A 461,373-nucleotide genomic window follows, 5' to 3' on the forward strand; every position below is an offset into this window, starting at 1 on the left:
CGCTGGCCGCGCTGGCGGCGGCCGATCCGCGTCCCAATGCCAGCATCCGGGCGATCGCCGAAACCTTCGACCAGGCTCCCGGCTGGATCGTCACGGCCACAGCGCCTTTCAAGTCGGCCACCAAATGGAGCGGCGTATCCTACGCCGACCACGGCAACTGGGTGATCGGCGCGCCGGACGTGCTGCTCGACCCAGCCTCGGCGGCCGCCGCGCAGGCCGAACAGATCGGTGCGCAGGGTCTGCGAGTGCTGCTACTCGGCGCCGCCGACGTCGCCGTGGATCAGCCGAGTGCACCGGGCCGGGTCGAACCCGTCGCGCTGGTGGTGCTGGAGCAGAAGATACGCCCGGACGCCCGTGAAACCGTGGAGTACTTTGCCGCCCAGGATGTTTCGGTCAAGGTAATCTCCGGCGACAACGCGGTATCGGTCGGCGCGGTGGCGGCCAAACTCGGGCTGCATGGCGAGGCGCTGGATGCGCGGCAGTTGCCCACGGAACCGAGCGAATTGGCCGACACTCTGGACGTCTACACCACCTTCGGCCGGGTGCGGCCCGACCAGAAGCGGGCCATCGTGCACGCGCTGCAAGCGCACGGGCACACCGTCGCGATGACCGGCGACGGCGTCAACGACGTGCTTGCCCTCAAGGACGCCGACATCGGGGTGGCGATGGGCGCCGGTAGCCCGGCGTCGCGGGCGGTGGCGCAGATCGTGTTGCTGGACAACAGGTTCGCAACGCTTCCCTACGTCGTCGGGGAGGGCCGGCGGGTGATCGGCAACATCGAGCGGGTCGCCAACCTGTTCCTGACGAAAACGGTGTACTCGGTAATGCTGGCGCTGTTCGTGGGTATCGAATGCCTGCTGTCCAAACCGCTCAAAGCCGATCCGCTGCTCTACCCGTTTCAGCCGATCCACGTCACCATCGCCGCGTGGTTCACCATCGGCATTCCGTCGTTCATCCTGTCGCTGGCCCCCAACAACGAGCGCGCCTATCCCGGCTTCGTGTCGCGCGTGCTGACATCGGCGCTGCCGTCCGGATTGATCGTCGGCACCGCGACTTTCGTCTCCTATCTGGTGGCCTACCAGGGCCGGCACGCCACTTTCACCGAACAGGACCAGGCGTCGACCGCCGCGCTGATCACGCTGTTGGTGGCCGCGCTGTGGGTGCTGGCCGTGGTGGCGCGTCCCTACCAGTGGTGGCGGGTCGCGCTGGTCGCCGCGTGTGGCCTGGCTTATGTCGCGATTTTCAGCATCCCGCTGGCGCAGCAGAAGTTTCTGCTCGACCCGTCGAATCCGGTCGTGACGTCCACCGCGCTGGGGATCGGCGTGCTGGGCGCGGCGGCGATAGAGGCGACGTGGTGGATCAGGGCCAGGATGCTTGGCATCGAGCCGCGGTTGTGGCGGGCCTGCCAGACCAACTAGCCGACCAGGGCGATGCGGATAGCCCGCACTCCGGCCAGTAGGGTTCTACCTGCAAAGTAAGGATCCCCGGCGGCCCCGGGGATCCGCGGGGAAGGGACGGCGCATGGGATTCCTGGACAAGGCAAAGGACCTGTTGGCGCAGAACGCCGACAAGGTCGAGACCGCGATTGACAAGGCCGGCGAGTTCGTCGACGACAAGACGCAGGGGAAGTACTCCGACACCATCCACAAGGTGCAGGAAGAGGCCAAGAAGGCCGCTGGCTCTCAGGCTCAGGGCAACCAGCAGGGCTAGCACATGGCGAAACTTTCCGGAGCCATCGACGTACCGCTGTCGCCCGAGCAGGCCTGGACGCATGCCTCCGATCTGTCCCGCTACAAGGACTGGCTGAGCATCCACCGGGTGTGGCGCAGCCAGCTGCCCGACAACCTGGAAAAGGGCACCGTGATCGAATCGATCGTCGAGGTCAAGGGCATGCTCAACCGGATCAAATGGACGATCGTGCACTACAAGCCGCCGGAAGCCATGACGCTCAACGGTGTCGGCGTCGGCGGGGTCAAGGTCAAACTGATCGCGAAGGTCAAGCCGAACGACGCCGGATCGATCGTCAGCTTCGACGTTCACCTCGGTGGCCCAGCGTTGTTCGGCCCGATCGGCATGATCGTTGCGGCGGCATTGCGAAGTGACATCGACGAGTCCCTGGAAAGATTCGTCACGGTGTTCACCGCTCCCGATCCCGGTCGCAACGGACATGGGATTACCGGTCGCTGACCGTTTGGCGCAGGAGTGCCGCGGTGGTCCATCTTCTTTTCGGCGCGAAGGCCACCCACAAAACGCCACAGGTGATCGCCGGGAACGGCGGAGCCGTGCTGCGGGGAGCCGAGGACACGCCGTATGGGCGGCTGGCCGCGGCGACCGATCCCACCAGCGTCACCAACCTGTCCTCGCTGCAGGCGTGACGATCGCAAGCGCGGCGTAGCGGGGCCCTGGAGGCACCTCCCGCTTGCGGGGGAGGGTCGCCAGACGAGCCCCCGTACGCTTCCAGACGCGCATAGCGTGGCGCGCGGGCGGCCGGTCGGGCGCCCTATTAAGGTCGCACCCATGACCCGCCGCCTGCGCCCCGGATGGCTGGTGGCGTTGTTTGCCCTGGTCGTTTCGGCCAGTGCCTGGTTGCCGTGGCTGACGACGTCGGTCGGCGGCGGCGGTTGGGCCAGCGCGATCGGCGGCAAACACGGCAGCCTGCAGCTTCCGCCGGGATTCGGCCCGGGCCAGCTGATTGTGCTGCTGTCTTCGGTGTTGCTGGTGGTCGGGGCGCTGGTGGGTCGCGGCCTGTCGGCGCGCATCGCTTCGATTGTGGCGCTGGTGATTTCGCTGCTCATCGTGGGGCTCGTGGCGTGGTACTACAAGCTCAACGTCAATCCGCCGGTGTCCGCGGAGTACGGGCTCTATGTCGGCGGGGGCGCTGCGGTCGGCGCGGTGGTGTGTTCGGTTGCTTCGCTGATCGCCGCCCTTGTTGCCGGTCGCACGGGCCGCTAGGACCTCAGCCCGTCGGGAACTCGTGTTTGCCTGAGATGGAGCTGTCGCCGGGCTCGTTGACTCCGAACACAAAGGGCGCGAACACGACCTCGCGACCGTCGGGGTCGCGGAAGGTCACCGCACCCGTTGCCGCCCAGTACGGGTGCTGCCGTACTTCTTCGGCCGCCGCTTCCCGCAGCCGCGCGATCGCGGCCCGCTGCGACTGCTCGTCCGGGAAGTACAGGCAGAGCTGCTCGTGCTGATCGACCGCGACGTCGCGGTCGGGGGCCTGGACGATCTCCATCGTCAGGTTCCAGCTGGGCAGGCCGAAAATGGCGCCGTTGCTGCCGTAGCTGGCCTCGAACGTCTCGAATAGCGGCAGGCCCACCAGCTCACGGTAAAACCGCACGGTCTCTTCGAAGTTCGACGAGCGGCGAGCGAAGCGGATGGCGCCGATGGAGGCCAACTGGATGGGCCAGTGTGTGGTCCGGCGGGACTTTTCGGAGTTCATTGCCATTTCATGATGACGTTTCGCCGAGTCGCGGGGTTCACAGGGCCACGGCCGCTGCCGCCGACTCGGTGGTGGCCCAGCGCCGCAACTGGGCACCGGGTGCCCAGGTCGCATGTGTGCCGCTCGAAATGCGTTCCGGCAGCTGAAGTTTGCACACCGGCCCGTCGGCGACGCGAGCAGCGTCGAACACCACGCAGTAGGAGGCGTCCGTGTTCATGTCGGTGGTCAGCGTGACCAGATAGCCGTCGTCCTCGCCGGCGGCTCCCACCCGCGGCGCCATCGCGGTCTCACTGCCGTAGACGCCGTCGCCGAACGAGATACCTTCCTGGCTTCCGGTGAGCACGTCGTGTTTGACCAGCCCGTCGAACAGGAACCAGCCCGGCTTACCGGTGGCCGCGTAGGTATAGCGGTAGTTGCCGCCCGCGTAGTCGGGGTTGATCGTTCCGAACTCCGTGATCGAATCCGACAATCGCTCCTCTTTCACCGCGCCGGTGACCAGGTTGAAACGCCACCGGTGTAGCCGGGCCTGCAGGCGGTCCAGCGCGAGGAAGCGAAACAGCTTGTCCCACTTGGTCCCTCCGGTGTCGATCGGCTGGGGATCGCCTTCGAAGAAGCCGTCCAGCACGATCTCGTCGCCGTCCTCGTAGGCGTTGGTGAAGTGCAGTACGAACGTGGGGTCGGCTTCGAACCACTTGATGTCTGCCGTCGATCCGCGGCGCGGGATGACCGCGAAGCGCGACGGTATGTCGGGGTAGAAGCGGGGCAGGTGCACATCGTGTTCGAGCAGCCGCGGATCCCAGAACAACGGGAAATCGTTGAGGATGGCGTAGTTTTCGGTGAACGCCATGTCATGGGGAAGGCGCGGTCCGGGCAGCGGAATGTCGACGTAGTGGGCCAGCTCGTTGTCGTCGTCGACGACGCCGTAGCGCATGTACGGATCCTGCTTGCTGTAGTTGAAGAACAGCAGTTCGCCGGTTCTGTTGTCGACCTTCGGATGTGCGGACACACCCCAGTCGAGCGGGAAGCGCCCGTTCCAGCTTTCCTTGCCCAGGGTGTTGGCCGAATACGGGTCGATCCGGTACAGATCCCCGCACTGGTAGAAGCTGGTGAGCGCGATGCCGCGGTGCACGATGACGTCGGTGCTCGACGCGTCCTTCATGCGCGTGCGTGCGCCCCAGCCCTCGTCGCGCTGGGCCAGCTGTACCGGTTCAGCCAGCCCCGGCCACAGCGGCTCGCCGGCGTCGTTCTCGGCCAGAAAGCCGTCGGTGCGAATAAAGCGGTTGCGGTAGAAGGCTTTTCCATCGCGAAAGCCCACCACGTGCACCATGCCGTCACCGTCGAACGGGTGATAGGTCTTGAACGCCGGATGTAGCGGGTTCTCGGTGTTACGCAGGTAAATGCCGTCGAGGTCGTGGGGGATTTCGCCCTCCACCGCGACCAGATCGTTGGCGTCCCACTCGGTGGTCTGTGGTCGCCACGGACCGGTCCGGTAGGGGTGGTCGTCGTCTTCGGGCAGGGTCGACAGGAACTTGCCGACGATCTCGACGTCCATGTCATGCGCCTTCGGTCGCGCCGACGACGAAACTGAGTGTGGTGGCGGTGCTGCCACCGAAGTTGAGTGTTCCGAACGTCTTTGCGCCCTCGATCTGATAGTCGCCGGCCCCGTCGCTGACCTGTTTGGCGGCGTCGAGCAGCATCCGCACGCCGGAGGCGCCGACCGGGTGCCCACCGCCGATCAGCCCGCCGCTGGGGTTGATCGGGAGCCGGCCGCCGATCTCGATCTCCCCGTTTTCGATGGCCTTCCACGATTCGCCCGGGCCGGTCAGCCCGATGTGGTCGATCGCCAGGTACTCGCTGGGCGTGAAGCAGTCGTGCACCTCGAACCCGTCGATGTCGTCGAGGGTCAGCTGCGCGCGGCGCAGGGCGTCGAGCACCGCCGAGCGCACATGGGGGAGTACGTAGGGGTCGTCTGCGGCCCGGTCCAGTTTCTGCTGCAGACCCAGCCCGACGGTGCGATGGCCCCAGCCCTCGATGCGGCCGATCGGCTGGGCGTCGGGATGGTCGCGCAGGTAGGCGTCGTTGACCAGGACCAAACCCGCACCGCCGTCGGTCATTTGGCTGCAGTCGTACCGGCGCAGCCGGCCCTCGGTGATCGGGTTGCTCGCGTCGTCAGCCGTGATCGGATCCGGGACGGTCCAGCCGCGGGTCTGGGCGTTGGGGTTGCGCCGCGCATTGGCGAAGTTCACTTGAGCGATCGCCCGCAAATGGGTGTCGTCCAAGCCGTAACGTCGGTCGTACTCGTCGGCAACCTGCGCGAACATCGACGGCCAAAGATACTTCGCGTCGGCTCCCTCGTGTCCGGTCCACGCCGCGGCCCCGAGATACATTGCGGCGATGTCACCGGGCACGGGCTTCTCCAACTCGAGCCCGACCACCAGCGCGGTGTCATAAGCGCCGGAACGCAAATCGGCGATCGCCGACAGCGCCGCCACACTGCCGGATGCGCAGGCGGCCTCGTGCCGGGACGCCGGAATGTCCCAGAGCCCGTCGCACACCGTCGCCGGCATAGCGCCGAGGTGACCCTGGCTGGCGAACATCTCGCCGAAGGCATTCGCGACATGGACCACGCCGATGTCCGCGGCGTCCACCTTGGCCGCGGCGAGGGTGCCGTCGACAACCTCGCCGGTCAACGCCGCGAAATCGCGGTCTTCCTTCGTCAAGTTGCGAGCGAAATCGCTTTGATAACCGCCGAGAATCCACACGTTCGCCGATCCGTCCATACCAGCGCACGGTACTCCTGGATGAACCCGAAAATAGCGGACCCGTCGGCTCTCGGGCTGAACCGACGGGACCTAGATGGACGCGTAGGCCGGCCGACGCGCACACCCTGTTGGGGCATTACCATCCCCGGGCCCGGGCAAACATGGCAATTAACTAGTGTCAAGCATCGCTGACACCGCTCCGACCTGCGCGAACGAGGCATTTCCCCAGCTCAGCAGCGGAGCGGCGGGCTAGACGGTGCCCCCGACGAGCTCGGTCGGTTCGGGTCCATCCGGACGTCGGGTGGACCGGTCCGTTCCCGCATCTTGGGAGTCGGCGAGATCGACGTCGGCCAGGTCGATGCCCTTCGTCTCGCGGGCGGCCAGGGCCGCGACGGCGCTGACCGCTGCGGCGCCCGCCAAGTACCACGCGATGGGTACCGCCGATTTGTAGGTCTCGAGCAATCGAACGGCGATGATCGGCGCCAGCGACCCGGCCACGATCGAAGTGACCTGGTAGCCGAGCGACACGCCCGAATATCGCATCCGGGTCGGAAACATCTCGGCCATCGCGGACGGCTGAACCGCATACATCACCCCGTGAAACACCAGACCGATGACGACCGCGGACATGATGATCGCATTGCGGCCGCTGTCCATCATCAGGAAGGCAAAGAAGCCCCAGGTGGCCGTCGCGATCGCACCGGCGAAATAGACTGGGCGCCTGCCGAATCGGTCGCTGAGATGCCTGAAAAAGGGAATGACCGCGAAATGCGCGGCGTGCGCGACCAACAGCCACCACAGGATCGCTTTGGTGTTCGCGTGCACATGCACCTTGAGATACGTGATCGAGAACGTGACTACCAGGTAGTACATGATGTTCTCGCCAACCCGCAGCCCCATCGAAGTGAAAATGCCACCCGGGTAACGCTTTATCACTTTGAGCACGCCGGCCCGCGTCGATTTGGCCAGGTCCGCCTCTCGCTGCGCTTCGAGGAAGATCGGGGCATCGGTGACCTTGGTCCGGATGTAATAGCCGATCAGGACGACGACCGCGGACAGCCAGAACGCCACACGCCAGCCCCAGCTGAGGAACTCCGCGTCCGACAGCGTGGAGGTGAGCACCAGCAGCACCGCCGTGGCCAGCATGTTCCCGCCCGGCACGCCGGCCTGCGGCCAGCTTGCCCAGAAGCCGCGGCTCGCGTTCGGGCTGTGTTCGGCGACGAGCAGCACCGCGCCGCCCCACTCACCGCCGACGGCAAAGCCCTGGACGAACCGCAGCGTCACCAGCAGCGCCGGGGCCCAGTAGTCGATCTGAGCGAGCGTCGGCAGACAACCCATCAGGAAGGTCGAGATGCCCACCAACAGCAGGCTCAGCTGGAGCAGCTTCTTGCGTCCGTGGCGGTCCCCGAGCTGCCCGAAGACGATTCCCCCCAGGGGGCGTGCGGCGAACCCGACGGCGTAGGTCACGAAGGCGGCGAAAATCGCTTCGAGGTCGTTGCCTCCCTTGGCAAAGAAGACCTTGCCGAACACCAGGGTTGCCGCGGTGCCGTAGAGGAAGAATTCGTACCACTCGACGACGGTGCCGGCCATCGAGGCGGCGACCACTCGGTTGAGGTATGCCCGTCCAGCTCCGAATCGTTTGGGCTGCAACTCATTACCCATACTCATCGCTCGCCCTCCTTGGCGGACCGCCCACCCGAGATTGTGTGCTGCGGATGGGAGCGTACCCGCTCTGGCCTGGCAACGCGGGTTGTCCGTGGTGTTTGCGTGGCGCGTCAGAATTCGAGGTGCCCCAGAGGGTTTCGGTGTGCCGTTGCGCCCTGGCGTGACGGACGTGCGCGTGACGGACGCGGCGGCAGAGCCGGACGACGGCAATGGTGGCGCGGAAGATGGCGGCGGGGGCGGCTTGGGGGTGAGCGCGAACAACGGGACCAAGCGCATTCCGCGCACTGTTCAAAGCGCTTCGAAGTGCGTTGGCGCGGCAGCAACCCCCGGGCAGTGGCGACGGCGTGGAAACACGCCTCTAGCAAATCCACCTGGGAATGGTTTGAAACCAGGGTTTCGACCCGGTCACGGATGCATACCTATTAGCTGATCGATGGTCACATAAGCCCCTTAAGTCACTATCGTCACATGAGCCAACTGCGTACGTCAATGTGGCGTCTCGCTCCTGGAAGGGTGTGACTTTGTCGGGGATTTTTCGGACCACGTCGCTGGCTCTGGTGCCTGTGGCCGCTATCGCATACATCGTTGCGGCGGGCCCGGCACCGTCAGCAAACGCTACGCCCTGTGGTGCGCCCGAGGCGAACATCGAGCCTCCCGCTGCCCAGCCGGCCATGCCGGCGCCTCAGCCGGTCGTCCAACCGCCGACCGGGCGACGGCCCTCTCACGCGAATGACCAGGCGCCGCTGCCCAAGCTGGGTCCGCTAATCGCCTCGTTGATCAAGCCGCCCACCGGCGGCGGTCAGCGCTACTCGGCCCCGATGGTTCCGCAGGCGGGGGTCGTCCCGCCGCCGGCTCCGAACCCGCCCGTGCCGGGGCTGCCCCAGTCGCCGAACGCCGCGCCGTTGCACCCGAACGCGGCCCAGCCGGCCCCGCCGGCCGCAGCACCGCAGCCGGCGCCCGACGCCGCGGCCCCGCCCGCTCAGATCGCGGGAGCGCCGACGTCGCTGGTCGACTGGGTGACCGGACCGAACGGCCCGAACAAGACCTTGCAACGCTTCGGTATCTCCGGGACGGACCTCGGAATCATTTGGGACAACGGTGATCCCGCCAACCGCCAGGCCCTGATGGCCTTCGGTGACACCTTCGGCTATTGCAAGGTCCGCGGCCAGCAATGGCGGTACAACGTGCTGTTCCGCAGTAACGACCATGATCTGTCGCAGGGCATCCACATCTCCGACGGTGTGCCCAACAACAACTACTCCGGCTCCCCGGTGTGGACCAACGGTCTGTCCAAGCAGGTCGTCAACACCATCCACAAGGCGAGACACGAAACAGGCATCATTCCGACGTCGGCCATGTCGCTGGGCCGGACGCAGTACATGAGCTACATGTCGATTCGGCAGTGGGGCCGCGACGGCGAATGGTCGACGAACTATTCGGCCATCGCGAGGTCCAACGACAACGGCCAGAACTGGGGAATCTTCCCCGGCTCGATCCGTACGTCCGCGCCCGACACCGTGCCGGGCGCCGGCTACACCCCGGGCAATGAGAACTTCCAAATGGGTGCCTTCATGAAGGGGCAGGACGGCTACATCTACAACTTCGGGACGCCTTCGGGACGTGGCGGTGCCGCGTACCTGTCTCGGGTTCCTCCGAGTGCGCTGCCCGATCTGTCCAAGTACCAGTACTGGAACGGCGACAACGGTGGCCACTGGGTCCCGGCCAACCCGGGGGCGGCGACGCCGCTGTGGCCCGGACCGGTTGGCGAGATGTCGGCCCAGTACAACAGCTACCTGAAGCAGTACCTGGTGCTCTACACCAACGGCGGCAGCAACGACGTGGTGGCGCGCACGGCGCCGACGCCGCAGGGACCGTGGAGCGGGGAGCAACCACTGGTGTCGTCATTCCAGATGCCCGGCGGCATCTATGCGCCGATGATCCACCCCTGGTCGTCGGGGCGGGACCTGTACTTCAACCTCTCGCTGTGGTCGGCGTACGACGTGATGTTGATGCACACGGTGCTGCCGTAGGCCCGGCGGCGCGCGGGCGGGGTCAGGTGTCGTTTCGCCAGGCCTTTCGGATTGCCCCCCACAGGGGAGTGTCCTTGTCGGCCTTGCTGAGGAGGTCCAGCGAGTCGTTGCTGACGAACAACATCTCGTCGCCGGCTTCGAGCACATGGTCGGGCTGAGGCACGATCACGTTGTCACCCCGAAGCAGCGTGACCAACACGTGATCCCCGGGCAATATCAATTCGCTCACTTGTTGTCCCACGAGCGGATTGCCTTCGGGCAGAGTTAGTTTCGTCAGCGCCGCCCGCCCTTGGTGCAGCGCCATCAGGCGCACCAGGTGGCCAACGTCGATGGCGCCCTCGATCCCGGCAACCATGGCGTCCGGCGTGGAGACGGCCACATCGATACCCCAACTCTGGGTGAACAGCCAGTCGTTGCGGACGTCGTTGATCCGTGCCACCACCCTGGGCACTCCGAACTCGACCTTGGCCAGCAAACCCACCACCAGGTTGGATTTGTCATCTCCGGTTGCGGCAATCACGACATCGCACGTCTGCAGGCCCGCATCTTGCAATGCGGTCAGCTCGCAGGCGTCGGCATGCAGCCAATCCGCGCCGGGGACCGTGGCTGGTTCGAAGTTGCTGCGTTCGCGCTCGATCAACAAAATCTTGTGGCCGTTTTCCAGCAGCTCGCCCGCGACGGAACGGCCGACCTTTCCCGCGCCAGCAATCCCGATTCGCAATTTCCGTATCGCCACTCAGCCATCTTGGCCGATCGAGCGCGACCGCGTCCGGCACTTCCCAGCCGCACCGAGCGCGGCGCGACCGGGTGCTGATTTACTAGCAGGACACCAAAGGTGGCGCTCTCGCGAAGATGAGTGCCCGTCCGGCACCCGCTGCCGGGATCCGGTCTGAACGGGAATGTCATGAGCTTGCAGCAGCTGTATTTGGCGTTGCTGATCGGCGGCCTCGTGCTGCTGGCCAGCATCGTCGGTACGCGAGTGGCAAGCCGTATCGGGTTTCCCAGCCTGCTGTTCTTCCTGCTGGTCGGGGTCGTGCTCGGCGAGGACGTGCTCGGTCTCCAGTTCGACGACGTGCAACTGGCCAGGAATGTCGGCACCGCCGCGCTGGCCGTAATCCTCATCGAAGGCGGGCTGACAACCCGGTTCGCCGACATCCGCAAGGTGCTGGCGCCCGCGGCCGTGTTGGCCACCGTCGGCGTCGTCATCAGCACGGCGGTTACCGCCGTCGTGGTCCACCTACTGCTGGGCATCGACTGGCAGCTCGCGCTCTTGCTCGGAGCCATCGTTTCCTCGACCGATGCCGCCGCCGTGTTCTCGGTCCTGCGGGTCCTGCCGTTGCCCCGCCGAGTCGCCGGGCTGCTCGAGGCCGAATCCGGCTTCAACGATGCGCCCGGTGTGATTCTGGTGCTGATGTTCAGCGTGACGCCGTTTGCATTGAAGCCGGGAGGCGCGCTCGCCGACCTCCTCGGTGAACTCTTGGGCGGTGTCGCGGCCGGGGTGGCCATTGGTTACCTGGGTGCTCTCGGGCTCCGACGCATCGCGTTGCCCGCCTCCGGGCTGTACCCGATCGCGACCTTCGGGTTGGGGCTCGTCGCGTTCGCCGCCGCCGGCGAGGCCCACGCCAGCGGATTCATCGCCGCGTACCTGTCCGCCGTGGTCCTGGCCAACTCGGGGCTGCCCCACAGGTCGGCGACCCGGTCTTTCGCCGAAGGAGTCGGCTGGCTGGCGCAGATCGGATTGTTCGTGCTGCTCGGCCTCTTGGTGAACCCCAGCGACCTGGCGGGTGACCTGGTCACCGCGGTCGTCGTCGGACTCGTCCTGCTGCTCGTTGCCCGGCCGCTCTCCGTCGTCGGTTCGCTCGCGTGGTTTCGAGTTCCTTGGCGCGAACAGCTTTTCCTCTCGTGGGCAGGTTTGCGGGGCGCGGTCCCGATCGTGTTGGCGACCTTTCCGGTCGTCTCCGGCGTCGCCGGCAGCTATCGCTTGCTGAACATCGTGTTCGTGCTCGTGGTGATATTCACCTTGGTGCAGGGTCCCAGCCTGCACCCGGTGGCCAACTGGTTGCGCCTGATATCCCGCGAATCCACCCGGGAAATCCAGGTCGAGGCGGCGCCACTGGACATCCTCGACGCGGAACTGCTGACCATGACCGTTCAGGCTCCCTCGCGGCTGCACAACGTCACGATCGTCGAACTCCGGCTACCCGACCCCGCCGTGATCACGCTGATCATTCGTGACGGGCATACTTTTGTCCCGGTTCCCGACACGCGTATTGAGACCGGCGACGAACTGCTGATCGTCACGACCAGCAAAACGCGGGCCGCGGCCGAGTCCAGACTGCGCGCCGTCAGCCGGCGGGGCAAACTCGCATATTGGTTCGATGAGTATGGCGAAGTCGAATGAGGCCGCCCACTACCGGCGTTATGACGGCGCGATGATGCGGTGTTCGTAGGCGAAGACGATCGCGGCGGCGCGGTCTCGCAATCCGAGCTTGGTGAAGATGCGACCGACATGCGTCTTGACCGTCAACCCCGAGATGAACAGCTCGTCGGCGATCTCAGCGTTGGTGTGCCCCTTGGCGATCAGGCCGAGCACGTCGCGCTCCCGCGGAGTGAGCTCGTCGATCGAGACGGCAGGCAGCGCGGTCGCCGTGGTGGTGCTGCGGTACGTGCTCAACACCCGCGCGGTGACGGCGGGGTCGAGATAGCTGTTGCCGCTGCCGACCGCGCGGACGGCCCGGATGAGTTCCTCGGCCGGCGACTCCTTGAGCACGAAACCCGCTGCACCGGCATGCAATACAGCGGACAGTAGTTCGTCGTCGTTGAAGGTGGTCAGCGCGAGCACCGGCGGTCCGCCGGATTCGGTCAGACGCCGGGTCGCCTCGATTCCGTCCACACGTTTCATGCGCAGATCCATGACCACGACGTCGGGTTGGTGCCGTGCAACCGCATTGGGAACCTCGTCGCCGTCCGAACATTCGCCGACGACGACGATGCCGTGCTTGGCGCGCAGGATCAGCGACAGGCCCGACCTGACCAACTCCTGGTCATCGACGATCAGGGCATTCACCAGATGCTTGTCGCCGTTCACGATGCCGGTATCCGGTCCGGTGGGTCGGATTCGTGCGCGCCCGACGGTACGCTGGCATGCACCGACCACCCATCTGGGCTGGGGCCGAAAGTGATTGTGCCACCTAGTAATTCGATACGCTGCATCATGCCGTGCAATCCGCGCCCGGGTGTGACGGTTCGATCGCCGTCCACGCCGGGGAGCTCATTGACGACGTTGAGTAATCCGACGGTGCGTCGGATGTCGGCCATTGCTTGTCGCCCTAGGTGTTCGGCGCGTTGCAGGGCGCGAACAGTATCCTCGTCGACACCGTCGTGCTCGAGCGCGTGGCGTGCCCCGGTCAGGTGGAGCAACGTGACGCTGAGCGAATGCGCGATGACGTCGTGCACTTCCCGCGCGATGCGCCGGCGTTCGTCGGCCGCGGCGTGCCGGGCCAACTGGTCCTGCATCTGGCTCTGCTTGGTGAGTAGATCCTGCTGAGTGCGCATCAGATACCCGACGAGCCAGCCAATTGCGACGAAAGCCAGGTACAGCGCCGGGGTGTTGAGCCGGTGCATCGCCCCCGCGTATATCAGCAGGGCGGCCGCGGAGGCCGCGGCCAGCGCGCCACCCCGTGCCGAGGTGATGGCGCTGACCATGCCGACGGCCAGGGTCAGCATCAGCGGAGCGAAATCGCCGGTAATCGCAGTGGGAGTGGCGAACAGCAGAATCGCGGTGCCTACCATGAACGCCGCCCACAGCGTGGGTCCCTCGTGTCTGTTCATGATGCCGCTGAGATCGAAAGCGAAGAACACGATCTCGGGACTGAACGCGATCACCATCGCGACGACCACGATGGGCCACTCGGAATCGGGACGCGGCAGGGCCGCGATGCTGCCCACCACCAGCATCATCGCGTCGAAACCCGCCACGACGGTCATGCTGAAACCCGAGGGCAGCAACTGCTCTTTGCGTCGTGCCCAGGCTTGCACGCGGAGCTTCAGCGCGTCCGGCATGGCCTGATCGTAGAGCGCGCGAGCATCGGTGACATCATCCCGGGGCAGGCATCGATGTCCTACCCCGGTAGGACATTTCGACTCGTCACAGTCTGTGCATCTCGCGCGACATCGCCGCATCCTCGATGAAGGCCTCGCGATGCGGGTGTTGGTAGCGCTGCTTGGGTTCGCCGCGCGGCGCCCGGGTCCGAAACGCACTGCGGACCGCCTCGGCGCTGCCGGCGACCAAGTCCGCGAATAGTCGACCAATGCTGTTGCGCGGCAAAGGGAACGATCCGACGCCGACCCGGGCGGAGTCTGCCGCGAGGACAACCCCGGCAAACCAGCCGGTAACCAACGCGCGCTCGACGGGTGCCGAACTCCGCCACACTGCGCCGACGTCAGCCATCGGATCGCACTTCGTGTTTCGTCATGAGTCGACGCTACGAATTTCAGCTGTCGCTACACATCGTGCTGGGGGTCGATCTTGATCTGCGACCGTGGTAGTAGCCCGCCCGCCGTCTGGTACTGCAGATCGGAATCTCCAGGTCTGGCAAACGGATGGCAGTTGGGTTAAACATGTGGTGGGGGAGACCTGGTACGTGTTGTCTCGCCGTATTGCCGCGGCTGATCGAGGGGAGGCGATCCGGATGCAGGCCAACACGCACTCGGCACGGATCGTCGCCACCAGGATTCAGCCGCCGACCTACGTCGGCAAGCTTGTCGCCCGCGACCGCCTGATCGATCTGCTGCGCGCCAACCGCAGCAAGCGCTTGGCGTTGATCCATGCGCCGGCCGGATTCGGCAAGACGACCCTGGCGATGCAATGGCAGCGCGAATTGCGCGCCGACGGCGTTCCAACCGGATGGATCAGTCTCGACCGTGACGACAACGACGTCTTTTCGTTTCTGCGGTGTCTGGTCGAGGCGGCCCGACGCGTCGAGCCCACTGTGGGCGCGGAGCTGGCCGATCTGCTCGAACAACACTCCCGCGACGCGCAGCGTTATGTGCTGGCCGAGTTGATCAACCAAGTCGCCGAATACCGTCTGCCCGTGGCGATCGTGCTCGACGACTGGCATCTGATCGAGGATCCCGAGACGATCGGCGCGCTGGAATTTCTGCTCGACGTCGGCCCGGACAACCTGCACCTGATTGTGACCAGCCGAACCCGAACACCGGCGATCGGCAAGCTCAAGGTGCGTGACCAGGTCAGCGAAATCGACGCCACCCATTTGCGATTCGACCAAAGCGAATCCGCGGCTTTTCTGCTCGACCTCAAGGCGCTGGAGCTCGACGGCGACGACGTGCTACGGCTGTGGTGCAGCACCGACGGCTGGATCGCCGCGCTGCAACTGGCCACCCTGTCGTTGCGCAACACCAAGGACCCGGCGGCGCTCATCAGCGGCTTCTCCGGCCGTCACCACTCGATTGGCGACTATCTGGCCGAGAACGTCCTGGACGCTCTGCCCGGTGAGTTGCTCGACTTTCTGCTGACCACCTCGATCTGCGATCGGCTATGCGGCGGCCTCGCGGCGGCTGTCAGCGGACAGCCGCGCGGACAGGCCGTTCTCGAAGAACTCGAACGCCGCGACATGTTCCTGATGCCCCTCGACGACAACCGCGAATGGTTTCGTTACCACCACCTCTTCGGTGGATACCTACGCCAGCGTCTGGAACGCGACCATGCCGACCGGATCGTGGAGCTGCACCGGACCGCTTCGGCGTGGTTCTGCGAGCAGGGACTGCTCAGCGAGGCTGTCACGCACGCGCTGGCCGCCGGTGACGACACCGAGGCCGTCGATCTGGTGGAACGCGAGGCCATGAACCTCGTCGAGCACAGCCGGATGGCCAGCCTGCTCGGGCTGGTGAACAAACTCCCGAAGGACCTCGTACCCCGCAGGCCGGCCCTGCAGATCGCGGTCGCGTGGGCGAACTGTCTGCTGCAGCGCGCCGAAGACGCGCAGACCGCGCTGGATCACGTCCGTGCCGCCCTGGCCGAGGCGACCGATGCCGCGGCCGCGGACATCCTGGGCGAAGCCGACGTCGTACAGGCGTGTACCGACGTCTACCGCGACCGCATCGACCGCGCTGCCGTCCTGGTCGCTCCCTGCATCGTCGAGAAGCCGAGTTGCCGGCCGTTCCTGGTGGCGGTCTCGGCCAACATCTGCACGTTCGTCGACATCCACACCTTCGCCTACGACACGGCGCTGGCGCGCCAACAGTGGGCCAAGCCATTTCACGCACTGGCCAGTGGCCCCTTTGCCTGCGTGTACGGACGATGCTTCGCGGGGCTGGCGGCGTTTGCCCAACTGGATCTGGATACCGCCCAACACCGTTTCGTCGAGGCCCGCGATCTGGCGCAGAGCATGGCCGGCGAGCATTCACACGCCGCGCGCCTGGCGGGCGCGCTGGTGGGTCGGCTGTACTACGAGCGCGGCGAAATCGAAGCGGCTGAAACGCTTCTAGAAGAGTGCCACGAGCTCGGGGCCGAAAGTGGTGTCCCCGACTTCATGATCGCGACCTACTGCACGCTGGCCCGCATCAAAGTCCTGCGTGGCGACATCGATGACGCATTCTCGCTGCTTGACGAGGGAAGTCGTGCGGCGCAAAGATTTTCGCTGCCCCGGTTATCCGCCGCCATCGACTGTGTGCGCCTCGGTCTGCACCTGGCCTCGGGTGACGTCGACCGTGCAGAGGATGTTCTCGCTCGCCAGAGCGGCGAAATTCCGTTGGGAGTCAATGGAATCCAACTGGCTGTCCGTCACTACCGCCTCAACATGCAGGCACAGATCCTGGGCGCGCACGGTGATCACAACGCCGCGACGGCGCTGCTGTCCAAGGTGCCGCAGGAATGCCAGTTCGCGGGAGCACGGTACGGCGAAATCGCAAGCACTATCGCACTCGCGAGGGCGTTTTCGCTGGCCGGCAACGCCGACGCCGCAGCGGAGGTGCTGGTGCCCGCACTGGTCTCGGGGTCGGGCTGCGGTCTGCTGCGCACCGTCGTCGATGCCGGGCCAGAGCTGATGAAAGTTGTTGTCGGACTTCGCGAAGCGAGCCGAACCGGTCGCTGGGCCTCGGACTTGCCCGAGGTGCCGGCCGAGTATCTGTCGTTGCTGCTGACCACCGCGCACAACGACGCCCAGAAGGCGGCCATTCCGGTGATCGGCCGCGCCGGCGAGCGCAGCTCGCTGCCCGAGGAAGAGCTCAACGGCCGTGAAGTCGAAATCCTGCGCCTGCTGGAACGTGGTCTCACCAACAAGCAGATAGCCCGCAACCTCGGCGTCACGATCAACACGGTCAAGTGGTATCTGAAGAACATCTACGTCAAGCTCGGTGTCGCACGACGTCTCGAATCAATCGCCGAGGCACGTCGACGCCAGATCCTGCCTTGATGGACTCAATGGAGCCGGTCGAGCAAGTTTCGCGCCGCTGCGGTGACGCGCTCCCGGTCGAAGGTGATTGACATTTCGTAGCGCCGGTCTCCGTCGCCGTCGGGCCCGCATGCGGGGAACGTTCGCTCGCGTGCGATCAGTGCCGCGGCAGTGTCGGGGCCAAGCACCAAGACGCTCGACTCGCGCGTCAGCGGATCGTCGTCATCCAGCCGCACCTGCCGCACCTGGGGTCCCAGCTCCGCCGGCAGGTGCTTACCGAAAACTGCTACCATCGGCGATCTTTCGGCGGCTATAGACAGGTTTCGGCTGGATATCCCCTGAACGTCGTCGGCGTCTTGCAGCGTGAAGAGAATCATCGGAGGGGTTTCGGCGGTGATGGCTATCCGACCGAGGTGCCGCGCGAGTTCGGTGACCGTCTGCTTGCGGACGATCCGTGTCGTGGGAACGGCCGCTGCCAGACCGAGGGTCGACGGCTCGACCTTCGTCGGAAGCCGCGCTTTTCGCACCGGCCACTTGAACGCCCGTGGCGTGGTCGGCAGTTCTCCGGGGCTGCCGAACCGCATTCCCTGACCCAGCGCGGCGCCGAACGCCAACGCTTGTTCGAGATGGTCGTCGGTTTCGATTCCTTCCGCGCAGATCACGGCGCCGGTCCGTTCGTGGTGCGCGGTGATGGCCGCGATGGTCCGGGCCTGCATGCGATTCGGCTGGTTGTGTATCAAGCCCATGTCGAGTTTCAGGATTTCGGGAGACAGCACGTCGAGCAGAACCAGCGAATCGGGATGTGAGCCGATGTCGTCGAGCGCGATCGCGAATCCCAGCGAGCGAAGTGCGGCGACCTTGCGCAGAAGTGCGCGCGGATTGGTCAACAAGCCGCGCTCGGTGACCTCGAACGTCAGTCGGAAGCGAGTCGCGGCGTGCATGACATCGTCGTCCTCGACCGGGTCGACGTGCGTCGTCGCGGGTTCGCAATTGATCAGCAGCAACATCCCGGGAGTCGACGTACCCAGTAGCGCTCCCCGGGCCGCCGCCCGAATGCACGCCCGATCCAGCGTGTCCAACCGGCCGGTCTGCTCGGCGCGGGTGAACACGTCGATCGGCGACGGATTGTTCAGTTGCGGCCAGCGCGCGAACGCCTCGTAGCCGATCACCGTTTCGCTCGGCAAAGCCACGACCTGCTGAAATGCCGAGACCAGCCCGGTACCCGTGACCGCGTCATCGAGCGCGTCAGTCATAGTCGGGTTCGAGGTTATCGCAGGGCTAATTGCGCCAAGGGCCAGTGGTCATGAATTCAACGCTAACGCCGAACACCGTGTTTGACCGCGTGACCACCCAATTTCCCCCGATTGGCCACCCCAACGGGTGGCAGCTATCTTAGACGTCCGTAGAATAGCGGCGTTATTTGTCACGGCCTGCGGGCCCCGGATGGGCATGTCGATGGTGAAACAATCGGATCATTACGACCTGCTCAGCGCCTATCTAAAGAACCGCGGCCTGCAAAGCATGTGGCAACGATCAAATTTCATTGTTATCGCCGCACAGTCTGCGCTGCCGGCAATCATGCTGTGGAGTCCCAGCGGACCGACCCAGCCGGTTGGGCGGGCGGTATCGGCTGCGATATCGGTGCTGGGGCTGATCGGCGCGACGCTGTGGTTGGTTCGTTGGCCCACCCGCCGAGAATCGATCCTCTTCGCGTTTTCGGCGATGGCCGCCATTAGCATCGCGTCCCTGTTTTTATCCAACCCCTACACCGGTCTGATGGGTTGCACGATTTTCGCCATTCTCGGCGGCTTCATCGCGTACTTCCATTCAGTTCGCTTGGTGCTCACCAACTTTGTCGTCGCCGCGATTTGCGCGTCGATCCTGGTGCATCGTTACATCGTTGCGACCGGCGACATCGCCCTGATCAGCGCCGGGCTGATTACCGTTGCGGTGCTCAATATCGGTGTGCCCTTTGGGATTCTGTCACTGATGCATACGCTGCGGAACGATCTTCGAAGCACCGACCGTGATTCGCTGACCGGCCTGCACAACCGGCGCTCGTTCTACAACGCGGTGTCTGAGCTGATGGCGCTGCACGGTCGGTCCGCGGGAAGCTATCTGGTAACCGCGGTGATCGACCTGGACAACTTCAAGCAGATCAACGACACCCAGGGGCACGCCGTCGGGGACCAGGCGTTGGTTGCCGTCGGCTCGGCTCTCGAGCAGAACTGCCGGCCCGCGGCGGTGATCGCGCGCGTTGGCGGTGAGGAATTCGTCGTCGTGGACACCGCCTCCACACCGCAGCACGCGACGATGACCGAACGGCTCCGCCAGGCGGTCGCCGACATTCCGTTCCCGATCACCGCCAGCATCGGGACCGCTGCCATTGCACTCGACGAGCTTCCGACGATAGCCGACATGGAAGTCGTCGACGACTTGATCGGCACCGCCGACGCCGCGATGTATGAGGCCAAGCGCGCCGGCGGCAATCGGGTGTGGCACTGCCCGGAGTTGTTATCGCGTGCCGCACGTCAGCCCGTGTCCGGCTCCTAGTTCCTGGCTCTCCCGAACGGCTTCATCCGAAAAGTGTTCGGCCGGAACCAAATTTCCGTGCGTAAATCGGGAACTACGTTGCACCCAACGGGTCCGCGCCGCCTCCGGGTAAGCGGTCTACCGGGAGGTCAGCTTGCGGCGGGGCAATCCTTCGGATGATGCGGCATCAGACGCATGTGATGTTCGCAATTCCGTTGCGGTACACCGTGCACCCGCGCCTCGCTCGGGGTCAGGCCGAAGTGTTGCTTGAACACGGTGTTGAAGGTGCTTCTGGAGCGAAAGCCGCTGGCGATCGCGATGCTGTCGATCGAGGTGTTCGACGGCGACTGGCGAAGCAGCTCGGCCGCGCGGGTGAGTCGTGTGGTGCGGATCAGATCGGCGGTCGTGGTGCCGGCGCGCTGCAGGGCCAGCTGAATCTGCCGGACCGACCAGCCCAGCGAGTGGGCGACACCGGTCGGCGTGAGGTCGGGATTGCTCGCATAACGCGCCACGTGTTCGCGCACCGCCTGCTCGACCGAACGGAGTGTGTCGGGAGCACCGCCGCGACCGGTCATGCAGGCGAGCAGCAGGTCGTTGATGGTGGCGCACGAACGCGAGAACTCGTAATCGTCGAGGGTTTCGTACTGGGTGCTTACGGTCGAGATCATCGCGCTGACCACCGAGCCGAGTCCGCGCCGGAAGTCCATCACGACTGGGCCTTCCGGCAAGTTGAGCGGACGGCGGGCGTTCGCGACATCGTACGTCCAGCCCCGGGCCCAGGAGCTGTGACGAATCTGAAGCGCGCGCGACTTGCTCAGGAGCAGAGCCTGACCCGGTTGTAGCTGTATCTGGCGGTGGTCTTGCTCAAAGTCGAGAACGCCGCTGCGGATGACGAAGAGCATGCTCCCGAGGTCTCCGTCGGCGCGCACGTCGGCGTCCGTCTTCGCATAGTGCAGGCCCTCTGACCAGAAATCGACCACGCGGTGATCCCCGTTGCGCTGAACGATGCTGCCGGCCCGGAATTTCGCGGTGTCGGGAAAGAGGAAGTGCAGCGAACCGTGATTTGCACAGACATGGTCTACCCAGTAGCCGGCCGGATCGTCCAGTGCGGTGCGCGTGTCGCTGCGCTCGGTGACGTAGTTACTCACCACGCGTGGGCGCCGAGCCCTGGCGCTGAATTGGTGCCCTCTATTCATGGGAGCTCGAAATCGCCTCTTCCGTCTCACTAAATGACCATCAAGTCTGCCCGTCTAGTAGACCCGGGCTCCTGGACGTGCGCGCCCCGGCGCATTGCGTGCGCAAATCACCGATCGTTGGATGGATCTACCTCTCACCAGCGCCGTCGGGCCGGCAAATATTTCCGATCGCCGATGTCATCCCCAGTCGCGGGGGGTCAACCGCTCGAGTGTGTGCAGGAAGATCCGCCGCTCCTCGGTGCTGAGTTCGCCGAGCCAGCGCTCTTCGCCGCGCTGGATCTCGCCCTGAACTGCGTCTTTGACGCGCCGGCCCGCCTCGGTGATGGCGAGTAACCGCACTCTGCGATCGTCCGGATCGGGCCGGCGTTCGATGTAGCCGTCGTCTTGCAGATCGTCGAGGGTGCGAATGATCCGAGTCTTGTCCGCGCCGATCGCCGCGGCCAGCGCGGCCTGGGTGCGCATCGAGGACCTGTCCAGCGCTAGCAGGACGACGTAGCCCCACATCGTCACGCCATGCGCTTCGAGGATCGGCTCCTCCGCCGCGACCAACTCGCGCAGCAGCGGCGCGAGCATCGCGGCCAGGTCGGGGCGCCGTTCCGGCGACTTCGCACCCACCGCGCCATGATAGGCATTGCGGTATCGTATGCGGATGCCTATCGTAATCGTATGCGTACTAACTCGCCTGACATCCGGCCACTGCACCGCATAGCGGTGCTGCACTCGATCGACATCGTCAACACCGTGACGCGCGACGACGTCGGTAGGCCGACGCCCTGCGGAGGCTGGTCACTTCTTGACCTGCTCGCCCACATGACCGTCCAGCATCGCGGATTCGCTGCGGCGGCAAGAGGTGCCGGCGCGGATCTCGAGAACTGGAATGTGGATACCGTCGTCGATGCGGTGCGGGCCGATCACGTGCGTGCTTACGCCGATGCCGCACTCGACGTGATCGATGCATTCGCCGCCGATGGCACACCCGAGGCGCTGTTCGGATTACCCGAATTCGGTGCGGGCGCGGCGGTTCCGGGTGCGATGGCGATGGGCTTTCATTTGGTGGACTATGCCGTCCACGGCTGGGATGTCGCCGCATCGATGGGCCTGCGCTATGAGCTGCCCGCCGACGTCATCGCCGCCGCCCTGCCGCTGGTGCTGGTCGTCCCCGACGGCGAGTTCCGAAACGCCGGCGGTGCGCCGTTCGGTCCCGCTATCGAGCCGGCAGGGGGTGACGAGTTCGACCGCATCCTGCGTCACCTCGGCCGCAGTCCGGACTGGGCGCCACGATATTCGTCGGCCAGCGGCGAGTGATCCGGGACGGTGGGGGGCAGCGAATACCTTTGTGCTGCAGCAGATTTGAGTAGTATCCGGTGAATATATCTGCCTCTCAATGCATTTGCTGATGGTCGAGCCGGAAGTCGAGCAAGATAAACCGGCGAAGAGCCTCGGTGTGTATTGCCACTTTGTCTGCACGTTAGGGTGCTTTGGTGGCCTCAGTGGCCATCCGAATTGAACAGGTGGGGAAACTCATGACCGCAGCAGCAGACTCGTCGACGCTCGAATCGCGGGTCGGCCACTACTACCGTGTCGACGACACGTACCAGGTCGGCCGCGAGAAGCTGCGCGAGTTCGCCCGTGCCGTGCAGGACTATCACCCCGCGCACTGGAAACTCGCCGCCGCCGCGGAGCTTGGCTATTCGGACCTGGTGGCGCCGCTGACGTTCACGTCGGCCCCGGCCATGGCGGCCAATCGGCACCTGTTCGAATCGGTGGTCATCGGTTATGAGATGTACCTGCAGACCGAAGAGGTCTTCGAGCAGCACCGACCGATCGTGGCCGGCGACGAGCTGCACATCGACGTGGAACTTTCCTCGGTGCGCAGGATCGCGGGTCGAGACTTGATCACCGTCACCAACACCTTCACCGACACTGCCGGCGAACGGGTACATACCCTGCACACCACGGTGGTCGGCGTCACGGCCGAGGACGTCGATCCGGCGATCAGGGCGACCGCCCAGCAGGTCATGATGCACGACGTGAACCTCGCCGGAATCGAGTACTCCGATGTGGGCTATGAAAAGACGGTGCGCCCCGCGGACGAGGTGAGGATCGCCAACTACACCACCCGCACCCTGGGGACGCCGTCCTTCGACGAGGTGAACGTTGGCGATGAGTTACCGGTGCACCACGCCCGACTGTCCCGCGGCGATCTGGTCAACTACGCCGGGGTGGCCTGCGATGCCAACCCGCTGCACTGGGACGAGAACCTCGCCAAAATGGCGGGACAGCCCGACGTGATCGCCCACGGAATGCTCACCATGGGTTTGGGTGCCGGGTTCGCCTCCACCTGGTCCGGCGATCCCGGTGCGGTCACTCGCTACGCGATCCGGCTGTCCCAGCCCGTGATCGTGTCGGCCGCCGAAGGCGCGGACATCGAGTACAGCGGCCGAATCAAGTCGCTAGAACCGGCGACCCGCACCGGTGTCGTCATCGTCGGCGCGAAGTCAGGTGGCCGCAAGATCTTCGGCCTGGCGACGGTGAACGTCCGCTTTAGCTAATCGCCACACTGTGCCCCCGGCAGTGTGGTGTTTCAGGACATGCGAATGGGGTGTCTCAAGACATCGGAATAGCTTGTCGGCCAGTTTCAGCTGGTGTCGAAGGCTCGTCTGGTCATTACCGCCGTCCTTGTCGAAGGCCGTTCGCAGTCGCAGGTCGCCCGTGACTATGGGGTTTCCCAAGGATGGGTATCGCGGCTGCTCAAGCGCTACACGCTCGAAGGCGAGGCCGCATTCGAGCCCAAATCACGACGGCCCCACACCAGCCCGACACGACTTGCGCAGACCACGATCGAGCTGATCATCGATATCCGACGCACCCTGGTCGGCAAAGGACTCGACGCCGGACCACACACCATCGCCTGGCACCTCGAACACCACCACCGGTTACGAGTTTCGGTGGCCTCCATCAGCCGGCCACCTCACCGCAGCCGGCCTGGTCACACCCAGCCCCCACAAACGCCCGAAAGCGTCCTACATCCGCTTTGCCGCCGAACAACCCAACCAACGCTGGCAAGCCGACTTCACCCACTGGTCCCTCGGCCACGGCATCCACACCGAAATCCTGTGCTGGATCGACGATCACTCCCGCTACGCACTCTCAGTCACCGCCCACCGCCGCATCACCGGACCCATCGTCGTCAACGAATTCACCAAAGCCGTTGCTCAACACGGCATCCCATACTCAACCTTGACCGACAACGGCATGGTCTTCACCACCCGATTCGCCGGCGGCAAATGCGGACGCAACCACTACGAAGCCGAACTCCACCGCCTCGGCGTACGCCAAATCAACTCTACCCCCAACCACCCCACCACCTGCGGCAAAGTCGAAAGATTCCACCAAACCCTCAAACGCTGGCTCACCGGCCAACCCCGCCCCACCACCCTGGCCCAACTGCAAACCCACCTCGACGCTTTCGTCGACGAATACAACCACCGCCGCCCCCACCGATCGCTGCCGCATCGCGCCACCCCAGCCACCGTCTATACCAGCAGACCCAAGGCCGACCCAGCAACCCGCATCGACACCCACAACCGAGTACGCACAGACCGCGTCGACCAAGCCGGATCAGTCACCATGCGCGTCAACGGACGCCGGTACCACATCGGCGTCGGCCGCATCCACTACCGAACCCGCGTCTTAGTCCTAGCCCACGACCTCAACATCAAAATCATCAACGCCGCCACCGGAGAACTACTGCGCGACTTCACCCTCGACCCCACCAGGGACTACCAACCCACCGGCGCCCCCAAAGGCCCCACACGGAAAAAACCCCAAACCTAACGCAGGTTCAGGGCTATTCCGATGTCTTGCGACATCACACTGTGCCCCCGGCAGGATTCGAACCTGCGACACCGGCTTTAGGAGAGCCGTGCTCTATCCCCTGAGCTACGAGGGCGGACGGGCCTGAGCTTACCGTGACGGCAGGCTCAGGCCCGTTGGCCGCGGCGGCGGTCAGCGCAATTCCGCGATGACCTTCGAGAAGTTGGCGATGTTGTTGTCCTGCACGGTGACAGACGACACACCGTACTTCTCTCGGTAGGCGAGCAATGTGTCGGCGATCTCGCGGGGCGAGCCGCTGAGCACGGAGGGCTGGGACAGGATCTGTTCATCGGTGAGATCCGGCGCGTAGCTCCGGGTCAGTTTCAGGTCGGGCTCGGTCTCGCCTTCACGCGGCATCGCGGTGATCGCCAGATTCAGCTCGAGTTAGTCGAACCGGTCGCCGGCGGCCTTGCGCACAAAGTTGACACGTTCGGCGAACGGGTCCTCGACGTCGCGCACCTTGGAGCCGGTCAACCCGATGATGTCGGCGTTGCGCGCCGCGATGGTGAGCACGCGGTCACCGTTACCGGCGATGATCAGCGGTGTCGACGGGTGATGCTCCTTGAGATATTTCGTCATGTGCTCGAGGTAGTCCACCCGCGCACCGGCGCTGGGATACGGGATCTCCGCTGCCTCGAACTCTTCGCGGACGTAGCCGGTGCCGAGCCCGATCTCGAGGCGGCCGTTGCTGAGCAAATCCAGGCCTTGCATGTCACGGCTGAGCAGGGCCGGCTTGTAGAAGGCGGAGTTCAGCACATACATGCTCAGCCGCAGCGTGGTGGTGACCATCGCGACTGCGGTCAGGGTCGGAAAGGGTGCGGCGGCGCCCAAATGGTCCGGCACGCAAAGAATGTCGAAATCGGAGTCTTCGGCACGCTTGGCCTTGTCGAGTAGGGCCTCGCGCGATTTGAAGAACCGCATACTCATGCCAAATCGAAAATCCTTGGCCACCAACAACCTCCGTTAAATGAGTTAGGAACAATTACCAGGAGCGGGCCGCGGTCGCCAAGCCCCGCACCAAGGCGGAGGTGACCGACGACAGGCCATCAGATCCCGGCAGCGGACTGCGCGGGCTGAGACCCCTGACGCGGACGGACAATTCGAGTTGTGTCCCGCCGTCGCGTACCCGGTTTACCGGGTTGTCAGGATGTAACCCCCGTAGTTCGAGCGGGATATCGTCGAGGTCGGTGACGACCTGATATCCGCTCAGCTGAATGTGTCTGGCGAGGTGGCGGCCAGCGCGCGATTGCGGCCTCCGGCAAGCAGTTGCGTACTGCGCCCGATGCGGCCGTACCCGTGCAGCGAGACCGCGACGTCGACATGGTCGAGAAACTCTGCCAGCGTTGGTGACTCAGCGGGGTCGAACCGCGCTGACGGCAGGTGGTGCGGGTAGCGGTCGGGATGGCGCACTAGATACACCGACGCGCCGGCGGCCCGGCCGCACGTTCGGCAACCACGTCCGTCATCTCTTCCAGGCCGCCGCCGTGAATGGCAAGGAAGCCGAATCGGGACCGCAGCCGGCTTGTCTCGAGCACCCCAGGCGCGCTGAGCAGCTCCGAAAGTGACTGTGGCCCAGGCTCGGAAGCCGATCTCGCGGAGGCGGGACGTGGCCAGCGCGCGGGATCCCAGCGCCGCAAGTAGTCGATCCAGCGTTGCGGAAGTCCGTGGTGGACGGCGCCGTCGATGATCTTCGGCAGGTAGCCGGGTCGGGGCGGCCCCGGCGTCACCCGCTGGTCGATGTAAACCCAGGCCGGTGCCGGACCGTCGTCGGTGTGCACGGTCAACTCGTCGCGCTGGTAGCGCACCGGAACGCCTTCGGCACTGTCCAGGGTGGCCAGGTCGTGGTCGGAGAGTTGCCAAAGCACACCGTGCACCTGGTTGCCGGCGAACGGTTCGACGGTCGCCACGCCGCGCTCATTGATCAGCCAATCGTGATCGGACAGCACCGCCGGCCGTGGATCGGTGGCATCGGGACAGCGCCGCGCCATCTGTCTGATGCACAGGTTGGAGCCATATGCGAAGTACGGGTGCCGGCGCGCGTGCATTCAGCGGCTCACCGTCAGACAAATCGGCACCAGGTGAGCCTATGTGCTTCGTATAGCTATGTAAAACATGCCCGCATGACGGCCCCCCTACGCGCGGCCCGACTTCGCCTGCCGGGAAGATACTTCCGTGCGGAGAAGGCTCACTGCGGTTGCCGGGGTCGCGGTCACGCTCGCGGGGTGCGGCGGACCGAGCCGTCCGGCCGCGACCGTCACGTCCACCGTGCCGCCGGTGACTCAAACGGTGACGGTGACCGAGGCGTCGCCGACACCACCGGGTCCGAAAACGATCATGACCGCCAATGGGACTTTCTTGGTCAACACCGACGTCGCGCCGGGCACCTATCGCACCGCCGGTGGCGAGTCCTGCTATTGGGCGCGGCTGCGGAGCCTAGACACCAACGACGCGATCGACAACAACGTCGGCGACGGTCAGCAGGTGGTCCGAATATTGCCGACGGACACGGCGTTCGTCACGCGCGGTTGCGGAACCTGGACAAAGATCGGCTGACCGTGCCCCTACGGGCAGTACGTCGATACCGCGAGGTTCACCATGGACGTGACGTCGCCGAAGTTGATCCCGCGCGGGCCCAAGGTGTTGTGGACGTCGTCTGCAATCTGCTGTGACGACCAGCCGTTCCACCGATCGGCACAGATGTGGTGTGCCATAAAAAGGATGTCGCCGTCCTCATTCGGCGGCCATGTGAATCCGAGGGCACGCATCTGGGTCAGGAACGAAGCGTCAACGGTGTCCGCCGCGGCGACCGAAGCGGTGGACACCAGGGCGGCGCCCACGATCAGCGGAGCGGAAAGTCTGGCCAGCCTGCGAGGTGACGGCACTGATGCTGTTCCTTCTTTCTCCGCGTTCGCGGTCGCGTAAGTGTGCGAGTCCAAAGCGGCGCAAACGTGAAGAATAGAGAAAACTTAGACAACGCACATGGAACGGCTAAACAAGTAAACGACCGGTTGTCGGTATACCTCTACGGCTTTGGCGTTGGGGCCGCCGCACCTCCATACAGGCAGTCATGAAGTTCCTGAGTGCCCGGGGCGAAGTCGAATCCGCAGTTGCACTCGCGAGCGTCCTTGGGCGAGAGGCCATTGCAATAGTCGGTGCCAGCCGAGGCCGATGGTGTGGTCCACAGAACACCGGCGGCCAAGGCTGCCGCGGCCCCGATCGTGGCCAGCAATACTCTCGTCTTCATGCTCGGATTCCTTTTCTCTGGATACGTTCCAGAGAAGCTTCTCATTGGAATCGACTTGGTGCAGCACTACTTCCGTTCAGTGCGCGTGTGACTTCTCCTACTGTCCCGCCTCGCGTTAGGGCATGGAATAACCCTGGACCAAGGTCACGCCGTCGGTGTCGAGCTTGCCGGTCTGCGTGTCCTAAACGGTTCCGTTGGCGCTGAGTTGGCAAGACGCGGGCTTGCCTTTGGTGCTTGCGGTCACCGAAAGCATCTGAGAAGCGTTCTTGACCGTGAAGGTTAAGGGCGGCCCCGGCACCGGGTGCGGTTAACAGTGAAGTTCCCACTGACAGCGCAGCGGCTACAGCAAAGTAGCCTCTCATCGGCTGACTTAGGCCTGGGCGCTCGCCAACACGCGCCGTTTTTAGTTGCCTTTCAAAGTCAGATAGATCAGCACCACGTTCAGCACGCTCACCAGTGCTGCGACGGCCCAGCCGATAGTGGTCGTGATGGGGTGGTTGGTGTCGTCGCCCATCAGCGCCCGGTTGCTGGTGAGTCTGACCAGCGGCAGCACAGCGAACGGAATTCCGAACGACAGCACGACCTGAGAGATGACCAGGGAGCGGGTCGGGTCGAGGCCGATCGCCAGCAGCGCGACGGCCGGGCACAACGTGACCAAGCGGCGCACGATCATCGGGATCGATCGATGTAGCAGACCCTGCATGATCATCGCGCCGGCGTAGGCGCCCACCGACGACGACGCCAGGCCGGAAGCGAGCAGTCCGATCGCGAAGAGCACCGCGATCGTCGGGCCCAAAGTGGTGTGGATCGCGGTGTAAGCGCCGTCGATGGACGCTACATCGTCGTGGCCCTGCAGGTTGATCGCGGCGACAAGCAGCATCGCCGCGTTCACGGTCCCGGCGACGGCCATTGCCAGCACCACGTCCACGCGAGTGACCCGCAGCAGCCAGCGGCGCTCCGGGCCCGGCCCGGGATGCCCATGCCGATCCAGCACCAGTCCCGAATGCATGTACACCGCGTGCGGCATCACTGTGGCGCCCAGGATGGCGGCGGCCAACAGCACGCTTTCGGCGCCGTGGAATCGCGGCAACAGCCCACCGAGCACCGCGTCGGACGGCGGCGTGGCGACGAAGAAGCTGGCAGCGAAGCCGACCGCAATGATCATTAGCAAGGCCGTGATGACGCGCTCGAAAAGGATCTGGCCGCGCCGGTCTTTGATCGCGAGCAGCAGCAACGAGATGACGCCGGTGATCACCCCGCCGAGCGGCAACGGCAGGCCGAACAGGATCTGCAGGGCTATTGCCCCACCGATGACTTCGGCGATATCGGTTGCAATCGCAACGATTTCAGCCTGTGCCCAGAACGTCAGCCGCAGCGGACGGCTCATCTCCTTGCCGATCGCCGAGGGCAACGAGCGCCCGGTCACCAGCCCGAGTTTGGCCGAAAGGTACTGCACCAGGCCCGCCATTACATTGGCGGCGACGATCACCCACAGCAACAGGTAGCCGAATTGCGTGCCGGAGCTGACATTGGCCGCGACGTTGCCCGGATCGACGTAGGCGATCGCGGCGACGAATGCCGGCCCCAGCAGATACCAGCTCGTTTTGAATGAGGCTTTGGTGTCCTGCGCCAACTGACCGACCCGACCTTTGATGAGAGTTAGCGAATAAAAAAGTTAGGCTACCCGACATCCGCTCAGCGCCTAACCATCGCCCGCCCGATCAAGTGGCGCCGATGCTTCCGCCGCCGTCGACCCGAACGATCTGGCCCGTGATGTAGCCGGCGTCCTCGTGCAGCAACATGCAGATCACGTGCGCGATCTCGGTGGGGGTGCCGACCCGCCGCATCGGGATGTCCTTGAGAACAAGAGCTTCGCGCGCCGACCCGACGGGGCTGCGCTCGCGGTACATCTCGGTCTCGATCGGCCCCGGGGCCACCGCGTTCACGGTGATGCCCGACGACGCAAGCTCGCCGGCCCAAATCCGGGTCGCGGTCTCCAATGCGCCCTTCGTAGCGGCATAGGGAGTGCGCTCGTCGACGCCGGTCGTCGTGAGGCTGCTGAGGTTGACAATGCGGCCCCACCCCGCCTCGACCATGCCGGGCAACACGGCCTGCACCACCTGCACCGCGGTGCGCACATTCATGTCGTAGGTGAGAAATAGGTCGTCCAGGTCGATCGACCCGATGTGGCCGAACCGGGCCAGGCCGACGTTGTTGACCACGGCGTCGACCCGGCCCTCCGCGACGATCGAGTCGAGGGCCGCCGCGGTCGCCTCCCGGTCGCTCAGGTCGACCGCGACGAACCGGCCCGGAAAATCTGGCGGCGCGCTGCGCGCCAGTCCAATCACCTCGTAGCCGTCGGCGGCGAGGCGGTCTACGACCGCGCGGCCGATCCCCTTTTACGCCCCGGTGACGAGCACTCGCCGCTTCGACATCGCCTTCCTCTTTCGCGCTCGCGGATGCGACCGATCAGGGGAACGCCGAAATGCCCGGGTTTCATGCCGTGCGTTCGATCACCCGGGCAGGTAAAGGCCCTTGCCGGTGACCAATGGCAGGTCGAGAGTCGTGACGATCCCCGGCGCGGCGGCCACCACTGCCGGGATCGCGTTGACCACCCGCATCGCGGTGGCCACCAGACCGGCGTGGTTGTGATCCCCATTGGGGCTGCCCAGGCAGACGTCCATCCCGTAGGACGGCTCGCCGGTGATCTCGATGCGGTACGAACCGCCCTCCTGGGCCGGCTGCGGCCACTCCGGGCACAGGTCTTCGCGCAACCGGGTGACGTGCTCCAGGACGATCGCGGGCTTGCCGTCGACGATCCCGAACACCTCGAAGCGCAGCGCCGCGGCGGTGCCCTTGGCAATGTGACCCGACGCGATCTCGAAGTCCTCGGGTGCGGGAATCCGGACGTACTCCTGCGTGACGGCATCGAGCGTGATGCCCAGGCCCGCGGCAATCTGGCGGATCACCGATCCCCAGGCCAGGCTCAACACACCGGGCTGCAGCAGCATCGGGATGTCGTCCATCGGCCTGCCAAAGCCCATCACGTCGAACATGACCGCGGCGCTGTCGTAGGTCGCGTAGTCGACGATCTCCATGCACCGAATCTGCTGGATGCTCTGACAGGTGCCGGCCAGCGCCAGGGGAAGGAGGTCGTTGGCGAATCCCGGATCGATACCGTTGACGTAGACGCTCGAATTGCCTTCTCGTGCAGCATCTTCGATTGGCTTGATGAGCTCTTCCGGGATGACCTGCCACGGGTACTGCAGGAAGACCGGGCCGCTGCCGACGACGTTGATGCCGGCCGCCAGCACGCGCCGGTAGTCCTCGAGCGCCTCGGGCAGCCGGTTGTCGGCCAGTGCGTTGTATACCGCGCACTGGGGCCGGGTGGCCAGCACGGCATCGAGGTCGGTGGTGGCCAGCACACCGGTCGAATCCGCAAGTCCGGCAAGCTCTGCCGCGTCTTTGCCGGCCTTGGAGTCTGAGGACACCCAGACCCCGGTGAGCTCGAATTCGGGATTGGTGATAAGCGCTCTCAGTGCGTGAATACCGACATTGCCGGTGCCCAGTTGAACGACGGGGATGGGCATGACTGGCTCCTTAGTGGTGGGGAGATCACAGGTCCGGGACCGGGATGTCGAGGTTGGGGAAGGTGAGGCCTCCGTCGACCTCCAGGGTCTTGCCGGTCAGGAAGTTGCCGGCCGGCGACGCCAAATATACTGCTGCAGCGGCAATGCCGACCGGGCCGCCGAGCCGGCGCATGGGTGTCACCTTCTCCATCGGCTTGCGCAGATCCTCGTTGGAGGCCACCACGTCGAGTGCGGAGGTCAGGATCGAGCCGGGTGCGATCGCGTTGACCCTGATGCGTGGGCACAGGTCCAGCGCCGCCGACCGGGTGTAGTGAGACAGCGCGGCCTTGGCGGTGGCGTAGGCCGCGAAGCCCCGCCCGGCCAGCCGGCCCATGGTCGAGGTGATGTTAATGATGCTGCCTTCACCCGAGTGCTCGAGCATCAACGGCACCGAGGCCAGGGTGAGCGCGTGTGCGGTGGCGACGTTGAACGTGAATGCGTCCCTGAGGTCCTTCACCGACGTGGTGAGCAGCGTGTTGGGCATGGTGCCACCGACGTTGTTGACGACGATGTCCAGCCGCCCGAAGGCTTCGACGGCCTGGCCGGCCAGCGCTGCGGTGGCATCGGGATGAGCCAGGTCGGCGGTGACGGTGTGGGCTTTGCGGCCCACCGCGCGGACCTGTTCGGCGACGGCCTCTAGTTCGGATTCCGTGCGCGAGGAGACGAGGACATCAGCGCCGGCTTCGGCGAACGCCACCGCTATGGCCGCCCCGAGACCACGGCCGCCACCAGTGATGACGGCGACTTTATCGTCGAGACGGAACCTGTCAAGGATCATTACGGCCTCTCTTCGTTGAGCTGTCGGCCGAAACGGAAGCAAGACTGACCGTCTCGGATCGCGGTATTTCTGGAACAGGTTCTAGTTTGGCATACGGTAGTGGCGACGTGGCGTCCGCATACCGCATGGCCGCTGCCGGTGCCAATCGCGGCGGCAATTGCAAACGCGCGCGATGGCCTGCGACGATGGCTGACGAATTCGCCCAACACCGTCTCGTTCGTACCGTCGAAGGATTGAATTGAGAATCAACCGATTTGGCGCCACCCTCTGCATTCTGGCCGCTGCACTGGTGTTGTCGGGGTGTGGCGATGACGACAACGCAATCGGTGAAAAGACGGCGACACCGCCACCGCCGGTGCGGGTAGTCTGCGGCGGCAAGCCGAAGCTCAAGACAAGTGGGTCCACCGCCCAAGCGAATGCGATGACGCGGTTCGTCAAGGCGTACGAGCAGGCGTGCCCGGGTCACACGGTGAACTACACACCCAATGGTTCGGGCGCGGGAATCAGCGAATTCACCGGCAATCAAACCGATTTCGCCGGTACGGACTCGACTTTGACGCCCGGCGAGCACGACGCCGCGCAGCGGCGCTGCGGTTCGCCGGCGTGGCAACTGCCGGTGGTGGTCGGCCCGATCGCGATCACCTACAACGTCGACGGCCTGACGTCGCTGACTCTCGACGGCCAGACCGCGGCCAAGATCTTCAACGGCGGCGTCACCAAGTGGAACGACCTCGCGATCCAGGAGCTCAACCCGGGCGTAAGTCTGCCCGCCGAACCGATTCAAGTCGTGTTCCGCAGTGACGAGTCGGGGACAACGGACAATTTCCAGAAGTATCTCGACGCCGCTTCCAAGGGTGCGTGGGGCAGGGGCGCCGGCAAGAAGTTCAACGGCGGTGTCGGTGAGGGCGCCAAGGGCAACGACGGGACCAGCGCGGCCGCCAAGGCCAACGACGGGTCGATCTCTTACAACGAGTGGTCGTTTGCGCAGGCGCAACGCCTGGGCACGGCCAAGATCGTCACGTCGGCGGGTCCGGACCCGGTGGCGATCAGCGCCGACTCGGTGGGCAAGACGATCGCAGGCGCCCCGATCGTCGGGCAGGGCAACGACTTGGCTCTCGACACGGTTTCGTTCTATCGCCCCAAACAGCCTGCCGCGTACCCGATAGTGTTGGCGACATATGAGGTGGTGTGCTCGAAGTATCCCGATCCCGAAGTCGGCGCGGCGGTGAAGGCGTTCCTGCAGAGCACCATCGGTGCTGGCCAGAATGGCTTGGCGGACAACGGATATGTTCGAGTTCCGGATACGTTCATCTTCCGGTTGTCAGTTGCCGTCAATGCGATCTCGTGATTGTAAGCTCTTGGCATCCTGAGGTGGTGAGGGGGGTCGCATCATCGCGCCGAAAGGCGATGGGAGGGACAAATTTCGTCGAAAGTTAACCTGTTCTTACTGTAGCTTCACGGTCGCAAGGATGACGGTTGGTTTTGTAAGCTGCGGCTAGGGCTGCGGCGTTCAATCGTAAAGGTGAGGAACTGATTTGAAACTCAACCGGTTTGGCGGCTTGGTCGGGGTGCTGGCAGCTGGAACGTTCGTTATGTCGGGATGTGGCAGCGACAACAATGCGACCGGAGGTAGCACGACGACGGTGGCGCCGTCGAGCAAAGTGACCTGCGGTGGCACCAAGACGCTGAAGGCAAGCGGTTCGACGGCGCAGGCGAACGCGATGACGCGTTTCGTCAAGGCTTTCGAGCAGGCTTGCCCGGGTCAGACTTTGAACTACACACCCAACGGCTCGGGCGCCGGAATCCACGAATTCACCGGTGGCCAAACCGATTTCGGCGGATCGGACTCTCCGCTGGGTCACGATGAGTACGCGGCCGCCCAAACACGCTGCGGCGGTGCGCCGGCGTGGAACTTGCCCACGGTGTTCGGCCCGATCGCGGTCACCTTCAACATCAACGGGGTGACTTCGCTAAGCCTCGACGGTCCGACCCTGGCGAAGATCTTCAACGGTGGCATCACCGCGTGGAACGACCCCGCGATCCAAGCCATCAACTCCGGTGCGACTTTGCCGGGCGAGCCGATTCACGTCGTATTCCGCAGCGACGAGTCAGGCACGACGGACAACTTCCAGAAGTATCTCGATGCGGCTTCTAACGGCGGATGGGGCAAGGGCGCCGGCAAGAAGTTCAACGGCGGTGTCGGCGAGGGCGCCAAGGGCAACGACGGCACCAGCGCGGCCGTCAAGAGCACCGAGGGGTCCATCACCTACAACGAATGGTCGTTCGCCCAGGCGCAACACCTGAACATGGTCAAGGTCGTCACGTCGGCGGGTCCGGATCCGGTCGCGATCACCAGCGACACGGTGGGCAAGACGATCTCCGGAGCCTCGATCGTCGGGCAGGGCAACGACCTGGTCCTCGACACGATTTCGTTCTACCGGCCGAAACAGGCGGGCGCTTACCCGATCGTGCTGGCGACGTATGAGGTTGTCTGCTCGAAGTACCCCGATTCGCAGGTCGGCTCGGCGGTGAAGGCATTCCTGCAGAGCACCATCGGTCCCGGACAAAATGGCTTGGGGGACAACGGATACATCCCCATTCCGGATGCGTTCGGGTCGAGGTTGTCGGCTGCGGTCAACGCGATCTCGTGACATGAGGTTGTGGTGTCCGAAGGATCGCGCGTGAGTCTGTCCGAGACAAAGCCTGCACCGGGTGCGACAAAGCCCGCTCTGAAGGCGATTAACCCGCGCGCGGTGCGGCGGGGCGATCGAATATTCTCCTCGGTCGCAACCGCCGCCGGATCCACGATTGTGATCGCGATCGCGTTGATTGCGGTATTTCTGCTGATTCGGGCCGCCCCGTCGCTGCGGGCAAACCACGCGAACTTCGTTACCAGTAACGAATTCGACACCGGCGGCGCCGAGAAGCTGGCCTTCGGTATCCACGACTTGCTGATGGTCACGTTGCTGAGTTCGATCAGCGCACTGGTGTTGGCCGTGCCGGTCGCGGTCGGGATCGCGGTGTTCCTCACCCAATATGCCCCGGCCCGGCTGGCTCGCCCATTCGCCGCGATGGTCGATCTACTGGCCGCGGTCCCGTCGATCATCTTCGGCCTGTGGGGCATCTTCGTGCTGGCGCCCAACCTGGAGCCGGTGGCCCAGTTTCTGAATCGCAACCTGGGGTGGATCTTTCTGTTCAAGCAAGGCAACGTGTCGCTGGCCGGCGGTGGCACCATCTTCACCGCCGGGATCGTGCTGTCGGTGATGATCCTGCCGATCATCACCTCGGTGGCGCGCGAAGCGTTTCGCCAGACCCCGCGGATTCAGATGGAGGCGGCCCAGGCGCTCGGCGCCACTCGGTGGGAGGTGGTGCGGATGACCGTGTTGCCGTACGGGCGCAGCGGTGTGGTCGCCGCCTCGATGCTGGGATTGGGCCGCGCTCTGGGCGAAACGGTTGCGGTGCTGATCATCTTGCGGGCGGCGGCGCGCCCGGGTAATTGGTCGCTGTTCGACGGCGGCTATACATTCGCCTCGAAAATCGCCTCCGCGGCATCCGAATTCAGCGAACCGTTGCCGACCGGGGCGTATATCTCGGCGGGATTCGCCTTGTTTGTGATCACGTTCTTGGTCAACGCGGCTGCCCGCGCGATCGCGGGCGGGAAGGTCAACGCATGAGTGTCGAAGCATTGCGAGGGCCACTCAAAGTCTCGGTGGTCCAACAGCTCAGCTGGCGGCGCAGGATCACCAACCACATCGCGACAGGCCTTTTCTTCGCGTCCTTCGGTGTCGCCCTGGTACCGCTCGTCTGGGTGCTGTGGGTGGTGATCGACCGCGGTGGCTATGCGGTCACCCGGCCAAGCTGGTGGACGCATTCGCTGCGCGGAGTACTGCCCGAGGAGTTCGCCGGCGGTGTCTATCACGCGCTGTACGGCACGCTGATGCAAGCCGGCGTGGCTTCCGCGCTGGCCGTGCCGCTGGGCTTGATGACGGCGGTGTTCCTGGTGGAATACGGCTCGGGACGGCTGGCCCGGGTCACCACGTTCATGGTCGATGTGCTCGCCGGGGTTCCCTCTATCGTGGCGGCGTTGTTCATTTTCAGCCTGTGGATCGCCACTTTGGGGTTCCAGCAGAGTGCCTTCGCCGTGGCGCTGGCGCTGGTCCTGCTGATGCTGCCGGTCGTGGTGCGCTCTACCGAGGAGATGCTGCGGCTGGTGCCCGACGAACTGCGCGAGGCCAGTTACGCGTTGGGCGTTCCCAAGTGGAAAACGATTGTGCGGATTGTCTTTCCGATCGCGATGCCGGGCATCATATCGGGCGTGCTGCTGTCCCTCGCGCGCGTGATCGGCGAAACCGCGCCGGTGCTGGTCCTGGTCGGGTACAGCCGCTCCATCAACCTCGACATCTTCCACGGCAACATGGCCTCGCTGCCGCTGCTGATCTACACCGAACTCACCAACCCGGAACATGCGGGATTTCTGCGGGTCTGGGGCGCCGCGCTGACCTTGATCATCATCGTCGCGGCCATCAATCTGATGGCCGCGGCCTCCCGTTTCCTGAACAGCCGCCCGCGTGGGGAGCGTTTCACCCGGGCGTGAAGCTCATGTCCATGGTCAGGATCGTGACGCGGCTTTCGCGGGAGACTTCTTGGCCGACGCCTTCTTTGCCGCGGCCTTCTTGGCGGGTGCCTTCTTGGTGGCGGTCTTCTTCGCCGGTGCCTTTCCGTCGCCGGAGCGCGCCTTCACGCTGGCCTCCAGCTTGGCGAGCAAGTCGGAGACATCTTCGGTCTCGTCCAGCTCTTTCGGCTTCTCCTCGGCGGTAAACGCTTCTCCACCTTCGAGTTTCGCATCAACGAGCTCCTGCAGCTGCTCCTGATAGGTGTCGTGATAGCGGTCTGGGTTGAAGTCCTCGGCCATCGACTCCACCACCTGCCCAGCCATCTTCAGCTCCGCGGGCTTGATCTCGACCTTCTTGTCCAGCACTGGGAAGTCGGGGTCGCGGATCTCGTCCGGCCACAACAAGGTGTGCACCACCATTACGTCACTCTTGCCAAAGTCCGTGACCCGCAACGCCGCAAGCCGGGTCTTGTTGCGCAGCGTGAAATGAACGATGGCCATCCGGTCGGTCTCAGCGAGCGTCTTGGCCAGCAGGACATACGATTTGGACGACTTCGAGTCCGGCTCCAGGAAATAGCTGCGATCGAACATCATCGGGTCGACGTCGCTGGCAGGGACGAACTCCAGTACTTCGATTTCGCGACTGCGTTCTTCGGGCAGGGTGGAGATGTCGTCGTCGGTGATCACTACCATCTGCCCGTCGTCGGATTCGTAGGCGCGGGCGATGTCCCGATATTCGACGACCTCGCCGTCGAGCTCGCACACCCGCTGGTAGCGAATGCGGCCGTTGTCCTTGGCATGCACCTGATGGAACTTGATGTCGTGGTCTTCGGTGGCGCTTTACACCTTGACCGGCACGTTGACGAGCCCGAACGCAATCGAACCCTTCCAGATGGAGCGCATGGTGTCAGTATGCCCATACCATCGCCGGCAAAACAGCCCGACGGGCCCGTGAGCTGCGATTGAGCGGTTTACAGCCGCATCGTCGGTGCAGCATAATTCGGGTGGTGCAGCGCTGGTTCCGCCGCGAACGAACAGCGAAACCCGTTGACGGTCAATCAAACCAGGGGTGAGTCCCCGGAATAGTGGCGAACCTGATTGCCGCCGGCGCGTTTGGCTTCGTACATGGCGGCGTCCGACGTCCTGATCAGTTCGTCGATGAGTTCCACGCCCGCGGCGGCCGGGCCGGTAGCAAGCAAGGCGCTGGAGGTGCCGATGCTCGCCGTGATCTCGAAGGGCAGCGCGGCGACCGCCGCGCACATTCGTTCGGCCATCCGCGCGGGGTCGGGCGTGGTTTTGATATCGGCGACGACGAATTCCTCCCCGCCCGCCCGGCCGATCACGGCCGTGGCACGACTGCTCTGCTGCAGCGCGGCGGCGACGGCGACCAGCGCTCGATCGCCCGCGGCGTGGCCGTGCGTGTCGTTGAGCTGTTTGAATTCGTCGAGATCGATGACCGCGACCACCAGATAGCAGCCCGGTGTGTTGCGATGAACCCTGATCAATTCGTACGCGGAGTTGTTGAAGGAGCGCCGGTTGTGCAGGCCGGTGAGGGGATCGCGGCCGGAGCTCTGCAGATCGGTTCGCAGCGTATGCACCAGCGACTGCATACCCAAGGGCACTCCGATGTTGAGGCCTATCACCACGATCAGGGAGGCCGCGGTCAGCGCTGCGTCTCCGGTGCTCGCGATGATGCGATACGACAGGACCAGTGCGCATGTCGCGGCCACACCGAGGTTGACGAAGACGTAGGGCAGGGCGTGGAAGTAGGCGATGTAACCACCCAGTGCCGCGAAAGTCGTGCATCCCATCAAGCCCACGTAGGGGCTCGACAGGGATAGCAGCGCCGCCGCGATGCCCGCCATTGCGACGATCAGCCAGCTGTTCGACTGGCGTCGGGTCGGCCAGCGCTTCAACCGCAGGGTCGCACCGGCGATTCCGCAGGCCGATGCCACGATGGTCACCCCCCGCGTCGCGTGATCCGCGGGCCCCGCCGGACTCCAGAGCATGATCAGCGGGAAAGCCGCGAATGACGCGATGAACACGGCCGATATCCTGCGCCACGGTGTCAGAAGGCCGTGACCGTCCAGGTAGGCACTGATCCAGTCGAACTGGTCTGGCTGCTTTGCCACGGAACTCGCCCATACCTCCTGGTCGGTAGCGCCGTCGAGCGCCGTCGAACCAGGGCACGCCCGAACTCGGGCAACCCCGGCCACCGAGGTACTGGGTGAAACTGCCGGGGCTAGAAGGCGATTGAGCGCAGGGCGGCGCGATCGGGCAGATCTGCACCGGCGCGTCCGACGGTCAGTGCCGACACCAGCCCCGCCGCCTCCAGCGCCGCGGTCAGTTCGTCGAGCTGGATCCTGGCCAGGGCGGCCCTCCGGTCACCGCCCAGCAGGTCCATTCCCCAGAGCGCGTCGAGCAGGCCGACCATGAACGCATCGCCGGCGCCGATGGTGTCGACCACCCGGACCTGCTTCGGGGCCACCTGTGCCTCGCCCGCCGCGCAAAACGCCCGCGAACCGTGTCCGCCCATCGTCACGGCGACGATCGCGGGTCCCAGCGCCAGCCAGGCCCGGGCCGTCTGCTCCGGCTCGTGGTCGGGTTCGATCCAGCGCAGATCCTCGTCGCTGACCTTGACGATGTCGCTGCGCTCGATCAGATGGGTGATGCGTTGCCGCGCCAGAGCCCGGTTCTCGATCAGCGACGAGCGCACATTGGGGTCCAGGGTGACCGTCGCCGACAGCCGGTAGGCGTCGAGTAACGCCGCCACCGCCAAGCACCCCGGCTCGAGCACGGTCGCGATGGATCCGGTGTGCACCACCAACGGCGGGGCAACCTCGGGTGTGCCGGCCAGCTGCCAGTCCAGATCAAAGGCGTAGGAGGCGGACCCGTCGTCGGTGATCGTCGCCGCCGCGGTCGGTGTGCGAGCGGCGGTCACACTTCCCGGAACAAGATGTACGCCAGAGGCTTTGACGTAATCCGCGATCCGCCGGCCATACGGGTCGTCGGCGATGTGAGTCAGGAAGTCGACATCACGACCCAGCCGGCCGAGTCCGACGGCAACGTTGAGTGGACTGCCGCCGACATGTTCGTCGCGCCCGACGATATCGATCAGCGCCTCGCCGATCACCAGACCGCGGCTCATCGCACCAATGCGTCCAGCGTCGCGCGAGCTCCCTTGCTGTGCAATGAGTCCAGCGCCCAGCGGTAAGCCTCGACGAACCGATGCTGGTGGGACAGGTCAGCGAATACCGCGGTGATCTCGATGAAGGCGCATGCGTTGTCGCGCTGCGACCGGGCGATCGGAATGAGTGAATCCGCCAGCTGGTCCACCACCTCGTACGGCTCGCCCCACTCGTCAACGCCTTCGGCGTAGCGGGCCCAACTGGCCACGGCCGCTGATGCCATCTGAACCGGCCCGTCGCTGGCCAGGTTGTCGCAGATGACGGGGAACAGCCATTTCGGAATGCGGTCCGACGAGTACGCACACAGCCGCGCGACGGTGTCGCGCACGGCCGGATTGGCGAACCGCTGAACCAGCGTGCGGCCGAATTCATGGAGGTCGATCCCGGGCACAGGGGGCAGTGTCGGGATGGCCTCGGTGTCGAAGTAGGCGAGCAAGAACTTGGCGAACAACGGATCCTGTGCGGCTTCGTGCACCAAACGGTAGCCGCACAGATGCGCGAAGTAGGCCAGGCACTGATGCCCCGCGTTGAGCATTCGCAACTTCATCAACTCGTACGGGCGGACGTCGTCGACCAGCAGCACGCCCGCCCGCTCCAGCGGTGGCCGCCCGTCGGCGAAGTCGTCCTCGAGCACCCAGGCGGTGAACGGCTCGGCCACCACCGGCCACCGGTCGTTGACGCCGAAGTCGCGGCGCACTTCTGCCGCCATCTCCAAAGTCGTTGCGGGAGTTATGCGGTCAACCATCGAACTCGGGAAACGGGCGTGCTGCGCGACCCATTCGGCCAGTTCGGGATCGAGGCGCTCGGCGCTTGCCAGCACGGTACGCCGGGCGACCTCGCCGTTGTTCTCGATGTTGTCGCAGGACGCGATCGTCGGCGCGGGGATTCCACGGTCGCGTCGCCTGGCCAGCGCTTGGGTGATCAACGTGAACGCGGGACCATCGGGATCGCGGTACCCGCCCTCGGTGATGGTCAGCGAAATGATCCGCGTCGACGGCGCGGCAAGTACCTCCAGAGCCGATTCCGGATCATCCGGCGCGTAGCGGTAGTCAACGATTGAGCCGATCACTTGGGCGTCCCGGCTGCCGTCGGGATTCTCCAGTATCAGCGTGTAGAGACCGTCCTGACCGTTCAGAACGTCGCGCATGGTCCAGTCGGCGGGCATTACCCCGATCCCGCAGATGCCCCACTCGTGCGCCAGGCCCTGTTGCAGCAACAGGTTGATATACGCGGCCTGATGCGCCCGGTGAAAGTGACCGGCGCCGATGTGTGCGATGCCGACGCTGACGGTGTCGCGGTCATACTTCGGCGCGTCGATCGGCAGCTTGGGGAGCGACGCATTGTTCAGATCGATCGCGTTGGCCATCGTTGGCCACCTCCTCCCCGGGCCCGAGCCCGGATCGCTACTGCCCGTGGCCGATGCCCTACATGAGTGAGGAACCTCGAGCCGGCACGGCCGACAACCGCAGGAAATCAGCGAGAGCACGCCATGAATCAGTGATCGCTACCGCACCGGCATCAATCAGTTCTGCACGGCGGCAATCGCGTTCGTCGGGCAGTAAGAACATCAGATTACCGACGGTGGCGTAGCCGGCCGCGACCGCGGAAGACACCCCCGCCACCGAGTCTTCGATTGCTAGCCCCTGTTCGGGCGTGACGCCCAGCACTTGACCCGCATGCAGGTATACCGCCGGATCGGGCTTGCTGGTCGGCACCGGAAGCGAATCCTCCGCGCTGAACGTCACCGATTCCGATATCAGCGCGTCCAGGCCGGTGGCGGCGAAGCACGCACGCAGCCGTCTGGTCGCGCTGGAGCTGACGGCCGCCAGCGCGTAATGCGCCGCGAGGTCTCGTAACGGTTCCAGCACCTGCGGATCGGGTGTCAGGGTGACCGCCAGATGGGCGGTGACCCGTTCGCGCTCCTCACGCACCCACTGTTCGAGCTCGTCGGCTGACAACGCGATGCCGCTGGCCAGGTCGCCGGCCGAGGCGACCGCCGCCGCGGGACGGCTCGGGATCAGCGCCGGATCGAACGGCACCCCGCATTGCACCGCCAAGTCGAGGGCGGTGTTGCGAAAGTTCTTCCCGACGGCGCGCTTACGCAACTCCTCCGAGCTGAGCGGAGCCGTCACGCCGAACCTGGCCAGGAAACGGTTCGTCACCTCGGTCGACGCGTCGAACGCCGGCCGCTCCGAGGCGAACAGGCTGTCGTCGGCGTCCAGGAGCAAGGTGGTGACCGGCGTTGGGTCGAATTCGCGCACGAAGGTCAGGCCCACGGTCATCGTGCCACCAACTCCCGCTCGTCGTTGCGCAGCGCGCTATGCAGCGTGGGCACCACACCTCGCTCGTCGATCTCGGCGATCATGTCGCCCAGGCGCTCGGCAAAACCGGGAACCGCGCGCACCTGGGCGAACATCTCATGCCCCAGTAGCGGATCAGGGTTGGTGCTCGCCATGTTGGCCAACTTAACGACCGGAATGGCCTGCGAGTCCTCGAGGTTGATCTTGCGTCCCTTCAGGTCATGGCCGCGCATGTAGCGGGACCATCCGGCGACCGCCAGCATCAGCAGCGTGTGCGGCCTGCCCTGCGCGATCGCCCCCTCCAGCGACGGCAGCACGAACGACGCGATCTTGCTCGTTCCCCGTCGGGCCAGCCGCGACAGTTGGTCGCTCATCCGGGGATTGCCGAGCCGATTGAGCAGGGTGCCGCGGTACTCGGGGGTGTTCATCCCGGGAACGGCGGGCAGCAGCGGCTGAATCTCGTCGCGCAGCAAGGTCTCGACGTAGTCGAAGATCACCCGGTCTCGCATCGCCTCGTCGGTGCGCTGGTAGCCGGCCAGGGTGGCCAAACAGCCCAGCGCGATATGGGCTCCGTTGAGCAGACGGGTCTTGATCAGCTTGTGGTCGCGGACGTCGGCAACGAATTCGGCACCGACCAGGTCGAGCGGCGGACGCCAGTTGCAGAAGGAATCCTCGATCACCCACTGGCGATACGGCTCGGTCACGACCGGATATTTGTCGGCCACGCCGAAGGTCTGCTCGACGAATTTGCACTCTGACTTCGAGGTTTGCGGGGTGATGCGATCGACCATGGTCGACGGGAACGCGACGTACGTATCGATCCAGCGTGCCAGCGCGGGATCCTTCAATGCCGCGAACGACACCAGCGCGGTCCGCGCCGGCTGGGTGTCACCCGGGATGTTGTCGCAGCAGAGCACGGTGAACGGCGCGATGCCCGCGCGTCGCCGGCGGTCGAGAGCTTCGGTCAGATATCCCCACGCGGTGGCATAGCCGCCGTTCGCGACCAGGTCGGCACGCACGTCGGGGTGCTCGGCGTCGAACTCGTCGGTGACGGGGTTCAGGAAGTATCCGTTGTTGGTGATGGTCAGGCTGACGATGCGGGTTTGGGGGTCTGCCAGGGCGGCGCGGACCGCGGCGCCATCATTCGGCGCGTAGTGAACGGAGCCGATCGAGCCGACCACGCGGGCGGTTTGGCGGTCGTGACCGCGCTGCACGACGGTGTACAGCCCATCCTGTGCCGACAGCAGGTCTTTGGCGTTTGGGGAGTTCAGGCTAACGCCGGTGACTCCCCACCGGTCTGAAATGCCGGAGCGGGCAAGGTCGTCGAAGTAGACGGCCTGGTGTGCGCGGTGAAAGTTGCCCGCACCGATGTGAACGACACCACGCCCGAGGGCCGACCTGTCGTAGGTGGGCACGTCAACTCGCTGCGAATGAAGGGGAAGTGTCGCGTCGGTCAGGGGGACGCCGCCTTTTGGACGCCAAGGGGGAAGACATCAGCCATTGTCCTCCTGTGCCCCAAGGAGGCCGCGGGTCTAACCCATCCGTGGGGCATGTCACAGATTAAATTGACGCGACGGGCCATTTTCGGAGGTCAAAGCAGTTAACGCCGCCGAAACGCGTAGGTTGGCACCATGGCACCGCGGGTGAAGCTGACCAACCCCGACAAGGTGCTCTACCCTGCGACCGGCACCACTAAGTCCGATGTCTTCGCCTACTACACCGGCATCGCGGAGGTGATGGTGCCGCACATCGCCGGGCGCCCGGCTACTCGTAAACGTTGGCCGAATGGCGTTGAGCAGTCATCTTTTTTCGAGAAGCAGTTGGCTTCCTCGGCGCCGGAGTGGTTGCCGCGCGCCAGTATTTCGCACCGGTCCGGGACGACGACGTATCCGATCATCGACAGCGCCGACGGCCTGGCCTGGATCGCGCAGCAGGCTGCGCTCGAGGTGCACGTGCCGCAGTGGAGGTTCGTCGCGCAATGGACTCGCAGGAGAGCCGAAGAACTCAAGCCCGGGCCGGCGACACGATTGGTGTTCGACCTTGACCCGGGCGAGGGCGTCACGATGGCGCAGCTGGCCGAGGTTGCCCGCGCGGTACGCGATCTGATCGGCGATATCGGCTTGACGACCTTCCCGCTCACCAGCGGCAGCAAGGGGCTGCATCTCTACGCGCCGCTGGACGAGCCGGTGAGTAGCAACGGTGCCACCGTGCTGGCGAAACGTATTGCGCAGCAACTGGAAACTTCGATGCCCACGTTGGTCACCTCGACGATGACCAAGAGCGTGCGGGCCGGTAAGGTGTTCCTGGACTGGAGCCAGAACAGCGGATCCAAGACCACGATCGCGCCCTACTCGCTCCGCGGGCGGGAGCGCCCGACCGTCGCGGCGCCGCGCAGCTGGGAAGAACTCGACGATCCGGCGCTGACCCAGCTGCGCTACGACGAGGTGCTGGCCCGGGTGGCCCGCGACGGCGATCTGCTGGCGCCACTGGATGCGGACGCTCCCGTCGCGGATCGGCTGACCACCTACCGCAGCATGCGCGACGCGGCGAAGACGCCCGAACCCGTTCCCCGGGCTAAACCTGTAGCGGGCCAAGGTAATACATTCGTCATCCAGGAGCATCATGCCCGTCGGCTGCACTACGACTTCCGGCTGGAACGAGACGGTGTGCTGGTGTCCTGGGCGGTGCCGAAGAACCTGCCAGAGACGACATCGGTGAACCATCTCGCGGTGCACACCGAAGACCATCCGCTCGAATACGGCACGTTCGAGGGCGACATCCCCAAAGGGGAATACGGTGCCGGCAAGGTGGTCATCTGGGATTCCGGAACCTATGACGCCGAGAAGTTCCGCGAGGACGAGGTGATCGTGAATCTGCACGGGAGCCGAATCTCCGGGCGCTACGCCCTGATTCAAACCAAGGGTGACCAATGGCTGGCGCATCGGATGAAGGACCAGAAGGTCCTCGAGTTCGACGAGCTCGCCCCGATGCTCGCCACACATGGGTCGGTGGCGGCGTTGAAGGCAAGCCAGTGGGCGTTCGAGGGGAAGTGGGACGGCTACCGGCTGCTGATCGAGGCGGATCGTGGCGGTCTGCGGCTGCGGTCCCGAAGCGGTCGCGACGTCACCAAGGAATACCCGCAATTTGGTTCGCTGGCAGCGGATCTTGCCGACCATCACGTAGTGCTCGACGGCGAGATCGTGGCGTTGGACAAGTCGGGCGTGCCCAGCTTCAACGAGATGCAGAGCCGCAACCGCGCAACCCGCATCGAGTTCTGGGCGTTCGATTTGCTGTACCTGGACGGTCGCTCGCTGCTGCGGGCAAAATACTCCGATCGCCGCAAACTCCTCGAAACGCTGGGTAGCGCACGCAGTCTGATCGTTCCGGGTTTGGTGCCCGGCGAGGACGGTGCGCAAGCGCTTGAGTATTCCCGTGCACACGGCTGGGAGGGCGTGGTTGCCAAGAAGCGCGACTCCACCTACCAGCCGGGCCGTCGCTCGGCGTCCTGGGTCAAGGACAAGCATTGGAGCACACAGGAAGTCGTGATCGGCGGCTGGAAGGCCGGAGAGGGTGGGCGCACCAGCGGCATCGGTTCGCTGATGGTGGGGATACCCGGCAGCCGGGGCTGCGCTTCGTCGGCAGGGTCGGCACCGGCTTCACCGAGCGCGACCTGGCCAACCTGAAAAAGACGCTGGCGCCGCTGCACACCGACGAGTCCCCGTTCGACGCCCGGCTGCCCACGCGCGACGCCAAGGGTGTGACGTTTGTCGAGCCGGTTCTGGTCGGCGAGGTGCGCTACAGCGAGCGGACCCCGGATGATCGCTTGCGCCAACCGAGTTGGCGAGGATTGCGGCCGGATAAGAAGCCAAGTGAGGTGGTGCGCGAATGAAATGGGTGACCTTTCGAGAAGGCGGCGCCGAGCGGACCGGGGTGCTCTCCGGTGACGCGATCCACCCGATGCCGCCGGGGGTGACGCTGCTCGATCTGGTCGGGCGTGGTGCCGAGGGGCTGCGCCAAGCCGGTGACCAAGCGCTGGGGTCCGACCCGGTGCTTCTGGATGAGGTGACGCTGATGGCGCCCATCCCGCGGCCGCCGTCGATCCGGGACTCGCTGTGCTTCCTGGACCACATGCGCAACTGCCAGGCCGCGTTGGGCGGCGGACGGGTGCTCAGCGATACCTGGTATCGCATCCCGGCGTTCTACTTCGCTTGTCCGGCAACCGTTCTGGGGCCTTACGACGATGCGCCGACGGCACCCGGAAGTGCTTGGCAGGACTTCGAATTGGAGATCGCCGCGATCATCGGAGTCCGAGGCAAGGATCTCACAGTGCAACAGGCCGAGCAGGCCATCATCGGCTACACGATCTTCAACGACTGGTCCGCCCGAGACTTACAGCAGCTGGAAGGCCAACTGTCGATCGGGCAGGCCAAGGGTAAAGACAGCGGAGTCACGCTGGGCCCCTGGTTGGTGACGCCCGATGAGCTCGAGCCGTATCGCCACCCCTCGTTTCCCGGCAAGCTCGACCTGCACGTCACTGCGTTGGTCAACGATCACATGATCGGATCGGGCTCGACGGCCCAAATGGATTGGAGCTTCGGCGAAGTCATCTCCTACATGTCGCGCGGTGTGCAACTCACGCCCGGCGACGTCGTCGGCTCCGGCACGGTGCCCACCTGCACGCTGGTCGAGCACCTCGATCCGACGTCGCTCGAATCGTTTCCCGGGTGGCTGCGCGACGGCGACGTCGTCACGCTGCGGGTGCAGGGTTTGGGGGAGACTCGGCAAACCGTTCGTGCGAGCAGCCCGCCGCACCGGCTGGCGCCCCGGTCCAATCCGGAGGCCGCGCCCGCGCCGCACCGGGTCAACCGGGCGCCTGCGCGGGTCCCCTACACCCGCGGGCTGCACGAGGTCGGTGACCGGGTGTGGGCGTGGACGTTGCCGGACGGGGGCTATGGCTGGAGCAACGCCGGTCTGGTCAGCGGCGACGGTGCCTCGCTACTGGTCGACACCCTGTTCGACCTGGCGCTGACCCGCGAAATGCTCACCGCTATGGGATCTATCACCGGGCGGGCGCCGATCACCGACGCGCTGATCACCCATTCCAACGGCGACCACACCCACGGCAACCAACTGCTCGACGCGTCGGTGCGCATCCTCGCCGCCCAGGGCACCGCCGACGAGATCGGGCACGGGATGGCGCCCGAAATGTTGGCCATGGTGCAGAACGCCGATCTCGGGCCGGTCGCAACGACGTATACCCGAGACAGGTTCGGGCCCTTCGACTTCAGTGGCATCCGGCTCCGCAACGCCGACCAGACGTTCGGCCGCGAGTTGACCATCGAGGTGGGCGGTCGGCGGATCGAGCTGCTGAACCTCGGCCCCGCGCACACCGCCGCGGACTCGGTGGTGCACGTGCCGGACGCGGGGGTGCTCTTCGGTGGCGACCTGCTGTTCATCGGCTGCACCCCGATCGTGTGGGCCGGCCCCATCGCCAACTGGATCGCGGCGTGTGACGCGATGCTCGCGCTGGACGCCCCGACGGTGGTGCCCGGGCACGGCCCGATCACCGATCCGGACGGAATCCGCGCGGTCCGTGGCTATCTCGCGCACGTCGCCGAGCAAGCCAAGGTCGCGCACGACAAGGGGTTGTCGTGGGCCGAGGCCGCCGACACCATCGACCTCGGCGAGTACGCCACCTGGCTGGACGCCGAGCGGGTGGTGGTCAACGTCTATCAGCGCTATCGCGAACTCGATCCGGACACACCGCAATTGGAGACGATGGCGTTGCTGGTAATGCAGGCCGAGTGGCTTGCCAAACGTGGCTGAGGCTGCGCTACTTCAGGATGGCAGTCACAAAGCCGATGTTGGTCGCGGGACCCTCCCGATCGGCCGACTCCAGTTCCGGCAGACCCGCGGCGGTCAACAGATCGTGCAGTCGGTATCGGATCACCCGCCACCCGCGGTCGCGCAGGTGTGCGGCGACATCGGTGTGCTCCCCGGGGTAGATCAACTCGCCGTAATCCAAGTCGAATCCATGCCGCGCCAGGGCGTCCGTGATCTTCTGCGCCCGTTCCTGGGAGTCCGCCGCCGATCCGATGACCGATCCATGGTCGGCAGCCAGGCGGCTGCCTCTGGCGCTCAGCGCAATAACGTCGTCCAACAGTTGAACCTCGGCCTGCGGTGACAGGAAGCCGATGAGCACTCCCTCGGCGAGCCATGCGGTGGGCTGGGCGTCGTCGAAACCCGCGGCTCGCAGTGCGCCCGGCCAATCCTCGCGAAGGTCGATGCCGACGCTGCGGTACTCCGTGGTGGGCTTCGCCCCGATCTTCGACAGCGTGGTGGTCTTGAACTCGATCACCTTCGTCTGGTCGATTTCGTACACGGTCGTCCCGGCCGGCCAGGAAAGCCGGTAGGAGCGGCTGTCCAGCCCGGCCGCAACAATCACGACCTGGCGAATGCCGGCATCGGCGACTTGCACGAAGTACTCGTCGTAAAACCGCGCCCAGGCAGCGAACGTGTCCGTCATCCGCGGGATGCCCAATGCGCTGTCATCGCCGTCGAATTCGCCGCTGGCCACCCGGTTGAACAGGTCGATACCGACGGCGCGCACCAGCGGCTCGGCGAACGGATCGCTGATGACCGCCTGCGGCCGTCTCGTCGCGGCCGCGCGAGCGGCGGCGACCAGGGTAGCCGTGGCACCTACGCTGTTGGCCAGGTCCCAGGTGTCATCGTCGGGCCGTGCCATGGGTTCACCTCGCATGTCCAGTCGAAAACCGCGGGATGCCTCATCGGTAAACAACGACGTCGCATACGGTTTCGATATGCCTGCAGTGGAATTGGAAACCCTCGAGGACAACATCGCCTGTATCACCCTGAACCGCCCCGAGCGTCTCAATGCGATCGACGGTTCGTTGATCGACGGCGTGGACGCCGCCCTGGACGTGCTCAGCGCCGGTCAGCACCGCGTCGCGATCATCACCGGTGCCGGCCGCGGATTCTGTGCCGGCGCCGATCTGAGCGGCACCGGCCAGGCCTGGACCCAGCCGGCCAGCCCCGACACCCCGGCGTTCAAGGTCAACTACGACGCTCAGGTACGGCTGGCCAACCTCTTCACCCGGATCTACGAACTGGACATCCCGGTGATCGCGGCGGTCAACGGCGTCGCCGTCGGGGGCGGCCTGGCGTTCACACTGGTCAGCGACATCCGGGTGGCTTCCGGTGCGGCCCGGTTCGGCTCGGTGTTCATCAAGGCCGGCTTCTCGTCGATGGACATGGGCACCAGTTACCTGCTGCCGAAAATCGTCGGCTCCGGCGTAGCCCGCGAGCTGATGCTCACTGGCCGCATCATCGACGCCGACGAGGCCTACCGCATCAGGCTGGTGCACGAGGTGGTCGCGCCGGACGACCTAATGCCGGCCGCCGTGCGCAAGGCCCGCGAGATCGCCGAGAACAACGCTTACGGCGTGTGGCAGACCAAGATTGGCCTCAACGCCGCACTCGACGCGCCCAGTTTGCGGCATGCCATCGAAATCGAGAACCGCACTCAGATCCTCAGCGGTTTCACCAACAACCCGGTCGAGGCAGCCAAGGCGCACATGGAGAAGCGCGCGCCCGAGTGGGATCCGCTGTGAACGTCTCGATGGCGTCGGCCCGCTGCGCCCGGCTGACGCCGCGCTTGCGACCGCCGCTAAATCTTCGCGATGACGTTCTCGGCGAACATCTCGAGATTGCGGATCTTGGTGTCCAGCGCCTCGGTGTCCTTGCCCATGATGTAGGGGATCCGGAAGCCGACGATGACGTCGGTCACGCCCTTGTCCTCCAGGCGTTTGATGCCGTCCGGGGTATAGGCGTCCACCGAGATGACGTGAATCTCGAACGGGCCGGTCTTGCCGGCTTCCTCGCGATACTTCTGCAGCTTGTCAATGAGCCCGTCGAGTTCCGCCGGGTCGCCGCCGCCGTGCATCCAGCCGTCGAGCCGGGCGGCCCGCTTCAGCGCGGCGTCGGCATGGCCGCCGATCAGGATCGGGATCGGCTGGGTCGGGGCCGGCGTCATCTTCGTCTTGGGAATGTCGTAGAACTCGCCGTGGAATTCGAAGTAGTCGCCGCTGGTGAGTCCCTGGATAATCTCGATGCATTCGTCCATACGCTTACCTCGCTTGGCGAACGGGACACCGAGCAGCTCGTAGTCCTCGGGCCACGGGCTGGTGCCGACCCCGAAGCCCACTCGGTTGTTCGTCAGCGCGGCCAGCGATCCGATTTGCTTGGCCACCAGCGCCGGTGGGCGGATGGGCAGCTTGAGGACGAAGAAGTTGAAGTGCAGCTTCGTTGTCACCGCGCCCAACGCCGCTGTCAGCACGAAGGTTTCGATGAACTCCTTGCCGTCCAGGAATTCCCGATTGCCGTCCGGCGTGTACGGATACTTCGAGTCGGATTCGAAGGGGTAAGCGATGCTGTCGGCGATCGTCATCGCGTGATACCCGGCCGCCTCGGCGGCTTGGGCCAACGGGATGTAGTACCGATGGTCGGTCATCGCCTCTGCGTAAGTGAACCGCACGTCATCCGCCTTCCATGTGGGGGCCGTCACACGACACTAGAACGTGTTCTAGTTTGGCTTGCGGGCGGGTCCCGCACAACGGGAAGAAGGGGCCCGGCTACAGCTGGTTTTCGGGGCCGATCACGGCCCAGACCGTCTTGCCGGACGCGGTCGGCGTGCTGCCCCACGCCCGGGAGAGTGCCTCGACAATCGCCAACCCCGACACGTCGATGCCCTTGTCCGGCGACGGCAGGCGCACGGCGGCCGACGTGCTCTCGTCGGATACCGCGATGGTCGCCGTTTCGCCGTCGGTCTCGATCCGCATCTTCGGGACGCTGCCGGTGTGCTCGAGCACGTTCTCCACGAACACATTGACGACCACCAGTGCGACCGGGATGAGCCCGGATTGCTTCCATTCGGTGAGCCACTCGCGGACCAGCCGGCGGGATTCGCGCAGGCTGGTCAGTGTTGCGGGCAGTTCCGCGTCGGCCCGCTGCGTGGTCTGGCGGGTGAGCTTGCCGAGTGCTTTCATGGCCCCTTTTTCGGTCGAGTAGACCGGCATAAAGCGCGTGACCTCGCTGCGGGTGATCGCCTCGCGGGTGGTGCGATGGGCACTGACCAGCACAATCGGAACCTTGGTCTGGGTGCCGAGCTGCAAGTGGGCGCTGATGAAAGCCGACCACGCCGATTCCGCCGGCACCTTGAGCTCGCTGATGTTGACGATGACGGCCGTCGGCCCCTGCAGGGTCGCCTTGGAGATACTGTCGCGCAGCGCCCCCGAGTTGCTGGCGTCAAGCACACCGCCGACGGTCAGGATGGCGACCGAGTCGTCCGTCCGCGTCGCAACGGCCAGCGAGCTGTGCGACTCAGCTACCGCACTCACGCTAGGGACTCCTTTCCGTCTAGTACATTATCCCTGCTTATCGCGCTTTGCGATGCAGCGGCTTGTGGGCGCGTGTCCTAATTGCGGTTAGGGCACACGAATCCTAGCGCGGTCGGAAAGCAGCCCGGCGTATCGATCAGGCGTTCCATTCCTGCTCCTCGAATTCCCATCCGGCAAACCAAATAAGGAACCGCCCCCCCGGCGGCAGAGACTTCTCACGTTAGTTCAGTGGCACCGATGCCACCAGATCAGAGAATTTGGGGCGGCTCAGGATTCGTCGTCGCGTACGGGGGAGCGCCCACGCCGGCGACCGCGTGAGTGCCCCACGGCGTCTGTTCGACGATGCGGGCCGCCGCGCTGTGTTCACCCACCGTCAGCGTCGCCGTTCGGATCTGCTTGAAGATGTCGTCCGGTAGGGGCTGGGCGGGGAAGCTAAAAAGCGTTCCCTGCCAGTGGTAGCGGCCGTCGATGGGATCGAGGCGCCCGGCCAGCCGCACGCGTACCGGATGGGACGTGCCGGCGATGGTCAGCGTCGCGGCGCCGTCATAGATCTCGTTGTCGTCGGGAGACGACAGGTCGAACGCGTTGGACATCCGGGTCACCCGAAATGCCGGAGCGGCTTGGAAATGGGCGCGCTCGTTGAAGACCTGTTGGCTGCTGCGCAGCACCTCGATTCGGGTGCTGCCGCTGCGTGTCAGCAGCCCGAGGCATTCGACGATATAACGAGTTTGCGCGACGACATCGGGCCCGGTGATCGAGAAGTAGTTGGGGAAACCGTGAATCGCGATGCCCAGGAAGGGCTCGATGCCGTCGACCCAGGCTTGTTCGAGCGTCAATCCGCCACTGCCGATCAACTCTGCGGCCCGATCGGCAATCGTGAACCCCGTGCCGTAGATGATGGCGTCGGCTCGGTGGCCGACACCGTCGCCGGTGCGGATGCCCGACGCGATGATGGCGGCGATCGGCGATGCCACCAGGGTGGGACGAGAAGCCGTGCGGCCCAGCGCCGCTCGGGTCTGACGCTGCAGCCAGCGCTTGACACGGGTTGGCGGCAAAGGCAATTCCGCGACGATCCGGCGCGGTGCGTGCGCGAAAACGGTGACCGAGGCCGCCGCCGCGCTAAGCTGGGGTAGATAGTGACCGGCGGTGGAGTCGGTGCCGATGACCGCGACGTGCTTGCCGGTCGGATCGAAATCATCGTTCCACGCTGCCGCGTGAAACGATTCACCGCGAAAGTCGTTGCGCCCATCCAGCTCCGGCGTCCAAGCTGCGAGCATCGGTTGATGGGCAGCGACGACCGTCCGGCCGTGAACGGTCTCGCCCGCAGCGGTGCGCAACTCCCAGGTGTGGGTGCCGTCGTCGAACCGCGCGCTGATCACAGGTGATTTGTCGACAACAACGACGTCGGTGATGCCCGCCGAGAGCAGTTCGGTTGTGACGCCCCGGGCCCGGACTCCCGCGCCGATGACGATGACCTGCGTCGGGCTCACAGAAAGTTGGTGCGCTTCCAGGTGCGGCGCGCGATCGGGCCGAGCAGGCCAATTTCGGTCAAAAACGCTGCGAGCGGGGCGAATCCGGCGATCTGTATGTTGTGGCGGTGCGGGCTGTTGCGCGCGATCGCCCGCGCACGTTTGGGGTCTAGTCCGGTCCGCGCGTAAGGGATCGGATTGCTGAACAGGAAACGGAAGAAGTACCCGCCGAGCCCGTTGAAGTTGGCCATAAACAGTCTGTTGAACCGCGGCATCGTCTGCGCTCGCTTACGGGCGCCGTCGCGCGCGAACTGGATGTGGCGAGCCTCCTCGGTAACGTGAATCCGCATGAGCCGCTGAATGATTGGCTGCAATTCTGGATCGTCCATCATCTGCCGCTGCAGCGAATCGAAAATCTCCTCGCCGATCAGGGCGGCGATCCACAGCATCGAGCCGTGCTGGAAAACCAGCGGAAGCAAGTTGATGATGTAGCGGTGCAACCGCCGCGGCTGTACCGGTTTGGCGCCGATGCGCTCGATAGCTTTGCCCAACATCACCATGTGCCGGGTTTCGTCGCCCAGTTCGGTCAGCTTGTAATGCGTCGACCGGCTCGTCGGGTCCTCGTGCAGGATCGTGCGCAGCAGCGACTGGTTCAGCATGTTCTCGAACCAGATGCCGGCCGACAAGGTGTTGACCAGTTCCTGGCGGGACAGCTCGATTTGTTGCTGTCGGGTCATCTCGTCCCACATCGGCGTGCCGTACAGCGAGACCAGCCGGGGGGGCAGATAGAACTTGTCCGGGTCCAGCGGGGCATCCCAGTCGATGTCGACGATCGGTTCGTAGGACTTTTTGACCGAGCCCTTCAGCAAGCGCTCCGAGAACTCTTCACGACTCGGCCCGCCCGGTCTCACCGCCGAGGTCATAGCGCCGCTCCTGCTCATCGCTTCGCTCTGCATCGTCTCAGCGCGAGTCATCGCTGGTGTCCCTTCATTGGGTCCTTCAGTCGGTACCCATGGTACTGGGTACTTGAGGCCCCGACTAGGTGTTCGAGGTTGCGATTCGGCAATGTGACGGGGAACCAGGCATGAGGAGGTTGCGGGTGAGTCGGCACATCCACGTGATCGGTATCGGCGCCGGGGATCCCGGCTACGTGACCGTGCAGGCGATCGAGGCGCTCAACGACACTCAGGTGTTCTTCGCGATGGACAAGGGCGAGACCAAAACCGACCTGGTGGCGCTGCGGCGCGAGATCTGCGCGCGGTTCATCCGGGAGCCCGGCTATCGCTTCGTGGAGTTGCCCGACCCGAAGCGCGCGAACCCGGGCGAGCGACAAGGCGATTACCGGGAAGTGGTATCCGACTGGCATGCCGCCCGGACCCGGATCTGGGCGCGGGCCATCGCCACGGAGCTCGGCCCCGACGGCGTCGGAGCCTTCCTGGCCTGGGGCGACCCGTCCCTGTACGACAGCACGCTGCGGATTCTCGCTGCGGTCGCGGCCGAGGTCGACTTCACGTTCGACGTCATCCCCGGCATCACGGCGGTCCAGGCGCTGACCGCCCGGCACCGAATCCCCCTCAACGACGTCGGCGAACCGGTGCTGATCACCACCGGGCGCCAACTGCGCGCGCACGGGATGGAGGGCTCGGGCCCCTCAGTCATAGTGATGCTCGACGCCGACTGTTCGTTTGCCGCCTGCCCCGCCGATACTCGGATCTGGTGGGGCGCCTACCTGGGAACAAAGGACGAGCTGTTGGTGGCAGGCACCGTCGGCGAGGTGGGCAGGCGGATCGCGGCGTTGCGTTCGCAGGCCCGCGACCGGCACGGCTGGATCATGGACACCTATTTATTGCGGGTGCCGTGAGCCGATCGGCAAACTGGACAGGTGCCCGAACTGCCCGAGATCGAAGCGCTGGTCGACCACCTGCGGCGGCACGCCGTGGGGTCGACGATCGGTCGCGTCGACGTCGGGGCGCTGTCGGTGCTCAAAACCTTCGATCCGCCGATCAGCGCGCTGCACGGCCTGACTGTCACCGGGGCCAACCGGTGGGGTAAGTACCTGGGGTTGCAGGCCGGGCACCTGCTGTTGATTGCCCACCTGTCGCGGGCGGGCTGGTTGCGCTGGTCGGACAAGCTGGCCGCGGCACCGCTGCGACCGGGCAAAGGGCCCATCGCGCTGCGCGTGCACCTGGGCGTTCCGGGTAGCGCGCCGGGGTTCGACCTCACCGAGGCCGGCACCCAGAAGCGGTTGGCGGTGTGGCTGGTCGACGACCCGGAGCTGGTGCCGGGGATCGCCGCGCTGGGCCCCGACGCCCTGGATCTCAGCGCCGACGACCTGGCCGGTGTGCTGGCCGGCAACACCGGGCGGATCAAGACCGTCATCACCGACCAGAAGGTGATCGCCGGAATCGGCAACGCCTACAGCGACGAAATCCTGCACGTTGCCAAGATCTCCCCGTTCGCCACGGCGGGGAAGCTGACGCGCGAACAGCTCGCCACCCTGCACGACGCGATGATCTCGGTGCTGACCGACGCGGTGAACCGCTCCGTCGGCCAGGGCGCCGCGATGCTCAAGGGGGAGAAGCGCTCCGGGTTGCGCGTGCACGCGCGCACCGGGCTGCCCTGTCCGGTGTGCGGGGACACTGTGCGCGAAGTATCGTTCGCGGACAAGTCTTTTCAGTACTGCCCGACATGCCAGACCGGCGGCAAGGTGCTCGCCGATCGTCGCATGTCACGGCTGCTCAAATAATCTTTCGGCCGAACGTCGACTTGTTGTGGTGAATCAAGCCGATAACGCCCGTCAACTCGACGTTCGCGGATGCCCCGGCCGATCGGCCGGCAATTGACACCTGTCGTTATGCTGCTCGGGTGACTCGCCAGAAGATCCTCATCACCGGCGCCAGTTCCGGCCTGGGTGCCGGCATGGCGCGTAACTTCGCCGCCAAAGGGCGCGACCTGGCGCTGTGCGCTCGTCGCACCGACCGGCTCGACGAACTCAAAGCCGAGCTCTCGCAGCAGTATCCCGCGATCAAGATCGCGGTGGCCGCGCTGGACGTCAACGATCACGAGCAGGTGCCGAAGGTTTTCGCCGAACTCCGCGACGAACTCGACGGCCTCGACCGCGTCATCGTCAACGCCGGCATCGGCAAGGGCGCCAAGCTGGGCTCCGGCAAGCTGTGGGCCAACAAGGCGACCATCGAGACCAACCTGGTGGCCGCGCTGGTGCAGATCGAATCCGCGCTGGAAATATTCACCAAGACCGGCTCCGGGCATCTGGTACTGATCTCCTCGGTGCTCGGCAACACCGGGGTGCCGGGCGTCAAGGCCGCCTACTGCGCCAGCAAGGCGGGACTGAAATCGCTGGGCGAGTCGCTGCGCGCCGAGTACGCCAAGGGGCCGATCAGGGTCTCGACTATCGAGCCGGGTTACATCGAATCGGAGATGACCGCCAAGTCGGCGAGCACAATGCTGATGGTAGACAACGAAACTGGTGTCCGGGCACTGGTCGACGCCATCGAACGTGAGCCCGGCCGGGCCGTAGTTCCGCGCTGGCCGTGGGCTCCGCTGGTGCAGCTGATGCGGGTGCTGCCGCCGCCGCTGACCAAGCCGTTCGCCTAAAGTGAGTGCGGGACCGACGTGTAATGCGCTGCTTCGGAAGCGAATTCGGGCTTGTCGTAGGTCGCTAGCATCGGCATGCCGTAGATCGCGACGTCGAATTGCTGCGCACCAATCCGCACGTACACGATCCCGAATATGAGCGTCTAGCTGACCCGTCCTCGTTCGGTCCGGTAGCGACGGACCAGGGCATCGGTCGAGCTGTCCGACTGCGGCGCGGGGGAGCTGTCGCTGGTGAGCACCGGAAGCAGCGCCTTGGCCTGCGTCTTGCCCAGCTCGACGCCCCACTGATCGAACGAGTCGATTCCCCACACCACGCCCTCGGTGAACACCTGATGCTCGTAGAGCGCGATCAGCTGTCCCACCACCGACGGCGTAAGCCGTTCGGCCAGAATCGAAGTCGACGGCCGGTTGCCCGGCATCACCTTGTGCGGCACCACCTCGGCGGGAGTGCCCTCGGCGGCGATTTCCTCGGCGGTCTTGCCGAACGCCAGCACCTGAGTCTGCGCGAAAAAGTTGCTCATCAACAGGTCGTGCATGCTGCCGGTGCCGTCGGCGGTGGGCAGGTCGTCGGTGGGCTGGCTGAAGCCGAGGAAGTCGGCGGGCACGATGCGGGTGCCCTGGTGCAGCAGTTGGTAGAAGGCGTGCTGGCCGTTGGTTCCCGGCTCGCCCCAGAAGATTTCGCCGGTGTCGGTGGTGACCGGCGTGCCGTCGGCGCGGGTGGACTTGCCGTTGGATTCCATCGTGAGCTGCTGTAGGTACGCCGCGAAGCGGGCCAGGTCGTTGGAGTAGGGCAGCACCGCACGCGCCTGCGCGTCGAAGAAGTTGGAGTACCACAGCCCGATCAGGCCGAGCAGCGCCGGCGCGTTGGACTCCAGCGGGGCGGTCTTGAAGTGCTCGTCGACGATGTGGAATCCGGACAGGAAGTCGGCGAAGGCCTCGCGGCCGATCACGGCCATCACCGACAGCCCGATCGCCGAGTCGACCGAGTAGCGACCGCCGACCCAGTCCCAGAAACCGAACATGTTGTCGGTGTTGATGCCGAATTCGTCGACCAGGCGCTTGTTGGTCGAGACTGCCACGAAGTGCTTCGACACCGCGGCGTCGCCGAGCGTGTCGGTGAGCCAGCGGCGTGCGGCCGTCGCGTTGGTCAGTGTTTCCAGCGTCGAGAACGTCTTCGATGCGACGATGAAAAGCGTTGTGGCAGGCTCTAAGTCGGCGAGGGTAGCGACCAGATCGGCCGGGTCGACGTTGGACACGAAGCGGGCGGAGATTCCCGCATCGGCGTAGTGGCGCAGCGCCTGGTAGACCATCACCGGCCCCAGGTCCGAACCGCCGATGCCGATGTTGACGACCGTCCTGATCCGTTCCCCGGTGGCCCCGGTCCATTCGCCGGTGCGCAGGCGATCGGTGAAATCACCCATCGCGTCCAGCACGCTGTGGACGTCCTCGACGATGTTTTGACCGTCGACAACCAGCTTGGCATCCCGGGGCAGCCGCAGCGCGGTGTGCAGGACCGCGCGATCCTCCGAGGTGTTGATGTGCACGCCGGAGAACATCTGATCCCGGCGCTCTTCGAGATTGGCCGCCCGGGCCAGGTCAATCAGCAAGCCCAAGGTCTCGCGGGTGACGCGGTGCTTGCTGTAGTCGATGTACAGGTCGCCGACCGTCACCGTCAGCTCGCGACCGCGATCGGGGTCGTCGTCGAAGAACTTGCGGAGGTGGGTTTCGCCGATTTGCTCGTGATGCCTACGCAGGGCGTCCCACGCCGGAGTGGCGGTGATGTCGGGGATGGTGAGCACGGAGGTCATGGTTCGACCCTAGTGCCGACTCACGGGCCACAGCCACCGCTAGCGGGCAGCGCAATCCGCCATAGGAATACAGAAATTGGCGGTACAGAATCCTCGAAATTGAGGATTGTCAGTGGCCGAGCCGGCCCCGGCCCAAGCGCAGCAGCAGCATCGCGAGGTCCTTACCCTCCGGACCGAGCGCACTGTAACGCTGGATGACCTTCATTTCGCGGCTATGAACCAGTCGAGTACCACCGGATGCCATCCGGGCCCGGCCGATCTCGCGAGAAACTTCGGCACGCCGCTGGACGGCGGCCAGTATCTCGGCATCGAGCCGGTCGATCTCAAGGCGCAATTCTTCAATGTTCGCCATCTGTTCAATGTCGATCATCTCGACGCTCATCCCTACACCCCCGTGTTGTTTTGATGTTGTTCTTTTGGTCTTGTTCACTATTCGGCTGAAAAACGTTTCTCGCTCTGGAAAAAGTTCGAGCCCTGAATCCGGGAGGCGGACCGCAGGGCTGTAGCAATCACAGCTAGACCGTGGGCACCGCTGGCCGGTATCCACAGTAAAATCGGCGACGCCACTCGAGGATCGAGAGGCGGCGATGGAGATGCGTATTGTCCATGTAACGAGTGTGCCACACGCTCGGACCCCCCGAAGCAAAACGACAAGTTCGACAACCTCCCCTTGCTGGGGGCCGTGGCCTGGGACTTTGTCGTCGGTGGGTAGCGGTAAATTTAGGCAGACATGACTGCGCACGCAACTGATGACAAGCTCGCCGTCGAGATAAACGAGCTGCTCGCCGGCCTCAATCCGCAACAGCGCCAAGCCGTGGTACACCAGGGTTCGCCCCTGCTGATCGTGGCGGGCGCCGGCTCCGGAAAGACCGCCGTTCTCACGCGACGTGTGGCGTATCTCATTGCCGCCCGAGGCGTCGGGGTCGGTCAGATCCTGGCCATCACCTTCACCAACAAAGCCGCCGCTGAGATGCGTGAACGGGTGGTGCGCCTGGTCGGCAACCGCGCTCGCGCGATGTGGGTGTCCACCTTCCACTCGACCTGCGTGCGCATCCTGCGCAATCAGGCCTCCCTGATTAAGGGCCTCAATTCCAACTTCTCGATTTACGATGCCGACGACTCGCGTCGCCTGCTGCAGATGATCGGGCGCGACATGAGCCTGGACATCAAGCGGTACTCGCCGAGGCTGCTGTCGGTGGCTATCTCCAACCTCAAGAACGAGCTGATCGATCCTGATCAGGCTGTGTCCAACCTCACGGACGAATCCGATGACTTGGCTCACACCGTGGCTTCTGTATACGGCGAATACCAACGGCGGCTGCGCGCGGCCAACGCGCTGGACTTCGACGACCTGATCGGCGAGACGGTCGCGGTGTTGCAGACCTTCCCGCAGATCGCCCAGTACTACCGGCGCCGGTTCCGCCACGTCCTGGTCGACGAATACCAGGACACCAACCACGCCCAGTATGTTCTAGTGCGCGAATTGGTCGGGCGCGACGACGGCAATTCCTCCGACGATGACGTGCCGCCTGCGGAGTTATGTGTAGTCGGCGACGCCGATCAGTCGATCTACGCGTTCCGGGGTGCCACCATTCGTAATATCGAGGAGTTTGAACGCGACTACCCCGACGCCACCACCATTCTGCTGGAGCAGAATTACCGCTCTACGCAGAACATTCTTTCGGCGGCCAATTCGGTGATCGCGCGCAACTCCGGGCGCCGGGAGAAGCGGCTATGGACCGACGCCGGTGAAGGGGAGTTGATCGTCGGCTATGTCGCCGACAATGAGCACGACGAGGCCAGGTTCGTCGCCCAAGAAATTGACGCGCTCGCCGAGCAGGGCGAAATTACCTATAACGATGTAGCGGTCTTCTATCGCACCAACAATTCGTCGCGGTCGTTGGAAGAGGTGTTCATCCGCGCCGGCATCCCCTACAAGGTCGTCGGGGGAGTGCGGTTCTACGAGCGCAAGGAAATCCGCGACATCGTCGCCTATTTGCGGGTGCTGGACAACCCCGGTGACGCGGTCAGCATGCGGCGCATTCTCAACACCCCGCGCCGGGGCATCGGCGACCGCGCCGAGGCGTGTGTGGCGGTCTATGCCGAGAACACCGGCGCCAGCTTCGCCGACGCGTTGGTGGCCGCCGCCGAAGGCAAAGTCCCGATGCTCAATTCTCGTGCGGAGAAGGCGATTTCAGGATTTGTCGAGCTGCTCGACGAGCTGCGGGGCCACCTCGACGACGACCTCGGCGATCTGGTCGAGGCGGTGCTGGAGCGCACCGGATACCGCCGGGAGCTGGAGTCCTCGACCGATCCGCAGGAGTTGGCCCGGCTGGACAACCTCAACGAACTCGTCAGCGTCGCACACGAATTCAGCATCGATGCGGCCTTGGATGCCGGGGAAGCCCCGGAGGACGAAGACGTGCCCGAAACCGGGGTGCTGGCTTCGTTTTTGGAGCGGGTGTCGCTGGTTGCCGATACCGACGAGATTCCCGAGCACGCCGCCGGCCTGGTGACGCTGATGACGTTGCACACCGCCAAGGGTCTGGAGTTTCCGGTGGTGTTTGTCACCGGCTGGGAGGACGGGATGTTCCCGCACATGCGGGCGCTCGACGATCCGATGGAGCTCTCGGAGGAGCGCCGGCTGGCCTACGTGGGCATCACCCGCGCGCGGCAACGTCTGTACGTGAGCCGGGCCATCGTCCGCTCCTCCTGGGGGCAGCCGATGCTCAACCCGGAATCGCGTTTCCTGCAAGAGATTCCGCAAGAGCTGATGGACTGGAGGCGCACCGCGCCGGCTCCTTCGTACAGCGCGCCGGTCAGCGGCGCCGGAAGGTTCGGGACGCCGCGCGCCGCGCCGGCGCGCTCCGCGGCAAGCAAGCGTCCCCTGCTGGTGTTGGCTCCTGGCGATCGCGTGACGCACGACAAGTACGGGCTGGGCCGCGTCGAGGAGGTCTCCGGCGTCGGTGAATCGGCGATGTCGCTAATCGACTTCGGCAGCGCAGGGCGGGTCAAGCTGATGCACAACCACGCCCCGGTCAGCAAGCTCTGAGTTGGCGAGCCGTTCGGCGCAAGGGAGTTACTCCTGCAGCCAGCGTTTGGTCCGCGGGTGCATCGCCAACACCGCGCTGGCGATCGGCAGCAGCGGGAAGGCGTGCACGATCCACGCGACCCGCGCGCCCGCGATGAAAACACCGCCATAGGTCAGCACCGCGACCACCGCGCCCGCCGTGATCAGGTAGCGGCCCAGCGGGCGACGCTGCAGCAGCAGGATCACGCCTGCGACGGTGGTGGTCGCAAAGACCAGGGCGAGGAACGCGATCGCGATGCAGAACAGGCGGTCGGTCCGCCACCAGCCGGTGATCAAGTCCGTGGCCACCACCGAGGTGGCCCATCCGCTGATGATGCTGACCGCCGCCGCGGCGAGGACGGTCCGGGGAGTCGGGTCAGCGGGCGGTCGGTCCGGCGGCGGCGCGCTGCGCGCGGCTGCGCGAGTGGCGCCCTGACCCGGTGAGGCCTGCAGCGGCAAGTGCGTCGTCGGGGTTTCCGGGATCGAGGGCATCGGCCCGCTCGGGGCACGCCGGATGATCCGTGTTCGAGATTCGGGAGGCGGCTCGGAAGGCTCGGGGTCGTTCGGCGCGGTCACCTCAACCAGCGTAATTGCCGACGAAAATTCCTCGCTTGGCCAGCCACGGCACCGGGTCGATTCGTTCATTGCCGCCTTGGAGCACCTCGAAGTGCAGGTGCGGACCGGTGGAATTGCCCCGGTTGCCCATGGTGGCGATCTGGTCGCCGGCCATCACACGCTGGCCGACGCTGACCAACGCGGTGTTGATGTGGCCGTACAGGGTGACGGTGCCATCGGCGTGGAGCAACTTCACCCACATTCCGTAACCGGCCGTCGGGCCGGCGTCGATCACGACGCCGTCGGACACCGCGACGATCGGCGTGCCGATCGCGTTGGCGAGGTCGATGCCGGCGTGCAGCACGCCCCACCGGTAACCGAAGTTCGACGTGAAGATCCCGTGAGTGGGCATGACGTACAGCGGCTGCTGCAGGCGCGCCTCGCGTTGCGCGCGGTCGTTGGCGAAGGCGACGCCCTTGGCGAACTCCTGGTTGTGCAGGGCGCTCGCCGCGGGTTCGACCGCGATCACCTGCGCGCCGCGGGTGGAGTTGCCGCTCGACCCGCCGGTCAGTGCCGACGCGTTGGCGGTCAGCACCGTCTCGGCCTTCGTGACTTCGGTTTGGCTGGTCGCGGTGTGCGCCGCCGCGGCCGCCGCGCCGGCAGCCATCGAGGCGATCAGCACCCGGCCCTTGGCCGCGCTGGTCGGCTGCTTGCGGTGCTGCCCGCCGCGGCGGGCAATGCTGATCACGTCCGCGTCGTACGAACTGGGTTCGGCGCCGAGCTTGAGGGCGAGCTGAGGCAGTGCTTCGTTGGAGGCCATGGGGGTGGGGGCCGCCAGCAGCATCGGCGCCAGATCGTCGACCGCATCGAGGTCGTCGAGCTCGGGTGCGAGCAATACCCGCGCTTCGTAATCGAATGTGGAGTCGTTGCTCAGGTCCAGATCGTCGAGCTCGACCGAATCCGCGAAGTCCAAATCGTCGAAGTCGAAGCCGTCCAGCGGAAGGATCTCGGTGACTTCGTTGAGGTGCGATTGCGCCCAGCTTTCGCGGTGGTGGCGGCCCGCTCCTGACAACGCAGGAGATCGCGCAAGACGGTGTTGGGACAAGCTGGAATGTCCTCGTATCGTGACCATAACGTTATCTGGACTTAAGGACGGTATCCGTTTGGTGATCCAACTGGCAACCTCGGGGCCGGATTGTGAACTGGATCACGTTTAGCTTCTGCAGGCGTGTCGTGACGTGTGCCACATGGGTGGATGCGGCGGTAGCGGCCATTTGGAGTGTGGATACAGTTCCACCGTGCGAGTTGCCGATTCCGGCACCGCCGAGCTGTAGGCCTTGCAAATAACTCGAGCGAAGACAGTGAGTTCATGGACCTTTTCGAGTATCAAGCGAAAGAACTGTTCGTTAAGCACAACGTACCTACTACGCCCGGTCGTGTAACCGACACCGCCGAGGGCGCGAAGGAAATCGCGACCGAGGTGGGCGCGCCGGTGATGGTCAAGGCGCAGGTCAAGGTCGGCGGCCGAGGCAAAGCCGGCGGCGTGAAATTCGCCGCGACACCCGACGACGCCTTCGAGCACGCCAAGAACATCCTCGGCCTGGACATCAAGGGCCACATCGTGAAGAAGCTGTTGGTCGCCGAGGCCAGCGACATCGCCGAGGAGTACTACATCTCGTTCCTGCTCGACCGCGCCAACCGCACCTACCTGGCGATGTGCTCGGTCGAGGGCGGCATGGAGATCGAAGAGGTGGCCGCCACCAAGCCCGATCGGCTGGCGAAGGTGCCCGTCGACGCCGTCAAGGGTGTCGACCTGGCCACCGCGCGGTCCATCGCCGAGCAGGGCCACCTGCCGGCCGAGGTGCTGGACGCGGCGGCGATCACGATCCAGAAGCTCTGGGAGGTCTTCGTCGGCGAGGACGCCACCCTGGTTGAGGTCAACCCGCTGGTGCGCACTCCCGACGACAAGATCCTGGCGCTGGACGGCAAGGTCACCCTGGACGCCAACGCCGACTTCCGTCAGCCCGGCCACGCCGAGTTCGAGGACCGCGACGCGACCGACCCACTGGAGCTCAAGGCCAAGGAGCACGACCTCAACTACGTCAAGCTCGATGGCGCCGTCGGCATCATCGGTAACGGCGCGGGTCTGGTGATGTCGACGCTCGACGTCGTCGCCTACGCCGGTGAGAAGCACGGCGGGGTCAAGCCGGCCAACTTCCTCGACATCGGCGGTGGCGCCTCGGCCGAGGTGATGGCCGCGGGCCTCGACGTCATCCTGAACGACAAGCAGGTCAAGAGCGTGTTCGTGAACGTGTTCGGTGGCATTACGTCTTGCGACGCCGTCGCGAACGGCATCGTGACCGCCTTGAACATGCTCGGCGACGAGGCCAACAAGCCGCTGGTGGTCCGGCTCGACGGCAACAACGTCGACGAAGGCCGCAAGATCCTCGCCGACGCCAACCACCCGCTGGTGATCGAGGCCGAGACCATGGATGCGGGCGCCGACAAAGCCGCCGAGCTGGCGAACAAGTAAGGGAGTCAAGAAAATGTCTATCTTCCTGAACAAGGACTCCAAGATCATCGTGCAGGGCATCACCGGCGGTGAGGGCACCAAGCACACCGCGCTGATGCTCAAGGCCGGCACCCAGGTAGTAGGTGGGGTGAACGCCAAGAAGGCGGGCACCACCGTGTCGCACGTCGACCCGAAAGGCAAGGACGTCGAACTGCCGGTGTTCGGCAGCGTCGCCGAGGCGATGAAGGAGACCGGTGCCAACGTGTCGGTCGTCTTCGTGCCACCGAAGTTCGCCAAGGACGCCATCATCGAGGCCATCGACGCCGAGATCCCCCTGCTGGTGGTCATCACCGAGGGAATTCCGGTGCAGGACAGCGCATATGCGTGGGCCTACAACGTCGACAAAGGCCAGAAGACGCGGATCATCGGGCCGAACTGTCCCGGCATCATCACCCCGGGCGAGGCGCTGGCCGGCATCACGCCGGCCAACATCAGCGGCCCCGGCCCCGTCGGGCTGGTGTCCAAGTCGGGCACGCTGACTTACCAGATGATGTACGAGCTGCGCGATTTCGGCTTCTCCACCTCGATCGGCATCGGTGGTGACCCGGTGATCGGCACCACCCACATCGACGCCATCGAGGCGTTCGAGAAGGACCCCGACACCAAGGTCATTGTGATGATCGGTGAGATCGGCGGTGACGCCGAGGAGCGGGCGGCCGACTACATCAAGGCGAACGTGTCCAAGCCGGTCGTCGGCTACGTCGCGGGATTCACTGCGCCGGAAGGCAAGACGATGGGCCACGCGGGCGCGATCGTGTCCGGATCGTCGGGCACCGCGGCCGCGAAGAAGGAAGCCCTGGAGGCCGCCGGAGTCAAGGTCGGCAAGACGCCGTCGGAGACCGCGGCGCTGGCCCGGGAGATCCTGAAGAGCCTGTAGTTCGTTACCGAGACCGCGGCCAGTCGCGATTCCACCGAAGAATCCGCGAGCTGGCCGCGGTTTCGTTTTGGGTCCGGCGATCGGTTAGCCTGACGAACTAACTGTTGCCAGGAGGTTTGTCATGCCGGTCGATCCGCGTACCCCGGTGCTCGTCGGGGTCGGCCAGTTCACCGAGCGCATCGACGACCCCGACTACCGGGGCATGTCCGCGGTCGACCTCGCGACGGCAGCTGTGCGGGAAGCTCTCGCCGACACCGGCGCCAACGGCGTCGCGAAGGCCGTCGACACGGTCTTCGCGCTACGGCAGTTCGAGATCTCCGGACCGATGCCGGCAAAGCTCGGTAAGTCGAGCAACTATCCGCGTTCGGTGATGAACCGTCTCGGCGGCGACCCGGCCCGCGTGGTCCTTGAACCGGTCGGTGGGCAGGGTCCGCAGAAGCTCGTCACCGAGGCGGGTAACACCATCGTGGCGGGTGAGGCCGACGTCGTTCTGATCGTGGGCTCGGAGCCGGGTTCGACGGCCCGCTACTTCGCGAACCGTGACGACAAGCCGAACTTCCACGAACACGTCGAGGGTCAACTCGAGGATCGCGGCCATCAGATCTACAGCTACATCGACGAATACACGATCCAGCACGGCCTGACCGGGGCGCCCGTGCAGTACGGGCTGCTGGAGAACGCCCGGCGCGCTCGACTCGGGCGCAGTGTCGCCGACTATCGGCGCGACATGGCCGAGCTGTTCGTCCCGATGTCGAAAGTGGCTGCCAAGAACCCGCTTTCGTCATCGCCGATCGAACGATCGGTCGACGAGATCGTCACCGTCACCGACGACAACCGGATGATCTGCGATCCGTACCCCCGGCTGCTCGTAGCCCGCGATCAGGTCAACCAGGGCGCGGCGGCGGTGCTGATGTCGGTGGAGGCCGCGTCGCGGCTCGGCGTGGCCGAGGACAAGTGGGTCTATCTGCACGGCCACTCGGACATGATCGAGCAGGCGATGCTCGACCGCGTCGATCTCGGCGCTAGCCCGGCGGCCGTCCATGCGGCCCGAGAAGCGTTGCGAGTGGCCGGGATCGGCATCGACGACGTCGCCACCTTCGATCTGTACAGCTGCTTCCCGTTTCCTGTGTTCGTCATCTGCGAAGCCCTGGGCATCGGCGGCGACGACCCGCGCGGCCTGACCCTGACCGGCGGGCTGTCGTACTTCGGCGGCCCCGGCAACAGCTATTCGCTGCACGGTATCGCCGAGACGGTCGCTCAGATGCGGGACAGGCCAGGACAATTCGGTCTCGTCGGCGCCAACGGCGGCATCATGAGCAAGTACTCGGTCGGCATCTACTCGACGACTCCGGTGGATTGGCGCGCCGACAACTGCGCGGCGCTGAACAAGGAGATCGACGCGCTGCCGAAGGTCGATGTCACCAAAACGCCCGACGGCGCAGCCACCATCGAGACGTACTCCGTGCGCTACGACTGGCCGATCCGTACCGGCATCATCGTCGGCAGGCTCGCCGCGGACAACCTGCGATTCATGGCCACCACCGATGACGACGACCTCGTCGCCTTGATGTCCGACGGCGATGCACTCGGCGCGGAGATCTCGGTGTGGACGACCGACAACGGCAACCGGGCTTCGCTGGGATAGCGGCATCCTGAACTGACGCTTCGCGACACTTAAACCACGCACGACACGCCGGCACGCGTCGCAATGGTTTAAGTCTCGAAGGACGCGCGGGCTGGCGAAGCGCGGGCCGCCCGCTTAGACCAGCGACGAGAGCTTGCCCGCCAGCCGCTCGACGTAGGCGGCGACCTCGTCCTCGGACTTGTCCGGCAGACCGAACAGCACCTCGGTCACCCCGAGCTCGGACCAGTGCGCCAGCTTTTCGGGCACCGGCTTGAAGTCCAGCGCCACGATTTGCGGGGCACCGTCGCGCCCGGCGGCCGCCCAGGTGTCCTGCAGCAGTTTCACCGGTTCGTCGATGTTGAAATCACGCGGCGTGGTGATCCAGCCATCGGCGCTGCGGGCGATCCACTTGAAGTTCTTCTCGTTGCCCGCGGCACCCACCAGCACCGGGATATGCGGCTGCACCGGCTTGGGCCAGGCCCAGCTGGGGCCGAATTTGACGAACTCACCGTCGTAGGAGGCTTCCTCTTGTGTCCACAGCGCGCGCATGGCTTCGAGGTACTCGCGCAGGCAGGTGCGGCGGCGTCCGGCCGGCACGCCATGGTCAGCCAGTTCGTCGGTGTTCCAACCGAATCCGACGCCGAGGCTGACCCGGCCGCCGGACAGGTGGTCCAGGGTGGCGATGCTTTTCGCCAACGTGATCGGGTCGTGCTCGACGGGCAGTGCCACCGCGGTGGACAGCCGCACCCGCGACGTCACCGCGCAGGCGGCGCCTAGGCTCACCCACGGGTCCAGCGTGCGCATGTACCGGTCATCCGGCAGCGACTCGTCACCCGTGGTCGGGTGCGCCGCTTCCCGCTTGACCGGGATGTGGGTGTGTTCCGGCACGTAGAAGGTCTTGAAGCCGTGGTCGTCGGCGAGTTTGGCGGCGGCCGCCGGAGAGATGCCCCGGTCACTGGTGAAAAGCACTAGCCCGTAATCCATGCACAGAATTAGAACGTGTTCTACCTGTGCCGGGCAACCCGCCCTCCGCGGAGCGGCTGGAAGACGGGGTGGGACGACGATCCGCCCTGGTCGCGCGCGGGGGCCGGTCGCTCCGGCGCTGTCGCCCGAACGTGCGCTAGCGTGGTTGATCGATCGCGCGCAACGCAGGCGCGGGCACGTCTTGGCGTTGAGAACGGCGGGCCCTGGAAGCACAGCGTCGCACCGCAATGGTGGGGTGGCGCCTGTCGAGGTCTTGAAGGCACTGCAAGCAACAGGAGGAGTCATGACCTACTCGCCCGGGAGTCCCGGCTATCCGCAAGCGCAGCCGGGCGGCTCCTACCCCGGTGCCACACCGTCGTTCGCGAAGACCGACGACGCCGAGAGTAAGTTGCCGCTGTACGTCAACATCGCGGTGGTCGCGCTCGGCCTGGCGGTGTACCTGCTGAACTTCGGGCCGACCTTCGTCCTCAGCGCCGACCTCGGTCCGGCCGCCGGCGGCCGCGCCGGTGACGCTGGCACCGCGGTGCTCGTCGCCGTACTGGCCACGCTGCTCGCCGGGCTGAGTTTCGTGCCCAAGGCCAAGAACTACGCGGGTGTGGTCGCGGCGGTCGCCGTCCTGGGCGCGCTGCTGGCGATCGCGGAGGTGATCAACACCCCGGCCGGCTTCGCGGTGGGCTGGGCCATGTGGCCGCTGGTGGCGGCCAGCGTGCTGCAGGCCGTCGCCGCTGTCGTCGTGCTACTGCTGGACGCCGGCGTCATCACCCCGCCGCCGCCGCGGCCCAAGTACGATCCCTACGCCCAGCAGTACGGGCAATACGGCCAGTACGGGCAGTACGGCGCTCAGCAGCACGGCGGCTACTACGGTCAGCCGGGCCCGCAGCAGCACAACCCGCAGTCCGGTTACGGATCGCAGTATGGCGGCTACCCCTCGAGCCAGGCCCCGACCCAGAGCGCGATCCCGACCGGTGGTTTCGGTGCCCAGTCCCCGCAGTCCGGACCGCAGTCGGCGGCGCAGCAGGGCCCGTCGACGCCGCCCACCGGCTTCCCGAGCTTCAGCCCGCCACCGTCGGTCGGGGGTGCGGGTGCCTCCGAACAGCCCGGCGACCAGCCGCCCTCTGGACCGGCCCCGGCCTAACCGCGGGCTCTCGCGCCTCGACGGGCACGTGCGCCAACAGTGACAAGGGTGTCAGCAAGCGGGGACAACCGGGCAGCGGGCGCTCGCCAGGCGCGTGACCTCGTTCGGGTCGCATTCGGCCCGGCTGTGCTCGCCCTCGTCATCATCGCCGCGGTCACGCTGCTTCAGCTGCTGATCGCCAACAGCGACATGACCGGCGCGCTCGGGGCGATCGCCAGCATCTGGCTGGGCGTGCACCGGGTGCCGATTTCGATCGGTGGCCGCGAGTTGGGCGTATTGCCGCTGCTGCCGATCCTGTTCATGGTGTGGGCGACGGCGCGCACCACGGCGCGGGCCACGACCCGGTATTCGTCTTGGCTGGTGGTTCGCTGGGTCGTCGCATCGGCGCTGGGTGGGCCGCTGCTGATCGCGGCGATCGCGCTGGCCGTCATCCACGACGCGTCCACGGTGCTCACCGAGCTGCAGACACCCAGTGCCCTGCGCGCATTCGCCAGCGTCGCGGTGGTGCACGCCATCGGCGCCGTGATCGGGGTCGGGTCCCGGGTCGGCCGGCGGGCGCTGACGGCGGTGTCCTTGCCGTTCTGGGTGGGCGATTCCCTGCGCGCCGCGGCCGCCGGCGTGCTGGCGCTGGTCGGACTCTCCGGCTTCGTGACGGCGGGATCGCTGATCCTGCACTGGGCGACGATGCAGGAGCTCTACGGGATCACCGATTCGATCTTCGGTGAGTTCAGCCTCACCGTGCTTTCCATGCTCTACGCACCGAACGTCATCGTCGGCACCTCGGCGGTCGCGGCGGGGTCCAGTGCGCACATCGGTTTTGCGACGTTTAGTTCGTTCACCGTTTTCGGCGGTGATATCCCGGCACTGCCCGTGCTGGCAGCAGTTCCGACGCCACCGCTCGGGCCAGCGTGGGTGGCGCTGCTGATCGTCGGCGCATCGTCGGGTGTGGCGGTCGGCCAGCAATGCGCACGTCGTCCGCTGCCGCTGCTTCCGGCATTGGCCAAGCTTGCAGTCGCCGCGGTGGTTGGGGCACTGGTGATGTCGCTGCTGGCATTCGGCAGCAGCGGCCGGCTGGGCAACTTCGGCGACGTCGGGGTGGATCAGGGTGCCCTGTGGATCGGCACCTTGTTCTGGTTCGCGGTCATCGGCTGGGTGACGGTGGTGATGACGGGCGGGATCAGGCCGATCAGATTCACAAGGCCTCGGCGGCCCAAGCAGAAGCGCGCACCCGCGCCGACGCCGGCCCAAGAACCGAAGGACTTCGCGGACACCTTCGCCGCGCCTGTCGAGCACGACCTGCTGCTCGACGACGAGGCGTTCACCGGGCCACCGTCCGACGAGCCCCTGCTTGAGCCCCTGTCCGACGAGCCTTTGCCCGGCGAGCCGGCGTTTGACCAGCCCGATGACGAAGCGCGGCAGCCCGAGGCCGGGTCCGACGAATCCGGGCACAGCGCGACCGAGCACGATTCCGGGGACTAGCGGCACTGCCCGCCTGCGGTGTTCGGCCGGTCGTCTCGTCACCCGGCCGTTGTCGTTAGTAGGCTCGCGATGTGCTCGAACCGCTGCGCGTGCCTCCGAGTGCACCGGCGCGATTGGTGGTGCTGGCGTCGGGCACCGGCTCGCTACTGAATTCGCTGCTGGCCGCCGCCGTCGACGACTTCCCGGCTCGGGTGGTCGCGGTCGGCGTGGATCGCGACTGCCGGGCCACCGAGATCGCCGCGGCCGCATCGGTGCCGACGTTCACGGTCCGGCTCGGCGATCACCCCAGCCGCGAAGCCTGGGACGCCGCCATCACCGAGGCTACCGCCGCGCACTCGCCCGATCTCATCGTCTCGGCCGGATTCATGAAAATCCTTGGACCACAATTCCTTTCGAGATTCTGCGGACGCACGCTGAACACCCATCCGGCGCTGCTGCCGGCGTTCCCGGGAGCGCACGCGGTTCCCGAAGCGCTGGATTACGGTGTGAAGGTTACTGGCTGTACGGTGCACCTGGTGGATGCCGGCATGGACACCGGGCCGATATTGGCGCAGGAGTCCATTCCGGTCCTCGACGGCGACACCGAAGAGACACTGCACGAACGCATCAAAGTCATCGAACGGCGACTGCTGGTGGACGTGGTGGCCGCGATCGCGACTCGCGGCGTGACCTGGATCGGACGAAAGGCGACCCTGGGATGAGCACAGCATGAGCACCGACGAGTCAAGAAGAGCGATTCGCCGCGCCCTGATCAGCGTCTACGACAAGACCGGGTTGATTGAACTCGCCCAGGGCCTCACTGCGGCCGGCGTCGAGATCGTCTCGACCGGTTCGACCGCGAAAACCATTGCGGACAACGGCATTCCGGTGACCCCCGTGGAGCAGCTGACCGGCTTTCCCGAAGTGCTCGACGGCCGGGTCAAGACATTGCACCCGCGCGTGCACGCCGGACTGCTCGCCGATCTGCGCAAGCCCGAGCACGCCGCGGCGCTCGAGGAGCTCGGGATCGCGGCCTTCGAACTGGTGGTGGTGAACCTCTATCCGTTCAGCCAGACCGTCGACTCCGGCGCGGGCCTGGACGAATGCGTCGAGCAGATCGACATCGGCGGGCCGTCGATGGTTCGGGCGGCCGCGAAAAACCATCCGAGCGTGGCGGTGGTCGTCGACCCGCTCGGCTACGACGGGGTGCTCGCCGCGACGCGTAACGGCGGATTCACCCTCGCCGAGCGCAAGAAGCTGGCGTCGTTGGCCTTTCAGCACACCGCGGAGTACGACATCGCGGTGGCGAGCTGGATGGAATGCACCGTGGCGCCCGAGCATCCCGAAACGGCGTTCCCGCGGTGGTACGGCCACAGCTGGCGCCGCTCGGCGATGCTGCGCTACGGCGAGAACCCGCACCAGCAGGCCGCGCTATACGTCGATCCGGCAGCCTGGCCGGGCCTTGCGCAGGCCGAGCAGCTGCACGGAAAAGAGATGTCCTACAACAACTTCACCGACGCGGACGCGGCCTGGCGGGCCGCGTTCGACCACGAAGAAATCTGTGTGGCCATCATCAAGCACGCCAACCCGTGTGGGATCGCGATCTCGTCGATCTCGGTCGCCGACGCCCATCGCAAGGCCCACGAGTGCGATCCGCTGAGCGCCTTCGGGGGCGTCATCGCCACGAATACCGAAGTCAGCCTTGAGATGGCGGAGTACGTCGGCACCATCTTCACCGAGGTGATCGTGGCCCCCGCATACGCGCCGGATGCCCTCGATGCCTTGACACGCAAGAAGAACATCCGGGTGCTGGTGGCTTCCGAGCCGCTGGCCGGTGGCGCCGAGCTGAGGCCGGTCAGCGGGGGATTGCTGATGCAGCAGCGTGACCAGCTCGACGCGCACGGTGACAACCCGGCCAACTGGACGCTGGCGACGGGAGCACCGGCGGACTCGGCGACGTTAAGCGACCTCGTCTTTGCGTGGCGCACCTGTCGCGCGGTCAAGTCGAACGCGATCGTGATCGCCGCCGGCGGCGCCACGATCGGCGTCGGCATGGGTCAGGTCAACCGGGTCGACGCGGCCCGGCTGGCCATCGAAAGAGGGAATGCGCGCGGCGGCGACCGCGTCCGCGGCTCGGTGGCGGCCTCCGATGCGTTCTTTCCCTTCCCGGACGGGCTGGAAACGCTGGCGCGCGCGGGAGTCAAAGCGATCGTGCACCCCGGCGGCTCGGTGCGCGACGACGAAGTGACCGCGGCGGCCACCGCGGCCGGCGTCACCTTGTACCTCACCGGTGCGCGCCACTTCGCTCACTAGGGCGCACTGAAATCAGTGCGCGGGCACAGTTAAGGTCCCTAAACCCGGTGCACATGACGCACATATGTCGCGCGACGTAACTTGGAGTGGTGACATCACCGAGCAATCTGCCCCGAACCGTCGGCGAGCTGCGTGCGTCCGGCCATCGTGAACGGGGAGTCAAGCAGGAAATCCGCGAGAATCTGCTGACGGCGCTGGCCGAGGGTGACGATATCTGGCCGGGCATCCTGGGATTCGAGGACACCGTATTGCCCCAGCTGGAGCGGGCGCTGATCGCGGGTCACGACTTCGTTCTGCTCGGCGAGCGCGGCCAGGGTAAAACTCGACTGCTGCGCGCGCTGGTCGGCTTGCTCGATGAATGGACACCGGTGATCGGGGGCGCCGAGCTCGGCGAGCACCCTTACACACCGATCACTCCGGAGTCGATCCGGCGGGCCGCCACCCTCGGCGACGACCTGCCGGTGGAGTGGCGACACCGCAGCGAGCGCTACACCGAGAAGCTGGCCACGCCCGACACCAGCGTCGCCGACCTGGTCGGTGACATCGACCCGATCAAGGTAGCCGAGGGCCGCAGCCTCGGGGACCCGGAGACCATCGCCTACGGCCTGATCCCGCGGGCGCACCGCGGCGTCGTGGCGGTCAACGAACTGCCCGACCTCGCCGAGCGGATTCAGGTGTCGATGCTCAACGTGATGGAGGAGCGCGACATCCAGGTCCGCGGCTACACGCTGCGCCTGCCGCTGGACGTGTTGGTGGTCGCCAGTGCCAACCCCGAGGACTACACCAACCGCGGCCGCATCATCACCCCGCTCAAGGACCGGTTCGGCGCCGAGATCCGCACCCACTACCCGCTGGAGCTGGACGCGGAGGTCGGCGTCATCGTCCAGGAAGCACACCTGAGCGCGCAGGTGCCCGATTACCTGACGCAGGTGATCGCGCGGTTCGCCCGCTACCTGCGCGAGTCGAACTCGGTCGACCAGCGATCCGGCGTCTCTGCGCGGTTCGCGATCGCGGCGGCCGAGACCGTCGCCGCCTCCGCGCGGCACCGGGATGCGATCCTCGGCGAGACCGACCCGGTGGCCCGAGTTGTGGACCTGGGCACCGTGATCGACGTGCTGCGCGGCAAGTTGGAGTTCGAATCCGGTGAGGAGGGCCGCGAGCAGGCGGTGCTCGAGCACCTATTGCGCCGCGCCACCGCCGACACCGCGTCTCGGACGCTCGGTGGCATCGACGTTGCCCCACTGGTCTCCGCGGTGGAAGCCGGTTCGGCGGTGACGACGGGCGAGCGGATCTCGGCCAAGGACGTGCTGGCCGCGGTTCCGGGCCTGCCGGTCGTGGAGGAGATCGCCGATCGGCTGCAAGCGGAATCCGAGGGCGAACGCGCTGCGGCGCTGGAGCTGGCACTGGAAGCGCTGTATCTGGCCAAGCGCATCGACAAGGTGTCCGGGGAGGGCCAAACCGTCTATGGCTAAGCCTTTTTCGCAAGGGCACTCCTCACGTTACTCGGCATACACCGGCGGGCCCGATCCGCTGGCCCCGCCGGTGGATCTGCGCGAGGCACTCGAGCAGATCGGGCAGGATGTCATGGGCGGGACCTCCCCGCGCCGGGCGCTGTCCGAGCTACTGCGGCGCGGCACCGAGAACATGCGTGGCGCGGACCGGTTGGCCGCAGAAGCCAACCGGCGCCGACGGGATCTTTTGCGCCGCAACAATCTAGACGGAACCCTGCAGGACATCAAGAAGCTGCTTGACGAGGCCGTGCTGGCCGAGCGCAAGGAGCTGGCCCGCGCGCTCGACGACGACGCCCGGTTCGGCGAACTGCAGCTCGACGCGCTGCCGTCCTCGCCGGCCAAGGCCGTCCAAGAGCTGTCCGAGTACAACTGGCGCAGCCAGGAGGCGCGCGAAAAGTACGACCAGATCAAGGATTTACTTGGCCGCGAGATGCTCGACCAGCGTTTCGCCGGCATGAAGGAAGCCCTGGAGGGCGCCACCGACGAGGATCGCCAGCGCGTCACCGACATGGTCAACGACCTCAACGAGTTGCTGGACAAGCATGCCCGCGGTGCGGACACGAGTGCGGACTTCGACGAGTTCATGGACAAGCACGGCGAGTTCTTCCCGGAGAACCCGCGCAATGTCGACGAGCTGCTGGACTCACTGGCCAAGCGCGCCGCCGCCGCGCAGCGTTTCCGCAACAGCCTGAGCCCGGATCAGCGCGCCGAGCTGGATGCTTTGGCGCAGCAGGCATTTGGCTCGCCTTCTTTGATGCAGGCGTTGAACCGTCTCGACTCTCATTTGCAGGCCGCACGGCCGGGCGAGGATTGGATGGGTTCCGAGCAGTTTTCCGGCGACAACCCGTTCGGCATGGGTGAAGGCACCCAGGCGTTGGCCGACGTCGCCGAACTGGAGCAGCTGGCCGACCAGCTTTCGCAGAGCTATCCCGGCGCCACGATGGACGACGTTGACCTCGACGCGCTGGCACGCCAGCTCGGCGACCAGGCCGCCGTCGACGCGCGCACCCTGTCCGAATTGGAACGGGCACTCGTCAATCAGGGCTTTTTGGATCGTGGTTCCGATGGCCAGTGGCGGCTGTCGCCCAAGGCGATGCGCCGACTCGGCGAGACGGCATTACGCGATGTGGCACAACAGCTTTCGAGCCGACGTGGCGACCGTGAGCTGCGGCGGGCCGGTGCAGCCGGCGAGCTGACGGGCGCGACCCGGCCGTGGCAGTTCGGTGACACCGAACCGTGGAACATCCCCCGCACGTTGACCAACGCGGTGCTGCGGCAGGCCGGAACGGCGACGCTCGACGGCCCGGACGCGCGGTTGAAGATCACCGTCGAGGACGTCGAGGTGTCCGAGACGGAGACGCGCACTCAGGCCGCGGTGGCGCTGCTGGTCGATACCTCGTTTTCGATGGTGATGGAGAATCGCTGGCTGCCGATGAAGCAGACGGCGCTAGCGCTCAACCACCTGGTGTGCACCCGGTTCCGCTCGGATGCCTTGCAGATCATCGCCTTTGGCCGTTACGCCCGGACCGTGACCGCGGCCGAACTCACCGGCTTGGAGGGGGTCTACGAGCAGGGCACCAACCTGCATCACGCGCTGGCGCTGGCGGGCCGTCATCTGCGCCGCCATCCCAACGCGCAGCCCGTCGTGCTGGTGGTGACCGACGGTGAGCCGACCGCGCACCTCGAGGATGTCGGTGGCGACGGGTCGTCGGTGTTTTTTGATTACCCGCCCCATCCGCGCACCATCGCCCACACCGTGCGCGGGTTCGACGACATGGCGCGGCTGGGCGCGCAGATCACCATCTTCCGGCTGGGCAGCGATCCCGGCCTGGCGCGGTTCATCGACCAGGTCGCGCGACGGGTCGAGGGACGCGTCGTGGTGCCCGATCTCGACGGCCTGGGTGCGGCGGTGGTCGGCGACTATCTCCGGTCTCGGCGCCGCCGCTAACGCGACGCCGGACTGGGGGCGTGCCAGCCCGCTCTGGCGGTCAGCGAAAACTCGCTCAGCGCGCTCGAAATATGCTGTTCCAGATCGGCATTCGAATTGTCGCGGCCGAGCTCGTAGGCGAGGAACGACACGAAGAGCCGACCGTTCACCCGTCCCGACAGCAACGCCAGCGCGCCGTTGGTGCGGTACATCGTCGCGTCGGTGACGCCCGGGTACACCGACTTCATCGCGAAGTAGTCGGCGTCCGTACCGTCCGGCCGGTTCGCCGCCGGGTCGATCGCGCCGAGGTTGGACGACACGACAGTCGTCGCGCTGCCGGTGACCACGCTGATCAGCCTGCGAAAGATGGGTTTTGGGATCAGCGGGATCAGTGGCAGCAATGCCCACCGCTCGTCGGGTGCATCCTGGCTGCGGACCAGCGCCTGCTTGATCGCGGCGCGGATCTCGCCCAGTCCCGCCGTCGCGGCCGCCGGTTTGACCGTGACGTCGACGTTGATCACGGCGTTGGCGCGGGTGTCGCCCGGGGCGCGCTGGTTGAGCGGCATCCCCACGTTGACCGAGCCGTCCGCCGCGACCCGCCCCACGCGCTGGGCGAGGTAGGTCGCCAATCCCGCGAGCAGCGCGTTGCTGGTTCCGCCGAGCGCCTGCGCGCGGGCGTCCCACTCGTCGGCGTCGAAGAAGAGCATCGCCATCGGCAGCGCGATGCTTCGGTCCGGGCCGCTGGGTGGTGCGGGCCGCCGCTTCGCTGCCGGGGCGGCGTTGTTGCTTTGCCGGGCCATGCGTGCCGCCGCGACGACGGCGCGACCCAGATCCGCGGTGTTGCAGGCGGTTTGGCGTGCATCCTCGCGCAGCGCCTGCCACCGTCGCCGCGATGCCGCGGCCGGCCAGGTGATCGCATCGTCGCGCCCGCAAGCCGCAGCGGCCACCGCCTCGCAGAGCCCGACGCCATCGGTGAGGCAATGCGTGACAACGAAACTCACCACGGCACCGCCGTCGGTCAGCGGCAGCATGGCAAGATGCCACCCGGGTCCGTGTTCGGCATCCGGCCGGAAGCCGGCCTGCGTTTCGAGCCAGGAGTCGATCTCGTCACGCGGCCGCGGCGTTGCCGCGATCTCGAGGCTGGGCCGATCGCTGGGCGATACCCAGCGGTGACGGCCGAACGGCAGCGGAGATCGTTCGATGCGGCGGGACAACCGGCCCCGGCTCAGATGCTGGTGGAATCGTCGCAAGCCCTCGATGTCGAGGCCCCGATCGTACACCCAGATGCATTGCAACACACTGGTGGTCGCTGTCGCTCGCTCTCCGAGAAAGAGTGTCTGGTCGGCCAGATCCAGCACGTTGCTCATCTAACTAAGCCGCCTCGTCGTCGTCTTTCGTCGGGGCAAGGGCGTACAGTCCATCCGTATTCACTTCAACGGCAACGATGCTGGACTGCTCCAGAGCCTTACCCGCGATGCGGGCGAAAATCCGGAGCAGGGTCTCGACGTATTGATGCACCGACTCGCGGGCTATCTCATTGTCCGGGAAGGAGATCGTGACCGTCGTTCTTTCGGCGTGCCGGTTGATCCACACGTTGATCCCGCCGTGAGACAGGTTGTCGCCGTAGGTGCCGAAGTTCGTCTCTGCCCACAGGCCGGCCAGTGGAATCTTGCGAAAGTCGAGGAAGGACAGCATCATCGGCAGCTGCGATGGCAGCTTGATGCCCAGTTCATCCGGTGTCGCGAGCTCCAACAGCCGCTCGACCGGCACGTGGGCAAGGTCCTTGCCTGCGTCGAAAGATTTCTGAGCGGCCCGGGCGGCCTCGGGGAACGAACCGCCAGCGGTCGGCACGACGACCGGAACCATGCTGGCGAACCAGCCCACCGTCATCGTGTCGATGCCCTGTGTCCGGGTGTCCCTTGCGGTGAACCCGCGATGAACCTCGTTGCCGGTCAATATGTATTCGGCCAGCGCGGTGCGCGCCAAGACGCCTCCGATGAACCGGGCGCCGGCCGCGATGCAGGCGGAATCGAACGCCTCCGTCCCGGCGGCATCCAACAACTCGACGGTCATCAAATCACCCGCGCTGCTGGTCCAGGTATCGCCCAGCGGCAGCGGAAAGCTCGGCCAGTCGCCATCGGCGTCGCGCGCGAAGTCGATCCAGTCTTTGATCTCGGGCGACGACAGGGTCAGGTCCGCAACCCTCTGGCGTTGCCGCGCCGTGTAGTCGCGGTAGCTCCTGAGCTGGACAGCCGTGGCGGGCTGGCGCGGATCAGCGCCTTGGGTCAGTTGTTGATACGTCAGGTGGATGTCGAAGAAGATGACGCCGGCGGACAGCCCGTCGATGTGCAGATGATCGACGCTGGCGTAGAAGGTGAAGTAGTCGGTGTGCTGGACGATACCGAAGCTGAAGCAACCCCATTCGAGCGTTTCGCGGCTCGTCGTCAGCACATGGGTGCGAACTTGCGCGGGCGTCATGTGGCCCCACGGCACGGGCGCCAAGTCGATGGCTTCCGGGTCCTCGATGGTGCGGCGCACGATGACGCCGTCCTCGAATTCGAACCAGTTGTGGTAGGTGTCGTGCCGACGGACATGGGTATTGACCGCCGTTGTCATTGCGGCAATGTCGCAGTTGCCGGCGATGTCCCAGGCGACGATCATCAGCCGCGGCAGCCGCCTGTTCATCGCCTTGCCGTGGTAGGCGGCCCAGAGGTGTTGTGCCTGCTGGTAACTCGGAGCAAGATCGCTTCGGGGCGCGGTGCGGGTCGCCTCATATGCCGTCGGTACGGCGGTCCACATGGTGAGCGGACCGTGTGGCGGTTGCCATTCGCTAATGTTGCCGAGTGCCACCATTTCCAGCCCTTTCTTCGCGTGCTGCCGACATTCCATGGCGGCACCGGAGCAGCGAAAGGCCAGCTGCGCATAGTCTTTCGCGCAGCCTTAATAGACCCTTTGCGCTGGATTCTTGCGACGCACTTCCGTTACTTAGGGGCCTGTCCCTGTGGCGTCGCTTGCACCCCCTGAGCCGCTGGTGTGGACGCTAGTCGACGGATGCGGCAATTTCGGGTTTTTGCGAAGATACGCAATCCCTCGCATTTGCGCCGCCGTGCCAGTAGCCTCTAGGTCTCGATCGAGCCGGACGGGGATCCGCGCCGCACTAGCCGACGGCGGATCAAATCAATATCAAGCCGGCTGACGTTCGCCGGGTTATCAGTGGGGCCTGCGCGCTTTGCGCTTGATGCCCACACCGCCCCATAGCGAGAAGCCGTGGATGTTCACTCGCGGCGCACCGGGCGTGCCTTGGCCCGCGATATCGCGGTCGAAGCCACCCATTACCCCGCGGCCGCGGATCTCGACATTGACTTCGGGCGGCAACACGATGTTCTGCGCACCCATGATCGAGACCACATGGATATCGACTTCGGTCGACGTGAAGTCCGCGTAGCGCAGATCAACCACACCGCTGCCCCACAGCGTGAACGTCGTCAGCTTCTTCGGCACGTTCCAGCGTCCGCGGCGCTCGAATCCGCTCAACAAGGCGAGCAGCAGGGTGGACGGCGCCGGATTCTGCTTTCCGCCGCGCCGGGGGCTTAACGGCGCGCCCGGCAAATCTGCCCGGAGCTGATCGAGTTCTTCGTACGTCGTCGCCGCATATGCTCTGGTCAGACGATCTTCGTAGTCCTTGAGCTGCAGGCGTCCCTGCTCAGCCGCATACGCGAGTAACTGTGCAATTTGGATGCGGTCGGTATCGGCCGCTCGCGAGAAGTCCTCGCGGGCGGCCTTCGCATCCCGTTGCGCCGAATCGCTCATCAACCACGAGCGTACGACGTACAACTTTTGCTGCAAGAGGGTTGGCTAAATCGCAACCATCCTCCTACGCACGCCTAATTGCGGTCGGCGTCGTCGGCGGCCGTGGGCGGGGCCCAACTGGGGCGTCGTTTGTGCAGGAATGCCAGCATGCCTTCGCGTGCTTCGTCGGAGACGAACAGCCGGGCGGATTCCTCGGTAAGCCGCTGCGCGTCGCGGTCGAACCCTTCGAGCACGGCGGCCGTCGTCAGCGCCTTCGATGCCGCCAGGCCCCGCGGCGACCCGCGGCCGATATCGGCGACCAGTTCGGCCACCGCGACGTCGACATCGTCGGCCGCGATCGTGACCAACCCGATCTCCGCGGCGACGGCGGCATCGAACGTCTCGCCGGTGAGGTAGTAGCGGGCCGCCGCCCGCGGCGACAGCTTGGGCAGCAGCGTCAGCGAGATGATCGACGGGGCGACCCCGATGCGCGCCTCGGTCAGCGCGAAGGTGCTGCGCGGCCCCGCCACCGCGATGTCGCAGGCGCCGACCAAGCCGAATCCGCCCGCCCGGACATGACCGTCGACGGCGGCGATGACCGGCAGCGGTGACGAGACGATCGCGCGCAGCACTGCGGTCATCTCCTGGGCCCGCGCCGCGGCCATGTCGTAAGCCGATGGTGGCGACCCGCTTCGCCCGGCTGCGCCGCCCTCGCGATCGTCACGCGGGTTACCGCTGCCGGCCTCGCTGAGGTCGGCGCCGGCACAGAACGTGCCGCCGGTGTGCCCGAGCACCACCACCCGCACGGCGGGGTCGGCCGCCGCGTCGCGCAGGCCCTGGTGCAATTGCCTGACCAGAGTGGTCGATAGCGCGTTGCGGTTGTGCGGCGAGTTCAGCGTCAGCCGGGCGTACGGCCCCGTGACGGCGTATTCGACAAAGGTATCCATCAGTAGCTGCGCGGCAGGCCCAGCGATGTTTGCGCGACGAAGTTCAGCACCATCTCCCGGCTGACCGGCGCGATTCGGCCCAGCCGGGCCGAGGCGAGCATCGCCGCGACGCCGTATTCCTTGGTCAGTCCATTGCCGCCCATCGACTGCACGGCCTGATCCACCGAGCGGGTAGCAGCTTCGGCCGCGGCGTATTTGGCCATGTTCGCGGCCTCGGCCGCGCCCGCGTCGTTGCCGCTGTCGTAGAGTGTGGCGGCCTTCTGCATCATCAGCTTGGCGAGTTCGACCTCGATGTGGCACTGCGCCAACGGATGCGACAGGCCCTGGTGCGAGCCGATCGGCGCTCCCCACACCTGACGGGTCTTGACGTAGTCGGCCGCCTTCTCCAGCGCGAACCGGCCCATGCCCACCGAACTGGCCGCGCCCATGATCCGCTCGGGGTTCAGGCCCGCGAAAAGCTGTGCGATAGCGGCATCTTCGGCCCCGACGAGCGCATCGGCGGGCAGCCGGACGTCGTCCAGGAAGACCTGGAATTGACGCTCGGGGCTGATCAGCTCCATCTCGATGGGGGTGTAGCTGAAGCCGGGGGAGTCGGTGGGCACCACGAACAGCGCCGGGCGCAGCTTGCCGGTCTTGGCTTCCTCGCTGCGGGCCACCACCAGCACCGCCTGGGCCTGGTCGATACCGGAGATATAAACCTTCTGGCCCTTGAGGATCCAGTCACTGCCGTCGCGGCGCGCGGTGGTGGTGATCTTGTGCGAGTTGGATCCGGCGTCGGGCTCGGTGATGGCGAACGCCATCGTCAGCGTGCCGTCGGCGATCGAGGGGATCCAGCGCTTCTTCTGCTCGTCGGTGCCGAACTTGCTGATGATCGTGCCGTTGATGGCCGGCGAGACCACCATCAGCAGCAGCGCACTGCCCGCGGCGGCCATTTCCTCCATGACCAAGGACAGCTCGTACATTCCCGCGCCGCCGCCGCCGTATTCCTCCGGCAGGTTGACGCCGAGAAAGCCGAGCTTGCCTGCCTCGGACCACAATTCATCGGTGTGCTCCTGCACGCGGGCCTTACGCAGGTAGTACTCGCTGCCGTAGTTGGATGCCCACGCGGACACCGACTTGCGCAGCGCCTGACGCTCCTCGCTTTCGATGAAGCTGGTATCGATCATTACGAATCTCCTTCTGCTTCTGGCGCATCCACGCGCGCGGTATCTGGATGGTCGTGACCCGCTGCGCCCGGCTGCGCCGCGCTTGCGATCACTCCCAGCACTGCGCCGACCTCGACTTGCTGGCCGGTGGTGACGTTGAGTTCGGCGAGCACACCGTCGCTGGGTGCGCTGATGGTGTGTTCCATCTTCATCGCTTCTAGCCAGATCAACGGCTGTCCGGTCGTGACACGCTCACCAACCTGCGCGCCGAGCCGGATGACGTTGCCGGGCATCGGTGCCACCAGCGATCCCTTGGCAACGGCTGAGCCCGGCTCGGGGAACCGGGGTACCGCGTCCAAATGGACGGGCCCTCGGGTCGAGTCGACGTAGACGTCGCGGCCGTGGCGGGCAACCGTGAAGCGGCACGCTACGCCGTTGGCGTCGGCCAGCACCACCTCGCCTGGCGCTGACGAGACCAGCTGCACCGGTTCGTCGCCAGCCAGCACCAAACCCGTTCTGGTGAAGCGGTATTCGACTCGGTGCTCATTGTCCTCGTCGTCGGTGTAGGACTTGACCTGATAGCCCGAGGTCAGGTTGCGCCAGCCACTGGGAAGCGAGCCGTATACCGCGGCCGACGCGCGATTGTGAGCGGCCTCGGCCAGTGCCGCGGCGATCGCCGACAAACGCACGACGGCTGCATCGGCCAGCGGTGCCGACAGCTGCGCCAGGCCGTGTGTGTCGAAGAACGCGGTGTCGGTCGCGCCGTCGAGGAATGCCGGATGCCGCAGCACGTTCACCAACAGCTCGCGGTTGGTGCGCAGCCCGTGCAGCCGCGTCCTGGCCAACGCGTCGGCCAGCACCAGCGCGGATTGCCGTCGGGTCGGCGCGTACGAGATGACCTTGGCCAGCATCGGGTCGTAGTGAATCGAGACGACCGACCCGTCGACAATGCCGGAGTCCAGCCGGATCCCGGTGCGCTGCCGCAGCGAGTCGAACTGTGCCCTGGTACCGGGCACGTCGAAGGTGTGCACCGGGCCCGCCTGGGGTTGCCAGCCGCGCGCGGGGCCTTCGGCATACAGCCGGGCCTCGATCGAATGACCATGGGCGACAGGAGGTTCGACGTCGAGACGGTCACCGTCGGCCACCGCGAGCTGCAGCTCGACGAGGTCGAGTCCGGCGGTCTCCTCGGTAACCGGGTGTTCGACCTGCAGCCTGGTGTTCATCTCGAGGAAGAAGAACTCACCGTCTTGAGAGTTCGGGTCGGCGAGAAACTCCACCGTCCCGGCGCCGGCGTAGCCGATCGCGCTGGCGGCCAGCCGGGCGGCGTCGAAAAGCTTGGCCCGCATGCCCGGAATGCGTTCCACCAACGGCGACGGAGCCTCTTCGATGATCTTCTGGTGGCGGCGCTGAATCGAGCATTCCCGTTCCCCGACCGCCCACACCGTGCCGTGGGTGTCGGCCAGGACCTGAACTTCCACGTGGTGGCCGGTCGGCAGGTAGCGCTCGCAGAACACGGTCGGATCACCGAACGCTGACTGCGCTTCGCGCTGAGCGGCGGCGACTTCACCCGCCAACGCCGACAATTCGTGGACCACTCTCATCCCGCGGCCACCGCCGCCGGCGGAGGCCTTGACCAGCACCGGCAGCTGGGCTTGCGTGATCGAGTCGGGGTCGAGTTCGTCGAGGACCGGCACTCCGGCCGACGCCATCAGTTTCTTGGACTCGATCTTGGAACCCATCGCTCGCACCGCGTCCACCGGCGGACCGACCCAGGTCAAGCCCGCGGCCTGGACGGCTGCCGCGAATTCGGCGTTCTCCGAGAGGAATCCGTAGCCGGGGTGCACCGCATCGGCGCCCGCTGCGCGTGCGGCGGCGATGATGGCCTCGGCATTCAAATAGTCATTGGTCTTCGCCAGCCGCACCGCGGCATCGGCCTCGGCGACGTGCGGGGCCGCGGCGTCCGGCTCGGTGTAGACCGCGACGGTGCCTAGGCCGAGGCGCCGGCAGCTGGCGAAGACTCGGCGGGCGATTTCGCCGCGGTTGGCAACCAGAACTCGGGTGATTCCCATGGGGCTCACATCCGGAAGACGCCGAAGTTCGACGTCCCCTTGATCGGGCCATTCGCGATGGCGGACAGACACATTCCCAGTACCGTGCGGGTATCGCGGGGGTCGATCACCCCGTCGTCGTAGAGCATTCCCGACAGGACCATCGGCAGCGACTCGGCCTCGATCTGGCCCTCGACAGCGGCCCGCATCGCGGCGTCGGCGTCCTCGTCGACCTGCTGACCGCGGGCCTCGGCGGCCGCACGGCTGACGATCGACAGCACGCCGGCCAGCTGGACACCGCCCATCACGGCGGATTTGGCGCTGGGCCAGGCGAACAGGAATCGGGGGTCGTAGGCGCGCCCGCACATGCCGTAGTGACCGGCGCCGTAGGACGCGCCGATCAGCAGCGAGATGTGCGGGACGGTCGAGTTGGACACGGCGTTGATCATCATCGAGCCGTGTTTGATCATGCCGCCTTCTTCGTAGTCCTTGCCGACCATGTATCCGGTGGTGTTGTGCAAGAACAACAGTGGCGTGTCGTAGCGGTTGGCCAGTTGGATGAATTGGGTGGCCTTCTGCGATTCCTCGCTGAACAGCACGCCGCGGTGGTTGGCCAGAATGCCGATCGGGTAGCCGCACAGCGTCGCCCAGCCCGTGACCAGCGACGAGCCGTACATCGGCTTGAACTCGTCGAATTCGGAGCCGTCGACGGTGCGCGCGATCACGTCGCGCGGGTCGAACGGGATGCGCAGATCCGACGACACGATGCCGATCAGCTCCTCGGCGTCGAACAGCGGCTCGATCACCGGCCGCGGCACCGGCCCGAGCTTGCGCCAGTTCAGCCGGGCCACCACGCGGCGCCCGATGCGGATCGCATCGAGCTCGTCGATGGCGAAGTAGTCGGCCAGACCCGAAGTGCGGGCATGCATTTCGGCGCCACCGAGCGACTCGTCGTCGGATTCCTCACCCGTGGCCATCTTCACCAGCGGGGGACCGGCCAGGAACACCTTCGAGCGCTCCTTGATCATCACGACATGGTCGGACATGCCGGGGATGTAGGCGCCGCCGGCCGTGGAGTTTCCGAAGACCAGCGCGATGGTCGGAATGCCGGCCGCCGACAGCCGGGTCAGGTCGCGGAACATCTGCCCACCGGGGACGAAGATCTCCTTCTGGGTGGGCAGGTCCGCGCCACCGGATTCGACGAGCGACACCACCGGCAGCCGGTTCTGCAGCGCAATCTGGTTGGCGCGCAAGATCTTCTTCAGCGTCCAGGGATTGCTGGTGCCGCCCTTGACGGTCGGGTCATTGGCGACGATCAGGCACTCCACGCCCTCGACGGCACCGATGCCCACCACCACGCTGGCGCCTAGGGTGAAGGAACTGCCGTAGGCGGCCAGCGGGCTCAGCTCGAGGAACGGCGAATCCGGGTCCAGCAGCAGTTCGATACGCTCGCGGGCGGTGAGCTTGCCGCGGGCGTGGTGGCGCTCGGTGTATTTCACTCCACCACCGGCAAGGGCCTTGCCGTGCTCGACGTCGATCTCGGCGAGCTTGGCGATCATGGTTTCGGCCGCGTCGGCGTAGCTGGAAGCCTTCGGGTCGAGGGTGGACTGCAATACCGTCACGATTGATACCCCAGGATTTTGGCGGACAGTGCGGTCAGGATTTCGGTGGTACCGCCGCCGATGCCCAGGATTCGCATGTCCCGATATTGGCGCTCGACTTCGGATTCGGCCATGTAACCCATCCCGCCGAAAAGCTGAACGGCTTGGTTGGCCACCCACTCGCCGGCTTCGACGGCGGTGTTCTTGGCGAAGCAGACCTGCGGGATCAGATTCGTCTCGCCGGCGAGCTGGCGTTCCACCACGTTGCGCGAGTAGACCCGGGCGACGTCGATGCGCCGGGCCATTTCGGCCAGCGTGTTCTGCACCGACTGGCGCGAAATCAGCGGGCGGCCGAACGTCTCGCGGTCGCGACACCAAGCCACGGTGATGTCCAGGCACCGTTGTGCGCTCGAATATGCTTGCGCGGCAAGTCCGATCCGCTCGGATACGAACGCCTGCGCGATCTGGGCGAACCCGGTGTTCTCGGCGCCGACCAGGTTGTCCACCGGCACCCGGGCGTCGACGTAGGACAGCTCGGCGGTGTCGGAGGAGCGCCAGCCCATCTTGTCCAGCTTGCGGCTCACCTCGAAGCCGGGCGTGCCCTTCTCCACCGCCAGCAGCGAAACTCCTGCCGCGCCGGGGCCTCCGGTACGCACCGCGGTGACGACATAGTCGGCACGCACGCCGGAGGTGATGTAGGTCTTGGCGCCGTTGACCACGTAATGGTCACCGTCTAAAACCGCGCTGGTGCGCAGATGCCCGACGTCCGAACCGCCGCCGGGCTCGGTGATGGCCAACGATCCGATCTTCTCGCCGGCCAGCGTCGGTCGCACGAACTCCTCGATCAGCCGTTGATCACCCGAGGCGATCATGTGTGGCACCGCGATGCCGCAGGTGAACAGCGACGCGAAGACGCCGCCCGGTCCGCCGGCCTGGTGGAACTCCTCGCAGATGAGCACCGCGTCGGCGCCGTCGCCGCCACCGCCGCCGACCGCTTCGGGCAGCCCCGCACCCAGCAGGCCGGCCGCCCCGGCGCGCCGATGCAACTCGCGTGGCAATTCGCCGGTGCGTTCCCACTCGTCGATGTGGGGTAGGACTTCGCGTTCGGTGAACGCTCGCACCGTCTTTCGCAGCTGTTCGCGCTCCGGGGTGGTCCAAATACTCATAGCAGGCTTTCCGGGATGTCGACGTGGCGGCTGCGCAGCCATTCGCCCAGCCCCTTGGCCTGGGGGTCGAACCGCGCCTGATAGGCGACGCCTTGACCGAGGATGCCCTCGATCACGAAGTTCACCGAGCGCAGGTTGGGAAACACGTGGCGGGTGACGTCGCAGTCCGACGCCTCGGGCAGCAGCTCCTTGAGCAGCCCGACCGTCAATATGTTGGCCAGCCAACGCCATTGGTTCTCGGTACGCACCCAGACCCCGACGTTGGCCGAACCGCCCTTGTCGCCGCTGCGGGCGCCGGCGATGCGGCCCAGCGGCGCGCGCCGGGTCGGACCCTTGGGCAACGGTTCCGGCAACGCCGGCTCGGTGGCGGGCTCGAGTATCAAAGTATCTGTGGTGCAATGGATATCGACGCGAGTTCCGTCGGCGTGGACCGCGATGTGCGGCACGACGGTGGCGTCGACGTAGCCCGCGGTGAAGACGCCATAGACCTGGCCTTCCCCCGGCGGGGCGGTGACGTGAAAACCTGGATAGCTGGCGAGCGCCAATTCGACTGCTGCCGAGGAGAACTGGCGACCGACATTGGCCGGGTCGGGGTCGCGGACCACGCAACGCAGCAGCGCGCTGGCGGCTTCCTCGGTGTCGGCGTCGGCGTGATCGGTGCGGGCCAGCGTCCATTCCAGCTCGGCCGGCTTGACCGTCAAACCGGCTTCGAGTTGCCGGCGCACCAACTCGGCCTTGGCCTCGATGTCCAGCCCGGTCAGCACGAACGTCATCGCGTTGCGGAATCCGCCGATGCTGTTCAGCGAGACCTTCAGCGTCGGCGGCGGCGGCTCGCCCACCACGCCGCTGATGCGGACCCGGTCGGGGCCGTCGGCCGTCAGCTGCACCGAGTCCATCCGCGCCGTGACGTCCGGGTTGGCGTAGCGGGCGCCGGTGATCTCGTAGAGCAGTTGCGCGGTGACGGTGTCGACGCTGACCAACCCGCCGGTGCCGGCGTGCTTGGTGATCACCGAGGAGCCGTCGGCGCTGACCTCGGCCAGCGGGAAGCCGGCGTGAAAAAGGCTGGTCAGGTCGGGCACTTCGGTGAAGAACGCGTAGTTGCCGCCGGTGGCCTGCACGCCGCATTCGATGACGTGTCCGGCGACCACCGCGCCGGCGAGTTCGTTGTAGTCGGTGCGGCCCCAGCCGAAGTGTGCGGCCGCCGCCCCGACGATCACCGAGGCGTCGGTGACCCGGCCGGTGACGACGACGTCGGCGCCGTCGCCGAGGCAGTCGACGATGCCCCACGCCCCCAGGTAGGCGTTGGCCGTCAGCGGCGTGCCCAGCCCGAGTTCGGCCGCGCGCGGCCCCAGGTTGTCGCCCTCGACGTGGGCGACCCGGGCGGGGATGCCCAGGCGCTCGGCCAGGGCGCGGATCGCGTCGGCCAGCCCGGCGGGATTGAGGCCGCCGGCGTTGGCAACGATGCGCACCCCGCGGTCACGGGCCTCGCCCAGGCAGTCCTCGAGCTGGGTCAGGAACGTCTTGGCGTAGCCGCGCTCCGGGTGTTTCATCCGGTCGCGGCCCAGGATCAGCATGGTGAGCTCGGCCAGGTAGTCGCCGGTGAGGTAGTCGATGTCGCCGCCGGTCAGCATCTCGCGCATTGCAGCGAGCCGGTCGCCGTAGAACCCCGAACAGTTCGCGATCCGCACGGCACCGGACCGGCCAGAAGCAGAGGCCATTGGCGTCCTCCATTCAGGAATTACCGGTGCTCAACCAACCAACCACCCGGTAGGTTAGCGGGTACCGCCGGTGTCACGTCAAGGATGCCCGGCTTGCCGTCGCTGTCATAGCTGCCCAGGCCGCACGGCCCATTTTGGCCACCAGCAGGTCACCGACTATTCTTGATGCCAATCGTCGCCGTCGGCCGTAGAGGCCCATGCCGCGCGGCGCACGACCGAAACCCCAGACCGAGGAGTAAGGCCCGACCATGGCCACACCCAAGCGCAGGATGTCGCGCTCGAATACCCGTAGCCGCCGCTCGCAGTGGAAGGCCGAAAAAACCGAGCTCGTCGGTGTGACAGTGGCCGGCCAGAAGCACAAGGTTCCGCGTCGACTGCTCAAGGCCGCTCGCCTTGGCCTGATCGATCTAGACCGACGCTAGCTCGATTGCCCGACTCCTCAGCCGGCCCTGCGGGCCCGTATCGTCATCGAGCAGACATCTCGGGGAATACGCGGCGCGCCTCTCAGGCCGCTCTCAGGGCCTAGGACGAAACTAGTGGCCGTGCGCATTCTTGTCGTCGATGACGATCGCGCGGTCCGCGAATCGCTGCGCAGATCGCTTTCCTTCAACGGCTACTCGGTCGAGTTGGCCAATGACGGTGTCGAGGCGCTGGAGATCATCTCCAGCGACCGGCCCGACGCGGTCGTGCTCGACGTGATGATGCCGCGGCTAGACGGTCTCGAAGTGTGCCGTCACCTCCGCAGCACCGGCGACGACCTGCCGATCCTGGTGCTGACCGCCCGCGATTCGGTGTCCGAGCGGGTCGCCGGCCTGGACGCCGGTGCGGACGACTACCTGCCGAAGCCGTTCGCCCTCGAAGAGCTGCTGGCCCGGATGCGGGCGCTGCTGCGCCGCACCAAGCCCGAGGACGCCGAGTCGGTCGCCCTGACGTTCGGCGACCTGGCGCTGGACCCGGTGACCCGTGAGGTCACCCGCGGGCATCGCCGGATCAGCCTGACCCGTACCGAGTTCGCGCTGCTGGAGATGTTGATCGCCAATCCGCGCCGGGTGCTCACCCGAAGCCGCATTCTCGAAGAGGTGTGGGGATTCGACTTTCCCACCTCGGGCAACGCGCTGGAGGTGTACGTCGGGTACCTGCGCCGCAAAACGGAAGCCGACGGTGAGCCGCGCCTGATCCACACCGTGCGCGGCGTCGGCTACGTCCTTCGGGAGACGCCGCCCTGATGATCCGGTTCCAACGACGTCGGCGCGCACCACTACGAGCCCCCAGTTCGTTGTCGCTGCGGTGGCGGGTGATGTTGCTGGCGATGTCGATGGTGGCGATGGTTGTCGTGCTGATGGCATTCGCCGTCTATGCGGTGATCGCGGCGGCGCTCTACAGCGACATCGACAACCAGCTGGACAGCCGCGCTCAGCTGCTGATCGCCAGCGGTTCGCTGGCCGCCGACCCGGCCAAGGCCATCGAGGGCACGGCGTATTCGGACGTGAACGCGATGCTGGTGAACCCGGGCCATTCGATTTACACCGCCCAACAGCCGGGCCAGACCCTGCCGGTCGACGCGCCGGAGAAGGCGGTCATTCGCGGCGACCTGTTCATGTCCCGACGCACCGCTGCCGACCAGCGCATCCTGGCGATTCACCTGCCCAACGGCAGTTCGCTGCTGATCTCCAAGAGCCTGCGGCCGACCGAGGCGGTGATGACCAAGCTGCGCTGGGTGCTGCTGATCGTCGGCGGTGTCGGTGTCGCGGTCGCCGCGGTGGCCGGCGGCATGGTCACCCGGGCGGGGCTGCGGCCGGTCGCCCGGTTGACCGAAGCGGCCGAGCGGGTGGCTCGCACCGACGACCTGCGGCCGATCCCGGTGTTCGGAAGCGACGAATTAGCAAGGCTCACTGAGGCATTCAACTTAATGCTGCGAGCGCTCGCCGAGTCCCGGGAGCGGCAGGCTCGGCTGGTCACCGACGCCGGACATGAATTGCGCACCCCGCTAACGTCGCTGCGGACCAATGTCGAACTGTTGATGGCGTCCATGGAACCGGGAGCGCCGCGGCTGCCCGAGCAGGAGATGGTCGACCTGCGTGCCGATGTGCTGGCGCAGATCGAGGAATTGTCCACTCTGGTAGGCGATTTGGTGGACCTCACCCGAGACGACGCCGGCCAGGTGGTGCACGAGCCGGTCGACATGTCCGAGGTCATCGACCGCAGCCTGGAGCGAGTCAGGCGGCGGCGCAACGACATTCACTTCGATGTCGACGTGATTCCGTGGCAGGTCTACGGCGACGCGGCCGGACTGTCGCGGGCGGCGCTGAACTTGATGGACAACGCCGCCAAGTGGAGTCCGCCGGGTGCCCAGGTCGGTGTCAGGATGCGACAGCTCGACCCGTCGCATGCCGAGCTGATCGTCTCGGACTTCGGCCCGGGGATCCCGCCGCACGAGCGGCGCCTGGTGTTCGAGCGGTTCTACCGCTCGACGACGGCGCGGGCCCTGCCGGGTTCGGGGCTGGGGTTGGCCATCGTCAAGCAGGTGGTGCTCAACCACGGCGGACTGCTGCGCGTCGAAGACACCGTTTCGGGAGGACACCCGCCGGGAACATCGATTTACGTGCTGCTTCCCGGCCGGCCGCTGCCGATTTCGACGTATCGGACGGCCGGGACCGAGAGTGGGGGCGGCGCCGGCAGCGACGCCACGACCGACCCCGCCGTTCCGATGGACGGCGACGCAGCGAACTCTCGTGAATCGACGAACGTTATCTCAGTTGACTCTCAGTCCGCGCGCGCAAGGTAGATGCAGATAGTGTTGGAAATCGAGCCAAGTTGAGCTCGATAGCACCCCCATTTAGAGGAAGAGCGACTTAGCGACATGACGAATGACCCAAGGTATTCGCCACCGCCGCAGCAGCCGGGATACCGCACCGGGCCTAACCAGCCCTTTGAGCCAGGTGTAGTTCCCGCGTATGCCCCAGGGCCTCACCAACCGTACAACCAGCCTTACGACTGGCGGTACCACCAGGGGCAGCCGTCACAACCGTCGCCGACGTCGCCATACCGTCGGCCCTACGAGCCGTTCGGGGACACCGGGGCGGGTTCGATACCCAGCGGCACCGGGCCAGGCCGGATCCCCGGTGGCACCGGCGCGGGCCCGATCCCCGGCGGCACCGGCGCCGGTCCGATTCCCGGGGGCGCCGGGTCGGGTCCCATCCCCGGCATGCTGCCGCCGATGGGGCCGCCGCGGCCGGAGAAGCGATCGCGGGCCGGCCTGCTGGTGGCGGGCGCGCTGGCGGTCGCGGTGGTATCGGCGGGCATTGGTGGCGCCGCGGCAACGGTCGTCGAACTCGGCACGCACTCCACGGGCTCCAGCCGCATCGGCGGACCGTCGGGGGCCACGCCGGGCGTTCCGGCGGCCAACATGCCGCCCGGCACCGTCGAACAGGTCGCCGCGAAGGTAGTGCCCAGCGTCGTGATGCTGGAGACCGACCTCGGTCGCGCGTCCGAAGAGGGCTCCGGTGTGATCCTGTCGTCCGACGGGCTGATTCTGACCAACAACCACGTCATCGCTGCGGCCGCCGGCCCTCCGAAAGGTCCGAGCGCGCCGGGTACGCCGACACCGGGCAGCCCGACCCCGGGCAGCCCGCCGCCGGGCGGGCCGGCACCGAAGACCACGGTGACCTTCTCCGACGGCCGCACCGCGCCGTTCACGGTGGTGGGTGCCGATCCCACCAGTGACATCGCCGTCATCCGCGTGCAGGGGGTGTCCGGGCTGACTCCGATCGCGTTGGGCTCCTCGTCGGATGTGCGGGTCGGCCAGCCGGTGATCGCGATCGGTTCGCCGCTGGGGTTGTCAGGCACGGTGACCACCGGCATCATCAGCGCCTTGAACCGGCCGGTGTCGACAACCGGTGAGTCCGGCAACCAGAACACGGTGCTGGACGCGATCCAGACCGATGCCGCGATCAACCCGGGTAACTCCGGCGGTGCGCTGGTCAACTTGCAGGGGCAGCTGGTCGGCATCAACTCGGCGATCGCCACTCTGGGGTCGGATTCGCCTGACGCGCAAAGCGGTTCGATCGGGCTCGGCTTCGCGATCCCGGTCGACCAGGCCAAGCGCATCGCCGACGAGTTGATCAGCACCGGCAAGGCGTCGCATGCGTCGCTGGGCGTGCAGGTGACCAGTGACAAGGGCACGCCGGGTGCCAAGGTCGTCGAAGTCGTGCAGGGCGGCGCCGCGGCGAACGCGGGAGTGCCCAAGAACGTGGTCGTCACCAAGGTCGACGACCGTCCGATCAGCAGCGCCGACGCGTTGGTCGCCGCGGTGCGGTCCAAGGCGCCCGGCGATAAGGTAACGCTGACGTTCCAGGACCCCGGCGGTGGCAGCCGGACCGTGCAGGTCACCCTCGGCAAGGCGGATCAGTAATGAGAGTCGATGAGTCCATGTCCGAGCTCGGATATACGGTTGCACCCATGGAAACGGGTGCGGAATTGGTAGTCGGCCGGGCGCTGGTTGTGGTGGTCGACGATCGCACCGCCCACGGGGACGAAGAAGATCACAGCGGGCCGCTGGTCACCGAGCTGCTGACCGAAGCGGGATTCGTCGTCGACGGTGTGATCGCGGTCGCGGCCGACGAGGTCGAGATTCGCAACGCGCTCAACACCGCGGTGATTGGCGGGGTGGATCTGGTGGTGTCGGTCGGCGGGACCGGCGTGACCCCGCGCGATGTCACTCCGGAGGCCACCGTGGAGATTCTGGACCGCGAAATCCTCGGCATCGCCGAGGCCGTCCGCGCCTCCGGGTTGTCCGCCGGCATCATCGACGCGGGGCTGTCGCGGGGTCTGGCCGGTGTGTCCGGCAGCACGCTGGTGGTCAACCTCGCCGGTTCCCGGTACGCGGTGCGCGACGGGATGGCGACGCTGAATCCGCTCGCGGCACAGATCATCGGACAGTTATCGAGCCTCGAGATCTAGAGTCGCGCGGCCAAGTCCCGCACTAACCGCTATTGCGACTCGACGTCTGCGCGCGGGCCGTGCTCGGGTGGCGGCGTGGTCCCGCCGTGCCTGCCCGACGAGGAATTCCCGTCGGTCTGCGCCAGCAGGTCGCGGATCTCGGTCAGCAAGACGATCTGGGCGTCGTCGGCCTGCTCGACCTCGCCACGCTTGCGGAAAGTGTTGTAGGGCAGCACGACCAGGAAGTACACCACCGCGGCGACCAGGAAGAAGTTGATCGCGGCGGATACCAGAACGTTCAGGTCGATGGTCTGGCCGCCGCCGATGCTGATCTTCAGGATGCCGATATCCGACTGCTGTTTGACGCCGATCCGGTTGATCAGCGGCGTGATGATGCTGTCGGTGAATTTGGTGACCAGCGCGGTGAACGCCGTACCGATGACCACCGCGACCGATAGGTCGACGATGTTGCCCCGCGAGAGAAACTCCTTGAACCCCTTGAGCATTCCGACGTCCTTTCTGGGCTGGACACACGTTGCTGCGGGTTCTGTGGCGAGCGCCAGTCAGGTACTCAGTGCAGGGTGAGGGTCACTGCCTGCCCTAGCACCGAGCCTGCCACCGTGTTCGCCACGCGCGCCGGCAGCGCAACTAACACTACGCGGTCACCGTCCGCGGCCTGGACTTTCTGCTTCGGCGACACGAGCACGACGACGGCGTCGGTGGCCACCAACTTGCTGATCGCCTGCGTGCCCGGCTGCGAATCGGTGGGCGGCGCGGCCAGCACGTCGACGACGTCACCGGCGCGAACCAGGTCGATCAGCGCGCTGTCGGCAAGATGCAGCGGCACGATGCGCGCGCCCGGCCCGGCCGTTAACTCGGCCAGCCGGCTGCCCAGCAAGCGGACATCGGTGAGCACCTCACCGCGCCGCGTCGGACCGGCCAGCATCGAACCGACCACCGCGGCAACGTCAGCTTGTGAACCGTCGGGAAGTGTTGTCGGCGAACGCTTTTCGACTCGAACATCGTCGGGCGTCAAAGCGGCGCCGGGAGTCAGGTCACGCGTGGCTACCACCACGTCGACGCGGTCGCCGTCCGGATTCGAACCCAGCGCCGCGACGCCGGCCAACACGACCAGCCCACCCGCGACCACCCGGCGGGCCAGCACGGTCCGGGCCCAATCCGGGCGCAGCGACGCCGATATCCGCTGCAGCAGCGCTGGATTCAGCGACGGTTCGCCCACGCCCGCAACCGTAGGCGCCGTGCGCCGCCGAAGTTTCCGTCCCGGAAACGGTCTGTGGATAACCCGCTAGCTGGAAGCGGCCGCGGTCGACGAGGCCGAACTCGTCGACTTATCGCTCGAGCTGGACTTGTCGCTCGAACCCGACTTCTCGCCCGAACCGGAGCTCTCGCTGGAGCCGTTGGTCGAGGAGCCGTTGCTCGAACTCGACGATTTCTTGCCCGACTCGCGGCTGTCGGTGCGGTAGAAGCCGCTGCCTTTGAACACGACGCCGACGGAGTTGAACAGTTTGCGCAGTCGACCCGAGCACTTCTCGCAGGTGGTCAGCGCGTCATCGGTGAAGGCCTGCACAACGTCAAAGCGGTTGTCGCACTCGGTGCACGCGTAGCTGTAGGTCGGCACTCAAAACCTCCGTTAGATAAGATTGTTAGCACTCTACAGTGCCTGAGTGCTAAAACAGTCATGAAATCCGTCTCATTCCCGGGGCCCATCGGCCGCGCGCAGGCTCACCAGCCCGCGCCCCGGGGTGATCACGTGGGTCATCGGCACGTCGTGCGGCTCGGCCGGCAGCTCGTCGACGAACTCGTCGTCGCGCACCATTGCGACCAGGCGGGCCAGCGGGTTCCTGGCGTCCAGCGAGCGGTCGTAGTAGCCACGGCCCCGGCCCAAACGCGCGCCCCGACGGTCGACGGCCAAGGCCGGCACCACCACCATTTCGGCCTCGGCCAGGGCGGCCTCCGGCAGCCATGGCTCGCGCGGCTCGAGCAGGCCCCACCGGCCGCGGACGAGTTCACCCGGCCGGTACTCGGCCCAGCGCAGCCGCATCGGGCTGCCGTCCGCGGCCGTGCGCGCGACCGGCAACAGCACCCTCCGGGAAAGCTGCAGCAGCGCGTCCAGCATCGCCACCGAGCCCGGCTCGGTACCGACCGGAACGTAGGCGCAGACGGTGCTGCCGCCGCTCGCGGCGAGCGCGAGTTGTTCGGTGAGTATCCGCGCCTCAGCGGCGCGAACGTCGTCGGCAACCAGACCTCGGGCCGCCAGCAGTTGCTCACGCAATGCGGCCTTGGTCAAAGTTGTCATGTATCAACGATGACAGGGCGGGTATTCGGCCTGCCATGCAGCGGCGGCAACCCCCCTGAGGGCTATGGTGTGTGAACGATGTCACGGCCAGATGAAGTCCCGATCCCGTACACGGCGATCGTCCCCGCAGCCGGTCTGGGCACCCGTTTCCTGCCGGCCACCAAGACGGTGCCCAAAGAGTTGCTGCCCGTCGTCGACACGCCCGGTATCGAGCTGGTAGCGGAGGAAGCGGCCGCGGCCGGTGCCGAGCGGCTGGTCATCATCACCTCCGAGGGCAAGGACGGCGTCGTCGCCCACTTCGTCGAGGACCTGGTGCTGGAAGGCACGCTCGAAGCCCGGGGCAAGAAGGCGATGCTCGCCAAGGTGCGTCGCGCCCCGGCACTGATCAAGGTCGAGTCGGTGGTGCAGGCCGAGCCGCTCGGATTGGGACATGCCATCGGTTGCGTGGAGCCCACGCTGACGCCCGACGAGGACGCCGTGATGGTGCTGCTGCCCGACGACCTGGTGCTGCCGACCGGCGTGCTGGAGACCATGTCGAAGGTACGCGCCGAGCACGGCGGCACGGTGTTGTGCGCCATCGAGGTCACGCCGGAAGAGATCAGCGCCTACGGTGTTTTCGACGTCGAGGCCATCCCCGGAGCCGGCAATTCCGACGTGCTCAAGGTCAAGGGCATGGTGGAAAAACCCAAGGCCTCCGACGCCCCATCGCTGTATGCGGCGGCCGGCCGGTACGTGCTGGACCGCGCCATCTTCGATGCCCTGCGCCGCATCGACCACGGGGCCGGCGGCGAACTCCAGCTCACCGACGCGATCGCGCTGCTGATCAAGGAGGGCCACCCGGTTCATGTCGTCGTCCACCGCGGATCTCGACACGACTTGGGAAATCCTGGCGGCTACCTCAAGGCTGCGGTTGACTTTGCATTGGATCGTGACGACTACGGACCGGAATTGCGGCGGTGGTTGGTGGCGCGATTGGGCCTGAACGAGCAGTAGCCGCCCGTCAGGGGTGACGGCAGAGAGGCGGCGGCGAGTGCGTTCGGTTGAGGAGCAGCAGGCCCGGATCGCGGCGGCGGCGGTAGCCCCGCGCCCGATACGTGTCGCCATCGCGGAGGCGCAGGGATTGTTGTGCGCCGAAGAAGTGGTGACCGAGCGGCCGCTGCCCGGCTTCGACCAGGCCGCGATCGACGGCTACGCCGTGCGTAGCGTCGACGTACTCGGCATCGGTGAAGTGGGCGGCGACCTGTCCCTCGACGAAACCGGCGAGCCAATGGCCGACGAGGACACCCCCGGCGGGCTGGTCCTGCCGGTGATGGGGACCATCGAGGCCGGTGCGCGCACGCCGAGCCGCTTACAGCCGCGGCAGGCCGCGCGGGTGCAGACCGGGGCGCCGCTGCCCACGCTGGCCGACGCGGTGCTGCCGTTGCGCTGGACCGATGGCGGCACGTCGAAGGTGCGGATTCTGCGCGGGGCGCCGTCGGGCGCCTACGTGCGTCGCGCCGGCGACGATGTCCAGCCCGGCGACGTCGCGGTGCGTGCCGGGACGATCATCGGTGCGGCTCAGGTGGGCCTGCTCGCGGCGGTTGGCCGGGAACGGGTGCTGGTGCATCCGCGTCCGCGGGTGTCGGTGATGGCGGTGGGCGGCGAGTTGGTCGACATCGCGCGCACGCCGAGCAACGGTCAGGTCTACGACGTCAACTCCTATGCACTGGCGGCCGCCGCCCGCGATGCCGGCGCCGAGGTCAACCGGGTCGGCATCGTGCCCAACAACCCCCACGAGCTGGGCGAAATCGTGCAGGGTCAGATCAATCGCGCCGAAGTCGTGGTGATCGCCGGCGGGGTGGGCGGCGCGGCGGCCGAGGCGGTGCGGGTGGTGCTGTCCGAGCTCGGCGAGATGGAGGTCGTCCGCGTCGCCATGCACCCGGGCTCGGTGCAGGGCTTCGGGCAGCTGGGCCGCGACGGGGTGCCGGTCTTCCTGTTGCCGGCCAACCCGGTCAGCGCGTTGGTGGTCTTCGAGGTGATGGTGCGCCCGTTGATCCGGCTTTCGCTGGGCAAGCGCCAGCCGATGCGCCGGGTGGTGCAGGCTCGCACGCTGTCGCCGATCACCTCGGTGGCCGGGCGCAAGGGTTACCTGCGCGGGCAGCTGATGCGCGACCAGGACAGCGGTGAGTATTTGGTGCAGGCGCTGGGCGGGGCGCCGGGGTCGTCGCATTTGCTCGCGACGCTGGCTGAGGCAAACTGTCTAGTTATGGTTCCCAGTGGGGCCGAGCAGATTCGTACCGGTGAGATCGTCGACGTCGCGTTCCTGGCCCAGCGCGGCTGACTCACACGATTGCGCGCGCCGGTGAACCTCTTGCGTTCCAACGCCCGTCATCCCGGGTGGCCCTCGTCGGTCGGGCCGCTGCGGGTCGCGGCCGGCGTCGTGCGGCTGCGCGCGGTGCGGATGCGCGATGGCGCCCAGTGGAGCCGCCATCGGTTGGCCGATCGCGCGCATCTCGAGCCGTGGGAGCCGACGTCCGACGGCGACTGGGCGCTGCGGCACACCGTCGCGGCCTGGCCGGCGTTGTGTTCGGGCCTGCGTGCCGAGGCCCGCAGTGGCCGCATGCTGCCGTATGTGATCGAGCTCGACGGGCAGTTCTGCGGGCAGCTGACCATCGGCAACGTGACTCACGGCGCGCTGCGGTCGGCATGGATCGGCTACTGGGTGCCCAGCTCGGCGACCGGCGGCGGCGTGGCCACCGGCGCACTGGCGCTGGGCCTGGACCACTGCTTCGGACCGGTCATGCTGCATCGGGTGGAGGCCACCGTGCGTCCGGAGAACGTCGCCAGCCGGGCGGTGTTGGCCAAGGTCGGATTCCGCGAGGAGGGCCTGCTGCGGCGCTACCTCGAGGTTGACCGGGCCTGGCGCGACCATCTCCTGATGGCCATCACGGCCGAGGAGGTCTACGGGTCGGTGGCGTCGACGCTGGTCCGTGCCGGATACGCGCGCTGGGCGTGATTTAGCGGCTCGCTGCTTGGGCGTGCCGCGGTGGCCGCCTTTTCGCTTTCGAGACAGTGATTTCGACGCCCGACGACCCGCCGCCGTAGAGAAATCGCAATAAATTTGTGGCTAGCGTGATATATGTGGCGTGTGATGCTTGATTGAGGCAAATTACAGGTGTGTAATTGTGCTGGTCACAGGTCCCGGCAGCGCAGGCCAACGATCGGCCCCGCGGGGGATCCCGACCAGAAAGAGCAGGTCATCATGCCAAGCATCCCGCAGTCGTTGTTGTGGATCTCGCTCGTGGTGCTCTGGCTGTTCGTGCTGGTACCGATGCTGATCAGCAAGCGTGACGCCGTGCGACGCACCAGCGACGTGGCGCTGGCCACCCGGGTGCTCAACGGTGGCGCGGGTTCCCGGCTGCTTCGGCGCAACGGTCCGGCCGCGGGTCACCGCAGCGACCCGGACTGGAAGCCGGAAGACTCGGCCGGCGACGAGCTCGCGGAGACCGACGACGAAGCCGAGACCGAGGAGCTGCGCCCCGCCGGTGTGGTCGTGATGCGGATGGCGGCCGCCGAGCCGGCCGAGCCCGACTACCTGGACGTCGACGTCGTCGAAGACTCCGGCGCCCTGCCGGCCGGGGTCAGCGCCGTGGCCACCGAGCCCGAGCTGGCTCCGGTCGACGAAGACGAGGGCGCCGAAGAGAAGCACGCCGAGGACGAAGACGGAGCCGACGACGATCACCTCGACGACGAGTACGAGTACGTCGAGGATTCATCCGGTTTGGAGCCCGAGGCGGACGACGAGGACCCGGGCGTGCGCGAGCGCGTGGTCCCGGCGAGCGCACAACGCCGGCGCCGTTTCGACACCAAGACCGCGGCCGCCGTCACCGCCCGCAAGTACGCCTTCCGCAAGAAGGTGCTGATGGTGATGGCCGTTGTCTTGGTCGGCACGGCGACGGCTGCCTTCGAGATCACCCCGGGCGCCTGGTGGGTCTGCGGGACCGCCACCGCGATCACACTGCTCTACCTGGGTTATCTGCGCCGCCAGACCAAAATCGAGGAGAAGGTCCGCCGACGCCGCACGCAGCGGATGGCCCGCACCCGCTTTGGCATGGAGAACGCCCGCAATCGCGACTACGACGTGGTCCCGTCGCGGCTGCGCCGCCCCGGTGCGGTGGTGCTGGAGATCGATGACGAGGACCCGATCTTCGAGCACCTGGACTACGCGATGCCGCAGCAGAACTACGGCTGGCCCCGGGACCTGCCGCGCGCCGTCGGCCAGTAGTGCCGTTGGTGCTGGCGCCGTTGCAGAACTGGTAGCCTCTAGCGGTCAAGGGGCTATAGCGCAGTTGGTAGCGCGTCTCGTTCGCATCGAGAAGGTCAGGGGTTCGATTCCCCTTAGCTCCACAAAGTTTGAGCAGGTCAAGGATTCAATCGCTGACAGTTTGGCCGGTCGCCTCGAACACGACGCGCCGCCCGATCTCCACCGCATGGTCGGCAGACCGTTCATAGAAGCGGCCCAACAGCGTGACATCGACAGCCGCCGTGACGCCGTCCTCCCACTCCTCGTCCAAGACGGCGCTGAACAGTCGTTGGTGCAGATCGTTCATCGCATCGTCTTCGTCGCTGATCCGCGCGGCTTGGTCCGGATCATGGGATAGCACTACGTCGCGAGCGCTGTTGCCGAGCTCGACGGCTATGCGCCCCATCTCCGCGAAGTACCCGTGGACCTTGTCCGGCAGGGTGTAGCTGGGATGGCGGCGGCGCGCGATCTTCGCGACGTGTAGCGCTAGTCCGCCCATCCGTTCGGCGTTCGCCACGTTCTGCAGGGAGCCGACGACGAGCCGCAGGTCCCCGGCGACGGGCGCTTGCAGCGCGAGCAGGGCGAACGCGGCCTCTTCTGCGCGGGTTTGCATCTCGGTGAGCTGATCGTGATCGGTGATCACTTGCTCGGACATGGCCAGATCGGCTTTAAGTAGCGCTTGTGTCGCTCGCTCCATCGCCAGACCGGCCAGGCCGCACATGCTGCTCAGCAATTCGGTCAGCGATTCCAGTTGTCCATGAAACGCCGTACGCATTTCACCAGCTTAAAAGGACCCGGCCCCGGCGCGACGGCAACGTTGGACGCATGATTAACAAACGATTTCCGATGGGTGAAGTGGCTTCCCTACAAGTGGTTGGAAAGGCGAGGGTTGTTTACCGAAGCATGCGAGGTGGGGAGACGATGGCGCTGTCGGACGTGGTGATGAGGGTACTCGGCTTCTTGCGCGCCGGCTACCCCGAAGGTATCCCCACACATGACTATGTCCCGCTGCTGGCGTTGCTGCGGCGCCGTCTTTCCGACGATGAAGTCGTCGCTGTTGCCGCGCAGGTGATCTCGCGCGGAAACAGGCCGATCGACGCGGCGGATGTGCGGGTCGCGATCACCAAGCTCACCGACGAAATGCCCTCGCCGGACGACACCGAGCGGGTGAAACAGAGGCTGGCGCACGTCGGCTGGCCGGTTGACGACGCCTTCGGAACTTCGCACTAGGGGCGAATCATGGCAGCACGTGAGAGTCGTCGAAGGTCAGGCACTCGCGCGGGCGACGAAGTCGCATCCCCCGATCGTGCTCAAGCCGAGCAGTTCGCCAAGATCCTGCGTCGCGAACTCGCCGAACTCAGCGAGAACCTTGTCGCAGCAGAAGTCGAACGGCACCTTCGATGCGAGTCTGAGGGCTACGTCGATCCACCCAAGCGTCTTATCGCAGCCCAGGATCGCATTGCGGATATTCGAAGAATGCTCAACACACTGACCGCGCGGTTCCCTGGCACCTAGGCGGCAGGTGGTCACGCCTTGGTATTGCCGAACCCGACATGGCTGCGGATCAGTGGCAGGGTCGCCGCGGTGGCGAAGCCGGCCGGGGCTGCACAGATCGCCGGCACGGCATTGAGCACCTGCATGCCGGTGGCCACGCTTGCCGAACGGACGTGTTCTTCCATGCTCGCGGCGCGGGTAAAGCTCGCCAGGCAGAAGAAGTGTGTCCGCATCGAGGGTTCGCCCTCGATCGTCAGCGTCCAACCGTCCTGGGGTTTGGGCCAATGACCCGGGTATTCGCCGCCCACGGTCCACAGCGTCTCGATCTCGACGAGCACCTCGCCGTTACGCCGTCCCGACGACGTCCAGCGTTGCCCCGCAGTGGTTCCCGCGCGCAGCACGCGGTCGAAGATCTGATGATCCTCTCGTGCGGGCACCGCCTCCACCGTTGCGGTGACCTCGTCGATGTCGGCGTTCAGCGCGTCCGCGAGAAGCCAGACCTGTTCGGTGAAGATCCCGCTGTTGAAGGCCAAGAACTCGCTGGCTTCGGTGCTGATGTCTTCGACCGGTTGTCCAAAGCGCATGTTGTCGAACGTGATCGACGTGCTTTCGTAGACCGACCAGTCGGCGCGTTCCTGCAGGGTGATCTTGTCGATGGTGCGGCACATGCCGGACAGGGGCAGTGGCAGCGCGCCGGAGAGGTTCCCGGGGTTCAGGCCGCTGCCATGCACCGTGGTGCCGCCGGCCTGACAGGCTTCGAGGACACGGTCGCGGTCGGCCGGATCGATACGGCGCGGATGGAACAGAAATGCCGTCGTGGCAACGTTTTTCCCGCTGGCGAGCAGGGCGCATACCTCGTCGAGGTTGGTGTTGCGCGGCGTGTAGAGCACGCAATCCGCATCCAGTGCGACGATCTTGTCGACGTCGGTGGTCGCGGTGACGCCGATCGGCTCTCGGCCGACTAACGTGCCGACGTCGACTCCGTTCTTCGAGTCGGAATACACTCGGGCGCCGACGATCTCGATGTCGGGCCGGTGGTCGATGATGGTCGTGACCATCTCGGCGCCGACCGTGCCGGTGCCCCAGGGGATGACGCGGAGCCGCGTTGGATCACGATCTGTCGTCACTGCTTCCTCCTGACACCGGTGGCTGAGGCGGCCTTCATTGTGACCGACCCGTTGCCCTGTCTTGCAGCTAGGTGTCGCAGGCGATGGGGACAATCGACGACATTCCCGACGTGGTCAGCGCCTGTACCAGGGTGGCCGTCCAGGCGTGTTGGCCGCTCGGCAGCACGAGGTCCGGCGCGCCTACGATCGCTATATGAGCAGAGCTTTCGTCGTCACATTCGCGGCCGGATTGCTCGTCGCAATATTCGGTCTGATCTGGGCGCTGCAGGGATTCGGGGTGCTTGGTGGCAGCCCGATGAGCAACACCACCACCTGGTCCGTCATCGGTCCGATCACGGTGGTGATCGGCACCGCAATCGCGGTATTCAGCTGGCGGAAAATCTCGTCGAAATAGTCCGTCAGGTCTGTGCCACGGTGAATCCCACCGTGTGCCATCCGGTGGCGCCATCGGGCACGCTGCCAACCTGATCCGCGGTTTGGATAGCCCCGGTGTTGTCGGTGGCGCGCACCGTGATGGTGTGTTTCCCAGGGGTTTTCGCCTGCCAGGGGAAGCTCCACAATCGCCACGTCGCCCCGGAATAACTCGCGCCCAGTTCGGCGGGCTGCCACCCGCCATCGTCGATACGGACCTCCACCGCCCGCACCCCGCGATTCTGTGCCCACGCGACACCGCCGAACACGACCGGTCCCCCCGGTAGTTCCTGACCATCTTTCGGCACGTCAATGCGCGACTCGGTCTTGATGGGCGCTTGCGCCGCCCAGCCGAACCGCGTCCAGTACGCCTTTGCCTTGTCGAAACGAGTCAGCTCCAGGTCGACGACCCATTTGGTCGCGGACACATACCCGTAGAGCCCCGGCACCACCAGCCGGGCCGGGTAGCCGTGCTCGATCGGCAGCGGCTGACCGTTGAGGCCCACCGCCAGCAGCGCCTCGCGGCCATCGGTCAGCGCCGCCACCGGCGTGCCCGCCGTGAATCCGTCTATCGAGGTGGAGAGCACCATGTCGGAGTCCGCATGCACACCGGCCGCCGCCAGCAGGTCGGCTACCCGGTATCCCGTCCATATCCCCGTCGAAAGCAATTTCCCCCCAACGGGATTCGAGACACAGGTCAACGTCGCCACCGTCTCGACGACCTCGAAGTGGGCGAGATCGTCGAAGCCGTATGTGGCATCGCGATTCACCATGCCGTGGATGCGTAGCCGCCAGTCGCCGTGGCTGAGTTGGGGCACGCTTAGTGCGGTGTCCACCCGGTAGAAGTCGGCGCTCGGGGTGATAAAGCTAGTAAGGGCACGGCCTTTCGGTTGCACGTCAACGGGCACCGGCGGCGCCGGTGATCGCGGCCGGGGGAGCGCGAAGGTGTTGCGGTCGCCGGCGACCGAATGCGCCAGTCGCGTGACGACCGCACCCACCACACTGCTCACTACGCCGAAACCGAGCAATCCGTACACGATCAGCATGCGCCGGCGCGCGTCCGGCGCGTCCTCGGCGCCGCCGGCAGGATCTCTCGGCCACAACCGCAGGGTGAGCAAACGCAGAGCCACCACGCCGCAGACCGCGCCCACAACGGTGGGAATCGTGTCGGGCAACGTCGCGCCCTGCCGCGACAGCACTGCGACGCATCCGAGGACACCCGCCGTGGCGATCGCGGCGCTGCCGACCGGGCGGCGCCGAGTTTCGGAACTCCCGGCTATCGCCGCGATCGTAGCGATCACCGCGAGCACGACGATCGCCAAGAAGATTTTGTCGAGGGAGCCCAGCGTCTGAATCGCCCACTCTTTGACGGGCCCCGGAGTCAGGTCGACTACCAGCGACCCGATCGCGGCACGCGCATTGGCCCGCGCGCCGAACGGGATACCCACCAGCTCAGCGACTCCGAGCGAGACCGCCGCGGCGGAGACCCCGGCGATCATCCGCTCATTCGAGGGGGCGTCAGCCATCGGAGTTACTGTACTCGCGTTGACCGGCAATACTGCAAACATCTTGCCGTGCAGGCGAACCGGTGAATGAACCCGAGAACGAGCGAAGTTGCCTATGCGTCAGAGGCGCGTTCGGCTGCGAAGATCCGTGCTGCGTCGTGACTTCGCGGCAAACGAACATGAAATTGGTCGACGTCGCGCGCCGGCTGGTCACCGAACCCAAATCCGAGCTCGAAGGCCAGTCCGGCGCAGACCGCTATGCTGCGTTCGGGTTCTCCAGCACGACGGACACACCTTGGCCCGACCCGATGCATACTCCGATGACGCCCTAGCGTGCGCCGCGCTCACGCAATTCGGTGGCCAAGGTGAGTACGTAGCGGGTTCCGGTGGCGCCGAAGGGATGTCCGATCGCGACGGCGCCGCCATTGGGTGTCAGCTTGTCATCCGGAATCACGAAACCGCCTAGCTGGTTGGGGAGTTCACGCAAGACGCCGAGCGCCTGAGCGCTGAATGCCTCATGGATTTCCCAGATATCGATCTGCTCGGGCGCCAGACCGGCCCGGCGAATCGCCATCGGAATGGCCCACGCCGGCGCGAGTCCCATGATGAGGGGATCGATGCCGTACACCGCGCTGGACACCACCCGCGCCAACGGTTCCACACCGAGTTCGGCCGCCCTCTCACCGGAGGCGACGACGACCGCGCTCGCACCGTCGGTCAGGGGGGTGGAGTTGGCCGCCGTCATCTGCGTGGTACCAGGTTGGACCGGCAAGGCCGCGAGTGTTTCGGCCGTCGTGTCGTCGCGGATGAATTCGTCGTGCTCGGCCAGCCGCGCCGGGGTCTTCTTCGTCGCGGGAATGGGCACGCTCATGATCTCCTTGGCGAACCGGCCCCGGTCGCGCGCGGTCTTGGCATGCTGTTGGGACCGCAGCGCGAAAGCATCGATCTCCTCGCGGCTCAACGAGTACCGGTCGGCAAGATTTTGGGCGGTCTCGATCATGCTGATGTAGGCGTTGCGGACGAGCAGGGCCGGGTTGGGTGGACCGCCCGCGCCCGACCACATGGTGTCGAGCATCAGGACGGGGCCTCGGGGGCTAAACGGTGCTTCGCCCTTCATCAGTGCCCACCCCGACCGCGACATCGATTCGACGCCGCCGGCGATCCCGACGCCCAAGTCGCCGGCCTTGATGGCGTGACTGACACTGACCAGTGCACTCAGTGACGATCCGCAGTATCGATTGAGCGTCGCCCCCGCGACGCTGTCGGGGAATCCGACCGCGAGCGCGGCCCAACGAGCGATGTCGCCCATTCCCTCGTGCGCGGGGTTCACGCAACCGGCCACGATGTCTTCCACGGCGTCCAGCGGCACACCGACGCGCTCGCACGCGCCTTTCATGGTCATGCCCAGTAGCTCGTCGGTGCGGATGCCCGACAAGGTGCCGCCGTAACGGGTGAACGGCGTGCGCACCCCACCTAGGACGTATGCCTCAGTCATCGTTGACCTTTCAGATACTCGTCAGGACTGGGTGACGCTGGAGAAGTTCAGGCTGATCCGCGCCCCAGCCGGGGTCTTCTGCTTGGGCACGCAATGCTGCCAGTCCCGTTGGCAGCGCCCTTGCATGATGATCAGGTCTCCGCCCGCAGGAGTAAAGACCGTGCTGGGTCCTCCGCCGATTGGGCGGAGCAGGAACCGGCGCGGCGGACCGAGACTGAGCACGGGCACGATCGCCGTCGGTACCTGGTTCGCCGGACGGTCGGCATGCCAGCCGGTGCCGTCGTGGTGGTCTCGGTACCAGTTCATCCAGATCCGGTCGTACGGCACCCCGAGCCGCTCGCCAAGCGTGGCGGCCAGCCCTGCCAGCAGTGCGGGCGCGGCGGTCAGGTCGGCGTATTCGCCGGTGAGCCTAGGTTCGTCGACCATGCGGTCGTACATCCAGCGCTGGCGTTGTTCCCACACGTCGAGGGTGGCCAGCTCGTCGACCAGCCGCATATGACCAGTGAGGAAACCCGGCACATGGGTGATCCACGACTGCTCGTCAAGCCGGTGCTCGGTGGCGTTCTCAAAAGCAGCGATATCGACTGCGGAAGTCAGGGTTTCGTCGTCGTCGAACAACGTCGCCTGATAGGCACGCGTCATCGGCGCCTCCTTGTCACCCGTCGCGGGTCTTCTAGACAACCTAGAAAGCCGACGAAATAATCCGGGGCGCTGCGGCGAGTGCCTCAGTGGTGGTGACTGTGTGACGCGGTGCTATCGCGATGTTCCTGGGCCGCGTTGGTGCCGCCGGCCGGATAGGCGTGAATCATCGCGGTGGTCAGCTTGGGCACGGCGTGAATCAGGTCGTGTTCGGATTCGTGCGCGATCTGATGTGCCGCGGCCAGACTCAGCGCGGGGTCGATGTCGAGTTCGGCGTCGGCGTGCAGCCGGTGCCCGATCCAGCGCATCCGCACGCTGCGCACCGCACGCACGCCCGGCCGCGCGGCGAGCGCGGTTTCGGCGGTATCGATGAACGTCGGATCGACGCCGTCCATCAGCCGGCGGAACACATCTCGCACCGCGGTGCGCAGCACGGCCAGGATGGCCACCGTGATCACCAGTCCGACGATCGGATCGGCCAGCGGGAAGCCCAGAGCCACGCCGGCGGCGCCTATCAGCACCGCCAGGGAGGTAAAGCCATCGGTGCGGGCGTGCAGGCCGTCGGCGACCAGCGCGGCCGAGCCGATGCGGCGTCCGATCCGGATGCGGTAGAGAGCCACCCATTCGTTTCCGATGAACCCGAGGACTGCGGCCACTGCGACCCAGCCGACGTGCTCGATGGGCCGCGGGGTGATCAGCCGCTCGATGGCCTCGTAGCCGGCGATGATCGCAGACAGCGTGATCATCGCGACCACGAACAGCCCCGCCAGGTCTTCCACCCGGCCGAAGCCATAGGTGTAGCGGCGGGTTGCGGCCTTGGTGCTCAACGCAAACGCGATCCACAGTGGCACGGCGGTGAGGGCGTCGGAGAAGTTGTGGATGGTGTCGGCGGCCAGCGCGATGGAGCCGGAGAGCACGACGACGACGATCTGCGCGATGGCAGTCGCGCCCAGGACCAGCAGGCTGATCTTGACCGCGCGGATGCCGTCGGCGCTGGATTCCAGCTCGCTGTCGAAACTGTCGGCGGCGTCGTGGGAATGCGGCACGAAAATCTCCTTGATCGCGCCCCGCAAACCCTTCGGATGATCATGCCCGTGTGGGTGCTCGTGTCCGTGGGAGTGGTCGTGCTCGTGATCGTGCCCGTGATCGTGCCCGTGATCGCTCATCGCGCACTGGCCTTTCGTGGGCGGCGGTCGGTCGTGATACCCCGCACGTCGGGGTCGTCGCGGTGGTGGGACGGCACGCCGGGACCGGCGTGTTCGGCGTTGAAGACCGCATCGGTGACCAGCTGGCGGACGTGTTCGTTCTCCAGGCTGTAGAAGATCGTGGTGCCGGACCGGCGGGTGCGCACCAGCCGGGCCATCCGCAGCTTGGCCAGGTGCTGGGACACCGATGGCGCGGGCTTGTCCACCTTTTCGGCGAGGTCGTTGACCGACGACTCGCCCTCGGTCAGCGCCCACAACACGCGAATACGTGTGTGGTCGGCCAACATTCGGAAGACCTCGACGATCAGGCTGACCTGATCTTCGGCGAGCGGCACTGCAGTGTTATCTGCATTCATGCGTAGATAGTAGCGCAAAGCCTGGTCCGACGCCTCGATGGTCCGCGCAGGGTACTCGTGTGACGGGCGAGGCCCGTCAGAACTTCGCGACTGCCCCCGCGTCGACCGGCAACGCCGCCCCGGTGATGTACTGCGCCTCGTCGGAAGCGAGGAACAGCACCGCATTGCTGACCGCGCGCGCCTCGATCACCGGCACCGGCATCATGTGGAAGTGGCCGAGCACCGCGGCCGTGTCGTCCATGGTGGGGTTGGGCAGGTCCGGCCGCAGCGTGCGGTGGAACTGCTCGTTGTCGATCATCGGCGTCCGAATATTGCCGGGATGGATCGAATTGACCCGAATCAACTGCGGTGCAAGCTCATTCGCGAGCGAGTTCATCAGGCCGACGACGCCGTGCTTGGCCGAGGCATAGTGCGCCATATACCCGCCGCCGCGCAGACCCAACATGGAACTCACCAGGATGATGGAGCCGCCGCGGCCGTCGGACATGTGTGGCACCGCCACCTTGACGGTGTGCCAGACCCCGGTGAGGTTGATGTCGAGCATGGTCTGCCAGGCGGCTTCTTCGATCATCGCGGCGGGCGCGGGACTGCCGCTGATGCCGGCATTGGCGATCACCACATCGGGTCGGCCCAACTCGTCGATGCCCTGCTGCAACGCGGCGCCAAGGCTCGCAACGTCTCGGACATCGGCCTTGGCGGTTACGATGCGACGTCCCGACTTCTCGACCAGCGCCGCGGTTTCGTCGAGATCGGCCTCGGTCGCCAACGGATAGGCGACGCTCTCCACGTCACCGCACATGTCCACGGCGATGATGTCGGCGCCTTCCTCGGCGAGGCGGACGGCGTGTTCGCGGCCTTGGCCGCGCGCAGCACCCGTGATGAATGCGACCTTGCCGGCCATTCTGCCAACGGCGTTTGTCATGGCGGACACGATATCGCTGCCCTAGACGACGGCCACTTTCGGCCAGGCGCGCGCGCTCAGCAGTCGCAACCCGTTGAGTGCGACGATGATTGTCGAACCTTCGTGGCCGGCCACGCCCAGCGGCAGCGGCAGGTGGCCGAGTAGGTCCCAGACGACGAGTGCGGTGATGAAGGTCGCGGCGATGGCCAAATTGGCGATGACGATCCGGCGCGCCCGACGCGCGAGCGCGACGACGGCCGGGATGGTGGCGAGTTCGTCTCGGACGGTGACGGCGTCGGCGGTTTCCAGGGTGAGGTCGGCTCCGGTGCGGCCCATGGCGATCGACGAGTGCGCGGCGGCCATGGCGGGTGCGTCGTTGATGCCGTCGCCGACAAACAACACCCGGCCGCCGTCGGCCTCGAGCTGACGCACGGCGGCGACCTTGTCGTCGGGCAGCAGGTCGGCCCGGACATCGGTGATCCCGACCTGTGCAGCCAGATGCGCTGCGGCTGGCCGGGTATCGCCGGTCAGCAGCGTCGCGGCCTCATCGTGAGCGCGGCGATGGCGGCAACGACCACATCGGTTCCCTCGCGCACGGTGTCGTCCAGACCGAGAACCCCCACCGCCGAGGCGTCCACGACGACGAGCACGGCGGTCGTGCCCGGGCGTTCGAGGTTGCTCGCGACGGTCGGATCGCCGTGAAACGCGCGCGGGCTGAGCACTTCGATCGTCCGGTCCGCGACACGCGCGCGCACGCCACGACCGGGCAGGGCCGCGAAATCGGTGGCTCCGGCAAACGCGAGGCCCCGTGCGCGGGCGGCCGCCACGACCGCACGCCCGAGGGGATGTTCGCTGAATTGCTCTGCGCTGGCAGCTATCCGCAGCACGTCGCCGTCGCAGTAGCGATCGTCGATCACCTCGATGCTGCTCAGTCGCGGTGTGCCGGTCGTCAGGGTGCCGGTCTTATCGATCGTGACCGCAGTGGTATCCGCGAGGTGCTCCATCGCGACCGCCGACTTGACCAGCACACCGTGGCGTCCGGCGTTGGCTATCGCCGAGAGCAGCGGAGGCATCGTCGCCAGCACCACCGCGCACGGTGACGCCACGATCATGAACGTCATTGCCCGAAGCAGCGTCGACTGTAGTTGCGCCCCGAGCAGCAGGGGTACCGCGAACAGGGCGAGGGTCGCCACCACAACGCCCACCGAATAGTGCTGCTCGACCTTCTCGATGAACAGCTGCGTCCTGGCTTTGGTCGCCGACGCCTCGGCGACCAGGGCAACGATGCGGGCGACGACGGTGTCCGACGGGTCTTTGGTGACGCGAATACGAAGTGCCCCAGCACCATTGAGCGTGCCGGCGAATACCTCTGCGTCGGTGGCCTTGGCGACCGGCATCGGCTCCCCGGTCACCGACGATTGGTCGACGTCGGACGCGCCGTCGACGACGACACCGTCGGCCGAGACGCGGTCACCGGGGCGCACACTGACCAAGTCACCCACCCGCAGGTCGGCCGCGTTGACCGATTCTTCGATTCCGTCGGTATCGATGCGGACCGCGCGATCCGGTGCGAGGTCCAGCAATCCGTTGACCGAATCCTCGGTGCGTTTGGTCGCCGCGTCTTCCAACGCGCCCGACGTGGCAAAGATGACGATCAGCAGGGCGCCGTCGAAGATTTGGCCGATGCTCGCGGCGCCGATGGCGGCAATCACCATTAGCAGGTCGACATCGAGCGTGCGAGAACGTAACGCCTGCAAGCCTTCCCAGGCCGGTGACCAGCCACCGGTGAGGTAGCAGGCCAGGTAGCAGACCCACCAACTCCACGAAGGAGCATCAACCAACTGGGCCACCAGCCCGGCCACAAACAGGACGAGCGCGACGGTCGCCCACCGGACCGACGCGACCGACCACAGGCCCCCCAGGCTCGATCGCCCTGCCTCTGGTGCGAGCGTCGGCTGCACCGTCGTGCACGTCATTGAAGTCCCTCTCTCGCCAATATGTCAGCTACATGTATACATATATAGCTCTACATATATCATATCGATTGATCGTGCGTGCTTCAATTGAGAGATGGGACATGGAGTCGAGGGCAGGGTGCCGCCACCCGCTCCTCTCGACCTGGCATCGGCAGGCAGGATCGCCGAGACGCTGCAGGCCTTGGCGTCACCCAACCGGCTGATGATCCTGACCCGGCTGCGGCAATCCCCATGCTCTGTCGGCGATCTGTCGGCTGCGGTCGGGATGGAACAGCCGGCGGTTTCTCACCAGTTGCGCCTACTTCGCGCGCTCGGACTGGTTGCCGGCGACCGCAATGGACGAAACATCGTCTACCGCCTCTACGACAACCATGTCGCGCAATTGCTCGACGAGGCGGTGTACCACATCGATCACTTACGCCTCGGCGCGAGCGAACCTAGCGCCTGACGTTCGGCCCCGGATCCAGGTCGGGGCGTTGTTGAAAATCATTGTCGACAAGGTCGCCGGGAATCGGTAGCCTCAACTCTGCGTTAATGAAAACGATTATCGATAGATGCTGAGGGGGCTACGGATGAAACCCGACATCCATCCCGATTACCACCCCGTGGTCTTCCAGGACGCAACGACCGGCGCGACCTTTCTCACCCGATCGACGATGACAACTTCACGCACGATTGAGTGGCCGACGGCGCAGGGCGTGCGGACGTACCCACTTGTCGTTGTCGAGGTCACCTCGGATTCACACCCGTTCTGGACCGGGGGGCGTCGAATCCTCGACACCGCGGGGCAGGTGGAAAAGTTCCGTCGCCGCTATGGCAATCGGCGTTGACGACTCGGGCGTTCAGCAACTCGGGTCAGGCGCTGCGTGTGGGCTGTCGCTGAATCTCGTTGTCCATCAATGGGTGTGGACGGCGCTCCACGACGGAAGCGGGTCGGGATAGGCGACCCATCGTCGCGGGCCTTGGGCTAGTTCGGTGTCGGTCAACAGCGCCGATGTCATCAGGCTCAGTACCCGGTCGCGGTCAAGCTTGAGCCCGATGAACACGATTTCCTGGCCGGGGCGAATGTCGGAGGTCGTCCAGTATTGCGCCGGCTCGATCACCAGGTTCGGTCCGGCCTGCGACCAGATCGCCGCGACGTCGGGACGGCTGGCGATCCAGCAGAATCCTTTGCTGCGCAACAACCCTTGCAATTGTTCGAGTGCTTCATGCAGGCGCTGGGGATGCAAGGGCCGCCGCGCGCGGAACGTGACGCTGCCGATGCCGTATTCCTCGGTCTCGGGCGTGTGACCGCCGCTGATCTCTTGATCCCAGCCCGGTGATTCGGCGGCGAGATCGGGGTCGAACAAGCCGGTGCCCAGCACTTCCGCGAGCGGCACCCGGCCGTGGTCGGTGGGCACGATGCGCGCCGACGGATTCAGGCGCCTCAACATCGCGGCTGTTCTCGCGCCGGACTCCTCGGTGACCAGATCGGTCTTGTTGAGCAAGATGACATCGGCGAATTCGACTTGATCGACCAGCAGGTCGGCGATGGTGCGGCTGTCGGCGTCGCTGACGGCGAGATCGCGAGCCGCCAGCGCGTCGCCGCGCGCGAGCTCACGCAGAAACGTCGACGCGTCGACCACCGTGACCATGGTGTCGAGTTTCGCGACGCGACTGAGGCTGAAGCCGTCTTCGAATTCCCAGCTGAAGCTTGCGGCGACCGGCATGGGTTTGGAGATGCCCGTCGATTCGATCAGGAGGTAATCGAAGCGGCCCGTCGCTGCCAGGCGTCCCACCGACTCGATGAGGTCCTCGCGCAACGTGCAGCAGATACAGCCGTTGGTCAGTTCGACCAGCTTCTCTTCGGTGCGGTCCAGATACCCCGTTCCGGCGATCAACGCGGCGTCGATGTTGACTTCGCTCATGTCGTTGACGATCACCGCGACCCGTCCGCCTTCGCGGTTCGCCAGCACGTGATTCAGCAGCGTCGTTTTTCCGGCTCCGAGAAAGCCGGACAAGACGGTCACCGGGAGTAGGTCAGGGCGCTGCGAAGGCATGCTTAATGATAATCATTTTCATTAAGCGCACAACAGGAGCTCAGCTTCCCTGGCGCGGAGTCGTCACGGTTACCGGCGCTCGTCTTCGAGGCGGGGGTAAGCGACTCAGTGGGGACCCATCATGCCGGGGCCCATCATGCCGGGGCCCATCATTCCCCGCATCATTGGCGGCATTCCGTCGCGGATGAATCCGGTGACTTCTAGGGCGTGTGCCCGAATGGCTTGGGTGAGAGCAGGATCGTCGGCGGTTTCTTCGGCGACGACACCGTTTGGGGTGAAGGTCAATTGACGACGGTAGCCGTTCGCGTGTCGAAACAGGGTGGGCAGACTGCTGCTCATACACATGACTTCGGCGCTCTGGTCGAGGTGGGCGTACATGCTCGATACGTGGGCTTGCAGCTGGGCCGCAAGGTCCGGCGAATTCGATTGGGTGGTGGTCCGTACGCCCCCGGGGATTTCCTCGACCGTGCGGGTTATTTCGTTGTGCCGGTTGAACATTTCCATGTAGCGGCTCATGTCGGCGGGATCGACACCCATGCCGTGGTCGACCAGTCGCAAGCCCGGCGGCGACCATCTAACGTCCCGGAGCAGGCATCCCAGCGCGAGCGCGCCGCCGCCGGCGACGAGTGCTGCACGCCTGGTTAACCTCGCCATCCCACGCCCCGCCGCTACGCTCGAGGAGTGGGCGAGGCTGTGGGTGACCCTGGCCCCATCATCCCGCCGGGACCCATCGTCGTGCCGGGCATCATCTGACCCGGTTTCATCGGACGGCCGGGCTCCATCATTGCGCCCTGGGCCATGTGGTCGCCGGGTTTCATCTGGCTGCAGCAGTCCATCTTGTCCGGCCCGGCGTGCCGACCGCCGCCGATGCCCCAATTGAGGAAGAAACCGGAGAAGAAGATGGCTGCGACGACGAACAGGCCACCGGCGACAATGCCCACCCAGGCCAGGGCTTGATTGAGCCGACTCGGCCGGCGACCCGCCGCTGCTTCGACAGCGGGCTCGGTCTTGGCGGACCCGGTTGTTGCATCCGTCGGACTTGTCATGACGTGAACCTCCTGTGGTGGGTAGATCAAGTGCACGCCATGTTACTCCTCCCGGGGAGGGGTGGGGTATCATGGCTGTTGATGCAGCTCAAGCATGCTGTGGGGATGGAGACGAAGATGACCCAGGAGCTGACGGCGAAAAAGCGCGCGGCACTCAATCGCTTGAAGACCGTTCGCGGTCATCTGGACGCGATAATCCGGATGCTCGAAACCGACGCGTATTGCGTGGATGTCATGAAGCAGATATCCGCGACGCAGTCGGCGCTGGAACGCACGAACCGGGTCATGCTGCACAACCATCTGGAGACCTGCTTCTCCGAGGCGGTGCTGGACGGGCGCGGCGCAAGGGCCATCGACGAACTCGTCGATGCGCTCAAGTTCAGTCCCGCGTTGACCGGTCCGGACGCGTGCCTCAACGGCACGGCTGCCGACGAGGCGGTGCACGCCGACAGGTCATGACCGGCTGCGATCTCGTGTGGTCGGGAAAATTTGGCTGAACATTTGATAAGACTGTGTTTCGGCGCGCGATTAGATACGGTCTCGGCTCTAATGTGATGGGGATGAGTATCGAGTACTACCTGCAGAAGGTTCCGGTCGAATCCGTTGAGCCGGGCTTCTCGCTGGCGATCGGCGAGGACGGCGACTATCGGCTGTTCCAGGTCGAATGCACGCAGATGTCGCACCGGGCCGGCTTGCCCGTCATGTTCACGCTTACCTCCGAGCCCGTCGACGGCGGCGAGCCCTGGGTACTTGAGTGCGAAGAGGGCACGCCGGTTGTCCGGCTCCTCGGTGTCGTCAAGGCCGCGTCTTAACTCAGCCAGGCTTTGCGGCGACGACGAACTGCACCGCACGCTGCGTCTGCTGTTCGATGTCGATGAGCCCGGCCGATGAGAACAGGTCGACGAAGGCGCGCCGGTCGAACACCGTGAGCCCGATGCTGCGCGCGATCACGGTCATCGCATGCCGCACCGCGGCCGGTTCGGGTGCATAACTGGTCAGGATCGCGATCCGACCGCCGGGCCGCAGCACCCGCATCATCTCGCCGGCCACCCGGAACGGCTCCGGCATCAGGTACAAGGCACCGAAACAGCAAACGGCGTCGAAGGTTTCGTCTTCGAACGGCAACATGCGGGCATCGCCGCGGACATAGCAGGTGTGCGGCCCGCTATTGTCGGCGACGGCGCGGGTCAGCATCGACTCGGAGATATCGAAACCGACCGCCAGGCCGTCATCCGGCAGCTCAGCGGCCAGGGGAGCCGTGAAATTGCCTGGGCCACAAGCGACATCGAGCAGCCGGTGCGCACCGGTCAGATGCAGGGCCGACGCCGCGCGGCGCTGTTCGGCCCGGTGTGTGAGGCCGCTGGCGGCGTAGAAGGCCGTCGGGCGCCACAGTCGTTCGTACACGGTTGCGACGAAAGGGCTGTTCATCGCGCGCTGTGCGACGGTCGGAACCGGCGCGGCCGTCGACTCGCCCAGCACGTCAAGAAAGCCGTGTCGCAGCTCGGCGGTCTGGCTTATCAGACCGCGGGTCAGTTCGACTGGATCCTGGCTCATTGTGTTGCAGGCTAGTCGACATGCCGGTGGCCCGGGTGCGGCCGCCGGGCCCATCACAGTGATAATCATTTTCATCAATGGTCATGAGAGTTCAGGCCGGGTGCGTTAGATGAGGGCCGAGCGCCGATCGCGGTTCGGGTCCATGGAAGTCCTGGTCTTCGGTTTGGTGGGGTTCGCGATCGCGGGTACGTGGCTGCGCGCCATCGTCGCCAGCAGTGACGCCTTGGCCACCGCGGGCACCGTGTTCTGTGGCGTCTTCGTCCAGGCCCTGCCCTTCCTGGGCCTCGGCGTGGTGGTCAGCGGGCTGATCGCGGTGTTCGTGCCGCCCGAGCGGCTGGTGCGCTGGCTGCCGCGCCGGCCCGCGGCGGCGGTGCTGGCCGCCGGTGTCGCCGGCGCCGCGCTGCCCGGCTGTGAATGCGGGTCGGTGCCGGTGGCGCGCCGGCTGTTCGGTGACGGCGGGGCGGCCGGAGCGGCGGCGTTGACGTTCATGCTCGCCGCACCCGCCATCAACCCCGTCGTGGTGGTCGCGACCGCCGTCGCCTTTCCCGGTCAGCCGAAGATGGTCATCGCGAGGGTAGCGGCGTCGCTGCTGACCGCGGTGGTGATGGGCGGGGCGTGGTCGCGGTGGGGGCGCACCGAGTGGATCACCCGGCGGCTGCCGCCGCACGAGTCGCACAGCCCCGGGGCGCAGTCGAAGTGGCTGGTGTTCTGCGAAGTGGCCCGGCACGACTTCCTGCAGGCGGCGGCCTACCTTGTGGTCGGAGCCGCCGCCGCGGCGGCACTGCACGTTCTGGTGCCGCCCTGGATCTTCGAAAACGTCGGCGCGCATTTGGTTCTCGGCGTCGTCGTGATGGCCGCGCTGGCCGTCACCCTGGCCGTCTGCTCGGAAGCCGACGCGTTCGTGGCGTCGAGCCTGACGATGGTTCCCCTGGTTCCGCGGCTGGTGTTCCTGGTGGTCGGGCCCGCCGTCGACGTCAAGCTGCTGGCGATGCAGTCCGGCATGTTCGGCCGGGCATTCGCCACCCGCTTCGCCCCCGCGACACTGGTCGTGGCCACCGCGGTGGCCACCGGAGTCGGCGTGCTGCTGCTGGGCGGTGCCCGATGAAACGCGAAACCGAGAACACGATCCTGCTGCTGGTCGGTCTGAGCGTCGCGCTGATCCTGGCCACCGGCGTGTTCACCCGCTACGTCAAGCCCACGCTGATGCCGTGGCTGGTGCTCACCGCCGCGTTGCTGATCGGGCTCGCGCTGGTGGCCATCGTCGGCGACGTCCGTCGCGGCGGCCGCGATCCCGACGACGGCCATGCCCACCGCGGCGGTGTGGTGTGGCTGCTCGCCGTGCCCGTCGTGGTGCTGTGCTTTGTGACGCCGCCGGCATTGCGGCCCCAGGCCGCCACCGGGTCGGTGACCAACGTCTCCAATGATGTTCTGCGCGTGGCATTTCCGCCATTGCCGGCGGGACCGGCGCCCGAGGTCTCGCTGGCCGAGGCGGTGGTACGGGCGGCCAACGACAGCACCGGGTCGCTGAACAACCGGCTGATCACCGTCACCGGGTTCGCGCTCAACGAACCCGGCGGCGTCGACCTGGCCCGCATCGTCATCATCTGTTGTGCCGCCGACGCCCAACTGGCTCGCATCCATCTGCGCGATCACGACGGCGCCAGCAGTTTCGCATTCCCCGACAACACCTGGCTGCGGGTGGAAGGCGTGGTGACGCCCGCCGAGCGTCAACCCCACACGCCGCCGATCCCGACCCTGCGGGCCGTCTCGGTCACGCCCGTCGCCGCGCCCGCCAACCCCTACGCGTAGGCCCGAAAGAACGACAAAACCGCTGGTAAGCCTGTTAGGCTCGCGTCGGCTCAGCGCAGCGAATCACGTCGGAAGAGACCTTGGATGACACGCCCACGAATCCGCGCCCGTGCGCCGCTGCGGATATCGTTCGCCGGCGGCGGCACCGACGTCCCACCCTTCCCGGCGCTCGAGGGCGGCTGTGTGCTGTCGGCGACCATCGACCGCTACGCCTACGGCTCGCTGACCCCGCGTACCGATCGCAAGGTCACCATCGAGTCGGTGGACTTCAAGACCACCCATGAGATGACGCTCGACAGCGAGATCCTCTATGACGGCAGCCTCGACCTGATCAAGGCCGCGGTGCGACGGTTCGGCCGCGACGGCACGGATGGCTACGACCTGGTGCTGCGATCGAGCGCTCCGCCCGGATCCGGACTCGGTTCGTCGTCGACGATGATGGTCGCGCTCACCGGCTTGCTTGCCGAGCACTACCGGGCGCCGATGGGCGAGTACGAGACCGCCCAGCTGGCCTGCGCCATCGAACGCGACGACCTCGGCATCGCCGGCGGCATGCAGGACATGTACGCGGCGACGTTCGGCGGATTCAATTTCATCGAGTTCTCCGACCGGGTGATCGTCAACCCGCTGCGGGTACGCGACCAGGTCGCCTTCGAGCTCGAGCTCAGCCTGCTGCTGTGCTACACCGGCATCACGCGCGACTCCGGGCGAGTGATCGAAGACCAAACCCGCCGCGCGACCACGGGTGCCGACGACACCCTCGCCGGACTCCGGGCCCAGAAGGAACTGGCGGTCGCGATGAAGGCCGCACTGCTGACCGGCAAGCTGAACGACTTCGGTGCCCTGCTGGGCGAGGCATGGACTCAGAAGAAGCGGATGTCGCCCTACATCACCAACGCGCGCATCGACGAGCTGTACGACCTGGCGTTGCGGACCGGCGCGCTCGGCGGCAAGATCACCGGCGCCGGCGGTGGTGGCTACATCCTGTTGTTCTGCGACTTCACCAAGAAGCATCGCGTCATCGAGGCCCTCGAGGGGGCGGGGGCCGCCGTCACCGAATTCGCGTTCGAGAGCAAGGGATTGACCACATGGCAGGCATGAGCACGTCGGATGTCGTCACGCCCAGTGTGGAGACGGTCCAGGCCAGGCTCGCGGACACGATCGCCGTCAAGCAGCAAATGCAGTCGGGAGAATTCGCGACGCAGACCGTCGAGGTGGCACGGGTGATCATCGACGCGCTGCGCGCCGGCGGGAAGGTGATCTTCTTCGGAAACGGCGGCTCCGCCCAGGACGCGGGACATCTGGCCGCCGAGCTGATGGGCCGCTTCGCGTTCGACCGTCCGGGCCTGGCAGCGCTGAGCCTGCCCGACGCCACCGCGGCGATGACCGCGATCGGCAATGACTACTCCTACGACGAGGTCTTCGCCCGCCAGGTGCTGGCCGCCGGCCGGGCCGGCGATGTCGTGGTCGGGCTGACCACGTCGGGCAACTCACCCAATGTGGTGCGCGCACTGGAGGCGGCCGGCCAGGCCGGGATGAAGACCGTGACGCTTACCGGCGCCCGCGGCGGCAAGGTCGCCGACGTCGCCGAGATCTGCATCCGGGTGCCCAGCGCGGACACCGGCCGGATTCAGGAAGCGTGTCTGCACCTGGGCCACACCATTTGCGAAATGGTCGAAGCCGCCCTGTTCCCCCGACCGTTCTGACGATGGGCGTTGGGAACGTCCGCACCGTTTTCCTGGACCGCGACGGCACCATCAACGTCAAGGCTGCCGAGGGTGAATACATCCGATCACCCGCGGAATTGTTCCTGCTGCCCGGCGCGGCCGAGGCGATCGCCGCGCTCAACGCGGCGGGCCTGCGCACGGTGCTGGTGACCAATCAGCGCTGGCTGTCCGAACCGTCGGCTGACCCGGCACATTTCGACGTGATCCAGGAGCGGCTGTCACAACTGCTCGCCGAGCAGGGCGCCCGTCTCGACGCGGTGTATCACTGCCCGCACGCGGCGAACAGCTGTGATTGTCGTAAACCGTTGGCCGGCATGTTGATTCGTGCGGCGGCAGAGCACGGTTTCGACCTGGCCGAGTCGGTGATGATCGGCGACAGCGACGCCGACGTCGCGGCGGGCCGGGCGGCCGGTGCGACGACCGTGCTGCTGCGTGCCGACGGGGCAGGGGATGCCGACGTTGTCGTGGACGACCTCGCCGCCGCCGTGCGGCTCATCCTCGCCTGAAACGCGACACGATCGACCGCGTCACCAGGGCGAGCGCAAACGGCACGCCCAAGTTGTTGCTGCAGCCACCGCCGACGCCATAACCTGAGCCAATCGGACCGCAAGATGGGCCGCCGTGGCAGGATTGATCGGTGCGCGGTCGGAAGAACTCGCCGCGATGGACATCTTCGAAGGATGCGCCATCGACGACTTGGAGCCGTTGGCGGCCACCCTGCAGCCGCTGCGCGCCGTGGCCGGACAGGTCCTGATGCAGCAGGGTGAGCAGGCCGTGTCGTTTCTGCTCATCTCCTCGGGTACCGCCGAGATCAGACACGTCGGTGTCGACGGCGCGGTTTCCATCGGCGAGACGCGCGCCGGCGCGATCATCGGGGAGATCGCCCTGCTGCGCGACAGCCCCCGGATCGCGACCGTCACCACGACCGAACCGTTGACCGGCTGGATCGGCGACAACGACGCGTTCGCCCAGCTGGTGCACATCCCGGGCATCATGCCCCGCCTGCTGCGGACGGTGCGCCAGCGCCTGGCCGCGTTCGTGACGCCCATCCCGATCCGGATGCGCGACGGCACCCATCTGCTGCTGCGCCCGGTGCTGCCAGGTGACGACGTGCGCACCGTGCACGGTCATATCCAGTTCTCCAGCGAGACGCTGTATCGGCGGTTCATGACGGCACGGCTGCCGTCGCCGGCGTTGATGCACTACCTGGCCGAGGTCGACTACGTCGATCACTTCGTCTGGGTGGTGACCGACGGCGAGGACCCGGTGGCCGACGGGCGGTTCGTGCGCGACGAACACGATCCGACCGTCGCCGAGATCGCGTTCACCGTCGCCGACGCCTACCAGGGCCGGGGGATCGGGAGCTTCCTGATCGGTGCGCTGTCGATCGCCGCCGAGGTCGACGGTGTCGAAAGATTTTCCGCACGAATGCTTTCCGACAATCTGCCGATGCGCGCGATCATGGACCGCTACGGCGCGGTGTGGCAGCGCGAAGACATCGGGGTGGTCACCACCGTCATCGATGTGCCGCGCCGGCGCGACCTGGGCATCAAGCGTGAGCTGGCCGACGAGATAAGACGCACGGCTCGTCAGGTGATCGAGGCGCTGGGCTGAGCCGCTCGGCCGGGCTGGTGCATACGCGCGACAAGGTTCTCGTCTCCTAAGATGAATGGGCATGCGGCCGTTCTGGTTTGGCGCGGTGCTCATGGTGTTGCCGGTCGCATGCTCAGGCGCCCCGGCGCACCGGCCGTCGGCCACGCCGTCACCGTCGGCGCATGGCACCGTCGTCAACCCCGCCAGCATCAAGCGAGTCGTTCGCGACCTGCCGCCGGGCTACGAGGCCACCCCTGGCATCGCGAGCGCGACCTCGCCCCGGGTGATCTGGGGTCTTGACCCCGACGTGACCTCCAAGCCCGCGTCATGCGCCGCACTCGCCGACCCCGGCAAGGGGCACGACGAATCGGCGCAGGGCCTATCGGCCTCGGGCCCGGGCGGCATCATCAACGTGTCGGTGGTGGCATTGCCAGACATCGACCTCGACCAGAACGTCATCGATACCTGCGGCCAGTGGGCCATGACAACCGCGCATACCACCGCCAGCGTCCGGCTCACCGACCCTCCGCGTATCGACGCTGCGCAGACCGTCGGGATGATTGCGGACCTCAAGTCCGCCGTCGAGGCGGGCACCGAAATCGATTCGCGGGCATACACGTTCATCGCGTATCTGGGCGGCTTCTACGCCTTCACCACGGTGACCACCGACCCAGGATCGGCGCAGCCGGCATTGCCGCCGCAATTCGCCGCCGATCTGCTCGTCAAAACGGTGTCCACGTTGCGCAGCTGAGGGCCGGGTCTTGGGTAGATTAGCCACGGTGTCCAAGCTGGTGTGCGCGATCGCGGCCGTCTGCGTGCTCGCCGGTTGCTCATCGAATGCCCCCGTGTCGACCAATGCCGACATTGCCAAGGTCGTCGAGGTGAAGTCGAATTTCGGGCCGGAGTTCAAGGTCACCGACATCTCGGAACGAGCGATCGATCCCAAGCTGCTGGCCGCCCGCAAGCTGCCCGAGGGGCTGAAGTTCGACCCCGCCAACTGCGCGAAGTTGGCGGCGGGACCCGACATGCCGCCGGACGTGCAGGGCAACATGGCCGCGGTGTCCGCCGAGGGTAACGGCGGCCGGTACGTCGTCATCGCGGTGGAGACGTCCAAACCGCTGCCCGTCAACGACCCGGGCAAGGACTGCACCAAGGTCGCGTTCTCCGGGACCGGGGTGCGCGGCGGGCTCGAGGTCATCGACGCGCCGACGATCGACGGGACGCACACATTCGGCGTGCGCCGCGTCCTGCAGGCGGTGATCGCCGGGGGTCCCCGCACCGGCGAGCTGTACGACTACTCCGCGCAGTTCGGCGACTACCAGGTGATCGTGATTGCCAACCCGCTCGTCGTCCCGGACCAGCCGGTCGCCAAGGTCGACACGCAGCGGGCCCGCGACCTGCTCGTCAAAGCGGTGGCCGCGATCCGCACGTCCTAGCGCACGTCGCGCGGGCGGAACTGGATGCTGACCCGCGGGCCCGTGCGAATCGCCGTCTTCGGGACCGCATGCTCCCAGGTGCGTTGGCAGGATCCGCCCATCACCAGCAGGTCACCGTGTGCCTGTGGCAGCCGCAGCGACGGCCCGCCGCCGCGCCGCCGCAGCGCGAACGTTCGCGTGGCACCGAGGCTGAGGATCGCGACCATGGTGTCCTCGGTGCTGCTGCGGCCGATCGTGTCGCCGTGCCAGGCGACGCTGTCGGCGCCGTCGCGATAACAGCACAACCCGATCGTGGTGAACGGCTCGCCGAGCTCGCCGGCGTAGATGTCGTTGAGCCGCCGGCGCAGCCGCGCCAGCAGCGGGTGGGGTGGCTCCTCGACGGTCAGGTCGTGAAAGCTCACCAGCCGCGGCACGTCGACCACTCGGTCGTACATCTGGCGGCGCTCGGCCCGCCACGGGACCGTGGACAGCAACGCGTCGAGCAGGTCTTGCGCGCCGGGAGGATCGTCGCCGAGCCACCCGGCGCGCATCTCGACGAAGGCACCGTCGCCGAGGTGCCGTCGCTCGGTGTGCTCGAACAGCGAGCCCTGTACGCCTGATGCCCGGGTTCCCACGCCGTCCAGACTATCGCACATTCGTTCGATTGATCCGGACTCGCCGGGCACCAGCGTGCCTCGGGCGTGACGCGACGGTTGTGTTTCGCGCGGTTACGGTTTAGGGGTGGGTGTGATCGAGCTGGGCACCAATTCCGAGGTCGGCGCGCTGCGGATGGCGATCCTACACCGTCCCGGCCCCGAGTTGCGGCGACTCAATCCGCGCAACAACGACCAGTTGCTGTTCGACGGGCTGCCGTGGGTGGACCGCGCGCAGGACGAGCACGACGAGTTCAGCGCCCTGCTGCGGGCCCGCGGCGTGGACGTGCTGTTGCTGTCCGACCTGCTGACCGAGGCACTGCAACACAGCGGCGCCGCCCGGATGCAAGGGGCGGCGGCGGCGGTGGACGCGCGCCGGTTCGGAGTGCCGCTGGCGCAAGAGCTTTCGGCCTATCTGCGGGGCCTGGACCCGGCCCGGCTGGCACACGTCCTGATGGCCGGCATGACGTTCAACGAGCTGCCGGCCGATACCCGGACCGACGTCTCGCTGGTGCTTCGCATGCACCACGGCGGAGATTTCGTGATCGACCCGCTGCCGAATCTGGTGTTCACCCGGGACTCGTCGATCTGGATCGGGCAGCGGGTGGTGATCCCGTCGCTGGCGCTGCGGGCCCGCGTGCGCGAGACGTCGCTGACCGACCTGATCTATGCCCACCACCCACGGTTCACCGGGGTGCGCAAGGCCTACGAATCGCGATCCGCTCCCGTCGAGGGCGGGGACGTGCTGTTGCTGTCCCCCGGAGTGGTCGCGGTCGGCGTCGGCGAGCGGACTACGCCGGCCGGCGCGGAAGCGTTGGCGCGCAGCCTCTTTGACGACGAACTTGCCCATGCCGTGCTGGCCGTTCCGATCGCGCAACAGCGCGCGCAGATGCACCTGGACACGGTGTGCACGATGGTCGACACCGACACGGTAGTGATGTACGCGAACGTCGTCGACAACCTGTCGGCGTTCACGATCCAGCGCGGGGCCGACGGCGTGAACATCAGCGATGAAGCGCCATTCTTGGAGGCGGCGGCCAAGGCGATGGGAATCGACAAGTTGCGCGTCATCGACACCGGTCGGGATCCCGTTGTCGCCGAACGCGAACAGTGGGACGACGGCAACAACACGTTGGCGCTGGCGCCCGGCGTCGTCGTCGCCTACGAGCGCAGCGTGCAGACCAACGCGCGCTTGCAGGAAGCGGGCATCGAGGTGTTGACGATCGCGGGCTCCGAATTGGGCACCGGCCGCGGCGGCCCGCGGTGCATGTCCTGCCCCGTCGCGCGCGAAGCGCTTTAGTTTTCGCCGAGATTGCGTCCAGAGTCGTGGTCGGCCAGAGATCACAGCCCCCGCGGCAATCTCGACGCCGTCCGGCGTACCAGCGCATCGCGGGTGCGCTCGACGATCACCGTCGGCCGGTCCTCGTTGATCACCCTGATCACCTGCCAGCCTGCTCGTTCCACCATCTCTGCTCGGCGGATGTCTTTGACGTACTGCCGCCGGTCGCTGCGATGGTGGTCGCCGTCGTATTCGAGCGCGACCTTCGGCTTGTCCCAACCCATATCGAGGTAGGCGACAAGCCGGCCATCGCTGACTTTCAGTTGGGTGACAGGCCTCGGTAGGCCGGCGTCGATGAGGACGAGTCGCAGCCAGCTCTCTTTGGGCGATTGCGCGCCGCCGTCCATCAAAGACAGCGCCAGCGTGCACTTGCGTACACCCCTCGCTCCCGGGTAGCGGCCGATCGACGCCGTCGCGTCGGACGCGGCTACACCCGTCGCGGCCGACAGCGCGTCGAGATGCGTGACCGCCACATCACGCGGCAGATGCCGGGCAGATCGAAAGCCGTCCGCGCGAGGCCAGTTACCCGCAGGGCGCCCACTTCCACGATCTCGTCCAACTCGACCCGTTCGCGTCGAACGATGATCCCTGGCGGTGGATGGTTGAACGGCCCGAGGAGCTCAACGGGTGTGAAATCGTCGACCCATTTGGCTCCGTGGAGCGCGGCCGCAGCACGGCCGGCAATGATCCCCTTCCGCCCCGACCACAGCCATGCCGCGTAGATGTTGTCCCACAGTGATCTCGGCGCATCCTTCGCCAGATACACACCGCGATGGATTTGCCGGTAGTTCCAACGCAATTGACCGCGGGTCAGCGCGCCGCGCGCTACCGCTTCGCTTCCAAGAAAGACCCCCACCACGCGCTCATGATGCAAGCACCGACCGACATGTCAGCGAGATTGCCGCCAGCGTTGTGGTTGGCGGAGATTCGCAGCCATAGCGGCAATCTCGACGTGGACCAGCGCTTAGCGCCAGCTGGGCAGCCAGATCTCCATGTCCCACGTCTGCTGTGAGATCGGCAGACCGGTGAGCACCGGGAACAACCAGGCGAAGTTGGTCACCACCAAGGCGACGTAGCTGGACACTGCGATGAGTCCCAGCGTGCGGCGCTCCGCGGTCTGGTTTGAAGGGAGGCGATAGAGAATGTCGCCGCAGATCAGCGCGATGCCCATCACCAGAAACGGCGCCATCGTCGCGGCGTAGAAGAAGTACATCTGCCGGTCGATGTCGGCGAACCACGGCAGCCACCCGGCGCAGTAGCCGACGAGAACGACCGCGTAGCGCCAGTCCCTGCGGATGACCGATCGCCATAAGGCGTACAGCAGCACCGGCACCGCCAGCCACCACATCGCGGGCGTGCCGACCAGCATCTCCGCCTTCACGCACGACTGCGCGCCGCAGCCGGTGACGTTTTGCTGATCGATCGCGTACAGCACCGGCCGCAACGACATCGGCCAGCTCCACGGCTTGGATTCCCACGGGTGGTAGTTGCCCGCCGAATTGGTCAGTCCCGCATGGAATTGCAGCGCCTTCGCGCTGTAGCGCCACAGCGAACGCAACGCGTCGGGCACCGGGAAGTCGCTTTGCGGGCCGATCGTCTGGCCCACCTCGTGCCGGTCGATCGCGGTCTCGGACGCGAACCACGGCGCATAGCTGGCCAAGTACACCGCGATCGGGATGATGCCGAGCGCGTATGCCGCGGGGATCAGATCGCGGCCCAGCGTGCCGAGCCACGGCCGGTTCACCTGATACTGCCGCCGCGCGGCCACGTCGAACGCCAATGACATCGCGCCGAAGAACACCACGAAGTACAGGCCCGACCACTTTGTCCCGCAAGCCAATCCGAGCATGACCCCGGCCAGGAACCGCCACCAGCGCACCCCCAGCCGCGGGCCCCACTCGGTGGCCGTGTTGCGGCCTTCGAGCAACGCGACGTGCAGGCGCCGGCGCACCTCGTCGCGGTCGACGATCAGCGCTCCGAATGCCGCGACCACGAAGAAGACGAGGATGCCGTCGAGCAGCGCGGTGCGGGAGGCGACGAAGCTGACACCGTCGCAGATGCACAGCACTCCGGCTATCGCGCCCACCAGCGTCGAGCGGCTGATTCGCCGTACGATCCGCATCACCAGCAGCACCATCACCGTGCCGAGCAGCGCGCCGGTGAAGCGCCAGCCCACCCCGTCGTAGCCGAAGATCGCCTCGCCGATCGCGATCAGCTGCTTACCGACCGGCGGATGGACCACCAAACCGAAGCCGGGGTTGTCCTCCACCCCGTGGTTGTGCAGCGCCTGCCAGGCCTGTGGCGCGTAATGCTTCTCGTCGAAGATCGGCGTGCCGGCGTCGGTCGGCGAGCCCAGGTTGACGAATCTTGTGATCGCCGCGAGCAGCGTGATGATGCCGGTGACCACCCAGCCGCGGATGTGGTCGACCGGTCCGAAATCCGCCACCGGAACCAGCGGCCCCGGGCTGACCATGGGCACGACGCGTTCCTGGACCGTCGCGGAGGCTTCGCTGGGCGGGGCAGACATTGGTGTCGATCGTAGGCTGTTCGTCATGTCCCACGGTCGCCTGTTGCTCGGTGCGACCCCGCTGGGCCAGCCGTCGGATGCCTCACCGCGGCTGATCAGGGCGCTGGCCGACGCCGACGTGGTGGCCGCCGAGGACACCCGGCGGGTGCGCACGCTGGCCAAGGCGCTCGACGTCCGGATCGGCGGCCGGGTGGTCAGCATGTTCGATTCTGTCGAGGCCAGCCGGGTGCCGGCGCTGGTCGACGAGATCAAAGCCGGTGCGACGGTGCTGGTGGTCAGCGACGCCGGAATGCCGCTGATCAGCGACCCCGGCTACCGGATGGTCGCGGCGTGTGTCGAAGCCGGCGTCCCGGTGACATGCCTGCCGGGGCCCTCCGCGGTGACGACCGCGCTGGCCGTCTCCGGTCTGCCCTCGGAGCGGTTCTGCTTCGAGGGTTTCGCGCCGCGCAAGAGCGGAGCGCGCAAGACCTGGCTGGCCTCGCTGGCCGACGAGCGGCGCACCTGCGTGTTCTTCGAGTCGCCGCGCCGGCTGGCGGCGTGCCTGGCCGACGCGGTCGAGCAGCTCGGCGGCGCCCGCCGGGCGGCGATCTGCCGGGAGCTGACCAAGGTGCACGAGGAAGTGGTGCGCGGAACGCTGGAGGAGCTGGCGGCCTGGGCCGCCGACGGTGTGCTCGGCGAGATCACCGTCGTGCTGGCCGGCGCGACGCCGCCCGCCGACGTGCCGTCGCTGGTGGCCCGGGTGAAAGAGCTCGTCGCCCAGGGAGTTCGCGTCAAGGACGCCTGCACCGAGGTGGCCGCGGCCCATCCTGGCGTGCGCTCACGGCAGCTGTACGACGAGGTGCTGGCCGCGCGGGGCGAGGACTAACCTGCCGCGGCCGCGTTGCACGGCACCCCGACGACAGGGGCGGCCTTGTGTAGGCATTCCGCCCATTCGGCGTCGGTGTTCGAGTCGGCGGTGATTCCGCCGCCGACGCCCAGCACCGCGGTGCCGGCGGCGTCGAACTCCACGGTGCGGATCGCGACGTTCAGCTCGCATCCGGCGATTGGGGATGCTAAACCGACTGTGCCGCAATATATTCCGCGTCTATGCGATTCCCACTGCGAAATCAATTGGCGGGCACGGTGTTTCGGGGTACCGGTGACCGAGGCCGGCGGGAAAGCCGCGTCCAGCAGTGCCGAGGTGGGCAGCTCGACGGGCACCTGCGCCGACACCGTCGACACCAGATGCCACACCCCGGGCGCACGCCGCACCACCAGCAGCTCGGGCACTTTGACCGTCCCGGTGACCGCCACCCGGCCCAGGTCGTTGCGGACCAGGTCGACGATCATGATGTTCTCGGCCACCTCTTTCGGCGAGGCGCGCAGCGCCGACGGCCAGGCGTCCAGGGGCAGTGTGCCCTTGATCGGGCTCGACGTCACGACCTCGCCGTGGCGGCTCAGAAACAGCTCGGGCGACAGCGATGCGACCGCACCCCACCGGCCGGCGAGGTAGGCCGCGCGGGCCGGCGTGGTGCGCGCGATGCCGTCGATGAAGAAGTCCAGCGCGGACCCGGTGACCGTCCCGGTGAACCGGGTGCACACGCACGCCTGGTAGACCTCGCCCGCGCGGATCGCCTCCAGGCAGGCCAGCACCGCGCCGCGGTGCGCCTCCCGCTCGGCCCCGTCCCACTCGATCCGGCAGGCGCGCGCCGGCCCCGGCGTCGCGGCCAGCGCGGCGGTCAGCCAACCCGGCATCGCCACCCCGGACAGGCTCTCGTACCACCACTGCCCGTCCCGGTCGCGGCGCAGCACGCAGTCGGTCCAGCCGCCGGCGGCCTCGGGGATGCGATGCGGCCGACCGTCGGCACCGGCGTCCGGATAGGACAGGTAGCCGAACCAGCCGCCACCGACCACGGATGGATGGGACTGCGAGCTCTGCGGGACGGCGAATGCATCCGTGGGATCCCCCGGACGCACCGCCAGGCTCGGCGCGATGACGGCCAGCGCCCCGAACCATTCGCCGGTCAGCGCCGCGGGCGGTGGCAGCCCGAGCCGGCGGGCGGCATCACCGACCGCGCGCAGCACGCCGGGTGCGTCGCCGAGGTTGCCGAGCCGGTCAATTCGCACTGCCCTAGCTTGACAGAACGGCGAACATCCGCACCCCAGGCCTCGTCGCTTAGCCGCGGCTGATGGCGCGCGCGGTCGCCAGGGCGACCAGCTTGTCCGGGTTGCGCATCACATAGAAGTTGGTGATCAAGTCGTCGACGATCTCCAGCGTGATGACACCCTTGAGCTGATCGCCGAGGTAGAGCAGCACCGCCGGGGCGTTGTTGCAGTTCACCATCTCCACGCGCAACTCGGCCATGCCGGCGGCCCTGCGCATCAGCCCAGCGATCGCCCGGGCCACCTTGTCGGCACCCACGACCGGCCGCCGCGCCGCGGACACCTTGCCGCCGCTGTCGGCCATCCAGGTGGCGTCCGGGGCCAGCATCGCCATCAGGCCTTCCACGTCGCCGCTGGCCGCGGTGGCCAGGAACTGCGCGGTGATCGCGGCGTTGCGCTGCGGGTCGACGTTGTCGAAGCGCTTGCGGCGTGCCCGGACATGCTCGCGGGCGCGGTGCGCGACTTGGCGGACCGTCGCCGCCGGTTTGCCCACCGCGTCGGCGATCTCGGCGTAGTCGAAACCGAACACCTCGCGCAGCACGAACACCGCCCGCTCGTCGGGACTCAGCGTTTCCAGCAGCACCAGCATGGCCATCGAAACCGATTCCGCCAGAACGACATCGGCCGACGGGTCCTGCTCGTCGAGCAGCAGCGGTTCGGGCAGCCAGGGCCCGACGTACTCCTCGCGGCGGCGGGCCCCGGCCCGCCGGGCGTTGAGCGCCTGGCGGGTCACCAGCTGGGCCAGATACGACTTGGTGTCGTGCACCGTCGACAGGTCGACGTCCGCCCAGCGCAGATAGCTGTCCTGCAATACGTCGTCGGACTCGGTGGCCGAGCCGAGGATCTCGTAGGCGATGGTGAACAGCAGGGGGCGCAGCAGCGTGAACCGCTCCGCGTGTTCGCCGGTCGCGATCATTTGATCGCGACCTGCTCGTCGGCCGTTTGTGACGGCCGGCTGCCGCTACCGCCCTTGATCCAGAAGTACGAGCCCGGTTTGGCCGCCTCGCGCCGGATCGCCCACAGCGTGCCCCGGCAGATTCCTTCCTTGATCGCGGCGGTGGTTCGACCGCCGAGCGCCACGTTCACCGGGGTGTCGTCGGTGCGGGCGAACTGCAGCGTGCCGCCGCTGCGGCCGATGCTGATGCACTGGCCGACGAACGCCTGGTTGAGCGCCGCGGGAGTCCGTCCGGCGATCCGGGCGAGCACGCTCTCGGCGGCCTGGGCGCCCAACGGCCCGGCGGCCTGGCAGCTCATCCGCAACGGCCGGCCCGACGGGGCGGCGCAGTCACCGGCGGCGACGATGCGATCGTCGTCGACGGCGGTCAGCGTCTCGTCGGTGAGCAGCCGGCCCAGCTCGTCGGTGCGCAGCCCACTGCGGGCGGCCAGATCCGGCACCGCGAACCCGGCCGTCCACACCGTCGCCGAGCTGGGCAGCACCGCGCCGTCGCTGAGCACCACGCTGTCCCAGCGGACCTCGCTCACGGCGACAGTTTCGGCGATGGTGACCTCGAGCCGGCGCAGTTGTTTGGCCACCGAACGCCGGCCCCGCTTGCTCAGCGACGCGCCGAGCGCGCCGCCGCACACCAGGGTTACCGGGCGGCCCTGCTCGGCCAGCTCGGAGGCGGTTTCGATGCCGGTCAACCCGCCGCCGACGACGGTGACGGGTGCGCCCAGCGGCAGGTCGGCGAGCGCGTAGCGCAGCCGCTGCGCGCTTTCCAGATCGCAGATCGCATGGGCGAACTCCGCGGCACCGGGCACGGACGCCTGGGCGGGCACCGCGCCGGTGCTGCCGACCGCATAGATCAGGTAGTCGTAGTCCAGCGCGGCGCCGGAGGTCAGCTCGAGACGACGGGCAACGGAGTCGATCCGCTCGACGGCGTCGACGACCAGCCGGACTCCGTCGCCCAGCAGCGTGCCGTAATCGGCGGTCGCGGTGCCGGTGTCGGCGACCATTTGGTGCAAGCGGATTCGTTCGACGAAGACCGGGCGGGGATTCACCAGTGTGATTTCCAGGTCCGGCCGCTGCCGCAGGCGATTGGCCGCCAGAGTGCCGGCGTAGCCACCGCCGACGACGACGACACGAGTGCTGTTGCTCATTGCTGTCTCCTATTCTCTTTCGGGCTTGTGCCCTTGAGACACCGCAGCGCCGTCAGCCGTGACAATGCGCCCGACGATTGTGAGTTGTATCACCAAGTCGGGGTCGCGCAGCGGAGCCACCGCTCACCCGGGGGCGCGGTTCCGCTTACGAGCCCTTGGGAAAGAAAGTGAAGTTGTTGACGTAGGTGCCGCGGGCCGCCCAGCCGTTCTCGCGGCTGCCGACGTTCGCGGGGTTCTGATGACGTGCCGGGTCGAACTCTTCTATCGGCCGCCGAGCGTCATCCAGGTCGAAGAAGCCCGCGTAGCCCAGCCCGATCATCAGCCTGGTGATCTCGGCCACCGCGTTGGGGTGGTGGCGTTCCTCGGCTTCCACCACGACCGTTGGCTGGCTGCGGGTGAGGGTGTCCGTGGCGCCGCGCAGCACGGCCAGTTCGTGGCCTTCCACGTCGATCTTGATCAGGCCGACGTCGTCCAAGTGCAGATCATCGAGCCGTTTGACGGGCACGTCGATGCTCTGAATTTCGCCGCCGTCCACGTCGCCAAGGCTGTTGTCGGTGTCGATCGTGCTGCGGCCGGGCTCGGCTTCGACCACCCGCATCGGCAGCACGCCGGGTTGGTCCGATAGCGCCACCGCTTCCACCCGGACCGCGGCGCCGACCGCGGCGAACATCGACGCGAGAGCGCGGGCCTGGGCCGGCCGGGGTTCGAATGCGATCACCGCCCGCGACGCCGCCAACATCGCGATCGTGAACTCGCCGACGTCCGCCCCGATATCCAGCGAGACCCGGTTGGGATCGCACAACGACGCCGTCAGCTGCACGTCCGCGCGAGATTGGCCCAGCTGTTGCATGGCGCGATACTTCCGCCGCCAGAACAGTTGTGGCGCGATCGTCTTTGCCACGGGCACCAGCCAATGTTTGGCCGAGCGTGCGACGGGCATCTGTGGGGTCTCCAGTGGCGGCCTTCTGGCGGTCGCAAGCTCGACGGGGACCGGCCGGGCTGCGGGTCGCCAGCAATTTGTCAGCCGTCAGCCTAGTCGAAGCGCCGGTACCCCAAACGTTTGCGCGTACCGCTGACAATCCGGCCGTCGAATGTGGGCTGTATCACTGATCCGGGTGGCTGTGGCGGAGCCGCCGCTCACCCGGGGGCGCGAATCCCTCTAGCATCGCAACGATGGTCCGGACACTGAGGCGAGGCGCGGCGGCCGTTGGCGCCTGCGCGGCGCTCGTGTTGAGCGGCTGTGGGAGCCACGTCGACCCCGGGCCGCTGTCGGCCATGATCACCCCGGTCATCCCGCCCAGCGTCGCTGACATCTCCAATCCACTGCGCGGCCAGTACGAAGACCTGATGAATCCGCTTTTCCCGCAAGGCAATCCCGCGCAGCAGCGCTACCCGGCGTGGCCGGCGTCCTATGACGCCAGCATGGGGATCTCGTGGCGTCAGCTACAGCCCACCGATCCGGCCACCCTGCCTGCCGACGCGCCCGACGATCGCAAGTTCGACTTCAGCGCGATCGACGACGCGCTGAACAAGCTGGCCAGCCGCAACATGCGGCTGGCCCTGCGCGTATACCCCTACAGCGCCGACCCGAACGGCACCGGCATCGCCGTTCCCGAATGGGCGCGTCCGCTGACCACCAGCTTTCCCCCGCCGCCGAACAGTGCCGGGGTGCCGCAGGTGGTGCCGAACTGGGATGACCCGCACTACCTCGACGCGTTCGGCCAGCTGCTCGCGGCGCTGGGCCGTCGCTACGACGGCGACGAGCGGCTCAGCGTTTTCGAGTTCTCCGGATACACCCAGTTTCGCGACCAGAGCATCAGCGCCGCGTCGATCCGGCAGCTGGTCGCGGCGAACGTCGGCGCCTTCGGCCACACCCAATTAGTGGTGGCGCCGCAGAACCCGGAGATCGTGCGCGAGCTGTTCTCCGACGACACCAGCAAGAAGCTGTCCGCCCCGGTCGGCATCCGCTCGGATTGCCTCGGCCTGCAGTCGCCGTTGCCCGGTTGGGCCGAATCCGGTGACTCGCAGTACGTCCGGAACAACGATGCGATCGTCAACGGGATCAAGCAGCGACTGCGCTCGGCTCCGGTGATCACCGAATGGTGCTCCCTGCCCGGCGGGGCCGATCCGAAGGGCTACTACGAAAAGGGCCTGCACGACGTCGTCAAATACCACGTGTCGATGACGTCGAGCGCGAACTTCCCGGACCGGGATTCGACATCGGCGATGGACCCCAAGCTCTATGCGTTGTGGGCGCAGGCCAATGCGGCTGCCGGATACCGGTATTCGGTCGACGCGAAGCCGGGATCGCAGTCCATCCAGGGCAAGGTCGCGGCGATCTCGGTGGAGTGGACGAACTACGGCGCCGCGGCAACCACCGAGCAGTGGGCGCCCAACTACAAGCTGGTGGATTCCACCGGCGCGGTGGTGCGCACGCTGCCGGCCACGGTCAACCTCAAGACGTTGGTGCATGACGATTCCAGCCCGTCGCGCGAGGAGGCGGTCCCGGCGTCGTCCGCCGAGACCGTGCACGTCGACCTTTCCGGGTTGGCGCCGGGGCATTACACGCTGCGCGCGTCGGTGGATTGGCAACAGCACAAACCGGGCGCCTCGCACGTGGTGAACTACGGCCCGATGGCACTGGCTCGGGACGGGCGCGATGCGTCTGGGCTGTACCCGATTGCCACCCTTGACATCCCGCGCGACTACCCGAACTCAACCAGCGGTTGACACAGCCGGCCGACGCGTTCCTTCGCCCGGAGAAAACGCGTGGTGCATGATACGGTTCTCTCACTAATACATCTGTGACCTGCTCAAATCTGGCCGCCCGGCCGGGACTTGCGCCCCATATCGGAGGACTCCATGCCGCGCAGCCTGGACCTGGTCGTGACCTCCGTTGCCGCGCAACTGGTGGACGCGACAGCGTCCACCGCGATCGAGGTGAGTCAGAAGGTCCTCGCGCAGCTCGTCGAACAATTCGAAGTGGACGCCGCCTTCTTGCGGCACCGCGACGAGCTTTCCCGCGCCTCGGTGCTGGTCGCGGAGTGGCCACCGCGCGTCGAGGTTCCGGATTCGGACCCGGCCGGCGTCGTTCCCTACACCGGCGCCGACCCGCTGCTGTCCCAGGTCGAACAGAACCGCAAACCGGTGGTGGTGTCGGCCGGTCCGCCCCGGGGTTCGCGGTGGCGCCGGCTGGCGGGCCCCAAGCAACCGAACGTTCCGTCGGTGGTGGCGCCGCCGCTGGTTTCGGGCGACACGACGACCGGCGTGCTCGGCTTCGTCAGGTTCGGCGCCCGCAAATGGAAGCAAGCCGAGCTCAACGTGCTCGAGGCGGTCGCCACCCTGTTCGCGCAACTGCAAGCGCGGATCGCGGCCGAGGAGAAGCTGCGCTACCTGGCCGAGCACGACGACCTGACCGGCCTGTACAACCGCCGGGCACTGGTCGCGCATCTGTCCGAACGGCTCGCCGCCGGAAAGCCGGGGCCCGTCGCGGTGCTCTACCTCGACCTCGATCGGTTGAAGCCGATCAACGACTATCTGGGCCACACCGCGGGGGATTGGTTCATCCGGGTCTTCGCCCAGCGCATTCAGGTCTGCGCCGGCAGCCAGGCGATGATCGCCCGGCTGGGCGGCGACGAGTTCGTCGTGGTGCCCGAGCAGTCGATGTCGCCGGAGACCGCGGAGTCGTTCGCCCGCCGGTTGTCGAAAATGCTCTGCGAGCGGCTGGCCATCGGCGGGCACATGATCAGCCGCACCGTCAGCATCGGGCTGGCGGTCGGCATGCCGGAGCGCGACAACTGCACCGCGCTGTTGCGCCGCGCCGACGAGGCGGTGCTCACCGCGAAGCGTGCCGGCGGCAACCAGATCGCGGTGTTCACCGACGACATGTCGTTGAAGAGCGCCTTCCGCAACGACATTGAGCTGCATCTGCAGGGCGATATCGGCAGCGAGGCGCTGCTGCTGCACTATCTGCCCGAGGTCGACTTGTGGACCGGCGCGGTGGTGGCGGCCGAGGCGCTGGTCCGCTGGCGGCACCCGATCTGGGGACTGCTGTTGCCAAACGCGTTCATCGGCGTGGCCGAATCGACCAACCTGGCCGGCGAGCTGGGCCGCTGGGTGATGCGCACCGCCTGCGCCGAGTTCAGCCGGTGGCGTGCCAACGGTGTGGGGCAGGGCGCGGTCCTGCGTGTCAATGTGTCGCCGGTACAGCTGATCACCCGCGGCTTCGTGCGCAGCGTCGCCGAGACGATCGAGGAGTTCGGCATCGACGCCGCGTCGTTATGCCTGGAGATCACCGAGCGCGCCGTCGTGCACGACATCGAGACCACCCGCAATACCCTCGCCGAACTCAAAGAGGTCGGTGTGCAGCTGGCGATCGACGATTTCGGTACTGGCTACGCCGTGCTGTCACATCTGAAGTCGCTGCCGGTCGACATGCTGAAGATCGACGCCGGATTCGTGCGCGATCTGGGGAACAACGCCGGAGACCTGGCCATCGTGCGCGCCATCATCGGGCTGGCCGAGGCGTTCGGTCTGCAAGTCGTCGCCGAGGGAGTCGAGACACCCGCTGCCGCACTGACTTTGATGCAGCACGGGTGTCACCGTGCGCAAGGATTCCTGTTGTCCAGGCCCGTCCCCGGCGACGCGATGGAGGCATTACTGTCCGCACGCTGGATGCCGATGCCGTTCCTCGCCGATCGTGAGGCTTTGTCACAGGGCGCCATCTAGCATCGCACTGTGATCCGACGAGTGAGCAAATGCACGGCGGCCGTTGCGGTGTGCGCGGCGCTGGTTCTCAGCGGGTGTGGCAAATCGAATGGCCCCGAGCCGCTGAGCGCGATTGCCAGCCCGGCCATCCCGCTGACCGTGCAGGAGGTGCCCAATCCGCTGCGCGGCCAGTACGAAGACCTGCTGATGCCACTTTTCCCGCAAGGCAGTCCCGCCCAACACCAGTACCCGGCGTGGCCGGCGTCCTACGACGCCAGCTTGCGTGTCACCTGGCGGCAGCTGCAGCCGGTCGATCCGGCCAGGCTGCCTCCCGATGCACCCGACGATCGCAAGTTCGACTTCAGCGTGATCGACGACGCGCTAGCAAAACTCGCCGGCGCAAACATGCGGCTGACCCTTCGCGTGGTCGCCTACAACTCCTGTTGCAACTCCTGGTACCCGAACAACACGAACATCGCGATTCCCGACTTCATGTGGCCGCTGGCTGCCAACTATACTGGGCCGCAACGTTATTGGTGGACTGCCGGGGTGACGCACGTCGTTCCGAAATGGAATGACCCTCAGTACCTGGACGCGTTCTCTGCGCTGCTCGCCGCGCTGGGTCGCCGTTACGACGGCGACGAGCGGCTGAGCGTCTTCGAGTTCTCCGGCTACGGAGACTTCAGCGAGAACCACATCTCCTATCAGCGTGACACGCTGGGCGCGCCGGGCCCGGCCCCCGACGAAAGCGTGGCAAAGCTCGGCTATTACAGCCAATTTCGTGACCAAGACATCACCGCCGCATCCATTCGGCAGCTCGTTGCCGCGCATGTCAGCGCCTTCCCTCATACCCAATTGGTGACGACGGCGCTGAACCCGGAGATCGTGCGGGAGCTGCTCGCCGACGACGTCACGAAGAAATTGTCCGCGCCGGTCGGTATCCGCGCGGATTGCCTCGGCGTCCAGGCGCCCTTGCCCGCCTGGGCCGAGCGGGAAGGCTCGCACTATTTGCAGGTGAAGGATCCGGTCGTCGGTCAGCTGAAAGACCGGATGGCCGCGGCGCTGGTGATTACCGAATGGTGCCAGTTGCCCGACGGAACCGATCCGAAGTCCTATTACGAAAAGGGCGTGCGCGACGTCGTCAAGTACCACGTATCGATGACGTCGAGTTACAACTTCCCGGCGGTGGACTCGAGTAGTCCGATGGACCCGGCGTTGTACCTGCTGTGGGCGCGAGCCAACGTGGTTGCCGGTTATCGGTATACGGCCGAAGCGCAGGCGGGATCGCAAACGTTCCGCGAGGGGGTGGCGACGATCGGGGTCACCTGGACCAACCACGGCTCCGCCGGCCTCAGCGAGAAATGGGTCCCCGGCTACCGGCTGGTGGATTTCACGGGCGCGGTGATCCGCGAGATGCCCGTGACCGTGAACCTCAAGACCCTGGTCCACGGCGACAACTCGGGTACCGAACCCGCCCCGGCGTCGGCCAACAAAACCGTGACCGTCGACATCGGGAGCCTGCCGCCCGGGAACTACACCCTGCAGGCGGCGGCCACCTGGCAACAGCACAAACCCGATGCCTCCCACGTCGTGAACTACCCCCCGATGCGGCTGGCCCGTGACGGGCGCGACGGAACCGGGTGGTATCCCATCGCAACGGTCGACATACCGCGCGACGTGGTCACCTCCACGCCACGACAGTGAATGGCGCGTAGGGTGCCTCGGCAAAACAACGCAAAAGTCCGCTGCTGCCTGGGCGGACGGCCGGATCCTGATTTGACGACGCTGCATAATGAGCGTTGGGTTTGCGCAGAGCGTCCATAGGAGACCGAATGTATGCTCTTACCCGCTAGGCCGTTAGAAGGGTATTCGCGGGATGGATTTCCGTACTTTTGTCCGGATTATCGCGGCGCACTGGAAGCTCGCCGTGACCGCGCTGCTGATGTGTACCCTGGGCGCCGCGTTCGTTACGGCGGTGCAGAACAAGCACTACCAATCGTCGGCCACCGTCCTGATCTCGTTCACCGGTGCTACCGACCTCAACGAGGTGTACAGCGGCACGATGGCCGCTCAAGAGCGGCTGTCGTCGTATGCGCAGATCGCCGGTGGACGCAGCGTCGCAGAGCGCGCGGTCACTCAGCTGCAACTATCCATCAGTCCCGATGAAGTGCTGAGCCAAACCCAAGTCAAATACACCGCTAAATCGTTGCTGTTCACGATCAGCGTCAAGGACACCGATCCGTCCCGCGCCGCCGCGCTGGCCGGTGCGATGGCGGATCAGTTCAGCGCCCTCGTCCCGACACTGGCCGGCAACCCGCGCCCGGCCGACACCATCGCTACGCCGACCGACGCTCCGGGAGGCCCCGGACCGCTGGGACCGCTGGGGCCGACGAACAAGCCATTCCCGATCGCCCACGCGAAGGTGGTGGAGTCGCCCCGGATATCGCGCGTTCCGGTCTCGCCAGTGCCGGCGCGCAACATGGCGATCGGCTTTATCGCCGGTGTGCTGCTGGCCATCGCGGTGGCGCTGACCCGCGAGGCCAGTGACCGCACCGTGCGCACCCGCGAAAAACTGGAGGAGCTTTCGGGTTTGCCGACCCTGGCCGAGCTCCCCGGCAAGCGCGGCACGGCCCCGAAGTTCGGCACCGACGCCGCATTCGACGACGCGGTGCGCGGCCTGGCCGCCCGCCTGCGCAGGGCGATGGGGACCGGGAGCCGCCGCGTGCTCCTCACCGCGCCCTTCGGGGGCGAGGGAACCACCACGACCGCGCTGAACGTGTCGCACGTCTTCGCCCAGCTCGGCGAGGACGTGCTCTTGGTCGAGGGCGATACTCGCCGGCCCGTGATCGCCGGCCTGCTGAACGTCGAGTCGGGGGAGGGGTTGGCCAACGCGCTGGCCAACCCCGGTATCGCCGCCGACGCGGTGCGGCCGACGGTGATCTCCAGACTGTTCGTATTGGCGTCGCGGTCATTCCGCCGCGAGACCCCCTCGGCCAGCTCGTACCAACCGGAAGTGATCGACGCCGTGCTGGCAGACCTGTCCTCGCGCTTTGACCGGGTGGTGGTCGATGGGCCGCCCGTGTTGGCGACGGTCGACACCGGCCTGCTGGTCGGCGCGGTTCAAGCCACGGTGTTGGTGGTGCGGGCAAGGCGCACCACCGCCGACGAAATCACAGACGCGTTGACGGCGTTGCGCGCGGTCAACGCGGAGGTCATCGGAACCGTGCTGACCGACGCCCGACCGTCAATGCGAACCAGCGCCGCGGGACGGAACTACCGGGCAAAGGCCAGAGGGTCGGCGTGATCCACTACCTGCAGAGTCGCCATCGCATGGCGGTAACTGCAGCCCTGCTGGCGATGTTCGCGTTCGGGTGCTTCGTGTTCGGCGTGCTTGCGGTGCGCCGAACCACCGAGGGTGTGGTGCTCACCGCCGTGTTGTTCTGCGTGGTCGTCTACTGGGTGAAACCCGAGGGGATGGTAGCGGTCACGCTGTTTGGGGCGTTCGCCGCGCTGCCCGAAGACTTGCACGTCGGCAAAGTCCTTGGCCCGGTAACGATTTACGCCTACCAACTGGCCGCGGTGCTCGCCATCTGCTACCTGATCCCGGTCGTGAAACCGCGGTTCTCGGATTTCCGATTGCCCGGGATCCTGGTGCTCGTGGTGGTGGTCTCCACCATCGCCGGACTCGCGACGGGACAACTCCCCCTGGTGGTGATGCGCGAAGCGTCGACGATGCTCGAATTGGTGGTTGGGTTCGTGCTGGCCGTGTGTGTCGTCTACGGCGGCTACCTGGCATTTTCGCTGCGCGTGATGATCGTGGTTTTGTGGTTTTCGGCGGCCATGGCGGTGGTCAGTTCCTTGCATGCGATCCGGCTGGCCGGCCGTGCGGAAAGCCTGGAAGACACCACGGGCGCGGGCCAGGCCCTGCGCATCATCGTGTCCACCCAAACGCCGGCCACCGCCGTGCTGAGCGGACTCGTCGCCGCCGCGGTCGTCGGCCGGGTTAAACCCGCGGTGTACTTCGCGGTCGGGCCCCCGGCGTTGCTCATTTCGCTGCTGTCCTTCTCCCGCAACACACTGATCGCCATGGCGGTAGCCGGCGGCATCGCCCTGCTGGGCAGTTTGAGCTGGGCGGCCCTGCGCCGTATAGTCGCTGCTCTCGCCGTCGCCGGGGCCGCCATCGCGATGGCGGTGCCGGGGTCGCTGTTTTTGCTGCAACGCTCCAAGAGCGGGGCATGGCTCGCCGATCAGTTCGCCGCGTTCAATCAACGGGTGCTGGGCGAAGTTACGGAAAGCGCGCTCGCCGTAGATGATTCGGCGCTGGAGCGACTGCGGGAAATCAATCTGCTCAAGGAGACCATTGCCGCGGCCCCGGTGTTCGGCCACGGCCTGGGCTACCCCTATCAACCGCCGACCGGGAACGACGAGTTCCATATGACGCTCTACCCCGCCTATTCCCACAACTTCTACCTGTGGTGGTTGGCCAAGGCCGGGGCCGTGGGTATGGCGGTATTCGCGTTGTTCGCGCTCACGCCGGTGATCCTGGCGCTGCGTTGTGCGTCCGCGCCGGCGAAGATCAGTGCGGCGGTCAGCGCCGGACTCCTGGCGATATCCGCGGTGTGGCCGTTGCCGGAGATGCCGATGGACGCCCTCGGGCTGGGTCTGGCCCTGGGGACCGCGATGGGATACGCCGGCTTGCGGCGCAGGGCCCAGGCTGCCGGCCAGCCAGTCGAGCACGCGCCGGCCCTGACCGCGACGCCCAGCTGAAATTGCGCGAGCGTCACCCGGTTGGTTGCCGACCTGGTTTATCTTGACCGTATGCCCGGTTTGCTGGGGGACTTGCGTGCGTACACCCGTCAGCCGCGCTGGCGCGCGCGTGGCGGAAAATGATCGCAGTCACTCACGTAGGGCCCGACATGTACAGCATCGGTGGGACGCAGTCGGTGATCCGCGTCATCCGTGACAACAAGATTGGCGCGGACGACATGAGCGTTCTTTCGACATGGAGCGGCCGCAACCAGGTGAGGAACCTGCTTCTGATGGCGCGTGCGGCGGTTGCGCTTGCCACCGCGCCCCGCGCGACCATCGTGCATTTCCACATCTCCAATGGAGGAGCCTGGCTGCGCGATGGACCGTTGATCCGCCTGGCCAGCGCTCGGGGCCGACGGATTATCGTCACGATCCACGGCCCCGACTTTCCCGAGTTCGCCAGATCACGTCCCCGCTTCGTGGGGGGCACGTTGCAGCATGCCGACCATGTGATCGTCCTATCGGAGGAAGCGCGCGGTTCGGTGGCCGAGGTGGCGCCCGCGGTGTCAACCTCCGTGGTGGCGAACCCGATCGTGATTGATCGAGACGCGCCCCGCGCCAGCTCGACGCCACCGGTGGTGCTTTTTGCGGGCACCATCGGGCACCGCAAAGGTGTGGACAGGCTTGTCGAGGCCTGGCGGCTGCTTCTCGCCGAGGGCATTGAGGGGCGTTGCCGAATAGTCGGACCCGTCGACGACTACGCTCCGCCGCCGACCGAGCGCCTCTCCGTTGATGGGCCGATTTCCCCGGATGGTGTCCGTGAGCTGCTCCGGACGGTTCGAGTGGTTGCGCTTCCGTCATTCGCTGAAGGGATGCCGATGATCCTCACCGAGGCCCTCGCCAGCGCGCGGCCGTTCGTGGCGACCCCGGTGGGCGGTACAGCACAGATCGCGTCCGACCCCGGCATGCTCGTACCGGTTGGTGACGTGCCCGCCCTGGCGGCGGCGATCGGCCGCTACCTGCGCGATCCCTACTTGGCCGAACGTGATGGTCTCCGAGGTCAGGCGCACATCGCGGCGACCCGCAGCCCCGAAGTCATCGGAACGCAGCTTCGCCGGATATACGAGGGATGTGGCATTGAAACGAGTTGAACTTCCGGGACCGCAGCTGACGGTGAGTACTGTCGGCTTCGGATGCGGCAGCCTGATGCAGTGGCCGTTCCGCAAGGAGCGGATGGCGGTACTCGCCAGCGCGGTCGACAGCGGGATCACCCACTTCGACACCGCGCGGATGTACGGCTTGGGGATGGCCGAGGCGGAATTGGGGAGGTTCTTGCGCACGGTGGATCGTGATGCCGTGACCATCGCTACCAAGTTCGGCATCGACGTCGGCGGCGCGGTTGGCCGTCTTGCCCGATTTCAGGGTCCGGCGCGGGCGCTACTACGAAAGGCGCCGGCGCTTCGGCGTGCCGCCAAGCGGCAGCAGGAACCGACGACGACCCCCGGCTCTACGATCCCGCCGTCGCGGCACGCAGCCTTGACCAGAGTCTCGGGGCGCTGCGTGTCGACCACGTCGACATCTTGTTCGTTCATGCCCCGCGGCCCGGGGACACGGTGGCCAGCGACCAACTGCGTGAATTTTTCGAGCGTGCCCGCCAGCAGGGCAAGATTCGCGCCTGGGGCGTTTCTCAAGAGGAGGGGCTCGAAGCAGATTTTGCCCGCGCGTTCGCACCCGAGGGAGTGAGTCAACTTCGCGGTGACGTGCTCGACCCTGCGCCGCGGCCCGCCGACGTGGCGTTCGGCGTACTGAACGCGCCACATGCGAGGCTCGCCCAGGCGTTGTCTACGAACGCGCAATTGGCCAGACATTGGCGCGACACTCTCGAAATCGACCCGCAGGCGCCGGGCATGCTCGCGAAGTTGATCCTCGGGTCTTCGCTTACCGCAACGGGATGCCGCGCGATCCTGTACAGCACGACCAAACCGCAACGGGTCACCGATGCGGCCAGCGCGGTCTGCGCACCACCGGACCCGGAGATCGTGACGCGGTTCCTCGGTCTGGTTGAGGAGTTTCGAGCGGGTGCTTGCGCGTGATTCGTGGCCCCGGGGAGTTCGGCGATGGCACGACGATCCAGACCGATGTGGTGGTCGTCGGGGCCGGTCCGATCGGCATCGCGACGGCGCTGGAACTCGCGAGATCGGGCGTCCAGGTGGCGCTGATCGAAAGCGGTCGCGAGCATGCCCAGCACGCGACGCAGGATTTGGCGGCTTTCGATTCGCGGCAGGACGACTACTTCCATTCGCGTAGTGAGCTCGCGGTCAGTCGGCAGGTGGGGGGAACTACCGCCCTCTGGGGTGGGCGCTGCGTCAAGTTCGACCCCATCGACTTCGAGGATCGGCCGATCACCGCGCAGGCGCCCTGGCCGATCGGGTACCGCGACGTCGAGCCGTACCTACAGCGGGCCTGTGATTGGGCGGCGTGCGGTCAGGCGGCATTCAATGCGCACGACATCCCCGAGCTTGCGCATCGGGACATGATCGTGGGGCTTCCCGACGGTGTCGTGCGCACGACCGATCTCGAGCGCTGGGTGTTGCCAACGCGTTTCGGCCGCGAATATCGCCGTGCGTTGCGCGCCACCCCGGGTCTGACCGTGTGGACCGGCCTCACGTGCACCGAAATCGTGACGACCGAAGCCGGTGACGCCGTCGACCACCTCGTGGTCAAGACGCTCGACGGCCGCCAGGGAACATTCGTGGCGGCGGACTACGTCATCGCGACCGGTGGTTTGGAGGCAACACGTTTGCTGCTGGTGTCCGACAGCCGTCATCCCGGTGGGCTGGGAAATGCGGGCGGGCACCTCGGACGGTGGTACATGGGTCACGTCGAGGCCCGGGTCGCGCGCGTGCATTTCACCACGGGCGAGGTCATCTACGGACACGAGCGGGACAACGGCGGGGTGTACGTTCGCCGCCGCTTTACCATCGATCCCGAACGACAGCGTGAATCCGGGATGCCGAACTCCGCCGTCTGGCTGGTGAACCCCGCGGTCAGCGATCCCGATCATCGAAGTGGGATTCTGTCGGGTGTCTATCTCACCCTGATATCTCCGGTCGGCCGGTTCCTGCTCGCGGAGGCGATTCGGGAGGCGCACACCAAAACCGACGCCACGCCACAGATTCGCGCGCACCTGCGAAATATCTTGCGAGACCTGTTCCCATCCATCGCGTTTGCGGTCGCGTTTTGCTATGCCCGGTTCCTCCGCAGGGGCCGCAAGGCGCCGGGCTTTTTCGTGAAGAGCGCCGACAATCGATATCCGCTCCACTACCACGGCGAGCATGTCGGCCACTGGGAGAGTCGAGTCGAGCTCGCCGACGAACGAGACGCCCTGGGCATGCGCCGGATTCGCACCCACATGCACTTTTCCGACACCGACTACCAGAGCGTGCGCAAGGCCATCGTCGCGATCGATGAGCACCTTCGCCGCCACGGTGTCGGATACGTCGAGTGGCTCACCGACGACGTCGAGGGTTCGGTACGTGCCTACATGGCGCAACGGGCCGGTTTCCACCAGTCCGGAACCACTCGGATGTCGGCGACCCCGGAAGGGGGCGTCGTGGACTCACAGCTGCAGGTCCACGGCGTGCGCGGACTCTACGTCGCGAGCACGTCCGTCCTGCCGACATCCAGCCAGGCCAACCCGACACTGCTCGGCATCGCGCTGGGCGTCCGGCTTGCGGACCGCCTCGCAAACGCTCGAAAGGGTTGCGGACCTTCGGATTAAAGATGACCGCTGATACGCGTGGATCGGGGAATCATGTCGGCGCCCGCCAGAGCTCGTCGATCAGGGACTTGGTCTCCCGGATATTCGTGCGGCTGGATGCGCCAAAGACGATCGAGTGGATCTGCGGCTGGCTGCAGACGTAGTGGATCGCCTCGCGTGGCGAGATCGCACCCGAGGCGAGGACCGACATCGCGATCACCCGGCAGCGGCGTTCACGGATCGTCTTCTCGTAAAGCTCTATGCCCCCACACATCCGGAAACCGATCTTGTTGAAATTGGTGCAGATTATCGGGTTCTCGATTCCCTGCTTCTCCAGCACATCGAGGAGGCGCGGCAGGTTCATCGTGATGAAGCCCGGCTCGGCGTTGTACTTCAGCTTGACATGGTCGGCGAAGAGTCGGAAGGTCTCGTCCATTCCGAGCCCGAGAAGTAGGTCCGTGACGACGTTCTGAAGGAAGATGACGGGTGTCGACAGTCCGGCGAACATCTTCATCTCGGCATCGACCAGCAGCTGCATCAGCGGCTCCACGTCCTTGCTGGCGAGAGCAACGCCGCCCTTGAACATCGACCGGACGGCCCCGGTGTCCGGCAAAAACTTCCGGAGCGCCTCCATCATTCCGAACTCCGTCACGGCATTCGCATACTTGTGCGCATACGGCATGCATGGGTAAAAGACGTAGTCTGGGTATTCAATCTCGTTGGCGCGGAAATGATCACAGATTTCGCCAACGCGATCGTGGGTCGTGCAGACGAACGTGCGGATGCCTTCCCGGTAGGCGTCGTCGAGCGTCGCGAGCACGGCCGGGAGGTGCTGGAAACGCATCGCCTGTGCGCGCGCCTTTTCCTCGGACATATGGTTGACGCCGAAAAATTGATTGTCTCCGAACAGCACACGGTCCATGGTCACGATGCCTTCGAGGCGGCGCGTCTCCTGACGCGCGCAAGGAGCTTGCGGTGGAAGGTCACCGGCGCGGGACGCGCGTTGAGTGCGGCGCCGGTGATCATGTCGACCACACGATCGACGTCGAGTGCAGAACGAAATGTGTTCTCGCCGTCTAGCCGGTTCTTGGTCACACTCTTGGCGAAATAGTCGATCTGCGCCGAATACTCCTCGCCGCGAAGGTAATACCAGACGTCCTCGGTGAGATCTGTGGTGTACCGGATCGTCCACCCCGGTGCGAATTCGGGGAGTGCGGCGTGTGCCTCGCGCAGATAGATCTGACACTCCTGCCGGTCGGCGATCAGGCGGCCGTTTGTCCCCCATACCGACACCTTGGTCGACATCTTGCGGAAGCTCTCGTCACTCCAGTTCACGCACAGCTGGCCACTTGCGCCGCCCGCGTAGTGCATCGTGCAGTACACCTCGTCGTCGACGTCGCGGGAGAAAACACTATGACGCACGACTCCGTCGACCGAATGGGGAACGCCGACAATGAAATTCATCAAGTCGATGGCGTGGCACGCGTAATCGTAAAGGGCGCCACCGCCTTCGGCCTTCACCCCGCGCCACGTGCTCCCCTTTTCGCGCAGGACGACCGGGCCGTACGCCTCGGCGCGCACGTGGTGTACGCGCCCGAGCGCGCCCGACGCGACGATCCGTGCCGCCTCTTGGAACGCACCGACAAAGCGGTAGTGGTACCCGACCTGAGTTACGAGTTGACTGTTCTCCGCCAGAGCCACCAAGCGTTCGCCATCCCGCACATCGAGGACGAACGGTTTCTCACAGAACACATGCGCCCCGCTCCTGAGTGCCTTCTCGACGGTCGGCGCGTGCAGCCTCGACGGGACGGCAACGACCACCGCTTCGGGCTTGCACTCCGCCAGCATCCGATCGAAGTCGTCGTAGCACCGCAGACCGGTGTACTTGCCGAGGACATTGCGCACATAGCCGGCCGAATCACAGATGCCAACCACGTCGAGGTCCGGATGCGGACGAAGTATCGCCAGGTGCGACAACCCCATCTTCCCCAGGCCGACTATGGCCGTCCGAATCATCGTCTGCGCCTCTCAGTCATATTTCGAGTCCCGCATTGACGATGTATGCGGCTCCGTCGTCGAGCCAGGGGTAGGAGATCAGTGGTGATGCGTTGGACTCGACGCCGATCAAGACCGCTCTGCCTGGCATCCCTGTCCTTGTACATGATCGCTGTTTTGGCGAGCCCAGCTAACAACGAGGACGCTAGCATCCGGTCGGTCGCCGCTCTCGACGATCTGATCGATCTGTTTTCCGCAACGGGCGTTAGTCTTCTCGTCTAGCAGCGCGACGCCGGAGGTGACGGGAGACATGGGCCGCCTGCTGCTGATCGCATCGTCCGGTGGACACATCTACGAGATGTTCTGTCTGCGGGAGTTCTGGCAGGACAAGGATCGGTATTGGGTCAGTTTCGGCACGGCCGATGCCCGCTACCTGCTGCGCGACGAGCATGAGGTCTATTGGGCGGCACATCCCACCGTTCGCAACGTGCCCAACCTGCTGCGCAATCTGGTGCTGGCCCTGCGTCTCCTGATCCGCCACCGCCCCGCGATGATCCTGACTACCGGTTCAGGCGTGGCCGCGCCCTTCCTGTGGCTGGCGTGGTTCCTGCGGATCCCGACCGTCTTCGTCGAATCCATCACCCGCATCACCGGCTTGTCTCTGACCGCGCGGATGGTGAAGCCCTTCGCCTCCCGATTCCTGGTGCAGTGGCCCGAATTGGTCGACCAGATTCCCCGCACGGAATATCACGGGAGGGTGGTGTGATCTTCGTGATCATGGGGATGGAGGTGCATCCCTTCGACCGGCTGGCGCACGCGGTCGACGAACTGGCCCGCACCGGCGCGGTAGAGGACGATTTTTTCGTGCAGCTCGGCACGTGTAAGTACGAGCCGCGCTACGCCCGGTTCGAGCGCTTCCTCTCCTTCGGAGACCTCTGCGAACAGATCCGGCGCGCCTCCGTGGTCGTCACGCACGCCGGCGCCGGATCGGCGCTGTCGTGCATCGAGCAGGGCAAGCACCCGGTGATCGTTCCCCGTCGCTCGTCGCTGGGCGAGCACGTCGACGAGCACCAGCTGCCGTTCGCCGAGAAGCTGGAAGCAGGCGGACTCGCGACCGTGGCCCGAGAGATGGAGGAGCTGCCCGCGGCGATCGACGCGACGCGCTCGATGTCGGCACCGCCGGACGCGCTCGGCCGGGCCCGTGAGCTGACCGAGTGGCTAGAGACGTACTGGCAAGGGCTTGGCGCGGGGCGCAGCAAGGGTCGGCGCGGCCTTCGCGCACTCAGCCCGCGCCATCGTTGACAGAACTCAGCGCCGAGGGGCTATCACGTCGGCGATGACGTCCAGGAAGCGCTGCGCGACGATGTCGACGGCGCAGTGCCGCGCGTAGTAACGCGCCGCCTGCGCTCCGAGCTGGGCGGCGATGGCGGGGTCGGCCAGCAGGTCGAAGGCGGCGGCGAGCCCGGCAACGTCGTCGGCACCGATGGGGTCGCAGCCCGGCGGCTGGTATTCGGGCAGCGCTCCGGCCGTCGAAACGATCGGCATGACGCCCAGCTGCATGGAGAGCACCTGCACCCCGCTCTGGGACGCACGCCGGTAGTGGGAGACCGAACCCTTCGCGGCGGCCAGGGTCGGGATGACGTCGGCGTAGCGGAAGCTGCCCGTGCGCCAGCGCACGTGTCCGGGGAGCGCGGCGGCGTCCAGCGGCCCGTTGCCGATCAGGACCAGATTGTCTCCGCGCCAACCGCCCCCGTCGACGTGGCGCTGCCACGCGGCGAGCACGACGTCGACGTTCTTGTAGGGGTTGAGCCGGCCGAACAGGACGAAGTCGCGACGCCCTTCGGGCCCGACGAAGGGGGGGGATCCGGGACAGGTCGACGTCGCTGGGGAGCGGCACCACGTGTACCGGCGTGCCGGCGACGTCGCGCCGGGTGGCGACGGCACCTGCGACGTAGTCGCTGTAGGTGATGGTGGCCGCCGATCGGGCGCCCCAGCGGTCGAATACGGCACGTTCGTAGGCCGGCATCAGTTCGTCGGGATCGTGCGGCCGGTCGTCGTGCACCACCTGAATGCGTGGGGTCCGGCCGGCCAGCACGATCCAGCGTGGGTCGCGGACGAGTTCGGCGAGCACTACGTCGGGCCGGAACGCCCGGATTTGTTGCCAGGCTTTCAGGGTCGGCAGCCATGTCGCGGCGGTCTTGAACCGCGGATCGAGCACCAACTCGTAGTCGCGGGCGGCGTCCGACTCCGGATGTTGGTCGGAGGTCACCAACAATACGTCGGCGCCTCGCCGCTGTAGTGCTTCGGCCTGCACGCGTACCGCTGGCCGCGTCCACGGCGAAAGCCACAGTACCCGAGGCGAATTCACAATACTGCCCCGATCGCGTCGAGGTAGGAGTCGGTCATCGCTTCCACGGTATAGTGCTTTCGCATCCGCGCGTAGCCGCGTTGTCCGATCGATGACAGCGCGCCGGGGTCCGCCAGGATCCGGGCCAGCTGTTCTCGCCACCCCGACACGGATACGGGCTCGACGAGATAGCCCGCCTCGCCGAAATCCAGCATTTCCGGTACGGCGCAGATCGCCGACGCCGCAACGGGTATCGCCCGGGACATCGCCTCGAGAATCACCAGCGGGAACGCCTCGGAGCGGCTCGGAACACACAACAGATCCGCGTCGGCCAGTGCGGGCCCGGGGCCCGGCGACCATCCGCGCCAGCGCACCCGATCGCGCAATTCGGGGGGCGTGCGCGCCTGCAGCCGTTCCCGATCGGGGCCGTCGCCGAAAATCGACAGCCGCCAAGGCATATCGGCGAGCCCGCTGAGCGCCTCGACGAGCACATGCGGGTTCTTGTGCTCGAGGATGCGCGACAGCATCACCAGGTGCACCGGTTCGCCATCGGCCCGGATCCGCCTGCGTGGTTCACCCGGTGCGACCACGCCGTTGGGTGCGATGAACCGCCGCCCAGAAAGCCGATGCTGCGCGGCCAGTATGTGCCAATGACGTTGTGCCAGAACGATAATGCCGTCGGCGCGGCGGATGGCCGCGGTCAGTGGCCGTGAGTAGATGGGCCGGTCCTCCTCGGGAGGAACGTGCGGCGCGACCAACCAGCGCCGACGGGGTGAGGCCGCCCGCCACAACGTGGCGAATCCCGTCTCGGTGTTGGTGTCGCCGGAGATCAGCACCGCCGGACCCTTCGCAATATCGACGGCCGTCGCCCACCAAGGCTGGCGCACCACCCGGACGGACGGTGGAATCTCGGAGATCAACGGGCCGAACCGCTGCATGCAGACGATCGTGACCGAGTAGCCGCGGCGATCCAATTCCGCTGCCAGCAAAGCCGTTTGCCGTTCGGCCCCGCCGTAGACCAGCCGGTTGGTGGTGATCACGATCGCCGGCAGCTCGGTGTGCCCGCGCTTCGGCCGCCGCAATCGCTGCAACAGCGCAGTGCCGGCCAGATATGCGTCCGCGTGGTGAACTCCGTGTCGATGCTCGATGAGCAGCGCGGTGTTGGCACGCACCAGGTCGCGAGTGCGTTCGATGCCCGCTGCGGCAGCGGGAGTGACGCGATCGAAGCCGAACTCGTCGGCCGGCAGGACGCGCCAGCCCGCCGCGTGAGCACGGGCCTGCCAATCGGCCGCCTCACCGTAACCGAAGAACTCTTCGTCGAGGCCGCCGATGCTGTTCCAGGCCGCCCGGTTGATTGCCAGGCAGTCGATACCCAAATACCTTTTGACGCTTCGTGATTCGCAGGGCGCGGGCGCGTCGTCGTCACGTATCTTCGGCGACACCGCCGCCACCAAAGGCTGGCTAAGCAGCTCTTTGGTGCGGATCAACGGCCCCAGTAGACGGGTGCCGGAAGTGAGCAACAGCAGGTCGGTGTCGGCCGGCGCGTGCTCGGCCAGTGTGTTGAAGGCGGTGGCAAGGCCAACGTTGGCCGGGCCCGTCACCCAGTGCACCGCCGGGTAGCGCGCCGCCAGTTCCTCTCCGCCGTTGTCGTTGTCGTAGACGTAGACCGGTAGCTCGGGTAGCTGCTCGGCGACGCTGCCGAGGCAGGCATCGAGCGTGTGGTGACCGGTATTGGCCACGATCATCACCGCAAGGGACCGCGTGGACGGCAGGGCGGCGGAGGTGTCGGCCGGGGGCTTGAGGTATGCCCGCTCCGCTTTACGGCTCATCTCTTTCGCCGCTCCAAACGCGAGGAGGCTACCGGCGGCCAGGTGAGCGGGCCCGCGGCCGCCGCGATGAAGACCACCAGCTAGTCCCCCGTGTGTGAGCGACGGTCGTTGACGATCCGGGCCGGGTATCCAGCTACGTCGACGTCGTCGGGCACCGGTTTGGTGACAACGGCGCCGGGGCGGATGCTGACGCGGTTACCGACGTCGGCACCCAACACCAAGGCCATGGGCGAGATGAACAGGTCGTCGCCGACGGTCGGGTAGTGGCCGGGACGCCCTTCCCCGATCGTCACTCCGTGATGAATCCGGCAATTCGCGCCGACGCGGGCTTTGTAGTGCACGACCACCAAGCCGGCGTGAGCGATCGACAGACCCGGACCAAAGACATTGCGAGGAATGTCGAATCCGAGCCTTTCACCCAAAAGCTTGGTGCGCAGCCTCAGATAGGCAGCGATGACGTGCCCGGCCGGCGTCCGGGCCGTGTTGGTCCAATATTCGGATTTGCGAAGCAGGCGCTGAAAATAAGCCGGGCGTTCCAAGATCCGGTGGCGCAGTTGCCAACGTTGCAGGCCGTAGGCTTTCAAGTCCGCCGCCAAGTACGCACGCAGGTCCTCGCGAGTCCTGATCACCGGCACACCGTGCTTTCATCGCCCGGCGAATTGAGGTATGCGGAATCCCCGTGACGTGTCATGTCGTCAGTTGATTCTCGCGCAACGACGCCAATGCCGACCACTTCAGCGGCCCGACCGCCGCGCTGGTGGCGAGGTAAACAGTAGCGGCAGCCACTAGGATGAAAACCACGTGATAGCCCGAGAGTAGCAGTGTCACAACGACACTCGCTGCCGTCGGCACCAGCAACCGCAGCAAGAACAGCACCGGTGAAGAGTAACCGCACTTGCGGCGCAGCCACCAGCTGGAAATCGCCATGTTGAACAACTCCGTGCACACCAGAGCGACGGCGGGTCCGACGGCACCGAATCGTCCGGCCAGCAGGAGATTGAGGGTGATGTTGAGTGCGAGAGTGGCGACCGTCAACCACAGCAAGACCTGCTGATAGTGGGCGGCGACCAAGCCCTGGCCAAGGGTGCCGCCCACGAATCGCAGGGCCGCCGCGATGAACAGCAACGCCAGCGTCGGCGTCCCGCGCTCGACGAACGCCTTATCGCCGAAGAGTTCGATCAATGGTCCGGCCAGCAACGCGCCGACAACCGCGACGGGGACTGCCACGAAGCACATCAGCTCGACGCTGCGGCGCAAAAAGCGGGCGAAGGCGGCGACGTCACGCGAAAACAGCTCGGTGGCCGTCGATAGCGTCGACTTGAGGAATACCAGTGACACCACGATGGTGTTGAAGGCGATCGTAAAGGCCAGGCCATAGACGCCCACCTCGGAGTGGCTACTGAGCAGGGACAGGATCACGCCGTCGGCGCGGCAGTACAGGTACCCGACCACCAAGAATCCAGCGAGCGGCAGGCTTTCCCGCAACAGGTCGGCGGCCTCGCGGGGCGCGAAGATCGGGCGCACCGAGATGTGGCGCATCGCCGCCGAACCCTGAATCAGCAGTTGCACGGCGGGTGGGATGAGTTGTGCAACAGCGAACCACACGACGTCGGATCGCTGCGCGACCAGGAAGGTGACCATGCCCAGCGCGCCGAGCCGGCCGAGGACGTCGGAGATGGCCACCGCCGAAAACCGCACGGTGGCAAGGAGCACCGGCTCGAATCGTGTCACCATCGTCTGCATCAGCAGTGCCCCGGACAACACGACGAGCATCACCTGCACGTCGGAGTCGTGATAGATCAGCAGGCCCGACCCGGCCGCCAGCAGTGCCAGCGGAACGCAGTAGACCAGGGCCATACCGCTGTTGACGCGGACCAGGCGCTCGAGATCACCGTGGCCGGAGGTCACCCGGCGCACGATCACGGTGGCGATCCCAAGATCGGCCAGGCTGGTCCACATCGCGATGAAGAGCATCGCGATGGAGAGCAGGCCGTAGCGCCCGGGTCCCAGGTAGCGGGCGGTCATCGCCACCGACGCCACCGAGGCGATCATCCCCAGCGCTCGGCAGATCAGCTGGATGGAGAACGCGTGAGCCATCCGCCGCAGCGGCACTGACGGTACGACCGCACCTGGTGCCGTCGGCTCGGTCATGACTCCCTAGTATGCGCCGTGGCTGGTGAGAACGGCCTTCACGGTCTTGGCGATAATCATCAGGTCGCCCGCCATCGACCAGTTGTCGACATAGGACAGATCCAGCCGGACCGACTGCTCCCAGGAAAGATTCGAGCGGCCGCTCACCTGCCACAGGCCGCTGACGCCCGGCTTGACCAGCAGCCGGCGTGCGACGTCGCCGTCGTAGTTCTCGACTTCCCGGCGTAGCGGCGGCCGCGGCCCGACGACGCTCATGTCGCCCTTGATCACGTTGATGAACTGCGGCAGCTCGTCGATGCTGAATCGGCGCAGTATCCGGCCGACGGGCGTGACCCGGGGGTCGTTGCGCATCTTGAACAACATGCCGCCGGCGCTCTCGTTATGCGCCAGCAGGTGGTCGATCTGCTTGTCGGCACCGTCGGTCATGGTGCGAAACTTCGGCATGGTGAAGGGGTTTCCGTCCATGCCGATGCGCTCGGACGGGTAGAAGACGGGGCCCCGGCTGGTCAGCTTGACGGCGATCGCCGCGATGATCAACAGTGGCGCGGTCGCGATCAGGGCGGCCAGGGAGAAGCAGAAGTCGAAGGCCTGCTTCTGAAAGCGCTGTGTCCCTTCGTATTGCGGCTTCTCGACGTGGAGCAGGGGCAAGCCGGCGGTGAGCTGCAGGGTCAGTCTCGCCTCGGCGACGTCCATCACGCCGGGGGAGACCACCAGGTCGACGTCCTTGGTCTCCAACTGCCACATCAGCTCTCGGATGCCGCGCACACCGAAGTGCTCGGTCCGGGTGACCGCCACGGTGTCGGCGCCGCAGCCGTCGATGGCTGCCACGGCATGGCTTTCGTCGCCCAGGATCGGGACCTCGCGGCCGTCGACCACCAGCGTGTTGCCGCGCGACGGGCCGTATCCGGGAATGCAGACCCCGACCACGATGCAGCCCGCCCGGGGATTGCGGGCCAGCTCGTGGGCGAGGTGTGCGACCGCCTGCCGGTCACCGACCGCCAGCACCTTGGTCTGGCACTGGCCGCGAGCACGCAGGCTGCCGAGGTGCTGGCGCCACAGGCTGCGGCTGGCCAGCAATCCGAGGGTGCCGGCGGGCAGGGCGATCGCCAGGTACCCGCGGGCCAGGTCGACCTTGGCGAGCAGGGTGACCATCGCGATGATGCCGAAGGTCCAAAAGGACGCGCTGCCGATGCGGCGGTACTCGTCGATGCCGGCTCCGATAATGCGCGGTGACCTCGTCTGGAATACCGCGAGCGCCGACAGCCACAGCGCCGCGAACAGGATCGAGAACAGCGTCATGACCGGGCCCGAGTGGCCCGAGGTGCGGGCGGGGGATTCCCCGAACCGGACGTATTGCGCGAGCATGACCGATCCGAAGACGATCACCGAGTCGGTGATGCGCAGTCGCTGCGAATACTGGAATTGCCAGCGCCGCACGGCATTACCGCGGGGTGCCGCCACCGACCGGATGGCCAATGCCGAACCAGGAAGTCGACCACCCGGCAACGAGATCATCCCTGCTGGCTTTCGCTTATGCGGTGGCTGATTGGGGCGGAACGCCGTCGCGGACGGTGCCGGAGCCATTGGCATGATCATCGCGCGGCGTCCTTATATCGCACATGATGGGTAGGTCACCTGAAGAACCGGCGCGGTGGCGGCGCCCCTCAGCATGAGGCTGCGCTCACAATCGGCGTGGGTCGCGGCGCATATGCGGGCCAGCTCGCGTCCTCCTCGGAGATCACGGTGACTGGCAGTGGCCATTCGATTCCGAATTCCGCGTCGTCCCAGCGCAATCCCCGCTCGTCGGCCAGCTCGCGGTGGCTGCTGATCTGGTAGTTGACCTCGGTGTTGGCGGTCAGGGTCTGAAAGCCGTACGCGATGTAGGGCGGCAGGAACAGCGCCCGGTGATTGTCGGCGTTGAGCTCGACCATCATGTGGTCGCCGAAAGTCTGTGCCTCGGGCCGGATGTCGACGACGGCGGCGGCAATCGCACCTCGAGTGCAGCGCACCAACCTGGATTCGGTGTGTGGCGGCACCTGAAAGTGCAGCCCCCGCACGGTACCCCGGGTGTAGTTGAAGAACACGTCGGTCTGGGTGACCTTGAAAGTCAGGCCGTAACGCTCGAATTCGCCTGCGGAGAACGAACGTGACGAGAAGCCGCGGTGGTCCCGTTGCGGTTCGAGGTCGACGATCGTCACGCCGGCGACCTTTGTTGGCGTGTACTTCACATACCGCTCCTTCCGTATGGGGCGTGCATAGGAGGGCTGCTTTCTTATCCGGCGGCGAACGGGCGAGCCATCGCGGTGGGGATGAGCCCGTAGCGAGGAACCGGAGGGGTGCGCGGAGCGGTGCCCCGCGCCATCGGCAGTCCGCCCAGCATGTTCGGCATCGAGCTGCCGTTGAGGGCGATGTTCGGCAGCGCCGAGGCGGCCATCGGGGCGTTCGGAATCACACTGGTCCAGGCCGTCGGCACCGACATCGGGCCCAGGTGGGCCGCCGTGCCGAGGCTGCCTATCACGCCCGATCCGATGTTCGGCAACGCGGAGGCCGCACTCGCCGCACCCGAGGCCGCGCCTTGCGCGGCGGCTGCAGCGCTCTCGGCCGCGGTTCGCGCCATGCCCTGCGCGGTCTGGGCCATCGAGAGCACGGAGGACATCCCGTAAAGCGGGGTGGCGCCCGCGTTGAGGTAGTTCGGCAGCCAGTTGGGCACTTGCGCCGCGAGGTTGGTCAGCGTGTCCGACACGGCGGTGCTGGTACCTGTCGAAACCGTGCTGGTAGCGGGCGTGGTGAGCGACTGCATCGTGGTGGGCACCTGGGAGACCAGGTTCGCGAGGTCTGCGTGCTGCAATCCGGTGGCTGCCGCGGCCTGGCTGACCGCATTGCTCTGGGCGACCAACCCACTGTCGTCGGTGACCTTTGGCGGAATGTTGAACTGGGAGACGTCGCAGACGGCCACCGAGTTTCCGGCGTACTGGTACATCGCCGCGGCGTCCTGCGCCCACATCTCGCCGTATTCGGCCTCGTTCGCCGCGATCGCGGCCGAGTTCTGGCCGAAGAAGTTGGTGGACATCAGCGTCGCGAGCTGGATGCGGTTGGCCGTCACTACTGGCGGCGGGACGGTCATCGCGAAGGCGGCTTCATAGATCTCGACGGCGAGCGTGGCGTGGCTGGCGGCTTCCTCGGCCCGCGCGGCCGCCCCCGACATCCACGCGACATAGGGGCCGAAGGCGGAAGCCATGGTCAGCGACGTGGGGCCGAGCCACCGTCCGGTGGTCAATCCCGCGATCAGTGAGCGGTAAGAACCTGCGGCAGAGTGCAGCTCGGTGGCCAGGTTGGTCCAGGCGACCGCGGCCATCGTCAGCGACGCCGGCCCGGGGCCGGCGTACATCCGTGCGGAGTTGATCTCCGGGGGCAAAGCACCAAAGTCCATCGTGAATCCCTAGGTGTCAGCGGACCGCGGAGGCCGCTGCGGCCTTGGCGATCGGCTGAGTGGTGACGATCAACATGTGCTTTCCATCCCCGAGAGGTTCATGGCAACAAACTGACGAGTTGATAATAGCTCAAAACACATACTAATGGTCAATGATATGTCGGTGAGCCTGACGACAAGTATCGAGACTGGCATGAACACAACCATGAATTCGTGACCAGTGCTGCTAACCTTCTAGTCAGTTCAAATGTGGTCCGGAGGACTGCGGCGCGTGTTTGCGCGAACCGCGTTGAAGAGGCGAGGTGTGTGCCCTGCTCAGGAAGGCATCATCAACGTGAAGGCAATCAACCCAGGTCAGGGCCCTGTTTGCCTAGTGGGGGGCCCTGCGGGTGGTGCAGGGTCCGGCGTTGGCGCCGGGTTGTCGTTGCCGACCAGCGTTGATCGAGGATCCCCCCGTGCCGGAGAGCTGAGATGTCGGTTTCGATGACAAGTCACTCAACCGATGGGCGGGCCGATGCGACCCGCCGACACATCCTGCGTGCCGCATCGCACCAGTTCGCACGGCGTGCCTACCACGAGGTCGGTCTCGACGACATCCTCGCCGAGGCGGAACTGACCAAAGGCGCGATGTACTTCCACTTCCGGTCCAAGCACGCCCTGGCGGTCGCGATCATCGACAAGCAGACCGAAGCCGGCACCACCGCCGTCCAGGACCTGGTCACGCGGGGACTTTCGGGCCTGGAGACGCTGATCGACTTCTCGTATCTGATCGCGATCCAGGACATCAAGACCGACCATGTCAGGGCCGGGCTGAACCTGATCGAGTCGGTCGGGCGTTCGGAGGGCCTGCAGGAGCGGCTGCTGGAGCAGTGGGTCAAGGCGCTGGCCGACGTCGTCGCGCAGGCGATCGCTGAGGGCGACGTCGACGAGCGGTGTGAGCCGATGGACGTGGGACGCATGATGGTGTCCCTGCACATGGGGCTGCGCAAGACCAGCAATCTCGACGATCCGGAGCGGTTCTTGCTGGACCTGGAGAAGTGCTGGGGCCTGCTGTTGGCCGGCATTCTGCAACCCGACCGGGGTGACTACTTCCGGCAGTTCCTGCGGCGACGTGCCGCCCTGGCGATCAACACCAGCTCACCCCCCACCGATTCGTCGTAACCAGGCCGAACGCCACAGCCGGATTTGCGACTGCTGTTAATCTTGATTCTGTTGCGGCGCAATGTGAGACGAGATCCCGAATCTGCGCACTCGATGAAACTCCGGAGGAACAGGGGCAATGGCGCGCCAGGTTCGGTCTGAGGTTACCCGGCGAAAGATCCTCAAAGCCGCCATCGACGTCTTCGGCGAGGTCGGGTATGCGGCCGCCGGTTGGGGCACGATCATCGACCGCACCGGGATGACCAAGGGCGCCCTCTACCACCACTTCGACTCGAAAGAGTCGTTGGCGTCGGCCATCATCGAGGAGGGCGCCGAGACGCTGCTCAACGGGTTCCGCAACGTGTGCGGAAACGCGTCACCTGGCCTGGAGAACCTGCTGCACGGCACGTTCACCATCATCGGGATGCTGGGCTCGGACGAGACCGCCCGCGCCGCCGAGCAGCTGACCTGCACGTTGCGCGGCTTCAACGAAGCGGCGGGGCAGTTCTGCGCAGCGATGGTCGAGCAGCTGGCCGGTGAGGCCCGGCGGGCGATCGCCGAGGGTGACCTGCGGCCGGACCTCGATCCGGGCGAGGTCAGCGAGTCGATCTTCGGCGCCATGTTCGGGACGCGGGCGCTGGCCGATGCGATCGCCGGCCTGGGTCCGCGGGCCGAGGCCGGCGCCACCGGTGACGTCGAGCGCCTGATCCGGGTGTGGGAACTGCTGCTCCCCGGCATCGTCTCGGAGGCGTCCCTGCCGTACTTCCGCCAGTTCCTTTCCCGCGAAGCCATGCGCCATTCCCGGCCGGTGGCGCCGCGCCGCGACGTCACCCCGGTGTCGGAAACAGGGTGAACCTGAGCAAACGCCCGGCGTTGGCCTCGGTCCAACGCCTCAACTGCGCGCCGTTTCGACAACGTACCGAAAGAATGCATACTGTTCCGGCGGTGTACCGAAAGTATGTAGCCAGACTTGCTGCTCTGGTCGGGGTGATTGGGTTCCTGGTCTTGAGCGCCCCACCGTCGGGGGCCGCGCCTTCGGATGCGGGTACGACGACGGACTCGCTGACCCTGTCGCTGGCCGACCTCGGTTCCGCGCCCAGCTTGGAGTTCTGGGGCCTGAGCAGCTCGCAGGTGCTGACCGTGCCGGTGTTGCGCGGCCTGACGCCGAGCGCGCTGAACGCCACCGTCGAGCTGCCGATCAATCTGCGGACGGGCACGCTTACCGTGAGCCAGGACCAGCGCACCATCGCGAAGATAAACCTGCCCACCGCAGACCAGACGCCGCTCGTCATCCCGCTGGCCGGTGCGGAGGTTGTCGACAACTGGCTGACGGTGACAGTGCGTACCTACCTGGTGCCGCTGGACGGATATTGCTTGTACCAGGAAAGCCCGCTACGCCTGTCCAGCCCGACGATCAGCTACACCGGCGCGGAACTGCCGCCCACCACAGTGGCGCACTTCTTGCCGCCGGTGTTGAAGAAGCTGAGCATCTACCTGCCGCAATCCCCGTCGACGTCGGAGTCCGACACGGCGATTCAACTGGCCGCCTCGGCCGCCTCGCGCTACGGCCGGCAGAACCCCGAGATCGTCGTCGTCCCACTGCCCGAAGGGCAGGTTGCGCCGCCGGCACCGCCACAATCGCTGGAACGCCAGATCGTCGTCAAAGAGGGATCGGACAACGGGCTGGCCCTGCAGGGTTCCGGCGCCGCGACGTGGATGCTGATGTCGGGACCGCTCGGGGAAGCCGACGAATCCGACACCGCTGTGCTCTTCAACGACCTGTCCCAGCTGGCGGTTTCGTCCAAGGCCGTCGCCGACGAACTGAAGCCCCGCCCGCAGCAACCCGGCGACACCACGACGATGCGTGACCTGGGGCAGCCAGTCGCCAACTCGACCCAGCTGCAACCGCGGGTGTCCATTGGGTTGGACCAGACCCGGTACGGCAGATCCATCCGCGGAGTGCGCGTACATCTGCTGGGCTCCTACACCCCGACCCCGTCCAACATCGGCGGTCAGGTCACCGTCAACATCGGCGCGGAGACCATCGACCACTTCCCGACCGACGGCCATGGCACCATCGACCGCTGGGTGGATGTGCCCGACCGGTTGCTGCAGCGCGATACCAGTCTCGACGTGGTGCTCGATGTGGCCGGCAACATCGGCCACTGCGGAGACTTCTACACCGCCGGGCCCGGCAACCAGCTACTGACGCTGAACATCAGCGGCGACACCACGATTGAAAGCAGGCAAGCCGCACCGCCGGTGCCCGATGGCTTCCAGTCGCTTCCGCAAGCGCTGATGCCGCGGGTCCAGGTAGGCATCGAGGCGCACTCGCTGCCGGACACCGTGCGCGCCATCAACTTGGTGGTCGGACTGCAACGCATCAGCTCGACGCCGATCTATACCCGCGTGACGAGCGTGCAGCAGGCCATCGATTCGTCGAATCCCGCGATCCTGATTTCGGCCGACGGGTGGAACCACTCCAATGTCGTGCTCCCGGTGTCGGCAGGGCCCAGCGGCCCGATCACCGTCAATGCCTACACGGCCGATGGCAAGCCGACCACGCTCTCCCTGGACCCGACGATGAAATTCGGTTCTCTCCAAACGGTTTTCAATAAGGGCCGGTCACTGCTGGTAGCGACGTCCAATGGCACGTCCGCTCAGGTCGACGACCTGATCAGGTGGGTCGGCAGCGACAACAAGCACTGGCAGCGGCTCAAGGGTGTCGCGGTGGTGGCGGTGGCCGGACAAGAACCGGTGACCATCGAACGTTCGCCGACGGCCGGTCCGGTTGCCGCGGCCGAGGAGCCGCACTCGGACTTGGGGTGGCTCTGGTGGTTGGGCGGTGCCTGGCTCGCGGTGACCGTCATCGGTGCCGCAGTGGTGTTGCTCCGCGCCCGGCGCGTAACAAAACGCTAGCGCTCGTCGTCCCACAACTGCTCGGTCAAATCCTGGAACGTCGCCAGGGCGAATCGGTCGTCGGCCCGCATTCCGACCGATTTGCTCATCAGCGCGCGTACGACCGAGCCGTCTTTGTGGGCCAGTTCGACTACTTCGTTCGCCAACGCATGAACGACCGACAGCAGTGAGGATTCCGAGTCGGGGGCCCGGAAGAAAACCTCACCGAAGCGCAACGCCAATACCTCTTCCGACTCGTAGCCCACCATTTCCGCGAATGCGGTGTTGGTGAACAAGATCGCGCCGTCGTCGCCGACCGCCAGCACCGGAACCGGAATCCGCTCCAGCACCACCAGGGCGGGCAGTTGCTTCAAGGTGGTCATCGGCGATTGATTGTGCTGGTGCCGATTCTGTCGTCGCTCCACAGGCCGATTATGGTCTATGCCAGAGGTCATGTTGGGCATATTTCCTCATGCATGAGCTGAGGCCGCTTCGCTGCACTTGTTTCGCCTTTCGGTTATCTGTCTTCGGATTCTGGCTGATATCGCGGGAATACGCCCGTGGGCGCCGGCAATATCGAGCCGCTGGTTAGCCGCGTACCGATCGCGGTAAACGTCCGCTGGTCGCTGCCCTGCCCCAGCAGATCCAACAGCTTGCCGGCCGACTCCGGCATGACCGGCTGCACCAGCAGTGCCGCAATGCGGACCGCCTCGCAGGTCGTGTACAGGACGGTGCGGAAGCGCACCTGATCCGCCTCGGATTCGCTCTTGCGCAACACCCACGGCTGCTGGGCCGAGAAGTACTTGTTGGCCTCGCCCAGCATCAGCCAGATCGCCTCGAGCGCCAAGTGCATTGCCTGCTCGTCGAAATGGGCGCGCACCCGCGCCAGTAACGCGTCGGCGGCCTTGAGCAGCTCGGCGTCGGCGGCGGTGAACTCGCCGGGTTCGGGCATCACCCCGTCGAGGTTCTTGGCGATCATCGACAGCGACCGCTGCGCCAGGTTTCCCAACTCGTTGGCCAGATCGGTGTTGATCCGGTTGACGATGGCTTCTTCGCTATAGCTGCCGTCCTGGCCGAACGGCACCTCGCGCAGCAGGAAGTAGCGCAGCTGGTCCACGCCGAACGCGTCTGCCAAGGCCACCGGGTCGATGGTGTTGCCCACCGACTTGCTCATCTTCTGGCCGCGGTTGTGTAAGAATCCGTGCGCGAAAACCCTTCGCGGTAGCTCGATTCCGGCCGACATGAGAAACGCCGGCCAATATACGGCGTGGAACCTGATGATGTCCTTGCCGATCATGTGCAGATCGGCGGGCCAGTAGCGCCGGAACACTGGCGAGTCGGTGTCGGGGAACCCCGCGCCGGTGAGGTAGTTGGTCAGCGCGTCGACCCAGACGTACATCACGTGGTCGGGGTGCTCGGGGACCTGCACGCCCCAGTCGAATGTGGTGCGCGAGATCGAGAAATCGGTCAGCCCACCGGAGACGAAGCTGACGACCTCGTTGCGGCGCACCTCGGGACCGATGAAATCGGGGTTGGCCTCGTAGTGGGCCAGCAGCTTGTCGGCGTACGCGGAGAGCCGGAAGAAGAACGTTTGCTCCTTCTCGCTCCAGGTCACCGGCGCGCCCGTCTCGGTGGCGATGCGGGTGCCGTCGACCACCTCGGTCTCCGAGTCGCTGAAGTAGCGCTCGTCGCGCACCGAGTACCACCCCGAATAGGTGGCCAGATAGATGTCACCGGCGGCCTGCATGCGCCGCCAGATCTCCTTGGACGCCTCATGGTGGTCGGCGTCGGTGGTGCGAATGAAGCGATCGAACGAGATGTTCAGCGCTTCCTGCATGCGTTGGAACACATCGGAATTGCGCCGGGCCAGCTCGGCGGTCGGCACCCCGGCGGCCGTCGCGGTCTCGGCGACCTTCTGGCCGTGCTCGTCGGTACCGGTCAGGAAGCGCACGTCGAAACCGTCGAGCCGCTTGAAGCGGGCGATCGCGTCGGTCGCGATGTATTCATAGGCGTGACCGACATGCGGCGCACCGTTTGGATACGCGATCGCAGTGGTGACGTAATAAGGCCTCATCGAGATTCACCCTATTGTGTGCGCGTGAGCTCCAGCCGACCTGGTAAACGAGAAGCGCCGCCCGCCCCGGAGCCGTTGGCGCCCCTGATCGATGCGCACACCCACCTCGACGCGTGCGGTGCCGAGGACGCCGACGGTGTGCGAGCCATCCTCGACCGTGCCGCGGCGGTCGGAGTGGGCGCCGTCGTCACGATCGCCGACGATCTGGACTCGGCGCGCTGGGTGACCCGGGCGGCCGGTTGGGACCCGCGGGTGTACGCCGCCGTGGCGCTGCACCCGACGCGCGCCAACGCCCTCGACGACGACGCGCGCGCCGAGATCGAGCGGCTGGCGGCCGACCTCCGCGTGGTGGCCGTCGGGGAGACGGGCATGGATCTGTACTGGCCCGGTCGGCTGGACGGCTGCGCCGCTCCCGAGGTGCAGCGGGAGGCCTTCGCGTGGCACATCGACCTGGCCAAGCGGAGCGGCAAGCCGCTGATGATTCACAACCGGGACGCCGACGCCGCGGTGCTCGACGTGCTGGACGCCGAGGGCGCGCCCGACGTCGTGATCTTTCACTGCTTTTCCTCCGACGCCGTGATGGCCCGCCGCTGCGCCGACGCCGGATGGTTCATCAGCCTGTCCGGGACGGTGAGCTTCCGTAATGCGCATGCGTTGCGCGAAGCCGTGCCGTTGATTCCGGCCGACCAGCTGCTGGTGGAAACGGACGCGCCCTTTTTGACACCGCATCCTTATCGTGGCGCACCCAATGAGCCGTACTGCCTTCCTTATACTGTTCGTGCGGTCGCGGAACTGCTCGATCGCCCGGCAGCGGAACTAGCCCGAATCACCACGAGCAATGCCCGACGGGTCTACGGACTCGTCGAATCGGGCGGGTGATCTGCACAACACATTCGTGCCGGAGTTGCTCCAGGTTGACCGGTTCGTTACCGTCTTGTGGTCGAATCGTTGGTTTATTGCACTGTTGTCTAATGCTGCTGGGTAGGTCGCTAAGTGGTTGCTGAGCTCGGGGTAGACGCGCGTTTGTCGGTATTGGCAAGGCTTCATCAGACCCCGTCGGCGCTGCTGCGCCTGGTCGTCGGAGGACTGCTTGTCGTACTCGCCTTAGCCGGCGGCTTCGCGGTCTCGGTGTCCAAGACGGTGACATTGACCGTCGACGGCATCGCGATGCGGGTGACGACGATGAAGTCGAAAGTGATCGACATCGTCGAAGAGAACGGCTACGTCGTCGACCAGCGCGACGATCTGTACCCCGCCGCCGATGTCCAGATCCACAACGCCGACAAGATCACGCTGCGCCGCAGCCGGCCGTTGCAGATCTCGCTGGACGGCCGCGACACCAAGCAGGTGTGGACGACGGCGTCCACGGTCGACGAGGCGCTGGCCCAACTCGCGATGACCGATACCGCCCCCGCCGCCGCCTCGCGCGCCAGCCGGGTCCCGCTGGCCGGCATGGCCCTGCCGGTCGTCAGCGCCAAGACCGTCCAGATCAACGACGGCGGCACGATCCGGATGGTGCATCTTCCGGCGCCGAACGTCGCGGGTTTGCTCAACGCCGCCGGCGTCCCGCTGCAGGACAGCGACCAGGTAACGCCCGCCGCGACCGCGCCGATCGTCGACGGCATGCAGATCCAGGTGACGCGCAACCGCATCGAGAGGATCACCGAGCGAGTCCCGTTGCCGCCCAACGCGCGCCGCGTCGAAGACCCCGACATGAACATGAGCCGCCAGGTCGTCGAGGACCCGGGTAGCCCGGGCACGCAGGATGTGACCTACGCGGTGGCCACGGTCAACGGCGTGGAGACCGGCCGGCTGCCGATCGCCAACATCGTGATCGCGCCCGCCCGCGACTCCGTGGTGCGGGTGGGCACCAAGCCCGGAACCGAGGTGCCTCCGGTGACCGACGGGTCCATCTGGGATGCCATCGCCAGCTGCGAGGCCGGCGGAAACTGGGCGATCAACACCGGCAACGGCTACTACGGCGGCGTCCAGTTCGACCAGAGCACCTGGGAGCGTAACGGCGGGTTGCGGTTCGCCGCCCGCGCCGATCTCGCCAGCCGGGACGAGCAGATTACCGTCGCCGAGGTGACCAGGGAGCGCCAGGGGTGGGGTGCCTGGCCGGTGTGCAGCGGACGAGCTGGTGCGCGCTGACGATCCAGCTGCTCGGACGCACCGATATCAGGCGGCTGGCCAAAGAACTTGAGTTTCGGCCACGAAAATCGTTGGGGCAGAACTTTGTCCACGATGCCAATACGGTCCGGCGGATAGTTTCGACGTCCGGAATCGGTCGGGCCGATCACGTCCTGGAAGTCGGCCCGGGTCTCGGTTCGCTCACGCTGGCGCTGCTCGACCGCGGCGCCACCGTCACCGCCATCGAAATCGACCCGGTGCTGGCCGAGCGGCTGCCGCGGACCGTCGCCGAGCACTCGCACAGCGAGATCCAGCGGCTGACCGTGCTCAACCGCGACGTGCTGAACCTGCGCCGCGACGAGCTGGCCCCGGAGCCGTCGGGCCCAACAGCCTTAGTCGCCAACCTGCCCTACAACGTCGCGGTGCCGGCGCTGCTGCATCTGCTGGCCGAATTTCCGTCTTTGGCGACCGTGACCGTGATGGTGCAAGCGGAGGTCGCCGAGCGACTGGCCGCCGAGCCGGGCGGCAAGGAGTACGGCGTACCCAGCGTGAAGGTGCGCTTCTTCGGACGGGTCCGCAGGTGCGGCATGGTTTCGCCGAACGTGTTCTGGCCGGTGCCCCGGGTGTATTCGGGGCTGGTCCGCATCGACCGCTACGACACCGCGCCGTGGCCCACCGACGAAACCTTCCGGCGCCAGGTGTTCGAACTGGTCGACATCGCCTTCGCCCAGCGGCGCAAGACGTCGCGCAACGCGTTCTCCGAGTGGGCGGGCTCGGGCAGCGAATCGGCAAATCGGTTGCTGGCGGCCAGCATTGATCCCGCCCGCCGCGGCGAGACGCTGTCCATCGACGACTTCGTGCGGCTGCTGCGACGGTCCGGCGACCCGGCACAGCCGCAGGCCTTCGGCGGCTGAGCCCGGCGCCGTTGCGTGTGGTTGGCGGCGCGCAGCGATAGTCTGCTGCGGTGTCCGAGTTCGGCGGCAACACCGCTGCGCAGTGGGTTCCCACCGGGTCTGTCACTGTTCGGGTGCCCGGAAAGGTCAACCTGTACCTCGAGGTTGGCGATCGTCGCGACGACGGCTATCACGAGCTGACGACGGTCTTTCAGGCCGTCTCGCTGCTCGACGAGCTCACGGTGCGCAATGCCGACGTGTTGTCGCTCCAGCTGGTCGGCGAGGGCGCCGACAAGCTGCCCACCGACGAACGCAACCTGGCCTGGCAGGCCGCCGAGCTGATGGCCGAACACGTCGGTCGCGCGCCCGACGTCTCGATCATGATCGACAAATCCATCCCGGTGGCCGGCGGCATGGCGGGCGGCAGCGCCGACGCTGCGGCGGTGCTGGTCGCGATGAACTCGCTGTGGGAACTCAACGTGCCGCGCCGCGATCTGCGCATGCTGGCCGCGCGGCTGGGCAGCGATGTGCCGTTCGCGCTGCACGGCGGCACGGCGCTGGGCACCGGGCGGGGCGAGGAGCTGGCCACCGTGCTGTCCCGGAACACCTTTCACTGGGTGCTGGCTTTCGCCTACGGCGAGCTGCAAACCCCGGCGGTGTTCGGCGAACTCGACCGGCTCCGGGAATCGGCCGACACACCGCGACTCGCCGAGCCCGGGCCGGTGCTGGGGGCGCTGGCCGCCGGTGATCCCGAGCAGCTGGCGCCGCTGCTGGGCAATGAATTGCAGGCGGCGGCGGTCAGCCTGAATCCGGGGTTGCGGCGGACGCTGCGGGCCGGCGAAGAGGCGGGTGCGCTGGCCGGCATCGTGTCCGGTTCGGGCCCCACGTGCGCATTTCTGTGCACGTCAGCGAGCTCGGCGGTCGATGTCGGCACGCAGCTGTCGGGGGCCGGTGTGTGCCGCACGGTGCGGGTCGCCAGCGGTCCGGTGCCGGGCGCCCGCGTGGTCCCGACACCGATGACCGACGACTGAACAAGCTGTGAAATCCGACTCAAATCGCTGAAATGGTGGGTTGTTACTTAAGAGGAGTTTAAGATGACTCGCGGTGACGACTATCGATCAGCTCGAGCATTCGGTCTGGCCGTCCGCCGGAAGTCGCGGTGGACGGCCGATTGATCGATGCTGGCCGGACTTCGCGGGCCGGGGTCGTCGTGCCGATCAGGCAACCGGACACCGGGTTGCTGGCCAATCATTATTTCGAGATCTAACCGCTTCCCAACTGTGCTCGCGCGCCTGCTGCAAAGTCTTGCCTCGCGAGCGGAACATGAAAATCCGGATCTTGCGGATAGCGCCGGAACCGAGGAGGTTTGCGTGAGCAGGTTTACCGAGAAGATGGTCCACAATGCCCACATTTCGAAGAAGGGCATGGTCACCGGCGAACCCCACGAGCCTGTTCGCCACACCTGGGGTGAGGTCCACGAGCGCGCCCGCCGTATCGCGGGCGGTCTGGCCGCCGCGGGCATCGGACTCGGCGACACCGTCGGCGTGCTCGCCGGCTTCCCGGTAGAGATCGCTCCGACTGCGCAGGGCCTCTGGCTGCGCGGAGCCAGCCTGACCATGCTCCACCAGCCCACTCCGCGTACGGACCTGGCCGTGTGGGCCGAGGACACGATGAACGTCATCGGCATGATCGAGGCGAAGGTCGTCATCGTCTCCGAGCCGTTCCTGGTGGCGATTCCGGTGCTGGAGGAGAAGGGCATCAAAGTCCTGACCGTCACCGACCTGCTGGCCTCGGACCCGATCGACCCGATCGAGGTCGGCGAGGGCGATCTGGCGCTGATGCAGCTGACGTCGGGTTCGACCGGCTCGCCGAAGGCCGTCCAGATCACCCACCGCAACATCTACTCCAATGCCGAGGCGATGTTCATCGGCGCGCAGTACGACATCGACAACGACGTGATGGTCAGCTGGCTCCCGTGCTTCCACGACATGGGCATGGTCGGGTTCCTCACCATCCCGATGTACTTCGGCGCGGAGCTGGTCAAGGTCACGCCGATGGATTTTCTGCGCGACGCGCTGCTGTGGGCCAAGCTGATCGACAAGTACAAGGGCACCATGACCGCGGCGCCCAACTTCGCCTACGCGCTGCTGGCCAAGCGGCTGCGCCGCAACGCCAAGCCGGGTGACTTCGACCTGTCGACGCTGCGCTTCGCCCTGTCCGGCGCCGAGCCCGTGGAGCCCGCCGACGTCGAGGACCTGCTGGACGCGGGCAAGCCGTTCGGCCTGAGGTCCTCGGCGATCCTGCCGGCCTACGGCATGGCCGAGACGACGCTGGCGGTGTCGTTCTCGGAGTGCAACGCCGGCCTCGTCGTCGACGAGGTGGACGCCGACCTGCTGGCCGCGCTGCGCCGGGCCGTGCCCGCGACCAAGGGCAACACCCGCCGGCTGGCCACGCTCGGTCCGCTGTTGAAGGACCTCGAGGCCCGCATCATCGACGAGCAGGGCAACGTGATGGCCCCGCGCGGTGTCGGCGTCATCGAGCTGCGCGGCGAGTCGCTGACCCCGGGCTACCTGACGATGGGCGGTTTCCTCTCGGCCCAGGACGAGCACGGCTGGTACGACACCGGCGACCTCGGATACATCGATGAGAACGGCCACATCGTGGTCTGCGGCCGCGTCAAGGACGTCATCATCATGGCTGGCCGCAACATCTACCCGACCGACATCGAGCGGGCCGCCTGCCGCGTCGACGGTGTCCGCCCCGGCTGCGCCGTCGCGGTCCGGCTGGATGCCGGCCACTCGCGCGAGACGTTCGCGGTCGCGGTCGAGTCCAACGCCTTCCAGGACCCGGCCGAGGTGCGCCGGATGGAGCACGAGGTCGCCCGCGAGGTGCTCAAAGAGGTCGACATGCGGCCCCGTAACGTGGTCGTGCTCGGTCCCGGGACTATCCCGAAGACCCCGTCCGGCAAGCTGCGCCGGTCCAACTCCGTCACCCTGGTCACCAGGTAGCTGGTCCGTTTTCGCCGCGGACTACCAGGCGTGCACGCGGTTCTGCGCGGGCTCTGGCCCCATTTCGATCAGTAACTCGGTGGCGTCGGCCGCCTGCTCGCAGATCGTCGGAATCTCCGGCCGCTCGGCGGCGGTGAACGTCTCCAGCACGAAAGCCGCCGGGTCCTTGCGTCCCGGCGGACGCCCGATCCCGATGCGCACCCGCTGAAAATCCTTGGTGCCCAACGCCGAGGCCACCGAACGCAGCCCGTTGTGGCCGCCTTCGCCACCGCCGATCTTGAGCCGGATGCGACCGAAGTCGAGGTCAAGCTCGTCGTGGATGACGACGATGTCGGCCGGCGCCACCGAGTAGAACTTGGCCAGCGGACCGACCTGGCGGCCGGACTCGTTCATGTAGCAGCGCGGCTTGGCCACCAGCACCGAGTGCCCCGCGAGCCGGCCGCTGACCACCTCGGCGCCGGAGCGCTTGTGCACCTTGAACTTTGAGCCCAACCGGGCGGCGAGCAGGTCGGCCACCATGAACCCGAGGTTGTGCCGGGTCCGGGCGTAATTGTCTCCGGGATTGCCCAGGCCGACCACCAAAAGCGGTTCGGCCACGTCGACGACCGCCTACTCGGACTCGTCTTCGGAGGCCTCGGCTTCGCCAGCCTCCGCTGCGGCGGTTTCTGCGGCCTCGCCCGTGTCGCCCGCGCCCTCTTCCTCGAGGTCGGCGGCGGTCGGCGCGTTCACCACGTTCACCACCAGCATCTCCGGGTCGGAGATCAGGCTGACGCCCGACGGCAGCGGGATCTGCCCGGCGGTGAACTGGGTGCCCGGTTCGGCGTCCTCGACCGACACCGTCAGCTGCTCGGGAATCGACAGGGCCTCGGCCTCGATCTCGATGGTGTTGGTCTCCTGGGTGACCAGGGTGTCCGGTCCGGCCTCACCCTCGACCACGACCGTGACTTCGACGACGACCTTCTCGCCGCGACGCACGACCAGCAGATCGGCGTGCTGAATGTTGCGGCGGATCGGGTGGATGTCGAGCGACTTGGTCAGCGCGAGCTGTTCCTTACCGGCGATGTCCAGGGTCAGTACCGCGTTGGTACCGGCGTGACGGAGTACGGCGGCGAAGTCGTGCCCGGGCAATTCCAGGTGCTGGGGGTCGGTGCCGTGGCCATAGAGGACGGCGGGAATCTTGCCCTCGCGGCGGGCTCGCCGGGACGCGCCCTTGCCCGTCTCGGTTCGCACCGTGACCGTGAGTTGGTTGACTGCGGACTTCTTAGCCATCGTGTCGCTCCTGTGTGCTCTGTACCTAAGTTTTCCAGGCACGGCTAGGGTCGCGACATAAGTCGGTCTCCGTCGATAACGGTGCTGGCTAGACGCCTGCCACCCTCGCCGTGACGCCCGGCCAGGCTAGCGCATCGGCACCTCAGAGCGGAAATTTGGTGTCGGTGAGCTGCTCGGACACGTCCCACAGCGCGGTCGCGGCGGTCAGATCCTGTGCCCGACGGCTGCGGCTAACGGGTTGAGTTCGGCCGACGCAGCCGAATTTGGGGCCGATGAAGGTGTCGCCCGGCAGGTCTTGCGATGCGGCGTACAGCGTTTGCTGCGCACCGAAATCGGCGCTGGTGCTCACCACCCGGGTGGCAGCGACCATCAGCGCGTCGCCCAGCTTGCGCCCGGTGGCGCCCTGCAGGTTGGTGTGCGAGTAGCCGGGATGGGCCGCCATCGAGCGCAGCGGCGCACCGGCCAGCTTGAGGCGTCGCTGCAGCTCGGTGGTGAACAGCAGGTTGGCCAGCTTCGACTGGCTGTAGGCCAGCCACGGCGAGTACCGCCGGTTCTTCCAGTTGAGGTCTTCGAAGTCGATGCGGCCGGCCCAGTGCGCCATCGAGGTCAGCGTGACCACCCGGTCGGTGAGCTTGGGAAGCAACAGGTTGGTCAGCGCGAAATGACCGAAGTGGTTGGTGCCCATCTGACTCTCGAAGCCGCCGGCGGTCAGCCCGAACGGGGCGGCCATGATGCCGGCGTTGTTGATCAGCACGTCGGCCTGATCGATCCCGCCGGCGAATTGCCGCACCGACGCCAGGTCCTGCAGATCCAGCCGGCGCACCTCCACGTCACCGGTCATGGAAGCGGCGGCGGCCTCGCCCTTGCTCGGGGTGCGCACGGCCAGGATGACGTTGGCGCCGACTCGGGCCAGCTCGCGGGCGGTGATCGCACCGAGCCCGCTGTTGGCGCCGGTGACGATCACGGTGCGCCCAGCGAACGACGGCAGATCGGCGGCGGTCCAGTCAGTCATGGCCCCAGTGTGCTCTAGTGCCCGGCGTCGAACTCCAGGGGCACAGTCACGGGTCCGGTGATGCCCGCCATGCCGCGCCAGGGGCTCGGGCCGGTCTGGCGGGCGTTGGGCATGCGGGCGGTGATGACGCGTAGGGCCTCGGTCAATTCCAGCCGCGCCAGGTGCGCGCCGAGGCAATAGTGCACGCCGCCACCGAAATTGAGCATGGGCGCCGCATCGCGGCGGGTGATGTCGAGCCGGTGGGGTTGGTCGTAGACGTCCGGGTCGCGGTTGGCCGCGGCGGTGTTGACGGCCACCAGCGTGTCGGCCGGGATGCGGACACCGGCGAGCTCGACGTCCTCGGCGGCGCGTCGCAGAGTGCCGAAAATGATTGGCCGGTAACGCATCAACTCGTGGACGGCATCGGGTGCCAGTTCCGGTTGCCGGGCCAGCAGCGCCCATTGGTCGGCGTGGGCGGCCAGCGCCTCGACCGCGGCGGCCAGCTGGTTGCGGGTGGTGTCGGTGCCCGCGCCGAGCAGGGTGCCGGACAGCATCACCAGCTCGTCGTGCGTGAGCCGATCTCCGTCATCCTCGGCGCGAATCAGATCGGAGATCAGGTCGTCGGTCAGCGAGTCGCGGCGTTGGGCGATCAGGTCTTCGAGGTAGGCGTCCAGCTCGCTCCAGGCGGTCAGGATCAACGGCTCGTCCTCGGCGATGTTCCATTCGAAGATCTTCTTGATGTCGTTGACCCAGCCCGAGAACAGCTGCCAGTCCCGCGCCGGTGCGCCCAGCAGCGCGCAGATCACCGGCGTCGGGTAGCCCTGGGCGATGTCGGCGACGACGTCGCAGCGCCCGGTCGAGGTGAACGGGTCGACGAGGACGTCGACGAGTTCGGCCGCGAGGTCGCGCAGCCGTTCGGCGGCACGGGGCGCGAACGCCTTCGACAGCAGTCGGCGCAGTCGACGGTGCACGCCGCCGTCGAGGCCAAGGATGTTGGCGGTCGCCCGGTCCCACAGCGGGCCTGACGTGACGCCTTGCGCGTCGAGTCCGAGGCCCTGCGCGGTGACGAACCGGTTGTCACGCAGCACCGTTCGGACCAGTTCGTAGCTCAGCACCTCCGGCCCGAAGCGGCCCATCGCGATCGGGGCCCGGCTTCTCGCGTCGGCCAGCACGCGGTGCGCGTCGTCGGGATCGATGAGCTGGTCGTAGTCGACGATGGGCAATCCGGCGTCGAAGACGCTCGGGCAGTCGCTGATCAAAGTGGTCATGGCAATCGACTATCCGGCGCCGAGCAATCAAGACCATCCGCCGTAAAGCGTAGATCCGCGCGGCGCATGTCGTAGATATGCGCGCCCGGCGGTCCGGATCTACGCGCTCACGCCGATGTTTTGCTTCACGCCTGCCGCAATGCTGACTAACATGAGCCAACACGCGGAGATTCCGCCGTTAACCTGGAGCGATTTGGGTGTGGGCGAGTTGCTGCCGACCGGAACGGTGACATTGCTGCTGGCCGATGTCGAGGGCTCGACGCGGCTCTGGGAGACCCAACCCGAGAAGATGACCGTCGCGCTCGCGCAGTTGAACCGCGCCGTCGACGACGCCGTTCCCGCTTTCGGTGGGGCGCGCCCGGTCGAGCAGGGGGAGGGCGACAGCTTCGTGGCCGCTTTCGCCCGCGCCTCCGATGCGGTGGCATGTGCGCTTGCGCTGCAGCGCACGCCACTGGCACCGATCAAGCTGCGCATCGGGCTGCACACCGGTGAGGTCCAGCTGCGCGACGAGTCCAACTACGCGGGGCCGACGATCAATCGGACGGCGCGGCTGCGGGATCTGGGCCATGGCGGGCAGACGCTGCTGTCCGGGGTGACCGAATCGCTGGTCGCCGAGCGCTTGCCCGACGGGGCATGGCTGACCGATCTGGGCAGTTACCCGTTGCGGGATCTGCCGCGCCTGGAGCGGGTGGTGCAGCTGTGCCATCCCGACGTGCCGGACGAATTCCCACCGCTGCGGGTGCGTACCGCCGTTGCGTCGCACAACCTCCCGGCACAGCTGACGAATTTCATTGGGCGGCAAGCCGAAATGGCAGAGCTGCGGGGGCTGATGGCGGACAACCGGTTGGTGACGTTGACCGGCGCCGGGGGCGCGGGCAAGACCCGACTGGCGATCGAGGTCGCCGCGCAACTGACTTCTGAGTTCGTAGATGGCCTCTGGTACGTCGACCTGGCGCCAATCACCAATCCCGCGGTCGCGCCGGTGAGCGTGGCGCGCACCCTGGGGCTCCCGGATCAGCCGGGCCGGTCGACTATGGAGTTGCTGGTGCGGTTCTACGGCGACAAGAAGATGCTGCTGTTGCTGGACAACTGTGAGCACCTACTCGACGCGTGCGGCGCTTTGGTGGTCGAGTTACTGGCCGCCTGCCCGCAATTGACGATTCTGGCCACCAGCCGCGAGCCGCTGGGTGTGCCCGGCGAGCTCAGCTGGCGGGTGCCGTCGCTGCCGCTTGCCGACCAGGCGATCGAATTGTTCGCCGACCGCGCGCGGCGCGCTCGCCCGAATTTCGTTGTGACGGAGACCAATACCGCGCAGGTGCGTGAGATCTGCGAGCGTCTCGACGGAATGCCATTGGCGATCGAGCTTGCCGCGGCACGGATTCGGGCGCTGTCGCTGCCCCAGATCGTGGACAGTCTCCACGACCGGTTCCGCTTGTTGACCGGCGGTGCCCGCACGTCGGTGGACTGGTCGCACGCGCTGCTCACCGAACCCGAGCAGGTGTTGTTCCGGCGGCTGGCGGCATTTGTCGGCGGGTTCGACCTGGACGCGGCTCAGGCCGTCGGCGCCAGCAGCGACGTCGAGAGCTACCAATTGCTGGACCAACTCGGTCTTTTGGTCGACAAATCATTGGTGGTGGCCGAGGACACCGGGGCCGGAATGCGTTACCGGCTGTTGGAGACGGTACGTCAATATGCTCAGGAAAAGCTGATGGAGTCGGGTGAGGCAGACGACGCGCGAACCCGGCACCGCGACTATTACGCCGCCACCGCGACGCACCTGGCCGCGCGTGGTCGCCCGGACGACGAGCCTTTGATCGATTGGGCCGACACCGAAATGGAGAATTTGCGCGCCGCCTTTGCATGGAGCCGTGAGCGCTCCGATCCGGAGGCGGCGCTACGGCTGGTGTTCGACTTGCGCCGATTCTGGCTGCGCAGCGGTCGCTCTCGAGAGGCGGCGGCCGGGTTGGGCGCCGTACTGGACGACCTGGACCGTGCTCGCGTCGCCCCCGAGGTATGGGTGCGTGCCGTCGCCGAGCACGCCACCCTGGCGGTGTGGTCGGTGACATCCACCGACCTCCCTCGGGCGGGGGAGGCGCTGGCTCTCGCCCGTCAGCTGGACGACCCGGGACTGCTTGTCCACACCCTTATCGCATGCGGAATGCTCGGGGCCTACGGCGCCGAGATGGGCCAATCCAGCCTCGCCGAGGCGATCGACTTGGTTCGCGCCCGCGGCGATCGGTGGACTTTGTGCGAAATCTACAGCTATCAGGCGATGTTGGGCGCCTACGCGGGCGAGCCGGTTCAGGCCCGCGTGGCGGGCGAGGAGGGACGAGATCTGGCCGACGCGCTCGGCGATCGCTTCATGTCGTGCGGTTGCCGCGTCTGGCTGGGCACGGCGTTGGGGTTGTTGGGAGATCTGGCCGGCGCCGACGAGGTCATGCGGTGCCTCATCGCGGAGGCCGAGGAAAGCGGCGACCTCACCATGACGGTTTTCGCGCAGGTGGTTCATGCGAACGTGCTCGCCTTCAAGGGGGACGCTGGTCCCGCTGGCCTGGCGGCGCGGGCAGCGCTTACGGCCGCCGAGGCGTTGGGCGGCTATTACGGCGATGCGGTATATGCCGCGACGGCCAACGCGGCGCTGGCGGCCGGCGACACCGCGGCGGCCAGGCAGGCATCCGAGGAAAGCCGGCGCCAAACCGTTCCCATCCGGGAGGTCTTCCTGCGGGGGTTCAATCCCGTCGCCGAAATCGCATTGGCAGAAGGAGATCTGGTCGCTGCTCGTCGTTGGGTCGACGACTCCGTCGCGGTAGTTCCGGGCGCGCAGCGAGGGGTTGCGCTGACGGTGCGTGCCTTTGTCGCACTAGCACAAGGTGATTCCGAACAGGCCGAACGTGATGCTCATGAGGCATTGACGGTCGCATCTGGCACACAGGCGTGTTTCCGGGTTCCCGACACGTTGGAATGCCTGGCCCGCCTGGCGGTCGACGAGGACAACAACGCTTACGCGGCGCGCCTACTCGGCGCGGCATCTGGTATTCGGTGCCGCACCGGTGCCGTTCGTATCCCGATGTATAAAGCAGGCAGCGATGCCGCGGTGATCAAGGTTCGAGAAGCTCTGGCGCAGAAGAACTTTGACGCGGCCTGGGCCGAGGGCGCCGCATTGTCGACCGAGGAGGCGATCGCCTACGCGCAACGCGGGCGAGGCCAGCGCAAGCGGTCCGCCAGCGGCTGGGGATCGCTCACCCCGATGGAGCAGGACGTCGTGCGCCTGGTCGCAGAAGGACTGGGCAACAAGGAGAGTGGCGACCGGCTGTTCATCTCACCGCGTACCGTGCAGTCCCACCTCACGCACGTCTACGCGAAGCTCGGGCTGACCTCACGCGTTCAGCTGGTCCAGGAGGCCGTCCGGCACGGCTGACTATCCGCGCCGAGATTGCCGCTATGGCTGCGATTCCTCCCTTGAGTTCAAGGGGTGGTTGCAACACTTCGTAGTTAGGGGTGTTGATGACGGGTCAGCCTCAGTTGTTGGTGGTGCAGCGGCGGTATTGGGATTTGATCGCTGCGGGATGGTCCTCGGAGGATGCCGGGGTGGCGGTCGGCGTGTCGGCGACGTGCGGTAGCAAGTGGTTTCGCAGGTTTGGTGGTGTGAATCCACGATGGTCAAAGCCTCAAGGACAGCGACGGCCGCGGCTGTCGGCGGATGAGCGTGAACAGATCATGATCGGCACCGCGCACGGTGAGTCGATCCGTTCGATGGCGCGCCGGTTGGGCCGGGCGCCGTCGACGATCATGCGCGAGATTGCCCACAACGGTGTCATGCGAGGGCATGTGGGCCGTTATCGCGCCCGGTATCGGTTCGGGGCCCGCCGGGCCGGTTGGGACGCGAAGTCGGGCTACTCGGCGCGCATCGCTCAGCGGCGCAGCGAGCAACGGGCGCGTCGACCCAAGACCGGCAAGTTGGGCCGCTGTGAGCAATTGCGGGCCGAGGTGCAAGCGTTGTTGGTCAACAAGTACAGCCCCGAACAGATCGCCGGGGTATTGACCGCGACCTATCCTGACCGCCCGGAGATGCAGGTGTCCCACGAAACCATCTACCAGGCGCTTTACGTGCAAGGGCGCGGAGAACTGCGCCGGGAACTGAGGACATGCCTGCGCACCGGGCGCGCGTTGCGTAAACCGCGCCGACGGGCCCGCGCCGGTGACGGCCGCGGCCGTATCCAAGGCATGGTCAACATCAGTGAGCGGCCCGCCGAAGCTAACGACCGCGCCGTGCCAGGCCATTGGGAAGGAGACCTGATCATCGGCAAGGACCAGGCCTCTCAAATCGGCACGCTGGTTGAACGTTCCACCGGATATGTCCGACTGCTGCACCTACCCCATACCCGTAGCGCCGAGGCCGTCGCCGAGGCCATGATCGCCGCGGTCAAAGACCTGCCCGCCACCTTGCGCCGCACCGTGACCTGGGACCAACGCCACGAAATGGCCCACCACGCCCGCATCAGCATCGACACCGGCATCGAGGTTTACTTCTGCGATCCCCACTCACCCTGGCAGCGCGGTAGCAATGAGAACACCAACGGCCTACTACGGCAATACTTTCCAAAGGGCACCGACCTTTCGGTGCACGACGCCGAACACCTCGCCTACGTCGCCGACGAACTCAACGGACGACCCCGAAAACGCTTCAACTGGGACAACCCCACCAACCGCCTCAACAAGCTACTGTCCACCCCGACAGACACAACTGTTGCAACCAAACCTTGAATCCACCTCCGCGATCACGACCATGACGGCAATCTCGGCGAGGCGAGGTGCCGCGACCGATCACTTCGCGGCGACGACGAATCCGTGGATGATCGTGTCGACATCGGTCGACTGCGCGGCGGCCTGATCGGCCAAACCGGTGATGGTCAGCTGCACGAAGTAGCGCTGCTTGGCCGGCGGCGACCCGGTAGGCAGCACGATCCGGTTCCAGCTGTGCAGCCGGGTGCCGTTCTCGCCGTTGTAGCTGCCCTGGATCATCGCCGAGGGGAACCCGTTGTAGGGCGCCATCGAGGAGTCCAATTGCTTGAAGTTCTCGAACAATTGGGCGTCGTCGTTGCCGTGCTTGATGACCTGCGCGGGGTCGAAGTCCCCGTTCAGGGCGAACACCACGAGCCGCGCGGTCGGATACTTCTTGTCCTTGGCCAGGATCACCGTCTCGGGCGCGATATGCGGATCGGTGAACGGTGACCAGCCCGGCGGCGTCGGTATCGACACCTTCAAATCGGTTAGGGCACTCGGCGCTACCTGCTTACCCGTCACGCCGATGCTGTTCAGATACTGCGACAGGGGGACCGGCTGCTCGACGGTGGCGGTGGTCGTTGCCGTCGAACTCGTCGTCCAAACCGTCGAGTAGTCAGGAGCTTTCGGCCCGCAAGCAACCGCGCACACCGTCAGCGCGGCGATCGCGACAGCGGCTGGAAGCCGTCTCACAGAATCTCGTGGACCGCGTCGATCGGACGGGCCAGCCGGGTGCCCTTCGCGGTCACGACAAATGGGCGCTCGATCAGGATCGGATGCTCTGCCATCGCGTCGAGCAGTTGATCGTCTGTTGCGTCGGCCAGTCCCAGTTCGGTGTACAGTGATTCACGTTTGCGCACCGCGGTCCGCACATCGATGCCCGCGTCGCGGATCATCTTCACCAGTTCGGCGCGCGACGGGGGAGTCTTCAGGTACTGGACGACGGTGGGTTCTAAACCGTTGTCCCGCAACAAATCCAAGGTCTTGCGGGAAGTACTGCATTTGGGGTTGTGATAGATGACAGCTTCGGCCATCTAAGCGTCTCCGTCGAAAAGCCCTGTGACCGAACCATTTTCGAAGACAGCGCGAATGGTGCTCGCCAGCAACGGCGCGATCGACAACATCGTCAGCTGAGGAAAACGCTTGTCCTCGCCGAGCGGCAGCGTGTTCGTGACAATAACCTCCCGGGCGCCGCAGGAGGCCAGCCGGTCGGCGGCCGGATCCGACAGCACACCGTGGGTGGCCGCGACGATCACGTCGGTCGCGCCGTCCTGCAGCAAAAGCTTTACGGCGCCGGCGATGGTGCCACCGGTGTCGATCATGTCGTCGATCAGCACGCAGGTGCGGCCCTCGACTTCACCGACAACGCGGTTGGAGACCACCTGGTTGGGCACCCGCGGATCCCGGGTCTTGTGAATGAAGGCCAGCGGAACGCCGCCGAGCGAGTCGGCCCACTTCTCGGCGATGCGCACCCGCCCGGAGTCGGGGGAGACCACGACCATGTTGCCGTCGGGATAGTTGTCCTTGATGTAGGTGGTCAGCAGGGTCTGGCCGCGCATGTGGTCGACCGGCCCGTCGAAGAAACCCTGGATCTGGTCGGTGTGCAGGTCGACGGTCACGATCCGGTCGGCCCCCGCGGTCTTGAGCAGGTCGGCGACCAGCCGGGCCGAGATCGGCTCGCGGCCGCGATGCTTCTTGTCCTGGCGGGCGTAGGGATAGAACGGCATCACGGCGGTGATCCGCTTGGCGCTGCCGCGCTTGAGCGCATCGATCATGATCAGCGCTTCCATCAGCCAGTTGTTCACCGGGTCCGGGCAGGACTGCAGGACGAAGGCGTCGCACCCGCGCACCGACTCGTCGAAGCGCACGAAGATCTCGCCGTTGGCGAACTCCCGCGCCGTCTGCGCGGTGACGTGGACGTCGAGTTCCTTGGCGACCTGCTCGGCCAGCTCGGGGTGCGCCCGGCCGGAGAACAGCATCAGATTTTTGCGATTATCGGTCCAGTCGTGGCTCACCGTGCTGCCCCCGCCGTATCGGGATCAAAATTGGAAATGCCCATCGTACGTAGCGAATCGTACGGAACGATTGCCGGGTTACCAGACATCGAATTCATGGTGTCTATTCGGATTCGGGCGGGCCGGGGGCCGTCGCCGATTGCTGGGCCGCCTTGTCCGCGGCTTCCGCGGCGGCGCTGCCTGGACGTTTGCGTTGCACCCAGTTCTCGATGTTGCGTTGCGGGCCCGCCGAAACCGCCAGCGCACCGGGCGGCACATCCTCACGCAGCACCGTGCCCGCCCCGGTGTACGCGCCATCACCGACGGTCACCGGCGCGACGAACATCGTGTCTGAGCCGGTGCGGACGTGCGAGCCGACCGTCGTGCGCCGCTTCGTCGCGCCGTCGTAGTTGACGAACACGCTGGACGCCCCGATGTTGCTGTGCTCGCCGATGTCGGCGTCGCCGACATAGGTCAGGTGTGGCACCTTGGTACCCGTCCCGATGTTGGCGTTCTTCACCTCGACGAAGGCACCGAGCTTGCCGTCGGCGCCCAGCACCGTGCCAGGCCGCAGGAAGGTAAATGGGCCGACGGTGGCGCCGCTGCCGATCGCCGCGGAATCCCCGTGCGTCCGGACCACCGATGCGCCGTCGCCGACCGTGACGTCGGTCAGCGTGGTGTCCGGGCCGACGACACAGCCGCCCCCGATCTGGGTGTGGCCGAGCAGCTGGGTCCCGGGATGGACGACCGTGTCGCACCCGATCGTGACGTCGACGTCGATCCAGGTGGTGGCCGGATCGATCACCGTTACCCCGGCCATCTGGTGGGCGGCGACGATGCGGCGGTTGAGTTCGGCGCCGAGCGCGGCGAGCTGGACGCGGTTGTTCACGCCGGCCACCAGCGCGCTGTCGTCGACGTGCCGGGCGTGCACGGGCCGGCCGTCGCCGCGCAGGATGGCGATGACGTCGGTCAGGTAGAGCTCTTGCTGGGCGTTGTTGGAGCTCAGCCGGCTCAGCGCCGACCGTAGGGCGGCGACGTCGAAGGCGTAGACGCCGGCGTTGACCTCGCCGATCTTGCGCTGCGACGCGCTCGCGTCGGCTTCCTCGACGATCGCCATCACTTGGCCTGGCTGGGGGTCGTCCTGGGTGCGCAGGATGCGGCCGTAGCCGAACGGGTCGGGCAGCGTGGTAGTGAGCACCGTCGCGGCGGCCGACATCGCGTTGTGGGTCGCGATCAGGTCTGCCAGGGTGTCGGAATCGAGCAGCGGGGTATCGCCGGAGGTGATCACGACGACGCCGGCGTAGTCCTCCGGCAGCGCGGACAGGCCGCAGAGCGCGGCGTGGCCGGTGCCGCGGGGACGGTCCTGCAGGGCGACGTCTATGGGACGGCCGAGGGTGTCGGCGAGATCGGCGACGATCGGCGCGATGCGCTGATGCTCGTGGCCCAGCACCACGACCAGTCGCTGCGGCGCCACCTTGGCGATCGCGTGCAGCGAGTGTGCCAACATGCTGCGGCCCGCCAGCCGGTGCAGCACCTTCGGGGTCTCCGAGCGCATCCGGGTGCCGGGCCCGGCCGCCAGCACCACGACCGCAGTGTCACCGCGAAACGACATCGACTCTCCTCGTGCTGTGTCCCACGCAAGGCGGACCGCCGCAGCGCCGCCACGTCGTCAAGACTGTCATTCACCTGCACTGGTGGCAAAAATCTCGTACCCGTGCCCCCGGTGAGACAAGCAACCGATGCTCCGTCGCCAGGACTCGAACCTGAACTATCTGAACCAAAATCAGAGGTGCTGCCGATTACACCACGACGGACTGCAGATCACGGCCGATGGCGGCTAACGCCAACCGCGCCACCAAGACTTTAGTCTGACGACGATGCGGAGCGCTTGCGGTCTGCTGAGGAGTCGGACAATCCAGCCCAAGTCTGACGACGATGCGGAGCGCTTGCGGTCTGCTGAGGAGTCGGACAATCCGACCCGGGCGGTGTCAGACCCATTGGCGGCCCCCCGGGAAAGTCGGACAATTTCACCAGGGGAAACCGATACCCTGATTGACGTGGCCGCCCCGGATAAAGAAGTACGCGCTCCCCGCGCGCGGATGACCGGCACCGAGCGCCGACACCAACTCATCGGCATCGCCCGCTCGCTTTTCGCCGAACGTGGCTACGAGGGCACCTCGATCGAGGAGATCGCGCAGCGCGCCAACGTGTCCAAGCCGGTCGTCTACGAGCACTTCGGCGGCAAGGAGGGCCTGTACGCCGTCGTCGTCGACCGCGAGATGTCGGCGCTGCTGGACGGCATCACCTCGTCGCTGACCAACAACCGGTCCCGGGTCCGCGTCGAGCGCGTCGCCCTGGCGCTGCTCACCTACGTCGAGGAACGCACCGACGGCTTCCGGATCATGATCCGCGACTCGCCCGCCTCGATCAGTGCCGGCACCTATTCCAGCCTGCTCAACGACGCCGTCAGCCAGGTCAGTTCGATCCTGGCCGGCGACTTCGCCCGCCGCGGCCTGGACTCGGACTTGGCGCCGCTGTACGCCCAGGCGTTGGTGGGCTCGGTGTCGATGACCGCGCAGTGGTGGCTCGACACCCGCGAGCCCAAGAAAGAAGTCGTCGCCGCGCACCTGGTCAACCTGATGTGGAACGGCCTGACACATCTTGAGTCCGACCCCCGCCTGCAAGACGAGTGAGCTGCGCGAGCGTAAGCCCACTGCGATATTTGGGCCGATTTTTCGCAGTGCGCTTACGCTCGGCGATTCGGAGTGGCCCCGCGAGGCCGAATTCAACCGCAGTCGCGTGACATCAGGTCGGCGACCGTCTCCCGGCGAATCAATTGGCGGACCCGACCGTCCTTGACGGCCACCAGCGGCGGCCGGCACACCATGTTGTAGTTCGACGCCATGCTGTGGTGATACGAGCCGGTGCAGGCCACGGCCAGCAGGTCGCCCGGATGCAGGTCCATCGGTAGCTCGACATCGCGAGCGATCTCGTCGCCCGCCTCACAGTGCCGGCCGGCGACCGTAACCCGCTGCTTGAGCCCCACCGAATGCCGATTGGCCAGCGTGACCGTGTACTGGGCGCCGTACAACGACACCCGCGGGTTGTCGCTCATGCCGCCGTCGACCGCGACGAAGGTGCGACTACCCGGCTGTGTCTTGACCGAGCAGACGCGATACAGCGTCACGCCGGCCCGGCCGCTGATGGCGCGACCGGGTTCCACCACCAAGGTCGGCCGCGGGAAATGCTCGGCGGCGCAGGCCTCGTCCAGCGCGTCTTCGATGACGACGGCCAGGTCGTCGATGTCCAATTCGCGATCGCCCGGGACATACGGGATCGCGTGGCCGCCGCCGATGTTCAGCTCGGTGAGGATGACGCCGTGCCGGGCACGGATATCGGCCATCGCGGCGATCATCCGGTGGATGGCCTCGCCGTACAGCGCGGGGTCGGTGACCTGCGAACCGATATGGCAGTGCAGCCCGACCAGATCGAGGATCGGGTGCGCCAGCACCCGCTTGACCGCGTCGGCGGCGTGATCCTGCGCGAGGGTGAAGCCGAACTTCTGGTCGCTGATGCCGGTAGTGACCGCGCGGTGCCCGTGGATGTCGATGTCTGGGGTCACCCGGATCAGCACCGGCTGGCTCTTACGGGCGCATCCCGCCAGGTAGGCGATCTCGATGTAGGAGTCCAGCACGATACGGCCGACCCCGGCCTGAACCGCCTGCTGCAACTCGTCGGGCGTTTTCGCGTTGCCGTGCATGATGATCCGGGTCGGGTCCACCCCGCCGGCCAACGCGACGGCCAGCTCACCGGCCGAGCAGACGTCGACACCCAGGCCTTCTTCGCGGGCCCAGCGCGCCACCGCCGTGGTCAGCAGAGACTTTCCGGCGTAGACGATCTCAGAAACTCCGGGGTCGCGCAGCACCTTGCGGTAGCGACGGGCCCGGTAACGGAAGTCTGTTTCGTCGATCACATAGGCGGGCGTGTGGAACTCGTCGGCGATGTCCGACAGCGGGACGTCGCCGATGCAGAGCCGGCCTTCCTCGTCGGAATGTGTAGTGGCAGGCCAGATCGCGGGATCGAGCCGACGCGGCGCCGCCCGACCGATCGAGGGCAGCATGTCAAGCAATGCCATGACTTCACAGTGCGCCCGGCCGGGGCGCGATGGCGCAATCCTTACGATCCCTTGACGGCCCCAGGCACAATATTGACGTTGTTAGGCGCACCTAGAATGGGTGCATCATGACCGCACCGGGGCCTGCTCGCCCAGGAACCCCGATCGCGGGGCTCGTTGAATTAGCGCTGACGGCGCCCACCTTCCAACAGCTGGCCGCGGACGCGGCCGCCGCGCCGGCCGAATTGAACCTGGTCGGCCCGGCCAGCGCGCGCGTGTTCGTGGCCAGCGCGCTGGCGCGGCGGGGTCCGCTGCTGGTCGTCACCGCCACCGGCCGCGAAGCCGACGACCTGAGCGCCGAACTGCGCGGGGTGTTCGGCGACGCGGTGGCGGTTTTCCCGTCCTGGGAGACGTTGCCGCACGAACGTCTCTCGCCGGGCGTCGACACCGTCGGCACCCGGTTGATGGTGCTGCGCCGGCTGGCGCACCCTGACGACGCACGGCTCGGTCCGCCGCTGCAGGTGGTGGTGACCGCGGCCCGTTCGCTGTTGCAGCCGATGACGCCGCAGCTGGGCCTGCTGGAGCCGGTCACGTTGAGCGTCGGTGCGGAAGTCGAGTTCGAGGCGGTGATCGCCCGGCTGGTCGAACTGGCCTACACCCGCGTCGACATGGTCGGCCGGCGCGGCGAATTCGCGGTCCGGGGCGGCATTCTCGACATCTTCGCGCCCACCGCCGAACACCCGGTGCGCGTCGAGTTCTGGGGCGACGAGGTCAGCGAGATGCGGATGTTCGCGGTCGCCGATCAGCGTTCCATCCCCGAGATCGAGGTCGACACGCTCGTCGCGGTCGCATGCCGCGAGCTGCTGCTGACCGACGACGTGCGGGCACGGGCCGCCGACTTGCTCGCGCGCCACCCGGTGACCGAGGGGGCGATCACCGGCAGCGTCTCCGACATGCTGGCCAAGCTGGCCGAAGGCATCCCGGTCGACGGGATGGAAGCGCTGCTTCCCGTCCTACGGCCCGACGATCACGCGCTGCTGACCGATCAGCTGGCCGAGGGCACACCGGTATTGCTGTGCGACCCGGAGAAGGTGCGCAGCCGCGCTGCGGACCTGATCAAGACTGGCCGCGAATTCCTCGAGGCGTCCTGGTCGGTCGCGGCGATGGGCACGGACGCGCCGGTCGATGTGGAACAGCTGGGCGGTTCGGGCTTCGCCGAGCTGGACGACGTCGCGGCCGCGGCGGCCGCCGCCGGTCACCCGTGGTGGACGCTGAGCCAGCTGTCCGACGAGGCGGCCGTCGAGCTGGACGTGCGGGCGGCTCCGTCGGCGCGTGGCCATCAGCACGACATCGAGAGCATCTTCGCGATGCTGCGCGCACACGTCCTGACCGGCGGCTACGCAGTGGTTGTCGCGCCCGGAACCGGTACCGCCCATCGCGTGGTGGAGCGGCTGGCCGAGTCCGACACCCCCGCCGCAATGCTCGAGTGCGGCGCCGCGCCCAAGGCTGGTGTGGTCGGGGTGCTCAAGGGGCCGCTGCACGACGGCCTGATAGTGCCGGGCGATCCCGCCAACCTGGTGGTGATCACCGAGACCGACCTGACCGGTAACCGGGCCACCTCCCCGGAAGGCAAGCGGTTGGCCGCCAAGCGGCGCAACACCGTCGACCCGCTGGCTCTGGCCGCCGGCGACCTGGTGGTGCACGACCAGCACGGCATCGGGCGGTTCGTAGAAATGGTCGAACGCACCGTCGGCGGCGCCCGGCGCGAGTACCTGGTGCTGGAATACGCGTCCAGCAAGCGGGGGCAGGCGGCCGACAAGCTCTACGTTCCGATGGACTCGCTGGACCAGCTCTCCAGATATGTCGGCGGGCAGGCGCCGGCGCTGAGCAAGCTGGGCGGCAGCGACTGGACCAACACCAAGACCAAGGCCCGCCGGGCGGTGCGCGAGATCGCCGGCGAGCTGGTGTCGCTGTACGCCAAGCGGCAGGCCAGCCCCGGGCACGCGTTCGCGCCGGACACCCCGTGGCAGGCCGAGATGGAGGACGCGTTCGGCTTCACCGAGACCGTCGACCAGCTGACCGCGATCACCGAGGTCAAGTCCGACATGGAAAAGCCGATCCCGATGGACCGGGTGATCTGCGGCGACGTCGGCTACGGCAAGACCGAGATCGCGGTGCGCGCGGCGTTCAAGGCCGTGCAGGACGGCAAGCAGGTCGCGGTGCTGGTGCCGACCACGCTGCTGGCCGACCAGCACCTGCAGACGTTCACCGATCGGATGGCCGGCTTCCCGGTGACCGTCAAGGGGTTGTCGCGGTTCACCGACGCCAGCGAATCCCGCACGGTGATCGACGGCCTGGCCGACGGGTCGGTCGACGTCGTGATCGGCACCCACCGCCTGCTGCAGACCGGGGTGCGGTGGAAGGACCTGGGCCTGGTCGTGGTCGACGAGGAGCAGCGCTTCGGCGTCGAGCACAAGGAGCACATCAAGTCGCTACGCACCCACGTCGACGTCCTGACGATGAGCGCCACCCCGATCCCGCGCACCCTGGAGATGAGCCTGGCCGGGATCCGTGAGATGTCGACGATCCTGACGCCGCCCGAAGAGCGCTACCCGGTGCTGACCTACGTCGGCCCGCAGGAGGAAAAACAGATCGCCGCCGCGCTGCGCCGCGAGCTGCTGCGCGACGGGCAGGCCTTCTACGTGCACAACCGGGTCAGCTCGATCGACGCCACCGCCGCGCGGGTGCGCGAGCTGGTGCCCGAGGCGCGCGTCGTCGTCGCGCACGGTCAGATGCCCGAGGACCTGCTGGAACGCACCGTCGAGGGGTTCTGGAATCGCGAGTACGACGTCCTGGTGTGCACCACGATCGTGGAGACCGGCCTGGACATCTCCAACGCCAACACGCTGATCGTCGAGCGGGCCGACACCTTCGGGCTGTCGCAGCTGCACCAGCTGCGGGGCCGGGTCGGCCGCAGCCGTGAACGCGGCTACGCCTACTTCCTCTATCCGCCGCAGGTACCGCTGACCGAGACGGCCTACGACCGGCTGGCGACCATCGCGCAGAACAACGAGCTGGGTGCCGGCATGGCGGTCGCGCTCAAGGACCTCGAGATTCGGGGCGCCGGCAACGTGCTGGGCGTCGAGCAGTCCGGGCACGTCGCCGGGGTGGGCTTCGACCTGTACGTGCGGCTGGTGGGCGAGGCTGTCGAGGCGTACAAGGCGGCCGCCGACGGTGACACGGTGCTCGCCCCCGAAGAACCCAAGGACGTGCGGCTCGACTTACCGGTGGACGCTCACCTGCCGCCGGATTACATCGCCAGTGATCGGCTGCGGCTGGAGGGCTATCGGCGGCTGGCCGCCGCATCCGACGACGCGGCCGTCGATGCCGTCGTGGAGGAGCTCACCGACCGCTACGGGGCACTGCCCGAACCGGCCCAGCGGCTGGTTGCCGTGGCGCGATTGCGGCTGCTGTGCCGCGCCTCCGGCATCACCGAGGTATCGGCCCCATCCGCGGCGACGGTGCGACTGTCGCCGATCACGCTGTTAGATTCTGCGCAGGTGCGGCTCAAGCGGATGTATCCGGCCGCTAGCTACCGCGCCACCACGTCCACGGTGCAGGTTCCGATACCGCGAGCCGGCGGCTCCTCGGGTGGGCTAGGCGCGCCGCGGCTGCGCGACGTCGAGTTGGTGCAGATGGTGGCCAACTTGGTGACGGCCCTGCAAGGAAAGCCGCAGCAAGAAATTGGTATAACGAGTTCGTCACCGCCACGCGACGACGATGCGGGCCGCAAGTCGGCCGGCTGAACGGTCGGACCATCGGGTTCGGCGATGACGAGGGAGGAGCGACAAGCGCCATGATCGTCGTCTTGTTCGACCCCCGCCGTCCATCGCTGGTGCCTCTGCAAGCGATCGAGTACCTCACCGGTGAGATCCAATACACCGAGGAGATGCCCGTCGCGGTGCCCTGGTCGTTGTCGTCGGCGCGTCCGGTGGACACCGGGGATGACGCGCCGGTGTTGCTGTCGTCGGACCCCGACCATCCCGCGGTGACCGCGCGGCTTGCCGCGGGCGCCCGGTTGATCTCGGCGCCGGACACGCCGCGCGGTGAGCGGCTGGTCGACGCCGTGGCGATGATGGACAAACTGCGCACCGCGGGACCATGGGAAAGCGAGCAAACCCACGACTCGCTCCGCCGGTTCCTGCTCGAGGAGACCTACGAGTTGCTCGACGCCGTCCGCAGCGGCAATGCCGCCCAGCTGTGCGAAGAGCTGGGTGATGTGTTGCTGCAGGTGCTTTTCCACGCCCGCATCGCCGAGGAGGCCCGGCAGTTCCCGTTCGACATCGACGACGTCGCGGCCACGCTGATGCGCAAGCTTGGCAACCGCGTGCCGGGAGTGCTTGCGGGCCAATCGATTTCACTCGAAGAGCAACTGGCCCAATGGGAAGAGCGTAAGGCCGCCGAAAAACCCCGCAATTCGGTGATGGACGACGTCCATACCGGTCAGCCGTCGTTGGCGCTCGCGCAGAAGGTGCTGCAGCGCGCGCACGCCGCCGGTTTGCCCGCCGACCTGATTCCCGCCGAGATCACCTCGGTCACGGTGCGCAGCGACGTCGACGCGGAAAGCTTTCTGCGCACAGCGGTTTTGGAGTTCGTGGACACGGTCCGCGCGGTGGAGCGCTCGATCGCGGCCACGCGCCGCGGCGACAGCGTGCCCGAGGAGTTCGACGTGGCTCCGCTGGGCGAGGTCACCGAGGACGAGTGGCGCGAGCACTGGCCATCTGACGCGGCACCCGACGTCGACCTCGACGAGCCCGATGACTACGACGACGAAGACGAGTCCGACGATGACGAAGACGAAGCCAAGGACGACGGCAGCGACGAGACCGACGGCGAGTCCGGCAAGGAGTCCAAGAAGTCCGGCAAAGGCGCCAAGCGCAGCCGAGACCGAGGCTGATGCCGATTTAGATCGCGGTCGCGGAATTGCTTATCAGCGATCGTCACGATGTTTGCCATTTTGCGCGGTCATGACGGGTAATCTGGCTTGTCAGTTGGTGGTTCCGAGTGCTCGGCATCGTTTGCGTTTTGCTAGCCACGGCAGGCGGCAGCTAAGCGACAAATCGGCCGAAACCGGGTTCTGCCGGCGCGACGTAGCTGGTCACGGCGAAAGGTCATGGGACGATAATCAGTGGGTGACGTTTGTGTAGGGGAAGTTAAGGGGAACGTGGTGTCGCCGAGGCGTTGGTTGCGGGCGGCCGCCGTGATTGGCGCGACCGCGATGCTGATGGCCTCCAGCTGTACCTGGCAACTGAGCCTCTTCATCCCCGCCGGCGTGCCGCCGCCGTTCGGGGATCCCGTGCCCCCGGTGAACACTCACGCCAGCGGCCGGCCCGCCGACCAGTTGCGGGCCTGGGCGCTGCCCCGCGCCGCGGCCTTGGAGATCCCGGTTATCGCGCTGGAGGCCTACGCCTATGCCGCCCGGGTCGCCGAGGTGGAAAACCCGAAGTGCCATATCGCGTGGACCACCCTAGCGGGCATCGGGCAGGTCGAGAGCCATCACGGCACCTACCGGGGCGCGACGCTGTCGCCGAACGGGGATGTGAACCCGCCCATCCGGGGTGTGCAGCTCGACGGCAGCGGGGGCAACCTGCGCATTGTCGACGCCGCGCAGGACGCCACCGACAGTCAGCCCGCGATAGCCCGCGCGATGGGCCCGATGCAGTTCATTCCCGAGACCTGGCGGTTGTACGGGGTCGACGCCCACAACGACGGCCGCCTCAGCCCCGACAACATCGACGACGCGGCGCTGGCGGCGGCGGGTTACTTGTGTTGGCGTGGAAAGGATCTCGCGACGGCCCGGGGATGGGTCACCGCGCTGCGGGCCTACAACAACTCCGGTGTCTATGCGCGCGCCGTCCGCGACTGGGCCACCGCGTATGCGGCGGGTCACCCGCTGTAGCAGGATGAATCGCTGAGCCAGGCTTTACGCTAAAGGCCGGCCGGGGCAAGCATCCGCACACTAAACACGTTCAGGCAAGGAGATCCTAGTGCCGATTATCGAGCAGGTCGGGGCCCGCGAGATCCTCGATTCCCGAGGTAACCCGACCGTCGAGGTCGAGATAGCCCTGATCGACGGAACCTTCGCCCGGGCGGCGGTGCCATCCGGCGCGTCGACGGGGGAGCACGAGGCCGTCGAGCTGCGCGACGGCGGCGATCGCTACGGCGGCAAGGGCGTGGACAAGGCGGTGCAGGCCGTACTCGACGAGATTGGCCCGGCCGTGATCGGCCTGGCCGCCGACGACCAGCGACTGGTCGACCAGGCGCTGGTGGACCTCGACGGCACCCCGGACAAGTCGCGGCTGGGCGCCAACGCGATCCTGGGTGTGTCGCTGGCCGTCGCCAAGGCGGCCGCCGATTCGGCCGAGCTGCCCCTGTTTCGCTATCTCGGCGGCCCGAACGCGCACATCCTGCCGGTGCCGATGCTGAACATCCTCAATGGTGGCGCCCACGCCGACGCCGGGGTCGACGTCCAGGAGTTCATGGTCGCGCCGATCGGCGCGCCGAGCTTCAAGGAGGCGCTGCGCTGGGGTGCCGAGGTCTACCACTCGCTGAAGTCGGTGCTCAAGAAGCAGGGCCTCTCGACCGGGCTGGGCGACGAGGGCGGTTTCGCGCCCGACGTGGCCGGCACCAAGGCAGCGCTCGACCTGATCCTGTCGGCGATCGACGCGACCGGCCTCAAGCCGGGCACCGACGTCGCCCTGGCACTGGATGTGGCCGCGACCGAATTCTTCACCGACGGAACGGGTTACAGCTTCGAGAAGGAAACTCGCAGCGCCGAGCAGATGTCGGAGTTCTACGCGGGTCTGCTGGACTCCTACCCGCTGGTCTCGATCGAAGATCCGCTGTCCGAGGACGACTGGGACGGTTGGGTGGCGTTGACGACGGCCATCGGCGATCGCGTCCAGATCGTCGGCGACGACCTGTTCGTCACCAACCCGGAGCGGCTTGAAGAAGGCATCGAACGCGGCGCCGCCAACGCGCTGCTGGTCAAGGTGAACCAGATCGGCACGCTGACCGAGACGCTGGACGCCGTCGCGTTGGCGCACCACAGCGGCTACCGCACGATGATGAGTCACCGCAGCGGCGAGACCGAAGACACCACGATCGCCGACCTCGCGGTTGCGGTCGGCAGCGGGCAGATCAAGACCGGTGCGCCCGCCCGCAGCGAGCGGGTCGCCAAATACAACCAGCTGTTGCGCATCGAGGAAGCCCTGGGCGACGCGGCCCGCTACGCCGGTGATCTGGCCTTCCCGCGCTACGCACTGGATGTGAAATAGCTTGACAGTCAACGGGAAACGCTAGGTTTCGATGCCCGACGCCAAACGGCCAGATCCGAAACGCCGCTCCCCGGCATCGCGCCCGGGGAAGGCCGGCGGTTCGGTCCGGCGGGGTCGGGCCGCCAAGCCGTCGTCCAAGCCGTCGTCGCGCACGTCGAAACTCGCGCAGAACGCCGCGGCGGCCCGGACGACCGCCGAGCACATCGTCGAACCCATCAAGCGCCAGATCGCCGAGTCCGTCGAGCAGCGGTCGGATCAACGGCTGGGCTTCACCGCGCGGCGCGCGGCCGTGCTGGCCGCGGTGGTCTGCGTGCTGACGTTGACGATCGCGGGCCCGGTGCGTACGTACTTCGCGCAGCGCACCGAGATGGCACAGCTGACGGCCAGCGAGGCCGCGCTGCGCCGCCAGATCGCCGAGCTCGAGCAGAAGAAGGTCAAGCTCGCCGACCCGGCTTACATTGCGGCACAGGCTCGCGAACGGCTGGGATTCGTGATGCCGGGGGATACGCCGTTCCAGGTCCAGCTGCCGGCGGCCGCGGCGGCGTCGCCGCAACCGGGCGCCGAGGCGGCGAAGCCGGCGAACAACGCGCCGTGGTACTCCTCGCTGTGGCACACCATCGCCGATGCCCCGCACCTGCCACCGGCCGACGCCCCGGCTCCGCCGCCGGCCGAACCCGGGCAGCCCGCCCCGCCGGAATCACCGAAGCCCACGACGCCCGGTGGTTGATCGTGCCGACCTGGAAGCGGTGGCACGCCAGCTCGGACGCGAGCCCCGCGGTGTGCTGGAGATCGCCTACCGATGCCCCAACGGCGAGCCCGGCGTGGTGAAGACCGCACCGAAACTTCCTGACGGAACGCCCTTTCCGACGCTGTACTACCTGACGCATCCGCTTTTGACCGCGGCCGCCAGCCGGCTGGAGACGACGGGGCTGATGCGGGAGATGACCGAGCGGCTGAGCACTGACGCCGACGTGGCCGCCGCCTATCGGCGCGCGCACGAGTCTTATCTGGCCGAGCGCGATGCGATCGAACCGCTCGGGACCGCGTTCTCGGGCGGCGGCATGCCGGACCGGGTCAAATGCCTCCATGTGCTGATCGCCCACTCGCTGGCCAAGGGGCCCGGAGTCAATCCCTTCGGGGACGAGGCGGTGGCGCTGCTGGCCGGCGAGCCGGCGATGGCCGGGGTACTGGATGGTGAGTTGTGGCGTTGAGAGCGGCCGGTGTCGACTGCGGCACCAACTCGATTCGATTGCTGATCGCCGACGTCGGCGATGGGAAGCTGCGCGACCTGCACCGTGAGACGCGGATCGTCCGGTTGGGCCAGGGCGTGGACGCCACGGGCCAGTTCGCGCCGGAGGCGATCGAGCGGGCCAGGGTCGCGCTGGTCGACTACGCGGAGTTGATGAAAACCCATCGCGTCGAGCGGGTCCGGATGGTGGCCACCTCGGCCGCCCGCGACGTGAGCAACCGCGACGACTTCTTTGCGATGACGGCCGGCGTGCTGGGCGGCGTGCTGTCCGGCGCTGTCGCCGAGGTAATCACCGGAGCCGAAGAGGCCGAGCTGTCCTTTCGCGGCGCGGTGGGCGAATTGGACAGTGCCCGTGGGCCTTTCGTCGTCGTCGACCTGGGCGGCGGCTCCACGGAGATTGTGCTGGGTGCCGACGAGGTAGTGGCCAGCTACTCGGCCGACATCGGCTGCGTGCGCCTGACCGAACGCTGCCTGCACTCCGACCCGCCGACGGTCCAGGAAGTTGACGCGGCGCGCCGGTTCGTACGCGAACGGCTCGAACCCGCGTTGCGGACCGTGCCCGTCGAGGGAGCCCGGACCTGGGTGGGGCTGGCTGGCACAATGACCACACTGTCGGCGCTGGCCCATCACATGAGTGCGTATGATGCTGCGGCCATTCATCTTTCGCGGGTGCCCGGGGACGAATTGCTAGCGGTGTGTGAGCGGCTGATCGGCATGACGCGAGCCCAGCGCGCGGCGCTGCCCCCGATGCACGAGGGTCGGGTCGACGTGATCGGTGGCGGCGCGATCGTGGTGCAGGAGCTGGCGCGGGAATTGCGCGCCCGGGCCGGCATCGACGAGCTGACCGTCAGCGAGCACGACATCCTCGACGGCATCGTGCTGTCGATCGCGCCGTAGCGCCGTTCGCGCGGGCCCGCCAAGCGTTCGCTTTGAGCGTGCGTCCCGGGCGACATTTGGGCCGAATTCCCGCCGCGGGCGCGCACTCAAAACCCTTGACGCACACTCGACACCGTGGCTGGACACTCAGCCTTCGAAGCGGTAGCCCATGCCCGATTCGGTCAGCAGGTGTGTGGGATGCGACGGGTCGTCTTCGAGTTTGCGCCGCAGCTGAGCGAGATACACACGCAGGTAATGAGTTTCGGTGGCATACGCCGGCCCCCACACCTCTTTGAGCAATTCCTCGCGGCCGACCAGCTTGCCGCGATTGCGCACCAGCACTTCGAGCATGCCCCACTCGGTCGGGGTGAGGTGTACCTCGGCGCCGCCCTTGGTGACCTTCTTGGCGGCCAGGTCGACGGTGAATGCGTCGGTTTCGATCACCGGCTCGTCCACCTCGGAGGCCGCGGCATTGCGGCGCACCGCGGCGCGCAGCCGGGCCAGAAACTCGTCCATTCCAAACGGTTTCGTCACATAGTCGTCGGCCCCGGCGTCCAGTGCCTCGACCTTGTCGGAGGAATCGGTGCGCGCGGACAATACGATCACCGGCGCCGTCAGCCACCCCCGCAGACCGGCGAGTACCTCGATACCCGAGATGTCGGGCAGACCGAGATCGAGGATCACCACGTCGGGTTTGTGCTCGGCCGCGGCGCGCAGGGCGCCGGCACCGGTTGCCGCGGTCACGACCTCGTAGCCGCGCACCGACAAGTTGATGCGCAGCGCGCGCAGGATGTGCGGCTCGTCGTCGATCACCAAGACTCGCGTCATGGGCGCCGCTCCTCCTCATCGCTGCGCTCTGCATCGTCGCCGGCGCGGGTCATTGGACACCAATCGGTTGCGGCGGTGCCGCCAAGTCTACGACGACGGTGAGGCCACCCCCGGGAGTATCGCCGGCCTGGACGTTGCCGCCCATGGCTTCGACGAAGCCGCGGGCCACCGACATCCCCAGTCCGACGCCGGTGCTGTTGTCGTGATCGCCGAGCCGCTGAAACGGCTCGAAGAGCTGATCCTCGCCGCCGTGCGGGATGCCGGGGCCTTCGTCGATGACGTTGATCAGGACCCGATCGCCGACCCGCCCCGCGTTGACCCTGACCACGCAGTTGGGCGCGTAGCGCAGCGCATTGTCGATCAGGTTGGCCAGCACCCGTTCCAACAGCCCGGGATCGGCCATTGCGACGGCGGCACCCACGTCGACCTTGACGCGGTCGATCGCCGATCGGTAGAAGCCGGTGGCGCCCTTGCCAATACTGACCAGTGCGCGTTGTACCGCTTCCTCCAGATACACCTGGCGCAAGTCCGGGCGAACCACGCCGGCGGCCAGCCGCGACGAATCGAGTAGATTGCCCACCAATGCGGTGAGCTGGTCGATCGACTCCTCGATCGTGGCCAGCAGTTCGGCCGTGTCCTCGGGGGAGAACGCGACATCCTCGGCACGCAAACTCGACGCCGCGACCTTGGCCGCGGCCAACGGTGTGCGCAGGTCATGGCTGACCGCTGAAAGCAGCGAGCGGCGCAGCTCGTCGGCGCGCACGATGGCCTCGGTGCGACTGGCCTCCTCCGCCAGCTCGCCCTGGCGGACAAGACCCGCCGCTTGCTTGGCCACCGCGGTCAACACCCGGCGATCGCGAGCGGAAAGCTTGCGCCCCGCCATCAGCATCCAGAACTCGTCGTCACCGACCTCGATCGCGGTGTCGGCGGAATCGACGGTCACGCAAGGATCTTTGCCGACGCAGGCGATGATGTGGGCCTTTTTGCCGTTAGCCCGTTCCTCGTCGCCGGGCTCGCGCAGCATGCTGACGGCGCGCTGCGAATACGTCTCGCGCACCCGCTCGAGCAGCGTTTCGAGGTCGGCGCCGCGCAGTACCGAACCGGCGAACAGCGTGAGCAATTCGGCCTCGTGCGAGGCCAGCCGGGCTTCCCGGGCCCGCTTGGCGGCGAAGTCGACCACCACCGCGACCGCGACGGCGATCAGCAGCAGCACCAGTTCGGTGATGGCGTTGTTCGGTTCGGCGATCGTGAAGCTGTGCCGCGGTGTGATCAGGTAGTAGTTCAGCAGCAGGCCGGACAGCACCGCCGAAAGAGCCGCCGGCGCAACGCCTCCCAGTAGGCCCACTAGCAACACGCCGACGAAGAACAGTGCACTCTCCCCGCCGGTGTCCAGATACGAGTCGAGCACCGTCACGGTGACCGCGCAGATGGCCGACGGGACGATGGCCGCGGCCAGCCAGGACGCGATGCGTCGGTCGCGCGGCGCCAACGACGCCAGGCGAAAGCCGCGTTTGGATTCCTCGTGCGTGACGATGTGCACGTCGATCTTGCCCGACTGCTGGACAACGGTGGTGCCGATGCCCTCCTCGAATATCCGCGCCCACCGCGATCGGCGGGATGTCCCGATGACCAGTTGGGTCGCGTTCATCTCCCGGGCGAAATCCAGTAGCGCCGTGGGTACATCGTCGCCGACGACGGTGTGCACCGAAGCATCCAGGCTGCTCGCCAGGTCGCGGATCTTGGCCATGCGAGTCTCGGACAGGCCGGCCAGCCCGTCCCCGCGAACCACGTGTACGACCATCAGCTCGGCGCTGGATTTCGACGCGATCCGGGATGCCCTGCGTACCAAAGTTTCCGACTCGGGTCCACCCGTGATCGCGACGACGACGCGCTCGCGCGCCTCCCACATATCGGTGATCTTGTTCTCGGCGCGGTATTTAGCCAGTGCGGTATCGACCTGGTCGGCCAGCCATAGCAACGCCAATTCCCGCAGCGCGGTGAGATTTCCGCGTCGGAAGTAGTTCGACAACGCGGCGTCGACCTTCTCCGAGGCGTAGACGTTGCCGTGGGAGAGCCTGCGCCGCAGCGCCTCCGGCGTGATGTCGATGAGTTCGACCTGCGACGCTTCTCGCACAATCGAATCCGGGATCGTCTCCTTCTGTTCGATTCCGGTGATCTGCGCGACGACATCGTTGAGGCTTTCCAGATGCTGGATGTTGACCGTGGAGATCACGGTGATCCCGGCGTCGCGCAACTCCTCGACGTCCTGCCAGCGCTTATTGTTCTTGCTTCCCGGTGTATTGGTGTGGGCGAGTTCGTCGACCAGAACGACCTGGGGACGCCGTGCCAGCACGGCCGGCACGTCGAGTTCGGGAAAGCTGCCGCCGCGGTATTCGATAAAACGCGGCGCGATGATCTCGATGCCTTCCAGCATCTGAGCGGTTTTCGCGCGGCCATGGGTCTCGACCACCGCGGCAACCAGATCGGTGCCACGCTCCAGGCGCCGGTGTGCTTCACCGAGCATCGCGTACGTCTTACCGACACCCGGAGCCGCACCGAGATAGATGCGTAGCTCCCCGCGCTTGGGATGGTGGTCCGCGACGCTCACGTCACCCATCATCCCCCCGAATCGCTAGCCCGTGACCGGAAACCGGTGGTCGAGTTCTAGATTCAGTTGCAGGACATTGACCGTCGGCTCGCCGAAGAATCCCAGGGGTCGGCCGTCGGTGTATTTGGCGAGGACCGCCCGGATCTGGTCCGGGCTCGCGTGACGCGCCTTGGCCACCCGCGCGACCTGAATCTCGGCGTAGGCCGGCGAGATGTTCGGATCCAGGCCGCTAGCGCTGGCGGTGACCGCGTCTGCGGGCACCTGCGGGTTGCTCGGGGCGGCACCGCGAATGGGCACGATCTGCCCGGCCGAGTAGTCGTCGCCGAACTTCGCGCATTCGACCCGGATACCTTCATAGAGGTCCAGGAAGGGCTGTTTGGTCGTCGCACACGGCTCGTTGACGCTGACCACGCGGGTCGGGTGGACGACGTAGCCGCGTGCATCGCGGGGGCCGATCACCGACAGCACCGCTCCGACGCCGCCGCCGGTGCAGAACGGGCGCGACCCGTCGACGCCTTCGAGTTGCCCGATCGCCACGCTGCGCGAGCACACCTGCGTCAGCAGGCTCGGCTTGAATCCGGCGTCGGATGCGCTGGCCCCGGAGGCCAGTTTGGCCGGATCGCCCGGTGTGTCGACAGTGCTCTCAGGCCCAAGGTTGCTGCCGCCGCTCGCCGTCGGGTCATAACCGTTGCTGCCCGCGGCTGAGGGACGGCTTTGGAAATATTTCTGCAGCGGGTTGCCGGACGAGTCGGTGAACGACTGACCGATCAGCTCGCTGCCGATCGGCTTGCCGCCGGCGGTGAGAATAGAGCCCTCCGCCTTGTCGTGCAGGCCCGGGATCAGGGCCACCAACCAGATCAGCAGTGGGTAGCCAAATCCCAGGATCACGGTGAAGACAAGCAGCGCGCGCAGCGCGGCCCAGTGTTGACGAAGCGTGTTGGCGATGTTCATCTCAGGCCATCCCGGGAAGCAGTTGAACCAGTAAGTCGATGAGCTTGATCCCGACGAACGGGGCGACGATGCCACCCAGGCCGTAGATGTAGAGATTGCGGCTCAGCAGTTTCGAAGCGCGGCTGGGCGTATACCGAACACCGCGCAGCGCCAACGGAATCAGGGCGACGATGACGATCGCGTTGAAGATGACCGCGGACAGGATCGCCGATTCCGGGCTGTGCAGCCGCATCACGTTGATCAAATCCAGGCCCGGGAAGAGCGCGACGAACATCGCCGGGATGATCGCGAAATACTTGGCGATGTCGTTGGCGATCGAGAAGGTCGTCAACGCGCCGCGGGTGATCAGCAATTGCTTACCGATCTCCACGATCTCGATCAGCTTGGTCGGATCGGAGTCCAAATCGACCATGTTGCCGGCCTCTTTGGCCGCCGAGGTGCCGGTGCTCATCGCCACCCCGACGTCGGCCTGCGCCAGCGCCGGGGCGTCGTTAGTCCCGTCACCGGTCATCGCCACCAGGCGCCCGCCCTGCTGCTCCTTCTTGATCAGCATCATCTTGTCTTCGGGCGTGGCCTCGGCGAGGAAGTCGTCCACGCCGGCCTCGTCGGCGATCGCCTTGGCGGTCAACGGATTATCGCCGGTGATCATCACGGTCCGGATGCCCATCAGGCGCATCGCGTCGAACCGTTCGCGCATGCCCTGCTTCACCACGTCTTTGAGGTGAATGACGCCGAGCACTCGAGCTGCTGCGGCGCTTCCGCCGCGTTCGACCTGTCCGACCACGAGCGGGGTTCCGCCGGCTGCCGAGATGCCGTCGACGATCTCACCGAGTTCGGTCGGAACGTTGCCGCCGTTACCGCGGATCCACTCGGAGACCGAGCTGGCCGCGCCCTTGCGGAGCTGCCGTCCATCGATGTCGACTCCCGACATCCGGGTTTGCGCAGTGAATTCCACCCACGTCGCGTGGGTCAGCTCCCCGGGTGTCCGTGCGCGCAGGCCGTAAGCCTCTTTGGCGTAGACGACAATCGAACGGCCCTCCGGGGTTTCGTCGGCGAGGCTGGACAGTTGCGCGGCGTCGGCCAGGTCCGCACTGGTCACCCCGGTCACCGGAATGAATTCCGACGCCTGGCGATTCCCGAGCGTGATCGTTCCGGTCTTGTCCAGCAGCAGCGTGTTGACGTCTCCGGCCGCCTCGACCGCGCGGCCCGACATGGCCAGCACGTTGCGCTGCACCAGCCGGTCCATGCCGGCGATGCCGATCGCCGACAGCAGCGCGCCGATCGTGGTCGGAATCAGGCACACCAGCAGCGCGACCAGAACAATGCCGCTGATGCCGTTGGCGTCGAGAGCCTGGGTGTCGGGCACTCCGGGGTTGTTCGCCTTGGAGTAGATCGCCAGCGGCTGCAGTGTGGCGACGGCGAACACGAAGATGATCGTCAGCGCCGCCAGCAGAATGTTCAGCGCGATCTCGTTCGGCGTCTTCTGCCGGTTCGCGCCCTTGACGAGCGCGATTATCCGGTCCACGAAGCTCTCGCCCGGCTTTTGGGTGATCTTGACGACGATGCGGTCCGACAGCACGGTTGTCCCACCGGTCACTGCCGAGCGGTCACCGCCGGATTCCCGGATCACCGGAGCGGATTCGCCGGTGATGGCCGATTCGTCAACCGAGGCAATGCCTTCGACGACGTCGCCGTCACCCGGGATAACCTGACCCGCGACGACCACCACGAAGTCACCCTGTTGCAGCAACGGCGCGGCGATCTCTTCGACGGTTCCCTCGGCGCCCGGCTTCCAATCGCTGAGCCGGTGCGCAATGGTGTCGGCCTTCGTCTTGCGCAGCGTGTCGGCCTGCGCCTTACCGCGCCCCTCGGCCACCGCCTCGGCCAGGTTCGCGAAAAACACTGTCAGCCACAACCAGAACACGGTGAGCCAGCTGAACCAGGTGCTGTCGCCGAACGCGAGCACCGTCGACCAGACGGCACCGATCTCGACAATGAACATCACCGGGTTGCGCCACAGCGTGCGAGGGTCGAGCTTGCGCAGTGCGTCCGGCAGCGACTTCAGCAGCAGGGCGGGGTCGAGCAGACCGCCCTGAAGCTTGTCGCCGGGCGCGTGGGAGGTACGTCGGCGGGTGTGGGAATCCAAGGTAGTAGTCACTTTTAGCGAATCCCTTCGGCGAGCGGCCCGAGCGCCAGCGCGGGCAGGAAGGTGAGGGCAACCAGAATGACGGTCACGCCCACCACCAGTCCGACGAACTGCGGCTTGTGGGTGGGCAGGGTGCCGCTGGACTCGGGCGTCATGCCCTGGCGTGCCAGCGAACCGGCAAGCGCGAGAACGAGAACCATCGGTAGGAATCGGCCGAAGGCCATCGCCAGGCCCAGAGCGGTGTTCCACCAGACCGTGTTGGCGGACAGGCCGGCGAAAGCCGAACCGTTGTTGTTCGCGGCGGAGGTGAAGGCGTAGAGCACCTCGGACAGGCCGTGCGGCCCGCTGTTGGCCATCCCGGCACGCTCGCCGGGCAGCGCCATCGCGATCGCGGTGCCCAGCAAGACGATGAGCGGCGTGACCAGGAAATAGGCTGAAGCCAGCTTCATTTCGCGCGGATTGATCTTCTTGCCCAGGTACTCCGGCGTCCGGCCGACCATCAAGCCGGCGACGGACACCGTGATGACCGCCAGGATCAGGATGCCGTACAGGCCCGAGCCGGTGCCACCGGGCGCGACCTCACCGAGCTGCATGTTGAACATCGTCATCATGCAGCCCAGGCTGGTGTAGGAGTCGTGCGTGGAATCGACTGCGCCGGTTGAGGTCAGCGTGGTCGCGTCGGCGAATACCGCGGAGTCGGCGACCCCGAAGCGCTGCTCGACGCCCTCGTACGAGGCGCCCACGGCCGAGGGAACGGTGCCGTGGTGTTGCAACTGGAACAGCATCATGAACGTGACGGACAGGACGGCCAGGACGCTGACCACCGCGGCGATCGCGTAGCCCTGCTTCTTGCTGTCCACCATGCGGCCGAACGTGCGTGGCAGCGAGAAGCTGATGACCAGCAACAAGAAGATCTCGACCCAGTTGGTCCACGCGGTCGCGTTCTCGAATGGGTGCGCCGAGTTGGCGTTGTAGAAGCCACCACCGTTGGTGCCCAACAACTTAATAGCTTCCTGACTGGCGACCGGACCGCCGGGCAGGGTCTGCGGGGCACCGGCCAACGTGGTGACGACCTGGTCGTTGAGGTGGAAATTCTGGACGACGCCGCCGGCCAGCAAGACGAGCGCGCCGATGATCGAGATCGGCAACAGGATGCGCAGCGTGCCGCGGGTCAGGTCCACCCAGAAGTTGCCCAATTCGTTGGTGCGGTGCCGGGCGAACCCGCGGACCAGCGCGACGGCGACGGCCATACCGACCGCTGCGGAGACGAAGTTCTGTACCGCCAGGCCGGCCATCTGGACCAGGTGGCCCATCGTCGACTCGCCAGAGTAGGCCTGCCAGTTGGTGTTTGTGACGAAGCTGATCGCGGTGTTCCATGCCAGCGCCGGTGTCATCTTGGTGCCCGGATCCTGCAGATGCAGCGGCAGCTTGTCCTGCACGAGTTGCAAGACGAACAGGAACACGACGCTGACCGCCGAAAAGGCCAGCACGCTGCGGGCATACGTTTTCCACGTCTGCTCCGAGTCGGGGTTGGCGCCGATCAAGCGATAGATGAATTTCTCAGTGCGCGAATGTCTTTCGGCACTGTAGACCCGATACATGTAATCGCCCAGCGGTACGTGAACAACCGCCAGCGCGACGATCAGCAGGACGAGGAAAACCACACCCGCCGCCGTGCCGCTCATTAGAACCGCTCCGGGTACATCAGGGCGGCCCCCAGTAGCAGGGCTATCAGGATGGACAGGATGAGGCCCACCGTGTTTGCGGTGCTCACGATCCCAGCCTCAGCGTCAAGCCGAGCGCGGCGAAGATCGCCACAGTCAGCAAGAGGTAAATGACCACAGACATTTTTGTCTTTCGTTCGATGACCCGTTGATGCCTGATCGTTCTCGGGCAACAGTAACCTGACCTCGGGTGAGGAGGGCAGGTTTGAGGCTAGGCTCGATTGCGGTCCGCGGCGTTCGCCCTTAACGCTTTCTTTACGTCTTGACCGCAACTTTTGCGGTCTTGTTGACCATTGCCCGCCCGGCGTGTGGCGGGCGTCTCACCGATCTGCGTCAGCCGGTGCTCGGACCGTCGATCATCGGCAGCCGCACCCGGAAGACCGTTCGGCCGTTGGCGGATTCGGCACTGACCGAGCCGTGATGGGCCTTGACGATCGAACTGACGATGGCCAGGCCCAGGCCGATGCCCGAGTCGTCGGACCGGGACGTGTTCGCCCGGACGAATCGCTCGAACAGCCGGGGGAGCAGATCCGCGTCGATGCCGGGCCCGTCATCGGCAACGGTGAGTTCCACGTACGGTGCGCCGGGATCGCTGCGCTGGCAGGTGATCGCGGTGGTCACCGTGACGCCGGGCGGCGTGTGCAACCCGGCATTGCTGTGCAGGTTGCTGACCAATTGATGCAATCGGGCATGATCCCCGCGGACCCAGACCGGTCCCTCGGGCAGGTCTTTGAGCCAGCGGTGCGTCGTCGCGGCGACCGCGGCGTCGTTCACCGCGTTCATGACCAGCTCGGCCAGGTCGACGTCCTCGTTCTGCAGATCCTCGCCCTCGCCCAGGCGGGAAAGCAGCAACAGCTCCTCGACGAGCAACGCCATCCGGCGTGCTTCGGACTCGATGCGGGCCAGCGCGTACTCGGTGGTCGGCGGTAACGCCGAACTGTCCTGGCGGGTCAGCTCGGCGTAACCCTGAATCGCCGCCAGCGGCGTTCTCAGCTCGTGGCTGGCGTCGGTGAGGAACTGCCGCATGCGCATGTCGGAATCGACGCGATGCGCCAGCGCGCTATCCACGTTGTCCAGCAACCGGTTTAGGGTGTGTCCGACGATCCCGACCTCGTTGTCCGGGTCGGTGTCTTCCTTGCGGACTCGGACACTGATCCGATGGTCGTCGCCGGTGAGCGGCATCGCGGCGACTTCGGCGGCCGTCGCCGCGACGCGGCGCAGTGGACGAAGGGTGTAGCCCACCACCCAGACGGTGAGCCCCGCGGTAATCATCAGGGCAGCCGCGATCAGCAGGCTCGTGGTGATGTATTTGCGGGCCATGATCTGGTCGGCCAGCCTCACCGACATCCCGACGATCAGCAGGTCGGATCCTTCGCGGAGGCTATCGACGCGGTAGGCGCCCAGGCTCCCGAGCCGTACCGTACGGGGTGGCGCGTCGGCCCAGGACAGCGATTCGATCGCGTCAATGACGTCGGGCGGGGCCGGTTTTGGTTCGTCCTCGGAGAACACCGCGGAGCCGATCACGGTGCCGTTGTGCAGGACGGCGATCAGGTTGCCCGGCGTTTGCCCGGTGAATTCGAGCATCGCCTGGTCCACCGGCGGACGGCCGCGGTGCGCCGAGGTGTGTTCGCCGTTCTGGTATCGGGTGTACGAGTTGCTCAACGCGTCGAGGGATTCGGCGACGTCGGCATCGCTGATCGCGGTGACGTAGCCGCGCAGGCTAAGTACCGAGACCACGCCGACGGACACCAATACCACTGTGACAACGGCCAATACGCCGATCAGTAATTGGCGGCGCAGTGACCGGGGTAACCAGAAAGGAGTGTTTCGTTGGCCCGTCATTCCAGCGGCCGCAGCATGTATCCAACACCACGGACGGTGTGGATCATCGGCTCCCGGCCCGAGTCGATCTTCTTGCGCAAATACGAGATGTAGAGGTCGACGATGCTGGTGCGCCCGGCGAAGTCGTAGTTCCAGACCCGGTCGAGGATCTCGGTGCGGCTCAGCGCTCGGCGCGGATTACGCATCAGGAAACGCAGCAGCTCGAACTCGGTCGACGACAGCGATATCGGCGCGCCGTCGCGGGTGACCTCGCGGCTGGCGGTGTCCAGTCGTAGGTCGCCCACCTTGAGCGCTTCGGCGGCCGGTGGGGACAACTGGCTGGAGCGGCGCAGCAACCCGCGAAGCCGGGCGACCAGCTCCTCGAGGCTGAACGGCTTGGTCATGTAGTCGTCGGCGCCCGCGGTCAGGCCGGTGACCCTGTCCATGACCGAATCGCGGGCGGTCAGAAACAGCGTGGGTGTGTAGGCGTCGGACTCGCGGATCCGCTGCAGAATGCGCAGGCCATCCATGTCGGGAAGCATGATGTCGAGAACCAGCACGTCAGGGGTGACCCGGTCGAACTTGGCCAGCGCCTCGCGCCCGTTGTGGGCGATCTCCACCACCCAACCCTCGTAGTGCAGGGCCATTTTGACCAGGTTCGTCAGCGCCGGCTCGTCGTCCACCAGCAAAACCCGGATCGGTGATCCGTCGGCACGATAGATCCTGGGCAGCTGTCCGAGGATGGCTTGACGCGGACGCTGGCTACCCGCGTATCCCGACATAACAGTCATGTTCTCGAATTCTCGCAAAGCACATATGCGCTTGTCACGGAGTTCATAGACTTCTCAAATGTCGCGAAGCCGCAGGTCCGGCCTCTTGCGGGCGTGGCCGCAAATGTTGCTGTGCTCCAACGATTTTCGTGACGCGACGAAGCCGGTCAATATTTGCGAATCCAATGAAGGCGGCGAGGTGTTACCGCGGCGGGTGCCGCACACCGATCGGTGTGCGGCCCCGTCTGAAACGAGAGGTGTCAGGTCCAGCTGGACCCGACGGCGCTGTCGGTGCTGGCCATGTTGTTGCCGGCACTTTGCACCTTCTGCCCGTGCTGGTTGGCCTGCTCGTAGATCACCTGGAAGTTGCGACCCAACTGGGTGATGAACTCCTGGCACGCCACCGAACCGGCGCCACCCCAGAAGTCACCGGCAGCCAACACATCGCGAACGATGGCCTGGTGCTCGGCCTCCAACGAGGCGGCCTGCGCGCGAATCAACGCGCCATGCGCGTCCACATCTCCGAACTGGTAATTGATCGACATTGTCTTTGTCCTCCTGAGTTAAAAGTGTTGGGAAGCTGCGAGTTTGGGCTAGCTGCCGAGGATCTGCTGCGAGTGCTGCTCTTGCGTCTCGTAGTTGTTGGCGTCACGGATCAGCCCGTCACGCACGCCGTGGAGCATGTTGACAATGTTGTTGAACGCCTGGTTCATCTGACCCATCGTGTCGTACGACGTGGCCTGGGCCTGACCGCTCCAGCCCGCACCGGCGATGTTCATCGACGACGCCCACATCTTGCGAGCCTCATCCGACACCGTCTGCGCATGCATCTCAAAACGGCCCGCCATCGCACGCATCGCGTGCGGGTCGGTCATAAAACGTGTTGCCATGTTGCCTTTCTCCTTTTTTGGGTGCTGCTTCTAATTGATGGAAGATTGGTGATTGGTCTGGGCGCGGGGGTAGCCGCGCAGCGAATAGATTACGGCCTAGCGGTTAACTGCCAGCTTCGAAAGCGTGACATGTGAACCCCATTTTGGCCGGTTATACGACAACCTGTTTGGGCATGACGATCGGCTTGAAGCCGTAGCGCGGCCCGGCGTAAGCACCGGCGCCCTTGGCTCCCGCCACCATTCCCGGCATACCCGGCGCACCCATGACCGAGGCTTCCTCGGTGGCCGCGGTCCAGCCCGAGCCCTCGAGCGGCGCGGTCGCTGCCGCCAGCTCCGTCGCGGGGGCGGCGTTGGCCGCCCAACTGGCCGGCACCGAGAGACGGCTGACGGTGGATGCCCCACCGAGGCTCGCCCTCGCCGCGCTGCCCAAGCCGCCCGCGCCCGCCATCGGCGACACCGAGCTGACCACGGAGCCTTCGATGATGCCGCCGGCACCGGCGGGCACCACGTCGCTGACCGCGGCCGCCGGCACCGCGGCACTGGCAAGGGTGTGGCCCAGCGATACCGCCGTAGGAATGGTGATCATGGTGAACCACGCCACGGTGTTGACCGCACCGTTGATCGCGTTCAGCACCGATGGAGTACCGAGGAAGCCGTCGATCGACTGCAGCAGGTTGTTGCTCACGACGGGGTTGGTGATTTGCAGCGCGTCGGCCAACGACTGCAGATCAGCCGCCTGGAACAGGCTGTTGGCGTCCTCCAGGGCGGGACCCGCCGGGTCGACGGTCGACGCCAGCGGGGTCACCGGCTGCAACATCCCCGCCGCCGCATCGGAAGCGGCCTGGTACGCGCTCATGGCGGTGGCGTCCTGCACCCACATCTCGGCGTACTCCGTCTCCAACTCGGTGAGCACCGGGAGGCTGAACGGGACCGCCGCGAGCGCAGCCGCGTACTCCGCGCGGTTGGTGAAGACGAGCGCCGGGTTTACCACCCCGGCGTATGCCGCCTCGAAAGCCGCTGCCGACGCGGAGGCCGCAGACCCCGCTTGCTCCAATGTGGCCGCCGCGTCGGTCAGGTACGTCACGATCGTCTGGGCGGCGGTCGCGGCCGCGGACGACCCACCACCGGTCCACACATCTGTCGTCAGCGTCGTGATGATCGATTCCCACGACGTTGCCGTGGTGCTCACCTCGGCACCCAGGTTGGCGTACGCGGCCGCGGCGGCCATGAGTGGTGCCGAGCCCGGGCCGCTCCACACGAGCGTCGAGGTGATCTCCGGCGGTAGGGCTGCAAAGTCCATAACCATTTTTTGTATCCCGCTCCTCTTATCGGTCGAATGTGTGAGTTAGGTCGGCGCCGCGGTCTAGACGGCCTTCAATTTCGGCATGACGATCGGCTTGACGCCGTAGCGCGGCGCACCGAAGCCGGACGAGGCGCGTCCCGCGCCGGTAACCATGCCGGGCATGCCGGCGATCGGCGTGCCGGTGGCCTGTGGTGCCGCGCCGGTCCAGCCCACGGTGTGCAGCGGTGTGGTGGCGCCCGCCACCGGAGTGATCTGGCTGCCGACCCAACTCGGCGGCACCGACATGTTGCCGACCAGGGTGCCCTGGCCGATGCCGATCACCGGCATCGCACCACCGATGCCGCCCATGCCGGCCGGCATCGGGGTCGTCGAGGCGGCGAGGTCGGCGGCGCCCGCGGCGGCGGCGGCGTCGGCGATCGTGTCACTGGCGGCGGGAAGCAGACCACCACCGGCCATACCGACCAGGTTCGATGCGGCCGAAGCCCAGTTGCCGGCACCGATGTTCAAGATGTTGGCACCGTTACTGGACAGGCCGAACATCCCGCCAAGCATCGTCGGGTTGGTGAAGTTACCGGTTCCACCGAGCAGGTATTGCAGCCAGTCGAGGGCGGTGCTGCCCGGACCGGGAGCTTGGACCTGCGAAATCGGATCCGACAGCAGGCTCATCTCCGACGGGTCGGCCGACTGCAGCAGGGCCTGGGACGCGTTGGTGGCCTCGGCGTCGCTGTAGCTGTTGGAGCTGGTGCCCAGGTTGGTCGTATACGTTTCCAGCTGGGTCTGAGCGTCGGCGGCAGTGGTCTGGTAGGTGGTGCCGAACGCCGAGAAGATCGCCGCTTGCTGGAGCGAAACCGAATCGGCACCCGCGGGAGCGACAACCGTGGTTGCGGCAGCGGCACCCGCGTTCTGCGCCGCCAAGTTGGCGTTGATCGCTTCCAGCTGCCCCTGCGCAGCAAGCAACTCTTCAGTCACTGTTGTCAGGAATGACATGCATTGCTCCTCTAGTGTTCGAACCATGTCGACCCGAAGAACTGGGTCAACCCTGAGTGGTGGCGTACGAGCCCCTGTGTACTGGCGTAAGGCTAATTTCCCCACTGACCAACTTCCCGATCGAAAGGGCGTGGGTGACGGGCGTTTACGGCGTTTTAACGCTGACGCCGGCGGTGTTAACAAGGTCTTGTCGGCCGACATGGCGGTGTCATCTGCTAGGCAGGGCCGAATAGCTGAAAGTCCCGCGGGGTGCGCATCGTACGCCGAGTGTCGCGTGCACGCACGTCCTGAATTCGGCCAAATTCGGGCGGGACGCGGTTTCCCGGAGCCGGGTGTCGCACGCTAGATTCGCCGCCGGGGCCCCCATAGCCCAATTGGCAGAGGCAGCGGACTTAAAATCCGCCCAGTGTCGGTTCGAGTCCGACTGGGGGCACGTCAATAGGGTGCCCGCCAAGGGCAACCAGCTGTTCGGAAACGACGTCGGCGGGCGATCGGCGGCGAAGCGCCCAGGCCCGGTCCCGAGGTCAGCTTTACATTTTGCTGCGGTTCTGCGGGCAGTACGACGCAACCGCCGCGCCGACGATGCTGCCGGCACCCATGTTGCTCACCCCGAGCGCCTTCTTCACGTCGTCGACGGTTTGGGCCATCGTGTCCCCGGCGTCGAAGTCCTGACACACCGCGTGGCCGGCGTTGATCATCATCTGGTCCTGGCCGGTGGGCCAGCTGAGCCCGCGCTGCTGCAGCGTGCGCAGGAACGTGTCATCCGCGCCATCGGCGTGTGCGATCGGGGCGGCGAAGGCAACAAGACCGGTCACCACGGCAGCGATCGGGCTCGCCAACCATGCCGTGTTCTTCATTCGTCTACTCCTAGGTGAATCAGGCAGGACCAAAATCCTAACTTTGTCTTGACACTATGTCTTGGCAATGGATTTAGCGCTATCCGCCGGTTCGCTGGGCTTTTCGCCGGCATGCGGTGTGAGATACGTCCCAGCGCAAGCCATTACGCTCCATGTTCGCTCGCTACGATCGCCATCGCCAGGAAGTCCAGCCGCCACAGTTCCTGAAAAAGCTTGCGCGCGAAGTCCTCGGCGACGCTGCCGGGACCGCCGCCACCGCCCTGCGCGGCCTGGGCGGCGATCTCGCGGATGCTGCGACGGCCGTCCACCAGCCGCGCGAACGGCAGCTCGGCGGGGCGAAGCCGCACCCGATAACCGGGTCCCAGCAGATCGGCCTCAGACAACAGGCACGCGGTGCGTGACATCGGAACGTAGTCCAGCGCCCGGTCCGTCGTGAAATCGATCGTGTACTGCTCTTTCGGACGGTCGGGACGGCAGGCCATGAAGAAATGTGTCGCGTTCGAAGGTTGCAGCCGTTCCATCACCGACCACAGTTCGGCGTCGGGCAATTTCTCCAGGTGGCTTCCGAATTTGCTTGCCGGAGTGAATATTTCGTGGGGATAGTACGGCGCCTTGTGGAACCAGCCCTGAAATGTGAGCCCGGCCGAGGCGACCAGCTCAAGACACCCGTCGACCGTGTAGTTGCGCGCGCGACCGTGCAGAAAGGTATCGACGAGCGCGCCGTCGGTCTGCAGGTCGCGGGCCGCCGTCAAGTAACTCCGGACGGGATGGTCGGGTGGCAGCGCCGCGATAATGTCCTTGACCGCCTGCACCGATGCGTCGTCCTGGGCAAGCCCCAAGTCGCGGAAGACCGACTCGAGCAGTTCGACCCCGGCGCGGCCGTACTTGGCGTAGAGCATCACCCCCATCGCGCCGTCTCGGCGCAGCCGGCCCGCCAGTGCCGTCATGCCGGTCAACGGGTCGGCCATGTGGTGCAGAACGCCGGTGGACACGATGAGGTCGAAGTCGCCGTCCAGCGTCGATGCCTCTTCGATCGGAAGCAGGTGCAATTCCAGGTTGTCCAGGCCGTGCTTGTCCTTTAGGTACTGCTGATGGTCCAGCGCCGATTGGCTGACGTCGATCGCCACCACCTTGGCCGCCCGGTTGGTGAAGGCGAACACCGATGCCTGGTTGGCGCCGCATCCCGCGATCAGAATGTCGAGGTCGGGCCGGTAGTCCCGGTCGGGCCACAACACCCGGTGGGCGTAGAACGGGTCGAACCACTCCCAGTTGTTCTTCGCGTAGGCCTCGAGGTCGTCAATGGGGGGCGGGTACTGCCATCGATCGTATTGCCGGGAGACCACGTCGTTGCGCGGATCGTCGTTCACTACAAAGGCAATGTAATGGGTTTGCCCGGCAACCGCAGGATGCCGATCCGCCGCGATGTGGTGTTGCTCGCCGGCGTAGGAGCCGGCAACTCATACACTGGCCCACCGTGGGCATGCTCTTCGGATTTGCGCCGTGGCTTATCTACTGGGTGCTGGTCGGCAACGTCCCGTTCAAGACCGCGGTGGTGGTCGCCCTGGTGATCGCCATCGGCGCGTTTGCGATCGGGCGCGCCCTGAGTAAGTCGGGCGGCACGCTGGAGATCGGGGCGGTAGCCACGTTCGCGGTGCTGACCGTTCTGACGTTCACCCTCAGTGACACGTTCATACACCGGTGGATACAGCCGCTGAGCAGCGCGGGGATCTTCCTGGTGGCCCTCGTCGGTCAGCTGGTGGGCAAGTCGTTCGTGCGCGAGTTCGCCGCGGCCGAGCAGCCTCCCGATGTGGTCAAGACCGAGCTCTTCGATCGGATCACCGACGTGTTGTCCTGGATCTGGATCGCCGCGTTCGCCGGCATGACGGTGTCGTCCGCGATTCCGCCGGTGCTGGAGGAGTTCGGAGGACAGGCGGCCACGATCCTCGACACGAAAACCCCGCTGCTGTTCATCTGCTACTGGGTCATCCCGTACTCGTTGCTGGGGCTGGCGGCGCTGGCGTCACGCTATGTCCCGGAGCGGATGCTGGTCGGGATCGACGACCTCGCCCGGGAAACCTCGTTCGTCGCCTACGACGAAGCCACGATCGACGAGCTGTACTTCCTGGCCCAGGAGCACGCCAATCGGGAGGTCGGCCCGGGCAAGGAGGCGTACAACGTGAAGGTCGGCGGGATGGGAACGCCGCTGACCGGCGACGAGGCACGCAAGTCATGGCCCTCGTCCTACAAGGTGCGCGACAAGAAGCATTAGAGTGCGCGACGTCGACTCGTGTGACATCCATCAGCGCGACAACTTCCACTTGTTAGGTCGATTGCGTGGCATCCAAGAGGATCTGGCTTGTCGCAGCCGTGACCGTGCTGATCACGGTGGCGGCCTGCTCGTCGGGGCATTCCGGGTCGGGCGCAAAGCCGGATTTCCATACGCCCGCCGGCAAGGCGTTGACGATCACCCCGGATCAGATGCTGGCCGCGACCCAGGGCGATACGCCGGTGGCATACGCCAAGCCCGAGCACGGCAGCATCACGTACGGTGCCAACGGCACGATGATCTACACCCCGGATGCCGGGTTCACCGGCACCGACCAGCTCCACCTCACCAGCACCCCCAGCGTCAAGCTCTATTCCGAGAACCTGCCGCCGATCGCCACCATCGGCGGCGTCGCGATCCAGGCCAACGCGCATGGTTCGGCGATCGCCCCGGTCCCGGGCAGCCCGAATGAGATTTACGGCCTGACCGACCGCGGCCCCAACGTTGCCGGGCGCACGGCGAACGAAATCGTCTTTCCGATACCGGATTTCCACCCGCAGATCGCCAAGCTGAAGCTCGCCGACGGGGTGGCGTCGGTCGAGCAGATCATCACGCTGGCGGGCAAGGACGGTGCGCCCCTGGTCGGGCTGTCCTACCCGCAGGCCGGCCTCGGCGAGACGGCGGTCGACATCAACGGCGTGCCGCTCTCGCCGTCGGATCACGGTCTGGACGGCGAAGGCTTGGTCGCCTTGTCCGACGGAACCTTCTGGGTTTCCGACGAATACGGCCCGTTCATCGTCCATTTCGATGCCAATGGCAAAGAGCTGGAACGTCTTTCGCCATTCGACGCAACGTTGCCCAAGGAGCTGTCGCTGCGCCACCCGAACCACGGTCTGGAGGGCCTGACGCTGACCCCCGACGGCTCCACGCTGGTCGGCATCATGCAGTCGGCGCTGCGGACTCCGGGGCTGCTCGGCTCGTCGGTGTCGGTCCCGATGACCCGCATCGTCACGATCAACCTCGCCAACCACAGCGACGTGCGCGAGTATCTCTACCCGCTGGCCAACCCGCAGCAGACCAGGGTCGCGGTCTCGGAAATCACCGCGGTCAGCAACACCACCTTCCTCGTCGACGAGCTGGACGGCGAGCCACAGCCCAACGGCAACAAGAAGATCTTCCTGGCCGACATCTCCGGGGCCACCGACGTCGGGCCCCGGGCGTCGCTGTCCGGGACGAGCTATCAGGCCGACCGCGGCGGCCTGTTGATCAACGGCGTGCCGATTGAAACCTTCGTCGGGATCACCGGCGTCGAGGCGGCCACCGACAAGCTCAGCGCGGCGGGGATCGAGGTGGCCGGCAAGAAGCTCAAGCTCGATCTCACCGACCTACTGCGTTCGTTGTCGGCCGCCGGTAACTTCTTCGGACACGCGAAGATCGAAGGCGTCATCACCCCGGACGGTGGAAAGACGTTATTCATTGCCAACGACAGTGATTTCGGCCTGGACGGGCTGGCCTCCACGACTCCGCCGTTTGCCCTCAAGCCCAAGATGGCGCCCAACGGCTCCCAGGACAGTGGCGAGATTCTGACCGTTGACATGAGAAAACTGCCTCCCACGATGGAAGCCGAGACGATCCCGATCAAGGTCGGCTGAGCCCCGCGCCGAAGTTCGGATACGTTGGTTTTCGGCGGGCGCACCCCCACCAGCACCCGGACGAGCCGCATGCGCTCCGCACTCGATTGCGGCACAGCAAGGAGCATCTCGATGAACGCGGTCAGCCCGGATGCCATTCGTGCGGAGACGATCACCATCACCGGCCACGGTGGCGATGAGATCGAGGCCTATCGCGCATGCCCGGTTTCCGAGCCGGTCGCCGAAGGATCGCGCGGCGGCGTCGTCTGGATCCATCACATGCCCGGATACGACCGGGAAACCAAGGAGTTCGTTCGCCGGCTCGCGGTCAGCGGCTACCACACCGTGGCGCCGAACCTGTACTCGCGGGAGGCGCCGGGCGCCGCTCCCGACGACGCGGCCGCTGCGGTGCGCGCGGCGGGCGGAGTGCCCGACGATCGCTTGGTCGGGGACGTCGCGGGCGCGGTTGAGCACCTGCGATCGTTGCCCGGCGCCAACGGTAAATTCGGCGTCATCGGGCACTGCTCGGGCGGGCGGCACGCGTACCTGGCCGCCTGCTCGCTGCCGTTCGACGCCGCGGTGGATTGCTACGGCGGCCGCGTCGTCGAGGATGCCCGGGAGGGACTACCCAAGGCCATGAAACCGATCCTGCACCTGGCGCCGAACCTGAGCTGCCCGCTGCTGGGCCTATTCGGGGCCGACGACGTGTTCCCGACGCCCGCCGCGGTGGCCACGCTGGACGCCGAGCTGACCAAGCTGGGCAAGCCGCACGAGTTCCACTCCTACGAGGGCGCGGGCCACGCCTTCTTCTCCGTCGACCGGCCCGCGTACCGTCCGGAGGCCGCGGTGGACGGCTGGCGCCACATCGACGAATTCTTCGCGACCCACCTGAAAGGCTAGGTGCAGCAAGCCATGTGCACACATCTCACCGAGCACGTCGAGATCGACGGCAGCGGCAAGGGCCCGGCTGCATGGTTCGGCGCCCACCGCGCGACCGTCTACGTCGATCACGCCGTGCACGCGCCCTACACCCACACGGTCAACATCGATGTGATCAATCCGGAGCTCGGCCCGTCGGCACGGGTCGCCCTGGAACTCACCGAGGAAAGCGCGCTGGCGCTGGCCGACGCGATCCACAAAGCGATTGCGAATGCGCCGGTCGGTCTCGCGTCCAAGGACCAGTAGGTGTCTTATGACGATCGAGCCTGACTACCCACAGATGGCCGCGGCCCGGGGACGCATCGAGCCCGTACCGCGGCGGGTCCGGGGTTTTCTGGGCGACAAGCTGGTCTTCGACACCACCGCGGCGCGCTATGTGTGGGAAATCCCTTACTACCCGGCCTATTACGTGCCGCTGACCGATGTGCGCCCGGAGTTCTTGCGCGACGAGGAGCACGCGCAGAAGGTGCAGTTCGGGCCGTCGCGGCTGCACTCGCTGGTCGGCGCCGGCCAGACGCACCCGTCGGCCGCCCGGGTGTTCGACGCCGATGCCGACAGCCCCGTCGCGGGCACGGTGCGCTTCGAATGGGACGCGTTGCGCTGGTTCGAGGAAGACGAGCCCATCTACGTGCACCCACGCAACCCGTACTCCCGCGTCGACGCGCTGCGCTCGCACCGGCACATCCGGGTCGAGCTGGACGGTGTCGTGCTGGCCGACACCGGATCTCCGGTGCTGCTCTTCGAAACCGGTTTGCCGACAAGGTATTACATCGGCCCCGCCGATGTTTCTTTTGCGCATCTGGAGCCCAGCTCAACCGAGACGCAATGCCCGTACAAAGGGGTGACGTCCGGCTACTGGTCGGTGCGCATCGGCGACACCGTGCACGCGGACCTCGCGTGGACGTATCACTTTCCACTGCCGGCGGTCAGCCAGATCGCGGGGCTGGTGGCGTTCTACAACGAGAAGCTCGACATCGCGGTCGACGGCGTCAGCCTGGCGCGGCCGAAGACCCAGTTCAGCTAATTACGCCGCGACATACGGGAGCCCGACAAGTGTGACATATCCCTCTTTTTCCGGCGAATCTAATAGATTCTTATCCGACTATTCGTTCGGCGTGCGCTAATTGGTTAGCCGCTTTGCGCATATAGACAGCTAACTAGCTTCATCCTTCTTTGCTGGGGGTGAGCGTGTATATACTCGGCAACCATCGCCCTGAGCGAATCCTGAGGCCCCTCGGTGATTTAGCAGACAGTGCCGACATTAATCATTATTTGCCGAAATTCGGCCGGTAAAATTTGTGCAGACCAGCGCATTTTTTCGGGCGTTGAAATGCGGTTATCGACATCGATAGCGAAGGCGGTACGAACGTGAGCGAGACCAACGGCCGGGAGGCCGCCCGCAAGATCGTCGAGATGGACGCGACGCCGATCGCCCCGGTGGCCGTCGAGATTGCCGGCGACAACGGCCCGATCAGCGGCATCGCGATCAGCCCTGACGGCTGCCGGCTGCTGGCGACCCACTGCGGATCCGACAGCGTCTCGGTGATCGACACCGACACGTTTCGGGTCGTCGACACCATCCACGGCGTCGACGAGCCGTTCGCCATCGCGATCAGCGGCGGCCGGGCATACGTCAGCACGGTGTCGACGGCTTACGACTCGATCCAGGCCATCGACATCGCCACCAACGCGGTGGTCGCGAAGCATCCGCTGGCACTGAGCGTCAGCGACGTGGCGGTCGACTCCGTCGGGCAGAAGGTGTACGCCAGCCGCAACGCCGCCGGCGTCGCAGACGTCGCCGTGCTCGACACCGCGACCGGAACGGTCCGCACGGTCAAGGTCGCGGACGCGGTGCCGGGCACAGCCACGGAATGCGTGCGGGTGCGCCCCGATGGCTCGCGGGCGTACGTGGGTGTCAACGGGCCGGCCGGTGGCCGGCTGGTGGTGCTCGGAGCGGAAGCCGAGGCGGCGGGTCGAGCCTCCTGGGGCAAGAAGCGCGCCCCGGTCCAGCAGGCCGCGGTGCGGGCGATCGCAACCGTGGAGATCGGTTTGCCGGTTCGCGACGTCGCGCTGAGCCCGAACGGCGCGATCGCCTACGTGGCGAGTTGCGCCCCCGAGGTCGGAGTCGTGGTCGACGTGGTCGACACCCGGACCAACATGATCACCAACACGCGCAAGGTCGGTGAGATCGGCGGCATTCTGACCGGGATGGCGCTGTCCGCCGACGGCGACCGTATCTATCTGGTCAGCGACGACAACGTCACCGTGCTGTGCACGCTCACCCACGACGTCATCGCGACGCTCGGGGCCGGTATGCAGCCGTCGTGCGTGGTGGAAAGCCCGGATGGCACTCGCCTCTACATCGCGGGCTACTCCGGCTCGGTGGGCGTCACGCCGATCGCGTCGGCTACCCCATTGGCCATCGAGGCTGCCGTTGCCGAGAGCGCGCTGTCGACCACCGGTTGGCGGGTGCCCGACCTCGTGCCGCACGAGCCCGTGCTCGCCTGACCGTCGCCCGATCCCGGACAACAGACTTTGTCAGGGGGATTTCTCGTCCCACGGTCTAGCGCGGCGATACCATTCGCCCGACCGACCATGAGGCGGTGCTGCGCCAAGACGGTAAGGCGGTAGATCGATGGACAGCACGATGCAGGACTTTCCGTTGACGATCACCGCCATCATGCGGCACGGCTGCGGTGTCCACGGCGGCCGAACGGTCACGACGGCGACGGGTGACGGGTACCGCCACACCACCTACCGTGAATTGGGTCGGCAGGCCGCGCAGCTGGCAAACGCGTTGCGTGGCGTCGGCGTGACCGGAGACCAGCGCGTCGCGACGTTCATGTGGAACAACGCCGAGCACCTCACGGCCTACCTCGCGGCCCCGTCGATGGGTGCCGTGCTGCACACCCTGAACATCAGGCTCTTCCCCGAACAGATCGCCTACGTCGCCAACGAAGCAGAAGACCAGGTCGTGCTGGTGGACATGTCGCTGGCCAAAGTGCTCGCTCCGGTACTGCCCGAGCTCGAAACGGTGCACACCGTGATCGTGGTCGGCGACGGCGACACGGCGGCGCTGCAGGAGTCGGGCAAGACGGTGCTGCGGTATGCGGAGCTGATCGAGGGCCAGTCGACCGAATTCGACTGGCCGCGCATCGATGAGTATTCCGCCGCCGCGATGTGCTACACCAGTGGCACCACCGGCAACCCCAAAGGTGTTGTCTACAGCCATCGTTCGAGCTTCCTGCACACGATGGCCACGTGCAGCACCAACGGGATCGGGGTGGGGGCCTGCGACCGGGTGCTGCCGATCGTGCCGATGTTCCATGCCAACGGGTGGGGACTGCCCTATGCGGCCCTGATGGCCGGTGCCGACCTGGTGCTCCCCGATTGCCATCTCGGCGCCCGGTCGGTGATCGACATGGTCGAGAAGCTGCGGCCCACCCTGGCCGGCGCGGTGCCGACCATCTGGAACGACGTGATGCACCACCTCGAAAAGGACCCCGACCACGACATCTCGTCGCTGCGCCTGGTGGCCTGCGGCGGTTCGGCCGTGCCGGTGTCGATGATGCGCACCTTCGAAGACAAGTACGACGTCCAGATCCGGCAGTTGTGGGGCATGACCGAAACGTCGCCGCTGGCCACGATGGCCTGGCCGCCGCCCGGCAGCCCGGACGACCGGCACTGGGCATACCGGGCTACCGTGGGCCAGCCGATCTGCGGCGTGGAGATGCGCATCGTCGCCGACGACGGCACGGTGCTGCCCAGCGACGGCCAGGCCGTGGGTGAGGTGGAGGTCCGCGGCCCGTGGATCACCGGGTCCTACTACCGCGGCCGGGACGATTCCAGATTCGATTCCGGCTGGTTGCGCACCGGCGATGTCGGCCGCATCGACGGGGAGGGCTTCGTCACCCTCACCGACCGCGCCAAGGACGTGATCAAGTCCGGCGGGGAGTGGATCTCCTCGGTCGAGCTGGAGAACTGCCTGATCGGTCACCCGGACGTGCTCGAGGCCGCCGTCGTCGGGGTTCCCGACGAACGCTGGCAGGAACGACCGCTGGCCGTCGTCGTCCTCAACGAAGGCGCGTCGGTGAGCGCCGGTGAGTTGCGAACGTTTCTCTCGGACAAGGTTGTTCGTTGGTGGCTGCCCGACCGCTGGGCCTTCGCCGACGAGATTCCGCGCACCAGTGTCGGCAAGTACGACAAGAAGACCATCCGATCCCGACATGCGGACAACGGCTACCAGGTCACCGAGGCGCGCGACTGAACGCCTGACCCGGCGAGCCGGGGGCATCTCCCGCGTAGCAGCGGGGAGACAGAATCGCGTATTTTATTCCGAGGAATGCGATCCGTGTCTGCTCGCGAAGTGAGGTGTGTTGAGCCCATGGCAAATTCGGTCGTCGTCTCCGAATCGCTGGTCATGCCGCTTCCGGTCGAGCAGGCGTTTGCGCGCACGCTGCCGGTGCCGCTCACCCAGGTCTTCAGCCGCCGGCACGGGCTGTTCCCGCCGATCCAAGAGGTGTGCGACCAGACCGGCGCCTGGGATGCCGCGGGCCGGACCCGCACCGTGGTGATGGCCGCCGGCGGCACCGAGGTCACCTGGCGCTGGGATATTCATCCGCGCTCGCCGCTTTCCGCTTTGATGCTCCCGGTGTTCGGCCGGATGTGGAAGGGCTACGCGCGCCAGGCACTGCGCGAGCTGTCGGGGATGCTGACGCGCTGAGGGCGCAACCGTATTCGGTACCGTCGAGCCCATGTGTCGACTCTTCGGCCTGCACGCCGGGACGCACGCCTGCACCGCGACCTTCTGGCTGCTGGACGCGCCCGACAGCCTGTCCCAGCAGAGCCGCCGCAATCCCGACGGCACCGGCCTGGGGGTCTTCGACGTCAACGGCGAACCGCGCGTGTGCAAGGAGCCGATCGCGGCGTGGCAGGACGCCGACTTCGCCACCGAGGCGCACCGCAAGACCGGTACGACGTTCATCGCCCATGTGCGCTACGCGACGACCGGCTCGCTCGACGTCCACAACACCCACCCGTTCCTGCAGGACGGCCGAATCTTCGCGCACAACGGCGTGCTCGAGGGACTCGACATTCTCGACGAACGGCTGCGCGAGGTCGGCGCCGACGAATTGGTGTTGGGTCAAACCGATTCGGAGCGGGCGTTCGCGTTGATGACCGCCTCGATCCGTGCGGCCGGTGGTGATGTCTCGGCCGGCATCACCGACGCGATGACCTGGCTCGCGGCGAACGTCGCGATCTATGCGGTCAACGTGCTGCTGTGCACAGCCACGGACATGTGGGCGATGCGCTATCCGGCAACTCACCAGCTCTGTCTGCTGGATCGGCGCGACCAGTCGGCCGATACACCCGAACCGGCTTTTAATTTGCGTACCAAGCGGATTCACGCGCAGTCCGACCTCCTGTGCACGCGGCCGTCAGTGGTGCTGGCCACCGAACCGATGGACGACGACCCGCGCTGGCGGCTGTTGCACCCTGGCGAGCTGGTGCACGTCGACGGCGCGCTGCAGATCAACCGAACGATGATCCTGCCGGATCCGCCCAAGCACTTGCTGCGCCGGGAGGATCTGAGCGTGCCGGTCGAAGACGCGCAGCACGCGCTGCCCAACACCCGGAAGTTGTGACATGACCAGACGTGCGCTTGTGCTGGCCGGCGGCGGAATAGCCGGAATCGCTTGGGAGACCGGTGTTCTGCAGGGAATCGCCGACGAGTCTCCGGCCGCGGCGCGGCTGCTGCTGGATTCGGACGTGCTGGTGGGTACGTCGGCGGGTTCGGTGGTCGCCGCCCAGATCGGCAGCGGCGCCACGCTCGAGGAGCTGTTCGACCGGCAAGTCGCCGAGACGTCGGCCGAGATCGATTCCGGCGTCGACATAGACACCATCACCGAGATGTTCCTGGCCGCGCTGGGCGAGGCGTACGACGACTCGCTGGGCAGGACGCGGCAGCAGATGCAGCGGATCGGGGCCATCGCGCTGAGCACCAAGACCGTCCCCGAACCCGTCCGACGCCAGGTGATCGCGCAACGTCTGCCGTCGCACGAGTGGCCTCGGCGCGCGCTGCGTATCACCGCAATCGACACGGCCACTGGCGAATTGGTGGTCTTCGACTCCGAATCGGACGCGGAGCTCATCGATGCGGTGGCGGCCAGCTGCGCCGTGCCGGGGGCGTGGCCGCCGGTGACGGTAGCCGGCCGGCGGTACATGGACGGCGGGGTCGCCAGCTCGGTGAACCTCGGCGTCGCCCGCGACTGCGACGCGGCCGTGGTGTTGGTGCCCGCTGCTCCCGACGCTCCGTCGCCATTCGGTGCCGGGCCGGCCGCCGAGATCGCGGCGTTCGACGGCGCGGCTGTCGCGGTGTTCGCCGACGCCGACTCGCTGAAAGCGTTCGGCCCCAACGTGTTAGATCCCGGCTGTCGAATCAACTCGGCAGTGGCGGGACGGGACCAGGGCCGCCGCGAGGCCCACGCCGTCGTCCGCTTCTTCGGGGTCTGATCGCGAATCCATAACCGCTGCAACAGCTCTCGTTTGATCAGCCCTCGATCGCGGGTTTCTCGGAGACGCGCTCGAGCGAATCCAGGGCCTGGTCGGCCAGCAACCGGCCGGCGTCGATCACCTCGGCTGCCCGATGAAAGTCCAGGCTCCGGCACGTCGAACGGGGTACCGCGATCAACAGGTCCGGCGGGTAGGCCGACAGCATGTGGCGGGTGAGAGCCGACTGGGCGATGTCGAAGGCCCGGTACATCACCTCAAAGCTGCCCAGTTTCGGAACTCCCGGTGCCTCAACGAGTTCGGCTTCCTCGCCCGATTCATCCGAGTCGGTATCCGATGCGAATCGGTTCAGCACCGCCCGCGCCGTCGGCCGGTCCAGCAGCGACCGCACCGCCGACGTATCGAGCAGCGCCGTGGTGCTGCGCACCATCCGGTTCAGCAACTCGACGGTAGCGCCGGGCTCGGGCTCTCGTTTCGCGATCACCTCGCTGCCGCTGACGCCAACGGCGATCGTCAGGTCGGCGTTGACCGCGGCGAGCGGCGCCATCGGCAGCGGATCCAGGATGCCACCGTCGGCGAGCAGGCGTCCGCCGACCTCGTGCGGAGGGATCACACCCGGAATCGCGATCGATGCCCGGATCGCCTCGTCGAGCGGACCGTGCTGAAACCACACCGACTTACCGGCCACCAGGTCGGTCGCCACCGCGGTGTAGGGGACCGGAAGCTCCTCGATCGTGACCGGGCCGAGGATGTCGCGTACCGCCTCGAGGATCTTCTCGGCCCGCATCACCCCGGCCGCGCTTATCGACGGGTCGAGCAGCCGCAGAATGGTGCGCTGCGTCAACGACTTCGCCCAATCGGCGAACTCGTCGAGCCGACCGGCCGCCTGCAGACCGCCGATCATCGCGCCCATCGACGAGCCGGTGATGCCGACGATCTCGAAGCCGCGCTCCTGCAGGGCGTCGATCACCCCGATGTGGGCGTAGCCCCGGGCGCCACCGCTGCCCAGTGCCACGGCGACCCGGGGACGTGTTGCTCGACGCGCGACCGCTTCGCCAGACACCTCTCTATTTTGCGTGCCGCGACGGACGCCAGTTGGGTCGGGGCGGCACTTTTTTCATCCGTGATCGCAATTGCGCAGGAGTTCGAAGGCCGCTAGTCGCATTCGTCGTTGGCGGCCGCTCGGGCGGCGGTGATCACCGCCGCCTGCCGCGCCGGGGTTAGATCCGCCCAGCGGGTGTTCCAGCTGCCCGCGGTGGCCGTCGGAGAGGTCTGGACCATCGCCAAATAGGGCTCGAACTGGGATTCCCCAGTCTTGGGCCGGGCCTGCATCCACACTCTCGCGGCGTGACAGGCCTGGTAGTACTCCTCTTCGGTCGACTCGGCGGGGACGTCGACCTTGGTGGTCACCCCGGCAGGGGACAGGCCGATCGCCCCGGCGATGCGGACGTCGGCCTTTGCGGGCCGGGCGTCGATTGCGGGGACGACGACGTGATCTTGCCCGCGGGGGTCCCGCCCGACGAGCAGCCCGCGACGCAAAGCGTCGCGATCAAACCAGCCGCCACGACGGGGGCACTCCATAGCAGGGGGCGATGACTGCACCAGCGCACAGCCTTCAATCTATGCAACACTGGTGCCCGTGATGGAGCGCTTCGGATTTTGGGAGTGTTGTCGGCCTTAACGCGCCGGCCCTGCCCAATCCGAATCTCTCGCGGAGTTCTCCAATGTCTGTGTCTGTCGCCAGTTCCGTTGCGTTGCGTTCATCGAGCATCGCGTCTGCCTCCGCGGGCCCGACGCGGCTGCGGGTTCCCGACCTGCTGCACGCCACCGATCAAGCCGCCGACGACGTGCTCAGCGGCCGTTGCGATCACCTGCTGCCCGAGGGCGGCGTCCCGGACTCGCGGCGCTGGTTCATCCGCATCCACGGCGACGACGAACTCGACGTCTGGCTGATCAGCTGGGTTCCCGGTCACGCCACCGAATTGCACGACCACGGTGGGTCGTTGGGTGCGCTGACCGTGGTATCCGGATCCCTCAACGAATTCCGTTGGGACGGAAGGGACTTACGCCGCCGCCGCCTCGATGCCGGTGATCAGGCGGGCTTCCCGCTGGGTTGGGTGCACGACGTGGTGTGGGCGCCCAGGCCAGTGGCGCGCCCGGTGAGCCCGATCAAGAGACCGGTCGCGCCGACGCTGAGCGTGCATGCGTATTCGCCGCCGCTGAGCGCGATGTCGTACTACGAGGTCACCGCGAACAGCAGGCTGCGGCGCCAGCGCACCGAACTGACCGACCAACCAGAGGGGACGTGATGAGCCGTATCGACGTGGTCCTGAGATCCGCCCGACGCCGCTTTCGCCGGCTCGCCGCCGCCGAGGTGCCCGATGCGCTTCGGCGCGGCGCGGTGCTCGTCGACATCCGGCCGCAGGCACAGCGATTCCGCGAGGGCGAGGTGCCGGGCGCGTTGGTGATCGAACGCAATGTCCTGGAATGGCGTTGCGACCCGACCAGCGACGCCCGCCTGCCCGAAGCCGTCGGCGACGACGTCGAGTGGGTGATCCTGTGTTCGGAGGGCTACACGTCGAGCCTGGCGGCGGCCGCGCTGCTCGACATCGGCCTGCACCGGGCCACCGACGTCGTCGGCGGCTACCACGCGCTGGCCGGCGCGGGCGTGCTCGCCGAACTGGCCGGCGAGCCGATCAATGCGGCGATACTGGCCAACACCGGTGCCAGCGGCCGCCGCTGGATCTAACTAATCGTTGGCGTGCAACAGCGGTCGCAGCCGTTCGGTCTTCTCCGGCGTCCACCCGGGCGGTGACAACACCGAAGCCCAGCCGTTGGCGACGTCGGCGACATAGCGGTGGCCATGCCCGTCGGGCACGTCCACGGCAACCGCCATGTCCGCCGACACTTGCAGGAAGGTCACCACCGGGATCCAATTCGTCTGCGGCAGAACGTCGTAACCCCGTCGCTCGCGCAGCCAATCCGGTTCACTGAACAGCAGGTCCGGCGTCCACCAGGCGATCGGGTCCGAGGCGTGCTGCAAATACACCACCCGCGGTGCGCCCCACGGATCCTTGGGGCGGTCCAGATTGTTTGGGCGAGCGACGAATCGGACGTTGTGGCCGTCGTTGTAAATGGGCAGCCACTCCGGCGAACCAGCGTCTCGGGTGGCGGTCAGGTCCGTCCAGATGATGTTGTTGAACGTCGGCCCGCTGAACAGGGCGCCGTCGGTGCGGGCCAGGACGTTGTTGAGGCTCATGAACGGCGCCTCACCGCCGAACGAGCCCAGGCTCTCGCCGAACACCACGAGCTTGGGGCGATGCCCCTCGGGTAGTTGCCGGATCAGTCGATCGACGGCTTCGAACAGTGCCTGGCCGGCGTGTCGTGCGTTCTCCTTGTCCACCAGGAACGACAGCCAGCTCGGCAGGAACGAGTACTGCATGCTGACGATCGCGGAGTTGCCGTTGTACATGTATTCCAGCGCCGAGGCTTCGGCCTCGTTGATCCAGCCGGTCCCGGTAGTCGTTGCGACCGCGACGATCTCGCGCTGCAGACCGCCCTCGCGTTGCAGTTCGCGCGCCGCCAGCTCGGCGGTGGCGGTGATGCCGTCGGCGGACTTCAGGCCGGCATAGGCGCGGATCGGTTCGGTGGCCGGGGCTCCGTTGAAACCGGACAGCTGGTCGACCGACGGGCCGCCGTTGACGAAGATGCGGCCCTGATGGCCCAGCGATTCCCACGACACCAGGGACTGCGGACCACCGGATCGCTGCGGGGTTTTCGGCGGTGCATTGTCGGGATTCATCTCGTTGTTGGCCGTGGCGAACGTGTTGTTCAGCGTGCGCATCGTGAATTTGATGACCACGCCGTTGAGCAGGGTGATCGTCAGGACCACGAGAACTACCACCACGATGGTGGCCGACAGGCGAAACGGAGCGATCCGATCGAGTTGTCCCACAAGGAAACTGACCAAGATGCGGACGGCCTGCCCGATTTCGACGACCGTGAACAGCACGATGAACGACAAGACGGCGGCCAGCGGGTAGTCGTACCACTGCAGGTGCGGGACACCCATCAGGTCCCGCACGTCGTCCTGCCACACGTGAAACCAGATCGCCATCAGCACCTGGCCGACGACGGCGACCGGGATCAGCACCTTCCATGCCCAGCGCGGTGGCGGTGGCGAGGACTCCTTGGAGCGCATGTAGCGGACCAGCCAGACCGAGAAGACACCCAACCCGTAGCCGATGGCGCCGGAGAACCCGCTGACCAGCGCCTGGAATAGCGGGCCGCGGGGCAGCAGCGACGGCGTCAACGAAAACCAGATGAAGATCAGGCCGACCGTGGTGCCGGTGAAGGTGTAGTGCCGGACCCAAAACGGCTTGCTGGCGATCTCTTGCAGACCGGCGCAGTCGAGGTCTTCCGGCTCCGTATCGGCTTTGGTGGCGACGCCCGCCGGCGAGTCCGCGAGTTCGCCTGCACCGACGGCCGATTCGTCGTCGGCGCCGCTCGCGGAACCAGGCTCGCTCACTTCGGGGATCTTACCGATGGGTGAAGTTGGGAGCCCGCTTTTCGACGAATGCCGTCATCCCTTCGGACTGGTCTTCGGTCGCGAAAGTCGAGTGGAACAACCGGCGTTCGTAGAGAAGCCCCTCGGCCAGGGTGGATTCGAAGGCGCAGTTGACGGCTTCCTTGGCCATCCGCGACGCCGACAGCGACATCTGCGAAATCGTGGTGGCGACGGCATTGGCCTCGGTCAGCAGATCGTCGGCCGGCACCACCCGCGACACCAGACCGCTGCGTTCGGCCTCTTCGGCGCCGATGGTGCGCCCGGTCAGGATCAGGTCCATCGCCTTGGCCTTGCCGATGGCGCGGGTGAGGCGCTGCGAACCGCCCATGCCCGGCAGCACACCGAGTTTGATCTCGGGCTGGCCGAATTTCGCGGTGTCGGCCGCGATCAGCAGGTCGCACATCATCGCGAGCTCGCAGCCACCGCCAAGCGCGTATCCGGCCACCGCGGCGATCGTCGGGGTGCGCACGGCGGCCAGCTTGCCCCAGGTGGCGAAGAAGTCGGAGCCGTACGCGTCGGCGAACGTCAGCCCGGCCATCTCCTTGATATCGGCGCCGGCCGCGAAGGCCTTGCCGCCGGCGCCGGTGATGATAATCGCGCCGATACCCGGATCGTTGTCGAATTCGGTTGCCGCACTGGTGACCTCGTTCATCACCTGGCTGTTGAGCGCGTTGAGCGCCTGCGGCCGGTTCAGGGTGATGGTCCCGACCCGCTCGTTGCGCTCGACCAGGATGGTTTCGTAGCTTTTTGGGGTCGTCTCGCTCATCCAATCCGCCTTTCTAGAAACTCAAGTCGTCGTCGACCGGCGCGAAATACGCGTCGATGTCGGCCGCGGAGACCGCGGCGAAGTCCGGCGGCGACCACTTCGGATTACGATCCTTGTCGATGATCTGCGCCCGAATGCCTTCCACCAGATCATGCGAGCGCGCCGCGGCCGACGACACTCGATAGTCCTGCACCAGAACATCTTCCAGTGTTTCCATCTTCGCGGCTCGGCGCACCGCCTCGAGTGTCACCGATACCGCGATCGGGGATCGGGTGGCGATCAGGTCGGCTGCCTTCTGTGCCGGCTCGGCGTCATGCTTGCGCAGCGCCGCGAGGATGTCCTCCGCGGTGTCGCCGGCAAAGCACTCGTCGATCCAAGGCTGTTGTGCGACAAGGTCACTGGCAGGTGGCTCCACGGCATGGGCGGTCAGTGCGCTCTCGATGCTGTCGTCGACGATCGCTTGGCGAAACGCCGCGAGTTTGTCGTGCGCGACGTAGTGGTCGGCCAATCCCAGGGCGATGGCATCGGATCCGGAAAGCGTTGCGCCGCTGAGCGCGGCGTACAGCCCCAGGCCGCCCGGCGCCCGGGACAGGATGAACGCTCCGCCGACGTCCGGGACGAACCCGATGCCCACCTCCGGCATTGCCACCTTCGAGGTATCGGTGACCACACGGACGTTGCCGTGCGCACTGACGCCGACCCCGCCGCCCATCACGATGCCGTCCATCAACGACACGTACGGCTTGGCGAACCGGCCGATCTGGCCGTTCAGCAGATACTCGTCGCGCCAGAATTTGCGTACCTCGACGCCGTCCTTGCGGGCGCTGTGATAGACCGCGACCACGTCGCCGCCCGCGCACAACCCGCGCTCCCCGGCTCCCGACAGCACCACTGCGCGCACCGCATCGTCGCTTTCCCAGCCCGCGAGCAGGGGGCGCAGCGCGTCGACCATGATCTGATTCAGCGAGTTGATTGCCTTGGGGCGGTTGAGCGTGATCAGGCCGACGCCATTGTCGACACGGGCCAAAATCTCGTCGGATTTCCCAGTCGCGCCTTCGGTCACGCCCTAGCCTTCCAGTCTGATTTTCCGGGTGACAGTCTGTGCGCAGAGTGTCGCCCGGTTGACTTGCGGGTCTTGACCAGCAATCTAGATCGTGACAACAGGCGCTATGCCCGCGGGTAAGGGTTATGTTTGAGCCGACGACAGGCACCTGGCGCGGATATACCCTGAACACACCGGTTCCATTGGGAACTTGGTAAGGCGACTGATCGTTGAGCAAGTGTTCGCACGGCTCGAAGCCACAGTCCTAAGAGAGGATCCGACGGTGCGGGAGACCAGCAACCCGGTATTTCGTTCGCTGCCCAAGCAGAGCGGCGGATATGCGCAATTCGGCACTGGCGCGGCCCAGATGCAGCAGGGGTACTACCAAGCTGACCCCTACACGGCTCCCTACCAGGAGGCCAAGGCCACCCGTCCGGTGACCATCGACGACGTCGTGACCAAAACAGGCATCACGCTGGGCGTGCTGAGCATCGCGGCGATCGTCTCCTACTTCCTGTTGTCGGCCAACCTCGCCCTGGCGATGCCGCTGACCTTGGTGGGGGCGCTCGGCGGTTTCGCGCTCGTGATGATCGCGACGTTCGGCCGCAAGCAGGACAACCCAGGGATCGTGCTCAGCTACGCCGTCCTCGAGGGCCTGTTCCTCGGCGCGGTCTCGTTCGTCTTCGCCAACTTCCAGGTGTCGAACGTCAACGCCGGCGCACTGATCGGTGAGGCGGTCCTGGGCACCTTCGGGGTGTTCTTCGGAATGCTCGTCGTCTACAAGACCGGCGCGATCCGGGTGACCCCCAAGTTCACCCGCTGGGTGGTCGGCGCGATGTTCGGTGCGCTGGCCCTGATGATCGGCAACCTGGTGATCGGGTTCTTCAACCACGGCTCGGGCCTCGGCCTGCGCAGCGGTGGCCCGCTCGCGATCCTGTTCTCGCTGGTCGTGATCGGCATTGCCGCGTTCAGCTTCCTGATCGACTTCGACGCGGCCGACCAGATGATCCGCGCCGGAGCGCCCGAGAAGGCGGCATGGGGCATCGCGCTCGGCCTGACCGTGACGCTGGTCTGGCTGTACCTCGAGATCCTGCGTCTGCTCAGTTATCTGCAGAACGATTAGCTTCATCCACGGAAAAAGCCGGCGCGCCCATGGGTGCGTCGGCTTTTTTGGTTGCCTGCCGCATCGGCTTTTTGGCTGCGCTAGAGCAGTCCCGGCCGCATCGAGTGTGCGATTACGGCTTTGAGTGTGCGCTACGGCGGCCTCGCCCGGCTTGAGTTCAAGGGGTGGTTGCAACACTTCGTAGTTAGGGGTGTTGATGACGGGTCAGCCTCAGTTGTTGGTGGTGCAGCGGCGGTATTGGGATTTGATCGCTGCGGGATGGTCCTCGGAGGATGCCGGGGTGGCGGTCGGCGTGTCGGCGACGTGCGGTAGCAAGTGGTTTCGCAGGTTTGGTGGTGTGAATCCACGATGGTCAAAGCCTCAAGGACAGCGACGGCCGCGGCTGTCGGCGGATGAGCGTGAACAGATCATGATCGGCACCGCGCACGGTGAGTCGATCCGTTCGATGGCGCGCCGGTTGGGCCGGGCGCCGTCGACGATCATGCGCGAGATTGCCCACAACGGTGTCATGCGAGGGCATGTGGGCCGTTATCGCGCCCGGTATCGGTTCGGGGCCCGCCGGGCCGGTTGGGACGCGAAGTCGGGCTACTCGGCGCGCATCGCTCAGCGGCGCAGCGAGCAACGGGCGCGTCGACCCAAGACCGGCAAGTTGGGCCGCTGTGAGCAATTGCGGGCCGAGGTGCAAGCGTTGTTGGTCAACAAGTACAGCCCCGAACAGATCGCCGGGGTATTGACCGCGACCTATCCTGACCGCCCGGAGATGCAGGTGTCCCACGAAACCATCTACCAGGCGCTTTACGTGCAAGGGCGCGGAGAACTGCGCCGGGAACTGAGGACATGCCTGCGCACCGGGCGCGCGTTGCGTAAACCGCGCCGACGGGCCCGCGCCGGTGACGGCCGCGGCCGTATCCAAGGCATGGTCAACATCAGTGAGCGGCCCGCCGAAGCTAACGACCGCGCCGTGCCAGGCCATTGGGAAGGAGACCTGATCATCGGCAAGGACCAGGCCTCTCAAATCGGCACGCTGGTTGAACGTTCCACCGGATATGTCCGACTGCTGCACCTACCCCATACCCGTAGCGCCGAGGCCGTCGCCGAGGCCATGATCGCCGCGGTCAAAGACCTGCCCGCCACCTTGCGCCGCACCGTGACCTGGGACCAAGGCCACGAAATGGCCCACCACGCCCGCATCAGCATCGACACCGGCATCGAGGTTTACTTCTGCGATCCCCACTCACCCTGGCAGCGCGGTAGCAATGAGAACACCAACGGCCTACTACGGCAATACTTTCCAAAGGGCACCGACCTTTCGGTGCACGACGCCGAACACCTCGCCTACGTCGCCGACGAACTCAACGGACGACCCCGAAAACGCTTCAACTGGGACAACCCCACCAACCGCCTCAACAAGCTACTGTCCACCCCGACAGACACAACTGTTGCAACCAAACCTTGAATCCACCCATGCCGAAGCCGCCGTGACCGCACACTCAAAGCCGCGGGCACACTCGACGAGCTAGCTGAGCCGCGATAGCTAGCTGAGCCGCTCGATCACCATGGCCATGCCCTGGCCGCCGCCGACGCACATGGTCTCCAGACCGAACGTCTTGTCGTGGGTCTGCAGGTTGTTGATCAGCGTGGTGGCGATGCGCGCGCCGGTCATGCCGAAGGGGTGGCCCAGCGCGATCGCGCCACCGGAGACGTTCAGCTTGTCCTCGTCCATGCCCAGCTCGCGCGCGGAGCCCAGCACCTGCACGGCGAAGGCCTCGTTGATCTCGTAGAGGTCGATGTCATTGATCGACATGCCGGCCCGGGCCAACGCCTTCTTGCACGCCTCGATCGGGCCCAGGCCCATGATCTCCGGCGAGAGGCCGCTGACCCCGGTCGACACGATGCGGGCCAGCGGCGTCAGACCCAGCTCCTTGGCCTTGGTGTCGCTGGTGATCACCAGCGCCGCCGCGCCGTCGTTCAGGGGACACGCGTTGCCCGCGGTCACCGTGCCGTTGGGCCGAAAGACCGGCTTGAGCTCGCTGATCTTCTCGTACGTGGTGCCGGCCCGCGGACCGTCATCGGTGCTCACCGTGGTGCCATCGGGCAGGGTGACGGGGGTGATCTCGCGCTCGAAGAACCCGCTCTTGATCGCTTCCTCGGCGCGGTTCTGGCTGCGCACCCCCCAGTGGTCCTGGTCCTCGCGGCTGATGCCGGTCAGGATGGCGACGTTTTCGGCCGTCTGGCCCATCGCGATGTAGACGTCGGGCAGGTTTCCGTCGGCGCGAGGATCGTGCCAATCGTCGGCGCCCGCGGCGGCCGCCGTCGAACGTTCCTGGGCCTCGTCGAACAGCGGGTTCTTGGTGTCCGGCCACGAGTCGGAGTTGCCCTTGGCGAACCGGGACACGGTCTCCACGCCCGCCGAGATGAACGCGTCGCCCTCGCCGGCCTTGATCGCGTGGAACGCCATCCGCGTGGTCTGCAGCGACGACGAGCAGTACCGGTTGACGGTGGTGCCCGGCAGGAAGTCGTAGCCGAGTTCGACGGCGACGACGCGCGCCATGTTGAAGCCGGATTCGCCGCCCGGCAGGCCGCAGCCCAGGATCAGGTCGTCGATCTGGTGCGGGTTGAGCGCGGGCACCTTGTCGAGCGCGGCGCGCACCATCTGGGCGGCCAGGTCGTCGGGGCGCATGCTGACCAGCGAGCCCTTCATGGCGCGCCCGATCGGCGAGCGGGCGGCGGAGACGATGACGGCTTCGGGCATGACAGTTCCCTCCAAAGTGCGGGCTCGTGTGAAGAACGGGTGGCACACCCACCCCGACGGGCTAAAGCAAATCTAGTCCGTGCCGATCGCTCAGTTCGACGACGGGGCGGCTTCGCTGGGCGCCGGACGCCGCCACAGCTTCGACATGGCACTGAGCGGGGTGTGGCCGCCGCTGACCATGGGTGTCTCGGCACGTGCGGCCAGGTTCAGCACCGGGCCCTCGATCTGTTCGCCCAGCGCATCGCAGAGCGCCACCAGCAGCTGCGCGGCGGCCAAGGCGTACGCGGTGGGCGAGGGGTGGAAGCCGTCGGCCGAGAACATCAGCTCGGGAGTGGCCCGGAACTGGGGAGCCAGCAGATGCGCCAGGGGCACCGGCACCCCGCCGGCGGATCGCACCGCCGCGGCCTGGGCGCGGGCGAGCTGCCTGGTCCGCGCGCGTGCCAGCGACCGCAGCGGCTGGGGGATCGCGGAGATCACGCCGAGGTCCGGGCAGGTCCCGATGATCACGACGGCGCCACGGGACCGCAACTTGCGCACCGTGCGCCCCAACCGTCGCGCCGACTGGCTGATCCCGTTGAGGGCGGTGACGTCGTTGGCGCCGATCATCATCACGGCCGCATCCGGCGGCGACCCGGCCACGAACATCGCGTCGACCTGCCCGCTGACGCCCTTCGAGGTGGCACCGACAATGGCCTTGGTGCTCAACCGAATACGCTTACCGGTCTGCTCGGCGAGCCCGCGCGCAATCAGCACGCCCGGTACTTCTTCGGCGCTCGCGCAGCCGTACCCGGTGGCGGTCGAGTCGCCGAAGATCATCAGGTGCAGGTCCGCGGTCATGCCGCGCTGCCAGCGTTCCACCGGCCCGCCGCCCGGGCTGTATACGCCGTCGGCGCGGGGCGGGATGTCCCAGGCCCGGGGGATCACCGTGCGCGCGTGCGTCGCTTGGCCAACCAGCAGGTTGCGCGCGCCCAGATAGGTCGTACCTGTCGAAGCGACTGCGCCCGCCGTGGCCAGGGCGATTGTCGAAAGACGCGGCACCCTTACGGTCACGGGATCAGTTTAGATCGACTGTCGTGTTTGCGCGGACGCGCGACAAACAAAGCGGTCACGTTGTGAATCAGATGTGGTATCAAATCAGACTCTTCAAACGTTCTTCTAAGAAATACCTGTAAAGCTAAGTTTGACGGGTTGGCTGAGTAGCTCGGCGCACGAATTGAACTGGGCGCTTGGCTTGCTCGTCACATGCTGTATTGCACTACAAAGGCGTAGGAGTGTCGAGCATGACCGCACCTAGCAAGATTTCCGGTGCACCCCGGAATACTGCCCACCTTCGTGACCTGCTGAAGTCGCGCAGGGCCGAGGCGCGCAAATTCGCGACCAGCGACGGTGCCCCGGTCGAGGTTCTCGAATCCGGCCCCAGCGTCCAGGGACGAGTAGCCACACTGGCCTCACGCGTGACGATCCGGCCCATTTTGGCGGCTGGCAGCTACGCGCCGACCCTGCCCTGGCCCTGGGGTCTGATCGACCTCGCGGCCCGGGCCTTGCTGCCCGTGTCGGCTACCGTGCGCCAGACCGTGACGTTGCCGAACGCGTCGGCGCAATTGGTCCGCGCACCCGGAGTGCTGCCCGCGGACGGCACCCGGCGGGTAGTGCTCTACTTTCACGGCGGGGCGTTCCTGACCTGCGGGGCAAACTCTCACGGCCGAGTGGTCGAAGCGATCTCGAAGTTTGCTGACTCGCCCGTTCTGGTGATCAACTACCGGCTGTTGCCCAAGCACTCGATCGGCATGGCGGTGCAAGACTGTCAGGACGCCTACCGATGGTTGCGCCGCCGCGGTTACGAACCGGACCAGATCGTTCTCGCCGGCGATTCCGCGGGTGGATATCTCGCGCTGACCCTCGCGCAACGGCTGCAGTCCGAAGGCGAGGAGCCGGCGGCGCTGGTCGCGATCTCGCCGCTGCTGCAGCTAGCAAAGGAATACAAGCAAACACATCCAAACATCAAGACCGATGCGATGTTCGGCGCGAAGGCATTCGACGCGCTGATCGAATTGGTTGCTAGCGCGGCCGAGAAGCACATCGTCGACGGCAAGCCCGAGGAGATTTATGAACCGCTGGAACACATCAAACCCGGTCTTCCGCGCACGCTGATCCACGTGTCGGGATCCGAGGTGCTGCTGCACGACGCGCGGCTGGCGGCGAGCCGGCTTGCGGCCGTCGGCGTGCCGGCCGAGGTCCGTGTCTGGCCCGGTCAGGTCCACGACTTCCAGCTCGCGGCGCCATTGGTGCCCGAGGCGGTTCGGTCGCTGCGCCAAATCGGGGAGTACATCCGCGAAGCCACCGGCTAGCCGTTCGGTTCGGTGCGGCCGGCCCGTACCGAGAGCGGGTGTGCGCGGCCAGAAATCGCCTGAGACGATGAACGCATGCGAATCGCGCAGCACATCAGTGACATCATCGGCGGCACGCCACTGGTTCGCCTGAACTCCGTGATCCCCGCCGGTGCTGGCACGGTGGCGGCGAAGGTCGAATACCTCAACCCGGGCGGTAGCTCCAAGGACCGCATCGCGGTGAAGATGATCGACGCCGCAGAGGCCGCCGGGCTGCTCCAGCCGGGCGGCACCATCGTCGAGCCCACCTCGGGCAATACCGGCGTCGGTCTGGCGCTGGTTGCCCAGCACCGCGGCTATAAGTGCGTGTTCGTCTGCCCTGACAAGGTCAGCGAGGACAAGCGCAACGTGCTGATCGCCTACGGCGCCGAGGTGGTGGTGTGTCCGACGGCGGTGCCGCCGGAACACCCGGACAGCTACTACAGCGTCTCCGACCGGCTGGTCCGCGAGATCGACGGCGCCTGGAAACCCGACCAATACGCCAACCCGCAGGGCCCGGCCAGCCACTACGCGACCACCGGCCCCGAGATTTGGGCCGACACCGACGGCAAGGTCACCCACTTCGTCGCCGGCATCGGCACCGGGGGCACGATCACCGGTGCGGGCCGCTACCTCAAGGAGGTGTCCGGCGGGGCGGTGCGCATCGTCGGCGCGGACCCGGAAGGGTCGGTGTACTCGGGTGGCACCGGCCGGCCCTACCTTGTCGAGGGTGTCGGCGAGGATTTTTGGCCCGCGGCCTACGACCCGACGGTGCCCGACCAGATCATCGCGGTGTCCGACTCCGACTCGTTCGACATGACCAGGCGGCTGGCCCGTGAGGAAGCGATGCTGGTCGGCGGCTCGTGCGGGATGGCCGTGGTGGCCGCGGCGAAGGTGGCCGAGGAGGCGGGGCCCGACGCGCTGGTCGTCGTGCTGCTGCCCGACGGCGGACGCGGCTACATGTCGAAGATCTTCAACGATGCGTGGATGTCGTCCTACGGCTTCCTGCGTACCCGCCTCGACGGGTCGACCGAGCAGCCCACGGTCGGCGACGTGCTGCGCGGAAAGTCCGGCGCGCTACCCGATTTGGTCCACACCCACCCGACCGAGACGGTCCGCGACGCCATCGGCATTCTGCGCGAGTACGGCGTGTCCCAGATGCCTGTGGTCGGCGCCGAGCCGCCGGTGATGGCCGGTGAGGTCGCCGGCAGCGTCTCCGAGCGCGAACTCCTCTCGGCCGTCTTCGAGGGCCGCGCCAAATTGGCCGACGCGGTCTCGCAGCATATGAGCCCGTCGCTGCCGATCATCGGCGCCGGCGAGCTGGTCGGCGCCGCCGGAAAGGCGCTGCGCGACTGGGATGCGCTGATGGTCGTCGAGGAAGGCAAGCCCGTCGGGGTCATCACCCGATACGACCTGTTGGGGTTCCTGTCGGACGGGCCTCGCGTACCGACCGGACGGCGTTAGCCACAGCGTTTGCTCAGGGCCCGGAACGTCCGCGACCGGGGAATTCTCAGGTACTGTAATGCGGCTAGTTCAGCTAACCGCGGTGGAAGGTTGCACCATGACCGATCAGCCGCCGCCCTCTTCGCCGCCTGAACCACCCGGTGGCTATGAACCGGCCCCTGGCGGGTATGAACCCGCTCCCTCCGCGCCCGGTGCCTCCTACCCGCCGCCCCCGCCGCCGCCCGGCGGCGGCTACCCTCCGCCGCCTCCGTCGTCTGCCGGTGGATACGCTCCGCCGCCGCCCGGACCCGCCGTCCGGGCGCTGCCGACGGACTCCTACACACCGTGGATCACCCGGGTGCTGGCGCTGCTCATCGACTACCTGCCCTACGCGATCGTCCAGGGCATCGGCACCGGGATCATGTATGCCACCCAGCAGTCGTCCTGCGTCACCGACATCACTCAGTACGACGTGAGCCAGTATTGCGTTAGCCAGCCCTCGACGATCGGCCAGCTGGCGCAATGGCTGGCGACGCTGGCGGGCTTGGCCTACTGGCTCTGGAACCGGGGTTATCGCCAGGGCACCACCGGATCGAGCCTTGGCAAGACGGTGATGAAAATCAAGGTGGTCAGCGAGACCACCGGTGAGCCGATCGGCTTCGGATTGTCCGTCGTGCGCGACCTCGCCCACTTCGTCGACGCGGTCATCTGCTTCATCGGGTTCCTGTTCCCGTTGTGGGACGCCAAACGGCAGACGCTCGCCGACAAGATCCTGACGACGGTGGTCCTGCCGATCTGACGGCTCTTTCTGCTCAGCCCGAACCCATCCGTTGCTCCAGACCGACCGCGTCCGCCAGCTCGTCGCGGTGCTGTCGCAGGCGGGATGCTCCTCGCCCAATTCGCCTGTCAGATCAGCGCCTCGGCGATCGCATTCATCGTGTGCTGCGGCGCGATCGCAGCGTGACTGCGTATTCGCCCAGCAGCGCCACGAGCAGAAACGTGATGATCGTGGTGACACGCCACGCGCATCCGCCTGCCTCACTAGGCTGAACGGCGATGAGCGAAACCCGAAACGCACCCGACGGAATCAACGGGCTGGCCACCAAGGCCATCCATGCCGGTTATCACCCGGATCCGGCGACCGGGGCGGTGAACGCCCCGATCTACGCCAGCAGCACGTTCGCCCAAGACGGCGTCGGGGGTCTGCGCGGCGGGTTCGAGTACGCGCGCACCGGCAACCCGACCCGGGCCGCGCTAGAGGCGTCGCTGGCGGCGGTCGAAGGCGGCGCCTTCGGGCGAGCGTTCAGCTCCGGCATGGCCGCAACCGACTGCGCGCTGCGTGCGATGCTGAGGCCCGGAGACCATCTGGTCATCCCAAATGACGCCTACGGCGGCACATTCCGCTTGATCGACAAGGTCTTCACCCAGTGGAACGTCGGGTACACGCCGGCTGCGCTCTCGGACCTCGACGCTGTCGCGGCCGCGATCACGCCGCAGACCCGGCTGATTTGGGTTGAGACACCGACGAATCCGCTGCTTTCCATCGCCGACATCGCGGCCATCGCCGAGTTGGCCAAGCGAAATTCGGCGAAAGTGTTGGTGGACAGCACTTTCGCTTCACCCGCACTGCAGCAGGCGCTGACGCTGGGCGCCGACGTCGTGCTGCACTCGACGACCAAGTACATCGGTGGCCACTCCGACGTGGTGGGCGGTGCTTTGGTCACCAACGACAAATCGCTCGACGACGCCTTCGCCTTCCTGCAGAACGGGGCCGGCGCGGTACCCGGCCCGTTCGATGCCTACCTGACGATGCGCGGCCTGAAGACGTTGGTACTGCGGATGCAGCGGCACAGCGAAAATGCTTTGGCCGTAGCGGAATTCCTCGCCGGGCACCCGTCGGTGAGCACGGTGCTGTATCCGGGTCTGCCCACCCATCCCGGCCACCAGGTCGCCGCGCGCCAGATGTCCGGCTTCGGCGGCATGGTGTCGGTACGCATGCGCGGTGGCCGGGCTGCCGCCGAAAAGCTTTGTGCGGCCACCAAAGTGTTCATCCTGGCCGAGTCGCTGGGTGGGGTCGAGTCGCTGATCGAGCACCCCAGCGCCATGACGCACGCATCGACTGCCGGTTCGCAATTGGAAGTGCCCGACGACCTGGTTCGGCTGTCAGTGGGCATCGAGGACGTCGGCGACCTGCTGGCCGACCTCGAACAGGCCCTGGGCTAGTTCGCTGCGGAACTAGTCGTGATACGGCTCCGCGCTCACCAGCGTGACCTCGACGGTGTTGCCGTTGGGCACCTGGTAGCTGCGCGTCTCGCCGACCTTGGCGTCGATCAGGGCCTCGCCCAACGGTGACTTGGGTGAGTACACCTCGAGCTTGCCGTCCTTGACGCCCTCCTGGCGAGTGGCGATCAGGAACGTCTCCGTGTCGGACTTGTCACCGTCGTAGTACACCTTGACCACCGAGCCGGGCAGCGCGATGCCGGACTGCTTGGGAGCCTCGCCGACCTTGGCGTTGTTGAGCAGGTCCTGCAGCTGGCGGATGCGCGCCTCCTGCTGACCCTGCTCCTCACGGGCGGCGTGGTATCCGCCGTTCTCCCGAAGGTCGCCCTCCTCGCGGCGGTCGTTGATTTCCGCGGCGATGACGGGACGATTCGCGATCAGCTGATCGAGCTCAGCCTTCAGCCGGTCATGTGATTCCTGGGTCAGCCAGGTCACCTGAGTGTCCGTCATCTCGTCGTGCTCCTCGTCGTATCTCTCCGCGTAACCGGGTAAGTCTGTAGAACTCCGCTAACGGAGTGTCTGGGTCCCGCCCCTTGCTGCCGTGCCGTTGGGCTTACGGCCGCTAATGCAGCAATACACGGTCCCAGCAGGAACCGTGCATTCATCCATGCTACCACCGTGGAAACAGCCGATGACGTCATTCGAGCTTTGCCTTTCTGATCTGTCAGGCTGCGCGCAGGTAGCCGGGCACGTCGCTGCCGCATCCGTAAATGTCTGCCATCGCGGGCGGCTGTGACGACTTCACGGTCGTCGTGACCTGCACCGTTGCCTGCGTCGACGGCCCCACCAGTACCTCGCGCCGGCCCGTTTCGCTGCCGTCCTTGGCGCGAACCCGCACGATGCAATCCACGGGGCGCGACGGATCAGATCGCCTCACGCTGATCGTGATTGTCGCCGTCTCGTTGTCGACCACTTGATAGCCGGCCAGCGAACCCGAGACGTCACTGGTGCCCAGCCGTTGGTAGCCGACGATCGCGACGCCGATGCCGGCCGCCAGCACCGCCAGACCTAGCGCGATGGCCACCCGGCGTCGTGAGGCCCGGGACAGTCGCGAGCGCCCGTAGCGGTCCTCGGGGCGCAGAATGGAAGTCTGGGTCATGGCTGTTTCAAGTGTGGGCTAGTTGGCTGGCGGCGCTCGGCTGACAGCATGCGACATGGGGAAACTAGAATTATAGGGTCCTTATAGGCTTCGAGGGGAGACCGGCGGACCGACAAGGGGACACGTGAGCGAACTGCGGTTGATGGCGGTGCACGCCCACCCCGACGACGAATCCAGCAAGGGTGCGGCAACGCTCGCCAGGTATGCCGACGAGGGTCACCGTGTGCTGGTCGTGACGTTGACCGGGGGCGAGCGCGGCGACATCCTCAATCCGGCGATGGACCTGCCCGACGTGCAGGAGCACATCGCCGAGATTCGCCGTGACGAGATGGCCAAGGCGGCCGAAATTCTCGGCGTCGAGCACGCGTGGCTCGGCTTCGTCGATTCCGGTCTGCCCAAGGGTGATCCACCGCCACCGCTGCCCGACGGCTGCTTCGCGCTGGTGCCGCTGGAGGAGTCCGTCGAGGCGCTGGTGCGGGTGGTCCGCGAATTCCGTCCGCACGTGATCACCACGTACGACGAGAACGGCGGCTACCCGCATCCGGATCACATTGCCTGCCACAAGGTTTCGGTCGGTGCCTACGAGGCCGCCGGTGACCACGCCCGCTTCCCGGACGCCGGCGAGCCTTGGACGGTGTCCAAGCTCTACTACAACCACGGCTTCCTGCGGGCGCGAATGCAGCTGTTGCACGACGAAGCCATCAAGCACGGTCACGAACCGCCGTTCCAAAAGTGGCTCGAACACTGGAAACCCGAGCACGATCCGTTCGAGTCGCGGGTGACCACGCGAGTGGAGTGTTCGCAATATTTCAGCCAGCGCGACGACGCGCTGCGGGCACACGCCACCCAGATCGACCCGAACGCCGACTTCTTCGCCGCCCCGATCGCCTGGCAGCAGCGGCTATGGCCGACTGAGGAATACGAGCTGGCACGCTCTCGCGTGCCTATCCGGCTGCCCGAGGACGACCTGTTCACCGGAATCGGGGACCACCCGTGAGGCACCTTTTGCTCACGGTGATCGCTGACGGGACGCCGCACAACACGGGGCCCGATTTCGGCAAGGCCAGCCCGATCGGGCTGCTCGTCGTCGTGCTGTTGTTGATCGCCACCCTGTTTCTGCTGCGCTCGATGAACCGGCAACTGAAGAAGGTGCCCGAGTCGTTCGACCCCCAGCACCCCGAGCCCGATCAGGCCGCCGACGAGGGCACCGATGCGGTCGGCCCGCCACCTGACCAGGCTCCCGGGCCGGGAGGCGGATCGGCGTCAGGACCCGGCGATGAGCCCGGCTGATTCGTCTTCGGCCAATACTCTCGGGCTGGCCACCAGCCCTTATCTGCGTCAACACGCCGACAATCCGGCGCACTGGCAGCAGTGGACGCCGGAGGCGATGCAAGACGCGGCGGACCGCGATGTGCCGATCCTGCTCTCGATCGGCTACGCCGCTTGTCACTGGTGTCATGTGATGGCTCACGAATCGTTCTCCGACGACGAGGTGGCGGCCGCGATGAACGCGGATTTCGTCTGCGTCAAGGTCGACCGCGAGGAACGGCCGGACATCGATGCGGTTTACATGAACGCCACCGTCGCGCTCACCGGGCACGGCGGCTGGCCGATGACGTGTTTCCTGACCCCGGACGGTCGGCCCTTCTTCTGCGGCACTTACTATCCGAAAGACGGTTTCCTGCAACTCCTTTCGGCCGTCAGCGAAACCTGGCGGGACCGCCGCGGTGAGGTGGAGGAGGCCTCCGACCACATCGCCGGCGAGCTGCGCAGGATGGCCTCTTCTTTTGGGGAAAGCCGGGCCGGCGGCCAGGACGTCGACCCGGCGCTGTGTGATCACGCGGTGGCCGCGGTGCTGGCCGACCAGGACACCGCGCACGGCGGGTTCGCCGTCGCGCCGAAGTTTCCGCCGTCGGCGGTTCTCGAAGCGCTGCTGCGCCACTACGAGCGCACCGGATCGGCGTCGACGCTAGAGGCGGTCGAGCGCACCGGGACCGCGATGGCTCGCGGCGGAATCTACGACCAACTCGGCGGCGGCTTCGCGCGCTACAGCGTCGACAATGCCTGGGTGGTACCGCATTTCGAGAAGATGCTGTACGACAACGCGCTGTTGCTGCGCGCCTACGCGCACTGGGCCCGACGTACCGGGAATCCGTTGGCCCGCCGGGTCACCGCGCAGACCGCGCAGTTTCTGCTCGACGAGCTGTCCGACGGCGCCATGTTCATTTCGTCGCTGGATGCCGACGCCGACGGCCGCGAGGGCTCGACCTACGCCTGGACGCCGCAGCAGTTGATCGAGGTGCTCGGCCCCGATGACGGCCCTTGGGCCGCTGAGGTTTTCGCGGTCAGCCAGGACGGGACCTTCGAGCACGGGACGTCGGTGCTGCAGTTGCCCGCCGATCCCGACGACCCGCAACGGTTGGAACGGGTGCGGACGGTGCTGTTGGCCGCCCGGCGCACCCGCACCCAGCCGGCGCGCGACGACAAAGTCGTCACGTCGTGGAACGGGCTGGCGATCACCGCGCTGGCCGAGGCCAGCGTGGCGCTGGACGAGCCCGAATTGGCCCGCGCGGCGCGGCGCTGCGCGACGGCGCTGCTGGACCTGCACGTCGTCGGCGGCCGGCTGCGGCGGGCCAGCCTCGGCGGGGTGGTCGGCGAGAGCGCCGCCATTCTGGAGGACCACGCGACGCTGGCCGCCGGGCTGCTGGCGCTTTACCAGCTGACCGTCGAGGACGTCTGGCTGACCGCGGCGTCCGAACTGCTCGACACCGCGTGCGCCCACTTCGCCGATCCGCAGCGACCGGGCCGCTGGTACGACACCGCCGACGATGCCGAGCAGTTGATGCTGCGGCCGGCCGATCCGCTGGACGGCGCCACCCCGTCGGGCGCGTCGACGATCACCGACGCGCTGCTGACCGCGGCGCATCTGGTGGGCAGTGTCACGGCGCCGCGCTACCTGAAAGCCGCGACCGAGGCGCTGGCCGCGCATTCGGTACTGCTGGCGAAGGCGCCGCGGTCGGCCGGGCATTGGATTGCCGTGGCCGAAGCCGCGATCCGCGGCCCGCTGCAGATCGCGGTCGCCTGCCACTCGCTGTGCTCACCGCTGCTGACCGACGCCCGCCGGTTCGCGCCCGGCGGGGCGATCGTGATGGGCGGCAAGATGGACTCGTCGGCGCTGTTGGTCGGCCGGGATCGGGTGCGCGGCGACGACGCCGCCTACGTGTGCCGGGGCCGTCTCTGCGATCTGCCGGTGACCCGGTCGGCCGACCTGGCGGCCGCCCTGGGCGTGCCCGCGCGCTAGCGCCGAATCAGAACACCACGAACCACATCGCGATGTAGTGGCAGATCGCCGCTATCGCGGTGCAGGCGTGGAAGAACTCGTGATAGCCGAACGTCGACGGCCACGGGTCGGGCCAGCGCAGCGCGTAGAGAATGCCGCCGATGCTGTACAAGGCGCCGCCGACGAACAGCAGCACCATCGCGGCCACCCCGGAGTTGTGCAGGATCTCGCCGGTGTACCAGACCGCTACCCAGCCCAGCAGGATGTAGAGCGGCACGCCGACCCAGCGTGGCGCCGACGGCCATAGCATCTTGAGCAGGATCCCGGCCGCGGCGCCGCCCCAGACGATGCCCAACACCACGCCCCCGTCGTGCGGTGACAGCGCCAGCAGGGCGAACGGGGTGTAGCTGCCGGCGATGAACACGAAGATCATCGAGTGATCGGCCCGCTTCATCCACTTCTTGGTGGTCTCGGACTTCCAGTGGACGCGATGGTAGGTGGCGCTGACGGTGAACATGATGATGGTGGCGAAGGTATAAAGCAGGGTCGCCAGTCCGGCCCGGGTGGATCCCACGGCCCACGACACCGCGACCAGCGAGGCGCCCGCGAAGACGGCGGTGCCGGCGGAATAGACGTGGATCCAGCCGCGGAAGCGTGGCTTGGTCAGGACCCGGGCGACGCCGTCGACGAGATGGTGTGCGGCATTAGCCGCGACTCCCGGCGATTCGGCTTCCGGGTCGGTGGCAGTGGTGGTCGGCCCGCTCATGTCACCTGCTGCCTGTTTCGGATGGCGGTCGAAGTGTCCGCGCCTGACACCAAACACTAGCTCGCACCGGCCGGATGACCGCGATTTCGGCGGCGGTGACATCCCCGGAAATCCACCCGGAATTGGTTGCCGGTCACAGTAGGGTGGATCTTCGTGGAGATTATCCCGCCGCGGCTCAAAGACCCGCTCTATCGCGTCTACGAGCTACGGCTGCGGCAGGGCCTGGCCGCCTCGAAATCCCAGCTCCCGCGGCATATCGCCGTGCTGTGCGACGGGAACCGGCGGTGGGCCCGTGACGCGGGATACGACGACGTCAGCTACGGCTACCGGATGGGCGCGGTCAAGATCGCCGAGATGCTGCGCTGGTGTCAGGAAGCCGGCGTCGAAATGACCACCGTCTACCTGCTGTCCACCGAAAACCTGCAACGCGATCCCGAGGAGCTGGCCGGGCTGATCGAGGTCATCACCGATGTCGTCGAGGAGATCTGCGCGCCGGCCAATCGGTGGAGCGTGCGCACGGTGGGGGACCTGGAACTGCTCGGCGACGAGCCCGCCCGCCGGTTACGGGGTGCGGTCGAATCCACGCCCAGCGTCGCGCCGTTTCACGTCAACGTGGCCGTCGGCTACGGGGGTCGGCAGGAGATCGTCGGCGCGGTGCGCGCGCTGTTGAGCAAGGCGCTCGCCAACGGCGTCACCGGCGAGGAGCTCGTCGACGCGGTGACCGTCGACGCCATCTCCGAGAACCTCTACACCTCCGGGCAGCCCGACCCCGACCTGGTGATCCGCACCTCGGGCGAGCAACGCCTGTCGGGGTTCCTGCTCTGGCAGAGCGCCTATTCGGAGATGTGGTTCTGCGAGACGCACTGGCCCGCGTTCCGCCGCGTCGACTTCCTGCGCGCGCTGCGCGACTACAGCCGGCGAGATCGCCGCCTCGGCAAGTAGGTCTTAAGCGGCAGCTCACGCGCGTGCCACACTGGATGCATGGCTGCGCTGTCGGCGGTGGTGTTCACGCTGAGTGCCTGGCTGGGCCTGTATCTGGTGGCCCGCGATCCGCGCAAACCGGTGCTTGTGCTGGCGGCGATCGGACTGTGTGGCTTCGCGCTGGTCGTCGGGCTGGATGCGGTTCGGACCGTCAGCTCCGCGTCCGCCCCGCTGCTGAGCCGGGTCGAGATCTATGTCGCGACCGTGCCCGGCGTGGCGTGGTTCGCGGTGCTGATCGAGCTGTCTCGGCCCACCGACGGCTGGCGGGCGCGCACCCGCGAGCTGCTGCTCGTCGCCGCGGTCGCCGCGCTAACCTTGTTCGGGGCGATGCTGGCCGGCAGCGTCGAGGGTCCGCTGCGGGCGGGACACTGGCTGATGTTCGCCGTGATCTCGGTGTCCACCCTCGGCGCGATGGCCGTCGCGGTGCGCCGCCCGCGGCGCCCGCGGCCGGCGGTCGGGCTCGCCATCACCGCCACCCTGTTCTTTGCACTGGCCAACGCGATCCTGATCATCCCGCTGGGCCTGGTGCCCAGCTGGCTGGCGCTGGCGTCGACGAGCTGCGACGTCCTCGCGCTCGGGATCGCCGTCGCCCTGTGGGACGCGTTCGACGAGGGTCAGGCGCTGCGCGCCGACATGCGCCGCTCGTTCGCCGGCTCGGTGGCGGTGGCGCTGCTGTTCGGCGGGCAGGCGCTGATCGGGCTGGCGGTGACCCGCGACGACTCCGCCGCGCAGACCGCGCTGACCGTGCTGCTGTTCACCAGCCTGGCGATCGCGATCACCGTGCAGGTACTCGCCGATCCTCTGGCAGGGGTGCTCGATCGGCTGGCGTTCTCGAAATCGCCTGCGCTGCGGGCGGATCGGGCCGCGCTGCGGCACACCGAGGCCGCGCTGCCGCTGCGGCAGGAGCACCCGCTGGCAGACGTCGACGACGTCACTTTCGTCAGGCTCACCCGCCGCGCCCTGGGCCACTACGGCGACCTGAGCAAGCTGGTCGCGAGCCCGCTGACGGCGTTGCCGATGATCGACGAGCGGCTGGCGGCCCGCGGTGCCCCCGACCACCCGGTCGAGCGGGCCAACGAACTCAAGGCCGTGCTCGCCGATGGCATTTCGCGGTTGAAGCCGCGAGACGGCGGCGATTTCGGAACTACCGAAGAGTGGCGTTACTACAACTCCCTGTATTTTCCGTACGTCGTCGGGGTGCGCGCCTACGCGCAGAACGCCACCGCCTCGGGCCTGGATCCCGCCGCGCGGCAGGCTTGGCAGTGGTTTGTGACGGAGGTCCCACAGCGTTCGCTGCATAACTGGCAGAATGCCGCGGCCCGGCTGATCGCGGCGGACCTACGTGGGCGCGTCGCGGTCCCCAGCGATTAGTTGGACGCCGTCACACGACAACGCGGGTTGCATTAGCCGGGCGACTCAGTTCGCTTGTGTTGACGGCGAATTAGGCAATCGTGGCCGGACGGCGGTGACACCCCCCGGCTCCACGGTGATGCTTATGCTGGAATCATGTGCCAACGGCTCACGTTGGCGCAATTTCTGCGTGTTCGCCGCAATCTCGTCCAGCCGGCTGACGTCGGCTTGCCTTCGGGTGGCCGACGTCGAGTCGCGGGGCTACGGAGGGAAGAGGTCGCGGTGCTTGCCAGTATCAGTACGGATTACTATTTGCGGCTCGAGCAGGCCCGCGAGGAAAACCCGTCCGGTGAGGTGCTAGACGCCATCGCCGGAGCTCTCAAATTGGACGACGACGCTGCGGCGTATATGCATAACCTCGTGCGGCAAAACTCTGCTCAGCGGCGCGGTGAATCGTTGCGAGAGATACATCCTGAGCTGGAGGCCTTGTTGGACAGTTGGCCGCTGACCGTTGCATACGTCTGTGACCCGAACCTGGATGTGGTGCTTGCCAATTCGCTGGCCGAAAAGGTTTCGCCAAATTCAGAGTCGGTGTCAACCCCATGCGTGCATTATTCCTCGAGCCCAGCATGCGTGATTTCTATTGGGACTGGGGGATATTGACCGCGTGGGCGGTTCCCTATATGCGCGCGATTGTGGGCAAGTCCCAGAATCCGTCCCTGCTTGCGTTGGTCGACGAATTGTTGACTGAAAGTCCACGTTTTCGCGAACTTTGGTCGCAGGGCGATGTCAACGAACTCACGGCGGGTCCAACCAAGATCAACCACCCAGAGGTCGGCAGCCTCTATCTGTACTTTCAGCGGCTGGAGTTGTCCGGGACGGGCCATGTCGTTGTCGCGTACTGGGCCAAGCCCGGGTCCCCAACTGAACAAAAGTTGCGGCTGCTCCGAGGCGACTGAGTTTCGGCCGTCCCACATGAGCGGGTCGCGATCCCCGGGGATTAGTCCCATTGGGGCGTTTTCTGCCTGAACTGTCCAGGTTTGCGCACAATCCGGATGACAACGCTGGTTGTAATGGTGATGCGTCCCATCTTCGGGTGGACTGGCGACGAATACGGTATGTGCGGCCGACCGGTTCGCACGTGTCATCCGAGTCTGCCAGGGGGACTTATGCTTTCGCCGACCCTTCCACCCGCTACCTTCGCGCGGGCCGTCGATTTCGTCCGGCACCACGTCGGGCAACTGCACCAGCGGATGGTTCCGCCGCCGGCAGCGATGATGGAAATGATCACGAATGCCTGGGCCGCGCAGGCGATTACCGCCGCCGCCGATCTCGGCATCGCCGACGCGCTCGCCAAAGGGCCGCTGTCGCTCGACGATTTGGCCGATGCGGTCGACGCGGACGCCGACACCGTCGGTCGTCTGCTGAGGGGCTTGATCTCGCGTGGGATCTTCCGGTGTCGCCACGACGGGCGCTACGACCTCAACCCGCTTGCGGACACCTTGCGCAGCGACAGCGATGTCTCACTGCGCGCATTCGCCCGGTTCGTGGGATCACCTCAGGATCGCGAGCATTGGAGCCACCTCACGGACTCGATCCGCACCGGCCGGGCCGTGGTCCCCGAGCTACGCGGCAAACCCGCCTTCGAGTACATCGTCGGGGAGCCCGAACTCGACGAAATCTTCAACCAGGCCATGACAGATCTCTCCGAGCTCGAAATCCCGACGGTCATCGCGGGCTACGACTTCAGCCGCTTCGGGACGATCGTCGACGTCGCCGGGGGGCGCGGGCGGCTGCTGGCCGCGATCCTGAACGCCACGCCGCAAGCCCGCGGCATCCTGTTCGACCAGCCGCACGTGGTTGCGGGTGCCTCGTCATTGCTCGAGGAACAGGGAGTGGCGGACCGGGTCAAGGTGGTCGAAGGTTCGTTCTTCGAGTCGGTGGCCGACGGTGGCGACGCCTACCTGCTCAAGCACATCATCCACGACTGGCCCGACGACGAGGCCGTGCAGATTCTCGGTAACATCCGCAAAGCCGCCGGAGTCGGAAAGCAGGTGCTGATCCTGGAATTCGTGATGCCGCGGCACAACCGCGAATTCCCCGGCCACTGGATGGACCTGGAAATGCACGTCGTGGCCGGTGCTCGTGAGCGCACCCCCGGCCAATACGGCCGGCTGCTGAGCCGCGTGGGATTTCGGTTGACTCGCGTGGTCGAAACGGCCTCGCCGCTGAGCATCGTCGAAGCGGTCGCCGTCTAACGGCGAGTCGCATCCATCCCCAATTACCCAGGAGTGCTCATGTTTTCGATCAAACTTCCAGAGCCGCAGATGGCCCGAGTCGTCGAGATGGCCCGGCACCACGTCGGTCGGCTGCACCAACGCATGGTTCCGCCGACGGCCGCGATGTGGGAAATGCTCACGAATGCGTGGGTGGCGCAGGCGATTACCGCTGCGGCTCAGCTCGGTATTGCCGACGCGCTGGCCGCGGGACCGTTGACGGCCGACGAGTTGGCCGAGGCAGTCGACGCCGATGCCGACAGCGTTAGCCGCTTGCTGCGCGCCCTAATCGGCAGTGGCGTCTTCCGTCAAACACGCGACGGGCGCTACGCCCTCAACCCGCTCGCGGCCACGCTGCGCACCGATAACGACGTCTCGCTGCGCGGTGTCGCCCGATTTATCGGTGCACCGCAGCATCGGGAGCATTGGAGCAACCTCGCGACCGCGATGCGCACCGATCGGGCTGTCGTCTCGGACATGCGCGGCAAGCCGATCTTCGAGTATCTGGCCGAGGAAAAGGAATACGACGAGATCTTCAACGAAGCGATGACCAGCGCGTCGGAGTTCGCGATCGCGCCCGTCGTCGCGGGTTACGACTTCAGCCGCTACTCGACGATCGTCGACGTCGCCGGCGGGCACGGTCGTCTGCTGGCGGCAATCCTCAATGCCACGCCGCAAGCCCGGGGGATCCTGTTCGACCAGCCCCACGTCGTCGCGGATGCACCACCCCTGCTCAAACAGCACCGGGTGGCCGACCGGGTCCAGGTGGCCCAGGGGTCGTTCTTCGACACCATCACCGAAGGCGGCGACGCCTACGTCCTCAAGCACATCATTCACGACTGGCCCGACGACCAAGCGCTGCAGATCCTGCGCAACGTGCGTACGGCGGCCGGGGCCGGCAAGCATGTGCTGCTCGTCGAACAAGTCCTTCCCGACCACGATCGTGATTTTCCGGGCAACTGGCTCGACCTCGAAGTGCTCGTCGAATTCGACGGCCGCGAGCGCACCGCCGCCGGATACGCAGAATTGCTGGACCGTGCCGGATTCCACATGACGCGGGTCGTGGCAACAGCATCGCCGTACAGCGTCGTCGAGGCGATTGCCGTGTAGTCCGCCGTTGCCGCCGCGCCCGGGGAATACCGAGGTGAACCTCATGGTCATTCATTGCGTGGCAGGAGTTGGCAGTGCCACGCGTCGATATGGCAGTGCTCTGGCGGCACGCTCAAACCAGTTCGACACCAATCGCCATTTCGAGGAGTAATCACATGTCCGCTGTATCCGTCATACCGACCCGGCACCTGTACGACACGACCGACTCGTTGCTGCGTTTCGCCATGCGTGCGGATGCCACGTTGACGGGGCTGTGTGGCCTCGCCATCGCCTTCTTTGCCGACCTGAATTCTCACCTCGAATACGCCCTGGGCGCCGTCTTCGTGCTTTACGGACTGGTGGTGTACAGCCTGACCGGGTTGCCGGAGCTGCGCAGCGCCGGTGCCGGTGTCGTCGGCGCCAACATCGTCGTCGCGCTGGGCTCCCTGGTGGCCATCGAAGCGGTGCCCATGACAGCGGCCGGGGTGGCCGCGACGTTGGCGACGGGCGCCTATGCCGCGGCGTTCGCGTGGCTGCAATACCTGGGAGTGCGTCGATTGCCCGCGTAGCACCCTCCCGCCGAGCGGGGCGTTCTCCGCGGCCACGGAGATTCGCCCCGCTTCGGTCTTTGGCGGGCTATTCAGGGACGAAATGCCTCAGAGCTTGCGCAGCCGCAACCGGTTGATGGAGTGGTCGGCGTCCTTGCGCAGCACCAGGGTCGCGCGGGGACGGGTGGGGAGAATGTTCTCGACCAGATTAGGCCGGTTGATCGACCGCCAGATCTCGCGCGCCGCGGCCATCGCCTTGGTGTCGTTGAGGGCCGAGTAGTGGTGGAAGTGGGACGCGGGATCGGCGAAGGCCGTGCTGCGCATCGCCAGGAAGCGCGACACGTACCACTGTTCGATGTCCTCGATCCGGGCGTCCACGTAGAGCGAGAAGTCGAACAGGTCCGACACCATCAGGGTCGGACCGGTTTGCAAGACGTTGAGGCCTTCCAGGATCAGGATGTCCGGGTGGCGGACCACGTGTTTGGCCCCGGAGATGATGTCGTAGCGCAGGTGTGAGTACACCGGCGCGCACGCGTAGTCCGAGCCCGATTTGACCGAGGTGACGAACCGCATCAGTGCCCGGCGATTGTAGCTCTCCGGAAAACCTTTGCGGTGCATCAGGTTTCGCCGGTCCAGCTCGGCATTCGGATAGAGGAAGCCGTCGGTGGTCACCAGGTCGACCCGCGGGTGGTGATCCCAGCGCGCCAGCAATGCCTGCAGCACACGGGCAGTCGTGGACTTTCCGACCGCCACGCTGCCGGCCACGCCGATGATGAACGGCACCGGCCGGTCCGGGGCCTGCTGAGGCTCGCCGAGGAATTCCGCGGTGGCGGCGAACAATCGCTGCCGTGCGGCGACCTGAAGATGAATGAGCCGGGCCAGTGGCAGGTAGACCTCTTCGACCTCGAGGAGGTCGATCTGCTCGCCGAGACCGCGCAGACCGACAAGCTCCTCTTCCGTGAGGGCCAGCGGCGTCGACATGCGCAACGCGCGCCACTGCTTTCGGTCGAACTCCACATATGGGCTCGGCTCGCTCAGCCGGTGCATAGTGCCAGTGTGGCAGGGACGATCGCGTGGCAGACGGCTGGGCTGGCTAAAGGACCTCTCGATAGACTGGCGGCTGTGACTGCCGCACCTGATGCTCGTGTAACCGCGTCCGTGATGTCTGCCCCGCTCGCCGAAGTCGACCCGGATATCGCCGAGCTGCTCGGCAAGGAGCTCGGACGCCAACGCGACACACTTGAGATGATCGCGTCGGAGAACTTCGTACCGCGCTCGGTACTGCAAGCCCAAGGCAGCGTGCTCACCAACAAGTACGCCGAGGGGCTGCCCGGCCGGCGCTACTACGGTGGCTGCGAGCACGTCGACGTCGTGGAGAACATCGCCCGCGACCGCGCCAAGGCTCTGTTCGGGGCCGACTTCGCCAACGTGCAACCACATTCCGGGGCCCAGGCCAACGCCGCCGTGCTGCATGCCCTGATGTCACCGGGGGAGCGGCTGCTGGGTCTGGACCTAGCCAACGGCGGACATCTGACGCACGGCATGAAGCTCAACTTCTCCGGCAAGCTCTACGAGAACGGCTTCTACGGCGTCGACCCCGTGACGCATCTGGTCGACATGGACGCGGTGCGCGTGCAGGCCCTCGAATTCCGCCCGAAGGTGATCATCGCCGGCTGGTCGGCCTACCCGCGCATTCTCGACTTCGCGGCGTTCCGATCCATCGCCGACGAAGTCGACGCCAAGCTGTGGGTCGACATGGCGCACTTCGCGGGACTGGTCGCCGTCGGGTTGCACCCGTCCCCGATCCCGCACGCCGACGTCGTGTCGACCACCATTCACAAGACGCTCGGTGGTGGCCGCTCCGGCATGATCCTGGGCAAGCAGGAGTACGCCAAGTCCATCAATTCCGCGGTATTCCCCGGGCAGCAGGGTGGGCCGCTGATGCACATCATCGCGGGCAAGGCGGTGGCGCTGAAAATCGCCGGCACTCCCGAATTCGCCGAGCGACAGCAGCGCACGTTGTCCGGCGCAAAGATCCTGGCCGAACGGCTCCTGGCCGCCGATGTCGCCAAGGCCGGTGTGTCGGTGGTCAGTGGCGGCACCGACGTCCACCTGGTGCTGGTCGACCTGCGCAACTCGCCGTTGGACGGTCAGGCCGCCGAGGACCTGCTGCACGAGGTCGGTATCACGGTCAACCGCAATGCCGTGCCCAACGACCCGCGACCGCCGATGGTCACGTCGGGTCTGCGGATCGGCACGCCCGCGCTGGCCACCCGCGGCTTCGGCGACGCCGAGTTCACCGAGGTCGCCGACGTCATCGCCGCCGCGCTGGCAGCCGGCACCTCGGCGGATGTCTCCGGGCTGCGCGACCGGGTGACCCGGCTGGCCCGCGAGTTCCCGCTGTACGACGGGCTCGAGGATTGGGCGCTGGTCGGCCGCTAGGTCACGGAACGGCCGCGACACGGGCGGTTGATTTCATAACACCTGTGTCTACGGGTTACAGTTACTTTTATGGCAACGAAACCTGTCGCTAACGCACTGACCACGGAACTCGAGCCGGTCGTCGAGGCGGAAATGGACCGCCACCTCAACACCGACGACATCTGGTTCGCCCACGACTACGTGCCATTCGACCGGGGCGAGAACTTCGCCTTCCTCGGCGGCCGCGACTGGGACCCGTCCAGCATGACGCTGCCGCGGGCCTTCACGGATGCCTGCGAGATCCTGCTGCTGCTCAAGGACGACCTGGCCGCTCATCACCGTGAGCTCGTCGAGCACTTCATTCTCGAGGACTGGTGGGGCCGCTGGCTGGGGCGCTGGACCGCCGAGGAGCACCTGCACGCGATTGCGCTGCGCGAATACCTGGTGGTGACCCGCGAGGTCGATCCCACGGCCAACGAAGAGGCCCGGGTCGAGTACCTGATGCAGGGCTACCGCGCCGACACGTACACGCAGGTCGAAACCCTGGTGTACATGGCGTTGACCGAGCGCACCCATGCCGTCTTCTGCCGCCACCTGGCCGCCCAGCTCGAGGAGCCGATTCTGGCCGGGCTCATCGACCGGATCGCCCGCGACGAGGTGCGCCACGAGCTGTTCTTCTCCAATCTCGTCGCGCACTGCCTGACGTACACCCGCGACGAGACCGTCGCCGCGATCGCCAAGCGCGCGGCCGAACTGCAGGTCGTAGGTGGCGACATCCGCGCGTATCAGGACAAGGTGCAAAACGTCGCCGCGGCGGGGATTTTCGGACCCGCCGATCTGCGTCAGGCCATCGCCGACCGGATCACCGAATGGGGTGTCGCCGACGAGCCCCAACTTCGGCAGTTCGTCAGCGGCTAAGCCAGCTCCCCGGCGCGCCGGATTCGGGCTCACGTCACAGCTTTGGCGTCGGCGCGCCTGCGCTGCTGCAAAGCGGCGACGAGAGTAGCGTCGTCTTCGATGGTCAGCGTCTTGCTCAGCTGCCAGGGCGGCACCTCCCGTCACCACAACGGAAGGACCGGCCCCGGTCCTGGTGTCGCAGTTCCCGCCGACATGCCTGTGCGGGTCCGCGCGGGCTCATCCCGCTCGAGGAGCGCTACGTGACCGAAATCCGGACCTACGTGATCGACACTTCCGTGCTGCTGTCCGACCCGTGGGCATGTAGTCGGTTCGCCGAACACGAGGTGGTTGTTCCGCTGGTGGTGATCAGCGAACTGGAGGCCAAGCGCCACCACCATGAGCTGGGATGGTTCGCCCGACAATCACTGCGATTGTTCGACGATTTGCGCCTGGAGCATGGACGCCTGGATCAGCCCATTCCCGTTGGGACACAAGGCGGTACGCTGCACGTCGAGCTGAACCACACCGACCCGTCGGTGCTACCGAGTGGCTTCCGCAACGACACCAACGACTCTCGGATCCTGAGCTGTGCGGCCAACCTTGCCGCCGAAGGCAAGCGAGTCACGTTGGTCAGCAAGGACATTCCGCTGCGCGTCAAGGCCGCCGCGGTGGGTCTGGCCGCCGACGAGTACCACGCGCAGGACGTCGTCGCCTCCGGGTGGTCGGGCATGCGCGAGATCGAGACCGCGACCGAGGACATCGACGCGCTCTTCGCAGACGGCGAGATCGACCTGGCCGAAGCTCGAGACCTGCCGTGTCACACCGGAATTCGGCTACTGGGCGGCAGCTCGCACGCGCTGGGCCGGGTCACGGCGGCCAAGCGGGTTCAGCTGGTGCGTGGTGACCGCGAAGTGTTCGGGCTGCGGGGCCGCTCCGCCGAGCAGCGCGTGGCGCTCGACTTGCTGCTCGACGAGTCGGTGGGCATCGTGTCGCTGGGCGGTAAGGCCGGCACCGGCAAGTCGGCGCTGGCCCTGTGTGCCGGTCTCGAGGCGGTGCTGGAACGGCGGACCCAGCGCAAAGTCGTGGTGTTCCGCCCGCTGTACGCCGTCGGCGGCCAGGAGCTGGGCTATCTGCCCGGCAGCGAGAGCGAAAAGATGGGTCCCTGGGCGCAGGCTGTCTTCGACACCCTCGAAGGCCTGGCCAGCCCGGCCGTGCTGGAGGAAGTGCTGTCGAGGGGCATGCTCGAAGTGCTGCCGCTGACCCACATTCGCGGGCGCTCGCTGCACGACTCGTTCGTGATCGTCGACGAGGCGCAATCGCTGGAGCGCAACGTGCTGCTGACCGTGCTATCCCGGCTGGGCACCGGATCGCGGGTGGTGCTCACCCACGACATCGCCCAGCGCGACAACCTGCGGGTGGGCCGCCACGACGGCGTCGCGGCGGTGATCGAGAAGCTCAAGGGTCACCCGCTGTTCGCGCACATCACGCTGCTGCGCAGCGAGCGGTCGCCGATCGCCGCGTTGGTCACCGAGATGCTCGAGGAAATCGCCGGGCCGCACTGACGCCGCCGCCTTGAGTCCGCGCTGATGGCGCCCGGTGCGCACACTCGACGCCCAGGTCGCACACTCGGGGGCGAGTAGGCTGCCAGGGTGCCGAAACGACCCGACAGCCAAGCCTGGCGCTATTGGCGGACCGTGTTCGGTGTGGTGGCCGCCGGTGCGGTCCTGGTGATCGGTGGCCTGACCGGTCACGTGACGCGCGCGGACAACCTGAGCTGCGCGGTGGTCAAATGTGTCGCGCTGACGTTCGACGACGGCCCGAGTCCGTTCGACGAGCGGCTGCTGCAAATCCTCAAGGACAACGACGCCAAGGCCACCTTCTTCCTGATCGGGAACAAGGTGGCCGCCAACCCGGCCGGCGCCAGGCGCATCGCCGATGCCGGCATGGAAATTGGTAGTCACACCTGGGAACACCCCAACATGTCGACGATTCCTCCCGAGGACGTCGCCGCGCAGTTCACCAAGGCCAACGACGCGATCAACGCCGCTACCGGCCGGACCCCGACGCTGTTTCGTCCCGCCGGCGGGTTGTCAACCCCCGACGTGCGCCAGACCGCCGCTCGTTATGGACTGGCCGAAATCCTCTGGGATGTAATCCCTTTCGATTGGGCGAACGACTCGAACACCGCCGCGACGCGATACATGCTGATGACCTACATCAAGCCCGGCTCGGTGGTGTTGTTCCACGACACCTACTCGAGCACCGTCGACCTGGTGTACCAGTTCATTCCGGTGCTCAAAGCCAACGGCTACCGCCTGGTGACGGTCAGCGAACTGCTGGGGCCGCGGGCGCCGGGCAGCAGCTACGGCAGCCGGGACAACGGGCCGCCCGTCAACGAACTTCACGACATCCCGCCCGCCGACATCCCGACGCTGCCCAACACCCCCTCGCCCAAGCCGATGCCGAATTTCCCGATCACCGACATCGCGGGTCAGAATTCGGGCGGGCCAAATAACGGCGCGTGAGCGCGGCGCGGCTACCTTGAGAGGGTGAGCAAAGCGGACTGGCTGCGAAGTCGGGGTGCGCGACGATCGCGCGAGGCCGCGCCGACATCCGAGCCGCCGCAGCGCAAGTCGGCTCGCAGGCTGTTGGCTGAATATGCGATCGATCTCGCCCTGTCCTACATCATCGCCGTCGTCGACGTCGCCGCCATCCTGATTCCGCTGCGGGGACACACCTCCGCCGCCACCAGCGTCGTCTTCGCGGAGAAAGACACCGCGATCGTGGTGCTGCTGGTGGTGCTGGGGATCGTCGGTGTCGCGGTGGCCGGGGTGTTCAGCCTTGTTCCGACGGCGCGTTGGTATGCCGCCGGCGAAGAACCCACCCAGGCACAGCGGGAAGTGGCGATGCGGCTGGCCGGCCGCCAAACGGCGATCTTGCTGGTGGCCTGGGGCCTGGCCGGCGCCATCTTCGTGTTGCTTAATCTCAATGCCGGCGCCTCGCTGCTGTTGCCGATGGCGCTCGGGGTGGTGCTGGGCGGACCGGCCGCCGCCGGCACGGGAATGCTGCTCGCCCAACGCACTCTGCGCCCGATCATGGGTGCGGCTACCCGTGGACTCGAGCCTCGACTGGCGGTGCCCGGGGTGTTCGCGCGGCTGGTCATGCTCTGGTTTCTGGTCAGTGCGCTTCCGATCGGCGTCGTGGCAGCCCTGGTGCTGCTGCGCTCCTACGGTTGGCTGATTCAGAAATCCGCCTCATTGGATGTGCCGATTCTGGTGGTGTCGTTGGCCGCGCTGTTGCTCGGGCTGCCCATCATGATCCTGACGTCACGTTCGATTTCGGATCCGATCGGCGAAGTCGTCGACGCGATGGCCCAGGTCGAACGCGGCAACATCGACACCACCGTCGGTGCCTACGAGCGATCCCAAATCGGGCGTCTGCAAACGGGATTCAACCGGATGGTGGCCGGGCTAGCCGAGCGCGACCGGCTTCGCGACCTGTTCGGGCGCCATGTCGGGGCCGACGTCGCGCAGCGCGCCATCGAAGAGGGTGCATCGCTGTCGGGCGACGTGGTCGAGGCGGCGGTCCTGTTCATCGATCTGGTCGGTTCGACTCAGCTCGCGGAAAGCCGTCCACCCCAAGAGGTTGCCGACGTGCTCAACGATTTCTTCCGCATCGTCGTCGACGCCGTCGACGAACACAACGGCCTGATCAACAAGTTCGCGGGCGATGCCGCGCTGGCGATCTTCGGGGTGCCGTTGCGCACCGGCGAGCCGTCATCGGCGGCGCTGGCCACGGCGCGTACGCTGGCCACCCAACTGCGCCGGCTGCCAGTGGATTTCGGGATCGGGGTGTCGGCCGGCCGGGTCTTCGCCGGCAATATAGGCGCCGAAAACCGTTACGAATACACGGTAATCGGCGATGTGGTCAACGAGGCCGCGCGCCTGGCGGATCTCGCCAAGACGTCGGATCGGCGGATCCTATGTTCGGCGGCGGCCATCGAACGCGCCGACGAGGACGAGCGGGCTCGCTGGGCGGAGTGCTATTCCACCGTGCTACGCGGCCGCTCCGAAGCCACCCATGTCTCGGCGCCCGCGGGCCCCGCTTGATCGCGCTACTTCGAGACCTTCAGCGATCCGATCACCTGGTTGAGCAGTCCCGCCGAGGCTGCATCACCGATGGGCGTCGCACCCAGGAAGATGGTGACCGGCTTGGTGTCGACCGCGATGATGACCACGGAGTCGCCCTTCACATTGCGGGCGGGATCGGCGATCGTGACGTCGGCGTCCACCCGGGCGGCCTTGATTCCTTCGACCGTGATCGACGACTTCTTGATCGGGCCCAGCGTCGGCGAGGCGCTCGAATAGCCGGGACCTTCGGCCACGCAATTCATCAACTTCGCCGCCTGTGCGCTGACGTCCATGCTGGGGACGAAGTTGGTGACGGCAACCTCGGCCTGCATCACCCACTGGCTGGCACCCGGTACCTCCTGCGCCAGCCCCACCGCGCCAATGAGATTCGGAGTCTGGTCGTCCGAGAACGGCATCCATCCGGGTGCCGCGGTGGCCGGGAACGACAGCTTGCCCGCCTTGATCGGGGCGCCGCCGACGGGCTTGTCGCCACCGGACACGTTGGGCGTGCAATCCGTGGCCGTCTGCCCCGAACCACTGGGCTGCGACGTCGGCGCGGCCGTCGTCGAGGGACCGGAGGGGCCAGCCTTGGGAGACTTGGGTTCGTTGCCCAAACTGAGCACCAGGATCACCACCAGCGCGATGACACCCAGCACCGCGATGCCGGCGACGATCAGCCATGGCATGCTCGACCGCGGCCCATTGGGCGGCGGACCGCCGGGGTAGGCGCCGGGCGGCCAGCCGGGGGCATACTGCGGCCCGGCCTGACCGTACGGCTGACCCGGATAGCCGGGGGCCGAGGGATCCACTCCGCCTTGGGGATTGGTGAACGGACCGGTCGGCGGGTAGGGGTACGCGCCGCTCTGCGGCCCCGAATAGGGGCCGCCCGGCGGATACGGGGGCGGGCCGCCTTGCGGACCGCTTTGCGGTGGGCCCCAATAAGGACCCTGCCCATACGGATTCGCTCCGTACGGATCCTGCCCGTAGGGACCGCCCGGAGGAACCGTCATTGCAGAACCACCCCACCTAATTCGCCGGTTTGACCTTGGCCATCGCCAGCATGTCGAGCCGGCGGTCAAGTTCCTCGATCGACAACTTGTCGCCGATCAGGCCGCGATCGATCACGGCCTGACGGATCGTCTTCTTTTCCTTGAGCGCTTGCTTGGCCACGGCCGCGGCCTCCTCGTAGCCGATGGCCGAATTCAAGGGTGTCACGATCGACGGCGACGACTCGGCCAACTCGCGCAGATGTTCTTCGTTGGCCTTCAGGCCGACGATGCAGCGTTCGGCGAACAGCTTCGACACGTTGGTCAGCAGCTTGAACGACTCCAAGATGTTGCGGGCCATCATCGGGATGTAGACGTTGAGCTCGAACGCGCCCGACAGGCCGCCGACGGCGACGGCGGCGTCGTTGCCGATCACCTGCGCCGCGACCTGCGTAACCGCCTCCGGCAGCACCGGATTCACCTTGCCCGGCATGATCGAGCTACCCGGCTGCAGGTCCGGCAGCTGGATCTCGGCCAAACCGGTCAGCGGCCCGGATCCCATCCAGCGAATGTCGTTGGCGATCTTGGTCAATGACACGGCGATGGTGCGCAGCGCGCCGGATGCCTCCACCAGTCCGTCACGCGCGGCCTGGGCTTCGAAAGAGTTTGCCGCCGTGCGCAATTCGGATAGCCCCGTCGAAGCGACCAGCGCCTCGACCACCCTGGGGCCGAAGCCGTCGGGAGCGTTTAGCCCGGTGCCCACCGCGGTTCCGCCGATCGCCAGCTCGCCCAGCCGCGGCAGCGTGGCACGCACCCGCTCGATCCCGGCCTCGATCTGGCGGGCGTAGCCGCTGAATTCCTGACCGAGCGTCACCGGGACGGCGTCCATCAGGTGGGTACGGCCCGACTTGACCACGCTATGCCACTCGGCGGCTTTGGTCGCCAGCGCGTCGTGCAGAATCTCGAGCGCCGGGATCAGATGGCGCACTGCGGCTTCGGTGGCCGCGATGTGGGTGGCCGTCGGGAAGGTGTCATTGGACGACTGCGACATGTTGACGTCGTCGTTGGGGTGCACCGTGACGCCGTTGGCGGCCGCGATGGACGCGATCACCTCGTTGGTGTTCATGTTGGAGCTGGTGCCCGAGCCGGTCTGGAAGACGTCGATCGGGAACTCGTCATCGTGTTTACCGTCGGCGATCTCGCCCGCGGCCGCGATGATCGCGTCGGCCTTCTCCGGCGCCAGCAGCCCGAGGTCCGCATTCACCCGCGCGCAGGCACCTTTCAGCAGGCCCAACGCGCGGATCTGGGTGCGCTCGAGGCCCCGGCCCGAAATCGGAAAGTTCTCCACGGCGCGCTGGGTTTGCGCTCGCCACAACGCTTTTGCGGGTACGCGTACCTCACCCATGGTGTCGTGCTCAATGCGATATTCGCCGCTTTCGGCCATGAACTAGTTCCTCTTCGTTGGGGTGTGCTATCGCGGTTACGGCAAGGGGTAGGCAGCGGAGCTGTCGCCGGTGAAGTCGATCGCCGAGTATTCGTTGAGTTTCGAAAGCCGGTGGTAGGCCTCGATCATGCGGATGGTGCCCGACTTCGACCGCATCACGATCGACTGGGTGGTGCAGCCGCCGGGGGAGTACCGGACCCCCTTGAGTAGATCGCCGTCGGTGACCCCGGTGGCGCAGAAGAAGACGTTCTCGCCGGACACCAGATCTTCGGTGGTCAGAATCTGATCCAGGTCGTAGCCGGCGTCCAGCGCCTTGCGGCGTTCGGCGTCGTCGTGCGGCGCCAGTTGCGCCTGGATGGCCCCACCCATGCAGCGGATCGCGGCGGCGGCGATGATCCCCTCCGGGGTGCCGCCGATACCGGCCAGCATGTCGGTGCCCGATTGCGGTCGGCAGGCCGAGATCGCGCCGGCGACGTCGCCGTCGGTGATCAGCCGGATGCGGGCACCGGTGGCGCGGGCGTCTTCGATGAGCTGACGGTGGCGCGGCCGATCTAGGATGCACACGGTCATGTCTCGCACCGACAGGTCCTTCACTCTGGCGACCGCACGGATGTTGTCGGCGATCGGCGCGGTGATGTCGAGCACGTGCGCGGCCTCGGGCCCGACGGCGATCTTGTTCATGTAGAACACCGCCGAGGGGTCGAACATCGCACCGCGATCGGCCACCGCCAGCACCGAGATGGCGTTGGGCATGCCCTTGCTCATCAGCGTGGTTCCGTCGACCGGGTCGACGGCGAAGTCGCAGTCCGGGCCGTCGCCGTTGCCGACCTCCTCGCCGTTGTAGAGCATCGGTGCCTCGTCTTTTTCGCCCTCGCCGATGACGACGACCCCGCGCATGGAGACCGAGTTGACCAGTTCACGTATCGCGTCGACGGCCGCGCCGTCGCCGCCTTCTTTGTCGCCGCGGCCCACCCAGCGACCGGCGGCCATCGCGCCGGCCTCGGTGACCCGGACCAGCTCCAGGGCTAGGTTGCGGTCTGGGGCCTCGCGGCGTGCCCGGACCTGCTGGTCGGAGCTCGCTGTCGCGGTCGAAGACGAACCGGATCCGCCGGATGCTGTCATGGTTGCTGATTCTCCCAGAAGCTGATCGGTCTGCTGGATCTGGGCTGTGGCTGTCGATGGCGGGCTGGGATACTCGTGGGGTGACCGAGGAGCAGCCCAACGCCGACCGAGCCGGTGAGCCGGTACCGGCGGCCCGGCCGGCCAAACCGCGGTTGTTGCAGGACGGCCGCGACATGTTCTGGTCACTGGCGCCGCTGGTCATCGGCTGCATCCTGCTGGCCGGCATGGTCGGGATGTGTTCCTTCCAGCCCACGGGCGTGAACAAGGGCGCCATTCCGTCCTACGACGCGGCAACGGCCCTGCGCGCGGACGCTCAGACGCTTGGGTTTCCCATCCGGCTGCCGCAGTTGCCGGCGGGCTGGCAGGCCAACTCCGGCGGCCGCGGCGGTATCGAGAACGGGCGGACGTCGGATGGTCAGCGCCTGGGCGCGGCCACCTCGACGGTGGGATACATCGGCCCGACGCGCATGTATCTGAGCCTGACGCAGAGCAGCGCCGACGAGGACAAGCTGGTCGGCTCGATTCATCCGTCGGCGTATCCGACCGGAACGGTCGACGTCGCGGGAACGAACTGGATCATCTATCGCGGTTCCGGTGACAGTGGTGCCGACACCGAGCCGGTCTGGACCACCAAGCTGACCAGCCCGGGTGGAGCCGCCCAGATCGCGATCACGGGTGCCGGAAACACCGATCAGTTCCGTACGCTCGCAGCGGCGACGCAGTCGCAGGCGCCCCTGCCGACCAGCCGATAGGAGCGACTCGCGTGACAGCACCCGAAGCGGACCTCACCGGATGGGTGTCGGCACCATTCACCGGTGGCGGGTACACCCACGACGTCTACCGCAAGGGCACCGGCCCCGGGGTAGTGGTGATCCCCGAGATACCTGGGGTCCATCCCGGAGTGCTGGGCCTGGGTAATCACCTGGTGGACAACGGTTTCACCGTCGCAATCCCCTCGCTGTTCGGGGTCCCCGGCAAGCCCAAGACGGTCGGGTCCATCGCGGCGGTCGTCGCGCGTACTTGTGTGGCAAAGGAATTCGCGGCCTTTGCGACGAACAAGCAGCGGCCGGTGTCGTTGTTCCTGCGGGCGCTGGCCCGTGACCTCAAGGAGTCGACGGGGAGCAAGGGCGTCGGCGTGATCGGTCAGTGCTTCACCGGCGGCTTCGCACTGGCCGCCGCCGTCGACGACAGCGTGTTGGCGCCGGTGCGCAGCCAGCCGTCGGTGCCGTTGCCGCTCGGCGTGACTCGGCGCAGCGACACCGGGCTCAGCGAATCCGAGCTTGCCACGATCGCCGAGCGGGCGGCCAACGAGGGCTTGTGCGCGATGGGCTTGCGGTTCAGCGAGGACTGGATGTCTCCGCGCGATCGATTCACCGCGCTCAAGGAGCGCCTCGGCGACGCGTTCGAGGTGATCGAGATCGATTCGGGTCCGGGCAACACACACGGCTTCGGCAAAGCGGCGCACTCGGTGCTCACCGACGAGGTCCGCGAACTCGACGGCCATCCCGCATACGAGGCCCGCAAGCGGGTCGTCGAATTCCTCACGGAGCGACTGACTTAGCCAATTTCCGGCGGGGCAGCCAACGGCGCCGCACGGGTGCGTCGTCGTCCGGGTTCACCAGCTCGACACCCTGGTAGACCGCCAGGTAGACGTCGAGGGTCGTGACGATCAGGATCATCAGCACCGGCCCGATGACGATGCCCCAGGGGCCGAACATGGCGAGACCGGCGAACACCGACAGCAGCATCAGCGCCGAATTCAGCCGGGCGTCGCGCGGCACCAGGACCGGGCGCAGGAAGTTGTCGATGTTGGTGACCACCAGCAGATGCCACAAGATCACGAACGCGCCGCCGAAGATGTTGCCGTAGAAGATTATTCCGATGCCGAACGGAATCGTCACGATACCGCCGCCCAGCGGGATGATCGACAGCGCCGTGAGCAGAATCGCGAAAATAAAGAAGCCGTGGTGGAATCCGGCGACGTAGATCGACCCCGCACCCGCGACGCCCTGGCACAACGCGATGACGAACTGCCCGAACACGGTGCCGCGCACCATCGCCCCGGTCTTCTTCAGGTACAGATCGGTGACTTCCTCGCCCAGCGGGTTGAGCTGACCGATCAGCCTGCGCAACTTCTCCCGATGCACCAGCAGCGCGAGAAAGACGTAGAGAAAGATGATCCCGTAGGTGATGGCACCGACGAGGCTGCCCGCGGCGCTCTGCAGGAATTGCAGCAGCCACTGACCGGCGTGCTGTCCGCCGCTGACCATCGCCTTACGTAGCTGGTCGGCGCTGATTGTCATGTGCAGGAAAGGAAATCGGCCAAGCAGGTCGTTGACGATTTGCAGCGCCTTGTCGCCGAGCCCGCTCAAGTCGGTGTTCTTGACCCATCCGGAAATGCTGTCGACCATGCGGGTGATCTGGACGACGGCCAAGGCGATGAACAGGCCGACCGGCACGATGACCACTGTCAGCGCCGACAGCAGGGTAAAGGTGGCCGACAGTCCGGTGCCGAGGCGCTTGTTGAACCAATTGAACAGCGGCGTGAACAAATACGCACCGACCGCGGCGACCACGATCAGCACGAAATAGTCGCGCAGGAAGTAGGCGCCGAACAGCAACGCGATCAGCGTGAAAACCGCGAGAGCACGTTTCTGAGTGAGCGTGAATTCGGTGTTCATAACGCCCTCCGGGTCGCCGTTGAGCTGACCTTAGCGGCGTTACGCGACATTGGCCGCGCCGGTATGCGCCTGCCGGGACCGGCTGGCTGCCCGTTTGGCGGCGGCTTTGGCCATTACGGCCTCACCTTCCAGCTGTGGGTAGATCTCCCGACTCACGTGCGCGGGTCGCGGCACGGATATCACGGACGACGAATTTCTCTATGGTTCAACCTGTTTGGGTATCGGTTGGAAGGGTTGGTACCACCACCATTGGGCGCGTTCGCCGGTGGGCCCGGGGCAGGGTGGGACTTGGGGTGGGGCGTGGGTGGGTGGGCGTGCCAGTGATCCTGGGTTCAGTGGTTGGCCGTCCTCGTCGGTGATGGTGAGATCGTTTGCGGGTCCGGTGAGGGTGATGAGGCCGCGGTGGTGTGCTCGATGGTGGTAGGGACAAACCAGGACCAGATTGGACAACTCGGTGGGGCCGCCGTCTTCCCAATGCTGGAGGTGATGGGCGTGCAGACCGCGGGTGGCCCCACAACCGGGGACCACGCAGGTGCGGTCGCGGTGCTCGAGCGCGCGGCGCAGCCGCCGACTGATCACCCGCGTGGTCCGGCCGGCGCCGATGACCTCGCCGTCGCGTTCGAACCACACCTCGCCGGTGGCATCACAGGTCAGGTAGTGGCGTTGCGCGTCGGTGAGCAGCGGACCCACATGCAGGGCGGCGGCGCGCTTTTCCACATCGAGGTGCACGACCACGGTGGTGTGCTGCCCGTGCGGACGCCGCGCCACCTCCGCGTCCCACCCGCCTCGACCAGGCGCATAAACGCCTCGAGGGTGCCCGGCACCGGCGCCGCCACCTCCGATGCACGATCGCCCTCGTCGTGGTCGTGCTTCCACTCGGCGATCAGCGCATCACGATGAGACGCCAGTGCCGCGTCGAACGTCGCCGCATCCGGGTGCGCAAGTTTGATCCGCCAGCACGTGAGCTCCTCGTCAGAGGTCTGGGTGATCGAGGCCTGCGGCCGCGGCCGGGCCGGTTCGGGGTGTGGTTCCAGCGTGACCGCGGTACGCAACTGGCTGACGGTGGCAATGCTGGCCAACGCCGCGTAATGCTCATCAGAGCCGTCGCTCGCTCGGGCCGCGATCACGCCGACCTGATCCAGTGACAGCCGACCCTCCTTCATGCCCTGCGTGCAGCGGGAAACTCCTCCCAGCGGCGCGCCACCGTGGCGATCGTATGGGCATTGGCCGAGGAAGAACCCAGCTTCCAGCCCAGCAACGCCGCCACCGACCGCGCCCCGTCATCCCACACAACCCGTCACGATCGATCTCGGCGGCGATCTCCACAATGCGCCCATCAACCGCATTACGCTGACCAGCCAACTCCGCCAACTCATCGAACAACACCTCAAGCCGCTGCTTAGGGCTCACCACCACGGCACACGACGCGCTCGACGACATAACCACATCCTCGCAGCCACCTACGACAAATTTCGGCCGCTCAAATCCGCGCCAGGAAGCGGCCGCCATCACTGCCAACAGGTGCGTCACCGCGCGATCCACGCCAGCACGCGCCCCAGGGTGCCGCGCCGGGTTACCGTGCGGCGTTTGTGGATAGGGCGCGTGCTATCGCTTGGCGGCGGCTTTGGCTGCCTCGGCCTGCTTCGACATCTGGCCGAACATGTCCACGTAGTAGGACAGGCACTCGGTCAACGCCTTCTCGGTGGTGAACAGCGGCTGGTAGCCGAGGTCGCGGGACGCCTTGGCGACCGAGAAGAAGTTGTCCAGGTACAGCCGCTCGACCGCCAGCGGCTCCAGCAGCGGCGCGGGAATTCCGAACCGGAAGTGCATCCGTTGCCAGCCGACCATCGCGGCCCGGACGACGGGCCCGTTGACCCGAATCCGCGGCCAGGGCTGCCCGCACGCCTCCACCACCGGCCGTGCGAACTCGAACATGTTGATCGGCTCGTTGTCGTTGATGAAGTACGCCTGCCCCGGCGCGGTGCCGCCGGGCACCAGATGCTGGGCGGCCAGGATGAAGCCGTGAATCAGGTTGTGCACGTACGAGTTATCCAAGCGGGCCGACTTTCGGCCGATCAGAACCTTGACGTGGCCGGCGATCACACTCTCGAACAGTTTCCGGAACATCGTCTGATCGCCGCGGCCCCAGATGCCACTGGGCCGGATCGCACACGTCAGCATGCCGTCAACGCCGTTCTGCGACAACACGAATCGCTCGGCGACTACTTTGGTCTCGGTGTAGAGGTCGTTGAATCGAGTGGTGTAGGGCAGGGTTTCGTCCCCGCCGGCGATTGTCTGACCGCCCATCACGACGCTGTTGGATGACGTGTAGACGAATCGCTTGACGCCCGCGGCGCGCCCGGCCTCGACCAGATTCTCAGTGCCGCCGACGTTGATCGCGAAGCTGCGCTGACGGTATTGGTCGGTCACCGACGCCCCGCCCATCAGCTCGATGATCGCCGCGGTGTGGAAAACCGTGTCGATGCCGTCGACCGCCTGCGCGCAGACGTCCTTGTCGGTGATGTCGCCCTGCAGCACCTCGAGTTGCGAGTGCGAAGCAAGTGGGGACGGGGCGCGGTCGAAGGAACGCACCGAGTATCCGCGGTCGAGCAAGGTGGTCACCAGGTTGGCGCCGACGAATCCGGAACCTCCGGTGACCAGGACGCGGCCGAGTTCGGTTGTCAGAGATGCATCACCCATGGCCGACACCATAACTGAAACACGTTCCAATTCTCCAAAAATTCCTAGACTCATTTTCCATTGACAGTTCCATTTAAGCCTCCTCGCCCTGTCCGGCCGCCAGCGCATCCGCTACTCGCTTGCGCGCGCCAGCTAAGTGTTCTTCACATCGTTTAGCCAGTTTCTCGCCTCTTTCCCATAGCTTCAGCGACGCATCGAGGTCCAGTCCGCCCTGTTCCAACGAGCGCACGACTTCGATCAGCTCGTCCCGGCACGCTTCATAGCCAAGTTGACTAATGGGTGTAGCCGAATCGACTCCATCGCTGTCGTTGTCAGTGACCATCGGTCAGCCCTTCACTCACCGCCGCTACGGCACCGTCGGTAACCCGCACCCGCAGCCGGGTGCCGGCCGGTGCGTCGTCCACCGAGCGCAGCACCCGCGGCGCATCACCGGCGGCGGGAACCGTCTGCACCACCGCGTATCCGCGCGCCAGGGTCGCCGCCGGGCCCAGCGTAGCCAGTCGTGCGGACAGGTGGCCGACGCGCTCGGATTCGGCGCCGACCAGACGGGTGATGTCGCGGCGCACCGCCGACCGGGCGCGGTGGATCTCCTCGGCGCGCGCCGTCAACGCCGTCAGCGGCTCGGCCAGCACCGGGCGGCTGCGCAATTGGATCAGCGCACGCTGTTCGCGAGTCACCCAGTTGCGCAGTGCCTGTGCACTGCGCTGGCGCAGGTCCTGGATTCCGCGCTGCTCGGCGGCGGTGTCCGGGACCACCTTCTTGGCCGCGTCGGTGGGGGTGGCCGCGCGCAGGTCGGCGACCAGGTCGCACAGCGGGTTGTCGGGTTCGTGGCCGACCGCGCTGATCACCGGGGTGCGACAGGCCGCGATCGCTCGACACAGCGTCTCGTCGGAGAACGGCAGCAGGTCTTCGACGCTGCCGCCGCCGCGGGCCAGCACGATCACGTCGACGGCCGCGTCGCCGTCGAGTTCGCGTAGCGCCTCGACGATCTGGGCGACCGCGTTGGGTCCTTGTACGGCTGTATTGCGCACCGCGAATCGCACCGCGGGCCAGCGTGTGCCGGCCACCGTCGTCACGTCACGTTCGGCGGCGCTTGCCCGGCCGGTGATCAGCCCAATCATGTTGGGAAGAAAGGGGATTGGGCGTTTGAGTCGCGGGTCGAAGAGGCCTTCGGCGTCGAGCAGGCGACGCAGCCGTTCGATGCGGGCCAACAGTTCGCCGACGCCGACGGCGCGAATCTCGGACAGGCGCAACGAGAACGTCCCGCGGCCGGTGTAGAACGAGGGCTTGCCGCAGACCACCACCTGCGTACCCTCGACCAATTTCACCGGTGCGCCCAGCACCAGGTCTCGTGGACACGTCACGGTCAGCGACATGTCGGCGGCGGGGTCACGCAACACCATGAACACGGTCTTGGAATCGGCCCGAATGTTGACTTGTGCCAATTGTCCTTCGACCCAGACGGTGCCCAGCTTGTCGATCCAGCCCGCCACCCGGATCGCGACGGCGCGAACCGGGAACGGGTTCTCGGCCGAATTGGCCTCGGAATTTGCTGCTCGGGTCACTTCGCGGACGCGCGGGTGATCCTGTTGGCCAGCAAGGTCTGAAACGGGGCCCGGGCCTTCGTGGCCTGCTCGTAGGCCAGCAGCGCTTCGAGCTCGTCGACGCCCAGCGACTGCACCCGGGCCCGCAGCTGGGCCAGCGTCAGCGCCGGGTAGTCGAGCTCGGCCGCCACCGACGGCTGCGGAACCGACTTCTTCGACGCGGGCTTGACCAGCGCGCTGGCATCTTCGTGCGCCTCGGCCACCGAGTACAGCGCAAACCGTCCCTCGGCCCGGCGATCGCCTCCGGCGCCGTCCGGCAACTCGGCCAAACCGCCGCCTGGACCCTCCGTGGCGACCTCGGAGTCCTCGTCGAACGTCGCCCATTCCGGCTTTTCGTCCTTGGGCGGGAAAATGGATTCCAGGGTCGAGTCGCCCTTGTTCACCAGCTCCGCCAGATTCTGCTGAAAGCGCATCACGATGTGGGCGACTTCACTGGCCAACGTCATCGGGTACATCAGGATCGTTTTCGGCAGCCTGATGGTCTCCTCGACGGCGACTGTCGCCGCGCCGACCAGCAGCCGAACTCCGTACGGTGCAGAAGCCATGGGTCCAAGATTGCCCTAAGCAGCGGCCAACTCCAAGCCCAGCGCCGCGAGCTGGCCGGGCAGTGTCGGCAGAACGTACCCTGGAGCGCATGGCGCCGACTGTCGACATGGGAATTCCCGGCGCATCCAGCTCGGTCGCCACCGATCCGGTCCGCAAGCGAGTGCTGCTGGCCGAGCCCCGTGGCTACTGCGCGGGTGTGGACCGGGCCGTCGAAACGGTCGAGCGCGCGCTGCAGAAGCACGGCGCCCCGGTGTACGTCCGGCACGAGATCGTGCACAACCGGCATGTGGTCGACACTCTGCAAAAGGCCGGCGCGGTGTTCGTCGAGGAGACCGATCAGGTCCCCGAGGGCGCCATCGTGGTGTTCTCCGCGCACGGCGTCGCGCCGACGGTGCACGCGGCGGCCGCCGAACGCAACCTGCACACCATCGATGCCACTTGCCCGTTGGTCACCAAGGTGCACAACGAGGCCCGGCGCTTCGCCCGCAACGACTACGACATCCTGCTGATCGGCCACGAGGGCCACGAGGAGGTCATCGGTACGGCCGGCGAGGCGCCCGACCATGTGCAGCTGGTCGACGGGGTTGCCTCCGTCGACAACGTGACGATCCGCGACGAGAACAAGGTGGTGTGGCTCTCGCAGACCACGCTCTCGGTCGACGAGACCATGGAGATCGTCGAGCGGCTGCGGCAACGCTTCCCGAAGCTGCAAGATCCGCCGAGCGACGACATTTGCTATGCGACACAGAATCGGCAGGTCGCGGTCAAGGCGATGGCACCGGAGTGCGAGCTGGTCATCGTCGTCGGGTCCCGCAACTCGTCGAACTCGGTGCGGTTGGTCGAGGTCGCGCTGGGCGGCGGGGCGGCGTCCGCGTACCTGGTCGACTGGGCCGACGACATCGACCCGGCCTGGCTCGACGGTGTCACGACGGTCGGTGTCACCTCCGGGGCGTCTGTTCCCGAGGTGCTGGTGCGCGGTGTGCTGGAGCGCCTCGCCGAGTCCGGCTTCGACATCGTGCAACCGGTGACGACGGCCCAGGAGACGCTGGTGTTCGCGCTGCCCCGAGAAATCCGTTCGCTGCTTTAGTGCCTTAGGGCGGCTTGCTGGGCTGGTTAGTCCACCAAGGTGGACAGTGCATCCTCGAGCGTGTTGTCGGACCACAGCACGCCCTCGAGTGTGTCGTCGGGGAACAGCGTGTCCATGAATTTCTTGACTTTCCTGGGGTCGACTTGGGGTTGGATGCCGGCGGTTCCGGCCAGGCCTGGTGAGGCCAGCGCGCTGCCCAGCCCGGGCAGTCCTCCTGCTGCTGGTGCCGGTGGCACTGGGGCGCCCAAGGCGATGGTGGCGGGTCCGAACAGACCGTTGGGGGTGTAGGAGCCACCCGAGAAGACGGTGACCACCTCGCCCTGACCGAGGACCAACGAGTCGGGGTCAACGAGCAAAACTTGGCCGCCCGCGTCGACGATGACGGTGCCGCCGCTGCCGGTGCCGATGGTGAGGACGTTGTTGGTGGTAAAGGTGCCGCCAGTATCGACGGTGAGGGAGCCGCCGTTGATGACGTTAACGATGTTGGCGTTGATGGAGCCGGTGTCGGTGACGGTGCCGCCGTCGATGGTCAGGGTTGTGCCGCCGTCGCCGAAGTTGAGGAGTCCGCCGGACCCGACGTTGAGGGTGCCGCCCTGCACGGTGAGGCCACCATTGACGGTGACGGTGCCCCCGTCGAGGGTGGCCGTGCCGCCGGCGTTGACGATGAGGGTGGTGCCGCTGTTGATGGTGGTGGTGCCGCCGTGGACGGTGAACGTGCCACCAGTGTTGACGATGATGGCGCCGGCGTGATCGACGGCGAGGGTACCGCCGTTGACGGTGAGGCCGCTGTACATGGTGACGGTGCCGCTGTTGAGGGTGAAGGTGCCGCCGGTGTTCACGGTCAGAGCGGCGCCTTCCGCCTGGGCGAGGGTGCCGCCGTTGACGGTGATGGTGTCGCCGTTGGCGAGAGTGAGGGTGTCGCCGGCGGGGATTTCGTAGGTTTCACCAGGATTGACGACGATGTCGTTGGCGGCGAGGTTGGCGTTGAGTTGTTGTTCGGGTGCGGGGGCCAGTTGCGCCAGGGATTGGACGCGGCTGGTGGTGTCGGCCGTGGCTTTGCCGACAGCGTCGGCTTGGCTGAGTTGGCCGTTCTCGTTGGTGGTTTGGGGGGGTTCTTCGAAGGTCTCTAGGGTGGACGCGACCTCGGCGTCGGTGGCGTAGGCGTGCATGGCGGTGGTGTCTTGGACCCACATCTCGGCGTATTCGGCTTCGGTGGCGGCGATGGCGGCAGTGTTTTGGCCGAAGAAGTTGGTCGCGGTCAACGCGGCTAGTTGTAGGCGGTTGGCGGCGATCAGTGGTGGGGGCACGGTCATGGTGTAGGCCGCTTCGTAGGCGGCGGCTGCGGAGTAGGCCTGGGCGGCGGATTGGGCGGCTTGGGCGGCGCTGGCTTGCAGCCATTCCACGTAGGGGCCGGCCGCGGCGGCCATCTGCATTGATGAGGGGCCGAACCATTGCCCGGCGAGTCCGGTGATCTGGCTGGCGTAGTTGGCGGCTGCAGATTCGAGTTCGGCAGACAAGGCTTCCCAGCTCGCGGCGTTCGCCAGCATCGGCCCTGATCCGGGCCCTGTATACATCAGACCGGAGTTGATTTCCGGCGGTAGCAAACCAAAATCTATCCCCATGATGCCCCCGAGCAAACTGCCGCGATTTACTCGAACTGACGCGACCGTCAACTTGCTATCGGACGACTATAGGGCGTCGGACCCGGCCTCGACTAGTAGTCTCCTACGATTTACTTTGAGCTTATTTACGGTTTTGGAGTTTTGACGACGTACAGCGCGTTGGCGTGCCCGTTTCGTCCGCAAACTCACTGGAGCTGCCAGCCCTTGGCATAGCAAATTCATATCAAACTCTTGTCGAATGCCGATCAATCTTGTTGGCGGCCCAGTCGCTGCGTCTGCCCGAGCCGGGTGCAGTCGTGCCATTGACGCGAATTTCAGTGGGGCGAGAGAGGCTCAGTGCGCCCGACGAGCCCAGCTGGACCCTTCCACGCGCGCTGCTGCAACAGCGAGTTAGGCGTCGTATTCCCAGGATTCGGCCGGGGGACGTTCCTGCGAACGACCGTTCGTCCGTGGCCGCGCGCGGCGGTCCCCGCGTGGCTCGGCCCGGCGCTCGTCGGACGGGCCCGATCCGCGGTAGCGGACCTGCGAGATCGGGTGGTGCGTCGGATTGGCGCCGGTCCTGCCGTTCGGCGCGGGCTGCCGCCGCCGTGGTTCCGGCGCGGGCTGATACGAGTCGTGGGACTGGTAGCGGCTGAACGGCTCCGACGAGGCGGGCGGTTCGTAGCGGTCGTAGTCCTCGTAGCGCCCGCCGCGGGCAGCCGGGCGTTCGTAGGGGTTGCGCCGGCGAGGGTCTCGACGACCTTCCCGCGGCGACTGTGCGCGCTCGTCGGGATCGCCCTCGGGTCGCGGGCGGCGCCGCGAGGACCGGCGCGCCGGATCGGCGGGGTCGTAATCGCGCGGCGGGGCCTGGCGCCGGCGCCGTGGCCGCTCGGCCGCCGGGTCGTAGTCCTCCTCGGGTGAGGGGCGGGTATTCCGGGAACGGCTTCGGGCCGCGCTCGCGGCGGACCGACCGTTGCGCGCCGTTCGGCTGCTACGTGCCGAGCCTCTCGAGGCGCTGCGCTGCGAATCGGTGGGCGTTTCTTCGTCGGCATCGTCGTCGGACGACGCAACGCCCAGCAGCGAGTTCAGTTTGGCGCTGATCGCGCGCAGGAAGGGCGACTTCTCCGCAACCGTGGCCGTCGCCGTCTCGTCGGTTGCGTCCACCGCGACCGGCCGTCGCGACGCCGCCATGCACCACCTGATCAGGCCGATCAGCAGGACACCGCCGGCGGCGCCCAGCATCAGCGGGAAGCGCTCGATGAGGGGATAGCCGCAGTTGATCAGCAGGTCTTTGACGCTGCTGATTTTGCCGCCGTGGAACAGCCAGTAGGCGCCCGGCACCGCGCAGAAGAGGATCAGCGGCGGCTGAATGACCGCGGTGAACAAGCCTTCCTGGCGTACGACGAGCACCGCCACCACACAGCCCGCTATATAGAGGCCCGCGAAGATGCCGGTCAGCTCCTTGTGACCGGCCCCGGAGTCGATTCCGTACCCGATGGCAGTGCCGGTCACGGCGATCAGCAGAGCGATCCACGACGGCACACCCGGGATGCCGGGGTAGATCGAGCGATGGGCAGCTTCTACTGCCGAGGGTCCCCGCTGCGCTGACACATGTAGACCGTACCGGCAATGGGCGAAAACGCTCGTAAATACCTTGTCAGGGATGCGGGCGTGCCACCGGTTCGCGCAGGAAACGAACCGCTGGCCACCTGGCGTTGCCGCGGAGCCCTAAACTTGGTTCCCCGTGAGCCTGAGCCTGGGAATCGTGGGCCTGCCCAATGTGGGCAAGTCGACCCTGTTTAATGCCCTGACCCGCAACAACGTGGTCGCGGCCAACTATCCGTTCGCGACGATCGAACCGAACGAGGGCGCGGTCGCGCTGCCCGATCCGCGACTCGACAAGCTGGCCGAGATGTTCGATTCCGAGAAGATCGTGCCGGCGCCTGTGACATTCGTCGATATCGCGGGGATCGTGAAGGGCGCCTCCGAGGGGGCCGGGCTCGGTAATAAGTTCCTGGCCAACATCCGCGAGTGCGACGCGATCTGTCAGGTCGTGCGGGTGTTCGCCGCCGACGACGTCGTGCATGTCGACGGCAAGGTCGACCCGGGCTCCGATATCGAGGTGATCGAGACCGAGCTGATCCTCGCCGACATGCAGACCCTGGAGAGGGCCGTCCCGCGGCTGGAGAAGGAAGCCCGCAACAACAAGGACCGCAAGCCCGTGCACGAGGCGGCCGTCGCCGCCGAGGCGGTGCTGAACTCGGGTAAGACGCTCTTCGCCGCCGGGGTCGACGCGTCGGTGCTGCGCGAGCTGAATCTGATGACTACCAAGCCATTTCTCTACGTGTTCAACGCCGACGAGGCCGTGCTCACCGACGAGGCCCGCAAGGCCGAGCTGCGCGCAATGGTCGCCCCTGCCGACGCGGTGTTCCTCGACGCGAAGATCGAATCCGAATTGGTCGAACTGGACGACGAGTCGGCCGCCGAGTTGCTGGAGTCGATCGGGCAGACCGAACGCGGCCTAGATGCGTTGGCACGGGCGGGTTTTCACACCCTGAAGTTGCAGACCTATCTGACGGCGGGTCCAAAAGAGTCGCGCGCGTGGGTGATTCATCAGGGCGATACCGCACCCAAGGCCGCCGGGGTGATCCACACCGATTTCGAGAAGGGGTTCATCAAGGCCGAAATCGTGTCCTACGACGACCTGATCGACGCCGGGTCGATGGCGGCGGCCAAGGCGGCCGGCAAGGTCCGGATGGAAGGCAAGGACTACGTGATGGCCGACGGCGACGTGGTCGAATTCCGGTTCAACGTCTAGCGGTAAGGCGGCTGCGGATGTCGCCCGCGACACGTCGAACGTGGTGGTATCCACGCGATCGGTCCAACTTCTGGCCATCAGGAGGCGCTCGCAGTCTCCATTAAGTTAGGAAACCCTAACTTAATGGAGACAATCAGTACCTCGCCGGTTGCCGACGTCCTCGACCGGCTGTTCCGCGAGGCGGAGATCGCGGATCGGCCATACATCGAGGAGTTGCTCGATAATGCGGAACGGGGAATCGACCCGTTGGTCAGCCTGCTCGAAGCCGAATCCCGGGACTATAAGGGGCTTTACCGCCAGGCGGTAGACAATTTTCTCAGTGTCACACCGGAATTCGGGCGCCTGCTCTATATCTGTGCGCGCAGCCGAAACGCCTCCCGCGTCGTCGAATTTGGCACCTCCTTTGGCATTTCGACGATCCATCTCGCCTGCGCCCTGCGCGACAATGGCGGTGGAACGATCATCGGCACGGAACTAGAACCCTCCAAAGCTGCCCGAGCGCTCGAGCATTTGGTTGCCGCCGAGGTTGCGGACTTCGTCGAGATTCGCGTCGGCGATGCTCTCGACACCCTGCGCGACGGGGTTGGTGGCCCCATCGACGTCGTCCACCTCGACGGCGCGTTCAGTCTGTACCTGCCGGTGCTGCGACTGTTGGAACCGCACCTGAGGCCCAACGCGCTGATACTCGCCGAAAACGGCACGCCGCACTATCTCGACTACGTCCGCGATCCCAGCAATGGGTATGTCTCGCTCACGCTGCCCTTCGAACCGGCTCGCGGCAACGAACTCTCGGTGTTCACGCGCTGAAACATCAGACTGTCAGAGGGGGCGGCTAGCGTGATGCCGCATGAAGTTCATTTCGACCCGCATCATCACCGCCGACGTCGAGCGGCTCGTTGCCTTCTACGAATTGATTACTCAAACAACCCCGGTCTGGGGGAACGAACTGCTCGCCGAGATTCCCACCTCGGTCGGAACTTTGGCGATCGGAAGTGACAAGACCGTGCAGTTGTTCGGCGCGGGATCCGCCGAGGCGGCGGCCAACCGCAGCGCGATCCTGGAGTTCATCGTCGACGATGTGGACGCCGAGTACGAGCGACTCAGGAGCAGCGTCGGCGAGATCGTGACCGAGCCTACGACGATGCCGTGGGGAAACCGTGCGCTGCTGTTTCGCGATCCGGATGGAAACCTGGTCAACCTATTCACTCCGGTGACCGGCGAGGCGCGCGCGAAGTTCGGCCTGTGAGGACTTGACCTCCAGTCACCCCTCGGCGGAAAAGATGTCGATCGGCCGTGCGGGCGTCAACATCACCAACGGGATTTGACGGTTTGTCGACTGCTGATAGGTGAGGTACGGCGGGTACAGGTGCGCCATATACGCCCACACCTGATGGCGCTCCTCGCCTTTGGGTTCTCGCCACGTCGCCTCGAACGCTTGGGTCGCGATCTGCACACCAATCGTTTTGCTCGCCAAGATATTCAAGTACCACCCCGGATGCGTGTCGGCACCGCCCTTCGATGCGACGACCACAATCTCGCCACCGAAGTTGCCGTAGATCAGCGGCCTGACATAAACCGTCTCCGACTTGCGACCCACGCATTTGATCAAGCAGTGCGTGGTCATCGCACGGCCGCCGACCGCACTCACGTCCATGATGTGGCCGCGCGTGCCACCGGAGGTCAGATAGGTGTCGAGGTGCTCGTTGACCCAGTCGTCTCGCGCTGCTCGAATCGCTGCGGCCTCGGCGTCGCCCATCGGTGACTCCTAAACGTAGACGGGGCGAAGGTGATTGGTGCGAACCTGCGTCGCTGACTTCGCCGGGCTGAATCATGTAACCATGCCCTCGCTAGGTTCGTTGGAGTGGCGTGGTGGAGTTTCGCTGTAAGGGCCAGCGGCGGGTACTGGTGCATCTAACGGAAGCGAGAGCACCAGTAACTTGTCGAACACTAGCGGTGACGGCTCCGGCCGACCATTGTTAGGTGATGGCGACGGCAAAGCACACCAGGGCGTGGGTTCGGCTTTTGGCGGGTGGCGGCCTGGCTATGACCGCGTTAGGCCTGGTCGGCGCCGTCGCGCAGGCGGCCCCGGCGCCCGCGCCCACCAACCACTGGTGCCCCGGTCAGCAGTGGGATCCGGCCTGGGGGACCAACTATCACTGGGACTGGAGCCAGTGCCACGATTGGCAAGGTCCGGCACCGGCGGGCTGGGGACCCTGGGGACCTCCGCCGCCGTGGGCGCCGCAGGCTCATCTGATGTGGAACCCGACCACCGGTGTGTGGGGGTTCTTCAATAACGGAATATGGACGCCGGTCTAGCCGAGCGCCGGCACGAAGGGAATCGGACATGAGTGGTGTCCCCAGCCGTGCGGCACGCCTCGCGCACGCGGCGCAGCATGCCGACTTGTGGAACGCGGGCAAGAAGGACGAGTGGGTGGCGTCGTGGCGCACCATCTGTCCGGGTGAGGTCCGCATGTTCGACCCGGTCGGTACGGCGGAGAAGCACGGCTTCGAGGCCGCGACGTCCGATGCGTTCGACATGTTCGGATCGATTCTGAAAATCAAGATGATCACGGTGCAGGTAAACGGCAACGAGACGGCGTGGGTCTGCGAGAACCACTTCGGTGTCGAACCGAACTTCCAAATGGCTTACAGCATCGAGACATTCGCTTGGGACGACGACGGCAACCTGCTGATCAAGACGTACTATCCGATGCCGGAGTCGGTCGATTCAGACAGCGATCCCTACGCACACCTGCTCGGGAAACAGCCGTAAACCAGGCGGTAGGGTCGCGGCATGCCGCTGCACTACGTCGACCCGACCCAGGAGTACGGCCGCTGGTATCGGGCACTGGAGCGCTTCGGCCGCTCGCGTGCGGGCGGCTTCGTGGCGCGCCATTTCTTCTGGCACATCGATCCGTGGCTGTACCGCGCCACGGGCGGGCGCTACCCAGCCATCATGGGCGGGATTTGCGCTGCCCCGTTGATCAGCACGGGCGCCAAGTCGGGCCGGCCGCGCGAGCATCAGCTCGCGTACTTCCACGACGGACCCGACGCGATCGTGGTCGCCTCGTATCTGGGTGCACCCCGGAATCCGCAGTGGTACTACAACCTGAAGGCACATCCCGCATGCCGATTCGGCGACGAGGACTTCGTCGCGGTCGAGGTCACCGATCCCGACGACTACGAGCGCCGGTACGCCCTGGCCGAGCATGTTTGCGTCAACTACGGCGATTACCGCGTCAAGGCCCAAGCCCTCGGGCGACAGATCCCGGTATTCCGCCTCAAGCCCGCGCCGGGGGGATAACGCCTGGCAGCAGCACCGTGTCGGGAAATATGCATTTTCGTGACTTATTTGCTGTAGGTGCGGCGCACGCCATTAATTAATTGACACGTGACGCGCACCACAAATTTTGGCTCGCTAACTATCCTGTTGCTAGTGTCCCTCGGCATGATTGTTCTTGCATCGCTGATGTCGCTGATCAATCAGGTATCCGGGACGCCCTATATTGTGGGTGGAGATTCTCCCGCCGGTACCGATTGTTCGGGACTTGTCTCGTGGGTTGTCAATGCGGCAACCGACAGGCCGGTTTACGGAGACCGATTTAATACTGGAAACGAAGAAGGCGCACTATTGGCGCGGGGCTTTCAATATGGAACGGCTCCGAACGCGTTGGTGGTCGGCTGGAACGGTGGCCACACGGCAGTGACGCTGCCGGACGGCACCCCGGTGTCCAGTGGCGAGCGGGGCGGGGTGCACATCGGTGGCGCCGGTGCTACCAGCCCGGATTCACGCACCACATGTTCCTGCCGATGCCGCCTGACGGTGACGGCGCTCCGATGGGGCTGCCGGGCTTGCCGCCTCCGCCGCCGGACGCGCCGCCCGCGCCGGACGCGCCGGACGCGCCGCCCGTTCTGGTTGGTGCCGTCGCGCCGGATATGCCGGCTCCGCCCGCGCCGGAATTGCCGCCTCCGCCCACAGCGGAATTGCCACCTCCCGGCAATCCCGGAATTCCGAATTGATAAAGAAGCAGATTGCGAACGCGTTATCTTATTTCGCGGAAAGAACTGCGACACGGGTCACACTGATCGCATTACGCGCCTGGCATCAGTGAAGTAGTCGAGAAAACCACATCGTTGTGGGCTGCGTCACATTCGGTGAGTGTCATCGCAAATTCAATTTCCGCCGAAGCAATGCAAAGTCCGCCTAGAAGTCCACTAAGGCATCTAGGCGGACTTTGCTGTCGTGGTGAATCAAGGGCCACACGGACCCGGAATGTCACTCCAGTCACAGCGCGCCGGCGGTCCGTATATCCTGGCGCTGCCCGTCCAGGAGGGGCAGGTAAGCGCGTTGGAGCTGCAAGGACGAGCGGGGACCGCAATGATCTTCATCGTCGTCAAGTTCGAAACCAAGCCGGACTGGGCCGAGCGCTGGCCGGACCTGGTTGCCGCATTCACCGCGGCCACCCGCGCCGAAGCGGGCAACCTGTGGTTCGAGTGGTCGCGCAGCCTGGAGAACCCGGCGGAGTACGTGTTGGTCGAGGCGTTCCGCGACGGTGAGGCCGGCGACGTCCACGTCAACAGCGATCACTTCAAGCAGGCGATGCAGGAGCTCCCGCAGGCGCTGAAGTCCACGCCCAAGATCATCAGCCAGACGATCGACGCGACAGGCTGGTCGGAGATGGGGGAGATGTCGGTCGGCTAGCTGACCGCGACTTCGATCTCGTTGCCGAGCTGAAATCCCGGTGCCAGTGGCAGCGTGTCGCCACTCCAGAACGAGCCCGGGTCAAAGTAGTTCGAGTACTTCTGGGTGCTCAGCAACCCCATTTCCTCATAAGTGATCGCCACCGTCTCCGCGCAGTACGCCGTTTCCAGGCCCATGCGCTGTCGTTCCTTGCGTCGTTGCGTGGACTCGCGAACCTTTTTGTCTACGAAGGGGATTCCCTTCGTCCAGTCGTATACCGTCGGGAGTCGGCCGCGAAACCACCGGCCGGTCAGGCGCGCGGTGGTGGGAAACGCGGTGCCGTCCATCCGCGCGATCACCCGCAGCAGCTTGTCCTCCTGCTCGCGGGTGGGATGCGGCGTCAGCTGGCGCAACCAGCACCGCTGGTGGTAGCGCTCGCTCCACTGCAGGACGGCCTGGTGCAGATCGTTGAGCTGCACGCCGCGATGGTTGGTGCCGGTCCACAAGTCGGGCAGCTTGTCGCCGAGTTCGGCATGCCAGATCAGCGGCGGCAGATCGTCGATGGCCACGGTCATGCCGACGTGGTTCACCGGACTGTTGGTCAACGTCTGGATGGCGCGGTCGGGTCCCGAACCGCCGCGGAACAGCCAGAGGTCGCCGGTTCGGGTCTCGGTGAGTGCCTGGTTGAGGGTGAGCATCGTTGGCAAGCTTAGGAGTTCGGAAGAACTTGGCGTGCGACACCGCGTGCACTAGCCGCCGCGGGATACCCCGCGTAGCCGGTCATGTGGAAGATCACCTCGGAAATTTCATCGACGGTCAACCCATTTCGCAGCGCGATGGGGAAGTGGGCCTTCAATTCGTCGGTAGCACGCAGCGCGATCAGCGCGCCGAGCGTGACCAGGCTGCGCGAGCGGCGATCCAATCCGGGCCGCGTCCACAACGATCCGAAAACATGATCGAGGCCAAGCTCGAGGAGTTCTCCGGCAACGCCGTCGTCGCGCAGGCTGGTGGCGTCGTCAGGGATCAGGCCGGGCAGCATGTCCTTGAACAGTTCCAGGCCCTGGGCACGCGCGTCAGTCATAGAGTCATCGCCTTTCATAGGGGTTTACGTGAACACTGGTAGTCGATGTAGGCGTCCCAGTCCTCGGCGCGACGGCGCAACTCGTCAACAACCTGCGGATGAGTGGGCACGAAGAATTGGTTGCGCAGGATCGCCTCGGCGACCAGGTCGCCCACGGTCGCCGGGTCGAGCAAGTCGAACTGCTCGCCGGGAATCCGCAGCGGAGTCCCCCCTCCGAAGGTCGGCACGTCGGCCGCGATATTCGTCAAGACGGGCCCTGGGCAGAGCAAGGTTACGCCAATGTTCTTGGGCCGCAGATAGATTGCCAGCCCCTCGCTGATCTGCACGATAGCGGTTTTGGTTGCCGCGTAGGGCATTCGGCCATACGAGTAGGTGAAGAGCCCGGCGAACGAGGCGGTGTTGACCAGATGACCGCTGCCCTGATCGAGCAGCAGCGGCAGAAACGCGGCGTTGCTGCGAACCACCGACATCAGGTTGGTGTCGAGGATGCGCTGCCACTCCGTGACGGGAATGTCTTGTGGCAGGCCGTTTGTCAGGACGCCGACGTTGTTGACCACGATGTCCGCCCGGCCGAACCGCCGCAGCGACGCATCCCGAATACCTTCGAACGCTTCGGGATCCGACACATCGGCGCAATGCGGTACAACCCGCGACCCCACTTCAGCGGCGAGGCCCTGGATACCTTCGTCGTCGCGATCGACCGCCACGATGTAGACGCCCCGATCGGCCAGGGTGTAGGCGATGGCGCGCCCGATACCGCTGGCCGCTCCGGTGATGACGGCGACCTTGTCGCGAAGGGTGTCCATGGCGGTAATAGCGTGTCAAGTATGCGCAGCATTTGGAAGTGGGTCGGCCTGGCCGGCGTTGCCGGTGTCGTCGCCGGGGGTGCGCTGGTCGTGCGCGATCAACGCAAACGCCGCGCCTACACCCCCGACGAGATTCGCTCGCGGCTGCATCAGCGCCTGGCGGAATCCGATGCGCGGTGACCGCCCGCCGCCGTCGACGCCTCGACACTTAAACAGTTGCGACGACAATGCCCCACTGCGGGCCGCGATGGATTAAGTGTCGCGGGTCAACCCGTCGTTCGTTGGTTCGCGCCCGCCGATTAGCTGGGTTCGAACTCCACCGCGAACAACCGATAGCTCCCCGAGAAGCCCTTCAACTCGACGTCACGGCCCTCGTCGAAACAGATGTCGTCGCAGTCGTGCAGCGCGTCTCGCACCGGTTTGCTCACCAAGACCTCACCACCGACGGCCTGGGCCGCGACCCGCGCCGCCATCGCGACGTTGCGCCCGAACAGATCGTCACCGCGGCGCACCGAGCGTCCCATGTGGATGCCGATCCGCACCCGAATCTCCTCGTGCCGCTTGCGTTTTGCGTCCCGGTGCAGTTCGTGCTGCAGGTCGATGCCACAGCGCACCGCCTCCTCGGCCCGCGCGAAGGCGATCATGAAGCCGTCGCCCTGGCTCTTGACCACATGACCGGACCGGCGCTTCACCAGTCCGGAGACGAGCTTGTCGTGCGAGCTGATCAGCCTCACCCAGGCGCGGTCGCCGATCCGTTCGTTCAGCGCGATGGACTCCTCGATGTCGGAGAACAGGATCACCACCCGGCCGTCGGGCGTCACCCGGGCGAGGTCGGGGCGCTCCACCTCGGCCCAGTCGGCGAGGTCTTCGATGCTGCTGCGCACCGCCGCGCCGAAGCCCTCCTTGCGCATCACGTTGGCGGTGTTCCACACCGTTTTGACGGCCTCGCGACCACCGGATATCAACCAATTGCGGGCGTCGGCGCGCTGTCGTAACTCCTCGGCCTGCTCGCGGCTACGAACAAGCAACCTCCAGATCACGCCGAGTGCGCAGGCTTCGATCACGGCAACGCCGGCCAGGACGTAGACCGCGATATGCAGCGCATCACCCACGTCACGCATCCTTGCAAAGCACGCGATGGCTTCCGGTTGTCGGCCCCATCAGCAGTGTCTAGGGTTGAGTGCGATCACCCCCGGGTAGTGAATCTCAAGTGAACCGCTCCGGTGACTTTTGGGAGGTTCGATCTTGGCCGACGCCGGTGGTGATTCGTCGAATCTGCTGGTGATCTTCGGAATTACCGGCGATCTGGCCCGCAAGATGACGTTTCGGGCGCTGTACCGGCTCGAGCGCCGCAACCTGCTCGACTGCCCGATCTTGGGTGTGGCGAGCGACGACATCAGTGTCGAGGAGCTGATCGCGCGGGCGCGCGGCGCGATCAACGACGCCGGCGAGAAGATCGACGACGCGGTGTTCGATCGGCTGGCGAATCGGTTGGACTACGTTCACGGCGACGTCGCCGACCGCGATCTCTACCACCGACTCTCCGAGATGATCGGTTCGGACTACTGCCCGCTGTACTACCTCGAGATGCCGCCCGCGTTGTTCGCCCCGATCGTCGAGGGCTTGGCGCGCGAGGGCCTGGTGCAACGTGCGCGGGTTGCGGTGGAAAAGCCGTTCGGACACGACCTCGAGTCCGCGCGCGATCTGAACGAACGATTGCATGCCGTGCTGGCGGAAGATCAAATCCTGCGGGTGGACCACTTCCTCGGCAAGCAGCCCGTGGTGGAACTCGAATGCCTTCGATTCGCCAACCAGGCACTGGCCGCTCTGTGGAACCGCCAGAGCGTGTCGGAGATTCAGATCACGATGGCCGAGAATTTCGGCGTCGAGGACCGGGGCCGGTTCTACGACAAGGTCGGCACCCTGCGCGACGTCGTGCAGAACCATCTGCTGCAGGTGCTCGCGATGGTGGCGATGGAACCGCCGGTCGGCTCCAGCGCCGACGACCTCAACGACAAGAAGTCCGAGGTGTTTCGCGCGATGCCGCCGCTGGATCCCGAACATTGCGTGCGGGGCCAGTACCGCGGCTACACCGATGTCCCCGGGGTGGCGAAAGATTCGCAGACCGAGACCTTCGTTGCGCTGCGGACCGAGATCGACAACTGGCGCTGGTCGGGAGTGCCGATCTTTTTGCGGTCCGGTAAGGCGTTGCCGGAGAAGGTCACCGAGGTGCGGCTGTTCCTGCGCCGCGTTCCGCAGTTGGCTTTCCTGCCGCACCGCAAGGCGGCCGAGCCCAACCAGATCGTGTTGCGCATCGACCCCGACCCGGGCTTGCGGCTGCAGTTGTCGGCCCAGGTCGACGGCGAGTGGCACGACGTCCACCTGGACTCGTTGTTCGCCACCGACCTGGGTGAAGCCGAGGGGCCGTACGAACTGCTGCTACACGCCGCGCTGACCGGCGACCGTCAGCTTTTCGCACGGGAAGACAGCATTGAACAGACGTGGCGGATCGTCCAGCCGCTGCTCGACAAGCCGAGCGAAATCCACCCCTACGACCCCGGTTCGTGGGGGCCCGAGGCCGCGCAGTCGCTAGTCCGCGGGCACCGCCATTGGCAGGACCCGTGGCTCCCTCCAAAAACGCAGTCGGGAAAGTAAGGAGACCGGAAATGCAGCTGGGAATGATCGGCCTGGGCCGGATGGGTGCCAACATTGCGCGTCGGGTGGCCGACCACGGCCACGAAACCGTTGTGTACGACCACAATTCGGATGCCGTCAAGGCGATGGCAGATGAGCCGAATACAACCGGTGTGTACTCCCTGGAGGAGTTGAAGGAAAAGATGACCGCGCCGCGGGTGGTGTGGGTGATGGTCCCCGCGGGCACCATTACGCAGTCGGTGATCGAGGAGCTGGGCAATACGCTCGAGTCCGGCGACATCGTGATCGACGGTGGTAACTCCTACTATCGCGACGACCTCAAGCATTCAAAGATGCTGTCCGAGAAGGGTATTCACCTGATTGATTGCGGAACCAGCGGCGGTGTCTGGGGCCGTGAGCGCGGCTACTGTCTGATGATCGGCGGCGACGACTACGCGTTCTCGCATGCCGAGCCGCTCTTCAAGACCATCGCGCCCGGTGTGGACGCCGCGCCGCGCACCCAGGGCCGCGAGGGCGAGGTCGCACAACCGGAGAAGGGCTACCTGCACTGCGGGCCGTCCGGGGCGGGGCACTTCGTGAAGATGGTGCACAACGGCATCGAGTACGGCATGATGGCTTCGCTCGCCGAGGGGCTGAACATCTTGCGTAACGCCGACATCGGCAAGCGCGTCGAGGCGGGCGACGCCGAAACCGCGCCGCTGGCCAGCCCGGAGTGCTACCAGTACGAGTTCGACATCGAGGACATCGCCGAGCTGTGGCGCCGCGGTAGCGTCGTCGGCTCCTGGCTGCTGGACCTGACCGCGATCGCCCTGCATGAGTCGCCCACGCTGTCCGAATTCTCCGGTCGGGTGTCGGACTCGGGTGAGGGCCGCTGGACCGCGATCGCGGCGATCGACGAGGGCGTGCCCGCGCCGGTGCTCACCACCGCCCTGCAGTCCCGCTTCGCTTCGCGCAGCCTCGACGACTTCGCCAACAAGGCGCTGTCGGCGATGCGCAAGCAGTTCGGCGGACACGCCGAGAAGCCTGGAGTGGGCGGCTAGCGGCGATCGCGAGGGCGGCGAAGCCGGGGGAGGGTCGCCGCCATTGGGCTCAGCCCGTCAACCGCTTGACGAACTCGACGACGACGTCGCTGAAGGCGTCGTTGTCGTCACCGGCGGCGGTGTGTCCGGCGTCGGACAGCTCGACGAACTCCGCACGCGGAACCGTCGCCAGGAAATGCTTGACGCCTTCGGGGCTGACGACGTCGGACAGCTTTCCGCGGATCAACAGGACCGGAATCTTCAGATCCTGCGCGGCCTGCTCGAAGTGCTCGGTGCGCAGCTCCGGGTCGTCCCCGGGCGCCGTCATGAACGCCGGATCCCAGTGCCAGAACCAGCGGCCGTCGCGCAGCCGGAGGTTCTTCCGCAGCCCCTCGGGGCTGCGCGGTTTTTCCCGGTGCGGCAGATACGCCGAGACGGCATCGGCCGCCTCCTCGAGGGAGCCGAAGCCGTGCAGGTTGGTCAGCATGAAATCCCGGATGCGGGCGCTGCCGGTCTTCTCGTACCGCGGCACCACGTCGACCAGGATCAATCCGGTCACCTTCTCCGGTCCCGCGGCGTCGGCGACCAGGATGCCGGTCAACCCACCCATGCTGGCCCCGATCAGCACCACTGGGCGGCCGATGGCGTCGAGGATCTGCAGGACGTCGGCCATCAGGGTTTCGATCGCGTAGTCCGCGCCTGGCGCCCGGTCGCTGTCGCCGTGGCCGCGGCTGTCCAGCGCGACGACGTGGTAGCCCTCGTCGGCCAGCACCTGGCCGGTGTTCTTCCAGGAGAATCGGTTTTGGCCGCCGCCGTGCAACATCAGGATGGACGGTCGGCCCGCGATTGCGGAGTCGCGGTTCCACTCGTCGGCGACCAGACCGATACCGCCGACACCAGCGAATTTGACCGTTTGGGGACTGCTGCTCACGGTGCTCATCGATCTGACGTTACATAGTCGCTCGATGAGTTCTCGCGGTTACCGGGGTCTATCCCTGAAACCCGACAGATAGGAGAAGCCCGTGCCATCGATCACGCCCTCGCTGTGGTTCGACCACAACCTGGAGGAGGCGGTGAACTTCTACGCCTCGGTGTTCCCGAACTCGCGGATCGAGGACCTCAACCGGGCCACCGACGCCGGCCCCGGCGAGCCCGGTTCGGTGTTGTCGGGCACCTTCGTGCTGGACGGCAACCGGTTCATCGCGATCAACGGCGGTCCGCATTTCACGTTCAGCGAGGCGGTGTCCTTCACGATCGACTGCAAGGACCAGGACGAGGTCGACTACTACTGGGAGCGGCTGACGGACGGCGGCGAGGAAGCGCCGTGCGGCTGGTGCAAGGACCGCTTCGGGCTGAGTTGGCAGGTGATCCCGCGGCGGCTCTACGAGCTGGTGAGCCATCCCGATCCGGCCTGCGCGACGGCCGCTATCCAGGCGATGTACGGCATGCGCAAGATCATCCTCGCCGACCTCGAACGCGCGGCGGCGCAAGCATCTGGTGAAAACCCTTGATGCAGTAGGGGTTCGGAGTTCAGACCGCTCCGGTGTTAGGTTGGTCCGTGCGGACGCGCCGAACAGGAGTGAACATGGCGGACTACCCGAGATGACCGAGCCCAGGTGGATCGACGTGCCGGGTCCTCCCGCGGATCTCAAGGCGCTCACCTGGGGTCCGCCTGATGCCCCGATCGCCTTGTGTCTGCACGGCTTCCCCGACACCGCGTACGGCTGGCGCAAGACGGCCCCGCTCCTTGCGGCGGCCGGCTGGCGCGTCGTCGCGCCGTTCATGCGCGGATATGCACCGTCGTCCATTCCGGACGACGGCAGCTATCACGTCGGCGCGATCATGGACGACGCGCTGCGGGTGCGCGAGGCCGCCGGGGGCACCGATCGCGACGTGGTGATCGGACACGACTGGGGCGCACTGGCGGCCACCGGCCTGGCCGCGATGCCCAACAGCCCGTTCACCAAGGCCGTGATCATGTCGGTGCCGGTCTCGGCCGCCTTTCGCGGGCAGGTGAGCGAGCGGGGGCGGCTGGCTCGTCTAATTCCGCGTCAGCTGTTGCGCAGCTGGTACATGTTCTACTTCCAATTGCCTTTCCTGCCTGAGCGTTCCGCGTCCTGGGTGCTGCCGCGGTTGTGGCGCCGGTGGTCTCCGGGCTATCGCGGCGCGGAGGAGGACCTGCGCCACGTCGACGCCGCGATCGGAACACCGGAAAGCTGGCGCGCGGCGTTGGGCACCTATCGGGCCACGCTTCGCAACACCAAGCCGCCGCACCGCTATGCGGAACTGAACCAGCTGTGGACCGAGGTGCCCATTCTGCCGACGTTGTATCTGCACGGCCGCGACGACGGATGCATGACTTCGGCTTTCGCGCACTGGACCGCAAAAGTGCTGCCCGCCGGCAGTGACGTGGCGATTGTTGACCATGCCGGGCATTTTCTGCAGCTGGAACAGCCCGAGAAGATTGCCGAGCGGGTGCTTGCGTTCGTCGGCTCACCCGGCTGACGCCATGGGCGCGCGGCGAATGGCGGCCGTCGATGCGCAGTTCTACTGGATGTCGGCCAAAGTCCCCAGCGACGAGTTCCTGCTCTACGCATTCGACGGCGAGCCCGCCGACCTGGTCCGCGCCCTGGACGCGGTTCGGCGTCGGGCCGACGCCTGCTCCGAACTGAGGTTGCGGGTCGCCGACGGATGCTCGCTGACGTATCCGCAGTGGGTTCCGACGACGGTGACGCCCGAGCAGGTGGTTCACCACGAGCTGGCCGACCGCGGTTGGCACGCCTGCCTGGCGGCGGTGGCCGGGCTTTACGCAGGCCAGCTGGACCTTCGCCGCCTGCCCTGGCGGCTGCACGTGTTCACGCCGGTGCTCGGCATTCCGGGTGTCGATGGCCCGGGTGTCGTGGCGGTGCTGCAGGCACCGCATGCGCTGGCCGACGGCATTCGCGGCGCGGCGCTGGCGGCCTGGCTCTTCGGCCGGTCGGCTCCGGTGCCCGGGGTGCATCCGCCGGCGCCGGGCCCGTTCGCGTGGCGGGGCCGCCCAGGCGGCATGGAGCCATCGCCGGCTGGTCCGCGATACGCAGGCGGGGCTGCTGGCACCGGGAGCCGGCACGCGGCCACCGCTTTGCACCAACACGCGCCCTGACGGCGCCCGGGTGCTGCGCACGCTGGTGCGCCACCGCTCACAGCTGCGCGGGCCCACCGTCACCGTCGCGGTGCTCGCCGCCGTGTCGACCGCGCTGTCGCGGCTGCTTCCAGGAGCGACCGACGCGTTGGGCGCAGAAGTTCCGATGGCCAAACCTGGTGTGCGACAAGCGCATAACCACTTCGGCAATATCGTCGTCGGGCTGCACCCGGAGCTGGAGCCGGAAGCGCGGCGGAATCGGATCGCCACCGAGTTGGCCGATGGCCGGCGCCGATTCGAACATCCGGCCACCCGCTCGGGTGATCGGGCCTTCGCCGCGGTGCCCGCCCCGCTACTGCGTTGGGGTGTCTCGCAATTCGACCCCGACAGCCGGTCTGCGCAAGTGCTGGGCAACACGGTGGTGTCCAGCGTCAACCGTGGGCCCGCCGATCTATGGTTCGGGGAGCCGCGGGTGGTACTGACCGCCGGTTATCCGGGACTGTCGCCGTCGATGGGTCTGACGCACGGAGTGCACGGCATCGGCGAGATGGTGGCGATCAGCGTCCACACCGCGGAGTCGGTCCTCGATGTCGACGCCTATCTGGAATTGCTGGACGCCGCACTGTAAGTCATTGCGCGTCGCCGGATCTGCCCGCTTCGTCGCAGTTAACGTGCCCGGGCCCGCGAAGTCGCGGCCGAATTGTTAGACAGTCACTCACCGCTGCTGTCATCCGATCTGCCCGATGATCTAGGTTTGCACGTATGACTCCCTATGACGTCGGATTGCTGATCCTGCGGCTGGTGCTGGGCGTGACATTGGCCGCGCATGGCTACAACAAATTCTTCGGCGGCGGCCGCATCCCCGGCACCGCGCGCTGGTTCGAGAGCATCGGCATGAAGCCGGGCAAGTTCCACGCAACCGTGGCCGCCACCACCGAAATCGCCGCCGGCTTGGGGCTCGCCGCCGGTCTGCTCACGCCGATCCCGGCCGCGGGCTTCGTCTCGCTGATGATCGTCGCCGCGTGGACCGTCCATCGCCACAACGGGTTCTTCATCGTCAAGGAGGGCTGGGAGTACAACCTGGTCCTGGCGATCAGCGCAATCGCGGTGGCCACCCTGGGCCCCGGCCGGCTCAGCCTGGACTGGGCGATCTTCGGGATCAACGACCTGCTGATCGGCTGGAACGGGCTGCTGATCTCGGTGGTGCTCGGCCTGGCCGGCGCGATCGGCCAGCTGCTGATCTTCTACCGTCCGCCGGCCAAGCAAGCCGGCTAGATCCCCAGGGCGCCGGGAAGTTTCCTTCGCTTCGCGTCGTAGAGCGCGGCGTCGGCGGTCGCGAACAGCGCGGCTATGTCGGCGTTCGCGCCGGGCGCGGATGCGGTGCCGATGCTGGTGTCCGGGGTGTGCAGGCGAATGTCGGCGACAAACTGGTCCGAGTTGCTCGGTGCCAGGTTTGCGTCGTCGGCGATACACACCGCGAACTCGTCACCGCCGAGCCTGGCCAGAACGGCATTGGCGGGCGCCAGTTTTCGCCAGTACTGGGCGCGGCCGACCAGATGTTCATCCCCGGCCAGGTGCCCGTGGGTGTCATTGATCGTCTTGAAGTTGTCGATGTCGAGCACCATGACGGTGACGGTGCTCGCCGCCGAACGGGAGCGGTCCAACAGGTCCGCGGTGGCGATCTCCCAGCCCGCCCGGTTGATCAGGCGGGTCAGGGGATCGGTGCACGCCGCGTTGACCAGGGTTCGCATCACCAGCCCGAATGACTCGGCTGCTCCGACGATCGCCACCACGAAGATCAGGTAGTCGATATAAAACCTCGGCGTGTGTGAGATCGCGAGGGCGACGACAGACGCCAGGGCAAGCGTCGCGACCAGGATCGCACCGCGGCGCGGCGGGTAGAACGCGCGCAGGTACATGGCCAGAAACATCGGCGCGATCAGGCAAGCGAACTCGGCGGTAATCGCCACATGGAAAGCCATCACGATGGGTGTGGCCACGATCCGACGGCCGTCGCGGGCGCGGGCTTGTCACGCCGGACGGCCAACCAGACCAGGGCCGCGACACCGAGCACGATCGCCACGATGCCTCCGGTCGGGTTCCCCCGGGCCAGGCCCCGGTGGACCGGAAATATGCTGCCCAGCAGCGTGCCGTAGAGATAGAGAAACGTGGTGGCGCCCAAATAGATTCGGAGCAGCCGAACCTGTTCCGTGGCGTAAAAACCGGTGCCTGCGTTAGCGCGCAGCCGAAGTCGGTAACGCCGAGTGGCTCGACGACCGAAAAGGCCGGGGCGGCTAACACCCATCCCGTCAACTCTCTGGTCAGGCCCCCGTGATGCCGATATTCGGCCCATTGTGGCACTGCTTCTTTCGAACGGGCACGCCGGGGATGACCAGGTGGGTGCGGTGCGGCTAGGCGACCGCGGCGTTTTCGGCGGCCGTCACTTCGGAAGCCGCGCGCTCGCCGGAGCGAATCGCTCCGTCGATCCACCCGCACATGACGGCCGAACTCTCGGTTCCGGCCCAGTGGATACGACCGCAGGGTTGGCGCAGGGTATAGCCGTATTCGGTCAGCACACCGGTGGGGGCGTGGCTGATCATGCCGCCACCGGAGTAGCGTTCGGTGCTCCAGTTCTGCAGGTGGAATTGCCGCGCCTGCTTGGCCTTGCTGCCGAACCGATCGACGAGTTCGCCGATCAGAATCTCTTTCTGTTCGGCCTCGTCGAGGGCGGTCAGCCGACGTGCGGCTGGTCCCTCGGTGATGACGCACATGATGCCGGGGTCCGCGCTGTCGGTGCAGGCGTCGATAGTCAGGGTCGCCGGGGATCCGGGGAACGAGGACTGACCGGAGAATCCGTCGGTACGCCAGAACGGCTCGTCGTAGCAGATCGAGGTCTTGATGACCGCGCCGCTGGGCATCCGCTGGTGCAGGAACGCGCGATCCACTGGGAGCTGGGGCTCGTAGAGGATCGAAGAGGCGATCGCCAGGGGGATCGCGACGATGACGCGGCGCGCTCGCAGCGTCAAATCGGTCGCGGTGATCGTCACGCCATCGGCGTCCTGGGCGATTAGCCGGACGGGCTGCGAAAGGTGCAGCGCGTCACCCAATTCCGCCTCCATCGGGCGGTAGAGGGCGCCCATCCCGCCGACCGGGCGGGCATCCTGGGCGCCGCCCTTGCCGGAAATGACGAAGGTGGGTCCGCCGCCGGAGCCCATCTGCAGCAGCATCCACAGCAACGACGTCTCCGCGCCCGCCGAGGTGTAGGTGCCGCCCAGCGCCATGTCCAGCATCTCCTGAGCCTGCTTGGATTTCGTGTTCTTGTGGATCCACTCGCCGACGCTGATGCGGTCCCACTCCTGGGCCTTCTTGGCTTCCCACGGCGCGTCGCGCGGGATCTCTTTGCACATCGCCTCGGCCGCGGTCAGGCCGTAGCCGAGGTTGACCACCGCCCACGGGCTCATCGTCCACGGGATGGTGCCGCCGTAGCGGTGCTTTTTGCCGTCGACGATCATGATCGCGTCGCCGTCGTTGTGCTGCTTGTATTCCGGCACGCCGAACTCGTTCATCAGCGCGTATATCCGGTCCTGTCCCGGCCCGATCCACGCGCCGCCGCGGTCGACCCAGGTCCCGTTGTCGTCGGTCACCGTGAAGGTGCGGCCGCCGACCCGGTCGCGGGCTTCCAGCAAGGCCACCGAGTGCCCCGCTTGCTTCAAGCGGAAGGCGGCCGTCAAACCCGCGAAACCCGCTCCGACCACGCAATAATCGACATCCGCCACGACCGGCTCCTCGGTTGCTGTGCCCCGTTGAGCAGCAAACTACACCGATCGCGAGACGACAGCAGTCGGTTCGCAGGGAATTGATGCGCAGGGTCAGGGGTTGACGCCGACGCAAATTAAATGTGTTGGCCCGTCGACGAATACGGCAAGCTGCTGCCGGCGTTTTCGTCGACCACCACCCGGCCGCCGAGATACGGGAATGCGCGCTGGGTACAGGCGGTCCGGTTGCAGATCTTGCAGCCCGCCCCGATCGGAACGGCGGTGGTCGGGTCGTCGAGGACGACGCCGGTCGAATAGACGAGTTTGTCGGCATAGGCCAGATCGCAGCCCAACCCGATGGCAAAGCTCTTGTGCTGCCCCAGATATCCGCGACCTTCGGGGGCGGTGGTCTTGGCCACCCAGAAATACGATCGCCCGTCGGGCATCTGCGCCACCTGCCGGACGATTCGCCCGGGTTGGGCGAACGCATCGTGCACCACCCAGAGCGGGCAGCTGCCGCCCACCCGGCTGAAATGAAATGCGGTGGCCGACTGACGCTTTGAGATATTCCCGGCCTTGTCGGTGCGGACGAAGATGAACGGGACACCGCGGTTCTTGGGCCGCTGTAGGGTGGAAAGCCGGTGGCAGACCGTCTCGAAACCCACCTCGAACCGGCGACCCAGCAGGTCGATGTCGTACTGCAATTCCTCTGCGGCCCGGTGGAATTCGCCGTAGGGGAGCAGGAACGCTCCGGCGAAGTAGTTGGCCAGACCGATGCGCGCGACGCCGCGGGATTCGGTGCTGAGCCGGCGGTCGGTGGCCACGATCGCCGAGATCAGATCGGACTGGCTGAGCAGGGCGAGTTGCGTGGCGATCTGGAAGGCGCGTTGGCCGGGCATCAGCCAGCGGGCGACCTTGAGCACCTTGGCGTCGGCGTCGTAACGGCGCTTGCTCGTCTCGGGCAGGTCGTCATCGACCACCACGGTGATGCCGAGCCGGTCTCGCATCAGATCTGTCAGCTGGATGTCCAATCCGCCTGGGTGCATTCCACTTTCGGCAAACAGCCGTTCCGCGGCGACGTCGAGTTCGCCGATGTGGTTGTTGCGATCGTAGAAGAAATCGCGCACCTCCTCGAACGGCATCGGGCGTTCGAGCGGCAGTGAGGTTTCGGCGGTTGCGCGCGATCGATATCCCTCCAGCTCCTCGGTGGCATCGCGGAGACGGCGGTGCACGGTGACCAGGCTGCGGCCGATCTCTGGCATGCGGGCAACGAACTCCTCGACCTGGGACCGGGTGATCCCGTGCTCGGCACCGGTCTCGGTGAACAGATCCGACAGGTCGGCGACCAGCCGGGCGTCGCTGTCGGAGGAGAAGTATTGCGGCGGCAGGTCGAAGCGCTCGGTGAGCGCGATGAGCACGGCGACGGTGATCGGGCGCTGGTCGTTTTCCAGCTGGTTGACGTAGCTGGTGGACAGCTCCAAAGCCTGGGCCAGCGCCGCCTGGGTGAGCCCGCGATCTTGGCGCAGTCGTCGCAGCCGGGCGCCGGAGAACGTCTTCGAAGAAGGTCGAGCGAAGGACCGGGCCACCGCTGAGATGTTACTCCCTATGGTGTTCGCAAAGTTCGCAAATTTTGCCGAATGAGGCCACAAAAATACACATTTACAGGGGCTTTTCAACCCGGCCGAGCTTGCATAGTGTGCGGATCATGTTGATGCACGAGCTTCGGGCGCGGCGCAGCGCCGACGACTTTCCCCGCAGCGAGCATCTGGCCGCCAAGATCGCCGCGGTCGCCACCGATCCGGTCGCCGTCGATCCGGAGACCGCGGAGATGGTGCGCAACCGGATCATCGACAATGCCGCCGTCAGTGCCGCGTCGGTGATCCGGCGACCCGTCACGGTGGCGCGCGAGCAGGCGCTGGCGCATCCGGTGAAGCGGGGAGCACGGGTGTTCGGCGTGCCGGGCACCTATTCGACGGAGTGGGCGGCCTGGGCCAACGGCGTCGCGGTGCGCGAGCTTGATTTTCACGACACGTTCCTGGCCGCCGACTACTCCCATCCGGGCGATAACATCCCGCCGCTCGTCGCCGTCGCCCAGCAGCTCGATGTGCGGGGCACGGACCTGATCCGCGGCCTGGCCACCGCGTACGAGATCCAGATCGATCTCGTCAAGGGAATCTGCCTGCACGAGCACAAGATCGACCATGTCGCGCATCTGGGGCCGTCGGTCGCCGCGGGGGTCGGGACGATGCTTCGGCTGGACGCCGACACCATCTATCAGGCGGTCGGGCAAGCGCTGCACCTGACCACGGCCACCCGCCAATCCCGCAAGGGTCTGATCTCCAGCTGGAAGGCGTTCGCGCCCGCGTTTGCCGGAAAGATCGCCATCGAGGCGGTCGACCGGGCGATGCGCGGCGAGGGATCGCCGGCGCCGATCTGGGAAGGCGAGGACGGCGTCATCGCCTGGCTGCTCGGTGGCACCGAGCGCACCTACCGAGTGCCGCTGCCGGAGGCCGGTGAACCCAAGCGCGCGATTCTGGACAGCTACACCAAGGAGCACTCCGCGGAGTACCAGAGCCAGGCGCCGATCGACCTGGCGCGCCGGCTACGTGAGCGGATCGGCGACCTCGATCAGGTCGCGACGATCGTGCTGCACACCAGCCATCACACCCACAACGTGATCGGCACCGGCTCCGGCGATCCGCAGAAGTTCGACCCGGACGCCTCGCGCGAGACGCTGGATCACTCGTTGCCCTATATTTTCGCGGTCGCGCTGCAAGACGGCAGCTGGCACCACGAGCGCTCCTACGCTCCCGAGCGCGCGCATCGGGCCGACACCGTTGAACTGTGGCACAAGATTTCCACCGTCGAGGATCCGGAATGGACTCGCCGCTACCACTCGAATGACCCAGTGGAGAAGGCCTTTGGGGCGCGCGCGGAGGTGACGCTGAAGAGCGGCGAGGTGATCACCGACGAATTGGCGGTGGCCGACGCCCACCCGCTCGGCGCCCGGCCATTCGCCCGCGATCAGTACGTGCGCAAGTTCACCGAGCTGGCCGACGACGTCGTGGAACCCGCTGAGCAGCAACGATTCTTGTCCACGGTCGACTCGCTCGCCGATCTGAAGGGTGGTGCGCTGGGAGCGCTGAATGTGGTGGTCGATCCGCGGGTGCTGGACAAGGCGCCGGTGACTGCGTCGGGGATCTTCCGATGAGTGGGCCGGTGATCGGCTCCGCGTCCAGCGCCGCCGACAAGCGTGTCGCACTACGCGCAGGTCTGGATTCTGGTCGGCTGCAACGGCTTCCGGGTGCCTTCTCGCCGCTGGTGGCCAAGGCTGTTGCCGAAGCGGGCTTCGAGGGGGTCTATGTGTCCGGCGCCGCTCTGGCCGCCGATCTCGGCCTGCCCGACATCGGTTTGACGACGCTGACCGAGGTGGCGGGCCGGGGCGCGCAGATCGCCGCCGCCACCAACCTGCCCACGCTGATCGACGCGGACACCGGATTCGGCGCGCCGCTCAACGCCGCCCGTACGGTGACGGTCCTGGAGGACGCCGGATTAGCCGGATGTCACCTCGAGGATCAGGTCAGCCCGAAGCGTTGCGGTCACCTGGACGGCAAAGCCGTCGTCCCGGCCGCTGACATGGTAAAGCGTTTGCGCGCAGCGATATCCGCGCGGCGCGACCCCAACTTCGTCATCTGCGCACGCACCGATGCCGCGGGAATCGAGGGTCTGCCCGCCGCGATCGACCGGGCCCGTGCGGACGCGGACGCGGGAGCCGACCTGATCTTCACCGAAGCGTTGACCGAAGTGTCGGAGTTCGAGGCGTTCCGCGCCGCGGTCGACGTTCCCTTGCTGGCCAATATGACCGAATTCGGCAAGTCGCCGCTACTGAGCGCGCGTCGACTCGCGGACGTCGGCTACAACGTCGTCATTTACCCGGTCACCACCCTGCGCCTTGCGATGTTCGCGTTCGAGGCGGGCCTGCGCGAAATCGAGTCGTCGGGAACGCAATTCGATTTGCTGGAGCGGATGCAACACCGCAGCCGGCTGTACTCGCTGCTGCGTTATGAGGACTACAACGAATTCGACACCGATACTTACAATTTCACGCTCGAAGGGAAGCAGTCATGACCGCGCCGACCGCTGACATCAAGAAGGGCCTCGCCGGTGTGGTGGTGGATACCACCGCCATCTCGAAGGTGGTGCCGGAGACCAATTCGCTGACCTATCGCGGATATCCGGTCCAGGATCTGGCCGCCCACTGCAGCTTTGAGCAAGTGGCGTTTTTGCTCTGGCGCGGCGAATTGCCTACCGACGCCGAGCTGGCGCTGTTCAGCCAGCGCGAACGCGCGAGTCGCCGGATCGACCGATCGATGCTGTCGCTGTTGAGCAAGCTCCCCGACAACTGCCATCCGATGGACGTGGTGCGCACCGCGATCAGCTTCTTGGGTGCCGAGGATCCCGACGAGGACGACGACTCGGCCAACCGGGCCAAGTCGCTGCGCATGCTCGCGGTGCTGCCGACCATCGTCGCGGTGGACATGCGGCGCCGACGCGGGCTGGAGCCGATCCCCCCGCACAGCGGGCTGGGATACACGGAGAACTTTCTGCAGATGTGCTTCGGCGAGGTGCCCGAACCCCACGTCGTGAAAGCCTTCGAGCAGTCGATGATTCTTTATGCCGAACACGGTTTCAACGCCTCCACGTTCGCCGCGCGGGTGGTGACGTCGACGCAGTCGGACATCTACAGCGCGGTCACCGGGGCCATCGGTGCGCTCAAGGGCGCGTTGCACGGCGGCGCGAACGAGGCGGTCATGCACGACATGATCGAGATCGGTGACCCGGGCAACGCGCGAGAATGGTTGCGCGGCAAGCTCGCCCGCAAAGAGAAGATCATGGGCTTCGGGCACCGGGTCTACAAGAACGGTGACTCCCGGGTGCCGACGATGAAGGAGGCGCTGCGCCGAGTCGCCGCGACGCGCTCCCACGCCGGTGGCCAGCGCTGGCTGGACATCTACAACATCCTGGAAGCCGAGATGTTCGACGCTACCGGGATCTTGCCCAATCTCGACTTCCCAACGGGTCCGGCGTACTACCTGATGGGGTTCGACATCGCCTGCTTCACGCCGATCTTCGTGATGAGCAGGATCACCGGGTGGACCGCCCACATCATGGAGCAGGCCGCGTCGAACTCCTTGATCCGCCCGTTGAGTGCTTACTCGGGGCGCGCGCAGCGGGCGTTGGCCCTGCGGTAGGCCGGCTATTCGCCGGGCCCGCCGTATTGCCAGACCAGGTTGTGGTTGCCGGTCATGGTCGGGTTGCACCACATCGTCCGGCCATTGGCGTCTTGGGTGGTGGCGTGCAGCTCCGTGCAGGAATCACCCGGGGCGGGTGCCTGGGCGTGCGCGGTGCCGGCGGTGGCGGCGGTCGCGCTCGCCAACGCCGTGGCCGATATCAGGACCCGAAGTCTGCTCATGACCGACATCTCCTAAGCAGGTGCCAAGGCATCACGCTATCCGGCGGATAACCCGTGGGCAAAGGATGTCATCCGCGATCCGCAACACGCTTCGCGAGAACGGGTTCTAGGGTGGACAACCATGGGATTTCTCCAACCCGAACTGCCGCAGGTCGACATCGACGAGTGGAGCAAGCTGTCCCGCAGCGAAAAGATCCGGCCGATGGCCCGACATTGGGCCGAGGTGGGCTTCGGAACGCCGGTCATTCTGCACCTGTTCTATGTCGGAAAGATTCTGCTTTACATCCTGTTCGCGTGGGTTTTTGCGGTGGCGACCACCCGCGGCTTGGCGTTCACCAACGTGCTGTCGTGGTACTGCGAGCCAATCGTGTTCGAGAAGGTCGTGCTCTACACGATGCTCTTCGAGGTGATCGGGCTGGGCTGCGGCTTCGGGCCGCTGAACAACCGGTTCAACCCGCCGCTGGGCTCGATCCTGTACTGGTTGCGGCCCGACACCATCCGGCTGCCCCCGTGGCCCAAGCGCGTCCCGGGGACCAAGGGCACCGCCCGGACCCTAGTCGACAACGCGCTGTACGGGCTGCTCTTGCTGGTGATCTTCCTGACCCTGTTCGCCGACGGCACCGGCCCGGTGCCGGAGCTGGGCACCCAGGTCGGTTTGATACCCACCTGGCGGATCGTGCTGATCCTGGCGCTGCTCGCGGTGCTGGGATTGCGCGACAAGGTGATCTTTCTGGCCGCCCGCGGTGAGGTCTACGCGACGCTGACGGTGACCTTCCTGTTCGGCGGCGTCGACATGATCATCGCCGCCAAACTGGTCTTTCTGGTGATTTGGATGGGCGCGGCGACGTCCAAGCTGAACAAGCACTTTCCGTTCGTGATGTCGACGATGATGTCGAACAACCCGGTCTTTCGGCCCCGATTCATCAAGCGGGCGTTCTTCGAGAAGTTCCCCGACGATCTGCGGCCCGGCCGCTTGTCGCGGGTCTTCGCCCACTTCAGCACCTCCGTCGAAATGTGCGTGCCCATCGCGCTATTCGTCGCACACGGCGGCTGGTGGACCGCGGTACCCGCGGCCATCATGGTGATCTTCCACTTCGGCATCCTGTCGGCCATCCCGATGGGAGTGCCGCTGGAGTGGAACGTGTTCATGATCTTCGGCGTGTTCGCGTTGTTCGTCGGCCACGCCCATACCGGCCTGACCGACCTGAAAAACCCTGTCCTGGTCGGGCTTTTCATCGCGTTCATCGCCTCGATTGTGATCTTGGGCAACCTGTTTCCGCGCAAGATCTCGTTCCTGCCCGGCATGCGCTATTACGCCGGTAACTGGGACACCACACTGTGGTGTATCAAGGCGTCGGCGGACAAGAAGATCAACCACAACATCGTCTCGATCGCCAGCATGCCCGCGGCCCAGCTGGAGAAGGTGTATGGCAAGGAACGTGCGCAGATCCCGATGTATCTCGGATATGCGTTCCGCGCCATGAACACTCACGGCCGGGCGTTGTTCACGCTGGCGCATCGCGCGATGGCCGACGGGAACGAAGAGGACTACGTCATCACCGACGGGGAGCGCATCTGCAGCACCGCCGTCGGCTGGAATTTCGGTGACGGGCACATGCACAACGAGCAGCTGATCGCCGCGATGCAGCAGCGCTGCGGCTTCCGGCCCGGCGAGGTGCGGGTCGTGCTACTCGACGCCCAGCCGATCCACAAACAGACCCAGTCCTACCGGCTGGTGGACGCCGCGACGGGTGAATTCGAGCGCGGTGTCGTCAAAGTCGCGGACATGGTGACCCGGCAGCCCTGGGCCGACGATGTGCCGGTCCAGGTGCTGTCGGATGCTGCCGAGGCTGAGCCCCCCGTCGAGGAGCCCGAGCACGACGAGAGTTCGCCAGCCTAACGCCACCGCGAAACTTGGCTATGAAAATCGCAGTGGCGTTAGGCTGGGCGCGAACTAGACCCCCGCGCGGACTTGCTGTGCGGCGGCGACCATGTTCTGCAGCGACGCGCTCACCTCGTCGGTGTTGCGCGTCTTGAGCCCGCAGTCGGGGTTGACCCACAGCCGTTCCGCCGGAACTGCCCGCAGCGCGGCCCGTAGCGACTCGGCCATCTCGCCCTTGCTCGGCACCCGCGGCGAGTGGATGTCGTAGACGCCCGGGCCCACGCTGTTGGCGAACCCGACCGAGTTCAGGTCGTCCAGCACCTCCATGTGCGAGCGGGCGGCCTCGATCGACGTCACGTCGGCGTCCAGGTCTGCGATCGCGCCGATCACCTCCCCGAACTCCGAGTAGCAAAGGTGCGTGTGGATCTGCGTCGAGTCGGCGACTCCGGAGGTGGCCAGCCGGAAAGAGCCGACCGCCCAACGCAAGTAGTCGTCCTGATCGGCGCGGCGCAGCGGCAAAAGCTCGCGCAGCGCGGGCTCATCGACCTGGATCACCGCGATGCCGGCCGACTGCAAATCCACCGTCTCGTCGCGGATGGCCAGTGCCACCTGGTTGGCCGTCTCGTCCAATGGCTGGTCGTCCCGAACGAACGACCACGCCAGGATCGTCACCGGGCCGGTCAACATGCCCTTGACCGGCTTGTCGGTCAGGGACTGCGCGTACTTGGCCCACTCCACCGTCATCGGCTGCTGGCGGATCACGTCACCGTAGAGGACCGGCGGTCGCACGCAGCGGCTGCCGTAGGACTGCACCCAGCCGTTCTTGGTGGCGAAGAAGCCGTCCAGCTGCTCGGCGAAGTACTGCACCATGTCGTTGCGCTCCGGCTCGCCGTGCACCAGCACGTCGAGGCCGAGTTGCTCCTGCAGCTTGATGACGTCGGAAATCTCCTCCTTCATCCGCCGGTCGTACTCGGCTTCATCGACCCCACCGCCGACCAGCGCGGCCCGCGCCTTCCGGATCTCGACGGTCTGCGGGAACGACCCGATCGTCGTGGTCGGCAACGGCGGCAGGTGCAGCCGCTCCGCCTGGGTGGTTCGCCGTTGTGCGGCGTCGCCGCGATGCACGCCGGACGCCAGGATCGAATCGAGCCGGGTCCGGAGTCCGTCGTTGTGCAGCCGTGGGTCACTCGTGCGCGAGGCGGCGGCGGCGTTGGAGGCCGCGATCTCCTCGGCAATGTCCTTCGACAAGGCGTCGCGACCGTCCCGCAGCGCGCGAGCCAGCGTCACCACCTCGGCGACCTTCTCCTGACCGAACGCCAGCCAGCTGCGCAGCGCGTCATCCAGGCCGGTCTCGGGCTCCAGCGAGTACGGCACGTGCAGAGTCGAGCATGAGGTCGAAACCGCAACGCTTCCAGCCGAACCCAGCAGGTTCGTCAGCTTGCCGAGTGCCGCCTGCAGGTCGGTGCGCCAGATATTGCGTCCGTCGACCACGCCGGCCACCAGGATCTTGTTCGCCAGCTCGGGGACCGCGGCCAGCGCGGTGTCGGCGCCGTAGACGAGGTCGACGCCGATCGCCTCGACCGGTGTGCGGGCCAGCGCTCCCAACGAGTCGCCGGGGTCACCGAAGTAGGTGGCGACGCAGATGGCCGGCCGGTTGCTCAGCTTGCCCAGCGCGTTGTAGACCGCCTCGGCCAGCGCAGGTGCGTCCGGAGAGATGTCGGTGACCAGCGCCGGTTCGTCGATCTGCACCCACTGCGCGCCATTGTCGGCCAGCAGGCCCAGCAGCTCGGAGTAGATCGGCACGAGCTCCTGCAGCCGGTCGATCGGCGCGCCGCCGCCGTTGACGCCCTTGCTCAGCAGCAGGAAGGTGACCGGGCCGATCACGACCGGTCGTGCCGGAATCCCTTGCTCGAGAGCCTCTTTCAGCTCGGAGACCACCTTGTGCGGGTTCAGGGTGAACTTCGTCGCGGGCTCGATCTCGGGAACGATGTAGTGGTAGTTGGTGTCGAACCACTTGGTCATCTCCAGCGGCGCGACATCGGAGTTGCCGCGCGCCGCGGCGAAATAGCGGTCCAGATCGTCGGGAACCTGTGCGGCCCGGAGCGGCAACGCGCCGAGCATGACCGCGGTGTCGAGCACCTGGTCGTAGTAGGAGAAGGTGTTCACCGGTACCGAGTCCAGGCCGGCGTCGGCCAGGCTTTTCCACGTGTCGCGGCGCAGGGTCGCGGCGACGCTTTCGAGTTCGGATCGGCTGGTCCGGCCTTTCCAGTAGCCCTCGGTCGCGCGTTTGAGTTCGCGGTTCGGGCCGATCCGTGGGGAGCCGACAATTGTTGCGGTAAACGCTTGGGGTGTCACGATATTCGTCCTTCAATCAGCGTGGTGGTCACCGCCAGCGGACGTGCAGCTGAGCCGTTCGCGGTACGCACATCAGTACCCACCACAACGGCTGCAGCCTAACGCCCATTCCACGAGGCGATGAGCCGCCGGACGCGGCGCGCCCGGCACAACTGGCAGGTCTCCGGACTCGCAGGCGCGCACTCAGGTGGTGCTCCTAGTGGCCGTCGCTTCCCAGTCTTCGGGCGGACCCGGTGACCAGTGCTTGCCAAAAACTCTGACGGCGGTCGTTCCTGCATACCGTTGCGGGACAGTCCCGGATTCTCACCGGGTTCCCTCTCGCGAAGCGTTACTCACGTTGCTTCGCTCGATGCCCGCGCCGCGGGTGCGGCGCGGGCAAACCAGCTGCGAGATGGAGTTTAGTCAGCCTTTCAGCGCCTGCGCGATCGGGATGTCGCCATTGTTGAATTCGATCGTTCGCCGGATGGTCGAATCGTCGGCCAGCACGGCAGCCACGACGAGCGCGACGTCGGCGCGCGACACGGAACCATTTTCGGCGCCGTGCGCCGGCCCGATCGCGATCCGCCCGGACGCCTCGTCCAGGGTGAGCCGCCCGGGACCCAGCACCGTCCAGTCGAGATCACTGGCCCGCAGGTGCTCGTCGGCGGCGGCCTTGGCCTCCGCGTAGGCGAAGAACGGATCATCCTGCGGTACACCATGATTCGGGCCAGCGCCGAAGTAGGAGACCATCACAAACCGCTTGACGCCGGCCTGGGCGGCGGCATCGATCACCCGGATCGCCGCGTCACGGTCGACGGCATGCGTACGCGCCGGGTTGCCGCCACCCGCGCCGGCGGAGAAGACGACCGCGTCGTGCCCCGCCAGCAGCTCGGCCAACGCGTTCGTGTCGAGCTGCTCGATATCGGCGACCACCGGTTTGGCGCCGGTGGCGGCGACGTCGTCGCAGTGGGCGGGATTGCGGAGGACCGAGCTCACCTCGTCTGCGCGCTCGGTCAGGATTCGAGCCAGGTGCAGCGCGACCTTGCCGTGGCCGCCGATGATGATGATCCGTGCCATATTCCCGACCGTACGCGTCGCAGCAGCCGCGCCGGTTGCGCGGCGGCCCAGGTCACGGGTTTCGTAGCCCCTCGATCGCGAGCTCCATGATCCGTTTGGCCTGCCGTTTCCCCTCCGTTCTCGCCCCGGTCCGCCACAGAAAACTCATCAGCAGCAGAACGTCCGCGGGGTCGAGGTCCGATCGCAGCGAGCCGTCGCTTATGCAGGCATCGAGCAGCTGGCCGACGGCAGCCACTATGGGCGCATACGTTTCGTCGATTGCGTCCTGTAGCGCCGCACTGTGTAGTGCGTCGCCCAGCCCATGTTTGAGGCGCACGTAGTCGGCGAGTTTCTGGAACCAGAGGCGGAATGCATCAAGCGGTGAGTGGGCCTGCAGCAATTTGGAGACCGAACCGACCAGTCGTTCGACATCGTGCCGGTATACGGCGAGGATCAACGCTTCCCGGGTGGGGAAGTGGCGGTACAGCGTTCCCGCCCCGACGCCTGCGCGTTTCGCGATCTCGTTGAGCGATGTCGTGCCCGAGTCGGCGAATGCATCGTGCGCCACCTCGATGATGTGTTCGCGATTGCGCACGGCGTCGGCGCGAATCGGGGTAGCGCTGTCGTCTGCCACGGACCGGCACCTCCTTGGTCGGCGACGTTCGCCCTGCTGCGAGCATAAGTGGAGACCGTCTCCGGTTAGCCGTCGGACAGACGGTCGTGGAAGTAATCCTCGTAGGCCGCCAAGTCGAGCAGGCCGTGGCCCGAGTAGTTGAACAGGATGACGGTTTCTTGTTGGGCGCTGCGCGCGGCCAGCGCCGCGTCGATCACGCCTCGAATCGCATGCCCGGTCTCCGGCGCCGGGACCATGCCCTCGGTGCGCGCGAACCGCACGGCCGCCTCGAGCACGGATCGTTGTGGGTAGGCGACGGCTTCAATCCAGCCGTGTTGCAAAGGTTTGACACGATCGGGGCCGCGCCATGGTAACGCAGTCCGCCGGCGTGCTGAACCGGCGGAACAAAGTCGCGTCCGATCGAGTACATCCATAGCCGCGGTGTCAGCCCGGCGGTGTCACCGTATTCGTAGCGCAGCTGGCCCTTCGTCAAGGTCGGACACGATCGCGGTTCGACGGCCACCAGGCGGGGCCTGCCTCCTTCGGTGACGCCTGATTGCAGAAACGGCAGGGCCAGACCCGCGAAGTTCGAGCCGCCGCCGCACGAACCGACGATGACGTCGGGACTGCCCTCGCCCGCGAGACGCAGTTGGTCCTGTGCCTCCAGCCCGATGACGGTCTGATGGAGCAGGACGTGGTTTAGCACAGAGCCGAGCGCATAGTGAGTATCCGGGTCCCCGAGTGCCTCCTCGACGGCTTCACTGATGGCTATCCCGAGCGAACCGGGGGTGTCGGGATCGCGTTGCCTGGCCGATCTTCCCGCCTCGGTCGTCGAGGACGGGCTGGCGATCACCTCGGCGCCCCAGGTCTCCATCAGGACGCGGCGATACGGCTTTTGCCGGTGCGACGCATCCACCATGAAGACACGGCAATTCAGGTCGAAGAATTGACAGGCCATCGACAACGCGCTACCCCATTGTCCCGCACCGGTTTCGGTGGTGATTCGGCAGATGCCTTCGGCTTTGCTGTAGTACGCCTGCGCGACAGCAGTATTGGCCTTATGCGAACCGGCCGGCGACACCGACTCGTCCTTGAAATAGATCCGGGCGGGGGTTTCCAGTGCACGTTCGAGACGCATGGCACGCACCAATGGGGTGGGACGCCAAAGCCTTAAGATATCGAGCACTTCACCCGGCACGTCGATCCAGGGTTGGGCGGACATCTCCTGTTCGATCAAGGCGGCGGGAAAAATCGCGCGAAGATCGTCGCGGTCAGCCTCCCGATCGAGGACCGGATGCTGCGGTGGTGGGAGTGGCATGGGAAGGCGGGACGCCACGTTGAACCATGCCGTTGGGATATCTTCGGGTTTGAGCACATAACGCAATGTGTTGGTTTCCCTTCGAATCGAACGCTTCAGACCGATGCCGAAGTAAACACCTTTGCGGCCGAAATGCGTTCACACTGCACAAGTGCATGCCCAACGCGACAACGAAGCCGGCGATCGCGGTCGCACCGCGTGTTCGTCGTGTTCGCTTTCGCCGAATCGCTATCCGGCAGTGGACAATTGCGGTATTTGCGCCATTATCGCCTGCGCTAGCCTGTCATCCGAGATGCCCTGGAAGTCGTAGCGTGGCGTGTACGGCGCCTGCAGTTTCTGCATTTCGGCTTCGGTGAGGTGGAGCTCGAGGGAGGCGATCGCGTCGTCGATCTGGCCGACATTGCTAGCTCCGACAATGGGCGCTGTCACCACCGGTTGGGCGCGCAGCCAGGCCAGCGCCACCTGGGCGCGGCTGACGTCGTGCTCCGCAGCGACGGAGCCGACGGCGTCGACGATGGCCTTGTCGGAGCCGTTATCACCAGCGGCATACAGCATGTCGGCGAATCCGTCATTCGACGACCGTGCGGTGGCTTTGGCGTCCCGCCACGATCGGGCGAGCCTGCCGCGCCCCAACGGACTCCAGACGATGGTGCCAACACCCTCGTCGAGGCAGAGCGGGATCATCTCGCGTTCCTCCTCGCGGGCCAACAAATTGTAGTGGTTCTGCATCGAGACGAATCGCGCCCAGCCGTTGGCCCGCTGCAGATGGAGGGCCTTGGAAAACTCCCAGGCCGGCATCGACGACGCACCGAGATAGCGGACCTTTCCGACCTTGACCAGGTCATGCAGGGCCTCGAGAGTTTCCTCCAACGGGGTGGTGTGATCGTTTCGGTGAATCTGATAGAGGTCGACGTAATCGGTGCCTAATCTGCGCAGCGAATGGTCGATCTCGGTCATGATTGCCTTGCGGCTCAAGCCTGTTCCGTTCGGTCCCGAACGCATCGGGTGTCTCAGCTTGGTCGCGATGACAACGTCGTCCCGGTTGGCGTAGTCGCGTAGGGCACGGCCCAGGATCTCTTCACTGCTTCCCTGCGAATACATGTTAGCGGTATCGAAGAAGTTGATCCCGGCTTCGATTGCGTGTCTGATCAAGGGCCGCGACTGGTCTTCGGGCAGCGACCACACGGGATGTCCGCGCCGGGGATCGCCGTACGTCATGGCACCAATTGCGTTGGGAGACACGTCTAATCCCGATTTGCCCAGCTTGATGTAATACAAGGCCCACTCCCGCCCGAGGCTCTTAGCGGAGAGTTCTCCGCTACTGCCGCGAAAGTACCGGAGAACTCTCCGGTTGGCAAAAGCAGTCGATGGCGTCACCGAGACACGAACCGCATGACGGTGGCCCGCACGGCATTGCGCCGGCTCGGCGACCTGGCGGCGCGAGATCAAATCGCCCGGTGGTCGGGCGCGATGATTACAGCTTGACTTTGCCCATGATCAGGTCGATCAGCGGCTTACCCGGTGCGTACGACCCGGTCACCGATGCCATCGTGTGTCCGGTGTCCACCAGCAGCGTGACGCCGCTGACGCCACTGGCGGCCTCGCTGTTCAGGAACGCCATGACGTCGCCCATCTGCTCCGGGGTGTGCACCTTGGAGCCGGTCTCGTCGCGGTAGTCCTGGGCGAAGGAGAGCCACAGGTCCGCGTTGGCCTGGGCCAGCGGGGTATCGGTCGGGCCGGGACAGATCGCGTTGATGCGAATGCCCTTCTTTAGCAGGGGGTATCCCTGGTTGGCCACGTAGGCGTTGATGATCTTCTTGCTGGTGCCGTAGTGGATGATGCCCTCGGCCTCGTGGGCCTGCGACCAGGCCACGGCGGCCGCATAGTCCGGCGTGGCCAGGAACTCGTTGATCAGGTCCAGGTCGTTCTCCCAGCCCATGCCGGCAACCGAGGAGATGAAGCAGATGGCCGAGCCGTTGGGTAGCTGGTTGTTCTCCAGCAGCCGGTCGATCAGGTGGCGGTGGCCGATGAAGTTGATCTTCAACAGGTCGGTCGTTCCGTCGGCGACACCGGCGGCCGAGAACAGAGCGTGGATTGGGCCCTCGACCTGCCCCAACGCGGTGTCGATCGAGGCGGGGTCGCGCAGGTCCACCTGTACCGCCTGGGCAACGTCGTAGTCCACCGGCGCGTAGTCCAACACGATGACTTCGGCTCCGAGTTCCGCCGCCGCCTTGGCCGCCGCAGCGCCCATGCCGGTCGCCCCGCCGACAACGAGTGCGCGCTTACCGTCGTAGCGCAACCGATCGACAATGGTCATGGAAATCCCCTTCTCGGATAATGCCAACGCGGTTCTAACCGCTCAACTGTATGGGTAACAGTTATTTGGTTCAATACCGGGCTCGGTTTAAATGACGCTGCTTCTACTTGCCGCGCCCGGCTACACCGCGCAACACGGTGTCACGGATGTGCACCAGCGCCGGTCGCTTGCCGATTTCGCGCAGAATGTTCTCCGGGATCCACTGCAGCCCGATGACGCAGCGCGCCAGCATCGCGGTGGACGGAGCGTCGATGCGGATCTCGCCGGAGCGGATCCCTTCGGAGAGCAGGGATTTCATCTGTCGCAGCCGGGTGGGATACGACCAGCCCGGATTGGCGGTCGGCGGTGATTGCCGCATCCATGCCAACTGAATCCGGAATTCGTCGGAGAATCGGTCCAGCGCGTTGACGTTGATCCAGCTCAGCGCGTCCAGCTTCTCGACCGGCGTGGCATCTGAGCGCAGCACGCTGACCCATCCGGCCTCGACCTTCTGCCCGAACGACACCATGATCGAGTCGAGAAGTTCGTCCTTGGAGCCGATCACCCGATAGACGGTGCCGGTGCCAAGCCCCGCCGCCGACGCGATGTCGCGAATCGTGGTGGCCTCATAACCTTTGCGACCGAATTCGGTTCGTGCCACCGCACGGACATGGGCGGCCTTGTCGCTGGGATCGGCGTCGCTGTCGTCGGCCCACGATTCGATCACCGCGCTGGCGGCCGCGAAGGCGTTGGACCGATCCAGCGCCGCATCGGTGGGTGGCCGGGCCGCCAACCCTTGCAAGATGATTCGGCACAGCAGCTCTGCCACCTGGTCGGGCGCGGAGTTGTGGCGCATGACGTCGAGCCCGACCTGCAGCATGGTCTGGCAGATGCGGTCGGCCAGCGTGGGGAGGTCGATGTCGGGTTTGATGTAGCCGCTCCAGCGGCCTGCACGCAGCGTTTGCACCATCGCCTCTTGCACCGCGACGGACTGCTGCCGGGTCAGATTCATCAATTCCGGGTCCGCGCTCGGTCCCTCGTAGAACGACATCTGCAGCGCGGCCCGATGCTGCACGGCACAGTTGGCGACCGCCGACCCCAGCTCGATGATTTTCGCGGCGGCCGGTCGCGAATCGGCGTCGTCCAACCTCGCCTTGGCGTTTTCCCCAATGCGGTGCAGATCGTCTTGATAGCGGCGGATCAGCTCGATCAGGATCGCTTCTTTGGATTCGAAGTGGTGATACAGGCTCCCGGGCAGAATGCCCGCCGCGTCGGCGATCTCCTGCAACGAGGTGCGCAATCCCGAGGACGCGATCAAAGACGCGGCGGTCTGCAGGATCTCGGTGCGACGCGTCCCGGAGTCGTCGTTGCCGGCCTGATCCAGACGATCGGCCGTTGCCCGCTTGCCCTTAGCCAAGGTCTCGGCTTTGGCCATGGCTAACGGTGCGCATACCGAGAGGACTGCGACCGGGCCAAGCTGCGCATCCGTCCTCCTGCCGAACCAAATCTTTGTTAGAGGTTATCAGATTGCCCAATCGGAAACCCGGCTCAAATGCGCTGCTAACAGCGGTGACAACCCATTTTAAGGTCCTGGAGTCCGGGGCCGCCCCACCTGTCCAGCCCGACCACCAGCCAGCGCCGGGCCTGCGAGTCCGAGCCGTAGCGGAACGGGTGGCGGTCGGCAGGTATTCGATATCCATCAGCGGCCTCTCTTGGTAAGGCGCGCACCAACTTCGGCGAGATACCGGTCGGGCCCGCCGAGAAGCGCGCTCCAGCTCAGCAGGCGCTTGAGGCAGAGGTGCGCGTCGTGTTCCCAGGTGTAGCCGATCCCGCCGAACACCTGGATCGCCGTGTCGCCGACGGTGGCCAGTCGCCCGGCGAACGCCTTCGCCCGCGCCGCGGCGAGATGCCTTTCCTCGGGCGTGGCGGCGTCGGCGGCCCAGAGCGCATGGATCACCCCGCTGCGGGCCAGTTCGACCGTCTCGTACATGTCGACGCAGAGGTGCTGGATCGCCTGAAACGACCCGACGACCTGACCGAATTGCTTTCTGACTTTCGCGTATTCGACGGCGAGGTCCATGACGGCCCGGGCGGCGCCGAGCGCGTCGGCCGCGGTGGCGATCAGCAGGTCGTCGATCACCGCCGCAACGTCGGCCGGTGCCGCCGTAGCCAGCCGCCGCGCGGGCGTGCCGTCGAGCCGGACGCGAAACTGCTTGCGGGTCTGGTCGATACCGCGCTCGGGCGCTACCGTGACCGTCGCAGTGTCGGTGTTCACCGCGAAAAGCCCGGTGCCGTTTGGTTCTTCGGCCAGCACCAGCAGGATGTCGGCCGCCGCGGCGTCGGACACGTCGCCGAGCTCGCCCCGCAGGACATCGCCGGCGTACACCGCGACGTTCTCGAAGTCCAAGAAGCTGACGGTGGCGATCGTCGTCCCGCCGGCGATGCCGGCCAAAATTGTTGCGGCGGAGGCGTTGTCGCAGAGATGAGTCAAGGCGCGCGGCGCGGCCACCGCGGTCGACAACCACGGACCGGGATGCAGCGCGGCGCCGAGCTCTTCGGCCACCACGCCGGCCTCGATCATCGTCATCCCGGCGCCGCCGTGCTCCTCCGGCACCAACAGCCCGGTGGTGCCGAGGTCGGCCAGGCCACGCCAGACCGCGTCCTCGATACCGGCCGGATCGTCGAGCAGTTCGCGCACGTGACCCGAGATCGGAGCCTTGTCGGCAAGGAAGCGGCGGGTGGTGTCGCGCAGTGCGACCTGCTCGTCGGTGAGTTCGAGGTTCATTTGCGTGGCAATCCGAGGACGCGTTGCGCGGTGATGTTCTTGTTGATCTGCGTGGTTCCGCCCGCGATGGTCAGCGAGCGCGAGGTGAGACGGTAGTTCGCCCACGCGGCGTTGTCGCCGCGGGCGCCCAGCACGTCGAAAGCCAACGCGGCCATGTCCTGTCCGATCTCACCCCATACGGTCTTGGCGAGGCTGGCCGATCCGAACGCGGTGATCTCCGAGCCGCCGTGCAGTGTCGCCGAGATCGACCGCTGACACAGGACCTCGAGATATTTGATGCGGACCGCGATTTCGCCGAGGCGACGCAGCGTTACCGCGTCTTCGAGCGCGTCGGTTTGTGCGGCGATGTCGTCGACCAGTTCTTCCAGTCGCACCTGCATCTCGGCGTAGAGCCGTGCGGCCCCGGCCCGTTCGTGACTGAGCGTGGTGGTGGCAACCTGCCAACCCCCGTTGAGCGGACCCAGCAACGCGTCGGCCGGCACCCGCACGTCGTGAAAGAACACCTCGGCGAAATCCCTTTCCCCGTTCAGCGTGACGAGCGGACGGACCTCGATGCCGGGCAGGCTCATGTCGACGATCAGGCACGAGATCCCCTGGTGCTTCGGAGCGTCGGGATCGGTGCGCACATAAAGCTGGCACCAGTGCGCGCGGTGCCCGAGCGAGGTCCAGATCTTCTGGCCGTTGACGACGAAGTGGTCACCGTCGGCGACCGCGCGGGTGCGCAGCGAGGCGAGGTCGGATCCGGCCTCGGGCTCCGACATGCCCTGGCACCAGATGTCGTCGGCGCGCATCATCCGGGGCAGCAGCGTCTTCTTCTGTTCTTCGGTGCCGTACTGCATGATCGCGGGAGCGATATTGTTCATCCCAATGACGTTGAGCGGCATCGGAGCCCGCGCGCGCGTGGTCTCCTCGGTGTAGATCAGCTGCTAGAGAACGGTCGCTCCGCGACCGCCGTATTCGCGGGGCCAGGAGACCGCGGCCCATCCGGCGTCCGACATCGTGCGGCTCCAGCCGCGCAGCATCTCGAATGACGCATCGTCGCGGCCCGAGGGCCGGCGGGCGGCTACCAGTTCGTCGGTCAGGTTCGCGCACAGCCAGTCGCGCAGCGCGATGCGGAACTGTTCCAATTCCGCCGGATAGGAGAAGTCCACTTTTCCTTGGCTCTGGTCGTGGCTAACTGCGACTTAGCCGGACTTTACGGTGGTGCATTTTGTTGGTCAACAACGTCTACCACCGGTGACCACAGCCACCTGGCCGGTCAAGGCAATCGAGACGCGCTCCCGATTCGTTGACTGCCGTGAAGCCGGACTCTACGGCGGAACAGATATTTGGTCAATAAGTCGGAGGTGGCGTGGTTGACGACGCTGGTGCTCAGCGGTGGCAGACCCTGGGCATGCTTGCGTCCGCGCTGGCGGGCCGGGCAGTTGCGGTTGCCGGGCTGTCCTCGGGCGAGCCGGCCTGGACGGATGGCCAGACGATTCACGTCGATATGGACGCCCCGGCCCGCGCCAAACTCGAAGCCGTCGCCGTGCAGGCGTCGATGATCGCGGCGGGCAGCCTGGACCCCGGCGTCCTGCGGTGCCTGGTCCGCCACCCGTGACTGGCCAAGCGCTACCTCGCGGTTGAGGGCCACCGCGCGTTGGTCGCCAATGAGCATCTGCTACCAACGGTTTTGGCGTCGCTGGGCAATCGCGACATCGCGAGCCGCGCCGAGTCGCCGGCCGCGTCGTTGGACCTGGCCAGCGGGCGGGCGCTCCTTGGCGACCCGGCGCCGGCGTTCGGCGTGATCCGCGCGGCCAAGGTGCTGGCCGCGAGCGCCCGGGTCGCCACGAAAGACGAAGAGAGCGACGCCCAACATGTGCGGCGGAAAAGTGGCCCGCAGGAGCTGGCGGAGCTCGACGACGGCGAGGTCGACGATTCCGCCGATCCCGACCTGTTCACCAGCCCGGTCGGCGGAGGCGGCTTCATCGGCAAGTGGCTGACGACGATGCTGTCGCCGAAACGGCGGGGTGCGCACGGCAGCGGCGGCGGACCGCCCGGCGCGGATGCCGCGACGCATCGCAGCGACTCCGCAAAACGGGGTGCGCACGCCGTGTCGTCGCTGGCCTCGACCGCGAGCGAGGATGTCAACGGCGCCACCGCTGATGGCGTCCGGTATCCGGAATGGGACGTCGCGCGCAAGCGCTACCGGCCGGCGTGGTGCACGGTGCGCGAGGTCGAGCCGCAGATCAAGGTCTCGGCGACGCGGGCGATCGAGAACGCCGTCGGCGTGCGACGGCCGTTGTCGCGACTCGGCATGGGTTTGTACCGTCGTCACCGCCAATCGCAGGGGGACGACATCGACATCGACGCCGCCGTCGAGGCCCGAGTCGAGGTGCGGGCCGGCTCGGTGCCCGACGAGTCGGTGTACACCGACAGCTTGCGGCGCCGCCGCGACCTGTCAGCGTTGCTGCTTCTCGACGTGTCGGGTTCGGCCGCCGAGCCCGGAACGGTCGGGCGCACCGTGCACGAACAACAGCGCACGGCGGTGGCCAACCTGACCGTCGCGCTGCACGACCTCGGCGACCGCGTCTCGCTCTACGCCTATTACTCGCAGGGACGCACGGCGGTAACCATGGTGCCGGTCAAGCGGTTCGACGACCATCTCGACGTCCATATCATCCGGCGGCTGAACAGCCTGGAACCCGGAGCCTACTCCCGGCTTGGCGCCGCCATCCGGCATGGCTCGTCGGTGCTGGAGGCGAGCGGTGGCACGGCACGGCGGCTGCTCGTGCTGCTGTCCGACGGCCTTGCCTACGACCATGGGTACGAGCGGGCCTACGGCGCCGCCGATGCGCGCCGGGCGCTGTCCGAGGCCCGTCGGCGCGGGATCGGCTGCGTGTGCCTGACCATAGGTGCGGGCACCGACGTGGCATCGCTGCGCCGGGTGTTCGGCGGCACCGCACACGCCACGATCGGGCGCCCGGACCAGCTCGCCGGGGTGATCGGACCGCTGTTCCGCTCCGCGTTGCGCTCGGCGGAGGTGCGCCGGCGGGTGAGTGCCTGAGCATCCGGTGTCACGCTGATGCCATGTCCCCGAATGCAGTTCGTGTACGCATCCCGACAGCAGAGCTGTTCGTCGGACGCACTTGAAACAAACATCTGTCCCGGTTAGGCACCGATCACACGGAAGGGACGTTATGGCCAACGAGTCCGGGATCGCTTGTCGCAACGGTGCGAATCCCGACCCGGACGCCGACGCTGCCGGGGTGCGGCCCTACTACCGGGCGGTCGGCGGCGAAGAGGCGATCTTCAAAGCCGCCTACCGTCAGGGTCTGGCGCTGGTATTGAAGGGGCCGACGGGTTGCGGCAAGACCCGCTTCGTCGAGGCGATGGCCCACGACTTGGGCCGACCGCCGATCAGCGTGTCCTGTCACGACGACCTCACCACGGCCGACTTGGTCGGGCGGTATCTGCTGCGGGGCGACGAGACGGTGTGGGTGGACGGCCCGCTGACCCGCGCGGTGCGAGAGGGCGCCATCTGCTACCTGGACGAAGTCGTGGAAGCCCGCCAGGACACCACCGTGGTGCTGCATCCGCTGGCCGACCACCGGCGGCAGCTACCGATCGAGCGTCTCGGCATCACGCTGGACGCGGCTCCCGGATTCGGCCTGGTGGTGTCCTACAACCCCGGCTACCAAAGCGTGCTCAAGGACCTGAAGGATTCGACGCGCCAGCGCATGGTCGCGATCGAATTCGGTTATCCCGCAGCCGTTGTCGAGGAGGGTATCGTCGCGCACGAAGCCGGTGTGGACGCGGCGACCGCGGCCGAACTGGTGCGCTTCGGGCAGGCCATCCGCCGCCTGGAGACCGGGGGCCTGCGCGAGGTCGCGTCGACCCGCGTGCTGATCGCGGCGGGCCGGCTCGTCGCCGAGGGTCTGACCATGGTCGAAGCCGCGCGGGCAGCGATCGCCGGGCCGCTCACCGACGACGTCGCCGTGGGCCGGGCGCTGGGCGAGATGGTCGACGTCTACTTGGGCGGCGGATAGATGATTGACGCTGCGGAGCGCTGCCGCTAGCGTCTGAACAAATATTAGGTCTGCCGTGAATCGTTGGGCGTGAACAGGTCACCCGGGAGGTCAGATGTCGTACGAAAGCAGCGCTGAGCCGATCAAGGTCGGCTACCTGATGGACTTCAGGCTGCCGCCCGGTTTCCCCGAGGACCTGTTCGCGTCTTTCACCCGGACTTTCGATCTCATCTTCGAGGAGGCGGCCGCCCAGGGCCTGATGGACCGTCCGGTGCAGATGATCTATCGCGAGGTGGAGGGTCTGCCCAAGGGTTCGGTCAAGGCGGTGATCGACGCGTTTGGCGAATTGGTCGACGAGGGCTGCCTGGTGGTCTTCGGGCCGCACATCACCGACAACTGCGTCCCGACCCGCGAAGCGATCGAGGAGCGGTTCAAGGTGCCCGCGATCAGCGTCACCGGCACCGACGACTGGCTGGGCGAGTGGACCTTCGCCTTCCCCCAGGGATCGATGACCGATGAGCCGATCTTCCTGGCCGACCTCATCGGCAAACGAGGACTCGGCGAGATCGGCGTCCTGGTCGAGCAGAGCCTTATCGGCGAGAGCTACCTGAAGAACCTGCGAACCGCGTGCCGGCGCAAGGGCATTCGCATCGTGTCCGAGGTTTCGATCGCCCAGACGGCCCAGGACATCAACGCCGCGGTGCAGACGCTGCATGAAGCCAAGGCGGAGGCGATCGTGCACCTGGGATTCGGCTTCGGCATCGTCTTCATCAACCCCGCCCTCGAGAACCTCGGCTGGGATCCACCCCGGTTCACGACCACCGCTTGGCAGAACGCCTGGGTCAACCCGATCATGTGGAACGCGTTCATGGGCTGGACCGGTGTCGACCAGTACGACGAGGCGAACCGGATCGGCCAGCACTTCCTCGATAGCTACGCCGGGAAGTACAACAGCCGCCCCGAGTTCTGCGTGACCGTGGTGAACCGCGACGTCGCCGCGACGCTGGTGCGGGCCTTCACCGACGCTCATCCGCTGAGCCCGCGCGGCGTCAAGGAGTCGCTGGAGCGGGTCAAGATGATGCCCGCCGCCTCCGGCGCGCCCGGGACTCGGGTGTCGTTCGGGAAGTGGATCCGCCGGGCTTGGATGGGGTCCGGCTATTTGGTCGCACGAACTCTCGATGCCGACGGTGTCAACTCGCACTTGGTCGATCGCTTCGGAGAGGACGACTGATGCCCACAGAACAGTTCGCACCGCTGACCACGGAAGACAAACCCTCACCGGCTGAAGGCAAAAAGCGCGGCTGGGGCGGCTGGATAGCCGGGGCCGCTCTGGGCGCATTCGCTCTCTTCTTCATCGCGAATTGCCGTGTCGCCCTTGACCCGCGCGTCGCCAACCCGAATGTGCAGGGCCGGCCCGCCCGGTGAAGTTCATCTTCGGCCTGGACTACATCACCTTCCTGCACGTCGCCACGTGCATCATGCTGCTGGTGCTGCTGGTGGTGTTCATCAGGGGCTGGCGCCGCAATCCGGGCAGCCCGGCGATGTTGATGTTCCTGTGCACCACGCTGATCGTGTGGCAGGACCCGATCATGAACTGGTCCCCGTTCGCCGTCTACAACCCTGACCTCATCCACTGGCCGGAATCCTGGCCGCTCGTGTCGATTTCGCCGACCGTCGAGCCGTTCGTCGTGTTCGGCTACGTGATGTTCTATTTCGGACCGTATTTCCCGGCGGTCTGGATCCTGCGCAAGCTGCAGGCCAAATACGGTCCGCAGTCGTTCGTTTCGCGACACCCGTTGTGGAGCCTGGGCCTGCTGACCTGTACGATACGGTTTCGTATTCGATGCGTGGCTGGAGATTCAGCTCGTGCACGCGGGGATGTACATCTACTCGCAAGTGATCCCGTGGGGCTCGGTGTTCACCGGCACCACTTTCCAGTTTCCGCTGATCTGGGAGTCCTTCTCGGTGACCTTCGTGATGATTCCGGCGGCCATCCTGTGCTACCGAGACGACACCGGAAAGTCGATGGCCGAGAAGCTCACTGCGAAAGCCAAGGTCTTCCCTAGCCGTCCGGTGCTGGGCACCTTCCTGGTGATGTTCGCCATCATGAACGTGTCGTACTTCGCCTACGGCGCCTGGTTCTGGGTCATCAAGGCCAGTCATGCGGCGACCTCGGTCGCGTGCCCATGGCCGTACCCGGAGGCGAAAGTGTATGACCCGCAGTGCTATTACGAGAAGGCTGGCGCGAAAGGCCCATACTCGGTCGGCATCTGGTCGAGCTGGGCCAGCGGCGAACCGAACGGTCGGCCGCACGTCGAACCGCCGCCGCCGGGCCAGGGCCCCTGCGCGACCGCGGGCCAGCATGGGTGAGTCTCGTGCGGTCGTGATCACCGGTGCGTCACGGGGTTTGGGGTTCGCTTCGGCGGTCCGCCTCTACCGCGAGGGGTGGCGTGTGGTCGCGGCCATGCGCACACCCGAGAAGGCGATGCCGCTGCTGCGGCAGGCTATTCAGGATCAGGGGCTGCCACCGCCTGACGAGGATGGGCTGATCGGTGTGCAGCTGGACCTGACCGACGCCGCGTCGGTTTCCGCGGCGGCCAAGGCAATCGAAGAAGCCGTCGGGGCCCCCTACGCCGTGGTGCACAACGCCGGGATCTCCGCCGCCGGAATGGTGGAGGAGACCGATATGGCGCTGTGGCAGCGGATGTACGAGACGAATGTGCTAGGGCCCGTTGCGCTCACCCAGGCGCTGCTGCCGTCCATGCGTGCGGCCGGGGAGGGCCGAATTGTGTTGGTATCCAGCGCGGCCGGGGTGCGCGGTCAGCCGGCCACCGCGCCGTACTCGGCGGCCAAGGGAGCACTCGAGCGCTGGGGCGAGTCGATGGCATGCGAGATAGCGCCCTTCGGTCTGGGTGTCACCGTTTTGGTGGCGGGCACCTACGACACCGAGATCATCACCGATGCCGGCACCACCGACGATCGTAATTTCGCGGGGCCCTACGCGCGGCTGCACAACACGATGAACAGCCGCGGGCGCTTCGCGATGAAGATGGCGCGGCCACCCCGAGCGGTTCACCGACGGTTTGGTAAAGGCGTTGGACGACAACGGATCTTTTCGTCGTCGCGGTGTCGGGCCGGATGCATCAATGTTGTTGTTATCCAATCGGGTGCTGCCCGCCATCGGGATGCACCACATATCGCGAGTCATCTTGGGCATCCCCAAACAAGGCTCGATGCGCGGTGGGACATGGCCGTTGACGACGAGTCAAAAGGCGATGGTGCTCGCCGCACGCGTTCTTCCGCAGCCGGTGGTGCAGCGCCTGGCGTCGCTGGTGACCAAGCGCCGCAACGGAAATAAGGGGAATAAGGGGTAGGCATGGAGCAGCTTTTCGACGATCTGGAGGACTTCGGCGCCTTCGACGACGCGATCTCCGGTGACGTGCGTGACCCGTACACCGAGCTGGCACGGCTGCGCCACGAGGAACCGGTCCAGCGTCTCGAGACCTCGGGGGCGCTTCCACACGAGGAATCGCTGCCGATGTTTATCGTGTATCGCCACGAAGACATCCAGCAGATGTTGCGCGACAACGAGACGTTCTCCTCGGCGGCCGTCATCGCCGCGTTCGGTCCGGTGCTGGGGGAGGGCGTGATGTTGGGTATGGACGAGCCGGTCCACGGCCGGCTGCGCTCCCTGGTCTCAAAGGCGTTCTCGCAGAAGTCATTGGCGCGCTGGCAGGACGAGTTGGTCGGCCGCGTCGCGAACAGCCTGATCGACAACTTCGCTGCCAACGGCAAGGCGGATCTGGTCAAGGACTTCACCTTCGACTATCCGAGCCAGATCATCGCGGGCCTGTTGGGGTTGCCGGAATCCGACTACCCGCAATTCCAGCGGTGGTCGATTTCGTTGCTGAGTTGGCTGATGAACCCCGAGCGCGGGCTGGCAGCGTCGGCCGCCCTGTGTGAATACTTCGCCCCGATCCTCGAGGCCCGGCGCGCCGAGCCGAAGGAGGACCTGATCAGCGCGCTCGCTGCGGCCGAGATCGACGGCGAGAAGCTCGCGGACGAAGAGATCTTCTCGTTCCTTCGGCTGCTGCTGCCCGCCGGCGTCGAGACGACCTACCGGGCATTGGGCAGTCTGCTGTTGGCGCTGTTGTCGGATCCGGTCCAGTTGGCTGCGATCCGCGCCGACCGGTCGCTGCTGCCGCAGGCGATCGAGGAGGGCGTGCGCTGGGAATCGCCGTTGCTGACCATCACCCGGGTGGCGACTCGCGACACCGAACTCGGCGGCGTGGCGATCCCGGCCGGGGCGACGGTGATGCCGATGCTGGGTTCGGCGAACCGGCAGGAGGATCGCTACGACGACCCGAACACGTTCAACATTCACCGGCAGGCCAAGGCGAATCTGGGCTGGGGACACGGCGTGCACGTCTGCCTCGGCATGCACCTGGCCCGCCTCGAGATGCGGACCGCGATCAACCTGTTGCTCGACCGGCTGCCGAATTTGCGGCTGGATCCCGACGGGCACGACCCACACATCCGCGGGCAGGTTTTCCGATCGCCGACCTCGGTACCCGTGCTGTTCGACGCGCAGAGATAGGGGTGGTCATGGCGTCCGGCGGGCGTGCGGTAATCGCACTTCAGGGCCCTGCCCGCAGGTTGCTGGTTGCCAATCGGCTAGTTTCCAGTAAGGCTCTCCGCAGGGACGAGTCACAAGACATCGAACGCAAAGAGAGCTGAACAAAAATGGCTGGCACTGTAAAGGTCCGGTTCGAGCCGAAGATGATGATCGACGGCAAGCTCGTCGACGGCCAGGCCGGCACCTTCTCCAACATCAACCCGGCGACCGAGGAATCGCTCGGCGAGGTTTCGGACGCCTCGAAAGAGGACATGCACCGGGCCATCGACGCCGCCCGGCGTGCCTTCGACGAGACCGACTGGTCGACCAACAAGGAGCTGCGCAAGCGCTGCCTGCTGCAGTTGCACGAGGCCATCGAGTCCGAGATCGACGAGCTGCGCGAGGAGCTCATCCTCGAGGTCGGCTCGCCCCGGGCCATCACGTTCGGCCCGCAGCTGGACGCCCCGCTGGAAGACGGGCTGAAGTATCCCGCCCGCCTGATCGACGAGTACGCCTGGGAGACCGACCTCGGCGACAAGGTGATCAGCCTGACCGGCACGCTCACCACCCGCAAGGTGTGGCGCGAGCCGGTCGGCGTGGTCGGCGCGATCGTGCCGTGGAACTTCCCGTTCGAGGTCACCCTCAACAAGCTCGGCCAAGCGCTGGGCACCGGAAACACCGTGGTGCTCAAGCCCGCCCCCAACACCCCGTTCAACGCGAACCGGCTGGGCCGGCTGATCGCCGAAAAGACCGATATCCCAGCCAGTGTCGTCAACGTGGTCACCGCGTCGGATCACTTCGTGGGTGAGGAGCTGACGCTGTCACCCAAGGTCGACCTGATCTCGTTCACCGGGTCGACGGTGGTCGGCAAGCGGATCATGGAAAAGGGTGCGGCCACGATGAAGCGGCTGTTCCTGGAGCTTGGCGGCAAGTCGGCCACCATCGTGCTGGAGGACGCCGATTTCGGGACGGCCTGCATGGTCGGCATCGCGCCGTGCATGCACGCCGGTCAGGGCTGCGCCAACCCGACCCGGCTGCTGCTGCCGCGGTCGCGTTACGACGAGGGCGTGGAGATCCTCAAGAACATCTACGAGAACGTCACATGCGGCGACCCGCAGGACCCCGGAACGCTGTGCGGCCCAGTGATTTCGCAACGCCAGTACGAGCGGGTGACAGGCTACATCCAGAAGGGCGTCGATGAGGGCGCCACCGCGCTGGTCGGCGGTCCGGACGCTCCGACCGGTTTCGACAAGGGATATTATGTCCGCCCAACGCTTTTCACCAGCGTCGACAACAAGATGATGATCGCGCAGGAGGAAATCTTCGGGCCGGTGCTATCGGTGATTCCGTTCGACGACGAAGAGGACGCGATCCGAATCGCCAACGACAGCGTCTACGGGTTGGCGGGCAACGTGTTTGCCGGTTCGCTCGAGCATGCGCTGTCGGTGACCCGACGGATCAGGGCCGGCTTCATGGGTGTCAACGGCGGTGCCCCATACGGCGCCGACACACCTTTCGGTGGCTACAAGGAAAGCGGTGTGGGACGCCAGAACGGCATCGCGGGATTCGACCAGTACACCGAGATCAAGTCCGTGGCCTACCCCGCGGTCTGATCCGTTAGACACCGTGGCGGCAGGTGTTACCAGTCCGTCGCAGCGCTGCTGCACTGGGAAGGGCACGCCCGCCGACCCGCTCGACCTAACATTTGTTCTGGCCGTTGCGCCCGCGCGGGGTCCGTTGCGTGTGCGCTCAGGGCGGACTCCCTCGGCGTGTCGTCACCCGACCCGCGCACTCATCGCCGGGTGCATCAACGAATTCGCGTGCCCCATGACACCCCGCCCCGAGGTCCCCCAACCCCCTGGTTGACAATCGAGGCAAGACCGGAGTCAAAGGAGAAATAAATAATGCCTGAAGCTGTCATCGTCGAGGCCGTGCGCTCGCCCGTCGGCAAGCGCAACGGCGGTCTCTCCGGGGTGCACCCCGGAGAGCTGTCCGCGCAGGTGCTCAACGGACTGGCCACCCGCGCCGGCATCGACCCCGAGATCGTCGACGACGTGATCTGGGGCTGCGTGATGCAGGCCGGCGAGCAGGCTCTCGACATCGGTCGCACCGCGCTGTTGGCCGCGGGCTGGCCGGAGACGGTGCCGGGTGTGACCGTCGACCGCCAGTGCGGATCGAGCCAGCAGTCCATCCACTTCGCCGCGGCCGGCGTGGTGGCCGGCCACTACGACGTCGTCGTCGCCGGTGGTGTGGAGTCGATGTCGCGCACCCCGATGGGGGCATCTCTGGCCAACGGTGGGCGGCCCTACCCGGAGAGCTTCATCTCGCGCTACGACGGCAGGATCCCCAACCAAGGCCTCGGTGCCGAGATGATCGCCGAACAGTGGGGATTCGACCGCACCGCACTCGACCAATTCTCCCTCGACTCGCACGAAAAGGCCGCTGCCGCACAAGATTCCGGTGCATTTGACGACCAGATCGTGGGCATCAAGGACTCCGACGGCAACGTCGTGCTCAAGGACGAGGGCATTCGACGCGGCACCCCGATGGAAAAGATGGCCTCGCTGAAGCCGGCGTTCAAGGAGGACGGCGTGATCCACGCCGTCCTCGCAGATCTCCGACGGTGCGGCCGCGTTGCTGTTCATGTCCGCGGAGAAGGCCAAGGACTTGGGCCTCACACCAATTGCTAAGGTGCACACCGCAACCCTGGCCGGCGCCGACCCGGTCATCATGCTGACCGCGCCGATCCCGGCCACCCAGAAAGTGCTGAAGCGGTCCGGCCTGTCGATCAGCGACATCGGGGCATACGAGGTCAACGAGGCGTTCGCACCTGTTCCGCTGGCGTGGCTCAAAGACATCGGCGCCGACGAGAAGAAGCTCAACCCCAACGGCGGTGCGATCGCGCTCGGTCACCCGCTCGGCGGCTCCGGCGCGCGGATCATGACCACGCTGGTCTACCACATGCGGGACAAGGGGATTCGCTACGGCCTACAGACGATGTGTGAGGGTGGTGGCCAGGCCAACGCCACCATTGTGGAGCTCCTGTGACGGACGCTGACGGCGCTGCGCCGGCAGTACTCGTTGAGCGCCGCGGCAACGTGCTGGTCATTACCATCAATCGGCCGGAGGGGCGCAACGCGATCAACGCGGCGGTCAGCATCGGCGTCGGGGATGCGCTCGAAGAAGCGCAGCACGACCTCGACGTGCGGGCGGTGGTGATCACCGGCGCCGGCGACAAATCGTTTTGTGCCGGAGCTGATCTCAAGGCGATCGCCCGCCGGGAGAACCTGTATCACCCCGACCACCCCGAGTACGGCTTCGCCGGGTATGTGCATCACTTCATCGACAAGCCCACGATCGCGGCGGTCAACGGCACCGCCCTGGGCGGCGGCACCGAGCTGGCACTGGCCAGCGATCTGGTCGTCGCCCACGAGCTGGCGAAATTCGGTCTGCCCGAAGTCAAACGCGGACTGATCGCCGCGGCCGGCGGTGTCTTCCGCATCGTCGATCAGCTGCCCCGCAAGGTCGCGATGGAGCTGCTGTTGACGGGCGAACCGATGACGGCGTCCGACGCCTGGGAATGGGGCCTGGTCAACCAGGTCGTCAAGGACGGCTCGGTGCTCGACGCGGCACTCGCGATGGCGGCGCGCATCACCGTCAACGCGCCGCTGTCGGTGCAGGCCAGCAAGCGCATCGCCGCCGGCGTCGACGACGGCGTCATCACCGGCGACGAGATCGGCTGGAAGCGCACCGTGAACGAGATGCGCACCCTGATCCGATCCGAGGACGCCAAGGAAGGGCCGTTGGCGTTCGCCGAGAAGCGGGAGCCGGTCTGGAAGGCGCGCTAGCGCTAGCTCGCCAGAATATTGACCCCGAAGCGAAACAACCCGGGGAGGCGTTCACACATCGGCACGAGCGCACGCCGCGTCGCGCGCGGCGTGCTGGCTAGCACCACCGCCCGGGTGAGCAGCCGGTAGTTGCGGGTGACCCGGTGCCACGACGCCTCATAGGCCGCGGGTGTGTCGTTGACGATTGCGTCGACGGCCGCCGCGGCCTGCTTGACGGCGAGGCTGACACCCTCGCCGGTCAGCGCGTCCTCGTAGCCCGCCGCGTCGCCCACCAGCAGCACCCGGCCCGTGGTGCGGCGCGAGACGACTTGGCGCAGCGGGCCGCAGCCGCGTGGGTGCCCGCGGTCGGCGCCGTCGAGGCGCCGGGCCAGCCGCGGGAACCAGCTCAGGTCGGGCCGTCCCTGGGACAGGATCGCCACACCGACCAGATCCGGCTCCACCGGCGTCACGTAGGCCTCACCCAGCCGAGACCAATACACCTCGACGAACTCCGACCAGGCCGGCACCGTGAAATGCCAACGCACGCCGTACCGTCGCGGCTTCCCGGCCGTCACCTTGATGCCGACCGAGCGCCGCACCGTCGAGTGCAGTCCGTCGGCGCCCACCAAGTACTTCGCGCGGACACCGGCGGCGGTCACGCCGTGCGCATCCTGCTCGACATTTGTCACCTTGGTCCGGATCCATTCGGTGTCTTGCTCTTTCGCCCGTGCCTCGAGCGCGGCGTGCAGCGTGGTGCGCCGCACGCCGCGGCCCGGCCCGGTGCGAAACAGCGCCTCGGCGCGGCGCTGCTCGTCGAGGTAGGCGATGCCGCGAAACGGCATGCCGGCCGGGTCGACACCGAGTGACGTGAGCTCGGCGAGGCCGCCGGGCATCAACCCCTCGCCGCAGGCCTTGTCGATCGGGTCCTCGCGCGGCTCGGCCACGATGACCGAAAGCCCGTGCCGACGCGCCTGCAACGCCGTGGCGAGCCCACCGGGTCCGCCGCCGACGATCAGTAGGTCGGCGTCATAAGCCATGAGCGCCTCTCCTCATCGCTCCGCTCTGCATCGTCGCGGTGCGGCCGCTCATGTGTAACCCAATGCGGAGTTCTCCACCCGGATACGCACCGTCAGCAGAATCGCGTTGGCCACCGTGAACGTGGCCGCGGTCAGCCAGGCCGTGTGCACCAGCGGCAAGGCGATCCCTTCGGCCACCACCGCAACATAGTTCGGGTGGTGCAGCCACCGGTAGGGCCCCCGCCGCACCAGGGGCGCCTCCGGCAACACGATCACCCGGGTGTTCCACCGCTTGCCCAACGTGGTGATGCACCACCAGCGCAGTACCTGGCTGGCCACCGCGACCGCCAGCATCGGCCAGCCCAGCCAGCCGATGAACGGCCGGTGCAGCGCCCACGGCTCGACTAGGCAGCCGACCAGCAAAGCGGTGTGAATGACGACCATCACGACGTAGTGTGGCCGGCCAAACTCCTTGGCGCCCTGAGTGAAAGACCATTGTGCATTCCGGTTGGACAGCACCAGCTCGACGATGCGTTCGACCCCGACCGCAAGGATCAGCAGGTAGTACATGTCACCACTATCTCTTGCATCACCCTTTTGCGGCTACCAGGCCAGCAGAACGAGCTCGGAGCAGAATGCGGGTCCCATCGCGATCATCAGACCGAACGAACCGGCCGGCGGCGGATCCGCCAGGTTGGCCGCAAGCACGTCCAGCACCGAGACAGAGGATAGGTTTCCGTTGTTGCGCAACGAGTTTCGAGTCCGATCGAGGGCATCTGACGGCAGGTCCAGCACGTCTATCACCGCATCGATCACTGCCGGACCGCCGGGATGGCAGACCCAGCGAGAGATGTCCTGCGGTGTGAGCCCGTGATCGGCGAGGAATTTGCGGACATCGTCGCCCAGGTACTTCTGGGCGACGTTCACCACGTCCGCCGACAAGACGATCTGGAAGCCGTCACTGCCGATCTTCCAGCCCATGACCTCTTCGGTGTCCGGGTAGAGCCGGCTTCGGGTGGCCAACACCCGAGGGCCCCTGCGTTCGTCTCCGGTGCGTTCGGCGCCCTTGGTGACGACAGCGCCGGCGCCATCGCCAAACAGGCTGGTCGCAACCAGATTGGCCACCGAATTGTCCTCGCGCTGAATCGTCAGCGTGCACAGTTCCACCGCCAGCAGCGCGGCCACCTGGTCGGGAAACGCGCGTAGGTAGTCATGCGTGCGGGCCACCCCGGCCGCGCCCGCTACGCAACCCAGGCCGAACAACGGAACGCGCTTGACGTCCTCGCGTAACCCAATGCGGCCCGCCAGCCGTGCCTCGAGTGAGGGCACGGTGAGCCCGGTGACCGTCGTCGAAAAGATGATGTCGATATCCGACGGGTTGACCTTGGCTTCGTCGAACGCCCTCAGCAGCGCCCGCTCACCCAGTTCGAGCGCCACTTCGAGATAGGCCTCGTTCGCCTCGGTGAAACCGCTTAGCTGCTCCATGCGATCCATCGATATCGCGAGATGGCGGTGCTCAACGCCGGCAGTCAGAGCGAATCGCCTGAAGTGTGGGCCGAGGACGGTACTCAGCCTGTCAATCAGTGCTTCTTGTGGGTGATAGTTGTCCGGGAATTCCACTGCGGCCGCCGCGATCGATGGGTCCGTGTCCATGGTTGATGTGTTCAGTGCGACCGTGGCCGCACCGCCCCCTGTGATCTTGTTCATGTACTGACTTACGGTCCCGTAGGTTGGTTAGTTCAGCCTAACTCGCTGTGAGTATGACCACTGGTCATTCGGTGGCTTTCGGGTATTCGACCAGGCTTGTGTGCTCGCGGCTGGGTCGTTTGCGTTTAGCGGAGCGCGGTCCGGGATAGGGTCTGGGATATGCGGATTCTGGTCACCGGTGCCAGTGGCTATGTGGGATCACGTCTGGTTACGGCGTTGCTCGCGAATCGACACCAAGTGGTCGCCGCCACCCGAAACACCCAGCGGCTCAAGCGTTTCGGTTGGTACAGTCACGTTGCGCCGGTCGAGTTGGATGCCTCGGATCCGGTGTCGGCGCAGGCGGCGATGGACGCCGCGGGCCCGGTTGACGTGGTCTATTACTTGGTCCACGGGATCGGTCAGCCCGACTTCCGCGATGCCGACCGGGCCTCGGCCGCCAACGTCGCGGCCGCCGCCCGTGACGCCGGGGTGCGGCGGATCGTCTATCTGGGTGGCTTCGTCCCGGGCGACGAGGAACTGTCCGACCATCTGGCGAGCCGGGCCGAGGTCGCCGAGGCCCTGACGGTCCCCGACGGGCCGGAACTGGTGTGGCTGGGCGCGGCGGTGATCATCGGCGCCGGCTCGACATCGTTCGAGATGATGCGCTACGTCGGCGACCGGTTCCCGCTGCTGCCGGTGCCGAGCTGGATGGACAATCCGATCGATCCGATCTCCATCCGTGACGTGCTGCACTATCTGCTCGCCGCGGCGAACCCCGAGCGAGTGCCCCCGGGCGCCTACGACATCGCCGGCCCGGACACCACGTCCTATCGCGACCTGCTCAAGACGTACGCGCGGATCTCGGGCCGCTGGCACGCCGCGCTGCCGGTCGGCAGGGTCGACACCTCGCTGGCGTCACTGGTCACCGGGCTCGCGCTGCCGGTACCGCCGGGATTGGCCGGCGACCTGGTGGAATCGCTGGATCACCCGATGGTCGCCTCCAGCAGTGGCCTGCGTGGCCGGGTGCCCGACCCGCCCGGCGGCCTGCTGAGCGTCGAGGACGCCATCGGCCGGGCCTTGACCTCGAACGGCCGGCCCCCACCCGTCAACGCGCTGACCGATCCGCATCATCTCGCCGACACCGATCCCGGCTGGGCCGGAGGGGATGCGCTGCGCATCCGGAGGCTCGCGAGGGCGATCACCCCGCCCATCGCGCGTCCCACGCTCAAGCTGGTCAACATGGTTCCCGGCCCGGTCGCCGGGGCACTGCGAACCGGCCTCGACATCATGGTCACGCTCACCCCGAAGGTCCGTCCGGCATGAGCCAGGCGGCCAGCCCGTACCGCACCAGTGTGTTCTCCGAGCTGCGTCGCGCAGTCACCAATGTCGCTGTGCCACATCACGAGCCGCCGTCAGTGGCAAGACGACGCCGGGTCGTGGCCACGCTCACCCTGGTGATTGGCGCTGCGGTGCTTGGCTTTTCGCTGCGACGCGCGCCCGGCGATTCGGACTTCTACTGGCTGACCCTGGTGTTGGCGGCGGTGTGGATCGTCGGTGGCTTCCTTTCTGGGCCGCTGCATCTGGGCGGCATCAACTGGCGCGGGCGCAATCAGCGCCCGGTGATCAGCGGCACGGTGATCGGCCTGGCCCTCGGCGGCATCTTCGTGGCCGGCGGATTGATCGCCCGCGAAATCCCGGCCGTCGCAACCCTGATCGCGCGGGTGCTGCAGTACGCCCACCACGGCTCGTTCTGGCTGGTGGTATTGATCACCCTGACCAACGGCGTCGCCGAAGAGATCTTCTTCCGGGGCGCGCTCTACACCGCGCTGGGCCGTCGTGCGCCGGTGGCGATTTCGACTCTGCTGTACATCTGTGTCACCCTGGCTAGCGGCAACCCGATGCTCGGTTTCGCCGCGGTAATACTCGGCACCGTGTGCGCGCTGGAGCGCCCCGCAGCGTTTCGTAGTCGGCGCGGTCGACGGCCCGGCAATAGGCGGTCACGAGCCGGTGCAGTTCGTCGCGGTCAACCATTAGTGCCAATTTGGCTTCATCCACCACCTCGCCACGATAGCTCGGTGGTAATGCGCTGGTCGTCAGCGCCTTTCCGGTGAGTAGTCTGTCGAATGTGAAACTTTGCCTCGCTCAGGATCCCGAGGCCGACCAGCTGTTGGCCGACGATCCGCTGGCCTTGCTGATCGGGATGGTGCTGGATCAGCAGGTCACCTTTGAAACCGCCTTCGCGGGACCGAAGAAGATCGCGGACCGGATGGGCAGCTTTGACGCCGCCACGATCGCCGACTACGACCCGGACAAGTTCGCCGCGTTGTGCTCGGAAAAGCCTGCAATACATCGTTTTCCGGGGTCGATGGCCAAGCGCATCCAGACCCTGGCGCAGATCATCGTGGAACGCTATGACGGGGACGCGGCCGGATTGTGGACCGCCGGCGACCCGGACGGAAACGAGCTGTTGCGCCGCATCAAGGGGCTACCCGGCTTCGGCGACGTGAAGGCGCAGATCTTCTTGGCCCTGCTGGGCAAGCAGTACGGCGTGACGCCGAAAGGCTGGCGCGCGGCGGCCGGAGACTTCGGCAAGGCCGGATCGCACATCTCCGTCGCCGATATCGTCGATGACCAATCGATGGGCAAGGTGCGGGCGTACAAAAAGCAGATGAAGGCGGCAGCCAAGGCGGCTAAGTAGTAGGTCACCAGAAGGGAAGGGCGGCAACGTGAAGACACACCTGACGTGTCCGTGCGGAGAAGCCATCGTCGGCAAGGATGAGGACGAGTTGGTCGAGCTGACCCAGGCTCACCTGTCCAGCGTTCATCCGGGCCTGGAGTACGACCGCGACGCCATCCTGTTCATGGCGTACTGACGGGACGGCCTAGCGTCTGCGGCCGCGCCGAACGCTCGACGTCGAATGCCGCCACCGGTGCCCATACATAAGGCGAGGGTGTTGGTGGCTTTAGGGCACCACGGTCGAGCCGATGGTGGGCAGGAACTGGCACTGCTTTTCCTTGGTCGTGACCTGACCGAAGATCGTCGACATGATGCTGCCCGAACCGGTGTCGGCTATCCCGGTCAAGGTCGTAGGCCCGTCGGGATTGATGTCGGTGCGCGGCTGGAGCGTGACGGTGCCCGACTTGCCCGTGGTCAGGTTCACCCAGGTGACATTCAGCGGCAGCTTCTGCACCTCGGCGGGTCCGGGCGTGCCGACCGCGGTGAACACGTAGGCGGTCTGTCCGGCCTTCGGGCCGGGCAGCGGGATCGTGGCGGGCCCCGCCACCGACAACGCGGCTGCTAGCGCGTTACTGCCGTCGGCCAGGCAATTGCTGCCGATCGAGGGATACATGAAGTCCTGCGTAATAGGTGCGCCAGGTCCGAAACCCGGAGCCGCCGCGTCCGGCGCGGGCGCGCCCCCGGCAGCCGGTGCGGCCGCCGGTGTGGCGGCGGGTGCGGCGCCGGGTGCGGGAGCCGGTGCGGCCGCCGGGGTGGGAGCGGGTGCGGCCGCCGGTGTGGGTGCGGGACCCGGAGCGGCACCCGGCACGGGAGCATGCGGCGTGCCGGCCAGCGGGGCCGGACCCGCGGCGTGGGCCGGGTCGATGCCCGTCGGAAGGTGTGCCTGAGCGCCCGGCACGATGCCGACGCCGGGCACATGTTCGGCCGGGGCGGCGTCAGGCGCCGGAGCGGGCGCGCCGGGAAGCGGGGCACCCGGCTCCTGAACGAATTGATTCACCGACGCGGCCACATTCTTCGATTCGGTGGGCGCCGACGGGTTGTGAGCGAACGCCTGCGCGGCGGCCATCAACAGCTGTGTGGCTTGGTCGGGGTCGGTCGCCGCCTGCTGAATGATCGGACTCAGCTGCGACAACGCGGGCAGGCCGGGCAGCCCCGAGGCAACGTTGGGTTGCGGTGTCGGCTGCGGTGCCGCCGGATCGGCCGCCGCGCTCGGGCAAAACCCGAACGCGGCGGCCGATGCCGTCACGACAGCGGCCAAACCCTTGGACAGATTCCAATTGCTTGCCACGATGTCCTCCGGACCTTCGGTAGTGGATTAGCCGGTTAACGAACGGCTCAGGGAATGGCCGAGAGCAGTGACAGCGGCGCAGCCGGCGCGGGTGCGGCCGGTGCCGCCGGCGCCGCGGCGCCCGGGACGGCGCCCGTGGCCAGTGCCGGCAGGTCGCCCGGGAGCGACAGCTTCGGTGGCACATTCAGCGGCAGGCCGGGCAGTGCCGGCATGTTGACATTCGCCACGTTGGACAGCGGCGACGTTGCCGGTGCGGCGGCGGACGCGGGTGTCGTCGGCGACGTCAGTCCCGGGATCGAGCCCAGCCCGGGAATGGCCGAGCTTGCCGCGGGAGTGGCGGGCGCGGCCGGCGTGGTCTGTCCCAGCCCAGGGATCGAGCTGAGGCCGGGAATCGACGGGCTGGCCGCCGTCGGGGTGCTCGGCGTGGTCGCGGCCGGCGTGAGTCCCGGGATGGACGGGATACCCGCCGGGGCAGACGACGCGGGCGGCTGGGCGGCCGAGGCCAGGCCCGGGAACGTGATGCCGGGCTGGGCCGGAGCCTGCGGCGGCTGCGCGCCGAGGGCGGTGGCGAGGTTCTGCAGAATCTGCGGTGCGTTGGCCGCCGAAGCGATCAACTGCTGCGGGATGTTCTGCAGGCCGGGGTCGGGAACCGGCGCCGGGTCGGCGTGGGCGATACCGCCCGTGAGTAGGGCGGCGGACGAGCCGACGACGACGGCGGCGGCTTTCGCGAGAGTCCAGATGGTTGGCATTGCTCCCCCAAGGGATCGAAAACAGGTGACGGAGCCGAAGCTACTTTGATGCTGATGGGATTCAAGTGACACGTGTGGCATTTATTTGATCGTTATCGATACGAGTGATGGCGGTGACCGGACGGCCGCGCAGACGCCCCGAACAGCGGATCGCCGGCAAAGTCGGCGGCACCGCGCGTGCCTACGGTGACGACGGACGACACCCCAGCGTCTGCCGTGGTCGCTAAAGTCAGGCGGGTAGACGTCAATCTGTCCGCCCCGGCGGCACACTTTTCCCGGCGGTTGGCGAGTCTGATCAGCTCCGCCGCGCCGCTGCTATTGGTCGTGAGCATCGCCGCACGGCTCGGTTTGACGTACCTGACGCCCAACGGCGCGAACTTCGTCGACCTGCACGTATACCTCGGCGGCGCGGCCGCGATCGACCACCCCGGCACCCTGTACAACTTCGTCTACAGCGAGCACACGCCGGACTTCCCGCTGCCGTTCACGTATCCGCCGTTCGCGGCGATCGTGTTCTACCCGTTGCACCTGCTGCCGTTCGGCCTGGCGGCTTTTCTATGGCTGGTCGCCATGATGGCCGCGTTGTACGGCGCGATTCGGATCAGCCAGCGCCTACTCGGCGTGCTGCCCGGCAGCGGACACCGTGTCGCGATGGCATGGACGGCGGTCACGATCTGGATTGAGCCGTTGCGCAACAACTTCGACTACGGACAGATCAACGTCTTTCTGATGCTCGCGGTGCTCTGGGCGATCTGCGCCACGCGCTGGTGGCTCTCGGGCCTGTTGGTCGGCGTGGCGTCGGGAATCAAGTTGACCCCGGCCATCGCGGGTGTCTACCTGGTCGGCGTCCGGCGATTCGGCGCCGCCGCGTTTTCGGCGGTCGTCTTTTTCGGCACCATCGCACTGTCGGCGCTGATCGTCGGCGATCAGACGCGCTACTACTTCACCGATCTGCTCGGCGACGCCGGCAGGGTGGGACCCATCGCGACGTCGATCAACCAGTCGTGGCGGGGCGGGATTTCCCGGATCCTGGGCCACGACACCGGCTTCGGTCCGGTGGTCTTGATCGCCATCGCCGCTACTGCGGTCCTGGCCATCCTGGCGTGGCGCGCCGTGGACTCCTCGGATCGGCTCGGCAAGTTGCTGGCGGTCGAGATGTTCGCGCTGCTGATGTCGCCCATTTCGTGGACCCATCACTGGGTGTGGCTGGTGCCGCTGATGATCTGGCTGATTCACGGGCCGTTGCGCGAGCGGCCCGGCATGCGGATCGCGGGCTGGGGCTGGCTGGCTCTGAGCATCGTCGGCGTGCCGTGGCTGCTGCTGATGGCTCAGCCGAACATCTGGCAGATCAGCCGGCCGTGGTACTTCGCCTGGGCGGGCCTGGCCTACATCGTCGCGGCGGTGGCAACGTTGGTTGTCATCGCGGCCTCCGGCAAACGCGCCGCTGGGTCGGATGCCGCGCCGCCTCGGCGGTCGCAAGCGCGGGCCGCGTCGACGCAGGGCTAGCCCGCGACGATCCCGTTGATGTCGCGGGCCATCTCGACGTCGTTTTTGGTGATACCGCCCTCGGAGCGCGTAACGAGCGCGAAAGTCACCGTCCGCCAACGAATATCGATATCCGGGTGGTGGTCTTTGCTTTCGGCGTGCTCGCCCACCCGGCGCACCGCGTCGATGCCGGCCAGGAAACTTTCAAACTTGATCGAACGGCGCAATGCGCCGTCGGCGCGTTCCCAGCCGTCGAGGTCGGGCAGTGCGGCATCTACCTGTTCATCCGTCAGCACGGCCATGGTCAGCAAACCTTTCTACGCGAAAAACCTTGCCCGTTGCCACGTTACGCCACCGCCTTGGACGTTTACTTGCGGCATTTTGGGGAATACCGGAGTGAACCAGTACGGCGCGCGTCTCGTGAAGCAGGTATTGGCCCCGAGTTAGGGAGGCACGTGGCCGCGATGTCCGAGAAGCTCACGCCGCACTTCGAAGAAGTCCAGGCCCACTATGACTTGTCGGACGACTTCTTCCGGCTGTTCCTCGACCCGACGATGACCTACAGCTGCGCCTACTTCGACCGTCTCCAGCCCATCACCCTGGAGCAGGCGCAGATCCGCAAGGTGGATTTGTCCCTGGGCAAGCTGGGGCTGCGGCCGGGCATGACGCTGCTGGAGGTCGGCTGCGGCTGGGGCAGCACGATCCGCCGCGCGGTCGACAAGTACGACGTGAACGTCATCGGTCTGACGTTGTCGGAGCACCAGGCCGCCCACGTGCGAAGGCTGCTCGACGACATGGACAGCGCGCGCAGCAGGCGGGTCCTGCTGCAAGGCTGGGAGCAGTTCGACGAACCCGTCGACCGCATCGTCTCCATCGGTGCGTTCGAGCACTTCGGTTACGACCGCTACGACGATTTCTTCGAGCTGGCCTACCGTATGCTGCCCGGCGACGGGGTGATGATGCTGCACACGATCACCATGCTGACGCCGCAGCAGATGGTCGAAAGCGGCCTGCCGCTCACCGAAGAGTTGAACAGCTTCACCGAATTCATCGGCACCGAGATCTTCCCGGGTGGCCAGTTGCCGCCGATCGAGATGGTGGAGTTCCACGCCTCGAAGGCGGGTTTCAACCTGAGTCGTCGGCAGTCCCTGCAGCTGCACTATGCGAGGACGCTGGACCGCTGGGCCGTGGCCTTGGAAGAACACCACGAAGAGGCCGTCAGGATTCAGTCCGAAGAAGTCTACCAGCGCTACATGAAATATCTGACCGGCTGCGCCCGCGCATTCCGGGCCGGCTACATCGACGTCAACCAATTCACGCTGCGCAAGTGAATACGATTGCAGCACAACACGAATTCTGCTCTACGCGACCGTGAACAGCGCAGTGGCGTGACCCGCTCTGCCCTACCCTGACCGCATGAAACCCGAGGACTTCATTGCTCTGCATCGCGAGTACTTGGAACGATCCGACGCCGTCAAAGTCCTAGCCGACGCCGACGGCGGATGGAGGGTGTACATCGAGATCGGCGGTCCGTACCAAAACCCGGAGCGGGCCGAAGAGGTGGCCAACCTGATCACCGCAGACCTGGACGACCTATACCGAACCCGGGCGTGAGTAGCGACGATTAATCTGGCTGTCGCCCGACGTAATCGGTAGGGCGGTCATCGATCGCGTGGGCGGCCGACAGCGGGCCGGGGTCGACCGGTTAACTTGTTCAATGGCCTCGATACAGCTCTCGATGGGAATCCCCTCTTTCTCCGTCGAGGCGACGGCGAACTGGGAGCACCTCACCGACTGGGCGCACGTGCTGGAGGGCGCCGGGTTCGACCGCCTGCTGGTCTCCGAGCACATCGCGTTCGGTATGAACATTGACGCCTACGCCGATCCGGATGTCGGGGGAACGGCCGGCGGACGCCAGCCCACCGGGCCGGACGGGCCCTGGCTGGAACCGCTCACCGTCCTGACCTACCTCGCGGCGCGAACCGAGCGCATCCGGTTGGGCACCAATATCCTGCTGGCCGCACTGCGTCCAGCCGCCGTGCTCGCGAAAACCGTTGCGACACTGGATGTCCTGTCGGGTGGTCGGATCGACCTGGGGGTGGGAGTCGGCTGGCAGCGCGAGGAATACGAGGTGGCCGGAGTCGATTTCGACAGGCGCGGGGCGATCCTGGACCAGACGCTCGAGGTGTGCACGCGGCTGTGGCGGGAGAACGAGGTCAGCTACGCATCACCGGAGTTGACCTTCGAGCGGATCCACCAGATGCCCAAACCGCTGCAGCCCGGCGGGTTGCCGATCTGGGTGAGTGGGACGGTCAATCGTGCCGTCGCCCGCAGGCTCGCGCGCTTCGGAAAGTATTGGATCCCTTGGGGTCAGGACGCCCGCGACCTCGCCGGCGGAATCGGGCGGATGCGTGCGGCGGTCGACGCCACCGGCGGCGACCCGGACGGGTTCGGGGTCACCGGCTCGCTTCGGGCGAAGGCCGACGCCGACGACCGGCCGGATCTGGCCGCCGTCGCGGCGGACGCCGCCGCGCTGGCGAAGGCCGGCGTCACGGATCTGCGGCTGACGCACTGGCCGCCGCGTTTCGGGAATCGGGAAGCCGATTTGCGCACTTTCGTCGAAGCGGTTCGAGGCGCGGTGACGGCCTGACCCGCCCATGTCGACCCAGATCGTTGTCGCCGGAGCGGTCATCCGCGGCTCGGCGGTGCTGATCGCGCAACGCGTCCGGCCGCCGGAGTTGGCCGGGCGCTGGGAACTCCCGGGCGGCAAGGTCGCGCCCGGCGAAACCGAGCCGCAGGCCCTGGCCCGCGAGCTGGCCGAGGAGTTGGGCCTCGCGGCCGCCGACGTCGCGGTGGGGCATCGGCTGGGTGCCGACATTTCGCTGGATGACACGACGACGCTGCGGGCCTACCTGGTGCGCCTGCTGGGGGGCGAACCCCACCCGCATGACCACCGGGCGTTGCGCTGGGTGACGGCGGCCGAATTGGCGGATGTGGACTGGGTGCCCGCGGATCGCGCCTGGTTGCCAGACCTGGAGCAGGCGCTCTTAACGATGTCGTAAAGGCGTACGCGGCCAAGTGTCGTGGTGGATATCGGGCTGGTAAAAGCGTGGTTTCCTAACGGCGCTCTGCCTCCCGGTGAGCTGCTCAGTTCGCCATTGGTGGGTCCCCGCTGCCACAATCACCGACGTGCCATTTCGCAATGTCGCCATCGTCGCTCACGTCGACCACGGCAAGACCACCCTCGTCGATGCGATGCTCCGCCAATCCGGCGCGCTGACACATCGCGGCGACGACGCGGTCGAGCGCCTGATGGACTCCGGCGACCTGGAGAAGGAAAAAGGCATCACGATCCTGGCCAAGAACACGGCCGTGCATCGCAAGCATGCGGACGGATCGACGACCGTCATCAACGTGATCGACACCCCGGGCCACGCCGACTTCGGTGGTGAGGTGGAGCGCGGGCTGTCCATGGTCGACGGCGTGCTGCTACTGGTCGACGCTTCCGAGGGGCCGTTGCCGCAGACCAGGTTCGTGCTGCGCAAGGCGCTGGCCGCCCATCTGCCGGTCATCCTGGTCGTCAACAAGACCGACCGGCCCGACGCCCGGATCTCAGACGTCGTCTCGGAGAGTCACGACCTGCTGCTCGACGTCACATCGGACCTCGATGAGGAAGCTCAGAAGGCCGCCGAGGACGCACTCGGCCTGCCGACGCTGTACGCCTCGGGCCGAGCAGGCATCGCCAGCACGACGGAACCGTCCAACGGCTCCAACCCCGAGGGCGACAACCTGGACCCGCTGTTCGACGTGCTGCTCGAGCACATCCCGCCGCCGCAGGGCGATCCGGAGGCGCCGCTGCAGGCGCTGGTGACCAACCTCGACGCCTCGGCCTTCCTCGGCCGGCTCGCGCTGATCCGCATCTACAAGGGCCGGCTCCGTAAGGGCCAGCAGGTTGCCTGGATGCGCGAGGTGGACGGGCACCCCGTCATCACGAACGCGAAGATCACCGAATTGCTGGTGACCGAGGGGGTGGAACGGACGCCCACCGACGAGGCGATCGCCGGGGACATCGTCGCCGTCGCGGGCATTCCGGAGATCATGATCGGCGACACCCTCGCCGACCTCGATCACGCGCACGCGCTGCCGCGCATCATGGTCGACGAGCCCGCCATCTCGGTGACCATCGGCACCAACACCTCGCCGCTGGCGGGCAAGGTCAAGGGGCACAAGTTGACCGCTCGCATGGTGAAGTCGCGGCTCGACGCCGAACTCGTCGGCAACGTCTCCATCAAGGTCGTCGAGATCGACCGGCCCGATGCGTGGGAGGTCCAAGGCCGCGGGGAGCTCGCGCTGGCGGTGCTCGTCGAGCAGATGCGCCGCGAAGGTTTCGAGCTCACCGTCGGCAAGCCTCAGGTGGTCACGCAGACCATCGACGGCCAGCTGCACGAGCCGTTCGAGGCGATGACGATCGACTGCCCCGAGGAATTCGTCGGCGCCATCACTCAGCTGATGGCCGGCCGCAAGGGCCGGATGGAGGAGATGACCAACCACGCGGCCGGCTGGGTCCGGATGGACTTCATCGTGCCCAGCCGTGGCCTGATCGGCTTCCGCACCGACTTCCTCACCCTGACCCGCGGCACCGGCATCGCGAACGCGGTGTTCGACGGCTACCGGCCCTGGGCGGGCGAGATCCGGGCCCGCCACACCGGCTCACTGGTGTCCGATCGTGCGGGCACCATCACGCCGTTCGCGATGATCCAGCTCGCCGACCGCGGCCAGTTCTTCGTCGAGCCCGGGCAGGACACCTACGAGGGCATGGTCGTCGGAATCAATCCGCGCGCAGAGGATCTCGACATCAACATCACGCGGGAGAAGAAGCTGACCAACATGCGGTCCTCGACCGCCGACGTCATCGAGACGCTGGCTCGTCCGCTGGAACTTGACCTGGAGCAGGCCATGGAGTTCTGCGCGGCCGACGAGTGCGTCGAGGTGACTCCCGAGATCGTGCGGGTGCGCAAGGTCGAGCTGGACGCCACCTCGCGGGCGCGCAGTAAGGCGCGGGCGAAGGCTCGGGGCTAGCTTGGTGTTGCCCTGTGCCCGAAGGATTCAGAAAGCCGCCGGGCAGGCGGTCGATACCCTGATGCGCGTGCTACACCGGGCCCGCCACGTTTTGCTGATGGCCGGCGTGGTGCTCGCCTTGATGGGCCTGACGCTGGCCGCCTGTACCGTCAGTCCGCCGCCGGCGCCGCAAAGCACCGATACTCCGCACAACACACCGCCGCCGCCGCAGCGGGTCACCCAGATCATCATGGGCATCGATTCGATCGGCGCCGGGTTCAACCCGCATCTGCTGTCCGACCTGTCTCCGGTGAACGCGGCCATCAGTGCGCTGGTGTTGCCGAGCGCGTTCCGGCCGGTGCCCGACCCCGGCACGCCCACGGGTTCGCGGTGGGAGCTGGACCCGACCCTGCTGGTCTCGGCGGAGGTGACCAGCCAGAATCCGTTCACGGTCACCTACAAGATCCGGCCCGAGGCGCAGTGGACCGACAACGCCCCGATCGGTGCCGACGACTTCTGGTACCTGTGGCATCAGATGGTCACCCAACCCGGGGTGGTCGATCCGGCCGGCTACGACCTGATCACCGGTGTGCAGTCGCTCGAGGGCGGCAAGCAGGCCGTCGTCACCTTCGGGCAGCCGTACCCGGCGTGGAAGGAACTGTTCAACAACCTGCTGCCGGCGCACATCGTCAAGGACGTGCCGGGCGGTTTCGCCGCCGGACTGGTCCGGTCGCTGACGGTCACCGGCGGGCAGTTCCGGGTGGAGAACATCGACCCACAGCGCGACGAGATCCTGATCGCCCGCAACGACCGTTATTGGGGGCCGCCCGCTAAACCCGCCCTGATCCAGTTCCGGCGCGCGGGCGCGCCGGCGGCGCTGGCCGACTCGGTGCGCAACGGCGACACCCAGGTGGCCCAGGTGCACGGCGGCTCGGCGTCCTTCGCCCAGCTGTCGGCCATCCCCGACGTGCGGACCGCCAGAATCATGACGCCGCGCGTCATGCAGCTGACGCTGCGCGCCAACCAGCCCAAGCTGGCCGACGCGCAAGTCCGCAAAGGGATCCTGGGGTTGCTCGACGTCGACCTGCTCGCCGCGGTCGGCGCCGGCAGCGACAACACCATCTCGCTGGACCAGGCCCAGATCAGGGCGCCCAGCGATCCCGGCTATGAACCCACCGCGCCGCCCGCGATGACCAAACAGGCTGCGCTGGCGCTGTTTTCGGCCGCCGGGTATCAGGTCGAGAACAGCGCGCCAACGCCTGACACCACCACGACCCTGCCGCCGACCACCGGGCCGCCGGAGGTGATCCGCGGCCGGATCAGCAAGGACGGCAAGCAGCTGTCGCTGGTGATCGGGGTGGCGGCCAACGACCCGACCTCGGTGGCCGTCGCCAACACCGCGGCCGACCAGTTGCGCAACGTCGGCATCGCGGCGTCGGTGTCGGCGCTGGACCCGGTGACGCTGTATCGCGACGCGCTGACCAACAACCAGGTCGACGCGATCGTCGGCTGGCACCAGGCCGGCGGTAACCTGGCCACGCTGCTCGCCTCGCGCTACGGCTGCCCCGCCCTGGAGTCGACGACGGTCCCGCCCGCCCCGACGCCGCCGTCGACCACACAGGTCGTGTCGACCTCACCGGTCGCGCCGCCCAGCACCGCGCCCACGGCGCCGAGCCGTCAGCCCGAGCCCGGCGCCCTGGTGCAGGCGCCGTCGAACCTCACCGGGATTTGTGATCGCAGCATCCAGTCCAATATCGACGCCGCCCTCAACGGCACCAAGAGCATCACCGACGTGATCACCGCGGTCGAGCCGCGACTCTGGAACATGTCGACGGTGCTGCCGATCCTGCAGGACACCACGATCGTCGGCGCGGGCCCCAGCGTGCAGAACGTCAGCCTCTCGGGTGCCGTGCCGGTCGGCATTGTCGGCGACGCCGGCCAGTGGGTGAAAACCGGGCCGTAGCGGGCCTTAGTCGGCCACCGCGTCCGAGGCCGGCGCGTCCGACGGGATCACGGTGTCCACGATCATCGCCAGCTCGCGCCGATTCGGCGGTTCCCCGGTCAGCAGGAAGTGGTGGTTGATCAGGGCCGGCCCGATGCGGGCGGTCAGCGGGGTCAGGGTGGCCGGATCGATGTCGCCGGCCGCGACGGCGGCGGCCAGGATCGAATCGACGATCTTCAACCGCGGGCGCACCACGGCGTCGGCGAAGATGGTGCGCATCTCGGGCTCGTGCAGCAGCTGATGAATCGTATCGAGGCCGGGGAAGGCGGTCTTGCCGGCCAACACGTCGCGGTGCGCGGTGAAAACCGTCAGCAGGGTGTCGCGCGCCGAGCGACCCGAGCGCGGTTCCGGCAGCGGGGGCAGCGCGAACACCAGTGCGGCGTGCACCAGGTCGTGCTTGCTGCCCCAGCGTCGGTACAGCGCGGCCTTACCGGTCTGGGCGCGAGCGGCGACGCCCTCCATCGTCAGCCCGCCGTAGCCGACCTCGGCGAGTTCGGCCAGCGTGGCCTCGTAGAGCGCGCGCTCGAGCACCTCGCCGCGCCGGCGGCTACGAACGCCGTTCGGTGCTGTCCGGGTGGCATGCGGCATTCCTCGATAGTAGCCGTCAGCGTTCCTATTTGGTGCGCTCTGATGAGACACAACGACCGAGATTACCGGGTCGGCTGCGGGTAGGGTGCGTCCATGCCTGAGACTCCGCGGCTGCTGTTCGTCCACGCGCATCCCGACGACGAGAGCCTGAGCAACGGCGCCACGATCGCGCACTACGCCGCGCGGGGGGCCCAGGTGATCGTCGTGACCTGCACGCTGGGCGAAGAGGGCGAAGTCATCGGCGATCGCTGGGCCGAACTCGCGTTCGACCGGGCCGACCAACTCGGCGGCTACCGCATCGGCGAACTCACCGCGGCGTTGCGGGCATTGCGTATCGGTGAGCCCACCTATCTCGGCGGTGCGGGACGCTGGCGCGACTCCGGAATGGAGGGCACCGAGAGGCGGCGCCGCGAGCGCTTCATCGACGCCGACGAACGCGAGGCGGTCGGGGCGCTGGTCGACATCATTCGCCGGCTGCGCCCGCACGTTGTCGTCACCTACGACCCCAACGGCGGATACGGGCATCCCGACCACATCCGGGCCCACACCGTCACCACCGCCGCGGTCGCCGCGGCCGCGGGCAACGACTACTCCGGCGAGCCATGGCAAGTTCCGAAGTTCTACTGGACGGTGCTCGCGGTCAATGCGTTCACGGCCGGGTGGCACGCCCTGGGCCCCGATGATTTCCAGCCCGGCTGGACCATCCCTCCCCAGGAGGAATTCGACTTCGGCTATACCGACGACGCCATCGACGCCGTCGTGGCGACTGGACCGGATGCATTGGCCGCCAAGGTCGCAGCGCTGGCAGCACACGCCACGCAGGTGGTCGTCGGCCCGACCGGGCGGGCCTGCGCCCTGTCGAACAACATGGCACTGCCGATCCTCGGCGAGGAGCACTACGTGCTCGTCGCCGGTACCGCCGGGGATCGCGATGAGCGCGGCTGGGAGACCGATCTGTTCGCGGGACTGGATCTCGGCGGGTCCGCGACGCGGTAGGCTGCGAAGCAGGCAGCCACGGAAGGAATCGCATGGACCCCGACCTGGACCCTAACTTGCAGCATTGGCAGGACCGGCTGGACAACTTGCAGTGGGTCATCGGCTCGATCATGTCGAGCATCGACAGCGTCCCGACCTGACCGAAACCAGGCCGCGTGTCGCTTCCGTCGAGGACACCGGCGCGACAGATCCCGCAATTCGCGTCGTGGTGTTGGCGCTATTGGCTGTCGACGGGGTCTTATCCGCCCTAGCCGGGGCCCTGCTGCTGCCTCTCTACATCGGCTCGATTCCGTTTCCGATCAGCGCGCTGATCAGTGGTCTGGTCAACGCCGCCCTGGTCTGGGCGGCCGGCCGGTGGACGCGGTCGGCGCGGGTGGCGGCGCTACCGCTGTGGACGTGGCTGCTGTCGGTCGCGGTGATCAGCATGGGCGGTCCCGCCGACGACATCATCTTGGGTGGGAGCGGGCTGATGGCTTACGGTGCTCTGCTGCTGATTGTGCTTGGGGTGGCGCCGCCGGTGCTGGTGTTGTGGCGGCGCGGTCACCACTACGGCTGACGCATGCCCGCCTGGCGCTACTGTTGCGCAATGGCACCCGTTATGGTTGGCCAAAATTCAGATGTTGGGACACGCGGATGAAATTCGATCGTGGGGAAGTTACACCAAGGTGCCAGTGACACCGAGGCCTCCGGGCGAGGAGCCCACAGCTCTGCCTAATCCCGTCGTTCCGCCGAAGGCCAGCGCGTCCGCACTGCGACGAGTGCTGCGCCGGGCGCGCGACGGTGTGGCCCTCAATGTCGACGAGGCCGCCGTGGCGATGACCGCCCGCGGTGCCGACCTTGCCGACTTGTGTGCGAGCGCGGCGCGAGTGCGCGACGCGGGGCTGGAGTCGGCGGGCAGGCGCGGTCCCGACGGCCGGCTGCCGATCACCTATTCGCGCAAGGTGTTCATCCCCGTCACGCATCTGTGCCGGGACAACTGCCACTACTGCACGTTTGTCACCGCGCCGGGCAAGCTGCGCGCCCAGGGCGCCGGCATGTATCTGGAGCCCGACGAGATTCTCGACATCGCCCGCCGCGGCGCCGAACTCGGTTGCAAGGAAGCACTATTCGCTCTCGGCGATCGGCCGGAGGACCGCTGGCCCGAGGCCCGCGAATGGCTCGATGCGCGCGGCTACAACTCGACGCTGTCCTACGTGCGCGCGATGGCGATCCGGGTGCTGGAGGAAACCGGGCTGTTGCCGCACCTGAATCCGGGCGTGATGAGTTGGTCGGAGATGTCGCTGCTCAAGCCGGTGGCGCCGTCGATGGGCATGATGCTCGAGACGACGTCGCGCCGGCTGTTCGAGACGAAAGGGCTTGCGCACTATGGCAGCCCGGACAAAGACCCGGCGGTGCGGCTGCGGGCCCTCACCGACGCCGGCCGATTGTCCATTCCGTTCACCACCGGTCTGCTGGTCGGCATCGGGGAGACGCTGGCCGAACGTGCCGACACCTTGCACGCGATTCGCAAGTCGCACAAGGAATTCGGTCACGTCCAAGAAGTGATCGTGCAGAATTTCCGCGCCAAGCAGCACACCGCGATGGCCGGTGTGCCCGACGCCGGGATCGACGATTACCTGGCGACGATCGCGGTGGCGCGCCTGGTGCTCGGCCCCGGCATGCGCATCCAGGCGCCGCCGAATCTGGTGTCCCGCGAGGAGTGCCTGGCGCTGGTCGGCGCGGGCGTCGACGACTGGGGCGGGGTTTCACCGTTGACGCCCGACCACGTCAACCCGGAACGGCCCTGGCCCGCTCTGGACGAGCTGGCCGCCGTGACCGCCCAAGCGGGATTCGAGTTGGTGCAGCGGTTGACCGCGCAGCCCAAGTACGTGCAAGCCGGCGCCGCGTGGATCGACCCGCGGGTCCGGGGGCATGTCGTGGCGCTGGCCGATCCGGCGACCGGCCTGGCTCGCGACGTCAACCCCACCGGCATGCCGTGGCAGGAACCCGACGAAGCTCAATCGAGCGGGCGGGTCGATCTGCACGCCGCGATCGATAGCGAGGGACGCAATACCGAGGCGCGCAGCGACCTCGACAGCGCGTTCGGCGACTGGGAGTCGATCCGCGCGCACGTGCACGAGCTGGCAGCCAGGGACGTTAGTGCTCCCCAGCGCATCGACACCGACGTGCTGGCCGCCCTGCGCTCGGCCGAGCGCAACCCCGCCGGCTGTTCCGACGACGAGTACCTGGCGCTGGCCACGGCCGACGGTCCGGCATTGGAAGCTGTTGCCGCGCTGGCGGATTCGCTGCGCCGCGACACGGTCGGTGACGACGTGACATTCGTGGTCAACCGCAACATCAACTTCACCAACATCTGCTACGCCGGTTGCCGGTTCTGTGCTTTCGCGCAGCGCAAGGGCGACGCCGACGCGTATTCGCTGTCCGCGGCCGAGGTTGCCGATCGAGCCTGGGAGGCTCATGTCGAAGGCGCAACCGAGGTATGCATGCAGGGTGGGATCGACCCCGAGTTGCCCGTGACCGGCTACGCCGACCTGGTACGCGCCGTCAAGGCGCGGGTCCCGTCGATGCACGTGCACGCGTTCTCACCGATGGAGATCGCCAACGGTGTGACCAAGAGCGGGTTGAGCGTTCGCGAGTGGCTGATCAGCCTGCGCGAGGCCGGGCTCGGAACCATCCCGGGCACCGCCGCCGAGATCCTCGACGACGAAGTGCGCTGGGTGCTCACCAAGGGCAAGTTGCCTACCTCGATGTGGATCGACATCGTCAGCACCGCGCACGAGGTGGGCCTGCGATCGTCGTCGACGATGATGTACGGACACGTCGACAGTCCCCGGCATTGGGTCGGCCACCTCAGCGTGTTGCGCGCAATCCAGGACCGCACCGGCGGTTTCACCGAATTCGTGCCGTTGCCATTCGTGCATCAGAGCTCGCCGCTGTACCTGGCGGGTGCGGCCCGTCCGGGGCCCACCCATCGCGACAATCGGGCCGTGCACGCGTTGGCGCGAATCATGCTGCACGGCCGCATTTCCCAGATTCAGACCAGCTGGGTCAAACTCGGCACCGAGCGCACCCAGGTGATGCTCAACGGCGGCGCCAACGACCTGGGCGGCACGCTGATGGAGGAGACCATCTCGCGGATGGCCGGCTCGGAATACGGGTCGGCGAAGACGGTGGCCGAGCTGACCGCGATCGCCCACGGCATTGGCCGCCCGGCGCGTCAACGCACCACCGACTACAGCCCGCTGGCCGCCTAGCGTACTGCTGCTGCGACGTCGACCGGGCGGTCCGTCAGCGAGCCGTGGCTCAGTAGTTGTTACAGACGACCGCGACCTGCTGGATCGTGTTGAAGTACTTCGCGGCCGCCGGCATGCCCTGGATCTGCGCGGCCATCTGCTGACGCTTCGGCGGCGGCGAGGCAAGGAACTGCCGGATGTAGTTCTGCGCGAATGGCGACGCGTTCAATTCCTGGGCGGTGGCCGGATCGTTCGCGTTCAGCGCGGCCATCACCTGCGGGTAAGTGCAGGTTGTGTTGATGATCGGATCCAGCGGGTCTGCCGAAGCAATCCCCGCCGCGGCGCTCAGCGCCACTGCCGCACCACCGACCGCGGCTGCCAGTTTGGTTAACGACAGCGTCATCATGCTTGGACACCTTCCCCGGATTTATGAAGCCAACGACGGCTACGTGATCTGCCCTAACGGCTGCCGTCTGGGACGAGGCTACCAGCCGCTGCGGACGTTCTTTTGTTGCACAGTTATTCGGACCCCCCGCCCGGAACGTAACTATCCCCAGATCAACATCTGAGTGACGTTCGTCACATGAAGGAAAACGTCGGCGAATCACCGGTTGGCGATCTCGTCGACACGTTCGAATGGTCGGAAGGGCGACCTGCGAGGCTGCGAGACTGACCGTATGAAAGGGGGCAATCATCGTGGCGTGCCAAGTGGTTGACGTGTATGTGCGACGTCTAGTATCAGTAACCGAAAGCTTTGCTTACGCGGCCGGAAGCGCCGCAGCGAGGCAAACAGCAGCCCACACTGAGCAATCAAAAGAGAAAACGTTGAGGAGACGTCCGTGACGTACACGATCGCCCAACCCTGCGTCGACATCAAAGACAAGGCGTGCATCGAGGAATGCCCCGTCGACTGCATTTACGAGGGCGCACGGATGCTCTTCATCCACCCCGACGAATGCGTGGACTGCGGCGCCTGCGAACCGGTTTGCCCTGTTGAAGCGATCTACTACGAAGACGACGTGCCCGATCAGTGGAGCCAGTACACCCAGATCAACGCCGACTTCTTTGTTGAGCTGGGTTCACCCGGGGGCGCGGCGAAGGTCGGGATGACCGAGAATGACCCGCAAGCGGTCAAAGATCTGCCGCCGCAGGGCGAAGGGGACTAAGGGGGAGCAGTGGCGCAGGACCCCAGGGGGGGCCGACCTGCCTTGTCGGCATCTCTGCCGGAGTTTCCCTGGGACACCCTGGCAGAGGCGAAAGCGTTGGCCAGCGCGCATCCGGACGGAGTCGTCGACCTGTCTATCGGGACCCCGGTAGACCCGGTCGCGCCGGTGATCCAAGAGGCGCTGGCGGGCGCTGGTTCCTCGCCCGGATACCCCGCCACCGCCGGCACCGCCCAACTGCGCGAATCCGCGGTCACGGCGTTGGGTCGCCGCTTCGGCGTCACCGGGCTCGCCGAGTCCGCGGTGTTGCCGGTGATCGGCACCAAGGAACTCATCGCCTGGCTACCGACCCTGCTGGGGCTTGGGCCCGCGGACGTGGTCGTGGTTCCCGAGCTGGCCTACCCGACCTATGACGTCGGCGCCCGGCTGGCCCGGGCGCAGGTGGTCCGCGCGGATTCGCTGACTCAACTGGGGCCGCAATCGCCGGCACTGGTCTACCTGAACTCGCCGAGCAACCCGACCGGACGCGTGCTGGGCCTCGATCATCTGCGCAAGGTGATCGGGTGGGCGCGGGAGCGCGGTGCCGTGGTGGCTTCCGACGAGTGCTACCTGGGGCTGGGCTGGGAGGCCGAGCCGCTGTCGGTGTTGCATCCCGACGTCTGCGACGGCGACCACACCGGACTGCTGGCCGTGCATTCGCTGTCGAAGAGCTCGTCGCTCGCGGGATACCGGGCCGGTTTCGTCGCCGGCGATCGCGGCCTGGTCGCCGAGCTGCTGGCGGTGCGCAAGCACGCCGGAATGATCGTGCCGACGCCGGTGCAGTCCGCCATGGTGGCCGCGCTGGAGGACGACGACCACGAGAAGGTGCAGCGCGAGTGCTACGCGCGCCGTCGCGCCATCCTCGCGCCGGCGCTGCGCGCGGCGGGCTTCACGATCGACGATTCCGAAGCCGGGCTGTATCTGTGGGCAACCCGCGGTGAGCCCTCTCGCGACAGCGTCGGGTGGTTGGCCGGCCGGGGCGTCCTGGTGGCGCCCGGCGAGTTCTACGGCCCGCGCGGCGGGCAGCATGTGCGCGTCGCCCTGACCGCCACCGACGAGCGCATCGACGCCGCCGTGCAGCGGCTCACCGCATAGCCCGCGCGCCGATCGCGAGAAATCAGGCGTCGGTCTGCTGCTGATCAGCCGAACCGGCAGAATGCATCGAAGGCATTACCCAACCGCTGAATCTCGGGTAAGGAATGTTGTCGTGACAACTTCGGCTGGCAAACTGCGCCTCCCACTGTCGGTCCAGGACATCGCCAAGCGCCTCTTCCTGGGAAAGCCGCTGATCACCGAGGAGCTGGCAGGCGAGAAACTGTCGAATCCGGTTGCCCTAGGCGGACTTTCGCCCGACGCGATCTCGTCGACCGCCTATGGCCCCGAGCAGATTCTGATCGAATTGCTGCCGGCCGCGGGGCTGGCGGCGTTTGCCTTGCTGCTTCCGATCACCGGCGTCATCCTGTTGATCCTGGTGTTGGTGACCGCGTCCTATCGGCAGGTCGTAATGGCCTACACCCGCGCGGGCGGGTCCTACATCGTGGCGCGGGAGAACTTCGGGCCGCGGGTGGCTCAGGTCGCCGCCGCGGCGCTGTTGATCGACTATGTGGTGACAGTCGCCGTGCAGGCGGCGGCCGGGACCGTGGCGGTGGTGTCGGCCATCCCGTCGCTCGGGCCGCACAGCCTGCAGATCACGGTCGGCGTGGTGCTGCTCATCTGCTTCTTGAACCTGCGCGGGTTGAAGGAGGCGGGCTGGCAGTTCGCGTTCGCCACCTACTTCTTCATCGCGATGGTGGGCCTGACAATCGTGGTCGGCGTCGCGCGGGTGTTGATCGGCGACCTGCCGGTGTACGACCCCACGCAGATGCCGGGAGCGGTGCCGGTGCACAAGGCCGACGGCCTGGTGATGGGTGCGACGATCCTGACCTTGCTGCGCTCGTTCGCCAACGGTGGTTCGTCGCTCACCGGGGTCGAGGCGATATCGAACACCGTCGACGTGTTTCAAAAGCCCCAGGGCCGCAACGCACGTAAGGTGCTCACCACGATGGCCAGCGTGCTCGGATTTCTGCTGGCCGGTGTCGCCTACCTCGCCTTTGCCACGCACGCGACGCCGTACGAGAGTGAATACCCGTCGGTGCTGTCCCAGATCGCCCGCGCGGTCTTCGGTGGCGGCGTGGTGGGCAACGTGTTTTACATCCTGGTCCAGACGGCTACGGCCGCGATTCTGTTCACCGGTGCCAACACCAGTTTCAACGGCTTCCCCGCGCTGGCGAGTTTCGTCGCCGAGGATCGCTTCCTGCCCCGGCAGTTGATGAAACGCGGTCACCGCCTGGTGTTTTCGAATGGCATCATCACGCTTACCGCGCTGTCGGTGGTGCTGCTGGTGGTGACGGGCGGTTCGGTCAACGCGCTGGTGCCGTTCTACGCGATCGGTGTGTTCACCGGATTTTCGATGGCCGGCTACGGCATGACCAAACACCATCTGACCCATCGCGAGTCGCGTTGGCGTACCCGGTTGGCGATCAACCTTTCCGCGGGAATCCTGTCCACGGTCGTGGTTGCCATCTTCGCGGCGGCGAAGTTCACCGAGGGAGCCTGGCTGGTCGTCGTCGTCTTCCCATTGCTGGTGTTCATCCTGATGCGGCTGAATCAGGAATACCGTGCGGAGGCAGCGATTCTCGAGATGTTCCGCACCGAGCGGCCCGATTTGGTGAAGTATGCGCGGCACAAGGTGTTCGTGTTCGTGAACTCCGTCGATCTCGCGGTGATCGAAGCACTGCGGTACGGCAAGGGATTACGAGCCGACGAAATGATCGCGGTGCACTTCATGGTCGATGCCGCCTACGCCGCGCAAATACGAAAGCGCTGGGATCACTTCGAACTCGACACCCGGCTGCGCGTCGTGGACTGCCCGGACCGGCGGATCATCCGCGCCGCGCAACGCTTCATCGCCAAGGCGATTGACGAACAGCGGAACACCAACGTGACGGCGCTGTTGCCGCGCCGCACCTATAACCCGTTGGTGGGCCGGCTGCTGCACGATCGCACCGCGGACAAGATCGCCCGAGCGGTCAGCATGATTCCGGACGCCGCCGCGACGATCGTTCCGTACGACGTCCAAACGCGGATCGAGGAGGCCTATCCGGAACGCTTCGAGCAACGGATCGCGCACGAATTCGAGAAGTTCGGCGAGTGGGTTACCCGCGGTGAGGACAAGGACGTCGAAGCCTACGAGCATCCGGATCCGTCGCGGTCGGTGATCACCGTCGCGAGCCTGATCTCGGGGCGCAGCGCCACCTTTGAAGGACGGGTCAACGAGGTCGAGGACACCAGCAAAGGCCGGCGCACCATCCGGTCGGTCGTCGTCGGCGACCACAGCGGCGAGATCACCGTCGTGTTCCCGTCCGGGCACAAGGGTGCCGACATCCAGCCCGGGCAGCTGTTGCGCATCACCGGCAAGCCCAAGCAGAGTGGCAACCGGCCGATGTCGATGGTCGATCCGATGTACCACATCGTGGAGGACCCGGCGCAGGCCGGCAGGCCCGGGGCGTCGCAGACCAGCACCACCTGAGCATTAACGTGGCGACGGCATGACCGGCGTTCCACGGAAAGGACTGCAGTGAAGCGACTGCTCGCGATTTTGGCATCCCTAGTGAGCCTCGTATTCACCGCCAACGGTTATCGGCCGTTGAGCAAGGGCGGATACGGCTCGGCATTCGCGTTCGCTTATGGCGCATTCGCCTCGGAGCTGCCGCTGCAGATGATCGGGGTTCAAGTCACGGCGCAGGCGGCGCTGTCTCCTCGGCTGCCCGCGCGGACGCGGCGGATCAGCTGGCTGTTCTCGGCGGTGTCGGCGCTGGGGCTGTTGGGGTTACGTCGTTTCGGGCAGCAGGCCAACGAGCCGCTGACGGCCGCGCTCGACGCCGGACTGGGAACCGACCGCCGAACCGAGTCGGGCGACTTGTGGAAACGTCCGGCGCCCGGCGGTGCCACCGCGAAAAGGCCCGGCGCGGCACGCATGTTGCGGATCTATCGTGACTACACACACGACGGCGACATCAGTTACGGGGAATACGGTTCGCGCAACTATCTCGACATCTGGCGACGGCCTGATCTCGACTGCAACGGGCGTGCGCCGGTGTTGCTGCAGATCCCCGGCGGCGCCTGGATGGTGGGAAACAAACGCGGACAAGCACATCCGCTGATGAGCCACTTGGCCGAACTGGGCTGGATTTGCGTGGCGATCAACTACCGGCTCAGCCCGCGTTCCACTTGGCCGGACCAGATCGTCGACGTCAAGCGCGCGATCGCGTGGACGAAGCAGCACATCGCCGAATACGGCGGCGACCCGGACTGGATTGCGATCACCGGAGGTTCGGCCGGCGGGCATCTGACGTCGCTGGCCGCGTTGACCGCCAACGATCCACTCTTTCAGCCGGGCTTCGAAGAAGCCGACACCGGTGTGGATGTGGCGGTGCCGTTTTACGGCGTGTACGACTTCAACGCGACCGGCACCGCGGTACATCCGTTGATGGCGGCGATAGTGGCCAAGAACGTGTTCAAGGTCAGTCGCACGGAGATCGCCGAACCGTTTCGCGCGGCGTCACCGATTGAGTACGTCCGCCCAGACGCCCCACCGTTTTTCGTGCTGCACGGCACCAACGACTCGTTGGTGCCGGTCGAGCAGGCCCGCAGCTTCGTGGCGCGGTTGGGTGAGGTCAGCAGCCAGCCCGTGGTCTATGCCGAGTTGCCTTGGGCGCAGAACGCGTTCGACATTTTCGGCTCGGCCCGCGCGGCGCACGCCGCGGTGTAGCGGGCGTTAGAGGCTGCGCATGCCGATGAACACCAGCACGCACCCGGCCGCGGCCAGCAGGCTGGCGACCTCGACGCGCCGGCGAGACCGGATCCAGATTTGCAGCGCGGCCATCCACGCACGTGTTTGATCGGGTGCCAGCAGACAGGCCAGCAGTGGGATCTCGACGAGTGCGAACGCCACTACGTGGAACATCAGCAGCGCGCTGAACTGCGTCATGGCGGCGGTGCCGGAAGCCACGATCGCGGCCAGCGCCGCCAGATAGTCGACGGACGGCAAGGCGATCCCGAGGCCGGCCACCCCCGCCACCCACAGCGAACGCCCGCGCAGTAGCCGCCGGGAAAACCGGCCCAGGCCGTGATGCTCGTGCAGGTCCGACTTGTCGGTGGGGGTGCGTTTGAACGCGCCGACCTTGTCTCGCAGCGCGACCTGTGCCGTCAGCACGACGGCCACGAGCAGCGCCGAACCGCCAATCAGAATCTGAAGTTTCGGCAAACTTAGCTGCGGAGAACTCAGCAGTCTGCGCTGCAGGCCGAATACGACGGACATGCCCACGGTCATGCCCATCGCGAAGCCGCCGCAAAGGAACGCGAACAACTGCAACATCGGCTTGGGTCGGTTCAGCATCAACACCGTCATGCCGATCCGGAACGGCTCGACGCTCATCGCGAAGGCCATGACCAGAAGGGTGATCCACATGTCAGGATTCGGGTGCCTCGGCGTCCAACAGGGTGACGTACGAGTGCCGCATGGGCGTTACGTTACCGTCTGCCGTGCGGGCCGGCGTGTTGCGCCTCGCTAGGTAGTTACACCCCAATGCAATACACGCGACGTCAGCAGGACGATTCCGAGCGAGACCGTGGCGACAACTGTGAGCCCTATCACAGCCACGACCAGTGGGCGCCATCCGGTGCGGGCGATCTGACGGAAATCGGTGTTGAGCCCGACCCCCGCGAAGGTGAGCACAAACGCCCACTTCGACACGTTCGCCAGGTTTGCGGTTTGCCCTTTCGCCAGCCAGCCCGCGGTCGCGATCGCCGACACCGCCAGGAAGCCCAGCACGAACTTCGGGAACTTCTGCCAGATGAACTCGGCCTTGGCTGATGCGCCGGGGGCGATCTCGTCGGCTTGTCCGCGCGCGGCCCAGTACAGCGCGAAACCGAGCACGACAAACCCGATCAGCGCGTTGCGGGTCGACTTGACCAGCACCGCGATCTTGCCGGCGTGGTCGGAGTACAGGTAGCCGGTGGCGGTGGTTTCGGCGGTGTTGTCCACGGAAAGGCCTGCCCACAGGCCGAATTCGTGGTCGGTGAGCCCGATCGCGTGACCCAGCGGCGGCAACACGAACAGCGACACCGCGCCCAGTGCCAGGATCGCCGCGATGGCGTAGCTGACGTCGGAGTTGCGAGCCCGGATGGCGCCCTTGGCCGCGATGATCGCCGACACCCCGCAAATCGAGGTGCCGATCGCCAGCAGCGAGCCCAGCTTGCCCGACAATCCGAACGCCCGCGCGACGAAGATGATGACGGTTCCCGCGATCGTCATGTCCACCAGAATCTGGACCAGGCTGATCGCGCCGAGCTTGGCGATGTCACCGAGCACGAATCGCGCTCCCAGCACCACGATCCCGACCTTGAGCCAGAACTCGTAGGTCCGCACGCCGGCACGAAATATCCGGTGCAGGCCGATGGTGTTGGTGATCAGCAGCCCAATCACGATGGCCCACAACACGTATTCGATGTCGGGAACTCGTCAGTGTTCGTGTTTGGCCAGCGTGTTCCACCAGATCTGAGCGTATTTACCGAGTAAGCCGACGCCGATCAGCAGCAAGATTCCCGGCAGGTAGTGCAGCGGTTGCCTGCTGGTAAACGTGGGTTCGTCCAGCGTTTCGTCCGGTTCGACGCGAGTGGTACTCACGCGATCACCACGGAATCTTCGGGAGCGCATTGGCCACTGCCAACACCACGATCACACCGGCGACCAGCGTCGCCCACCAGTCCACCGATATCGAGCCCGCCCGCTCGCGCCAATCACTCACGCACGCATGCTCCCTGGCGCGGCGTCCAGGACCAAGTGATTGGCTCGCGCTGAATCTAGCTGTCGGGCCGCTGCGGGCTGCGCTCGTCGAGCAACGCGATGACCCGAGCCGCCAGCTCGTCGATGTCGGCGTCGGTGTTTTCCAGCACCAGATCCGGGTTGTCGGGCGGTTCATACGGCGCGTCGACACCGGTCAACCCCTTGAGTTCGCCCCGGCGCGCCCGTGCGTAAAGGCCTTTGGGGTCGCGCTTTTCGCATTCGGCCAGCGAGGTGGCGACGTGCACCTCGATGAACGGCAGCTTAGCGGCATCGTTGAGGGCGCGTGCGGTCTCGCGATCCGATTTCAGCGGTGACACCAGCGAGGCCAGCGCGACCACACCGGCGTCGGCCAGCAGTCGAGTCAAATGACCAACGCGCCTGATGTTTTCGGTGCGGTCACCGGGGGAGAAGCCCAAGTCGTCGGACAGGCCATGCCGCAGGTTATCCCCGTCGAGCAGGTAGGCCACCCGTCCCGATTCGACGAGGGCGCGCTCCACGGCTACCGCGATCGTCGACTTACCGGAGGCGGGCAGGCCGGTGAACCAGATCGTCGCTCCCGACTGTCCGGTGGCCTGCCAGCGATGGCTGCGGTCCAATGCCGAGGGATGCCAGCGAATGTCGGTGCGCGCCTGGGTGCCCGGCTTGACCTCTCGTGGCTCGGTGATGGTGCCGGCGCCGACGGTGTCGTTGGTGGTCTCGTCGATAAGGATGAACGCGCCGCTGTCGCGGTTGTCGGCATAGGGATCGGCGATGACGATCGAGCTGGTCCGCAATGTCACGGTACCGATATCGTTGAGCGTCAACTCAATTGGCTGATCAAGCTCGTCGAGAGTCTCCGGGTCGAGCCGCGAGTGCAGCTCCTGGACCGTCGTCCGCACGGTCCTGGTGGTCTGCTTGAGGGCCAGGCGGTCGCCGGCCCGCAGCGGGGTGTCGATGAACCAGCACACGGTCGCGTCGAGCTCCCGGGCCAGCACCGGCAGGACTGCGTCGTCGGCCCCGCTGACAAAGACGTCGCCGCGCCCCACGTCGATGTCATCGGCGAGCTCGATCGAAACCGACAGCGGGGCAACAGCGGTGGTGCGGTCGTCGTCGAGGGTGTCCAGCGCGGTCACCGTCGAGCTGGTGCCGGCGGGCAGCGAGACCACCGGGTCGCCGACACTGAGCGTGCCCGCCGCGAGCCGTCCGGTGTAGCGGCGACGCTGGTCTTCGGTCGGCCGTGACACCCATTGCACGGGCAGGCGCAGCCGCGATGCCTCGGCGTTCGGTGCGGCCAGCTCGATGCTTTCCAGATACTCCAGCAGGGTGGGGCCTTCGTACCACGGCGTGTTCTCGGAGCGGTGTACCACATTGTCGCCGTGCTTGGCCGCGATCGGGATCACCGTGATGTCCACATTGCCCAGGCGTGCCGCCAGCTGGTCGAGCTCGTCTTTCACGCCTCCGAAACCGGCCTGGTCGAAGTCGATCAGATCGATCTTGTTGACGGTTGCGACGAAATGCTTGATGCCCAACAGCTTTGCGATCCGGGCGTGCCGTCGTGTCTGACGCAGCACCCCGGCGCGAGCGTCGACCAGCAGGATGGCCACGTGTGCGTTGGACGCGCCGGTGAACATGTTGCGGGTGTAGCGCTCGTGGCCGGGAGTGTCGGCCAGGATGTAGCTGCGTGCGGCGGTGGAGAAGAATCGGTAGGCGACGTCGATCGTGATGCCCTGTTCGCGCTCGGCACGCAGACCGTCGGACAGCGCGGCGAGATCGGCCACGCCCTCCTCGTCGGTTACGGCTTCCAGGTGATCCAGCGGCAGGCTGTCGGTGTCGTGCATGAGCCGACCGATCAGGGTGCTCTTACCGTCGTCCACCGAGCCCGCGGTGGTAATCCGCAGCAGCTGACGCGTTATTCCCTTGGTATGGACGGTTTTTTCCGCGTTGTCGGTGGCAGTCATCAGAAGTAGCCCTCTCGCTTGCGATCCTCCATGGCGGCGGCCGACGTGCGGTCGTCGGCGCGCGTCTCGCCGCGCTCGGACACCGTTGCCGCCGAGATCTCGGTGATGACCCCGGCGATGTCGGTGGCTTCGGAGCGCACCGCCCCGGTGATGGTCAGGTCGCCGACGGTGCGGTAGCGCACCCACTCGACGGCCGAGGTTTCGCCGTTCTGCGGCGTGGCGTACGCCGACACCGCCAGCAGAATGCCGTCGCGCGCGAATACCTCGCGTTCGTGTGCGTAGTAAATCGACGGTATCTCAAGGTTTTCCAGCTCGATATAACGCCAGACGTCGAGCTCGGTCCAGTTGCTCAGCGGGAACACCCGGACCTGCTCGCCCTTCTTGATCCGGCCGTTGTACAGCGTCCAGGGCTCCGGGCGCTGCGCGCGGGGATCCCATTGCCCGAACTCGTCGCGGAAGCTCAGGATGCGTTCCTTGGCGCGGGCTCGTTCCTCGTCGCGGCGGGCACCACCGAAGGCCGCATCGAAGCCGCCGGCCTCCAGCGCGTCGAGCAGGGTGCGGGTCTGGGCCCGGTTGCGTGATGCGCCGGGGCCCGGATCGGGAACCCGGCCATTGTCTATGGACTCCTGCACCGAGGCGACGATCAGCTTGTGTCCCTGGCCCGTGACTCGGCGGTCGCGAAACTCGATGACCTCGTCGAAGTTGTGACCGGTATCGACGTGCATCACCGGAAACGGCAGCGGTAGTGGCCGAAAGGCTTTCTCCGCCAGCCGAAGTAACACGATCGAATCTTTGCCCGCGGAGAACAGCAGCACCGGCCGTTCCAGCTCGGCGACGACCTCGCGGATGATGTGCACGGCTTCTGCTTCCAGCAGCCGCAATTCGTCGACACGAGTCTCGGTCACGCGGGTCATCGTCGCCATTCCTCCTCATCGCTGCGCTCTGTATGGTCACCGGCGAGGGTCATGTGGGGAGCCCCTCTCTTTCGGCGTCCGCCCGGTAGCGGTCTACCCATTCGTCGGAACGCTTGTCGGCTTGGCGCTCCAGCACTGGTTGGGGCGCCAGCCCGGGGTCGAGGCCCAACCCGTCGAGGATGGAGCCCACCACCTGAGTCAGATTGCGCCACAACACCGGATACGGAATTTCCATCGGCTTGACGTCTTCTTCGGCGAACCAATTCCGCCAGCCTTGCTCCTGGCCGCGCAGCATCGTGATGACGTGGGCGATCGCGCCCGCGTGATAGGTGGCGCGCGCATCGCGGACCGGATCGGGCCGGCCCCGCCATACCCGGGTCTGCACTGCCCGCCAGAACGACACCGCCTGCGAGACGACGTCGGGCCGATAGACGTAGACCAGCAACGGGTCCTCACCGACGACGTCGCGGATCGCGGACAGCAGGCCGGGGCCGGACCGGTCGGGGAGGCCTTCGGCGCGCTGTAACAGCAGCGGCGTCTGGTTCCACATCAGCTTGCCGCCCCAGACCCCGTTCGGTGTCCTGCCGACGGTGCGGATGTAGTCGCGCCAGATTTCGGCCGGCGCGAGGTCGGGCTTCCCTTCGTCCAGCGGATCGAGCAGGCTCAGGATCGACTGGTCCTCGACGCCGGCGAACCACTCGCGCGGCTGCGGGGACTGGCTGGTGGTCGGCAGGTACTGGAAGAACTCCTGGGGCTCGCCGGCCACACCGGTCGCGCGGAGCGATTCGACGAGAAGTGTGCTGCCACTGCGCTGGGAAGCCAGCACCAAATAGGAGGACGGGTTTACTACCACCAGCAAAGCCTAGCCGGATGCAAAACCCCTGCAACACGCAGAATTACGCTCACGCTGAGCATAAGTAGTGCCTTAGAACGGCGGCGGCTGATTGCGCTCAGCGACGTGGGCGGCGTTAAGCGCTCGTTCGGCATCGATGCGCCGGACGCGATCTTGCTGTCGGGTTCGGCGGCGGATCGGCATCATGACGCCGCGATTGCTGGTAGGTCGATATTGGCTTGGGGGAGACGCTAATTCGCCCGTCGGCAGACACAGCGCGGGAAACAGCAGGCGACTGCCCGGATGGGTGGTGTAGGTGCGCCCGGTTGGCGAGGTCCAGACGACAGTTCCGTCGGGCCGTTGGTCGTCGTGCCAACCCGTCCAGAACGTCTTCAAAAGATGGTGCTTTCGGCATAGGCATTTCAGGTTCGACGGGTGGGTCGGGCCCAGCGGGTAGGGGACCGTGTGGTCCACGTCGCAGCACTCCGCGGGACGGTCGCAGCCCGGAAAGCGACAGGACAAATCTCGGCACCTGACGAAGCGCTCCAGTGCCGCCGACGGGCGATAGGCCGTCTCGGACGGGGACGCACCGGGGCGCCGTAACGGCCGGACCTTGGCGCCACCGCGGATCAGCTCGGCCAGCCGCGGAGCCGGGACCACGCCGCCACCGACCACATAGGCGACCGGCAGCTTAGCGGGTGCGGGCGGCTCGGGGTCTGGGGCCAAAGCCTCGGACAGGGTGGTGTCGGGTGTGAGCGGTCGCGTCGCGGGCTCGCCTGATGTGTATGGATCGGGCGCACTCTCGAGGCTGCGGCTTTCGGCGATGACGTGAACCACTACCGCGCCGGCGCGCGCGTCGGTGTCGAGGGCGGCCGGACAATTTGTTGCGCCGCACGCACACGCCAGTTGTTCGGCACCGGCGGCCAGTGCACCGAGCGCGTCGGCGCGGCGCTGTGCCACGGTACGCGGGTCGCTCTCGCACACCTGGTGGGCCATCTGCGCGAGCCGCCGGTCCAACACGGCTGCGTCAGTGGCGAACAAGGAACCCCAAAAGGACGTGGTGCCGGATCGGCCGTCGGCACCCCCGACCACCACATCGCGTCCGCGTGCGTTGGCCCGCGCACGGCGAACCGCCGCGGGGTCGTGACGGTCGACGACGGCATCGATGGCTTGAGCGGTCTTGGTCACCGACAGTGGGCCGAATGTCGTCGCGTCGTCGGCCAGCGTGGCGTCGACGGTCTGTAGAGTCTTTGGGTCTTTGATGAGGTCGGTGTGCCACACGATCGTCGCGGCCACTCTCGCACTGATTGAGCCTTCGGCGAACAGGGCCGCGACCCTTGGCAGCCGATCTCGCAACGCTACCGCCAAGTACATCTGGCCCGACGCCATCCCGTGGCTAATGCCCTGTGCCGCAGCAACTTCGGCGGCTATCGCGTCCCAGTTGTCGCACCACCAGCTGTCATGGTCCACGAGGCTGTCGGCCTGGCGGTGCACCAACTCGGCGATGGCCTGCAATCGGCGTGCCGTGGCCGCCGCCTCGGCCCGGGCGGATTCGGCGATTGCGGCCACCACCGCGGCATCGTCCGCGTATTCGAACATGATTTCGATTCTAGTGGTGGTCACCCGCCTCCGCACAGCCGAAACGGGCCGTTGTGGATAAACCTCCGACTGTGGACAAGGCACAACGAAGCACACCACGAAACGCGATCACCCTTGGAAAAATGAGCAATTCGCCTCGCGGTGCCCGCTGGAGGTTGTTTTCTAGATGGCAGAGTTCCTGCGCGCCCGAACATCGCCGCCGTGCGCGACGGTGAGAACTCGCATGCGCGCCCATTAGGGCATTTTGAAGGTAGCTGTCGTCGGCCGGAAGGCGCCGCAGGTCACATCGTCCATGTATTGCCTTGCAGTGCGGGGTAATTCATGCATGATCCGGCGAACCGCTCGGGCAGAACTCGCGGTTCGTGCGTTCGCCTCGTTGCCCCGAGTGGAACAACACCACCGCCTGGTTTGGTGGACACTTAAGGGTCCCGCGCGACTCGCCGCCGAAGTTATATGTGGCCGGGCATGCCCGGGTCTGCGCCGCCCATCGCCGGCATCGGCGCGATCGGCGCTACGGGAGGCGGGACGATCGGCACGACCGGTGGCGGCGCTATGGGAGGCGGAGCAATGGGCTCCACCGGCGGCGGAGGAGGCGGAGCCGCCGGCGGTGGCAGTGGTGGTTCGACCGGCGGTGGAGGTGGAGCGACCGGTGGCGGTGGCGGCAGGAACGGGCTTCCCACGCACGCCGCATCGGCGGGATTGGACATGCATTGCGGATCCAGCGGTCCGGTGGGAGGCCCGGGTGGCGTGGGCGCCGCAGGCGGGCCCACCCAGTAGGGACCGCCCATACACGGCGCGTACCCGGGATTCTGCAGGCAACGGGGATCGTCCGGACCGGTGGGCAGGTCGGAGCGGAACTTGTCGGGCACGACCGCCGCAGCGGTTGCGTTCGCCGGCACTCCGGCGGCCGAAATCGCGATAATCGCAACGCCGGCAGCCATTTTCGTGACCTCGCCGCAGGTGCGTGCGAGCAGCGAACGATTCATCGACCCCCCCTCGAGTGCGGCCACCACAGCCGATTTGCGTTACCGCTCATTGGACCTTCGCATCCCGCACAGCGCAGGTCAGGCCCCGGCTATCCCCGCTCCAGCACCCGCAGCCCGAGCGAAAAAAGCAGCCGCACTTCGGGATCGCCCAGCGACGTCGACAGCAGCTTCTCGATCCGACGCACCCGGTAGCGAACCGTGTTCGGGTGCACCCGCAACCAGTGCGCGGCAGTAGCGATATCGCCAAAGCTGTCCAGGTACACCCGCAGCGTCTCGGCCAGCACCGGATCCCGCGCTCGCAGCTCGCGTATCCGCGGATCGACCAAGCGCTCGTCGGTTCCGATCGTCGTGACGATCTCGTCGAGCAACACGGTGGTGCGCGCCTCATCCAGCGAGGTCACTTGTCCGATCGAAATCGGGTGTCGCTCAGCACTATCGAGCACTCGATCAACCTCGCCGCGTGCCGCCGCGATCCCAGCCAGGCCGGCGACCGGTGCCGCAATGACGGCTCGCAGCTCGACGCCGAGTTCGGTGCGTAACGCGCCGATCGTGCCGCGGACCCACGACGTCACCGAGCGCGCCGCCGACGTCTGAGGCAGCAACACGTACGTTCGCGAGCCTTGCGACGCGATCTGGGCATCACGGCGAAAAGCACTGGCACTCAACGCTATAACGTCGGTGAGCCGGGCGTGGCGGGACCCCGAGACGGTGGTGTCCCAAGCTATCAGTGCCGCGGTACCATCGGGGGCCAGGCCCAGCTCGCGGGCGATCCCCGCCACGTCGGCCGGCGCCGTGACTGTCTCCGGGTCGGTCAGGCCGAGCAGTTGTTGCACCCGTCGTGCATGCGTTGACGGCCGGGCGGACAGCCGAAACATGATGCGGGCGGCCAACACCGCCGCGCCGTGCAGGATCTCCTCGGCGTCGTCGGCCAGTGGCGCCGACCCCTGCTGCACCCAGATGGTGCCGGCGAACACCGGCGGTCGGCGGGGCCCGGCCGGCCGCTGATAGATCCCGATCGCCAACCGCGGACGCAGGCCCAACTCCGGGCGCTCGTCGACGCGCACCACCTCGTCGCTGCTTCGCAGCGCGTCGAAAATACCCCACTGGCCGATCCACTCCAGGTGCTCGGGCGGCCCGGCCCGGCCGAGGATGGACAGCCGGCGCAGTTCGTCGGCCTCGTCGTTGGAGGCCGAGTAGGCGAGCACGTGCGACTGCGCGTTTTCGATGCTGACCATGCCGTGGATGCGATCGGCCAGCGATTGCGCCAGACCGAACAGGTCGGTGCCGGAGTCTTCCATCGGATCGGCGCGATCCCCGTGGTGCTGCAAGACGTGGTTGACCAATTGATAGAGCCGCTCCCAGCGGGCCTGCGGCTCGACGGCCACCACCGCCGACCCGACCGCCACGGCCGCGGCCACCACCGCGGTCGACGGCTCCTTGGCGAAGATCGCCACCGGCGCACGTTCGCGTGCCTGCTTGTCGATCCACCGCAGCGCCTCGCCGTCCCCGACTCCTAGCAGGAAGAACACGTCGGCGAGGCTCGCCGCGGCCGCCAGACCGAGCCGAACGTCGTCGGAATCGATCAGCGCCGCCGATCCCACCGGCAGGTCCAGGCCGCGCGGGGCGTCGACCAAGCTGACCAGCGTCGCATCCAGCGCGAGCAGCAGCTGGCCCAGTCCGACCCCGGGCACCCGCATATTGTCCAATATTACTACTAGGGCAGATATATCCTGTACGATCAGCCAACAGATTGTGCCCGCGGGCCGAGGATCCTGGCACCATGGATGCGATCACCCAGGTGCCGACACCGGTCAACGAGCCGGTCCACGACTACGCCCCGCACTCGCCCGAACGCGCCCGGCTCAAGACCGAACTGGCCGCGCTGGCCGATCATTCGATCGAACTCCCACACGTCATCGGCGGTAAACATCGGATGGGCGATGGTGAGCGCATCGACGTCGTGGCGCCGCACCGGCACGCGGCCACACTGGGCACCCTGACCAACGCCGGGCACGCCGACGCTACGGCGGCGGTCGAGTCGGCGATGGCCGCCAAGAACGATTGGGCGGCACTACCTTTCGACGAGCGTGCCGCGGTATTCCTGCGCGCGGCGGACCTGCTGGCGGGCCCGTGGCGGGAGAAGATCGCCGCCGCGACCATGCTCGGCCAGTCCAAGTCGGCCTATCAGGCCGAGATCGATTCGCCGTGCGAGCAGATCGACTTCTGGCGTTTCAACGTGGCCTTCGCCCGTCAGATCATGGCGCAGCAGCCGGTCAGCGCACCGGGGGAGTGGAACCGCAGCGAGTACCGCCCGCTGGACGGCTTCGTCTACGCGATCACGCCGTTCAACTTCACCTCGATCGCGGGCAACCTGCCGACCGCGCCGGCGCTGATGGGCAACACCGCGGTGTGGAAGCCGTCGATCACCCAGACGCTGTCGGCGTATCTGACCATGCAGCTGCTCGAGGCCGCCGGATTGCCGCCCGGCGTGATCAACCTGGTCACCGGCGACGGGCTGGCGGTTTCCGATGTGGCGCTGGCCGATCCGCGGCTGGCCGGCATTCACTTCACCGGCTCGACGGCCACCTTCCGCCATCTGTGGCAGCAGGTGGGCACCAACATCGGCCGTTACCATAGCTATCCGCGGCTGGTCGGCGAGACCGGCGGCAAGGACTTCGTGGTCGCACACGCCTCGGCGCGCCCGGATGTGCTGTGTACCGCGCTGATTCGCGGCGCGTTCGACTACCAGGGCCAGAAGTGCTCGGCGGCGTCGCGGGCATTCATCCCGCACTCGGTGTGGCAGCGCATGGGTGACAACTTCCTCGGTGCGACGGCCGGACTGAGCTACGGCGACATCACCGACCTGACCAACTACGGCGGCGCCCTGATCGACCGGCGCGCGTTCGCCAAGAACGTCACCGCCATCGAGCGGGCCAAGGGCGCGGCCGGCGTCACGATCGCGGTGGGGGGCGAATACGACGACAGCGTCGGCTATTTCGTCCGCCCGACCGTGCTGCTGTCCGACGACCCAACCGACGAGGCGTTCTCGACCGAGTACTTCGGCCCGCTGCTCTCGGTGCACGTCTATCCCGACGATTCCTACGAGCGCATCCTCGACGTGATCGACACCGGGGCGCGCTACGCGCTGACCGGTGCGGTGATCGCCGACGACCGCCAGGCCGTGCTCACCGCGCAGGACCGGTTGCGATTCGCGGCCGGCAATTTCTACGTCAACGACAAGCCGACCGGGGCCGTCGTCGGGCGCCAGCCGTTCGGCGGGTCGCGCGGCTCGGGCACCAATGACAAGGCCGGGTCGGTGCTGAATCTCCTTCGCTGGACGTCCGCACGCACCATCAAGGAGACATTCGTCCCGGCCACGCAATACACCTACCCGCACATGGGGTCCGACTAATGGCCGGCGTATTCGCCAGTACGCTGCGACCGGCGATCATGGCCGCCAGCCGGCGTCCGGGATTGCGACGTGCTGCCGAGGGGTTGCCGGTCACCCGCAAGGTGGTGCACCGCTTCGTTCCCGGCGACACAATCGATTCAGCGCTGAATAGCGTTGCCGCCCTGCGTGCTTCGAACCGTCTGGTCAGCGTCGACTATCTGGGCGAGGACGTCCTGAACGCCGACGATGCCGGCGCGGCCGTGCGGACTTACTTCGACCTGATCGACAAACTGGGCCGGCTGCACGAAGCCGGTGACATCGCGCCTTTGGAAGTCTCGGTCAAGTTGTCGGCGCTGGGACAGTCACTGGACGGCGATGGTGAGAAGATCGCCCGGGAGAACGCGTGGTCGATCTGCGACGCTGCGCAGCGGGCGGGGATCTGGGTGACGGTGGACGCCGAGAACCACACCACCACCGATTCGACGCTGTCCATCGTCCGCGATCCGCGGGCCGAATTCCCTTGGCTGGGAACGGTTTTGCAAGCATACCTGAAACGCACGCTGGGTGACTGCCGGGAATTCGCCGCTTCGGGGGCCCGGATCCGGCTGTGCAAGGGCGCCTACGACGAACCGGCGTCGGTGGCCTATCGCGGTCGAGACGAGGTCACCGACTCCTATCTGGCCTGCCTGCGGGTGCTGATGGCCGGCTCGGGGTATCCGATGGTGGCCTCGCACGACCCCGCCATCATCGAGGAGGTCCCGGCCATTGCCGGCGAATCGGGCCGTGGCACTGACGAATTCGAATACCAGATGCTGTACGGCATCCGCGACGAGGAACAGCGCCGCCTGGCCGACGCCGGTCATCACGTTCGCGTCTACGTGCCGTTTGGCACCCAGTGGTACGGCTACTTCATGCGGCGGCTCGCCGAACGGCCAGCCAACCTGACGTTCTTCCTGCGGGCGCTGGCGCAGCGCGGTCACTGAGCTCAGTGTAGGCACCAGTTCGCCGACGGAACTCTCAGCGAGGGTGAACTGTGCGGGCTGTCCGATGACGAGATCCAGACGCGACTGACCGCGATTCCCGGTATCGGCCCCTGGACTGTTCATGGCTTTCTGATCATCGCGTTCGCGCGCCCCGACGTGGTGCTGCCCGGAGACCTCGCCCTGCGCAAGGCCATCCAGCAGTCCTATGGGCTCGACCACCTACCGAGCCAAGACGAAGTGGTCCGCCTCGCAGAGCCGTGGCGGCAGTATCGTAGTCTTGCCAGCGCCTACTATTCCAAGACGCCTTCGGCCCTGCCGCACCGTCGACCGGTACCACCGCCGATACCGAGATTTGACTCCGAACGCGCCTCATTGCCATTTGAGCTCGTCGTCGAGTCGTTCGGCCTGCACGTCATCGGCAGCGGCGGGGCGGGTGTCGATCGTGACCTCTTGCCAGTAGGCCGGACCGTAAAGGTGAATGTCGTTGCCGCTGGTAACCTTTAGGACGCCGCCGGTCAGTACTTCGTAGGTGGCGTCGTCCGGATACTCGTCGTCTTCGTTGTGGCCCTCGAGTTGGACCCACATTTTCATGGTGAAAGTCCTTCGCAACCTGGCGAATTCGCTAATCCTCGTCTTCGATGCCATCGATCTCGTCGTCGATGATGTGAACCGCGGCTTCTTCGGCAGAGGCGGCGCCGCCACAGATACCGACATCCTCGGCGACCAATTCTGCCTCGGCGTCTTCGCCAGATCCCTGGTTGGTCGCCATAAGCCGGCCCGCTCGGACTCGACCGAGCTCGCGTCGCCGGGCAAATTCGGCTACGCGTTCTGATTCGTCGGAGCGCTGTCGTTCTGCCTCATCGAGCAGCACATTGAGTCGCGCGCGGGATCCGGCTCTTCCTCGCTGAGCATCTGGTCCAGGGTTTCAGACGGGCCAAATGCACCGGGACCGTATGGCTGTTCGGGCGGTGAATAGCCCTCGTCGAGTATGTCGTCCACACCGCGGTCGATGAGGCTGTCTTCTGGTTGCAGTTGATTGTCGTCTTCGGCGCTGTATTCGCCTGCGGCAGGGCGTGCCTCGTAGTGAGTGCTCATGATCGTGTACTCCTGAATCGTGATAAGAGTGCCCATGGGAGGCTTACGCCATCCAGGGTCAGCCCTCGGTCATGATGTGCAGTGCGTATGACGAGGGCCGCTGTCCGCGAGGGTCGAAAGTCATGTGTTGAGCGGTCGCGGGCGCTCGTTGGCGAACCCGCGCACCACATGTGCGCAGATGAATTCGGTGACGACGTCAGGGTCGTCCGTATCCCAGATCGGCGAAGGCGTGCTGAACAACACGTGCTCGGCGCACGTCCCCACGATGGATGAGCGCCTAGGGGCCGGGGCAACCGTCGCGGTTGGGTCCGTCGAGTGATGTTGGTGCATTCCGCAGGGCGGTGTGCAACACCTCGAAGACCCGTGGGTCCCAGGTGAGCGCCGTATTCCAGTCGAGGCCCGCAGCATTGGACACGTAGATGCTGTGCGTGTCGTCGAAGGTATAGCAGCGCCGGTGTGGCAGCACCGAGTCCCCGACATCACCTGCCAGCGCGCTACGCAGCGCGACGATGCCGTCATTCGGCCACACCATCGCGTTGACCGGACCCGGCCTGGCGAACCTCCTGCCGCCGATCAGTACCACCGGGACTTTGTCCAACACCCCGGACTGGAATTGATTCCATCCGTCCTTGCCCATCAGGTAGGGCTGGTTGACCTCGCGCCCGGAACCCGACATCAAGCGCAGCACTTCATCCTTGAAGCCGCTCATCGCGTTCTCGCAGAACTGATCGCCGGCACAGTCGGTCAGCGGGACGAAGCCATTTGCGTAATCCGAAAGATAGGAGCCTTGCCAGGGCTTCCCGATGGTGGTCAGCGAGCGGACGTGCACCGGGGAGTTCGTGGTGGCCAGCACGCGGATTGCCGCGCGGGAGTACAAGCCGCCCATCGAATGGCCGACGAGATCGACGACGTTGATGCCCTTGTCGCTGTGCAGGTAATTCAAGAACCGGGCCAGGTGCTCACCTGCCGTGTCGATGCTGGCGGTGGAGTTGACGGTCATGTTCTCCGGCAAGCTAATCGGGCACTGCCCGAAAGCACCGAAGCCGCTCTGATCGACTACTTGCCCGCGGCCGGCCATCGCTGGTGAGGTGAAAGCCCGGTAATGCCGTGTGAGCAGATATTCCCGGATCGCGGTGTCGGTGTTGCCCGCCGCAAGCCCCGTCGCGCAGGCTTGGTCCGGCGTGGTGAACGGGCTTGTCGCGTCGCCACCCGAGACGACCACTACCGCGGGTGAATCCTGGGGGCTGTTGCAACCCGAGACCATCGACGAAATTGCAAGCAGGACTGCGGTGATTGCTCTGATTTTTCGCGCGGTCGACGATGTGTTCATGTCAGTCATCGCCTGCGCGGGCGCTCGCTGGCGAATCCGCGCACCAGGTGGGCGCGGACGAACTCGGTGACGACCTTGGGGTCGTCCATGTCCAGCGTCGAGGACGGCATGCTGAAGAGCGAGAACAGGATTCGCGCGAACCATTCCGCCGCGGCCTCGTTGTCGAGGTCTTTGCGGACTTCGCCGGTGAGCCGGGCCGCCGCGAGGTAGGGGGTGAAGAACTCGACGCACTCGCGCAGCAGCACGGCCGCGTCCTTGGTCAGCAGCAGGCTGATCGCGTCCTCGTCGAAGTACTTCTCCGACGCGATGACTCGCCGCGCCTGGGTGACGAAAACCGCTGCCGCGCAGAGTTTGTCCTCGAGCGAGCTGCCGCGTTCCATCGCCTTGGTCATCTCACGGTAGAACTGCTGCGACGCGTGCTCGGCGCACGCCTCCACGATGGACGCCTTATCGGAAAAGTATTCGTAGATCGTGCTGCGAGATATCCCGGCCCGCTTGGCGATGTCGACGATCGTGGCCTTTTGCAGACCCTGCTTGCCGAAGCAGGCGAACGCGGATTCGACGATGAGCTCGCGGGTATCGGCGGCCTGGGCCAACTCGGAAGCCGTCATGGTCCCCTCCCCTTCATGACGCGCCTACCCGGCCGGCGCGAGAATCAAGCCACTGGTCGGCACCCCGGTGCCGGAGGTGACCAACACGTGTTCGACGTTGTCGACCTGGTTGTACGACGTGCCCCGAACCTGGCGCACGCCTTCGGTGATGCCGTTCATCCCGTGGATGTAGGCCTCGCCGAGCAACCCGCCATTGGTGTTGATCGGGAATTCCCCGCCCAGCGGGAGCCGCTCCACGGTGGCGAAGTCTTTGGCCTCGCCACGCCCGCAGAAGCCAAGCTCCTCGAGCTGGGTGAACACGAACGGCGTGAAATGGTCATAGATGAATGCGGTTTGGATGTCCTGGGGCTTGAGGCCCGAATCGCGCCACAGCCGGTCGGCGACCACGCCCATCTCCGGCAGCCCGGTGATGTCGTTGCGGTAGTAACTGGTCATCATCTCCCCGTCGGCGGCCGCACCCTGCGCGGCGGCCGCGATGATCGCCGGTGGCTGCTTCAGGTCGCGGGCGCGTTCGGCGCTGGTCACCACCAGCGCGACACCGCCGTCGCTTTCCTGACAGCAATCCAGCAGTCGCAGCACGGGTTCGACGATCCAGCGGGACTTCTGGTGGTCTTCCAGCGTGATCGGGCGCTGGTAGAACCACGCGTCGGGATTGGTGGCGGCGTGTTTGCGGTCGACGACGGCGACGCGCCCGAAGTCCTCGTTGGTGACCCCATACGTCGACATGTAGCGCTGGGCATGCATCGCGACCCACGCTGCGGGAGTGAGCAATCCGAAGGGCGCGTAGTGCGCCATGAACAGCGGGGTTTCCGTCATGTTGCGCCCGCTGCCACCGAACCGGAACCCGGAACGTTCGTTGAAGGCGCGCCAGCACACCACCACGTCGGCGACACCGGTCGCGACGGCCATCGCCGCATGCACGACGGTGCCGGCCGCAGCGCCGCCGCCGTGATGCACGCGGGAGAAGAAGCTGAGGTCGCCGATGCCGACGTTGCGGGCAATGTCGATCTCGTCGCTGGAGTCCATCGTGAAGGTGACCATGCCGTCGACGTCGGCGGGCGTCAGGCCCGAGTCGTCGAGCGCGGCGCTGACCGCCTCGCACGCCAATTGCAGTTCGCTGCGCCCGGATTCCTTGGAGAACTCGGTCTGGCCGATGCCCGCGATCGCGGCGGCGCCGGGAAGCCGGCTCATGCTTCACCTCTTTCGAAGGCTCCGTCGAGCAGGCTGAGGATCGCGGTGCCCGAGACGTGATCGCCCAGGCTGTTGGAGCCACGGAAGGTCACCTCGACGAAGTTCTCAGCCGGCGACGCCCCTTCAGGGGCTGAAGTCTTGCTCGTCACGCTGCCGGTGAAGCGCAGCGGATCGTCGGGGAAGCATGGCACGCCCAGTCGAATCGACAGCTTCTTGACCATCGCTTCGGGGCCGGCCCAGTCGGTGAGGAAGCGCACGCAATACCCGTTGGTGGTCAAGATGTTCATGAACAGGTTGGGTGAACCCTGCTTCTTGGCGTATTCGACGTCGTGGTGCACTGGCATGAAGTCACGCGAGGCGATCGCGCCGGCCACGATCATCGTGGTGGTGATCGGGATTTCGAGCGGGTTGACCTCGTCCCCGACGCTGATGTCGGCCCACTGCAAGGTGGTGGTGCGGTTTGCGGTCGTCGTCATCGGTTTCCTTCTCAGTAGGTGCTGCCGATACCGGCCAGCTGCGCGGGCGCGGAGCCGAGGGTGAGCTCGTTGTGCTTGGCCCAGAGGAAATAACGGTGCAGGGGATAGGTGATGTCGATCCCGATGCCGCCGTGTACGTGCTGGGTGGTGGACGCGACGCGGGCACCGGCGTCGGCGGCCCAGAACTTCGCGATGCGCGCAGCCCGCCGCGCATCTTCCAAGGGGCGTCCGTTCGCGATCAACCAGGCCGCATGCCAGGTGGTCCAGCGGATCGCCTCGACGTCGATGAAGGCATCGGCCAACCGCTGCTGCACGGCCTGGAAGCTGCCGATCGGACGTCCGAATTGTTCACGCGCGCTGGTGTACTCGGCGGCGATCTGCAGGGCCCGCTCGGCGACGCCGAGCTGGATCGCGCACAGCCCGATCAGCGCCCGGGTGTATAGCGACTCGATCGAGCCATCCAGCCGGTCGGTCTCCGAAACTGTTGCACCATCCAGGAATACGTCGGCGTGCGGTTGGCCGCTGGTGGTCGCCACCGGCCGGATCTCGACGTTGGGGGCATCGCAGGCCAGCAGGAACAGGCTCACCCGATCGTCGTCGGTGCTGGCGGGAATCAGCACGGTGTCGGCGAGCTGGGCGGCCGGCACCAGTTCCTTGGCTCCGTCGAGCCGCCAGTTCTGGCCATCGCGAACCGCCTTGGTGGCCGGGCTCGTCGGCTCGGAGCGGCCGGGTTCTTGTAGCCCGGCGGTCAGGATGCGAGTGCCGGAAATGACGTCAGGCAGGAAGCATTGCTGTTGCTCCGGATTTCCGTGCCGGGCAATCGGATCCGCGCCGAGCACCAAGGTCGCGTAGGCCGGTACCGGTGCCACGGCGCGCCCGACCTCGGCCAGCAGCACGCCGACTTCCAGGAAGCCGCCGCCGTTACCGCCCAGCGATTCGGGCAATCCGGCGCCCAGCAGGTCGACGGCCGCGAGTTCTTGCCAGAGTGCGCCGTCATAGCGGGTCTCGCCGGCTTCGAGTTCGGTGAGTCGCTCGGGCGTGCCGCGGCGCTCGAACAGCTCGCGGGCCAGCTTGCGGATGGTCTCTTGTTCTTCGGTGAAGGTGAAGTCCATGCGCGATTGACCTAGCCGCTCGGCCGGAACTGGTGCAGCACAAGGTCGTTATCGAAAGCCTGGTAGAAGACCTCGACCGGCATGCCGACCCTCACGTCAGCCGGGTCGATCTCACACAGGTTCGACACCGGCCGTACGCCCTCGTCGAGTGCCACCAGCACCACGATGTAGGGGTACTCGAAGAATCCGAACTTGGGTTCGTGCGGCATCACGTAGCTGTAGACGGTGCCGCGGCCCGACGATTCGATGGCCTCCCATTCCAGCGAACGGCAGCCAGGGCACATGGGCCGCGCGGGATTGCGCAGCGTTCCACATCTCTTGCAGCGCTGGATCAGCAGCTTGTGCTCGCGCAGCCCGTTCCAGAAGAACTCGGTGTCTTCAGTGATGGTCGGGGCCAAGCGGGCGCTCATGAGTTGTCCGGCTTGAAGCGCAGCACCCGGAATCGTTGCCGGCCCAGCACTTCGCCGTTTTGATCCGAGTAGGTGATCACCCAGGTCAAAAAGAAGCCGGATCCCTTCGCCGTCTTCTTCTCGTCGGAGACCTCCTCGAAGACCGAAGTCGCGCTGATCACGTCGCCGAGCCGAGGGTAGCGCCCAATCTCGAATTCCGAGTTGGTCGCCACCGTGCTGCTGTATCCGGCGTCGTCCAGGAACGCGGTCGGATTGTTGGTGATCTCCATCGGTGCGCCGCCGCGCTCTGCGATCCCCTCCAGCTTGGGTGACGGCATCGTCCACGTCTGCAACATCACCGGCGGCGACACGATGCCGCCGAATCGTGAGGCGGCGGCGAACTCCGGATCGAGGTAAACCGGGTTCATGTCGTCGAGCGCGTAGGCCCAATGCCGGATCATCGGCTGATTCACCGGATCCGGAGCCACGGTGGGCTTTCCGCTACCCCCGGTGGGCTGGTTGATGAGCCCCCGCAGCTTGGCGAGGAACTCGGGATCTTGGTTGGTCACGTACTAAATCCTCCTGACTGCTAGGTGGCCCGAAGGTCACGAGGTGCTCGCGGCATGCCCAATCCCGCCATGGCGATGATGTCACGCTGAATTTCGTTGGCCCCGCCCCCGAACGTGTTGATGACCGCAAACCGGTACGCGGATTCCAGCGCCCCGCGCAACGGCGCGTCGTTGCCCCGGCGTAATCCGTTGTGGTCCAGCACTTCCAGTAATTGCCGGGCGACCTGTTGGGTGAGTTCGGTGCCGAACACCTTGGCCGCCGAAGCCTCGCCCATGTTGAGTACGCCCTTGGTCATCGCCGCATTGACCCGCATGTTGACCAATTTGTACGCGGCGACCTGCGCTTCGACCCGGGCCAGGGTCAACCGAACCCACGGCTGGTCGATGACGCGCCCGCCGTCGAGCTCGGTGCTACGAGCCCAGTCCAGTGTCTTCTCGAACAACGGCTCGAGCGCTCCGAGATTGCCCAGCGCCGCGCGCTCGAAGTTCAACTGCGTAGTGATCAGCTGCCAGCCTTCGTTCTCGCCGCCGACCAGGGCGCTTGCCGGGACCCGCACGTTGTCGTAGAACGTGTAGAAGGTGGAGATGCCCGGCATGGTGTGCAGCGGTTGCCACGAGAAACCGGGCGACGATGTCGGCACGATGAGAATCGAAATCCCCTTGTGCTTCTTCGCGTTCGGATCAGTGCGGGCGGCCAGCCAGATGTAGTCGGCGTACGCGGCGCCGCTGGTGAACATCTTCTGCCCGTTGATCACGTAATCGTCTCCGTCGCGCACCGCGGTGGTGCGTATTGACGCCAGGTCGCTGCCGGCCCCGGGCTCGGAATACCCGATCGCGAACTCGACGCTGCCGTCGAGAATCGACGGCAGAAACTTCTGCCTCTGTTCCTCGGTGCCGCACTGCATCAGTGTCGGCCCGACCGTGTTGAGTGTCACCAGCGGTATCGGAGCGTCGACCCGGCGCGCCTCCTCGGAGAAGATGAACTGTTCGATCGCCGAGAAGCCGCGTCCACCATACTCTTTGGGCCAGCCGACGCCGAGCAGATCGGCTGCCGCAAGGGCGCGCACGCATTCCCGCACTTCCGGTCCGCCCTCGACGCGGTCCTTGATCGCTTCGGTGCGCTCGGGTGTCATCACCTGTTCCAGCGTCCTGCGGATCTCGGCGCGCAACCGCTCCTGCTCGGCGGTGTACTCCAGTTGCATTGCTCAGCCGCCCGTCCCGAGACGCACCGGCATGCGTTTCACCCCGGGCACCATCGTGGCCCGCATCCGGTCCACGCCCCCCACCAGTTCGAGCGTCGGGAAGCGCCGCAGCAGTTCGTCGAACATGGCCGTGGCCTCCAGGCGCGCCAACTGCGCACCGATACAAGAATGTTCACCGCAACCGAACGCGATGTGTGGGTTCGGATGCCGGGTCACCTTGAATTCCTCGGAGTCGGGACCAAATACGTCCTCGTCCCGATTCGCCGACCCGTACAGCATCACCACCACCTCGCCGGCACGGATCCGCTGACCGCGAATCTCGACGTCGGCGGTGGCGGTGCGGGCCATATGAACCACCGGGCTGTTCCAGCGCAACATCTCCTCGACGGCCGCCGGGATCAGCGCCCGGTCCGCGACCAGCAGACGGCGCTGGTCGGGATGGGCGATCAGCGCGAGCGTGCCGAGCGCGATCAGATTGCGGGTGGTTTCGTTACCGGCGACCAGCAGCAGGAAGGCGAAGTTGAGCAGGTCCTCGTCGGTGAGCCGTTCGTCGTCGATCTCGGCGTCGGCCAACACCGACAGCAGATCGTCGCGCGGTTGGCTGCGCCGGGCGGCGATCAATTGCTGGAAGTACTCGTAGAGTTGCCCGGCCGCCACCAACGGGTCGAGCTCGATTTCCGGATCGGCCGTTCCGGTGGCCGCATCCGACCAGGCCCGGAATTGTTCCCAGTCGTCGGGCGGGGCGCCGATCAATTCGGCGATCATCCGGGTGGGTAGGGGGGCGGCGATCTGTTCGGCGAACTCGTGGACCGAACCCGGCTCGATGCCGTCGAGAATGCCCCCCACGATCTCGCGAATCTTCGGCTCGAGCACCGACACTCGGCGCCGGGTGAAGCCCGCGTTGATCAGCTTGCGCAGCTGCCGGTGCCGCGGCGGATCGGTGAAGATCAGACTTCCCTGCTGCACCGGGTTGGGCATGTTCGGATCGGGGATGGTGATGCCCTGGGTGGAGGTGAAAAGTGCCGGGTTGCTCGACACGAAGCGGATGTCCTCGTACTTGAGCAGCGCCCAGAAGTTGGTGACGTCGTTCCAGCACACCGGCGCGCTGGCGCGCAGTTCGCGGTAGACCGGGTAGGGATCGCCGGCATAGAAGTCGGGGGAGTGCAGTGGAAAACTCGGCGAGCGCAGCGGGGGATGAGTCTGCACGGCCGGCCTCCTTGGCGCATCGGCGGGATCGCTATCCGACATATCGCCGCAATGTGTCCTGCGACGTTGTGTCTACTCCGGGCTGACCGACGCTGTCAATACGTCCGTAACACGCTGAAATGGCCCGGAATTCACGAGATTGGTGATTGACGTCACAGGTCCATGGGTGTACACCGGGTGTTTAGATGACCGACTGCTGGGTGAGGATGCAGATGACCGAGCTACAAACTCCGAAAACTCTTGTCAACACCTATCAGCTCTACATCGACGGCAACTGGGTCGAGCCGGCCGACGGTCGCTATGACGACATCTCGCCGGCGAGTGAGCAGGTCATCGCCACCGCACCGGACGCCGGCGTCGCGCAGGTCGGCGACGCGATCGCGGCAGCGCGGCGTGCCTTCGACCGCGGACCGTGGGGCACGACGAGCGCAGCGCAGCGTGCCGGCTGTCTGCGTCAGCTCGGCGATGCGCTGATGAAACACGCCGACGACTTCTTCGCGCTGTCTCAGGTGGAGTGGGGCTGCGTAGCGAACGAGCGCGTCATGCAGATCGACGGCGCCGGGTTCATGTCGATGTATGCCGCGCAGCTCGCCACCGAGCTGGCCGACCAAGAGGTCGCCGGGATGGGCGCGGGAACGACCGTACTGCGCCACGAACCGCTGGGCGTGGTGTCGGTGCTGACGCCGTGGAATTTCCCGCACTGTCTCAACGTCATGAAGTTGAATCACGCCCTCGCCGCGGGAAACACCGTGGTGCTCAAGCCTTCACCGCTGACGCCGCTGGCCGGGCTTGCATTGGCGCGCATCATCGACGAATACACCGACATACCACCGGGTGTCGTCAACGTGGTTACGCCCTCGGGCGTCGAGGCGGCCAAGCTGCTCACCACCGACCCGCGTATCGACATGGTCAGCTTCACCGGCAGCTCGGTGGTCGGCCGTCAGGTCATGTCCGCCGCCGGGGACACGATGAAGAGGATCCTGCTGGAGCTGGGCGGCAAGTCGGCGAGCATCGTCCTGGACGACACCGAGATCACCGACGACATGTTGCAACGGATGCTGTTCGACGGCTGCTCGCTGCACGCCGGGCAGGCCTGCATCCTGCACAGCCGGCTGTTGCTTCCCGATTCGCTGCACGACGAGGTCGTCGACCGGCTCGCCGCATTGGCCCGCGGGGTCAAGGTCGGCGACCCCGCTGATCCCGAGGTGCAGATGGGTCCGCTGATCAGCTCGGCGCAGCGGGACCGGGTCGAGGCGCACGTCATCGGCGCGCTCAACGACGGCGCCACGTTGGTGGCGGGCGGCCGTCGCCCGCCGGGACTGCACTCCGGCTTCTATTTCGAGCCGACGATTCTGACCGGCGTCGAGCCGAATTCGACTATCGCGCAAGAGGAAGTGCTCGGTCCGGTGATGACGGTGCTGCGCTACCGCGACGACGAGGACGCCGTCGCGATCGCGAACAACTCGCAGTACGGACTTTCCGGCGCGGTGTGGGGCGGCGACGTGGATCGTGCCGTCGGTGTTGCGCGCCGCATCCGGACCGGGCAGGTCGCCGTCAACGGCTGCAGTCCGGGAGGCGCACCGTTCGGCGGCTTCAAACTGAGCGGACTGGGCCGCGAGGGCGGTGGCATCGGCGGGATACACCAGTACATGGAGCAGATGGCCATCGGGGTTCCCGCGTGACGGAACCCCTTGCCGGGCTCCATGTCGTCGAAATCGCAACCGAAATCTCAGGCCCCTACGCGGGGAAGCTGTTTGTCGACCTCGGGGCCGAGGTCGACAAGATCGAGCCGCCCGGCGGAGACCCGCTGCGCCGGTGGGGGCCGTTTCCGGGTGGAGCGGTCGACCCGCGTCGCTGCGGTTTGTTCGAGTACCTCAATGCCGGCAAACGAATCGCCGCTCCGGCGGACGCTCGCGACCTGATCGCGCAGGCCGACGTGCTCGTCGAAAACCTTGCGCCAGGAACCCTGGACGGCTGGGGGTTCGACATCGACAGCCTGGCCAAGCTCAATCCAAACCTGGTGCTGCTCCGGATATCCCACTTCGGGCAGTCCGGCCCGTGGCGGGATCGGCACACCGCGCCGCTGACCCTGCAGGCCGCGTCGGGCTGGGTCGGCCCGCGGGATCCCGACCGCCCTCCGGTGCAGGTGGGCGCCCGGATCGCCGAGTACGTCGCGGGTGCCTACGGCGCGCTGGGCGCCTTGACGGCGTTACGCCTCACGGGCCGGCGTGGCGAGGTCGTCGAAGTTGATGTCTCCGAATCGGAGTCGCTGTTGTCGACGTTGCCCTATCCGATGCTCATGGCGCGCAAGATGCGAAGTCTCGGGTTGCCCGCCAACGCACGGGGTGCACCCATGCTGGGCGTGGTCCGCGCGGCCGACGGCTGGGTGGGAATCAACTGTCTCGCGGGTCAACACTGGCTCGACGTGTGCGCGATGCTCGGCCTGCCCGAGTTCGCCGAGCAGCAGATCGCGATCATGTTGGGCGGCCCCGAGCGCGCCGAATTCTATGCGCGGGCAGAGCCGTTGCTCGCCGAGCAGACCGTCGCCGAAATCGTCGAACTGAGCCAGGCGCTGCGGATTCCGGCCGCCCCGGTCAACGACGGCGCCACCGTGCTGGACTGCCCGCAGTACGCCGCGCGCGGGTTCTTCGTCGAAGGCGGTGGCGCCGGGTGGTCCTTCCGCAAGCCCCGTTCCCCGCTCCGCTTCACCACGTCGGCGTGCTCAGCGTCACGGCGAAGTCTCGATCGAGACATCGCGCCGCGCCCCAATGAGTTGCCCTTCGCGGGACTCAAAGTGCTTGACCTGACTACCTTTTGGGCCGGGGCCTATCTGACTTGCTACCTGGGCGCCTTCGGCGCCGACATCGTCAAGATCGAATCCATCCAACGGCCCGACGGTTTTCGCTACTCGGGTGCCTTCCCGTTCGAGGGCGACGACTGGTACGAGCGCAGCGCGCTGTGGCAGGCCACCAACCTCAACAAGCGAGACCTCACGCTCGATCTGACCTCGCAGCGCGGCCTGGACATCGCGCGCCGGCTTGCCGCGCAGGCCGACGTGGTGGTGGAGAACTTCTCACCGCGAGTGGTGGAGCAGTTCGGCCTGGATTACGAGTCGCTGGTGGCGCTGAAGCCCGACGTGATCGGAGTCCGGATGCCAGGTTTCGGCTTGCACGGTCCTTGGCGCGACTACGTCGGCTGGGCGCTGAACTTCGAGCAGACCGCCGGGATGTCGGCGGCCACCGGCTACGCCGACGGGCCGCCATGCAATCCGCAGGGACCCGCCGATCCCGTCGTCGGCGTGCACGCCGGTGTCGCTCTGCTGGCCGCACTCGAGCACCGGCGCCGCACCGGGGTGGGCCGGCTGATCGAGGTCGCCCAGATCGAGGTCGCCGCGTGCGTGACGGCCGAGCCGGTGATCGAGTACACGATGAACGGGGTCGTCTCATCGCGGCAAGGCAACCGCCAGCGCGGCTATCTGCAGGGCGTCTACCCGACCGCCGAGGACGGCGCCTGGGTGGCGGTGTCGCTGCCCGACGACGGGGGCCTCGACCACGACGTGTTCGACGAGTTGGTCGCCGCTTGGACCCGGACGCAGTGTCCTAAGGACATCGTCGAAACCCTTCGTGCGCAGGGCATTCCGGCCGAGCGGGTGATCGCCGGTGAACAGATGTATGACCGCGAGTTCATCGGGGCGCAGCTCGACGCGCGCGGGTTCTACGAAGAGTTCGAACATCCGATCACCGGCTCGCACCGCTATCCCGGCTGGCCGTTTCGGATCAGCCTCGGGCCGGATCGCCACCACCGCAGCGCGCCGCCCACCCTCGGGCAGCACAACGACGAGATCCTGCGGGCGCTGGGTCTGTCCGACGACGAGGTGGCCGAGCTGCGCGCCCAGCGGGTGATCGGCGAGCGGGTGCGGGGCGCCTAGCTGCCGAATCGCACCGGCATCCGGGTCACCAGGGGCGGCATGCTGGCCGGCATCCGGTCCACCGCACCGGCCAGCTCACATCGGGGATACGGATCGCCGCCAGGGCCTCCGGGTGAGCCTTTGGTAAACGGTTCGTCACATGCCAAGCTGCTGACATGGTGTTCGAAATCGCCCGCCCAAAGCTAGAGGGAAACGTCGCGGTCGGCGAGGACCGTCAAATCGGGTTCGCGGAATTCGGTGACCCGCAGGGCCGGGCGGTGTTCTGGCTGCACGGCACACCGGGCGCCCGGCGGCAGATTCCGACCGAGGCCCGCGTCTACGCCGAAGACCACGGGATCCGGTTGATCGGCCTGGACCGCCCCGGAATCGGATCCTCGACACCGCACCGCTACCAGAACATCGCCGCCTTCGCCGACGACCTGCGCACGATCGCCGACATTCTCGGCATCGACAAGATGGCCGTCATCGGCCTGTCCGGCGGCGGTCCGTACACCCTCGCGTCGGCCGCGCGGTTGCCAGATCGGGTGGTGGCGGCCGGGATTCTCGGCGGCGTCGCGCCGTTTCTCGGCGACGAAGGGATCACCAGCGGCCTGATGAACCTGGGCAAGCGGGTGGCGCCGCTGTTGCGCCTGGGCGGTGACCCGTTGCGGATCGGCGCCAGCCTGCTGGTCCGGTCGATCCGCCCGGTCGCGAACACCGCGCTGTTTCTGTACGCCGCGATTTCGCCCGAAGGCGACCGACGGCTACTGACCCGGCCCGAGTTCGGCGCCATGTTCCTCGACGATCTCCTCAACGGCAGCCGCAAGCAGCTGGCGGCGCCGTTCAACGACGTCGTCCTGTTCACCCAGGACTGGGGATTCCGGCTCGACGAGGTCACGGTCCCGGTCCGCTGGTGGCATGGCGACAGCGACCACATCGTGCCCTTTGCCCACGGTGAGCACGTGGTGGCCAAGCTGGCTGACTGCGAACTGATCGTCCTGCCGGGCGAAAGCCACCTCGCCGGGTTGGGCCGTGGCGAAGAGATCCTGTCCACCCTGATGAAAATTTGGGATGAACAGGCCTGACGTCACCTCCCCGACGACTGTCGGTAGCCTGCTGAAGTGCTGCTGGAATCGCTGAACCCCATTGCCGTCACTGCCACCGACATCTCCGACGCGGTCAAGATCGACGGCACCGTTTTGAGCCGCAGTGACCTCGTCGGCGGTGCGACGTCGGTGGCCGAACGCGTCGCCGGCGCGGACCGGGTTGCGGTGCTGGCCACCCCCAGCGTGTCGACCGTCCTGGCGATCACGGGCTGCCTGATCGCCGGCGTTCCGTTCGTCCCGGTGCCCTCCGATGTCGGCGCGGCCGAACGCCGGCACATGTTGACCGACTCCGGTGTGCGGGCCTGGTTGGGCCCCGAGCCGGACGAGCTGGAGGGCTTGGCGCACATCCCGGTGCGACTGCACGCCCGCTCCTGGCACCGCTACCCGGAGCCGCCGCCCGAGGCCACCGCCATGGTTATCTACACCTCGGGCACCACCGGAGCGCCCAAGGGTGTGGTGGTGAGCCGCGGCGCGATCGCCGCCGACATCGATGCGCTGGCGCAAGCCTGGCAGTGGACACCGGATGACGTGCTGGTGCATGGATTGCCGCTGTTCCACATCCACGGGTTGGTACTGGGGCTACTCGGGTCGTTGCGGATCGGAAATCGCTTCGTGCACACCGGAAGACCGACGCCGGCCGGCTATGCCCAAGCCCGTACCGAATCCGGCGGAACCCTGTACTTCGCGGTGCCGACGGTGTGGTCACGGGTGGTGGCCGATCAGACGGCCGCCGAGACACTGCGCTCGGCCCGGCTGCTGGTGTCGGGTAGCGCGGCGCTGCCCGTTCCGGTGTTCGACCGGCTGGAACAGCTGACCGGGCACCGGCCGATCGAACGCTACGGCGCCTCGGAGTCGTTGATCACGGTGTCGACGCGGGCCGACGGCGAACGCCGCCCGGGCTGGGTCGGCCTGCCGTTGTCCGGAATCGAGACCAGGCTGCTCGACGACGCCGGCGACGCGGTTCCGCATGACGGGGAAACCGTTGGAAAGCTTCATGTTCGGGGTCCGACCCTGTTCGACGGCTACCTGAATCGGCCGGAGGCCACCGCCGAGGTTTTCGACGCCGACGGTTGGTATCACACCGGCGACGTCGCGGTGATCGACGCCGGGGGCATGCATCGCATCGTCGGCCGCGAATCGGTCGACCTGATCAAATCGGGCGGATACCGCATCGGCGCGGGTGAGATCGAGACGTCGTTGCTCGGGCATCCCGGTGTGCAGGAGGCGGCCGTCGTCGGCTTGCCCGACGACGACCTGGGCCAGCGCATCGTCGCATTCGTGGTCGGCTCGTCGGAGCTCAACACCGACGAGCTGATCAACTTTGTCGCCCAAGACCTTTCGATACACAAGCGGCCGCGCGAGGTGCGGTTCGTGGATACTCTGCCGCGCAACGCGATGGGCAAGGTCGTCAAGAAGCAGCTGCTGTCCGAGGGCTGAGTTCACGCGTCAGCGCGGGCGAGCGTCGCATCGGCTTGATAACCGACACATCACAATGTGCGTTGTCAGCTGGTGCTTTGCGCGACACGCAGGATATTGCCAGGCTAGTCGTGCGGCGAGAGTTCGCACGTTCGCCTACCTTCGTTGGGGAACGACCGCATGGACCGACGCAAAAGGGGCACTAACGGATGGGTGAGTCGACGCGCCCGGCGGGCGCTGTAACGACGATCGCGGACCAGCCGCCCGCCACACCGATGGCACGCGTCGCGGTCTCGTGCCTGGTCGGCTCGGCAATCGAGTTCTACGACTTCCTGATCTACGGCACCGCCGCGGCGCTGGTGTTCCCCGCCGTGTTCTTCCCCAACCTCACGCCCGGCGTGGCCATGATCGCCTCGATGGGAACCTTCGCCACGGCATTCCTGTCCCGGCCCATCGGTGCGGCCGTCTTCGGGTACTTCGGCGACCGGCTGGGCCGCAAGAAGACGCTGATCTGGACGCTGGTGATCATGGCCGTGGCGACCGTGAGCGTCGGCCTGGTGCCCAGCACCGCATCCATCGGGATGGCGGCGCCGCTGATCCTGATGGGGCTGCGGCTGCTGCAGGGGTTCGCGGTGGGCGGCGAATGGGCCGGGTCGGCCCTGCTGAGCGCCGAATACGCCCCCGGCGGCCGGCGTGGCCGGTACGGCATGTTCACCCTGCTCGGCGGCGGTGTCGCCGGCGTGCTGAGCAGCCTGACCTTCCTCGGTGTGAACGTCACGATCGGCGAGTACAGCCCCGAGTTCCTGCAGTGGGGATGGCGGATCCCGTTCCTGATCAGTTCGGTGCTGATCGCGTTGGCGTTGTACGTGCGGCTCAACATCGACGAGACCCCGGTGTTCGCCGAGGAAAAGGCCCGCGACTTGGTGCCGAAAGCGCCGCTGGCCGAAGTGTTTCGCCTGCAGGGCCGGGAGATCCTGTTGGCCGCCGGCAGCGTGCTGTGCACGATGGCGTTCTGCTACATGGGCAACACCTACTTGACCATGTACGCGCACACCCACCTGGGCTATACGCGAGGCTTCATCTGGTCGATCGGCGTGCTCAGCGGGCTGGTCAGCATTGCGAGCGTGATCATCTCCGCTGTGCTGAGTGATCGAGTGGGCCGGCGCCGGCTGATGCTGCTGGGCTGGGCGACCTGTGTGCCGTGGGCCTTCGTGGTGGTCCCGTTGATCGACACCGGCAACAAGGCGTTGTATGCGGTCGCGATTGTCGGCACCTTCGCCATCTCCGGCATCGGCAGCGGGCCCGTCGGGGCTTTCATTCCCGAACTTTTCGCCACCCGCTACCGCTACAGCGGCTCGGCGCTGGCGATCAACCTGGCCGGCGTGATCGGTGGGGCCCTGCCGCCGCTGATCGCCGGGACGCTGCTGGCGACCTACGGCAGTTGGTCGATCGGCGCCATGCTGGCCGCTCTCGCGTTGACCAGCCTGGTCTGCACCTATCTGTTGCCGGAAACCCGCGGCACGTCGCTGTAGCCGCTAGTTGGCGTGCAGGTCCTCGTTGAGGGCGATGCCCTGACCGCCGCGGGCCACCACTTCCACAGCGCCGCTGACCGAATTGCGGCGGAACAACAGGTTGTTGCCGCCGGAGAACTCGAGTGCCTTCATCGTCTTGCCCTCGGGCGTAAGCACTTTGGTGCCCGCGGTGACGTACAGGCCGGCCTCGACGACACAGTCGTCGCCCAGCGAGATGCCCAGCCCCGCGTTGGCGCCCAGTAGGCAGCGTTTGCCGATCGAAATGACTTCCGTGCCACCGCCGGACAGCGTGCCCATGATCGACGCCCCGCCGCCGATGTCGGACCCGTCGCCGACCACCACACCGCCGGAGATGCGGCCCTCCACCATCGAGGTGCCCAGCGTGCCGGCGTTGAAGTTGACGAAGCCCTCGTGCATCACGGTGGTGCCCGGCGCCAGGTGCGCGCCGAGGCGCACCCGGTCGGCGTCGGCGATGCGGACCCCGGTGGGCATCACATAGTCGACCATCCGCGGGAACTTGTCGACGCCGTAGACGGTCGCCTGTCCCTTGCGGCGCAGCCGCGCGCGGACCGCCTCGAAACCCTCGACCGCGCAGGGTCCGTGATTAGTCCACACCACGTTGGTCAATACCCCGAACAAGCCGCCGGCGTTCAGCCCATGCGGCGCGACCAGGCGGTGAGACAGCAAATGCAGCCGCAGGTAGGCGTCGTAGGCGTCGGCGGCCACATCGTCGAGTGAGCCGATAACCGTGCGCACGGCCACGGTGTCGGTATTGCGGTCGTCGTCTCGTCCGACCAGCGCGGCCAGCTCCGGTGGCACATCGGACAGCGCCAGGCGCGAGGTACCGCTGGTGCCCGACTCCGTCAGTTCCGGTGCGGGAAACCACGTGTCGAGGATCGATCCGTCGGAGGCCAGCGTCGCCAGCCCGATACCTGCAGCTCCAGTCACGGCGGTCAGGTTACTTTCCCGGCCGAGCGGACACCAAAATGCCCCCGGTTCCGGTAACTACCCGCCCGAGGTCCTCGGTGGCGGCCCGGCGGCCCACTACCTGTACGACTACACCGAACACGACGGCATCATGTTTTCCGGTACGCGAGTAGCGGTGTCGCGCCCCGCGGATAACCGTCCGAAGATGCCGGCCGGTCCCGAATCTCTGCTGATCGAGCTCGAATTCAGCGGTGGCTACACCCCGGGGCTGACGGTTTTGGCTCAGGCGCCGATTACGCTGGTTGCGTGCTGGACTTGCATGGGGATCCGATCGAGTTGACCGCGGCGCTGGTCGACATCCCCAGCGAGTCGCGAGACGAGGCGCGCATTGCCGACGAGGTCGAGGCCGCGCTGCGCGCGCAGACGTCCGGCTTCGAGATCGTCCGCAGCGGCAATGCGGTGCTGGCACGCACCCGGCGCAACCGGCCGTCGCGGGTGCTGCTGGCCGGTCATCTCGACACCGTCCCGGTCGCCGGCAATCTGCCCAGCCATCGCTCGACCGGCGGCGACGTGCTTTACGGCTGCGGCACCTCGGACATGAAATCCGGCGACGCCGTCTTTCTGCATCTGGTCGCCACGGTGGCCGAGCCGGTGCACGATCTGACGCTGGTTCTCTACGACTGCGAGGAAATCGAAGCTGCCGCAAACGGTTTGGGCCGCATCGAGCGCGAGCTGCCGGACTGGTTGGCCGCCGACGTAGCGATCTTGGGCGAGCCCACCGGGGGCTACATCGAGGCCGGTTGTCAGGGCACGCTGCGAGTCGTGGTCAGCGCCAGCGGAACTCGCGCGCACTCGGCGCGGTCCTGGCTGGGCGACAACGCAATTCACAAACTGGGCGCGGTGCTGGACCGGCTGGCCTCCTACCGGGCGCGCACCGTCGACATCGACGGCTGCGAGTACCGCGAAGGCTTGTCGGCCGTGCGGGTCGACGGCGGCGTGGCCGGAAACGTGATTCCGGACGCCGCCTCGGTCACCGTCAACTACCGCTTCGCGCCCGACCGGTCGCTCACCGATGCGTTGCAACGCGTGCACGAGGTGCTCGACGGGATCGACGTGCGTATCGAGCAGACCGATGGCGCGGCGGGTGCGCTACCCGGCTTGTCGCAGCCGGCCGCCAAGGCGCTGGTCGAGGCCGCCGGCGGACAGGTGCGGGCGAAATACGGCTGGACGGACGTGGCCCGGTTCGCCGCGCTGGGCATCCCGGCGGTCAACTTCGGGCCCGGTGACCCCAACCTCGCGCACACCCGCGACGAGCGGGTACCCGTCGCCGCGATCACCGCCGCGGTGGACATGCTGCGGCCCTACCTGGGCGGTTTAGCGGGCGGCTAAGCGCACTGCTGTGCCTGCGCGGTGGCATCGGCGGCCGCCGCGTGCATACCGACCGCCGTCAGCTCGGCGGCCACCGCGCGCAGCGCGTCCCCGTCGCTTGTCGCCACCGCCTTGGCGTGAGCCAGCGCGAGCTGTCCCGCTACGCAGTCGACCTCGTCGCACAGCCGGGCCAGCGGATCCACCGCGCGGATGTCGCCGAGGCGCACGGCCTCATGCCAGACGCGCAGCGCCACCGCCGACTGCCCACGGCGCTCGGCCATCCGGGCCGCGTCGCGCGCCGCCGCGATCGCCCCGTGCGAGTCGCGTTCGGCGGCCCGCCGCCAGGCCCGGGCCACCCCCAGCTCGGGGCCGAACAAAGCCGACTTGGTGCCATGCCGGGATTCGGCTCTGCTCAAGGCTTTTGCCCCGCCGGCGATGTCGCCCTGCTGGGCCAGCGCGGTGGCCAGCAGCATCAGCGACAGTGGCCCCCACGAATAGCCGGTGCGTTCCAGGGCCGCGGTGGCCGGGCCCAGCAGCGTGGCGGCCTCGGCGAATCTGCCGGCGGCGATCAGCGTGTGAGCCAGCAGCACCTCGCCGATCGCCCGTCCCGGCTGCTGCAACTCGGCGAAATCGGTGAACTGCTGCGCCAGTTCGGTCGCCTTCTCGACCCGGCCCGCCATCGGCAGGGTCGTCGTCTCGCCCAGGCCGACCGTGAACCGCAGCAGCCCGGGGTGCTCGGCGTTCAGCGCGCGCTGCGCCAGCGGCTCCACATCGGCGAACCGGCCCTGGCGCGCCGAGCAGAGCGTGGCCGCGCTCGCCGCCCAGGCCACCGCCTGGTCGTCGACGGCCGGCGAATCCAGCACCCGATGCGCGATCTCGACCGCACCCTCGATGTTGCCGGCGTTCATCGCGAAGGTCGCGCTGAGCGCGTCGAGCGTCAGCCGCGGACCGACATCGGCGACCCGATTGCGGATGGTCAGCAGGAACGCGGTGGCCCGCTCCGGCTCGCTGAGCATGAAGAACTGATTGGCCGCCCGTAGCAGCGTCCACCTCATCAGCTCTTCTTCGGGCAACGCGGCGGAGTCGACCGCGGCCAGCAGCTCCTCGGCTTCGCGGCCGCGGCCCTGAAACGCCAGCGAATTCGCCAGCGGCAGCCGCGCCGCCAGATTCTGGGAGTCCTCGCAGCGCTGCAGCGCGGAGCGCGCGAATCGCTCGCCGAGCGTGAGATCGCCGAGTCGCAGCGCCTGCTGGGCGGCATCGACGACGTCGGCCACCGGTTGCGGGGCGTCGCTGTCCAGCGCGAGGGACGCCAGCCGCAGCCGGTCGGACAGATGCTCCGGCGGATGCTGGCTCTGCAGCTCGACCAATTCGGTGCGTCGCCGCCGGGTGCCGTCGGCCCCGAGTGCGGCACGCGCACGTTCGGAGAACAGCGGGTGGGCGGTGTACACCACCGGCGCCTCGGCATGCGCGTCGCGCACCCGGGTTTCCGCCGCACCCCACTCCTGCGCCTCGCCGACCGCGCCGTCGCCGGCCAGCACGGTGAGGTCGGCCAGCGACAGCGGCTCTTGGACGGCCAGGTAGTCGAGCACCGCCCGGGCGGCCGCGGGCAACTCGGCGATGAAGGTGTCGACCTCGGCCGGGCTGGTGGCCGCGTCGGGCGCGTCGACGTCGATGCGCTCCAGCAGACCGTCGGTCCACAGCGCCGCGATGGCCTCGGGTGCGGCCCCTGAAGACGGGTCGCGGGCGGTGACGATCATCCGGGCGGTGCCGGCCAGTGCCAGCTGGTAGACCAGGGTCGCCGACAGGATGTCCAGGTCGTGGGCGTCGTCGACGATCAGCAGCAGATCGCCCTGCCGGTCCCGGCTCAGCGACGCCCGGGCCGCCCGCAACAGCGCGGCCGGCTTACCGATTTCGGCCCCGAAACTGGAGAAGTCCACGATGTGGCTGAAAGCGCCGAACGGGACCACGCGCTCGGTCGGGGTGCCGGTGACCCAGCGGATGAAGGTGCTCGGGTTGCCGCTCGCGAAGTGTTCGGCGGCCAGCCGCGCCAGGGTGGATTTGCCGACGCCGTCGGGCCCGAGCACCACCGCGCCGCGCCGCGCCGCGTCACCCACGGCTGACTCCAGTCGTTCCAACGTGGACGCGTGCTGCGGGACGTTCCATCGAATCGCCATCGCCGAATTTTATTGCGACGCGGTGTCCGGCCGGTGACTAGCTAGCGCGAACGACCCATCTATGCACGGTTGGAAGGGCTTTGGTCTACGTTGGCGGATATGCGCCCCGACCGCGATTCCTCACTCGAATGGGCGGTCTGCGTCTACTGTGCGTCCGGCCCGACGCATCCCGAATTGCTGTATCTGGCCGGAGAACTTGGCGAAGCGATCGCCGACCGCGGCTGGACGCTGGTGTGGGGCGGCGGCCACGTTTCGGCGATGGGAGCGGTGGCCAGTGCGGCACGCGCGCACGGCGGCCGGACCGTGGGCGTGATCCCGCAACACCTGATGCGCCGGGAGCTTGCCGACAAGAATGCCGACGAGCTGATCGTCACCGATACGATGCGCGAACGGAAGCGCGTCATGGAAGATCGCGCCGATGCGTTCATCGTGCTGCCGGGCGGGATCGGGACCCTCGACGAGCTGTTCGAGGCGTGGACGACGGGCTATCTGGGTATGCACGACAAACCCGTGGTGATGCTCGACACCTGGGGTCACTACGAGGGCTTGTTGGTGTGGTTGAACGGCTTGCTCGACCGCGGCTACATCTCGCAGGTAGCGATGGACTCGTTGGTGCTGGTCGATAAGGTGAATGACGCAATCGAGGCGTGCGCCCCTGTCTGAGGTCGGCTGCGTCAAGGGGAATCGAGGGAGCACGTGTCCGGTCGCGATGGGAAAGCACGTAGACGGATCGGCCTGACCGATATCGCGTCGGGGCTGCCGAGCGTACTGGCCGACATGCGGGTGATCGTCCGTGGCGCGCTGACCGGGCTGGTGGCCCAGCCGGGCTCCCACCGCTCGATCGGCAGCGTGTTCCAGGACCGCGCGGCTCGCTACGGCGACAAGGTCTTCCTGCGGTTCGGCGACCAGCAGCTGACCTACCGCGAGGCCAACGCGGCCGCCAACCGGTATGCCGCCGTGCTGGCCGCGCGCGGTGTCGGTCACGGCGACGTCGTCGCGATCATGCTGCGCAACTCGCCGAATGCGGTGCTGACGATGCTGGCCACGGTCAAGTGCGGGGCCGTTGCCGGCATGCTCAACTACCACCAGCGTGGTGAGGTGCTCGCGCACAGCCTGGGCCTGCTGGACGCCAAGGTGCTGATCGCGGAGACCGACCTGGTCAGCGCCGCCGCCGAGTCCGGTTCCGCGGACACCGCCAACACGCTGACCATCGAGGACCTGGAGCGCTTCGCGGTTGGCGCGGCGGCCACCAACCCGGATTCGGTGGCGGCCGTGCAGGCCCGCGACACCGCCTTCTACATCTTCACGTCGGGCACCACCGGGTTCCCGAAGGCGAGCGTGATGACCCATCTGCGGTGGCTCAAGGCGCTGGCGGCGTTCGGTGGGCTGGGCTTGCGGCTGAGGAGCTCCGACACCCTGTACAGCTGCCTGCCGCGGTACCACAACAACGCGCTGACGGTGGCGCTGTCGTCGGCAATCAACTCCGGGGCGACGCTGGCGCTGGGCAAGTCGTTTTCGGCCTCCCGGTTCTGGGACGAGGTCATCGACAGCCGGGCCACGGCGTTCATCTACATCGGCGAGATCTGCCGCTACCTGCTCAACCAGCCGCCCAAGGACACCGACCGCAAGCACAAGGTGCGCCTGATCGCCGGCAACGGGCTGCGCCCGGAGATCTGGAAGGAATTCACCAAGCGGTTCGGCATCTCGCGGGTGTGTGAGTTCTACGCCTCCAGCGAGGCAACACGGCCTTCATCAATATCTTCAACGTGCCCGGGTCGACGGGCATCGCGCCGATGCCGCTGGTGTACGTGGAGTACGACCCCGATACCGGGGAGCCGCTGCGCGATGCCGACGGCCGGGTAAACCGGGTGCCGGCCGGCCAGCCCGGCCTGCTGCTGAGCCCGGTCAACCGGCTGCAGCCGTTCGACGGCTACACGGACCAGGCGTCGAGCGAAAAGAAGCTGGTGCGCAACGCTTTCCGCGACGGCGACTGCTACTTCAATTCCGGCGACGTGATGAGCCCGCAGGGCATGCGGCACGCCGCGTTCGTCGATCGGCTCGGCGACACCTTCCGCTGGAAGGGTGAGAACGTCGCCACCACCCAGGTCGAGGCGGCGCTGGCGTCGGACCAGGCCGTCGAGGAATGCACCGTCTTCGGCGTCGAGGTGCCGGACACCGGCGGGCGCGCCGGGATGGCCGCGGTGCAGTTGCGCGAAGGCGCGCAGTTCGACGGCAAGGCGCTGGCGCGCGCGGTGTACGGGCAGCTGCCCGCATACGCGCTGCCGCTGTTCGTGCGGGTGGTGAAGACGCTCGAGCACACCACGACGTTCAAGAGCCGCAAGGTGGAGTTGCGCGAGCAGGCCTACGGGCCCGACGTCAAGGACCCGCTGTACGTGCTGGCCGGCCGCGACGACGGCTACGTGCCGTACTACGACGAATATCCGGACGAGGTGGCGGCGGGTAAGCGGCCGCAAGGCTGAAGCCCCGGCGATGACCGGGCACTATGGACGGGTGCAGTCAACTCTGTGCGGCCGACCGGTGGCCGGGGATCGCGCGCTGGTCATGGCGATCATCAACCGCACAACGGACTCGTTCTACGACAAGGGTGCGACCTTCAGCGATGAGGCGGCCCGTGCCGCCGTCCACCAAGCGGTCGCGGACGGTGCCGACGTCATCGACATCGGCGGCGTCAAGGCGGGCCCGGGCGACAACGTCGACGCGAATATGGAGATCGCCCGCTTGGTGCCGTTCATCGAATGGCTGCGGGGTGCCTATCCGGATCAGCTGATCAGCGTCGACACCTGGCGCTCCGAAGTGGCCAGGCTGGCCTGCGCGGCGGGCGCGGACCTGATCAACGACACGTGGGGCGGCGTCGACCCGGCCCTGCCGGAGGTCGCCGCGGAGCTCGGCGTGGGCTTGGTGTGTTCGCACACCGGCGGTGCGCGGCCGCGCACGCGTCCGTTCCGGGTGAGTTTCGGCACAACCACCCGCGGCGTGGTCGACGACGTGATTCGTCAGGTCACCGGGGCCGCCGAACGCGCCGTCGCGGCCGGAGTGGCCCCTGACCGGGTGCTGATCGACCCGGCCCACGATTTCGGGAAGAACACCTTCCACGGGCTGGTCCTGTTGCGGCACGTGGGCGAACTTGTTAATACCGGATGGCCCGTGCTCATGGCTTTGAGCAACAAGGACTTCGTCGGGGAGACTCTGGGTGTGGAATTGACCGAACGGCTGGAGGGGACGCTGGCAGCCACGGCGCTAGCGGCGGCCGGCGGCGTCCGGATGTTCCGCGTGCATCAGGTCGCCGCGACCCGACGGGTACTGGAAATGGTCGCCTCCATCCAGGGCACTCGCCCACCGGCGCGCACGGTGAGAGGACTTGCATGACGGCATCAGAGCTGGTGGCCCGCGATCTCGCCACCGGCGCCGTCGCGGCTCGGCCCGGCGACGTCTGGCTGTCCAACGGGTCGAGCCGGCCCGGCCGAACGCTGGGGGAGCTCGAGGAAGCGAAGGCCGGACGCACGATCTCGGTGGTGCTGCCGGCCCTCAACGAGGAAGCCTCCGTCGCGTCGGTGATCGGCAGCATCTCACCGCTGGTCGACGGATTGGTCGACGAGCTGATCGTGCTGGACTCCGGCTCGACGGACGACACCGAGATCCGCGCCATCGCGGCCGGCGCCCGCGTCGTCAGCCGCGAACAGGCGCTCCCCGAGGTGCCGACACGGCCGGGCAAGGGCGAGGTGTTGTGGCGCTCACTCGCGGCCACTAGCGGCGACATCGTGGTGTTCGTCGACAGTGACCTCGTCGATCCGCACCCGATGTTCGTCCCCTGGCTAGTCGACCCGCTGCTCACGGGTGACGGCATTCATCTGGTCAAGAGCTTTTACCGACGGCCGCTGATGGTCCGCGAGGCGGACGGGGTCAGCGATGTCGGCGATCTGGGCGGCGGCGTGGCCCCCACCGGCGGCGGGCGGGTCACCGAGCTGGTGGCCCGACCCTTGTTGTCGGCACTTCGGCCGGAGCTGGGCTGCGTGCTGCAGCCCCTCGGCGGCGAATACGCGGCCAGCCGGGACTTGCTGACCTCGCTGCCGTTCGCCCCGGGCTACGGCGTGGAGATCGGCCTGCTGATCGACACTTTCGACCGGTTGGGCCTAGACGCGATCGCCCAGGTCAATCTGGGTGTACGGGCGCACCGCAACCGGCCGCTGGCCGAGCTGGGCGCGATGAGCCGCCAGGTGATCGCCACCCTGCTCTCGCGCTGCGGTATCCCCGACTCCGGCGTCGGGCTGACGCAGTTCTTCGCCGACGGTGAGGGCTACACCCAGCACACCTCCCCGGTGTCGCTGACCGACCGGCCGCCGATGAAAGGGTTCAGGCCCCGATAAGGGCCCACGCTCGCCGTTCTGTCGGTGGTATAGGGCACTATCGATTCCGTGGCGTTGGTCTTGCTCTACCTCGTGGTGTTGGTGCTGGTGGCGATCGTGCTGTTCGGCGCGGCGAGCTTGCTGTTCGGGTGCGGTGAGCAGCTGCCGCCGCTGCCGCGCGGCACGACGGCGACGGTGCTGCCCGCCTACGGCGTCACCGGCACCGACGTCGACGCGGTCAAGTTCACCCAGGTGCTGCGGGGTTACAAGACCAGCGAGGTGGACTGGGTGCTGGACCGGCTGGCCCGCGAGCTCGAGGCGCTGCGGGGTCAGCTGGCCGCGGTCGACGCCTCGCCGGGCACCGTTGACGCGTCCGCGGAGCCCGACGGAGAGCACACCCCGGGCGAGGATCCGGCGTGACCGATGACGGGCGAATTCGCTGCGGCTGGGCGGTGGGTCGGCCCGGGCCCGACTTCGACCTGTACCGCGACTATCACGACGAGGAGTGGGGCCGCCCGCTGCGCGGCCGGGTGGCGCTGTTCGAGCGGATGAGTCTGGAAGCCTTCCAGAGCGGCCTGTCGTGGTTGACGATCCTGCGCAAGCGGGAGAATTTCCGGCGCGCCTTCGCCGGGTTCGACATCGAGAAAGTTGCTCGCTTTACCGACGGCGATGTGCGACGGCTGATGGCCGATGCCGGCATCGTCCGCAACCGGGCCAAGATCGACGCGACGATTGCCAACGCCCGCGCGGTGGCCGAGTTGGGCACGTCGGAAGACCTGTCCGACCTGCTCTGGTCGTTCGCGCCGCCGCCGCGGCCCCGTCCCGTCGATGGATGCGAAATCCCTTCCGCTACCGACGAATCCAAGGCGATGGCGAAGGAACTCAAACGCCGCGGATTTCGTTTCGTGGGCCCCACCACGGCGTACGCGCTGATGCAGGCAACCGGCATGGTCGACGACCACGTCCGTGATTGCTGGGTTCCCTCGCCTCGCTGAGGTCCCGGGGCGACGGCCCCCGGCAAACCGGGCTCGGCGCGCCACCGAAGGCGCTACGGACGGGTCTTGTGCATTTAGTGAGCGGAATAGGGAACAATGGGGGGGTGATTTGGCAGTTCAAAGTCGGGTATGGCTGGAAATCCGCTGGCGGGGCTAGCTCGCTGCCGACCAGGCTCGCGTGTACGGGTCAGCTCGAATCTGGAGGGAGCACTCGATGGCGGCGATGAAGCCCCGGACCGGAGACGGTCCTCTGGAAGCGACTAAGGAGGGGCGCGGCATCGTAATGCGGGTACCACTTGAAGGTGGTGGCCGTCTCGTCGTCGAGCTGACACCCGACGAAGCCGCCGCCCTGGGCGATGAACTCAAAGGCGTCACCAGCTAAGTCCTCCGTATGTCGGGGCAGCTAAGAACACACCTTCCGGTAGATCTCTAGCGTCTGCTCAGCGACGTGCGCCCAGGAGAATTCCTCGATGCAACGCCGGCGTCCGGCGCGACCGTAGCGCTCGGCTTTCGCCGGGTCCGCGACGAGTTCATTCACCGCTTCGGCCAATCTCGCCTGGTATCCGCGGGCGTCGTCGGCGTCGTAATGCACCAGCGTGCCGGTCACCCCGTCGACCACCACCTCCGGAATTCCGCCCACGTCGGAGGCCACCACCGCGGTTGCACACGCCATCGCTTCCAGGTTCACGATGCCCAACGGCTCATACACCGACGAGCACACGAAAACTGTCGCCGCCGAAAGTATTTCGCGCAGTTCCCCGACGGGCAGCATTTCCCGGATCCAGAACACGCCGCTACGGGCGCGAGCCAGCTCGTCGACCGCTGTGCGTACTTCGTCGGCGATCTCCGGGGTATCGGGAGCGCCGGCGCACAACACCAATTGCACGTCCGGGCCGAAATGGTGCGCGGCGGCGATCAAGTGGCCGATGCCCTTCTGCCGGGTGATCCGCCCGACGAATGCCACCATCGGCCGGTTCGGATCGACCCCGATCTCGGCCAGCACCGACCCGGTGTCCACCGGCCCGGCCGGGTGCCACACGTCGCTGTCCACCCCGTTGCGGATTACATGCACCTGGCTGGGATCCAGCGTGGGGTAGACCCGCAGCACGTCCTCGCGCATACCGGAACTCACCGCGATCACGGCATCGGCCGCCAGCACCGCGGTGCGCTCCACCCACGACGACACCCGGTAGCCGCCGCCGAGTTGCTCTGCCTTCCACGGCCGCAGCGGTTCCAGCGAGTGGGCGGTCAGAATGTGCGGGATGTCGTAGAGCAACGCGGTCAGGTGCCCGGCCATGCCGGTGTACCAGGTGTGCGAATGCACGACCGTCGCCTCGGCCGCGGCATCGGCCATCACCAGATCGGTGGACAGCGTGGACAACGCGGCGTTGGCGTCGTGCAAGCGCGCGTCGGGCTCATGCGCGATCGCACCCGGACGCGGTGCGCCCATGCAGTGCACGTCGACCGTGCACAGTCGGCGCAGTTGGGCGACGAGCTCCGTGACGTGTACGCCGGCTCCCCCGTAGACGTCTGGTGGGTACTCCCGAGTCATCATCGCCACCCGCATACACCGCACCGTAGTTCGCCGGTGACGCCGCTCGCGAGTCGGATCGGAAAGCCGCTGGTGAATTCCGCGGCGACGCTGCCGCGCGCCGCGCGTCACAATCGATTACGGTGGGCGGCGCGTCAAGTTTGCCAATTACCTTGACGGACAGCCCGTCGCAGCGGCGGCCGGGGGGATTCCCCCTGGCAGCGGTTCGCGACGGCCGATAGGTTTGGAGCCATGAGGGAAGCACCACACGTGCTGGGCATCGTCCTGGCCGGCGGTGAGGGCAAGCGGCTGTATCCGCTAACCGCGGACCGGGCCAAGCCCGCAGTTCCCTTCGGCGGCGCCTATCGCCTGATCGACTTCGTGCTGTCCAACCTCGTCAATGCCCGCTACTTGCGGATCTGCGTTCTCACGCAATACAAGTCGCATTCACTTGACCGACACATTTCGCAGAACTGGCGATTGTCCGGTCTCGCCGGCGAATACATCACCCCGGTGCCGGCGCAGCAGCGGCTCGGCCCGCGCTGGTACACCGGCTCCGCCGACGCGATCTATCAATCCCTGAACCTCATCTACGACGAAGACCCGTACTACATAGTGGTTTTCGGCGCCGATCACGTGTACCGGATGGACCCCGAGCAGATGGTCCGCTTCCACATCGACAGCGGGGCCGGCGCGACGGTGGCCGGCATCCGGGTGCCGCGCAGCGACGCGTCCGCGTTCGGCTGCATCGACTCCGACGAGTCGGGCCGGATCCGCAGCTTCGTCGAGAAGCCGCTGGAGCCGCCGGGCACGCCCGACGATCCGGAGACGACGTTCGTCTCGATGGGCAACTACATCTTCACCACCAAGGTGCTCGTCGACGCGATTCGCGCCGACGCCGACGACGACCACTCCGATCACGACATGGGTGGCGACATCATTCCGCGGTTGGTGGGTGACGGGATGGCCGCGGTCTACGACTTCAACGACAACGAGGTGCCCGGCGCCACCGACCGCGATCGGGCCTACTGGCGTGACGTCGGGACGCTGGACGCGTTCTACGACGCGCACATGGATCTGGTGTCCGTGCACCCCGTCTTCAATCTGTACAACCGGCGCTGGCCGATTCGCGGCGCCACGGAGAACCTGGCGCCGGCGAAGTTCGTCAACGGCGGCTCCGCCCAGGAGTCGGTGGTCGGCGCCGGCAGCATCATCTCGGCGGCCTCGGTGCGCAACTCGGTGCTGTCGTCGAACGTCGTGGTCGACGACGGCGCGATCGTCGAGGGCAGTGTGATCATGCCGGGCGCCCGGGTCGGCCGCGGCGCGGTGGTGCGCCACGCGATCCTGGATAAGAACGTCGTGATCGGGCCCGGTGAGATGGTCGGGGTGGATCTGGGGAAGGACCGGGAGCGCTTCGCGATCAGCGCCGGCGGCGTGGTCGCGGTGGGCAAAGGCGTGTGGGTCTAGTGACGATCGCAAGCGCGGCGGAGCCGGGCGAAGCGGGTCGACACCATAGATCCAGCGGTCACCAGACGTAGGGCAGCAGCCGATAGCGCACGTGCTGCGTGTACTCGCGGTATCCGGGCAACTGCTCGGTCAGCAGCTTCTCTTCGTCGAGGATGCGGAAGACAATCACCGCCTGGGCCGGGATCACGAACAGCAGTCCCCAATAGGAGCCGAGCGCCGGCGGGATGCCGATCATCATCACGAAGTTGCCGACGTACATCGGGTGTCGGACATGCTTGTAGACGCCGGTGGATACCAGCGTCTGGCCCGATTCCACGGTGACGGTGGCTGCCGCATAGGCATTCTGGACGACCACGAGCATGGCGATACCGAGTCCGGTCGCGATCAGGGCATCACCGAGTACCGATACCCAGCCGGGCACCGACGACCAGCCCATCCGATGGTCGTAGGCACTGAACACCAGCATTCCGATCAACCCCGTAAACGCGCCGAACATCACGACTTTCTGCACGGTTCTGGTTTCCGCCTTCGGTCCGGCGTGCATTCGGCGCTCCAGCGCGGCCGGACTGGTGCGAGCTATGTAGATGGTCGGGAGGATCGTCGCCACCATCGAGGTCGCGATGAAAGCCCATGCCTGCCAATAGTCGAGCGTCGCGGCCGGACCGAACAACAGCAAGCCCAGAATGGCCAGTCCGAACACCGACGACGCCGTCGCCCGAATGCTGGTGGTCACGAGCGTAGATCCCTTCGTCGAAATGCCATGGTTCCCAGGGTGATCAGCGCCGCATCGATGACCAGCAGCCACAGCAGCGGTACCGCGGTGAAGCTGTCGCCGACGCGGGGAACGTGGGCGAAGGGCTCGAGGTCGAGCACCCACTGCCCGAAGCCCGCCAGCGAACCGATCAGGTACAAGGCGATGAACCCGATCAGCACGCCCCACGCTATCGGCGCGAAACGGGGTGCGAGACCGAACAATGCGACCGTGACGGCCGGCGCCAGCCAGACGGCCGGCAGCTGTGCGGCCGCGGCGCCGGTCACGAGGGCCAGCTTGCCGCCAACGTCGCCGGCCGCGATGCCGTAGAGTAGCCCGCCTGCCGCGCCGGCCGCCAGCATCGCCACTGCGGACCCGAGCAGTCCGGCCACTAAATAGCTTGCCAGCCAACGACTTCGAGACACCGCTCCGGCCAGTGTCGTTTCGGCGCGCAGGCCGGCTTCTTCCTGGTGCGGTCGCAGTGTGAGCGAGATGGCGAACGCGGATGCCACCATGCCCATCATGTTGAACCCCACCGCGATGAAGGCCTCCTCCAGCACGGCGGTGCCGCCCGCCCGCGCGACGATCTCGCGTGCCGTGCCGGCGCCGATCTCGTCGCCGATGCCGTGCGCCACGCTGCCCATCACCAGGCCGTACAGGCACATGCCCACCGTCCACAGCAGCAGCGCGCCGCGGTCTAGCCGCCAGGCCAGTCCGAAGACGTTGCTCAACGACGATGTGGCGCTGGCCCGGCCGGCCCGTTCGGCGATGAGTCCGGCGCCGACGTCGCGGCCGGCCAGCAGCCGATACGCGACGGCGGTCAGCACGGTCGCGGTGACCAGATGCAGCAGCAGCACCCACCAGTGATCGCCCGCGTAGGGCCGCACCTGTAGCGACCAGCCCAGTGGCGAGAACCACGACAGCGTGCCGGAGCCGGCATCGCCGATGGCGCGCAGCGTGAACGCGGCTCCGAGTACCGCGAAGGCGGCACCGCGAGCGAATCGCGCGCTCGCCGACAGCTGCGCGGTGACCGCGGCCACCGCCGTGAACACGACGCCGGAACCGGCCAGCGCGGCACCGAATGCCAGCGATCCGCCGGGCGGGACCGTGGTGGTGAGCAATCCGGCCGCGCCGATCGCGCCGGTCGCGATCGAGGCCCCGAACGCAAGGATCACGGCCGCGGTCAGGCTGGCGTACCGTCCCACCCCGGTCGAGTCCACCAGTTCGGTCCGGCCGCTTTCCTCGTCGGCGCGGGTGTGCCGGATCACCGTGAGAATGACCGCGACGGCGATCAGCACGTGGAACATCCCGGCCTTCCAAATACCCACGGCGCCAAGGCTGTCGTTGTAGACCTGGCCGTACAGGGCGCGCTGCGCCGGGCTGGCCATGATCGTCGCCGCGAATCCGGCGCGGGCGGCCTGGGTGGAATAGACCTTCTCGATACTTCCGATGTAGACCGTGGCCAGCGGGAGCGAGAGCAGCAGAACCCACAACGGCATCGAGATCCGGTCGCGGCGCAGGTAGAGGCGCAACATGCCCAGCGTTCCGGTGAAGGTCGAACTATGTTGCGGGACAGCATGTCCCGGGCGGTCCAGCGTTGCGGTGCTCATTATGCCGAGACCTTGTCGCTACGGCCGGTGTCGTAGTGGCGCAAGAAGAGCTCCTCGAGCGTCGGCGGCTGGCTGACCAGGCTGCGCACTCCGGCGTCGCCCAGCACCCGGATGAGTTCCCCGAGGCTTTCGCTGTCGACCTGCGCGCGCAGCGTGTTGCCCTCGACGCTGACGTCCTCGACGCCCTTGATTCGCGTGACATCACCCGGATCGCCCAGCATTTCGGCCCGGATCGAGGTGCGGCTGAGATGCCGCATCGAGTCCAGCGAACCGCTCTCGATGGTCTGGCCGGCCCGGATGATGGTCACCGTTTGGCACAGGGCTTCCGTTTCGGCCAGGATGTGGCTGGACAGCAAGACCGTCACGCCACGGTCGCGGGCCTCGGCGACGCATTGCTGAAAGATGTTCTCCATCAACGGGTCAAGGCCGCTGCTGGGCTCGTCCAACAGCAGCAGCCTGGCCCGCGACGAGAACGCCGAAATCAGGGAGACCTTTTGGCGGTTGCCCTTGGAGTAGGTGCGCGACTTCTTGGTCGGGTCGAGGTCGAAGCGTTCGATCAGCTCCCGGCGGCGGGCGTCGTCGATGCCACCACGCATGCGAGCCAACAGGTCGATGGTCTCACCGCCGGTCAATGACGGCCAGAGTGTGACATTGCCTGGCACATAGGCGATTTGGCGGTGCAGTTCGACGGCGTCGGTCCACGGGTCACCGCCCAGCAGCCGCACACTGCCGCCGTCGGCCTTCACCAGGCCCAACAGGATGCGGATGGTGGTGGACTTGCCGGCGCCGTTGGGGCCGAGAAAGCCGTGCACTTCACCTTGACGCACCGTCAGGTTGAGGCCGTCCAGCGCCCGCACCGCACCGAAGTTCTTGGTGAGGTCGCGGATTTCGATGGGCGCGGCACTATCAACTGCCATGGGATTCTCCTTGATCTTCGGCGGCCACGAATGCGTCGTACATGGTGCGGTCCGTCATCAGGCCTTCGGTGTAGATCTCGAGTGCGGGCAGCACCATCTCTTGGGCGTAGTCGCGCAGGACGGCCCGCAGATCTGTTGGGGTTTCATGCATTTGGAGGTAGAGCAGAAATCCTCCGCCGCCGGTGATGCCGAGGTATTTGGCCCTGGCGTGGGGATCGCGGCTGGGCTTGATCGTACCCGCGCGCACGCCCTCTTCCATGTAGTCGTAGGCGTTGTCGATCATCCTGCGCCACAACATGTTCGCCAGCTCGCCACCGGTCTGCATGCTGCGCACCAGGTAGGCCATCAGCGGTGCATACGCCTCGATCTCGGCCATCTGCGCGAACCAGGTCGCCGGGTCGTTAGACCGCAGCGCCTCGGACTTGCTGCTGTAGATCTCTTCGGCGATGTAGTCCTCGCACGCCTTGCGCAGGCCTTCCTTCGAGCCGAAGTGATGGATGACCAGTGCCGCACTCACGCCCGCGGCCTCGGCGATGGTGCGCAGGCCGACACCGAAGCCCTGCTGGCCGAATTGCTCGATCGCCGCGTCGCGAATTCGGGCGGCGGCGGTCAGGTCGGCTGAACGCATGTTCAGTACGCTAAACGTATGTTTAGTCGACGGTCAAGGGGACGCGTCGTAAGGGATGCGTAAAAGATGCGGCCAGTGCCCGGCCAGCCGGGCATGCAACGCCAAGCCCCCGGCTGGCCGGGCGCTCGTGCGTAGTTTTCGAAGGGCTCCGGCTAGTCGCGCACCGCGGCCAGGACGCCGTCACCGAGCGGGACCAGCGCGGGCGTCAGTCGCTCGTCCTCGGCGATCAATCGGGCCGCCTCGCGCACCGCGACCACGTCGGCGTCTCGCGCCGCGGGATCGCCGGCTCGCCCGCCCAGCGCCGAGCCGTGCACGACGATGACCCCGCCGGATCGCAGCAGTCGCACGCCCTCGACGACGTAGTCGGGCTGGTCGATCGGGTCGGCGTCGACGAACACCAGATCATAGGACTCGTCGGCCAGCCGGGTGAGCACCTCTTGGGCGCGACCGCTGATCAGCCTCGTGCGCGACGGTCCGATGCCGGCTTCGGAGAAGGCCTGCTTGGCCAGCCGCAAATACTCGGGCTCGATATCGATCGTGGTCAGCACCCCGTCGTCGGTCATGCCCGACAGCAACCAGAGTCCGCTCACCCCGGCGCCGGTTCCCACTTCCGCGACCGCCTTGCCGCCGCTGAGCTTGGTCAGCAGGCTCAGCAGCGCGCCGACCGCTGGCGTCACGGCGCGGGCACCGATGTCGACGGAACGGTCACGGGCGGCGGCCAGAATCGCGTCCTCGGATATCGACCCCTCCGCATGCGCGGAGAGCGATTCGGCCCGACTGGGGGCCGCCTGGGCGGGGGTTTCTTCGTCGGTGCCGTTCATGCCCGCAGCGTATTGCATGGCGACGCGCAGTCCGTCAGGCGCGCGGCGAGTCGGACCGTTTCCGACACGCCCGGGACAGGCGGGGCGGCCTAAGTCACTCCCTTCCGGATTTGCCCTGCTTACGCCAGGTAACGATAAGGTTTCTCAGCCAAACCTCAGATTGCTCCTATATCGCCCATACGCCGATACGCGACGGTGTGGGTATGGAACGTGGAGGACGTTGGGCGGGGAATACAGATTGGCAACTTCGTGTTGCCTCCGAAGACGAACTGCCGTCACTCGGCAGGGCAAATTATTCGGAGGATTCGATCAACACCACTCTCTTGAGCCCGAGCACCATGTCGCACGCCCAAGAACTCCCCGACGACGAATGGGTCGAACCGGCGGAGGGCTTGCAGGGCACGGCGGTATTCGACGCGACCGGGGACAAGACGACCATGCCGTCGTGGGATGAGCTGGTGCGTCAGCACGCCGACCGGGTGTACCGGCTGGCCTACCGGCTCTCGGGTAACCAGCAAGACGCCGAGGACCTGACCCAGGAGACATTCATCCGGGTTTTCCGGTCGGTGCAGAACTATCAGCCCGGAACCTTCGAGGGCTGGCTGCACCGCATCACGACGAACTTGTTCCTCGACATGGTGCGCCGGCGCGCGCGCATCAGGATGGAAGCGCTGCCGGAGGACTACGACCGGGTGCCGGCCGATGAGCCCAACCCCGAACAGATCTACCACGACGCGCACCTGGGTCCCGACCTGCAGGCCGCGCTGGATTCGCTGCCGCCGGAGTTTCGTGCCGCGGTGGTGCTGTGCGACATCGAAGGCTTGTCCTACGAGGAGATCGGCGCCACCCTGGGTGTCAAGCTGGGCACCGTGCGTAGCCGAATCCACCGCGGACGTCAGGCTTTGCGCGACTACCTGGCCGCGCACTCCGAGCCGGAAACCCCCGCCAAATCGGCTTAAAAAAGGGCCGGGCCGGTTCGGAGCACGGCCCATGGGTCGATAATCATGCGATTTCGCCAGATTCATGGCGGTGCTGAGCACCTAGTCGCGCTACATTCGAGGGGTACGTGGCAGCGAAAGGGGCTGGTGATGGCCGACCGGGGACATGTGTTCCGCCGCGCGTTCTCCTGGCTCCCCTCCCAGTTCGCTTCCCAGAGCGATGCGCCGGTTGGCGCGCCGCGCCAATTCGGCTCGACCGAGCACCTGTCCGTCGAGGCGATCGCGGCGTTTGTCGACGGCGAGCTGCGGATGAACGCCCACCTGCGGGCGGCTCATCACCTGTCGCTGTGCCCGCAATGCGCGAGCGAAGTCGACGATCAGAGCCGGGCGCGTGCCGCGCTGAGAGACTCGCACCCGATCCGCATCCCCAGCACCCTGCTCGGAATGCTGTCGGAGATCCCGCACTATCCGCCCGACGACACGCCCTCGCAGGCGTCCGACCGCTTTGCTGATCGCAATGTTCGCGACCAGCGTAAGCGCCGGTAGCGCGCGGGTCGCCCCAGCTCGTGGGTTCATGCCGACCGGTTAACAACCGTGGATACTAGGGTGGACACGGACAATTCTGCGCCTGGTGCTTGCCCTCGACAGGGCCGGCGTGCGAGGCCGGTTTCGAGCACTCAAGTAGAGGATTCATGACCTCCGACCAAGGCTTTGATCAGAGGCAAGACGGCAGCGACAACGGAGCCAACCGCCTGGCGCCGCGCCCCATTTCCCGGCCGCCGGTCGACCCCGCGTCGCGTCAGGCCTTCGGTCGCCCCGACGGGCTGCAGGGATCGTTCGTCGCGGAGCGAGTGCGCCCGTCGAAGTACCGGGAGCAGAGCGAGTTCAGCCCGCACGATCAACGCCGCGACCCGGTGCTGGAGGAGGCCTTCAGCAAGCCGATCGGCGGTACCGAGACATTGCAGCGCCACCCGGTCGACGCCACCGCGCTGGCGGCCGAGCAGAACGGTTTCGACGAGGACGAGTCCGACGATCCGTGGCGGGACCCGGGTGCCGCGGCGGCGCTGGGAACCCCGGCCGTCGCGCAGACCGCCGCGCACGCGCCGTCGGGCTACGGCGGCAAGCTCGGCGTGCGCGATGTCCTGTTCGGCAAGAAGGTGTCCTACCTCGCCCTGGCCGTCCTGTTCGTGATCGCGCTGGCCATCGGCGCCGTTGGCGGGCTGATCGGTAACAAGACGGCCGAGGTCGTCGAGGCCTTCACTACCTCCAAGGTGACGTTGGCGACCAACAACAACACCGAAGAACCGGCAGGCCGCTTCGCGAAGGTGGCGGCCGCGACCGCCAACTCGGTAGTGACCATCGAGTCGAAGAGCGAACAGGAAGGCATGCAGGGGTCCGGTGTCGTCATCGACGGCCGCGGCTACATCGTCACGAACAACCACGTGATCTCCGAGGCCGCCAACAACCCCAGCCAGTTCAAGACGACGGTGGTGTTCAACGACGGCAAGGAAGTGCCGGCCAACCTGGTCGGCCGCGACCCCAAGACCGACCTGGCCGTGCTCAAGGTCGACAACGTCGACAACCTGAGCGTGGCGCGGCTCGGCGACTCAGACAAGGTGCGCGTCGGCGACGAGGTGATCGCCGCGGGCGCACCGCTCGGCCTGCGCAGCACCGTCACGCACGGTATCATCAGCGCGTTGCACCGCCCGGTCCCGCTGTCGGGCGAGGGCTCTGACACCGATACCGTCATCGACGCCCTGCAGACCGACGCGTCGATCAACCACGGTAACTCCGGTGGTCCGCTGATCGACATGGACTCCCAGGTGATCGGCATCGACACCGCAGGAAAGTCGTTGTCCGACAGCGCAAGTGGGCTAGGCTTCGCGATTCCGGTCAACGAGGTCAAGTCGGTGGCGCAGACGCTGATCAAAGACGGAAAGATCGTGCACCCGACGCTCGGCGTCAGCACCCGCTCGGTGAGCAACTCGATCGCTGCCGGTGCCCAGGTCGCCAACGTCAAGGCGGGCAGCCCCGCGCAAAAGGGCGGCATCCTGGAGAACGATGTCATCGTCAAGGTCGGTAGCCGCAAGGTCGCCGACGCCGACGAGTTCGTCGTCGCGGTGCGCCAGCTGACCATCGGGCAGGACGCCCCGATCGAGGTGGTCCGCGACGGCCGCAACGTCACCCTGACCGTCAAACCCGACCCCGACAACGGCTGATGTTCGCCAATGTCGGCTGGGGGGAGATGCTCGTCCTCGTCGTGGTCGGGCTGGTAATCCTTGGCCCCGAGCGGCTTCCGGGCGCAATCCGCTGGGCGTCGACCGCGTTGCGTCAGGCCCGCGACTACCTCAGCGGCGTCACCAGCCAGCTGCGCGAGGACATCGGGCCCGAGTTCGACGACCTGCGCGGCCCGCTGAGCGAGCTACAGAAACTGCGCGGCATGACCCCGCGCGCGGCGCTGACCAAACATCTGCTGGACGGCGACGACTCATTCCTCACCGGCAATTTCGAGCGGCCCGTCAACGGGGTGGCGCAGCCGTCGGCCGAGCAGCCGGCGGCGGGGCAGAACGGGATCCCGGCGTCCGCGGCGGGGCAGCACGGCCCGGCGCCGTTCGACACCGATGCGACCTGACGCGATTCGCTACTTGCGGGTCGGGTCGAGCCCCAGCGAGACGCCCGCCAGTCCACGCTTTCGCGACGACAGCTTGTCGGCGACGCCGCGCAGCTCCTTGCCCACCGGCGAATCGGGTGCGCTGAGCACGATCGGTATGCCGGAATCGCCGGCGGCGACCAGCGAGGGGTCCAGCGGGATCTGACCCAGCAGCGGCACGTCGGCGCCCACCGCGCGGGACAGGCGCTCGGCGACCTGCTCGCCGCCGCCCTCGCCGAACACATGCATGGTGGAGCCGTCCGGCAGGACCAGTCCGGACATGTTTTCGACGACGCCGACGATGCGCTGGCGGGTTTGCAGCGCGATGCTGCCGGCCCGTTCGGCGACCTCGGCGGCGGCCAGCTGCGGCGTGGTCACGACCAGGATTTCCGCGTTGGGAATCAGCTGAGCCACCGAGATGGCGATGTCGCCGGTGCCGGGCGGCAGATCGAGCAGCAGCACATCCAGATCGCCCCAATAGACGTCGGCGAGGAACTGCTGCAACGCCCGGTGCAGCATTGGCCCGCGCCATACCACCGGGGTGTTGCCCTCGGTGAACTGGGCGATCGAGATGACCTTCACCTCGTGGGCGATCGGCGGCAGGATCATCGATTCGACCTGGGTGGGCCGGTCGGTGGTGCCCATCATCCGGGGGACGGAGTGGCCGTGGATATCGGCGTCTAGCACGCCGACCGACAGGCCGCGCGCGGCCATCGCGGCGGCCAGATTGACCGTGACGCTCGACTTGCCGACGCCGCCCTTGCCGGACGCCACCGCGTAGACCCGGGTCAGCGAGCTGGGCTGGGCGAACGGGATGACGGGCTCGCTGGCGTCACCGCGCAACTGCTTGCGCAGCTCGGTGCGCTGCTCGTCGTTCATCACGTCCAGGCTGACCTTCACCGCCCCGGTGCCGGGGACGTCGGCGACGGCCTGGCTGACCCGCTCACTGATTTCGGTCTTCTTCGGGCAGGCCTCGGTGGTCAGGTAGATCCCGACGTGCACGCCGCCGTCGGACGCGACGTCGATGCTCTTGACCATCCCGAGTTCGGTGATAGGACGCCGTAGTTCGGGGTCGATCACCTTGCCCAGCGCGGTGCGAATGGCAGCGGTGCGGTCGTCTGGCGAACCAGGGGAGTCATGGCGGGACATCACCGCCGAGTGTAGGCGGGCTCGGCTTTCGACCGGCTGGCAGGCGTCAGCCGGCCGGAGCGGGAGCCGGCTGCGCAACAGCCGGCTGCTGCGGCGGCGCGGCCTGCGGTGGTGCGAACGGCTGCGGCGGGGCGGCTTGCGGTGGTGCAAACGGCTGCGGTGGCACGGCCTGCGGCGCCCACGGCGCATTCGGCGGCCCGAACGGCTGCGGCGCACCCGGCGCCGGGGTCGAGTTGATGCAGATCACCGTGCACCCGGGCATGTGTCCCGTGGTCGGAGCCTGGGCGGGCGGCGGTGTCATCCAGGGGAACATCGGTGACGACGGGTTGAGCTGCTGCGGCTGGCCGGTCAGGTCGATCAGCGGCATCCGCGCGTACGGGTCGTCCTGCGGCAGCCCGATCATGTTGATCGGGAGACCGGGCCCGAGCCCCTCCGGGTGCTCGTCGTGCGCGTTGCCCAGCGGCGGGGGCGGGCCGGTGATCGGCGGCAGGTCGACCGGCACCACACCGGTCGCGTAGGCCGCGGCCCAGCCCAGCACGTTCTGGGCGTAGGCCGTCGAGTTGTTGTAGCGCAGGATCGCGGCCATGACCTGTGCGGGGTCGCGCAGGTTGAGCCCGCCGCTGCACAGGTAGCGCGCGGCCGTCAGCGTCGCGTCGAACAGGTTCTGCGGGTCGGCGATACCGTCGCCGTCTCCGTCGGCGGCGTACCGCGCCCAGGTGCCGGGCAAGAACTGCATCGGCCCCATCGCGCGGGCGTAGGTGACGCGATTGCCGACGCTGCTGGAGACGATCACCTCGTTGCCGGGCAACGTGCCGTCCAGCGAGGGACCGTAGATCGGGGTGACCGCCGTGCCGCGGGCATCGACGGCGCCGCCGCTGGCGTGCCCGGACTCGATGCGCCCGATGCCGGCCAGCAAGTTCCAGCTGACGCCGCAGGCCGGGTCGGACACAGCCATCTTCTGTTCGGCGTTGCGATAGGCGGTCAGCGCCATCATCGGAATGCCCAGCGCGCCAGGCGCACTCACCACTCGTGGTGGCGGCGGTGCCGAGCTGGCTCCGGCCGCGACGTGGAAGGCCGTCGGCGCCCGGTCGATCGCGATGACCACCGGCCCGGACAGGTCGGGAACGGTCGGGGACACGGCGGCGACCGGGGTGATCACCGCGTGCACCGACGGGATGGGGCTCTTACCGTGTCCGCGTAGCGGCTCGGGTGTGGCGCCGACCGCGCCCGCGAACACCAGTGGGCTGATCACGGCGACGCTGAATGCCTGTGCCCGGGTTACCGGAAGCCCCCGCTTCCGCACTGCCGCGACAGCGCGGCGTACACCCAAGCGACCCCCTATGCGCACTCCACCGTCCTATGTGTGTGGGCCGCCGGGGACCCTGTGAGCTGCCGGAAACCTGCTCTTAGCTTCGTGAACTAGATCACCATACATAACTCTTGTTACGGGAGTGGCGCAATGGTGGATTCGGTATTCACTGGGATCTCTTAGCGGCCCCGAGCGGTGCCTACCAGGTGATCACCGGCGCCCCGGCGGGTCCTCCAGCGGGGTCTGCCTGTCCAGGCCACTCAACGCGGCGCGCAGTTCGTCCAGCTCATCGCGCAGATACTCGCGGGTAACGACCTCGCCGATGGCCAGCCGCAGCGCGGCCAGCTCGCGGGACAGGTACTCGGTGTCGGCTTTGGTCTGGGCGGCGCGACGACGATCTTCTTCGAGTGCGACCCGGTCCCGGTTCTCCTGCCGGTTCTGAGCCAACAGGATCAGCGGCGCCGCGTAGGCGGCCTGCGTGGAGAACGCCAGATTCAGCAGGATGAACGGGTACGGGTCGAACCGCAGACTAGCCGCGGTCAGGTTGATCGCGATCCACACCACCACGATGATGGTTTGGATCAGCAGATAGCGGCCGGTGCCGAAGAAGCGCGCGATGGCCTCGGTGCTCTGCCCGACCGTTTCGGGGTCGACACGCAGCGAGAGCCCGCGCGATGTCCGCGGGGTGTACAGCCGCCGGACCGCCGGTTTGCTCACGAGGCCCCCCCGGTTGCTGCGGCGCCTTGGACGGTGGCGGTCAGCTCTTGGGCGTGCGCACGCCAGTCGTGCGGCAGCAGATGGTCGAGCAGGTCGTCGACGGTGACGGCCCCCAACAGGTGGCGTTGGTCGTCGACGACGGGTCCGCACACCAGGTTGTAAGCGGCGAAGTAGCGTGTCACGGCGGCCAGGGTGGTCTCCGGGGCCAGGGTGAGCAGATCGCTGTCGACGATTCCACCGACCAACTCGCTGGGCGGTTCCCGAAGGAGTTTCTGCAGCGGTACGCAGCCGAGGTACTTCCCGGTGGGCGTGGCCGTCGGTGGGCGCGTCACGAACACCATCGACGACAGCGCCGGGGTGAGGTCGGGATTGCGGACCAGGGCCAGCGCCTCGGCCACCGTGGTGTAGGCGGTCAGCACCACCGGATCGGAGGTCATCAACCCGCCGGCGGTGTCGGGAGAGTGCTTCAAAAGCCTTCGTACCGGGGCGGAGTCGTCGGGGTCCATCCGCGCCAGCAGCAGCTCCGCGTCGGTCGGATTCAGCTCGCCGAGCAGGTCGGCGGCATCGTCGGGGTCCATCTCCTCGAGCACGTCGGCCGCGCGTTCGGTGCCCAGGTGCGCCAACGCCTCGGCCTGCTCCGATTCGGGTAACTCCTGCAGGATGTCGGCCAGTCGCTCGTCGCTGAGGGCCTTGAATACCTCGGTGCGCCGTTTGGTCGGCAGCCCGCGGATGGCGTCGGCCACGTCGACCGCGCGGCGTCCCTCGAATTGGTTGAGCAGTTGTGCCACCGCCTGGCCGGGCATCGCCAACGCCGACGGCGTCAAGCCGTGCACGCTTTGCCAGTCGACGACGTGCGCCGGGCCCCGCCGCCCGAGTCGGCGCTGGCTTCGCACGGCGATCCTGGTCACCAGCCAGTCGCGGGTCCGGGATTGTTCGATGCCTAGGTCGGTGATCACGACGTCTCGCCCGACCAGTTCCGGGAGTTCGGGGTCGTTGACGGTGACCGGGGTGTCGAGGATCTGACCGATCGCCAGCACCTCGCCCGGACGCTGTTCGAAGTGGCGCAGGGACACGCTTCCGGTGTTCAGCGTCACGGCGTTGGGCTCGATCGCGGCGACCCGCAGAATCGGAATGAAGATGCTGCGGCGGGTAGCCAGATCGACAACCAGGCCCAACACCCGCGGTTGCTGGCGGACGATGCTGATGTTGATCACGACATCGCGGATGCGACCGAAGTTTTCGCCCATCGGCCCCAGCACCAACATCCGCGCCAGCCGCGCCACATACACCCTGTTGACCGATGCCATGGGAGAGAGCCTAGGCAGCCCGTCGCGCGATGGCAGCGAAGCGGCTCTGGCGCGGCCCGCTAATGGAAATGCACCGCAAAAATCATCACGATCAGAGCCACCAGCAGGGACGCGATGCCGATCACAATGCCGGCGACGGCCATGCCGTATCCGTCTTGGCGTGTCCGCTTGATCTGGTCGAGCGCGATCGTGCCCAGCACGATGGCCACGATCCCGCCGATGCAGCAGAACAACCCGGTGAACGACGAGATCAGCGCCGCGATCGCCATCCCGTTCGTCCCGGACCGGGCGGCCTCAGCCGACCAGTAGTCGCCCGGATATTCCGGTGCCGGGTGGTAGCCGCCGGGGTGCGGCGGGGGATCGAAGCCGGGTGGTGGGCCGCCGAATTGCGGTGGCATCGGCGGGTAGGACGAGCCGCTCGGGGGCTGCTGGTAGCCGAATGGCGGCGTGCCGGGAGGGTAGTCGAGCACGTATCCGGGCGGCGGGTAGGGCGGCGGCGGATAGTCGGCCGGCGGTGGTGCCCCCGGGAAATCCCAGGGCTCCGCCCATCCTTGCTGCTTAGGGTGCCGCCCCCCGGGAAGGTGCGGATCGGCGGCGTCCTCGCCACTGGCACCGCCGGGAGCTGTCATGGTGTTCAACCTAGCCTGCAGGCGGCCTCGATAGGCTGGTAGGGCCGAGGTGAAACTATGGCCACGGCGTAGGAGAATGAGCCCTGATGACTAGTCCTTTCCAGCCCGGTCAAGTTCCCGGCGCAACGCCCACCGGTGCGGCCGGGCGGCGCGGTGTGCCGCAGTTGCCGACTCCGCCCAAGGGCTGGCCGGTGGGCTCCTATCCCACCTACGCCGAGGCGCAGCGCGCGGTCGACTACCTCTCCGAGCAGCAGTTCCCCGTGCAGCAGGTGACTATCGTCGGCGTCGATCTGATGCAGGTGGAGCGGGTCACCGGTCGGCTGACCTGGCCCAAGGTGCTCGGCGGCGGTGTGCTCAGTGGGGCCTGGCTCGGGCTGTTCATCGGGTTGGTGCTCGGTTTCTTCAGCCCCAACCCGTGGGGCGCGCTGGTGACGGGTTTGGTGGCCGGGGTTTTCTTCGGCCTGATCACTTCCGCGGTTCCGTACTCAATGGCTCGTGGCACAAGGGATTTCAGCTCGACAATGCAGTTGGTCGCCGGCCGTTACGATGTGCTCTGCGATCCGCAGAACGCCGAGAGGGCCCGGGATTTGCTTGCGCGCCTGGCGATCTGACGGCCGGATAATTTGGTGCTGAGTCGCCACGGGCGGGTGCGCCGGCTAGGCGCATTCGTGCTAGCGATCATGGCCACCGCGCTGTCCGGCTGTGGGTCCGGCCATGGCGGGCTGGTGATCACCTTCTACACCCCGGCCGCCGACGGCGCGACGTTCGACGAAGTCGCCCGCCGCTGCAGCCAGGACGCCGGCGGCCGGTACACGATCGCGCACGTTAGCCTGCCCAGAGCCCCCGGCGCGCAACGGTTGCAGTACGCGCGCCGGCTCGCGGGCCATGACCGGACGCTGGACGTGATGTCGCTGGACGTCATCTGGACCGCGGAGTTCGCCGAAGCGGGCTGGGCGCTGCCGCTGTCCGACGACCCGGCCGGCCGGGCCGAGGCCGACGTGAGCGTCGATACCCTGCCGGGCCCGCTCGCGACCGCCGGCTGGAACCACCGGCTCTACGCCGCACCGATCGTTACGAACACCCAATTGCTCTGGTATCGGCCAGATTTGGTGCATCAACCTCCGCACGACTGGAATGGCATGGTGGCCGAGGCCACCCGGTTGCACGCCGCCGGCCGGCCCAGCTGGATCGCCGTGCAGGCCCATCAGGATGAGGGTCTGGTGGTGTGGTTCAACACGCTGCTGGTCAGCGCCGGCGGCCAGGTGCTCTCCGAAGACGGCAAGCACGTCACCCTGACCGATACCCCCGCGCACCGGGCCGCCACCGTCAGCGCCCTGCGCATCCTCAAGGCGGTGGCCACCGCGCCAGGCGCCGACCCGTCGATCAACCGCACCGACTCCAGCACGGCGCGGCTGGCCGTCGAACAGGGCAATGCCGCGCTGGAAGTCAACTGGCCCTACGTGTTGGCGTCGATGCTGGAGAACGCGGTCAAGGGCGGCGTGAATTTCCTTCCGCTCAACCAGAATCCGGCGCTGGCCGGCAGCATCAATCAGTTCGGCAGCTTCGTGCCCAGCGACGAACAATTCCAGATCGCCTATCAGGCCAGCCAGAAGGTGTTCGGCTTCGCGCCCTATCCCGGTGTGGCGCCGGGCCGGCCGGCCAAGGTGACGATCGGCGGGCTGAACCTGGCGGTGGCCAGCACCACGCGGCACCGGGCCGAAGCCTTCGAAGCGATCAGGTGCCTGCGCAGCCTGCCGAATCAGCAGTACATCTCGAACGCGGGCGGTCTGCCGCCGGTGCGGACATCGGTGTACTCCGATCCGCAATTCCAGAGCAAGTATCCGATGTACACGATCATCCGCCAGCAGCTGACCGATGCCGCGGTGCGACCCGCGACGCCGGCCTACCAAGCGATGTCCATCCGCCTGGCGGCGACACTGACCCCGATCGCCGAGATCGACCCGGAGCGAAAGGCCGACGAGCTCGCCACGCAGGTGCGCAAGGCCATCGACGGCAAGGGACTGCTGCCGTGATACGCGTGCTCCAACTCCGGAATCGCCCGCCCGAGCAACGACTGGCCCTCGTCCTGGTCGCTCCCGCGGCGACCCTGATGCTGGCGGTGACGGCCTATCCGATCGGCTACGCGATCTGGCTGAGCCTGCAGCACAACAATCTGGCCACCCCCAATGACACCAGGTTCATCGGGCTGGGCAACTACCAGACGATCCTGACCGACCGGTATTGGTGGACGGCGCTGGCCGTGACGCTGGCCATCACGGTGGTGTCGGTGTCGCTCGAGTTCGTGCTCGGCCTGGCGCTCGCACTGGTGATGCGGCACACCCTGATCGGCAGGGGCGTGGTTCGCACCGCGGTGCTGGTGCCGTACGGCATCGTGACCGTGGTCGCCGCCTACAGCTGGTACTACGCCTGGACGCCGGGCACCGGCTATCTGGCGAACCTGTTGCCGCACGGCAGCGCTCCGCTGACCGAGCAGATCCCGTCGCTGGGCATCGTCGTCATCGCCGAGGTCTGGAAGACGACGCCGTTCATGTCGCTGCTGTTGCTGGCCGGGTTGGCGCTGGTACCAGAGGATCTGCTGAAGGCCGGGCAGGTCGACGGCGCCGGCGCCTGGCGGCGGCTGACCAGAATCGTGCTGCCGATCATCAAGCCGGCGGTCGTGGTGGCACTGCTGTTCCGGACCCTGGACGCCTTCCGCATTTTCGACAACATCTACGTGCTGACCGAGGGCAACAACAACACCAGCTCGGTGTCGATCCTGGGTTACGACAACCTGTTTGAAGGTTTCGATGTCGGCCTCGGCTCGGCGATCAGCGTGCTGATCTTTGGCTGTGTGGGCATTATCGCGCTGATCTTCATCAAGGTGTTCGGCGCCCACCAAATCGCACCGGCCCCGGGTGGTGGCGGCGATGGGCGCTGACGCGAGGCGCACCGCGATATGGGCCGTCGTCAACACCGTGGTCGTGGTGTATGCACTGCTTCCGGTGCTCTGGATTCTCAGTCTGTCCCTCAAGCCGTCGTCAACTGTCCGGGACGGCAAGCTGATTCCGTCGTCGGTGACGCTGGAAAACTATCGCGGGATCTTTCGCGGCGACATCTTCACCTCCGCGCTGGTCAACTCGATCGGAATCGCGTTGATCGCCACCGGGATCGCGGTGGCCCTGGGCGCGATGGCGGCCTACGCGATCGTCCGGCTGGACTTTCCCGGCAAGCGGCTGCTGGTCGGTTCCACGCTACTGATCACCATGTTCCCGGCGATCTCCTTGGTCACGCCGCTGTTCGAAATCGAGCGCTGGGTAGGGCTTTTCGACACCTGGCCCGGATTGATTCTGCCCTACATCACCTTCGCGTTGCCGCTCGCGATCTACACGTTGTCGGCGTTCTTTCGGGAGATCCCCTGGGATCTGGAGAAGGCGGCCAGGATGGACGGCGCCACGCCGGCGCAAGCCTTCCGCCGAGTCATCGTCCCGCTGGCGGCACCCGGACTGGTCACCGCGGCGATATTGGTGTTCATCTTCGCCTGGAACGACCTGCTGCTGGCGCTGTCGCTGACCGCCACCAAGGCGGCGATCACCGCGCCGGTGGTGATCGCCAATTTCGGAGGTAGTTCGCAATTCGAGGAACCGACCGGATCAATCGCGGCCGGTGCCATCGTGATTACGGTGCCGATCATCGTCTTTGTTCTAATCTTCCAACGACGGATTGTCGCCGGGTTGACCTCTGGCGCCGTGAAGGGATAGCGCGATGGCCGAGATTGTGCTGGAGCACGTCAACAAGAGTTACCCAAACGGGCACTCGGCGGTGCGGGACCTAAACCTTACGATCGCCGACGGCGAATTCCTGATCCTGGTGGGCCCGTCCGGGTGCGGCAAAACCACCACGCTGAATATGATTGCCGGCCTTGAGGATATCTCGTCGGGCGAGCTGCGGATCGGCGGCGAACGGGTCAACGAGAAGGAACCAAAGGACCGCGACATCGCGATGGTATTCCAGTCCTATGCGCTATACCCGCACATGACGGTTCGGCAGAACATCGCCTTCCCGCTGACCCTGGCGAAGATGAAGAAGGCCGATATCGCGCGGAAGGTCGAGGAGACGGCGAAAATCCTTGACCTGAGCGAATTTCTGGACCGTAAGCCCTCCCAGCTCTCGGGTGGACAACGGCAGCGGGTCGCGATGGGGCGGGCCATCGTGCGCCATCCGAAGGCATTCCTGATGGACGAGCCGCTGTCCAATCTGGACGCCAAACTGCGGGTGCAGATGCGCGGCGAGATCGCCCGGCTGCAGCGCCGGCTGGGCACCACCACCGTCTACGTCACCCACGACCAGACCGAGGCGATGACGCTGGGTGATCGCGTCGTGGTGATGCACGGCGGTGTCGCCCAGCAGATCGGCGCGCCCGGTGAGCTCTACGAGCGCCCGGCGAACCTGTTCGTCGCGGGATTCATCGGCTCGCCGCCGATGAACTTCTTCCCCGCCACGCTGACGTCGGCCGGACTGGAGCTGCCGTTCGGTGAGGTGATGCTGGCTCCGGAAGTCCAGGACGTGATTGCCGGGCACCCGAAACCGGACAACGTAATCGTCGGGGTACGGCCCGAGCACCTGCTCGACGCCGCGCTGATCGACGGCTACCAGCGCATCACCGCGGCGACCTTCGAGGTGAAGGTCGACCTGGTCGAATCGCTGGGGGCCGACAAGTACCTGTACTTCACCACCACGGGATGCGACGTGCATGCGGCGCAACTCGACGAGCTGGCATCCGAGTCGGAGATCGTCGAAAACCAGTTCGTGGCACGGGTTCCCGCCGAGTCGAAGGCGGTCATCGGCCAGTCGGTCGAATTAGCCTTCGACACCGCGAAGCTCGCCGTGTTCGACGCCGATTCCGGAGCGAACCTCACCGTAGCCGCGGCACGGTGACCCAAATCCTGGACCGGGTGCGGGCACACCTGCGGGACCACTTCGCGAACGCGGGACAGTGGAGCGAACCCGATTCGGCGAGCGTGACATTTCTGGGGACCGAGCCGATGGAGGTGTTGCGCTTCCGCGCGAAAGACGGTTTGGTGCAGTACGTATCGGTGGGGTGCTCGCGCCACCCGATGGGCGACCCAGGCGAAATCGTCGTCGATCCGCAGCGCGGTCCGCGCGCCGAGATCGTGCTCTGTCTGCGAGATCCCGGGCCGGCCACCGGAATTGCCCGCAGCCTCGCGATACTGGCGGCATCGCCGGCGGTCGACGGTGTGGTGCTCGCTGCGGATGCGTTGATCGATCTCGGCTCGCCGCTGTGGGAATCGCCGTCGCGACGGGCGCCGTTCACGGCTGTCCTGTTGGGCTGCAGTGACATTGCGGATCTGCCGCTGGATCCGCCGCGCGACCCGGTGGTGTTCCTCTCGGCGACGCCGATCACCGCGACCGAGGCGGCCTGGGTGCGACTCAAGGGCGCCGACGCCATGCGGCAGGCCTGGCAGAGCGATGGTGTTGATGTGCTTGACACGAATCGCCGTGCAGCGCAACCGAATTAAGCTAACGCCAGCCGGCGCACAGTGGCGCGGTTAAAGCCAGTGGTTGCGCCGGAACTGGAAGTACAGGATCAGGCAGGAGAGCGCCATCAAGGCCATGATCCCCGGGTAGCCCCATGTCCAGTCCAGCTCGGGCATGAAATGGAAGTTCATCCCGTAGATGGCGGCGACCGCGGTGGGCACCGCCAAAATACCCGCCCAGGCCGCCATCTTGCGCATATCGTTGTTCTGCTGCATGCCGACACGCGCCAACGCCGCCTGCACCAGCGAGTTGAGCATGTCGTCATAGCTGGCGATCTGATCGGCGGCGGCGGAGTGATGATCGCCGACGTCGCGCAGATAGCGCCGCACCTCTTTGGAGATCAGATCCTTGTTTTCCACCTGCATGCGATGGAATGCGGCCGACAGCGGGTTGACGCAGCGGCGTAGCTCGACGACCTCGCGCTTGAGCATGTAGATCGGTTCGATGTCGAGCTTGCGGCCCGGGGCGAACGCGACCTCCTCGATGCTGTCGATGTCGGTTTCCATCAGCTGGGTCACCTCGAGGTAGTGGTCCACGACGTAGTCGGCGATCGCGTGCATCACCGCGTACGGCCCCAGCATCAGCTGCTCGGCGTCGGCTTCCATCCGCTTGCGCACGTCGGCCAGTCCGCTGTGTTCGCCGTGACGGACCGTGACCACGAAGTCCTTGCCGACGAAGACCATCACCTCGCCGCTCTCCACGATCTCGCGTGCCAGCGCGACCGACTCGTGCGGGACGTACTTGACCGTCTTGAGCACCAGCACCAGCGTGTCGTCGTAGCGCTCCAGCTTGGGGCGCTGATGCGCGCACACCGCGTCCTCGACGGCCAGCGCGTGCAGTCCGAAAACGTCCGCGACTTCCTTCATCTGGACCTCGTCGGGCTCGTGCAGGCCGACCCAGACGAAGGCCTCGTGACCGAGCGTCTCGATCTGGTGCACCTTGCTGCGGGCGGCCGTGTAGGTGAACTTACCCGGCAGCCGCTGGCCGCCCACATACACGGCGCAGTCGACCAGGGCCTCGTGTGGTGGAGGCGGCGGCGGGGGTTCTGGCGTCGGCTCGTGCGCGATCGTGCGCAGTGCTTCCGGTAGTGCGTCGAAACCCCCGAACACCTCAACCTCCTATCCCCGTGCAGGTCTGGCAAAGCGGTCCTTTATGGTACGCGTCCTGGTAAAACGCCGGATGAAACGGCATGGGCTGACAATGCTCGTCCGACCGGCGACGGTGAAATCGCAGCTGCGTCGGACCGGAGATTTCGGGCGAGCAAGGGTGCGCTAGTTTCGACCCGAAGCAATACGACCGAACTTTCTCCATAAGGAGCCCATCGACGTGAGCGCAACTCCTCTGAAGGTCGCCGTCACCGGCGCCGCCGGCCAGATCGGCTACAGCCTGCTGTTCCGCTTGGCCAGCGGCTCCCTGCTGGGACCCGACCGCCCGATCGAATTGCGGCTGCTCGAGATCGAGCCCGCGCTCAAGGCGCTCGAGGGCGTCGTGATGGAGCTCGACGACTGCGCGTTCCCGTTGCTGTCCGGTGTCGAGATCGGCGCGGACGCCAACAAGATCTTCGACGGCGTGAACCTGGCCCTGCTGGTCGGCGCGCGGCCGCGCGGCCCGGGCATGGAGCGCAGCGACCTGCTGGAAGCCAACGGCGCGATCTTCACCGCGCAGGGCAAGGCGCTCAACTCCGTTGCCGCAGACGATATTCGCATCGGCGTGACCGGTAACCCGGCCAACACCAATGCGCTGATCGCGCTCAGCAACGCCCCCGATATCCCCAAGGAGCGATTCTCCGCGCTGACCCGCCTCGACCACAACCGGGCGATTTCTCAGCTGGCCAAGAAGACCGGCGCCGCGGTCACCGACATCAAGAAGGTGACCATCTGGGGTAACCACTCGGCCACCCAGTACCCCGACATCTTCCACGCCTCGGTCGGCGGGAAGAACGCCGCCGAGGTGGTCAACGACCAGGCGTGGATCGAGAACGACTTCATCCCGACGGTCGCCAAGCGCGGCGCGGCGATCATCGACGCGCGCGGCGCCTCGTCGGCCGCGTCGGCCGCCTCGGCCACCGTCGATGCCGCCCGCTCCTGGCTATTGGGCAGCCCCGACGGCGACTGGGTGTCGATGGCGGTCTTCTCCGACGGCTCCTACGGCGTACCGGAGGGCATCGTCTCGTCGTTCCCGGTGACCACCAAGGACGGCAACTGGTCCATCGTGCAGGGGCTGGAGATCGACGAGTTTTCTCAGGGCCGGATCGACAAGACCACCGCCGAACTCGTCGAAGAGCGCGCCGCGGTCACCGAGCTGAAGCTGATCTGATTAGGGCTACTAATGGGTAGTCAGTACCCTGGGCCCGTGTCCGAAATCGTGCCGCCACCCATCGTCATCGGCGACGACGAGATCTTCGAGGCTCATGTCGGCGGGAAGCTTTCGGTCGAGATGAAGGCCCCGCTGGACACGCAGCGCGCGTTGTCGATCGCCTACACGCCGGGCGTCGCACAGGTCAGTCGGGCGATCGCCGCCGACCACACCCTGGCCGATCGCTACACGTGGGCCAACCGGCTGGTGGCCGTCGTGAGCGACGGCAGCGCCGTGCTCGGGCTCGGCGACATCGGGCCGGCGGCGGCGCTGCCGGTGATGGAGGGCAAGAGCGCGCTGTTCAAGCAGTTCGCCGACCTCAACGCAATCCCGATCGTGCTGGATACCAAGGATCCCGACGAGATCGTCGAAACCCTGGTGCGGCTGCGCCCGACGTTCGGCGCGGTGAACCTCGAGGACATCTCCGCGCCCCGCTGCTTCGAGATCGAACGGCGGGTGATCCAGGCGCTGGACTGCCCGGTGATGCACGACGATCAGCACGGCACCGCGATCGTGGTGCTGGCGGCGCTGATGGGCGCCAGCAAGTTGCTCGGCCGCGACATGGGCTCGATGCGGGTCGTGGTCTCGGGCGCCGGAGCAGCGGGTGTTGCCTGCTCGAAACTCCTTCTCGCGATGGGGGTTTCGGATATCACCGTGCTCGACTCGCGCGGCATTCTGCACGCCGGCCGTGACGACATGAACGTCGTCAAGACCGACCTGGCGCGCAGCAGCAATCCTCGTGGTCTGGCCGGCGGCATGGTGGAAGCGCTCAAGGAAGCCGACGTGTTTCTCGGGGTGTCGGCGGGCGTGGTGCCCGAGGAGCTCATCGCCACGATGGCGTCGGAATGCGTCGTGTTCGCGCTGTCCAACCCCGACCCGGAGATCCACCCGGACATCGCGGCCAAATACGCCGCCGTGGTGGCCACCGGCCGCAGCGACTTCCCGAACCAGATCAACAACGTGTTGGCATTCCCGGGGGTTTTCCGGGGTGCGCTGGACGCCGGGGCGCGGCGGATCACCGAAAAGATGATGGTGGCCGCGGCCGAGGCGATCTTCTCCGTCGTCAGCGACGACCTCGCGCCCGATCGGATCGTGCCGAGCCCGCTGGACCCGGGCGTCGGTGAGGCGGTGGCGCAAGCCGTGGCGCGGGCTGCCGATACCTCGGAGTGAAAATCGGCAAGCTGGCGGCGCCGCTGGTCGCCGCCGTGCTCGCACTCAGCGCCGGTTGCTCAACCGACCAGCACCCCACGCCCGGCCTGGTGGTCGGTTCGAAGAACGACCCCACCTCGCGGCTGCTGGCCGGCGTCTACCTTGCCGCACTGCGCTCCTACGGTTTCGCCGCGCAAGCCCAGACCACCAATGATCCGATGGCGCAATTGGACTCTGGCGCCGTCACCGTCACGCCCGCATTCACCGGGCAGACGTTGCAGATCCTGCAGCCCGAGGCGATGGCGCGCTCCGACGCGCAGGTCTACCGCGCGATGGTGTCAGCGCTGCCCGAGGGCGTCGCCGCGGGCGACTACACCACCGCCGCCGAAGACAAACCCGTGCTGCTGGTGACGCAACCCACCGCCAAGTCTTGGGGCGGCCAGGACCGCAGCGCGGACCTGAGCACGCTCGAAAAGCATTGCGACGGACTGGTTGTCGGGATCGTCATCGGCCACCGGGCGCCGTCGGCGATCGGCCGCTGCCGGCTGCCCGTACCGCGTGAATTTCCGGATGGCACAACGATGTTCGCGGCGGTGCTGGCCGGGCAGTTGACCGCGGGGTGGACCACCACCGCCGACCCCGCCATTCCGGGTGACCTGGTGTCACTGGCCGACGGCAAACCCGCGCTGATCCGGGCGGAGAACGTCGTGCCGCTCTACCGGCGCAATGCGCTGACCGACCGGCAGGTGCTGGCGATCAACGAAGTGGCAGGCGTGCTGGACACCGCGGCCCTGGCCGACATGCGCCGCCAGGTGGCCGGCGGTGCCGATCCCTTGGCGGTCGCCGGCGGGTGGCTCGCCGAACACCCGTTGGGGCGCTGAACGACTTCCCGCGGAGCTGAAAGCGCGCTGCGCAAAATTGCGTCCGCGGTCAACGCCGCTCGGAGTCGGCATCGCCGACGAGCACTTCGCCAGGTCGCTGCTGCGGCCATGTCTGAAAGTGCGTAGACACGAAGGTCACCGACACCTTCGGCTCGGCGGTCGCGCGTGGCTCGGCTCGGCCGCCGTCCGGAGGGATCCAGGCAAGTGCTTGTCCGACCGGCGACGTGTACGTCCTGGCGAGTGGACCAGAGCTAAAGTGCAGCATGGGCGTCTCACGTCGCGCGACTCGGCGCAGCACCGAGGAAGTTCGGGGCCTGATTCTTGCCGCCGCGAGCGAGCTTTTCGATGAGTACGGCTACGCGCAGACCTCGATGCGCGACATCGCGTCGAAGGCGGGGCTGAGCCTCTCGGTGCTCTACCGGCAGTTCGGCAGCAAGGACGACTTGTTCGCCGCGACCCTGCTGGCGCCGTTTCTTGCCTCGTTTGAGGAGTTTGCCTCCGCATGGAGCAGCCAGATCGACAATCCGTGGGAGGACGAACAACTCGTGCGCGAGTTCGTCAGGGACCTCTACTCGAACCTGGCGCAACATCGGCACCTGCTCGTCACCTTGCTTGCTGCGGCAGAGGATTCGGAAAGTTCGTTGCTCGCCAAGACCCAACAAGGCATTGCGGGCAGTCTTCGCGATCTGCAGGTGATGGCAGAACACGAAGCGGGGCGCCGGAACTGGCTTCCCGCGGGAACCGTCGCCCACGGCAACTCCCTGACGATCGCGATGATCGCAGGGCTGATCTTGATGCAACCGTTTCTCGCGCCCACGCCCGATGGCGACGAAGAAGCGATCGTCGATGCAGTGACCCGCATGGCGCTGTATGGAATGCGACTGGCACTCAACTGAGTGCAACCGCGATGTCGCGTTAAGTAACAGCGTTCCTTAACTTAAGCAACACCGTTGCTTAACGCAGGTCCACATCACATTGGCCTGCCTGAGGAGATGTCGTGACAGCTGTGACGAACGCACCCGAGAACGCGACGCTAGGTGGCCGTCGCGGCGTGCTGGACAACCCGTCGGAAAAGAAACCGATCAAGGGATGGGCCGTCGTCGGCGCTCTCTGGTTGGCGTTCTACCTCTACCTCTTCGTCCGGTGGATTCTCAGCCCCGACACCCAACGGGTACCTCAGGGGCCCACGCAGCTGCCGGGGTGGATGTCCACACTGTTCACCGTCTACCTGCCGATCGGCGTCCTAGTGACGATCGGTGTCATCTATTTGGTGGTCGTTCGGCCGCGACTTCGCGAAAAGCGAATGACAACAGATGGGCTCTTGCTCTTGTCGTTCATCTTGCTGTGGTTCCAAGACCCGTTCATCAACTTCTACACGCCGACATTCACCTACAACTCCGCCATGTTCAACGCGGGCTCATGGATTTCGTTTGTGCCGGGCTGGCAATCGATCGCGGCCGGCTCACCTGGCCACATGTTTCAGGAGCCGTTGTTCTTCATCCTTCCGGCGTACCTGTACATGCTTTTCCCGATCGCGTTGGCGTGCACCTGGGTGATGCGCAAGACCAAGGAGCGCTTCCCCAACATCGGAACGCTGGGACTCATCTCGGTCGCAATGGTTTTCGGGTTCGTCCTCGACCTCGTCTGCGAGGGCGCCTGGGTTCACCTCGGCTTCTACAACTACTGGTCGACCGTGCCCGACCTGACGCTGTTCGCCGGCCACTGGTACCAGTTCCCCCTGTACGAATCATTGCTCACCGCCGCGTGGTGGACCGGCTTCGCCTGCATGCGCTACTTCAAGGACGACAAAGGAAACACGTTCGTCGAGCGCGGTGTCGACGAGATCCGGATTCGGCCGGGCGCCAAGACTTTCCTGCGGTTCCTGGCGATACTGGGTGCCGGGAGCACCATCTATATGGTTACCTACAACATCCCGTACCAGATCTTCAACCTGCAGGCACATTCCTGGCCCAGGGAGGTAGAGGAACGCTCCTACTTCACGAACGGCATCTGCGGACCGCAGACGGATCAGGCCTGCCCGTCGAAACATCTGCCGCTGTCGCGCCGTGACGCGGTTCATTTCGATCTACACGGAAACGTGGTAGTGCCTCCGGGTGTGCCCGCGCCGGCGTCCGATACCGCCACCGAGTTCATCCCTCGAGGGTGACATGGTCAGCAGCGCAATGACATCCGGCTTGAATGCTGCGGAGAAGCCGGCAATCAACAAGAGCCTCCAGCTGGTCTGCGTCTGGTCTGGCCCGGTCATGATCGTCGGTTGGGTTGCCAGCTTTATCCTGCTGGCCGGCTTCATACCCCCGCCGGCGCCCAGCAACTCGCCACAGCAGGTGGTGGCCGTATATCAGACCAACACCGTGCTCATTCGGCTCGGGTTGATGCTGACGTTGTTCGCCTTCGCGTTGCTGGTCCCATTCGCGGCGGTGATCAGCACTCACATGAAACGGATCGAAGGCGAACGCGCCGTGCTGTCCACCACTCAGGTGGTGTCGGGAGCATTGTTGTCACTGGAATTCATTATTCCCCTGATGGTCTGGCAGACGGCCGCGTATCGGCCTGATATCGGTCCGGTGCTGATACGCATGCTCAACGACATGGGGTGGCTGATGTTCGTCGGCGTGATCTCCACGGCTGTAGTGGAATTCGCATCCATCGGATTGGTAATCCTCAACGATGAACGGGATACCAAGGTCTTTCCGCGATGGGCCGGTTACTTCAATCTTTGGGTGGCCACCTTCGTAATTCCGGCCGGCGTGGTGCCCTTCTTCAAGGAAGGGCCCCTGGCTTGGAACGGCGCACTCGCGTTCTTCCTGCCACTTGCGGTGTTCGCCGCGTGGATCGCTGTCATGGTGGTGCTGCTGCGTCGCGCGATTGACGTCGAAGAGCGCACTTTTACGGAACTCCGTGCGGCAACCCGTTGACACATCGCGGTTTAGGCCGCTGGCCCACACTGTTGCCGGCAAGCCGATCCAGGTGATCGAAGGGAACGAAGAGCTCGCCTACACCGATGGGGAATCGATCTTCGTCCCTCGATCGCCCGACCACTTTCAGCGCGCAGCCGTAGCCGCACAGGCGTCTCTGGTGGCGGTCGGAAGTTTCGACCGTCACATCATGGTGCGGATCGCCGGGCATCACTCGCTTCGGCGGCGCTATCTGCTTCTCGAGTGCCTAAGGGCGGCTGCGGCGTTGAAATTGGTTCTTCCACTTGAATTCTCGAACCGAATGACCGCGATATACGACGGACCGATACCGAGTTGCCCGTTCGAGTCGCTGACCTGGTCCCGCCAAGCGCGGCGTCGACTGCCAGATCCACCCGAGTGGCTCGGCACCATCAAACCCATCAGGATGCTTCACGCGTCCGGTCCGGGCGACAGCGCGAGCTCGGCGGCACAAGACTTGTCGGCCGCCCTCGCCGAAGACGCGCTGCCGGACATCGACGACGAACAGGAATCCGACCGCAGCCGGATCCTCGAGCTGTTTTCCGCACCGCTTAGGAGCCCGTTATCGTCAAAGCTCGAGCGGTTTTCGGGATGGGCCGCGCACCAGGCACCGACGGCGGCGGCGTGGGCGGGCGGCTGGTGGTGGCACTAGGAACAGGCTCTTCGCAGCAGAGTTCGGGACCTGCCGTAGACGTTGGCTCCACCGCGGATACATCCGCATCGCTCATCGGGTTTCGTTATCCGGAATGGGATTTCGCACGAGGGCGCTACCGGATTGACTGGTGTACCGTCGCCGAGTTCGACCCTCCGAACGCGTCAGGAGAACCGAACCCACTACCGTCGGCTTGCGACCGAATACTGCGCCGTGAACTCGCCCGCGTCGGCTTGTCGCATCAACGCCATCGCAGACAAGAGCACGGCGACATTCTGGACCTGAACGCGGTTGTCGACGCGGTGGTGCGCCGGGCCGCGGGTGGCGGCCCGGACACGCGCGTCTACGAATCCAGACGGCGAACCGCGCACGACCTGAGTGTGCTGGTGCTACTGGATGCGACGGGCTCCACCGGAGAGTCCAGCATGGGCCGTCGGGTGTTCGACCAGCAACGCACTCTGGCAGCGCGGCTGACGGCGGCGCTGGACGACTTGGGCGGTCGCGTCGCCACATTCGGATTCTTGTCCCAAGGTCGCAAGTCCGTTCGGTTCATTCGTGTCAAGGAGTTCAACGATCGTTACGACATTGCCGCGCAACGACGTTTGTCCTCGCTGTCTCCGGCGGGCTTTACCAGACTCGGCGCTGGAATCCGGCACGCGAGGCACATCCTGGATACTCGCGGCGGAACATCGCGGAAGCTCTTGGTAATCATTGGAGACGGCCTACCGTACGAGAATGATTACACCACAGCCTATGCCGAGCAAGACAGCCGGAAAGCCTTGAGCGAGGCTGTGACTCGCGGCATCGGATGTGTATGCCTATCCATCGCATCCACAACGGACATCGGTGTCATCGAGAGGGTATGGGGTGACGTCCCACACCGCCGCCTCAAGCATCCATCGGAGCTCTCAGGTTCTGTGCGCCCACTGTTTCGATCCGCTCTCCGCATCGCGGGCGCGACGCAGCGGTCTATCAACAATACGAAACCATAGAAGGGGGTTGTTTCGTGACAGACGACATCATGAGCAGGACAACTGGAACCAACGGCCAACGGGAGATTTCTCGAATTCCGTTCTACCGGCAAGTCGGGAACGAAGTGGATCTGTTTGGCGCCGCGATGCGACGCGGACTTCCCGTAATGCTCAAGGGCCCCACGGGCTGCGGCAAGACACGCCTCGTCGAGTACATCGCTGCCAGCGCCGACGTGCCCCTCTACACCGTCTCCTGTCACGAGGACATGACCGCCTCGGATCTCGTTGGGCGCTATGTGCTCACCGACGGTTCGACCGAATGGGTCGACGGCCCGTTGACCCGCGCCGTCAGGGAAGGCGGCATCTGCTATCTCGACGAGATCGTCGAGGCGCGTCAGGATGCCACGGTGGTGATCCATTCACTTGCCGACCATCGCCGCGAACTCAATATCGAGCGGCTAGGTGGCGAGCGACTGACGGCCGCCAGCGGGTTTCTGCTCGTCGTCAGCTACAACCCGGGATATCAGAGCGTACTCAAGGACCTGAAATCCTCGACACGGCAGCGGATGGTCGCCATCGAACTCGACTTTCCCCCAGCCGATGTCGAGCTGGAGGTGCTATGCCGGGAGTCGGGAGTCGACGGTGTGGTTGCAGAATCACTCATCAGGCTGGCTTCGGCGATTCGACGTGTCGACGATGCCGGGCTGCGCGAGGTCGCATCGACCCGAACGCTGATCGCGGCGGCGATGCTCGTCGCCGAAGGCATGTCGTTCAAGGAGGCCGCGATCTCGGCGATCGCGGGCCCATTGACCGACGACATTCAGTTGCGCAACGGACTGGTGACGCTGATCGATGCCCACGCGCCGCAATGAAAGGCTTTGTGCCGCTACGCCTGTGCGCCGACGGCAGCGGTGGTAGTCGAGTCGTCAGTGCTACCGGTCATCCAGTTGACCGGCGGTAGCATCGGCGACTGGTCGCACAGGGTGACGATCCCGGGCTCTGCCCGGCATAGCGCGGGGATGGAGTTGACCGCGCGCGCTGCGGTCGCCATCAAGCCGCCCATGATCGCCAAATCTTCGGGACCCCGCGGCTTTGCGAGCGGGCCACGGAACGATTCGTTGCTTGTTCGGGTAGCCCACTGGATACGCATATCAGGCTCGCCCTCGATCGCGATCCGGTAGCCGCCCTCGCCTGGCGGAGGCTCCCACTGCCGCGGGTACTCACCGAGCCAGTAGCAGCCGGCCTGGGTTACCCGCGGCCGTCCATTCACGCAACCGGCGAGGCTGAAGCGGATCGCGGAGACCGTGCCCGCCTCGAGGTTGAACAGGGGCGCCTGCACCGCGCGCTTGGCTAGCGCCACCTCCTGGTCCCAACGGACCTCGTCGAGCTCGACGCCGAACCAGTTGGCCGTCATGTGCAGTGCCGGTCCGAACAGGTACTCGAACAACGGTCGCAGATCATGCGATTGGGCCTGTTCCGGAGTCAGCCCATACCCGAAGTACCCGAAGACCTCGGGGTCCTCGTATGTCTCGAAGTTGTACATCTCGCAGATGTAGGTCGACTCGATGCGCTGACACATACTTGCGAGCGAAGCCAACACCGTCTGGCTGCCGTTCGCATTGATGCCGGTCGGGTAGTACGAGACGCCGCCCTCGCGACAGGCATCCTCGATCGCACCCACGAGTTCCGCGCCGTACACGGCGGGGTAATTCATTGAGGCCTGCACGCCCACAACGTTTTTCCCGGACCGCAGCATCCGCCCGATATCGGTGACGAGGTCCGCCGGTGTCCGCCGTAGGTCGGTCGCGAGATATGCGACACAGTCCGCGTCGAGGGCGAGCACCGCATCCGCGTCGGCCGACGCCACGATCCCGGTCTCGCCGTACCCGCAGAACTCGCCCGCATCGATGCCAGCCTTCGCGGGGTTGTGCACCCAGAGCCCGACAAGCTCCAATTCTGGGTGATCGATGATCCCCTTCAGGGTCTGCTTGCCCACCAAACCGGGTGCCCACTGGATTACTCGGTATTTCGACATCGCTTCCTCCTTGATGCGCCCAGACCTGCGTGAACCTGAATCCGGACACTAGAGAAACAGTGTTCCTCTCTCAAGAGCAACACTGTTTCTCTAGTGTCTCGGTGGTTGAGCTGCGCGGTGCCCGGGATCTTGTCGATCGGACACCGAGCGCGGTTTCGCCTCGACGTGCACAGTCGGAGCGGCGTAGTAACTGCCGCGGGGAGAGAAGCGCACCGCATCTCATCGAGCGCTGCGCAATCCCTGCAATAGCGTGGCGATCCGCCACGGAGTTTTGACGATCTAGCGCTTGCCGCTTGGCAGGAACCGGTGAGTGACGGGTCCGAACAGCCGCTGATAGCCCGGGCCGGTCAGCCGCACCAGAGCATCGAGGACCTTGGCGTCGGTGCCGACCAGTACCCGGGCCTTGTTCTTGCGAACGCCCTCCAAGATGATCTTCGCGGCTTTCTCCGGGCTGGTGCTGGCCATCCGCTTGTCGAACACCTTGGCCAGTTCGGCGGCGTCGAGTCCTTCGGCGGCGGTGGCGTTGCGCGCGATCCCGGTCTTGATGCCGCCCGGGTGCACCGTGGTGACCTTCACCGGATGCCCGGCTACCCACATCTCCTGGCGCAGCGCCTCGGTGAAGCCCCGCACCGCGAACTTGGCCGCGTTGTACGCGGCCTGGCTGGGCACCGAGAACAACCCGAACACGCTGGAGATGTTGACGACGTGGCCGTCGCCGGACGCGATCAGGTGCGGAAGAAAAGCCTTGGTGCCGTTGACAACTCCCCAGAAGTCGACGTCCATCACCCGTTCGATGTCCTTGAACTGGCTGACCTCGATATCGCCGGTGAAGGCGATACCGGCGTTGTTGTAGATCTGGTTCACCTTGCCGAAATGGTCGTTGACCGCGTCGGCGTAGGCCAGGAAGGCCTCGCGCTCACTCACGTCGAGCCGGTCGGTCTTGACCGGCGCGCCGATCGCCTTGAGCTGCTCCTCGGTCTGCGCCAGTCCCTCGGTGTTGACGTCACTGATCGCCAGGCTGGCACCCGAGCGGCCCAGCTCGACGGCCAGCGCCTGACCGATACCCGAACCAGCGCCCGTGACCACCGCGATCTTGCCGGCGAACCCCTGCATGTGCACCCTCCCTCGTGTCCACATTTGCCTCGAGATTACCGGTACCAGCGGTCCGGGATAGTGTCGGGGTGCCGAGCGTCAGCTTCGGCGCGCCAGCAGGCGGCGCCCGAACGTCACCAACCGGCCGAGCAGGCCCGGCCCGCCGAATAGCACCTCGTGGTATCGCGTACCGGCCACCCGCACCAGCAGATCCGCGGACTTCGCGTCAGCGCCGATCAGCACCCGGGCCTTGTTCTTGTCCACCGCCGCCAGGATGATGCGGGCGGCCTGTTGCGGTGTCGTCTTGGCCACCTGCTGGTCGAAGTTAGCGAGCACCTCGTCCTGGTCGAGTCCCATGCCGTCGGCGATCTCGGCGTTGGTGCCGAACGAGGTTTTGACGCCACCCGGGTGGACCACGGTCACCCCGACCTGGTGGCCGGCCACCGCCATCTCCTGGCGCAGCGCCTCGGTGAACCCGCGGACGGCGAATTTGGCCGAGACGTAGGCAACCTGGCCCGGCAGCGCCATCACCCCGAGCACACTGGAGATGTTGACGACGTGGCCGTCGCCGGACGCGATCACGTGGGGGAGAAAGGCCTTGGTGCCGTTGACAACTCCCCAGAAGTCGACATCCATCACCCGTTCGATGTCCTTGAAGTCGCTGACCTCGAGGGTGCCGATGTGGGTGAGCCCGGCGTTGTTGTAGATCTGGTTGACCTTGCCGAAGTGCTCGTTGACCTCGTCGGCGTAGGCCAGGAAGGCCTCCCGCTCGGTGACGTCGAGCCGGTCCGCCTTGACCGGCGCCCCGATGGCCTTCAGCTGTTCCTCGGTCTGTGCCAGTCCCTCGGTGTTGACGTCACTGATCGCGAGGCTGGCACCCGCAAGACCGAGCTCGAGGGCCAGCGCCTGACCGATGCCCGAACCCGCGCCGGTGACGACCGCGACCTTGCCGGCGAACTTCTGCATGTAGACCCTTTCCTAAGTCCGCCCCATGCGTCGAGGTTAACCGGTATCCGCCGAAGCCCAGTCGGTACGTGATGAATCTCAGCCGAACGCGGTGTCGAGTATCTCCTGTTGCTCGACCGCGTGCACCTTGGACGAACCCGACGACGGCGCCGACATCGCCCGGCGCGAGATGCGCTTGATTCCGGTCAGTTTCTCCGGCAGCAGCTCGGGCAGCTCCAGACCGAAGCGCGGCCACGCCCCCTGATTAGCCGGCTCTTCCTGCACCCAGAAGTACTCGTTGGCATTCGGGTAGCGGTCCAGGGTCTCGGCGAGGCGTCGCCTCGGGAACGGTGCCAACTGCTCGATCCGCACGATCGCGACGTCGTCGCGGCTGTCCTTTGCCTTGCGGGCCACCAGCTCGTAGTAGATCTTGCCGCTGGTCAGCAGGATTCTGCGGACCGTGCTGCGATCGCCGATGCCCTCTTCGTAGGTCGGTTCCTCCAGCACCGAGCGGAACTTGAGCTCGGTGAAGTCCCGGATGTCGCTGACCGCGGCCTTGTTGCGCAGCATCGACTTCGGCGTGAATACGATCAGCGGGCGCTGAATTCCGTCCAGCGCGTGCCGGCGCAGCAGGTGGAAGTAGTTGGACGGGGTCGACGGCATCGCAATCGTCATCGATCCCTCCGCCCACAGCTGCAGGAAGCGCTCGATGCGGCCGGAGGTGTGGTCCGGGCCCTGGCCCTCGTGGCCGTGCGGCAGCAGCAGCACCACGTTGGACAGCTGGCCCCACTTGGCCTCGCCCGAGCTGATGAACTCGTCGATGATCGACTGCGCGCCGTTGACGAAGTCGCCGAACTGGCCCTCCCACAACACAAGTGCGTCGGGGTTGCCCACCGTGTAGCCGTACTCGAAACCCACGGCCGCGTACTCGGACAGCGGTGAGTCGTAGACCAGGAACTTGCCCCCGGTCGGGGTGCCGTCCTTGTTGGTCGCCAGCAGCTGAAGGGGCGTGAACTCCTGGCAGGTGTGGCGATCGATGATCACCGAATGCCGCTGGGAGAAGGTGCCGCGGCGGGTGTCCTGCCCGGACAGCCGGATCAGCTTTCCCTCGGCGACCAAGGCTCCCAGCGCCAGCAGCTCACCGAAGGCCCAGTCGATCTTGCCTTCGTAGGCCATCTCCCGGCGCTTTTCGAGCACCGGCGCCACACGCGGGTGCACCGCGAACCCTTCCGGGGCGGCCAGGAATGCGTCGCCGATGCGGGCCAGCAGCGATTTGTCGACGGCGGTGGCCAGGCCCGCGGGAACGGGCTGCAGGGATTCGACGGACTCGCTGGGCAGCGCGCCGTGCTTTTCCACCTCGCGGACCTCGTTGAACACCTGCTCCAACTGGCCCTGGTAGTCGCGCAGCGCGTCCTCGGCTTCCTTCATCGAGATGTCACCGCGGCCGATCAGGGCTTCGGTGTAGCTCTTGCGGGCGCCACGCTTGGTGTCGACGACGTCGTACATGTAGGGGTTGGTCATCGACGGATCGTCACCCTCGTTGTGCCCGCGACGGCGGTAGCAGAGCATGTCGATGACGACGTCCTTGTGGAACCTTTGCCGGAAGTCCACGGCCAGCCGCGCCACCCAGACGCAGGCTTCCGGGTCGTCGCCGTTGACGTGGAAGATCGGTGCCCCGATCATCTTGGCGACGTCGGTGCAGTACTCGCTGGATCGGGAGAACTCCGGTGCGGTGGTGAAGCCGATCTGGTTGTTGACGATGACGTGGATGGTGCCGCCGACGCGATAGCCGGGCAGTAGCGCCAGGTTCAGCGTCTCGGCAACCACGCCTTGGCCGGCGAACGCGGCGTCTCCGTGCAACATCAGCGGCATCACCGAGAATGCCCGGTCTTCTTCGCCCTCGACGTGCCCCAGTTCCAGCAGGTCCTGCTTGGCCCGAACCAGACCCTCCAGCACCGGGTCGACCGCTTCCAGGTGCGACGGGTTGGCGGTCAGCGAGACCTGAATGTCGTTGTCGCCGAACATCTGTAGATACACGCCGGTGGAGCCGAGGTGGTACTTGACGTCGCCGGAGCCGTGCGCCTGTGACGGATTCAGGTTGCCCTCGAACTCACTGAAGATCTGCGAGTAGGGCTTGCCCACGATGTTGGCCAGCACGTTGAGCCGGCCCCGGTGCGGCATCCCGATTACCACTTCGTCAAGGCCGTGCTCGGCGGACTGGTCGAGCACCGCATCCATCAACGGGATTTGACTTTCGGCACCTTCTAGCGAGAAACGTTTCTGCCCAACGTATTTCGTCTGCAGGAAGGTCTCGAATGCCTCGGCGGCGTTGAGCTTGCTCAGGATGTATTTCTGTTCGCCGACGGTCGGCTTGACATGCTTGGTCTCGACCCGCTCTTCCAGCCATTTCTGTTGCTCGGGCTCGAGGATGTGGGTGTACTCGACACCGATGTGGCGGCAGTAAGCGTCGCGCAGCAGGCCGAGAACGTCGCGCAGCTTCTTGTACTCGCAGCCGGCAAAGCCGTTGACCTTGAACACCCGATCCAGGTCCCACAGCGTTAGCCCGTGGTTGAGGATTTCCAGGTCGGGGTGGCTGCGGAACCGGCTGGTGTCCAGACGCAGCGGGTCGATGTCGGCCATCAGATGCCCGCGGTTGCGGTAGGCCGCAATCAATTCCATCACCCGGGCGTTCTTGTCGACGATCGAGTCGGGGTTGTCGGTGCTCCAGCGCACCGGCAGGTACGGGTTGCCCAGCTCACGGAAGATCTCGTCCCAGAAGTCGTCCGACAGCAGCATCTCGTGGATGGTGCGCAGGAAGTCGCCGGACTCCGCACCCTGGATGATGCGATGGTCGTAGGTCGAGGTCAGGGTAATCAGCTTGCCGATGCCGAGCTCGGCGATGCGCTCCTCACTGGCGCCCTGGAACTCGGCGGGGTATTCCATCGCGCCCACACCGATGATGGCACCCTGGCCGGCCATCAACCGCGGCACCGAGTGCACGGTGCCGATGGTGCCCGGGTTGGTCAGCGAAATCGTCACTCCGGCAAAGTCTTCGGCGGTCAGCTTGCCGTCGCGGGCGCGGCGCACGATGTCCTCATAGGCCGAGACGAACTCCGCGAACCGCATGGCCTCGCAGCCCTTGATGCCGGCTACCACCAGCGAGCGCTTGCCATCCTTACCCTGCAGGTCGATGGCCAGACCGAGATTGGTGTGGGCGGGGGTGACCGCGGTGGGCTTGCCGTCGACCTCGGCGTAGTGCCGGTTCATGTTCGGGAACTTCTTGACCGCCTGCACCAGCGCGTAGCCCAGCAGGTGGGTGAACGAGATCTTGCCACCGCGGGTGCGTTTGAGCTGGTTGTTGATGACGATCCGGTTGTCGATCATCAGCTTCGCCGGGACGGCACGGACACTGGTCGCCGTCGGCACGTCCAGTGATGCGGACATGTTCTTGACGACGGCCGCGGCGGCGCCGCGCAGGACCTGCACCTCGTCGCCCTCGGCCGGTGGGGGCGTGGGGGCCTTCGGGCCGGCGGGAGCAGCCGCGGCGGGCGGCGCGGTGACCGAGCCGTTGCCGGCCGGAGCGGTGCTGGCGGGCTGAGCGGGCGCGGCGGCCGGCGGTTCGGCGACGACGACGGGCTTGGGGCCCGGGGCGGGCTGCTGGGCGGCGGGGGCCGGGGAGGTGTCCTCGGGGTTGTAGTCCACCAGGAACTCGTGCCAGCTCGGATCCACTGACGAGGGGTCGTCGCGGAATTTGCGGTACATCTCCTCGACCAGCCATTCGTTCTGGCCGAATGGTGAACTGCTGTTGCTCACGGCCGCTGTTCGCCTCAATTCTTCTGTCCTGCAGGCGCTGTGAGCGACTATCGGCCCAGCGTCTGCAACTCTGCGCACCTCGGTTGACGAGGTACCTCACACCCGTGGCGGACCACTACGTTTCCGCCTCATAAAGGCTAACCCTTCGCCGGTGATTCGCCAGCGAGACCTGGGAACCGAGGGGCGGACGGCTACTGGCTCACCTCGCGCACCGACGGCAACACATGCAGGGGGTTCGGCCAGCGCGTCGGCGGGGCTCCGAACGCCTGGCGGGCATTGTTGACGATCTTCTTGCCGACGAGGCGATTGCCGCCGCCACCAACCACGGCGCCGATGCCGACGGGCAGCATCTTGCCGAACATCAACGCGCCGCGTCGCAGCGCGTACCGCTTGACGAAGTATTTGAGCATTCGGGTGTTGAGCCGCCCCAGGCTGGACAGCGGCAGCGAGGCCATGCCCTCGGCGAGCCAGCCACCGTTGGTGCGCCCCGGGCCGATCAGCTCGCCGATGGCGCGCTTGCTGTCGTCGCCGACCAGGACGGCCAGCACCAGCGCGCGCCGCCGCTCGTGGTGGTCGGCGGGGATGCCGTGGACCTGGGCGATCGAAAGCACGAAGATCGCCGTCGCCTCCAGGAAGAAAACCGTTTCGCCGGCGCCCGCCGACAGCGCCGCCAATGTCCCGATCCCGGGAAAGGTCGCCGCCGAACCGACCGCGGCACCGCTGGCCATCAACGCGGCCAGGTAGCGGTTTTCCAGCATCGTCACGATCTCGGCGGGGCTCGCGCCGGGATTAGTCCGCCGCAGCCGGGCCACCAGTGCCTCCGCGGCCGGGCCCTGAACCCGCGAACTGCGCTCGATGACCTGCGCCAATGCGCGCGTCGAGGCCTTCGGGCGACCGGAGCGGCCGGACGGCACGTTCTCGGGCAGCTGCTCGGGTCGCTTCAGGGACCTCAGCCCTGACCTATTGCGTCGCGCGCTCATAGTGTCTCTCCTGCCAATGGCGTCCCTTCAGGCTAACGCGAGTTTGCTGACCGCGGGGCCAGCCAATATGCGCGCGCGTCAATCCGACTGCGGGCGGCGGGCGATCTGCAGACGCGGGATAATGCAGGCTGGACATTGCTCGGGTCGTTTGTCGGCTGCGGTGGGGGAATCGCCGCGTACGGGCGATGTCACAGCTGCTCATGGCGGTAAGCCGGTCGTCGGGCGTTGAAGCGAGGTGAGTGCATGACCGGGGCCGCTCGCGGGGCCACGTCCGGGTCGGCCGGGGGGACCCGGCGCGCGGGGCCGAGTCGTGCCGATATGGCCGCCGACCGCAAGTTCCTGGGCCCATCCGGGCCGCTGAGAAGGGGAAACCCGTGGCACGCGCTCTGGGCGATGATCATCGGGTTCTTCATGATCATGGTCGACTCGACCATCGTCGCGATCGCCAACCCGACCATCATGGCCGACCTGCATATCGGTTACGACGCCGTGGTCTGGGTGACGAGTGCCTACCTGCTCGGGTATGCGGTGGTGTTGCTGGTGGCCGGTCGCCTCGGTGACCGGTTCGGTTCGAAGAACCTCTACGTGATCGGTCTGGTGGTGTTCACCGTCGCCTCGATGTGGTGCGGACTGGCCGGCAGCGCCGGCATGCTGATCACCGCGCGGGTCGTGCAGGGGGTGGGCGCCGGGGTGCTCACCCCGCAGACCCTGTCGACGATCACCCGGATCTTCCCGCCGCACCGGCGCGGGGTGGCGGTCAGCGTGTGGGGCGCCACCGCCGGCGTCGCCAGCCTGGTGGGTCCGTTGGCCGGTGGCGTGCTGGTGGACGGGCTGGGTTGGGAGTGGATCTTCTTCGTCAACGTCCCGATCGGCCTCGCCGGGCTGGCGCTGGCGATGTGGCTGGTTCCGGAGCTGCCCATCCAGGCGCACCGGTTCGATCTGGTCGGCGTCGCCCTGTCCGGGGCGGGCATGTTCCTGGTCGTGTTCGGTCTGCAGCAGGGCCAGTCCGCGCACTGGCAATCGGTGAACACCCGGGAGCCGCTGATCCCGCTGGAAGTCTTCGCCGACCGTGATTTCAGCCTGTGCAGCGTCGGGGTGGGCATCACCTCCTTCGCGGCGACCGCGTTGATGTTGCCGGTGACCTTCTATACGCAGCTGGTGTGCGGGTTGTCGCCGACCCGCTCGGCGTGGGTGATCGCGCCGATGGCGATCGCCAACGGTGTGCTCGCGCCGTTCGTCGGCCGGATCGTCGACCGGTACCACCCGCGTCCGGTGCTCGGGTTCGGCTTTTCGGTGCTGGCGATCGCGCTGACGTGGCTGTCGTTCGAGATGTCGCCGGACACGCCGATCTGGCGGTTGGGGCTGCCGTTCACCGCGGTTGGCGTCGGGATGGCTTTCGTGTGGTCGCCGCTGACGGCTACCGCCACCCGGAATCTGGCGCCGCAGCTGGCCGGCACCGGATCGGCGGTCTACAACTCGGTCCGCCAGCTCGGGGCGGTGCTCGGCAGTGCCGCGACGGCCGCGTTCATGACCTGGCGCATCGGCGCCGAGATGCCGCCCGACGTCTCCGATCACGACGCGGGGGATGGCGCAATCCCGTTGCAATTGCCCGAATTCGTGCGCGAGCCGTTTTCGGCCGCGATGTCACAGTCGGTGCTGTTGCCCGCGTTCATCACGCTGTTCGGGATCTGCGCGGCGCTGTTCCTGGTCGGCTTCGCGTCATCGACGATGTCGCGGGCGGGCATCGGTGGTGGCCCGTCCGACTACGACGATTGGGTCGACGATGACGACTACGTCGAAGTCATCCTGCGGCGCGAGGACGGCGGTGTGGCGCCCGACGCGATCGCACCGGCCGAGGTGCACTACAGCGATCCCGTCGAGCCGTGCCGCCGCCGACGCGACGACCCGCCCTCGCGACCCGAGCCGATTGGCTTCGCGCACAACGGATCGCACGCCAATCGAGAAACACGCTTCCGGCCTGTCGTCGAGTTGCCGGCGCACTGGCAGGGCCCGGCCACCCGCAGCGATCGCAGCGCGCCGTCGCCGGGCCGGGGCGTGAACGGCTCCACCAGGGCGGCGCCAGGCCAGCGCTACGATCCCGACCCGGACGACGACGCACGAGGCCGGCATTCTTCCGGCCGCTAGGCCCGACCGCACACCCTCAGGAGTGCGCCGTCAACGCCAAGAAGCCACCCAATTCCAGCAGGCCGGCCGGCGTGGTGGGCAGGTACTCGGTCAGCAGCTCCGAACGCACGATCACCGCCGCGTACTGCGCCCGGCTGACCGCGACGTTGAGCCGATTCCTGTTGAGCAGGAACGAGATTCCACGCGGCACTTCGTCGACCGACGATGCGGTCATTGAGATGAAGACCACCGGCGCCTGCCCGCCCTGGAACTTGTCGACGGTTCCGACCCGCACCCCATCCAGACCCGCCGCCGTCAGCCGCTGGCGCACCAGCAACACCTGAGCGTTGTATGGCGCCAGCACCAGCACGTCGGAGGCGGCCAACCCCCGGGTGCCGTGCTCGTCGGTCCACGCCGAACCGAGTAGCCGCCGCATCTCAACGACGATCGCGGCGGCCTCTTCGGGGCTTTCGATCGAATTGCCTTGGTGGTGAACAGAAAGCACACTCACACCGGGCCGGCAGCCGACGAGGATGCGCGCGGCGGTGCGCTCGGTGACCGAATGCAGTCTGCCTTCATACGACAGCTCGGAGACCGCGGCGCAGACCGCCGGATGCATCCGGTAGGACAGGTCCAGGAAGTAGCCGCGCTCATCGGGCAGTGTGCGCTGACCGTCGACCAGCCAATCGAGGGCGGACGTGTCGACGGGCTCGGGATGCGTGCCCTGGCTGACTTGCGGCAGCTGCTGGGGGTCTCCGAGCAGCAGCAGGTTGCTGGCCGCCGCTGCCACGGCGATTGTGTTGGCCAGGCAGAACTGGCCCGCCTCGTCGATGACGAGCAGATCCAGGCTGCCCGGCGGAACCCGATTGGCGTTGGCGAAATCCCAAGCCGTGCCACCGATCACGCATCCGTTGGTGGCCGAGATGAATGCCGCGTACTCGCTGCCGTCGATCTCCTGCCAGCGCGGGGCGTGGTGATCGTACTTCTTCTTCGCGACCCGGCTCGGCTCCAGCCCCGTATCGATCACGGCGTCGAGCAGGTTTTCCACCGTCGCGTGCGACTGCGCAACCACACCGACGCGCCAGCCGTGTTCGGTGACCAGGCGGGCGATTACCGCCGCGGCGGTGAACGTCTTTCCGGTTCCCGGCGGGCCGTGCACCGCCAGGTACGACGACTCGAGATCCAGTGCCGCCGCGGTGATATCGGCGATGGTGTCGGCGCCGCGGGGCAACGCGGCGCTTCTGGTGCGGGGCGGGCGGCGCAGCAGGACGTCGATCATCGCGGTGCGCGGTAACTGGGGCAGCCCCGCGGCCACCGCGATGGCGGTGGATTCGATCGACTCGCGCAGCGCGGTGGTGGGCAGCGGCGGCCCGGGCGTCAGGGCGAAGGGGAGTTGGTGAAAGGCGTTGCCGTCGCGGCCTATTCGTTCGAGGATGACGACTTCGGTGGGCACCGCCGGATCGTCGACCTCGACGACTGTGGCGCGTCCGGCCGCCCGGAGGTCGGGATTGTCGCTCATGCTCGGCGGAGCCGGCGCCTCGTACAGCGCGAAGACGTCGCTCATCAGGTCGCCGCGGGCGAGTTCACCGCGCAGCGTCACGCGGCGCTGCGGCTTGCGGGCCCGCGGCGGCGTGTGCCAGTCCACGCTGACCGACGCCTCCTCGGCGACGAACACGTCGGCGCTGTCCGCCCATTCGTCGACCGGGAAGTTCAGCCGGTCGAAATGCGCCCACCAGAACGGCTTGTCCTCGCGACGGTGGTAGCCACGCGCCGCGCCGACCAGCGCGACGGCGATCTGCTCCGGCGTCCGTTCCCCGACGGCGGCGTCCCCGGTGAACGCCGACAGCATCGCCGCCAACTCGTCGTGGTCCTCGACGGTGTTGCCGCCCGACACCGGTTGGGCGCCGATCGGTGTGACGCCCGATTCCCAGGCGCGCACCAACAACCAGTTGCGCAGCTCCTGCGTCGACCGGCAGTCGTAGTGGTTGTAGTCCTCGATCTCCTTGAGCACTGTTTCGGCTTCGCCGGTGCGGCCGGCGTCGCGCAGTTCACAGGACTTGGCGTAGGAGGTGATCGAATCCGCGGCTGTGGTGACGTCTCCCGATCGCAGTTGGTTTCCCATGTACAGCGGCTCCAGGGCTTTAAGGCTGAACGACTCGGCGCCAGACTGCATGCTCTTGCGCACCAACGGGTACAGGTCGACCAGTGTCCCGCTGCGCAATAGGTCGTCGACCTCGTCCTCGCCCACGCCGTAGCGCCCGGCAAGCCGCAGCAGGGCGGTCTTCTCGTACGGGGCGTAGTGGTAGATGTGCATGTTGGGCCGGCGCTTGCGGCGCTTCTTCACCATCGCCAGGAAATCGATCAGGGCCTTGCGCTCGTCGACCCGGTTGTGCGCCCACAGTGGGCTGAATTTCCCCGCCGCGTCCAAGACGCCGAATAGGTACTCCAGGCCCCAGTCGTGGCCGTCGGCGGTCCACAGCGGATCGCCCTCGAAGTCGAAGAACAGATCGCCGGGGTCGGGCTCGGGCAACAGCGCCAGCGGCTTGGGGTCGACGACCTCGAACTGTGCAATGCCGGTATCACGTTGCCGTACTTGCAGTTTCGCCTGGGTCGTCAGCTTGGCTACCGCGCTGGGTGCCAGGTCGGGTACCGGGCCGTCATGTTCGGCCAGGTCGGCGACGGTGGCGATCCCGGCGTCGATCAGCTTGTCGCGCTGGCTGATTCGCATGCCGGCCACCAACAGCAGATCGTCGCCGGCCTGCACCTGCTCGACACACAACGGACACCGAAAACACGCCCGCACGCCTCCATCCTCCCAGCGCACCGGACTGCCGGCGGCGTGGTGCTCGTCGAGCAGCCGTTGCAACAGGGCACGCTGGGATACAAAGACGGGGATCAGATCGCAGACGCGATACCGCATCACCGAGCCGTCGCCCAGCCTCAGCTCGGCCTCCTCCTCGACGGACACGCCCATCCCGGTCAGCGCGTCGGCATACGCCGCCAGCTGCAGCAACGCGGTGACCTTGGGGGAGCGGGCCAGCTTGGTGTCGACCAGCCGATACCGCTCACCGTCGGCCACCAGGAAGTCGGCGAAGCCGACGAAGCGGCCGTCGAACATCGCGGCCTGATACACCACCGGAGCGTGGTTGGCGATCGCGCGCCGGGTGGCCTCGCTGGCGGCGGTCAGGCCGGCCAGCGTGTAGGCCGGACGGCCGATCACGGCGACGCCGTCGCCGAACTCGTCGCGCAGCCGGTCGAGTTCGCGTCGCTCATGGGCGTCCCCGAGGGTCGCGGTGCGCGCCAGTAGCTCGTCCTCGACGTCGACGACCGGACCCCAGCCCAGCTTCGCGTCGAAATTCCGGAGTAGGGCGTATTCGCATCGGGCGGCCGCGGCCAGGTCCGACGCGCTGTACACGATGCTGTCGTCGGTGACGAACACAGCAGCCACTGTAGGTGAGGCGGCCGACACCGCGGCGGTTCTGCGAAGGTGTGCCGGTTCAGTGCGCGGGGCCGTTGCCGATCAGCTCGACGGTGTTGCCGTTCCAATGAAACTTCACATTGGTGTTCAGGCCGTTGATGCCGCTGGGGTAGGTCAACGCCACCGTGTCACCGGTGGTTTGCGCCGCATCGATGCCGTTGAACCCGTAGGTGTCCGGCACGCCCTGCGGGATGAACTGGCCGAGATGAAACAGCACCGCCCGGGTGGTCGCATTGACCGCGTTGGTGTTGGCCTTGATGATCACCGCCGAAAGCGGCGCGCACTGGTTGTAGTTACCGGCCAACGGCTCCGGGTTCCACGCCTGTTGGCTGCGCGGATCGCGGGGCAAGTCGGAGACCACTTTCGCGATCGTGGGCGAGGCCAGATTGACCGCGCACGGGTCGGCCGGCGTGCTGGGACCGGGCGACGCGATCTCGGTCGGCTGAGGCGTGGCGGGTGCGGTGATCGACGCGGTCGCCGTGGTGGGCTGCGGCGTCTTCGCGACCGTGGAATCTCCCGAACCGCAGCCGGTCAACGTTGCGGCGAGCAGGACGCCGACGGTCAGTGCATCGACACGGCACGGTAGGCACCACACATCGCGCAACCGTACCGGCAGCCCGCTCGCTTGCGTAGCAGGCATGCCGTGCCACTGTGCCCGAAGGTGGCGACCCGCCGCGCCCAGCTGCGCTGGTCTCGCGGTCACCACTAAACTTCTCAGACGATGACAGTCCCCGACGGCCCGCCGGCAGCGGCCGCTACTTCGTTTGCTGACCTGCAGATTCATCCCGATGTGGTGCGGGCCCTTGCCGACGTCGGCTACGAGTCGCCGACGGGAATCCAGGCTGCGACGATTCCGGCGCTGATGGCGGGGTCGGACGTGGTCGGCCTGGCGCAAACCGGCACGGGTAAGACGGCGGCTTTTGCCACGCCGATCCTGTCGAAAATCGACGTCACCAACAAGGCGACCCAGGCCCTCGTCCTGGCGCCCACCCGCGAACTGGCCCTGCAGGTGGCCGAGGCGTTCAGCCGATACGGGGCTCACCTGCCACAGCTCAATGTGCTGCCGATCTACGGCGGAGCGTCCTACGGCGTACAGCTGGCAGGGCTGCGGCGCGGCGCACAGGTGGTGGTCGGCACGCCCGGTCGCGTCATCGACCACCTCGAACGCGGGACGCTCGATCTCTCCCGGGTGGACTACCTGGTGCTCGACGAGGCCGACGAGATGTTGACCATGGGCTTCGCCGAGGAAGTCGACCGCATCCTGTCCGAGACACCGGAGTACAAGCAGGTGGCCCTGTTCTCGGCGACCATGCCACCGGCGATCCGCAAGATCACCGCCAAATATCTGCACGACCCGTTCGAAGTCACCTCTAAAGCGAAAACCGCGACCGCCGAGAACATTTCGCAGCGCTTCATTCAGGTCGCCGGGCCGCGCAAGATGGACGCGCTGACTCGGGTGCTGGAAGTCGAGCCGTTCGAGGCGATGATCGTATTCGTGCGCACCAAGCAGGCCACCGAGGAGGTCGCCGAAAAGCTGCGCGCCCGAGGTTTTTCCGCGGCCGCTATCAACGGCGATATCGCGCAGGCCCAGCGCGAGCGCACCGTCGCCGCGCTCAAGGATGGCAGCATCGACATCCTGGTCGCCACCGACGTGGCGGCCCGGGGCCTGGACGTGGAACGCATCTCGCATGTGCTCAACTACGACATCCCGCACGACACCGAGTCCTACGTCCACCGCATTGGGCGCACCGGCCGGGCCGGCCGTTCGGGCACCGCGCTGCTGTTCGTCTCGCCGCGGGAGCGCCATCTGCTCAAGGCAATTGAGAAAGCGACGCGGCAAAGTCTGACCGAGGCGGAACTGCCGACCGTGGAAGACGTCAACGCGCAGCGGGTGGCGAAATTCGCCGACTCCATCACCGGCTCGCTCGGCAACCCGGGCATCGAGCTGTTCCGCAAGCTGGTGCAGGACTACGAACGCGAGCACGATGTTCCGATGGCCGACATCGCCGCGGCGTTGGCGGTGCAGTCGCGCGACGGTGAAGAGTTCCTGATGTCGCCCGAACCGCCACGCCAGCGTCGTGAGCGGCCCGAACGTGACGGCGACCGTCGGGAGCGCCCCGAAAAGTCAAGGGGCATACGGTCATTCCAGACCTATCGGATCGCCGTCGGCAAGCGTCACAAGATCGGCCCGGGCGCGATCGTCGGAGCCATCGCCAACGAGGGCGGCCTGCATCGTAGCGATTTCGGCCACATCGCGATCGGGCCCGACTTCTCGTTAGTGGAGCTGCCCGCGAAGCTGTCCGCTTCGACGCTGAAAAGGCTTGAGAAAACTCGTATCTCGGGTGTGCTGATCGACCTCAAGCCGGACCGCTCGTCCGGCAAGTCCGCTGAGAAGCCCGGTCATGGTGGGCCCAAGCGGCGCAGAAAAGACGCTGGATGACCCTGTCCGACGAACGGGACGCCCAAGGCGGACTCGAGCAGGTCTCGCACGTCGACCGGGTCGCCTCCCTGACGGGTGTCCGCGCGGTCGCGGCGATCCTGGTCGTTGGCACCCACGCCGCCTACACCACCGGCAAGTACACACACGGCTATTGGGGTCTGGCCGGTGCCCGGATGGAGATCGGGGTGCCGATCTTCTTCGTGCTGTCCGGTTTTCTGTTGTTTCGTCCCTGGGTGAAATCCGCTGTCAGTGGAGGGTCGGCACCGTCGGTGAGTCGCTATGCGCGACATCGGGTTCGGCGCATCATGCCGGCCTACGTGATCACCGTGCTGTTCGCCTATGTGCTGTATCACTTCCGCGATGCGGGACCGAACCCCGGGCATTCCTGGCACGGATTGATCCGCAATCTCACATTGACGCAGATCTACACCGACGGCTACCTCGGCAAGTATCTGCACCAGGGCCTCACGCAGATGTGGAGCCTGGCGGTCGAGGCGTCCTTCTACGTGCTGCTGCCGTTTTTGGCGTACCTGCTGCTGGTGGTCATCTGCCGCCGGCATTGGCGGCCGAGATTGCTGGTGGGCACGCTGCTGGCGCTGTCCTTGATCAGCCCGGCCTGGGTGGTCCTGGTGCGTATCGATCACTGGTTCCCCGACGGCGCCCGGCTGTGGCTGCCGACCTACCTGGCCTGGTTTCTGGGTGGCATGCTGCTGGCCGTGCTGCAGGCGATGGGCGTGCGTTGCTACGCCTTCGCGGCCATACCGCTGGCGGTGATCTGCTACTTCATCGTCGCCACCCCGATCGGCGGCGCACCCACGACCTCGCCGGCGGCGATTTCCGAGGCGGTGGTCAAGACGGTCTTCTACACCGTGATCGCCACCCTGGCGGTGGCCCCGCTGGCCCTGGACGGCCACGGTTGGTATTCACAGCTGCTGGCTAGCCGCCCGATGGTCTGGCTCGGCGAGATCTCCTACCAGATCTTCCTGATCCACCTGGTGACGATGGAATACACGATGGTCTACATCGTGCGGGCCCACGTCTACACCGGGCCGATGTTGTATCTGTTCGTCGCGACGCTGGTGGTGACGATCCCGCTGGCTTGGCTGCTGCACCGATTCACCCGCGTTCCGAGCTGAGTGACAATCGACTTTATGCAGGTTACCCTAACCTAACTTCGAGGTTGGGAGACGCCGATGAGCGAACAGAAGGCATCGCGGGGCTGGGCGGGCACGGTGCTCAAGCTGATGGGTGCCGGGGACTACCGGCTCACGGTCACCGGCCGGCGCGAGATCGGCCCGCACTACCTGCAGCTCAACTTCGACGCCGGCGGCATGCTCGCCGCCCACGCGGTGCATCCGACGATGTGGATCCGGGTGTGGTTCGTCGACGGCGACAAGACGCACCAGCGCGGCTACACGCTGGTCGACCCCGACCCGGACGCCGACACGGTGAGCGTCGAGTTCGCGTTGCACGACGGCATCGCCTCGCAGTGGGCGCGCGCGGCGCAACCCGGCGACACCATCGAGGCGACGGTGCTGGGCAGCCGGTTCGCCATTCCCGAGCCGGCGCCGGCCGGGTACGTCATCGTCGGCGATAGCGCCTCGCTACCGGCCATCAACTCGCTGCTGGCCTCGATCGGCGACGCCCCGGCGCAGGTGTTCTTGGAGGCCGGCTACGAGGACGACAAGGACCTGCCGGTAGTGGTCGGCCCCGACGTCACCTGGGTGGATCGCAAGAACGCCGGTCAGGGATTGCTGGAGGTGGTGCGGTAGGCGGCTTTCGACGCCGGCGACCACTTCGGCTGGGTGGCCTGCGACAACCGCACCACCCGCTCGATCGCCAAGGCATTACGGGAGGACTTCGGTATCCCACGCAAATCCATTAAGGCGCAAGCCTATTGGGTGGCCTAGCCACAGGGAGGGAATGGCTGCCAGCTAGCGGCGGGCGCTTGCCGGGGCGATGATCGGGACGACAAATTCCTCGATCATCGCCCGCTCTTCGCTTTCGTCGCGGCCCGGGTAGGTCAGCAACGAGACGATCACCCGGACCGCCCAGCGGGCGCGGCGTTCGATGGCGGCGGGATCGTCGGGTCCCAGCGAATGCAGGAACGCCGCTGCCAAGGCCGCGATCACGTCGGACTGGCCGGCCAACTCACCACCGACCGGCGGGCGCGTGGTGGCGAACCACGACGCCAGTGCCGGGCTCTCGCGCACCATCTGCAGCGTGACGAGGATGCTGACGATCAGCTTTTCGCGAGGGTCTTCGATTCCGCCGGTGCGCGCGATGATGTCGCGGCCCAGGCGGTGCGTCTCGCGGTGGATGTACGCGGTTCGCAGCGCCTCCCGATTCTCGAAGTACCGGTACAGCGTCGCACGGGAACAGCCTGCGGCCCTGGCGATTTCGTTCATGCCGATCGAGTCGGAATCACGCGCGGTGTAGAGCTGCTCGGCAGCGTCGAGGATGCGATCTACCGCGGCTTCGCTGCGGCTCGAGGCAAGCCAGTCGGTACCGGCCATCAGGACCTCACGGTGATCGGCACCGACACCGGACGTCGCACGTAGCTGCCGCCCGCCCAGACGACCGAATTCTCGTCGACGTCGAAATCCGGGCAGCGGGACAGCAGTTCGGTCAGCGCGACCCGGGATTGCATCCTGGCCGCCGCCGCACCCAGGCAATGGTGCGCGCCGTGGCTGAAGGTCAGGATGTTGCGCGGGGCAGCGGGTCACGTCGAGTTCGCCGGCGTCCGGCCCGTATTGACGTTCGTCGCGGTTGGCCGATCCGTACAGCAGCAGCACGCGACGACCGGCCGGGATCGTGGTGTCGACGATCGTCACGTCGCGGGTAACGGTGCGCGCCAAACCTTGGGCCGGCGAGGTCAGCCGCAGCAGCTCCTCGACCGCGTCACCGATCATTTGTGGTTTGTGCACCAACAACTCTCGTTGGTCGGGCCGTTGGTGTAGCAGCGGCATCGAACCGCCGAGCATGCCGGTCACGGTGTCGTTGCCGCCGGTGACCATCGTGAAGGTGAACGCCAGGATCGGCAGGGTTCCGGAGATGTCGCCGTCGGCGCCGACTCCCGCAGCGACCAGGTGGGAGATGGTGTCGTCCTCCGGCTCGGTCCGGCGACGCTCGATCAGCCGGGTGAAGTAGGCCATCATCGATCCGACCGCGTCGCCGACGGTTTCCAGCGCGCCCGCGACGCCACCGTCGGCGGTGTTGGCCGCGACGATCGCCTGGGTCCAGCCATCGAACTAGGCCCAATCCTCCTCGGGCACACCGAGGTAATGCGCGACGACCATCGACGGCAGCGGCTTGAACAGCTCCGCGACGATGTCGCCACCGCCGCGGGCGCGCAACGCCTTGATGCGCTCGACGACGAACTGGCGAACCTTCGGTTCCACGGCCTCGACCTGCCGGGGTGTGAACCCGCGCGACACCAGCTTGCGAAACTCGGTGTGCACGGGCGGATCTTGCATGACGAACGGCGGGTTATCTTGCAGTCCAATCATTTCCAGGTCGCCATAGTTGACCGTGAGGCCCTGCGCGGAGGAGAACGTCTCGTGGTCGCGCGCCGCCGACCACACATCGGCGTGCCGGGACAGCACGTAGTAATCCTGGTCGGGTGTTTCGCGGGAACGACGTGGTGCACCGGATCGTGGTCGCGCAGCGCGCGGTACATCGGCCATGGATTCGGCCAGGTGTCGGCATTGGCGAGCTCGAAGATGACCGGTGCGTTGTGAGACATAACCACAGTCATGTCTCATTAGTACGACAGTTACGATCAGATGTCAACTACACCGGTGATTCAGCTGATCAGTATGTGGAGGTAGTTCCGGAAACCTGAGCTTGGTAGGGCCAGCCAAGCATGGGCCGAATGCCGAAGCGTGGGCATCAGCCCAGTTAAACAGCTTGTTCCCCAGCAGTCTTGCGATCGCCTCGAATTTGGTGGGTGGCCGGTCTCGCCTGGGTTAATCGGCGGCGCATTATTTTGCCCGAGGATGTCATCGGTAGGTCGGTGACGAATTCGACGGCACGGGGCCGCTTGCAGGCGGCAAGACGGTCACGGCAGAACTCCATGATGGATTCAGCGGTGGGTTGTCTACGAGTCCGGGCCACTACATAAGCGACGGCGATTTCCCCTCGTATCGCATCGGGTCGACCGGCGACTCCTACGAGGGCGACGTCGGGGTGGGCGGAGATGACGCGTTCGATTTCGGCCGGATACACGTTGTAACCCGACGTGATGATCATGTGTTTGATTCGGTCTACAACGAACAGGCGTCCGGCTGCGTCCCGATAGCCGATGTCGCCTGTGCCGAGCCAGCCGTCAGTGTCGAGTGCCTCGCGCGTCGTCTCGGGGTTCCCGTGGTATCCGCTCATCACGATGGGCCCACGCACCTGGAGTTCTCCGAGTTGGCCGGGTGGCACTTCGGTGCACGAGCCGTCGAGTGCGGCGATGCGAACGTCGATCCCGGGCAGCGATACACCGATAGATCCGGGGATGGAGGGGCACAGCGGACTGTGCGTGGCGCCCAGTCCGGCGAGTTCGGTCATCCCCCAGAGCTCTATGAGAGGCACAGCGCTGCGACGGCGCCAGTCCTCTGCCTGCTTTGCTGAGAATGCCTGTCCGCCAACGGTGCACATTCGCAACGAGCGCAGATCCGCGGTATCGAGCGATTCCGCGGCCAGCAGTTTCGAGTACATCGTAGGAACGCCTTCGAACATCGTGGCGCGCTCGGCGGCGATCAGATAGAGCGTCCTGTCGGCATCGAATCGCTCCATCAGTACGACCGTGCCGCCGGCCAGAAAGGTGCTGTTGATTGCCACGTTGCCGTACACATGCGCTACGGGCAATGCGGTCACGACGATGTCTGACCGCGAGCGGGTGTGCATCGTCGCGGTCAGCGCACAGTTCAAGAGTACGGCCTGATGCGATTGCATCGCCCCTTTGGGATGACCCGTGGTCCCGGACGTATAGACGATGGCGCACAGGTCATTTGGCCGCGCATCCACCATCGTCATAGGGTGTCTCGCGCCATCGGCGAGCAGCTCGTCGAACTCCGTCGCTTCGTCCTGGGCGCCGCCGTATTCCGCAACGAGCGCGACGTCCGGTGTCGTCGCCAGCGCGGCGTAGGCGGTCGCGCTGCGTTCGGCACCGATGATGAGCGCGCGCGAACGGCAGTCGCCGAGCACATGGGCAAGCTCTGGAGCAGTGAGCATGACGTTGATCGGGTTGACGACTGCGCCGGCGCGCAGGGCCCCGTGATAGGCCACCATCCATTGCCATGCGTTCTGGCCGAACAACGAAACAACGTCACCGGTGGCGATGCCGCGACGCTGCAGTGCCACCGCGAAATTCCGTGACAAGCGCTCTAAGTCGCCGTAGGTCAGCCGCACCGTGTCAGTGATCAGGGCCAAGCCGTCGGCGTCTCGGCTTGCGGCGCAGGGAAATATCTCGCCGGGGCCGATCGAAGGTGAAGCGCCGACCACGGCCTCAGGCATCGCTGCCGTCGTTGGGCGAGTAGGTCAATACCGCCTTGGTCGTGGCGCCCCGACGCACCGCGGCGATTGCCTCGTTGATGTCGGCGAAGGCGAACGTGTCGATAATCCGATCGAAGGGGAAGCGGCCTTCCCGGTACATCTTTAGCAGCCGTGGAATGAGCATGGCTGCGACGGCGTCGCCCTCGATCACCCCGATTACCGTGCGCCCGAACAACAGATGACCTTGGTTGACGGTGATGTTGTTGGATGGGCCCTGAAATCCGACGCTCGCGCAGGTCCCCGGTGCCTGTAGCGATTCGATTGCCGCGCGTGCAACGACCGGGAGGGCGATGCAGTCGACGGTGTACTGGACGCCTCGACCACCAGTCAGGTCACGTATGAGGCCGACGGGGTCGCTCGATGATGAGTTGACGATGTGGGTTGCTCCGAGTTGGCGGGCCTTCGACAGTGCCGAGTCGTCGATGTCGACCACGATGATCGGTGAGCAACCGGCGGCGACGGCAGCGAGCACGGCGGCAAGTCCGACCGAGCCGACACCAAATACCGCAATTGACGAGCCGGGGGCGGGCTTAAGCGTGTTCAAGACCGCACCGGCGCCCGTTTGGATCCCGCAACCCAGCGGGCCCAGCAGAGCCAGTGGGAGCTCGGGACCTACCTTCACACAGCAGCGTTGGGTCGCCACCGCGAAGGTAGACCACGACGATTGCCCGAAGAATGCGCCAAGTACTGGGCCGGCGTCGTCGTTCAGGGGCGTCGTTCCGTCGCCGCGGGCTCCGGTGAAGTTCAGGCCCATGAAATGGCGGCAATGCATGGGCAGCCCGGCGGTGCAATTGTCGCAGCGACCGCAGAAATTGTAGGACAGCACCACGTGATCTCCTGGGGCGATCGTGGTCACTGCGCTGCCCACCTGCGTCACGATGCCAGCTCCCTCGTGTCCGAGGACGATTGGGGGTTCATCCGCTGCGGCCGAGGCGATTACGCCCAGATCGGTGTGACAGATGCCCGAGCTGACCTTGCGTACAACCAGCTCATCGGGACGTAGAGGTCCGATGTCGAGCTCTTCCAAACGCAGTGGCGAGGATGCTGAACGCAGCACTGCCGCTGTGGTTTTCATCCGGTGAGTCCCGCCGTTTTCTTGAGGGTGATGGTTTGGTGGTTGGTGTATTCGGCAAGCCCGTGCAGCGAGTTCTCGGCGCCGATTCCGGATTGTTTGTGACCGGCGAAGACTTGGTGCGGGGAATATTGATGAACTTCGTTGATCCACACGGTGCCGGCCTCGAGGCGGCGCGCGATGTTCTGAAGTCGCTGTACATCGGTGCCCCAGACCGACGCCCCTAATCCCCACGGTGTGTCGTTGGCGCGGGCAATGACGTCATCGTCATCGGACCAGCGCAGCAAGGGAACAATTGGACCAAACGGTTCCTCGGCCACCAGACGAGAGTTCTCCGGGGGGTTGTCGACGAGGGTGATGGGGACGAACCAGCCAGGCGCATCGCGATCGATGGTGCCCCCAAGCGCGAAGTCGTAGCCGTGCGCGCTGCAATCGTCAAAGTACTCCGCAACCTTGCGATATTGCAGCTCATTTTGGACAGGACCGAGGTCGGTGGTGGGGTCGGCGCCGTTGCCAACGACGATCGTTCGTGCGTATTCGGTCAGGGCGTCACGCACCCGGTCGTAGACCCGGTCGTGCACGTACAGCCGCTTGGCGGCGTTGCAAAACTGGCCGTTGTTCTGAAAGGCCGCCCAGAATAGATTGGGCGCCAACGTTATTAGATCGACATCATCGAGGACGATCGCCGGATCGTTGCCGCCCAGCTCCAAAGTGATTCGCTTGAGGGTTCCTGCCGCCGATCGCATTACATGCTTGCCGGTTTCGGTGCTGCCGGTGAACGCGACTTTGGCGATGTCGGGGTGCTCAGTCAGCCACCGGCCCAGCTCGTCGTTACCACTCAGCGCGCTCAGAACTCCCGGGGGAAGAATGTCTTGAACGAGCTCGACCAGTTTCAGGTCGCACAACGGGATGAACGCGCTCGGCTTGACGATGACGGTGTTGCCCGCATTGAGTGCCGGCGCGATCTTCCATACCGCAAGTAGTACAGGGAAGTTCCATGGGACGATCGCTGCTACCACTCCAAGTGGTGTGTGCCGGCTTACGACGAGCCGGTCGGTGGTGTCTTCGATGATTTCGTCCGGTAGCGATTGTTGTGCTACTTCCCGAAACCAGGTGATGGAGCCGTCAATCTCCCACTGCGCCATCGCCCGTGGCTTGCCCTGCTCACTTGTCAGCAGTGCCATGAACTCTTCGGCGTGGCATTCGAGTCGGTCAGCGATCGCAGCCAGCGCGGTTTGGCGTTCTGTATGCGGCCGTGCCGCCCACCCTGGAAAGGCGTGTCGCGCGGCTTCAACTGTTCGGTCAACATCCGTCGGATCCGCGCTGGGCACGTGGGTGAGAACCGATCGTGTCGCCGGGTTGAGAACGGGCGTTGAAGCTGCTTTTCGAGTGCGTGTTCCAGCGATGGTCATCGTGAAGTCGGAATCCACGCTCACCTGGACATCGGGAGTAGTGCGCACGTTGAGTCAATCTCCTCGTCGAGTAGTGTTGGCGCGCTATGTCTTAGAACCCGTATGACCCCCGACCGGTGTGGTCGGGGGCCGCGAGCACGCTATCGGCGTTTGATGGTCCCCAACCACGAGGCCAACCCCTCGCCCATGCCGTGGGGATCATCGAACGGGGTCCAGTGCATGCCGTCGACCTCAGCGACAGCGAGGTTCGGGTATTGGGCAACGGCGACCCGGCGCCGACCCCCGACCCGGGCAATACCGCCCGGCCGCCCGGCAATGTGCAGCTTGGGGATCGGAGTCTCGGCCAGCCACGCGTCTTGGCGCTCGAGCTTGGCCCGTAGCGGGGTGTTGTCATCACCAAACGGCACAGAACGCGGCCAGTCCAGGGTGGGACGGCGGCCTTCACCCGCATCGGCATAGGGACGCACGACCTCGGCCCATTCTTCAGGATCCATGATGCGCATCATCTGGCCTTGGGCGAAGTTGACGAAGTAGTTGTCCTCCAACACGTTTCGACCGCCCTGCTCGGTGCGGATGTGTTTGAAGGTGTCGCGGACCATCATTGGCCAGTCCTCCCATTCAAACGGAGGCAGCAATGCCTCGGCGAACGCTATGCCCCGCACGCGGCTCGCATGCGACATCGCCCAGTCGAATGCGAGGTTGGATCCCCAATCGTGGCCTACGAGAACGACGTTGTCGCCGAGATCCAATGTGTCGAGCAGGCGGTCGAGGTAGTGGGCGTGGGCCTCAAAGCTGTAGGTGCCCGGACCGACGGAGGGCAATTTGTCAGAATCGCCAGCGCCGATCAGGTCGACGGCGATTGCACGATGGGTCTCAGCGACGTGGGGAAGGACGTTGTGCCACAGGAAAGAAGACATGACGTCGCCGGGAATGAACACCACGGGGTCGCCAGCGCCGACCTCCACATAGGTCATCGTGTGGCCGTCAACGGCGGTCGACTTTTTGGAGTACTGCGCGGTGGCCGAGATGGGCTTACCTTGAGGCAGCGCGGACTGGAGAAGCACATTCTTCATCAATGCTCCGCCGGGGCTTAGTGCCGCGCCGCTGAGGTTGACTTGTTCGAAGTAGTCGTACCAGCCCGAGGCCGCGATACCCGCCTCGAAGTTGCGCTGCAGTCCTACCTCCGGCACGCGGTAGACACAGAAGAAGTCGTAGGGCGCGCGGTGGTCGGTGGCGGGGTCGTTGACTGCGTAGGCCACAATCTCCACACCTTGGGCTTGCAGCGCACCCAGAGCCCCGGCGAGAGTGCCGGCAAACGCTTCCCGCTGCGCAGGCGGCAGATCGATCCACGACTGCTTGTAGTTGTACATCTCGACGAATATTTGTTGCACAGCAATGCCTTTCGTTCGGGGTGATGGCCGATGCCCGCGGCGCGGGACTGAGTGGGGCTAGCGAGGGGATGCAGCGAACCGGTGGCGGTACTCACGGGGCGTAGTGCCCAGCCGAGCTCGAAACACTCGGTGCAGGGTTTCGACTGATCCCAAGCCGCTTTCGGCAGCGACGCGCTCCGATGTCAGTTCGGTGCGCTCGAGGAGTCGACGGGCGTACTCCACCCGCAGCCGCTCGACGAACTCACCAGGAGTCAGGCCGACCTCGGCGTGAAAGAGTCGCGCCAGATGGCGTGGGGTGACTGCGAGGCGGCGTGCCAGTGCGGCAACCGACAGGTCGTCGGTGAGATGGGCCGCGATCCATCGACGCAGCTCGGAGATGTCCGAGCGGCTACTCGCAGGCACTGACAGTGCAGCACTGAATTGGCTTTGCCCGCCGGGTCGTTGCACGAACATCACCATCAGTTGCGCGACACGCAATGCGATGTCGTCACCGTGGTCGTCGCCCACCAGGGCGGGGGCTAGATCCATCGATGCCGTAATCCCCGCGCTGGTCCAGATTCGGCCCGAGCGAATGAAGATCGGGTCGGGATCAACCTCGATCAACGGGTGGTCAGTGGCCAATTGGTCCGCGGTGCCCCAATGGGTGGTCGCGCGGTGCCCATCGAGAAGGCCAGCCGCCGCCGCGATGTGGGCCCCGGCGCACACAGCTGCCACACGACCGGCTTGCGGGCCGTGTTCGCGGAGCCAATCGCATACCTCGTCGTCGAGTACCGCAGCGGGGGTTTTGTCACCGCCGACATCGACGCGTCCGGTAACCAGGATGGTGTCGGGCCGTTCTTGCAACTCGGCAAATGTTTGGTCGACCCCAAGTCGTAGGCCAGATGACGCCCGCACGTCGTCGCGGTGCGCGGCCACCACACGAACCTCGTAGCGGGCCGCGGTGTCGGGCAGGGCGATGTTGGCCATCGCGAAGACTTCCGCAGGGCCGGCGACGTCGACGGCGTCAATCCCCGGAAAGACTGTGACCGCCACCAGATGGGTGGGCTTGGTGTGCATGGTTCCAGCCTCAACGGTCCCGCCGAAGTCTGCAATGACCAAGTATTGTCAGATACAGACATCCCACGGATGTGTCGCAACGTCTGCCGTCCCGCGTGGGCGTCGACGATCATCGCGCGACAATGTCCGTATTTGACATAGATGCGTCATTGCGGACGAACGGGCTTCCGGAGAGGCTGGGCTTGCAAGGGGAAACTCCAGTCACTCCATGACTGTCAGGCAACCGACAAAGCCGCCGTTGCGCAGACCTTGCGGGTGAGCCCTGGCGGCACTGATGACGCGACTGTCGAGGAAGCGGGCCGACGATCATGCTTTGTTGCTTCGTTCTGGGAGGGCTAGCTCTGTTCGGTCCGCACGGGGCGCGGCTCTATGCGGCTCTTCGACCTAAACGCAGGCCGCCCATCCGCGCCGAATTAACCGAACCGACGACGTCGCGCCAACTCGTGTTCGATCAGTTCGCCGGCGCCGTTGGCGTCCGGTGATGCGACAGTCCGCGGGGATGGCCGAAACGGCGCCCGTTCCCGAGCGGTTGGTGAACTCCCCGAGCGAGCTCGCCAGACGGTGGCAGCGCAGGGCGCTTGCGGGCTTGCTCACCTTTTGGGTTCTGGCGGCCTCGGTACCGGCCGTGCTGGGGATGAGCGGCCCGTGGCGGGCATTCGGCGCCGGACTTATCGTGCCCGGTTCGGGCCTACTTTATGCAGTGCCGCCAGCACACCACCCCGTTGGCGTGGGCATGGTGATCGGTCACGCGATTCTCATCGCTGTTGAGGTGGCCGCGGTGGCGTGGATGGTCAAGCGGCACAGGGCGGCGGGCTTGGTCCTCGTCGTGGTGTCGGCCCTGCTGGTGGTGGGCTGCGTGAGCGCGCCGTACGTGGTCGTAGTGGCTGGCCACTGCGCAGGATTCCTCGGCGTGCTGGTTGCCTGCGGCTGGGCAGTCGGGATTCGCCTGATCGCCCGGGCGGACAGCGTTACCCTGGTCGCGATCATCGTGACATCAGCGATCGCTGGTGCCCTCCTGACTGCCGGTCACGGAGGTTGTGCTGGACCGCTGACCTGGATACCGTGGGCGGCCTTGGTCATGGCGGTGGGCATGACGGCTGTGCTGTATACGCGTGCTCGGCTCGCGCGTCGCTCGGCACTGCGGGTAGGGACCCGACGGTTGGAATATCTCGATCAACAGCGCGGTGCTGAGCCTGCTAAGACGAATCCTGTTGACCTGCAATGCTCTTCAGCAACAGCTCGGGTTACTGAAGCAAACGTCCAACACTTGCAGCTGTTGCGTTATCTTCTCGGCGTCGCCATCAGCAGGCCGACGAGTGGGCAAGCTTCGACGACGAAGCCCAAGGTCCACTACAGCAATACCGCTATCAGGTGAACGCGCTCGGCTGGGCGCTTGCGATGTTCAATTATGCGCACGCTCCGGCTTATACCGTGTGCTCACCGACGCGCAGCTGGCGCTGTTCGATCGAGCGCAGCACAAGGCGGTCTGGGGCTATTGGTATCGGCAGAATCTGCTGGGTAACTGGGATTTCGTGAAGAGGCGTGCCGATCCAATTGACGTACCGCAGAACATCATGTTCTCCGGTTACTTGAACCTCCAGCTCGCTATGTACCGAAAGGCCACTGGTGACAGGCGATTCGACGATGCAGAGTCGCTGGTCTTCGAGTGGTCGCAGCGTCAACGCTTCGCGTTCGACCATCAAAAGATCAACGCGATAACAATCCGCAACTTCGATCAGGATCTGTTCTTGTGGCCGTGCGAACCGGTTCTCGGCCCAGGGCGGCGGCGCGGGTATGTCTTTCCTTACTGCAATACGGTGACGGTGGCTGGGATCGCGATCATGGATACCGTGAACGGGACAAGCTTCGGGACTGACATCGCACGCAGGGTCGACGAGGTGCTAGCCGCCGAATACACCTTGGGGGCTAATGATCTAGCAGCCTTCATGATCTCGGGTATCGGCTTGTCGGTACGCAGGGTCATGTCAGGGCCGGGTTCCACGGCTGGTGTCGCAGCGTTTATCGCACCGCTGCAGCCCGATCTGGCATGGCGTGCTTGGCAAGTCCTCAAGCGAGAATGGTTGCAGACCGGGCTTTACCGCCAGCCGGCGTCAGCTGGCCAAGAAATGCCTGACTGGGCATCGGGCGCTAAGACCAACGCTGAAACACTGGCGTCTGCAATGCATCTGGCCTATGCCGTTGGCGACAATCGGTGGCACGCGGAGATTTGGGAGGAGGCGACCGAACAGTTGCGATTCACCGAGGACCCCGCCAACCCGGGAGTCGCTCGTTTCGAGGATGCCTCTGTGCACGCCAAAGGGATGCTGGCCTTCGGCGGGATGGGTCATTCCGGTGCTTTCAATGACATGCTGACTAAGCCGCGTCCCGTGCAGTGGGCGACCGGGCCTCGGCTTGTCGACGTCCCTCATCCGGAAGTCCTTGTGGCGAAGGCTGTATCGGATGGCCACGGGCTCGATGTGGTCGTTCATCCCGGCCGAAATAGTCAGCGTGTCGGGCTGCGTGTTGATCGACTGCGGCCCGGAGGGTGCTACCAGGTCCACGGGGCGTTAGGCGGTCCGATTATGGCTGACGATCTGGGATGTGCGCAATTCACCGTCGATTTGGCCGGCCGCACCGTGATCGCCGTCCGCCCGACCGGATAAAGGACGTCGGGCACAGAGATCGCGGCGGTGTCATTCCGCAAACGGCGCAAGCTTCATAAGTAGTGGCAAGTCGGCGTACCGCGACACCCATTGCGCCCTTCCGTCCGGCATTGCTGCTGCGGCGCCGGCCCAACGGGCAGGCGCGATACGCCTAAGGCCTACGTCGTATTCCGTCCAGGATGCACACTCGCCACATCGGGGTCGAGAAGCCGACCACCCTTCGCTTCTGAATCGGTAGTGATTATCCGCGCTGTGCATATCAATTCGGCAGCGTCCGGTTAATGAGGAGACCGGCCAGTGCGGCGCAAACGAGGAGCAGCACCCCCAGCCGAAACCAACTCGTGCTGTTGTCTCCTCGGATGGTCTCGTAGCCGATCTGCCGCTGAATGCTGGCGTAGACGGTCTTGAGTTCGGCAGTGTTGTCGACATGGAATGCGTGTCCGCCCGATAATTCGGCGACGCGTTTGAGGGCGTCGTCTTCGACTGGCACCGACACGTGCGCACCGTCCAACTCGATTGTTCCGTCGGAGGTTCCAAAAGCGATGGTGGAGATCGGCACACCTTGATCGCGGGCGGCGCGCGCGGCGGTGAATTCGCCTCGGGGATTATCAGGGTCGGGCGGGTGGTTCTCCCGGCCGGTCGACTCCAGCACGATCCGTGCCGGTGGTGCCCCAGAACCTCCGCCGAGCACGGCGCCCACAGTGGCGATCGATTGCAGTGCGGCGAAGATAGCGTCGCCGACAGCGGTGCGATAAGAGACTTGCAGCTTGTCGATCGCAGTCGTGGTGGCCCGGTGGTCGGTTGTCGGGGATACCAACACCGCTGGACTACCCGAGAAGGCGATCAGCCCCAGATTGATTCCGGGAGAGAGCTGTTCGGTGAATTGTTTACCGACTTGCTGGGCGACGGCCAGCCTGCTCGGTGCCATGTCGGTGGCGGTCATCGCCGGCGACACCTGGATCAATAACATGACGACCGCGCTTGCGCGGAATCTGCACCGCATGGGTCGGGCCGGCCAACCCCACCGTCGACGCCAACAGGGCAACCACGAGCAGGATCGCCGGCAGGTGTCGCCATCGCCGCGAGCGCGTGGGCGCCACGCGCTCCAGTATGTCCATATTGGCAAATCGCATCAGTCGACGTCGTCGGCTGATTAGGGCCAGGACGTACAGGCCGATCAACCCGACGACGACGAACACAAACGAGAACCACCATTTGTGCTCGAAACCTGACATCGTCAATGGGCCGAGCATAGGCACCGTCATCTCCGGGAATCCGTTCGGCGCCAGTAACTGTCGGCTTCAAGCGACAACGCTGTTTGCTGCGCGGCGCTATGCATCAGTGGATCCTTTCCGCGGGCGTGGTCGTCGGGTCAGTGGTCGGCTGCCTGGACGATCCAGGGTTGCCGAGGCGAGGGTGCGCCGGGGGCCCCAGAGAACCATCTGCGCCGTTTAGCACTCCAACGGAGCGCAACCGTAACAGGTTGATGGAGAACGGCGTTCAGGATCCGAACGACGAAATAGGCCCGCGGCGAAGTGGGGAGAGTACCGAATCCGCAGACGGCGGTTTATTACTCGTATCCAATGGTGGTTCCCCACCTCCTCGCAACCGGGACGCACGCGGGCGTCGCTTCACAGCACACGAGGCATTGCGCCCAGCCCGACCGGCTGAGCACGCACCCCTCTCGTCAGAGCTTCGGCACTGCACGTCGTATTCGCGACCGAAAAGCCCAGCCGCAGAAGCCACTTGGGCTCAACCCTTAAGCCGGGAAGAGCTGTCCTGACCCGGGGCGTCTTTCGACGTTCGGGGTCAGTGGCCTATATCCGTACAGACGCCTCACCTAGCGAGGTGCTACCGCAATTCTCAATGCTGGGCTCGCCCCGGTCAAGCCGACTGGCAGATCTCTACGCTTTCTTCACACCAACTCGATATCTGAGCTACGTTCTCGACGGCTTCACTAGACACCGACGAAATTGCACCCGCCGCCGAGGCCGGCTCAAACCCTCGCCGTTCTCGGCAGGGGACTGGACCTTCGAATGCCGCCAGGTGTGCGCTCGGCGAGGCCTGCGCTCAGAGCACGCCCGGGGGCCGGGCTGGACACCACCCCCCCCTTCGGGAATACGGGGGAACTGAACGGATTCCGATGTCGCGGCATGCAGCTTCGCAGCAGCGGCCACGGGTTGACCCGATGAGCTGATGTGTGCCAGGCTTGTTCACGCAGCACCTCGATAGGTGAGGCGTCCGCACGGATACAGGCCACTGACCCCGAACGTCGAAAGACGCCCCGGGTCAGGACAGCTCTTCCCGGCTTAAGGGTTGAGCCCAAGTGGCTTCAGCGAGTCTGATACGCCGTGCAGTGCCAAAGCTCTGACGAGAGGGGTGCGGAGACCATCTCTGAGATGTGTGCTCTCTCACCTGTGCTAGTAGGTACGACCCTGCGGGCGTGGTGAATGCCGCGTGGCTAGAAGGAGGTGAGGGCCCAAATGGGAAGTGACAGTGGTCCGTATCCCAGTCCTCGGATAGGCCCATCCGGCCACCTCACGTACCGCTGAGTGGGGGGTGCAGCCGGATCCGTCTGTGCTGCAAAGGAGTTCCCTCATGACCAACGTATTGACGCTGCCCACCACGCTGCGCTACCTGGCCGGCCAAACCCCACTAACGGTTGTACCGGCTGCCTGCCCGCGGACCGACTTACAGACCGAACTATCCATCGCCGCAACCCGATTCGAATTCGCGGTCGGTGTAGGTGCGATGCTGGGCGGCCTGGTCGGCCTGGGTGTGGGCGCAGCCGGTGGCTGCGTCGTCGGCGCCGCATCGGCAAGTGCCATCGGCGCCGTCGTCGGTGGCGCAACGCTGGGTATCCCGGTGGGCATCTACAGCCTGGTCCAACTCAACAACGTCGTCGGCCAGACTGCGGCCTAGCCAGGAGTGCAACATGATCGACACAATCGACATCGCCGTGCGGATCGCCGCAGGACTTGGCCTGGGCGCGGCCATCGGGCTGGAACGGCAGTGGCGATCGCGCAACGCCGGTTTGCGCACCGCAGCGCTGGTCAGTCTTGGCGCCACGCTGTTCGTCGTGATGGGTGCCTACGCGTTTACCGGTGTCAACGCCGATCCCACCCGCGTCGCAGCCCAAGTCGCTTCCGGTATCGGCTTTCTCGGCGCTGGCGTCATCATGAAACAAGGTGCCACCATCTCGGGACTGAACACCGCCGCCACCTTGTGGGCCGCCGCTGCGGTGGGAGCGCTGGCCGGCGGGGGGCTGTTAATCCCTGCGGTGATCGGCGCAGGTGCGGTGATCGCCGCCAATATCGTCCTGCGACCGATCGGGCGCCTTCTGGACCAGCATCATGGCTCGGGAACTGAAAAGTCCTCTGCCGAATATCGATTCGAGGTTCGTTGTGCGACGCGCGCCGAAGCGCACATCCGCAGCTTGGTGTTTGACGCCATCTCGCGACCCAACCTCACCGTGCAATCGATCACCGCAATCGACCTGCCCGACGATCAAGGTGTCCGCATCGCCGCGACCGTGATTGCCGACGAACGCGACGATCACCGTATCGAAGCCGCGCTCGCTGACGTCATCAAGGCCCCCGAGGTCACCGCGGTGCGGTGGATCGCCGAGGAGATGAGCCTTGCCGACTAGCGACAAGACCCACTCGGGCGCTCGAGCAGAGGTAGAACTAGATCGCAGCGCCGGGGTTGAGAATGCCCAGCGGGTCCAAGGCCTGCTTGATGCGCTGATTCAGCGCCGTCACCTCGGGCCCGAGATAGCCGTCCAGCCAGGGCCGCTTGAGCCGGCCCACCCCGTGCTCACCGGTGATCGTGCCGCCCAATCCAATGGCCAGGTCCATGATTTCGCCGAACGCGACCTGAGCCCGTGCTGTCATCGCGGGGTCGGCGGCGTCGTACACGATCAGCGGGTGAGTGTTGCCGTCGCCGGCGTGCGCTATCACCGAGATCATCAGGTCGTGTTCCCCGGCGATGCGGGCAATCCCGGTCACCAGGTTGCCCAGCGCCGGCAACGGCACCCCGACGTCTTCGAGTAACAGCGATCCCTTGGCCTCGACGGCGGGGATGCAGAACCGGCGCGCGGCGACGAACGCCTCGCCCTCGACCGGGTCGTCGGTGGTGAAAACGTCCGTTGCATTGTTTTCGGCGAATATCGAGGCGATCAGTTCGGCGTCCTCACCGCTGGCCCGGCCGCGCTCGTCGGAGCCGGCGACCAGCATCGCCGCAGCCCCGCGATCGAGGTCCATGCGCAGGATGTCCTCGACGGCATTGATCGCCGCCGAGTCCATGAACTCCAGCATCGCGGGCCGCAGCCGCGACGAGACCCCGAGCACCGCGTCGACCGCCGCCTCGACCGAGGCGAAGCTCGCCACCACGACGCTCGACGTGTTTTGCGCGGGCAGCAGCCGCAGCGTCACTTCCGTGACGACGCCCAGCGTGCCCTCGCTGCCGACGAACAGCTTGGTCAGCGAAAGCCCCGCCACATCCTTGAGCCGCGGACCGCCCAGCCGGACGGCGGTGCCGTCGGCCAGCACCACCTGCATACCCAGCACGTAATCGGTGGTGACGCCGTACTTGACACAACACAGGCCCCCGGCGTTGGTGGCGATGTTGCCGCCGATGCTGCAGATTTCGTACGACGACGGGTCCGGCGGATACCACAGGCCGTATTTGGCGACGGCCTTCTTCACTTCGGCGTTGAGCAGGCCCGGCTGGCAGACCGCGGTCCGGGTGACCGGGTCGACGGTGATGTCGCGCATCTTCTCCGTCGACAACACGATCCCGTTGGCCAGCGCGGTTGCCCCGCCCGACAGGCCCGTGCCGGCTCCGCGCGGGACGACGGGCACCCGGTGTGCGGTGGCCCAGCGCAGCACCGTCTGCACATCCTCGGTGCAGCGCACCCGAACCACGGCCAGTGGTGTGCCGGCCGATGGGTCGAAGGCGCGGTCGTGTCGGTAGCCGTCGGTGATGGTCGGGTCGGTCACAACCATCCCGTCCGGCAGGTCGGCGATCAGGTCGGCCAGTGTGTCTGCATTGACTGCGGTGCTCATCGGCCGAATTTTACGGCGCGGAATCTTCAGCAAACTCTGGCGCGCGATCGAGTTCGCGCAGCGACGGCAGCGCGCACGCGATCAGGCCGATCGCGATGATCGGCGCCGCCAGCGTCAGGAATGTCACCCGCAGCCCCGCGGTGTCGGCGAGCGGCCCGGCCACTAGCAACCCCAACGGGCCCGCGGCGAGCGTCAGTCCCGTCATCACGCCGACCACTCGACCGCGCAGGTGTTGCGGGGCCCGGGTCTGCATCATGTAGTTGTAGATCGGCTGGATCGGCCCGTAAACCAAGCCCGTCAGCCCGCACAGCACCAGGATCACCGGCAGTGGTGGCAGGAACGCGATCCCGACCGACGCGGCACCGAAGGTGAGCGTCGCGGTCAGCACGGCCGTGCGCCGCCGCATGTGTTTCGACAGCACGGCGTAGCCCAGCGCGCCGGCCACGCCGCCGACCCCGAGCGCCATCAGCGCCCAACCCAACTCGGCTGGTTCACGACGATCGCTGAAGTACTTGGGAAACAGCACGCTTTCCATCGCCAGGTACAGCGCGGTGACAACCAGATCGATCAGGCCGAGCGTCCGCAGCACCCGCATGTTCCAGACGAACCGCATGCCCTCGGCGACTCCGGACACCAGCCCGCCGGGCCGCGTCGCGTGGTGTGGCTTGCCGATGCCCTCGAGCCGCAGCGCGCCAATTGCCAAGAAAGACAACAAGAATAAGAACGCCGTGATCCACATCGTGTTCACACCGCCGACCGTGGCGATCATCAAGCCGCCGATGCCGGGGCCCAAGATGTAAGCCAGGTTGAGAATCGCTTCGTACCCGCTGTTGGTACGGTCCAGCGGCCAGCCGGCGCGGGTGGCGGCCTCGGGCAGCATCGACTGACGCGCCGTGGTCCCGGCCGGGTCGAAAGCGGCCGAACAGAAGGCCAAGACGGCCAGCTCGACGACATTGAGCGCGTTCGCGCCGAACAGCCAGGCGATCAGCGGGACCGCCGCCACGGCCGTGCCCGACAGCGAATCGGAGACCAGCGAAATGCGGCGCCGGCCGAAAAAGTCGACCGCGGTGCCGGCGACCAACGTGGAGAGCACGAGTGGCACGGTCATCGCCGCGGCCACGATCGATGCGTCGCCGGCGCTGCCGTGACGCTGCAGTGCCAGCCAGGGGAAGGCAACCAGGGAGACGCCGGTACCCGCGGTCGCCATCAACGTGGCGAACAGAATTAGGAGAGCCGGACCGCGGCTGGAATGTGTCATGAATATCGCGGCTGAATCTAACGCCAAAGCGTTCGCGGGACCACCGAATTTCGTGGTCGCTATCGACTGAATGCAGGATGTTCATGTGCTTGTTCACCCGAATACCGGATTGGCATTCGATTCGCCGGTTGAGCCCGGCAGCGGATGGCCCGGCGATCTGGCCGTACCGCTCACCCCGAAGGCCGCCGACGCGGCGCAGGTTCGGGCGCTCGCCGGTGCGGCCGGCTCGATTCCGGATTTGGACGCGCTGGTCAGCGTCTGTCGCGCCTGCCCGCGGCTGGTCACCTGGCGTGAGGATGTCGCCGTGGCGAAACGGCGCGCGTTTGCCGACCAGCCGTATTGGGGCCGGCCGGTTCCGGGTTGGGGGTCGCAGCGGCCGCGTATCTTCATCGTCGGGCTGGCCCCGGCCGCGCACGGCGCCAACCGAACCGGGCGAATGTTCACCGGTGACCGGTCCGGCGATCAGCTGTACGCCGCCCTGTACCGGGCCGGACTGGTGAACCAGCCGACCAGCGTGGACGCCGCAGACGGATTGCAGACCAAGCAGATTCGGATCTCCGCGCCGGTGCGATGCGCGCCGCCGGCCAACGCCCCGACCCCGGCCGAGCGCGACACCTGTTGGCCGTGGCTGGAAGCCGAATGGCGGCTGGTGTCCGAGCAAGTCCGCGTCGTCGTCGCCCTGGGCGGGTTCGGCTGGCAGATCGCGCTGCGGCTGCCTGGCGCCTTGGACATGCGAGCGACGAGGGGGACGTCCAAACCGCGGTTCGGCCATGGCGCCGTCGCCGAGTTGCCGTCGGGCGTGCGTTTGTTGGGGTGCTACCACCCGAGCCAGCAAAACATGTTCACCGGTAGGCTGACTCCGGCAATGCTGGACGATGTTTTTTTTCAAGCCAAGAAGCTGGCAGGGATTAAGTGACCGAAGTATTGATTTCCGGGGCCAGCGTCGCCGGTACAACATTGGCGTATTGGCTTGGACAGCACGGCTATTCGGTTACCGTGGTGGAGAGCCATAAGGGGCTGCGCCCGGGCGGACAGGCGATCGATGTGCGGGGCCCGGCGCTGACGGTGCTGGACCGCATGGGGCTGTTGTCCGCCGCCGCGGAGCGCAGGACCGGCATACGCGGCTCTTCCGTCGTCGACCGCGACGGCAACGAGCTGTCCCGGGACACCGAATCGACGCCCACCGGCGGTCCCATCGACAACCCCGACATCGAGTTGCTGCGCGACGACTTGGTCGAGTTGCTGTACGAGGCAACCCAGCCCGCGACCGAATACATCTTCAACGACAGCGTTTCTGCCGTGGTGAACCGCGGGACCGCCGTCGACGTGCGGTTCGAACGTTCGCCGTCGCGCAGCTTCGACCTGCTGATCGGCGCCGACGGCCTGCATTCCAATGTCCGCCGACTGGTTTTCGGTCCCGAGGAGCGGTTCATCAAGCGGCTGGGGACGCACGCCGCGATCTTCACCGTGCCCAACTTCCTCAACCTGGACTTCTGGCAGATGTGGCACTACGGGGACACCACGATGGCAGGTGTCTACAGCGCCCGCAACAACACCGAGGCGCGCGCCATGTTGGGCTTCATGGACACCGAACTGCGCATCGACTATCGCGACATCGAAGCTCAGTTCACCGAGGTCGAACGCCGGATGGCCGACGACGGCTGGGTACGCCCGCAGCTGCTGGAGTTCATGCGTAGCGCACCGGATTTCTACTTCGACGAGATGGCCCAGATCGTGATGGATCACTGGTCGATCGGCCGGGTGGCGCTGGTGGGCGACGCGGCCTACTGCTGCTCGCCGCTGTCGGGCCAGGGGACCAGTGTCGCGCTGCTGGGCGCCTACATCCTCGCCGGCGAGCTCAAGCGCGTGAGCCAAGCCGACTGGGTCGACCACGGAGTCGCCTTTACCAACTACTTCAAGCGCTTTCGCGGCTACACCGAACGGACCCAGTTCCTGGCCACCGACAACATTCCCGGTGGTGCCCCGATATCGCAGGAGCAGTTCGAGGCGGTCGTGAATTCGATCACGCCCAGCAACTACTAGCCGGGAACGAACACCGCGCCGAATGCGTTGAGGCGATCGTGCGTCTTTCCGTCCTAGATCTCGTCCCGGTACGCACCGATCAGTCGACCGGTGATGCGTTGGCGGCCACCGTGTCACTCGCGCAGACTGCCGACCGCCTGGGCTTTACCCGATTCTGGGTCGCCGAACACCACAACATGCCTGCGGTCGGCGCGACTAGCCCGCCGGTGCTGCTCGCCTACCTGGCCGCGCAAACGTCACGCGTGCGACTGGGGTCGGGCGGGGTCATGCTGCCCAACCACGCGCCGCTGGCCGTTGCCGAGCAGTTCGCGCTGCTAGAAGCCGCCGCCCCGGGCCGAATCGACCTGGGCATCGGCCGGGCGCCCGGCTCCGACCCGGTGACCTCATACGCGTTGCGTGGCGCCCGCTCAGCCGCCGAGCAGGATCGCGATATCGAGACCTTCCCCGAATACCTCGACGACGTGGCGGCGTTGATGAGCGCGAGTGGTGTGCTGGTCCCGCTGCGCTTGGGCGACTACCGGCTCAAGGCCACCCCCGCCGCCGCCAGCGAACCGCGGCTGTGGCTGCTGGGCTCGTCGATGTACTCCGCGCACTTGGCGGCGGCCAAGGGGCTGCCATACGTGTTCGCACATCACTTCTCGGGCAACGGAACCGAAGAGGCGCTGGAGGTTTACCGTACGCGGTTTGTGCCCAGCACGTTGACTCCCGAGCCTGTGACGTTCTTGACGGTGAACGCCGCGGTGGCCGAAACACGGGATGAGGCAACGGCATTGATGCTGCCCAACTTGCAGATGATGGCGCGGCTGCGTACCGGACAGCCGCTGGGCCCCGTCCCGTTGGTGGAAGAGGCCCAAGTGGCGGAACTGACGGCAGCCCAACAGCAAATCGTCGACAGCGGGCTGCAGCGCGCCGTCCTCGGAACTCCGGTCCAGGCCGCCGAGCAGGTGCGGACGCTGGCCGAGCGGTTCGGGGTCGACGAGGTGATGGTGAACCCGGTCGCGTCGGCCCGTCGCGGCACCGACCCCGCCACCGCGCTGGGGCGGGTCGCAACGCTGGAACTGCTGGCTAAGGAATTGTTCTAGCGCTCAATCGGCTACGCCGGCCTGCTCCGACTTACTCGGATTTGGGTGGGGCAAGCGGTTGCTGATCCACTCTTCCAGCTTGGCCGGCGGCAACGGCGGAGTGTGGACGAACCCCTGGGTAATGGTGCAGCCGTAGCGCTGCAGTGCGGTCAATGTGACCTCGTCTTCGACTCCCTCGGCTACCAGGTCCGCGCCGAGACTGTCAGCCAGCGCGATCGTGGACCGCACGATAGCCACTGATCGTGCGTCCTGAGCCAGCCGCGCCACGAAGATCCGGTCGAGCTTCAACTCGTCAACCGAGACATCCTGCAACCGCGCCAGCGACGACCAGCCGGTGCCGTAGTCGTCCAACGAAATGCGAACGCCCAGGCGCCGCAGCTCGGCCACGGTATTGCGGGACCGCACCGAGTCGACGAGCGCACTTTCGGTGATCTCGACGATCAGCGCGTTCGCCGGCAAACCGCGGGCCCACAACAGCCTTTCGATCGAGCCGACGAGCTCGAGGTCGAGCAGGTTCGTCGTCGCCAGGTTCACCGAGACGGACGAGGTGATGCCCTTTTCACGCCAATACTGGATCTGAGTGAGAGCGAGTTTGAGAGTCCGGTCGGCGATCTTGCGCATCAGCCCGGCGCGTTCGGCGGCGGGCAGGAATTCTTCGGGCAGCAGCACCCCGCGAGTGGGATGATTCCACCGCACCAGTGCCTCGACACTGTGCACGCTGCCGTCGCTCGTGTTGACCTTGGGCTGGTAGTACAACGTCGGTTCCTCGCCTTCGAACAGCGCGGTGCGCAATTCCTCGATGAGGTTGGGGTCGGCGTCGCGGTACATCTCGAATGCCGAGTCGTACACCGCGATCTTGCCCATCGCGGATTTGGCGTGTGGCATCGCCGCCTCGGCGCGACCGAGCAGCTCTTGCGGATTCTCACAATGGTCGGGGTACAACGCGATAGCGATGCGTGCATCGACGCGCACGGTGATTGGATCCAATGCGAATGGCTCGCTCAAGGATTCGAGCAAGTGACCCGCCTGGGCGCGGGCGCCGATCAGGTCGCATCCCTCCGTCAGCAGGATCGCGAATTCGTCATCGCTCACCCGCGCCAGGAGATCCTCGTGTCGCACGCTGTTGGCGAGTCGATCCGCGATGTGGCGCAGCAGCTCATCGCCGAACCGGCGGCCCAGTGAGTCGCTGATCTCGTCGATCTCGTAGAGCTTCACCAACAGCAATGCCTTGCGCGACGTTGTCTTGAGAGCCGCGGCGAGTTCTGTCGGGGAGTCGGACAACGAGGTCAATGCGGTGGCCAGCGATCGCCGGTTGGGCAACGTCGTCAACTCGTCGGTCATGGCGTGCTTGTAGCTTTCGGCCATCATGCTGGCATCGCGCAACGTCAGGGAAAATCGGACGGCGGCCGCCACCAGACTCAACGCCGCCAAAGCCGTTGCAAATCGCGAGTTTTCGTCCACGACGATTATCGCCAGCGCGATGGCCGTGCACGCCACCGGCACGGCATAGGAGCCGAAGCCACGCTTGAGCTCGGGCACCGCCGCCGGGGCGGGCGCCCAGCTGGCCATTGTCACCAGCAGCGACGCTGCGGGCCAGGCCGCATCCAGCATGGTGCCAACCCGGTATGAGCCCGCCGAGGTCTCGAAGAGGTAGACGGTGTCGGCGAGCGCAAACCCAAGCAGCCCACCGACCAGCAGCATCCAGCGGAATTCGTTGCGCCAGCCGACCATTGGCAGGATGCCGGCGGCCAGGGCCACCAGCACCAGATCGCCCCACGGATACAGCAGTCCCACCAGAACGGTGTCCGGTGCCCGAGTCGCGGCCGCGTGGAAGGGTCCGTTGCGCAGGGCCGCGCCCAATGCGGCGATGGCCAAACCGCACACCAGGGGATCGAGCCGGATAGGAATCGGTACGGCGGCCAGTCGTGCCCGCACCAGCAACAGCAGCCCGAGGTAGACGAACGGGTAGAACGCGAGGTACTCCGCGTCGGCCGCCGACGGTGACTGCCCGTCGGGAACCTGCAGAAGGTAGACGACGTCACCGATTGCCGAGCTTGCCATGCCGATCGCGATCAGCAGCCAGGCCAGCCGATCGGTCTCGACGCGGTAGGCGCGTGCGGCAATCAGCCCGGCCGCCAATATGTTCAATGCCGCATACAGAGAATTGGTGAAGAAAACGCTCTTGGCATTGAGACCGGCGATGCTCGTCGCGGTGAAAGCCAGCACGCTAATTGCCAATATCGCCATGGCAATTCGCACCGGCGCCGGTGCCCATCCCAGGTCTTCGGACTGGTCGCGGGATTGGTCGGACGTCGAGGCCTTGGGCTCCCCGCGGGAGATGCGTGGCGAGCCGGGTACGCCCGAGGCCGCTGTCGAAATGGGCACCCATTCTGCCAGTTTGGCGGGAAAAGCCGATATCGCCGATACCGCCGACTCGCTCGACCGCGGGAACGTATAGGAAAACGGAACGTCCGGCACAAAGCTGCGGACGCATTGGCCGCCTTCACGTTTGGCGGTATACATGGCCAGGTCGGCGTGCCGCAGCAGCTGGTCGACGGTGCATGTCGACGTCGCAGTGGCCACCGTGAAGCCGATGCTCGGGCGAACCGCGACGGGCACGCCGTCGATCACGATCGGGGCGCTGAACGCCTCAAGCACGTCATGCGCGGCGGCCTGGGAGTCTTCGACGGACCCTTCCAGCAGCACCGCGAATTCGTCGCCGCCCAGACGGGCGATGAGGCCGTTGTTGTGCAGGGCAGCGTTGAGCCGCCCGGCGACCCGGATCAGCAGTTCGTCGCCGGCGGGATGTCCCAAGCCGTCGTTGACCGCTTTGAAGTTGTCGAGATCGAGGCACAGCACCGCGATCGGAGGTGCATCCTCGCTTCGCGAGGCGACGGCATCTTCGAGGCGATGCAGAAAATGCGGCCTATTCGCCAGGCCGGTCAGGCTGTCCCGGAATGCTTCCCGCGCGACCGAGGACAACAGGTCCTGGTTTTCGGCGAGCGCGATGAATTGCCGGACTAGCACCGCGCCCACGAGTATCGCCAGCAGGGTAGTCAGTACTCCCTGCTGCTCACTGACGATGGCGCCGAACCCGACGACCGCGGCCAGCGACAGCGGCAGGTACGGCAGCCACAGCAGAGTGCGTGACAGCACCTCGCTGCGCGAACCGGTGTCCGACACGGTTTCGTCGACACTGGCCAGGGCGCCCAGCGTGAGCATGCACAATCCGGCCACCCGGCCCAGGTCACCCAGGCCACCAAGGTGATAGCTGCCGATCCCGGTGTCGAACACCATCGTGATGTCGGCGATGCTGATCACCGAGACGCCGGCGGCTACCAGGCTGCGGCTCGGTCGCTCGCCGGGGCGGCCCCGCGACAGCATCAGGATCGCCGTCGTCAGCAGAATGCCGTCGTTGACCACCTGCGCGACCGTCGCGGTCCGGGAGCCGGTGGTGTCGCGCAGCTGCTTCTCCAGGACGAACACCCAGGACACCACGAGCAGCGAGGTGACCAGGATCAGACCATCCAGCACCAGCCGCCGCGAACTGTGCCGAGACAGGTTGGATAACAGCACCAAAGACGCCATGGCGCCGAATGGCCACAACAGCATCACGATTTCGGCCGCGGCCGGGTGTGAGGCATGATCCAGCTGTGAGCGCACCTCGTAGAGCGCCCAGATGATTTCGCCGACGGCCCAGCCCAATTGGGCGGTCGCCATCGCCAGCCAGCCGAATCTGCGACGCCGGTCGGCGAAGCGCGCCCCGCGCAGGCAGCATGCCGTACCGAACAGCAGGCACGCCGCCAACGCAAACTCGTCGACCGGACGAGTCGCGTACGCGCCTTCCCAGTCGCGGATGGACCCAATGACGATCATCAGCCCGGCGACGCCGTATCCCGTGACGACGAGCCGACCGACGCGCGCGGACAGCCCGAATCGCTGCCACGGAATTCCCGTCCAGCGCTTCATTGCCGCTCCAGCCGATCTGTTCCCCCGCGGCGAACGCGTGGAGGCTTCACCACTGCATGGGCAGAATAAACGTCTCCGATGACTTAGCTGGTGCTTTTGTGCAGCTTGGTGCCGCTAGGCGGGCGTCAGCGCGACGATCGGGATCGGCCGCGACGTCCGGCTCTGATAGCCGTCGTACCGGTTGGCGTTGTTCTTGTTGACGATCTGCCACAGCCGCGCGTAGTCGGGGTCGTCCGGGCCGATGCTGCGCGCGGTGACTGCGAACCGCTTGGAGCCCACGTTGATCTCGCATTCCGGACGTTTGCGCAGGTTGTGATACCAGCCGGGGGCGGAGTCGCTACCGCCGTAGGACGCGACGACCAGGTAGGAGTCGCCGTCCTTGGCGTAGGTCAGCGTGGACGAGCGCTGCTGGCCCGTCTTGGCGCCGATCGTGTGCAACAGCAGGCTGTCGGGCATGCCGGGTACATGGTGGCCGATCCGGCCGTCGGTTTTCCGGTACAGCGAGTCGTGAATACGCAGCAGCGGGGCCAGAAAGATCCGCTCCAGCGTGGTGAGGTTGCTCATGAACTCAGTTCTACTGACTGGCATCGATGCGTGCCAGCGCGTCGCGCAGGATCTGCCCGGTCGCGTCGCGGTCCGGGTCCCGGCGCAGCAGCATCCCCTTGGCCACCGAGAGCTTGTCGCCGTTGCGGCGGGGGAGTACGTGCAGGTGGATGTGGAACACCGTCTGGAAAGCCGCGTTGCCGTCGTTGATCCCGATGTTCGTCGCATCGGCCAATTCGGTGGCCTTGGCCGCGCGGGCGATCCGTTGGCCGATGGTGATCATCTGGGCCAGCGTCTGCGGCGGCGTGTCGGTCAGATCGACGCTGTGCTCCTTGGGGATCACCAGGGTGTGCCCGCGCGTGAACGGGCGGATGTCGAGGATCGCCAGGTAGGCGTCGTCTTCGTAGATCCGGATGGCCGGGGCCTCCCCGGCGACGATCGCACAGAACACGCAGGACATGCCGCCACCGTACTGGCTTGCGTTGACCGGTCCGTCTGGCGCCGCCGAACGCCCGCGACGTGACCGGGGCCGCGAGGGCTACGCTGCGGCAATGGACGCTCGCGAACTCGCCTTCGCCGGTGCGGCAACACTGGCGAAGATGCTGGCCGACGGTGAAATCAGCGCCCCGGACCTGCTCGAGCTCTACCTCGACCGGATCGCGCGCCTCGACAGCGACCTGCGTAGTTACCGCGTGGTGCTGGCCGACAGTGCCCGCGAGGACGCACAGGCCGCCCAGGAACTCCTCGATGCCGGCGAGCGGCTGCCGCTGCTGGGTGTGCCGATCGCGATCAAAGACGACGTCGACGTCGCCGGGGAGGTGACCGGGTGCGGCAGCGGCGGCCACGGTCCGCCGGTGGCGTCCGACGCGGAAGCCGTCCGCCGGTTGCGGGCGGCCGGCGCGGTCATCATCGGCAAGACCAATGTGCCCGAGCTGATGATCTATCCGTTCACCGAGTCGCTGACCTTCGGCGCGACCCGCAACCCGTGGAATCTCGGGCGCAGCCCGGGCGGCAGCAGCGGCGGGAGCGGCGCCGCGGTCGCCGCCGGGCTGGCCCCGATGGCGCTGGGATCCGATGGCGGCGGCTCGATTCGGGTCCCGTCCTCCTGGTGTGGCCTGTTCGGGGTGAAGCCGCAACGCGATCGCGTCTCGCTGGAACCGCATGACAACGCCTGGTACGGCCTAAGTGTCAACGGTCCGATCGCGCGGTCGGTAGCCGACGCCGCGCTGTTTCTCGATGTCACCTCGACGATCCCGGGCCCCGAGGGCGGGTTCGCCGCCGCCGCCGCCACGCGAGATCCCGGCAAACTGCGAATTGCGCTGAGCACCAAGATCCCCACCCTCCCGCAGCGGGTGGGGCGCGAAGAATTGGCGGCCGTCGAGCAGGCCGGCGCGCTGCTCCGCGACCTGGGCCATGACGTCATTACCGCCGACCCCGACTATCCACTGGCCCAGCTGTACGCGAACTTCCTGCCGCGCTACCTGCGGGGCATCTGCGACGATGCCGACGCGCAAGCCCACCCGGAACGGCTGGAAGCGCGCACCCGCACCCTGGCGCGCCTGGGATCGTTCTTCTCCG

The 461,373-nt window shown here is 66.4% G+C and carries 393 protein-coding genes, 4 tRNA genes, 31 pseudogenes and 3 riboswitches (2 of these 431 running past the window's edge); of the genes and pseudogenes, 220 read left to right on the plus strand and 208 right to left on the minus strand.

All coding sequences use genetic code 11. The features are described from left to right. The 5 genes and pseudogenes from G6N54_RS23550 to G6N54_RS23570 form a co-directional block, all read left to right on the plus strand. On the plus strand, window positions 1-1,418 hold the 3' portion of the coding sequence (locus G6N54_RS23550; RefSeq protein WP_163792495.1) for a cation-translocating P-type ATPase. It extends 982 nt beyond the left edge of the window; 1,418 of the gene's 2,400 nt are visible here — the last part of the coding sequence; the start codon falls outside the window, past its left edge; the stop codon is at window positions 1,416-1,418. A 103-nt stretch (window positions 1,419-1,521) separates the two neighbouring features. Continuing rightward, the gene (locus tag G6N54_RS23555; protein ID WP_163792496.1) at window positions 1,522-1,710 is read left to right on the plus strand and encodes an antitoxin; all 189 of its coding nucleotides are present in this window, start codon (window positions 1,522-1,524) and stop codon (window positions 1,708-1,710) included. 3 nt (window positions 1,711-1,713) lie between these two features. Further along, window positions 1,714-2,187, plus strand: a complete 474-nt coding sequence (locus G6N54_RS23560; RefSeq protein WP_163792497.1) for a type II toxin-antitoxin system Rv0910 family toxin — start codon at window positions 1,714-1,716, stop codon at window positions 2,185-2,187. A gap of 12 nt (window positions 2,188-2,199) precedes the next feature. Then, window positions 2,200-2,375 (plus strand): annotated as a pseudogene (locus G6N54_RS23565) (VOC family protein); the annotation flags it as partial. Window positions 2,376-2,517: 142 nt separating this feature from the next. Continuing rightward, window positions 2,518-2,952, plus strand: a complete 435-nt coding sequence (locus G6N54_RS23570; protein ID WP_163792499.1) for a hypothetical protein — start codon at window positions 2,518-2,520, stop codon at window positions 2,950-2,952. A gap of 4 nt (window positions 2,953-2,956) precedes the next feature. Here G6N54_RS23570 and G6N54_RS23575 read toward each other — a convergent pair whose 3' ends face one another. The 4 genes from G6N54_RS23575 to G6N54_RS23590 form a co-directional block, all read right to left on the minus strand. Continuing rightward, on the minus strand, window positions 2,957-3,442 hold the full coding sequence (locus tag G6N54_RS23575; protein ID WP_163792501.1) for a VOC family protein: 486 nt from the start codon (window positions 3,440-3,442) through the stop codon (window positions 2,957-2,959). Window positions 3,443-3,479: 37 nt separating this feature from the next. Further along, window positions 3,480-4,994 carry a carotenoid oxygenase family protein gene (locus G6N54_RS23580; protein ID WP_163792503.1) on the minus strand — a complete coding sequence of 505 codons (1,515 nt, stop codon included), beginning with the start codon at window positions 4,992-4,994 and terminating at the stop codon, window positions 3,480-3,482. Between the two features lies 1 nt (window position 4,995). Then, on the minus strand, window positions 4,996-6,222 hold the full coding sequence (locus tag G6N54_RS23585; protein WP_163792505.1) for an acetyl-CoA acetyltransferase: 1,227 nt from the start codon (window positions 6,220-6,222) through the stop codon (window positions 4,996-4,998). A gap of 231 nt (window positions 6,223-6,453) precedes the next feature. Next, on the minus strand, window positions 6,454-7,866 hold the full coding sequence (locus tag G6N54_RS23590) for an MFS transporter (protein ID WP_163794924.1): 1,413 nt from the start codon (window positions 7,864-7,866) through the stop codon (window positions 6,454-6,456). A gap of 533 nt (window positions 7,867-8,399) precedes the next feature. Between G6N54_RS23590 and G6N54_RS23595 the strand changes: the two genes are divergently transcribed. Then, window positions 8,400-9,899 carry a DUF4185 domain-containing protein gene (locus tag G6N54_RS23595; RefSeq protein ID WP_372513294.1) on the plus strand — a complete coding sequence of 500 codons (1,500 nt, stop codon included), beginning with the start codon at window positions 8,400-8,402 and terminating at the stop codon, window positions 9,897-9,899. 22 nt (window positions 9,900-9,921) lie between these two features. On the opposite strand, the gene G6N54_RS23600 is transcribed toward G6N54_RS23595, so the two are convergent. Next, a complete protein-coding gene (locus tag G6N54_RS23600; protein ID WP_163794925.1) occupies window positions 9,922-10,620 on the minus strand; it encodes a potassium channel family protein in 699 nt (232 codons plus the stop codon). A gap of 183 nt (window positions 10,621-10,803) precedes the next feature. Here G6N54_RS23600 and G6N54_RS23605 point away from each other — a divergent pair, with 183 nt between their 5' ends. Next, window positions 10,804-12,300, plus strand: a complete 1,497-nt coding sequence (locus G6N54_RS23605) for a potassium/proton antiporter (RefSeq protein WP_163792508.1) — start codon at window positions 10,804-10,806, stop codon at window positions 12,298-12,300. A gap of 18 nt (window positions 12,301-12,318) precedes the next feature. Here the strand turns inward: G6N54_RS23605 and G6N54_RS23610 are convergent, their stop codons facing one another. The 3 genes from G6N54_RS23610 to G6N54_RS23620 all read right to left on the minus strand — a co-directional run bounded on the left by G6N54_RS23610 (window position 12,319) and on the right by G6N54_RS23620 (window position 14,349). Continuing rightward, window positions 12,319-12,987, minus strand: coding sequence for a response regulator transcription factor (locus tag G6N54_RS23610; RefSeq protein WP_163792509.1), 669 nt, complete (start codon window positions 12,985-12,987; stop codon window positions 12,319-12,321). Then, on the minus strand, window positions 12,984-13,961 hold the full coding sequence (locus G6N54_RS23615) for a sensor histidine kinase (RefSeq protein ID WP_163792512.1): 978 nt from the start codon (window positions 13,959-13,961) through the stop codon (window positions 12,984-12,986). The genes G6N54_RS23610 and G6N54_RS23615 overlap by 4 nt, the downstream gene beginning before the upstream one ends. 85 nt (window positions 13,962-14,046) lie before the next feature. Further along, window positions 14,047-14,349, minus strand: coding sequence for a hypothetical protein (locus G6N54_RS23620; protein WP_163792514.1), 303 nt, complete (start codon window positions 14,347-14,349; stop codon window positions 14,047-14,049). A gap of 241 nt (window positions 14,350-14,590) precedes the next feature. Between G6N54_RS23620 and G6N54_RS23625 the strand changes: the two genes are divergently transcribed. After that, window positions 14,591-17,332, plus strand: a complete 2,742-nt coding sequence (locus G6N54_RS23625) for a LuxR C-terminal-related transcriptional regulator (protein WP_163792516.1) — start codon at window positions 14,591-14,593, stop codon at window positions 17,330-17,332. Window positions 17,333-17,337: 5 nt separating this feature from the next. Here G6N54_RS23625 and G6N54_RS23630 read toward each other — a convergent pair whose 3' ends face one another. Then, window positions 17,338-18,564 carry a sensor domain-containing phosphodiesterase gene (locus G6N54_RS23630; RefSeq protein WP_163792518.1) on the minus strand — a complete coding sequence of 409 codons (1,227 nt, stop codon included), beginning with the start codon at window positions 18,562-18,564 and terminating at the stop codon, window positions 17,338-17,340. A 127-nt stretch (window positions 18,565-18,691) separates the two neighbouring features. On the opposite strand from G6N54_RS23630, the gene G6N54_RS23635 reads away from it, so the two are divergent. Next, window positions 18,692-19,864 (plus strand): GGDEF domain-containing protein, encoded by a 1,173-nt coding sequence (locus G6N54_RS23635; RefSeq protein WP_232072958.1) that lies wholly within the window; start codon window positions 18,692-18,694, stop codon window positions 19,862-19,864. Between the two features lie 128 nt (window positions 19,865-19,992). On the opposite strand, the gene G6N54_RS23640 is transcribed toward G6N54_RS23635, so the two are convergent. Then, a complete protein-coding gene (locus G6N54_RS23640) occupies window positions 19,993-20,823 on the minus strand; it encodes an AraC family transcriptional regulator (protein ID WP_163792520.1) in 831 nt (276 codons plus the stop codon). Between the two features lie 393 nt (window positions 20,824-21,216). Beyond that, a complete protein-coding gene (locus tag G6N54_RS23645; RefSeq protein ID WP_163794927.1) occupies window positions 21,217-21,612 on the minus strand; it encodes a MarR family winged helix-turn-helix transcriptional regulator in 396 nt (131 codons plus the stop codon). A 93-nt stretch (window positions 21,613-21,705) separates the two neighbouring features. On the opposite strand from G6N54_RS23645, the gene G6N54_RS23650 reads away from it, so the two are divergent. The 4 genes and pseudogenes from G6N54_RS23650 to G6N54_RS30770 all read left to right on the plus strand — a co-directional run bounded on the left by G6N54_RS23650 (window position 21,706) and on the right by G6N54_RS30770 (window position 24,876). Then, window positions 21,706-22,344 carry a TIGR03086 family metal-binding protein gene (locus tag G6N54_RS23650; protein ID WP_163792522.1) on the plus strand — a complete coding sequence of 213 codons (639 nt, stop codon included), beginning with the start codon at window positions 21,706-21,708 and terminating at the stop codon, window positions 22,342-22,344. A gap of 218 nt (window positions 22,345-22,562) precedes the next feature. Next, window positions 22,563-23,591, plus strand: a complete 1,029-nt coding sequence (locus G6N54_RS23655) for a fused (3R)-hydroxyacyl-ACP dehydratase subunits HadA/HadB (protein WP_163792524.1) — start codon at window positions 22,563-22,565, stop codon at window positions 23,589-23,591. A 93-nt stretch (window positions 23,592-23,684) separates the two neighbouring features. Beyond that, a pseudogene (locus tag G6N54_RS30765) lies at window positions 23,685-23,801 on the plus strand (sigma factor-like helix-turn-helix DNA-binding protein); the annotation flags it as partial. Between the two features lie 337 nt (window positions 23,802-24,138). Continuing rightward, window positions 24,139-24,876 (plus strand): integrase core domain-containing protein, encoded by a 738-nt coding sequence (locus G6N54_RS30770; protein ID WP_232073818.1) that lies wholly within the window; start codon window positions 24,139-24,141, stop codon window positions 24,874-24,876. A gap of 42 nt (window positions 24,877-24,918) precedes the next feature. Here the strand turns inward: G6N54_RS30770 and G6N54_RS23665 are convergent. The 3 genes and pseudogenes from G6N54_RS23665 to G6N54_RS23675 all read right to left on the minus strand — a co-directional run bounded on the left by G6N54_RS23665 (window position 24,919) and on the right by G6N54_RS23675 (window position 26,960). Beyond that, window positions 24,919-24,991 (minus strand) — tRNA-Arg (locus tag G6N54_RS23665). A gap of 56 nt (window positions 24,992-25,047) precedes the next feature. After that, window positions 25,048-25,872, minus strand: a pseudogene (locus G6N54_RS23670) (LLM class F420-dependent oxidoreductase). Between the two features lie 25 nt (window positions 25,873-25,897). After that, window positions 25,898-26,960, minus strand: a pseudogene (locus G6N54_RS23675) (poly-gamma-glutamate hydrolase family protein). Between the two features lie 127 nt (window positions 26,961-27,087). On the opposite strand from G6N54_RS23675, the gene G6N54_RS23680 reads away from it, so the two are divergent. Continuing rightward, on the plus strand, window positions 27,088-27,468 hold the full coding sequence (locus tag G6N54_RS23680) for a hypothetical protein (RefSeq protein ID WP_163792526.1): 381 nt from the start codon (window positions 27,088-27,090) through the stop codon (window positions 27,466-27,468). 8 nt (window positions 27,469-27,476) lie between these two features. Here G6N54_RS23680 and G6N54_RS23685 read toward each other — a convergent pair whose 3' ends face one another. The 5 genes from G6N54_RS23685 to G6N54_RS23705 form a co-directional block, all read right to left on the minus strand. After that, the gene (locus tag G6N54_RS23685; protein WP_163792528.1) at window positions 27,477-27,797 is read right to left on the minus strand and encodes a DUF732 domain-containing protein; all 321 of its coding nucleotides are present in this window, start codon (window positions 27,795-27,797) and stop codon (window positions 27,477-27,479) included. Window positions 27,798-28,562: 765 nt separating this feature from the next. Continuing rightward, window positions 28,563-29,813, minus strand: coding sequence for an Nramp family divalent metal transporter (locus G6N54_RS23690; RefSeq protein WP_232073819.1), 1,251 nt, complete (start codon window positions 29,811-29,813; stop codon window positions 28,563-28,565). A 67-nt stretch (window positions 29,814-29,880) separates the two neighbouring features. Beyond that, window positions 29,881-30,552, minus strand: coding sequence for an SDR family oxidoreductase (locus G6N54_RS23695; RefSeq protein ID WP_163794928.1), 672 nt, complete (start codon window positions 30,550-30,552; stop codon window positions 29,881-29,883). A 120-nt stretch (window positions 30,553-30,672) separates the two neighbouring features. Further along, window positions 30,673-31,749 carry an NAD(P)H-dependent amine dehydrogenase family protein gene (locus G6N54_RS23700; protein WP_163792532.1) on the minus strand — a complete coding sequence of 359 codons (1,077 nt, stop codon included), beginning with the start codon at window positions 31,747-31,749 and terminating at the stop codon, window positions 30,673-30,675. Window positions 31,750-31,774: 25 nt separating this feature from the next. Next, the gene (locus G6N54_RS23705; protein WP_163792534.1) at window positions 31,775-32,566 is read right to left on the minus strand and encodes an SDR family oxidoreductase; all 792 of its coding nucleotides are present in this window, start codon (window positions 32,564-32,566) and stop codon (window positions 31,775-31,777) included. A 238-nt stretch (window positions 32,567-32,804) separates the two neighbouring features. Between G6N54_RS23705 and pstS (G6N54_RS23710) the strand changes: the two genes are divergently transcribed. The 4 genes from pstS (G6N54_RS23710) to pstA all read left to right on the plus strand — a co-directional run bounded on the left by pstS (G6N54_RS23710) (window position 32,805) and on the right by pstA (window position 37,160). Further along, window positions 32,805-33,914, plus strand: a complete 1,110-nt coding sequence (pstS, locus tag G6N54_RS23710; RefSeq protein WP_163792537.1) for a phosphate ABC transporter substrate-binding protein PstS — start codon at window positions 32,805-32,807, stop codon at window positions 33,912-33,914. 187 nt (window positions 33,915-34,101) lie between these two features. Then, a complete protein-coding gene (gene pstS, locus G6N54_RS23715) occupies window positions 34,102-35,217 on the plus strand; it encodes a phosphate ABC transporter substrate-binding protein PstS (RefSeq protein WP_163792539.1) in 1,116 nt (371 codons plus the stop codon). A 36-nt stretch (window positions 35,218-35,253) separates the two neighbouring features. Further along, the gene (pstC, locus tag G6N54_RS23720; RefSeq protein WP_163794929.1) at window positions 35,254-36,240 is read left to right on the plus strand and encodes a phosphate ABC transporter permease subunit PstC; all 987 of its coding nucleotides are present in this window, start codon (window positions 35,254-35,256) and stop codon (window positions 36,238-36,240) included. After that, window positions 36,237-37,160: a phosphate ABC transporter permease PstA gene (gene pstA / locus G6N54_RS23725; RefSeq protein WP_163792541.1), complete on the plus strand. Its 924-nt coding sequence runs from the start codon at window positions 36,237-36,239 to the stop codon at window positions 37,158-37,160. Before pstC ends, pstA begins: the two co-directional genes overlap by 4 nt. Window positions 37,161-37,292: 132 nt before the next feature. Here pstA and ku read toward each other — a convergent pair. The 6 genes and pseudogenes from ku to G6N54_RS23755 form a co-directional block, all read right to left on the minus strand. Then, window positions 37,293-38,081, minus strand: a pseudogene (gene ku, locus G6N54_RS23730) (non-homologous end joining protein Ku); the annotation flags it as partial. Between the two features lie 155 nt (window positions 38,082-38,236). Continuing rightward, the gene (locus G6N54_RS23735) at window positions 38,237-39,310 is read right to left on the minus strand and encodes a GGDEF domain-containing protein (protein ID WP_163792543.1); all 1,074 of its coding nucleotides are present in this window, start codon (window positions 39,308-39,310) and stop codon (window positions 38,237-38,239) included. A gap of 110 nt (window positions 39,311-39,420) precedes the next feature. Then, a complete protein-coding gene (locus G6N54_RS23740) occupies window positions 39,421-40,326 on the minus strand; it encodes a carbohydrate kinase family protein (RefSeq protein ID WP_163792545.1) in 906 nt (301 codons plus the stop codon). After that, window positions 40,323-41,732: a mannitol dehydrogenase family protein gene (locus G6N54_RS23745; protein WP_163792547.1), complete on the minus strand. Its 1,410-nt coding sequence runs from the start codon at window positions 41,730-41,732 to the stop codon at window positions 40,323-40,325. Before G6N54_RS23745 ends, G6N54_RS23740 begins: the two co-directional genes overlap by 4 nt. Window positions 41,733-41,790: 58 nt before the next feature. Continuing rightward, window positions 41,791-42,648: an HAD family hydrolase gene (locus tag G6N54_RS23750; protein WP_163792549.1), complete on the minus strand. Its 858-nt coding sequence runs from the start codon at window positions 42,646-42,648 to the stop codon at window positions 41,791-41,793. Continuing rightward, window positions 42,645-44,081: a mannitol dehydrogenase family protein gene (locus G6N54_RS23755; RefSeq protein WP_232072959.1), complete on the minus strand. Its 1,437-nt coding sequence runs from the start codon at window positions 44,079-44,081 to the stop codon at window positions 42,645-42,647. Before G6N54_RS23755 ends, G6N54_RS23750 begins: the two co-directional genes overlap by 4 nt. A 216-nt stretch (window positions 44,082-44,297) precedes the next feature. Here G6N54_RS23755 and G6N54_RS23760 point away from each other — a divergent pair. Then, window positions 44,298-46,555: pseudogene (locus tag G6N54_RS23760) on the plus strand (ATP-dependent DNA ligase). Next, the gene (locus G6N54_RS23765) at window positions 46,552-48,492 is read left to right on the plus strand and encodes a fumarylacetoacetate hydrolase family protein (RefSeq protein WP_163792551.1); all 1,941 of its coding nucleotides are present in this window, start codon (window positions 46,552-46,554) and stop codon (window positions 48,490-48,492) included. The pseudogene G6N54_RS23760 and the gene G6N54_RS23765 overlap by 4 nt, the downstream one beginning before the upstream one ends. 7 nt (window positions 48,493-48,499) lie before the next feature. On the opposite strand, the gene G6N54_RS23770 is transcribed toward G6N54_RS23765, so the two are convergent. Then, a complete protein-coding gene (locus tag G6N54_RS23770) occupies window positions 48,500-49,411 on the minus strand; it encodes an SAM-dependent methyltransferase (RefSeq protein WP_163792553.1) in 912 nt (303 codons plus the stop codon). A gap of 85 nt (window positions 49,412-49,496) precedes the next feature. Between G6N54_RS23770 and G6N54_RS23775 the strand changes: the two genes are divergently transcribed. Continuing rightward, window positions 49,497-50,297 (plus strand): enoyl-CoA hydratase/isomerase family protein, encoded by an 801-nt coding sequence (locus G6N54_RS23775; protein ID WP_179969255.1) that lies wholly within the window; start codon window positions 49,497-49,499, stop codon window positions 50,295-50,297. 56 nt (window positions 50,298-50,353) lie between these two features. On the opposite strand, the gene G6N54_RS23780 is transcribed toward G6N54_RS23775, so the two are convergent. From G6N54_RS23780 to G6N54_RS23795, 4 genes are all read right to left on the minus strand, one after another. Beyond that, complete coding sequence (locus G6N54_RS23780) at window positions 50,354-51,220, minus strand: LLM class flavin-dependent oxidoreductase (RefSeq protein ID WP_163792557.1); 867 nt, start codon at window positions 51,218-51,220, stop codon at window positions 50,354-50,356. A 97-nt stretch (window positions 51,221-51,317) separates the two neighbouring features. Next, on the minus strand, window positions 51,318-52,082 hold the full coding sequence (locus tag G6N54_RS23785) for an STAS domain-containing protein (protein ID WP_163792559.1): 765 nt from the start codon (window positions 52,080-52,082) through the stop codon (window positions 51,318-51,320). 248 nt (window positions 52,083-52,330) lie between these two features. Beyond that, on the minus strand, window positions 52,331-53,572 hold the full coding sequence (locus G6N54_RS23790; protein ID WP_232072961.1) for a DUF4873 domain-containing protein: 1,242 nt from the start codon (window positions 53,570-53,572) through the stop codon (window positions 52,331-52,333). Further along, on the minus strand, window positions 53,569-54,474 hold the full coding sequence (locus tag G6N54_RS23795) for an AurF N-oxygenase family protein (protein ID WP_163792561.1): 906 nt from the start codon (window positions 54,472-54,474) through the stop codon (window positions 53,569-53,571). Before G6N54_RS23795 ends, G6N54_RS23790 begins: the two co-directional genes overlap by 4 nt. 176 nt (window positions 54,475-54,650) lie before the next feature. Here G6N54_RS23795 and cobF point away from each other — a divergent pair, with 176 nt between their 5' ends. The 4 genes and pseudogenes from cobF (at window position 54,651) to G6N54_RS23810 (ending at window position 57,166) form a co-directional block, all read left to right on the plus strand. Then, the gene (gene cobF, locus G6N54_RS23800) at window positions 54,651-55,412 is read left to right on the plus strand and encodes a precorrin-6A synthase (deacetylating) (protein WP_179969115.1); all 762 of its coding nucleotides are present in this window, start codon (window positions 54,651-54,653) and stop codon (window positions 55,410-55,412) included. 21 nt (window positions 55,413-55,433) lie between these two features. After that, a pseudogene (locus G6N54_RS31180) lies at window positions 55,434-55,676 on the plus strand (DNA-formamidopyrimidine glycosylase family protein); the annotation flags it as partial. Window positions 55,677-55,826: 150 nt separating this feature from the next. Beyond that, window positions 55,827-56,297 (plus strand): zinc finger domain-containing protein, encoded by a 471-nt coding sequence (locus G6N54_RS30780; RefSeq protein ID WP_232073820.1) that lies wholly within the window; start codon window positions 55,827-55,829, stop codon window positions 56,295-56,297. A 119-nt stretch (window positions 56,298-56,416) separates the two neighbouring features. Then, window positions 56,417-57,166 (plus strand): SDR family oxidoreductase, encoded by a 750-nt coding sequence (locus G6N54_RS23810; RefSeq protein ID WP_163792567.1) that lies wholly within the window; start codon window positions 56,417-56,419, stop codon window positions 57,164-57,166. On the opposite strand, the gene G6N54_RS31185 is transcribed toward G6N54_RS23810, so the two are convergent. The 3 genes from G6N54_RS31185 to G6N54_RS23820 all read right to left on the minus strand — a co-directional run bounded on the left by G6N54_RS31185 (window position 57,163) and on the right by G6N54_RS23820 (window position 59,404). Then, window positions 57,163-57,291, minus strand: a complete 129-nt coding sequence (locus tag G6N54_RS31185) for a hypothetical protein (RefSeq protein ID WP_264078359.1) — start codon at window positions 57,289-57,291, stop codon at window positions 57,163-57,165. The two genes, G6N54_RS23810 and G6N54_RS31185, sit on opposite strands and share 4 nt — an antisense overlap. An 18-nt stretch (window positions 57,292-57,309) precedes the next feature. Then, window positions 57,310-58,974, minus strand: a complete 1,665-nt coding sequence (gene pgi / locus G6N54_RS23815) for a glucose-6-phosphate isomerase (RefSeq protein WP_163792569.1) — start codon at window positions 58,972-58,974, stop codon at window positions 57,310-57,312. 109 nt (window positions 58,975-59,083) lie between these two features. After that, the gene (locus G6N54_RS23820; RefSeq protein ID WP_264078358.1) at window positions 59,084-59,404 is read right to left on the minus strand and encodes a chorismate mutase; all 321 of its coding nucleotides are present in this window, start codon (window positions 59,402-59,404) and stop codon (window positions 59,084-59,086) included. A 300-nt stretch (window positions 59,405-59,704) separates the two neighbouring features. Here G6N54_RS23820 and pcrA point away from each other — a divergent pair, with 300 nt between their 5' ends. Beyond that, window positions 59,705-62,026, plus strand: coding sequence for a DNA helicase PcrA (pcrA, locus tag G6N54_RS23825; protein ID WP_163792573.1), 2,322 nt, complete (start codon window positions 59,705-59,707; stop codon window positions 62,024-62,026). A gap of 27 nt (window positions 62,027-62,053) precedes the next feature. On the opposite strand, the gene G6N54_RS23830 is transcribed toward pcrA, so the two are convergent. Both G6N54_RS23830 and G6N54_RS23835 read right to left on the minus strand, forming a co-directional pair. After that, entirely contained in the window at window positions 62,054-62,620 is a 567-nt protein-coding gene (locus G6N54_RS23830) for a hypothetical protein (RefSeq protein WP_372513289.1), read from the minus strand. Between the two features lies 1 nt (window position 62,621). Beyond that, window positions 62,622-63,704, minus strand: coding sequence for a M23 family metallopeptidase (locus G6N54_RS23835; protein ID WP_232072963.1), 1,083 nt, complete (start codon window positions 63,702-63,704; stop codon window positions 62,622-62,624). Window positions 63,705-63,968: 264 nt separating this feature from the next. Between G6N54_RS23835 and sucC the strand changes: the two genes are divergently transcribed. The 3 genes from sucC (at window position 63,969) to G6N54_RS23850 (ending at window position 67,693) form a co-directional block, all read left to right on the plus strand. Further along, entirely contained in the window at window positions 63,969-65,132 is a 1,164-nt protein-coding gene (gene sucC, locus G6N54_RS23840) for an ADP-forming succinate--CoA ligase subunit beta (protein WP_163792577.1), read from the plus strand. A gap of 13 nt (window positions 65,133-65,145) precedes the next feature. After that, complete coding sequence (gene sucD, locus G6N54_RS23845) at window positions 65,146-66,048, plus strand: succinate--CoA ligase subunit alpha (RefSeq protein WP_163792579.1); 903 nt, start codon at window positions 65,146-65,148, stop codon at window positions 66,046-66,048. A gap of 121 nt (window positions 66,049-66,169) precedes the next feature. Beyond that, entirely contained in the window at window positions 66,170-67,693 is a 1,524-nt protein-coding gene (locus G6N54_RS23850) for an acetyl-CoA acetyltransferase (RefSeq protein WP_163792580.1), read from the plus strand. 114 nt (window positions 67,694-67,807) lie between these two features. On the opposite strand, the gene G6N54_RS23855 is transcribed toward G6N54_RS23850, so the two are convergent. Next, the gene (locus G6N54_RS23855; RefSeq protein WP_163792582.1) at window positions 67,808-68,656 is read right to left on the minus strand and encodes an LLM class F420-dependent oxidoreductase; all 849 of its coding nucleotides are present in this window, start codon (window positions 68,654-68,656) and stop codon (window positions 67,808-67,810) included. 283 nt (window positions 68,657-68,939) lie between these two features. Between G6N54_RS23855 and G6N54_RS23860 the strand changes: the two genes are divergently transcribed. From G6N54_RS23860 to G6N54_RS23885, 6 genes are all read left to right on the plus strand, one after another. Further along, a complete protein-coding gene (locus tag G6N54_RS23860; protein WP_163792585.1) occupies window positions 68,940-69,791 on the plus strand; it encodes a DUF5336 domain-containing protein in 852 nt (283 codons plus the stop codon). A gap of 39 nt (window positions 69,792-69,830) precedes the next feature. After that, window positions 69,831-71,270: a cell division protein PerM gene (locus G6N54_RS23865; protein ID WP_163792587.1), complete on the plus strand. Its 1,440-nt coding sequence runs from the start codon at window positions 69,831-69,833 to the stop codon at window positions 71,268-71,270. 71 nt (window positions 71,271-71,341) lie between these two features. Continuing rightward, window positions 71,342-71,971: a phosphoribosylglycinamide formyltransferase gene (gene purN / locus G6N54_RS23870; protein WP_163792589.1), complete on the plus strand. Its 630-nt coding sequence runs from the start codon at window positions 71,342-71,344 to the stop codon at window positions 71,969-71,971. Between the two features lie 7 nt (window positions 71,972-71,978). Next, on the plus strand, window positions 71,979-73,562 hold the full coding sequence (gene purH, locus G6N54_RS23875; protein WP_163792590.1) for a bifunctional phosphoribosylaminoimidazolecarboxamide formyltransferase/IMP cyclohydrolase: 1,584 nt from the start codon (window positions 71,979-71,981) through the stop codon (window positions 73,560-73,562). Window positions 73,563-73,648: 86 nt separating this feature from the next. Further along, window positions 73,649-75,034, plus strand: coding sequence for a sigma 54-interacting transcriptional regulator (locus G6N54_RS23880; RefSeq protein ID WP_163792593.1), 1,386 nt, complete (start codon window positions 73,649-73,651; stop codon window positions 75,032-75,034). After that, complete coding sequence (locus G6N54_RS23885; protein WP_163792595.1) at window positions 75,027-77,021, plus strand: vWA domain-containing protein; 1,995 nt, start codon at window positions 75,027-75,029, stop codon at window positions 77,019-77,021. The genes G6N54_RS23880 and G6N54_RS23885 overlap by 8 nt, the downstream gene beginning before the upstream one ends. On the opposite strand, the gene G6N54_RS23890 is transcribed toward G6N54_RS23885, so the two are convergent. From G6N54_RS23890 to G6N54_RS23930, 9 genes are all read right to left on the minus strand, one after another. Next, entirely contained in the window at window positions 77,018-78,367 is a 1,350-nt protein-coding gene (locus G6N54_RS23890; protein ID WP_163792597.1) for a hypothetical protein, read from the minus strand. The two genes, G6N54_RS23885 and G6N54_RS23890, sit on opposite strands and share 4 nt — an antisense overlap. Before the next feature lie 4 nt (window positions 78,368-78,371). Then, window positions 78,372-79,853, minus strand: coding sequence for a condensation domain-containing protein (locus G6N54_RS23895; RefSeq protein WP_163794933.1), 1,482 nt, complete (start codon window positions 79,851-79,853; stop codon window positions 78,372-78,374). Between the two features lie 357 nt (window positions 79,854-80,210). Further along, window positions 80,211-80,810, minus strand: a complete 600-nt coding sequence (locus G6N54_RS23900; RefSeq protein ID WP_163792599.1) for a DUF1707 SHOCT-like domain-containing protein — start codon at window positions 80,808-80,810, stop codon at window positions 80,211-80,213. 74 nt (window positions 80,811-80,884) lie between these two features. After that, window positions 80,885-81,736, minus strand: coding sequence for an enoyl-CoA hydratase family protein (locus G6N54_RS23905; protein WP_163792601.1), 852 nt, complete (start codon window positions 81,734-81,736; stop codon window positions 80,885-80,887). Continuing rightward, the gene (locus G6N54_RS23910; protein ID WP_163792603.1) at window positions 81,736-82,902 is read right to left on the minus strand and encodes an acyl-CoA dehydrogenase family protein; all 1,167 of its coding nucleotides are present in this window, start codon (window positions 82,900-82,902) and stop codon (window positions 81,736-81,738) included. The genes G6N54_RS23905 and G6N54_RS23910 overlap by 1 nt, the downstream gene beginning before the upstream one ends. Beyond that, the gene (locus tag G6N54_RS23915) at window positions 82,902-84,950 is read right to left on the minus strand and encodes an acetyl/propionyl/methylcrotonyl-CoA carboxylase subunit alpha (RefSeq protein WP_163792606.1); all 2,049 of its coding nucleotides are present in this window, start codon (window positions 84,948-84,950) and stop codon (window positions 82,902-82,904) included. The genes G6N54_RS23910 and G6N54_RS23915 overlap by 1 nt, the downstream gene beginning before the upstream one ends. A gap of 5 nt (window positions 84,951-84,955) precedes the next feature. After that, window positions 84,956-86,488: an acyl-CoA carboxylase subunit beta gene (locus G6N54_RS23920; protein ID WP_179969257.1), complete on the minus strand. Its 1,533-nt coding sequence runs from the start codon at window positions 86,486-86,488 to the stop codon at window positions 84,956-84,958. Between the two features lie 59 nt (window positions 86,489-86,547). Beyond that, complete coding sequence (locus G6N54_RS23925) at window positions 86,548-87,696, minus strand: acyl-CoA dehydrogenase family protein (RefSeq protein ID WP_163792610.1); 1,149 nt, start codon at window positions 87,694-87,696, stop codon at window positions 86,548-86,550. Then, window positions 87,693-89,384 carry an acyclic terpene utilization AtuA family protein gene (locus G6N54_RS23930; RefSeq protein WP_163794934.1) on the minus strand — a complete coding sequence of 564 codons (1,692 nt, stop codon included), beginning with the start codon at window positions 89,382-89,384 and terminating at the stop codon, window positions 87,693-87,695. The genes G6N54_RS23925 and G6N54_RS23930 overlap by 4 nt, the downstream gene beginning before the upstream one ends. Before the next feature lie 278 nt (window positions 89,385-89,662). On the opposite strand from G6N54_RS23930, the gene rpmF reads away from it, so the two are divergent. From rpmF to G6N54_RS23955, 5 genes are all read left to right on the plus strand, one after another. Next, complete coding sequence (rpmF, locus tag G6N54_RS23935; RefSeq protein WP_036471323.1) at window positions 89,663-89,836, plus strand: 50S ribosomal protein L32; 174 nt, start codon at window positions 89,663-89,665, stop codon at window positions 89,834-89,836. Window positions 89,837-89,956: 120 nt separating this feature from the next. Then, the gene (locus G6N54_RS23940) at window positions 89,957-90,640 is read left to right on the plus strand and encodes a response regulator transcription factor (protein WP_163792612.1); all 684 of its coding nucleotides are present in this window, start codon (window positions 89,957-89,959) and stop codon (window positions 90,638-90,640) included. Next, entirely contained in the window at window positions 90,640-92,199 is a 1,560-nt protein-coding gene (locus G6N54_RS23945; RefSeq protein WP_163792614.1) for a HAMP domain-containing sensor histidine kinase, read from the plus strand. The genes G6N54_RS23940 and G6N54_RS23945 overlap by 1 nt, the downstream gene beginning before the upstream one ends. A gap of 75 nt (window positions 92,200-92,274) precedes the next feature. Continuing rightward, complete coding sequence (locus G6N54_RS23950; protein ID WP_163792615.1) at window positions 92,275-93,825, plus strand: S1C family serine protease; 1,551 nt, start codon at window positions 92,275-92,277, stop codon at window positions 93,823-93,825. Continuing rightward, on the plus strand, window positions 93,825-94,373 hold the full coding sequence (locus G6N54_RS23955; RefSeq protein WP_163792618.1) for a MogA/MoaB family molybdenum cofactor biosynthesis protein: 549 nt from the start codon (window positions 93,825-93,827) through the stop codon (window positions 94,371-94,373). The genes G6N54_RS23950 and G6N54_RS23955 overlap by 1 nt, the downstream gene beginning before the upstream one ends. 29 nt (window positions 94,374-94,402) lie before the next feature. On the opposite strand, the gene mscL is transcribed toward G6N54_RS23955, so the two are convergent. The 4 genes from mscL to G6N54_RS23975 form a co-directional block, all read right to left on the minus strand. Next, complete coding sequence (gene mscL / locus G6N54_RS23960) at window positions 94,403-94,858, minus strand: large-conductance mechanosensitive channel protein MscL (RefSeq protein ID WP_163792619.1); 456 nt, start codon at window positions 94,856-94,858, stop codon at window positions 94,403-94,405. Between the two features lie 65 nt (window positions 94,859-94,923). After that, on the minus strand, window positions 94,924-95,592 hold the full coding sequence (locus G6N54_RS23965; RefSeq protein WP_163792621.1) for an SAF domain-containing protein: 669 nt from the start codon (window positions 95,590-95,592) through the stop codon (window positions 94,924-94,926). A 66-nt stretch (window positions 95,593-95,658) separates the two neighbouring features. Next, window positions 95,659-95,991 (minus strand): FmdB family zinc ribbon protein, encoded by a 333-nt coding sequence (locus G6N54_RS23970; protein ID WP_163792623.1) that lies wholly within the window; start codon window positions 95,989-95,991, stop codon window positions 95,659-95,661. Window positions 95,992-96,063: 72 nt separating this feature from the next. Next, a complete protein-coding gene (locus tag G6N54_RS23975) occupies window positions 96,064-96,669 on the minus strand; it encodes a 5-formyltetrahydrofolate cyclo-ligase (RefSeq protein ID WP_163792625.1) in 606 nt (201 codons plus the stop codon). A gap of 78 nt (window positions 96,670-96,747) precedes the next feature. Here G6N54_RS23975 and G6N54_RS23980 point away from each other — a divergent pair, with 78 nt between their 5' ends. The 5 genes from G6N54_RS23980 (at window position 96,748) to G6N54_RS24000 (ending at window position 101,055) form a co-directional block, all read left to right on the plus strand. Continuing rightward, window positions 96,748-97,662, plus strand: a complete 915-nt coding sequence (locus G6N54_RS23980) for a UTP--glucose-1-phosphate uridylyltransferase (RefSeq protein ID WP_163792627.1) — start codon at window positions 96,748-96,750, stop codon at window positions 97,660-97,662. Window positions 97,663-97,699: 37 nt separating this feature from the next. Continuing rightward, entirely contained in the window at window positions 97,700-98,989 is a 1,290-nt protein-coding gene (gene glp / locus G6N54_RS23985; protein WP_163792629.1) for a molybdotransferase-like divisome protein Glp, read from the plus strand. 21 nt (window positions 98,990-99,010) lie between these two features. Next, window positions 99,011-99,664 carry a GNAT family N-acetyltransferase gene (locus G6N54_RS23990; RefSeq protein ID WP_179969116.1) on the plus strand — a complete coding sequence of 218 codons (654 nt, stop codon included), beginning with the start codon at window positions 99,011-99,013 and terminating at the stop codon, window positions 99,662-99,664. Window positions 99,665-99,910: 246 nt separating this feature from the next. Further along, window positions 99,911-100,933 carry a divisome protein SepX/GlpR gene (sepX, locus tag G6N54_RS23995; protein ID WP_179969117.1) on the plus strand — a complete coding sequence of 341 codons (1,023 nt, stop codon included), beginning with the start codon at window positions 99,911-99,913 and terminating at the stop codon, window positions 100,931-100,933. A gap of 49 nt (window positions 100,934-100,982) precedes the next feature. Further along, a tRNA-Ala gene (locus tag G6N54_RS24000) sits at window positions 100,983-101,055 on the plus strand. Window positions 101,056-101,078: 23 nt separating this feature from the next. Here the strand turns inward: G6N54_RS24000 and phoU are convergent. Further along, window positions 101,079-101,726: a phosphate signaling complex protein PhoU gene (gene phoU, locus G6N54_RS24005; protein WP_163792631.1), complete on the minus strand. Its 648-nt coding sequence runs from the start codon at window positions 101,724-101,726 to the stop codon at window positions 101,079-101,081. Window positions 101,727-101,872: 146 nt separating this feature from the next. On the opposite strand from phoU, the gene G6N54_RS24010 reads away from it, so the two are divergent. Then, window positions 101,873-102,181: a DUF3349 domain-containing protein gene (locus G6N54_RS24010; RefSeq protein WP_163792634.1), complete on the plus strand. Its 309-nt coding sequence runs from the start codon at window positions 101,873-101,875 to the stop codon at window positions 102,179-102,181. Window positions 102,182-102,217: 36 nt separating this feature from the next. On the opposite strand, the gene G6N54_RS31190 is transcribed toward G6N54_RS24010, so the two are convergent. After that, window positions 102,218-102,346 (minus strand): hypothetical protein, encoded by a 129-nt coding sequence (locus G6N54_RS31190; protein ID WP_269475869.1) that lies wholly within the window; start codon window positions 102,344-102,346, stop codon window positions 102,218-102,220. 131 nt (window positions 102,347-102,477) lie between these two features. Next, window positions 102,478-103,503, minus strand: a complete 1,026-nt coding sequence (locus tag G6N54_RS24015; protein WP_163794937.1) for an NAD(P)H-dependent amine dehydrogenase family protein — start codon at window positions 103,501-103,503, stop codon at window positions 102,478-102,480. A 262-nt stretch (window positions 103,504-103,765) separates the two neighbouring features. On the opposite strand from G6N54_RS24015, the gene G6N54_RS24020 reads away from it, so the two are divergent. Further along, window positions 103,766-103,966, plus strand: a complete 201-nt coding sequence (locus tag G6N54_RS24020; RefSeq protein ID WP_163792636.1) for a hypothetical protein — start codon at window positions 103,766-103,768, stop codon at window positions 103,964-103,966. 4 nt (window positions 103,967-103,970) lie between these two features. Here G6N54_RS24020 and G6N54_RS24025 read toward each other — a convergent pair whose 3' ends face one another. Then, window positions 103,971-105,509: a molybdopterin-dependent oxidoreductase gene (locus G6N54_RS24025; protein WP_163792639.1), complete on the minus strand. Its 1,539-nt coding sequence runs from the start codon at window positions 105,507-105,509 to the stop codon at window positions 103,971-103,973. Between the two features lie 158 nt (window positions 105,510-105,667). On the opposite strand from G6N54_RS24025, the gene G6N54_RS24030 reads away from it, so the two are divergent. Beyond that, window positions 105,668-105,820, plus strand: a complete 153-nt coding sequence (locus tag G6N54_RS24030) for a hypothetical protein (protein ID WP_163787999.1) — start codon at window positions 105,668-105,670, stop codon at window positions 105,818-105,820. On the opposite strand, the gene G6N54_RS24035 is transcribed toward G6N54_RS24030, so the two are convergent. From G6N54_RS24035 to G6N54_RS24060, 6 genes and pseudogenes are all read right to left on the minus strand, one after another. Next, window positions 105,817-106,983: a thiolase family protein gene (locus G6N54_RS24035; protein ID WP_232072966.1), complete on the minus strand. Its 1,167-nt coding sequence runs from the start codon at window positions 106,981-106,983 to the stop codon at window positions 105,817-105,819. The genes G6N54_RS24030 and G6N54_RS24035 overlap by 4 nt on opposite strands. 21 nt (window positions 106,984-107,004) lie before the next feature. Beyond that, the gene (locus G6N54_RS24040) at window positions 107,005-107,625 is read right to left on the minus strand and encodes an alpha-ketoglutarate-dependent dioxygenase AlkB (RefSeq protein WP_163792641.1); all 621 of its coding nucleotides are present in this window, start codon (window positions 107,623-107,625) and stop codon (window positions 107,005-107,007) included. Between the two features lie 83 nt (window positions 107,626-107,708). Next, window positions 107,709-108,788, minus strand: coding sequence for a cation diffusion facilitator family transporter (locus G6N54_RS24045; RefSeq protein ID WP_163792643.1), 1,080 nt, complete (start codon window positions 108,786-108,788; stop codon window positions 107,709-107,711). Continuing rightward, on the minus strand, window positions 108,785-109,183 hold the full coding sequence (locus G6N54_RS24050) for an ArsR/SmtB family transcription factor (RefSeq protein WP_163792645.1): 399 nt from the start codon (window positions 109,181-109,183) through the stop codon (window positions 108,785-108,787). Before G6N54_RS24050 ends, G6N54_RS24045 begins: the two co-directional genes overlap by 4 nt. Window positions 109,184-109,259: 76 nt before the next feature. Next, window positions 109,260-110,105, minus strand: a complete 846-nt coding sequence (locus tag G6N54_RS24055; RefSeq protein ID WP_163792647.1) for a mycofactocin-coupled SDR family oxidoreductase — start codon at window positions 110,103-110,105, stop codon at window positions 109,260-109,262. 21 nt (window positions 110,106-110,126) lie between these two features. After that, window positions 110,127-112,060: pseudogene (locus G6N54_RS24060) on the minus strand (heavy metal translocating P-type ATPase). Between the two features lie 94 nt (window positions 112,061-112,154). On the opposite strand from G6N54_RS24060, the gene G6N54_RS24065 reads away from it, so the two are divergent. Then, a complete protein-coding gene (locus G6N54_RS24065) occupies window positions 112,155-112,508 on the plus strand; it encodes an ArsR/SmtB family transcription factor (RefSeq protein WP_163792649.1) in 354 nt (117 codons plus the stop codon). A 124-nt stretch (window positions 112,509-112,632) separates the two neighbouring features. After that, the gene (locus tag G6N54_RS24070) at window positions 112,633-112,890 is read left to right on the plus strand and encodes a type B 50S ribosomal protein L31 (protein ID WP_163792651.1); all 258 of its coding nucleotides are present in this window, start codon (window positions 112,633-112,635) and stop codon (window positions 112,888-112,890) included. A gap of 66 nt (window positions 112,891-112,956) precedes the next feature. Here G6N54_RS24070 and G6N54_RS24075 read toward each other — a convergent pair whose 3' ends face one another. The 3 genes from G6N54_RS24075 to G6N54_RS24085 all read right to left on the minus strand — a co-directional run bounded on the left by G6N54_RS24075 (window position 112,957) and on the right by G6N54_RS24085 (window position 115,145). Beyond that, window positions 112,957-114,099 carry a GTP-binding protein gene (locus G6N54_RS24075; protein WP_163792653.1) on the minus strand — a complete coding sequence of 381 codons (1,143 nt, stop codon included), beginning with the start codon at window positions 114,097-114,099 and terminating at the stop codon, window positions 112,957-112,959. Window positions 114,100-114,204: 105 nt separating this feature from the next. Further along, window positions 114,205-114,753, minus strand: coding sequence for a hypothetical protein (locus tag G6N54_RS24080; RefSeq protein WP_163792655.1), 549 nt, complete (start codon window positions 114,751-114,753; stop codon window positions 114,205-114,207). Window positions 114,754-114,767: 14 nt separating this feature from the next. Then, the gene (locus G6N54_RS24085) at window positions 114,768-115,145 is read right to left on the minus strand and encodes a hypothetical protein (protein ID WP_163788000.1); all 378 of its coding nucleotides are present in this window, start codon (window positions 115,143-115,145) and stop codon (window positions 114,768-114,770) included. Between the two features lie 117 nt (window positions 115,146-115,262). Between G6N54_RS24085 and G6N54_RS24090 the strand changes: the two genes are divergently transcribed. Together G6N54_RS24090 and G6N54_RS24095 are read left to right on the plus strand one after the other, a co-directional pair. Continuing rightward, window positions 115,263-115,604, plus strand: coding sequence for a metal-sensitive transcriptional regulator (locus G6N54_RS24090; protein WP_163794938.1), 342 nt, complete (start codon window positions 115,263-115,265; stop codon window positions 115,602-115,604). A gap of 101 nt (window positions 115,605-115,705) precedes the next feature. Then, window positions 115,706-115,957 carry a hypothetical protein gene (locus tag G6N54_RS24095; RefSeq protein WP_163792657.1) on the plus strand — a complete coding sequence of 84 codons (252 nt, stop codon included), beginning with the start codon at window positions 115,706-115,708 and terminating at the stop codon, window positions 115,955-115,957. A gap of 1 nt (window position 115,958) precedes the next feature. Here the strand turns inward: G6N54_RS24095 and G6N54_RS24100 are convergent, their stop codons facing one another. Further along, window positions 115,959-116,699 carry a class I SAM-dependent methyltransferase gene (locus tag G6N54_RS24100; protein ID WP_163792659.1) on the minus strand — a complete coding sequence of 247 codons (741 nt, stop codon included), beginning with the start codon at window positions 116,697-116,699 and terminating at the stop codon, window positions 115,959-115,961. A 109-nt stretch (window positions 116,700-116,808) separates the two neighbouring features. Between G6N54_RS24100 and G6N54_RS24105 the strand changes: the two genes are divergently transcribed. The 8 genes from G6N54_RS24105 to G6N54_RS24140 all read left to right on the plus strand — a co-directional run bounded on the left by G6N54_RS24105 (window position 116,809) and on the right by G6N54_RS24140 (window position 123,264). Next, complete coding sequence (locus G6N54_RS24105) at window positions 116,809-117,804, plus strand: permease (protein WP_163792661.1); 996 nt, start codon at window positions 116,809-116,811, stop codon at window positions 117,802-117,804. Next, on the plus strand, window positions 117,801-118,508 hold the full coding sequence (locus G6N54_RS24110; RefSeq protein ID WP_163792663.1) for a TIGR03943 family putative permease subunit: 708 nt from the start codon (window positions 117,801-117,803) through the stop codon (window positions 118,506-118,508). Before G6N54_RS24105 ends, G6N54_RS24110 begins: the two co-directional genes overlap by 4 nt. An 84-nt stretch (window positions 118,509-118,592) precedes the next feature. Further along, window positions 118,593-119,609, plus strand: coding sequence for a GHMP family kinase ATP-binding protein (locus tag G6N54_RS24115; RefSeq protein WP_163792665.1), 1,017 nt, complete (start codon window positions 118,593-118,595; stop codon window positions 119,607-119,609). Then, a complete protein-coding gene (locus G6N54_RS24120; RefSeq protein ID WP_179969119.1) occupies window positions 119,597-120,214 on the plus strand; it encodes a D-sedoheptulose-7-phosphate isomerase in 618 nt (205 codons plus the stop codon). The genes G6N54_RS24115 and G6N54_RS24120 overlap by 13 nt, the downstream gene beginning before the upstream one ends. A 2-nt stretch (window positions 120,215-120,216) precedes the next feature. After that, entirely contained in the window at window positions 120,217-120,741 is a 525-nt protein-coding gene (locus tag G6N54_RS24125; RefSeq protein WP_163792668.1) for a D-glycero-alpha-D-manno-heptose-1,7-bisphosphate 7-phosphatase, read from the plus strand. Window positions 120,742-120,898: 157 nt separating this feature from the next. Continuing rightward, a complete protein-coding gene (locus G6N54_RS24130) occupies window positions 120,899-121,849 on the plus strand; it encodes a GNAT family N-acetyltransferase (protein WP_163794940.1) in 951 nt (316 codons plus the stop codon). 61 nt (window positions 121,850-121,910) lie between these two features. After that, a complete protein-coding gene (locus tag G6N54_RS24135) occupies window positions 121,911-122,579 on the plus strand; it encodes a DUF5642 family protein (protein ID WP_163792670.1) in 669 nt (222 codons plus the stop codon). 28 nt (window positions 122,580-122,607) lie between these two features. After that, on the plus strand, window positions 122,608-123,264 hold the full coding sequence (locus G6N54_RS24140) for a DUF5642 family protein (RefSeq protein WP_163792672.1): 657 nt from the start codon (window positions 122,608-122,610) through the stop codon (window positions 123,262-123,264). Here G6N54_RS24140 and G6N54_RS24145 read toward each other — a convergent pair. Further along, entirely contained in the window at window positions 123,261-123,899 is a 639-nt protein-coding gene (locus G6N54_RS24145; RefSeq protein WP_163792674.1) for an alpha-ketoglutarate-dependent dioxygenase AlkB, read from the minus strand. The genes G6N54_RS24140 and G6N54_RS24145 overlap by 4 nt on opposite strands. A gap of 85 nt (window positions 123,900-123,984) precedes the next feature. On the opposite strand from G6N54_RS24145, the gene arcA reads away from it, so the two are divergent. Further along, window positions 123,985-125,196: an arginine deiminase gene (gene arcA / locus G6N54_RS24150; protein ID WP_163792676.1), complete on the plus strand. Its 1,212-nt coding sequence runs from the start codon at window positions 123,985-123,987 to the stop codon at window positions 125,194-125,196. A gap of 41 nt (window positions 125,197-125,237) precedes the next feature. Here arcA and G6N54_RS24155 read toward each other — a convergent pair. Both G6N54_RS24155 and G6N54_RS24160 read right to left on the minus strand, forming a co-directional pair. Continuing rightward, window positions 125,238-126,094 (minus strand): annotated as a pseudogene (locus G6N54_RS24155) (DUF559 domain-containing protein). A gap of 105 nt (window positions 126,095-126,199) precedes the next feature. Continuing rightward, complete coding sequence (locus tag G6N54_RS24160; RefSeq protein WP_163792678.1) at window positions 126,200-127,762, minus strand: dolichyl-phosphate-mannose--protein mannosyltransferase; 1,563 nt, start codon at window positions 127,760-127,762, stop codon at window positions 126,200-126,202. A gap of 25 nt (window positions 127,763-127,787) precedes the next feature. On the opposite strand from G6N54_RS24160, the gene rsmI reads away from it, so the two are divergent. Further along, window positions 127,788-128,627 carry a 16S rRNA (cytidine(1402)-2'-O)-methyltransferase gene (rsmI, locus tag G6N54_RS24165; RefSeq protein ID WP_163792680.1) on the plus strand — a complete coding sequence of 280 codons (840 nt, stop codon included), beginning with the start codon at window positions 127,788-127,790 and terminating at the stop codon, window positions 128,625-128,627. Here rsmI and G6N54_RS24170 read toward each other — a convergent pair. From G6N54_RS24170 to G6N54_RS24185, 4 genes are all read right to left on the minus strand, one after another. Beyond that, a complete protein-coding gene (locus G6N54_RS24170; RefSeq protein ID WP_163792683.1) occupies window positions 128,624-129,868 on the minus strand; it encodes an aminodeoxychorismate synthase component I in 1,245 nt (414 codons plus the stop codon). The genes rsmI and G6N54_RS24170 overlap by 4 nt on opposite strands. Window positions 129,869-129,917: 49 nt before the next feature. Further along, window positions 129,918-130,820, minus strand: coding sequence for an RNA polymerase sigma-70 factor (locus G6N54_RS24175; protein ID WP_163792685.1), 903 nt, complete (start codon window positions 130,818-130,820; stop codon window positions 129,918-129,920). Further along, a complete protein-coding gene (locus tag G6N54_RS24180) occupies window positions 130,817-132,001 on the minus strand; it encodes an NAD(P)/FAD-dependent oxidoreductase (RefSeq protein WP_163792687.1) in 1,185 nt (394 codons plus the stop codon). Before G6N54_RS24180 ends, G6N54_RS24175 begins: the two co-directional genes overlap by 4 nt. Window positions 132,002-132,146: 145 nt before the next feature. Beyond that, window positions 132,147-132,941 carry an FkbM family methyltransferase gene (locus tag G6N54_RS24185; protein WP_163792690.1) on the minus strand — a complete coding sequence of 265 codons (795 nt, stop codon included), beginning with the start codon at window positions 132,939-132,941 and terminating at the stop codon, window positions 132,147-132,149. Window positions 132,942-133,174: 233 nt separating this feature from the next. Here G6N54_RS24185 and G6N54_RS24190 point away from each other — a divergent pair, with 233 nt between their 5' ends. The 8 genes and pseudogenes from G6N54_RS24190 to G6N54_RS24225 all read left to right on the plus strand — a co-directional run bounded on the left by G6N54_RS24190 (window position 133,175) and on the right by G6N54_RS24225 (window position 145,238). Then, window positions 133,175-134,731, plus strand: a complete 1,557-nt coding sequence (locus G6N54_RS24190; protein WP_163792692.1) for a copper resistance CopC family protein — start codon at window positions 133,175-133,177, stop codon at window positions 134,729-134,731. 132 nt (window positions 134,732-134,863) lie between these two features. Then, the gene (locus G6N54_RS24195; protein WP_163792694.1) at window positions 134,864-136,729 is read left to right on the plus strand and encodes a putative bifunctional diguanylate cyclase/phosphodiesterase; all 1,866 of its coding nucleotides are present in this window, start codon (window positions 134,864-134,866) and stop codon (window positions 136,727-136,729) included. 9 nt (window positions 136,730-136,738) lie between these two features. After that, window positions 136,739-138,412, plus strand: coding sequence for a hypothetical protein (locus G6N54_RS24200; RefSeq protein WP_372513288.1), 1,674 nt, complete (start codon window positions 136,739-136,741; stop codon window positions 138,410-138,412). A 172-nt stretch (window positions 138,413-138,584) separates the two neighbouring features. Then, a complete protein-coding gene (locus G6N54_RS24205; protein WP_163792696.1) occupies window positions 138,585-140,012 on the plus strand; it encodes a polysaccharide biosynthesis tyrosine autokinase in 1,428 nt (475 codons plus the stop codon). A 26-nt stretch (window positions 140,013-140,038) separates the two neighbouring features. Further along, entirely contained in the window at window positions 140,039-141,475 is a 1,437-nt protein-coding gene (locus G6N54_RS24210) for an O-antigen ligase family protein (RefSeq protein WP_179969120.1), read from the plus strand. 119 nt (window positions 141,476-141,594) lie between these two features. After that, a complete protein-coding gene (locus G6N54_RS24215) occupies window positions 141,595-142,608 on the plus strand; it encodes a glycosyltransferase family 4 protein (RefSeq protein ID WP_163792699.1) in 1,014 nt (337 codons plus the stop codon). 16 nt (window positions 142,609-142,624) lie between these two features. Continuing rightward, window positions 142,625-143,550, plus strand: a pseudogene (locus G6N54_RS24220) (aldo/keto reductase). Further along, on the plus strand, window positions 143,547-145,238 hold the full coding sequence (locus G6N54_RS24225) for an FAD-dependent oxidoreductase (protein WP_163794942.1): 1,692 nt from the start codon (window positions 143,547-143,549) through the stop codon (window positions 145,236-145,238). Before G6N54_RS24220 ends, G6N54_RS24225 begins: the two are co-directional and overlap by 4 nt. 31 nt (window positions 145,239-145,269) lie before the next feature. Here G6N54_RS24225 and G6N54_RS24230 read toward each other — a convergent pair whose 3' ends face one another. Then, entirely contained in the window at window positions 145,270-146,145 is an 876-nt protein-coding gene (locus G6N54_RS24230) for an aldo-keto reductase family protein (RefSeq protein ID WP_163792700.1), read from the minus strand. Beyond that, entirely contained in the window at window positions 146,142-147,233 is a 1,092-nt protein-coding gene (locus tag G6N54_RS24235; protein ID WP_163792702.1) for a Gfo/Idh/MocA family protein, read from the minus strand. Before G6N54_RS24235 ends, G6N54_RS24230 begins: the two co-directional genes overlap by 4 nt. 289 nt (window positions 147,234-147,522) lie before the next feature. On the opposite strand from G6N54_RS24235, the gene G6N54_RS24240 reads away from it, so the two are divergent. Both G6N54_RS24240 and G6N54_RS24245 read left to right on the plus strand, forming a co-directional pair. Further along, window positions 147,523-147,978 carry a glycosyltransferase family protein gene (locus G6N54_RS24240; protein WP_163792703.1) on the plus strand — a complete coding sequence of 152 codons (456 nt, stop codon included), beginning with the start codon at window positions 147,523-147,525 and terminating at the stop codon, window positions 147,976-147,978. Continuing rightward, window positions 147,975-148,514, plus strand: coding sequence for a glycosyltransferase (locus G6N54_RS24245; RefSeq protein WP_163792705.1), 540 nt, complete (start codon window positions 147,975-147,977; stop codon window positions 148,512-148,514). Before G6N54_RS24240 ends, G6N54_RS24245 begins: the two co-directional genes overlap by 4 nt. Window positions 148,515-148,520: 6 nt before the next feature. Here the strand turns inward: G6N54_RS24245 and G6N54_RS24250 are convergent. The 7 genes and pseudogenes from G6N54_RS24250 to G6N54_RS24280 form a co-directional block, all read right to left on the minus strand. Continuing rightward, window positions 148,521-149,580 (minus strand): annotated as a pseudogene (locus G6N54_RS24250) (glycosyltransferase family 4 protein). Then, window positions 149,577-151,388, minus strand: a complete 1,812-nt coding sequence (locus G6N54_RS24255; protein WP_163792708.1) for a glycosyltransferase — start codon at window positions 151,386-151,388, stop codon at window positions 149,577-149,579. The pseudogene G6N54_RS24250 and the gene G6N54_RS24255 overlap by 4 nt, the downstream one beginning before the upstream one ends. Before the next feature lie 80 nt (window positions 151,389-151,468). After that, window positions 151,469-152,017 (minus strand): LbetaH domain-containing protein, encoded by a 549-nt coding sequence (locus tag G6N54_RS24260; RefSeq protein WP_163792710.1) that lies wholly within the window; start codon window positions 152,015-152,017, stop codon window positions 151,469-151,471. A 58-nt stretch (window positions 152,018-152,075) separates the two neighbouring features. Continuing rightward, on the minus strand, window positions 152,076-153,539 hold the full coding sequence (locus G6N54_RS24265) for an oligosaccharide flippase family protein (RefSeq protein ID WP_163792713.1): 1,464 nt from the start codon (window positions 153,537-153,539) through the stop codon (window positions 152,076-152,078). Window positions 153,540-153,545: 6 nt separating this feature from the next. Then, on the minus strand, window positions 153,546-155,123 hold the full coding sequence (locus G6N54_RS24270; protein WP_232072977.1) for a sugar transferase: 1,578 nt from the start codon (window positions 155,121-155,123) through the stop codon (window positions 153,546-153,548). A gap of 80 nt (window positions 155,124-155,203) precedes the next feature. Further along, window positions 155,204-155,767, minus strand: a complete 564-nt coding sequence (locus G6N54_RS24275; protein ID WP_163792715.1) for a dTDP-4-dehydrorhamnose 3,5-epimerase family protein — start codon at window positions 155,765-155,767, stop codon at window positions 155,204-155,206. A gap of 44 nt (window positions 155,768-155,811) precedes the next feature. After that, complete coding sequence (locus tag G6N54_RS24280) at window positions 155,812-156,969, minus strand: PPE family protein (RefSeq protein ID WP_163792716.1); 1,158 nt, start codon at window positions 156,967-156,969, stop codon at window positions 155,812-155,814. Window positions 156,970-157,452: 483 nt separating this feature from the next. Between G6N54_RS24280 and G6N54_RS24285 the strand changes: the two genes are divergently transcribed. The 3 genes from G6N54_RS24285 (at window position 157,453) to G6N54_RS24295 (ending at window position 161,028) form a co-directional block, all read left to right on the plus strand. Further along, window positions 157,453-158,130: a TetR/AcrR family transcriptional regulator gene (locus G6N54_RS24285; protein ID WP_163792718.1), complete on the plus strand. Its 678-nt coding sequence runs from the start codon at window positions 157,453-157,455 to the stop codon at window positions 158,128-158,130. A gap of 118 nt (window positions 158,131-158,248) precedes the next feature. Beyond that, the gene (locus G6N54_RS24290; protein WP_163792720.1) at window positions 158,249-158,962 is read left to right on the plus strand and encodes a TetR/AcrR family transcriptional regulator; all 714 of its coding nucleotides are present in this window, start codon (window positions 158,249-158,251) and stop codon (window positions 158,960-158,962) included. A gap of 74 nt (window positions 158,963-159,036) precedes the next feature. Continuing rightward, window positions 159,037-161,028: a hypothetical protein gene (locus G6N54_RS24295; protein WP_163792722.1), complete on the plus strand. Its 1,992-nt coding sequence runs from the start codon at window positions 159,037-159,039 to the stop codon at window positions 161,026-161,028. On the opposite strand, the gene G6N54_RS24300 is transcribed toward G6N54_RS24295, so the two are convergent. Together G6N54_RS24300 and metG are read right to left on the minus strand one after the other, a co-directional pair. Further along, complete coding sequence (locus G6N54_RS24300) at window positions 161,025-161,390, minus strand: PAS domain S-box protein (RefSeq protein ID WP_163792724.1); 366 nt, start codon at window positions 161,388-161,390, stop codon at window positions 161,025-161,027. The genes G6N54_RS24295 and G6N54_RS24300 overlap by 4 nt on opposite strands. Before the next feature lie 134 nt (window positions 161,391-161,524). Then, entirely contained in the window at window positions 161,525-163,081 is a 1,557-nt protein-coding gene (gene metG / locus G6N54_RS24305) for a methionine--tRNA ligase (RefSeq protein WP_163792726.1), read from the minus strand. Between the two features lie 18 nt (window positions 163,082-163,099). On the opposite strand from metG, the gene G6N54_RS24310 reads away from it, so the two are divergent. The 5 genes from G6N54_RS24310 (at window position 163,100) to G6N54_RS24330 (ending at window position 169,112) form a co-directional block, all read left to right on the plus strand. Next, window positions 163,100-163,960 carry a TatD family hydrolase gene (locus G6N54_RS24310; RefSeq protein ID WP_179969121.1) on the plus strand — a complete coding sequence of 287 codons (861 nt, stop codon included), beginning with the start codon at window positions 163,100-163,102 and terminating at the stop codon, window positions 163,958-163,960. 144 nt (window positions 163,961-164,104) lie between these two features. Further along, complete coding sequence (locus G6N54_RS24315) at window positions 164,105-165,232, plus strand: resuscitation-promoting factor (RefSeq protein ID WP_197939612.1); 1,128 nt, start codon at window positions 164,105-164,107, stop codon at window positions 165,230-165,232. Further along, the gene (rsmA, locus tag G6N54_RS24320) at window positions 165,196-166,125 is read left to right on the plus strand and encodes a 16S rRNA (adenine(1518)-N(6)/adenine(1519)-N(6))-dimethyltransferase RsmA (RefSeq protein WP_276056951.1); all 930 of its coding nucleotides are present in this window, start codon (window positions 165,196-165,198) and stop codon (window positions 166,123-166,125) included. Before G6N54_RS24315 ends, rsmA begins: the two co-directional genes overlap by 37 nt. 50 nt (window positions 166,126-166,175) lie before the next feature. Then, a complete protein-coding gene (locus G6N54_RS24325; RefSeq protein ID WP_163792730.1) occupies window positions 166,176-167,135 on the plus strand; it encodes a 4-(cytidine 5'-diphospho)-2-C-methyl-D-erythritol kinase in 960 nt (319 codons plus the stop codon). 339 nt (window positions 167,136-167,474) lie between these two features. Beyond that, window positions 167,475-169,112 carry a fatty acyl-AMP ligase gene (locus G6N54_RS24330; RefSeq protein WP_163792732.1) on the plus strand — a complete coding sequence of 546 codons (1,638 nt, stop codon included), beginning with the start codon at window positions 167,475-167,477 and terminating at the stop codon, window positions 169,110-169,112. Window positions 169,113-169,133: 21 nt separating this feature from the next. On the opposite strand, the gene pth is transcribed toward G6N54_RS24330, so the two are convergent. The 4 genes from pth to G6N54_RS24350 form a co-directional block, all read right to left on the minus strand. Continuing rightward, window positions 169,134-169,709, minus strand: a complete 576-nt coding sequence (gene pth / locus G6N54_RS24335; protein ID WP_163792734.1) for an aminoacyl-tRNA hydrolase — start codon at window positions 169,707-169,709, stop codon at window positions 169,134-169,136. A 12-nt stretch (window positions 169,710-169,721) separates the two neighbouring features. After that, a complete protein-coding gene (locus G6N54_RS24340) occupies window positions 169,722-170,381 on the minus strand; it encodes a 50S ribosomal protein L25/general stress protein Ctc (protein WP_163792736.1) in 660 nt (219 codons plus the stop codon). Window positions 170,382-170,523: 142 nt separating this feature from the next. Continuing rightward, window positions 170,524-171,393: an oxidoreductase gene (locus G6N54_RS24345; RefSeq protein ID WP_163792738.1), complete on the minus strand. Its 870-nt coding sequence runs from the start codon at window positions 171,391-171,393 to the stop codon at window positions 170,524-170,526. A gap of 14 nt (window positions 171,394-171,407) precedes the next feature. Beyond that, the gene (locus G6N54_RS24350; protein WP_163792740.1) at window positions 171,408-172,640 is read right to left on the minus strand and encodes a cytochrome P450; all 1,233 of its coding nucleotides are present in this window, start codon (window positions 172,638-172,640) and stop codon (window positions 171,408-171,410) included. Between the two features lie 139 nt (window positions 172,641-172,779). Between G6N54_RS24350 and G6N54_RS24355 the strand changes: the two genes are divergently transcribed. Beyond that, window positions 172,780-176,058 carry a LuxR family transcriptional regulator gene (locus G6N54_RS24355; protein ID WP_179969122.1) on the plus strand — a complete coding sequence of 1,093 codons (3,279 nt, stop codon included), beginning with the start codon at window positions 172,780-172,782 and terminating at the stop codon, window positions 176,056-176,058. Between the two features lie 86 nt (window positions 176,059-176,144). After that, complete coding sequence (locus tag G6N54_RS24360) at window positions 176,145-177,404, plus strand: IS30 family transposase (RefSeq protein WP_456299234.1); 1,260 nt, start codon at window positions 176,145-176,147, stop codon at window positions 177,402-177,404. Window positions 177,405-177,464: 60 nt separating this feature from the next. Here G6N54_RS24360 and G6N54_RS24365 read toward each other — a convergent pair whose 3' ends face one another. The 5 genes from G6N54_RS24365 to G6N54_RS24385 all read right to left on the minus strand — a co-directional run bounded on the left by G6N54_RS24365 (window position 177,465) and on the right by G6N54_RS24385 (window position 181,230). Beyond that, complete coding sequence (locus G6N54_RS24365) at window positions 177,465-178,115, minus strand: LpqN/LpqT family lipoprotein (RefSeq protein ID WP_163792744.1); 651 nt, start codon at window positions 178,113-178,115, stop codon at window positions 177,465-177,467. After that, the gene (arsC, locus tag G6N54_RS24370) at window positions 178,112-178,456 is read right to left on the minus strand and encodes an arsenate reductase (glutaredoxin) (RefSeq protein WP_163792746.1); all 345 of its coding nucleotides are present in this window, start codon (window positions 178,454-178,456) and stop codon (window positions 178,112-178,114) included. Before arsC ends, G6N54_RS24365 begins: the two co-directional genes overlap by 4 nt. After that, window positions 178,457-179,437, minus strand: coding sequence for a ribose-phosphate diphosphokinase (locus G6N54_RS24375; protein WP_163792749.1), 981 nt, complete (start codon window positions 179,435-179,437; stop codon window positions 178,457-178,459). Between the two features lie 103 nt (window positions 179,438-179,540). Then, window positions 179,541-181,028, minus strand: coding sequence for a bifunctional UDP-N-acetylglucosamine diphosphorylase/glucosamine-1-phosphate N-acetyltransferase GlmU (gene glmU / locus G6N54_RS24380; protein WP_163792752.1), 1,488 nt, complete (start codon window positions 181,026-181,028; stop codon window positions 179,541-179,543). A 130-nt stretch (window positions 181,029-181,158) separates the two neighbouring features. Then, window positions 181,159-181,230, minus strand: a tRNA-Gln gene (locus G6N54_RS24385). Window positions 181,231-181,515: 285 nt separating this feature from the next. Here G6N54_RS24385 and G6N54_RS24390 point away from each other — a divergent pair. After that, window positions 181,516-182,109 (plus strand): TetR/AcrR family transcriptional regulator, encoded by a 594-nt coding sequence (locus G6N54_RS24390; protein ID WP_163794946.1) that lies wholly within the window; start codon window positions 181,516-181,518, stop codon window positions 182,107-182,109. Between the two features lie 92 nt (window positions 182,110-182,201). Here the strand turns inward: G6N54_RS24390 and lysA are convergent, their stop codons facing one another. Further along, entirely contained in the window at window positions 182,202-183,551 is a 1,350-nt protein-coding gene (gene lysA / locus G6N54_RS24395) for a diaminopimelate decarboxylase (protein WP_163792754.1), read from the minus strand. 107 nt (window positions 183,552-183,658) lie between these two features. Between lysA and mfd the strand changes: the two genes are divergently transcribed. The 7 genes from mfd (at window position 183,659) to G6N54_RS24430 (ending at window position 193,013) form a co-directional block, all read left to right on the plus strand. Then, window positions 183,659-187,336, plus strand: coding sequence for a transcription-repair coupling factor (gene mfd / locus G6N54_RS24400; RefSeq protein WP_163792756.1), 3,678 nt, complete (start codon window positions 183,659-183,661; stop codon window positions 187,334-187,336). Window positions 187,337-187,386: 50 nt separating this feature from the next. Further along, window positions 187,387-188,487 (plus strand): nucleoside triphosphate pyrophosphohydrolase, encoded by a 1,101-nt coding sequence (locus tag G6N54_RS24405; RefSeq protein ID WP_163792758.1) that lies wholly within the window; start codon window positions 187,387-187,389, stop codon window positions 188,485-188,487. 270 nt (window positions 188,488-188,757) lie between these two features. Then, window positions 188,758-189,489: a lytic transglycosylase domain-containing protein gene (locus tag G6N54_RS24410; RefSeq protein WP_163792760.1), complete on the plus strand. Its 732-nt coding sequence runs from the start codon at window positions 188,758-188,760 to the stop codon at window positions 189,487-189,489. 88 nt (window positions 189,490-189,577) lie between these two features. Then, window positions 189,578-190,867: a phosphopyruvate hydratase gene (eno, locus tag G6N54_RS24415; protein ID WP_163792762.1), complete on the plus strand. Its 1,290-nt coding sequence runs from the start codon at window positions 189,578-189,580 to the stop codon at window positions 190,865-190,867. Between the two features lie 31 nt (window positions 190,868-190,898). Next, on the plus strand, window positions 190,899-191,594 hold the full coding sequence (locus tag G6N54_RS24420) for an FtsB family cell division protein (RefSeq protein WP_163792763.1): 696 nt from the start codon (window positions 190,899-190,901) through the stop codon (window positions 191,592-191,594). Further along, window positions 191,587-192,078 carry a DUF501 domain-containing protein gene (locus G6N54_RS24425; protein ID WP_163792765.1) on the plus strand — a complete coding sequence of 164 codons (492 nt, stop codon included), beginning with the start codon at window positions 191,587-191,589 and terminating at the stop codon, window positions 192,076-192,078. Before G6N54_RS24420 ends, G6N54_RS24425 begins: the two co-directional genes overlap by 8 nt. Beyond that, the gene (locus G6N54_RS24430) at window positions 192,069-193,013 is read left to right on the plus strand and encodes a Ppx/GppA phosphatase family protein (RefSeq protein ID WP_163792767.1); all 945 of its coding nucleotides are present in this window, start codon (window positions 192,069-192,071) and stop codon (window positions 193,011-193,013) included. Before G6N54_RS24425 ends, G6N54_RS24430 begins: the two co-directional genes overlap by 10 nt. Before the next feature lie 126 nt (window positions 193,014-193,139). Here the strand turns inward: G6N54_RS24430 and G6N54_RS24435 are convergent, their stop codons facing one another. From G6N54_RS24435 to G6N54_RS24490, 12 genes are all read right to left on the minus strand, one after another. Further along, window positions 193,140-193,820, minus strand: coding sequence for a response regulator (locus tag G6N54_RS24435; protein ID WP_163792769.1), 681 nt, complete (start codon window positions 193,818-193,820; stop codon window positions 193,140-193,142). A gap of 49 nt (window positions 193,821-193,869) precedes the next feature. After that, window positions 193,870-196,440 carry a sensor histidine kinase gene (locus G6N54_RS24440; RefSeq protein WP_163792771.1) on the minus strand — a complete coding sequence of 857 codons (2,571 nt, stop codon included), beginning with the start codon at window positions 196,438-196,440 and terminating at the stop codon, window positions 193,870-193,872. Window positions 196,441-196,452: 12 nt separating this feature from the next. Beyond that, entirely contained in the window at window positions 196,453-197,379 is a 927-nt protein-coding gene (locus tag G6N54_RS24445) for a potassium-transporting ATPase subunit C (RefSeq protein WP_163792773.1), read from the minus strand. A gap of 1 nt (window position 197,380) precedes the next feature. Continuing rightward, the gene (gene kdpB, locus G6N54_RS24450; RefSeq protein ID WP_276056154.1) at window positions 197,381-199,525 is read right to left on the minus strand and encodes a potassium-transporting ATPase subunit KdpB; all 2,145 of its coding nucleotides are present in this window, start codon (window positions 199,523-199,525) and stop codon (window positions 197,381-197,383) included. Between the two features lie 14 nt (window positions 199,526-199,539). Next, window positions 199,540-201,210 carry a potassium-transporting ATPase subunit KdpA gene (kdpA, locus tag G6N54_RS24455; protein WP_163792776.1) on the minus strand — a complete coding sequence of 557 codons (1,671 nt, stop codon included), beginning with the start codon at window positions 201,208-201,210 and terminating at the stop codon, window positions 199,540-199,542. After that, window positions 201,210-201,299 (minus strand): potassium-transporting ATPase subunit F, encoded by a 90-nt coding sequence (locus tag G6N54_RS30785; RefSeq protein ID WP_163792778.1) that lies wholly within the window; start codon window positions 201,297-201,299, stop codon window positions 201,210-201,212. Before G6N54_RS30785 ends, kdpA begins: the two co-directional genes overlap by 1 nt. A 283-nt stretch (window positions 201,300-201,582) precedes the next feature. Beyond that, window positions 201,583-203,091, minus strand: coding sequence for a sensor histidine kinase (locus G6N54_RS24465; RefSeq protein ID WP_163792780.1), 1,509 nt, complete (start codon window positions 203,089-203,091; stop codon window positions 201,583-201,585). Continuing rightward, window positions 203,088-203,861, minus strand: coding sequence for a response regulator transcription factor (locus tag G6N54_RS24470; RefSeq protein WP_163792782.1), 774 nt, complete (start codon window positions 203,859-203,861; stop codon window positions 203,088-203,090). Before G6N54_RS24470 ends, G6N54_RS24465 begins: the two co-directional genes overlap by 4 nt. Before the next feature lie 239 nt (window positions 203,862-204,100). Then, complete coding sequence (locus tag G6N54_RS24475; RefSeq protein WP_163792784.1) at window positions 204,101-204,385, minus strand: WXG100 family type VII secretion target; 285 nt, start codon at window positions 204,383-204,385, stop codon at window positions 204,101-204,103. 48 nt (window positions 204,386-204,433) lie between these two features. After that, a complete protein-coding gene (locus G6N54_RS24480; RefSeq protein ID WP_163667469.1) occupies window positions 204,434-204,730 on the minus strand; it encodes a WXG100 family type VII secretion target in 297 nt (98 codons plus the stop codon). A 151-nt stretch (window positions 204,731-204,881) separates the two neighbouring features. Then, window positions 204,882-206,036, minus strand: a complete 1,155-nt coding sequence (locus G6N54_RS24485) for a PPE family protein, SVP subgroup (protein ID WP_163792786.1) — start codon at window positions 206,034-206,036, stop codon at window positions 204,882-204,884. A gap of 57 nt (window positions 206,037-206,093) precedes the next feature. After that, window positions 206,094-207,020, minus strand: a complete 927-nt coding sequence (locus tag G6N54_RS24490; RefSeq protein WP_163792789.1) for a PPE family protein, SVP subgroup — start codon at window positions 207,018-207,020, stop codon at window positions 206,094-206,096. Between the two features lie 359 nt (window positions 207,021-207,379). On the opposite strand from G6N54_RS24490, the gene G6N54_RS24495 reads away from it, so the two are divergent. Continuing rightward, window positions 207,380-207,453, plus strand: a tRNA-Leu gene (locus G6N54_RS24495). Window positions 207,454-207,550: 97 nt separating this feature from the next. Here the strand turns inward: G6N54_RS24495 and G6N54_RS24500 are convergent. Both G6N54_RS24500 and G6N54_RS24505 read right to left on the minus strand, forming a co-directional pair. Next, window positions 207,551-207,877, minus strand: coding sequence for a DUF732 domain-containing protein (locus G6N54_RS24500; RefSeq protein ID WP_163792791.1), 327 nt, complete (start codon window positions 207,875-207,877; stop codon window positions 207,551-207,553). Between the two features lie 143 nt (window positions 207,878-208,020). Next, window positions 208,021-209,244: a class I SAM-dependent methyltransferase gene (locus tag G6N54_RS24505; protein WP_163792793.1), complete on the minus strand. Its 1,224-nt coding sequence runs from the start codon at window positions 209,242-209,244 to the stop codon at window positions 208,021-208,023. A 107-nt stretch (window positions 209,245-209,351) separates the two neighbouring features. Here G6N54_RS24505 and G6N54_RS24510 point away from each other — a divergent pair, with 107 nt between their 5' ends. The 10 genes from G6N54_RS24510 (at window position 209,352) to G6N54_RS24555 (ending at window position 219,226) form a co-directional block, all read left to right on the plus strand. After that, window positions 209,352-210,146 carry a hypothetical protein gene (locus G6N54_RS24510; RefSeq protein WP_163792795.1) on the plus strand — a complete coding sequence of 265 codons (795 nt, stop codon included), beginning with the start codon at window positions 209,352-209,354 and terminating at the stop codon, window positions 210,144-210,146. A gap of 65 nt (window positions 210,147-210,211) precedes the next feature. Further along, the gene (locus G6N54_RS24515) at window positions 210,212-211,795 is read left to right on the plus strand and encodes an esterase-like activity of phytase family protein (protein WP_163792797.1); all 1,584 of its coding nucleotides are present in this window, start codon (window positions 210,212-210,214) and stop codon (window positions 211,793-211,795) included. A 111-nt stretch (window positions 211,796-211,906) separates the two neighbouring features. Continuing rightward, a complete protein-coding gene (locus G6N54_RS24520; RefSeq protein WP_163792799.1) occupies window positions 211,907-212,674 on the plus strand; it encodes a dienelactone hydrolase family protein in 768 nt (255 codons plus the stop codon). Between the two features lie 12 nt (window positions 212,675-212,686). Then, window positions 212,687-212,959: a DUF6295 family protein gene (locus G6N54_RS24525; protein ID WP_163792801.1), complete on the plus strand. Its 273-nt coding sequence runs from the start codon at window positions 212,687-212,689 to the stop codon at window positions 212,957-212,959. Between the two features lie 13 nt (window positions 212,960-212,972). Further along, a complete protein-coding gene (locus G6N54_RS24530; protein WP_163794947.1) occupies window positions 212,973-213,737 on the plus strand; it encodes a DUF427 domain-containing protein in 765 nt (254 codons plus the stop codon). 344 nt (window positions 213,738-214,081) lie between these two features. After that, entirely contained in the window at window positions 214,082-215,221 is a 1,140-nt protein-coding gene (locus G6N54_RS24535) for a YncE family protein (RefSeq protein ID WP_232072980.1), read from the plus strand. 127 nt (window positions 215,222-215,348) lie between these two features. Further along, a complete protein-coding gene (locus G6N54_RS24540) occupies window positions 215,349-216,980 on the plus strand; it encodes a long-chain fatty acid--CoA ligase (protein WP_163792802.1) in 1,632 nt (543 codons plus the stop codon). A gap of 117 nt (window positions 216,981-217,097) precedes the next feature. Next, window positions 217,098-217,436, plus strand: a complete 339-nt coding sequence (locus tag G6N54_RS24545) for an SRPBCC family protein (RefSeq protein WP_163792804.1) — start codon at window positions 217,098-217,100, stop codon at window positions 217,434-217,436. 31 nt (window positions 217,437-217,467) lie between these two features. Beyond that, complete coding sequence (locus tag G6N54_RS24550; protein WP_163792805.1) at window positions 217,468-218,358, plus strand: class II glutamine amidotransferase; 891 nt, start codon at window positions 217,468-217,470, stop codon at window positions 218,356-218,358. Between the two features lies 1 nt (window position 218,359). After that, window positions 218,360-219,226, plus strand: a complete 867-nt coding sequence (locus G6N54_RS24555; protein WP_163792807.1) for a patatin-like phospholipase family protein — start codon at window positions 218,360-218,362, stop codon at window positions 219,224-219,226. A 37-nt stretch (window positions 219,227-219,263) separates the two neighbouring features. Here the strand turns inward: G6N54_RS24555 and G6N54_RS24560 are convergent, their stop codons facing one another. Both G6N54_RS24560 and G6N54_RS31760 read right to left on the minus strand, forming a co-directional pair. Beyond that, window positions 219,264-220,286, minus strand: coding sequence for a patatin-like phospholipase family protein (locus tag G6N54_RS24560; RefSeq protein ID WP_163792810.1), 1,023 nt, complete (start codon window positions 220,284-220,286; stop codon window positions 219,264-219,266). A 92-nt stretch (window positions 220,287-220,378) separates the two neighbouring features. Beyond that, window positions 220,379-220,833 (minus strand): annotated as a pseudogene (locus G6N54_RS31760) (lipoprotein LpqV). A 114-nt stretch (window positions 220,834-220,947) separates the two neighbouring features. Between G6N54_RS31760 and G6N54_RS24570 the strand changes: the two are divergent. Then, on the plus strand, window positions 220,948-221,532 hold the full coding sequence (locus G6N54_RS24570) for a cupin domain-containing protein (RefSeq protein WP_163792812.1): 585 nt from the start codon (window positions 220,948-220,950) through the stop codon (window positions 221,530-221,532). Then, window positions 221,532-221,972 carry a rhodanese-like domain-containing protein gene (locus G6N54_RS24575; protein ID WP_163792813.1) on the plus strand — a complete coding sequence of 147 codons (441 nt, stop codon included), beginning with the start codon at window positions 221,532-221,534 and terminating at the stop codon, window positions 221,970-221,972. Before G6N54_RS24570 ends, G6N54_RS24575 begins: the two co-directional genes overlap by 1 nt. On the opposite strand, the gene G6N54_RS24580 is transcribed toward G6N54_RS24575, so the two are convergent. From G6N54_RS24580 to G6N54_RS24590, 3 genes are all read right to left on the minus strand, one after another. Further along, a complete protein-coding gene (locus G6N54_RS24580; protein ID WP_276056158.1) occupies window positions 221,973-223,622 on the minus strand; it encodes an alpha/beta hydrolase in 1,650 nt (549 codons plus the stop codon). 139 nt (window positions 223,623-223,761) lie between these two features. Next, a complete protein-coding gene (locus G6N54_RS24585) occupies window positions 223,762-224,556 on the minus strand; it encodes an enoyl-CoA hydratase (protein WP_163792817.1) in 795 nt (264 codons plus the stop codon). Between the two features lie 13 nt (window positions 224,557-224,569). Then, window positions 224,570-225,619, minus strand: a complete 1,050-nt coding sequence (locus G6N54_RS24590) for an enoyl-CoA hydratase/isomerase family protein (RefSeq protein WP_163792819.1) — start codon at window positions 225,617-225,619, stop codon at window positions 224,570-224,572. A 262-nt stretch (window positions 225,620-225,881) separates the two neighbouring features. Here G6N54_RS24590 and G6N54_RS24595 point away from each other — a divergent pair, with 262 nt between their 5' ends. Continuing rightward, the gene (locus G6N54_RS24595) at window positions 225,882-226,721 is read left to right on the plus strand and encodes a Bax inhibitor-1/YccA family protein (protein ID WP_163792821.1); all 840 of its coding nucleotides are present in this window, start codon (window positions 225,882-225,884) and stop codon (window positions 226,719-226,721) included. A 196-nt stretch (window positions 226,722-226,917) separates the two neighbouring features. Next, window positions 226,918-228,177, plus strand: coding sequence for an IS30 family transposase (locus G6N54_RS24600; protein WP_456299235.1), 1,260 nt, complete (start codon window positions 226,918-226,920; stop codon window positions 228,175-228,177). A 78-nt stretch (window positions 228,178-228,255) separates the two neighbouring features. Here G6N54_RS24600 and G6N54_RS24605 read toward each other — a convergent pair whose 3' ends face one another. Continuing rightward, the gene (locus G6N54_RS24605; RefSeq protein WP_163792823.1) at window positions 228,256-229,473 is read right to left on the minus strand and encodes an acetyl-CoA C-acetyltransferase; all 1,218 of its coding nucleotides are present in this window, start codon (window positions 229,471-229,473) and stop codon (window positions 228,256-228,258) included. 90 nt (window positions 229,474-229,563) lie between these two features. After that, window positions 229,564-230,523: an SGNH/GDSL hydrolase family protein gene (locus G6N54_RS24610; protein ID WP_163792825.1), complete on the minus strand. Its 960-nt coding sequence runs from the start codon at window positions 230,521-230,523 to the stop codon at window positions 229,564-229,566. A 230-nt stretch (window positions 230,524-230,753) separates the two neighbouring features. Between G6N54_RS24610 and G6N54_RS24615 the strand changes: the two genes are divergently transcribed. The 4 genes from G6N54_RS24615 (at window position 230,754) to G6N54_RS24630 (ending at window position 235,505) form a co-directional block, all read left to right on the plus strand. Then, on the plus strand, window positions 230,754-231,821 hold the full coding sequence (locus G6N54_RS24615; protein ID WP_163792827.1) for an alpha/beta hydrolase: 1,068 nt from the start codon (window positions 230,754-230,756) through the stop codon (window positions 231,819-231,821). A 75-nt stretch (window positions 231,822-231,896) separates the two neighbouring features. Further along, the gene (locus G6N54_RS24620; protein WP_163792829.1) at window positions 231,897-233,303 is read left to right on the plus strand and encodes a cystathionine beta-synthase; all 1,407 of its coding nucleotides are present in this window, start codon (window positions 231,897-231,899) and stop codon (window positions 233,301-233,303) included. A 97-nt stretch (window positions 233,304-233,400) separates the two neighbouring features. Next, window positions 233,401-234,081: an RDD family protein gene (locus G6N54_RS24625; protein ID WP_163792831.1), complete on the plus strand. Its 681-nt coding sequence runs from the start codon at window positions 233,401-233,403 to the stop codon at window positions 234,079-234,081. A gap of 257 nt (window positions 234,082-234,338) precedes the next feature. Further along, window positions 234,339-235,505: a cystathionine gamma-synthase gene (locus G6N54_RS24630; protein ID WP_163792833.1), complete on the plus strand. Its 1,167-nt coding sequence runs from the start codon at window positions 234,339-234,341 to the stop codon at window positions 235,503-235,505. Window positions 235,506-235,517: 12 nt separating this feature from the next. On the opposite strand, the gene greA is transcribed toward G6N54_RS24630, so the two are convergent. Then, window positions 235,518-236,012 carry a transcription elongation factor GreA gene (gene greA, locus G6N54_RS24635; protein WP_163792835.1) on the minus strand — a complete coding sequence of 165 codons (495 nt, stop codon included), beginning with the start codon at window positions 236,010-236,012 and terminating at the stop codon, window positions 235,518-235,520. A gap of 214 nt (window positions 236,013-236,226) precedes the next feature. Continuing rightward, window positions 236,227-236,661 (minus strand): DUF4307 domain-containing protein, encoded by a 435-nt coding sequence (locus tag G6N54_RS24640; protein ID WP_163792837.1) that lies wholly within the window; start codon window positions 236,659-236,661, stop codon window positions 236,227-236,229. Window positions 236,662-236,785: 124 nt separating this feature from the next. On the opposite strand from G6N54_RS24640, the gene mca reads away from it, so the two are divergent. The 3 genes from mca to G6N54_RS24655 are packed head-to-tail and all read left to right on the plus strand — an operon-like array spanning window position 236,786 to window position 239,962. Further along, a complete protein-coding gene (gene mca, locus G6N54_RS24645; protein ID WP_163792839.1) occupies window positions 236,786-237,658 on the plus strand; it encodes a mycothiol conjugate amidase Mca in 873 nt (290 codons plus the stop codon). Beyond that, entirely contained in the window at window positions 237,655-237,951 is a 297-nt protein-coding gene (locus G6N54_RS24650; RefSeq protein WP_163792841.1) for a hypothetical protein, read from the plus strand. The genes mca and G6N54_RS24650 overlap by 4 nt, the downstream gene beginning before the upstream one ends. Beyond that, window positions 237,938-239,962 (plus strand): thioredoxin domain-containing protein, encoded by a 2,025-nt coding sequence (locus tag G6N54_RS24655; RefSeq protein WP_163792843.1) that lies wholly within the window; start codon window positions 237,938-237,940, stop codon window positions 239,960-239,962. Before G6N54_RS24650 ends, G6N54_RS24655 begins: the two co-directional genes overlap by 14 nt. 7 nt (window positions 239,963-239,969) lie before the next feature. Here G6N54_RS24655 and trhA read toward each other — a convergent pair whose 3' ends face one another. Next, window positions 239,970-240,707 (minus strand): PAQR family membrane homeostasis protein TrhA, encoded by a 738-nt coding sequence (gene trhA, locus G6N54_RS24660; RefSeq protein WP_163792845.1) that lies wholly within the window; start codon window positions 240,705-240,707, stop codon window positions 239,970-239,972. A 153-nt stretch (window positions 240,708-240,860) separates the two neighbouring features. Between trhA and G6N54_RS24665 the strand changes: the two genes are divergently transcribed. The 7 genes from G6N54_RS24665 (at window position 240,861) to G6N54_RS24690 (ending at window position 246,972) form a co-directional block, all read left to right on the plus strand. Beyond that, window positions 240,861-241,649, plus strand: coding sequence for a (2Z,6E)-farnesyl diphosphate synthase (locus tag G6N54_RS24665; RefSeq protein ID WP_163792847.1), 789 nt, complete (start codon window positions 240,861-240,863; stop codon window positions 241,647-241,649). Between the two features lie 39 nt (window positions 241,650-241,688). Next, window positions 241,689-243,059: a hypothetical protein gene (locus tag G6N54_RS24670; protein ID WP_163792849.1), complete on the plus strand. Its 1,371-nt coding sequence runs from the start codon at window positions 241,689-241,691 to the stop codon at window positions 243,057-243,059. 135 nt (window positions 243,060-243,194) lie between these two features. Next, the gene (locus G6N54_RS31415) at window positions 243,195-243,701 is read left to right on the plus strand and encodes a helix-turn-helix domain-containing protein (RefSeq protein WP_308207253.1); all 507 of its coding nucleotides are present in this window, start codon (window positions 243,195-243,197) and stop codon (window positions 243,699-243,701) included. Next, window positions 243,641-243,997, plus strand: coding sequence for an MmyB family transcriptional regulator (locus G6N54_RS31420; protein ID WP_308207254.1), 357 nt, complete (start codon window positions 243,641-243,643; stop codon window positions 243,995-243,997). Before G6N54_RS31415 ends, G6N54_RS31420 begins: the two co-directional genes overlap by 61 nt. Window positions 243,998-244,207: 210 nt before the next feature. Further along, window positions 244,208-245,296 (plus strand): methyltransferase, encoded by a 1,089-nt coding sequence (locus G6N54_RS24680; protein ID WP_163792851.1) that lies wholly within the window; start codon window positions 244,208-244,210, stop codon window positions 245,294-245,296. A gap of 39 nt (window positions 245,297-245,335) precedes the next feature. Continuing rightward, a complete protein-coding gene (locus tag G6N54_RS24685) occupies window positions 245,336-246,424 on the plus strand; it encodes a methyltransferase (RefSeq protein WP_163792854.1) in 1,089 nt (362 codons plus the stop codon). A 155-nt stretch (window positions 246,425-246,579) separates the two neighbouring features. After that, window positions 246,580-246,972, plus strand: a complete 393-nt coding sequence (locus G6N54_RS24690; RefSeq protein ID WP_163792856.1) for a hypothetical protein — start codon at window positions 246,580-246,582, stop codon at window positions 246,970-246,972. 87 nt (window positions 246,973-247,059) lie between these two features. Here the strand turns inward: G6N54_RS24690 and coaA are convergent, their stop codons facing one another. Then, a complete protein-coding gene (gene coaA, locus G6N54_RS24695) occupies window positions 247,060-247,998 on the minus strand; it encodes a type I pantothenate kinase (RefSeq protein WP_163792858.1) in 939 nt (312 codons plus the stop codon). A gap of 114 nt (window positions 247,999-248,112) precedes the next feature. Here coaA and glyA point away from each other — a divergent pair, with 114 nt between their 5' ends. The 5 genes from glyA to G6N54_RS24720 all read left to right on the plus strand — a co-directional run bounded on the left by glyA (window position 248,113) and on the right by G6N54_RS24720 (window position 254,378). Beyond that, a complete protein-coding gene (glyA, locus tag G6N54_RS24700; RefSeq protein ID WP_163794950.1) occupies window positions 248,113-249,393 on the plus strand; it encodes a serine hydroxymethyltransferase in 1,281 nt (426 codons plus the stop codon). Window positions 249,394-249,462: 69 nt separating this feature from the next. Next, window positions 249,463-250,290, plus strand: coding sequence for an acyl-ACP desaturase (locus G6N54_RS24705; RefSeq protein ID WP_163792860.1), 828 nt, complete (start codon window positions 249,463-249,465; stop codon window positions 250,288-250,290). Window positions 250,291-250,529: 239 nt separating this feature from the next. Further along, complete coding sequence (locus tag G6N54_RS24710) at window positions 250,530-251,831, plus strand: PhoH family protein (protein WP_163792862.1); 1,302 nt, start codon at window positions 250,530-250,532, stop codon at window positions 251,829-251,831. 87 nt (window positions 251,832-251,918) lie between these two features. After that, on the plus strand, window positions 251,919-252,794 hold the full coding sequence (locus G6N54_RS24715) for a polysaccharide deacetylase family protein (RefSeq protein ID WP_163792863.1): 876 nt from the start codon (window positions 251,919-251,921) through the stop codon (window positions 252,792-252,794). A 123-nt stretch (window positions 252,795-252,917) separates the two neighbouring features. After that, entirely contained in the window at window positions 252,918-254,378 is a 1,461-nt protein-coding gene (locus tag G6N54_RS24720; protein ID WP_163794951.1) for an adenylate/guanylate cyclase domain-containing protein, read from the plus strand. Window positions 254,379-254,383: 5 nt separating this feature from the next. On the opposite strand, the gene G6N54_RS24725 is transcribed toward G6N54_RS24720, so the two are convergent. Genes G6N54_RS24725 through glpX form a run of 3 tightly spaced genes read right to left on the minus strand, consistent with a single transcriptional unit; the run spans window position 254,384 to window position 257,951 of the window. Further along, a complete protein-coding gene (locus tag G6N54_RS24725) occupies window positions 254,384-255,409 on the minus strand; it encodes a hypothetical protein (protein ID WP_163792865.1) in 1,026 nt (341 codons plus the stop codon). 16 nt (window positions 255,410-255,425) lie between these two features. Beyond that, entirely contained in the window at window positions 255,426-256,829 is a 1,404-nt protein-coding gene (locus G6N54_RS24730) for a class II fumarate hydratase (RefSeq protein WP_163792867.1), read from the minus strand. 36 nt (window positions 256,830-256,865) lie between these two features. After that, window positions 256,866-257,951, minus strand: a complete 1,086-nt coding sequence (gene glpX / locus G6N54_RS24735; RefSeq protein WP_163792869.1) for a class II fructose-bisphosphatase — start codon at window positions 257,949-257,951, stop codon at window positions 256,866-256,868. A 56-nt stretch (window positions 257,952-258,007) separates the two neighbouring features. Between glpX and G6N54_RS24740 the strand changes: the two genes are divergently transcribed. Continuing rightward, window positions 258,008-258,703: a DUF4245 domain-containing protein gene (locus G6N54_RS24740; protein ID WP_163794952.1), complete on the plus strand. Its 696-nt coding sequence runs from the start codon at window positions 258,008-258,010 to the stop codon at window positions 258,701-258,703. Between the two features lie 11 nt (window positions 258,704-258,714). Then, window positions 258,715-259,512, plus strand: a complete 798-nt coding sequence (locus tag G6N54_RS24745; RefSeq protein WP_163792871.1) for a dienelactone hydrolase family protein — start codon at window positions 258,715-258,717, stop codon at window positions 259,510-259,512. On the opposite strand, the gene G6N54_RS24750 is transcribed toward G6N54_RS24745, so the two are convergent. The 6 genes and pseudogenes from G6N54_RS24750 to G6N54_RS24775 form a co-directional block, all read right to left on the minus strand. Next, window positions 259,493-260,632 carry an AI-2E family transporter gene (locus G6N54_RS24750; protein WP_163792873.1) on the minus strand — a complete coding sequence of 380 codons (1,140 nt, stop codon included), beginning with the start codon at window positions 260,630-260,632 and terminating at the stop codon, window positions 259,493-259,495. The two genes, G6N54_RS24745 and G6N54_RS24750, sit on opposite strands and share 20 nt — an antisense overlap. Window positions 260,633-260,830: 198 nt before the next feature. Then, window positions 260,831-262,072, minus strand: a pseudogene (locus G6N54_RS24755) (HNH endonuclease signature motif containing protein). Window positions 262,073-262,237: 165 nt separating this feature from the next. Further along, window positions 262,238-263,344, minus strand: coding sequence for a 3-beta-hydroxysteroid dehydrogenase (locus tag G6N54_RS24760; RefSeq protein WP_163792875.1), 1,107 nt, complete (start codon window positions 263,342-263,344; stop codon window positions 262,238-262,240). Between the two features lie 61 nt (window positions 263,345-263,405). Continuing rightward, window positions 263,406-263,654 carry an exodeoxyribonuclease VII small subunit gene (locus G6N54_RS24765; protein WP_163792877.1) on the minus strand — a complete coding sequence of 83 codons (249 nt, stop codon included), beginning with the start codon at window positions 263,652-263,654 and terminating at the stop codon, window positions 263,406-263,408. Next, window positions 263,644-264,897 carry an exodeoxyribonuclease VII large subunit gene (xseA, locus tag G6N54_RS24770; RefSeq protein WP_163792878.1) on the minus strand — a complete coding sequence of 418 codons (1,254 nt, stop codon included), beginning with the start codon at window positions 264,895-264,897 and terminating at the stop codon, window positions 263,644-263,646. Before xseA ends, G6N54_RS24765 begins: the two co-directional genes overlap by 11 nt. Next, the gene (locus G6N54_RS24775; protein WP_163792881.1) at window positions 264,894-265,481 is read right to left on the minus strand and encodes a lipid droplet-associated protein; all 588 of its coding nucleotides are present in this window, start codon (window positions 265,479-265,481) and stop codon (window positions 264,894-264,896) included. The genes xseA and G6N54_RS24775 overlap by 4 nt, the downstream gene beginning before the upstream one ends. A gap of 89 nt (window positions 265,482-265,570) precedes the next feature. Between G6N54_RS24775 and G6N54_RS24780 the strand changes: the two genes are divergently transcribed. Continuing rightward, on the plus strand, window positions 265,571-266,569 hold the full coding sequence (locus G6N54_RS24780; protein ID WP_163792883.1) for a 4-hydroxy-3-methylbut-2-enyl diphosphate reductase: 999 nt from the start codon (window positions 265,571-265,573) through the stop codon (window positions 266,567-266,569). Window positions 266,570-266,595: 26 nt separating this feature from the next. Here G6N54_RS24780 and G6N54_RS31195 read toward each other — a convergent pair whose 3' ends face one another. Then, on the minus strand, window positions 266,596-268,191 hold the full coding sequence (locus G6N54_RS31195) for a PPE family protein (protein ID WP_372513222.1): 1,596 nt from the start codon (window positions 268,189-268,191) through the stop codon (window positions 266,596-266,598). 390 nt (window positions 268,192-268,581) lie between these two features. Further along, a complete protein-coding gene (locus tag G6N54_RS24790; protein ID WP_163792885.1) occupies window positions 268,582-269,781 on the minus strand; it encodes a DUF6542 domain-containing protein in 1,200 nt (399 codons plus the stop codon). A gap of 133 nt (window positions 269,782-269,914) precedes the next feature. Here G6N54_RS24790 and ychF point away from each other — a divergent pair, with 133 nt between their 5' ends. From ychF to G6N54_RS24805, 3 genes are all read left to right on the plus strand, one after another. After that, complete coding sequence (gene ychF, locus G6N54_RS24795; RefSeq protein WP_163792887.1) at window positions 269,915-270,988, plus strand: redox-regulated ATPase YchF; 1,074 nt, start codon at window positions 269,915-269,917, stop codon at window positions 270,986-270,988. Between the two features lie 123 nt (window positions 270,989-271,111). Beyond that, the gene (locus tag G6N54_RS24800; protein ID WP_163792889.1) at window positions 271,112-271,795 is read left to right on the plus strand and encodes an O-methyltransferase; all 684 of its coding nucleotides are present in this window, start codon (window positions 271,112-271,114) and stop codon (window positions 271,793-271,795) included. A gap of 40 nt (window positions 271,796-271,835) precedes the next feature. Then, window positions 271,836-272,234, plus strand: a complete 399-nt coding sequence (locus tag G6N54_RS24805; RefSeq protein ID WP_163792891.1) for a VOC family protein — start codon at window positions 271,836-271,838, stop codon at window positions 272,232-272,234. A gap of 15 nt (window positions 272,235-272,249) precedes the next feature. Here G6N54_RS24805 and G6N54_RS24810 read toward each other — a convergent pair whose 3' ends face one another. Continuing rightward, entirely contained in the window at window positions 272,250-272,744 is a 495-nt protein-coding gene (locus G6N54_RS24810) for a nitroreductase/quinone reductase family protein (RefSeq protein WP_163792893.1), read from the minus strand. A 227-nt stretch (window positions 272,745-272,971) separates the two neighbouring features. Here G6N54_RS24810 and G6N54_RS24815 point away from each other — a divergent pair, with 227 nt between their 5' ends. The 5 genes and pseudogenes from G6N54_RS24815 to G6N54_RS24835 all read left to right on the plus strand — a co-directional run bounded on the left by G6N54_RS24815 (window position 272,972) and on the right by G6N54_RS24835 (window position 275,690). After that, the gene (locus G6N54_RS24815; RefSeq protein WP_163792895.1) at window positions 272,972-273,304 is read left to right on the plus strand and encodes a hypothetical protein; all 333 of its coding nucleotides are present in this window, start codon (window positions 272,972-272,974) and stop codon (window positions 273,302-273,304) included. 28 nt (window positions 273,305-273,332) lie between these two features. Then, a complete protein-coding gene (locus G6N54_RS24820) occupies window positions 273,333-273,761 on the plus strand; it encodes a hypothetical protein (RefSeq protein ID WP_163792898.1) in 429 nt (142 codons plus the stop codon). 21 nt (window positions 273,762-273,782) lie between these two features. Further along, window positions 273,783-274,292: a nitroreductase/quinone reductase family protein gene (locus tag G6N54_RS24825; protein WP_163792900.1), complete on the plus strand. Its 510-nt coding sequence runs from the start codon at window positions 273,783-273,785 to the stop codon at window positions 274,290-274,292. An 87-nt stretch (window positions 274,293-274,379) separates the two neighbouring features. Continuing rightward, window positions 274,380-275,008 (plus strand): annotated as a pseudogene (locus tag G6N54_RS24830) (peptidoglycan endopeptidase). A 358-nt stretch (window positions 275,009-275,366) separates the two neighbouring features. Further along, window positions 275,367-275,690: a putative quinol monooxygenase gene (locus tag G6N54_RS24835; RefSeq protein ID WP_163794954.1), complete on the plus strand. Its 324-nt coding sequence runs from the start codon at window positions 275,367-275,369 to the stop codon at window positions 275,688-275,690. On the opposite strand, the gene G6N54_RS24840 is transcribed toward G6N54_RS24835, so the two are convergent. The 3 genes from G6N54_RS24840 to G6N54_RS24850 are packed head-to-tail and all read right to left on the minus strand — an operon-like array spanning window position 275,687 to window position 277,556. Then, window positions 275,687-276,367 carry a guanylate cyclase gene (locus G6N54_RS24840; protein WP_163792910.1) on the minus strand — a complete coding sequence of 227 codons (681 nt, stop codon included), beginning with the start codon at window positions 276,365-276,367 and terminating at the stop codon, window positions 275,687-275,689. The two genes, G6N54_RS24835 and G6N54_RS24840, sit on opposite strands and share 4 nt — an antisense overlap. Window positions 276,368-276,378: 11 nt before the next feature. After that, entirely contained in the window at window positions 276,379-276,750 is a 372-nt protein-coding gene (locus G6N54_RS24845; protein ID WP_163792912.1) for a carboxymuconolactone decarboxylase family protein, read from the minus strand. A 14-nt stretch (window positions 276,751-276,764) separates the two neighbouring features. Continuing rightward, on the minus strand, window positions 276,765-277,556 hold the full coding sequence (locus G6N54_RS24850) for an SDR family oxidoreductase (RefSeq protein ID WP_163792914.1): 792 nt from the start codon (window positions 277,554-277,556) through the stop codon (window positions 276,765-276,767). Window positions 277,557-277,577: 21 nt separating this feature from the next. Between G6N54_RS24850 and G6N54_RS29605 the strand changes: the two genes are divergently transcribed. Next, window positions 277,578-277,736 carry a hypothetical protein gene (locus G6N54_RS29605; RefSeq protein WP_170313073.1) on the plus strand — a complete coding sequence of 53 codons (159 nt, stop codon included), beginning with the start codon at window positions 277,578-277,580 and terminating at the stop codon, window positions 277,734-277,736. A 119-nt stretch (window positions 277,737-277,855) separates the two neighbouring features. On the opposite strand, the gene G6N54_RS24855 is transcribed toward G6N54_RS29605, so the two are convergent. Next, a complete protein-coding gene (locus G6N54_RS24855; RefSeq protein ID WP_163792917.1) occupies window positions 277,856-278,677 on the minus strand; it encodes an adenylate/guanylate cyclase domain-containing protein in 822 nt (273 codons plus the stop codon). Between the two features lie 124 nt (window positions 278,678-278,801). On the opposite strand from G6N54_RS24855, the gene G6N54_RS24860 reads away from it, so the two are divergent. Both G6N54_RS24860 and gnd read left to right on the plus strand, forming a co-directional pair. Then, a complete protein-coding gene (locus G6N54_RS24860; RefSeq protein WP_163792919.1) occupies window positions 278,802-280,211 on the plus strand; it encodes a glucose-6-phosphate dehydrogenase in 1,410 nt (469 codons plus the stop codon). A gap of 11 nt (window positions 280,212-280,222) precedes the next feature. Beyond that, window positions 280,223-281,251, plus strand: coding sequence for a phosphogluconate dehydrogenase (NAD(+)-dependent, decarboxylating) (gene gnd / locus G6N54_RS24865; RefSeq protein WP_163792921.1), 1,029 nt, complete (start codon window positions 280,223-280,225; stop codon window positions 281,249-281,251). Window positions 281,252-281,300: 49 nt separating this feature from the next. On the opposite strand, the gene G6N54_RS24870 is transcribed toward gnd, so the two are convergent. Continuing rightward, entirely contained in the window at window positions 281,301-282,170 is an 870-nt protein-coding gene (locus tag G6N54_RS24870) for an alpha/beta fold hydrolase (protein ID WP_163792923.1), read from the minus strand. An 82-nt stretch (window positions 282,171-282,252) separates the two neighbouring features. On the opposite strand from G6N54_RS24870, the gene G6N54_RS24875 reads away from it, so the two are divergent. The 4 genes and pseudogenes from G6N54_RS24875 (at window position 282,253) to G6N54_RS24890 (ending at window position 285,626) form a co-directional block, all read left to right on the plus strand. Continuing rightward, a complete protein-coding gene (locus G6N54_RS24875; RefSeq protein WP_163792925.1) occupies window positions 282,253-282,741 on the plus strand; it encodes a VOC family protein in 489 nt (162 codons plus the stop codon). A 91-nt stretch (window positions 282,742-282,832) separates the two neighbouring features. Then, on the plus strand, window positions 282,833-283,735 hold the full coding sequence (locus G6N54_RS24880; protein ID WP_163792927.1) for an alpha/beta fold hydrolase: 903 nt from the start codon (window positions 282,833-282,835) through the stop codon (window positions 283,733-283,735). 4 nt (window positions 283,736-283,739) lie between these two features. Then, window positions 283,740-284,979 (plus strand): annotated as a pseudogene (locus tag G6N54_RS24885) (DUF1298 domain-containing protein). A gap of 134 nt (window positions 284,980-285,113) precedes the next feature. Further along, complete coding sequence (locus G6N54_RS24890) at window positions 285,114-285,626, plus strand: DoxX family protein (RefSeq protein WP_163792929.1); 513 nt, start codon at window positions 285,114-285,116, stop codon at window positions 285,624-285,626. Here G6N54_RS24890 and G6N54_RS24895 read toward each other — a convergent pair. The 3 genes and pseudogenes from G6N54_RS24895 to G6N54_RS24905 all read right to left on the minus strand — a co-directional run bounded on the left by G6N54_RS24895 (window position 285,623) and on the right by G6N54_RS24905 (window position 289,713). Then, a pseudogene (locus G6N54_RS24895) lies at window positions 285,623-286,656 on the minus strand (diguanylate cyclase domain-containing protein). The gene G6N54_RS24890 and the pseudogene G6N54_RS24895 sit on opposite strands and share 4 nt — an antisense overlap. Before the next feature lie 106 nt (window positions 286,657-286,762). After that, a complete protein-coding gene (locus G6N54_RS24900; protein ID WP_163792931.1) occupies window positions 286,763-288,127 on the minus strand; it encodes a flavin monoamine oxidase family protein in 1,365 nt (454 codons plus the stop codon). 116 nt (window positions 288,128-288,243) lie between these two features. Next, window positions 288,244-289,713, minus strand: coding sequence for a short-chain fatty acyl-CoA regulator family protein (locus tag G6N54_RS24905; RefSeq protein ID WP_163794955.1), 1,470 nt, complete (start codon window positions 289,711-289,713; stop codon window positions 288,244-288,246). A gap of 98 nt (window positions 289,714-289,811) precedes the next feature. On the opposite strand from G6N54_RS24905, the gene prpD reads away from it, so the two are divergent. From prpD to G6N54_RS24920, 3 genes are read left to right on the plus strand one after another with little or no spacing between them, the layout of a single operon-like run. After that, window positions 289,812-291,317: a 2-methylcitrate dehydratase PrpD gene (gene prpD / locus G6N54_RS24910; protein WP_179969123.1), complete on the plus strand. Its 1,506-nt coding sequence runs from the start codon at window positions 289,812-289,814 to the stop codon at window positions 291,315-291,317. Then, entirely contained in the window at window positions 291,314-292,234 is a 921-nt protein-coding gene (prpB, locus tag G6N54_RS24915; RefSeq protein WP_163792935.1) for a methylisocitrate lyase, read from the plus strand. The genes prpD and prpB overlap by 4 nt, the downstream gene beginning before the upstream one ends. After that, window positions 292,231-293,358: a bifunctional 2-methylcitrate synthase/citrate synthase gene (locus tag G6N54_RS24920; RefSeq protein WP_163792937.1), complete on the plus strand. Its 1,128-nt coding sequence runs from the start codon at window positions 292,231-292,233 to the stop codon at window positions 293,356-293,358. Before prpB ends, G6N54_RS24920 begins: the two co-directional genes overlap by 4 nt. A 5-nt stretch (window positions 293,359-293,363) precedes the next feature. Here G6N54_RS24920 and G6N54_RS24925 read toward each other — a convergent pair whose 3' ends face one another. Next, a complete protein-coding gene (locus G6N54_RS24925; RefSeq protein ID WP_163792939.1) occupies window positions 293,364-293,579 on the minus strand; it encodes a hypothetical protein in 216 nt (71 codons plus the stop codon). 121 nt (window positions 293,580-293,700) lie between these two features. Between G6N54_RS24925 and G6N54_RS24930 the strand changes: the two genes are divergently transcribed. Next, window positions 293,701-295,479, plus strand: coding sequence for a DUF3556 domain-containing protein (locus G6N54_RS24930; protein ID WP_163792941.1), 1,779 nt, complete (start codon window positions 293,701-293,703; stop codon window positions 295,477-295,479). 54 nt (window positions 295,480-295,533) lie between these two features. Here G6N54_RS24930 and metE read toward each other — a convergent pair whose 3' ends face one another. The 9 genes and pseudogenes from metE to G6N54_RS24975 form a co-directional block, all read right to left on the minus strand. Then, window positions 295,534-297,816, minus strand: coding sequence for a 5-methyltetrahydropteroyltriglutamate--homocysteine S-methyltransferase (metE, locus tag G6N54_RS24935; RefSeq protein WP_163792943.1), 2,283 nt, complete (start codon window positions 297,814-297,816; stop codon window positions 295,534-295,536). 137 nt (window positions 297,817-297,953) lie between these two features. After that, window positions 297,954-298,216, minus strand: a riboswitch (cobalamin riboswitch). A 2-nt stretch (window positions 298,217-298,218) separates the two neighbouring features. Beyond that, a complete protein-coding gene (locus G6N54_RS24940; RefSeq protein ID WP_163792945.1) occupies window positions 298,219-298,872 on the minus strand; it encodes an SDR family oxidoreductase in 654 nt (217 codons plus the stop codon). 52 nt (window positions 298,873-298,924) lie between these two features. Then, a complete protein-coding gene (locus tag G6N54_RS24945) occupies window positions 298,925-299,485 on the minus strand; it encodes a TetR/AcrR family transcriptional regulator (RefSeq protein ID WP_163792947.1) in 561 nt (186 codons plus the stop codon). A gap of 65 nt (window positions 299,486-299,550) precedes the next feature. Then, a pseudogene (locus tag G6N54_RS24950) lies at window positions 299,551-300,839 on the minus strand (TrpB-like pyridoxal phosphate-dependent enzyme). 171 nt (window positions 300,840-301,010) lie between these two features. Then, window positions 301,011-302,000 carry an aldo/keto reductase gene (locus tag G6N54_RS24955; RefSeq protein ID WP_269475871.1) on the minus strand — a complete coding sequence of 330 codons (990 nt, stop codon included), beginning with the start codon at window positions 301,998-302,000 and terminating at the stop codon, window positions 301,011-301,013. A gap of 256 nt (window positions 302,001-302,256) precedes the next feature. Beyond that, window positions 302,257-303,099, minus strand: a complete 843-nt coding sequence (locus G6N54_RS24960) for an SDR family oxidoreductase (RefSeq protein WP_163792951.1) — start codon at window positions 303,097-303,099, stop codon at window positions 302,257-302,259. 103 nt (window positions 303,100-303,202) lie between these two features. Continuing rightward, window positions 303,203-304,513, minus strand: a complete 1,311-nt coding sequence (locus tag G6N54_RS24965; RefSeq protein WP_163792953.1) for a TetR/AcrR family transcriptional regulator — start codon at window positions 304,511-304,513, stop codon at window positions 303,203-303,205. Between the two features lie 264 nt (window positions 304,514-304,777). Beyond that, a complete protein-coding gene (locus G6N54_RS24970; protein WP_163792955.1) occupies window positions 304,778-305,863 on the minus strand; it encodes an acyl-CoA dehydrogenase family protein in 1,086 nt (361 codons plus the stop codon). Then, window positions 305,860-307,014: pseudogene (locus tag G6N54_RS24975) on the minus strand (acyl-CoA dehydrogenase family protein). Before G6N54_RS24975 ends, G6N54_RS24970 begins: the two are co-directional and overlap by 4 nt. Window positions 307,015-307,214: 200 nt before the next feature. Here G6N54_RS24975 and G6N54_RS24980 point away from each other — a divergent pair. The 9 genes and pseudogenes from G6N54_RS24980 to G6N54_RS25020 all read left to right on the plus strand — a co-directional run bounded on the left by G6N54_RS24980 (window position 307,215) and on the right by G6N54_RS25020 (window position 318,333). Beyond that, a pseudogene (locus G6N54_RS24980) lies at window positions 307,215-308,909 on the plus strand (VWA domain-containing protein). Window positions 308,910-309,042: 133 nt separating this feature from the next. After that, entirely contained in the window at window positions 309,043-309,891 is an 849-nt protein-coding gene (locus G6N54_RS24985) for a CbbQ/NirQ/NorQ/GpvN family protein (protein WP_163792957.1), read from the plus strand. Between the two features lie 94 nt (window positions 309,892-309,985). Further along, window positions 309,986-311,101: an ABC transporter substrate-binding protein gene (locus G6N54_RS24990; protein ID WP_163792959.1), complete on the plus strand. Its 1,116-nt coding sequence runs from the start codon at window positions 309,986-309,988 to the stop codon at window positions 311,099-311,101. Beyond that, window positions 311,101-312,240: pseudogene (locus G6N54_RS24995) on the plus strand (spirocyclase AveC family protein). Before G6N54_RS24990 ends, G6N54_RS24995 begins: the two are co-directional and overlap by 1 nt. After that, window positions 312,233-313,244: pseudogene (locus G6N54_RS25000) on the plus strand (SDR family oxidoreductase). The pseudogenes G6N54_RS24995 and G6N54_RS25000 overlap by 8 nt, the downstream one beginning before the upstream one ends. 2 nt (window positions 313,245-313,246) lie before the next feature. Further along, a complete protein-coding gene (locus G6N54_RS25005) occupies window positions 313,247-314,467 on the plus strand; it encodes a cytochrome P450 (RefSeq protein ID WP_163792961.1) in 1,221 nt (406 codons plus the stop codon). A gap of 146 nt (window positions 314,468-314,613) precedes the next feature. Then, a complete protein-coding gene (locus tag G6N54_RS25010; protein WP_163792963.1) occupies window positions 314,614-316,098 on the plus strand; it encodes an aldehyde dehydrogenase family protein in 1,485 nt (494 codons plus the stop codon). 291 nt (window positions 316,099-316,389) lie between these two features. Continuing rightward, window positions 316,390-317,533, plus strand: a pseudogene (locus G6N54_RS25015) (thiolase family protein). Continuing rightward, window positions 317,530-318,333 carry a crotonase/enoyl-CoA hydratase family protein gene (locus G6N54_RS25020; RefSeq protein ID WP_163792965.1) on the plus strand — a complete coding sequence of 268 codons (804 nt, stop codon included), beginning with the start codon at window positions 317,530-317,532 and terminating at the stop codon, window positions 318,331-318,333. The pseudogene G6N54_RS25015 and the gene G6N54_RS25020 overlap by 4 nt, the downstream one beginning before the upstream one ends. Before the next feature lie 2 nt (window positions 318,334-318,335). On the opposite strand, the gene G6N54_RS25025 is transcribed toward G6N54_RS25020, so the two are convergent. Genes G6N54_RS25025 through G6N54_RS25035 form a run of 3 tightly spaced genes read right to left on the minus strand, consistent with a single transcriptional unit; the run spans window position 318,336 to window position 320,981 of the window. Beyond that, window positions 318,336-319,349 (minus strand): NAD(P)/FAD-dependent oxidoreductase, encoded by a 1,014-nt coding sequence (locus tag G6N54_RS25025; protein ID WP_163792967.1) that lies wholly within the window; start codon window positions 319,347-319,349, stop codon window positions 318,336-318,338. A 48-nt stretch (window positions 319,350-319,397) separates the two neighbouring features. Beyond that, window positions 319,398-319,898, minus strand: coding sequence for an isoprenylcysteine carboxyl methyltransferase family protein (locus G6N54_RS25030; RefSeq protein WP_163792969.1), 501 nt, complete (start codon window positions 319,896-319,898; stop codon window positions 319,398-319,400). 33 nt (window positions 319,899-319,931) lie between these two features. Beyond that, entirely contained in the window at window positions 319,932-320,981 is a 1,050-nt protein-coding gene (locus G6N54_RS25035) for a type III polyketide synthase (protein ID WP_163792971.1), read from the minus strand. A 213-nt stretch (window positions 320,982-321,194) separates the two neighbouring features. Here G6N54_RS25035 and G6N54_RS25040 point away from each other — a divergent pair, with 213 nt between their 5' ends. From G6N54_RS25040 to G6N54_RS25055, 4 genes and pseudogenes are all read left to right on the plus strand, one after another. Further along, on the plus strand, window positions 321,195-322,337 hold the full coding sequence (locus tag G6N54_RS25040) for an NAD(P)H-binding protein (RefSeq protein ID WP_163792973.1): 1,143 nt from the start codon (window positions 321,195-321,197) through the stop codon (window positions 322,335-322,337). Continuing rightward, window positions 322,334-322,972 (plus strand): annotated as a pseudogene (locus tag G6N54_RS25045) (CPBP family intramembrane glutamic endopeptidase); the annotation flags it as partial. The gene G6N54_RS25040 and the pseudogene G6N54_RS25045, both read left to right, overlap by 4 nt. Before the next feature lie 167 nt (window positions 322,973-323,139). Then, a complete protein-coding gene (locus G6N54_RS25050) occupies window positions 323,140-323,712 on the plus strand; it encodes an HhH-GPD-type base excision DNA repair protein (protein ID WP_163792978.1) in 573 nt (190 codons plus the stop codon). Between the two features lie 28 nt (window positions 323,713-323,740). Further along, a complete protein-coding gene (locus tag G6N54_RS25055; RefSeq protein ID WP_084163488.1) occupies window positions 323,741-323,887 on the plus strand; it encodes a DUF1059 domain-containing protein in 147 nt (48 codons plus the stop codon). Between the two features lie 90 nt (window positions 323,888-323,977). Here the strand turns inward: G6N54_RS25055 and G6N54_RS25060 are convergent, their stop codons facing one another. Both G6N54_RS25060 and G6N54_RS25065 read right to left on the minus strand, forming a co-directional pair. Further along, window positions 323,978-325,039 (minus strand): Rv1157c family protein, encoded by a 1,062-nt coding sequence (locus tag G6N54_RS25060; RefSeq protein ID WP_163792980.1) that lies wholly within the window; start codon window positions 325,037-325,039, stop codon window positions 323,978-323,980. 47 nt (window positions 325,040-325,086) lie between these two features. Continuing rightward, window positions 325,087-325,788 carry a hypothetical protein gene (locus G6N54_RS25065; protein WP_179969124.1) on the minus strand — a complete coding sequence of 234 codons (702 nt, stop codon included), beginning with the start codon at window positions 325,786-325,788 and terminating at the stop codon, window positions 325,087-325,089. Between the two features lie 216 nt (window positions 325,789-326,004). On the opposite strand from G6N54_RS25065, the gene G6N54_RS25070 reads away from it, so the two are divergent. Beyond that, entirely contained in the window at window positions 326,005-327,294 is a 1,290-nt protein-coding gene (locus G6N54_RS25070; protein ID WP_163792982.1) for a mannosyltransferase, read from the plus strand. Here the strand turns inward: G6N54_RS25070 and G6N54_RS25075 are convergent. Then, on the minus strand, window positions 327,291-327,575 hold the full coding sequence (locus G6N54_RS25075; protein ID WP_163792984.1) for a 4a-hydroxytetrahydrobiopterin dehydratase: 285 nt from the start codon (window positions 327,573-327,575) through the stop codon (window positions 327,291-327,293). The genes G6N54_RS25070 and G6N54_RS25075 overlap by 4 nt on opposite strands. Before the next feature lie 162 nt (window positions 327,576-327,737). Between G6N54_RS25075 and G6N54_RS25080 the strand changes: the two genes are divergently transcribed. The 6 genes from G6N54_RS25080 to G6N54_RS25105 all read left to right on the plus strand — a co-directional run bounded on the left by G6N54_RS25080 (window position 327,738) and on the right by G6N54_RS25105 (window position 334,294). Further along, complete coding sequence (locus tag G6N54_RS25080) at window positions 327,738-328,604, plus strand: cyclopropane mycolic acid synthase family methyltransferase (RefSeq protein WP_163794957.1); 867 nt, start codon at window positions 327,738-327,740, stop codon at window positions 328,602-328,604. Between the two features lie 85 nt (window positions 328,605-328,689). Beyond that, on the plus strand, window positions 328,690-328,887 hold the full coding sequence (locus G6N54_RS25085; protein WP_163792986.1) for a hypothetical protein: 198 nt from the start codon (window positions 328,690-328,692) through the stop codon (window positions 328,885-328,887). Window positions 328,888-328,990: 103 nt separating this feature from the next. Beyond that, entirely contained in the window at window positions 328,991-329,923 is a 933-nt protein-coding gene (locus G6N54_RS25090; protein WP_163792988.1) for a TIGR03619 family F420-dependent LLM class oxidoreductase, read from the plus strand. 7 nt (window positions 329,924-329,930) lie between these two features. Beyond that, the gene (locus G6N54_RS25095) at window positions 329,931-330,335 is read left to right on the plus strand and encodes a (deoxy)nucleoside triphosphate pyrophosphohydrolase (protein ID WP_163792990.1); all 405 of its coding nucleotides are present in this window, start codon (window positions 329,931-329,933) and stop codon (window positions 330,333-330,335) included. Window positions 330,336-330,462: 127 nt separating this feature from the next. After that, a complete protein-coding gene (gene typA / locus G6N54_RS25100) occupies window positions 330,463-332,352 on the plus strand; it encodes a translational GTPase TypA (RefSeq protein WP_163792992.1) in 1,890 nt (629 codons plus the stop codon). A 97-nt stretch (window positions 332,353-332,449) separates the two neighbouring features. Next, on the plus strand, window positions 332,450-334,294 hold the full coding sequence (locus G6N54_RS25105) for an ABC transporter family substrate-binding protein (RefSeq protein WP_372513224.1): 1,845 nt from the start codon (window positions 332,450-332,452) through the stop codon (window positions 334,292-334,294). Between the two features lie 6 nt (window positions 334,295-334,300). Here the strand turns inward: G6N54_RS25105 and G6N54_RS25110 are convergent, their stop codons facing one another. After that, window positions 334,301-334,921, minus strand: coding sequence for a TetR/AcrR family transcriptional regulator (locus tag G6N54_RS25110; RefSeq protein WP_179969125.1), 621 nt, complete (start codon window positions 334,919-334,921; stop codon window positions 334,301-334,303). 93 nt (window positions 334,922-335,014) lie between these two features. Between G6N54_RS25110 and mshB the strand changes: the two genes are divergently transcribed. The 3 genes from mshB (at window position 335,015) to G6N54_RS25125 (ending at window position 339,171) form a co-directional block, all read left to right on the plus strand. Next, a complete protein-coding gene (gene mshB / locus G6N54_RS25115) occupies window positions 335,015-335,917 on the plus strand; it encodes an N-acetyl-1-D-myo-inositol-2-amino-2-deoxy-alpha-D-glucopyranoside deacetylase (protein WP_163792998.1) in 903 nt (300 codons plus the stop codon). A gap of 91 nt (window positions 335,918-336,008) precedes the next feature. After that, complete coding sequence (locus G6N54_RS25120) at window positions 336,009-336,473, plus strand: hypothetical protein (protein WP_163793001.1); 465 nt, start codon at window positions 336,009-336,011, stop codon at window positions 336,471-336,473. 61 nt (window positions 336,474-336,534) lie between these two features. Next, window positions 336,535-339,171 (plus strand): bifunctional FO biosynthesis protein CofGH, encoded by a 2,637-nt coding sequence (locus tag G6N54_RS25125; protein WP_163793003.1) that lies wholly within the window; start codon window positions 336,535-336,537, stop codon window positions 339,169-339,171. A gap of 49 nt (window positions 339,172-339,220) precedes the next feature. Here the strand turns inward: G6N54_RS25125 and G6N54_RS25130 are convergent, their stop codons facing one another. Then, window positions 339,221-339,553, minus strand: coding sequence for a hemophore-related protein (locus tag G6N54_RS25130; RefSeq protein WP_179969260.1), 333 nt, complete (start codon window positions 339,551-339,553; stop codon window positions 339,221-339,223). Window positions 339,554-339,989: 436 nt separating this feature from the next. On the opposite strand from G6N54_RS25130, the gene fdxA reads away from it, so the two are divergent. From fdxA to G6N54_RS25150, 4 genes are all read left to right on the plus strand, one after another. Further along, entirely contained in the window at window positions 339,990-340,316 is a 327-nt protein-coding gene (gene fdxA / locus G6N54_RS25135) for a ferredoxin (protein ID WP_085221076.1), read from the plus strand. A gap of 42 nt (window positions 340,317-340,358) precedes the next feature. After that, window positions 340,359-341,447: a succinyldiaminopimelate transaminase gene (gene dapC, locus G6N54_RS25140; RefSeq protein WP_163793005.1), complete on the plus strand. Its 1,089-nt coding sequence runs from the start codon at window positions 340,359-340,361 to the stop codon at window positions 341,445-341,447. A gap of 112 nt (window positions 341,448-341,559) precedes the next feature. After that, a complete protein-coding gene (locus G6N54_RS25145) occupies window positions 341,560-343,920 on the plus strand; it encodes an amino acid permease (protein WP_163793007.1) in 2,361 nt (786 codons plus the stop codon). Window positions 343,921-343,968: 48 nt separating this feature from the next. After that, the gene (locus G6N54_RS25150) at window positions 343,969-345,162 is read left to right on the plus strand and encodes an alpha/beta hydrolase (protein ID WP_163793009.1); all 1,194 of its coding nucleotides are present in this window, start codon (window positions 343,969-343,971) and stop codon (window positions 345,160-345,162) included. A 6-nt stretch (window positions 345,163-345,168) separates the two neighbouring features. On the opposite strand, the gene G6N54_RS25155 is transcribed toward G6N54_RS25150, so the two are convergent. The 8 genes and pseudogenes from G6N54_RS25155 to G6N54_RS25190 form a co-directional block, all read right to left on the minus strand. Beyond that, window positions 345,169-345,861, minus strand: a complete 693-nt coding sequence (locus tag G6N54_RS25155; protein ID WP_163793011.1) for a GAP family protein — start codon at window positions 345,859-345,861, stop codon at window positions 345,169-345,171. Between the two features lie 99 nt (window positions 345,862-345,960). Further along, window positions 345,961-347,109: pseudogene (locus G6N54_RS25160) on the minus strand (YeiH family protein). Between the two features lie 146 nt (window positions 347,110-347,255). Further along, a complete protein-coding gene (gene cysC / locus G6N54_RS25165) occupies window positions 347,256-349,175 on the minus strand; it encodes an adenylyl-sulfate kinase (RefSeq protein WP_163793013.1) in 1,920 nt (639 codons plus the stop codon). Then, complete coding sequence (gene cysD / locus G6N54_RS25170) at window positions 349,175-350,089, minus strand: sulfate adenylyltransferase subunit CysD (protein ID WP_163793015.1); 915 nt, start codon at window positions 350,087-350,089, stop codon at window positions 349,175-349,177. Before cysD ends, cysC begins: the two co-directional genes overlap by 1 nt. Window positions 350,090-350,138: 49 nt before the next feature. Next, entirely contained in the window at window positions 350,139-350,942 is an 804-nt protein-coding gene (gene stf0 / locus G6N54_RS25175) for a trehalose 2-sulfotransferase (RefSeq protein ID WP_163793017.1), read from the minus strand. A 72-nt stretch (window positions 350,943-351,014) separates the two neighbouring features. Continuing rightward, a complete protein-coding gene (locus G6N54_RS25180) occupies window positions 351,015-352,520 on the minus strand; it encodes an HNH endonuclease signature motif containing protein (protein ID WP_163793019.1) in 1,506 nt (501 codons plus the stop codon). 449 nt (window positions 352,521-352,969) lie between these two features. After that, a complete protein-coding gene (locus tag G6N54_RS31200) occupies window positions 352,970-353,506 on the minus strand; it encodes a hypothetical protein (RefSeq protein WP_163788001.1) in 537 nt (178 codons plus the stop codon). A gap of 89 nt (window positions 353,507-353,595) precedes the next feature. Next, the gene (locus G6N54_RS25190) at window positions 353,596-355,203 is read right to left on the minus strand and encodes a PucR family transcriptional regulator (protein ID WP_163793021.1); all 1,608 of its coding nucleotides are present in this window, start codon (window positions 355,201-355,203) and stop codon (window positions 353,596-353,598) included. A gap of 83 nt (window positions 355,204-355,286) precedes the next feature. Between G6N54_RS25190 and pruA the strand changes: the two genes are divergently transcribed. Together pruA and G6N54_RS25200 are read left to right on the plus strand one after the other, a co-directional pair. Then, window positions 355,287-356,918: an L-glutamate gamma-semialdehyde dehydrogenase gene (pruA, locus tag G6N54_RS25195; RefSeq protein ID WP_163793023.1), complete on the plus strand. Its 1,632-nt coding sequence runs from the start codon at window positions 355,287-355,289 to the stop codon at window positions 356,916-356,918. Further along, window positions 356,918-357,880: a proline dehydrogenase family protein gene (locus G6N54_RS25200; protein ID WP_163793025.1), complete on the plus strand. Its 963-nt coding sequence runs from the start codon at window positions 356,918-356,920 to the stop codon at window positions 357,878-357,880. The genes pruA and G6N54_RS25200 overlap by 1 nt, the downstream gene beginning before the upstream one ends. A gap of 369 nt (window positions 357,881-358,249) precedes the next feature. Here the strand turns inward: G6N54_RS25200 and G6N54_RS25205 are convergent, their stop codons facing one another. From G6N54_RS25205 to G6N54_RS25260, 12 genes and pseudogenes are all read right to left on the minus strand, one after another. Beyond that, the gene (locus G6N54_RS25205) at window positions 358,250-358,471 is read right to left on the minus strand and encodes a hypothetical protein (protein ID WP_163793027.1); all 222 of its coding nucleotides are present in this window, start codon (window positions 358,469-358,471) and stop codon (window positions 358,250-358,252) included. Window positions 358,472-358,502: 31 nt separating this feature from the next. Continuing rightward, window positions 358,503-358,975: pseudogene (locus G6N54_RS25210) on the minus strand (DUF5709 domain-containing protein). 120 nt (window positions 358,976-359,095) lie between these two features. After that, a pseudogene (locus G6N54_RS25215) lies at window positions 359,096-359,215 on the minus strand (TetR/AcrR family transcriptional regulator); the annotation flags it as partial. Between the two features lie 37 nt (window positions 359,216-359,252). Then, window positions 359,253-360,239: an esterase/lipase family protein gene (locus G6N54_RS25220; RefSeq protein WP_163793029.1), complete on the minus strand. Its 987-nt coding sequence runs from the start codon at window positions 360,237-360,239 to the stop codon at window positions 359,253-359,255. A gap of 71 nt (window positions 360,240-360,310) precedes the next feature. Beyond that, on the minus strand, window positions 360,311-360,916 hold the full coding sequence (locus G6N54_RS25225) for a TetR/AcrR family transcriptional regulator (protein WP_163793031.1): 606 nt from the start codon (window positions 360,914-360,916) through the stop codon (window positions 360,311-360,313). 24 nt (window positions 360,917-360,940) lie between these two features. Continuing rightward, window positions 360,941-362,107: a lipid-transfer protein gene (locus G6N54_RS25230; RefSeq protein ID WP_163793033.1), complete on the minus strand. Its 1,167-nt coding sequence runs from the start codon at window positions 362,105-362,107 to the stop codon at window positions 360,941-360,943. After that, window positions 362,104-362,583 carry a MaoC family dehydratase gene (locus G6N54_RS25235; protein WP_163793035.1) on the minus strand — a complete coding sequence of 160 codons (480 nt, stop codon included), beginning with the start codon at window positions 362,581-362,583 and terminating at the stop codon, window positions 362,104-362,106. The genes G6N54_RS25230 and G6N54_RS25235 overlap by 4 nt, the downstream gene beginning before the upstream one ends. 11 nt (window positions 362,584-362,594) lie before the next feature. After that, entirely contained in the window at window positions 362,595-363,695 is a 1,101-nt protein-coding gene (locus G6N54_RS25240; protein ID WP_163793037.1) for an acyl-CoA dehydrogenase family protein, read from the minus strand. Window positions 363,696-363,706: 11 nt separating this feature from the next. Next, on the minus strand, window positions 363,707-364,105 hold the full coding sequence (locus G6N54_RS25245) for a Zn-ribbon domain-containing OB-fold protein (protein ID WP_163793038.1): 399 nt from the start codon (window positions 364,103-364,105) through the stop codon (window positions 363,707-363,709). After that, window positions 364,102-364,653, minus strand: a complete 552-nt coding sequence (locus G6N54_RS25250) for a MaoC family dehydratase (protein ID WP_170313074.1) — start codon at window positions 364,651-364,653, stop codon at window positions 364,102-364,104. The genes G6N54_RS25245 and G6N54_RS25250 overlap by 4 nt, the downstream gene beginning before the upstream one ends. 20 nt (window positions 364,654-364,673) lie before the next feature. Beyond that, complete coding sequence (locus tag G6N54_RS25255; RefSeq protein WP_163793040.1) at window positions 364,674-365,855, minus strand: acyl-CoA dehydrogenase family protein; 1,182 nt, start codon at window positions 365,853-365,855, stop codon at window positions 364,674-364,676. A gap of 3 nt (window positions 365,856-365,858) precedes the next feature. Further along, window positions 365,859-367,061: a cytochrome P450 gene (locus G6N54_RS25260; RefSeq protein WP_163793042.1), complete on the minus strand. Its 1,203-nt coding sequence runs from the start codon at window positions 367,059-367,061 to the stop codon at window positions 365,859-365,861. A 212-nt stretch (window positions 367,062-367,273) separates the two neighbouring features. Here G6N54_RS25260 and G6N54_RS25265 point away from each other — a divergent pair, with 212 nt between their 5' ends. From G6N54_RS25265 to G6N54_RS25285, 5 genes are all read left to right on the plus strand, one after another. Next, window positions 367,274-368,743 carry an aldehyde dehydrogenase family protein gene (locus G6N54_RS25265; protein WP_163793045.1) on the plus strand — a complete coding sequence of 490 codons (1,470 nt, stop codon included), beginning with the start codon at window positions 367,274-367,276 and terminating at the stop codon, window positions 368,741-368,743. After that, window positions 368,740-370,989, plus strand: coding sequence for a CaiB/BaiF CoA transferase family protein (locus G6N54_RS25270; RefSeq protein WP_163793046.1), 2,250 nt, complete (start codon window positions 368,740-368,742; stop codon window positions 370,987-370,989). Before G6N54_RS25265 ends, G6N54_RS25270 begins: the two co-directional genes overlap by 4 nt. 155 nt (window positions 370,990-371,144) lie before the next feature. After that, the gene (locus tag G6N54_RS25275) at window positions 371,145-372,053 is read left to right on the plus strand and encodes an alpha/beta fold hydrolase (protein WP_163793048.1); all 909 of its coding nucleotides are present in this window, start codon (window positions 371,145-371,147) and stop codon (window positions 372,051-372,053) included. Between the two features lie 36 nt (window positions 372,054-372,089). After that, window positions 372,090-373,511 (plus strand): acyl-CoA synthetase, encoded by a 1,422-nt coding sequence (locus tag G6N54_RS25280; protein WP_163793050.1) that lies wholly within the window; start codon window positions 372,090-372,092, stop codon window positions 373,509-373,511. Window positions 373,512-373,765: 254 nt separating this feature from the next. After that, on the plus strand, window positions 373,766-375,022 hold the full coding sequence (locus G6N54_RS25285; protein WP_163794961.1) for an MFS transporter: 1,257 nt from the start codon (window positions 373,766-373,768) through the stop codon (window positions 375,020-375,022). Between the two features lie 3 nt (window positions 375,023-375,025). On the opposite strand, the gene dapD is transcribed toward G6N54_RS25285, so the two are convergent. Next, window positions 375,026-375,979, minus strand: coding sequence for a 2,3,4,5-tetrahydropyridine-2,6-dicarboxylate N-succinyltransferase (dapD, locus tag G6N54_RS25290; RefSeq protein WP_163794960.1), 954 nt, complete (start codon window positions 375,977-375,979; stop codon window positions 375,026-375,028). A 276-nt stretch (window positions 375,980-376,255) separates the two neighbouring features. Between dapD and dapE the strand changes: the two genes are divergently transcribed. After that, on the plus strand, window positions 376,256-377,338 hold the full coding sequence (gene dapE / locus G6N54_RS25295) for a succinyl-diaminopimelate desuccinylase (RefSeq protein ID WP_163793053.1): 1,083 nt from the start codon (window positions 376,256-376,258) through the stop codon (window positions 377,336-377,338). On the opposite strand, the gene G6N54_RS25300 is transcribed toward dapE, so the two are convergent. Further along, a complete protein-coding gene (locus G6N54_RS25300; protein ID WP_163793055.1) occupies window positions 377,335-379,491 on the minus strand; it encodes an AAA family ATPase in 2,157 nt (718 codons plus the stop codon). The two genes, dapE and G6N54_RS25300, sit on opposite strands and share 4 nt — an antisense overlap. Before the next feature lie 99 nt (window positions 379,492-379,590). Between G6N54_RS25300 and G6N54_RS25305 the strand changes: the two genes are divergently transcribed. The 7 genes and pseudogenes from G6N54_RS25305 to G6N54_RS25335 all read left to right on the plus strand — a co-directional run bounded on the left by G6N54_RS25305 (window position 379,591) and on the right by G6N54_RS25335 (window position 385,232). Next, window positions 379,591-380,154, plus strand: coding sequence for an LOG family protein (locus tag G6N54_RS25305; RefSeq protein ID WP_163793057.1), 564 nt, complete (start codon window positions 379,591-379,593; stop codon window positions 380,152-380,154). A 33-nt stretch (window positions 380,155-380,187) separates the two neighbouring features. Then, a pseudogene (fadD6, locus tag G6N54_RS25310) lies at window positions 380,188-381,971 on the plus strand (long-chain-acyl-CoA synthetase FadD6). A gap of 10 nt (window positions 381,972-381,981) precedes the next feature. Then, complete coding sequence (gene folP / locus G6N54_RS25315; RefSeq protein WP_163793059.1) at window positions 381,982-382,878, plus strand: dihydropteroate synthase; 897 nt, start codon at window positions 381,982-381,984, stop codon at window positions 382,876-382,878. Then, the gene (locus G6N54_RS25320) at window positions 382,875-383,876 is read left to right on the plus strand and encodes a glucosyl-3-phosphoglycerate synthase (protein ID WP_163793061.1); all 1,002 of its coding nucleotides are present in this window, start codon (window positions 382,875-382,877) and stop codon (window positions 383,874-383,876) included. Before folP ends, G6N54_RS25320 begins: the two co-directional genes overlap by 4 nt. A 48-nt stretch (window positions 383,877-383,924) precedes the next feature. Then, a complete protein-coding gene (locus tag G6N54_RS25325; RefSeq protein WP_163793064.1) occupies window positions 383,925-384,275 on the plus strand; it encodes a DivIVA domain-containing protein in 351 nt (116 codons plus the stop codon). After that, window positions 384,272-384,850: a DNA-3-methyladenine glycosylase I gene (locus tag G6N54_RS25330; protein ID WP_163793066.1), complete on the plus strand. Its 579-nt coding sequence runs from the start codon at window positions 384,272-384,274 to the stop codon at window positions 384,848-384,850. The genes G6N54_RS25325 and G6N54_RS25330 overlap by 4 nt, the downstream gene beginning before the upstream one ends. Window positions 384,851-385,064: 214 nt before the next feature. Further along, on the plus strand, window positions 385,065-385,232 hold the full coding sequence (locus G6N54_RS25335; protein WP_003406247.1) for a DUF3117 domain-containing protein: 168 nt from the start codon (window positions 385,065-385,067) through the stop codon (window positions 385,230-385,232). A 21-nt stretch (window positions 385,233-385,253) separates the two neighbouring features. On the opposite strand, the gene glgA is transcribed toward G6N54_RS25335, so the two are convergent. Further along, window positions 385,254-386,417, minus strand: a complete 1,164-nt coding sequence (glgA, locus tag G6N54_RS25340; RefSeq protein WP_163793068.1) for a glycogen synthase — start codon at window positions 386,415-386,417, stop codon at window positions 385,254-385,256. 216 nt (window positions 386,418-386,633) lie between these two features. Between glgA and glgC the strand changes: the two genes are divergently transcribed. Further along, window positions 386,634-387,848: a glucose-1-phosphate adenylyltransferase gene (gene glgC, locus G6N54_RS25345; protein ID WP_163793070.1), complete on the plus strand. Its 1,215-nt coding sequence runs from the start codon at window positions 386,634-386,636 to the stop codon at window positions 387,846-387,848. 58 nt (window positions 387,849-387,906) lie between these two features. On the opposite strand, the gene G6N54_RS25350 is transcribed toward glgC, so the two are convergent. The 5 genes from G6N54_RS25350 to G6N54_RS25370 form a co-directional block, all read right to left on the minus strand. Further along, the gene (locus G6N54_RS25350) at window positions 387,907-388,581 is read right to left on the minus strand and encodes a methyltransferase family protein (RefSeq protein WP_163793072.1); all 675 of its coding nucleotides are present in this window, start codon (window positions 388,579-388,581) and stop codon (window positions 387,907-387,909) included. Next, window positions 388,578-390,209, minus strand: coding sequence for an ABC transporter permease (locus tag G6N54_RS25355; protein ID WP_163793074.1), 1,632 nt, complete (start codon window positions 390,207-390,209; stop codon window positions 388,578-388,580). The genes G6N54_RS25350 and G6N54_RS25355 overlap by 4 nt, the downstream gene beginning before the upstream one ends. Continuing rightward, window positions 390,209-391,126 carry an ABC transporter ATP-binding protein gene (locus G6N54_RS25360; RefSeq protein ID WP_163793076.1) on the minus strand — a complete coding sequence of 306 codons (918 nt, stop codon included), beginning with the start codon at window positions 391,124-391,126 and terminating at the stop codon, window positions 390,209-390,211. Before G6N54_RS25360 ends, G6N54_RS25355 begins: the two co-directional genes overlap by 1 nt. After that, window positions 391,116-391,754: a TetR/AcrR family transcriptional regulator gene (locus tag G6N54_RS25365; RefSeq protein ID WP_163793078.1), complete on the minus strand. Its 639-nt coding sequence runs from the start codon at window positions 391,752-391,754 to the stop codon at window positions 391,116-391,118. Before G6N54_RS25365 ends, G6N54_RS25360 begins: the two co-directional genes overlap by 11 nt. A gap of 152 nt (window positions 391,755-391,906) precedes the next feature. After that, entirely contained in the window at window positions 391,907-392,575 is a 669-nt protein-coding gene (locus tag G6N54_RS25370; RefSeq protein ID WP_163793080.1) for an O-methyltransferase, read from the minus strand. Window positions 392,576-392,778: 203 nt separating this feature from the next. On the opposite strand from G6N54_RS25370, the gene sigE reads away from it, so the two are divergent. The 4 genes from sigE to tatB all read left to right on the plus strand — a co-directional run bounded on the left by sigE (window position 392,779) and on the right by tatB (window position 396,145). Beyond that, window positions 392,779-393,534, plus strand: coding sequence for an RNA polymerase sigma factor SigE (gene sigE, locus G6N54_RS25375; RefSeq protein ID WP_163793082.1), 756 nt, complete (start codon window positions 392,779-392,781; stop codon window positions 393,532-393,534). A 129-nt stretch (window positions 393,535-393,663) separates the two neighbouring features. Then, on the plus strand, window positions 393,664-394,059 hold the full coding sequence (rseA, locus tag G6N54_RS25380; RefSeq protein WP_163793084.1) for an anti-sigma E factor RseA: 396 nt from the start codon (window positions 393,664-393,666) through the stop codon (window positions 394,057-394,059). A gap of 146 nt (window positions 394,060-394,205) precedes the next feature. Continuing rightward, on the plus strand, window positions 394,206-395,732 hold the full coding sequence (gene htrA / locus G6N54_RS25385; protein WP_163793086.1) for a serine protease HtrA: 1,527 nt from the start codon (window positions 394,206-394,208) through the stop codon (window positions 395,730-395,732). Continuing rightward, window positions 395,732-396,145, plus strand: a complete 414-nt coding sequence (gene tatB, locus G6N54_RS25390; RefSeq protein ID WP_163793088.1) for a Sec-independent protein translocase protein TatB — start codon at window positions 395,732-395,734, stop codon at window positions 396,143-396,145. Before htrA ends, tatB begins: the two co-directional genes overlap by 1 nt. 9 nt (window positions 396,146-396,154) lie before the next feature. On the opposite strand, the gene G6N54_RS25395 is transcribed toward tatB, so the two are convergent. The 5 genes and pseudogenes from G6N54_RS25395 to G6N54_RS25415 form a co-directional block, all read right to left on the minus strand. Further along, window positions 396,155-397,312 carry an Mrp/NBP35 family ATP-binding protein gene (locus G6N54_RS25395; RefSeq protein ID WP_163793090.1) on the minus strand — a complete coding sequence of 386 codons (1,158 nt, stop codon included), beginning with the start codon at window positions 397,310-397,312 and terminating at the stop codon, window positions 396,155-396,157. A 46-nt stretch (window positions 397,313-397,358) separates the two neighbouring features. Continuing rightward, window positions 397,359-398,660, minus strand: coding sequence for a lytic transglycosylase domain-containing protein (locus tag G6N54_RS25400; RefSeq protein WP_163793092.1), 1,302 nt, complete (start codon window positions 398,658-398,660; stop codon window positions 397,359-397,361). Window positions 398,661-398,831: 171 nt separating this feature from the next. Beyond that, complete coding sequence (locus G6N54_RS25405) at window positions 398,832-399,338, minus strand: DUF1003 domain-containing protein (protein WP_163793094.1); 507 nt, start codon at window positions 399,336-399,338, stop codon at window positions 398,832-398,834. Continuing rightward, a pseudogene (locus tag G6N54_RS25410) lies at window positions 399,337-400,645 on the minus strand (magnesium transporter MgtE N-terminal domain-containing protein); the annotation flags it as partial. The gene G6N54_RS25405 and the pseudogene G6N54_RS25410, both read right to left, overlap by 2 nt. A 59-nt stretch (window positions 400,646-400,704) precedes the next feature. After that, on the minus strand, window positions 400,705-401,274 hold the full coding sequence (locus tag G6N54_RS25415; RefSeq protein WP_163793098.1) for a DUF4190 domain-containing protein: 570 nt from the start codon (window positions 401,272-401,274) through the stop codon (window positions 400,705-400,707). Window positions 401,275-401,360: 86 nt separating this feature from the next. On the opposite strand from G6N54_RS25415, the gene G6N54_RS25420 reads away from it, so the two are divergent. The 6 genes from G6N54_RS25420 to G6N54_RS25445 are packed head-to-tail and all read left to right on the plus strand — an operon-like array spanning window position 401,361 to window position 406,811. Next, entirely contained in the window at window positions 401,361-401,885 is a 525-nt protein-coding gene (locus tag G6N54_RS25420) for a general stress protein (protein WP_163793100.1), read from the plus strand. A 12-nt stretch (window positions 401,886-401,897) separates the two neighbouring features. Beyond that, window positions 401,898-403,307, plus strand: a complete 1,410-nt coding sequence (locus G6N54_RS25425; protein WP_163793102.1) for an extracellular solute-binding protein — start codon at window positions 401,898-401,900, stop codon at window positions 403,305-403,307. Continuing rightward, window positions 403,304-404,212: a carbohydrate ABC transporter permease gene (locus tag G6N54_RS25430; RefSeq protein ID WP_232072994.1), complete on the plus strand. Its 909-nt coding sequence runs from the start codon at window positions 403,304-403,306 to the stop codon at window positions 404,210-404,212. Before G6N54_RS25425 ends, G6N54_RS25430 begins: the two co-directional genes overlap by 4 nt. Next, window positions 404,202-405,032 (plus strand): carbohydrate ABC transporter permease, encoded by an 831-nt coding sequence (locus G6N54_RS25435; RefSeq protein ID WP_163793105.1) that lies wholly within the window; start codon window positions 404,202-404,204, stop codon window positions 405,030-405,032. Before G6N54_RS25430 ends, G6N54_RS25435 begins: the two co-directional genes overlap by 11 nt. Before the next feature lie 4 nt (window positions 405,033-405,036). After that, the gene (locus G6N54_RS25440; RefSeq protein ID WP_163793107.1) at window positions 405,037-406,209 is read left to right on the plus strand and encodes an ABC transporter ATP-binding protein; all 1,173 of its coding nucleotides are present in this window, start codon (window positions 405,037-405,039) and stop codon (window positions 406,207-406,209) included. Next, the gene (locus G6N54_RS25445) at window positions 406,206-406,811 is read left to right on the plus strand and encodes a suppressor of fused domain protein (protein WP_163793109.1); all 606 of its coding nucleotides are present in this window, start codon (window positions 406,206-406,208) and stop codon (window positions 406,809-406,811) included. The genes G6N54_RS25440 and G6N54_RS25445 overlap by 4 nt, the downstream gene beginning before the upstream one ends. Window positions 406,812-406,841: 30 nt before the next feature. Here the strand turns inward: G6N54_RS25445 and corA are convergent, their stop codons facing one another. Then, a complete protein-coding gene (gene corA / locus G6N54_RS25450) occupies window positions 406,842-407,939 on the minus strand; it encodes a magnesium/cobalt transporter CorA (protein ID WP_163793112.1) in 1,098 nt (365 codons plus the stop codon). 217 nt (window positions 407,940-408,156) lie between these two features. On the opposite strand from corA, the gene G6N54_RS25455 reads away from it, so the two are divergent. The 9 genes from G6N54_RS25455 (at window position 408,157) to G6N54_RS25495 (ending at window position 416,664) form a co-directional block, all read left to right on the plus strand. Then, window positions 408,157-409,146 (plus strand): malate dehydrogenase, encoded by a 990-nt coding sequence (locus tag G6N54_RS25455; protein ID WP_163793114.1) that lies wholly within the window; start codon window positions 408,157-408,159, stop codon window positions 409,144-409,146. A gap of 36 nt (window positions 409,147-409,182) precedes the next feature. After that, window positions 409,183-410,355 carry an NAD(P)-dependent malic enzyme gene (locus G6N54_RS25460; protein ID WP_232072996.1) on the plus strand — a complete coding sequence of 391 codons (1,173 nt, stop codon included), beginning with the start codon at window positions 409,183-409,185 and terminating at the stop codon, window positions 410,353-410,355. Beyond that, entirely contained in the window at window positions 410,352-411,215 is an 864-nt protein-coding gene (locus G6N54_RS25465) for a glycine betaine ABC transporter substrate-binding protein (RefSeq protein ID WP_163793117.1), read from the plus strand. Before G6N54_RS25460 ends, G6N54_RS25465 begins: the two co-directional genes overlap by 4 nt. A gap of 263 nt (window positions 411,216-411,478) precedes the next feature. Further along, window positions 411,479-412,111, plus strand: coding sequence for a TetR/AcrR family transcriptional regulator (locus G6N54_RS25470; RefSeq protein WP_163793120.1), 633 nt, complete (start codon window positions 411,479-411,481; stop codon window positions 412,109-412,111). Window positions 412,112-412,212: 101 nt separating this feature from the next. Continuing rightward, the gene (locus G6N54_RS25475) at window positions 412,213-413,382 is read left to right on the plus strand and encodes a spirocyclase AveC family protein (protein WP_163793122.1); all 1,170 of its coding nucleotides are present in this window, start codon (window positions 412,213-412,215) and stop codon (window positions 413,380-413,382) included. Window position 413,383: 1 nt separating this feature from the next. Continuing rightward, window positions 413,384-414,151 carry a hypothetical protein gene (locus tag G6N54_RS25480; protein WP_163793125.1) on the plus strand — a complete coding sequence of 256 codons (768 nt, stop codon included), beginning with the start codon at window positions 413,384-413,386 and terminating at the stop codon, window positions 414,149-414,151. Window positions 414,152-414,452: 301 nt separating this feature from the next. Next, on the plus strand, window positions 414,453-414,821 hold the full coding sequence (locus G6N54_RS25485; protein ID WP_163793127.1) for a hypothetical protein: 369 nt from the start codon (window positions 414,453-414,455) through the stop codon (window positions 414,819-414,821). Further along, complete coding sequence (locus tag G6N54_RS25490) at window positions 414,794-415,813, plus strand: nitric oxide reductase activation protein NorD (protein WP_163793129.1); 1,020 nt, start codon at window positions 414,794-414,796, stop codon at window positions 415,811-415,813. Before G6N54_RS25485 ends, G6N54_RS25490 begins: the two co-directional genes overlap by 28 nt. 29 nt (window positions 415,814-415,842) lie before the next feature. Next, complete coding sequence (locus G6N54_RS25495) at window positions 415,843-416,664, plus strand: CbbQ/NirQ/NorQ/GpvN family protein (RefSeq protein WP_163794963.1); 822 nt, start codon at window positions 415,843-415,845, stop codon at window positions 416,662-416,664. 14 nt (window positions 416,665-416,678) lie between these two features. Here G6N54_RS25495 and G6N54_RS25500 read toward each other — a convergent pair whose 3' ends face one another. The 5 genes from G6N54_RS25500 to G6N54_RS25520 all read right to left on the minus strand — a co-directional run bounded on the left by G6N54_RS25500 (window position 416,679) and on the right by G6N54_RS25520 (window position 424,657). Continuing rightward, entirely contained in the window at window positions 416,679-417,827 is a 1,149-nt protein-coding gene (locus G6N54_RS25500) for an NAD(P)H-dependent amine dehydrogenase family protein (RefSeq protein WP_163793131.1), read from the minus strand. Window positions 417,828-418,106: 279 nt separating this feature from the next. Then, window positions 418,107-418,940 (minus strand): SDR family NAD(P)-dependent oxidoreductase, encoded by an 834-nt coding sequence (locus G6N54_RS25505; RefSeq protein ID WP_163793134.1) that lies wholly within the window; start codon window positions 418,938-418,940, stop codon window positions 418,107-418,109. Between the two features lie 78 nt (window positions 418,941-419,018). Continuing rightward, window positions 419,019-419,885: an SDR family NAD(P)-dependent oxidoreductase gene (locus G6N54_RS25510; protein WP_163793136.1), complete on the minus strand. Its 867-nt coding sequence runs from the start codon at window positions 419,883-419,885 to the stop codon at window positions 419,019-419,021. 78 nt (window positions 419,886-419,963) lie between these two features. Next, window positions 419,964-423,677, minus strand: a complete 3,714-nt coding sequence (locus G6N54_RS25515) for a multifunctional oxoglutarate decarboxylase/oxoglutarate dehydrogenase thiamine pyrophosphate-binding subunit/dihydrolipoyllysine-residue succinyltransferase subunit (RefSeq protein ID WP_163793138.1) — start codon at window positions 423,675-423,677, stop codon at window positions 419,964-419,966. Between the two features lie 191 nt (window positions 423,678-423,868). After that, a complete protein-coding gene (locus G6N54_RS25520; RefSeq protein ID WP_232072998.1) occupies window positions 423,869-424,657 on the minus strand; it encodes a hypothetical protein in 789 nt (262 codons plus the stop codon). Window positions 424,658-424,975: 318 nt separating this feature from the next. Here G6N54_RS25520 and G6N54_RS25525 point away from each other — a divergent pair, with 318 nt between their 5' ends. Continuing rightward, a complete protein-coding gene (locus G6N54_RS25525; RefSeq protein ID WP_163794965.1) occupies window positions 424,976-426,802 on the plus strand; it encodes an MFS transporter in 1,827 nt (608 codons plus the stop codon). Window positions 426,803-426,818: 16 nt separating this feature from the next. Here G6N54_RS25525 and G6N54_RS25530 read toward each other — a convergent pair whose 3' ends face one another. Then, complete coding sequence (locus tag G6N54_RS25530) at window positions 426,819-430,220, minus strand: TM0106 family RecB-like putative nuclease (RefSeq protein ID WP_163793140.1); 3,402 nt, start codon at window positions 430,218-430,220, stop codon at window positions 426,819-426,821. A 58-nt stretch (window positions 430,221-430,278) separates the two neighbouring features. After that, complete coding sequence (locus G6N54_RS25535; RefSeq protein WP_170313098.1) at window positions 430,279-430,863, minus strand: LppP/LprE family lipoprotein; 585 nt, start codon at window positions 430,861-430,863, stop codon at window positions 430,279-430,281. A gap of 117 nt (window positions 430,864-430,980) precedes the next feature. On the opposite strand from G6N54_RS25535, the gene G6N54_RS25540 reads away from it, so the two are divergent. From G6N54_RS25540 to G6N54_RS25550, 3 genes and pseudogenes are all read left to right on the plus strand, one after another. Further along, window positions 430,981-432,699, plus strand: a complete 1,719-nt coding sequence (locus tag G6N54_RS25540) for a DEAD/DEAH box helicase (RefSeq protein ID WP_163793145.1) — start codon at window positions 430,981-430,983, stop codon at window positions 432,697-432,699. Beyond that, the gene (locus tag G6N54_RS25545) at window positions 432,696-433,835 is read left to right on the plus strand and encodes an acyltransferase family protein (RefSeq protein ID WP_163793147.1); all 1,140 of its coding nucleotides are present in this window, start codon (window positions 432,696-432,698) and stop codon (window positions 433,833-433,835) included. Before G6N54_RS25540 ends, G6N54_RS25545 begins: the two co-directional genes overlap by 4 nt. Before the next feature lie 57 nt (window positions 433,836-433,892). Beyond that, window positions 433,893-434,609, plus strand: a pseudogene (locus G6N54_RS25550) (siderophore-interacting protein). Between the two features lie 24 nt (window positions 434,610-434,633). On the opposite strand, the gene G6N54_RS25555 reads toward G6N54_RS25550, so the two are convergent. The 7 genes and pseudogenes from G6N54_RS25555 to G6N54_RS25585 all read right to left on the minus strand — a co-directional run bounded on the left by G6N54_RS25555 (window position 434,634) and on the right by G6N54_RS25585 (window position 443,171). Then, entirely contained in the window at window positions 434,634-435,215 is a 582-nt protein-coding gene (locus G6N54_RS25555; protein ID WP_163793150.1) for a TetR/AcrR family transcriptional regulator, read from the minus strand. Continuing rightward, a pseudogene (locus G6N54_RS31425) lies at window positions 435,215-436,456 on the minus strand (cytochrome P450). The gene G6N54_RS25555 and the pseudogene G6N54_RS31425 overlap by 1 nt, the downstream one beginning before the upstream one ends. A 143-nt stretch (window positions 436,457-436,599) precedes the next feature. Then, entirely contained in the window at window positions 436,600-438,201 is a 1,602-nt protein-coding gene (locus G6N54_RS25565; RefSeq protein ID WP_163793152.1) for a class I adenylate-forming enzyme family protein, read from the minus strand. Further along, complete coding sequence (locus tag G6N54_RS25570; RefSeq protein ID WP_163793154.1) at window positions 438,194-439,315, minus strand: NAD(P)-dependent alcohol dehydrogenase; 1,122 nt, start codon at window positions 439,313-439,315, stop codon at window positions 438,194-438,196. Before G6N54_RS25570 ends, G6N54_RS25565 begins: the two co-directional genes overlap by 8 nt. After that, window positions 439,312-440,742: an aldehyde dehydrogenase family protein gene (locus G6N54_RS25575; protein WP_197939556.1), complete on the minus strand. Its 1,431-nt coding sequence runs from the start codon at window positions 440,740-440,742 to the stop codon at window positions 439,312-439,314. The genes G6N54_RS25570 and G6N54_RS25575 overlap by 4 nt, the downstream gene beginning before the upstream one ends. A gap of 122 nt (window positions 440,743-440,864) precedes the next feature. Further along, complete coding sequence (locus G6N54_RS25580; RefSeq protein ID WP_163793156.1) at window positions 440,865-442,115, minus strand: haloalkane dehalogenase; 1,251 nt, start codon at window positions 442,113-442,115, stop codon at window positions 440,865-440,867. Window positions 442,116-442,172: 57 nt separating this feature from the next. Next, on the minus strand, window positions 442,173-443,171 hold the full coding sequence (locus tag G6N54_RS25585; protein WP_163793158.1) for a GlxA family transcriptional regulator: 999 nt from the start codon (window positions 443,169-443,171) through the stop codon (window positions 442,173-442,175). Between the two features lie 499 nt (window positions 443,172-443,670). Between G6N54_RS25585 and G6N54_RS25590 the strand changes: the two genes are divergently transcribed. After that, window positions 443,671-444,546 (plus strand): hypothetical protein, encoded by an 876-nt coding sequence (locus G6N54_RS25590; RefSeq protein ID WP_163793160.1) that lies wholly within the window; start codon window positions 443,671-443,673, stop codon window positions 444,544-444,546. Window positions 444,547-444,604: 58 nt separating this feature from the next. Beyond that, a complete protein-coding gene (locus tag G6N54_RS25595; RefSeq protein ID WP_163793162.1) occupies window positions 444,605-445,834 on the plus strand; it encodes a linalool dehydratase/isomerase domain-containing protein in 1,230 nt (409 codons plus the stop codon). A gap of 259 nt (window positions 445,835-446,093) precedes the next feature. Here G6N54_RS25595 and G6N54_RS25600 read toward each other — a convergent pair. Beyond that, window positions 446,094-447,099, minus strand: a pseudogene (locus G6N54_RS25600) (VWA domain-containing protein). Between the two features lie 407 nt (window positions 447,100-447,506). After that, window positions 447,507-447,689, minus strand: a riboswitch (M-box (ykoK) riboswitch). Between the two features lie 362 nt (window positions 447,690-448,051). After that, window positions 448,052-448,220: riboswitch (M-box (ykoK) riboswitch) on the plus strand. Between the two features lie 212 nt (window positions 448,221-448,432). Between G6N54_RS25600 and G6N54_RS25605 the strand changes: the two are divergent. Both G6N54_RS25605 and G6N54_RS25610 read left to right on the plus strand, forming a co-directional pair. Then, window positions 448,433-448,756 carry a hypothetical protein gene (locus G6N54_RS25605; RefSeq protein ID WP_163793164.1) on the plus strand — a complete coding sequence of 108 codons (324 nt, stop codon included), beginning with the start codon at window positions 448,433-448,435 and terminating at the stop codon, window positions 448,754-448,756. A 13-nt stretch (window positions 448,757-448,769) separates the two neighbouring features. Next, on the plus strand, window positions 448,770-449,483 hold the full coding sequence (locus G6N54_RS25610) for an MgtC/SapB family protein (RefSeq protein ID WP_276056481.1): 714 nt from the start codon (window positions 448,770-448,772) through the stop codon (window positions 449,481-449,483). A 37-nt stretch (window positions 449,484-449,520) separates the two neighbouring features. Here G6N54_RS25610 and G6N54_RS25615 read toward each other — a convergent pair whose 3' ends face one another. Together G6N54_RS25615 and G6N54_RS25620 are read right to left on the minus strand one after the other, a co-directional pair. Next, window positions 449,521-450,900: an FAD-binding oxidoreductase gene (locus G6N54_RS25615; RefSeq protein ID WP_163793166.1), complete on the minus strand. Its 1,380-nt coding sequence runs from the start codon at window positions 450,898-450,900 to the stop codon at window positions 449,521-449,523. A gap of 10 nt (window positions 450,901-450,910) precedes the next feature. After that, window positions 450,911-452,158: an MFS transporter gene (locus tag G6N54_RS25620; protein ID WP_163793168.1), complete on the minus strand. Its 1,248-nt coding sequence runs from the start codon at window positions 452,156-452,158 to the stop codon at window positions 450,911-450,913. A 70-nt stretch (window positions 452,159-452,228) separates the two neighbouring features. Between G6N54_RS25620 and G6N54_RS25625 the strand changes: the two genes are divergently transcribed. The 3 genes from G6N54_RS25625 to G6N54_RS25635 are packed head-to-tail and all read left to right on the plus strand — an operon-like array spanning window position 452,229 to window position 455,283. Next, window positions 452,229-453,074: a uracil-DNA glycosylase gene (locus tag G6N54_RS25625; protein WP_163793170.1), complete on the plus strand. Its 846-nt coding sequence runs from the start codon at window positions 452,229-452,231 to the stop codon at window positions 453,072-453,074. After that, complete coding sequence (locus tag G6N54_RS25630) at window positions 453,071-454,201, plus strand: FAD-binding protein (RefSeq protein ID WP_163793173.1); 1,131 nt, start codon at window positions 453,071-453,073, stop codon at window positions 454,199-454,201. Before G6N54_RS25625 ends, G6N54_RS25630 begins: the two co-directional genes overlap by 4 nt. A gap of 38 nt (window positions 454,202-454,239) precedes the next feature. After that, window positions 454,240-455,283, plus strand: a complete 1,044-nt coding sequence (locus G6N54_RS25635) for an LLM class flavin-dependent oxidoreductase (RefSeq protein WP_163793175.1) — start codon at window positions 454,240-454,242, stop codon at window positions 455,281-455,283. A gap of 3 nt (window positions 455,284-455,286) precedes the next feature. Here the strand turns inward: G6N54_RS25635 and G6N54_RS25640 are convergent, their stop codons facing one another. From G6N54_RS25640 to G6N54_RS25650, 3 genes are all read right to left on the minus strand, one after another. Then, entirely contained in the window at window positions 455,287-459,252 is a 3,966-nt protein-coding gene (locus G6N54_RS25640; protein WP_163793177.1) for a bifunctional diguanylate cyclase/phosphodiesterase, read from the minus strand. 114 nt (window positions 459,253-459,366) lie between these two features. Then, window positions 459,367-459,816, minus strand: a complete 450-nt coding sequence (locus G6N54_RS25645) for a nitroreductase family deazaflavin-dependent oxidoreductase (RefSeq protein ID WP_163793179.1) — start codon at window positions 459,814-459,816, stop codon at window positions 459,367-459,369. Between the two features lie 10 nt (window positions 459,817-459,826). After that, window positions 459,827-460,255 carry an HIT family protein gene (locus G6N54_RS25650; RefSeq protein ID WP_163793181.1) on the minus strand — a complete coding sequence of 143 codons (429 nt, stop codon included), beginning with the start codon at window positions 460,253-460,255 and terminating at the stop codon, window positions 459,827-459,829. Between the two features lie 91 nt (window positions 460,256-460,346). Between G6N54_RS25650 and G6N54_RS25655 the strand changes: the two genes are divergently transcribed. Then, a protein-coding gene (locus G6N54_RS25655) for an amidase (protein ID WP_163793183.1) crosses the window boundary here: on the plus strand, window positions 460,347-461,373 show its 5' portion. Its footprint extends 365 nt past the window's final position; only the first 1,027 of its 1,392 coding nucleotides appear in the window; the start codon lies at window positions 460,347-460,349; the stop codon falls past the right edge of the window.

This window comes from Mycobacterium stomatepiae, from assembly GCF_010731715.1.
Classification (GTDB): domain Bacteria; phylum Actinomycetota; class Actinomycetes; order Mycobacteriales; family Mycobacteriaceae; genus Mycobacterium; species Mycobacterium stomatepiae.

What these genes read in the sequence shown, in the direction of transcription:
- G6N54_RS25605 (WP_163793164.1), top strand. Translation starts at nt 448,433, where the DNA reads ATGACCAACGTATTGACGCTGCCCACCACGCTGCGCTACCTGGCCGGC.
- G6N54_RS25225 (WP_163793031.1), bottom strand. Translation starts at nt 360,916, where the DNA reads ATGACGGCTTCCGAGTTGGCCCAGGCCGCCGATACCCGCGAGCTCATC.
- G6N54_RS31415 (WP_308207253.1), top strand. Translation starts at nt 243,195, where the DNA reads ATGTGCCAACGGCTCACGTTGGCGCAATTTCTGCGTGTTCGCCGCAAT.
- G6N54_RS25010 (WP_163792963.1), top strand. Translation starts at nt 314,614, where the DNA reads ATGGCTGGCACTGTAAAGGTCCGGTTCGAGCCGAAGATGATGATCGAC.
- G6N54_RS23910 (WP_163792603.1), bottom strand. Translation starts at nt 82,902, where the DNA reads ATGATCGATACCAGCTTCATCGAAAGCGAGGAGCGTCAGGCGCTGCGC.
- G6N54_RS24775 (WP_163792881.1), bottom strand. Translation starts at nt 265,481, where the DNA reads ATGGCTTCTGCACCGTACGGAGTTCGGCTGCTGGTCGGCGCGGCGACA.
- G6N54_RS24035 (WP_232072966.1), bottom strand. Translation starts at nt 106,983, where the DNA reads ATGACTGAGGCATACGTCCTAGGTGGGGTGCGCACGCCGTTCACCCGT.
- G6N54_RS23580 (WP_163792503.1), bottom strand. Translation starts at nt 4,994, where the DNA reads ATGGACGTCGAGATCGTCGGCAAGTTCCTGTCGACCCTGCCCGAAGAC.
- G6N54_RS25230 (WP_163793033.1), bottom strand. Translation starts at nt 362,107, where the DNA reads ATGAGCCGGCTTCCCGGCGCCGCCGCGATCGCGGGCATCGGCCAGACC.
- glpX (WP_163792869.1), bottom strand. Translation starts at nt 257,951, where the DNA reads ATGACAGCATCCGGCGGATCCGGTTCGTCTTCGACCGCGACAGCGAGC.
- G6N54_RS25480 (WP_163793125.1), top strand. Translation starts at nt 413,384, where the DNA reads ATGGTCAGCAGCGCAATGACATCCGGCTTGAATGCTGCGGAGAAGCCG.
- G6N54_RS25110 (WP_179969125.1), bottom strand. Translation starts at nt 334,921, where the DNA reads ATGCCGCATGCCACCCGGACAGCACCGAACGGCGTTCGTAGCCGCCGG.
- G6N54_RS24085 (WP_163788000.1), bottom strand. Translation starts at nt 115,145, where the DNA reads ATGACAAGTCCGACGGATGCAACAACCGGGTCCGCCAAGACCGAGCCC.
- G6N54_RS24180 (WP_163792687.1), bottom strand. Translation starts at nt 132,001, where the DNA reads ATGAGCAACAGCACTCGTGTCGTCGTCGTCGGCGGTGGCTACGCCGGC.
- G6N54_RS25080 (WP_163794957.1), top strand. Translation starts at nt 327,738, where the DNA reads ATGTCCGAGAAGCTCACGCCGCACTTCGAAGAAGTCCAGGCCCACTAT.
- G6N54_RS24055 (WP_163792647.1), bottom strand. Translation starts at nt 110,105, where the DNA reads ATGACAAACGCCGTTGGCAGAATGGCCGGCAAGGTCGCATTCATCACG.
- G6N54_RS25585 (WP_163793158.1), bottom strand. Translation starts at nt 443,171, where the DNA reads ATGCACACCAAGCCCACCCATCTGGTGGCGGTCACAGTCTTTCCGGGG.
- folP (WP_163793059.1), top strand. Translation starts at nt 381,982, where the DNA reads ATGACCGGGCACTATGGACGGGTGCAGTCAACTCTGTGCGGCCGACCG.
- glmU (WP_163792752.1), bottom strand. Translation starts at nt 181,028, where the DNA reads ATGTCGTTTCGCGGTGACACTGCGGTCGTGGTGCTGGCGGCCGGGCCC.
- trhA (WP_163792845.1), bottom strand. Translation starts at nt 240,707, where the DNA reads ATGAGCGGGCCGACCACCACTGCCACCGACCCGGAAGCCGAATCGCCG.
- G6N54_RS24440 (WP_163792771.1), bottom strand. Translation starts at nt 196,440, where the DNA reads ATGATGGGTGACGTGAGCGTCGCGGACCACCATCCCAAGCGCGGGGAG.
- G6N54_RS24545 (WP_163792804.1), top strand. Translation starts at nt 217,098, where the DNA reads ATGGCAAATTCGGTCGTCGTCTCCGAATCGCTGGTCATGCCGCTTCCG.
- G6N54_RS24655 (WP_163792843.1), top strand. Translation starts at nt 237,938, where the DNA reads ATGAGCCCGGCTGATTCGTCTTCGGCCAATACTCTCGGGCTGGCCACC.
- G6N54_RS25305 (WP_163793057.1), top strand. Translation starts at nt 379,591, where the DNA reads ATGCGCCCCGACCGCGATTCCTCACTCGAATGGGCGGTCTGCGTCTAC.
- G6N54_RS24870 (WP_163792923.1), bottom strand. Translation starts at nt 282,170, where the DNA reads ATGAGCACCGTGAGCAGCAGTCCCCAAACGGTCAAATTCGCTGGTGTC.
- G6N54_RS24485 (WP_163792786.1), bottom strand. Translation starts at nt 206,036, where the DNA reads ATGGTTATGGACTTTGCAGCCCTACCGCCGGAGATCACCTCGACGCTC.
- G6N54_RS25645 (WP_163793179.1), bottom strand. Translation starts at nt 459,816, where the DNA reads ATGAGCAACCTCACCACGCTGGAGCGGATCTTTCTGGCCCCGCTGCTG.
- G6N54_RS24100 (WP_163792659.1), bottom strand. Translation starts at nt 116,699, where the DNA reads ATGAGCCAGGATCCAGTCGAACTGACCCGCGGTCTGATAAGCCAGACC.
- G6N54_RS25035 (WP_163792971.1), bottom strand. Translation starts at nt 320,981, where the DNA reads ATGGACACGGACCCATCGATCGCGGCGGCCGCAGTGGAATTCCCGGAC.
- G6N54_RS25130 (WP_179969260.1), bottom strand. Translation starts at nt 339,553, where the DNA reads ATGACGCTGTCGTTAACCAAACTGGCAGCCGCGGTCGGTGGTGCGGCA.
- G6N54_RS24075 (WP_163792653.1), bottom strand. Translation starts at nt 114,099, where the DNA reads ATGCCTTCGCAGCGCCCTGACCTACTCCCGGTGACCGTCTTGTCCGGC.
- glgA (WP_163793068.1), bottom strand. Translation starts at nt 386,417, where the DNA reads ATGCGGGTGGCGATGATGACTCGGGAGTACCCACCAGACGTCTACGGG.
- G6N54_RS23975 (WP_163792625.1), bottom strand. Translation starts at nt 96,669, where the DNA reads ATGACAACTTTGACCAAGGCCGCATTGCGTGAGCAACTGCTGGCGGCC.
- G6N54_RS24050 (WP_163792645.1), bottom strand. Translation starts at nt 109,183, where the DNA reads ATGAATGCAGATAACACTGCAGTGCCGCTCGCCGAAGATCAGGTCAGC.
- G6N54_RS24015 (WP_163794937.1), bottom strand. Translation starts at nt 103,503, where the DNA reads ATGGTCACGACCATCATCGACCACCGGCCCGACATCGAGATCGTCGGC.
- G6N54_RS24420 (WP_163792763.1), top strand. Translation starts at nt 190,899, where the DNA reads ATGCCCGACGCCAAACGGCCAGATCCGAAACGCCGCTCCCCGGCATCG.
- G6N54_RS24840 (WP_163792910.1), bottom strand. Translation starts at nt 276,367, where the DNA reads ATGCTCACCCTCAACCAGGCACTCACCGAGACCCGAACCGGCGACCTC.
- G6N54_RS25095 (WP_163792990.1), top strand. Translation starts at nt 329,931, where the DNA reads ATGTCGACCCAGATCGTTGTCGCCGGAGCGGTCATCCGCGGCTCGGCG.
- G6N54_RS23980 (WP_163792627.1), top strand. Translation starts at nt 96,748, where the DNA reads ATGTCACGGCCAGATGAAGTCCCGATCCCGTACACGGCGATCGTCCCC.
- G6N54_RS25545 (WP_163793147.1), top strand. Translation starts at nt 432,696, where the DNA reads ATGACCCTGTCCGACGAACGGGACGCCCAAGGCGGACTCGAGCAGGTC.
- G6N54_RS23765 (WP_163792551.1), top strand. Translation starts at nt 46,552, where the DNA reads ATGAAATGGGTGACCTTTCGAGAAGGCGGCGCCGAGCGGACCGGGGTG.
- glgC (WP_163793070.1), top strand. Translation starts at nt 386,634, where the DNA reads ATGAGGGAAGCACCACACGTGCTGGGCATCGTCCTGGCCGGCGGTGAG.
- G6N54_RS24205 (WP_163792696.1), top strand. Translation starts at nt 138,585, where the DNA reads ATGGATTTCCGTACTTTTGTCCGGATTATCGCGGCGCACTGGAAGCTC.
- G6N54_RS25495 (WP_163794963.1), top strand. Translation starts at nt 415,843, where the DNA reads ATGAGCAGGACAACTGGAACCAACGGCCAACGGGAGATTTCTCGAATT.
- G6N54_RS24295 (WP_163792722.1), top strand. Translation starts at nt 159,037, where the DNA reads ATGCATACTGTTCCGGCGGTGTACCGAAAGTATGTAGCCAGACTTGCT.
- G6N54_RS24540 (WP_163792802.1), top strand. Translation starts at nt 215,349, where the DNA reads ATGGACAGCACGATGCAGGACTTTCCGTTGACGATCACCGCCATCATG.
- G6N54_RS23920 (WP_179969257.1), bottom strand. Translation starts at nt 86,488, where the DNA reads ATGATCGCCAAGCTCGCCGAGATCGACGTCGAGCACGGCAAGGCCCTT.
- G6N54_RS25365 (WP_163793078.1), bottom strand. Translation starts at nt 391,754, where the DNA reads ATGCGTTCAGCCGACCTGACCGCCGCCGCCCGAATTCGCGACGCGGCG.
- G6N54_RS24390 (WP_163794946.1), top strand. Translation starts at nt 181,516, where the DNA reads ATGACCGGCACCGAGCGCCGACACCAACTCATCGGCATCGCCCGCTCG.
- G6N54_RS23955 (WP_163792618.1), top strand. Translation starts at nt 93,825, where the DNA reads ATGAGAGTCGATGAGTCCATGTCCGAGCTCGGATATACGGTTGCACCC.
- G6N54_RS25470 (WP_163793120.1), top strand. Translation starts at nt 411,479, where the DNA reads ATGGGCGTCTCACGTCGCGCGACTCGGCGCAGCACCGAGGAAGTTCGG.
- G6N54_RS23850 (WP_163792580.1), top strand. Translation starts at nt 66,170, where the DNA reads ATGCCGGTCGATCCGCGTACCCCGGTGCTCGTCGGGGTCGGCCAGTTC.
- G6N54_RS24300 (WP_163792724.1), bottom strand. Translation starts at nt 161,390, where the DNA reads ATGACCACCTTGAAGCAACTGCCCGCCCTGGTGGTGCTGGAGCGGATT.
- G6N54_RS24270 (WP_232072977.1), bottom strand. Translation starts at nt 155,123, where the DNA reads ATGGCTCCGGCACCGTCCGCGACGGCGTTCCGCCCCAATCAGCCACCG.
- G6N54_RS25090 (WP_163792988.1), top strand. Translation starts at nt 328,991, where the DNA reads ATGGCCTCGATACAGCTCTCGATGGGAATCCCCTCTTTCTCCGTCGAG.
- G6N54_RS24185 (WP_163792690.1), bottom strand. Translation starts at nt 132,941, where the DNA reads ATGCCCGTCGCACGCTCGGCCAAACATTGGCTGGTGCCCGTGGCAAAG.
- G6N54_RS23575 (WP_163792501.1), bottom strand. Translation starts at nt 3,442, where the DNA reads ATGAACTCCGAAAAGTCCCGCCGGACCACACACTGGCCCATCCAGTTG.
- htrA (WP_163793086.1), top strand. Translation starts at nt 394,206, where the DNA reads ATGACCTCCGACCAAGGCTTTGATCAGAGGCAAGACGGCAGCGACAAC.
- G6N54_RS23630 (WP_163792518.1), bottom strand. Translation starts at nt 18,564, where the DNA reads ATGACTGACGCGCTCGATGACGCGGTCACGGGTACCGGGCTGGTCTCG.
- G6N54_RS23915 (WP_163792606.1), bottom strand. Translation starts at nt 84,950, where the DNA reads ATGGGAATCACCCGAGTTCTGGTTGCCAACCGCGGCGAAATCGCCCGC.
- G6N54_RS24040 (WP_163792641.1), bottom strand. Translation starts at nt 107,625, where the DNA reads ATGACGCGTGCCTATCAGGCGACGTTGTTCGACGACGACGAAACCCTG.
- G6N54_RS24360 (WP_456299234.1), top strand. Translation starts at nt 176,145, where the DNA reads ATGACGGGTCAGCCTCAGTTGTTGGTGGTGCAGCGGCGGTATTGGGAT.
- G6N54_RS24130 (WP_163794940.1), top strand. Translation starts at nt 120,899, where the DNA reads ATGGACATCTTCGAAGGATGCGCCATCGACGACTTGGAGCCGTTGGCG.
- rsmI (WP_163792680.1), top strand. Translation starts at nt 127,788, where the DNA reads ATGTCCCACGGTCGCCTGTTGCTCGGTGCGACCCCGCTGGGCCAGCCG.
- G6N54_RS23700 (WP_163792532.1), bottom strand. Translation starts at nt 31,749, where the DNA reads ATGCCCATCCCCGTCGTTCAACTGGGCACCGGCAATGTCGGTATTCAC.
- G6N54_RS31420 (WP_308207254.1), top strand. Translation starts at nt 243,641, where the DNA reads ATGCGTGCATTATTCCTCGAGCCCAGCATGCGTGATTTCTATTGGGAC.
- G6N54_RS24350 (WP_163792740.1), bottom strand. Translation starts at nt 172,640, where the DNA reads ATGACCACTTTGATCAGCGACTGCCCGAGCGTCTTCGACGCCGGATTG.
- G6N54_RS23645 (WP_163794927.1), bottom strand. Translation starts at nt 21,612, where the DNA reads ATGCTCGCGCCGCTGCTGCGCGAGTTGGTCGCGGCGGAGGAGCCGATC.
- G6N54_RS25505 (WP_163793134.1), bottom strand. Translation starts at nt 418,940, where the DNA reads ATGCAGGGGTTCGCCGGCAAGATCGCGGTGGTCACGGGCGCTGGTTCG.
- G6N54_RS24285 (WP_163792718.1), top strand. Translation starts at nt 157,453, where the DNA reads ATGACAAGTCACTCAACCGATGGGCGGGCCGATGCGACCCGCCGACAC.
- G6N54_RS25220 (WP_163793029.1), bottom strand. Translation starts at nt 360,239, where the DNA reads ATGGTCTCGGGTTGCAACAGCCCCCAGGATTCACCCGCGGTAGTGGTC.
- G6N54_RS24345 (WP_163792738.1), bottom strand. Translation starts at nt 171,393, where the DNA reads ATGACTGACTGGACCGCCGCCGATCTGCCGTCGTTCGCTGGGCGCACC.
- G6N54_RS25355 (WP_163793074.1), bottom strand. Translation starts at nt 390,209, where the DNA reads ATGAGCACCGCAACGCTGGACCGCCCGGGACATGCTGTCCCGCAACAT.
- sucC (WP_163792577.1), top strand. Translation starts at nt 63,969, where the DNA reads ATGGACCTTTTCGAGTATCAAGCGAAAGAACTGTTCGTTAAGCACAAC.
- G6N54_RS25500 (WP_163793131.1), bottom strand. Translation starts at nt 417,827, where the DNA reads ATGTCGAAATACCGAGTAATCCAGTGGGCACCCGGTTTGGTGGGCAAG.
- G6N54_RS24835 (WP_163794954.1), top strand. Translation starts at nt 275,367, where the DNA reads ATGATCTTCATCGTCGTCAAGTTCGAAACCAAGCCGGACTGGGCCGAG.
- G6N54_RS25155 (WP_163793011.1), bottom strand. Translation starts at nt 345,861, where the DNA reads ATGTGGATCACCCTTCTGGTCATGGCCTTCGCGATGAGCGTCGAGCCG.
- G6N54_RS25075 (WP_163792984.1), bottom strand. Translation starts at nt 327,575, where the DNA reads ATGGCCGTGCTGACGGATGAACAGGTAGATGCCGCACTGCCCGACCTC.
- G6N54_RS24820 (WP_163792898.1), top strand. Translation starts at nt 273,333, where the DNA reads ATGAGTGGTGTCCCCAGCCGTGCGGCACGCCTCGCGCACGCGGCGCAG.
- G6N54_RS25520 (WP_232072998.1), bottom strand. Translation starts at nt 424,657, where the DNA reads ATGAGCGCGCGACGCAATAGGTCAGGGCTGAGGTCCCTGAAGCGACCC.
- pruA (WP_163793023.1), top strand. Translation starts at nt 355,287, where the DNA reads ATGGATGCGATCACCCAGGTGCCGACACCGGTCAACGAGCCGGTCCAC.
- G6N54_RS24490 (WP_163792789.1), bottom strand. Translation starts at nt 207,020, where the DNA reads ATGTCATTCCTGACAACAGTGACTGAAGAGTTGCTTGCTGCGCAGGGG.
- G6N54_RS24680 (WP_163792851.1), top strand. Translation starts at nt 244,208, where the DNA reads ATGCTTTCGCCGACCCTTCCACCCGCTACCTTCGCGCGGGCCGTCGAT.
- G6N54_RS24445 (WP_163792773.1), bottom strand. Translation starts at nt 197,379, where the DNA reads ATGAACATCGCCAACACGCTTCGTCAACACTGGGCCGCGCTGCGCGCG.
- G6N54_RS24045 (WP_163792643.1), bottom strand. Translation starts at nt 108,788, where the DNA reads ATGAGCGATCACGGGCACGATCACGGGCACGATCACGAGCACGACCAC.
- G6N54_RS24780 (WP_163792883.1), top strand. Translation starts at nt 265,571, where the DNA reads ATGGCGCCGACTGTCGACATGGGAATTCCCGGCGCATCCAGCTCGGTC.
- kdpA (WP_163792776.1), bottom strand. Translation starts at nt 201,210, where the DNA reads ATGAGCGGCACGGCGGCGGGTGTGGTTTTCCTCGTCCTGCTGATCGTC.
- mshB (WP_163792998.1), top strand. Translation starts at nt 335,015, where the DNA reads ATGCCTGAGACTCCGCGGCTGCTGTTCGTCCACGCGCATCCCGACGAC.
- G6N54_RS24810 (WP_163792893.1), bottom strand. Translation starts at nt 272,744, where the DNA reads ATGGGCGACGCCGAGGCCGCAGCGATTCGAGCAGCGCGAGACGACTGG.
- G6N54_RS24405 (WP_163792758.1), top strand. Translation starts at nt 187,387, where the DNA reads ATGATCGTCGTCTTGTTCGACCCCCGCCGTCCATCGCTGGTGCCTCTG.
- G6N54_RS24465 (WP_163792780.1), bottom strand. Translation starts at nt 203,091, where the DNA reads ATGACGGGCCAACGAAACACTCCTTTCTGGTTACCCCGGTCACTGCGC.
- G6N54_RS24880 (WP_163792927.1), top strand. Translation starts at nt 282,833, where the DNA reads ATGACCGAGCCCAGGTGGATCGACGTGCCGGGTCCTCCCGCGGATCTC.
- G6N54_RS24985 (WP_163792957.1), top strand. Translation starts at nt 309,043, where the DNA reads ATGGCCAACGAGTCCGGGATCGCTTGTCGCAACGGTGCGAATCCCGAC.
- pcrA (WP_163792573.1), top strand. Translation starts at nt 59,705, where the DNA reads ATGACTGCGCACGCAACTGATGACAAGCTCGCCGTCGAGATAAACGAG.
- G6N54_RS24670 (WP_163792849.1), top strand. Translation starts at nt 241,689, where the DNA reads ATGGCTGCGCTGTCGGCGGTGGTGTTCACGCTGAGTGCCTGGCTGGGC.
- G6N54_RS23890 (WP_163792597.1), bottom strand. Translation starts at nt 78,367, where the DNA reads ATGAGCAACGTGCTGGATCTGGCCGACCAGACACTCTTTCTCGGAGAG.
- rpmF (WP_036471323.1), top strand. Translation starts at nt 89,663, where the DNA reads ATGGCCACACCCAAGCGCAGGATGTCGCGCTCGAATACCCGTAGCCGC.
- G6N54_RS24920 (WP_163792937.1), top strand. Translation starts at nt 292,231, where the DNA reads ATGACCGCGCCGACCGCTGACATCAAGAAGGGCCTCGCCGGTGTGGTG.
- G6N54_RS24925 (WP_163792939.1), bottom strand. Translation starts at nt 293,579, where the DNA reads ATGAGCAGACTTCGGGTCCTGATATCGGCCACGGCGTTGGCGAGCGCG.
- G6N54_RS25370 (WP_163793080.1), bottom strand. Translation starts at nt 392,575, where the DNA reads ATGAACGGCACCGACGAAGAAACCCCCGCCCAGGCGGCCCCCAGTCGG.
- G6N54_RS23900 (WP_163792599.1), bottom strand. Translation starts at nt 80,810, where the DNA reads ATGAGCGATTCGGCGCAACGGGATGCGAAGGCCGCCCGCGAGGACTTC.
- G6N54_RS24195 (WP_163792694.1), top strand. Translation starts at nt 134,864, where the DNA reads ATGCCGCGCAGCCTGGACCTGGTCGTGACCTCCGTTGCCGCGCAACTG.
- G6N54_RS23925 (WP_163792610.1), bottom strand. Translation starts at nt 87,696, where the DNA reads ATGAGTATTTGGACCACCCCGGAGCGCGAACAGCTGCGAAAGACGGTG.
- G6N54_RS24020 (WP_163792636.1), top strand. Translation starts at nt 103,766, where the DNA reads ATGAGCAGAGCTTTCGTCGTCACATTCGCGGCCGGATTGCTCGTCGCA.
- G6N54_RS25525 (WP_163794965.1), top strand. Translation starts at nt 424,976, where the DNA reads ATGGCCGCCGACCGCAAGTTCCTGGGCCCATCCGGGCCGCTGAGAAGG.
- prpD (WP_179969123.1), top strand. Translation starts at nt 289,812, where the DNA reads ATGTTGATGCACGAGCTTCGGGCGCGGCGCAGCGCCGACGACTTTCCC.
- G6N54_RS25200 (WP_163793025.1), top strand. Translation starts at nt 356,918, where the DNA reads ATGGCCGGCGTATTCGCCAGTACGCTGCGACCGGCGATCATGGCCGCC.
- G6N54_RS24890 (WP_163792929.1), top strand. Translation starts at nt 285,114, where the DNA reads ATGACTCCCTATGACGTCGGATTGCTGATCCTGCGGCTGGTGCTGGGC.
- G6N54_RS24160 (WP_163792678.1), bottom strand. Translation starts at nt 127,762, where the DNA reads ATGTCTGCCCCGCCCAGCGAAGCCTCCGCGACGGTCCAGGAACGCGTC.
- G6N54_RS25085 (WP_163792986.1), top strand. Translation starts at nt 328,690, where the DNA reads ATGAAACCCGAGGACTTCATTGCTCTGCATCGCGAGTACTTGGAACGA.
- glyA (WP_163794950.1), top strand. Translation starts at nt 248,113, where the DNA reads ATGTCTGCCCCGCTCGCCGAAGTCGACCCGGATATCGCCGAGCTGCTC.
- G6N54_RS25205 (WP_163793027.1), bottom strand. Translation starts at nt 358,471, where the DNA reads ATGAAAATGTGGGTCCAACTCGAGGGCCACAACGAAGACGACGAGTAT.
- G6N54_RS23855 (WP_163792582.1), bottom strand. Translation starts at nt 68,656, where the DNA reads ATGGATTACGGGCTAGTGCTTTTCACCAGTGACCGGGGCATCTCTCCG.
- G6N54_RS23655 (WP_163792524.1), top strand. Translation starts at nt 22,563, where the DNA reads ATGACCGCAGCAGCAGACTCGTCGACGCTCGAATCGCGGGTCGGCCAC.
- G6N54_RS29605 (WP_170313073.1), top strand. Translation starts at nt 277,578, where the DNA reads ATGCGCAGCATTTGGAAGTGGGTCGGCCTGGCCGGCGTTGCCGGTGTC.
- sigE (WP_163793082.1), top strand. Translation starts at nt 392,779, where the DNA reads ATGGAACGTGGAGGACGTTGGGCGGGGAATACAGATTGGCAACTTCGT.
- G6N54_RS25180 (WP_163793019.1), bottom strand. Translation starts at nt 352,520, where the DNA reads ATGTTCGAATACGCGGACGATGCCGCGGTGGTGGCCGCAATCGCCGAA.
- G6N54_RS24280 (WP_163792716.1), bottom strand. Translation starts at nt 156,969, where the DNA reads ATGGACTTTGGTGCTTTGCCCCCGGAGATCAACTCCGCACGGATGTAC.
- G6N54_RS24065 (WP_163792649.1), top strand. Translation starts at nt 112,155, where the DNA reads ATGGGACATGGAGTCGAGGGCAGGGTGCCGCCACCCGCTCCTCTCGAC.
- G6N54_RS23605 (WP_163792508.1), top strand. Translation starts at nt 10,804, where the DNA reads ATGAGCTTGCAGCAGCTGTATTTGGCGTTGCTGATCGGCGGCCTCGTG.
- G6N54_RS24605 (WP_163792823.1), bottom strand. Translation starts at nt 229,473, where the DNA reads ATGCCCGAAGCCGTCATCGTCTCCGCCGCCCGCTCGCCGATCGGGCGC.
- G6N54_RS25485 (WP_163793127.1), top strand. Translation starts at nt 414,453, where the DNA reads ATGACCGCGATATACGACGGACCGATACCGAGTTGCCCGTTCGAGTCG.
- G6N54_RS24340 (WP_163792736.1), bottom strand. Translation starts at nt 170,381, where the DNA reads ATGGCTAAGAAGTCCGCAGTCAACCAACTCACGGTCACGGTGCGAACC.
- G6N54_RS23795 (WP_163792561.1), bottom strand. Translation starts at nt 54,474, where the DNA reads ATGACCTCGGCGGTGAGACCGGGCGGGCCGAGTCGTGAAGAGTTCTCG.
- G6N54_RS25435 (WP_163793105.1), top strand. Translation starts at nt 404,202, where the DNA reads ATGGGCGCTGACGCGAGGCGCACCGCGATATGGGCCGTCGTCAACACC.
- G6N54_RS23555 (WP_163792496.1), top strand. Translation starts at nt 1,522, where the DNA reads ATGGGATTCCTGGACAAGGCAAAGGACCTGTTGGCGCAGAACGCCGAC.
- sucD (WP_163792579.1), top strand. Translation starts at nt 65,146, where the DNA reads ATGTCTATCTTCCTGAACAAGGACTCCAAGATCATCGTGCAGGGCATC.
- phoU (WP_163792631.1), bottom strand. Translation starts at nt 101,726, where the DNA reads ATGCGTACGGCGTTTCATGGACAACTGGAATCGCTGACCGAATTGCTG.
- G6N54_RS24215 (WP_163792699.1), top strand. Translation starts at nt 141,595, where the DNA reads ATGATCGCAGTCACTCACGTAGGGCCCGACATGTACAGCATCGGTGGG.
- G6N54_RS24940 (WP_163792945.1), bottom strand. Translation starts at nt 298,872, where the DNA reads ATGGCACGGATCATCATCATCGGCGGCCACGGCAAGGTCGCGCTGCAC.
- G6N54_RS23885 (WP_163792595.1), top strand. Translation starts at nt 75,027, where the DNA reads ATGGCTAAGCCTTTTTCGCAAGGGCACTCCTCACGTTACTCGGCATAC.
- G6N54_RS23860 (WP_163792585.1), top strand. Translation starts at nt 68,940, where the DNA reads ATGACCTACTCGCCCGGGAGTCCCGGCTATCCGCAAGCGCAGCCGGGC.
- G6N54_RS25285 (WP_163794961.1), top strand. Translation starts at nt 373,766, where the DNA reads ATGGCACGCGTCGCGGTCTCGTGCCTGGTCGGCTCGGCAATCGAGTTC.
- G6N54_RS24095 (WP_163792657.1), top strand. Translation starts at nt 115,706, where the DNA reads ATGAGTATCGAGTACTACCTGCAGAAGGTTCCGGTCGAATCCGTTGAG.
- G6N54_RS25105 (WP_372513224.1), top strand. Translation starts at nt 332,450, where the DNA reads ATGGCCGGCGTGGTGCTCGCCTTGATGGGCCTGACGCTGGCCGCCTGT.
- G6N54_RS31195 (WP_372513222.1), bottom strand. Translation starts at nt 268,191, where the DNA reads ATGGGGATAGATTTTGGTTTGCTACCGCCGGAAATCAACTCCGGTCTG.
- sepX (WP_179969117.1), top strand. Translation starts at nt 99,911, where the DNA reads ATGCCAAGCATCCCGCAGTCGTTGTTGTGGATCTCGCTCGTGGTGCTC.
- cysC (WP_163793013.1), bottom strand. Translation starts at nt 349,175, where the DNA reads ATGACTGCCACCGACAACGCGGAAAAAACCGTCCATACCAAGGGAATA.
- G6N54_RS23650 (WP_163792522.1), top strand. Translation starts at nt 21,706, where the DNA reads ATGCGTACTAACTCGCCTGACATCCGGCCACTGCACCGCATAGCGGTG.
- pstA (WP_163792541.1), top strand. Translation starts at nt 36,237, where the DNA reads ATGAGTGTCGAAGCATTGCGAGGGCCACTCAAAGTCTCGGTGGTCCAA.
- tatB (WP_163793088.1), top strand. Translation starts at nt 395,732, where the DNA reads ATGTTCGCCAATGTCGGCTGGGGGGAGATGCTCGTCCTCGTCGTGGTC.
- G6N54_RS24850 (WP_163792914.1), bottom strand. Translation starts at nt 277,556, where the DNA reads ATGGACACCCTTCGCGACAAGGTCGCCGTCATCACCGGAGCGGCCAGC.
- G6N54_RS24815 (WP_163792895.1), top strand. Translation starts at nt 272,972, where the DNA reads ATGGCGACGGCAAAGCACACCAGGGCGTGGGTTCGGCTTTTGGCGGGT.
- G6N54_RS25620 (WP_163793168.1), bottom strand. Translation starts at nt 452,158, where the DNA reads ATGACACATTCCAGCCGCGGTCCGGCTCTCCTAATTCTGTTCGCCACG.
- G6N54_RS25335 (WP_003406247.1), top strand. Translation starts at nt 385,065, where the DNA reads ATGGCGGCGATGAAGCCCCGGACCGGAGACGGTCCTCTGGAAGCGACT.
- mfd (WP_163792756.1), top strand. Translation starts at nt 183,659, where the DNA reads ATGACCGCACCGGGGCCTGCTCGCCCAGGAACCCCGATCGCGGGGCTC.
- G6N54_RS23950 (WP_163792615.1), top strand. Translation starts at nt 92,275, where the DNA reads ATGACGAATGACCCAAGGTATTCGCCACCGCCGCAGCAGCCGGGATAC.
- G6N54_RS25420 (WP_163793100.1), top strand. Translation starts at nt 401,361, where the DNA reads ATGACTAGTCCTTTCCAGCCCGGTCAAGTTCCCGGCGCAACGCCCACC.
- G6N54_RS24070 (WP_163792651.1), top strand. Translation starts at nt 112,633, where the DNA reads ATGAAACCCGACATCCATCCCGATTACCACCCCGTGGTCTTCCAGGAC.
- G6N54_RS24705 (WP_163792860.1), top strand. Translation starts at nt 249,463, where the DNA reads ATGGCAACGAAACCTGTCGCTAACGCACTGACCACGGAACTCGAGCCG.
- G6N54_RS24525 (WP_163792801.1), top strand. Translation starts at nt 212,687, where the DNA reads ATGTGCACACATCTCACCGAGCACGTCGAGATCGACGGCAGCGGCAAG.
- G6N54_RS24240 (WP_163792703.1), top strand. Translation starts at nt 147,523, where the DNA reads ATGGGCCGCCTGCTGCTGATCGCATCGTCCGGTGGACACATCTACGAG.
- mscL (WP_163792619.1), bottom strand. Translation starts at nt 94,858, where the DNA reads ATGCTCAAGGGGTTCAAGGAGTTTCTCTCGCGGGGCAACATCGTCGAC.
- G6N54_RS25640 (WP_163793177.1), bottom strand. Translation starts at nt 459,252, where the DNA reads ATGAAGCGCTGGACGGGAATTCCGTGGCAGCGATTCGGGCTGTCCGCG.
- G6N54_RS24120 (WP_179969119.1), top strand. Translation starts at nt 119,597, where the DNA reads ATGGCAGGCATGAGCACGTCGGATGTCGTCACGCCCAGTGTGGAGACG.
- G6N54_RS24555 (WP_163792807.1), top strand. Translation starts at nt 218,360, where the DNA reads ATGACCAGACGTGCGCTTGTGCTGGCCGGCGGCGGAATAGCCGGAATC.
- pgi (WP_163792569.1), bottom strand. Translation starts at nt 58,974, where the DNA reads ATGACCTCCGTGCTCACCATCCCCGACATCACCGCCACTCCGGCGTGG.
- G6N54_RS24265 (WP_163792713.1), bottom strand. Translation starts at nt 153,539, where the DNA reads ATGACCGAGCCGACGGCACCAGGTGCGGTCGTACCGTCAGTGCCGCTG.
- G6N54_RS24600 (WP_456299235.1), top strand. Translation starts at nt 226,918, where the DNA reads ATGACGGGTCAGCCTCAGTTGTTGGTGGTGCAGCGGCGGTATTGGGAT.
- G6N54_RS25615 (WP_163793166.1), bottom strand. Translation starts at nt 450,900, where the DNA reads ATGAGCACCGCAGTCAATGCAGACACACTGGCCGACCTGATCGCCGAC.
- G6N54_RS24175 (WP_163792685.1), bottom strand. Translation starts at nt 130,820, where the DNA reads ATGATCGCGACCGGCGAACACGCGGAGCGGTTCACGCTGCTGCGCCCC.
- G6N54_RS25265 (WP_163793045.1), top strand. Translation starts at nt 367,274, where the DNA reads ATGACCGAGCTACAAACTCCGAAAACTCTTGTCAACACCTATCAGCTC.
- G6N54_RS23590 (WP_163794924.1), bottom strand. Translation starts at nt 7,866, where the DNA reads ATGGGTAATGAGTTGCAGCCCAAACGATTCGGAGCTGGACGGGCATAC.
- gnd (WP_163792921.1), top strand. Translation starts at nt 280,223, where the DNA reads ATGCAGCTGGGAATGATCGGCCTGGGCCGGATGGGTGCCAACATTGCG.
- G6N54_RS25650 (WP_163793181.1), bottom strand. Translation starts at nt 460,255, where the DNA reads ATGTCCTGCGTGTTCTGTGCGATCGTCGCCGGGGAGGCCCCGGCCATC.
- G6N54_RS24965 (WP_163792953.1), bottom strand. Translation starts at nt 304,513, where the DNA reads ATGGCCAAAGCCGAGACCTTGGCTAAGGGCAAGCGGGCAACGGCCGAT.
- lysA (WP_163792754.1), bottom strand. Translation starts at nt 183,551, where the DNA reads ATGGCATTGCTTGACATGCTGCCCTCGATCGGTCGGGCGGCGCCGCGT.
- G6N54_RS24740 (WP_163794952.1), top strand. Translation starts at nt 258,008, where the DNA reads ATGGCGGGCTGGGATACTCGTGGGGTGACCGAGGAGCAGCCCAACGCC.
- G6N54_RS24690 (WP_163792856.1), top strand. Translation starts at nt 246,580, where the DNA reads ATGTCCGCTGTATCCGTCATACCGACCCGGCACCTGTACGACACGACC.
- G6N54_RS24125 (WP_163792668.1), top strand. Translation starts at nt 120,217, where the DNA reads ATGGGCGTTGGGAACGTCCGCACCGTTTTCCTGGACCGCGACGGCACC.
- G6N54_RS25440 (WP_163793107.1), top strand. Translation starts at nt 405,037, where the DNA reads ATGGCCGAGATTGTGCTGGAGCACGTCAACAAGAGTTACCCAAACGGG.
- G6N54_RS24190 (WP_163792692.1), top strand. Translation starts at nt 133,175, where the DNA reads ATGGTCCGGACACTGAGGCGAGGCGCGGCGGCCGTTGGCGCCTGCGCG.
- G6N54_RS25415 (WP_163793098.1), bottom strand. Translation starts at nt 401,274, where the DNA reads ATGACAGCTCCCGGCGGTGCCAGTGGCGAGGACGCCGCCGATCCGCAC.
- G6N54_RS24630 (WP_163792833.1), top strand. Translation starts at nt 234,339, where the DNA reads ATGAGCGAAACCCGAAACGCACCCGACGGAATCAACGGGCTGGCCACC.
- G6N54_RS25005 (WP_163792961.1), top strand. Translation starts at nt 313,247, where the DNA reads ATGGAGCAGCTTTTCGACGATCTGGAGGACTTCGGCGCCTTCGACGAC.
- G6N54_RS25275 (WP_163793048.1), top strand. Translation starts at nt 371,145, where the DNA reads ATGGTGTTCGAAATCGCCCGCCCAAAGCTAGAGGGAAACGTCGCGGTC.
- G6N54_RS24355 (WP_179969122.1), top strand. Translation starts at nt 172,780, where the DNA reads ATGCTGACTAACATGAGCCAACACGCGGAGATTCCGCCGTTAACCTGG.
- G6N54_RS24620 (WP_163792829.1), top strand. Translation starts at nt 231,897, where the DNA reads ATGCGAATCGCGCAGCACATCAGTGACATCATCGGCGGCACGCCACTG.
- G6N54_RS23895 (WP_163794933.1), bottom strand. Translation starts at nt 79,853, where the DNA reads ATGGTGGCACTCGGCAACATTAGCGAATGGCAACCGCCACACGGTCCG.
- G6N54_RS25590 (WP_163793160.1), top strand. Translation starts at nt 443,671, where the DNA reads ATGGCCGAAACGGCGCCCGTTCCCGAGCGGTTGGTGAACTCCCCGAGC.
- G6N54_RS23620 (WP_163792514.1), bottom strand. Translation starts at nt 14,349, where the DNA reads ATGGCTGACGTCGGCGCAGTGTGGCGGAGTTCGGCACCCGTCGAGCGC.
- coaA (WP_163792858.1), bottom strand. Translation starts at nt 247,998, where the DNA reads ATGCACCGGCTGAGCGAGCCGAGCCCATATGTGGAGTTCGACCGAAAG.
- G6N54_RS24585 (WP_163792817.1), bottom strand. Translation starts at nt 224,556, where the DNA reads ATGAGCGAGACGACCCCAAAAAGCTACGAAACCATCCTGGTCGAGCGC.
- G6N54_RS25360 (WP_163793076.1), bottom strand. Translation starts at nt 391,126, where the DNA reads ATGGCAGTTGATAGTGCCGCGCCCATCGAAATCCGCGACCTCACCAAG.
- G6N54_RS24725 (WP_163792865.1), bottom strand. Translation starts at nt 255,409, where the DNA reads ATGACGGTTCCTCCGGGCGGTCCCTACGGGCAGGATCCGTACGGAGCG.
- G6N54_RS23945 (WP_163792614.1), top strand. Translation starts at nt 90,640, where the DNA reads ATGATCCGGTTCCAACGACGTCGGCGCGCACCACTACGAGCCCCCAGT.
- G6N54_RS24290 (WP_163792720.1), top strand. Translation starts at nt 158,249, where the DNA reads ATGGCGCGCCAGGTTCGGTCTGAGGTTACCCGGCGAAAGATCCTCAAA.
- rseA (WP_163793084.1), top strand. Translation starts at nt 393,664, where the DNA reads ATGGCCGACCGGGGACATGTGTTCCGCCGCGCGTTCTCCTGGCTCCCC.
- G6N54_RS24760 (WP_163792875.1), bottom strand. Translation starts at nt 263,344, where the DNA reads ATGGTGTCGGCCATGGGTGATGCATCTCTGACAACCGAACTCGGCCGC.
- G6N54_RS24145 (WP_163792674.1), bottom strand. Translation starts at nt 123,899, where the DNA reads ATGTGCGATAGTCTGGACGGCGTGGGAACCCGGGCATCAGGCGTACAG.
- G6N54_RS24930 (WP_163792941.1), top strand. Translation starts at nt 293,701, where the DNA reads ATGGGATTTCTCCAACCCGAACTGCCGCAGGTCGACATCGACGAGTGG.
- G6N54_RS24435 (WP_163792769.1), bottom strand. Translation starts at nt 193,820, where the DNA reads ATGACGCGAGTCTTGGTGATCGACGACGAGCCGCACATCCTGCGCGCG.
- G6N54_RS24805 (WP_163792891.1), top strand. Translation starts at nt 271,836, where the DNA reads ATGAAGTTCATTTCGACCCGCATCATCACCGCCGACGTCGAGCGGCTC.
- G6N54_RS24475 (WP_163792784.1), bottom strand. Translation starts at nt 204,385, where the DNA reads ATGTCGATCAATTACCAGTTCGGAGATGTGGACGCGCATGGCGCGTTG.
- G6N54_RS24105 (WP_163792661.1), top strand. Translation starts at nt 116,809, where the DNA reads ATGAGGGCCGAGCGCCGATCGCGGTTCGGGTCCATGGAAGTCCTGGTC.
- G6N54_RS24685 (WP_163792854.1), top strand. Translation starts at nt 245,336, where the DNA reads ATGTTTTCGATCAAACTTCCAGAGCCGCAGATGGCCCGAGTCGTCGAG.
- G6N54_RS25555 (WP_163793150.1), bottom strand. Translation starts at nt 435,215, where the DNA reads ATGGCCGGTACCGACTGGCTTGCCTCGAGCCGCAGCGAAGCCGCGGTA.
- G6N54_RS25565 (WP_163793152.1), bottom strand. Translation starts at nt 438,201, where the DNA reads ATGCCTGAGGCCGTGGTCGGCGCTTCACCTTCGATCGGCCCCGGCGAG.
- G6N54_RS24520 (WP_163792799.1), top strand. Translation starts at nt 211,907, where the DNA reads ATGAACGCGGTCAGCCCGGATGCCATTCGTGCGGAGACGATCACCATC.
- G6N54_RS24640 (WP_163792837.1), bottom strand. Translation starts at nt 236,661, where the DNA reads ATGACCCAGACTTCCATTCTGCGCCCCGAGGACCGCTACGGGCGCTCG.
- G6N54_RS24625 (WP_163792831.1), top strand. Translation starts at nt 233,401, where the DNA reads ATGACCGATCAGCCGCCGCCCTCTTCGCCGCCTGAACCACCCGGTGGC.
- G6N54_RS24500 (WP_163792791.1), bottom strand. Translation starts at nt 207,877, where the DNA reads ATGAAGAACACGGCATGGTTGGCGAGCCCGATCGCTGCCGTGGTGACC.
- G6N54_RS24030 (WP_163787999.1), top strand. Translation starts at nt 105,668, where the DNA reads ATGAAATTGGTCGACGTCGCGCGCCGGCTGGTCACCGAACCCAAATCC.
- G6N54_RS25240 (WP_163793037.1), bottom strand. Translation starts at nt 363,695, where the DNA reads ATGGACTTCACCTTCACCGAAGAACAAGAGACCATCCGCAAGCTGGCC.
- G6N54_RS24615 (WP_163792827.1), top strand. Translation starts at nt 230,754, where the DNA reads ATGACCGCACCTAGCAAGATTTCCGGTGCACCCCGGAATACTGCCCAC.
- G6N54_RS25320 (WP_163793061.1), top strand. Translation starts at nt 382,875, where the DNA reads ATGACGGCATCAGAGCTGGTGGCCCGCGATCTCGCCACCGGCGCCGTC.
- G6N54_RS25065 (WP_179969124.1), bottom strand. Translation starts at nt 325,788, where the DNA reads ATGCCAACCATCTGGACTCTCGCGAAAGCCGCCGCCGTCGTCGTCGGC.
- G6N54_RS25395 (WP_163793090.1), bottom strand. Translation starts at nt 397,312, where the DNA reads ATGTCCCGCCATGACTCCCCTGGTTCGCCAGACGACCGCACCGCTGCC.
- G6N54_RS23770 (WP_163792553.1), bottom strand. Translation starts at nt 49,411, where the DNA reads ATGGCACGGCCCGACGATGACACCTGGGACCTGGCCAACAGCGTAGGT.
- G6N54_RS25235 (WP_163793035.1), bottom strand. Translation starts at nt 362,583, where the DNA reads ATGACGACGACCGCAAACCGCACCACCACCTTGCAGTGGGCCGACATC.
- G6N54_RS31200 (WP_163788001.1), bottom strand. Translation starts at nt 353,506, where the DNA reads ATGAATCGTTCGCTGCTCGCACGCACCTGCGGCGAGGTCACGAAAATG.
- metG (WP_163792726.1), bottom strand. Translation starts at nt 163,081, where the DNA reads ATGAGGCCTTATTACGTCACCACTGCGATCGCGTATCCAAACGGTGCG.
- G6N54_RS25510 (WP_163793136.1), bottom strand. Translation starts at nt 419,885, where the DNA reads ATGCAGAAGTTCGCCGGCAAGGTCGCGGTCGTCACCGGCGCGGGTTCG.
- purH (WP_163792590.1), top strand. Translation starts at nt 71,979, where the DNA reads ATGAGCACCGACGAGTCAAGAAGAGCGATTCGCCGCGCCCTGATCAGC.
- G6N54_RS25245 (WP_163793038.1), bottom strand. Translation starts at nt 364,105, where the DNA reads ATGAGCGCCCGCTTGGCCCCGACCATCACTGAAGACACCGAGTTCTTC.
- G6N54_RS23585 (WP_163792505.1), bottom strand. Translation starts at nt 6,222, where the DNA reads ATGGACGGATCGGCGAACGTGTGGATTCTCGGCGGTTATCAAAGCGAT.
- G6N54_RS23705 (WP_163792534.1), bottom strand. Translation starts at nt 32,566, where the DNA reads ATGATCCTTGACAGGTTCCGTCTCGACGATAAAGTCGCCGTCATCACT.
- G6N54_RS25255 (WP_163793040.1), bottom strand. Translation starts at nt 365,855, where the DNA reads ATGCAACTGGAGTACACCGCCGAGCAGGAGCGGTTGCGCGCCGAGATC.
- G6N54_RS24765 (WP_163792877.1), bottom strand. Translation starts at nt 263,654, where the DNA reads ATGGTCACTGACAACGACAGCGATGGAGTCGATTCGGCTACACCCATT.
- G6N54_RS23570 (WP_163792499.1), top strand. Translation starts at nt 2,518, where the DNA reads ATGACCCGCCGCCTGCGCCCCGGATGGCTGGTGGCGTTGTTTGCCCTG.
- G6N54_RS24855 (WP_163792917.1), bottom strand. Translation starts at nt 278,677, where the DNA reads ATGCGTGACGTGGGTGATGCGCTGCATATCGCGGTCTACGTCCTGGCC.
- G6N54_RS23740 (WP_163792545.1), bottom strand. Translation starts at nt 40,326, where the DNA reads ATGAGCCGCGGTCTGGTGATCGGCGAGGCGCTGATCGATATCGTCGGG.
- G6N54_RS25030 (WP_163792969.1), bottom strand. Translation starts at nt 319,898, where the DNA reads ATGTACTACCTGCTGATCCTTGCGGTCGGGGTCGAACGCATCGTCGAG.
- prpB (WP_163792935.1), top strand. Translation starts at nt 291,314, where the DNA reads ATGAGTGGGCCGGTGATCGGCTCCGCGTCCAGCGCCGCCGACAAGCGT.
- G6N54_RS24955 (WP_269475871.1), bottom strand. Translation starts at nt 302,000, where the DNA reads ATGACGTACGGCGATCCCCGGCGCGGACATCCCGTGTGGTCGCTGCCC.
- G6N54_RS25040 (WP_163792973.1), top strand. Translation starts at nt 321,195, where the DNA reads ATGCGGATTCTGGTCACCGGTGCCAGTGGCTATGTGGGATCACGTCTG.
- G6N54_RS25540 (WP_163793145.1), top strand. Translation starts at nt 430,981, where the DNA reads ATGACAGTCCCCGACGGCCCGCCGGCAGCGGCCGCTACTTCGTTTGCT.
- G6N54_RS25610 (WP_276056481.1), top strand. Translation starts at nt 448,770, where the DNA reads ATGATCGACACAATCGACATCGCCGTGCGGATCGCCGCAGGACTTGGC.
- G6N54_RS25625 (WP_163793170.1), top strand. Translation starts at nt 452,229, where the DNA reads ATGCAGGATGTTCATGTGCTTGTTCACCCGAATACCGGATTGGCATTC.
- G6N54_RS24255 (WP_163792708.1), bottom strand. Translation starts at nt 151,388, where the DNA reads ATGAGCCGTAAAGCGGAGCGGGCATACCTCAAGCCCCCGGCCGACACC.
- G6N54_RS23560 (WP_163792497.1), top strand. Translation starts at nt 1,714, where the DNA reads ATGGCGAAACTTTCCGGAGCCATCGACGTACCGCTGTCGCCCGAGCAG.
- cysD (WP_163793015.1), bottom strand. Translation starts at nt 350,089, where the DNA reads ATGACCCGCGTGACCGAGACTCGTGTCGACGAATTGCGGCTGCTGGAA.
- G6N54_RS24800 (WP_163792889.1), top strand. Translation starts at nt 271,112, where the DNA reads ATGGAGACAATCAGTACCTCGCCGGTTGCCGACGTCCTCGACCGGCTG.
- G6N54_RS23615 (WP_163792512.1), bottom strand. Translation starts at nt 13,961, where the DNA reads ATGCCGGACGCGCTGAAGCTCCGCGTGCAAGCCTGGGCACGACGCAAA.
- G6N54_RS24730 (WP_163792867.1), bottom strand. Translation starts at nt 256,829, where the DNA reads ATGGCCGAAAGCGGCGAATATCGCATTGAGCACGACACCATGGGTGAG.
- G6N54_RS23745 (WP_163792547.1), bottom strand. Translation starts at nt 41,732, where the DNA reads ATGGCCAACGCGATCGATCTGAACAATGCGTCGCTCCCCAAGCTGCCG.
- G6N54_RS24090 (WP_163794938.1), top strand. Translation starts at nt 115,263, where the DNA reads ATGACCCAGGAGCTGACGGCGAAAAAGCGCGCGGCACTCAATCGCTTG.
- G6N54_RS25025 (WP_163792967.1), bottom strand. Translation starts at nt 319,349, where the DNA reads ATGGCTTATGACGCCGACCTACTGATCGTCGGCGGCGGACCCGGTGGG.
- G6N54_RS24960 (WP_163792951.1), bottom strand. Translation starts at nt 303,099, where the DNA reads ATGACCATTGTCGATCGGTTGCGCTACGACGGTAAGCGCGCACTCGTT.
- G6N54_RS23905 (WP_163792601.1), bottom strand. Translation starts at nt 81,736, where the DNA reads ATGGATACCTTTGTCGAATACGCCGTCACGGGGCCGTACGCCCGGCTG.
- G6N54_RS25570 (WP_163793154.1), bottom strand. Translation starts at nt 439,315, where the DNA reads ATGAAAACCACAGCGGCAGTGCTGCGTTCAGCATCCTCGCCACTGCGT.
- G6N54_RS25300 (WP_163793055.1), bottom strand. Translation starts at nt 379,491, where the DNA reads ATGGCGATTCGATGGAACGTCCCGCAGCACGCGTCCACGTTGGAACGA.
- G6N54_RS24825 (WP_163792900.1), top strand. Translation starts at nt 273,783, where the DNA reads ATGCCGCTGCACTACGTCGACCCGACCCAGGAGTACGGCCGCTGGTAT.
- G6N54_RS25190 (WP_163793021.1), bottom strand. Translation starts at nt 355,203, where the DNA reads ATGCGGGTGCCCGGGGTCGGACTGGGCCAGCTGCTGCTCGCGCTGGAT.
- G6N54_RS24010 (WP_163792634.1), top strand. Translation starts at nt 101,873, where the DNA reads ATGGCGCTGTCGGACGTGGTGATGAGGGTACTCGGCTTCTTGCGCGCC.
- G6N54_RS24845 (WP_163792912.1), bottom strand. Translation starts at nt 276,750, where the DNA reads ATGACTGACGCGCGTGCCCAGGGCCTGGAACTGTTCAAGGACATGCTG.
- G6N54_RS24110 (WP_163792663.1), top strand. Translation starts at nt 117,801, where the DNA reads ATGAAACGCGAAACCGAGAACACGATCCTGCTGCTGGTCGGTCTGAGC.
- G6N54_RS24570 (WP_163792812.1), top strand. Translation starts at nt 220,948, where the DNA reads ATGTCTGTGTCTGTCGCCAGTTCCGTTGCGTTGCGTTCATCGAGCATC.
- G6N54_RS24550 (WP_163792805.1), top strand. Translation starts at nt 217,468, where the DNA reads ATGTGTCGACTCTTCGGCCTGCACGCCGGGACGCACGCCTGCACCGCG.
- G6N54_RS24115 (WP_163792665.1), top strand. Translation starts at nt 118,593, where the DNA reads ATGACACGCCCACGAATCCGCGCCCGTGCGCCGCTGCGGATATCGTTC.
- G6N54_RS24235 (WP_163792702.1), bottom strand. Translation starts at nt 147,233, where the DNA reads ATGATTCGGACGGCCATAGTCGGCCTGGGGAAGATGGGGTTGTCGCAC.
- G6N54_RS23750 (WP_163792549.1), bottom strand. Translation starts at nt 42,648, where the DNA reads ATGACCGTGGGCCTGACCTTCGTGCGCGAATTCGACCCAACGCCGGTC.
- G6N54_RS24135 (WP_163792670.1), top strand. Translation starts at nt 121,911, where the DNA reads ATGCGGCCGTTCTGGTTTGGCGCGGTGCTCATGGTGTTGCCGGTCGCA.
- G6N54_RS24990 (WP_163792959.1), top strand. Translation starts at nt 309,986, where the DNA reads ATGTCGTACGAAAGCAGCGCTGAGCCGATCAAGGTCGGCTACCTGATG.
- G6N54_RS25125 (WP_163793003.1), top strand. Translation starts at nt 336,535, where the DNA reads ATGTTGGGACACGCGGATGAAATTCGATCGTGGGGAAGTTACACCAAG.
- greA (WP_163792835.1), bottom strand. Translation starts at nt 236,012, where the DNA reads ATGACGGACACTCAGGTGACCTGGCTGACCCAGGAATCACATGACCGG.
- G6N54_RS23625 (WP_163792516.1), top strand. Translation starts at nt 14,591, where the DNA reads ATGCAGGCCAACACGCACTCGGCACGGATCGTCGCCACCAGGATTCAG.
- G6N54_RS24750 (WP_163792873.1), bottom strand. Translation starts at nt 260,632, where the DNA reads ATGAACACCGAATTCACGCTCACTCAGAAACGTGCTCTCGCGGTTTTC.
- G6N54_RS24970 (WP_163792955.1), bottom strand. Translation starts at nt 305,863, where the DNA reads ATGAACCTCGAACTCACCGACGAGCAGGTCGCACTGCGCGACACCACC.
- G6N54_RS24025 (WP_163792639.1), bottom strand. Translation starts at nt 105,509, where the DNA reads ATGGCTGACGCCCCCTCGAATGAGCGGATGATCGCCGGGGTCTCCGCC.
- G6N54_RS24210 (WP_179969120.1), top strand. Translation starts at nt 140,039, where the DNA reads ATGGCGGTAACTGCAGCCCTGCTGGCGATGTTCGCGTTCGGGTGCTTC.
- G6N54_RS24575 (WP_163792813.1), top strand. Translation starts at nt 221,532, where the DNA reads ATGAGCCGTATCGACGTGGTCCTGAGATCCGCCCGACGCCGCTTTCGC.
- G6N54_RS24080 (WP_163792655.1), bottom strand. Translation starts at nt 114,753, where the DNA reads ATGGCGAGGTTAACCAGGCGTGCAGCACTCGTCGCCGGCGGCGGCGCG.
- arsC (WP_163792746.1), bottom strand. Translation starts at nt 178,456, where the DNA reads ATGGCCGAAGCTGTCATCTATCACAACCCCAAATGCAGTACTTCCCGC.
- G6N54_RS24470 (WP_163792782.1), bottom strand. Translation starts at nt 203,861, where the DNA reads ATGACTGTTATGTCGGGATACGCGGGTAGCCAGCGTCCGCGTCAAGCC.
- G6N54_RS24480 (WP_163667469.1), bottom strand. Translation starts at nt 204,730, where the DNA reads ATGGCAACACGTTTTATGACCGACCCGCACGCGATGCGTGCGATGGCG.